This window comes from Pseudoalteromonas citrea (genome assembly GCF_000238375.3).
Lineage (GTDB): Bacteria > Pseudomonadota > Gammaproteobacteria > Enterobacterales > Alteromonadaceae > Pseudoalteromonas > Pseudoalteromonas citrea.
Genome location: NZ_AHBZ03000027.1, coordinates 173,015 through 634,387, shown reverse-complemented (window position 1 = coordinate 634,387; position 461,373 = coordinate 173,015). Strand labels below are relative to the sequence as shown.

Sequence of the window (461,373 nt, the reverse complement as noted above, 5' to 3'; positions counted from 1 at the left end):
TTTTGTTTACCATAATCAGTATTGTTTTTATATTCTTCTTCTTGCGCAGTCTTAGTAACAAAAAATTGCTTAATCAAAAAAATCTCTATTTAGACCAAATCATCATGCAAAGAAATACCCTCTTTTCACAAATTGCCCATGATTTAAGTACGCCTATTACAGCAGCAAAGCTGCAATTAGAAGCGATGCAACATAATATCTCGCCTAGAGATGATACAAACTTGAACCGCCTAGACAATAAACTTGGTGATATTCATAGTTTGATTAATGACTTGGCCGGCATAGCATTACTTGAAGAAGCTCAATTCAAAATAGCATTAAGGTCCCAAAGCATCTCCGAGTTTTCAGCTCAAATAGAAACCGACTTACCTCTTTTGATCACGTCGCACAAATATCAATACTCATACCAAAGTCAAACGAGTATAAACACCATTCATATTGACCCTGTAAGAATCCGCCAAGTTATATCGAACCTTATCAACAATTCAATTAAATATACTCATAGCCCAGGCTGTATCACCTTAAATATGCGAGTCACAAAATATGCTTTAGTCTTTATCATTGAAGATTCAGCCCCCACAGTAAGTGACCAACATTTACCACACATCTTTGACCATTTATACAGAACACCTAATTTAGCAACAACCAATATTGCAGGCCATGGCATTGGGTTAGCAATAGTAAAACAAGTGATCACACTTCATAACGGAGATATTAAAGCACAGAAAAGTAAGTTAGGTGGGCTCAAGGTAAGCTTATCTTTACCTCTTCAAACACAGTAGTGAAATAATATAAGACCAGTTAAATAAACAAAGTACAGACTTTATCTCACTACTGAATATATCTAAAGATGCAGATCAATTGTGACTAATCTTTATTGAGCAAACCAATAATATCGGTGAACTTTGGCCGCGCACTAATAGGCTCTAACGTACACGCTTTGATCAAAGCCTCTAAGCGATGTTGAAGGGTTAACTGTTCTGCATTCGACGTTCCACTTACTGTAAGTAGATCTTCAATAAAATATCCAAACGCTCTTACTTCAATTGATTCCATTGCATCTCTTTGATAAGAATCTAAATGATGTAACTGACTAGCTGCACCAAAATCACCAAATAATAGGTGATAGTGCTCATTGATGAGTGAGTTATGGGCATAAATATCACCATGGCTAACGTTATGCGCATGTAAATGTGCCAAGACAGATGCCATTTGAACAGCAAGCAGGTGTATATGTTCAACACCATGATGTGTATTACCAGGGAATGTATCACGTGTACATGTAATTAAACTCGGTGGTAAACCCAAATTACGATACGTTGGTGGAATTAATTCCATGACAATACCCAGCGATGAGGTATCATTTATTTGTGCAATGGTTTTCACTAAATTTGCATGGGCACCGGCATTTAAACAACAATCAAGCTCATCTTGCGGGTATCCATCACTGGTAATTGCGCCTTTAAAACGTTTAACCGCGACAAAACCCTGATCGTCTTGCGGTTGATTTGCTAAAAATATCTCACCTGATGCGCCCTCTCCTAATTTATCGCCTAACTCATAGTCTGCCAGTTTTACTTTCGCAAACTCGTTCAGTGCATTACTTCTGGCACCACATACTGGGTTACCTGAAAAAGCAAGCCATGCAAGCCTTGGTAAATTAAAAAGCCATTTAGGTAAGGTATTAAGGTTATTGGCAGAGAGCCTGATAAGCTCAAGTTCGGTGCAATTCGCCATACTATCAGGCAGTTTTTTTAATCTATTACCCGCCAATGCTAACTTTTTTAACTGTGTAAGCGCGCCCATTCGCTCGGGTAGCTCTTCAATATGATTATCAGTCAGTATTAGCCAACGCGTAGTCAACGGTAAACTCTGCGGCCGCACAGTTGTTATTTGGTTACTCTTAAACCCAATCATTTCAAGGCTTTTACAGCAACCAAGCACCTTTGGTAGCTCCGTAAAGCAATTATTGGATAAAAAGATTATCTTTAACTTTTCTAATTGATCAAATTCATCCGGTAACGAAGATAACTTATTATTGGACAAATCGAGAACTTCTAACGAGTCCTTCAATGCAAGTATCTCTTGTGGAAACTCTGTCAACTGCTCGACCATTTGTAGTCGCTTAACAGGCCCAACTTCACTATTTTTTAACTGCTGTAACGTGTATCTCTGTGGATGCATAACGCCATTGTCTGTATTTGAATTGTTTATTATTTACGATGAAATGTAACTAGACTGTGCTCTGTGCTCGTCAATCACAGTCATAGGTTGGCCATTGAGCCACGTAGTGCTCAAAATCTTCCTCGATATCTACCGTGTTGTCTTTGGTGATCCGGCCCTTGGCGCTTATCCCCATGTCATGCATTTTTGATTTATCGCCATCATTTAATAATGGGTGCCAGCTTGCTAAACCCCGACCTTCATACAAGCGACGGTAGCTACAGCTTTGTGGCATAAAAAAGATATCTTTTAAATTTTCTTTGGTAAGTTTTACACACGAAGGAACCAGCTCTTGCCTTTGTTCATAACGCGTACACCCGCAAGTTTCCTCATCGATATACTGACAAACTAGGCTGGTATAAATAAGCTCTTCACCCTCTCGCAAGAAGTCGGTACTTTCAAAGTCATCATCTTCTTCGTCACTGTCTATAAATGAATGAAGACAACATTTCCCGCATCCGTCACAAATGGATTCCCATTGCTGCTGCGTCATATTCTCTAGGCTAGTGGAAAGCCAAAATGGTTTACTCGTCACGATTTCAGTACTACTTAATAAATGCCCCAGCGCATAATTTTACGCAACATCACCACTTTAAGCAAAGCCCAGTGTTAGGTCTGGGCTTTTTTTAACTAAATAACTGAAATATTAGGCCTGGCTGGCTACCCAAGCTTTGATTTTACGCTCTAAAATCGCCATTGGCACTGCTCCATCAGTTAAGATTTGGCGATGAAACGCTTTAACATCAAACCGTTCACCAAGCGCTTTTTGCGCGTAGTCTTTTAACTCCTGAATTTTGAACTGTCCTATTTTGTAAGAAACAGCCTGACCTGGCCACGCAATATAACGTTCTACTTCTGCAACAACATCACTTTCGGCCATAGATGAGTTATTGATCATAAATTCAATAGCTTGTTCTCTACTCCAATTTTTTGCGTGAAGGCCTGTATCAACCACTAAGCGCATTGCTCTTAACTGCTCATCGACTAAGCGTCCGTACCACATTAATGGATCGGTGAATAACCCCAGCTCTTTCCCTAAACTTTCAGCATATAACGCCCAGCCTTCTGAGAATACTGTATAGCCACCAAACTTTCGAAACATGGGGACGCCTTTTATTTCTTGCTGTAACGCAATTTGAAAATGGTGCCCAGGCGCGGCTTCATGTATTGACAAAGTCTCAACCAAAAACTTTGGCTGTGCTTTTAAGTTATGGGTATTAACATAAAAAACCCCCGGCCTTGAACCATCAGGGGCGGGAGATGAATATGATGCCCCCGCTGCTGACTCTGCTCTAAATGACTCGACCGCTTTTACCACATAATCAGCACGTGGTTTAATATCAAACAGTAAGGGCACACGTTGATCGATTTTACGCTTCACATTTTCATAAGCGCTTATAAGCGCCTCGGGTGAGTCAAAATAAAACTCATCACTCTCACGAAGGTGAACAAAGAATGCTTGTAAATCACCTTTAAACTCAACTTGCTCTTTAACCCACATCATTTCGTTTCGGATGCGTTTGACTTCAGCTAGTCCTGTTTGATGAATTTCGTCAGCTGTCAATTTCATTGTGGTATGTTTTTCAATATTATATTCATACCATGCCTCACCATTTGGCAAAGCCCCTAAACCGACCGAGTTACGGCTTTTTGGTATGTACTCAGTTTTAAGAAAAGAAGCCACTTTTTTATATGCTGGTATAAGTGTACTTTCTATCATCTCCCGGTAGGCTAGCGTTATTCTTTGTTGTTGTTGCTTTGATAACTCCGCTGGCATATTAGCTATTGGTTGCCAAAACACAGAATCTTGCGCATTATCTACAATATGAGCTGTAAACTGAGGCAGCAGCTTTAAACTTAAAACTTTGGGCAGAACAACGCCCTGTTTTATTCCTTCGCGCATATTTGCCACGACGCCATCTAACCAGAGTACATACTGTTCAGCTCTTGAAATAAAGTTATCGTAATCTTTAACGGTATTGAACGGTTGGGCACTTGCTCCACTTCCTAAACTAGCAAAAGTATTATGTGCACCAAACATTTGATTGATTGGAATAAGGTAGGTTGGAAATCGAGTGCCCGACAGAGAAAATGCGAGGTCACGTTCAAGAATGTTATAGCTAATCAAGCTTTGCCCTGTTAACCCCTTTTTGTCTATTGCACTTAACTTTTTTTGATAGCCTTCAAGCAACGTTATATATTGAGAGCGACTAGCCAACGTACTGGGGCCTTGAAACTTATCATTATATTGTTCATAGCCTACATATGTGCCATTGACAGGATTCAACGAAACCATGTCATCAAAATAATTTTGTGTTATCACCGTCACTTTTTCATTGTCAGACTGTTGCGCTCCCACGCTATTTTTCTGCGCTAGATCAAGCCTTGTGTTACTCGTTGTACATCCAGAAAGAATGACCAATAAGGTCGCAGCCGTGATAGTTTTTATGATCATAATTATCCAGTTTATGAAATGTAACATACTTATTATTAATCTATGATTGAACCACATTTGGCAAAAATTATCTCGTTTATATCCTATTTTGCTGAGTTACGTTAGACAACAAACACATTTTTCAATGTGACCTTTATAATACACATCATTATTTGCCCTCATCTTAAACATCTCTTACGCTTATTATATCTATACGGTGTATCTATTTTGCGCATAATCAAGGCCACCAATGAAAGCAATTGCAATGGTAATTATATGGATGCTCACTGGTTTTTCGTGCAATATGGCTATTGCGGAGCTCCAAATTGCAGGCTCAGCTCAACGGATAAACTTGAATTCCGCTCTTTATTACACGGAGAGTCAGTCGAGTTCCTTCAGTGAAATGATTACACTGCCAAACACACAATGGATAAAAAGCACGCAAGAAAGCTTTAATTTAGGTTACACTAAAAAAACTTATTGGTTAAAGGTGGACCTGAATGCAGTCAATAATTCACAACATTATCTTATCGAAATTGCAAACCCAGTTATAGACAACTTAACCATCTATATTATTCAAAACGACAAAGTTACTACTCAATATTTCCTTGGCGACAAACAGCCCTTTGAAGCACGGCCTATTACCCACCCCCATTTTGTATTCCCATTACCGAGTTCCAATCACTTGAGTACCCTATATATCCATGTAGAAACGGCTAGCAGCATGCAAGTCCCTATTTTTATGTGGCCTGAATCAACATTTTATAAAGCTGACCAGACAAGGCTCTTGGTCATCGGCATTTACTTTGGTTTAATGGGGATCATGGCTATCTACAATTTACTGCTTTTCGTATCAATTAAAGATAAAACATTGTTATTTTATGTGGCATATGTAGCTTCTATGACCCTATTTTATTTAAGCTTAAGTGGGGTTGGCTTTCAATATTTCTGGCCTCGTAGCCTTTGGTGGAACGACCAATCGATAGTGATATTCTTGCTGAGCTCTATTTCTTTTGGCGTACTGTTTATTATTCAATTACTTGACTTACAGACTACCAGAAAATACCTTTATTATGGCTGCCAAGCGATCTTGCTGTGCGCCCTATTTATACTGTTTTTATCTGCCTTCTTAAGCTATTCAAATGTAATTCAAAGCACTATTTATTTAGCCGTTTTTGCTTGCATTTGGGGAGTTGCCTGTGGTGCCACTAGATTATTAGATGGCTCAAAACTGGCTATTTATTATACCATTGCATGGGGCGCTGCGCTTAGTGGCGGGGTCATTCTTGCAGCAAACAAATTTACGTTATTAGACCGCACATGGTTTAGTGAACATGCCTTGCTAATAGGCACAGCAATTGAAGTTGCTTGCTTGTCATTTGCCATCGCAGAAAGAATTAGCTTTGAAAAAAGAAAGAGATACGACATACAAAAGCGGCTAGTCACGACACAAAGGATTCAAAATGAACAACTAGAGCTTCAAGTCCAAGCGCGAACTAACGAATTACAACACGTAGTATCACAGCTTGAACTTGCTAATAATACCGACCATTTAACGCAGATCGCAAACCGCCGTATGCTCAATCAGTGTCTTGAAGATGAATGCGCTCGATCCATTCGGTTTCAGCACCCGCTCAGTATATTACTAATTGATATAGATTTTTTCAAATTGATTAACGACGAACATGGCCACCAAGTCGGCGATAACTGCCTTGTACATATTGCCACTGTGTTGACTGCAAGCTGTAACTTTGCAGGAGATATTGTTGCCAGATATGGCGGGGAAGAGTTTTGTATCCTATTACCAGAACGCCCATCTATTGAAGCACTGGCAATCGCTCAAAATATCAGAGCTGAAATACAAAACACTCCCTACCATACTCCACGAGTAACCATCCCGATGACGGTCAGTATCGGGGTTTATACTTCGAAAGACACACAAGCTTATGCTGATAAGCTTATTCAATATGCCGACTCAGCACTGTATGATGCAAAAAAGTCAGGCCGCAATAAAGTCTGTACATACCCCAATATGGTCACGCCGCAGTAGCCAATAAATGAGGTAATTTTAATTCAATACACAGCCCACCTAACAAGCTATTATGAGAGCTAATCTTTCCGCTATGCGCTTCGATAATTTTTTTGCACATAGCCAGTCCCATTCCCTTGCCACCTAACATAGCACTTCGCGATGCTTCTTGCCGATACAAAGGTTGAAAAAGTTGTTGATGCGCTTCATAGGTTAGTGGTGTCCCAGAGTCTTCAATTCTGATTGTCACACCATCTTCATCCTCTAAAAAGCTCAGCTCAACTTCTACGTCTTTCCCCCCAAACCGCAACGCATTCTTTACAATTTCTAAAATGACTTTTTTAAGTGCGTCGGGATCAAAGCGCAGGCACTGAAGATCAGTGAGTTGAGAATTAAGGCTTAAACTCTGATGACGCATATCAACCAAGTGTTGACACTCTTGATGTACATCATTAATAAACGGCTTTAATGTCACACTTTGTAGCTTTAGCAACTTGTGCATATCGCCGGAGCTAGTTACCAGCATCAATGAATTTATAAATTGATTAAGTTCATCAATTTTATCCATCAATTTAACATAAGAATCATGGACGTTATCAACAATGTTATGCTGTAGTGACTCTACCTGTATCTTCATCACTGTTAATGGTGTTCGTAATTCATGAGATAAATCAGTAAACAGCTTAGCTTCATGCTTTTTAATATCATGTTTTTGCTGCTCAGAAGTCAACTTTTCAAATGCCACCGTTTGATTTAATGAATTAACCTGATTTTGCAATTGAAAGACCAACTGTTTTTGTACAGATTTATGCTGTATGGCCATCGCAATAGTAAACAACAGCACTTCGACTAAATAACCAACTTTGATGTAGCTGGCAATTTCAAATACATCAAAGACATTCCCATAACTTGCCCCCATAATAGTTAGCACGTTGAGAAACAGAATATGATTAAACAAGCTAAGCGCAAAAATTCGGATCCCTGGTGCTGACTGCCTAAGCGCCCACCAGAATGTGTAAGCAAATAAAGGAATAACTAATGTACTTGTAATCAAGTTATAATAAACGGTCTCTAGATAGAGTGCGATCGGTAGTAATAAGCAATAAAGTCCGATAACCGACTTATAGACCTTATCTAGTAATGGGTGGTGATAGTCTAATTGTAAAAATCCACGTACAAAACATAAATGAAAAATAGGCACAATAGCCCATAACCCAATAGAGAAGTACCCTGCAAATACGCCCTGATTTGGCCATAAATATTGATAGGTAAAGCCCGCCATATCAACAACAATAATTAAAAACAGTAAAGTCCAAATCGCGTAAAAAACATTCGTAGCGTTCATATTAAACCACAGATTGACCACCACAATGAGTAGTATTGCAGCAATCACACCAGCAAGCGCAGCGTTTGTTACTAAACTAGTTTGTGACGTTTCTAAATAGTTTGCGGGACTATGAATTCGAATATTAGCGGGTGCATTGCCGAACGTCTGATATTTGACAAAAAGCGTTTTGGATTCTCCTGCTGAGATATTTATCGGAATATATGTCTGCGGATCCCGCACGGTTCTTTCATAAAATGTACTGCGTTCCGTTAATTGATAAATAGGATTTTCGTCAGGAGTATCTTGCCAATACACGGCTAATTGAGGTAAACGAGCAAACCCAAATGACAAATACCACTGAGTTATTTTAGAGTCATTAACGAGTGTGACTTTAAGCCAGCGGTCATATTGCTGGCTTTGAGGCTTTTTTTGTTCTTCGTTAAATGGAGATAATAGTTGTGGCTGGTCTATAAATTGTTGTTTACTAGATATCGCGTGAGAGAAATCATTGTAATGAAAAGCACTAGGTTTTACAGAGTACACACTCTGTTCGCTTTTTAGATACAACTTCGTATCTTGCGCGTATACGCTAGAACACAATAGCAACAGTAAAATTTTTACTAGCTTCATTTTTTTCACAATTCTCTCTTTGATTAACAACAGCTTAATATCAAAAAATGTAGAGAATATGGAGAAGCATTCTCATTTCGGTCCTAGTAAAATACTTACTTTTAACATTGTAAACCAATGTAAAACAACAGCATTATCCAACCACTAACACCATAAAAAAATATCACGTATAATCAATAACTTACACCAAAAAACCCAAAAGGAAGCTCAAAGTTAGTACAAACGATGTGGGGCCAGCCTCCTTCACAGATCTTTTATTGCAGCACTGAAATATTTCTGTAATATTTAGATGTTCTAATCCTCCCTGAAATAAAAACGTCATATTAGCTAAGCAAAAGCTAGACACACACTTGAGAACACACAATGAGTGAATCAAACCAGAATTCGTTATTTTCAAAAGTTATAAATTGGGCAGCAATCGCATTTTTAGTCTATTTAGTGCTAGTTGCTGTTGGTACCGTAAGCGGTGGTTTTAAACTGGCATCAGGCGGAAGTGCCGGTGCAAAAGAAATCTTCGAATTTGCTACTAACCCATTCGTCGCATTACTCTTGGGTGCACTTGCCACAGCGCTTGTGCAATCGTCGTCGACCGTTACATCGGTCATAGTCGGACTAGTTGCCGGCGGGTTACCAATTAGCATCGCAATTCCAATGGTCATGGGTGCAAATATTGGTACTACTATTACAAACACGCTCGTTTCAATTGGTCACATACGCTCTAAAGAAGAGTTTCAGCGTGCATTTGCCGCTTCTACAGTGCATGATTTCTTTAATCTACTCGCGGTTGCCATATTTTTACCACTTGAAATTATGTTTGGTGTATTACAAAAACTAGCTGAAAGCCTGTCTCATTTATTTGTTGGTGATGCTGACTTATCACTTAAAAGCTATAACTTTATCAAACCACTTGTAAAACCAGCCGTAGGTATCGTTAAAGACGCAGTAAGCTTTTTAGATGGAAAAGCTGCCGGTGTTGCTATGGTAATTATCGGTATCGCATTAATACTATTTGCCGTAACGACATTAGGTAAGCTTCTAAGAAAAGCATTAGTTGGAAAAGCAAAAGAACTGCTGCATAGTGCTATTGGTCGTGGTCCTGTTGCTGGTATCACTTCAGGTGCAGCCGTAACAATTATGGTGCAGTCATCTTCAACAACAACAAGCCTAATGATCCCTCTGGCTGGCAGCGGTGTGTTTAATACAAGGCAAATATACCCTTTCACATTGGGAGCTAACATTGGAACAACAATTACCGCGCTACTTGCTGCAACATCAATTTCAGGTCCCGCAGCTGAAGTAGCGCTAACTATCGCATTAGTACATGTCATGTTTAACGTATTTGCTGTAGCTCTGATATACGGTATCCCAACACTGCGTGAACTGCCGCTGCTCATGGCTGAAAAGCTCGCTAAGATTGGCGCAAATAACAAACCAGCTGCGCTTGGCTACGTATTAGGTTCCTTCTTTGTGGTACCTGGTCTAATTATGATGGCTGTTCGCTAAACACCATCTATATTAAAAAATAAGCCAGCAATTTGCTGGCTTATTTTTCTTAAAACGCTTTGCAATTTGCAAGTTATCATAGCCAACCAACCTCCTCTCTTTTTAAACTATTGAATTATCACCAATACTTCTAGCTTATTAAAATGGCATATGAAATGCTGCACCTACTGATATAACTTCAGGTAGGATCTTGATATGTCACAGCTCAGCGTTAAGTTCAATCTAATCGAGGGCTTAAATGTTAACTCGTCAACGCCGTTGTACGATGTTGAACATGACTGTAATAACGACAAGCACGCAATTGTACAAATGAAGAGTGACTGGGGCCATCTCGTTATTTGGGGTGATGTAGCGCAAAAGCATCAAGATGCTAAGATTTGGCACAATGTACAAGACAACCAATCCCCTACCGTCGCAGGGAGAAGCTGGATATTTATAAACAAGCTAACGAGAACCGTTTTTTCCGGCTGTGACAGCTTCGGATTATTCCCTGTATTTCTTTATCAATGTGATGACACCATTATTATTGCATCTAGTCGCCAGGCCCTCGTGAAACAATTAGGAAAACCATTATCTCTTGATACAGATGCAATGCGCTGTATGCTCACTTTTGGCCAGTTATTTAATGAATCCAGTATCTTAAAAGATACTCAACACATTGGCGCTAGTTCAACATTTTCTTTATCACTCACGTCTGAGCGACTTTTTGAATTAACCACAAACCCACTCATTGGCTTTCCCCAAGAAAATACAACACGCTTTAAAGATGCCCTTGAGGCGGTTGTTGAGTCTGTGAGGCGTAGCGTCACCAATTGCGAAAACCCTATGCTATCTCTGTCAGGTGGACTGGACTCAAGACTCATTCTTGCCTGCTGTGAAGCACTTAATGTCAAATTACCCGCCTTATGTTACGGCAACAAGCTCAGCGCAGATGCAAGAATTGCGAATGAGTTAGCAGCAGCCTGCAATATATCGTTGATCACCAGCACCGACTTAACGGGTCATATCACAGAAACCAACAGCCGCCGGATTGCATTTGCGGGCCAAGGTGAAGTACCCGTTCACCATGCACATGCACTCATTGATGAATCATTGATTGAAGCAACCAAACATCATACGCTGTTAACGGGGACAGGTGCTGAAACCTACCGTGCCTTTTATTATGATAGGGGAATGCCTGGGTTCTCGGCATTTGGTTTAAAATGTTTAAACAAACTTACAATGCCACGGGTTAAGCGATACATTACCGAAGAATATGGCAAAACGGCCAGTGCAGCTTATAGCCTCTTTCCTCAGCATGCTGAACAACTACAGTCTCAAGTAACAGAGCTACTCTTGGCATTAAATGACAATGCATTTAGCGCGGCTCAATATGCCGATAATTTCTATCTAAGAGTACGGGCTGCCCGCATGGTTGTTGCTGGTCAGCAGTTACTCGATGAAGACTATAATCGCACCCACCCTTTTCTATCTCCAGAAGTCGTCAGTTCAATTGGTTCACTCCCAGCACGCTATAAATTAAGTAGTGCATTTCACCGTAAAGCAATTTGTAAGCTATCGCCAAAGCTGGGAGAAATTGAGTGGGATAAAACCGCCAAACCTCTAAACCAAGGTTTGACGCTCTTTCAACGTTACCCAGGGCTTGCGTCTCGTTTAGGCTTGAGTAATTTCTTTGGAAAAAGTGCAGCCCCTATGTTTCAGTACAAATATAGTGACCATACTTCTCATAGTTTATGTGCCGTACTCAAGTATGTTGGTATCGACAATGCGAAAAGCATGCGAGATTGCTACGAAGAAATGGAGAAGGCAGGTACATTGGCGCATGCACTGGGTTTAGCTGCGGTTTGGCAACACCTTCTGCGTTAACTTCCTTGAATGTTTCCTGTAACTCGTATATTAAAGACACAAGTTTGATGTGTGCCAAGTACTATTTGCGCCACCCAAAGCGTTGATTGTCGTTTTAGTTTAGTTAATCACAGCAAACAACTTAGTGGGCTAAAATATCTCCATATAAAGCTTGATCCAAATCAAATCGCCCTATATATTAAACTTTCAATAATTACTGAAAGTTCAATAACTATGATTTTATCACCAAAAATAGAAAACTTTGTACTGCACTGCGGAGAAATGGGCAGTCGCTGGGGTTTCAATCGAACCATAGGACAAATGGTCGGTTTACTTGTGATTAATGAAAAGCCACTTACTGCAAATGAAATTGCTGAAGCTCTAAAAATTAGCCGTGGTAACGTGAGTATGGGGATCAAAGAGTTACAATCTTGGCAACTCGTCAAAGTTCATCATATTCCCGGAGATCGAAAAGAATACTACTCACCCAATGGATCAATTTGGGACTTGGCAAATAAAGTGTTTGAAGAGCGCCGAAAACGCGAAATTGACCCAACTCTTACCTTGCTTCGCGACCAAATCTTAAACAACGCGAATTCAGCAGAGGAAAAATACGCGCAAGAACAAATGCAATCGATACATGACCTTTTAGAAACCGTCACTAAATGGTCTGCAGAGCTGCAACGCTTATCTCCTGAGCAGTTGCAATCCCTTATGAAGCTAGGATCGTCTGTCGGTAAAGTCATAGACTTAAAAGATAAGCTTCTTAGAAAATAGTGAAAAGCAGAGGTGCGTCATGCTTGATACATTGTTACTGTCACGAATTCAATTTGCTACCAATATTAGTTTTCACATTCTATTTCCGACCATAACCATCGCACTTGGGTGGTTTCTCGTTTTTTTTAAAGTACGATACGATATTACCAATCACCCTGTTTGGTTAAGAGCCTATCGCTTTTGGGTCAAAATATTTGCTCTGACGTTTGCACTGGGCGTTGTCAGTGGCATCACAATGTCTTTTCAGTTTGGTACCAACTGGCCTGGATTTATGGAAAAAGTCGGGAATATCGCAGGCCCGTTATTAGGCTACGAGGTACTTACTGCATTTTTTATGGAGGCAACCTTTCTTGGTGTCATGCTTTTTGGTATGAATCGAGTATCACCTAGAGTTCATACACTATCTACGGTCATCGTCGCAGTAGGAACCACCATTTCAGCATTTTGGATACTATCGCTGAACTCATGGATGCAAACACCCACGGGCTTCGAATTACGTGATGGTATTGTCTACCCGACTGACTGGTTTGCCGTGATTTTTAACCCCTCATTTCCTTACCGCTTTTCCCACATGTTATTAGCAAGTGGCCTAACCGCAGCGTTTTTAATTGCGGGTGTCAGTAGCTATCGACTGCTTAAAAAAGACAATAAGCACGCACCAAACATGACGTTAAAAGTTGCTTTGACGGTTGCCTGTTTATTGGCGCCATTACAAATTTTTGTTGGTGATCTCCATGGTTTAAATACACTTGAACATCAACCACAAAAAGTTGCAGCAATGGAGGGAGCGTGGGAAACGCAAAAAGGACTTCCATTAGTTCTATTTGCCATCCCAAATGAAACTACCCGAACTAATGATTTTGCAATAGAAATTCCCAAAGCTGCTAGTCTGATATTAACCCATGATCTAGAGGGTGAAATCAAAGGGCTAAACGAGTTCGAGGGTGTTCACCCACCTGTAAAGCCGGTATTTTTTGGTTTTAGAATAATGGTGGGCATGGGGATGCTTATGATAGCCGTTGCATTTATTACACGTTTTTCATTATGGCGTAATCATAAATTAAGTCACTGGCAACTGAGAATTCTCGTTGCTATGAGCTTCTCAGGTTGGATTGCAACGCTAGCAGGCTGGTACGTCACAGAAATTGGCCGTCAACCTTATTTAGTTTCTGGGGTACTTACGGTAAAAGAGGCTGTAACCACCGTAGCTTCAACTAATGTTGCTATCTCGCTGACTGCTTATCTATCAGTTTATATTGTCTTGCTAGTTTTATATATCAGAACACTTTTCTATACCGCAGACAAAGCTGTACAAGTCGAAGAGTATGATTACTCTATAGTAAAAGAGGTACACCATGCTTAATCCTGAAATGTTATCGTATGTTTATGGTGGGCTGATGGCGCTTGCTATTCTTGTATATGCCATTTTAGATGGTTACGATTTAGGCGTAGGCATTTTATTACCGACCAATAATGATACCGATGCAGACACCATGATTGCATCAATTGGTCCATTTTGGGATGCCAATGAAACATGGCTTGTACTCGCTGTCGGCCTAGCATTAATAGCATTTCCCACCGCACACAGTGTTATTCTACAGGCCCTCTATTTACCAATCACCATTATGCTCATTGGTTTAATTATCAGAGGTGTGGCGTTCGATTTTAGAGCCAAAGCCAAAATTAAACGCAAAAAACGTTGGGATACCATGTTTAAACTAGGCTCAATACTCGCCGCATTTATGCAAGGCTATATGCTTGGGCTTTATGTTATGTCATTTGACACATCAATACTGTCAATACTATTCGCGCTGCTTAGTGGGGCTGGCGTAGTTGGTGCATATACTCTGATTGGCGCAGCTTGGTTAGTGTTAAAAACCGAAGGCGAACTCCAATTCAAAGCAATACACTGGTGCCAATTTGCAGGGAGAATCACCTTTATCGGTGTAATTGCAGTATCCATTGTGAACCCACTTATTAATAGCGACGTATATAAAGCTTGGTTTGAGTCACAAATGCCGCTGATATTATTAGCACCACCGGTTTTATGTTTAGCCCTGTTCATCGTGCAAGATCGCGTACTAAATAAACTTAAACGTAACAACGAAAAAAGAGGATGGTTGCCATTTTTAATCTCGGCGGTGATATTCATATTATGTTTTTTTGGCCTAACATATAGTTTTTATCCCTATATAGTGCCTGGACAACTCACTATTTTTGAAGCAGTTGCGGCGCCTGAGTCGTTAAATTTCTTGCTATATGGTGTGATTGTAGTTGTGCCGACAATCATATTGTACACACTGTTTTCATATCGGGTTTTTTGGGGCAAAGTTCAACCGCTCTCTTATTATTAAGCGGTTATAGATACGTATCACACTTGAAGGCGCTAGTAGTAACTGAAGTAGCCTAAACAAAAAGGCAGCCTGTTGGAAGGCTGCCTTTTTTATATATTTTCATTAACTAAAAAATATCACTAGATTTTTGGGTAAGCAATTCTGTCAGATAAATAGCCAACACTGGTCGCAAAGTAATATGAGCGGTTCCAATGCATCAAAGCTTTATAATTGTCATATGCTAGATACATTCTGCCATTGATATCATCTGGCATTACAAGCGCAGCTGTAATATTGACATTTGGCAAATTTGTTCCATCAGCTTTACGTAGTCCAAGCTTTTGCCACTTAGCAAGCGAGCGCTCTGAGTCTTTCCAATAACCGAGCCACTGCTTACGCGTTTTCGTGCCTCTTTTAAGCACGTAGCTTTGATCTAACCCTTGAGGTAGCTTAACCTGACGACCCCATGTTAAATCGTCATTCCACCCAGCCTGCTTTAAATAATTTGCTATCGATGCAAATGCATCGATCTCTGTCGTCCAGATATCTTTGCGTCCGTCTTTGTTGTAGTCGACTGCGTATGCATTAAAAGAAGTGGGCATAAACTGAGTTTGCCCCATGGCACCAGCCCATGACCCTTTAAACTTGTCTAGCGAAATATGACCACTTTTTAAAATATCTAACGCGGCCCACAATTGTCGCTTATAAAGCGCTTCCCTACGGCCATCAAAAGCGAGCGTAACCAATGCACTTATCACTGAGTAGCCACCCTGAATGCGACCAAAATTACTTTCAAGCCCCCATAAAGCAACTATGAACCTAGCTTGTACACCATATTCTTGTGCAATCTTTTCTAGTTCAACTTGATGCTTTTTATATAACTTGCGCGCACGATCTATTTTCCATTGAGGCACACGCTTTGGTAAATACGTTTCTAAGGTTTCAACAACTTCTGGCTGATTCTTATCAGCTTTAATCACCTTCTTCTTGAACTTTGCAGTCGCAAATGCGGTATCGATTAATGACTGCTCGTAACCTTTATTCTGGGCTTCTTGCTTCAACTGAGCCACGTAAGAATCAAATTTCTCTTGCGTATTTGCATAGCTCGCCGTTGATAACACAATCGATGCAAGTAATAAGGAAGCTCTTTTAATCACTTTCTACTCCATTATGGGCCTTAAATTGATCCAGTAAATTCTCTTCTGGTGGTGGTATTTGTAAGTAAAAGCCATCTTCGCTTAACTTTTCCTTAACCAACACTATATCAGCAATTCCTAACTTTTCACGTTTTGATAAATCGAACATCATTACGTACTTTGGTAAACCAAACATATCCATCAAAGGCTGCGGTATCTTACTAAAATCATCTCGTTTTTCGATATAAAGATAGGTATCGGCTTTTTTTGAACTTTTATACACGGCGGTAAGCATTATACACCCATAAATTCTTGCTTATGTCTAACTGGCACTATACCATGACAGTCATTATATTTGGAAAGTTTTGCGACGCTCAAACGTATTAAATACAGGGCCAAACAATAATATTAATACAAAGTGATGTAAGGTGAACTATGTTATTAAAACTTAAAAAACCACCCTACTCTCTTTGAGCTTTCTTAAGTTCGTATAGTTATTAGAGCGCATATGTCAGATCAAATATTTGAGTTAAAAGGAAACTTATTCACCCTTTCTGTTTTACACTTGTTCTCAGTCGACATTGCACGACTTAGAAGTGAGTTAGATGAGAAGATTTCCCAAGCACCTAAATTTTTTTACGGTGCACCGATCGTTGTTAATCTTGCAGAGATCCAAGAAGTCGATATTGACTTTGTACAGCTTAAGCAAACTTTGTCGGATCTACAGTTAAATCCCGTAGGTGTTTGCAATGGAACCGAACAACAACATATTCAAGCTAAAGCAGCTAAGTATTCGGTATTAAACTATAGTAAAGATATAAAACCAGCTGTTTCAACTCAAACTTCGACTGAAGTCGTAGAAAAACCAGTGTATTTACCTGCGCAAATCGTTCAAGCGACAGTGCGCTCTGGTCAGCAAATATATGCTAAAGACCGAGATTTGATTGTATTAGGCTCCGTTAGTCATGGGGCTGAAGTCATCTCGGATGGTAATATACATATATACGGAACATTACGAGGAAGAGCAATCGCCGGAGCAAAAGGCTATGAAGAAGCAAGTATTTATTGCCAGCGCCTTGAAGCCGAGTTGGTCTCTATAAACGGCAGTTATTGGATCAGTGATTCACTACAAGGTGAACACTGGGGCAATCCTGCTCAAGTAAAACAAATTAATGATTCATTAGAAATTACCGCTTTGGTCAAAGGATAATTCAGATGGCAAAAATTATTGTCGTAACATCAGGTAAAGGTGGTGTTGGAAAAACAACGTCTAGCGCTGCAATTGGTACAGGTCTTGCCCTAAAAGGCTACAAAACTGCCATAATCGACTTTGATATTGGGTTACGTAACTTAGATTTGATCATGGGTTGTGAACGCAGAGTAGTCTATGACTTCGTTAACGTGATCAATGGTGAAGCGAACTTAAATCAAGCCCTCATCAAAGATAAACGTGTAGAAAAACTCTTTATTCTTCCAGCGTCTCAAACCAGAGATAAAGATGCGCTAACCAGAGAAGGTGTAGAAAAAGTTTTAAACGAAATGAAAGAAAGCTTTGACTATATTATTTGCGATTCACCTGCAGGTATTGAAGCTGGTGCGATGATGGCACTGTATTTTGCAGATGAAGCGATTGTCACCACCAATCCAGAAGTCTCATCCGTAAGAGACTCCGATCGTATTTTGGGCATACTACAGAGTAAATCACAGCGTGCAGAGCAAGGTTTAGCGCCCGTGAAAGAACACTTACTACTCACCCGCTACAACCCTGAACGCGTTGAAAATGGTGAAATGCTGTCTGTAGAAGATGTTCAAGATATTTTAGCTATTGACTTACTCGGTGTAATTCCTGAATCAACTGCGGTATTAAATGCGTCAAACTCGGGCCAACCCGTTGTGCTTGATAGTGAATCTGATGCAGGGCAAGCTTATAGCGATGCAATTAACCGCTTATTAGGCGAGGTGATTGACTTTAGATTCCTTGCAGTGGAAAAGAAAGGCTTACTAAAACGGATATTTGGAGGTTAATGTGTCGCTACTTGATTATTTCCGTTCAGAGAAGAAAAGCAGTGCGTCGCTTGCTAAAGAGCGTTTACAAATAATCGTTGCACATGAGCGTTCAAAACGCGGAACACCGGATTATTTGCCACAACTTAAGCAAGATATACTCAATGTTATTCGAAAGTATGTGAAAGTTGACTCAGATGCCGTCAATGTTCAGTTTGAACAAAATGAAGATGATTTAGCAGTGTTAGAACTGAATGTGACTCTTCCTGATGATGTAAAAGAAGAAAAATAATTCATATAAAGGGCGCTAACTTAATAGCGCCTTTTTTATACAAGCGTTTGCTCTGTTATACGTCCCACTGCGATAACGCACTTTTAACATAATCATAGCGCCAGTCTTGCAAAAGGTCAGGCTTAAGAGATACAGCCCTTTCCTCTGCAGTTTTCTTCCAGCTCCAACTCAACAGTTGATTGATCTGTTTTTTAGATGCAAAAACATCTGCTGGAATACAGGCGGACTCAGCAACCGATTTAATGGTATTCGATATCCCCTTAGCTGCAGTTTTATAATTTGGATAATCAATAAGTCTTAACAATTTTTCAGGACAATTTGATTCATGGATCGCTTTACCACGCTCAATACACTGAATTATTTCTTTTCCTGAGCGGTTAACTTCAGACAGTTCGATACCAGGAATATTCCGTAAACTACTCAGTGACGTTGGCCTACGTTTGGCAACTTCAACCATATTGTGTTCTTTAAGAATAAAGCTTAACGCTAGGTTTTTCTTTTGAGCCTTGGCTCTACGCCATGCTGCTAATTCCTTCAGTACGGCAAGATCTCTTGGTTTTAATTGCCATGCATTTTTTATATCTAAGTAGACGTATTCATCGGGTGTTTCGAATGCGCGTTTTGCGGCAATTAGTTGAGACTCTTGAATAACGATTTCTATAAACTTCTTTTCGGTGATTTGCGTTATTATTTTTTCAAAGCATGGTAATAAGTAGTATACGTCACTGGCGGCATAATCTAGTTGCTTTTCTGTTAACGGTCTTTGAAGCCAATTGGTCCGAGATTCGCTTTTATCTATTTCAACATCAAGTAATGTCTTAACCATACTTGCAAAACCAACACAGTTCCCTTCGCCAAGCAACTGTAATGCGAACTGTGTGTCAAACATAGGATGTGGTACAAACCCAGCAAACTTTTGAAAAACCTCAATGTCCTCCGAAGGTGAGTGCAGCACTTTTAATATTTTATCATCTTTGAGTAGTTGCCAAAATGGTTCAAAATCTAACTCACAAACAGGATCAATTAACGCTAAATTTGCCCCATCAAAAACCTGGATCAAAGCAATCTCCGGGTACAAGGTACGGCGGCGCATAAACTCAGTATCTATTGCTAGAATTTGTGATGTAGATATTGAGGATACAAACTGGTTTAACTGGACTTGTGTGGTAATTAACTGATACTGCACGTTCACTCCTAGTGACATTAGTACATAAAAAAGCCGGCTACTGCCGGCTCCTTACTCACTCTTTTAAGGCTCTACGAAGTATCTTTCCGACATTCGTTTTTGGCAGTTCTTCACGAAACTCTACCAACTTAGGAACCTTATAATTCGTAAGATTATCTCGACAATGACTAATTATATCCTTTTCTGTCAACGATGGATCCTTTTTCACAACAAATACTTTAACTTGTTCGCCACTTACTTCATGGGGTATACCAATCGCTGCGACTTCAAGCACGCCATCATGCATGGCAACCACTTCTTCAATCTCATTTGGGAAGACATTAAACCCAGATACAATGATCATATCTTTTTTTCTGTCTACGATATAGAAAAAGCCTTCATCGTCATAAGTTGCGATGTCGCCTGTTGCAAACCAACCATCCTTTAAACACTCAGCAGTTGCATCTGGCCTGTTGTAATACCCAGCCATAACTTGAGGGCCTTTTACAAGCAACTCTCCAGACTCACCTTTGCTCGCTTCTTCACCACTATCTAATACAATTTTAAGTTCTGTACTGGGAGCCGGCAAACCAATAGACCCGTTATATCCGTCTAAATCCCACGGACATATCGTCACCAACGGAGCACATTCGGTTAAGCCATATCCTTCCATCAACTTACTGTTTGTCACTTTCTGCCACTTCTCAGCTACTGGGCGCTGAACAGCCATGCCACCACCAAGTGACATTTTTAAATTTGAGAAGTCTAATTCAGCAAACCCAGGAGTATTCAACAAACCATTGAATAAGGTATTTACGCCAGTAATTGCCGTGAAATTATGTTTGGACAGCTCTTTCACAAAGCCCGGCATATCTCTTGGGTTCGTGATCAAGATATTGTGACCACCGTACTTCATAAAGGTTAAGCAATTCGCCGTTAACGCAAATATATGATAAAGCGGTAATGCAGTAATAACAACTTCTTTGCCGTTATCTAACACTTTATCTAAGCAACCAGATACTTGTTCAAGATTGCCAACCATATTGCCGTGGGTCAACATAGCGCCTTTAGATACGCCTGTTGTACCGCCCGTATATTGTAAAAATGCAAGATCGGTTAATGCGATATTTGGAACTTTATAAGAATCTGGGTTTGCTGCCATCACCTCTTTAAAGGGCACCGTTTGTGGTAAACTAAATTCAGGCACCATTTTCTTAACGCGTTTCACCACAAAGTTTACTAGGTGCTTTTTAAAGCCGCCCATCATATCGCCAATTTCCGTCAATACGATGTGTTTAACAGACGTTTTAGGTAACGCTTTTTGAAGTGTCTGAGCAAAATTAGCGAGAATAAAGATAGCTTTAGTCTCTGAGTCATTTAGCTGATGCTCTAACTCTCTCACAGTATAAAGTGGGTTTACATTTACCACAGTACACCCTGCTCGCAATACGCCTAATATTGAAATTGGGGTTTGTAATAAGTTAGGCATCATTACTGCTACTTTATCACCTTTACCTAACTTCAAAGTATTTTGAATATAACTCGCAACAGATTTAGTTGCTTCATCTACTTGTTGATAGGTCAACGTCTTACCCATATTGGTATAAGCGGGTAACGACGCAAACTCTGTAAAACTTTTATCAAACATTTCAAGCAACGAGTTGTAGTGCTCTGGGTCGATAGTTTCAGGCATCCCTTCCGGATAGCGCTTTAGCCAGATTTTTTCCACTCTTAGCTCCTGTGTTCTCTTTATTTTTTTAATACTTTACCTTAATAGAAATAAGGCGCATAAACAATTGAGCAAATACTCTAACCCGAGATATTCCCATATTTTGTATCAATATACAATCACGTTCCATTAATTGCGTTCAGGTGCGTTTCAATACTTTTAATGCACCGAGATGGGTTTTGCATGTGACAGTGATGCCCTCCCTCAACAATTTCAACCTGTAGACTGTCAAAACAGCTCTTAAATTGCTCTAAATTGGATTTGACAAATCCATAGCCTTGAGTTCCTAAAATGAGCAAACTCGGTATTTTTATTTCTTCAAAAAGCTTCATACTCTGATCTAAACTAAAGCGAAAAGCAGAGTGTGTTTTTAAGCGAGGGTCAGTTGTTAAATAGACTTTGCCTTCTGCTTCTTTACTATTTCTACTCATAAGTAATTTCGCTTCCTTTTCACCAAAATCAGAGACAGATACTCTTAATTGTACCAACGCTTCCAAGCTTGGAAAATGCTTCGTCGCCTTATCTCGAATTTGCTGCCTTTGCTTAAAAGATTGCGTAATTTGTTGTTTAATTTCTGCTTCATCAGAATACATTAAACCAATCCCTTCAATCATAGACAAGCTATTAACTCGTTGCGGATACAATGTAGTAAACAGACCACATACAAGCGAACCCAAAGAGTGCCCAACCAAATGACATTTTTCTATGTCTAGCTCATCTAAGACGTTCAGTAAGTCATAAACATAATCAATAAAATAATAATGCGCATCTTTACTTCGCCAACGTGATTGACCGTGGCCTGGTAAATCAATCATAAGCCATTTGTAACCAGGTTGCTGTAAATTAGCCATTGGCACAAAGCTATTTGAATTATCTAACCAGCCATGCAAACAAATCACCCATTGCGGTCCATTTCCATAGATTTGCGCAGCTAAACCGCACTGCGCTAAGCGGTTTATCGTATTTTTTTCATCAATGGCCATTATTGCCGTATTCTTTTTTAAAGTTATAATTTAATATCTTGCCTGACATACCAGCCATGAAACAAGTTAAATGTCATAACTAACCATTAGGCTGCGTTATGTATCACCACGGGAATCTTAAGGAAGTAATCATGAGAAATACACTACGCCTCATTACAGCAGGCGTTGCGCTATCGTGCAGCTCATCTGCACTGGCAGAACCAAAAAACATCATCTATATGATTGGTGATGGTATGGGCCCAGCCTACACAACAGCTTATCGCTATTATATGGACAACCCGAATACCAAACATGTAGACCCTACAATATTTGACGAAATTCTTGTTGGTATGGCTCATACATATCCAGAGGACGATACCGTTGTAACAGACAGTGCAGCAAGCGCTACAGCACTTAGCACAGCAAATAAAAGCTATAATGGCGCCATTGCCGTCGATACACACAAAGCGCCATTGAAAACAATGCTGGAGATTGCCAAAGAAAAAGGTATGACCACAGCTCTGGTAGCAACATCGCAAATTAATCATGCCACACCGGCGAGTTTTGCTGCTCATAATGAATCAAGACGAAATTATGATGAAATAGCTGATGACTATCTAGACAATAAAATTGCCGGTAAGTTACCTGTAGACCTCCTATTAGGGGGCGGAACACAATATTTTAAACGAGATGATCGTAACCTAGTAAAAGAGTTTCAAGAAGCTGGATATCAATACTCTGACTCGTTCACGACCCTATCAAATATGAATAAGCTCCCAGCTTTAGGATTATTTGCAGCCAAAGGGTTACCCTATGCAATTGACGAAAATCCAAAGCGGTTAGAAATTATGACCAAAAAAGCTTTATCTTTACTGGATAAAAGCAATGACAAAGGCTTTTTCGTTATGATAGAAGGAAGTCAAATAGATTGGTGTGGGCACGCTAACGACATTGCCTGCGCCATGCATGAAATGCATGACTTTGCACAATCGATTAAACTCGCCAAAGCCTATGTTGACCAGAACCCTGATACACTACTCGTGATCACCGCAGATCACTCTACAGGTGGACTAACACTGGGAGCTGATGGAAAGTATTTATGGCTACGTGACGTAGTTCAAGGCGTATCTAAATCAGCCAAAGAGCTGGCAAAATTGTTAATTAAGTCTGACGATTTAGAAAGCATATGGGTAATGCATACTAAGCTCCCTTACAATAAATCGACAGCAATAAAACTTAAGCAAGCTAAAGCAGAAGGTGTTAAAGCACTTAATATCGTGGTTAAATCGCTCATCAATAAAGCAAGTTATACAGGCTGGACGACAGGTGGACATACGGCCATTGATGTTCAAGTCTTTGCTCATGGTAATGGCTATCAAGACTTTATTGGTTCTCAAAACAATACAGACATTGCAGAAAAGTTAATTAATTATCTAAGATAGTTTATTCATTCTCGACTTTAGTCCCATAAATGCCAATAGCCTGTTCTATTGGCATTGCTTTGTAATATAAAAAACCTTGGACGCAGCCAATATTTGCTGCTTTGACGACACTTTCATCTTCTTTTGTTTCAACCCCTTCAGCAACCGTCTTGAAGCCCAATTGTGCACAAAGGTCGGCAAGATTCTTATAAAGTACAGCCGCTTTTTCATTGTCTTGATCTGGCAATAAGCTTTTATCAAACTTAATGGTGTCGATATTTAACTTAGACAGTACTGACAAGCAGGAATAACCTGTACCAAAATCATCCATAGCGCAGTGTATTTTATTGCTTTTAAGCGTATTTACTATCGACATCGTTTTACTAAAGTCTTCAATATAACTTGATTCCAAGAGTTCAACTTCAACTTGATCTGCGAATCGAGAGAATGCTTTAACCACCCGTTTATAACCACCCGAAAGTAAATTATCCGGTGATATGTTAAAACTCACTTTTGGATATTGTCCATGCTGGGCAAAAGTATCTAAATCCACTTCCAATTGGTCAATAACAAAATTATCTATTACATGTAGCAGATTATGCTCACCTAACGTTTCCAAAAACCATGGCCCTGATACACTTTTGTCTGGGTTAACCAGCCGCAACAACGCCTCAAAACCCACGATTTCTTTGTTCACTGGATTGATTTTAGGTTGATAGTATAGCGTCAATGCACCGTTATTTAGGGCATCAGTCACTTCGGTTAAAGTATGCCCTGAAATTTGTTGCTTAGCATGGTGTGTCGCAAAACTACTTTCAGCTTGATCTTCAATCATTCGACCTGCGGAGTAACGTTTCACTAGCATATCAAGAGCTTTACCAGACATGTTATTTTTCTGATGTGCGACTAAAAATGGGTAATATATAGCCACATTTGCTGTGACCAGGAATAATTGCAATAGCACTATCCAAAAACTTTCTGTCAGTATCCAAGCATTTACAAATACGGGCGTAAACCAAGGTATAGATTCTTGGGTCACAATAGGAATAAACCCATTTATCAATAATTGATAAGATACGACTGCATTAAATGCGGGTGCAATTAAAAAGGGTATTAGAATATAGGGGTTAAATACAATAGGGAGTGCGTAGAGCATCACTTCACTGATATTAAACACAGCAAGTGGTGCTGATAATTTTGCTATATGCTTTTCATGGTGCCCTTTTTTAAGCAACAAACATGCAATTATTAACCCCCAAACGCACCCTGTACCGCCCAAAATCACAAATGTACTAAAGAAATGATAGTTAATTAACTCGGGTGTGACCATAAAGCCTGAAAGGTCGCTTGAAACCAATATATGATAGGTATTATCACCATGAACCCCTAAAAACCATAATAAATGCGCACCAAGTAGTTGTAATGTAACTTTATCCTCCGCGCTAAACGCAAGCTGCTCTAGTGCCAAGTAAGACAAGACATGATCTACAGCTAGGTCTACAAATGGATATAGCAGCAGCGTAATTGTGGTAACCAACATATAGGGAAAAATGAGATTAACGTGTTTTTTGAGAAATAAGCTAATTGTGCTCACTTCGACAATCTTAAATGCTCGAGTACGCTCAAAATATGCGAGCAAATAACAACAAAAGATAGGCATAAATAAGGTATACAAAACACCAACGCGATGATCAATCCGTAGACTTTGCTCATCAACGAAAATATACCCTGTGGTTGCAACAAAACAACTTGTAACCAATATTGGGGCGGCGATGGTATGTATTTTTATATTTTTTGCTAGATGATAGCTAAATGAAATCAGAGTAAATAAAGGGAAAAGTCCCCAAACCAATTGGTTAAATTGATTTAAGTAGTCATGATCAAATCCTTTTGCCGCAATATCCAACCATTGATTTATCAGTGTAATGAGAGACGCAACGATAAAAAAAGGAATTAATGCAATATATCCTTCCCTTAACGACAACACTAGCGTGTTAGACGACACCTTAACAGCTGCTTGATTAAATCGGTTGAATGACGATCTGAACAAAACATTCCCTAGCTTTTTCTTTTAACCATACCTAACTTAGAGAATAAAACAATCTTCGAGGAATCTTTTTAAGTGAAATAATTTCAAACACCTAGGCGTAGATATTTACGCCAATTAGGGCTTCTACATCTGCTCTGCGTTCTTGATTATTTATCTCTTTGTAGGTGTTAATCGCCACATTTGTTTTAAAATCGGGCTGATCATAAATAGTAGAGCGTGTGTGTTCTTGAAAAGCTTGGGCAAGCTTAATACCCGATGGCGAGTTGCTAACTCGGGAGTTAGGCTGCGCAGCATTGCTCACCGCTTGCTCAGTAGATTTCTCCCGAACAATAGGCTTTAGTTGATATGTAAATTGGTTATTACTAACCGTTACCATTTGCATAAAGTGACGCTGCGCCAATCTAACTATATACTAAAAATACCTAATTATTCCTTACCTGGCAACTTTTTCCACGTTACTGTGTCTCTGACATAATTTGGCTGTGCATCACAAGCATCAACTGTTTCACCATTTGCAAAAGCACGTTCCGCAATTTTTAACATGTAAAATGCATCAGGCAGTACCGCGCCTTCTAATACAGTTAAATTGTTATCAGAAGCAGCTTTTGGATACGTGACCCACGCAGTACCTACCGCGCTATTAACGTTGATATTAGCTAGACTTTCTGGTGCACATACCATTTCTTCGTGACTCTCCTGTGCTAAACCATCGTCTCCGCGCACATAAGCGCCGACATAGACTTCTCCCATTCTCGCGTCTATTCCGGCCAATACGCCTGTAACACCATGTTCGTCAATAGCTTGTTGCGCCATAGTTTGCAGCGTTGAGATCCCTACTAATTTCAATCCCTGCGAATATGCCAGCCCTTGTGCAATCGCCACTCCGATCCTTACTCCCGTAAAGCTACCTGGGCCTTTACCAAACGCGATGCCATCTAAGTCCTGCAATGTGCAGTTGGCATCATTAAGCATGGCTTCTATTTGCGGCAGTATTTTTTGGCTATGCTGTTGAGGGCACTCCTCAAAAAAGCGAAATGTTTTACCGTTATAATTAAGAGCGATACTTAGCGCTTCAGTAGAAGCATCAATGGCCAAAAGGTTATACGTCATATTATTCTATATTCTCTAAGAATTGAGTTGCCGCTTGTAAATTGCGTGTTCGTCGCATATTTGGCAAGCTTTTTAAAAATGTTTCACCGTATTTTCGCGTAACTAAACGATTATCGCAAATAACAAGTACACCTTTGTCGCTTTTATCTCGAATTAACCGCCCTACACCTTGTTTAAGACTGATCACCGCTTGAGGTAATTGAACCGCTTCAAAAGGCTCTTTTCCTAACATTTCTGCATCTTTCATCCTAGCTTGTAATAAAGGATCATCCGGTGAGGCAAAAGGGAGCTTATCAATTAAAACACAACTTAAAGTATCTCCACGTACATCGACTCCTTCCCAAAAAGATGCAGTTCCCATCAATACCGCATTTCCATTACGTACGAACTGCTCCAAGATGATCCGTTTAGATGATTGGCCTTGCATAAAAATAGGATATTCGGTGGCCGTATTCAGCCCTTCATATACCAAGTGCATGACACGGTAGCTTGTAAATAACAAAAAAGTCCTACCCTTTGCTGCATTTATTAACTGTTTTGCTATTTTAACGAGCATATGGGGCATCCCATCATCCCTACTTTCAGGCAAATAACGCGGCATACACAATAAGGCTTGGTTTTGATAATCAAATGGGCTATCTACAATGCTTTCATGAGTAGGAGATAAACCCAAACTCGCGGTAAAGTGCCCTAAAGAATGATCAACTGACAGTGTTGCAGATGTAAATACAAAACTTGCACTGGTTTTAGATACAATCTCTTTGAACTTACTAGACACATCTAGTGGTGTTATATGAATAGTGATAAAGCGCCGTGTTGTTTCATACCAATAACTATACCCTGTTTGAGACACATCAAAGGCACGCTCTAACTGATTTTTAAACTTTATAACCCGTTCAAACGGGTGTTCTATTTTATCAGTCCTATCTAAACACAGCTTTAAAACTTGATACAAAAAGTCCATATCACTAATAACCCGATGCAATGCATCACAAATAGCTTTGTTTGACAGGGCCTCCCGCCAGTCACCGCGTCCCCCATCATTACCAAACGCAATACGGAGATCGGCTACCGTCGTCTCTAATTTATTAAGTGTCTTACCCAATTGGAGCATATCAGGAATGTCAGAACGATAAATTAAACGGATATCGTTAATAAGTCCGGTTAATTGCTTTGTACTGATTGACTCTCCAAAATAGTCACTTGCTATTTCAGGGAGTTGGTGAGCCTCATCGAATATATAACAATCGCTATTTGGCATCAATTCAGCAAACCCTTGCTCTTTCACCGCCATGTCTGCAAAAAACAAATGATGGTTAATAACCACTAAATCTGAGTCTGTGGCTTCTATACGTGCTTTTCTTATATAACATTCTTGGAAGTCAGGGCACTCTTTACCTAAACAATTATCAGCAGTAGAGTTAACATAGGGAAGTACTTTTGCGTCTTCTTCTATTCCAACGCAGTCTGCTAAATCACCGGTATTTGTCTCCGCAGCAAACTTTGCCACCATGGCGAGTTGATGCATTACATCAGGATCATCGGTAGGCACATTAGTGACGTGTTCATTGAGACGGTAGCTGCACAAGTAGTTAGCCCGACCTTTTAACAACGCTACCTTTTTGCCAACTTTCAGAGCCTTTTGTAGCACAGGTAAATCACGATGAAATAATTGTTCTTGAAGCGCCTTCGACCCTGTTGAAATTATGCACTTATGTTTACTCAACAATGCAGGCGCTAAGTATGCAAATGTTTTCCCAGTACCAGTTCCTGCTTCAACGACACATTGTCCACGAGTTTCCATCGTGTCAGAAATTGACTGAGCCATATCGATTTGTGCTTTACGAGGCTTATAGCCTGAAAGTTGCAAAGCAAGTGGCCCTTGCTCTGAAAATACCTGTTGAATAGACAATTTAGTTGTACTGCTTGGAAATTTTCGATGATTGTACGAAGAGTTAGCGCATAGAGCAAGTAACCTCTATACGCCAATATTATGATGCAGCCTAAACTGCAAACTTACTTAATGCAGTTTCAAGGCTTTCTACATTATCAGACAGCGCATTCGCAGCACTTTGTGCAGCCTCTGAGTTAGAAACAGCTTCAGTCGCTATAGTATTAATGTCTGTAATGTCTTGACTGATCTCCTTCGTCACTGCGGCTTGCTCTTCTGCCGATGCAGCAACAGAATCAATCATTCTATTAACAGTTTGTGCTTGACTAACAATATCTTCAAGCGCAGCTAAAGCCTCTTCACTTAACGACACTCCTTTATCAACGACTTCGGTACTTTGTGCCATTCTTGATACCGCAATATCGGTCTCTTGCTGAATTGCACTTATTGACTCTGCGACTTCTTGTGTCGCTGTTGCGGTTCGACTAGCAAGCCCCCTAACTTCATCAGCCACCACGGCAAAGCCTCGCCCTTGTTCTCCAGCTCTGGCAGCCTCAATCGCCGCATTAAGGGCTAATAAATTAGTTTGTTCAGCGATTTCATTGATCACCTTTATGATCTCTCCAATTTGCTTACCACGTTGCCCCAAATTACCGACCGAATCCGATAAGTCTTCAATGGTGGACGACACATCTCGAATACTCATCACCATTTCATTAACAATTTTTCCGCCATGACTTGCGCTACTACCTGCTTGATTTGCAATATCTGCTGCGTCGACACTCTGGTGAGCCACTTCAGCAATAGAGCTACTCATTTGCGCTGCGGCTGTGGAAATTTGATCCGCTTTTAATTGCTGCTTATTGATCCCTTTCGCAACTTGCTCATTAACTTTGCCAAGTGTGGCACTACTATCGCCAACTTCGCTCGTTACTGACTTTATTTGTCCAACGAGCGTAGTTAATGACGTTTGCATATCATTGATAGATGACGATAACGCACTGATCTCATCTCCATGACTAGTTTCAAGTGGTTGAATATCCAATCGCCCTTGGGCAATATTGCCCGCTTGTACTGCCACCAATTTTAACCTCTGCGAGATTGAAAGACCTAAACGCCACGCAATGAATACCGAGATAACTATCGCCACCAGCGTAATGACGATTAATATGGTATTTAGAAAATCAAGTTGTGCCTGAATTTCAGTCATAGCTAGAGATGTGTCATCACGTTCTTCGTTAGCACCTGCCTCTAACATATCCTCTAACTTCGAAATATACCGTTTTTCCAACTCAACTAACGTAACTAGCTTTTCATTAAACGGTAATGACGAACCAATAATTTTTGTCTCGGCAACCTGTATTAAATCGTCAATTAAACGTTTTATTTGAGCCATAACCCGTCGGTCTTCGGCCTTTTTAGATTCCAACTTATATAATTGTTCGTAGTAATCTAATAGCTCATTCTTATCATCATAGTAGCTTTGCGTTGCCCCTTCTATATCATTAACAATTGCATATAAAGCAGTATTGACATCACCTAGTTCATCAATCAGTTGCATATAGACAAATGCTCCGGGTACATCGTCACTGGCTACTTCTTGGGTAACATGAGAAATCTCAATTTCTTTATAAATTACAAAGACTGAGGTGCTCGAAAGTAAAATCAACACGGCAAAAAATGCAGCGTATAACTTTTGGACAATGGTAAAGTTCATATATACAACCCTGAATAGACTACATTTCCACCGTGTAAATATCATACAGGTAGACTAATAAAAAACTTAATTAAATTAGTGGATTGGGAAGGATTATATATTGAAGACGCACAAAAATACAACTTTTATATTAGTACAAAAGCACTAAGCCCATATATCTAGGTGTTTGTCACTTTCATCTGTTTTATTGTTGCCATTTTGTTTATTTTCTGGTTCATTTGACCGTTTCTTTTTTTCAATATCCTCACGCTTTGCGCGCTCAAGTTTTATTCTATCAACCGCACTTTCTTGTACACCTGCAATATAAAATAAAGGCTTGTGATGAACCTCAAGCCTGACGATATTAAACTGTGGTTTTAACGCATCCATATGCATTTCTCCCCAACAACATGTTCTTATACGTTATTATCGGCCGTTATAAGATATTCTAAAGTTCATATAAAAAAAGCTTGCACTGCATTCTGATAATATGTTTATCTATATACGTAATCAAATACTAACCAAGAGTTAACAATGTTCAATACTATGACAGCTTTACATCACCATCATCATTCATCGGGATAACCTGTCAGGTATTTCGCTGGTGGGTTATTCCTAAAAGGAACCTCCGGCGAGCAAAATTCATAGCTTATTTTCGCCCTGAGGTTCCCTCGGGGTTTTTAGTTTTTATACTTATGGAAAATAAATTATGAACAACACAAATAGACTACGTATCGCAATTCAAAAATCTGGCCGTTTATCAAAAGACTGCCAAGACCTATTAAAACAAATCGGTGTTAAGCTTAATCTACGTGAACAACGTTTGATCGCACATTCTACCAATATGCCAATTGATGTACTGCGTGTACGTGATGACGATATTCCGGGTTTGGTTATGGATGGCGTATGTGACTTGGGGATCGTTGGTGAAAATGTCCTAGTGGAGTCTCAAGCCGAAAGACAAAATCTGCAACAAAGTGCCGATGTCATCAAGCTATCTAAGTTGGACTTTGGCTATTGCCGCTTAGCACTCGCTTGGCCGCAAGAGCTCGGTGAACAGTCAAAGGACTGGTTTGAAGGTAAAAGAATCGCAACAACATACCCAGAGATTTTAAAGCAGTACTTAAAGCGTGAAAATATCAGCGCCAGTGCCGTCATGTTAACTGGCTCAGTAGAAGTTGCCCCCAGAGCTGGCTTAGCTGATGCAATCTGTGACCTTGTATCAACCGGTGCCACCTTAGAAGCCAATGGATTAATGCAAGGAGAAACAATTCTAGAGTCAAACGCTTGTCTTATTCAAAACCCAGCCCTGCAAGACCCAGAAAAGCTAGCCTTAATTGAAAAGCTTATGCCTCGTTTAAAAGGGGTAAAACAAGCAAAAGAAAGCAAATATATCATGCTGCATGCACCAAAGAGCAAACTGGACGAAGTCTGTGCGCTGCTGCCCGGCACAGGCCAGCCGACACTGCTCGCTTTGGCTGGCAGTGACGAATATGTTGCCCTGCACATGGTCAGTAGTGAAACCCTTTTCTGGGAAACAATGGAAGAACTAAAAACACTCGGTGCGAATTCAATCCTAGTTATGCCAATCGAAAAAATGATGGAGTAATAACGTGATCCGTTGGAACGAATTGACGTCACAGCAACAGCAAGGCGCACTTATGCGCCCTGCTCTATCAGCCAGTATAAATGTTGAAGCCGCTGTCAACGACATAATCGAACAAGTAAAATCAAATGGTGATAGCGCGCTTATTACATTCGCTGAAAAATTTGATAAGCGAAATAACGTAAGGCTGCGTGTACCTCAAGAAGAGATTAATAATAGTGCTCAGGCGTTAAACGCAGAATTAAAAGCAGCGATTGAAACGGCATATAGCAACATTAAAGCTTTTCACCAAGCGCAATTGCCAAACAACACGTCGTTAGAGACAACGCCTGGGGTACTTTGCGAATTGCGCTACCAAGCTATTGATGCTGTTGGGCTGTATGTACCTGGTGGAAGTGCGCCTTTACCTTCATCAGTGTTGATGCAAGGTGTCTGTGCACAACTCAGCGGTGCAACTACTATTGTACTTGCCACACCTGTTAATGGTGACAAGAAAATTGACCCTGCAATACTTTATGCTGCTAAGTTATGTGGGATCACAACAGTAATTGAAAGTGGCGGTGCAGGTGCCATCGCAGCGATGGCGTTTGGCACAGACACAGTGCCGAAAGTAAGCAAAGTTTTTGGCCCAGGTAATAGCTACGTCACAATGGCAAAACAAATATTGAGCCAAAGCCAACCAGGATTTGCAATTGATATGCCCGCTGGACCATCTGAAGTATTGGTGATTGCAGACGAACGTGCAAACCCCGAGTTTATTGCGGCCGATTTATTATCACAAGCAGAGCATGGTCGTGACTCTCAGGTAATTTTGTTATGCACCAACACACTCACCATTGAAAAAACACAGCAAGCCATCGAAGCGCAATTAGCGTTGCTACCTCGTGCAGATATCGCGCGAGCTGCAATGCAAAACAGTAGTCTCATTTTGGTAGAGTCAATTGAGCAAGCCTTTGCCGTTTCGGCTGAATATGGACCAGAACATTTAATACTGCAACTTAGGGAACCTGAGCAGTATTTACCGTTAGTGAATAACGCAGGGTCAGTGTTTGTTGGTGACTATACACCAGAATCGGCTGGAGATTATGCCTCAGGTACCAACCATGTATTGCCTACTTATGGTTACAGTAAAGTATATTCTAGCTTAAATCTATTAGATTTTTTTAGAACCTACACAGTTCAAACAATATCAAAACAAGGGCTTAAAGCGTTAAGCTCAGCTATATTGCCACTTGCTGAGGCAGAAGGATTAGACGCTCACGCCTACGCAGTTAAAGTAAGACTGGAGCAATTAAACAATGACTAATAAACCAGCACAAGACACGCTGTTACCCGGCAATATTGAAGCACTAACAGCCTATAGTTCTGCAAAAAGTGAAAAAGTATCAGGTAATATATGGCTCAATGCCAATGAAAGCCCTTATGTGAAAGACGTAAATATTATACTGAGTGACTTAAATAGGTATCCCGATCCACAACCTGCAGCGGTTATAGATGCATACGCAGATTATGCGGGCGTAAGTTCAGAACAAGTCATTATGACCCGGGGAGCAGACGAAGGCATCGACCTATTGGTGCGGACCTATTGTGAGCCTGCATCAGACAATATTGCACTATTTTTGCCAACTTATGGCATGTATAAAGTAACCGCTGACACACATAATGTTGCTGTTAATGACCTATCACAAGAGTTATTGCTCAGTGGCACTGTCGAAGACATTATTAAAGCAGTATCAGGCAGTAAATTGGTTTTCATCTGCAATCCGAATAACCCGACAGGCAGTATCACGCCAGTTGAAAAAATTGCTCAAATCACAAAAGCATTAACAGGTAAAGCCATCGTTGTTGTTGATGAAGCCTACATAGAGTTCTCAGAGTCTAATTCATGCGCTCTACTACTTAAAGACTTCGATAACCTTGTTATTTTACGTACGCTATCTAAGGCATTTGCACTGGCGGGCTTGCGCACTGGATTCATGCTGGGTGATCAATCACTCCTAGCACCTATTCGAAAAGTCATAGCGCCCTACCCTGTATCAACCGTGGTTGCACAAATCGCCGAAAAGGCCTTAAGCAGTGATGCAATTACCCAGATGCGTCGCCAAGTAACCATTTTGAACAAAGCCAAACTAACGCTTGTACGCTGGTTAGAACAGTCACCCGCTGTCAACAACATACTCAGTGGTGAAGGTAACTTTGTGACATTACAACTTAAAGACAAAGGCTGTTTATCTTTCGCGGCACAAATGGGGTTAGTAATGAGACCTTTTAATTTATATGGCCAAGATAACTGGCTGCGTATATCAATTGGTAACGAACAAGACTTAAAATCCGTTAAAGATTGGCTAGACGTCATCTCGGCGCAAGTGTAAGGAATTAATAATGAGCAGTCCATATTTATTCATAGACAGAGATGGCACGCTAATAGACGAGCCAAAAACAGATAAACAAGTCGATAGCCTTGAAAAGCTCGTCCTGTTACCTAATGTGATCACCGCCCTACTCCAATTGCAAAATGCAGGTTACAAGCTTGTCATGGTATCTAATCAAGATGGGCTTGGTACCGCTAGCTTTCCAACGGCTGACTTCGACATAGCACAAAATAAAATGATGGAGATATTTGAAAGTCAGGGAATATTTTTCGAAGAGGTGTTGATCTGCCCACACTTTGATGAAGACAACTGTAACTGCAGAAAGCCAAAAACTGGCCTACTCACGCAAATTATGCGCTCTGGTAAAGTTGACCTTGCTAAATCATATGTGATTGGAGACCGACAAACCGATATAGGTCTCGCTGAAAACCTGTGTATTGAAGGTATTTTATATGAAGGAAGTTGGTCCCACATTGTAACCCAGTTGACCACATTAAACAGAAAAGCAACGGTAAGTCGCAATACCAAAGAAACACAGATCAGTGTTTCAGCTAATCTTGATCAAACTAAAAATGGCGAAATTGCAACAGGGTTAGGCTTTTTCGACCATATGCTCGACCAAATTAGGACGCACGCAAATATTGGCTTAAATATTATTGCTAAAGGTGATCTTCACATCGATGAACACCATTTAGTAGAAGATGTGGGGATAGCACTAGGGCAAGTAATAAAGCAAGCGCTAGGCACTAAATCACAAATTGCCCGCTACGGTTTTTCACTCCCGATGGATGAGTGCAAAGCAGAATGCCAACTCGATTTATCTGGTCGCGCGTCATTTGTATTAAATGCAGAATTTACCAGAGAGAGTACTGGAGATTTAGATGTACAAATGGTCGAACACTTTTTTAAGTCATTGGCAGACAATGCTCAAGTAAGTTTGATTTTATCCGTGTCAGAGGGTAACTGCCATCACCAAGTTGAGGGCTTATTCAAAGCCTTTTCTCGGGCATTAAGAATGGCAATTGCTAAAGACACCACACAACAAACAGCCAGCTCTAAGGGGTGTTTATGATAGCCATTATTAATACCGGTTGTGCCAACATCAACTCGGTAAGGTTTGCGTTTGAACGCCTTGGTGTCACACCTGAAGTTATCACCGAACCAGCTCAACTTGCCCACTTTGACCGTGCTATTTTACCGGGTGTTGGCCATGCAAAAGTGGCGATGGAGCGTCTAATCAACCAAGGGTGGAATGAAGCGATTGATGAGTTTCAAAAGCCATTGATGGGGATTTGTTTAGGTATGCAATTGTTGTGTGAGAGCACAGCAGAAGGCAATGTTACTTGCCTAGGAAAGATACCTGGCAGTGTTTCTCAACTCGATATCCAAGGGTTGACGGCGCCACACATGGGTTGGAATAACTTAACACACTGCATTGAGCACCCATTGACTAATAATATCACGAGTAACGACCAAGTATATTTTGTGCACAGCTTTGCACACTCGGTCAACACGTCAACATTGGCTCAAGGGGAATATGGTCAACAATTTTCAGCTATTGTAGCCAAAGATAATTATGCTGGCATGCAGTTTCACCCTGAACGCAGCGCCAAAGTGGGCGCAACATTACTACAAAACTTTTTGAACTGGCAATTGTAAAGGACCTTAATATGATCATTCCCGCATTAGATGTACTACAAAACCAAATCGTGAGATTGTACCAAGGCAAATACGATACAGCCCAGTTTTACCCATTTCAACTCGATGAACGGTTACAGTCATACCAAAACAGTGGTGCGACTAAGCTTCATTTGGTTGATCTAGAAGGCGCACGAGATCCAGCTAAAAAACAGTGGCAACAAATTCAAGCAGCCACCAGCGGATTATCAGTCCCTTATCAAGTTGGCGGTGGGGTCCGTAGCTATGAAGATGTTAAACAATGGCTTGACGCCGGAGCTTCACAAGTTGTGATTGGTTCCATGGCTGTCGACCAACAAATTCAGGTATCTAGCTGGATTAAAGAGTTTGGCGCTAAACGTTTCGTCATAGCCCTAGATGTCAACAAAACCGACACTGGTTGGGCACCTGCAACTCATGGTTGGCTTTCAGATGCAAAGGTTGATTTATTTGAACTCGTCGACTTTTATGCTGAACTTGGCATAATTGACTTCCTATGTACGGACATCAGTAAGGATGGCACCATGACCGGCCCTTCCTTTGCGTTATATGAACAACTTTGTGCGCATAATAAGAACATAAAAGTGCAAGCATCTGGCGGAGTAAGCTCGTTAGAGGATATTAATCGATTAATTGAGATAGGTGTCGGTGGCATTATTCTTGGGAAATCGCTACTGGATGGCGCATTTACAGTTGAGGAGGCTCTGGCATGTTATCAAAGCGAATAATCCCATGTTTAGATGTTAAGAATGGACAAGTCGTTAAAGGCGTTAAATTTAAGGGCCATGAAGTTGTTGGTGGCATCTTAGAGCTAGCTAAACTCTACAGTGATTCAGGTGCAGATGAGCTGGTATTTTATGAAATAAGTGCCAGTGTGGAAAAGCGTTTACTCGACGTAAACTGGGTCGAAAATATTGCTCGACACATTGATATTCCCTTCTGCGTCGCTGGCGGAATTAAATCAGTCGCTGATGCAGCCAAGGTTCTAGAGCAAGGCGCTGATAAGATCAGTATCAATAGCCCAGCAATTGCGCGACCTGAACTCATCAAAGAATTACATGATGAATTCGGTAAACAATGCATTGTGGTTGGTATAGATAGTTTTTACGACGAAGCATCTGGCGAATATCTTGTGTATCAATTAACAGGGGATCCAAATGCGTCAAGCCGTACTCGCTATAAAACCCAAGAATGGGTTAAAAAAGTACAAGAACTAGGCGCTGGAGAAATCGTGCTCAACTGTATGAATCAAGATGGCGTAAGAAAAGGCTACGACAATGACCAATTAAGTCAAATCAGAGCCATTTGTGATGTGCCACTTATCGCATCTGGTGGTGCAGGTACAATGCAAGACTTCGCTGATGTATTTACACATAGTCAAGTTGATGGCGCATTGGCCGCCAGCGTATTTCATAAAAACATTATAAATATTAACGAGCTAAAGCAGTTTTTATCATCTCAAAATATAGCGAGTAGACTATGCAATTAACCCCCGCAAACCTAACACAATTAGACTTTGATAAAGCTGAGCTACTGCCAGCCATTGTTCAACATGCCACGTCAGGTGTGATCCTCATGCAAGGCTTTATGAACAGTGATGCAATCAAAATGACATTAGAAAAGAAACTGGTGACATTTTATTCTCGCTCAAAACAACGCCTTTGGACCAAAGGGGAGTCTTCTAATAATGTGCTCAACTTGGTAAGCGCGCATACTGATTGCGACCAAGATTCAATTTTATTGTTTGCGTTACCGGAGGGGCCAACCTGCCACTTAGGTACCCAAAGTTGCTTTGGTGATGCTAAACCCGCTATCGGTTTTTTAGCCGAGTTAGAAGAAGTCATTGTATCGCGTAAAAATGATGACCCTGATTCGAGTTATACTGCATCTTTGTTCGCGAAAGACATTAGCCGAAGCTGTCAAAAAGTAGGTGAAGAAGGCGTTGAAGTAGCACTTGCGGCAATGAAAGCAGATATAAACGAATTAGAAAACGAGTCAGCTGATTTACTTTATCATTTATTGGTCTTGTTACAACGCAGTGAAACTGATTTATCAAGCGTTATAAGCTGCTTGCAAAACAGACATAAGTAACTCGAGTCTGGTCTTTACGTTTTACCATGGTATGCTTGCTAAAAATAGTTAAGGATCTCACCATGGTAAAACCTCTTCTTAGCGCCTTTTCCCTTATAATTGGCTTAACTGGCTGCAATACTTTATCTCCCTCGAAGCAAGCTCAAGTCGACACAATGAGTATGTGTCAAAAGGTTGAAGCACTCATAAATAGTGCACCATCAGATTTTGAACCGTTAAAAGGCGCTCAAATCTCGACCCCATTTTTAACATCATGGCAAGCAAAAGCACATTTAGTCGGTGAGCAATGTCAAATAAGTAACTACAGCACAGGCTTAACTGGTTACCACTGTGAAAAAAACTATGCGAGCGACGATCTTGCGTCACAAGTCTTTGATACATCTAAGCGCCTGATTGAATCATGTTTAAGTACTGAGTGGAAAGCAGTACAAAAGAAAAACACGTTACAATTTTCAAAAGCGGCGCAGTCTCCTACCCTGAGTCTGTCGAAACACGAAACTTTTGACAAAAATAAGCCTTGGCAAGTTAAATTAGAGATATCACAGTAATGCACACCAACGTTCCTGCCATATTTTTGATCAACTTAGATCAAAGCACAAAACGTTTAAAAGCGTGTACAGATAGGTTAAATAGTCAAAATATTCCTTTTGAGCGACTATCAGGGGTGTATGGAAAGTCTTTAAGTAAAGAGGAGCTTAACCGCCATTACAGTCACACCTTGAATCACAAAAAGTATCATCGAGTACTTAGTCAAGGCGAGATTGGCTGCTATTTAAGCCACAGAAAAGCATGGCAGACCATTGTTGACCGTCAACTTGATTATGCCATTATAATTGAGGATGATTTTAAACTAGTTGGCCCGTTACAGGACGTTTTTGACTCCATAGCTGATCTTAATTTTGATTGGCAACTCATTAAGCTTGCAGCATATGAGAATCGCGAAAAGCCAATTTCGTTCAAATCTAAGCTCAATAGCCACTTTGACCTTGTGGTACATAAAAAAGCAATGACAGGCTGCTGTGCTCAAGCTATTAGTTTAGAGGGCGCTAAGCGACTTCTAAAAGCAACCGAACAGTTTGCTCGACCTGTTGACACTGATATACAGCATATTTGGGAAACCAACGTCCCCGTGTATTCAATGATGCCTTATTACATTGAGCAAGCCGGAGAGTTCGAAAGCGATATTGCCAAAGCATCTAGTAGTGCGCCTGTAAAAAAGCATTTTTGGAAAAGAAAATGGCATCAGTTTCAAGAAAAGCGACTTAATCGTAACGCCACTCAGCAAGTAATCGAAGTTTTAAAGGGTAAAATTTAATAACTGACATGCTAGATAACCATAACTCCAGCTATTATTGCTCAATAACTGGAGTTTAAGTTTAAATACAAGAACTACCCTTTAAACTTTACCAACCTTAGTAGCTTAATTAGTTGTTTGATATGGATGTGCAACGCCCATCCAAGCTTTATACAACTTTGCTTGCATAATTGATGGGGTTAATATTGGCTGGACTAACTTAGGCTTACTATGATCCAGTGATAGGGTCAATGTTGTACTCATCAATTTATCACGCCTAATAAATTCAACCTCAACTTTTTCACCTGCAGAAAAACGTTGCAATGTTGCGTTGAGTGATTTTCGAACGTGGTGTTTATTAACCGCAACAATTTTATCACCAGAAGTAAGGCCCGCGGCCCAAGCTGCTCCCTCTCTGGCTACGTGATTAAGTACTAATACTTCGCCACGATTCTTTGCTGTGGCCCCCATTGAAGCAACAGTTTTTGCAGATGAAGGACGTACATGCTCTAAACCGACCTGCGCTAATAATGCATCAAAGTCTAGATTTAATGGTCCATCTACATGTTTAGCCCACCACTGACTATAATCTCTCCCGCTTAACTGCTTTAAAATTGCTTTTACATCAGCACTGGTAAACGAATTTGGCAGTTTATGCTGTTTATACAGCTCGCGGTGTACATCTTTATAGCTAACCTTCCCATCACTTTTGACTAATAAATCAATATCAAGCGCCATAGATACAAGTGCGCCTTCAGAATAGATATTAGTGCTGTAGTTTTTGCCGTGATCACCCCCTTGATTGATCCATTTATCAAAACTTGTTTGCGCGGCAGACTGAATTTCACGACCAGGGGTGTTTAAATGGCGATTAATGGTACGAGTGAGTCCTTTAAAATACTCTTTATTAGTTGTTATACCCGCACTCAGTAATAGGTAGTCTTCTAAATAGCTTGTTGACCCTTCAGCCAACCACAATAAGTTACTATAATTAATATCAGTATAATCGTAAGGTACTAACCCTTCAGGTCGATAATTTTTCACGTTCCAAGTATGGATAAATTCGTGTGCTGCTGTGGAGATAAACGCTACATAGTCGTCTCTTTTGGCAAACGAATCTCTATGGCGTTGAATTATCGTCGAGTTTAAATGCTCAGTCGCACCACGCGCGCCACTGGTAGCATGTACCATAAACACGTAACGCTGATATGGGTAATCATCCCAAATTAAGCTGCCTGTTTTAACCAACTTTTTTAAATCCCGCAGCATCAACGCAACGTCGTAGTTACCCTCTCCCCATATCACTAACTCGTACTGTCGGCCGTCTACTTCAAACTTACGTAATTCATTAATACCTGTTTCTATTGGTGAATCTAGTAAAATATCATAATTTTTAGCGACAAAACTGTGTTTATTATCCCCGAACGCCATGCCTGATACAGAGCGCCACTCCTTAGGAACCTCTAATTCGACACTCACAGGCTCTTGTCGAAAAGAATCACTAAACATAAAAAAACCTGATGCATCAATGAACGCATGGCTGTCATCAATGTGCCTTGCTCTGAGCCCTAACTCATTTGCATAAACCTGATAGTCAATATTAACTTCTGTCGGCTCGTCAAAATGAACCCGCCAGGTATTTTTATCAACTTTATTCCACTCTAACACATTGCCATTTTGATCTTCTGCATTGAACAGCCGAACACCATTAGCCAAATTCAATATCTCATAACGACCCGTGCGCCAATCTGGTAGTTGTATATCTAAATGGGATTGCGCAGATTTGGGAAACGTGATGGAAACATCTCCTAAGTGATGGGCACCTTGATCTATTTTGAGTTGGTATTCGACTTCTGCAAACGAAAGGAATGGCGTACATGCCAAGGCAATAAGGGTTGGTTTATTTATCATAACTTTTTTAAATAACAATGTTTTCTTCGACCCTATCAAATCTCTTATCTTTTTATTTATAAAACGCGGTGAATCCCCATTTTTGTTTGAAGAAATGCCAGCAAAACGCAAAATCATCTACATTAATCAGATATTTGTTGTAAACTTGTGAGTGAGAGCCACTACAATGGAAATGGTCTATATTTGTGACTGATAATACTGAGCATTTAGAAAAAAAACTCGGGCAGGCAATAAAAGTTCGCAAAGCCCTAGAAACAGCACGAAAGCATCAAGTTGACGTGTTATCGCAATTCGCGGCCAAATTATCTCTTAGCTGTAAAGGTCAAGACGTCGCACTAGACAACCAACTTGCTAAATTCAGAAGTGCGTTAAACAAAGGCATGGACTTTGAAGAGTTCTCCCCTCTGATTGATAACATGACCACAATGCTAAAACAGCAAGAAGCAGTCAATTCAGCTAATCACCGACAGCTACTTCAATCAATTACGGATTCAGGAAAACAGCTACAGCGCGTTAAAGGCTTGCCAGAAGATGGCCGAAGAATGCTTCGCCATCTACTCGATCATGAGCTTGATGTACAATCAACGAATGACTTCATTCCCATACTCGACAAGCTTGTCACTATTTACCATAAAGCGCTACAAAGCAAGGCTACCGTATTAACTGAAACACCAAGTTCAGGCCCAGACAAAAACCCAGAGATTGCCGCAGAGCTGCTCGCATTAGCCAATGAGTTAATTTTCGACGAAGATGTCGCAAATGAAGTCAAAGCAATTAAGAATAATATAAGCCTGAATGACAATGTGGATGTATTACTTGAATCAGCACTAGGCATTGTCAGGATCATTGCTAAAAGCATCGCTAGAGAACGTCAATCTGCACAGGGTTTTTTGGTTTCATTAAATCAAACACTCGAAGAACTACATTCCTCTATTATTGATACAACTAAAAACTCCCGTTCAATGAGTGACGAGCTCAGTGGCTTAAATAAACAAATTGAAACAAAAATAAAAAGCCTAAACGAGCAAACTCAAAAAGCCACTTCTATGACAGAGCTTAAAGCCTTAGTTGATGGTGAACTTAAAATTTTAAGTAGTGATTTGGTTAAACGAGAAAAGCTCGAGCGCGCAGATAAAGAAGCCCTCTTTGCTAGTTTTGAAAAAATTAACGATCGTATCAACGTACTAGAATCAAAAGTGACAAACTATAAAAAGCGGCTCTCTGAACAACGCTTTAAGAGCTTACTTGACGGGTTAACAAAACTGCCAAATCGAGCTGCATTTGATGATAGGTTCAACCAAGAATTTCACTTATTTGATTTGCAAAAAACCGACGTGACTTTAGTTGTCATTGATGTTGATCACTTTAAATCAATTAACGATCAATATGGACATAGTGCTGGCGATAAAACGCTCCAAGTTATCGCTCGAGCGTTAAAGAAATCTATTAGAAAAACGGACTTTATTGCGCGCTATGGCGGTGAAGAGTTCGTACTATTAATGCCTGGTATGCCGTTAAATAATGCTGAACAACCATTAGAAAAAGTGCGAAGTACCATAAAATCAATACCATTTAAGTTTAAAGAGAAGCAAGTACAAATTACCATTTCTTTAGGCGCAACACAGTTTAAAGAAGGTGATACACCGTTATCCGCTTTTGATAGAGCGGATGATGCACTTTACGAGGCAAAAAATAGCGGTAGGGACCGTGTTTGTCTTCGTGAATAACAAGGAGAATGCCTATGCAAATACAGTTAAACCCAACGGGTGTGTTAAATCTGTTATCTCAGCTTGAAGTAGACTTATTACAACAATCATCACATAGCGAACGTTATCGGCTTTTTAGAAACTGCGCTCTTGCGGTCCTTAACGTAGGCAGCCATACAGACTCCAGCTCAGAGATTTACAATAAATACCAAGATTTCGCGATACGTCTAATAGCCCGAGAGCGGGGTATAAAAATAGAATTAGATAATCCTCCAGAGACCGCATTCGTTGATGGAGAGATCATTACCGGTATTCACGAGCATATTTTCTCGGTGATCCGCGATATATTGTTTATTTGCCAAAGGCACCAAGAACAAATAGAAATACCTCGAGAAATTACCCATATGGTGTTTGATATGCTTCGTAACGCAGATGCTTTACAAGTTAATACAGACCCAAACCTCATCGTATGCTGGGGTGGGCACTCCATTAATGAAACAGAATATAAATATACCAAAGAAGTTGGCTATCAACTTGGTTTACGTGGCATGAATATTTGCACAGGCTGTGGACCAGGCGCTATGAAAGGACCAATGAAAGGGGCAACGATTGGTCATGCAAAGCAGCGTATAACCAGTAATCGTTATTTAGGGCTTACTGAACCGAGCATTATCGCTGCTGAACCGCCCAACCCTATTGTAAATGAGCTGGTAATTTTGCCAGATATTGAAAAACGTTTAGAAGCATTCGTCAGAATGTCACATGGAATAATCATATTCCCAGGAGGAGCAGGCACTGCCGAAGAGCTCCTTTATCTCCTAGGGATTTTGTTACACCCTGACAATGCAAAACAGTGTTTACCCGTCATTTTAACAGGGCCTAAAGAATCAGCTAACTACTTTACTGAAATATGTGCATTCGTAGAAAGTATTTTAGGAAAAGAAGCACTCGACAAATTTGAAGTTATCGTAGACAACCCAACTTTGGTTGCGACTAAACTTAAAAATGCTATGACTGACGTTAGGCAGTATCGAAAAGAACAAGGCGATGCCTACTATTTCAATTGGACGTTAAAAATTGATAACGAATTTCAAATGCCATTTGCGCCAACGCACGAAAATATGTCAGGCCTTAACTTACATTTGGACCAACCTACACAGTTATTAGCAGCCAACTTGCGTCGTGCCTTTTCAGGCATTGTTGCAGGCAATGTAAAAGATGAAGGGATCAGGGCAATAAAGAGTAATGGACCCTACACATTAAGTGGTGACTCATCCTTAATGAAAGATATGGATAAACTTCTGCAAGCTTTTGTAGAACAAGGTAGAATGAAGCTTCCAGGCAGTAAATATATACCGTGTTATAAAATAAAAGCATGAATAAAAACTTAGTACTCATCGATGCGCTGAACTTAGTTCGGCGCATTTTTGCTGTAGACTTACAGCATTCACATCATGGTGACCAGCAAACAGTCTTGTCCTGCAAAGCAAGAGTTAAGCACGCTGCCCAAAAGATAATTCAAATCACCAAACCTACACATATTATTGCTGTCTTCGACGGAGATAAAAGTTGGCGTTACCACTACTTTGAACAATATAAGCACTCTCGAAAACCAATGCCTAGCTTACTTGCAGATAATTTATCAACCATTTGTGAAGCATTTTCTGAATTAGGTGTCACAGCTTATCGACCAGAACAAGATGAAGCAGACGATGTTATAGCAACGCTTGCGTATAAAGCGCAAACCGGCAGTATACCATCAACAATTATCTCTACAGACAAAGGATTCTACCCTTTAATTAGTAACTATATTGGCGTTTATGATTATTTTAAAAAAGCGTGGGTAACTGATGAAGAAATACAATCACGATTTGGCGTTCCTAAAACTTCTCTCATAGAGCTATGGGCGCTAGCTGGAGATAAAACCAATGATATCCCGGGCGTAGTCGGTGTTGGTAGTAAGTCTGCCGCGGGGTTAATTACAGAGTTTGGAAATGTTGACTCGGCCATGACGCACGAGCAGTTAAAACCCGCTTTAAAGAATAAAATAGCAAACGGGATGGACAATTATATAATTAGTAAAAACCTTGTTACTTTGCGCACAGATATTCATTTAGGCTTCAACCTAAATCAAATAAGATTGACTGCTTTGGACAAAAATATATAAACGTATTAAGGCTTTGCTATACTAAAAACAACTGATTTATGAGCATTATATGATCAAAAAAGTACTACAATACATTGTTTTAGGGTTGGCGGTATATGCTGTCATTGTTATGCTCGTTATTAATTTTTATAAAGATGACCCTCAAGCAATGATCTGGCAAGATCGTGAGGCGTTTAACAATCGGTTCATATCTAAGTTGGAGATTGGGCAGGAAAAAACCATTGATGATGTGCTAGAAACACTAGGCAGCCCCGATTTAACATTCGCTAAAAAAGACAATGGTAACGTTGTACAGATTGTTTATTATAGGACCCAACTAATTAAGTCTGACGGGATTACAACCCGTGATGAATGTACAGGTCTGTTATTTGAAAATGGAAAACTCACGCTGTGGGGGCCAAGTGCCTCGGTAGCATATGACAAGGCGTTTAATTAGTGTACGCTTTTGAGGCCAGTCCAAAGCAGTTAAAACGCTTGTTTGACCACACTCATCAGGCTCTCCAGTTCTATTATAATAAAGAAAAATGGCCTGCTATATACCCGACGTTGACCCAGTTAGCTGAACGTTTTGTTTTAATGTATAAACACACACCCAATGCACTGCACGCACATTTGCAATTTTACGTGGCTGACCATGGATACACCACTAACTTAGTTGTAAATCAATGTATTGTGATATGCGCTCTATGTCACGCAAATGGATATTCGTCACAATTTACAGAAGAATTAGTGTTAGCGTGCCTATCAGACCACCTTTGCAGTACCAATGAAACCAATCGTGCAGCCAAAGCAAAACCGTTAACGACTCAAGAACAAAAGTTATTAAAATTACGGCACCAAATCGCACTCAAAATGCTTAAAAGTGCTAAGGTACCAAGTGGCCAATTACAACGAATTTTATCTCGCCTTGATAAATATACAGTGGCAATTACTGGGGTCAAACATATACCTCTTTATGACAACACAACCGTACTGGTTTGCCTTGCGAAGCGGATTTCAAAAGCGATAACCCCGCGACCTAAAGTCAGAACCTTTAATATTATACAAACGATCAAGTCTTTATATGTCAATACGCACAATCAATTCGCACAATCAAGCTTAACGGCATTGGCCAAACAATTTACCAACTACCCGTGCGGTGTTATGGTCAAATATAAGAAAAATAATGCGATAGTTCTTGCTAAGCTCGACAAATCTTTAACACTCGGAATATTAAAAAACCATAAAATAGTGGGTATGGTCAAGACATCGAAACAACCCAGTCCTTATTATAAACCTATCATTACCACAGACAAAACGCTCCTATATAGTATCTGGTTTAATGAGCAAGTCATCGAGTTGCCCCAGCACACCGGCAATAATACAGATACCATTTTAGCGGCGGTTGGTAAACTTGGCCAAGAACAATATATTGAGTTTAAGGCAATTGAAAAAACCATAGCCCCTTTTACTCAGCTAGAACAAGCATTACGCCATGCTGCTCGCCAATATAATAGGCAAGGCCAAAAAGCAACTACGCTTAGACATTGTTTAACGATGGTTGGTTTAGATACAGCAGGTCTGCTTTGTCAACGCGTATTGTTAGAAACTTTATTAGCTGAGCAACCACATCCTTTCTCTGCCGATATTTGGTCTAAATACACGCTGATAAGTAAAATAATTTTTGTATTGCTCAGTAAAAGTAAACCCGAATCGTTTGAAGCTCTGCTTGGACCATTTACTGCGGTAATCTACTTTATTCTACTAAACCATGACTCACAAATCATGAGATTGGTAACTCCACCGTCAGATGATTTTTCTCAAACGCCTGTTTCACTCGCATGTATTTTTGGCTTTGAACAACTCAATGGCCCATTATTAAATGATTTTGTTAAAGGCAGCTTCAGGTTTTCGAAGATGCATAATGCCTTTACAGAAACAGAAATGGCAGAAAAACAGAGCTTATCTATCGATGCCAAGCTATTTTCTGCCGTTAAGCTCATTACTGTCATCATCCTAACTGGCGAATCACACCTAACCGCTTGGCAAAGCCAACTTTTAGACGCTACTTTAGAGGAATTTAACTGGCACAGTCGTGAAGAGCTTTTTACCGCTATATTAGAACAATCCCCTTACTGTACTATTGAATAACGAATGTTAGTTAAAAAACGTGCAGATTGTGGTAAATTCAACCCATTATTTACACCATAAATATCATGCATAACAAACATAAATACAATTTATACCATAAAGTCATTCCAGACTGGCATATCTCAGTATAAATTGATATAAATCGCCCTTAAAATTCAAGCGAACAGACACTCCCCTTAATTTTGTTTACTACACTAAACGATGTGAGCTCAATATTGGGCTGGTGTTTATATATATATTTGACAAAGGAAATTTACAATGGCTAAGCAAACCATTACCGTAATTAAAGGCGACGGCATCGGCCCAAGCATCATTGACTCAGCAATTGAGATCTTAAATGCAGCAGGCTGTGACTTTGACTATGAATTCGTAGATGCAGGCCTAGCAGCTCTTGAAAAAACAGGTGAATTGCTACCTAAAGAAACGCTTGAAGTCATTGAAAAGAATAAAATCACTTTAAAAGGCCCATTAACTACGCCGGTTGGCGAAGGTTTTACATCAATCAATGTAACACTACGTAAACAGTTTGGCCTTTATGCAAACGTACGCCCAGTAAAATCTTTTGAGGGTACCAAAGCTCGTTACGAAGATATCGATATCATCACCGTACGCGAAAACACACAAGGTATGTACTCAGGTCTTGGTCAAGTAGTCTCTGAAGATGGTAACGAAGCAGAAGCTATGTCAAAGATCACGCGCGAAGGTGCAGAGAAAATTGTAACTTTCGCTTATGAGCTAGCACAAAGAGAAGGCCGTAAAAAAGTAACCGCTGTACACAAAGCCAATATCTTAAAATCAACTTCTGGTCTTTTCTTAAAAGTTGCACGTGAAGTTGGCGAGCGTTACCCTGACATTGAGTCAGCGGAAATGATTGTCGATGCAACCTGTATGAAACTTGTGATGACGCCTGAAGAGTTTGACGTTATTGTTACAACTAACCTATTTGGTGACATCCTATCAGATTTATGTGCTGGTTTAGTCGGTGGACTTGGTATGGCACCGGGGGCAAACATTGGTGAAAATGCAGCAATTTTTGAAGCCGTTCACGGAAGTGCCCCAGATATAGCGGGTAAAAACCTTGCTAACCCAACATCTGTAATTTTAGCATCAATTCAGATGTTAGAATATTTACAAATGGGTGACACCGCCGAGCGAATTCGTAACGCCGTTGCTGAAGTAATTAAAACAGGTGACCGTACTACACGTGACCTTGGTGGTAATCACGGTACAACTGATTTCACACAAGCAGTTATCGACCGTTTATAATTATTACCGACCTATAAAAGCCCGCAATATGCGGGCTTTTTTGTGCTTGCATTTTACATTCCATCGTTGTTCTCTTAACTAAGCCATTACAATCTATAATTATTTAAAACAACTTCCCATTTTGTATAGATTAAGAAGTTCTCCTAATTTAATTACTGAGAATTAATAATGTGCAAAACCCTAAAATACTCACATTAACTACACATAAAACCTAATAAAAAACAATATAACGCGTTATTTATGCAAAACACCACAAATACTGTTGACAGATTAGTCAAAAACACTTTTAATAACTTATGTTAATAAATTATTTGAATCGTCGCCAAAATGAAACGTATTTCTCACTTAAATGTCCTCGTCCTGGTCTTATACTTAAGTCCAGCGGGGTCGTGTTGAATAAATTTACGCTTTAACCCCGCAACTGCGGGGTTTTTTTTGGCTCAAATTTAGTGTTCGGGCAATAACTGAGGAATGAGGATGAATAAAGAGCAATTTAATGGCTCAGAGTTGGTAGTAAAAGCGCTTAAAGAGCTTGAAGTTGAGTATATATTTGGTTATCCGGGCGGATCCGTACTTGATTTATACGATGCGCTTTTCCAGCAAGATGATGTGAAGCATATTTTAGTCCGCCATGAACAAGCAGCAACACATATGGCTGACGGATACGCACGGGCAACTGGTCAAGTTGGTGTGGTGTTAGCAACATCTGGTCCTGGTGCGACAAATTGTATTACCGGTATTGCTACCGCATATATGGATTCGATCCCCATGGTGGTTCTTTCAGGCCAAGTGCCATCATCCCTTATTGGTGATGATGCATTTCAAGAAACTGACATTGTGGGGTGTTCTCGGCCGATCGTGAAACATAGTTTCAATTGCCGAGATCCTCGAGAAATCCCAAATATTCTGGCTAAAGCATTCTTTCTCGCCGCGAGTGGACGCCCTGGTCCCGTTGTGGTTGAACTGCCAAAAGACATTCTAAACCCCCAAACCAAGTTTGATTATAAGTTTGGGGCATGCACGCAAATGCGGACTTATCAGCCAAATGTAAAGGGGCACCCAAAACAAATCAAAAAAGCGGTCAATGCCATTTTAGACGCCCAACGCTTGGTTATTTACTCTGGCGGAGGGATCATTCTTTCAGATACATCTGAGCAGCTCACAGAACTTGTTGAAACATTAAATGCCCCAATCACTAATACCTTAATGGGCCTTGGTGGGATCAGTGGTACTCACCCTAATTTCATTGGTATGCTGGGTATGCACGGGAGTTTAGAAGCAAATAAAGCAATGGCAAATGCCGATGTTATTCTCGCTTTGGGTGCAAGGTTCGATGATAGAGTTACGAACAATGTCAAAAAGTTTTGCCCTAATGCGACCATCATTCATGTGGATGTGGACCCTACGTCCATTTCAAAAACAATACCGGCCCATATTCCTGTCGTGGGGTGTTTAGCAACCGTACTAGGCCAACTACAAAGCGCTCTCGATACCAATGACAAGCGAATAGATCGCAGTGCTCAAGAGGATTGGTGGCAACAGATAACGCAATGGCGAGCTGCTAAGTGCTTACAATACGATATAGACAAAGATTGTATCAAGCCACAAACCGTTATTGAAAAAGTCTACCAAGTTACGCAAGGTGAGGCATACGTCAGTTCTGATGTTGGCCAACATCAAATGTTTGCAGCTCAGTACTATCCATTTAAATACCCGCGTCAGTGGATTAACTCTGGCGGTTTAGGAACAATGGGGTTCGGCCTTCCTGCTGCAATGGGGGTCAAACTTGCTTTTCCTGATAAGCATGTCGTGTGTGTGACAGGTGACGGTTCTATTCAAATGAATATACAAGAGCTATCGACCTGCCTTCAATATGGCCTTGCTGTAAAAGTTGTCTCCTTAAATAATCGTTCTTTAGGTATGGTAAGGCAATGGCAAGACATGATGTATGATGGTCGTCATTCAAGCTCATACATGGACTCTTTACCTGATTTTGTAAAGCTAACAGAAAGCTACGGGCATGTTGGTATTCGTGTTGATCATCCTGATGAATTGGATGCTGCACTGGAGAAAGCATTTTCAATAACAGACAAATTGGTGTTTTTAGATATCCGTGTTGATGAAAAAGAGCACGTGTATCCCATGCAAATTAAACTCGGAGCAATAGATGACATGTGGCTTAAGAAAGGAGTAAAAGGATAATGCGTAGAATTCTAAGTATTTTGTTAGAAAATGAACCAGGCTCATTATCACGCATTGTCGGGTTGTTTTCTCAACGCGCTTACAATATTGATAGTTTAACTGTTGGCACAACCGATGATAATACACTCTCGCGCATTACTATCACGACACAAGGTGATGACCGTATTGTTGAACAGATCACCAAACAAGTAAATAAATTGGTAGACGTGTTAAAAGTGATAGATTTAACCGACATGCCAAACATTGAACGAGAGCTATTACTTGTTAAGGTGTACGCTAAAGATGAAGTAACACGTGCATCAGTAACACGTATAGCAGATGTTTACAGTGGCGCAATCATTGATATGGGTAAACAAAGTTACACTCTACAACTGATCAGTAATGCCGAAAAGATAGAATCCTTTTTAGACATGTTACGCCATGAAACAGACATTATTGAATTAGTGCGTTCTGGTGCAGTTGGTATTGGTAGAGGCGATAAAGCACTCAAAGGCTAAACCTTATTGATGAAAACATAAAAGGGGCTAAATAGCCCCTTTTCTTTAAATGTAAATCAAGTTTTATGGATTAACTTGATCTTTTAGACCTTTACCCGCTTTAAAGCTTGGGATATTTGCCGCTGCAATTTGTATTTCGTCACCAGTCTGTGGATTACGACCTGTACGTGCAGCACGCTCTTTAACAGAGAAAGTACCAAAACCAACCAGTGCAACCGAATCACCATCTTTTAAAGACGTTGTTACAGCACCTGTGAACGCTTCAAGAGCACGAGCTGCTGCTGCTTTAGAAATTTCAGCATCTGCCGCCATTTTTTCTACTAGTTGAGCTTTATTCATTATAAGATTCCTATTCATTTATATTTTGCCTGAGCAAAAGCTATGTTTATGCATTTTAACTAGATGTGCAACCATTTCTTGAGATTTTTCAGAAAAAACCTGTGAAACTCAGTAATGGCGCGCGTTCATTGCACATTTTGCGTTAAATCTAGCCAGCAATTACAAATTACCAAGGCGTTGACAATTAAGCAATACTTTATCTTACGGTTGTTGGAATTTTATCACTGCGCTTTGATACATATATTTCGCTAGCATAGCGTACCCCGCCCACATAACCCCAAATAAGGCCCAATAATATGTCATCGACTCTGAGATCGACAGAGCACCAAAACTTGCCCCAGCCGAATAGCTTAGTGGACCGAAAACCGCAAACGCTATCGCGACTTTCCACCACTGTAAACTTAACATAAACTTGAAAGAATCATTAAAGGTCAGTAGTAATGCTACCCATAAACCTACTAACCAAATCGGAATAAATGCCGCCTCATAGCTAACAACACCTGCTGATATTGCAATGAACTCGAACAACAGAGAAATAGGCAATAAACACGCTACAATGTATAAACTGAGTGGCCTACTTTGGACAAATAGGCCCATACAAATAATAGCAACGACAATTATTATTAGCGCGCCCTCTTGGAAGAAAAGCGCACTAAACCAACTAACTTGAAACAATAAAAAATTAATAATTAAGCGTATTTTTACATTCATTTGAGACATACCTTGGCTTCCTTGCGACTAAATGTACAGTACTCGTAGCCCTTTGCTTGAATGCCCCTTCACAGTAGCACAAGTAAAATAACCACAGACGTTTAAACCGCTCATCAAACTTATTGTGGTCGAGTGTTGGCCAAACACTTGTAAACCTTTTCCGCCAATCATATAACGTCCTAGCGTAGTGCAGCCCGATATCTGATATTTCATGAACCACCATGTCAGTGCCATTTTTAATTTGCTTGTTCATTTGTTCTATAGAAGGTAAACAACCACCTGGGAAAATGTGCTGCTGAATAAAGTCAGAATTTTTCAGGTAATGCTCGTATCGTTGGCACGCGATAGTGATTGCTTGAATCAACATTGCACCTGAAGGTTTAAGCAAATCGTTGCACTTTTCAAAAAAGCCAGGTAAATAGTTATGGCCGACTGCCTCAATCATTTCTATCGATACCAACTTGTCATACTTACCTGATAAGTCTCTGTAATCATGCTTCAGAAGAGTTATTTTGTCTTGAAGGCCCTGTTGTTCTATTAGCCCCGCTACGTAATCATGTTGTTCTTCAGAGATGGTGGTTGTCGTAACATGACAACCATATGTCTTAGCCGCATAAACAGCAAACGCGCCCCAACCCGTTCCAATCTCTATAACCGTATCGGTAGACCCTAAATCTAGCTTCTGGCATATTACTGCTAGCTTGTTTTCCTGCGCCTGCTCAAGGGTGGCATCGCTATTTGGGTAAACAGCGCTTGAATACATCATCTCACTACTCAAAAAAGCTGAGTACAAGTCATTGCCCAGGTCATAATGCGCTGCTATATTCTTTTTCGACCCTGTTTTAGAGTTGCGATTTTTAAGATGCCCTAATTTATTTGCCAAGCCGCTTATTAAAGAAAATTTCTTTTCAAAACTGTCAAGTTGCTTCTGATTTACAGCAAAGATTTCTATTAATGCGGTCAAATTGTCGCATTTCCAAAACCCATCCACATAGGCTTCGCCTGCACCAACACTGCCTCCCAAAGCAAAAGCTTTAAACATTTTATCATCAACGACAGTTACAGAGCATCTAAGATTGCTGTTTCGACTGCCAAATTCATGAGTGTCTGATCCATCTTTGAAAGTAATGTAACCAGTTTCTATAGTATTAAAGGCTGCAAAGACCAGTTTTTTGTATAATCCCGTGAACCACGATGTCGCATTGCGAACTTTTAAATCTGATGTATTTTCCATGTTCTTATCCTGGGTGCCCAATAAACGGCACTCTTTTCAAAAATAGTTTTAATGCCTGCCAGTAAATTCCTTTACAGATTGAAACTGTCATAGCTGGAAAGCGTCTAATTACTTTAGTAACATTCGCTGCTGTTAAAGCATGTCGTTTAAGCCGTAGTGTCGCATCAAAAATTAACATATCATCTTTTTTATTTTCAATATGTATTAATGTATGCTTATCTGGATTTCGAACTGTCCAATGATAATCCATGTCCAAATCCATAAAAGGTGATACGTGAAATACTTTCTTAAAGTTCACTTTTTTATTTAAATTGACAAGATAACAATGGCATTCATTCCACGGCGTGTTGCTCACTTCAGCTACCATATGAGTATAATTACCGTCTGTATCACTAAAAAAATAGAAATTAACAGGGCTAAAATAAATTCCAAAGCACCGAACTTGGCAAAGCATCATGACATGTTCAGATTCTGCAGGTTGTCCCAGTTTTTCGGTGATATTTAACGCCCTGTCTTTTAATGCGCCCTGTTCTGATTTTAAGTAGTCAGCCTGATTAAACTTTAGTGCTTTAAACCCTTTCGTACCCAGCCATGGATGAATTGAGTCCAACCGATCAACCTCATCTAAATCTATCCATGCCATGTACATAGGATATTTAAATGTATGCTTTTTTGGTGATGAGCGGCGATGCCTAATATCACCTAGGTAAAGCGCACTATTCATTTGCATCTTAGAACTCAACCCCAAACTGCTTTGCAACATCTACCGCACTTTTCACTCCATCTTCATGAAAACCGTTAAACCAGTATGCCCCACAAAAATAGGTGTTATGTTTGCCATCAATCAATGGTTTCTGTTTCTGAGCCGCTATACTGGTTTGATTAAATACTGGATGATGATATTTGAACTTTCGTAATACCTTACTCTCATCAATTCCTTTGTCATAATTCAACGTGACACAAAATGGGATATCACTTTTTATACCTTGCAATATGTTCATCTGATAGGTCACTACTGCCGCATTATCCACAGCACCGTCTAAAAAGTAATTCCAACTTGCCCATGCAGCCTTTCGTTTTGGTAGCATTTTCTTATCAGTATGTAACACCACAGAGTTTTCTGTATAGGGGATACTACCAAGTACTTTTCGCTCATCTTCGGAGGGGTTTTCTAATAAAGATAAAGCCTGATCTGAATGACATGCAAAAACTACTTTATCGAATTCATACTCCGCTCCATCAGTCATAACCACCACGACACCTTGCTCATTACGCTGAACTTTATCAATATTAGCGTTTAGGTGAATATTGTCTTTAAAGGACTGAACTAAGGGATCAATATATGTACGAGAGCCACCAGGAATAACATACCATTGTGGTCGATTTGCTATATCCAATAACCCATGATTGAAAAAGAACTTCACAAAAAACTCGACTTCAAAAGCCTCCATTTCCTGGATACTCGTTGACCAAATAGCGGCGCCCATCGGCAATATATAATGTGTTTTAAAAAACTCATTAAATTTATGCTCATCGAGCAACTCTCCAAGAGTTGACAAGTCGCCATATGCCTCCTGAGCATAGATAGCTTTACATACTTTGTTAAATCGAACTATGTCGTACAAAAGCCGCCAAAATTTTGGCCTAACTATATTACGCCGTTGTGCAAATAACGACGCTAAAGTATGTCCGTTGTATTCAAATTGTGTCTGCGAATTATGAACACTAAAGCTCATTTGTGTAGGCTGCCTAGACACACCAATTTCGCCAAGTAACTTTTCAAAATTTGGATAAGTTCGATCATTAAAAACGATAAAACCAGTATCAATCGCATGCTTTTCGTTCGCGACTTCAACATCAACCGTCGCAGTATGCCCACCAATATAATCGTTTTTTTCAAACACGGTTACTTTGTTATCTTTATTTAATAGGTATGCTGCTGTCATACCTGATATACCCGTGCCAATTATTGCAATATTTTTCACCTAGATAGTCCTTTTGCTACGATTCCCCACAAGCCAAATGGCAATACCTGGAATAGTTTCATTATTAATGTAAAACGTTTTGGAAAATGTATGTCTTTCTTGCGCTTCGCAATGCCTTTCTTTATATACTGAGCAGCGTCTTCGACGCTAACAGCCATAGGCATAGGAAAATCATTTTTTTCTGTTAAGGGTGTTTTTACAAATCCCGGATGTACTACGCTTACGTCGATTTCTTGTAAATCTACTGCCATTGTTTGAGCCAAATAAGTGGCCGCAGCTTTCGAAGCTCCGTAAGCCTGTGCACGAGGTAAAGGTAAAAAAGCAGCACTGGAACTCACTATGACGAGCTGCCCTCCAGGCTTCACTTTATTCAGTAGCACATCCAAGCAGTACCCAAGAGACAATAAATTTACCTTTATTACGCGCTCGAATAACACGCTATCAAAATTGAGCGCATCGTCTATGTACTCGCAATTCCCTGCGTTGAGTATCAAAACATCTAAACTCTCAATATCCCGCGTTTTTGACCTGATATCTTCAATATCGGTCACGTCAAACTGTAAAGGCGTGACATTCGCAGTGTTCTCATAGTTCGCCAACGCTGCTGCATTCCTTCCACACGCAAAAACCAACGCATCACTACAATATGTATTTACTAATCCTTCACCAATTCCTGAAGTTGCACCTGTAATTAATATGTTTTTCATTATCCAGCCGCCCTTTTATCCACTACCTTTATCAATGAACCAAGAACTGGAATTTGTCTGTATAATAGTTCTCCAACATCAAAATAATCTCGGTGATGAATCACTTTGCCTTCAGAAAATATTAACTTACTATGGCCCTCTACAGTCACATCTTTACCCGAATTTAGCCTTGGGTGAACATATCTCATTCGCCAGTACACAAATCCGTTGTCTCCATCAGTAAAGCACGCTGATATATCGAAATCTATGGACTTTACGTTCGCATACAAATGCGTAAAGTAACTGGTTAACGCTTCAAGTCCTTTTACAGAATGAAGCGGATCAACAAACGTAATTTCAGGGTGATAAACGTCATCAAGTACAGATACATTATCTGCTCTTAATACGTCATACATACCGATGAATTTCTCTAAAATAGGCTCCATGTTAAACCTTAAATGCATCCAATGCGCGTTGTCTTGCTTCTTTGTGCTCAACAATCGCTGGTGAGTAATTACTCGATGAAAAAGACGCTATATAATCGTGTGGAAAATGAATATATTTGCTCGGTATATCAGCGAGTTCCGGTACATATGTACGAATGAAGTTACCTTCGGGATCAAACTTTTTGCTTTGAGTCACTGGATTGAAAATTCTGAAGTAAGGTTGCGCATCACATCCAGTGCTAGCCGCCCATTGCCACCCCCCACTATTGCTCGCAAAATCTCCGTCGATCAATTTCTCCATAAAATAACGCTCGCCTTTTCGCCAGTCGATCAACAGGTGTTTTGTCAAAAAACTTGCTACAATCATTCGTAGTCGATTATGCATCCAGCCGGTTTGATTAAGTTGCCGCATTGCAGCATCAACGATAGGGTAACCGGTATCACCTCGGCACCAAGCGCTGAATAATTCCTCATTATCATTCCAAACAACCGTATCATACTTACTATTAAAGTTACGATATTTACATAGGTTAGGGTACGCCACGATAAGATGTCGGTAAAATTCACGCCATATTAGTTCATTGATCCATGTAAACTCGTCTTTGCTTGGGGTTTGCAAAATATCAGGGAAGTGGCACTGTACTTCTGCTATCAATTGTTTTACCGATATAGCACCAATTGCTAAATACGGGCTAAGACCTGATGTCCCTTTAATACCTGGGATATCTCGCTCGGCATGATACTTAGCACATTTTTCAATGACAAACCGACTGGCAATTCTCGCCAGACTTTCATCGTCAACTGGCCACTTACAAGAAGAATCATCTCCAATCAAACTGTCGGGTTTGCACCATACTGTCGTCAATTTTCCTTGTTGATCTAATGGCCAACTGGGAACTATAAACTGTGTTTGTTCAAATAGTTTTAGCCATGCCTTTTTAAAAGGCGTAAAAACTTTAAACATCTCCTGACTTTTAGTCAATACAGAGCCAGGTTTTGCAATTACATCACCATCAAACAACCGAAGCTTTACACCAAGCGACATACAGGCTGTATCGCGTGCAACTTCATTAATTTCATATTCTGTATTGGCATACACATAATCTACTTGGTAAGACTTACAAAACGCGTCTAGTTTTGCAGGAATGTCGGCATACATGTCTACCGAAATTATACGTAACTCAATTCCAACCTGCGCGAGTTTCTGCCCTAAGTAATCGATTCTCCTTTTGATCAAATCTATTTGTATAGGCGCAACACCATGCTCCACCCGCCATTGTTTTTCACACACAAAAAACAGCGCCATATTGGCGCCGTTTTTTGTTGCTTCAATCAGTGCTTCGTTACCAAAATAACGAAGGTCTCGCCGAAACCAAAATATACTTTTCATTAGATGCCGAACCTCAACTTCAATTCGTCTGGATAAGGCCGAAAGTATATCTGCTGCTCTAAATAGTCATTTTTATGAACGGTTAGGTGGTGTTTTATCAGTGTCAACGGAACATATAAAGGTACAATTCCACCACGGTACTGCTCAATTGCTTGGCACAACTCTTCTTTCTCTACTTTCGACAACGAATTCTTAAAATAGCCTTGTAGATGACTTAATGTATTGGCTTGATTTTTTCTTGATGCCGGACGCGATAGCCCCTGCATCAAACCTGCAATGTATTCTTCTTTGACTTCAGCAATATCTCGTCCTGCCACATTACCCAGTAATCTCCCAAGCGCCTTGTAAGACTCGTAGTTATGGCTCATCAATAAATATTTATGCTGCGCGTGAAATTGCGTTAAATCATGAACACCGACGCAGTCTAGGTTGAGTTCTTGCCAATGCTTATAGACATATACACGCATTACAAAATTTTCTCGCAAATGAATATCACTTAATCGCCCGTTTTCTTCGCAGGGCAAATTAGGGTTGTGTTTCATTATTTGCGCAGCAAAAAAGCCAACGCCTTCTGACGAATTGCCCGTCCCAGCCTCATTATAAACTTTCACACGTTCCATGCCACAGCTAGGACTTTTCGCACAAAACACAAAACCAGATAAATCTTTGGCCTGTTCGTACGCTACCTTCTCACCATACTGGGTCAGTTTCTCACCAACGTCTCCAGACCCATCTGGGCGACATACTTTGATGGTATCGCCGACTCTTACTTGCCTGATAGTTGCCCTAGGTATCGACATTCCAACCGCAACTTCTGGGCAAAACCGTTTGTATTCCACATAATTTCCAAGCTCATCCATACAAAAGTTAGACCGTTTGTGCCCTGTATCAAAGCGCACCTTATCTCCGGCTAAACAAGCGCTTATACCGATTTGTATTGGCGATTCGAATGTCCGCATACTTTCTCTCCTAGTAAATTAGATTACCAATAGGATTTAACAGCTTGCTTAACCCTTTATTAAAATGCAATGCGCTATTTACTAGCGTGAAGCACAAACAACCATCTTTTGTTTTCGGTGTATGGCTGTGACGCCCATCAAGCCATATAAAGTCGCCTGCAACATAACTCCCCGATTCATCCTCGAAGCTACCATCTAACAACAAAGTTAATTCGAAGCCAGTATGCGTATGGTTTGGAATTTCTCCCCCAGGTGCGATTTGCAACAAACTCGCTCTTGCATCTCCATCGTCTAACTCCAAACGAGCCCTAGAGAGCTTTCCTACATGAGAAAAGTTTGAACGTGTAACACTAGCAATCGCTCTTGGCACAATCGCTTTAGCATTATGGTACTCAATCACCTCAGGCTCATATGCCTTTGCAACATCCGCTGAACTATCAGCTGTAATGCTCGACATCATTTGATCAAAATCCATATCCAGCTCGCCAGTGAAGCCATCATCGAACACCATATTACTGTTCTCGAGCTCGTATGCTGCTACTTTTTTTGCACAACACGGGCACATCTCAACGTGTGCAGATATCGCAACACTCAGTGAAGCGGGCAACGCCCCCTGTGAAAACTGTTCTAACATCTCTAGAGTCGGGTGATGTTTAATCATGGCTGTCTCCCATTTCTGCTCTTAATTTCTGAAGTGCCAAGCGCAAACGCGATTTGACGGTACCCACGGGTATATTCAGCTGTTCTGCTAGCTGCTCTTGTGACATTTCCTGAAAATATACGCCTTTCACAACTTCTTGTTGCGCTATGGGTAAACAACTTATGTATTTTTGAATCTGCTTATCTTGAAGATGATCATTAAAGCCATCATCGCTTGTGTAACTTTCTTGCAATGTGGGCCAAATATCTTCACTAATGTGATCTTCTTTTTTACTTTTTATTTTTCTCAACGCATCGAATGATGCATTTCTCATTACGGTATACACCCAAGTGGTTGCTGCGCCTTTATCTTTGTTGTAAAGGTGTGCCTTTCGCCATACCGATGTCATAGTGTCTTGCACCAGTTCCATCGCCATCGCTTCCGATCCGTATTGTTTTATCCCAAAGCGTTTTATCTTTGGAGCAAAATATTTAAACAGTACTGAAAATGCATTTCTATCTCTTTGTTCAGCAACTTCTACCAGCGCTTCTGAAAGAGCTTGTGTTGGCGTTTCTTCCATACTTTTATTATATCCAGACTTTAGCGGTGCAGCTGAAGTCGGTGTTTGGCTAACCATAATATCTTTCCCGTTTAACCTCTATAACAGTACATTACGTACAACCGCATCAAACCGATCACTCTGCTTCAATTAAAATAGTATGAAGGAAGTTTGTGACTTGATCAAAGTTGCTCACAGATTTAATTTTAACTTTTTGACTTGTTTCCATCGGCAGTAACTCTAACCATCTGGACGCAACCCACATCGGTGTATTAAAAGACTTTTTTTGATAAAGAGAGTCTATGTGTGGGTGCCTTTTGAAAATACTTTTGAGCATGGCTGACAATTCAAGATCGAGCGCCGATACTGTTTGACCTTTGGCTACCCAAAGAGGACTTGGTATAGACGTGATAGTGCCATGTCTGAGCCCAGTTTCATCTAGATATACATTTTCGATTTTAACTCTATTAAGGGCGTAAACATCTATCAACAATTGGCCCGCATCGTCTTGTGAAAAATCAACAATTTCAACATACACGCCTTCTTCTAGCGCTTCGTCTTCAACAAGTCCTGAAACAGTACACAGTACAAACCCCATTTCCTGCACCAATGCATTTTTCACCATTTTCATATATCTATCTTCAAATATCCGTAAGCGAGTGTACCCTTGCGGAAGAAGAAAAACGGGTAACGGAAATATTGCTCGGTTCATAGATATGCAGTAGTTTTAGAAATATATAGTGCATTACGTCTTAATCTGTAAACTCGATCATTCTAGTGTTAACTAATATTCAAGCCCATTGATAAACCCGCATGTTAATTTTGTCTTTGATAAAAATGACCCCTTCCATCTGTAATCGTGTTTTTTGCTCCGTATACTTTTGCGATCCATAAGGGAATGAAATTTTTCCTTGGCTATTTACAACTCTGTACCAAGGAAGTGTGCTCGACTTTGGCAACTCTTTTAACAAACGACCTACAGCTCTGGCCTGTCGTGGCAACCCAGCTAAATCTGCCAACTGGCCATATGCCGCTACTTTTCCTGCTGGGATCCCGCCAATTAAAGTAAACAAACGCTGTTTATGTTCGTCTTGCATAAGCCTCTCCTAATGCTTGAAACTCTGACCATATCGACCTTGCAACTGGACCGTGGTGCTTACAATGCTGTCTAAACACATGAATACCTGCAGTAAATGAGTCTTGTCTGTCAGTAACATGGATTTGTTCCAAGATCCCCGCATCAATTTCATTTTGGCAATGGCTTAAACTGATCATTGCAAACCCGACACCAGATAATAAAAATGATTTAATCGACGCTATGTCATCCAATTTCATAATATTAGCGCCACGCGCATATGCCAAGCGTTCACTATCAAAATCAAATCCACTTTCAAACATCGCTAAACAAGGGTAATTAGCTAGTTCATCATAAGTTAACGATGGAGGTAAAAGGCCCTTTTTAGCAACTAACCCCAATTTAAATTCTCCTATCGCAATAGACTCTAAATCTCCCGTAGCATGAAATAAATCAAACCAAGGGCCAATACCTAAGTCTGCGACACCGGTGTTAACTTGATCTAATGCAGCAAATCGTTTGCCACTTGTGATGGCAATTTCTGTTTGAGTAAAACGCTGAAAAATAGAAGCAACGACCTGATTATACGACTCATCAGCCATAATTTGAAGATCATCTCTGACGGCTAATAATTTAACCGATTCTGAATAAAATCTGCGACCTTGCTCAGTAAGCGTGACCCGATAATTTTGCCTATCAAATAGCTTAAACCCTAACTGGCCCTCCAGTCTCTTCATTGATTGTGTAATAGCTGGCTGGGTCTTATACAACTTGCGTGCGGCATCATTGAGGCTTTTTGAGTGTGCGACCACATGCAGCATTTCGATATCTGAGATCTTCATAAATTAAATTTATATAGATTAAAATATTATATAATTTTAATTTTATCGTGGTTTTCTATATTGTGCACCACAATGTTTGATACTTCCAAATAAAGATGGAGTTTTACCATGCTTAAACTTACCGCCATTGTCTCTACTTTACTCCTTTTAGTGGGTTGTCAGGATGCACCTGAACAAAGTAAAGCCTCTGATGTTATTCGCCCAGTAAAGTTGGTTTCAGTTATTGACTCTCAACACAGTATGGTTAGAAGTTTTCCTGCAGAAGTGGTTGCAAACCAGGGATCCTATCTTGCATTTAGAGTCAACGGTGAGTTACTTGAATTTCCAGTGCTTGCAGGTCAAGAAGTAAAAAAAGGCCAACTACTAGCAAAGCTAGACCCTGAAGATTTACAATTGCAGTATGAACAACGCAGTGCCCAATATGACCTCGCGGTATCACAATTAAACCGAGTGAAGTCTTTATATGATAAATCAATTACCTCTAAGTCTGAATATGATCAAGCGCTTGCTAACAAACAAGTTGCTGAATCGGCTTTTAAAATTGCCAAGACCAATTTAGATAATTCAGAACTCAAAGCTCCATTTAGCGGCACCGTTGCTAAAGTGTTTGTAAAAAACTATGAGAACGTGGTCGCTAAACAGAATATTTTACGCTTGGAAACTCGTGACATGATGGACGTTATTATACAAGTCCCTGAAAAACTGGTTGCACGTGTAGACAAAGACCTAGATTATCATCCGAACGTTGTCTTTGATGGGTTTCCATCAAAGTCCTACCGTCTAACGATTAAAGAGTGGGATACCCAAGCCGACCCATCAACGCTGAGCTACAAAGTCGTGTTTACCCTGCCGATCCCCACTGATTTTAATTTATTAGCAGGCATGACTGGTCACGTTTATATAGACCACAGTAAAATCACGAAACTGCCCGCAAGAAAACTATTTATTCCGGTTGAAGCTGTATTTTCAGAGCAAACGCAGCCTATTGAAGGCAGTTCTTTTGTATGGTTATTTGATGAACACACCAATACTATATCCAAACAGTCCGTTATTGTTGGCGATATGTATGATCAAGGTATTGAAATACTGTCAGGATTAACACCTGATGATATTGTCGTTGGTGCAGGCGTACATCACCTAAAAGAGGGATTACAAGTCCGCCCATGGGCTAAAGAGCGAGGGCTATAACGATGAGTCTCGCAAAATGGTCGATTGAAAATTCGGTAATTAGCTGGATGTTTGCTTTACTTCTCCTTTTAGCTGGAACCGTTTCATACTTCGGACTTGGCCAACTAGAAGATCCTGAATTCACTTTAAAAAAAGCTATGGTAGTCACGCTATACCCCGGCGCCTCTCCGCGGCAAGTAGAAGAGGAAGTGACCTTTCCCATTGAAAATGCAATTCAGCAATTGCCTTATGTTGACTATGTCACCTCAATATCTTCCGCTGGAAAGTCTCAAATCTCAGTGGAAATGAAAAGCACGTATCGAAAAGACGATCTTAAACAAATATGGGATGAATTGAGAAGAAAGGTGAATGACTTACAGAGTAATTTACCTCCTGGCGTATATCCTCCAAAAGTCATTGACGATTTTGCAGATGTCTACGGTGTTATGTATGCAGTCACAGGTGACGGCTACTCATACGACGAATTAAAAGATTACGTTGATTATCTAAAGCGAGAGCTGGTGCTAGTAGATGGAGTCAGCAAAGTTACCGTTGCAGGTGAGCAACAAGCACAAGTGGTCGTAGAAATTGCAACTCAAAAACTCTCTCAGTTAGGCATAGCACCGTCCAGAATATTCTCGTTACTACAAGCACAAAATAGCGTTTCTAATGCAGGTAAGATACGCGTCGGTGACGAGTCAATTAGGCTTCATCCAACAGGTGAATTTCAAAATGTAAAAGAACTAGAGCACCTTTTAATTTCAAAACCTGGCGCTAAAGAGTTAATTTATTTGGGAGATGTGGCAACAGTCAGCCGTGAATATGCAGAAGTTCCAAAACACATAACCCGCTTCAACCAGCAGCGTGCATTACTTATTGGCGTGTCGTTTAGCTCTGGTGTAAATGTCGTCGATGTTGGTCTTGCGATGGAGCAACATTTAGAAAGTTTAGACTACCAGCGGCCACATGGTATCGAAGTAAACTCCGTTTACCATCAACCAAATGAAGTTAAGCACTCCGTAGATGGCTTTATTGTTAGCCTTATGGAAGCTATTGCGATAGTCATACTGGTTTTATTACTCTTCATGGGCGTCAAAAGTGGCTTGCTTATCGGTGCTGTGTTACTACTTACTGTGCTAGGTACCTTTATTTTTATGAAGTTGTTTGCTATTGACCTACAACGGATTTCATTAGGAGCATTAATCATCGCATTAGGCATGCTCGTGGATAATGCGATAGTCGTGACTGAAGGTATACTGATCAATTTAAAACGCGGTCAAACAAAAGTACGTGCTGCAATTAACATCGTAGAACAAACTAAATGGCCACTGTTAGGCGCAACCATTATCGGTATTACCGCATTTGCACCTATTGGTTTAAGTAGTGATGCCAGTGGAGAGTTTGCAGGATCTTTATTTTGGGTTCTTCTTATCTCACTGCTACTCAGTTGGATAACAGCCATTACTTTGACTCCTTTCTTTGCTAACTTACTCTTTAAAGAAGCGCCACAAGGTCAATCCAATTCCAATGATGACCCATATCAAGGTATCATTTTTAATTGTTACAAAGCGCTTCTTTCAACTGCACTGAAGTTTAGAATATCAACGCTTGTTTTTATGGTTGTGCTGTTAGCAGCCTCAGTGATCGGCTTCAAGTCAGTCAAACAATCATTTTTCCCAGCTTCAAATACACCAATGTTTTACGTAGATTACTGGCATTACCAAGGAGCTGATATTAGAAGTACTGCTGATAACTTGGCAAAGGTTGAAGCTTTTTTGCACACAAATGACCTTGTTCTTGAAGTAACCTCTACGATAGGACAAGGTGCGCCTAGGTTTATGCTTACGTATTCACCTGAAAAGCAATATGATGCTTACGGTCAATTGATAGTCAGAGTTAAAGATCGTGAAGCAGTCTCTAATATGATTTCCAAACTCAGAGAATTTGAGCAAAACAATATACTATCTGGCACGCTTAAAATAAAACGAATGGAAATTGGCCCCTCTACAAATGCAAAAATAGAAGCTCGTTTCTCTGGCCCAGATCCTGTCATACTCAGGCAGTTATCAGCGAAAGCGCAAGCCATATTTGCTAACGATTCTAAAGCATTTAACATTCGCGACGATTGGCGACAACGTACCAAGGTTATACGTCCGGAGTTTAATGAACAAAAAGCACGTCGCTTAGGTATTAGTAAATCAGATCTTGATCAGCTATTGCTAACCAGTATTTCAGGCAATAAAGTCGGCTTATATCGCGATGGTACACAACTATTGCCCATCGTTGCTCGCTCACCTGAAGAAGAGCGTAAAAATGTTGAAAACCTGAGTGATCTACAAATTTTTAGCCCAGTATTAAACATATATGTACCTGTGACACAGATTGTAGATGAATTTAAAGTGCTGTGGGAAGATCCATTGATCATGCGCCGAGATCGTAAACGAACTATTACTGTCATGGCAGATCATGATGTAATTGGTGATGAAACCCCAGCCAAACTATTTGCACGGGTTAAACAAGGTGTAGAAAATATATCACTGCCGAATGGGTATGAAATGAACTGGGGTGGTGAATATGAATCATCTTCCAAAGCTAAAACAGCCATTTTTGGGTCACTCCCACTAGGTTACCTTGCTATGTTTATGATAACCGTCATGCTATTTAACTCAATTAAACAACCATTGGTCATATGGTCCACTGTACCACTTGCGATTATTGGTGTGACAGCAGGCCTTGTATCACTAAATGCGCCATTTAGCTTTATGGCATTGCTTGGCTTACTTAGCTTATCAGGCATGTTAATAAAAAATGGAATAGTGTTAGTCGACCAAATCAACCTTGAATTAAAAGGTGGGAAAAGCCCATATACCGCCGTATTTGATTCTGGTGTAAGCAGGGTAAGGCCTGTTTCTATGGCTGCGATTACAACGATTCTAGGAATGATCCCTCTGCTCTTTGATGTGTTTTTTAAATCTATGGCAGTCACGATTATGTTTGGTTTAGGGTTTGCGACAATACTTACCCTTATTGTCATACCCGTTATGTACTGCCTATTGTTTGGGATCAGACCTACAGCAGAAAAGATTTAGATCTAATACCAACCTATATTTAATGTTCTTTCAAGTCATCACTGGCTTGGAAGAACATTACAAAGAAATAGTGATTGCATCCTATTAAAACTTGAGCATCACCTCACTTTTGTATCTCATTTCACTGGTCCCTCATCAATATAGGCATATAATAAAGCCAGAAAATCTCTTTCTGGCTTTATGTCTAGTTCAAATTCTTTAAACATTATGGCGTTTTATTTTTTCAACGATAATGTCCCACCTTTTCGACGAGTAGATTTATTATTTATTGAGGACTTATTATCTCGAGGATTTTTCCTCGTTGATTTTTCCGCTTTAAAGGGCTCTTTTGACCTATCACTATGGGAATGAGGTTTGCGTGCTCGAGGTGACTGTGATTTTTCCTGCTTCTTAACTTTGTCAGCACTATCGTTAGATGTACTACTTTTTAAGCTTCTTTCAGGCTTTTTGTTTGGATCTACAGATCCCTCTTCTGTTTTAGCCGAAGATGCAATTGAGCCGTTAATTTCATGCATTTCTTTTTCACTTAGATGACGCCATTGACCTGCTCTGAGCCCATCTAGTTTAACATTCATGATACGAACCCGTTTTAAGGTAACAACTTCATAGCCTAAATACTCGCACATTCTACGGATCTGGCGATTTAGTCCCTGTGTTAAAACAATAACAAATTCTTTATCATCCGTTTTTTTAACATGACATTTTTTCGTAACTGTATCAAGAATAGGGATACCACTGGCCATGCGTTCAATAAACCGGCTGTTAATTGGTCTATCAACCGTTACCACATACTCTTTTTCATGATTATTGCCAGCTCGCAGTATTTTATTAACGATATCGCCTTCGTTGGTTAAAAATATTAGCCCTTCTGAAGGCCTATCTAGTCGGCCAATTGGAAAAATTCTTTCAGGATAGTTGATAGCACTTACGATATTACTTCTAATTTTTCGTTCGGTGGTACATGTGACGCCAACCGGTTTGTTATAGGCGATATAGACACATTTTGGCTTTTCTTTAAGAGGCTTTCTATCTACTGTGATTGTATCTAAATCACTTACCTTCTGCCCCATTTCAGGTTGAGCATTATTAACCCTAACTCTGCCCGATTCAATGAGTTTGTCAGCTTCGCGACGAGAGCAAAATCCCGTTTCGCTTATATATTTATTTAGGCGGGTTAATTGTGTCACTTTTTACTCTTCACAACAGAAAAAAAAGTATTTTAAACTAACCGATAGTAAATTTCCTACTTTTCTGCACTTCGCTGCAATTGTGATAAGCTAAATCCATATTCAATGTCATCTGTGCCAATTAAACTCATCGCTTTATAGTCTATAAGGGACCAATCTGGAGAATATACAATCCAACGGTAATCATCTAAATTTTGTCGGCTGATCACTCCGAGTTTAAATGTTAACGACGAATTGTCATGCCAAAATGGGTGTTTATGAAAATGATCGCTAAGTGTAACAAGTGCCCAGCCCCCCATCATAAAATGGCCACCAATCGTAGCGCTCATCCCGCCATTATCAACTAAGTCGATCGCATCACCCAACCAATCAAATCCCCCAATTGCAACAGCATGCTCTAACTTGGCAGCTTTTACACCGGTTAGCGCCCCCATTGCCATCAAATCAGATGCCGTCCATATTAAATTTGTATTTGGGTAACGCGATAGCAGCTTTTTTGTTTTTTCATACGCCTGCTCTTTAGACCAACTCGCGTGGACTCGTTGCTGGACAGTGATTTTTTGCGTCATTAAGAAGGCTTGCGCCCCTTGGCTTCTAACATCAGACTCGGAGCCATAGTGACCATTAATTATCAATGCATTAATATCTGTGTTCGCTAAACCAGTATCGCTCAACAACGCTTCAGCTAATCGCCAACCGGCATCATAATTATCATGATAAACTTCCCCAAGCCAAGTTTTATAACGTTCTTTAGGCATGCCTATTGATTTTCTCTCTGGGCCAGTAATGGTTTGTTCCAATGTTAAAAAATTTATTCCGTATTTGTCTAACAGGTCTAGCGTTGCTTCTGCTCCACCCGGATAGTTCATTAAAATAACGTAATCAGGAGTTGCCCGATAGCTTAAATATTTTTTCAACTCAGCGAGTTGAATATGTCTATTACCTTCTCCGTAAATGGTATCCATTTTAATATTTAGCTGCGCTGCGGTTTGCTCCGTAATTGTTTGCACTTTTTGCCAAAAAGGCTCTCCGGATACTGATGGGTTAACAAACAACACTGAGAAGTCACTTTTGGCTTTTACTTCGACCATGGTGCCTATTAGCAATACAGCCACTAAAACCTTAAACGTTATCTTAAACATATTGCCTCTCTTGGTGCATAGCGCATAATTTTCGTAGTATATATTCCAATGGCCCTTGATTGAAAAAACGCAAATACACAGGCGCTAAAGTAAGCTGTATCAAAGTTAATAACAGTGCTACAGCAACGTACTCGATACGAGTGTATTGAGCATGTCCATTCGGAACTAACCAGTAAAAAAATGAAACAGCCAACAATGATTGTAGAATATAGCAAGTTAAAGCAAGTCTTCCTACCGCCTGAAGCCATGAGAGATTTAGCCCCGATAGTCTCAATTTAACAACCCAATTTACTATCAGTAAGGCACTAACAAATGCATTCATCCAAACAACGCTATCAAGTAATACAGACAATGCATGTATATTAATTGCTTTCAGATACATGGTAACTATCGACAATAATAAGACACTAAATACAACGAGTGGCATCAGCTTTTTCGATATGCCAACGTCAAAGACCTGAGTTCTAAATAAATATATTCCAGCAAGCATAAGCCCAAGGCTATACCACAGAGTAATTAATGGAGTGACCAAAAGCATAATCGAATAAAAAACCCCATTGTGAATGAAGTGCCCCAACACATCTTTAGGTAAATCATCAACAACGGCGTCATATGCCTCACTTCCCCTTATAATAGGATCAGCTACATCAATAGAGCCCAGTAGCAGCATCATGCCTATACCACCAAACCCAAAGGCTGCACCATGAGTGATCAATTTACGCTCAGTCGCATCAAGGTACTTAACCGCAAAGTACCCTGCGAGTCCATAGGTTACGAGGATATCTCCAGGCCAAAGTAAATAGCCATGAAGTAAGCCAAAGATCACAATCCAAAACAATCGCGTTTTTAATTTCTCCACCTCTTTATATTTATCTATTTGTATACATAAAGCTGCACCAAAAAGTAAACAAAATAGGCTTCGAAACCGACCATCAAGTAGTAATACATTCACCCAGTCGATTACTGTATCGGATAATGGAATTGTGGCTAAGTTTACATACCCAGTCTCAAAAATAGCAAAGTAGTATATATTTAAAAATAGCAGCCCGAGTACCGCGATACCTCTAATGGTATCTAGATTTGTATTTCTTAGCATTACCCCACTCTATCTTTGTACATATCAGCCCAATTTATTGCTGAAGCATGAAAATCAGGTAAGCAACTGTCTTCCATATTGATTAGTGTGCATGCCTCTTGTAACTGCCACCAACTACCAGATTCATATGCTTTTACAACATTTAATATATAATACAGTGAATTGGGTTCGCCAACCAATGCATCTTTTAAAGGCTCTGGGAAAGGTAGCCGTGTAACTACCTGACTCATAGGTTTGTCTAATATCGCATCTAGTAAAGAAAATAACCCCGTTAAAAAACTCATTCCAGCGATGTTCGGGCTTAACTTCTTCGCTATTAGCTCACAAAACCGTGACCTCACTATGCTGAGCCTAGTTAACTCAGTAGGTTTTCCCTCTGCGATGTGTGCCGTCATAATTAATCCAACAAACTTTTTTGTTCGCTCATTGCCTAAGTAAACTAAAGCCTGTTTAAGTGATTCTATTTTGTTCTTGATTGGAAATACGCCTGAGTTCAATAGTCGTAACAGTTTATAGGCAAGCGCAGTATCTTGTGCGAATAACTCTGCCACTCTTGACATATTCATGTGGGGTTTTAAAACTTCCGCATAGATGAGCATAGCGACCGCATAGTTAATCTCAATGTCATTTTGCTCAATCACTCGAGGTTTAGCAAAAAAGTAACCTTGAAAAAAGTGGAACCCCATACTTTTTGCTTGTAGAAACTCTTCTTCCGTCTCGACCTTTTCCGCCAAAAGTTTCATATTTTTCCGCTGCTTAAAATTCTCAACGAGCTCTTCTATAGACGTTAATGGATTCTGCATGATATCGAACTTTATCAGTCGAACAAGCTTAAGAAATGGCTCCCACTCTTTGGTATACTCAAAGTCGTCGAGCGCGAGTCGGTAATTGTTATGAAATAACTCTCTGACATATTCATAGTTGTCTGCTGTCGGCTCTATAGTTTCCAAAAGCTCTAATATCACGTCATGGGCAGGTAAAAACTGAGCTAGCTCTTTAGTTAAAGAATCTGGCCCAATGTTTATAAGTGCTTTTTTTCCTGAGGTGAGGTAACGCGTACCGAGATTCAATTGGTTATCCATGATAAGTTTTGCGGTTGCAGCATCATCACTTACATTAGGAAAACTATTACTTGTTCCGTCACGAAACAACAACTCGTACGCTACGACTTGTTTCTTTCGATTAAAAATAGCCTGCCTAGCTACAAATACCTTCAAATGGTGGCTCCTTGCTGCACACTACCTTGGAGATAGCACTTTGGTCTGTAATTTTTATGTCATTTTAACCATAAATGATTAAAAATCATATAGAACAAAGAGATTACTCAACAAAATTGCACCATGGATTAAATATAGCAGTACAAATATAAAAAGCAGGCGAATCGCCTGCTTTTTAGAAATTTACTTAGGTATTACGCGCTAATTTATATATAAGCTATTGATATAACTCAACGCAACACTATCCCATTCAAACCTTTTCTCTCTGGCACAGTCCCGTAACTGGCTATATCGCTCGCTATTATCACCATACAGTTGAATTGCTTGAGAAAATGTACTGACCAGCGCCGTTTTCTGCTGAGGTAAATCTTCTCCTGAAAACGTAAAGCCACTTTTTAAATGCTCAACAGTATCACTTAGCCCACCAACCTGATGGACCAAGCAAGGTTGCCCTGAACGCATTGCTAGCATCTGACTGATACCGCAAGGCTCAAAAGAGCTAGGCATGAGAAATAGATCGCCGATGTCGTATAACATATCACCAAGTGCTTGCCCATAACCGTTTAAAAACAACAAATTATCGTTACGTGCCATAGCTTGGGTAAACACATGCTCTAAGTGTGCATCGCCAGAACCGAGAACAACCAAACGGCCCGAATTTTGAGCCGTAATTTTTGCTAGATCATCGAGAATGATCCCCGCGTCTGTTGTTTGGCGCAGTAGTAACGCTTTTTGATCAGTTAAGCGTCCAACACTTGTAACAAGAGGCCCTGAAGAAGGCGTATTTAACCATGATGTGACCCTTTTATGCGCGATATAGTGACTAGATGTCAATTGCCGTGACTTCGCCATCCATATAAGCAGCATTCGTTCACTTGCGTTCAAAAACTGCTGTAAATCTGATGCTGCTACATCGTTTTGCGAATATTCACATCCATTCAAGATACCGATAAGCTTGCCATATCGTTTGGCTATTTGCATATCATGCTCTAACCCTTCCCCGCCAAAGAAGCCTCTATCGGGTTCACTGCTGCGAAGCACTTCTTCAGCATAATTGGGAGACACCACGTGCACTTTATCACTCAGTGTGATTGCGCTGCGCATCGGATTAAAACAATGAGGATATTGATGATCGCAAAGCACCTGTCCATCATAGCTTAATGTAGGAAACCAAGCTTCTAAGCTTGAGTCATCATGATTAAATGGCCTGATCCCTTGCAATGCTAAGTTATGAACCGTATACACCGTTCTAAGCTCTTTAAGCTTTATAAAACGCGGACTGAACTCTTTCAATACGGCGACACATGCAGCGTGCCAATCATGCAAATGTAATACGTCTAAATGGCCAAATAAGTCATGTTCAATCGCTTCACCTACTGCGGCACTAAAAAACGCAAATTTAGTCGCATCCGTTGCAAATGGTCTTTGATCGTCGTCATTGCAATAAATCGCTCCACCATGCTCACTAAATAAAGAATGTGAAATCACATACTGTATAACACCATCAGTGTGCTCGACTTCCCATAATGTAGCCGTCTCCAAGTGTTGCCGAAACGGCACTGCAATATCGCCAACAAACTTGCGACTCAACCCACTCTGGCCATAGTCGGGAACGACAACTAGTGTTTCTACTCGATGTTTAGCCAATGCATAAGGGATGTCACGAATAACATCCGCGACTCCCCCAACTTTACACTGAGGCAGACGGTCATTTTCCGCTGCCACCATTAATACCCGCATAATTTGCCTTACTACGCTGTTTTAAGCTTATCAGCTTCTTGTTGTTTTCGCTGATTATACGCCACGAGCATTTCACGCGTCACCAATACAATCCCTTTATTCGATACTCTAAAACCATTTTTTTGATCTTCTTCTGCGTCAAAGCCAATCACGAGCCCTTCGGGTAGATGACAGCCACGATCAACTATTGCATTACGAATCTTACAGTGCCTTTCTACAATAGCGCCAGGTAGTAAGACTGCGCCCTCAATCTCACAAAAAGAGTGAACGTGAACATTCGAAAATAACAACGAGCGACGTACCACTGATCCCGAGATGATACACCCGCCAGACACAGTTGAATCTACTGCCATACCACGGCGCTCTTCGTCATCAAAAATAAACTTAGCCGGAGGTAACTGCTCTTGATATGTCCAAATAGGCCAAGTTGGATCATACAAATCCAATTGTGGTTCAGGAGAGACAAGTTCCATGTTTGCTTCCCAAAATGAGTCTATTGTGCCAACGTCACGCCAGTAAGGCTGACCTTCATGACTCGGATCCCTAAATGGGAATGCAAAAACATTATGCTCTTCAATAATCGCAGGAATAATATCATGACCAAAATCACGGCCAGAGCCTTCACGTTCAGCATCTTGTTTCAACTGCTCAAATAGAAATTCGGTATTGAAAACGTAATTTCCCATCGACGCTAAGCAAATACCATCTTTACCAGGAATAGAAGAAGGCTCAGCAGGTTTTTCATCAAAACGCCTCACTCGCTTATCTTTATCAACCGTCATAACACCAAAGGTGTTGGCAGCTTCTTCACATTCGACTTCAATACAACACACTGTCATATCTGCGCCTGTTTCAACGTGCTTTGCGAGCAATGCGCCATAATCCATTCGATAAACATGGTCACCAGATAAAATCATCACATATTTTGGTAATTCATGGCGAATTATATCCATATTTTGGAACACGGCATCTGCGGTGCCACAGTACCATTCGTCACCATAGCGCTGAGACGCAGGCAATATTTCTACCGATTCACCAAGTTCTTTTTTAAAATGACCCCATGCTCTATTCACATGTCGGATCAAAGAGTGTGATTTATATTGAGTTGCAATACCAACACGGCGGATCCCTGAATTAATACAATTCGACAACGGAAAGTCTATTATTCGGTGTTTACCGCCGAAGTAAACCGCAGGTTTCGCACGCCAATTGGTCAATTCGTGCAAACGTGAACCTCGGCCACCAGCCAAAATAAGGGCGTATGTTTCTCTTGTTAAGCTACTTATGTAGCGATTTGCGTAACTAGGCATTCATCTTCTCCATATATCCTTGCTTTGCTGGGCTATTGCATTGGCTCAAGTCGCCAAATTTCATTACTATATTGTGAAATCGTACGATCACTGGAAAAAGTTCCACTGGCCGCAGTGTTTAATATACTGATCCGAGTCCATGTTTTTTCATCTTGATAAGTTTGCGACGCAAGGCTTTGGGCGTCGACATAACTGGCAAAATCATAGGCAACCAACCATGGATCAGTAGGACTTGTAATCGCATTAATGACATCATCAAATATATGCGGTTCAAACAGGTTAAAATGTCCGCTTTTAAGCAGCGTCATTACTCTCTGTAATCGGTTATCTTTTTGAATGATGGTGGCTGGATCATATGTGCTGCGGATTTGATCTGTTTGTTCTGCTTGTGCACCAAATAAAAAGAAATTATCTGCGCCCACTTGCTCTCTTATCTCTATGTTAGCGCCATCTAACGTACCTATAGTAGCAGCACCATTCATCATGAACTTCATATTGCCAGTCCCTGATGCTTCTTTACCTGCAGTAGATATTTGCTCAGATAAATCAGTAGCGGCACAAATAGTTTCCATCGCTGTAACGTTATAATTAGGCAAAAAAGCAACCCTAAGTAATGGAGCTGCTCGCTTATCTTGATTGATAACATCAGCGACATTATTAATAAGCTTAATAACTTTTTTTGCCATGTAATAACCTGGAGCGGCCTTTCCGCCAATCAATACACATCTAGGTGTCATACCTTGAGTATCGCCAGCACATATGCGGTCATATAAATGGATTACATGTAATATATTAAGCAATTGACGTTTGTATTCGTGGATCCGCTTAACTTGAACGTCAAACATCATCGTAGGGTCAAACTCAACACCACATCGGGACTTAACCAAGCTGGTTAACTGTACTTTGTTTTCTAATTTTACTTTTCGCCATTTTTTATGAAACGCAGTATCATCATAATAACGTCTGATTTTCTCAATCTGAGCAAAGTCCGCCACCCATTCAGCGCCAATCTTTTCAGATATCAATGCGCTTAGTTTAGGGTTACAGTGCGCTAACCAACGTCGAGGTGTCACACCGTTCGTTTTGTTATTAAACTTTTCAGGCCATAATTGGTTAAATGTTTTAAACAAACCTGCTTTGAGAAGTTGAGTATGAAGCGCAGCAACACCATTTACGGAATAACTCCCCACAATTGCCAAATATGCCATTCTTACCTGAGGAACATCTCCTTCTTCAATTAATGACAGTTCTCTTTGTTTGCTAACATCACCAGGCCACTGCAAGGCAACTTCGGCCAAGAACCGAGCATTGATCTCATAAATAATTTCTAACAATCTTGGTAATAATTTACTAAATAATGGCACTGACCAGCGCTCTAGCGCTTCAGGCAATAAAGTGTGATTGGTATATGCCATTGTGCTGGTTGTGATGGCCCACGCTTCATCCCATTCAATTTCATATTGGTCAACTAACAACCTCATCAACTCAGCAACAGCAATACTTGGATGCGTGTCATTGAGTTGGAATACATGATAATCTGCAAAATCAGTGAAATTTGGGCCATATTGATTCACCCATTTATTAATAACATCTTGTAAACTGGCACTAGAGAGAAAATACTGCTGACGCAGTCTTAACTCTTTACCATTTTCACTGCTGTCATTTGGATATAAGACCATGGTGATTTGCTCAGCCATGTTTTTACGCGCCACAGCTTCTGAATAGCTACCAGCATTGAATTCATTTAAATCAAACTCATCAGTTGCTTCAGACTTCCAAAGCCTTAACGTATTTACTACGCCGTTTTTGTAGCCTGGAATAGGCACATCGTACGGAACCGCTAACACATCTTGAGAATCAACCCAACATCTAATATCTTTCCCTTGCTTGTCTTTATAACTTTCTACATGACCAAAAAACTTGACTCTACAAGCTTGATCTGGCGCACTTAACTCCCAAGGGTGACCTTCTCTTAACCAGTTGTCAGGTTGCTCAATTTGATGACCTTTCTCAATGCTTTGATTAAACATGCCGTATTCATAGCGGATCCCATAACCAACAACCGGTAATGCAAGACTCGCGCAACTATCTAAAAAACACGCAGCCAAACGCCCTAATCCACCATTTCCTAGGCCAGCATCATGCTCTGCCTCTGCGACAACTTCTAACTCACTACAATACTGTTTCAAAGCTTCCGCTGTAGAGTCTTGCAAGTCTAGGTTCAAAACTGCATTACCCAGTGCCCTGCCCATTAAAAACTCTAACGATAAATACGCAGCTTTTCGTGTTTTCTTCGATGTTAGATACGAATTAGTCGCCCTACAGCGAGCGACCATACGGTCTTTAATCGTCAGAGCTAACGCATGATATAAATACAGCTGAGACTCACCCACACGGTCACGTCCCAACGTGTAATAAAAGTGCCGTGTTAAGTCATCATTTAACGTACTTTCATCAAGCTTTGGTGCATCTTGCCAATGTTTTACGACGCATACATTTGTGCCTTTATTAGCCATGTATGTTTCCCTCTTTTAGCGATGTAAATACCCAACTAGATTGGGCTGAGATTGTGCACATAGGATCTGCACTGTCATATTTGGCACAATCACAACTACTTAATGCAAATTGCCAATGTTCGGAAAATGGCGCACAAGGCAATGTAGCTTCTAAACTTTCATCATGCGCATTAAAAATAATTAATAGTGCTTGCTCTAATTGGCGGTCTTTAATTGAATACAGTAACCATTTACGGCCTTCACTATGCCAATCTGATTCACTCATCAGTTGGCCATTTTCATCTAACCAACAGACAGAAAAACGACTGTCATCTGAGTGAACATAAAACCCATGCTGAAACACACTAAACGCTTTACGAATCGATAATAATTCTTCAATAAAATAAATAAGCGAGTGGTCTTGCTGAGACGGTTTCCATGCCAACCAATTAGTGCGATTATCTTGGCAGTATGCATTGTTGTTACCACCTTGGGAGTGGCTAAACTCAGTGCCTGCTGCAATCATTGGCACCCCTTTGGACAAAAAGAGAGTTACTAGCGCATTCTTTTGCATTTTTAGACGCAAACGCACTATATCTGCATCAGTCGAAAATCCTTCTTTGCCACAATTAAATGAATAATTTTCCCCGTGACCATCACGGTTTAGTTCACCGTTAGCCAAGTTATGCTTAGTCTCATAGCTGACCCAGTCAGCTAACGTGTACCCGTCATGACTGGTAATAAAATTGATTGAGTTGAGCGGCCCTCGTTTATTGTGCTCAAAAATATCGTTGGAGCCATGAACACGCTTCGCAAGCTCAGGTAATATCTCTTCATCTTTTCGCCAAAAACGCCTTATCGTATCTCGGTATTTATCGTTCCACTCACGCCATGGTGATAAAAATGCCCCCAATTGATAGCCTCCAGGGCCAATATCCCATGGCTCTGCTATCAATTTGGTTTTATTAAGTATCGGATCTTGTAATATCGCATTAATAAAAGCGTGATGGGCGTTAAAACCATGACTGGTGCGTGCGAGGATCGTTGCTAAATCAAATCGAAAACCATCAACGCCCATCACTTCGACCCAATAGCGTAAGCTGTCTAACACCAACTGCAGTGTTTTTGGGTCATCAATATTGAGCGTGTTACCACATCCAGTATCATTAATGTATATGCTAGGTTCTTCAGGTAAGTGCCGATAGTAACCGCTATTATTTAGCCCTTTAAGAGATAAAGTAGGGCCGTCAATTCCAGCTTCAGCTGTGTGGTTAAAAACCACATCGATAATGACTTCTATACCAACTTCATGCAACGTGGCCATCATTCGTTGAAACTCACTGACATCATTATTTACTAAATATGATTTATGCGGCGTAAAAAAGTTGAGTGTATTGTATCCCCAATAATTTCGCAGACCTTTGGTGATAAGAAATTGCTCACTAACAAATGCGTGGATGGGCAATAACTCAAGAGTTGTAATACCAAGGCGTTTGATGTGAGATATGAATGCAGGGTCTGCAAGACCTAAAAACTTACCCCTAAATTCTGGGTTGATATCAGGGTGCTTATAAGTAGCTCCCTTGACATGGCATTCATAGATAACTGTTTTTGACCAGGGGTGATTAGGCCTTTTCTCTGTGTATTTAGCTAAAGTAGTAACCTTGGACTTAGGCATGTCAATCGCGTTATCTAGCTTACTTAACGTACCGACTGGCATATGACAAAAGTGGCGCTCACTCCAAGTAAACTCACCAAAAAAATCTTTCGCATATGGGTCCATCAATAGTTTATTGACATTAAACAACCGACCAGCTTGAGGGTCGTAGTCACCTTCGACTCGAAATCCGTATAACGCCCCCTCCTTTAAGGGCTCTACGAATACACTCCAACTGCCTCCTTCATGTAAAAACATATCGATCATTGCAGTTTGAGAGTGCCCGCTAGTATCAAAAAGGCACAAATATACCTGACTTGCGTTGGGTGCATAAACGGCAAAATTGACACCGGTATCTTTTTTTGTGCTACCTAGATGCGTATGACTGCCTCGGCATGAATTTAGCATTTTAATTAACCTGTGATCCGTTTTAAGTACAGTGTTGTTAATGGAGGAATAGTCAAAACAATACTATTTTCGAATCCATGGGATGCTTCTGCTGTTGATTCAATTAATTGTGACTTACCTGCAACAGCTGTTACCCCTGAGCCGTACAAAGCTTCATTGTCTGTGTTAAGAATCACCTCATACACGCCACTTTGGGGAACACCCATTCTATATTGATGAAATACTTGTGCAGTAAAATGACTAATTACAACCAACAAATCGTCTTTTGATTTACCATAGCGAGCAAAACTAAACATGCTCTGCTCCGAATTGTCGCCATCAATCCACTGAAAGCCAGCAGGTGTGTTGTCACATTCATGCAACGCACCTTCACGTTGATAAACCGTGTTTAGCTCTTTTACTGTGCGCTGGATACCTCGGTGAGCTGGCGAGTCTAGTAATTGCCAATCAAGTCCTTCATTGTGATCCCACTCAGAACGAGGCGCTAATTCACTGCCCATAAATAAAAGTTTCTTACCGGGATGAGCATACATAAAACCATAATACGCTCGTAACGTAGCAAATTGTTGCCAATCATCTCCCGGCATCTTACTAAGCAACGCGCCCTTACCATGGACGACTTCATCATGACTTAGGGGTAAAATATAGTTTTCAGAGTACGCATATGCCATAGAAAAAGTCATTTCATGATGGTGATAGCGCCTATGGATCGGATCACGACTGATATAGTTTAAACTGTCATTCATCCAGCCCATATTCCATTTAAAACCGAAACCTAGGCCTTGATGTTCCACACTCTGTGTAACGCCAGGCCATGCCGTCGACTCTTCCGCTACCATCATGATGTTATCGTCTTGTCCATAACTGCGTTTATTAACGTCCTGTAGACACGCAATTGCACCTAAGTTTTCTCGTCCACCATATTGATTCGCAACCCACTCTCCATCATTGCGACTGTAATCTAAATACAACATCGATGCGACCGCGTCGACTCGTAACCCATCCAACTGAAATTCACTAAGCCAATACATGGCATTCGCCAGCAGAAAACTCTTTACTTCAGGGCGATCATAATTGTAAATATAGGTATTCCAATCGGGGTGAAAACCTTGCCTCATGTCAGCATGTTCAAATAAATGCGTCCCATCAAATTTATGAAGACCATGTGGGTCTGAAGGAAAATGCCCCGGTACCCAATCAATTAGTAACCCAAGGTTGGCGTCTTCGCACCGTTCAACAAAATATACAAAATCTTCATAACTACCAAAACGACTCGTTGGTGAAAAAAGCCCTACTGGTTGGTAACCCCATGAGCCGTCAAACGGATACTCGCTGATGGGCATAAGCTGTAAATGCGTAAAACCAAGGTCCTTAACATACATCACTAAGTCATCTGCTAACTCGCGATAAGTTAAAAAGCGGTTACCTTCGTCAGTGCGGCGTTTCCAAGACCCTAATTGCACCTCATAAATACTAATAGGTGCATCTATTTTATTGCGTTTTGCTCTGCTCTGTTGCTGTTTTAAAGTTGGCTTTTTACGGATAACAAGGGGTTGGAGTACAGAAGCCGTACCAGGGGCTTGCTGCATCTTAAATGCAAATGGGTCAGCTTTATCTGTTACATTGCCATAACTATCTACCACCGAGTATTTATACGTTTGTTGTGCTTTTAAGGCTGGTATAAAAAGCTCCCACACACCACTTGCGGGATGCTTTCTCATAAAGTGCTCACTTCGCTGCCAACAATTAAACTCGCCAACTACTGAAACACTTTTTGCATTAGGTGCCCATACCGCAAAACGTACGCCTTGCACGCCTTCATGCTCAACAAAGTGCGAACCTAAATGTTGATAAGCCCGCTCTAATGTTCCTTCATTGAACAAATACAAAGTATCTTCGCTAATACAACAACCAAATTGATAAATGTCATATTTAATGTCTGTATGCTCAGGGTAAATCACTTCAAGTTTTCGTACATCCGATAACGCTTTATCAGTCACTCGTAATAAAAATAAATCACTGTTTAAGTACTTTTTGAATATCGCGTCTTTCGCTTTATTCGCCAATGATACAGACACAGCACCGGGCAAATAAACACGCACTTCATAGGTACTTTCATCAATTTTATGTAACCCTAAAAATGAAAACGGGTCGGAAAACGTCCCTATTTGGAGCGCGTTAAGCTGCTCTGAATAGTCATTTATCTTATTTGTAGGTGTTAAAATGCTATTCATGACTTGTCCTAAGTTGAGTTAAATTTTTGATGAAATCAGTATGTTTAGAAAATACTTCTGGCACAGTATGATTTAAACGCCTCCGCCAATTTGGATACTCAGTGTCTGTTCCTGGAATATTTACAGGTAATACTTGTTGATCAAGATCATCGAGTTGAATGCAAAGTAAATGCACAGGGGACAAGGCTAAAACACATAACATTGCTTGATAAACCACTTGTGAATCACAATTTATATCAAGGCCAGACGTCTGGTGTTGATGTTGATGCAACCAATAAATCAGTTGTTGTTTTTGTGTATATCGGTTCGCGCTTTGTTCATCAAATTCATTAACCGACAATAAATTGTATTGCAGTTTAAGTTGCAAATCATCCGCGTTCCACCAACCTTTGAAAGGCGGAACATCATGATTAGCAATCATTAATATCGTGTCTTTTCGTAGGTGTTCATTTTTTACAAAGTTGCCATGAGCATCTTTTTCAAAGTAAAATAGAATATTACCAAGCAACGATGATTCTTTCATCGCACTCACCACTTCAGGTGGCACAACCCCTAAATCTTCGCCAATCACGATACTTTGTGACAAGTTTGACTCTATTTTAAGCACCGCTAATAAATACTCAAATGGGTAATATACATAGCAACCACTTACACCACTTTCAAGCTGCAAGCACCACCAAAGCCGTCTTAAAGCCATAACATGATCAATTCGTAAACCACCAACATTACAGAGGTTATTTTTCACTAGTGATTTAAAAAACTGAAATTTATTCTGTTTAATCTGAATTGGGTCTAAAGCTGGTAAGCCCCAATCTTGACCATTTTGAGCCCAAGGGTCTGGCGGTGCACCAACTTGTGCACCGGTCGCATAAAGATCGCTATTTTGAGTATACTCTATGCCATCTTTGGCACATCCAACGGCTAAATCATTAATCAAACCAATAGCCATTTTATTGTCTTTTGCAACGCGTTGACACCGCTCCAACTGTTGAGTTGCTAACCATTGACAAAACACTGCAAAATCGTCACCGCTCAGCGCCTCGAGTAGTACTTTATTTTGCAATTGGTAATTCTTGAATGCTTGCTTGTCTATCTCGGCAGCTTCAGCTTTAAATATACAAAACGATAATGCCAATAATGCATATTTTGATTCACTGACAACTGAATAATCAATATATTGTAACTGCTTCTGCTCAGTTAAAACGGACAAAGCCTGTTCCAAGGCTGTTTCAAATTCCGTGTTACCATGCAACCAAGCGCTGCTTTCTATTGCAATATATAATGGATTAATTAGTCCGCGATGATTTGGGCTATATGGGCTTGCTCTGTCTGGTTCATCACAAAACAATAAATGTAACGGGTTTAGTAAAACAAAGTCACATCCAGCCTTTGCTGAGTAGACAATTAACTCTTCAAGATCTAAAAAATCACCAACCCCTAAGTTGCGTACACTTTTAAGTGTATAGAGCTGTGTCGATACCCCTACCTGTTTATGTGCTTGCGCTTTATAACATTGTTTTGGTGTAGACCACACCTGCGTTTTAAATTGACCTAACGGCAAAGTTATTTCAGCATCATGATAGCCAACGGGCATAGAGGGTAGTGGTACCTGAAGCTCCAAATAATTGATGCCGCCATAGTTATATTCTCCACTAACCATGCAATGCGCCGTATCAAAGTGGTGATTAATATCTAAACTTGGAATTGACAATACACCAGTAATCGCTCGGTGCTGCTCTGGTAACTTGATTGCAAGCGTAGCATTTTGCTCATCAACTAAGCTTACTGAAGAGATAACCGACTGCCATTGTGCAATATCTAGCTGATATATTTTTTCTTCAATATACTTGTCATCGCTTGTATCTACACCGCACGCGTGTAATGCACGATTGCGTGTTTCATGATCAAACACAACATGTTCGCCAGTGTATTTTATATAATCGTAACCAATGCCATGTAAATAAAGTAACTGTTGTAATCCTTCCATTGACAGTTACATCGCTATTTTTTGCGTATTTACCACACTGTTTTCGGTACCAAAGCTATTGGTTGCATATGCATCAGCTTTATGATCGTTATCCCATAGTTCACCGTTTATGAGATACCTAAAATGAAATTGTTTATCGGTTGGCAAACGATGTTTACTCTTAAAAGCCCGCTCTTTTTTGTTGAATTTCATTGTTACAGGTTCCCAATCTGTGAACTCAGCAACTAATTCTACTTTTTTTGCTTCTGGGTGAGAAAATTCAAACGTGACTTCGGCTTCGTCTTTTGTTTTAAAAAAACGTTTTGTTAACATAGCAGGCTCCAAATAAATAAGTTTGGGTAATTACATCCTTGCCACAGCGCCGTGCCTTTAACTGCTCAACAATCGGAAACGGTGGGCGTTATTACACATTACAACAAAACAATATTTATGCTTTATGACAGTGCAAAATTTCGGCATTTGCACCAATTAAGTGCTAAACAATGCCAGTTAAGTCTAACTTTAAGTCATGCATACCTAGGTAGCAAAACACAGACCAAATTGTGAGAGTTATTAAAAATTAGGTGAGAATACTTCTCATGTAAAGTGAATTAATCTAAAGATTGACTACCATCATAGTATTGTTTATTCCTTCCACAATAATACACTTAGACGAGAAACATAATTGAAATAAAGAAAAAAAGGGTGTAAAAGGTTATAATTCTTATGGCTTAGATATGTATAATGAAGTGTGCATTCAAAGTGTGTATAAATTTAAGGTTCCGGATTTAGCCAGCTATGAGCAAAACATTAAAAATATTAAGCTTTTTATTCATAAGCACGTTTCTATTTGGCTATGTTATCAACATACTTTTCTCAAAAACTTGCGTTGACGCCCACCATGGGTTTAACAATATTTCACTTATTGAAATAAACATCAGCGAAAGTGAAAAAATTGCAACACCTTGGTATCAAAAATTTATTCTTGGACAACAGTTTTTTCGGCATCATCAAAGCACCTACGTCCTCTTGCATAAGCACGGAGATAATTTAGTTCTAGCTAAAAACTCTGATCTAATCACAACCACATTCTTGTCTTCTACAGCATTAATTACTTTAACCACGTTACTGCTGGCTATCCTGTTTGTATTTAGGAATGAGCGAAAAAAGCACAAAAACAATCAAGCCTTACATGCGGTTCACAAAGATATTAATCGGCTCGTCAATTTGCTCGACATAAAAACACAAACGCTTCACCATGGTGGTCCTCTAGCGCAAATAAGTCATGCCATACATGCTATCTCAGACAACTTAAACAAAATTAAGCAGCAAACCGATAGTCATATTTATCAAGACAAATTAACCCAGTTAATCGATCGACATGCTTACTTAGAGCATCTAGATATTCAACTGACACAGGCCGAAAACAAGAATCAACATTGTGGTTTACTCTTCATTGATTTGGACGGTTTCAAACAAGTAAATGATTCATTTGGCCATAGCTTTGGCGATGAAATTCTTATCCAAGTTGCTAACAGGCTAATTAGCGTCGTTAAACAATATAACGTACAAGACATACACCCTATTCACGGTTTGGAACAAAACTTATCTCGCCTCGGCGGTGATGAATTCTCTATATTCATTCCTAAAATAGAAGATTCAAGCTTTTGCACGCAAGTCGCACAAACTGTGCTTAACGAAATTGAACGCGATTTCATTCTAGGTAATAAGATAGTAAAAATTGGGGCTAGTATAGGTATCGCTATTTACCCTGAAAGCGCATCTCATCCGCATGCGCTGTTACAAATGGCTGACGTTGCAATGTATCGAGCCAAAACTGATGGCCGCGGTATTTTTAAAGTATATTCCCCAGAGATGGGGAGTAAAATCAGGCGCTATCATTACTTATTAGAAGAACTTAGATTGGCGATCGCATCACAAAATTTCCACCTGTCTTTTCAACCAATCGTCCACGTAGAAGATTGTGCCATAGACTATTTTGAAGCGCTTATCCGTTGGCATCATCCAATTGAAGGGTTGATCCCACCCACAGAGTTTATTCCCATCGCTGAAGAGTCAAACTTAATCCTCGAACTCGGCGACTGGATTTTACTCGAGTCATGTAGACAAATGTCGGCGTGGCATAATGCTGGGATGAAGAAAGTTAAAATCTCTGTCAATGTATCAGGTATCCAGTTAAAACATAGACCGGTTGCACAATGGGTTACGCAAACTTTAGAAAAAACCGGCTTACCTGCTACCTCGCTTATGTTAGAAATAACCGAATCAACCCTGATAACAGCGAGCGATAAAATAATCGAAGAATTAGAAGCATGCCGCCGTGCAGGAATAACCATCGCCATTGATGACTTTGGCACTGGATTTAGCTCACTCAGTACGCTTGCTGATTTACCGATAGACGTTATAAAAATCGATAAACTCTTTATTACTCAAGCAAGTCAAAATGCAAAGTATCATAAGATCCTCAATTCTATTAGTGAACTGGGCGCTCAATTAGGACTGAAAATTGTCGCTGAAGGCGTCGAACAAGCCGAACAGTTTGAGCTGGTAAAAAGCATGGGCATTCGTTGCGTTCAAGGTTACCTTGTCAGTCGCCCAGAAACTTCACACAATGTTGGAACAAAGGTACTCAAAGGCAACGTTAATCACATAGCGTCAACGGGAACGAGTATCTGGCTGCCTGAAGGAAAGCAATGAGCCAATACTAACGTTTAAATTTGGTTTCCAAAATAACCGCTGAATTTGTTCGTTCTACCCCGTCTAAGTTACCAATATCATCAAGGATATGATTGAGCTGCTCTAAACTTTGCGCTTCAACCAACGCAATCATGTCATATTCGCCGCTAATAGCATAAAGCGCACTGATCTGATCAATGTGTTTCAACGCAATTGTTGTTTGTGTCGTTAATTTTTGCCGGATCTTAATAGAGACGTGTGCAGACACTAACCCCTCGATATAGGTTGCGCCAAATTCAACACTATAACCGGTGATCACACCTGACTGCTCTAATTTTAAAAGTCGGCTTTGAACTGTTGATCGAGAGACATCCAAATTCCTAGCTAAGTCTGAAATACTAGATCTTGCATTTGTTCGTAGCAAAGCAATGAGCTTTTCATCGTGTTTATTCATCATTTTGATTAAAACCATCATCAATTTAACTTTTATTTTAATCATTTTATGAAAAATTGCACTGCAAATTTACTTAAACCAGAGTGATAATGAACAAATAAAGAATACATCTAGATGTTTGCCTGACTTACCGTCTTAATAAACACATTTTAGTATACTTATTAAACACATTGTTTTTACAGTATTTATTAGGCGAGCCAGCAAACAAAATTGAAAATATAGAGGAAGTCGTCATGCAAGCTAACCGTGAATTATTCGATCACGTAATGGTCCCAAATTACAATCCATCAGAAGTTATTCCAGTAAAAGGCAAAGGTTCTCGTGTATGGGATCAAAAAGGCGACGAGTACATCGATTTCGCAGGGGGGATCGCTGTAAATTGTTTAGGTCATTGCCATCCAGCTTTGGTAAATGCATTAAAAGATCAAGGCGAGAAAATTTGGCATCTATCAAATGTAATGACTAATGAACCGGCTTTACGTTTAGCAAAGAAAATGACGGATGCCACATTTGCGGATAAAGTATACTTTGCTAATTCTGGTGCAGAAGCAAATGAAGCAGCGTTAAAGCTGGCGCGCCGTTTTGCATTAGACAAACACGCACAAAGCAAAACACAAATCATCGCTTTCAATAAAGGATTTCACGGTCGCACCTTTTTTACCGTAACAGTAGGTGGTCAAGCTGCATATTCAGACGGGTTTGGTCCTAAACCAGCCGATATTGCGCATTGTGACTATAATGACTTAGCTGCTTTTGAAGCACTTATTTCAGACAATACCTGTGCCGTTATGATGGAACCATTACAAGGTGAAGGCGGGATCATATCTCCAGAACAAGGCTTTATGAAAGCCGTAAGAGCATTGTGTGATAAACACAACGCTTTGCTTATCTTTGATGAAGTACAAACGGGAGTTGGCCGCACGGGTGACTTGTATGCATATCAAGGGCTTGGCGTGACACCTGATATCTTAACAACAGCAAAAGCATTAGGTGGTGGCTTCCCTATTGGTGCTATGATCACGACCACTGAAATTGCACAACACCTTAAAATAGGTACTCATGGCTCAACGTACGGCGGAAACCCGTTAGCATGTGCTGTTGCTGAAGCCGCTTTTGATACTGTTAATACACCAGAGGTACTTGAAAACGTCAAGCGTAAAGAGCAATTGTTCCGTGATGGCCTCAATGCAATCAATGAAAAATTCAACGTATTTAGTGAAGTACGTGGTAAAGGCCTACTTCTTGGCGCCGTATTGAATGACGATTACGCAGGACGTGCCCGCGACTTCCTTGTAGCGAGCACTAAGAATGGGTTAATGGCATTAGTTGCAGGCACAAACGTTGTGCGCTTTACCCCTTCATTAGTTATCCCTGATGAAGATATCAAAGCGGGATTAGCAAGATTTGAACTTGCTGTTGCCAATGTAGTTAACGGTTAACACGACTAGGGGTGCCGTTCAGCGCCCCTTAGGTTGCACTATGCATATACTCAGACCAATACAGAATTCTGACTTTGATGCGTTACGTCAGATCGCCGTAGAATCAGGCCACGGTTTTACTTCATTACCTGTTAATGATGAACTCTTACAAGAAAAAATAGTTCGCTCAGAAAATAGCTTTGCAAAACAGCTCAGTGCCCCTCAGGATGAAGGTTACTTATTTGTTTTAGAAGACAGTGACACTGGTGAAATAATGGGCACTACTGCGGTAGAATCCGCAGTAGGAATGGCAGTTCCTCTTTATCATTATCATTTAGGTAAAACAGTTCATCACTCACCGACATTAAAGGTCTATAACACAGTCGATATACTTTCGATGTGTAACGATTACACTGGTGCAAGTGAAATTTGCACATTGTTTCTCCGAGAGGATTACAGAAAGGGCTTAGCCGGGCGTTTTTTGAGCCGCTCTCGCTTCACGTTTATGGCTGATCATAGTGCCCGTTTTAGTGATACTGTTATCGCTGAAATGCGCGGTGTAAGCGACGAACATGGCCACTCTCCATTTTGGCAGTGGTTACAAGAACACTTTTTTAGCATTGAATTTCCTCAAGCCGATCACTTAGTCGGGCTGGGTGACAAAGTCTTTATCAGTGAGCTCATGCCAAAGTATCCTATTTATGCAAATTTGCTAAGTGCAAAGGCGCAGGCCGTCATTGGTAAAGTACATGATAAAACCAAACCAGCACTGCGCTTATTAGAGAAAGAGGGCTTTGAGCATAGAGGCTATGTTGATCTGTTTGATGCAGGTCCCACTGTAGAAGCTAAATTAAATAATATCCAAACGGTACAAGAATCATGTGTTGTTACTGTCAATATTTGTCACGTTGCATCGAAACAGAGCTTTGCGATTTCTAACCAACAGCTTAAAAACTTTAGAGCAACCTTTACTGATAAAGTTACCTATCATGAAAGTGAAAACGTGATTGATATTGAGCAAGATGTAGCATCTGTACTTAACGTGAGTAACGGAGATTCCGTTCGAATATTTAAATTATAACCTTGCTGCGTCGTGCTTAAGATAGCATCAAGTTTAACACGGTATTACACCGTAAATTATAGGACCCCATTATGCACAACAATGTCGACCAATTATTTCAACAACTTTGGAATAACTATTTAGAAGTGACTCCGTCAGCAGTAAAAGTCCATGAACTTTTAGGCTCAACTCAGCAAGACGATGTGATTAATGATCACATCGCATTACGTACCTTTAATCATGAAAAAATCGGCTTAGAGAAGTTAGCGGCGCATTTTTTAGCGGTTGGCTATAAGGAATGTGGAGAGTACCATTTCGAAGCGAAAAAGCTCTATGCCAAACACTATGAGCATTCTGATCCAACTAAACCAAAAGTATTTATTTCAGAATTATTGGTAGAAAAGTGCTCGCAACAGCTACAAACATTAGTTAACGCAATGGTTGCTGAAATTGATGAAACAGCCATAACGGCAGATAACTTTTTGTATTCAGGTACTCACTGGCAAGTAAGTCATGAAACTTATCAAGCCCTGTTGGCTGAAAGCGAATATGCAGCGTGGATGGCTGCATGGGGCTACAGAGCAAACCACTTCACAGTTAGTATCAATTACCTCAGTAATTTTTCTGATATAAATGCCGTTAATCAAAATTTAAAAGATGCGGGCTTTCAGCTAAATACAGCGGGTGGAGAGGTTAAAGGCTCACCGGAAGTATTACTAGAGCAATCTTCTACACTTGCGGATCACCACCCAGTAACTTTCAGCGATGGTGAATTTAAAATCCCTAGCTGTTTTTATGAATTTGCGCTGCGCTATGCAATGCCAGATGGACAGCTATATACTGGTTTTGTTGCCGCTTCTGCTGATAAGATATTTGAAAGTACTAACGCACGTTAAGTCCGATTGATTCAACCTCAGCAAGCGATACATATAAAAGGTAATGTCATACCATTGCCTTTTATATTTCAAACACACACCATGTTTCTTAAATCAGAACCACACTGAGCAAAAACCAAATATTTTTTCGCTTATCAGCCCCATTCTAAGAGTAATACTGTCACCGTTGCCAATGGTATCATTGCACTCGGTAGTTGATATAAGGTCATCAAGGGCACCATTACAAAACTACGCACAATCAAAGACTGTTCGTAGCATAATTGTCATATTATTTAAGTAGCGTATTTGCTAAGAGTCGTATTATTTAAATCTGAGTTTCAGAAATAGTATTGCTTTATATGGCAATTCGCGATAGTTAAATATGATAGTGTTAAGTACACAGTTAACCCCAACTTTGCTATAACTCGCAGTTTAATTAAAGATATTGGTTGAAGGATATATCATGATCAGAAAAGACATTATTCGTGACGTGCTCGAGTCAACAGACAACGCCTCGATAAACCTAGGGATCAACAAACATAAAAAAATGGCCAGTAGTCCATTCTTTTTCTTCCGTGGCAGTGCTTCGCTGATGTATCGTGATTTAGCAAACAAGTCAATTCATCTTCCTGATGAATTGTACCATCTGCCACTAACCAATATTGTTGGTGACTGTCATACCGGCAATTTTGGTTTTATAAGCGAAGAAGGCTCTCATGGGGACCAATTAATTTTCGCACCTAATGATTTTGACGACGCCTGTATCGGTCATATGGTTTGGGACCTCTTCCGTTTTATTGTCAGTTTATATTTGAGCCAAACACATTGTAAAAACCTACAACAAGCAAGTGAAAACTTAAAGATCAGGCAAAAGCCGCTTGTGACAGAGTGTCAAACAGATGCTGCTGCTCACGCTTTTGTTACCCAATATCTGCAATCATGCGATCTTTCTGTTAAAGGTGAGCTTAATAATCAGTCTGCGTTAATAGAGTTTGATAAAGAGCATATTTTACATAAACGCTGGCAGAAAGGCTTACAACGTATGGCTGGCGGAGCTGCATTCTTAACCAGTAGTACATTGGCAAAAGAATTAGACCTGACAAATAGTCAGCTGAAATTCAAAACAAACCCACAGCGATTTGAAACATTATCAGAACAACACCAGCAGGAACTGATTTCGCGCTTTTCACCTTATGTAGATGATACAATTTTAGCCTGTGTTGAACGACTAAATGCAGGTACAGGTTCTAATAATATGCGTCGTTATTACCTGCTTGTAGGTCCTAAAGTGACTGACACACAGCCACAAGCCTTAAACCTATGTCATGTTGTCGAGGTTAAACAACAACGGCCAGCCGCACCGTTATTTTATTTCCCAGCACTGAGCCCGATCAATGAGCTCAACCCTGCTCACCTTACTGTTAATTGTCAACGCAAGATGCAGCGACGCCCCGATCTAGTCTTAGATGATGCGATCTGGCTAGATACACATTGGTTACTACGTTCTCGCCATCATGCAAGGGTCGGTCTTGACCCTGAGGACTTTTGTTTAGGTAAGCGGGCTGCACATAAAACCGGTTTCGAGCAGTTCGCACAAAGCTGTGGCTTTACGTTAGCACTGGCACATATGCGTGGTGACCGTCGCTCAATCATTTTCCAACAAAAAGTCACTGAGATATTACCAAATCATATTAATACATTAATTAAAGTAGCCAAAAAATACGCAAAGCAGATGGAAGTAGACCAATTGTTACTTTCTGATATGCTTGTCAATCAAAAGTAAATCAAAGTCCTCAACTAATCGTAAATGGCCGTCGTAATATGCGCTGGCCTCTGCCAATAGCTGACTTAATAGCCCGGATCCGTGATATCGTACACTAAAATGAAATAACACCAATTGCGGCACTTGATGTTCTTGCGCGAACTGCGCGACCCGTTTTGCGTCAGAGTGCCCAGTATGCATACCGACTTTATGTAAATCTCGATGCGTAAATGTCGCCTCGTGAACCAATACATCAACACCATCTATATAGGGCTTTAATAAATTAGGTTTCTCATTGTCGCCACAAATAATTACTACTCTTGCTCGCCAGCTGTTATAAGTAAAATTATCAGCAACCAACAATTTGCCATTAAAAGAGACGTCTAACCCTTTTTGCAGTGCGTTAAAATGCGGGCCAGGTTCAATACCATGAGCAGTTAACTTATCAATTAGCAACTTCTTCGGAATGCTTTTCTCGGTTAACTTAAAACCATAACTTGGTACTCGGTGCTGTAATTTAATCACATCAATACGGCAAAGGGGAAAATCTAATGCAGCATCTAGTTCTTCAACCATATGGCAATGTAGTTCGAAATTTAGCGCTACGTCTGTTAGTACCAATGTTGAGTGAATAAACTCCACCACCTTTTTAGGTGCAACTAAGTTTACCGTTTTCGTTCGGCCACTCATGGACATTGACGCTAATAGCTCAGGTAAGCCATAGCAATGATCACCGTGTAAATGTGTTATACAAATTATACTTAAATGATAGACCGTGTACTCGCTTCTCAACACTTGATGCTGAGTCCCTTCACCACAGTCAACTAAAAGCCACTCTTTTGATTTTTCAAAACCAATCGCCGTTGCAGATACATTCCTAGATAAACTAGGAGATCCCGATGAAGTGCCTAAAAACTGTATTTTCATAGTGATTAAATTTAACCTATTTTTATTGACTTAGATCATATCGCACTTTTTACACGTATCATTAATTATAACAGGAGCAAGAAATGAAAAATGATATAGACAGCAAAACAATTTTAAGTGTATTCGAGTTTGTACAAAAAAATGGCGAGCAGACACAACAGGGTAAGCACTTCCAGGGTCTAACAGCGTTCTCTGACTTTGATGGTTACACTGTCTACTTGCAAGGCAGTGGTGTCGTGATGCGATACGGCTTTCATAACACCTATCATCTGGATTATGAGCACGACAAACAGAAGTACGACTTTCTCAGCAAGATTGAACATATTTACAAACTAGCAGAGCAATAAAGACATCATATGTACGGTAACAAACGACGTTTGAAACAACGCGGTTTAACAAGAGATAATGTGCAGGCAACACCATACCTGATTGAGGTATTGAGCGAGCTGCAACGTGCGCCTCATAAAGTTGAAATAATCAAACGCAATTGTGATTATTATAAGACTCAAATACATCTCAAGCGCGGGTTCTTAACGGCAATTGAGCGTATTGAATTGGTACTGGTTATTGATCATGACATCGAGCGGATCCGTCAGCAGATCCTTGCAAACGACTACATTGGCAATCGCATAAGGCGCTACCCGCTGTTGTTCAAAGGTATTCTTGATTAAATGTGCGGGTACTCTTCAGTTTAGTCATTTGTTTATACGGGGTTCTTGATATCTAATCACGGTAAACCCTCCTCTCATTTAGCTGATGAATTAATCAAGATCTAACTTTTAACGCATTAATGACATAAATCGCCGTATCTGAATGACCATCGCTTTAAAAAGTGGTACCTTATCGCCAATTTTTAGACTTGAGAACAAAAGCTATGTCAAATGCTGTAAAGACACCAGCTCAAGGGGATGAAGGCTCTCAACACCCTAAAGGGTGGTTTAACCGCTTTTTAGCTACCGTTGAATTTTTGGGTAACATGCTTCCCCACCCTATCACTTTATTCGCTATGTTCTGTGTAGCGATAGTCATATTCAGTGGCATTGCAGATTGGTTTGGCCTTAGCGCCATAGACCCTCGCCCGGTAGGCTCTGCAGGGCGTGATCCTGATGGTGTTATCGAAGTTGTTAGCTTGTTAAGTGCTGAAGGCCTGCAAAAAATAGTGACAGGTTTGGTGACTAACTTTACCGGTTTTGCCCCTTTAGGCACAGTATTGGTCGCATTACTGGGCGTCAGTGTAGCTGAACACTCGGGCATGCTTTCTGCAGCAATGCGTGGCATGGTAATGGGCGCTTCAAAACGCCTTGTTACATTCATGGTTGTTTTTGCCGCCATTCTATCAAACACCGCATCAGAACTAGGTTATGTCGTTCTTATTCCGCTGGCAGCTATGATATTTCATAGTTTAGGGCGTCACCCCCTAGCTGGCCTCGCAGCTGCATTTGCAGGTGTATCTGGTGGGTATAGTGCAAACTTACTATTAGGAACAATCGACCCTCTTCTTGCGGGTATAACGACACCAGCGGCACAAATGATTGACCCAAATTACCAAGTTGGCCCTGAAGCAAATTGGTATTTCATGATGATATCAGTTTTCTTAATTGCAACCGTGGGCACACTGGTCACCGAAAAAATTGTTGAACCACGCTTAGGTAAATACAACCCTGATGAAGCGAGTATCGATTTAAATGATAATAATATACAGCACCTATCTGACAAAGAGCGCTCAGGGTTAAAATGGGCAGGTGTATCATTGTTAGTCGTTTCTGCATTACTTGCACTGACTATCGTACCTGAGAATGGCATTCTACGTCACCCAGAGACAGGGGCTGTTGCAGGCTCTCCTTTTCTAAAAGGTATCGTCGTATTTATCTTTGTTACCTTTGCAATACCAGGTTTTGTATACGGCCGTGTCGTTGGGACGATGAAAAACGACCGAGATGTGATTGACGCCATGAGTAAGTCGATGAGCTCAATGGGTATGTATATTGTGTTGGTATTCTTTGCAGCGCAATTTGTCGCCTTTTTCAAATGGACTAATCTAGGTACAATTTTAGCAATCAATGGCGCAGCTTTGCTGCAAACTCTGAGCTTAACTGGACCAGAAGTTTTTGTGTTGTTCATTTTGATGTGTGCCATGGTTAACTTAACTCTGGGTTCATCGTCAGCACAATGGGCAGTTACGGCGCCTATTTTTGTTCCGATGCTCATGCTTATTGGCTATGCACCAGAGACTATTCAAGCAGCTTATCGTATTGGCGACTCAGTAACGAACTTGATCACACCCATGATGAGTTACTTCGGCTTAATACTCGCTGTAGCAACCAAGTATAAAAAAGATATGGGCATTGGTACGCTAGTAGCGACTATGTTGCCTTACAGTATGTTCTTCCTTATCGGATGGGTCGCATTATTTTATATTTGGGTATTTGGGTTTGGCTTACCCGTTGGACCAAACTCCCCTATCTACTACACACCTTAATGTAGTAAGAAAATGCCAGCTAACGCTGGCATTTTTGTTTCTAGGCTAAGCATATTGTATTAACTAAAAAAAGGAACCCTTAATAATTTGTTAAATGGCAGCCACTCTCCTAAAGTTGATGGAGAGAAATTGCTAAAAAGGAGCTTAGGTTTCGTATGAAACATTTAAATAAATCACAAAGGTAATTTATGTATACACTTTTTTATTATCCTCGTAATGCCAGTCTTGCCCCACACTTTGTTTTAAAAGCCTTAGAAGTACCATTTCAACTTGAACTCGTAGACAGAAAAAAAGTCGCACAAAAATCGGCGCAGTATTTACGCTTAAACCCAACAGGTCGCATCCCAACACTCGTTGATGATGACTTTATTTTATGTGAAAGCGCAGCCATATGTTTGTACTTGTGTGAAAAGCACCCTGAGAAGCACCTGATCCCTGAAGCACCACAAGACAAGGCTGAGTTTTACCAGTGGCTAATGTACTTAACCGGTACATTACAAAATGAATTAATGGTGTATTTTTACCCAGAGCGACACACCCAAAATGCCATTATGTATGACGATATTATTAAAACTCAGCAATCTCGGATAAGTGACGCGCTAGCAATTTTAGATCAAAAACTGGGTAACAATAGCTACCTAGTTAATGATCAATTTACTGTATGTGATTGCTATATGTTTATGCTTTGTGTTTGGGCTGACGAAATAGATAAGCCGCCGCTTAGCTTCACAAACTTAAACCGTTATTTAAAGAATCTTGCTAAACACCCAGCAATTGCAAGTGTCTGCGAATTCGAAGAAACAGACCTCACGATTTATAAATAACTTGAGATATACCCAAGGGGCGAAAAGCCCGCCCCTGCATATATCTTAAACCCTTTCTTAGACGCCTGTAGCGACAATGTTTGTGCTCCGTGAAAACGCGCTATGCGCTCTAACTGCACTAATGCTTTCCCAGCAAGTCCTTTACCGCGTCCTGCTTGTGTTATTGCCATTTGATGAATGCCTACATCGCGACCTTCTGTCCACGTCATAACTGTACCCACTGCGATTTCATCACTCATTATAAAATATAAGCGTGAACGCGCTTGTGAAAATACACGTAAGATAGGCGATATATCAATCTGATAACCAAATCCTTCACTGCCTAAAGTGACCCATTCTGCGAGTTCTTTTTCACTGACTACTTCTTTGATACTTGCATCTTCAAAAATGTCTTTAACATCCGTAATTGATTTATGCATTGCGACTAAAGACGATACAGCTTCTCTAGGTTGCTCACTATCAAAAGTAAAATATTTCCACCCTAATGGTGTGTTTGTGCGATTTAAACGTAGACTGGAGACTGATTCATTAATTTCTTGGTCAACACTCCACGCTTTATGAGGCCACTGTTCATGACGATATATTCCCTCTTTTTTAACAACACCACCATAGCTATGCCACAACGATACTAAATGCGCCACATTTTCCTTTAAAGCGTGCTTAACCATAATTACTGCCTTTATTTACTAAATATATGCCGATTAATAACGCAAAAATACCGGCCACCTTTGTGAGTGTCACAACACTCGGCTTAGCGCCAAACCAACCAAAATGATTGATCACCATCGCCATTAATAATTGGCCCGTCAGTACCAACGACATAAGATTGCCAATCCCCATTTTTGGTATTAAGAAATAACTTAGTCCAACTCCAACAACGCTAAATAGCCCACCAATCGTCCATAGATACCAAGGAACCTTTGCTAACACATCCGCGTCTATAGAAGGTCGCTCGGTCGTTGCATAGACGACAAAGGCATAACACCCGCTGACTAAAAATGCACAGGTCGTTGCCAGTATCGGACTTTTTAATAAGACTCCCAACATCGCGTTCATACTCGATTGCAGCGCAATCGCTGCACCAGCTAAACAGGCTAGCAATACATACAACATACTTATATCTCTACAATCAATTCATGAAGCGCTTTTCTGACCTTGGTCGCGTTAGCACTCACATCGTCTTCATGCCGATAACCAATTGGTACCGTAATCACCGTTCTCAAGTTACGCTCGGGCAATGCCAACACTTCATCGTACCCACGGCCATCAATCCCCCCAATTGGGCAGCTATCGATGCCAAGACTTGCTGCCGATACAAGTAATGTACCTAAAGCGATGTTTACTTGTGCACTTGCCCATTGGAACTGCTGTTCGGGGTCCATATTGGCCAAGCTAGCCAACATATTTTCTCGCATAGCTTGTTGCTGTAACGCGGTTATCCCTGTGGTTTTTGCCAAACTTTGCATGTAACTTGACACCATAGTCACGACGTTAGACATGTCTGCTGCAAGCACTAACAAATGGCTATTAGCGGCTACTTTCTTTTGTTCATAACTGTGTGCTAATAATGACTCTTTGATTTTTGGATTTTCAATAACAATAATTTTATATGGCTGTAAACCGTAAGAAGATGCACTTAAGCCAGTCATTGTTAGTAGTTGCTCTAACGCCGTTTGAGACACTTTTTTATCTGAGAAGCGCCGTGCTGCATAGCGCCAAGTAAGGCTTTGTGAAACATTTAACTCAGTATTCATAACTATTTCCTTTATCTCGTTTCGATGAAGAAATTATATGAAGACGCACAGCAACGTTCATTTACCTATGTAAATAAAGCTCTAATTATTCACAAAGTTTAAGGTTTTTCTGATCCGGCTCAATTGCGTCGCTGAAATACCTAAATGCGAGGCTAAGTGGTACTGTGGTATCGCCCTTGCGAGCTCTGGAGAATGATTTAAGAACAACAAATACCGTGCTGTTGCATCTTGTTGTACTAATAAAATTTCTCGTTGATCTTTATCTAATAACCAATTTTTTTCTAAGTATTTAATTTGATAAGCCATCAACTCGGTGTTTTCAAATAGCACTGAACGATATAACTTAAAATCTATCTCTATCAACTCTGAGTCTGTCAAACATTCAATACCTTGCTCGACACTCTCGTTTAAATGTAATGCACTCATCACACCCGGAAATTGCCCATCATTAAAGAAACGTTTGTTATATTCTTGGCCTAAGTCATCACAGGCATATAGCCTTGCTATTCCTGAATGCATAAAACAATAGCTTTTGGGTACTTCAGCAAAGGGGTATAAATGCGCTCCCTTCTTTTTTTTAATTACTTTGCAACACAACAGCAACTGTTGCCAAGTTTCGTCGCCCATTGGTGAAAGGGCAGTCATAACCCGTCGCATATGTGCATAAGCTTCTAGCATAATACATCCTTGATTGTTCGGTTTAATCTCGTAAACTGGCGCTAGGTTAACACCTCTGAATATGCTCTAATACTATAAAATAATGGTTTTTCTCTACCAATGCACAAACACTATCTAAATCTAATACAGTCGGGCGAACTTAACAGTGATGATGCACAGCTAAACGCCCTCAATTACTTAGCCAATTTACAACAAGACCTCTATTCAGGTAACCCTACCAAAGGTGCTTACTTGCACGGCCCAGTTGGCCGAGGTAAAAGTATGCTAATGGATTTATTCTTCGACACACTAACAAATATACCAAAGCAGCGTGTTCATTTTCATCACTTTATGGCCTTAGTTCATCAATCCTTAAATGATATACAAGGCACTCATGAACCATTGCAAGTAATTGCCAAAAGCTGGGCAAAAAAAACGAAAGTGTTATGTTTTGATGAGTTCTTTGTTTCAGATATTGGTGATGCCATGATCATGGCAGGATTATTTGAGGCACTATTTGACTCAGGCGTTGTACTTATTGCCACTTCAAACTGTCAACCAGACACTCTTTACAAAAATGGGCTGCAACGTGACAGGTTTTTACCTACCATCAAACTTATTCATTGCCACTGTGAAGTGATCGGCATATATGGTCCAACTGACCATAGGTTTAGCCAAGGATTTAACCCATGCTATATATCAGTTGGTGACGAGCCTCTGTTTGATTGTATGCTACATGATCTGATCACGTCACCACTGAACAACTCGGGGTCATTTAAAACAATCACAATTTGTAACCGTGAAATAGCCACACTAGGGTTCATAAATAATGCCATTGCCTTCGACTTCGTGCCTATTTGCTCTGCACCTAGAGCCACTGCTGATTATATAGAATTAGCACAGCGCTTTGCGATTTTAATGATTAAGAACGTCCCACAAATGGGGAGTAATGCTATCGATAGCATTACCGTACAAGGCGTTGAAGATGGATACAAACGGGAAAAAAGCGCTGTTGCGGCTCACCAGCTTGATGATGAAGCACGGCGCTTCATCGCCTTAGTAGATGAGTATTATGATCAAGGTTGCCTTATCATTCTTCATTGTGAAGTCGCGCTACAATCTCTTTATGTTGGCAAACAGTTGGCATTTGAGTTTGAACGAACCAAAAGTCGCTTGGTAGAAATGCAAAACTGGTCATTAAATCACTTAAGAAAGAAATGCCGAGCCGTAACGGGGTAAAATATGTTTTCAGCAATCAATAATGTACCGACTTCACTTCAAACGGTACGCTATTTAAGCCCTCACGATTAAAACCATAAGAGAGCTCATTATATCAGGCGAAGTCATTGACTTGTGGCCCAGTTGGTCAGTCTAAACAAGGCTCCTTGAAAAATATCAGTAACCATGGCTCCACATCTATCATAGAAAGTACCTTGGAAAGTGACAGTCGAACACATGTTTGACTGCTTCACCGCTTTTGTCCATCTATATCACAATCGAGAGTGAGTAGATTATAATCTTAAGTTCCTCAGGGTAAAGGCGCTATGCCACAGAGACTCACCTTTGCATCAATAAAGAATATGTTATACCATAACGTTATATTGATATTTTTGTTTTGCGAAGAATAGGAAAAAATGACAATTCTCGATCTGAATACATATACTAAAAACACCCGCGTTATTGCATGTATTGCAGTCATGATCTCTTTAGTAGCTTGGACCGTTGAACTAATGGGCGCAGTTTACGTGTGCCCCTACTGTAGAGTGCAGCGTTCAGTAATAGGGATGTTAGGGATCCTCCTCCTTCTCCCATTCTCAACACATTGGGTAACTAAATATATGGCATTGGTTATTGGCTTTTTTGGTGCTGTTGTCGCTGCCAATCAACACTTTATGGGCTGGAAAAAAATATCTTCAGGTCAGTTTTCATTCAACGAAAATCTAGCAATTGACCCTTTTTTATTGTCAGGATTTGCATTAATCATCATTACGGGTTTAGTCGCACTAATTATTAAGCAAAAGCCATCTTAAAGTAGCGAGTGCATTACGTTATAAAAATGTATCTCCTCTTACTGGAGTCTTGTTTTACGCAATAGCAAGACTCTAGGTAGACGACCTAATTAATAAACAAAAGCTTGATTAGTAATTAGAACTATATTTTCATAAGCCAACCATAAAGTACCAAAAACACAAAGCCAGCTCTTTTTCTATTTCTAACGTTAGAATTAAACAAGTTAATTTTTATTAATAAAAACATATATAAAAAGACTTTTATGCCATGTTTTTTGAATTTCTTAGAATAATCTATCACTTTCCTAAAAGTTAAAACCAATACTTTTTAATTAAATATTGTAATTTGACAATGTTAAAAACCTCGACTGTTTACATTTCTTTACACAAAATCAAAGGCTATAATGAGACTGATTATCAATGACATAGTTATGCCCTACACAGTGCTAACTTTAGGAACAGCCAGTTTACTCTTTCTTTATACGCATTAATGGGTAAACTCCAGCCAAATTGACAGCGCTGTCTGTTTCGTATTTTAAAAGCCATTTTGTTGTAGGTATCTATGTTAAAAGTAAATCACCTTTTAGGTCTGCTAAGCGTCGCAAATAAGTTGAGACTGAGTATCGTTTTAGCCAGTATCATAATTATTGGCATTCAGCTAACCTCAGCTAACAAACTTGAAGCCACAATGGTCGCTGAAAGAAAGGTTCAGGCACAAAACCTAGTTGGCACCCTAAACTCTCAATTAAATGCAATAAAGTCTAACCACACTCTAAGTGATGAACAGCAAAGACGGCAAGCTGAGCAACTAGTTAATGCAACCAGGTATGATCAATCTGGTTACTTTTTTATGTTTGACTTGGATGGGAATATGGTAAGTCACCCAATAAAACCAAAGTTGAACGGTCAGTCAATGACTTTGCATTCTAAAGATTATATCTCTTCTGCTTTTAGAGACTTCGTCAATACCGCAAAACGCGATGGCCAAGGGTTTGTCGAGTACCTATGGCCAAAGCCAGGTTCAAATGACCAAGAAAGTAAAACCTCATACATTTATCGTTTAAATCACTGGAATTGGGCGATCGGTACTGGTATATATTTGACTGACGTGCAACAAGCTTATAAAGAAATACTCATTCAAATAGTCATAGAAACTTTGCTATATATCACCCTTTTGATCATTTTATCCCACATAATTGCCAGAAATATTACTAAACCGCTAACAAAATTGACTCGAACTATGGGACAAATCACAAAAGACAAAGACTTAACCATTCAACTCAAAAGTCAGGGGAATGATGAGTTAACGACCATGGCAAAAACGTTTAATAATATGAATCAACATTTTCGCGATGTTTTAAACAATATTAACGGAAATACCCATTCTCTCGCGTCGCAAGCTGAAGAATTAGCCTGTGTAACAAACCAAATACAAACTGGGATCAAACAACAAAACAATGATACTGAATCTGTCCAGAATAAAATTACTGCCTTAAGTGACTCGTCTGAATCGGTATATTCACAAACCCAATACGCGCTAGAGACAGCGCAAAACTCTTCTAAGTTAACAGACCAAGGTATTGAACATTTACAATCGAATATGGCTGCTATAGAAAAAGTCGCGGCCAGCGTATCCCAGGCAGAAAAAGCAGTCGCGGATCTGCAACAGTCATCAACTGAAATTGGTGCTGTACTGGATGTGATCAATAAAGTAGCAGAGCAAACAAATCTACTCGCATTAAACGCCGCAATAGAAGCAGCCCGAGCAGGTGAGCAAGGTAGAGGCTTCGCGGTAGTCGCTGATGAAGTGAGAACGCTCGCTATGCGTACTCAGCAATCGACAGATGATATTCAAAACATCATAGCCAAGTTACATCAAGGCGTATCGGCAACGGTCTCTGAAATGCAGACCTGTAAGCAGGCTACTGAGCAAGGCTTACAAACAGGTACTTTATGTAACGATACTTTGAAGAAAATCGATACCGCCGTAAAGTCATTGAGCGAAATAAATATCGAAATTGCCAACTCAGCACAAATCCAAACCCAGAATACCAGTGATATCGCCAATAGTATGAGCGGTATAGCACAAGTTGCAAGCCAAACAGAAACCGGGGCTGAGCATACAAAGGCATCTAGCCATAACCTAAGTGAAATGTCACATCAACTCAATCACTTAGTCAGTGAATTTAAAGTCTAAAGTTCGCTTAAGAGAGCAACAGGAGAAAGCGGGCCTGCGCCACCTTCTCCGGTTGCAACTCCCCCTTAAACAAGCAAATTTTAGTTACGAAGAATCTAACTTAGCAACTTCTCCTTTGTCCTGAGCTGAAACACCTGACTGTAAACCAGTATTGAGACCTCGATACTGGTTTACCACTATTTATTTATCATGCCACCAGCTTCTTCTGTTACAGTATGCGAATACGTGTATAAAAACTTATAAAATCAAAATATGAAAAAAATTGCTATTTTTGTCGATGTACAAAATATCTATTACACCTGTAAACAGTCCTTGGGCGGTAATTTTGATTACAATGCATTTTGGGCACAAGCAAAAGAGTATGGCCAAATAGAGCATGCCTACGCTTACGCAACATATCGCGGTGACGACAAACAAACCCAGTTTCAAAATATCTTGCGCGCTATAGGCTTTGAAGTAAAACTAAAGCCCTATATTCAACGTCAAGACGGATCAAAAAAAGGAGATTGGGATGTGGGTATTACAATCGATATGATTGAAGCAGCAAAAAGTGTCGATGAAGTAATATTACTGTCTGGTGATGGTGACTTTGCTATTTTACTAGCGCATTTACGTAATCAATACCAGGTAAAAAGCACGGTGTACGGGGCGACCAAGCTTACCGCTAATTTATTGATTGAATCGTGTGATGACTTTATCCCCATTAACTCGTCTTTACTATTATCACGATAAAGCGCAATGCTCTAAACGCAAAGCAAACAAACGTAAAGTAACAAAACGAAAAATAGCGGCTTTAAAGCCGCTATTTTTTATTAATGCATCGTGATGATCACTTATCAAGACCTAACTTTGTGCCCTTGACCTGCTTTCGTACATTCGCAATACGTGAGCGATTTTTAGCACGCGCTTCACCACTTGCCTGGTTACTTGGGCGATTACTGCGAGGCTGACGACGTTGATGTGATTGTTTTTTACTTAGCTTTTTAATTAAGTTATCACGGCTGCTAACTTCGTAACCCGGTAAGTAATAACGCTTGATTTGTTGTTCTATTAGCTCTTCAATGTGAACCAATACTTGCTCTTCTTCACGAGCAACAAATGAAATGGCTTGTCCTTCATTACCAGCACGACCAGTGCGGCCTATGCGGTGAACATAATCCTCAGCTAAATAAGGTAAGTCATAGTTAACAACACGTGGTAAGCCCTCAATATCAATACCTCGAGCAGCAACCTCTGTCGCAACTAACACTCGTACCTTGCCTTCTTTAAACTCACGTAATGCGCGTCGACGAGCACCTTGTGTTTTATCGCCATGACAGACTATTGCAGGGATCCCATCAAGCATCAATTCATTTACTAGATCATCCGCAACATCTTTCATGTTTACAAACACCAAGACTTGTTGCCAGTTTTTCTTGCCAATCAACTCGGACAATAGCTCTTGCTTACGTGACTGTTCAACAGGGTATACTACGTGACGAACTGTTTCAGCGGTGGTGTTCTCAGGCGTTACTTGTACATATTTAGGGTGTCTTAATACTGACCCTGCAAACTGCTTCATAGCAGGCGGAAAGGTCGCTGAAAATAATAAAATCTGTTTATCGGTATGCGTTAATTCAATCACTTGCTGAATATCGGTGATAAAGCCCATGTCTAACATACGATCAGCTTCATCTAATACCAAGTGCTGAACATTCGCCAAACTAATATTACCTAAACGAATATGGTCAAGCAATCTCCCAGGCGTTGCAACAACAATATCAGCCCCAGCAGCCAGCTTGTCAGCTTGCCCGGTGGTATTTACACCACCAAACAGCGATACGGTTTTTAGCTCTGTATGCTGTGCAAATTCCTCACAGTTACGGCCTATCTGCTCCGCTAACTCACGCGTAGGCGCCAAAATTAAAGCGCGTGGTGATTTGGATTGCGACCCATTATCTGCATCTAGCAGTTTTTGAATAACAGGTAATGCAAACGCCGCTGTTTTACCCGTGCCTGTTTGAGCCGTAGCTAAAACATCATGCCCTTTGCGCACGACGGGAATGGCAGCTTGTTGTATTGGGGTTAGGGTAGAAAAGTTTATTTCGTCGAGTGCTTTAAGCAACAAAGGAGAAAAACTAAAAGATTTGAAATTCATGAAAAAACCTGCGACCAATACTTAAGGGCCGCAGATTATACGTTATTTGTAACGACCTAACAAAGCTTTAATAGCGTTTCATCAATGATATTTGCCTTTCCACCGACTACATCGGCTTCGTTAAGCGCATTTATAAGTTCAACCCCTTGTAACTGCTGCGCTTTACTTAGAGTAACATAAGGTAGACGTGATACCGGTTTAACCGCGCCCGTCATAATTAACGCACTGTTGATTGCAATTGGATTCGGTTCACAAAACAGCCAGTTCATAAGGGGGGTCAACTGCTCATTGAGAGACGAGTTCTTTGAATCCATTAATGTACGAAATAGCCCAGGGATTAAGTTTGAGGTAACTGAAATTACGCCATGAGACTGATGTAAATGACGGCCGTCATGCGCCTCGTCGTCATTGCCAGACCAACACGCTATACCTTGCGATTCGTAATGTTCAATTCGTTCATTGCCACCACATTCTTTTACACCAATAAAATTAACGTGCTTTGCAAGTGGCTCTATGATGTCAGGAGTCAAGTCTTGCCCTGTTCTACCCGGCACGTTATAAACAAACGCAGGGCCAAGATCTAGCAAGCGCTCAAAATGAATTTTAACACCCGAGAGTGATGTACGGCCATAGTACGGATTAATTTGTAACGCTGCATCCATGCCTGAGGCAAAGCCATATTCTGTCGCTTTTATAGCCTCACGTGTATTATTACTACCAGTATTGCCAACAATAACTAAGTCTTTAGAAAACTTATTGACGCTATGTGCGATGAGCATAAGGTGCTCTTCCCAGTTCATTAACTGGCCTTCACCTGTTGTTCCACCCACGATAATGCCATCAACGCCTGCACTGATCTGCGCTTCAACTAAGCGGTCATAGGCATCTAAATCAATCTCACCAGACATCGTATAAGGAGTTTTTATTGCAGTAATTAGACTTGCTTGTTTAATTGTTTGTATTGTTCGCATTCGATTTTAATTAGCGTTAGATCAGTTTGGCTATGTTTTACCATAAACGACGCCAATATCCGAGTAATTCACGATGCAAATTTTTACTTGAAATATTAAATTTAATCATCCACAATCAATATACTGTATATTTATCCAGTTGATTTGGTTATGAGCTTACTGAAGCACTTAAATACTTACTTTTATCGCGCAGAAGAATTATGTCAAACCCTTAAGATATCTGAAGAGATGTTATATGAATGGCAACAAGGTGGTCTCTTCCCTAAACCATCATATAGCATTCAAAACAACATCACATGTAGCTCTTATCTTGGGATCTATGAATGTGAAGAGTTTACCGATTATTATCCACGCGGCAGTGTGCAATGGGGGCAGGACTTATTAAAATATAAAGCCAACACATCTTCTCAAGCATATGAATTATTTTATCAGCAATATTTGCAAACTCTGGGTAAATGTCACCAACAAGCATTAGCATGCCAAGATCCTCGCTTTAGTGACGATTTAGAGGAGCAAATTCAAACTAGCTGGCAACAATATTTGTGCAGTAAATATGGCACAATTAGCCAAAACGGACTTATTGAAGAGATTGTTTATATAGAACTAGGTAGAGCAATTGTCGATGAACTCACTGAAGAGCGCACCGCCTCAAGTTTAGACGTAACGATACGCCCACTATTACTTAAGGCTCTAAAGCTTTTAAATCGTGCTATCAGCCATCAAGCAAAGCATGAACAAAACCAATCTTTGCGTGAACGCTATATCGACGCTTTAGTGATTAAATACGATTTAAGCGTAAAATAAGTTTAGCGCTATGACTGCTCGTAATGTGCACGCATTATTTCAAACGCTTTCAACACGGTCAATTGCTCTTTACACAAAGCATCATACCAGGTGTCGAACTTTTCATCATCATCTTGCTCGCTGAGTACCTGGTACTCGGCAAGTAGCTCAATAATGTCTGTGTGAGTACAGCTTAAACTGTCTAATTGCTCACTCAGTGCCGAGTGATCTTTATTCTTGAGCGTTGCTATTACACTGTTATCTAACTGGCCATTTTCCTGAGTCATAACTGTTCCCTTTTCTTGTTGTAGTTATTAGTTATAACAGGCTGATACGGAATTGGTACCCCCTAAGTAACCGTTTGCACAACATTCGTGCGATCCGAGGAGAAATTGCGGGAGTCGCTATTAATTGTTGCAATTAATTCTTATTTAAAATAGAATTCGATACATTATAACAAAACATTACGGAGTTTTTATGAAGCCTGGGATCCACCCTGATTACCAACAAGTTGCTTTTCACGATACAGCTGCAGATAGCTACTTTGTTGTAGGCTCAACAATTAAAACAGACAGAACGATTGAATTAGAGGGTGTTACATACCCTTATGTGCCAATCGATGTGTCTAGTGAATCTCACCCTTTCTATACTGGTAAGCAAAAAGCGGTTGCTAGTGATGGACGTGTTGCACAGTTTAACCGTAGGTTTAAAAACTTAAGCACAAAATAACGGAGGCTTTATGAAGGTACTTAGTTCACTAAAAAGCGCAAAAAATCGCCCTGGTTGTCAAGTAGTAAAAAGACGCGGTCGCGTATTTGTGATTTGTAAAACAAATCCACGCTTTAAAGCTGTACAAGGGAAAGGCGGCTCGAAAAAGTAACTTTATCTTGCCCTGAAAAAAAACCTCTACCAAGTTGGTAGAGGTTTTTTATTGTTAGCTCATGCAGCTATTTATTCTTCAGTCCATAACGCAATTTCACCAATTTGGATCAAACGACCACTATCACCGCCAATCCCTTCTCCTGTGCGTGTATTATGAAAATCAATTCGATATTGTATATATTCAGCGGTATGAGAAATATCAAACGTGTAGGTCGCGCTCAACTCAGGTAAGTTTGAGAACTCTTGACTATCCAGCAGTGCCCATTGCTCACCATCGTTTGAGCCATACATATCCCAACTGCTTGGAAAACGTATTGCGTTATCTTCGGCTGTCGCAATAGAGTATTTTGACACCTTCGTTGCTTGCGCTAAAACAAAGTCGGTGTGGACACTGCTAACTTGCGCAATCGGCAGCAAATCTGGAGCATACTCTCCCACCCACCAAGGTGCTTCAATCAACGCGTTAAACTTATTATTTATATTATTATCGACTAATTTGTCTGGCCCTTCACCCCAAATACCTATATGAGTTGCGTTTGTATTAACTATTACAGACTCTAAAATTGCAATATTTTTAAACCCTACCACTGGCGTAGGAAAAGGTGCGGTAATGCCTTTTTCATCTTTCAAGTATGAAATATATTCAGAAAATACGACTTCAATCCCGCGATCTGCACCAAATATATGCTTAAATGCCAAATCAAAGTCCCATTTATCAAGCTCATTTGCACTGGCATTAAAGCGCTTAATAAAATCGATACTCTTATTTGTATTAACGACCCACTCTAAAAAAAATGCGGTTTGGTTATACGCATCTTCATTATGGTCTTTTACCCAAGCAATATTAGGTCTCGCGTGCTCGTAGAATCCGGCTTCAATTCGGATGAAATTTGCCAGTGACTCTAAGTACGTATGATAGTCGTTACCTGCTTCATAACTCCCTGTTTTTGGTGTGTTATTATAACCATGTGTTAATTCATGCCAAAGTACCCCAAGAACTTCTCTTCTAATGGCTTCATCACCTTGACCTTCCAAGCTCGCTATATGGTTTAAGTCAAACATCAGTTCCATATGTTTATCACTCCCCCCCTTAGCGGCAGGGAAATCATACAGATCAGTAGTAAACTTCACTGACTCAAAAGTATTTATTTCGGTTACGTTGTTGAATAAACGCTTGGCAATTTTTAATGATATTTCTTGGATCACTGCTTCAAGGTCAGGAAATACTCGTTCAAGTGCTTTTTGACCTGCGTGCTCGGGTTTATTTTTTATAAAAGTAACACTTGGGTTTTCAAAACCTGCCCAAGGCTGTTGTTCATCCCACACCCGTATATAATCTTCCTTAATTAACGTTGACTCACCTTTGTCATTCGCCGCGATTAAGGTTACCGACTTAGCACCTAACGAGGAAAACTTAACCAATGGCGATCGCTCATTACTGGTTTGCGGCGTCCCACCTTCAAATGTCCATTGCCAACTGGTCGGGTTTACCAATGACTCGTCTTTAAAAACCACCAGCTCATCGACCGCTGGCGTCACATTTGTCGCTATAAACTCTACCAGTGGGACATCAGATACTACCATCAACTGCAATTCAGCAAGCTGTAAGATGTTACTGCCGTAGGAATCAGTCCCAGCATGTACCATTTCAAACTTGAAGTACTGAAATGCTTGTTCATTCTCAATAGAAAATGACCGCATTGAGCCACGTGATTCAAATACTTCGTCTGCGCGTGAATCTATTTCAATCCAGTCTTGTTTATCGTTTGAACCATACACTACCCAGTTCTTAGGGTCTCTGTTCGGTTCATCAGCAGCCGATATAAAGTTATAACCTTTAAGCTCATATTCCTTAACTGCTGAAAAAATCACTGTTGCTTTGCTATCAAACGCTAAAAATTTAGTACCCGCCTTGCCATCAATTAGATTTTCAACCTGCTCACCTGCAGGTGAGTCATCAGTCCCGTCAGCCAATATGGCTTCAACTTTAGAGCCCGTATCGCCAACCATATTTCGCTGCGCTGAGTCATTAACAACGGTTTGCACTGGTGTTTCTTCACTGCTGCGCGTCGAAGTAAAACCTGATCCATCATTACAGCCCGTTAATGCCACACACACAGCAAATGTTACTGCTGAATATTTTAAATTAAACATATTAGTCACCTGTTATTATTAGAATTGGTAAGTTAATCTTGCACTAAACTCTCGGCCAATGCTGTCGTAGCGACCGCCATGATAAAATGGATAATTACTGAATGTTTCGTCTTGAGGTGGCATCGCATTGAGTAAGTTTTTCACGGTGAATATCAAACGCGTATCGTCATTAATATGATGCCCCAGCGTGACATTGTGCTTTATCCATGCAGGTAACTTTTGACGCTCACCGTATACAGCGTTATTCCACATTTTTCCTTTATATAGCATTAACCAACTCACCGATGTATCGCCACTTTCCCACGTGGTCGAGAGAGAGCCTAATTCTTTAAAGTCACGGTTATTTTGGTCATCTAAGATATCAACTAATGGGTCTTCTGCACGGATCCGCTCTTTCTTTTTCAACACACGATTATAATCTGCCTTATAGCGGAACGTTCCAAAAACCGTGTCAAATGTACCCCGTATGCCAAGATCTATCCCCGCATCTTGACGTTCAGCAGCATTAATATAACCCTCTTGTATCGTGTGAGGTGTATAAGCTAACCCTGATATTGCATTACCTAGTCGGTCAATTCCTTGGCCATTTTCATCATATCGCTTAACTCTTTCACGCATATTGCCACACAGCTCGGAGTCACTATTCTCCCCTCCATTTTGGCATAACCAGAGTTTGTCTAGGATATAACTTGAATCAAGCCTCTTAATTTTGTCTTTAATTTTTATCGCGTAAAAATCGATATTGAATGACAGTTCATCTGCGTACTCATAAACAATACCCGCGGTAAACGAACTTCCCGTTTCTTCTTTTAGCGTCAGATCACCCGCTGATAATGTTTCAAAACCGGTTTGTAGGCTACTTATATTGGCACTGGTTAAATCTAACTGACCTGTTTCACAAGTATGCGATAACGCATCCGTATTATATCCATCAACTTGTTGCGTGCTTTGCAGCGTTCGACACGCATCAGCGGTGATCCTATCGTTTAAGGTAGCAAAATTACCACTGAACCCTTGGTAGAGTGAAGACATATCAGGGCCTCTAAAGGTTGTCCCATAAGCACTCCTAATCACAACTTGCTCAGTAGGTTTATATGTGACACCTAACTGCGACGTCATTGCCCCCCCCACTTGGCTCTCATCATCATAGTAATCATATCGCACTGCTGCTTCCGCACTTAACTCGGATGTAATTGGAACTAAGAACTCAAAGGCAGCGGCATATCTATCTCGCTCCCCATCAGTGATCACGCCAGTTAGACCAACAAATTGTTTATTTAATATTCTGTCGTCTGGTGTGGCTCTCGTGCCCTCTCGCATTAATTCAACATACGCTGAAAACTGAACGTCACCCGCCGGCAGTTCTAATAAGTCTCCAGATATATCTGCCGTTACACTGTCATTAAACGAATTACCATCATACGTTGACCAGTCCATGAACTGCATCACACTATCTGGTGTAGCGCCCCCAAAGAACAGTTTATAATTGGGACGATACACATCCATTCCATTCACTTCACCGAGTTTTGGCCCTTTGATATACTGATTTCCCGTAACGGTATGTGATAAATACCTATCAGCGAAATCGTAGTTAGCGTGGCTGTAACCCACAGAGTAGTAGAACCCACCAACCTCACCTTTTACACCAAAATTAAATGACATCGACTCATCGTTAAAGATGCGCCCTAAACCGTCATCGGTATATTCATCATCTGATAGAACCCGCCACATATACTTCACTGGAGCGCCATACCCCCCATCACTATTTTGAATATCAGGATCCCAAAAATTCCCACCGTGGATTGAGTCTAAATGGCCCCATAAAAACGGGTTACGTCGGCCTTTTTTATCTTGCTGAATATAAAACCCATTCGCAAATAGAGCCGTGGTCTCAGATAGTTCATATTCAGAATTCAAATACACACTGTACGTTTCACTTTCATTGCGTAATAACTTATCACCCGTTTCATCCCAGCCACAACTCGGCCCGTAATTACTGCGCTTAACGAAGTGCTGGGTAGCTTGTGGGTGTGGGTTATCATCAGTATTACAATATTGCTCTGAATACTGATTACGATACTCGGTATTTTCAGCCCAAACTGTAATGGAGCGGTTAACTTCGCGATTCGAGTCAGGGTCTGGGTTATCCCAAACACTGTCATGATAAGGCCTATCACTGGATAGTAGCGCATCTTCTTTTTTGTATTCTAAAGCGTAATCAAAGGTGTAACTGTCTTTTTTCAATCCACCGACAAATGTCAAAGACTTTTTATCACCCTTACCATAGGTATCTTGGCCAAACTTCGCATCAATAAAGTGCCCATCAATTCCTTTCTTAGTTATGATATTTACAACACCCGCCATTGCATCAGAGCCGTAAATTGCTGATGCGCCACCGGTTTGAATATCAATCCTTTCAACCATTGCTGTTGGGATCATATCTAAGTTTACAAAGTTTGTTTGCCCACCAAATGGCATCGGATAGTAAGCTAGTCGTTTCCCATTAACCAAAATTAGGGTGTATTCTGGTCCTAACCCTCTTAAATTCAGTTCTTTGGCTCCGGGGGTATAAGAGCCTGTTTCAACTTCACCTAATACAGCACCACCTGCTGCAACTGATCCCATCAAAGCATCGTACACAGAATCAAAGCCATTACGTACCATATCGGAAGAACTGATCGTATGTACGTTGATTGCCCCTTCAATATCAACACGTTTAATTCTCGATGATGTAACTTCAACTCGTTCTATTTTTTTTACTTCTTGGGCTGCTAAGGCGAGGCTTGAATTAGTGCAAATGACTGCCAAAGCCATTGCAATTGGTGACAACCTTCTTAATTTATTATTATTCATATTTCATCCGCTGACGTATATTATTATCGTTAATTTAGAACGTTCCAATTGCCATTTAAAAAAATACTGCTAACTAGCTATTTGTTTAATACGCACAAAAGGAACGTTCCAATTATTGGTGGTAGACGGTATTCTGTCAATGTCTTTTATTCAACAATTAATTACATACTATTCAAAGACTGTTGATAGTCGGACCACAACAAGTCTACATCTTTACCTGTTACGTGCTTTATTGCTTTATCAAAGCGCCACTTTTCAAGCTCAATGGCTGTTTTATTAAATCGATATGCAAAATTGTCATGTTCTTTGCTCAACCAATATAAAAAGAATCCAGTATTTGTGTAGCCTCCTAAATAGCTTTGCGATGGCTTGGGTGATCTTGTTTTGTGGTAACCGGCTTGTATTCTAATTAAATCAGCCATACCCTCAATAAAAGCGTGCGCACCAGCATCATCATAACCTACGGACTTTGGAAAGTGCTGATATCCATGAGTCAACTCATGCCATAAAACACCCAATAGTTCATAGCGCACATCTTCATCAGGTTTGCCTGCTAATTTTTCTGTAATATATTTTGAGCTAAAGGCAATTTCCATATTAGTATCATCACCAGCTCGATAAGCGATGGTATCCATCCATTTTAAGGTAAATGTTACTTGCTCGAAATCAGGTAATTCAGCAAAATTTTTATATAGCAGGGGTGCGAGCTCTCTTGTCACATTATCAATTGTCTGTGCTATATTTGGAAATAGTCGGAGCAACCTCTTTGCGCCAGCCGACTCTGAGTCTTCAATAACTACCTTTACTTTTGGTGTTGTGAGCCCTACCCAAGGGTTTGACTTATCGAATACCTTTATCACATTGTTACGGTCAACCCTGTCTTCGCCAAATGTATTTATTGCCTGCAATGACACTGAATAACTACCTGGCTTTGAAAAATATGCCTTGGCTTTATTGCCCGCTGCAAACAGGGTTGCGCCGGGAATACTCCATATTAATTTTGTCGGATTATTAGGGACGTTAGCATAAATATCAATTGGTTGATTAATAGTAGTCACCGGTTGGCTGACATCAAAATTCGCTATTGGTAAGTGGGTCTCAGAGATAAGGCCAAAGTTAGCAAGTTGCAAATAGCTGTCCCCCCATGCAGTTGTCCCCTCTTGTTTCATATCTAGTTTAAATTGACTGAATGACCGACTATCAGTGACTTGAAATTTTAGAGACTGACCGCGTTTTGAAAACATAATGTTATTTCGGTTATCAAGTTCATGCCACGATGTGCCATCATTTGACCCAAATAAAACCCAGCTTTTTGGGTCTCGCTTTGGCGCATCAAGTGCCGACGTTAATACATACTCATAGACTCGCTTTGGGCGTTCAAAATGGATAGATACCCAACTTTGGCTGTATTTTGATATGTATTTACTTTGCAAGGAAGTATCGAATAGTTTATCAACGCCTTCATTTTCTATATAAGTTGGATACTGCGTGTTAACCGTGAATGGGTCTTTTTTGGTCATATCATACAACACGAGATCATTCGCTAATATGGCAGGCGATGCCAGCATCATCAATGTCGTGAATACGGTTTCTTTTAGGTAGATCATGGATTCTCCAAATGAATGCAAACATCATTATTGGATCGTTCCTATTGAAAAATCAAGAACAGCAGTACATATTTTAAAAAACTCGATTTTAAAATGAAACTAATTGCAGACAAACAAGAATAAGGTGACGGTGATACCTTCAATACAAAGCACCACCTTGCCAGTTTACTAGTTAGCCAAATATGAGTTGCCAAATGCTCGGGGGTTCATGGAGTTTATGATACTCTTTTCTCAATGAATCTATTTTCTTTAACTCACTCTGGGCACTTTTCATATCGCCATTTTTGGCCAACTGCCTAGCCCGTTCAATCGTATCTAATACTTTTTGCAAACCTTTTAACGACTGAGTTTTCAATTCCGGTTTAAACGTTTCTTTTGTCGCTTCAAGTGAATAACGCGACAGTGATTCTAACGAAGATAGTAGTTCCTGCTTATTAGCCGCTTGCACTGCCTGTTTATAACTTAGCCCTATATTTTTCATAGTGACCGATAGCTCACTAGTCTCTTGTGCAGACACAGTTATCGACATAAAAAACAACAAAAATAATGTATTACGCATCGCCCTACTTATAACGCCCTTATATATTTTGCCGTAGTATACCTAAAATAGCACGATTAAGCATTTATTTGCCCTACAAAGCCGGTTTATGAATTAGCCTCAAAAATGCAAATATGTGTCATACTAAAGATAAGTTTAATTTTATGAATTCCCTATGAAATTGCCAATTATCTTACTCTTCGCATTGCTGGTTTTTATTGCGCCTAAATCTTATTCGCAGACGAAAGTAACATTTATCAATCCCGGTTACGCCCACAGTAACCCCACTGGCGACTTTTGGCTCAATGTTACCTTATTTATGCAAGCCGCTGCTGATGATCTAGATATCAAGCTAACAGTGCAATACGCTGATAGGAATCATATTATTATGAAGCAATTGGTTCGAGAAGCGATACAAGACACAGACAGTTATTTAATCTTAGTCGACGAAAAGTCTGTGATAGCCAATACCCTTATTAACTCTACTCATATTCACCCTGCGATCATTTTTTTACTAAACCAACCGACTCAAGCACAAACCAAAAGGCTTGTGAAAAAAGGATATGGTATTTTGGGGAGTTTATTGCCTGATAACTTTCAAGCTGGGAGGTTACTTGCACAGACATTAGTGTCGCTCATTGATAAGCCAAATCAACGTTATCGAAATGAAATGATTGCTTTGTTAGGTGAGACTGCAACACTTGCAGCCCAAAAGCGTGAACAAGGTTTACTGAATTATTCTAATCGCGAGCCGCATCTTAATCTAAAGCAAAGGGTGGCTGCAAACTGGTCGTATGATGAAGCGTTTCAACTTACTCCTGGTTTACTAAAACGCTTTCCAGACACAAAGCTCATATGGAGTGCCAACGATGCGATGGCTTTTGGTGCAGCGGCAGCGCTTACAGAACTCGGGTTGCGAGAAAAAATTAAAGTTGGCGGCGTTAATTGGGACAAAAAACAAACTACGCACTTAGATACCTCCATTGGCGGCCATGTCACGCTCGGTGGTCTTGCGATGATAAAAGTCTTTGAACATAAACAACCAGAGTCAATGTCCGTTGGCGATAGTATATACCCTATATTCAAAGTATATAGCGAAAAATATGCACCAATCTACAATGCGATACACAACAAAAATATTGATGATATAGATTTCAGCCGCTTCACTACCATGGATAATGCGCCACTGGAATACAATCTTGACGCTTTAAATAGCTTTTTTAAATAACGTATAAAATTCACATAACTTTAATTAATTAAATTAAATAGCCGCATAAAACATCAATTAGCTCATTTAAAAGCCAAAAAATGTATATTTTTTGGCTTTTATTTCCATAGAAACATTGTTGTATAAAACACACAAAATTGACAGTACACGAATTACCTGTTTTATTTACAGCCGTTAACAACATGTAACTAAGGTAATAACAATGAAAAATATGGTTTCAACAAGCTTAAAAATGACAGCGCTATCTGCATGTATTTGTGCATCTTTAGCAACACACGCACAAGATACACAACGTGTTATCGTCACTCTAAAGTCACAGTCAGTAAATGCTTCACTACCCGTGAAAATGTCTGATGCTGAAATGACGTCTTTTAAACAACAAACTTTAACGAGTTTTGCAACGTCAATGAATTCAGCGCCTATTTCAACGTTACCAAGCGTGAATGGCTTTGTGGCAGAAGTAACCCCAGAGCAAATGACATTACTTGCTGAAAGCGATGATGTTGCTCATGTTGAGATAGATCCAAAGCGTTACCTAATGGCGGAATCTACACCATACGGTATTGGTATGGTTCAAGCTAACCAACTTGCTGATAATATGAGTGGCAACCGTAAAGTATGTATCATGGATACAGGTTACACACTTAACCACCCTGATTTACCAAGCACTGGTATTACTGGTAATGACGGCTACGGCAGTAACAACACAGGTAACTGGTATAACGACGGTAACGGTCATGGAACACACGTAGCTGGTACAATCGCTGCTGTTGGCGGCAATGGTCAAGGTGTTGTTGGTGTAAATCCATCTGGTCAACTTGGACTTCATATTGTTAAAGTCTTCAACGACCAAGGCCGTTGGGCATATGGTTCTGACTTAATTAAAGCCATTGAGCAATGTGAAGCTGCGGGCGCAAATGTTACCAGCATGAGTTTAGGTGGCAGTGGCAGCTCAACCGCTGAAAGAAATGCCTTCCAAGCAAGCTACAATCGCGGTGTTTTACATATTGCAGCAGCGGGTAATGGTGGTAATAGCAGTTTAAGTTACCCAGCTTCATACGATGATGTTGTATCAGTTGCGGCTGTTGATAGTGGCGAAAGAAAGGCATCTTTCTCTCAATACAACAGCCAAGTCGAAATTGCAGGACCGGGTGTTGGCGTAAACTCTACTTGGAACAATAACGGATATAAAAGCATCAGTGGTACATCAATGGCAACACCTCATGTTTCAGGTGTAGCTGCCTTAGTTTGGAGCCACTATCCACAGTGTAGTAATAAGCAGATCCGTAACGTTCTTAATATCACAGCTAAAGATAAAGGCGCAGCGGGTAAAGATACATCATATGGTTACGGTATTGTTCAAGCAAAAGCTGCATATGACTACATTGCGCAAAATGGATGTGCTGATGACCCAGTCTTAACGCCAGTTGCAAACTTCACAAGCAGTGCGTCAGGTCTAAATGTTAGCTTTAGTAATACATCGCTAAACGCACAAAGCTATAGCTGGAGCTTTGGTGATGGTTCAAGTAGCTCAGCGGCATCTCCTAGTCATACATATGCAGCAGCTGGAAGCTACCAAGTTACTCTAACAGCAACTGGTGCTGACCAGAAAACCTCATCTAAAACAGCGACAGTTACGGTGACTGATGGGTCAAATGGTGGTGGTTGTCAAGGATTAGAAGCTTGGAATGCATCAACATACTACCGTATAGGCGACAAAGTGTCTTACAACAACAGAGAATACCAAGCATCTTGGTGGTCAAGAGGTGCTCAACCAGACGTGTTCTCAAACGTGTGGACACGTGGTGCGATCTGTAACTAAACGCTTTTTTTAAACATCAAAGACGCCCGACTTTGTCAGGCGTCTTTATTTTTATGATTCAATTACCCTTATATCTTTGAACCGCTAATTTTGACCTACTAACTTTGACCAGCTAATAGAGACATCGACTTATTTACCTGACGTTTCATGTAGGCATTAATCTTAAAGTGATTTGGTTTCCACCCAAGTAAAAACCGGTAAAAATCCGACCAAATAATGGGCCATATGCTACGCCATTGTCGTTCTATTTTTTGGCATGTGTCAATATCAAACCGGCCTTCTAGAGCACTGTACAACTCTCTAAAATATAACGCTAACAAAGGCTCTTCGTAAGCCTCTTGTTGATCTGCGTTGAATACACTGGTAAATAATAGCATTATATCTTGTAAGCCAATCCCTTTACCCACATATTGAAAATCATAACCAACCACCCTGTTTTGATTGATAGCAAAATTTGCCTGCTTCGCATCTCCATGGATCAAAGTCCGGAACCTCTGATTAACCAACACCTCATCAATTTCAGCAGCGCGAAGTTTAATATCACTTTGAGCTATGTTCTCATGTTCATCGGGACGAGTAGCCAGATGCCAGTAACCCCCTTGTTCCCATAATTTCGCATAATTAGGTTCTTTATTACACCATAGAAAAGTTGCATGGAATCGCGCCAACCAAACCACAATATGGCGAATGCCATTGAGGTCTGAGTCAGAGATTGAATTAAATCCTTGAATCGTAAAGTCTCTCAAGACTAATATATTTTCTGAGCTAGTTTCGCCACTCCATAACAACTCAGGTATCGCTATTGAATTAGGCAAACGAGATGAATAGAGACTATAGAAGTCTTTCTCCACACGATATGACTTCGCTTTTCGTGCTCTTGCAAACCCGCTTTGCACTATATTAGGGTGTTCAAGCAATTCTGGAACTGAGGAATACTTAATAACCGCATGCTGATCATCCACTTCAGCACGAATGATAGCACCACAACCACTCCAAAGCGCTCGCGGCTCATCATTGAATATGACGCGCTTAAATTGCGCGTTGATACTGTCTAACAACATGGTCAATTGTTCCTATTCTTTTCGACACCCTACCATGCAATTTTACTTTCTTCATTACTTTCCAACACCCTATTTTGTCAGTTGGCTAAAGTAACCTCTGTTAGTATTCAACATTGATATTTGAAAAGTACAGCACTGGATCTTACAGAATGGGTAACGCATAAACGCCATAAAAAAACCCCGATAAAACATATCGGGGTTTTGAATAATTAAGTGCCAAAACTGCCAGCACTTAGGCATTGTTGACTAGCTCGCTTTTTGGACCTGCTCCACTGGTTGTGCATTGTCATCTAGCAAGTTCATATCGAAATCAAACTCATCTACCCGAATCGCCTTTTCGCGCTTTTTGTTGTAGTCGATCAGTTGTGCATATTGTGCTGCATTTATCAGGTTGGCTGCAAGCGCATTATCTAATGTTTGAGAAAAACGCACACCGGCTTTGATCTCTTTTTTACGTAATGCTTTTTTAACCGTTGCTAATAAATCTAAGCAAGCGAGTTTCGCTTTGAATGCTTGCTCATTTATATCGTGACCATCGCCTGGACTTGGTTTTACCAAATGCGTTAACTGTGCTTTGAACGCAGAGTCTTGCTGTGCAACTTTTGCCAGCTCTCGTACCATATCATCTGAAATAGCGGGCATTTTATGACGGAACTGCAGCGTAATAGTACGCATTAATTTGCGCGTACCAGATGCTGGGAAGTTATCTAAAAATTTGTGAAGCGCCTCTTCTGCTTTTTGTAGTGACCACCGCGTTGCGTAATGAAAATAAGGTGCCGCTGCCTGCCTGTCACTAATCGCTACTTTTTGTTCATAGTACTTGATTGATGCCATTGCGCCATATAGATGACTCATTACATCGCCTAGTCTCGCCGATAGCATTTCCGCCTGCTTTAGCTTTCCACCGAGTACCAACAAAGAGAAATCTGCATAAACGGCCAGTTTAGCCGACAATTGATGCACTGCTTTTTCATATTGCTGTACTTCTGGTAACGCTGATTTACTGCCCGCGGTAAACGGTAATAAACCCAAACCAAATGCACGGAAGCTATTAGCAACGCTGTAGCCCACCGTTTTCCTTAAAATTTTATTGAACGTTTTATCGGCAGATTTATCTTCACTATGAATAGATTCAACCATCGACTGTAGATACGGGTGACAACGCATAACACCTTGACCGAATATCATCAGATTACGGGTCAGTATATTCGCACCTTCTACCGTAATAGCGATAGGCTGTGCAACATAACCACTCGCCAACGTATTCTGAGGACCATTTTGTATCGCTTTACCTGCCTGAATATCCATTGCAGAATCGAGTACATCACGGCCCACTTCCGTCATATGGTACTTAGCAATTGCTGTAACCACTGACGGTTTCAAACCCATTCCAAGTCCTTCGGTCGTCAAAACACGCATTGACTCTTGCAAATAGGTTTTGCCTGCAATATCCGCAAGCTTTTCTTGAATACCTTCAAACTGGCCGATTGATAAACCAAACTGTTCACGAACTGCTGCATATTCAGATGCTGATTTAAATGCCACTTGACTGGTTGAAACCCCCAATGCCGGTAACGATATTCCCCGCCCAGCTCCTAAGCAACTCACGAGCATTTGCCAGCCTCGGCCTATGTTCTGCTGGCCACCAATAATAAACTCCATAGGGATAAAGACTTTATCACCTCGGGTTGTGCCATTGTAAAAGCGTATTCCCATTGGGTCATGGCGGTTGCCTAATTCAACACCTGGGTGTGATTTAGGGATCAGCGCGCACGTAATACCTAAGTGTTCTTTTCCACCGAGCAGCCCCTGTGGATCTTCCACTTTAAATGCAAGTCCAAGTACAGTTGCAATGGGTGCCAAAGTGATATAACGCTTATCCCACGTTACCTCCATACCCATCACTTCTTTGCCTTCAAACATACCTTTAGTAACAATACCTCGGTCAGGAATGCCGCCGGCATCTGAGCCTGCTTCAGGGCTAGTTAGTGCAAAACAAGGGATCTCTCTGCCATTGGCAAGTCTTGGTAGGTAATGAGCTTGCTGCTCTTTCGTACCATAATGCAGCAACAGCTCACCTGGGCCTAACGAATTAGGTACCATCACTGTTACCGCAACGGCCGACGACTTAGTCGCAATGGTGCCAACAATAGTCGAGTTGGCATAAGGACTAAACTCTAAACCGCCAAACTCTTTTGGAATGATCAGTGAAAAAAAGCGCTCTTTCTTTAGAAAATCTAAAATGTGATCTGGTAAATGTTTACTATTCTGAATAACAGAGTCATCTACCATAGCCATTAGTTCTTTGACAGGCCCGTCTAGAAAAGCCTGCTCTTCATGTGAGAGTTTGGCTTCAGGTACCGCTCTGAGTGCGTCAAAGTCTGGTTTCCCCTGGTAAATTGACCCTTCTAACCAAACATCACCTGCATCTAAGGCTTCTTGTTCAGTGACTGAAATACTTGGTAATACTTTTTTTAATTGTGTTCTTAAGCTCATAATCAACTCATCCGACCAGCTACATATGAGTACATTACGGCATAAAAATAAGATTAGATCAATTACTCAATGAAGTTTTTAACAGCTTTGGTAATACGAAACCTAGAAAAAACAAACTAATATCAATAAAATCATAGCACTAGGTTTTGAATAATAAATTTATACAATTTAGCCAAATTCAGGTGATTGATGGCACGAAGCGATAAATAGACCTTTAATCGTTTGTGCAAGACAAATAAACCATCTACCGCTTTGTTAAATCAATCTGTAGCCATTTAAACCAACTATGACGCCAAGTAACAATATTAGTGCTTAAACGTGAAACCACATTTCCTAAACAGATCAGTAACAGCCCCATACTCGCATTTAAGCTCCAAACATATCCTTCAAATATACTCGACATTGCCAAAGCGATGACCGGTGTACAAACTAAAATATAGGCCGCATTACTCGTACCAATGCGATTAACTAGTACTAAAAATGCTGTAAAACCAAGCACTGAAGCAGGGATAGCTAAATACAATAAACTACTGACGTACAACATAGTGAATTCAAAATTGAAACTTAATTCTTTTAGAAATATGACAATGAGTAAGCATGCACACCCATATGCCATTGCGTAGCTAGTTGCCGTGTACGGAAGGATCCCTTCGTTTGTATTTTTAACACTGAACATATTTCCGATTGAAAAGCACCATGTACCAACCAATGAGTAAAACACACCGAAAAGTGTAGTGAGTGACAATTGTAAAGCAGATAACTCATTTGCAAATAAAAAACCGATGCCAGCCAGCCCAAAAAACATACCGATAAGAAAATTCAACGTGATTTGCTCGCCAAAAAATAGTCGACTGTGAATGCAATTAAAAAGTGGTGCTGTTGCCATAAGTAAAGCGACTAACCCACTTGGTATGTAAGCAGTCGCGGCATAGAATGCGATGAAGTTGAAGCAAAATAGACTTGCGCCTTGTAGCGCAAACCAAATATGATTTTTATAAGACGTTGATTGTAATAACTTCAATAACTTGCCTGCAACTAGCATAGTAACAGCAGCAATAAAAAACCGATAAAGTATCGACACTTCCAAAGCCACGTTGCCGTGCTGCCATTTAATTGCAATCCAAGACAACCCCCAGATACAAACCAATAAAAAATATAAAATGAGTGACATAACAGGCTCCTAGTAAATAGTGCCACTCAGTATCTATGGTAAACCAACCCTGATATCTCACGTTGTTGCCGTCGTTAACACGATCTTACGGTTATTATCCTTACCTGAAATCGTCACTTATTGCGAGCATAAGATACTTACGATAAGCTAAATCATAAAATCAAGTTTCTTATAGTAAAGCGTGATGCCCGACAAAAATCTTCATGTAAGTTTTGAACAATCTAAAAAACAGTGTGTTCGGCATACGTTGCTGAGTAATGAGGTGTCATGGTCACATTATACAAATCAGTATGAACGCCTGTACTATCAAAACCAACAACAGCACACGTTAAGTATGTACCTTAATGGAGGGTATGAAACACACCGTACTGATGTCCATTCAACAAATGGTGCCCCAGGACGATTTTGTCTGATGCCACAGGATAGCGAAAGCCGCTGGAAAATTGGCGTTCCTCAGGAGTTTGTCCATCTCTATTTTACTGATATTCACCTAAAACACACTGCACTAAAAGTATTCGATATCGACCCGCGCCAAGTAAACTTGCCTGAGCGGATATTTTTTGAGAACCAACCATTAGAAGCGTTATTTCGTCATCAAATTAACGACTCTGATTGGCATGATAAACATAATACACTGGCTAGTGAGCAGTTTACTGATACCATTATCGTGAGTGTATTACAGAGCTTAAATCTTAAAAATACGCGAAAAGCTATCACTGGGGGGCTGTCCCCCAACAAAGCCAAACAAGTAACGGATTTTATTCATGCTAACTTTAATCGCCAAATCGCATTGTTGGAGTTGGCGAACTTAGTTGAACTCAGCGAATATCATTTTTGCCGTATGTTTAAACTCAGCTTTGCTCAAACTCTTCAGCAATACTTAATGTCAATTAGAATTGAGTATGCAAAGCAAGCATTAAAGACTTCAAACTACCCGCTTGCTCACATTGCACTGATGTGCGGTTTTGCAAATCAAAGTCATTTTGGCCGTAACTTTAAACGCTATGTTGGCGTAACACCCAGTAGTTATAGACGTCAGATCTAATACTTTGCACTAAAAAATAGCAAAATCTGCACCACACATTCGTACGATATCGTGGGGAGACACTCTCACTTCAAGGCCTCTGCGCCCTGCACTTACATAAACATGCATATGATGCTTTGCACTGTGGTGTAAGAGTGTTTTTAGTCGCTTCTTCTGCGCAAAGGGACTGATCCCACCAATTACATAGCCAGTACTACTTTGCGCTAGCTGTGCATCAGCAAGCTCTGCTCTTTTCCCCTTACAAGCCTTTGCATATGCTTTTAAGTCGACTTTATTGGTTGAAGGAAGTATCGCTACATGCAAAACACCATCCACGTTAATTACTATCGTTTTAAATACTGCCTCAGGGTTTAAACAAAGTTGCTCAGCCGCGTCATTGGCAAAGTTTACCGATGTTTCAATAGGCCTAAATTGCAACACCTCAAAAGGTACATGGTGTTTTTCTAATAATTTTATGGCTGGTGTCATAACTTATCCTTTGTGCAATGCACATCTAAATATGCATGACTAGATTAATTTAGACACTAGACTAAAGTCTATAAATGCGACTTTATTAAAGGTTGGACAGCATGCTCAATCGTAACGCAAAAATTTTATTCTTCGTCATTATTGCTTTCTCAATGGTTAAATTTATGGTGACCGAGTACTCGTTATGGACAACAAGTTTAGCTTGCAGCAGTAAATGTGAGGTATTAGGGTGTAAATCTGGAAAACTAATATTTGGTGAGCAGCGTCGATTGATTGGCTGTAAATGCGATAGCAAACAAGACTACCTTGTATTATTAAACTAGCAAATAGTAATAATAGACAAAATAAAAAAGCGGCACTAATTGTACCGCTTTTTATCAGTTGATCACTATCAACTGTTACTTAGTTAGGTCATCAAAGAACTTTTTCACACCGTCGAAAAAACCTTGGGCTTTCGGGCGGTTTTTGTTGCCCTCAGAGCCCATGCTATCTTCTAACTGTTTAAGAAGATCACGCTGGTGTTCATTCAGGTTAACCGGTGTTTCAATAACAACTTTACAGATCAGATCACCAACCGCACCACTGCGTACAGACTTAACGCCTTTCGCACGCATACGGAACATCTTACCTGTTTGACTCTCCGAAGGGATCTTCAGGTTAGCACGACCATCTAGTGTTGGTACTTCAATTTCGCCACCAACCGCTGCAGTTGTAAAGCTAATTGGTACTTCACAGTAGAGGTTGTTGCCATCACGGACAAATATCGGATGCTCTCTTACAGACACTTGCACATACAAATCACCCGCAGGTGCGCCATGCATGCCAGCTTCCCCTTCGCCTGATAGGCGAATGCGGTCGCCAGTGTCGACACCCGCTGGAATTTTAACTGAAAGTGTCTTGGTTTTTTCTACGCGACCTTGACCATGACATTTGTCACATGGATCAGATATAGTCTGACCTGTGCCATTACACGTTGGACAAGTTTGCTGAACAGCAAAGAAACCCTGACGCATCTGAACCTGGCCAGCACCATGACATGTTGAACATGTTTTCGGCTTAGAGCCCGGCTTTGCACCGCTACCATCACATGGCTTACAGCCAACCCATGTAGGTACTTTAATTTCAACTTCTTTACCACGAACCGCTTCTTCTAAAGAAAGGTCCATATTGTAACGTAAATCGGCACCGCGCTGCTGGCGGGATTGACGACGGCCACCGCCGCCACCAAAAATGTCACCAAATACGTCACCAAAAATATCGCCAAAGTCACCTTGACCGCCACCGTGACCACCGCCGCCATTTTGATCAAATGCAGCATGACCATATTGATCATACATTTGGCGCTTTTGACTATCAGTTAGCACTTCGTAAGCTTCTTTTACTTCTTTGAATTTAGCTTCGAGTGCTGTATCACCCGCTGTACGGTCTGGGTGATATTTCATTGCTAAGCGTTTATATGCTTTTTTTATGTCACGTTCACTGGCGTCTTTGCTCACGCCCAGTACGTCGTAATAATCACTTTTTGACATAGTTATCACACTACTCTAATTGGTTGGCAAACCAAGTATCTGCCAAGATGGTAACTGTAATTGAACACACATTACCAAAATTTACATACACTAAGGGCGCGACAAGCGAAATTCGCCAGCGCGCCCTTACAAGTCAACAATTACTTGTTGTCTTTAACTTCTTCAAACTCAGCATCAACAACATCGTCGTCTTGCTTAGAAGAACCAGCACCAGGCTGTTGCTCACCAGCTTCAGGACCAGCTTGTTGAGCTTGTGCTTTAGCTTGAGCAATTTCCATTAGCTTTTGTGATTTTTCTGCAAGCGCTTGTACTTTAGCATCGATGTCTTCTTTGCTATCGCCTTTAATTGCAGTTTCAAGTTCAGTTAAAGCCGTTTCAATTTCTGCTTTATCTTCAGCTGGAAGCTCATCACCCGCTTCTTCAACTTGCTTACGAGTACCATGTAGCATTGCATCAGCTTGGTTGCGTGAAGCAACTAACTCTTCAAACTTTTTATCTTCTTCAGCATTTGCTTCAGCATCACGTACCATTTTTTCAATTTCTTCATCATTTAGACCAGAAGAAGCCTGGATTGTGATTTTTTGCTCTTTACCTGTATCTTTGTCTTTTGCAGATACATGTAAGATACCATCAGCATCTACATCAAAAGTAACTTCGATTTGCGGTGCACCACGTTGTGCAGGGCGAATACCTTCAAGGTTAAACTGGCCAAGAGACTTGTTGTCGCTTGAACGCTTACGCTCACCTTGTAATACGTGGATAGTTACCGCTGACTGGTTGTCTTCTGCCGTTGAGAATGTTTGTGATTTCTTTGTAGGAATCGTTGTGTTCTTCTCGATTAGCGCAGTCATAACCTGACCCATCGTCTCGATACCAAGAGACAATGGAGAAACGTCTAGTAATAGTACGTCTTTAACATCACCAGCTAGTACACCACCTTGAACCGCAGCACCAACTGCTACTGCTTCATCTGGGTTTACATCTTTACGTGGCTCTTTACCGAAGAACTCTGTAACAGTAGTTTGTACTAGTGGCATACGTGTTTGACCACCAACAAGGATGATGTCGTTTACATCACTTACTGTTAAGTCAGCATCAGCTAGTGCACGCTTAAGCGGCTCGATAGACTGAGTAACTAAGTCTTCAACTAAAGACTCAAGCTTGGCACGAGTAAGCTTCACATTCATGTGCTTAGGACCCGTTGCATCAGCGGTTACATAAGGAAGGTTAACTTCTGTATGTTGTGCTGAAGACAATTCAATCTTCGCTTTTTCTGCCGCTTCTTTAACACGCTGCATCGCTAGAGGGTCTGCTTTAAGGTCGATACCTTGATCTTTCTTAAACTCATCTACTAAGTAGTTAATTACGCGGTTATCGAAATCTTCACCACCTAAGTGTGTGTCACCGTTTGTCGCTAATACTTCAAACGTGTGCTCGCCATCTACTTCGTCAATTTCAATGATTGAAATATCGAATGTACCACCACCTAAGTCGTATACAGCAATAACATTATCGCCTTGCTTTTTGTCCATGCCGTAGGCAAGTGCTGCAGCTGTTGGCTCATTGATAATACGCTTAACTTCGAGACCAGCAATACGACCCGCATCTTTTGTTGCTTGACGCTGTGAATCGTTGAAGTATGCAGGCACAGTAATTACTGCTTCTGTTACTTCTTCACCAAGAAAATCTTCAGCTGTTTTCTTCATTTTCTTAAGAACTTCAGCTGAAATCTGTGGTGCAGCACGTTTTTCACCACGTACTTCTACCCATGCATCACCATTGTCTGCTTTCGCAATTTTAAATGGCATGATGTCAATATCACGTTGTACTTCTTCGTCTTCAAAACGACGACCAATCAAACGTTTGATTGCAAATACTGTGTTTTGTGGGTTTGTAACCGCTTGGCGCTTAGCAGGTTGACCTACAAGCGTTTCACCTTCTGCAGTAAATGCAATGATAGAAGGGGTTGTACGATCGCCCTCTGCGTTTTCGATAACGCGTGCTTTTTCACCATCAAGTACTGCTACACAAGAGTTAGTAGTACCTAAATCGATTCCAATAATTTTACCCATGAATCTTCTCCGACTTCAAAATTCGTTGTTCTGTTTAGATGACTTGTAAATAGGGGCGACAAAATCTAATTCAACCGTAAAAACAAAAAAAAGTTCACTTTTTTTGAAATTTTTTCTGAAAACGCCATTTTGATACAAAAAAACATCAATCAGAGTGGTTTATTAAACAGGTATGACCAGATATGCTAACCATAATTACAAAAAATGAATTATATAGGATCTAACAATGACGTTCGACGAAATAATTAAAAATCAGAGTTTAAAAACAACGCCCTGCGAATTTTCATTTCCACAAAATTGGTGCCAAGGCCGAACTGCATTTGGCGGACTCTCCGCAGCTATTATGTTGCAAAACATGAAACACCAGCTAGCGGATGAGCGCAGACTGTTGTCGATGAGTATCAACTTTGTTGGACCTTTGTTCGCTGACCAAGCATTTGTCTTAGAAACCCAAATACTTCGCAGTGGTAAAAACGCGACTCAAATGTTGTGTACTATTAAGCAAGACACACAGGTTTGCCTCATTGCACAAGCCTGCTTTGCAAAAGAAAGAGCTTCAAAGGTCAATGTGCCTGTCACCCATCGGCATAATTTGCAACCGGCAAACAGCGCACGAGTATTGCCTTATCAAGAGCATGTCATGCCAGCATTCTTCCAACACGTTGACCTCAATTTGCAAATCGGGGATATGCCATTTAGTGGTTCAAGTAATTCAAGTTTGGGCGGCTGGATGCGTTTTAAAGAAACCCCTTTAGATCCCTTGAATGAGTTACACCTACTTGCATTGGCGGATGCGTGGCCACCCACTTTATTACAAATGGCCAACGGCCCTTCACCAGCAAGCAGCATGTCATGGTATATTGAGTTTGTTCAAGATATTAACCTAGACAGCGATGCTTGGTTTGGCTTAGATGCACAAACACACCATGCAGCAAATGGTTATGGACTAGAAGATGCAAAAATCTATGCGCCAGATGGGCATTTACTCGCAATTAGCAGGCAAACGGTCGCGATTTTCGATATGTAACTGAATGGTATTGCAAAAAAGAGTAAATTCTATTGCAGTAATCTCTGATATCCGAATTCCTACATTCATTTCAGAAACATTCACCGAAACGAATTGCACTCGTGCAGACTATGTATCACACTGACTATATTATGTGAGTGCGGTTGGTTTTATCGTGATTATAGCGTGTAAACAATGTGATAGATTAGTTCAGGTTGCGCCTTTGAGTTCTCAGCAACGGGCAACCTGCCCAAATTGCGGGGCGCACTTGGTCACATGTCGACAAAACTTATCACAATGGAATATGGCATTTGCCATTACCTCATTGCTATTCTTATTTACCAGTTTATATCCTAATTTCATTTCTTTTAGTCAACACGGTCTCACACAGCAAATCAGTCTTTGGCAGGCCTGTGTGCTATTAAGTGATAAGTATAACGCGGTACTCGCTGGTCTCTTCCTGTTTACTATTTTATTAATGCCGTTGTACGTGTGTACACTCACACTGATATCCCATAGTAAGTTATGGCCTAAACTTAAATTAAGTGTCGCCCGTAAACTGACAAAAAGTTTTAGTTATATTACGCCACTTAATTTAGCGGACATATTCTTAGTTGCTGTGCTTGTAAGTGCATTCAAATTGATGTCACTGGCTGACTTAACGCTTGGGTATGGCTTTTGGGCTTACGTACTTTTTGTTATTTGTTTCATTGAGCTGTTAACATTGATAGATGAAGGTGAGCTTTGGGAACGACAACAGTGTCAATTTGAACCCCTTGCCAATATATGCGGGCAAACCGCAATGTTAAATAAGCTGCGTCGCTGTCATATTTGCAATCAATTATCTCATGAAGATACTTGTCCAAGATGTGAAGCAAAAACCTACTTTAGAAAACCTAAGTCAATCGAACGTGCAACAATGTGGATGCTCACAGCGCTTATATTGTTAGTCCCGGCAAACTTATTGCCTATTATGGATACTGTTAATTTGGGCTACCATACACCCGCTACTATTTTTTCAGGCATAGTTATAATGTGGAAATCTGGCTCATACCCAGTGGCCAGTCTTATTTTTATAGCCAGTATTTGTATTCCAATTGTCAAAGCCATCTTGTTATTTTATTTAATTGCACAAACAAAAAAGTGTCACTCCCCTAAAAAAGCAAGCCAACTCTATCGCTTACTCGAGATCATAGGTAAGTGGTCCATGATCGACGTGTTTGTTGTAATTGTATTGGTTTCATTAGTTCAATTAGGAAATGTGTTGACTGTCGAACCGATGCTTGGAATAGTGTTCTTTACTACCATGGTGTTATGCCAAATGATCGCCGTACACAGTTTTGACCCTCGAATTCTATGGGATAAATACCACGCATATGAATGAACATGCAAATATAGCAAACAAGCAGAAGTTCTCAGCCATTTGGCTTGTTCCAGTTATCGCCCTAATTATCACAAGTTGGATGCTTTATCAGCACCAAATAAATAAAGGCCATACTATTTTTGTTAAAATGCAAAGTGCCGAAGGCATTGTAGCGGGAAAAACAGAGGTTAAAGTTCGTAACGTAAAAGTTGGTATTGTCGAATCGCTTAGGCTACAACTTGAACAAAATGCCGTGGTTGCACGTGTTCAAATAGATAACCACTATAATGAGCTGTTAACGGAAGACGCTAAGCTTTGGGTAGTAAAACCAAGGATTGACGAATCTGGTATCTCGGGTATGAATACTTTGTTGTCTGGTGTTTATTTAGAATTAGAGCCGGGTCAAAGTGAATCTCGTTCTACCTTATTCACACTGCAAGATGAACCCGCATTAATAAGCCAAGATGTATTAGGCAAGCGATTTAGGTTAACAGCACACCAAGCAGAAGTGCTCGATGTTGGATCGAGTATCTATTTTAGAAACTACAAAATAGGGCAAATCGAAGCTGCCAAGTTCAATGTCGATGAACTCACTATGCAATACGGCGTTTTCATTTTCTCACCATACGATAAACTCATTACTACCAATGCCATATTTTGGGTAAGCTCCGGCGTAAACGTAAACTTATCAACCGAAGGAATTGATGTCTCAACTGGCAGTTTATCAAAACTCATTAAAGGTGGCATTTCTGTTGACTACCCACCCAATAGTCAAATGACAGAGCAAGCACCTGCACTTAACCAATACAAATTACACGAAAACTATTCGGCGGCTTTAGAAAAACGTTTTAATAATTTTGACTTTTTCATTGTCGAATTTGAGCAATCAATTAGAGGCCTTAAAATTGGTGCACCTGTAGAATATAGAGGTATGCGTATAGGTACCGTCGAACAAGCGCCTGCTCAAATCGAGCGCGATGGCCAACCTCTTTATTTCCAGCAAGATACTACTTCTGTTCCCGTTTTAATAAAAATCGAATATGGTCGAATATATGAACAGAGTGATCTGGCTAAGACTTACTGGCAAACCAATATAGAAAAATGGATTAGTAATGGCCTTAGGGCGTCATTAAAAAGTGGTAATTTACTCACGGGTGCGGTATATATAGAATTAGATTTTTACACGAAAGCACCTGTCGCTGCACTGGCGAAATCTTCTGTTTACCCGGTATTGCCTAGCGTCTCAAGTGGCTTTACTGCTTTATCTGAGCAAGTAACAGATTTACTTAATAAATTAAACGATTTACCATTATCAACGACAATGACAACATTTGATCGAACATTACAGGAATATAGGTTACTTGCAATGGAAATGAATAAAATGATCAGCGAATTTAATCAAAAAGATATCGCTGGCGATACAAAAGAAAGTATGGGCAATATTAACTCAACTTTAAGTCAGTTAACCTCTAGTTTAAAACAGTTTGAAAAAACCCTGACAAATTATCAACAGGGTTCAAGCATGGTTGAGCAATTAACAGACACGTTAGAAGAGCTGGAGAGCCTATCTAATACACTAAAACCAATATCTAAAGGCTTAGCAGAACAACCGAGTATGCTTCTTTTTGATAAGCAGAGCCCTGAAGATCCAGAGCCAAGGAAAAAATAATGAAAGGCTTACTACCCGCTGTTTTTAGTGTATTTTTCGCTATTGGGTGCACTGGTAATTCCAAAAACAATATCGAGTACTATCAGTTTAGTACCAGTGCAAAAGTCAGTAATAGTCTAGCGCCAGAGCATACGGTACTACTTAAGCCAATAAAAATAATAGGGTTATCCGATCAGCAGGCAATTGCTCAGATAAACGCAAATCATAGCGTATCCATTGCCAACTTTAATTACTGGTCAGAACACCCCAAGCATATGTTGTATAAATCAGCACAGCATATATTGTCTAGAGAGTTACATAATTGGCAAGTCATCAACGCCAGAGTGAGTGCTTTGCAGTCTAGCTACTTTGAAGTAGAGATCCATGTAAGTGACTTTGCAGGTCATGAGGACCATGGCGGGATAATATCGGGCAATTGGTATATTTTTCATTACCAAAATAACAAGAAAAGATTATTAAAAACAAAACACTTTGTAGCGTCTCAGCCGCTAAGCGATGATGGATATCACGCCCTAGTTAGGGCCCTTGAAACAAGTTGGAATCAAGTGAATATTGAGCTAAAAACGGAGCTGGAAAAAGTCAAAACGGCTATGTAAAAGCTTCCCTAACAATCCGTTTTTTCGTTTAAGGTTTATCCGTTCCTATCGAGTCTACCCAACCTCGTTCATCAGTATTTATCCACTTTATATTTATAACTAAATAGATTTAAAACATTTTTATAAAAGTTCACCCGTGGCTTATTAGTATCCTCGTCTTCAAATTCAACAGCCCCCAGTCTAATCACGTACGTTAACTGCCTAATCGTATTATTATACCTCTATGTAAAAAACAAAAAGCAAAAGTCAGCGAGCACAAAGTACTCGCTGATAATTGCATCACAAATTACTGCATCTCAACTTGCTTGTATAAATCGCTGAGCGACTTAACCACGGTTTGATTCGGTAGTTCAGCAAAAGGTTGATCAGCAAACTTTTCACCTCGCATTTGTACATTAATCCTCGCAGCATCAGCGTTTAACATTGTTTGCTTATAATATGATTTAACATCTTGCAGAGATACCTGTTCAACGGCTCGAATTAGTTTATCTTTTGAATCGTAATCATACCGTTCTCTGTACCAGTCAGCTATTAGCGGACTAAACTCCTCTGCCAAGTTCTTTGGTTCCTCTTTTAATGAAACCAATACCGCCATTTTTAAATCAGTAAACGTTTTTTCACTCAATTGAGTCAAAGTCTGCCCATACTCTTTTTTAAATGCCTCAAAGCGCTGCTGCATTTTCTCAACACCATTAACTGGAGTCTGAATATACAAACCAATCGCGGAGTAATCATCGATACTTTGCGCTGTTGCACCTACAGCATAAGCAAGCTGCTCTTCCGTACGCAAAACTTCAAATGCGTGCTGTCTAAAATGAGATTGCAGTACGAGCCCCTGTGCTTTTTGCGCATACCCAGGTACAGGATGTATATGCATATCAACAATGGCCACATCTGCTACATCGATGTCCTCTTGCCACACAAGTGTTTGTCCTGGCGCAGGCAGTACATACTGAGAACGAGTATATTTCGTAATTTCCTTTGGTTTAGGTAAAGCGGTATTGATCTCGGTAGCAATCGCTTCAACTTCCGTTTGGCTATAATTTCCGTAACTAAATACACGAATATTGTTCTCTGCTAGGGTTTCTCTTTGTAATAGGATAAAGTCCATAACAGTTATATCATCTAGCGCTGTTAGCTTCTCAGCAAGGTCATAACTCCCAGAGCGGACCATGTCAGAGTATTGACCAAATGCTTGACGAAACGGGAATTGTTTTTGCGCATTCATTAAACCTCGGCGATACCGGTCAACAGCCTGAGCAAACACCGTTTGGTTTAATGATATCTCAATATTTTTAAGGGCATGGCTAATTAATGTAGGCTGTTTATCTGTAAACCCAGACACCGACAAAATCAAACCGTTACCAGGGGCCAAGCCAACAGACATGCCGGCAACACCAGCCTCAGTGATCAACCGACTTTGTTGCAATGAGAATAAATCGGCCCACAATTGCATTGCAATCGCATGCTTGACACTACTTATTGGCTTAGCCGTATTGATAAATATATCCACAGAGCCTTTAGGTTGATGGGAAAAACGTTCACTTGACGAATGCCAAACAGTTACCCTATCATCCTTATAAACCTCAGACACTCCTTGACTCGCTTGCTCGGCGGTGGTTTTTATATCGAAATTTTGAGGTAGTAACCGATTTACTGTAGGTAGTTCAAACTTTAAATCAGAAGGCGCGTACCAATTAGCAACTTCATCTTCACTGATTGTCGATACTTTATATTTACCGTCATAAAAGTGTAAGTTTTCATCTGATGGCTCTTGTTGGCTGATATACCAAACGCGCAACCTTTCTGGAGTCAATTGTTGAAGTACATTAACGACTGAGGCAGCATCAAATTTCGCATAATGATAGCCAGAATTTAAAACATGATTTAGCGGAACCTTTTGCATACTGTCAGCCACACTGCTGACATAACTAAATTCATCACCTTTTTCTAAAAACTGAAAATCATTACTTAACGAGGTCCGGATCTCTTCGAAATATTTACTATCAACTCCTTCTTTTTTAATCAACTCGATATATTGAATCACAGCGGAAACAATATCAGAACGATGGTTCATGCCTGAATCTGTTAAATTAATATCAATTGTCAGTGAACCATAATTTCCATATACACTAGGGTTTGCGTACGCCGTTAAACTAGAGATCCACCCTTTTTCTTTTAAAACTTGCGCCGGCCCTCCAGCCATTTCATTACTCAGTAAATAAGTCACAAAATAGTTAGGCTTAACGGCGAAGTCTGCACTATTGTTGTCAATGGTAAAATCCAGTTTAAGCTGTTTTACATCTTCATTTGGTACATAATTTATCTGCTTTTTGCCAACTTTACTAAAATCGATAGGTTGTGTGACTGTTGGCTTTTCAATCTGCTTATTCTTAATAGTAGAAAAGTACTTTTCTGCCTTTTTAGCCATTTCAGTAGTCGTTTCATTTGAGATCATCGCAACTTTCATGATGTTTGATGAATAATAACGCTCGTAAAACGCTACGGTTTCTTCATGCAGGCTACTGTTTTTTTTGTCTCCTAACGTTTCTAGGTTACCAATTAAAAACCGGTTTGCTGGATGCTCACCATACATACTTCTTGCTAGTTTAAACTGACCAAAAAAATCCATTTCACGACGCATTGACCATTCTGCATTTACGGCGTTTTTTTCTTTCTCCGTATATTCAGGGTATAGCTTAGGCGCTTTAAAAAAATCTGAGAATCGGTCTAACCCTTCATCATAGGCATCGTTGTTGACCTTAAACATATAGTTGGTTATATCAAGCCAGGTATAAGCATTGTGTGTACCACCGTTGTTGGTCATGAAGTTCGTATACCCTTTAGAATCAGGGTAACGTTCAGTGCCAAGAAATAACATATGCTCAAGATAATGTGCCATCCCTTGTTGCGTCATCGGATCATGGAGTAATCCTACCCCGACACTTAAAGCTGCTGCAGACTTTTCAACTTTAGGATCTGAAATTAATAATACGTCGATGCCATTTTCAAGGCGCATCGTTTGGTATTGTCTATCATCATTGGGGCTCACGACCAAAGACTCAGCCACCAACGCCGAAGGTGCGCTAGTAAACTGTGAAGAAGTTGTACCACAACCTGTCATAACTAACAGTGATAACGCACTTAATGTAAATATTCGTTTCATACTTTATCCATAAATAAGTTCTTATACCCCATACTCTTTATTTACTTGCCAATTTGCAATCACAAATGTACTTTGATTGTAACTGTGTGTAAAAAGGCGATTTAATATGCATCACCCTGCTTTATTTTTGGTCATACTGGCTATGTTTTCACAAGTATTACTGACCATTGTCGTGATGTTCATTATGGGACGTCGCCGATTTGCTGCTCACAAAGCAAAAGCCATATCGAGCAATGCTTTTAAAACAATGGATCTAAACCAAGCGCCAGAGCACGTCATTGTTGCAGGCCGTAACTTTAGTAACCAATTTGAAATTCCTAACTTATTTTTCGTGGCATGCTTACTCGCTATAACACTTAATAACACATCGTTATTCTTTGCGGTCGTCAGTGTGTTATTCGTAGTTTCTAGAGTCGTACACAGCTATATACATCTACACGGTAATTTTATTGTTGCCCGCTTTCGCGTGTTTATGGTGGGCTGTGCGCTGTTAATTGTTCAATGGCTTACAATAATCATCACACTTTTATAACATAAAGTTATAAAAAAGCATCAATTAGTGCCATATTGTTCTTTTTCTATTCGTCATATTTGATAGGATAAGCGCGATAATAAAAACTAACGGGGCTTAGCAGGATGAATAATGATAAGGAAATATGCGATTTTGGTTTGCATCATGGTGAACCATATACCGCGTTGCCAGCTACTTTCTTAAACTGGATGGTAGAGACTAATCACACCAAATCACATTTTGCTAAAAATGAGCTCGAACGGCGTACTTTTGCAGTAGAAAATACGTGTGGAGGCGCAAAAAACTCTTGATCAGACGTTTCTTCTTAGAGCATTTAGTTTAAACTAGCGCATAACTATTTTATTCCACTAAATTATATTATGCGCATAACTTTGTTAGCTAGTTGTTTGCTTTTGTCAGCATGCAATATATTGCCAAACATCTCTGAAAAAACCTCAGAACAAGATACTCAATTCCTCACCATATTACATACTAACGATAATCATGGCCGGTTTTGGCACAATGAGCATGGCGAATATGGTATGGCTGCACGAAAAACCTTAATAGACCAATTAAGGAATGAAGCAGCAGAAAATGGTCACACGGTCTTATTGTTATCTGGCGGGGACATTAATACGGGGATCCCTGAATCAGATCTTCAAAAAGCCGAGCCGGACTTTAAGGGGATGAGCCTGATCGGCTATGATGCTATGGCGATCGGCAACCATGAATTTGATAACCCTTTAAGTGTGCTTGATAAACAAATTAAATGGTCTAATTTTCCTCTGCTCTCAGCCAATATTGTCCACAAAAAAGATGGTTCTCACGCATATCAACCCTATACCGTTCTTAATCGAAATGGGCTAAATATTGGGATTGTTGGGCTAACAACAACGGATACTGCCAAAATTGCTAATCCGCTATATATTGGCCATTTGGATTTTGTTGAGCCCGCTTTAATCACAGAAAAAGTTACCAATGAAATGAGAGAAAATCATAATATTGATGTCATGATAGCAGTAACCCATATGGGCCACTATCACGATGGTGCCTATGGCATTAATGCCCCAGGAGACGTTACTTTAGCGCGCTCATTAGCACCTGGGACACTTGATATGATCATTGGCGGGCATTCTCAAGAGCCAATTTGTGTCACTCAAACAGGTGAAGCCGATAAAGCATTCAAAGCAGGTAAAGCCTGTAAGCCAGACCAACAAAATGGTACGTGGATCATGCAAGCCCACGAATGGGGTAAATATGTTGGCAAAGCACAGTTCAAGATAGAAGGCGCTAAGAAAACGCTGCTTAACTATGAACTTATTCCTGTCAATCTAAAAAACTCAGAAGGTGATTATATTCAGCAACATATAAAGCCAGATCCCGCTCTTTATGCATTTTTAAAGCCTTATCAAAATATAGGTGAACAGCAGTTGGCTGATAACGTAGGATCAGTTGATGCATTTCTAGATGGCAGACGCGATACAGTAAGATTCAAACAAAGCAATTTAGCAAACCTTATTATAAAAGCACAAATGGCAGCTGTTGATGCAGATTTTGGCCTAATAAGTGGTGGAGGAATTCGACACAGTATCAAGCCAGGCAACATTACCTACAAAGACGTACTGAAAGTGCACCCATTTAAAAACCGCATTACTAAGATGACTTTTACCGGGGTTGAATTATATGAGTACCTTAATATTGTTACACGCTTCCCGGCTGATTCTGGGGCTTATTTACAATATCACGGTATAAGCTTTGATCTAAATCAAGGCGTACTCAGTAATGTAAAAGTGAATGGCAAGCAGCTGAAAGAAGAGCATACTTATACCATGAGTATAAACAGTTACAATGCCGCCGGTGGTGATGGCTACCCTTTACTAAGCAAGAAAGAAGGATTTGTATCTAGTAGTACAACCGACGCACAAGCATTAAAGGACTACTTGGAAAAGAACTCTCCGATCATCGCTGAATTACTCTAAAATACGAGTACTTACTTGCAGCAGTATAAAAGTCATACTGCTGCTATCTCCCCTCGAGTCTTGCCATGAAATCAACTTGTGCTATTTGCCAATCAATTCTATGTCTATTAATCCAATATTCGCTAACCCATAACTATGAATTTTTGAGCGCGAACCCTCACCATGTGCCTTAGGTGGGTAGTACTTAGTTTTGAGTTCAGCATGCTCCGCCATAATATCATCTAGCGCAGCTCTAATTTCACTTAACGTCTTTTCTAAACTAGAAGAAAAGTTGGGACGCTTACGTATAGTGTGTCCTAATGTAATAAGTCGATGAAAATATTTATCGGCAATATCTATCAATTCATCAGGCACATCTTTATTCTGGTTTAATACCACATCAGGGTGTGACTCACAGTACTCAACCAACGCTAAGTAAAAACACAATGGCTTATTTGCTAATTTCACAGCATCTTGCTTGCGACTATTAAGCATAATCGTTTTAGTATATAAATCAATAACTAACTTTTTGGGTTGCTCAACTTTTTCCTTCTGTTCCGGTCTACTCGCACGAGTTCTGGCAACCGCATTATTTACCCAGCTGTAAAAGGCCGTATTTAATAAAGCAAGGATCAACGGCACAATATAGGCCGATTTCAAATGCTGCTCCTGAATAATAAACGAGACATATACATCACGGTGCGCATCGACTAGTTTTTGTACCAAGATATTGTCATGGCTATTGGCCTGTTCAATACTGATATTAAGTAACTGTATTCTTGCAGCCTGTTTTTCTAATACCTTATTAATTTTATTCACGTACGACTCAACAACGGCCGTATTTCCTGAATAACTAAAAAAAGGGTCTGCAATCGGCAATGTGTTGATATCAAGTGCTACCCGCGTTACAACTTGAGACGCTTGTTTCTCAATGTCGTTCTTTATTTGATAAGTTTGTGACAGGTAAAATACCGATAAGAACACTATAAAAGTCACTGTAAACATAGTGGCGTTCTTACTATATGACATTACACGCCCTCTTCAACAAAATAATATGGTAACGAGTTACATTGCCAGTAATGTTGTAACGATTCAAAGTATGAAGAGCTTTGTGATTTTGCAATTTGACTGATCACGGCCTGTAATTCACATGCTAAATCTAAATTTTCATCTTTCATTTTCAAAAACCAACGACTGCCCACAATTTCACCACTTATCGGCGTAATATAATTATTTGAGAAGCGAGTTTGATCATCTTTTCTCCAATACGACGAAATCAAATCTATTTCACCACGCGCTAGCTTGTCTCTCAATGCAGTATGGGTACTCGCATAAACAATATCTAATGCATCTAAATCTATATCTAATGTTTTAAACACCTGCTTTGGAAGGATATGCCCCGAACGACTCGTAGGATAATCTAACAGCCCAATTCTTTTATCTAAAAAATAAGCTTTGTCTAATTTAGGCTTTTCTTTATTGGAGATAAAAAATGCAGTGTAATTTTGATAGCCCACAATTGGTCGGTAATTATGAGTAGACTCAGCCATTAATGCTTGCATGACATTTTCTTTACTTAACACCACATCAGCTACACCTTTGGCCAAAAACTCAATTTGCTCAGCTAAATTCCCGCCCCAATAAAGCTCTACATAGCCATATTGCTTAGCAACCACTTTATTGGTACACAACGGCGATTTTAACGCAATGGCAAGTGCTTCTATAGGTACATGTACCCTTAACACTGATTTATTTGCAATAGAGGCAGTCTGACATTGATATGAATGAGTCAAGACATGTTCAACATCTTGAATACGCGAATGACTGAGTGAAGCCCCTAAAAACCAACTAAACAGAGCAGACAGAAACAATAATGTAACAATCGTAGATTTATTAGTTAAAATGTTATTATGTATCAAGAGTATTTTATTCTTATATTGCCAACTTACTCATTAAACCAATATTCTTTACTCATTACAATAAGTAATTTTACTAAAAGACTATAAACCCATGAATTACATACTTTATTAACAAGAAATTATGAATCCCTTCAAGTCCTTTTTATTTCTTGAAAAATACGGACAATTGACCTTATTGAACAGCCGTCGTTGGCTATTTTTGAATAGTGAAGAAAACACATATGTTAGTTAAAAAGCTTTCTATAATTGCACTCGTAGGTGCCTTATCTAGTTCATTCAATGCTGTAGCATGGGGGCAAAATGGCCACCGCATTATCGGAAAGGTTGCTGAAACGCATTTAACAACAGCCACTGTACAAGCTCTGACTCCCCTACTTGAAGAAAGTTCACTGGCCCAAGTATCAACATGGGCTGACGAAATGCGCTCCGATGACAGTAAATTCTGGCGTAAAAAATCAACAAAGTGGCATTACATTAATGTAAAAGACGCGACCAAGATGCACAGTCACGCTGACCATTCAATTAACTCAAAAGAACAGGTAAAAAATATTCTTGACGGTATCTACTACGGTATAAATACGCTCAAGTCAGATTCTAAGTCAATTGACGAAAAACGTTTCGCACTGCGTTTTTTAGTCCACTTAGTTGGTGATAGCCACCAACCATTTCATGCAGGTCGCGGCGAAGACCATGGCGGAAATCTAATTAAAGTCACATTTTTTGGTGATAAAACAAACCTTCACTCAACATGGGACACTCGCTTAATTGAAAATGAGCGTCTATCTTACACTGAGTTTGCAGATTTCATAAAAACGTCAAATAAAACCATTATAAGTGATTATCTTGATAGTGAACCTGCCGATTGGCTGCTAGAAAGCCATAATATTTCAGATAAAGTATACAACTTAAATGAAACTGAAATAAGTTATGGGTACATTTACAAATATATGCCAACCGTAAGAATTCGTTTGCAACAAGGTGGTATACGACTGGCTGGCTTACTGAACCAAATTTTTGACAAAAACGCAGCGCCATTAAAAGAGGCACTTAAGATTTCTAACGTCGTCGCTGTAAAATAAACCAATCAAAACACGGGAAACAACATAATGAAAACTCTATTGCGCAAAACCGCCCTATCTCTTGCTATTGCAGCAAGTATTGGTGCAAGTGGAGCTGCATTTGCTAACGACACCGCGTCAGCGATGAAGGGTAAAGTCGTTGGTCCACAAGGCAATCCTGCTGCTGGTACAAAAGTTACGATAATTCATACTCCATCAGGCTCAGTGAAAACAGCAGTGGTTAACGCCAGTGGTTCATTTTCTGCTAAAGGCCTACGCGTTGGCGGTCCGTATCAAGTGATAGTTGATTCAGAGTCGTTTCAAGATACCTTGGTAGAAGACATTTATTTGTCTCTCGGTAAAGTATACCCTGTAACAGTTCAACTTAAACCACAACAAAACATCGAACAAATCGTTGTAACTGGTCGACCTATCACCATGCAATCTGGCGGTACAGGCCCTGCGACTCACTTTTCACTTGCTGATCTTCAAGAAAAGCCAGCCATAAATCGTGACATTAAAGACATCGTTCGTACTGACCCACGCATCTATGTTGATGAAAGCAGTTCAGGTGCGATCCAGTGTGCCGGTGGTAACCCGCGTTTTAACAGCTTAACTGTTGACGGTATGCGTATGAATGACAACTTCGGTTTAAACCGAAATGGTTATCCGACAGAACGCATGCCCTTCTCTTTCGATTCTATCGCGCAAGTCGCCGTAGAGTTAGCACCATTTGACGTTCAATATGGTGGATTTACGTCGTGTAATATTAACGCCGTAACAAAATCAGGTACAAACACCCTATCAGGTGGCGTATTTTTTGATTACACAAACGACTCACTTTCAGGTGATAAAATTGATGGTAAGACACAAGATATAGGCAACTATAACGAAAAACGTTATGGTTTTAACCTAGGTATGCCATTAGTTGAAGATACTCTATTCTTATTTACTAGCTATGAAAAATTAGAAGGTGCACAAGTATTTGAATACGCACCGCTGGCTAACGGCAAAATAAGCCAAGCAACAATTGACCAAATTGCGGCGATTTCTCAAGATAAGTATGGCTATGATGCGGGCTCTTTAGTACCAAGCATGCCAGTCGAAGATGAGAAAGTACTTATCAAACTGGATTGGAATATCAACGACGAGCACCGTGCAAGTTTTGTTTATAACTATAATGATGGCTTTACACTTTCTCAGTCAGATAGCGGTTCTTCTCGTATTTCATTGTCTAACCACTTTTATGAACGTGGTGCAGAGTTACAGTCATTTGTGAGTTCATTGTATTCAGATTGGAGCGATGTATTTTCAACAGAAGTGCGCATAGGCTATTCTGAGCTAGATAACCGTCAAATTTCTTTAGACAGCACATCAGGTTTCGGTGAGTTTAGAATTGATACAGGTGACGTTGACGTTTACCTTGGCCCAGATGATTCACGTCAAGCTAACAAACTAAAATATGATAACCTTTCAATTAAACTAGCTGGTACCTATTACCTTGATGACCACGAGCTATCATTTGGTTATGAGCGTGAAGAGTTAGATGTGTTCAATATGTTCGTGCAACATAATGAAGGTGAACATCGTTTTGGCAGCATTGAAGACTTTGAAAATGGTATCGCGCGTGTTTATTACGGTAATGCGTCGTCACATAACCCTGTAGACGCGGCGGGTGAGTTCAAATATGCACTGAACACAGTATATGCTCAAGATAAGTTCGATTTAATTGATTACGACATCACACTAACGGCCGGCTTACGCTACGACTGGTATACCAGTGATGATGTGCCAGCACACAACCCTAACTTTCAAGAGCGTTTTGGCTTCTCTAATCAGCAAAACCTAGATGGCGTTGACTTAATTCAGCCTCGTTTTGGTTTTAACTGGATTTACGATGAGCAACTAGAGCTTCGTGGTGGCTTTGGTCTCTACTCTGGCGGTAACCCGAATGTGTGGATCTCTAACAGTTATTCAAACGATGGGGTTCGTAACATTCAAGAAAGTGCACGTGATGTGCAATTATTAGGCCCTGATGCCGTGGCATTTGTAAACGGTGGCAAAGCCGGATTCGACATTCCATTAGACCTATACAACTCGGTTGGCTCTGGCAGTGTCGATGACAGCACAAATGTGACTGACCCTAATTTTGAGTTGCCGTCTGAGTGGAAGTATTCATTAGGGGCGACTTACGTCACTGAATCTGACTTCGTCTTTACAGTAGACTATTTGTATACAGATAAAAAAGACTCTGCGCTTATTCGTAACTTAACGTTAGCGAGTGATGAGACAGCACCAGACGGACGCCCTATTTATAATGACAGCATCCATTCTCGTAAGTCAGACTTATTGTTAACTAACGTTTCAGGCGCTGATGCATACACACATGTTTTATCATTTGGCATGAATAAATCTTTCGATAACGGTATCGATATCGCACTTTCTTACGCATATACCAAATCGAATGACGTTCACCCGATGACAAGCTCTGTGGCATTCTCTAACTTCCATGGTATTGCAGCGCACGACCCGCAAAACCCGGGCGTATCTACCTCAAATTATGAAATCCCACATCGTGCGACCATGTCACTGTCGTATAAGCACCAGTTCATTGATGGGTTAGACACCAAATTTAGTCTGTTCGGTCAGGCTGCTAAAACCAATCCTTACTCTTATACGTTCGATAATACACACATGTTTGGTTATGCCGATAACAAGCGTGACCTATTGTATGTACCTCGTGATAACGATGGGTTAGTTGAGTATGGTTTCCACACAAATGACCAAGGTGAAAAAGTTCCTTTCCAAAAAGCCGACTTTGACAAATGGGTTGAGCGTGAAGGCTTAACACGCGGTGACATTCAAGGCCGTAATTCACAAGATGGCGACTGGTGGGTCACGTTTGATTTAAAAGTTGAACAGGAATTCGGTGGATTTGCCGATGGCCATAAAGGGTCTGCATTCTTTGTTATTAAAAACGTAGGTAACCTACTGAATGACAACTGGGGTACGTTAAACACGGGTAGTGCGATGCAAAATGCGGTCACTGCGTCAATTAACGACAATGGCAAATATGTTTTTGAAGAGTTTAATTACCCTTCAGGCACCGATTTTGAAGTGAAACCATCACTTTATGAAATTCGCCTTGGGGTTAAATACGACTTTTAACTTTTTCGAGTCAAGGATATGACTCATATTTAAAACTCAGTATTGAATAGACGGCTAATGTACCCATATGGGCATTAGCCGTCTTTTATGCACCATCATTAGCGGTGAATAAACACACTGAGTTTTAAACACAATGTTGCTGATTAAAAACACCTGCTTTACAGCAACAAACTATAAAAATATTGGATCCGCTCTGAAGTTACAGCTTTTTAGAGTATTAGTTCAATAATAGAAACTTTAAATAACCTTACACGGGAAACAACACAATGAAAAACGTTCGCTTAACTAAAGTGGCCGGCGCTTTGGCATTAGCCCTTGGCGTATCAGTTAGCGCTTTTGCCGCTGATACCTCATCAGCAATGCGTGGTAAAATTACAACACCCATTGGTGACGCTGCTGCAAACGTTAAAGTTACAGTTATTCACGAGCCAACAGGCACAAAAAGCACATTTACAACCAATGACTCAGGTACTTTTATTGCAAAAGGCTTGCGCGTTGGCGGCCCTTACCGCGTAGTGCTTGACTCAGATACTTACTCAGATACTGAGTTAGACAACATTTTCCTCGAATTGGGTGACACTCACCGTTTAATTTCACAACTTCAACCGCTACAAAAAGTAGAAAAAATTGAAGTAACTGGTTATCGCCTAGTTCAGCAAGCTGGTGGATCAAACAGCGTATTCGGTGCAGATACCATTGCAAATACCCCAAGCTTTAATAACGATATTAAAGACATTGCCCGTTTAAATCCATTAGCTAGTATTAACGGCAACGGTGAACTTACAATTGCGGGTAATAACCCAAGAACAAACGGCTTAACCGTTGATGGTATTGGCCAGAATGATGACTTTGGTCTTAGCTTCGGTGGCTACCCTACGGCACAACCACCAGTAGCACTTGATGCGATTGAACAAATTTCAGTTGATGCTTCGCCATTTTCTGCAAAAAAAGGGAATTTTGGTGGGGGTACGATCAACGCTGTAACTAAATCTGGGTCAAATGAATATACATTTACCAGTTTCTACGAAACAAGCACCCCTAGCCTTGGCGGTAAAGTTGACAACATCTCTGAAGTAAAACACAAAGAAGATGTTTTCAACGACGCCGGCGAGCGTATTCACCGTGCTGGTGACAATGTCCTTGATGCCGACGGTCACAAAACGTTTGAGACTTCTAACACTGACCCTATTGTTACAGAAACGCGTTTAGGTTTCAGCACCGGTGGTGCACTAATTGAAGACGAGCTTTTCTATTTTGTAAACTACAACTCTTGGAAACAAGAGATGGAAATGGATTACGGATTTGATGGCTCTGGTAAATCACATGAATTCGAAGTGAGTGAAGCCAGTTATAACCAATTTATCGGCACGTTAAATAATGTATATGGCCTTGACGATAACTTTGGTGGAAACCCAGAAGACACCAGTGACAGCTTGCTTGTTAAGTTAAGCTGGAACATCAATGATATGCATCGTGCTGATTTCACTTATCAATGGCAAGATGAAGAAGAAACGAAAGGTTTCGCTACAGGTGGTAGTTCTGTAAAAATGGCATCTGGCCGTTATCAGTACGTCACTAAATTCAACAACTTTGCCACCAAGATTTACTCAGATTGGTCCGATGATTTTACTACTGAGCTAGGAATTTCGTATAAAGATGTAACCAATGACAGTATTTCAAACTCTCAGCTTGGTTCAATCGAAGTGTACGTTGACGGTGGCCGCGGAGATTCATTTGAATTTGGCCGCGATATCAATCGACATGAAAATGAAGGTGAAACACAGACGCTTGCTGTTACGTTCGATGCGAGTTATTTACTTGGTGAGCATGAAATTAACTTTGGCGCAGAGTTAAAAGATATGCGCCTTTATAATTTATATGCAAGAAACTCGAGAGGTTCATGGGACTTTGGTAGTTTAGAAGACTTTGCAAACAAAAAACTACATTTAAACCGTGATAACTACCAATTTGACTACTCTAATGCATACACGGGTAATGCAAATGATTTGGCCTACGATGCAACGCGTGAGCAAATAGCGCTTTATGTTGAAGATAAGTTTTACCCTACCGATGATTTAGAGTTAACTGCTGGTGTACGCTATGAGCGTTTGTCTTCGAGCGATAAACCATCACTTAATACTGCATTCCAAAATACCTACGGTTACACAAACCAAGAGAATTTAGACGGTGCTGATATTATTCTACCGCGTGTTGGCTTTAAGTATTACGCAACTGAGTCACTAACCGTTAATGGTGGTATTGGTCGATTCCAAGGTGGCGTTCCAAGTATTTGGTACAACAACCCATTCCAAAACGATGGGATCACATACGTTGCGGCATCACAAAATGCCATCAACGATTACTTCTCTGGGATTGAGCAGGTTGATATTACACAAGTACCTGAGCAAATTGTTAACTCATTACAACAAGGTGCCGGCAGCACAGCTTATACCGACCCTAATTTTGAATTGCCATCAAGTATTCGCGCCCAAATAGGCTTTGAGTATGATTTTGATTCTGCGTTACTAGGTGATGGATTTAAGTGGACTGCAGAGCTTGCTTACCACAGAAAAGAGAACGAAGCTGTTTGGCACAATACTGCTATTTCACCAAAGCTTGATGAGAATGGTGATATCGTTCGTTCAGCAACGGGGCGTATTATATATGACACAATGTACTCTGGTGATCTAAGAGATAATTACGACATCATGATGACTAACGCTGATGAAAGTGCACGTTCAATTATTTTCTCAACAGCGATTGCAAAACAGTGGGACAACGGCCTGTATGTTTCTGCAAGTTACACACACCAAGATGTAGAAGACGTAGCACCTGGTAGTGCATCAACTGCCGATGGTAACTACAAACACGCTACAACACACAGCCGTAACGTAGATCTGGTTAGCCGTGGTCACTATGAAGTTGAACATAACTTAAAAATAAACATTAGCTATCAAACTGAGTTCTTCGATGGCTATGCGTCTAAGTTTAACGTATTCTTCGAACGTCGCTCAGGTAGACCCCTTAACTACACAATGGGTTCATTCCGTAAAGGCGACTTTGGTGATACCAGAGACTTCAACAGTACTTCAGCTTACTTAGCTTACATCCCTACTGGTGCGGATGATGCTAATGTAAACTGGGATGAGTCTGGCCTATCTTGGAGCGAACTTGAAACACTATTAAATAGAGCCGGTATTTCTGAGCGTGGCCAACTGCTAGATCGTAACACAGGGACTCAACCTTGGGTTACAACTATGGACGTCAGCTTTAAGCAAGAGATCCCTGGTTTTGCCGAAGGTCATAAGGGCGAAATATATTTCATGGTTGAAAACTTCGCGAACCTGCTGAACAGCGACTGGGGCATTGAAAAGAAAATTCAATTTGCAGACCAAAAACTGTATGACTTCGGTGGCCTAGATGATGATAACAAGTTAATCATTGACCAACGTTACCAAGGTTCAGATGTTCGTAACTACTCAACAATAGTTAAAGGCTCATCTGCATGGCAGGCTAAAATTGGTATTCGTTACACGTTCTAATATGAATGGGTGTGCTTAAATACACTATTTAAGTGCACTTTTGTAACAATACACTGTATAGAGTATCTAACACGCAAATTAGATAAACTCTCAAGGCCAGCAATTGCTGGCCTTTCTTACTTTACAGCTACGGCCGAGTAAAAAAGAACCCACCTACACCAACTAACTATGCACTAATCAGAAGAGCTTTTAATGGCAATGTAATTCGACAATTTTGAAATAAGTGTCTTCAACTGGTTTTGTTCATCATCTTGCAAGCATGACAGCAGCTCACTCTCCCAATCAAGTGCTTTGGGGGTAATATCTTCATATAAGGCACACCCAGCGTCAGTGACCGTCACTATCGTGGCTCGTTTATCGCTTTCATGTTGTGTTAGCCTGATCAGTGTTTTTTCTTCTAGCTGCTTTATGGCTCTTGATACGGTCGACTTATCCATGTTCGCTAACTCACAGATTTGCTTTGCGGTGCTTCCCATTCCTTGTGTGTTTACAACATGCGCAAGTACTCGCCACTGTGCTTGTGTGAGTCCTCCATGGGTAATATACACGTGAGAAAAGTCCTCACTGACTTTACTTGATAGGGCTACAAGTTGATAAGGCAGAAATTCATTAATATTTAATAATGTCTTATTGTTCACGTATGCCACCTTTTCTCTGTTTACGTACAAAATAATTTACAAAGTTAGTTTTGTGAGATGCTTGATATTACTCTCACGTGAGAGTATCTTACAGGAAAACCTACAGGAGTCGAACGAATGAGTCACGAGTATCAATACTTAACTGGTTTCGGAAACCAGTTTGAGTCAGAAGCCCTGCCGGGCGCATTGCCTATTGGTCAGTTTTCGCCACAAAAAATAAAATACGACCTTTACGCTGAACAATATAATACCACTGCGTTCACAGCCCCCCGTGCTGAGAACCGTCGCAATTGGTTTTATCGTATTCGCCCTTCTGTTGTACAAGGTGACTATCAAGCAATAGATAATGGCTTATTGCGTACCGCCCCAATCACCGAAGTGCCGACTCCTCCGACGATGCTACGTTGGAACCCAATCGATATTCCAAAAGAACAAACAGACTTTGTTGACGGCTTAGTAACGATGGCAGCTAATGGCAGTGCTAACGGCCAAACGGGTATTGGTATTCATGTGTACGTGATAAACAAAACCATGGCAGGCCGATATTTCTACAACGCAGATGGTGAAATGCTGTTCGTACCACAACAAGGCGAATTACTGCTACACACTGAGTGCGGTAAGTTAACCATTAAACCAGGTGAAATCGCCGTGATTCCGCGCGGTATAAAGTTTAGCGTTGAGTTATTAAACGATGAAGCACGTGGCTTTATTTGTGAAAACTATGGCCACCCAATGGTACTGCCTGAGCGCGGCCCTGTAGGTGCGAATGGCTACACCAACGAGCGAGACTTTCAGTACCCAGTTGCTGCTTTTGAAGATAAAGAAGGTGATTTTGAATTAGTCGCTAAGTTTAACGGCAACTTATTCCGCTGTGATATTGGCCACTCGCCATTTGATGTGGTTGCTTGGACAGGAAATAGCGCACCCTATAAATATGATTTATCACGGTTCAATGTTATAAACACCGTGAGCTACGATCACCCTGATCCGTCTATCTTCACTGTGCTCACCTCACCATCGGGCACTGAAGGCGTTGCTAACGTTGATTTTGTGATATTCCCTCCACGTTGGATGGTAGCAGAAAACACTTTCCGCCCACCTTATTATCACCGCAATATTATGAGTGAATTTATGGGCTTAATTGAAGGTGTATATGACGCGAAAGAACATGGCTTTGTGCCCGGTGGTATGAGCTTACATAATTGTATGTCACCTCATGGCCCTGAGGCTGATGTATTTGAAAAGGCCTCAAATGCTGAACTAGCGCCACAGCGCTATGACAATACACTCGCATTTATGTTTGAGTCAAAATACGTAATTTCGCCAACCAAGTATGCCCTTGAAGGCAAAGAACGTCAGCCTAATTATGCGCAATGTTGGAAGAACATTAAAAAGTATTATAAAGGCGAGTAAGCTACATCGAAACTAATACTAAATAGGCACGCTTAATCGTGCCTTTGTCGTAACTAAGGACACTTATGAAACTCTATACTTACTTCCGCTCATCAGCAGCTTACCGAGTGCGTATTGCACTCAATTTAAAAAATATTTCTCATGAACTTGCTTTGGTCAACCTTCTAAAATCTGAACAACAAGCCACACCGTACACTGATAAAAACCCGCACGGCCTGTTACCAGCACTAGAAACAACTGAAGGTGTATTGGCACAATCGCTGGCGATTTTAGAATGGCTAGAAGAAACCCACCCTGATACCCCGCTACTGCCTAGTAATAGTTGGGATAAAGCCCAAGTACGTAGTTTCTGTTATGCCATAGCCTGTGATATACATCCGATTGATAACTTACGTGTATTGAAGTATTTAAGTGGAGAACTTGCAGCTACAGATGAGCAAAAGAACACCTGGTATCGTCATTGGATAATTAAGGGCTTTAGTAGTTTAGAGGCAACGCTTGGCGATCATGATTACTGCTTTGGTGATAAGCCAGGCTTTGCTGATATCTGCCTCGTACCGCAAGTATTTAATGCGATCCGTTTTAAAGTTGATATGAGCCAATACCCAAAAATATCAGCGATTTATGCACGTTGTAATAGCTTGCAAGCATTTATTGATGCAGCGCCAGAGAATCAACCTGACGCGCAATAGTGACTGACACTAAACGTTATTGTAATGCACAGTGCACCTGATCAAGGTGCACAACTAAATCTAACCCTAAATCGGTTAAGTACCCCCCATCAGGGCTATCAATGACCCCTTTATTGTACAATCGCTCAGCCGCATCTTTTAAACTTGGCTCCGCAGATTTATGTAATTTAATGCCTTGATGCATACTATTTCTTGGAAACTTAGCTAATAAAGTCAGCTCAGCCATCATGTTTTGGTCAAAAGCCATTGTGATTCCCTCTTATTTTGTTTTTAATCTTATATTAAAGGTGATTAATCGTTTGTATATTACTCACACAATTAAGATTTTATCTACAATCATAATAAGATTAGACAAATCTCGGAGTTATGCCATGAGAAAATTAACTTTAACCGCCTTTGGAGTAATGCTAATTGCACCACAGCTCCTTGCGCTTGATACCAATCATAAAAAGTCTGTATTTATTGACCAACCAACGGATGTATGTTGGTACCAAGGCCAACAATACAGTGAGGGTTCTCTTATTAAGCAGTTTGATATGTTATTTGCGTGCGCAAAAAAATTACCAAGACAAAACAATAGCCGATTAGTCTGGGTAAAAGCCAATGCATCAGGTGTACCAATAAAACTGGATCCTGAACGCACAATACGCGTAAAATAGTGAATTTGAAATTTAGGACATACCATGACTCAAGAGCAGCCAAAAAATCCACTGCACGGCATTAAGCTAGAAGATATTTTGATAAAGCTTGAGGACCACTTAGGCTGGAAAGCAATGGGTGAGGCTGTTGACATACGTTGTTTTACGCATGATCCAAGTATCAAATCCAGTCTAAAGTTTTTAAGAAAAACCCCTTGGGCACGTGAGAAAGTTGAACAACTTTATTTAGATACTTTTCACAGTTTTGTTTGGCCTTCCATTAAAAAGTGATGACTCATTCAGCAATGCTTTATACGCGTTGCTGATCTTCTCAATAATGTCTTTATCAACCTGTTTATTGCAGGCAAAATATAATTGCGCCCCCTGGTTTTTGAGCGTGAATACTTTTTCAAGTTGTTTAGTGAAAGGATCTGTCTGAGCACGATAATCAAACTGTGTATCACTTAATATCACTAAATCTAGGAGCCCTTTACGCGTTTGTAATAACTCAAACACTCTATCAAAATTAGAAAGCATCACTAGGTGCTGATCCTCAGAAAACCCTCTGGCTTGTAAATATTGATGACTATAATTATTGCGAATAACACCCGTTTTGTACTTTTTAGCATCTCCAAGTACGTTCACTTGTATATTCTCAGATTTAAGGCCATAAAATGATGTTGTAAAGTGTGCAATAGGAAAAACCCATGTAAATAGATGTTCTCGCGTACTAGAACGCCCCATTGAAAAAATGCATGTATTCGGATCTCTCGTAGCGGCAATGTACGAAACTGACCAACGGTTGACCCCTATTTGATAATCAATATTGGCCCGTTTTAATACATCAGTGACTTTCTCAACGCTCGACCCGACTAACTCTCCATTCTTGTAGTACTGAAATAATGGAAATTCCTCCGTTACAACACTTAATGTTGTCGCAAAAACCCTGCTTGAAAACACGCTAAGTAATAGTATAAATCCTATATGCATCAATTGCGCTTCTTTACTTTATCCCATAAAAAATATAGCGTAAAAACGTGTAAATACAATGATAAGACGAAGGGATTGCACTCGTTATAAAATCGAGTTCAGTATATTTGAACAAAAAAGGCGAAGCTAATGCCTCGCCCTCGGATATTAATCAATTAACTCTTATTTATAGCATCAATTAAAAATGCGGAAATTTTAGCACCTTCTCTCAAGGTAGTCTCAGAGCTAGACTGGCCGACCAATGAACTATCTGTAAATGGGGCGATTTCCATCATATCAGCACCGGTAATTGGAAATTCAGCACGTAACGCTGTCAATATTTCTAAAGCTTCATCAGGCGTCATCCCATTACCTTCAGGCGTACCAGTCGCAGATGCAAACTCTTCATCTAACGCATCAATATCAAAACTCACATAGAGTTCATCTACGTTATCGGCTTTCAATTGCGCTATTACCTGCTCAACAATCGCAGATGTACCTTGCTCACGAATTTCATGTGCCCAGTGCTGTTTTACGCCAAATGTTGATTCCCAGTGAGACTTATCTTTGCCGCTAGAACGAATACCAAACTGAATTAAATGGTGTGGTGCTGGCAGGTATTCCAGTACATGTGTGCACCAAGAGCCAAAGCATAAATCAATACCCAAACGTTCTACAAGTAAATCAGTATGCGCATCGAAATGAATAATAGCAGTGCGCTTACCCAGATCACGCTTTGCTTTCAAATACGACTTAGTCAACGGGTAACTAATTGAGTGATCACCGCCGATACCAAATATTCCTTTATCAGGGTGCTGCTGATAAAACCCATCACATACATCTTCAGTAATAGAAAGTGGAGAAACATAGTAATCACTATTAGAGTTTTGATACAACGCCTTTTGACAGTTGCTTATTGTTGCTTCGTTCAAGTATTTGTCATGCAGCAAGTGAGGAATAACCCTCACATCACCCAAGTCAAACGCGCTAACGTGCGGCTGTTGTTCAATCAAAGTCGACCGTAGAAACAATGGGCCCCAGTTTGCTCCACGTAAAATCCCACCACCACAGTCTGATGCAATACCTAAGATTGCCGCTTTATGTTCTGAAGACGAGATATTTTTTAAAGACTCTTTCCAAATTGCATCAACGCCTTCGGTTTGCCCATACAGTTTGGTTCTTAGCGCATCTTTACGCTCTTTGGCTGTGTTAACTGTAAACACGCCATCTCCAGGTGGGCACAAACAATGCTCTAGCTTTTCTTGAAGTTGTTGTTTAGTGGTTGTCATATCGTCCTCCAGATAGGTTATCTTTGCATATTCATGCGAAAAATGCTGAGTAGCGTTTGTGCATAAATTTACTTTCTACGTCGCTTTCTATGATTAAATACATTTCACAACCAATTAATCTTCATTATAAAAATCAAACAGTTGTAAATAATCAAACCTGTATTTTTGAAATTCGAACGTAAGTAGTGATGCCTTGATCGAGAGATATATCATGACAAGAAGGAAAGTCAACCATAGCGAAAATTGAAACAATAGACGCTATGGTTTTATATGCATTGAGGCTGCATAGTTACGTACTACTCATAACCTCGTGCTTTTTTCGTTTTAATAATCGCAATGTACCCATGCCAACTCGCATAACTCAACAGAGGCATGATCACAATAAACCCTGCTGCACCTGTTGCAAAACCAAGTATAACTAGTCCAACAATCAACACACCCCAAACGAACATAGCATGGGCATTTGTTTTCACAGCGTGAATAGAAGATACAACAGCGGTCATAATATCAACACGTCGTTCCATCATGATTTGTGGTGTAAACGCTGATATCGCAAAAACCACCGCCATAAGTACCCCACCAACAATACTGCCAAGCGTCAAAAATGCTGAAAGCTGTTCAAATGTTGGGTCAGGAACATTTGGGTATAAAGCATGGATCAACGCGGCCAGACGCATCCACACTATCATGATTACCATGAGTAATATCGCGAACCCCCACTCTCCAGCTGGGTTTCGAAACATTGATTTTAAACTATGGATTAACGTCGGCTTATGGCCTTTTTCAAGTTCCCAAGCAACATCATACAAACCAGAGGCAAAGGCCGGTCCGATGAGAGCAAACGCCACTGCAGCGGGTAGAATAACCAGGTGCGTACCGGAATAAAAAACTAAGTACATTATCGTGGCTGGTATTATTGTAAAAACTAGGCCATATATCAGGCTGAGCATAGGTGCTCTGGCAATGTCTTTAAACGCAAGCGCTAACCAGTGAAAAGGAGCAAGTGTCTCTACTTTGTTACTTTCGAGACATCGAGCAAATTCAGTGTGTTTATCTAGTGACGGTGATGCAGGCATAACTCTTCCTCATTATTGCATTACTTAAGGTTTAGAAGAACAACTTTAAAGTTGCAAGCTAATAACCTATTCTGAATTAAATATTCGGACATCTGTCCTGTACTTTTTACTCATAAGTATTAAGTATTACGCTTTATATAAAAATAAGGTTTACTATGGACAAGGTATTTCATTTAGGACTCGATAAAACTGCGCTTGAAGGTGCAACTTTAGCAATAGTCCCGGGCGATCCAGAGCGCGCTAAACGCATCGCAGAAAAAATGGAGTCATCTAAATGTCTTGCGCAGACACGTGAGTTTCATGTTTATTCAGCAAAACTAAAAGATAAAACAGTCATTGTTTGTTCAACAGGGATTGGCGGGCCATCAACCTCCATCGCCGTTGAAGAGCTTGCTCAGCTAGGAATAACAACATTTCTACGCATTGGAACTACAGGCGCGATCCAACCCCATATTAATGAAGGCGACCTACTGGTCAGTACCGCATCGGTAAGACTTGACGGTGCCAGCCAGCATTTTGCGCCATTAAGTTACCCTGCCGTGTCTGATTTTCACTGTACACAAGCAATGGTTAACGCCTGTGAGTCTTTAGACGTTAAGCACCATGTGGGTATTACCGCTTCAAGCGACACCTTCTACCCAGGCCAAGAAAGGTACGACACTTATTCTGGTTATGTCTCTAAAGATTTCCAAGGTACCTGTGAGCAATGGCAAAAATTGAATGTCATGAACTATGAAATGGAATCTGCAACCCTCTTTACGATGTGTGCTGCATTAGGACTTAAAGCAGCTTGCGTTGCGGGTGTATTGGTAAATCGTACCCGCCAAGAGATCCCGAACGTAGATCACGGTGAAATTGAGAAAAAAGCAGTCTCGGTGGTAATAAAGGCAGCAGAAAGCCTACTGTAGAAAAACGAATTTGATGCCAGCTTAACCTAAAAAAGGGCCATACCAGCCCTTTTTTGTTATTAAACTTATTTGATTACTCCACCAATACGTGTTGCAAAATACCATCGCAGAAATAGCTTTCTAATACAGCAGCAGCCACCGCTTTTTGATTATGACCAGTTGCAGTTTCCACTAGCGTGATCGATACCACTTCAACACAGTTTAGCGTCAGCCCAGCTAAAGCCAATTGGCTCAATGCACTTTGCATTGGAGATAAACTGGGATTATATGCGGCATTTTCCGCGTAACGGCCGTAAAAACTACCATGAAATACCGTTTTAATTTCAACGGCAGCAGGATTATTTGAGTACGGAGCATAAGCAAGCATAAACTGTCGTGCCAATTGCTGACTAACTTGCTCAGGGAGTGCTATCTCATCGTGACTCTTCGCCGCCAATAAACAAAATTCATTTCCTAAATCTTTTGGACCGAACGAATGAGGTAACAACGTCTTAAGGTCAGTCTCTAGCGTCGGCAGTACAACCTTTAAACTATCAGCATCTGCAATCTCATTCATAAACTGCCTACAATGACCGCACGGTGGCGCCGTAATTGCTATCACAGAGATAGTTTGCGCACCATTGAGCCATGCATTATTAATGGCGGCTTGTTCTGCGTGCACAGTAAGGCTGAGTGCTTGATGTGAAAATTCTAGGTTTGCACCGCAATAAGCGTTTCCAGTGGTTTTATCATACGCAATTGCACCCACATTAAACTGCGAGACGGGCGCCTGAGAGAAAGAAGTAGCAACAGGTAACAATGCCTGAAGTAATGTATCTATATCGCACTGTAACGTGCTGAGTAACGGTGTAAGTACCGAATGAGGAATAAGCCCTTTGGACTGTTTCGCTTGCTCTGTTAAGTTTTTTATTTGAAGCGGAGTTAATACTGCCATTATTTATTCATAGTTAACCAATGGCAGCATAGTTTAAGCAGTAATTAGTTATTACACAACCATTGCTTTGCAGATTTAAAACATTCGAAGTTTTCTGCATCAACATTAAATCGCTTGGCTTTTTGTAAGAACAAATCGTGCATGTAGCCTTCAAACCCCACAACGCGCGCAATACTTATATCCCTCAAGTAGTGAGCTACTTTAGGCATGATATTTACGATATCAATCGCTGCAAAGCGGTGCTCTAGGTCGCTTACATCAACTAAGATTTTAGAGCTGTTATGAGTTTTGGCGTATCCATTCGCTATTTGATAAACATCAACCACATCCTGTGCGCTCGCTGTACCTCTCAGCGTCATCATTACCAATGACGTTGTTTCATCATAGGTAATACTTGTAGAAAGTGTGGACATCAGACCTCAATATACAATAGTTCACATATCTGCTTTAAATAAGCACTATGCTTTAAAAATAGACTACTGGTTTAACCAGAAGGGAATTCTTCTGGAAATGAGAAGCAATGTCAATAAATTTAATATTTAAAAACTAAGCAAAATACAAAAACCAACCCTTTAGGTTGGTTTTTGTGCGATTTGGGAACTAAATGTTAACCTTATTACAACCCAACACCCATTATTCACCTACTAACCCGTATTTCTCATACCCGCCGCAATCCCTGTCATTGTGATCATTAATGCATTATCAATTTCTTCAGTATGATTGGTACGGGAACGGTTTAATAATTCGACTTGTAATACATTCAGTGGATCAGTGTATGGATTCCGTAAAGCTATCGATTCCTTTATCCAAGGCTGTGCTGATAAAAGCGTTGATTTAGGTGCCAAACGCTCCACCAGCTTTTTAACTTCAGCCAGCTCACTGCGCAATTGCTGACCTAACCCACGATACGGCTGAGTCACTAAGCCTTGCTCATAGTGCTCACTAAGCCAGCTATCCGCCTTACAAAATACCATTTCTAACATTTCTAACCGAGTTCTAAAAAATGGCCACTGCTCACTCATTTTAAGTAGCTCATCTTCACCAAACTGCTCTAACGCGCCACACAGGCCTTGCAATGCCCCCAACCACGCTGGCAACATCAACCTATTCTGTGTCCAAGCAAATATCCAAGGGATTGCACGCAGGCTCTCTACACCACCATGTGGGTTTCGCTTTGCTGGCCTTGAGCCTAGTGGTAATTTTGCCAGCTCCACCTCAGGTGTCGCCATTCTGAAATAAGGCACAAATTGAGGGTTTTCACGAACAACCGACCGATAGTGTTGGCATGAATGATTGGAAATCGTCTCCATTACGGCACGCCAATGAGGCTCAGGCTCTGGAGGCGGCAGTAAATTACTTTCAATAATCGCAGAGCTATACAATGCAAAACTTTGTAAAGCCACTTGTGGCAATCCAAATTTAAATCGGATCATTTCCCCCTGCTCTGTAACGCGTAAGCCATTTTTAAGCGAGCCTGGGGGTTGTGAACGAAGTGCCTGAGCAGCTGGTGCGCCACCGCGACCAATCGTACCACCTCGGCCATGGAATAAGATCAGTTCAATTTCTTGGGATTCACATAAACCGATTAGCTTTTCCATTGCACTGTACTGTGCCCAACCTGCTGCCATCATTCCAGCATCTTTTGCCGAATCAGAGTATCCTATCATGACGTACTGAGTACGATTTATTTGTTGCCGATACCAAGAATGACTAAATAATTCAGTCATTACTTGCGAACCATTATTTAAGTCATCCAGAGTTTCAAACAACGGCGCGACTGGTAACTTAAACCCACAACCCGCTTCTTTTAATAACAGCTCTACCGCCAACACATCGGATGCTGAACGCGCCATCGAGATAATATAAATCCCCAATGATTGCGGGTCTTGTTCCGCTATAACGCCAAAAGTGTCTAGCACTTCTTTTACATTGGCCGTTGGTTGCCAATGCTTTGGAATAAGTGGTCTACGAGAGTTTAATTCCGCGAGCAAAAATGCCTGTTTATCCTGCTCACTCCAATCACCATACACGCCAAGACCTAAGTACCCGGTTAATTCACTTAGTACTTCGGTATGACGCTCCGAATCTTGCCTAATATCTAATTTGCACAAGTTCACACCAAAACAGTCCAATCGCCTTAATACATCCAGCAGTAGTCCATCGGCAACCACTTTCATGTCGCAAGCCACTAACGAGCGATATATTTTCTCTAACGGTGTTTTAAGCTGTGTCACTTCACGGAGACTGTCTAGGTATTTACTCGGCTGCTGCTTTATTTTATTTTCAAGGGCGTTAATAGTATGACTTATCTGTGTTTTTAACCCTTTCAGTACATATCGATATGGCTCTGCATCGTTGTTAGCAACTTTGCTTAGCTCATCATTTGCTTGATGCATAGATAGCTCTGCACTGAGCTTATCTAAATCTCTACGATATAAATCTAATGCCATCCAGCGACCGTGATCTAACACGGTCTGTGTCACACTAGCTGTAACGAAAGGGTTCCCATCACGATCACCTCCCATCCAAGATGTGAAGTTGATTGGCGAAAATGAATCGGGTAATTCCAGTGCCAATAAACCCTTCGTGTGAGTATGAAATTGGCGAATAAAGTCAGGCACTGCTTGCCACAAACTATTTTCAATAACAGCAAATCCCCACTTGGCTTCATCAAGAGGGGTAGGCCTTTTTTGACGAATATCATTAGTATGCCAGGCTTGGCAGATCAATTGTTCGATTCTGTTTTTTATGTATTCTTGCTGCTGAATATCTAAACCTTCCAGCTCCAAAGCTGCAAGGCAATCGCTTAACTCAACATGTTTATTAATTATGGTCCGACGAGTAACCTCTGTAGGATGAGCTGTTAAGACTAAGTCCATCTTTAACTTCCCAATGACCTCTGCGGCTTCATTAAGATTTAGAGTATTTTTTTCTATTTTCTTCGCTAATGTAGTTAATGTATTAGTTAATGGTTGAATCACCCCATCAGGCGCGCCAGTTTTTGAAATCGTATGAAATTGGTCAGCAACATTCGCTAAGTTTAAGAAGTGGTTAAATGAACGCGCTACAGGCAGTAACTCTTCATCCTTTAAACCGTGAAGCGTAGCAATAAGCTCAGCCCTGTCTTGCTCATTCCCCCCCCGAGAAGATTTGGCTAATTGCCTTATCTGTTCTACTTTATCCAACATAGCAGGGCCTTGGGCCTGCTTTATCGTTTTTCCAAGTAACTCTCCCAACATGCTTACGTTGGCGCGAAGTGTTTGATATTGTTCAGTCATCATACGTCCTTTGTCTACATTTTGCCCTATTCACTATACAGAGATTAATACTGAATAACAGCGATCTAATACTCGTCTTACTCCGTATTGATACACACGAAAATGACAAAAGGTAGGCAATGAAAATTTTTTATGACGGTCAATGTCCATTATGTGCGAAGGAAATGACAAGCCTGAAAAGCCATGACACCGACCACAAAATTAGCTTTATTGATGTTCACTCAAACTCGTTTGAACAAGACTATCCCAGCATCAATAAACAGCACGCGTTACAAATATTGCATGGGCTAGATAACAATAACAACTTACTTCTCGGTCTAGACGTCACTTACTGTGCTTGGCAAACTGTAAACAAACATAAGTGGTTAATTTTATTTAGAAAGCAGCCCATAAAGTGGTTTGCCGATAAGGCTTATTTATTCTTTGCTAAACACCGAATGAAAATTTCTGGGCTATTAATGCCTAACCAATGTGATAAATCAGGGTGTAAGTTAAAATGACAACACAAAACCATTTTGTCATCGGTGCGTCTGCGGCGATTGCACAAAGTTTTATCGACAGACTGCACCAGCAAGACCCGAGTGCGCATGTCTATTCCATTAGTCAACAAGACATAAAAGTTCATCACCACAATCAAACGCACAGAGTAAGCGAACATAATGAAGGCAGTATTGCTCATACGGTGGACATGCTGAAAGTTCCTTTACAGAATGCCGCCACTATCACCATTTTTAACGGGCAATTACATAACCAAGAATTTACCCCTGAAAAGCGCTTGGAAGATATCTCTGAGGCGTATTTTGACTGGATTTTTAAAGCAAATACCTTAACGCCTATTCTTTGGCTCAAAGCGTTAGCACCGCACTTGAGTAAGATCCGCCACCCATGTGTTGTCACCTGTCTTAGCGCTCGTGTTGCAAGTATCAATGAAAATGAGCTTGGCGGCTGGTATTGTTACCGCGCGTCAAAAGCCGCGCTCAACATGATGTTTAAAACGGCCTCGATTGAATACAAGCGCAGAGCTAAAACAACAAAACTCGTATTATTTCATCCAGGTACCACAGACAGCCCCCTATCAAAGCCTTTTCAAAAAAATGTCCCTCAGGGAAAACTATTTACTCCTGATTTTGTGGCTGAAAGACTATACGATTTAATACAAACACGAGTGATTGATGGCCAGTTAGACTATATTGATTGGCAGGGTCAAACAATAAGTTGGTAAACGATAGATACCAAACACTTTAGAATAACCATATAGAGAGACTTTCATGTATTTTTCGAAAGATGACATTGTTCAGCTAGAGCAACGATATCGAACGCAACTTATTAACTCACTTTCAGGCTTTAAAAGTGCTAACCTCATTGGCACCACCGATAAATCAGGCAATGAAAACCTTGCCATTGTCAGTTCTGTATTTCATTTAGGGGCACATCCACCTTTAATGGGTATGATAATGCGCCCTCACTCAGTGCCTCGCCATACATTAGAAAACATTCTAGAGACCAAGGTCTACACTATAAATCACGTTAGCGAAGATATTTTTATTAGTGCACATCAAACATCAGCAAGATACGATAAATTACACTCAGAGTTTGACGCGGTTAAGCTCAGTCCACAATACCTCAAAGATTTTAAAGCGCCTTTCGTGTTACAAAGTAACGTTAAAATCGGACTGGCATTACGGTCATCTCAAACCCTCGAAATCAACAACACAGAATTAGTCATTGGTGAAGTGGTTGAATTACATGTAGAGGATACCGCCATCAGTCAAGATGGCTTCATTGATATTGAGAGCTTGGGCACTGTAGCGCTATCTGGCCTCGACAGTTATCATCAAACGCAAAAATTGGGTAGGTTAAAATATGCCAAAACATCCGAAACCCCTCAATTTTTAGATCCACTCAATCCAAAACCATTTGATTAAACTAATGCACCAACAGTGTTGACGGCCTTAATAACCGTCCGTCAACATAGCCAAAGAGGCTGAACAGTCATTTTCGTGAAGCTAATTAGCGTGTTAAACATTCAAACTACTCGCCACATCACCATGTTGAATGTATTACCCGCGAGTATGTATTGTATTTCCATATCAGTCATTTACACTGTAGGCACGAGTAGCTTTGGAGCATCACTATGTGGCATCAAAAAATTAAACCCATTATATTAGCCTCTCTACTAGGGTTTGCAGGAAGTTCATCAGCAGGACTTGAAGAAGGCATTGAAGCCGCTAACTCAGGTCAATTTGAGGTAGCACTTAAGGAGTTTCGTTACCTCACAGATATGAATTACGCACCAGGTATTTATCAGCTAGCAAAAATGTACCAGGGTGGATTTGGTGTAACGAAAGACTTAAAAAAAGCCGCCTCACTATTTCGAGACGCCATCAAGCTGGGTAGCGCCGATGCGATGTTCGCACTCGCCGTTATGTACGACGATGGCAAAGGTGTAAAGCAAGATAAAAATAAAGCCATTGACTTATTCGAGCGCGCAGCAAATAAAAACCTTGCCGCTGCACAATTTAACTTAGGCGTCATATACGCAAATGGTGATGGGGTAATACAAAGCTATCATACTGCGATGGACTGGTACGAAAAAGCTGCAGCGAATAACTATTCGCTTGCGCAGTTCAACCTTGCTTTGATGTATTACCAAGGGCTTGGCACTGACAAAAATATTGAAAAATCGTATATCTGGAACCTAATCGCTGAATACAATGGCAATAGTGATGCGAGTAAAAGTCGAGATTTAGACGAACAACAAATGTCACCATCACAAGTTGAGTTAGCTACCGACATAGCGAATGATATTTATAATCGTATCCAACAAGGGACGTATGCCCCTGAGATCCGACCTAAAAAACGCACTTATACATTTTAACTCAATAAGACTATAAGAACAGTAACGCGTTTTTATAGTCTCTACTAAGCGCAATTATCTCATGCAAAACGAAGTGAGTTCACTTCAAAAACAGTGCTTTGAGTGGGTCTAATAGTAACTTCGACTGTTTAAGCAAAAGTGACGTTCTCACCCTCGCAACTTTATCGCTCGCTAAAATACTTTTACCATGACTAAACGTGAGAAAACCTTCTTTGCCATGATATTGACCCATACCAGAGTGGCCAACCCCACCAAATGGGCTGTCTTCAATTGTTACTTGTAAAATTGTTTCATTTATCGCTAATGTCCCGGTACGCAACGACTGACCTACTTTATTTTGCAACGTTTTGCTTTGTGTAAATACATAACTTGCCAAAGGCCTCTGTGACAACTCAATGTACTGAATTGCAGCATCTACACTTTCCATTTCTATAATTGGCAATATCGGGCCAAATATTTCATTTTGCAGTGCCGTCATTTCCTGTGTTGGGTTAATAATTAAATGTAGCCCCATTTTAAACGGCGCTTTTTTATCTAAGAACGTACCATTCTCTTGCTGTACCTCGGGCCAAATCACCCCGCCTTTATCCCGTGCATCATTCAATATTTCATACAAACGTGCATACTGCTTTTCATTAATAATACTGGATAGCTTTTTATCATCTTTGCCGTTAGGGTAATGTGATATGTAAATCTCTTTCAAAGCTTCAATCAATGCTGTTTTATTCTTTTTCGTCACCAATACATAGTCAGGTGCCACACAAATCTGACCTGCATTGGTCAATTTACCTAATAAGATGCTTTTAGCGCAATGCTCAATATTTGCATCATCAGCAACAATCACCGGTGACTTGCCACCGAGTTCTAATGTTACAGGGACTAAATTATTCGCGGCTGATTGCATAACCTTTCGACCAATATCAGTAGCCCCTGTAAAAAATAAATGATCAAACGTCAGGCTTGAAAATTCAGCGGCTATCGTATGGTCCCCTTCCACAACAACACAATGTTCTTTTATATCAGCCAAAAGCATTTTGATTTCTTGATTTACGTGCGGCGTAAACTCACTGAGCTTTAACATCACGCGATTACCCGCACTCAGTGCAGTAAATACTGGTAATAAAGCCAATTGAATAGGAAAATTCCACGGGGCAATGATCCCTACAACACCTTTAGGCACCTGTTGCACCCACGCTTTAGAGGGCCACATCGCGATACCAGAATGACGTTTATCTGGACGTATCCAGTTAGCTAGATGTTTGATCTGATATTTAAGTCCATTAATGGTCGGTAAAATATCACCGATTTGTGAATCAAAATCGGTTCGGCCATTAAAGTCTTTATCGGCAGCAACCACAAATGCTTGTTGTGATTCAACCAAGCGATTCAATAAGTGATTCAATAATTCAAGTCGATCTTCTAAGGAGGGAAAAGGTTGCCCTAAATAAGACGACTTTAATGTTAATAACTGCTGATTAAGATATGAGATATTTTCTGCTTGCACTTGGAGTCAACCGCACTAATAAGGTATATCTCAACTATATCGAAGCCTGAATCGATACGCAAAGCTTAACGTTTGAATAACATCAGTGTCGAACACTGGTACTCTAAAGCTCAGTCGCGTATCGATATTTTGTCACCTAAGTTTAAAAACCAAATAAGTATGACCCCACAGTCATAGTGATCAGTGTGATCAACACGATAGCTAATAGATTCATAGCAAAGCCCGCTTTAATCATTTCCCTGATTTTAATTTCTCCAGAGCCGAATACAATGGCGTTTGGCGGCGTCGCCACAGGCATCATAAACGCGCAACTCGCTGCAATTGCTGCGGGTAAAACCCAGATTAAAGGCGTACCTGTTACTTGCTCAGCAACTGGCCCTAGCAAGGGTAAAAAGCCCGCAGCCGTCGCTGTATTGCTGGTCATTTCAGTCAAAAAGCAAATCAACGCAGCAACAACTAGAACCCCAACGACAATGGGCATCACCGACGCGCCTGCCAATGAGTTCGCAATATATACGGCCAAACCTGATGACTTTATCTGTGCGGCTAGGGTCAAGCCACCACCAAATAGCAATAAAATTCCCCAAGGTAATTGATTCGCAGACTGCCAATCTAATACTCGTTCATCGCTATGCTTTTTGGCTGGCAATATAAATAATAATAAAGCCGCTATCATGGCAATGCCGGTGTCGGTAAGATTCAATCCCGTTATTTGTGCTAAGTAAGGCCTTAAAATCCAACTAGTCGCCGCGAATATAAATACGAATAGAACGTTCTTTTCAGCCAACGTCATGCTACCAAGCTCCGACAGCTGACTTTTAAATAAGGCAGTTAAATTGGTGCTTTCACCTGCATTACCAGAGAGCTTAAACGCAAAGCGCGTTAACCAAACCCAGCACAACACTATCATTAGTAAGCTAAATGGAACGGCAAAAGCCATCCACTGTGCAAAGCCTATTTTTATCTGATAACTTTCCCATAAATATGCCACCATGAGCGCATTAGGTGCAGTGCCAATAATAGTGCCAATTCCGCCTAAACTCGCACTATATGCAATAGCCAATAATAATGCTTTACCATAATTATCATCGCTATTATTGGTGTCTTTTAAAACGTGGATCACAGACAACGCGATAGGCAACATCATTAAAGTCGTTGCAGTGTTATTGATCCACATCGATAGAAAACCGCTTACCAGCATCATAGCTAAAATTTGCAACCTTGGGCTATTACCACTTTTGAGCATGGTATGCAGTGCTATTCGCTTATGTAGATGCCACCTTTCCATCGCGATAGAAATTAAAAAGCCACCCAAGAATAAAAAGATTAACGGATGTGCATATAAACTGGCCGCAGACTTTATATCGTTAATACCAGCCAACGGCACGGCAATAAGGGGTACTAAAGAAGTAGCTGGGATAGGCACAACCTCACTCACCCACCAGATTGCTAACCATAACGCCAATCCAGCGGTACGCCATGCATTCTCTTCCATACCCGTTGGTGCATTCGTCATACATGTTAAAAGGAATAAGCCCGGTCCAAGTAACATTAATAGTAAGTTTAATTTATTTTTATTCTTCGTGTTCACGGTCATCATATCTTAAATAAATTTCTAGAATCGTATCAACTAATTGAGGACAGAGTATGAAGTAGCTAAGTGAATAGCTCAAGTGAGGAATATGATTAGATACCCCATCAGTCACAGAATCACTGATGGGTTATCTTAAGTTTTTATCTTAAGTTTTTATCTTAAGTTTTTATCTTAAGTTTTTATCTTAAGTTTTTATCTTAAGCTTTTAGTTAGCCGATATCTTTAATGCCAACCCGCTGGCATTAGTGTAACCTTTTAGGCCAATAAACCACTGGCCCGCCGTCGGTGCATCAAAAGTACAGGTTTCTTGATTACCATTTTTATAAGGCCTGCAATCGTGAACGGTATCTGATACATCAGTGCTATGCTTCACGTAAAGATCCGCATCTCCAGTCCCACCAGATAACGACACCGTTAAATTCTGATATCCGGCCACTAACGTTTCATTAAAGCGTAACCAGCCACCTCGGGTAACGGACAATCCATTTTCAGTTCGGTCAATGGGTGTGGGGCCTCCTGTTTGTATTTGATAGCGCCCAGTTAAACTCACACCACTTATCGCATTCCAAGCTTCAACCATAACATGATAAGTGCCTACTTGAAGCGGTGTGATAGAGCATGATTCAACACTATTTGAGTTTGTGCTTTTACAGTCATAAGCTTGCAATGTGGGTTTTGCACCAAACTTAACATACAGATCTGCATCGCCAGTCCCCCCTGCCGTGGTAAATTGTAGGTCGCTGCTATTTTCAGGTACTTCTAGCGAGTAAAACAGTTGTTGTTTAGCCACACCATTGATGCCCGTTTTAGCCACTCCGTTTTCTAACACATTATCAACGGGAGGCGGATCAATTGTGCCTGCTGATTTACCTAACTCAGCTAAATAAGTGACGGCAAGTTTAGCAAATTTACTTGCATGGTCAGCATCAAATTCGGTGTCATTAATAGTATGGATCTTACGGTTTATATCTGCCATTCTTGATTCAAATGGCATCGATGCGGCATACCCCTGCTGATACCACGATGCATGATCTGAACACCCATAGCCACATTGGTCAAAACCATACGATACAGTAGGTAAATAAGCATCTATAAGTTGGCCTAAAAACTGATTCTGAGCATTATTTGTATAATCTGTCATCATCACAATATCGTCCGTACTTCCATGGCGCCCCGTCATATCAAACTGAACCATACCGACTACATTTTTACCCTGTGATTTATAAGTCTCAGCAATCGCTTTTGACCCCCGAAGCCCAACTTCTTCAGCGGCAAAGCCCATAATTTTAATCGTACGTTTAGGCTTAAAGTCACTCGCTACAACGGCTCTAAGTGCCTCAGTCAACACAGCGATACCCGATGCATTATCATCCGCACCCGGGGCTCGGCCACCGCTCGCGTTCGCGCTATTAATTGAGTCAAGGTGCCCACCAATCACCACTATTTCATCAGCTTTTTCATTACCGGGGATCGTCACAATCACCGATGACTGAGCCCAGCTATGGGTAAAATATTCTACGCTGATATCAGTACGAGACTGCACAATTTGCTGCCAATGGTTTTTCAACCATTCAGAGGCATCTACGCCGGTTTGTTGAGTGTAATAGCGATTGTGAAACGCAGACATCGTATTGACGGTACTATTTAAGTTACTGACCGTAATTTGACTCAATAAGCTGTTAGCCATATCAGGGTTATCAATACTGTAATTAACCGCAAATGGCTGAATTTCTTCATTATCTACGGCGGCTAATTGTGCTAAATAGGCGTTAGCTTCCATCAATGAGTCGTGTGCGACAAAGCCACCACACCGATGGTAATTATCATGCATAAACTCACTCAATGCATTCGCCTGATCTGCAGCGATATTCAGCATATGAGCATGTTGATGACGACTCGGTTTCGAATGTACTTGCTCACCTCGGAGTGTGTTTTTTAACTGATAATGTTGTGCGGCATCAGCGCCAACCGTTACCCAAATTCGCTCATCTAACATTTCTGATGCAGCTAAACCAAATGGTATCGTGCCAAACAAAAGCGCCAACTTTACATGATGTTTCATAATAGAATTCCATTGTTTTTGAAACAAAAAAGGGAGCGTTATGGCTCCCTGACTTGTTGATGTTGATTAGTTTGCTTTAATGTTTAACGTAACACCACTTGCCGCATTATAACCACGAAGGTCGATATGCCAAGTGCCCGCTTGAGGGTTAGAGATGGTACATGTCTCAGCGTTACCATTTTTATATGGGCGACAGTCATAAGAAGACGTCGTAGACTCGGAGCCGAAGTTTACATAAAGGTCGGCATCACCCGTCCCACCAGAAATACTAATATCTAAAGATGAATAACCTGCAGCTAAGTCTTGCGTGAAGCGCGTCCAACCGTTACGAGACACACTCACACTGCTTTCAGTTCGGTCAATCGGTTGTGTAGAGCCACCCCCTGTAGAATAACTGCCCGTTAAAGAAACATCAGAAATTGCATTCCATGCTTCGACCATGACATAGTAGGCACCCGCTTGCGCACTTGTGATTGCACAGCTTTCTGTGCTGTTTGAATTGGTACTCTTACAATCAGATACTGTTAATGATGGACGAGACCCAAACTTCACATATAAGTCTGCGTCGCCCGAATTACCAGTTGTTTCAAACTTAAGATTAGATGCCCCCGCAGGTACGTTTAGCACGAAAAATTGTTGCGCCTTAGCTGCTCCACTTATACCCGTGCGTGCAACACCATTGCTGATCTCTTCATCTTCAACTGGCGGCTGTGTAGTGCCACATGTGCTGCCAGCGCTTAGGTTTGATATAACACCTACCGCCGCAAGTGCTGCTTTTACATCATCGGGGTTATAATTTAAGTCACATGCAGCATCCATCACACCGTTGCCAGCTAAGTCCCAATTGGTACTCGCCGTCCAGTATTGTTGATTGGCTTTAGCCATGACTTTAAATGCCTTTTGCGTGTCCCATCCTGCAGTCGTCGCTAAATTGTAGAATGCCTTGTTAAAGACCCCCGAACTGTGATGCACATCCATACCAGAGGTGTAACTAGATTGCTGATCAATAGAGCGGCCATCTTGAGTGGGGTTATTCATATAACGAAGCGCCCCATTTCCCTTGAATATTTCTTGGCCTACCAGCCAATCATTTGAGCCTTTCATATAGAATTCAGCCGCTTCACCAGCCATATCAGAGAAAGCTTCATTTAAGCCCCCCGATTTACCACTGTAGATCAGGCCTGAGTTTTGCTCGGTAAAGCCATGACTTACTTCGTGTGCCGATACATCTAAACTAACCAATGGATAGAATGTATTTTGCCCATCTCCAAATGTCATTGCACTGCCATCCCAAAATGCATTTTCATAGTTATTACTATAGTGAACACGCATTTTTAACTGGAAGCTCAGTGGCGCAGTGCCTATCCAGTCGTTATACATATTAAAAACAACATTACCAAAATAATGGGCATCATTTAATGGTGAGAACGCCCCATTAATTTCTTTCACTGTGTTTTCAGGACATGTAAAACTATGAGCAGAGCTGCCGTTTGTGCCATGGTTCAAGTTTATCGTTTTAACATTGGCATTGGTCATAGAGCAGGTGTTACCTGACTGTGCTACATCGAGATGGCCAAAGTCTGTACCGTATACATATTTACCCGTTTTAGCATTACCACCGGGGCCAGTTGCATTTGCATGCTGCAAGTTATCAAAGCTATGGATCATTTCACCAGTATGCGCATCAATAATATGGTAAGGGCGAGAAGGCGTTTTGCCATAAGTAACATAGGTCACCTCATAGGCTAGTCGAGCCATTGAGTGCTCATCCAGATAAATCACTAAACGGGACGATTTGTTATGCTGAGTTAACTGCTCTGATGTTCCTAATTGTATTTTATGTTGCTGCAGAGACTTTTTCTGCGCCACCGCTTGAGATAATGTTGGCTTCACTGTTTTAATGTCACTCGCTACATCATAAACTGCCGCACCATGTGCACGTAAAACCTGTCCATGTTTATCAAATGTTAGGATCGCATGATCGCCAACCACAGGAATACCCTGATAAACCTGCTGATAACGACGCGTCATTTCACCATTTTTCCCTGCGAACTCTTTCACAAGGAGTAAGTCATTTCCTGCCCCAAGCCCCACAACTTGTGTTGCTGTTGCCGATAATAACGTAGCAGCATTAGAAACCAGTATTTTATTCATTGTACCTTGGTTGTTTAAATACTGCTTATTTGCTGCATTAGCTGCTCCCGCGTAGCTTAATGCTAACGCAGTGACTGTCGCTAAAGTGATCTGTGATATTTTCACGTTTACGCTCCAAAATGTTGTTTAGTTTTATCAGCCATCTACTCTGGCTTTTTATAAGTTGAAATTAGCAACAGTTATCCTTGTTGCTTTACCCAGCGTAGCCAGCATAAAAAATAAATAAACCTAAAATTAACATTTAAAACATAATTCATTTACCTTGAAATAAAACTATATACATCAAAAAAGTAGACAATTCCTTGTTAGCACTTAAAGCTCAAACGTAAACCAGCTGTAAAAAAAACAATACAATAGACACTAAAAATTTAGCTCAGAAAAAATACAAAATGCCTTTTTGATATGTTATAACAACTCAAAATAATGAAAAATATAGTATTTCTCTTTAATAAGCATGACTTTCACTAAACTGGTCAATCAAGTCGATTTAATGCTATAAGTGAAAATACAGATAAAACGCAACGAGGCGGCTCTCAAATGGATAATAAAAAATATCAGCTATATCAAATAAGTGTTGTGTTTAGCATGATCTTTGCGCTGGTTGGCTTTTCTTACAACATTTGGCGACTGGAAGCCTCTGAGACAAATAACAATATTCGTGTCGCTTGCTTCGAAACACTTAAAGAGCTATCAGCGTTAGAGCAAATCACCTATGCAGCTTATTACGACCAAGACAAACTTGAAGGTAACCCAAGAAAAGGCTGGGTACGCGTAGGATTAATCAGAGATTTTAGTGCACTTACCACTTCGAGTATTGAAGGCAATACCAAAGAGCTAGAGCAGGTATGGAGTAACAACTGGCAGCTACTCTTTGATGATCAAGAAGCTGTTAATAAAATTGGGGGGAGCATCGATAAGGTGCGAATAGAAATTAAGGCAGTACTGACCACGCTTAACTAAAGGCATACCGCCCATGTGGAGCAACACCCACATAGATACTCAATCAAGTATACGCACCGCATCGCTTAACTTAGATTGCATCATAGAATAAAGCGACTTGGGTCTCGCTTTATCGTTTAACACTGCACGGGTTGACCACTCCAAAGAGCTACTAATCTTAAAGTCATTGATTAACGAGAGCACGTTTTCATGTGTATAACGCTCGTCTCAACGTGTTTATCATGATTAACGGCGCTCAAAATGTATGGTTATATTGCACTCGTATATTACGCCCCTGAGCGGGCACTGTGCCATTTGGCATTCTCGGGTCAAACACGCCATAATTCTTATCAAATAAATTTTGCGCTTTAAAATTAACAGACTGACTGGCTGACATTTGCCACGTAACACTGGCACCAATGATAAAGTAAGCAGATTGCTCAAAATGAGGAGCCACGCTAAGATCTAAAGATTCGACAAAGACCGTATCCCGCCAAATAGCATTTAAGCTATATTGAAGTTCTGATATTTGATGCGTTAACGCCATTGCTCCAAAACGCTTAAAGCTTGCATTGAATGGTTCATCAAACAATTGTGTATAACCCAATTCAAACCAAGTACTAGCAGATAAATTAAAGTTTCCATTTAACTCCATGCCTTGGACACTCGTTTCGAATACATTATCAAAGGTAAAGCGGCCTTGTTGAGCATCAATAGGGACTAGATTGATGAAATCTTCTAGCTCATTATCAAATACAACAACATCGGCTTGCCATGAGTCATATTGTGTGTGCCATACAAGCTCGGTGGTTTTAACATACTCGGACTTCAGGTTTGGATTGCCAATTGTAACGTCATCATTAGAGTTAAGTTCATTGCTAACAGGGGTTCTAAACGATTCCCCATATTGTAGCTTTAATGTATGCCCTTCAAACACATCATAAATCACGGCTAATCTCGGGGACAACTTATTATCTATGTGCTTTACTTCGTCAAAACGCGCACCAATAAATAGGGTGACTTTATCACTTGTTTGATATTTTGCCTGCCCATAAATGGCATATGAATCAAAAGACTGAAGTAAGTCGCTAAAAGCTGCATAATCAACAACGGTAATAACCCCCCCCTGATCAAATGCCTCGCCGACGTAAATATCACCGCGTGAGAAATCAAAATAACTTGTCCTAACTCCAGCTCTTGATTGCTCCTCTTCAGAGTACTCAGCACCAAAGTTAAATACTAAACTTGGGTCAACAGTATAAGAAGCATCAAACTTGAGCGTCGCATCTTTAGTGCCCCAAGACGGCCCAACATAAAAATCTCGATCTAAATCGAGTTGTTCTGCACTTGCTATCAAACCGTTACTGTCTATTTGGTGCTCAACGTACTGTAACTCAGTGGTTACTTTCCACACATCATCACTAAGGAGCTGGTAAGAAAAGTTAAAGGCTAAATTGTCACTTCTATGATTATTTCCTTGCGACCACCCAGCTAAATTTACAAACTCACCAAGCTCTGTTTGATTATGGTGTACGGCAAAATGCCCCTTATCCCACTTAATGCCCACTTCAATAAAATGGGTATCCAAAGGGTCTCGTACATCAAATTCAGAATAATATTCACCTTGGCGCTGCTCCCATGCGACGTTTGCATAGATGTCATAGCGCTCATTCAGTGGCTGAAACATATTCAAGCTAGCTTGAATGTGCCCGTGCTCACCCACAGCAATAGATACTTGATTATGTTCTTTCTTTGTAACGACATTCATCACACCTAAAAATGCATTGCTGCCATATAGTGCGGAACCCGGACCACGAATAAACTCAACACGCTCAATAATTTCAACTGGGATAAATGGCATATAAACAGATGCTTTACCAAACGATGACTCGTTAAGCCTCAAGCCGTTGATCATAACCAACACATTACCACTGTCGAGGTAAACCCCTCTGGCATGCTCTTTAGGAACAGCTCCAACCCAATCTCCTCGCGTGGATTGAAAACCTGGGACAAAGTTCATAAGATCGTAAGCATTACTGACACCTAGGAGTGAAATATGTTGCTCATTAAATACAGTAATACTGGAAGGAACGCTGGCGCGTGTTTCTGCGGTTTTTGTTGCTAAAGAAATGTTAACATCGAGCAACTCTTCAAAAGATAATTCAAACAGCCCCTCTTCGCTATTAGCTTGAGCTACCGACAAAGATGAAACTGAATACCCCAAAAAAAACAACGCTACTCTATTAATCATCACATTCTCTATGTTACTTGAACACTGCGTGCGATATTCTGCGTCACTGCACAGCAGCCAATTCAACTTTAATAATACAAGCGATGGCTAACTGTGCAAGCTTTTAACTGGAGTTTATTGATATTTAAGCGGTTGCTGTAGACTGTTTAGCCTTAAAGTACTTATATAAGCCAATTAATGACGCGGCTATCCAAAAAATTTCAATGACAAAGCTGGCAAGGTTGAAGTTGTAACACAAACTAATGAGTAGCAGTATTGCGCCGGATAAATTCATTACATTGTATGTTAAGCTCTCAGGGCTCGCTTTTCCTAGTTGCAACATAAAAAATGCCCCGACCACTAACCCAGTGCCACTCATACCTATTACATCAAACAATATGTCGATCATGTTTTTTCCATCTGTGCAGTCGATAATATGTCGTATCGACTAAAAAAGTCACCCAAACTGACTGGCCCACTCCATGGGAAGGGTTGTTTTCAATCGTTGAAACAGCACAAAACCGCGCAATCGTAACATTGAGGCCACTGAAAGAAAGGTCAAATGTCCGCTCTATTTAAATGTTACTTTGCCACCAATCATTTTAAGCGCAGGCGTGCCCCTAATTAACGTTTGTCGTGAAAACAACGTATCACATTCAGGGCAATGAGTTTGGTTCTGTGTGAAGTCTTTACTGATCCGTTCAATAAAACACTTTACCAAGGCACCTTTGCCGCCTTTACGATATTTAAACAAGGCAGCTCGACACTTAGCACATGAAATATCAACGGTACGCGTTGGACCTACTTTGTTTGGCTTTGCCATTTAATTACCCTGTCAAACTTAGAACAACAGCGTTAAGTATAAACTGAACAACATGGTAACCACCATTGACTAAAAATAACTTTAATGGCCTTTGTTCAAAAATATAGCTAATACCGAACGCAGCGCTTACAAAACCGACACCTGTTAGCAACCCAAACAATATGGCCTCCAGTAAAGTGGGATCTTGACCTAACAATACCGCCATCGAAATTGCTATAAGCAAAGACAATAGCAATACCAAACCATAAATCATTTTTGGATCGCTATCTTTTAAATCTAAATCGGTTAATCCACACCCTTCCATCCAAACACGCCCAAACAACCAAGGCGAGTACCATATGCCCCCCAACATAAACGAAGAAAGCGCGGCCAACAACACAGCCCAATAATTTAGCTCTAATATTTGCATGGCCAAAATCTCTCACGGTTCATTATTCCAATTTAGTTAATAAATAGACCGTATGCAACCATACAAGTATTCAGGTATTAGGCAATTATCTTTGTGCGGGCTTTTTCTGTAATTTACGTTGCAATGTGCGCCGATGCATATTTAGCTGCCTAGCAGTTTGCGATATATTACCATCGTTATTTTTTAACACTTGTTGAATATGCTCCCACTCTAACCTCTCAGGTGACATAACCGTTTCAGGAAGCTGAGTGTTCGACTTCGTTCCCATCAAGGCTTGCAAAATAACCTGAGTATCCGCAGGTTTAGTTAAATAATTATCAGCCCCCAGTTTTACAGCTTCAACCGCCGTCGCAATACTAGCAAATCCAGTCAATAACACTAAAGTGCTATCGGGGCACAATGCTTTAAGCGGTTCGATAAAGTGTAAACCTGATCGGGTGTTGAGCTTCATATCTAACAAAATGTATTGCGGTAAAAATGACGAGCACACAGCTAATATATCGCGTTCATCGTTTACCACTTTACAATCAAACCCATATTTCCCCATGCGTCGCGATAATGTGTTTGAAAAAGCAATATCATCTTCAATAACAAGTAATTTTTTCATAATTTATATTTTTGTAGGGAGAAACAAATGTGTTTGTGCACCTAAATTAGGATGGTTTTCAATAGTTAAACTCCCATTTAGTCTCTCAAACGTGGCATGGGATAACAACAGCGCAATCCCCATACCATTATCGCTTTGTACTATTTCATGGCCTAATTCACTTAACTGCATTGGGTCAATCCCTTTTCCATGATCAATAATTGTCAGTGACCAGCCCCCCTGATCTGCTTTACTTAATAGGTGTATGGTATTTGCATTGTTCTGTTGATTTGCACGTGCCGCATTATTCAAAATATTTAATAAAGCAGGGAGTAACATCGGGTCTGCGTTCACTCGCAATTTATCTGATTTATCTATTATCTCAATATTTTGATTTGGGTATTGCAAAGCCATGAGAGTTGATAGCTCCTGTAGCACATCAGGTACCAATTTCATTTGCTCTATATAACCTGTTTTTAAACTTTCAGTTTGTGCTCTAAACCCTTCAAGTTGCTGTTTACATTGTTCAAGTGCTATTTCTATATCCTGTATCGCTGGGTGCTCAGGGCAATCTTCAGCCATTTCTTCAAATAATAAGTTTAAATTAGCAATCGGTGTGGCTAACTGGTGTGTAGCTTGAGCCGCCGCGCTGCCCAGCGCCATTATTTGCTCACTCTTTAATTGCTGCTCTCTCGCTTGTGCGAGTTTATGTTCTTTACGCTGAATCTGATTTACTAACGCCATTACAACTGCAACTATCACAATGACACTAAAAACAAAGTTAACCAACATGCCGGTCAAATGCTGATGCATATCCATATGATGGACATGATGGCTCGGCAACGTAAAAAATAAATAGCCATAGCTAGCTAGTGCACACAGCGCAACGATTACGACGTAGTTCTTAGGCACTGTAACGGCAGCGATGACGATGGGTAGCAATAAGAATGAGACAAAGGCGTTGCTTGCGCCACCTAAAAAAGACAATAAAACAGTCAAAAAGAATAAATCGGCCAACAACTGCAATAACATGCCTGATGGAGCGGCTTCACTGGTATTGCGGTAGGCGTAAATACTTAGTAGTTGAAATAGCGATTCAATGCTGATGACAATAACAATAGGGTACAAATTAATATCTTTTTCAAATAAATAAACGCCACTGCACACCATCACTAATTGTAAGACTATGGCGATGGTGCGAAGCAGTAACAAGCGCCCAATTGATGAGGTGGGAGAAAATACCAACATAAAAACTCGAAATAGCCCAACATAATTATTGCTGCACACTCTAACGCTATTTCTATAAATAACAAGTGCCGGCAGAACCTTCACTGTACTACATCAAAGGTTTATTCCTCGTACAATAACTCAAATTCAGGGCATGGCGTACCTTGATGATAAATAAGTTCCCAATGACTGAGTCCATGCTTCCAAATAGACATACGAATAGAGTAATGAAGTTGTGCCTTTGCACTATGCCTATATGCAGCGTGATACGTTAACTGAGCAAGGCCCTCACTTAGCATCTGACCTTTGAAAGATTGATTATAAAACTGCGGTACTTTTTCATTTGGCAGCCTTGACATTACATGTGCTTTATTAAACATCATGCCATTGGCCGATATTTCATGAAAATAAGGGCTAAGAAGCCTATCTAAACTAGATGCTGATTGCCTTATACTGGGTTCCAGTAACACCCTCTCCTGTTCAATTAAGTGTTCGAGTAAAGAATCTGAGATTTTTATCGTCATGATAAATAGCAATAATAATTTGACCATTCGTTATTAAAAGCGTAGTCGAGAGCTAGCCGCATCACAATAGCTGCTGGCGTTGAAATACAATTTTTGCTATAAATGCCAGTTAGGCCAGCTGGTCAGACAAGAATAGAGAGTTTTATGATTTATGCCAAAATTACTGGCTGGGGGAAATGCATCCCACCAGCCACAATTACGAACGACGATATCAGTCAAATCGTAGACACAACTGACGAATGGATAAGCACACGCACAGGTATTAAAGCCCGCCGTGTTAGTCATGTTAGCACCGCTGAATTAGCAACTGTCGCGAGTAAGCATGCTTTAGCGTGCGCCGGTATTGATGGCAAAGATATTGACTTAGTTTTATTAGCAACCTGTACACCTTCAACTATGGTGGCAAATACTGCGTCACTAGTACAAAAAAATATAGGTGCTGAGGGAGCAGCAGCTTGTGATACCAATGCAGCATGCTCTGGTTTTTTATACGCACTACAAAATGCCACTGCACAAATTCAGGCAGGTATGATCAAACGTGCCGTTGTTGTTGCAGCCGAACGGATGACCTGGTACGTAAACTGGGCAAAACGCGACAGCGCCGTATTATTTGGTGATGGTGCAGGTGCCGTTGTACTTGAAGCAAGTGATGAACCTTGTGGTTTATTAAGCACGAAAACAGGCTGTGACAGTGCTGATCGCAAAATTCTACACATAGAAAACTATGGCACAGATTTGAGCAGGTACGAACCTCCGGGGCCGTCTGAATTACTCTTTGAAGGGCGAGAAATATTCAAACGAGCCGTCAAAGGCATGAGCGATGCGTGCGATGACGTGCTAAATCATGCTCAGCTCTCCCTCAGGGACATTGACGTACTTATTCCACACCAAGCAAACTTACGTATAATTCAAGCTATTCAACAACGCTTAGATATCGATGACAGTAAGGTAATGGTCAACATCGATAAATATGGTAATACCTCTGCAGCAACTATCGCGATTGCCCTATGTGAAGCAGTTGAGCAAGGGCTCATAAAACCCAATGATAATATCATGTCCGCCGCATTTGGTGCCGGGCTAACGTGGGCCGCAAGTTATATAAAATGGGGTGAACGTGTTACGCCTATTGGTCTATCCGACGCCGCATTACCCGCAACGGAAAAAACAGGCTTAGAACTCATCGCCGCATCTGTAAAAGCCTGCCAATAAAATTATTCCTTGTCCCCTATTACGATGGTAAAATAGCGATAATTTTATTTATCTAGGGGACTGTTTTGTTCACCCAACATTCTGATATCGCTCAACTAGAACCAAAAGAAATTTGGCAATTTTTCGACCAAATATGTGCAATACCACATCCTTCGAAACATGAAGAAGCATTAGCTCAGTTCATTATAAATTGGGCAACTGATCAAGGTCTGGCTGTTCGCCGAGATCAAACTGGAAACGTATTTATTAAAAAGCCTGCGACTGATGGTATGTCGCACATTACACCGGTTGTATTGCAAGCACATATTGATATGGTGCCACAAAAAAATGATGATACAGTACACGACTTTACTACAGATCCTATTCGCCCTTATATTGACGGTGAGTGGGTAACTGCAACAGGGACAACGCTCGGTGCCGATAATGGCATGGGCATGGCCTCTTGTCTTGCGGTACTCGCGGCTAAAGACATTAAGCACGGCCCCCTGGAAGTATTGTTAACAATCGATGAAGAAGCCGGAATGACCGGCGCATTTGGTTTAGAAGCTGGCTACTTGGAAGGTGAAATCTTACTCAATACTGACTCAGAGCAAGAAGGTGAGATCTATATGGGGTGTGCTGGTGGTGTAGATGCTACCATGACATTACCTATTCAGCGGGTTAGTGAACCCCAAGAGCAAAGTGTATTTAGCTTAACATTAAAGGGCTTAAAAGGTGGCCATTCTGGTGTAGATATTCATACCGGCAGAGCCAATGCTAATAAGCTATTATCACGCTTTTTAAAGAACTACCTAACCGATATTCCTTTTCAGCTGATAAATTTTAAAGGTGGCTCATTACGTAATGCTATCCCCAGAGAAGCATACGCACATATCTCTATCGCATCAGAGCACGAGACGGCATTAGTAACACATATAAATAACTACCTAAACTTAATCTCTGTTGAGCTTGCTTCTATTGAAACAACCATCACATTTGAAGCCACCCCTTCTGTATTAACAGACTACCCAATGACAAAGCAGTCTGCACAGCAAGTACTTGCTCTATTAAATGCATGCCCTAACGGCGTTATCAGAATGAGTGATGACATTGAGGGCGTTGTCGAAACGTCTTTAAATATGGGCGTCATTAATACGTATGACACACACTTTGAAGTACTCTGTCTAGTTCGATCATTAATTGATTCAGGTCGTTCTGATGTTGAAGGGCAGTTACGTTCATTAGCCGAGCTCGCGAACGCTGAAATTGAGTTTTCTGGGACATATCCAGGATGGAAACCTGAGCCAAACTCTAATATTTTGCACATTTTCCGTGATGTATATGAAGGCATATACGGTAAAAAGCCGCATATTATGGTCATACATGCAGGCCTTGAGTGCGGTTTATTTAAAAAGCCTTATCCGAATATGGATATGATCTCTTTTGGCCCAACCATCAAATTCCCACACTCACCAGATGAAAAGGTCAAAATTGACACGGTTGGCTTATATTGGCAGCAAATGAAGGCCATACTAGAAAATATACCAGCAAAATAGTTACAAGACTTCGCCTTTATCATGCTGTGCTAACCTACCATGATAAAGGTGATTTTAGAACGATTGAGCAGTAAATGACTCTTTAGCATACACTTTGAAAAAAATGATCCGAAGAGAACACCTTGAGCAATTTAACTGCTGGTGACAACCCCTCCACGAGGCCGCCTTTTGTAGCTGCTTTGATAACATCGGCCAAAATATCATATTTGTTACCCCGCTCAGTTTCGAGATTAATCATATTCATAGTCCACCGAGAAAACACGCGACAGTTTGCAGGCTCTAAGTAAATAATCTGTGTATGTTCATGCCTATTATCTTGTTCGATACGACGGTATAAACTATTGATAACCGTTACGTCACCTTCTAGCACTTGTAAAAACCAGCCACCGTTATAAAACAGGCTTCCTGTTACACCCAAAGACGCATTATTTCGCTTCGCAACTTCTAGGATTTCTAAAAAATCAATACTTGTGAGTGGTCTGCTGGCTTTGCTAAGGTAAATTAACTGATGCAGTGACATATCCAATTCCCTGATGTAAATTTAACTTAACGTATAGAGAATGAATAATAAATTGGCAAGTTAAATACCCACTCTTTTTAAAAAGTTAGCATGGGGCATTAAAAAAACACAGCCAAATAAGCTGTGTTTTTATAGGTTATTTAAAACTATGGCTATTTAGCTATATCGTTTCTCAAGATATGAGAATGTCGCTCTGAGGCCTAAGCCTTCCCCCCCAGTGGGTCTGCCTGGTAATGGACGAATATTCCACGCCATTACATCAAAGTGAACCCAAGGGGTTTGCGCTGGCTCAACAAACTCTTTTAAATACAACGCCGCAGTGATCGCCCCACCAAAAGGGGTCGAACCGCAGTTGGAAATATCCGCAACATCACTTTTGAACAGCCCTTTATATTGGTCAAACAACGGAAGCTGCCACACAGGGTCTTGGTTCAACATCCCTTGCTCAATTAAGCCATTAGCAACGTCTTGATTGGTACTAAAGAATCCAGGTAGCTCTGTACCCAAGGCAATTCGACATGCGCCAGTCAAAGTCGCAAAATCAAGCAGCAGATCTGGTTTTTCTGTTTGTGCTTCAGCGAGTGCATCACACAAAATCAACCGCCCTTCTGCATCTGTATTGTCAATTTCAACAGTGAGGCCTTTACGGGTTTTGATCACATCACCAGGTCTAAATGCATTACGTGACACGGCATTCTCAACCGCTGGTACAATTACCCGCAACCTCACAGGAAGTTTTGCAGCCATGATCATTTGCGCTAAACCAAGAACATGAGCTGCACCGCCCATGTCTTTTTTCATATTTCGCATACCAGCTGCAGGTTTAAGGTCTAACCCGCCTGAATCAAAGCACACTCCTTTACCTACCAGTGTTAATTTAGGGAAAGAATCATCACCCCATACTAAATTAAGCAGTCTCGGTTTATTATCACTGGCACGACCAACCATATGTACTGTTGGGTAGTTGTGTTCTAGTAACTCATCTCCTACTAGCTCATCAAACTGACCTTCAAATCGCTCGGCTAATTCTCGCATTATTTCAGCTAAATGCTGCGGCATCATATCTGCCGCGGGCGTATTAACCAGATCGCGCACTAAATAAATTGATTCAGCTTGCTGGACTACTTTACGGCACGTTGATTCATCGCTGATAGCTAAAACAGCTTCTACTGCGGGTAATGATTTATAGGCCGAAAATTGATAAGCACCCAGTATAAAGCTCAATGCTTGCTGGCTAACAAATTGGTGGCTTCCTTGAATCTGATACTGGCCTTTCGGTAATTGTTTTGCCAAATCACCTGCTAACCACATGTCATCTAATGTATCAACTGTACATAAAACTAGCAGCAATTCACAGCTATCTTGTGCCGCGACAATAAATACAGGTGATGATTGGCTTCGGCATGCCTTGATGGCATTAGCAACGTAAGGTGCTTGCTCGTCTAGCCATGAATCTAAGTGAGCTTTCTCAACGAAATGTAGTGGTGTCCCTTGATCAGAGTGGATCAGTAGTCCGCGCATAATACTCTCTATCTAGTAAATTCTAGATTTAGAATACCAAGTTACGTCTTCAAGGTCACTTATTTACGGTTGTGATTTGACTTGTTATTTATAGAGAAAGAGCTAGGCAATACGTCAACGCCAACCCATTGTCCTAGTTTTACGATTAATGGGATTGTAATTGGTGCGAATGGCAAAAGTGCAAACACACCAAGCCCAAGTCCTTTACAAATGTCAACCAACTGCTTATTGGCCACTTTTAATTCGGCCTTTTCTCCTTCTCCCATTGTGTAGCGTTTATAAATACTCAACATCTCTTTTGTTTCTTGCTTTTCTTGCGCTAAGGCAACTTTTAACGCAAGCATAGAGCGTCTTAAGCGCACTTGTTGTTTTCGCTTAGAGATTTTGGCCACTCGTAACGGAGCCTTATGAACGACTTTGATCAGGCGCATTGTCACCTAGTGCTTAGTATGTATATTGAGAACAGTGTAGCAAAATAAATGAGTATGTTACTATGCGATTTTAGTCTTTATTGTTGTTAAGTATATGCCCCTGTCAAATCATGAAAATATCATTCATATTCCACCTGAGCCAAAAAAACCTGAGTCAGACGATTGTTGCGGCGGCGGGAGTTGCAGCCCCTGTGTTTGGGATACCTATCGACAAGCACGTAAAATATGGTTGAAAACCGTAGCTGAAGCCTCTGAATAATAAATATCGCGATTTTAGTACCACCTGTTCCCGATTAAAAACCCGCCCAAAAGCTCAAAAAACAGCCAAAAACCCCTATTTATTACAAAAACTTATCAAATAGTTTGCCTTTGGTAAAAACGCTGCTAAGTTTGGAATAATGCAAATTATGTTTGCATCTTAAGTTAATGATATGTATATATTCAAAAGCGCAAATAATAATACTGAGCGCTATTTAACTTATGACAACAATAGATCAACTGGGGAAACAGGATGAAATTACAAATAAATAAGGTGAGTCGTGCTATCACGTACGCGCTTGCTTCAACAGCCTCAATGGGGATGTTAACTACATCGGCGTTTGCCGCTGATGAAGATGAAGCAAAAAAAAAGAATATTGAAAAGATCGCGGTAGTTGGTTCTCGTGCCGCGCCTAGGTCAGTTGGTGATTCACCAGTACCAATAGATATAATCGGCGGTGATGAGTTATCAAAGGGCGGTGGCGATGATATGCTGGAGCTTCTTAAAGGCTCTGTACCATCTCTTAATGTACACCAAAACCCGATTAGTGATGCTGCATCACTTGTTCGTCCCGCAAACCTTCGAGGACTTCCCGCAGATAGCACATTAATTTTATTAAATGGTAAGCGTCGTCACCGTTCGTCTGTTATCGCGTTTTTAGGCGGTGGTATTAACGATGGTGCACAAGGCCCCGATATTTCAACCATTCCAAGCATTGCTTTGAAGCAAGTGGAAGTACTTCGCGATGGTGCTGCTGCACAGTATGGTTCTGACGCAATAGCAGGTGTTATCAACTTTGTTTTAAAAGATGCCGATGAAGGCGGCAGCTTTTCAGTCAAAAAAGGTCAGTTCTTTGAAGGTGATGGCGACACAACAACCTACGAAGGTAATGTAGGCTTACCATTTTCAGATAACGGTTTCGCTAATTTAAGCTTTCAATATAAAGAAGCCGATGCGACAAGCCGCAGCGTGCAACGACCTGACGCACAAGCATTTAGCGATGCAGGGTTAGAAGGCGTTAGGAACCCAGCGCAAGTGTGGGGTGCACCAGAAATCAACGATGATATTTCATTATTTGGTAATGTTGGTTTAGAACTGTCTAATAACGACGAATTTTATATGTTTGGTAACTACTCCGAGCGTGACGTTAAAGGGGGGTTCTATTATCGTAACCCAACCACACGACCAGGCGTATATGGCGGCGTAATTAGAAATGTGAATGGGACGCCAACTCGCCGCGATCCGAATGACGCGGAACAACAAAAACTATGGGACGCAGCTAACCCGACAGTATTAGTCGGCTCACTTGATGGCTACGATCAGCAATTAAACTGCCCTGTTGTCGAAATCGGCACGAATGGTTTACCGGATCAAGCTGCACTTGATTCACTGACTGCTGCAAATTGTTTTGCATTTAACCAGGTACTTCCTGCAGGCTTTACACCATTCTTTGGTGGCAACATCACCGATACGTCTTTCACCGTAGGTACCAAAGGTGAGATTGATGAAGGTTATTTTGAAGGCGCTTACTTTGATGTCAGTGGTTCGGTAGGTCGTAATGAATCACGGTATTTCATCACTAATACCGTAAATGCATCGCTTGGCCCTGATAGCCCACAAGATTTTAGTCCGGGTAAATACATTCAATTAGAGAAGAACTTTAACGCCGACATATCAAAAGGCTATGACTTTGATTTAGCCTATGATGTTAACGTTGCCGCGGGTTTTGAGTGGCATGAAGAGTCATTCGAAGTAATTGCCGGTGATGAAGCATCATTTATTCCAGGTCCGCTTACTCAACAAGGCTTTGGTATAGGTTCAAATGGCTTCCCAGGCTTTCAACCATCAGCGGCTGGTGTATTCACACGCCGTAACTATGGTGCCTACATTGACGTTGAAACGCCATTTACAGATGAGCTGTTAATGGGTTGGGCATTACGCTACGAAGACTATGACTCATTTGGCTCTACCACAAACTATAAAGTAACTGCTCAGTATCAAGCAACTGATGACTTGTCGTTCCGAGGGTCAATCAGCACTGGTTTCAGAGCGCCAACAGTAGGCCAAGCAAACGTCAGTAATGTGCAAACAAATTTAAGTAGCGGTGTACTAGTTGATTCAGCACTTCTACCTCCTACAAACCCGATTGCACAACAACTTGGTGGTACAGAGCTACAACCTGAAGAGTCTGAAAGTTATACATTGGGTGCAGTTTATCAGTCAGGTGATTTATTCTTAACTATTGATTACTACAACATCGAAGTAACGGACCGTATTAGTCAGTCAGAGAAAATTGCATTGTCGCAAGCTGATAAAGATGCACTTACAGCGGCTGGTGTTCCTAACGTTGATGGCCTAGCGCAAGTCAGCTTCTTTACAAATGATTTTGATACCACTACGCAAGGTGTAGACGTTGTTGCTAACTACTCTATGGACTTACTAGATGGGTATTCGACTTTCGCATTTGCTTACAACTGGAATGAAACAACGGTTGATAAGTTTTCTGCCATCACCGGTGATTTTAAAGTTAAGCGCTTAGAAGAAGACTTACCTAAACATCGCTCATCATTTACTTGGTCTTCACAATGGGAGACAATTTCATCATTTGTACGTGCTAATTACTTTGGTGAGTACCAAGGCGTACACGTTGACTTTGATGCTACTGCAAAAACAGCGGATGCATCTGTCACCATTGATGCAGAGGTAACCTACTTCGCCACAGACTCGATTAGTATCAGCGTAGGTGCAAATAACCTATTTGATCAAGAACCTGAGAAGCTTGATTTTGTTGGCGCAACGGGTATTCCGAATAACAACTGGGGTGGTAAATATTATGAAACATCACCTTATGGAATTAATGGTGGTTTTTACTACGTAAAAGCAACATACACGTTTTAATATACTGTAACCCAGCAGTAAAGGCGAAATGGCATTGGCTATTTCGCCTTTTTATTTTTATTATCTAATCATGGATTATATCGTCGTAAAAACCATATGCTATTACTAACAAGAGCCAACGAATTATTGGCCGATAATAAATTACGCGAAGCCGAGTTTATGTTTAAGGCTGTGTTAAAAGAAAACAATAAAAATGGCCCTGCACTGTTTGGCCTTGGCCGGATCTGTATGCGCCTCGAAGAATATGACAGTGCTATTTATTACTTAAAAAGAGCCTGTGAATATTTACCAAAAATGCTCGATCCATTGTTTGCGCTTGCCGATGCATTTATTGAAGCAGGCTCCCCAGTCGATGCTAAAACGGTATTAGAATACACATTAACCGTTGCCAGACACAACGCGCAAGCACATTACGAGTTGGGCCAGTTCTATTTAGATCATGGTTTTATTGACAACGCCAAACGTACTTTTGAAAAAGGCATTACTTGCCCAAAAGGTGCCGTAACTGCATTCATGCTCTATGAATTAGTACAACTTGCACCAAAAGCTGACTTAGAAGGTTATCTAACGCCACTACATGAGCTGCTGAATGAATATGACAACAAACGGCTAAAGGTGGTCGTGTATTATGCGCTTGCAAAATGCTGCCATCGTTTAGTCGACTATAATCAAGCGTTTGACTACTTTAAGCTAGCCAATAGCACACAACTGGACTATTGTGACTTTCGAACTGAATATATGCAGCCATTTTTCTCAAGCATTAAAACACACTGCAATACTGAGTTTTTTAATACACCACTAGACAAAGTTAATACCACATTTATACCTACATTTATTGTTGGGCTACCGCGTACTGGCTCTACCTTGCTCGAGCAAATGCTCATTCAGCATACAAATATTGGTAGCATGGGCGAAAGTACAGTCATTAGTGACAAGCTAGTGCCCTTTTTAACCCATCGCTCTGAGTCACCATTCCCTGACTGTTTACAAAACCTAACCACGTCCGTGCTCGACCATTGTCGTTCGTTATATATCGACGAAGTTAAAAAGCTTCGAGTAGGCGAGCAAGTAGTGATAAACAAGCTACCGGCAAACTTTCAAAATATAGGGTTAATATATAAATTATTCCCTGATGCACGTGTTATACATCTAACACGCAGCTTTAACGCCACTGCATGGTCAGTTTTCAGTAATCACTTTGCCGAGAATGAACCCTATTTTTGTTCACTTACTGAGTTCCAGTCGTATGCACACTTCCATGACGATATCATGTCGCATTTCAAAACAAAGATACCCCGCAATATATACAGCCTAAGTTACGAAGATTTACTAGATGAACCAGCACTTGAGATCCGTAAAGTCTTAAACTTCATGTACCAAGAGTTTCAACCTGAATGTTTAGAGTTTCATAAGGCACGCCACAAAGTAAATACATTAAGCAAGGCACAAGTCAGGCAACCACTTAATCAGGCACCACGCTCTAATTGGCGCAATTACGAAAAGCTTATGTCAACAATTCTTCCGGCTGATCATACATCTCAAACCACGACAACAGATCCTTAAACTGATCATGACAAGCATATTTATGCGTTAACATGTCAATATGGCCATAATCATGTTTATGGCCATATTGACGCCCATATATAGACAGTTTTTGCACGCCACACCCAGATTCATCAATAAACCTTTGAATATCGATAGGCTGTGCCAATGCTTTGTCACTAACCCCTGCAACATGTAGTGTCGGCGGCAGCACTTTATTTATTAGCTTCTGTGCATAATCAAACCCATCATCACTGTCTACCCAAGGCGCTCTTTTAGCCCATTGCGCACTTTGTCTATGAGATTTTTTTGTCTCATTGTCACTCCCCCATTTCAGTGACTTTGCAGGTAAATAACCATGTTTTTTTGTGTATAAATGAGCAATTCCGAACCAAAGCAAGTTGGCCTGAAAATACTTACTAATATGATGATTATACAAACTGCGCTTAGACCCGAAATACACGCATGACGCCACTTTACTTATCGTGTCAGGAAAACGAGCAAAATAACTGTTCATAAGCACGCCACCCCAAGAGTGTGCTATCCAGTATTTGGGGAAATCTCCGTGATGTTGCTCAATAAAATTCAACATTGCTGGCAAGTCTTCTAGAATTGACTCACTTTGACCATAGTCTGAGTGTGCCGATATGGCAGGTAAGCTTTCCCCGCGCCCTCTTAAATCTGCTACGTAGCAGTGAAAGCCGTGAGAGGCTAAAAATGGCGCAAGTCCTTTATTTTTTACTGAATAGAAAATCTTGCCATTTTCAACTGCACCATGCATGAAAAATACACTTGGACCTTTCGCGCCTTCTTGATAAATATGACGTAAATGTAATGTTTGATTGTCGTTTAATTGAGTATGCAGAGAGCTTTGTTTTATCATTATTCATTCATTGTTATAATTGACACCCACCTCATCGTACCAGTTGTTTTTTATTCCAGCAACAGCATGCTAACGCCAACATTAATTCAATACTAGGCGAGCCACCTATGATTTCGCTATAATGGCATCAACATTCCAAGTCAGAACTTTTATGCACTCACGAAACAAACATAAGCAAGGCTATCACTTTGAATCCTTAGTCTCGGCATTACCTGCCCTATCAAAATATACAACAGTGACGCCTAGGGGTGACACCAGTATTGATTTTACCAATAAAGCGGCAGTAAAGGCGTTAAATAAAGCTTTACTTAAACATCATTATAATATTGAACACTGGGACATTGCAGATGAGTTTCTTTGCCCACCTGTACCTGGTCGTGCTGACTATATTCATGGCATTGCTGACTTATTGGCCAATGATATGGATATTAAACATAAAAATATCAAAGGGCTCGACATTGGTACTGGCGCCAATGTCATATACCCTTTATTGGGTTGCTCTGAGTACAACTGGCACTTTATTGGATCAGACATTAATTTAAAAGCTGTGAAAAGTGCACAAACCATTTGCTCAGCTAACAAACTAAATGTTGAAGTACGCCATCAAACCAACCCTCACTTCATTTTTGAAAATATACTATCTTCAGCTGATGTACTCAGCTTTAGCATGTGTAATCCTCCGTTTCATAGTAGTGAGCAAGCTGCACAAACAGGCACCGCACGAAAGTGGAAAAACCTCAAAAAAGCACCACCTAAATCACTAAACTTTGGCGGTCACGCCCCCGAACTTTGGTGTGAAGGCGGAGAGTTACGCTTCATAAAAACAATGATCCGTGAAAGTAAATTATACTCACAACAATGCGGCTGGTTTACCTCCTTGGTATCAAATAAAGACAATTTACAGCCCCTCAAAAAAGCACTTAAAACAGTACAACCTATTGAAATAAAAGTTATAAAAATGGCACAAGGGCAGAAGCAAAGCCGATTTTTAGCATGGTCTTTCATGACCCAAGCGCAACGCCGAACATTACATAATTAATGAGAGCGACAGTACACCTTCCCGTGCTGATATACTAGTGGCCTTTTATTCATTAACTTATGAATATAAGGCCGAATAATTAGCTATCAATTTTCCCAAAATGGAAATATAACGGTGAAAGTGCTGCCAAAGTCCACTTTGCTCTCAACGTGAATATTTCCGTTATGGCTTTTCACAATCGAGTTGGCAATAGTTAAACCAAGCCCTGTCGCTGAGCCTATGGGCTTAGAGGTATAAAATGGATCAAATATTTGATGGATGCTGTCAGCAGGAATTCCACAGCCCCTATCTATGATAGCTATCTCCAAACACCGCTCTTTACGTTTTGCAGAAATTTCAACTCGGTGATTAATGCTGCACTGTGATTCGAGGGCATTTTTTACGATACAGCTCAATGCTTGGCTTAACAAATCAGGGGCTGCATTGAAAGCATCGTCACACTCAATGTGCATTCTAAATGATGCTGATAACTCAATGTTTAGTTCCCCAAGCACGGTATTTAATACCTCTTCAATATAATTGCCAGAGGTAACTTGCTGGCTTGAATTAGTAAAGACATTGAGATCTTTAACTATATTCGCGATCCGAGTTAACCCCTGCTTAGTTTCATTCACTAAATCTTGGCTTTCAGTTTCTATCCAGAGTAAATCAAACTGCCACTCTATTTCACTGACAAGCTTGGTGAGTTCTTGATGCTCTTGTGTAACCAAACGCAACTGCGACCAAGCGCTATTTAATTTATCAAAGTGTTCAGAAATAAATTCATTATTACTACTAATAGCACTTAACGGATTGTTAATTTCATGCGCTATCCCTGCTGCTAACTGTCCGACTGATGCTAGCTTTTCTTGCTGGACCAATACCTGTTGCTGCGCATCTATTTTCTGTTGTGCGACCAAAAGTGCGGTATTACGTTGCTCTAACTCATTGGTCCGTATAGCAACACATTCTTCCAGCTCTTCATTAAATGAAGCTAGTTTTTCTGCCATGTTTGCTAATTTAACTAAATGTTCGTATGAGCGTAACGACGCGGTAATCACGGTATACAAACGCTCTTTCGTTAACTCTGTTTTGGTTTTATAATCATTAATATCATACTTGAGCATCAGCTCATGCTCTGGAATTGAGCCCGGCTGACCCGTTCTAAGTACGATTCTGACAGTCTCGTTACACAAGTTTTGTCTAATTTCTTGAGCGCATTCTAATCCAGCTTCATTTGTTTCCATAATGACATCAAGTAATACTAATGCGATATCTGGGCAGTCTTGCAATATGGTAAGCGCTTCAACTTTACTATAAGCGTGTAATAACTTTAGAGCGCGTTGCTCAAATTGATAACTTCTTAAAACCAAAGTAGACAACTGATGAACTGACTCATCATCATCAACAATTAAAATTAGCCATGGTTCTAAATCATTATCGTTTGCTGAATGCGATTTATGTGGGGTAGGCTCACTGCTGAACAAAGCCAGTGGTTCATTTTGATTATTCATAAAAGCCCAACGAGTTTTACCCCTAAGCTTGGGCTTAATAACACTATTTTTCAAGTTTTAAACTTGATTTAACGCCTCCTTATAATGCATGCGGCACACTGACACATATCGGTCATTACCGCCTATTTCAACTTGTGCCCCATCAGCTATGGCTTTTCCATATTCATCCGTCCGTAACACGCGGTTAGCTTTTCTACCACAGTGGCAGATAGTTTTTAACTCAATTAATTTATCAGCCCACGCCAACAGGTACTGTGACCCCTCGAATAGCTCACCTCTAAAGTCTGTTCTTAGTCCATAGCACAATGCGGGGATCCCTAAATTGTCCACTACATCGGTTAACTCATCAACCTGCTGCTTAGTTAAAAACTGACATTCATCAACCAAAATACAATCTAGCTTTGCCTGTTCATGATTATTTTTTATCAGCGTATGTAAGTCAGTATCACTGGCATAAATATGAGCATCAGCTTGTAAGCCGATTCTAGAGGCAACTTTACCGACTTGTTCTCGATTATCGATTGCGGCGGTTAATATGAAAGGGTTCATACCACGTTCTCGATAATTAAACGCAGATTGTAACAAGGTAGTCGATTTACCAGCGTTCATAGCTGAATAATAAAAATAGAGTTGAGCCATACCAAACCGTTATCAAATATAGAAATTGGCTGTAGTCTACCCAACCTCTGTAAAATTTTCTACGGTGTATTTATTCCAATGCACCATCATCCATTTCTAGGTATTCTAAATAAAACTCAGCAACAGGCATCGTGGCTAGTAACGACCAAAGCGCTTCAATTTCAGGCCTATTATCGGCAAAAAATGCTTTTGAAAAAGTTAAAAAGCCATAACTCATATCAAACGGCGGGTAAACTGATACAAGCTCATGTGAATAAGGGTACGCACGTACTTTTTCGCCATTAATCAAACACAACCCAATCGTACCATCAACTACATCTTTCATAACTAAATCATAAGACTGGGCTTGAGAACTGGTATTTACTATCGCGAATCGCTTCGCATCTAAACTCGAGGCTGCTGAATACCCCGTAGGAATCGCTAACGTGAATGTCTTATCTTTTTGCATCATATGTTGATAAAAAAGCGGCTTTCCCACCAAACAGCGACCAAACCGACTAATTGCCATAGCTGGATTAATAGTTGCGTCGGCTTTCATTGGGTACTGCATAAACTGTGTTCGCCCCAATCTATAGCTGGCTATCACTGCATGTACTTTATTCTTTTTCAATTCATGCAAACAGCGTTGCCACGGCTTACGTACATATTTAATGCTAATTTCCGGCAACTGTGAGTCCACTTGCCGTAAAATTTCAATCGCAGCACCAGGATTTTTTATTGGAATGCCTTGCCCATTTCCCATATAGGCCGGAGACAACTCTTTGTCTTCATAACAAAATGTCATCTCAACACCAAAACACACCGATGAGCTCACAGTAATAACTGCGTAAACCAGACTACGTAATAACAAAATCATATCCATAACATCATTCGCTCATTACAGTATACTCAAGTAAATCAACTTTGCTCTACTGCCCTATGGGTTAATCACTAAATTAAAGTGTACTCCACAGTTGAAATGTAAGATAACTCCTAAAAGGTGCACATTTATCTGTATCTATATTCCCAAACGATGTAAACGCTTTTTTAACACCCAAATCCCCCGCTAGATAAATATCGGGATTGCTTTGACCTCGCATTTTGGCATAGTCAACCGTCCAAGGGCCAATGCCCTTTATTGTAAGCCAAGTATCTAGATTGTCATTGTCTGGATGTTGCACATAATACTGCGCTAAACTCTGAAGCGCCTTTTTTCGAGCGCCCGGCATTTTGAAAAAATCAAAGTCACAAAATTGCAGTGATTCCGCGTCTGGAAATAATGCCTCTGCATAATCACTTTTTCCACCTTTATGCTCTACAAGCTTACACAATAAATTTTTAGCGGCTTTAACGCTGACTTGTTGACCCAAAACGGCCCTTATTCCTGCTTCAAAAGGGTCCCAAATGCCAGGTAATCGTAACCCTTTTACCAGTGCTGTATCCGCTGGTAAGCTCTGCGTCAGATGATGATTAATAAAGTCAGGATCCGCATCTAAATCTAGAACCCGACGAATATTAGCGACGATAAGGTGCAACCCTCTAATATCACTGATGTTAATTTCAACCTTAAAATTATGGCATGTTTCATCAAAGTGCGCGGTAAATGAACCACTATAACCCAACAAGGAGAATGTTCTGCCATAGCTTAGCTCAGTAAGCCACTCGATAGGCTCAATCAACCGTACACTTAAAAATTTATGTAATGCTGCCCAATTATAGGGGGGTCTAAATGCCATAGATAAGGTTATTGGCGTATCAGATATATGACGCTCTTTGCGAAACTGGCTCGGACTCAATAAGAATAACTTAGCAAAGGCATCATTAAATCGACGTAAAGAGTTAAAACCACTGGCAAAGGCTACTTGTGATACGGGTAAGTGGGTTTGTTGCAGCAATTGTTTTGCTAAGTCACACTGCTTGTATAATCCGTATTGCTTGGGGCTTGTTCCATAATACTTTTTAAATAGCGTATTTAAATAGCGCTGTGAGATCCCAAGTCTATCAGCTAGTCTCTTAACAGAAATACCACTCAATACTCCTTCGTCAATGAGTTTTTTCGCTCTGACCGCGGTTGTCTCAACACCTAACCATGCATAGCTGCCCGGTGCAGAGTCAGGCCTGCATCGTATACATGGTCTAAAACCAGCTTCAGCAGCATGATATGCATGTTCATAATAAGCCACATTTTTTTCGTGTGCAGTAGGAGCTGGGCAAATAGGCCGACAATAAATACCGGTACTTTTGACAGCGACAAAAAACAACCCATCAAAACGATGGTCTCGACTTTTTCGTGCTTGTTGACATACTTCAGGAGAATACATAAACCACTCATCACAATAACGATATTTCATATAATAACGTATAACACTATGATGAGTGGCCGAAACTAGAACTGAATATATAAACTCAGCACCATATAAACATTACTAGCTGCTTAACGCAGCTAAAAAACGACGCTCTACGTCTTGCCAATTAATAACATTGTAAAATGCAGCAATGTATTCAGGGCGGCGGTTTTGATATTTTAAATAATAAGCGTGCTCCCATACATCTAAACCAAGAATCGGCGTATGTTGATCCATGAACGGACTATCTTGGTTTAAACTGCTTGTAACTTGCAATTGCTGGTTTTCATCAACAACAAGCCATGCCCACCCACTGCCGAAGCGGCTTACGGCAGCTGCCGTAAATAGCGCTTTAAATTCATCAAAGCTACCAAACGTTTCGTCAATTGCAGTCGCTAGCTTACCGGCCTGTAATGTCCCCCCTGTTGGGCTCATCACTTGCCAAAATAAGCTATGGTTATTATGGCCGCCAACATGTTCTTGTACTGCTTTTTGTAGTGACTCTGGCAATGTTTTAATGTTGTTTAACAACCATTGCGTTGGCTTATCGGAAAATTCAGACCCTTCAAGGGCTGCATTAGCTTTGTTTATATATGTTTGGTGATGCAATGTATGGTGAATTTCCATCGTTTTTGCATCAATATGTGGCTCTAATGCATCGTAAGCGTAAGGCAGTGCCGGTAGAGTAAAAGCCATGTTTATTCCTCGTTTTTTGTACTAATGTAATGTAACCGATCGTTCAATATGTATGTTAATGCTACTATTAACTTGTACGATCAGTTCTGGAAAATGGGGGTGATGACTTGCAAACTGCAATAGTTCTTGCCGAGTTTTACTCAAATGGTAACAAGCTATTCTGGCAATCCCCTCATCTGGGTGTTGCCTCAATTTTGATACCAACTCATGGGCATCACACAACTTATGACATGCCTGAGTTGGTTTTCCCATTGCTAAGTAGCAATCTGCCAAGTTATGAGCTGCTACCACCACAGCAGGGCAACAGTGCTCCACAGCCCTTAACACATTATGATCGACCTGCGCTTTGCAGAATTGATCTAACAAATGTGTAGCAAGTGTCCAAGCAGACATGTATTTGTCCCGAGCTTCTAAAAAGGCACCCCGTTCATAAGCATGGTTTCCAGCCAATATATTGCTCTGCCAAGGGCTCAATGCTAAATCGACGTAATCGTTAGGGTGCTTTTTCAGCTGCTCAGCTAATGACATAAATTTCATTCCAATAACAATGCCACTTGTAAATCTGTTGCAACACATTTCATAAATGGCACAGCGCAAAATACACAATGGGTATGAGGTATAGCGAATATACACCGCACAAACCTTATTGCAAATGATTTTTATTTATATTGTGATTAATAAACGCATAACAAAGAGCTTGCTATGCGTTTGAAATTACTTATACGCTCTAAAATAGAGGCTTGGTAGGATATAGAGCGTTAATATTGTTGCCGAAAAAATCCCGCCAACCACAACCGTTGCTAACGGCTTTTGAATTTCGGCACCCGTAGTTGTCACTAACAAAAGCGGTAACAACCCTAAGATTGACGTTGAGGCTGTCATTAATACTGGAACGAAACGAGACTTAGCCCCTTCCACTATCGCCCTGCGTAGTGGGGATTCGCACCGATGTCGGTTAATACTATCAACTAACACCACCCCATTTAACACCGCTACACCAAACAAGGTAATAAACCCAACTGCACTGGCAATAGATAAGTGCAACCCAGATAAATACAGTGCAATAACACCGCCAACCAAAGAGAAAGGAATCGCACATGCGACTATCAGCGTTTGCTTTAATGAGTTAAAAGCAAAATACAACAGCATAAAAACACCGGTGAGCGCCATTGGAATAACTAACAGTAGCTTGGAATTAGCGCGTTGCTGATTTTCATATTGCCCGCCAATACTAGTGCTGTAGCCAACGGGAAGTTGCATACCGTCAAGTCGGCTTTGTATATCACGAACTACACTGCCCATATCCCTGTTGGCAACATTTGCTTGAATTACAATACGTCTTTGCACGTTATCCCGCCGGATCTGCGCAGGCCCTTGCTGATAATCTATATTGGCAACTTGCGACAGAGTTAACCATGCCCCAGTAGGCGACAGCAGTTTAATACGACCCATAGCTTCAGGACTATTGCGCTCATCAGCCTTTAAACGCACTTGAATATCATATCGTTCATTAGAGACTATGATCTGACCTGCAGATGCCCCTCCTACGCCTTGAGATATAATATTCATCACATCTTTCACCGCCAAACCATAACGCGATAACACTTCTCGTTTAGGGGTTACTATGAGTTGTATTTCACCTGCTAGTTGCTCTGGCGATACATCAATGGTCCCGTCTACTTCTCTCACAATCGCTGCTATTTTTTGCGCATATTCACTCAACACATCGAGTTCAGGCCCCCTTAATTTAATCGAAAGCTGCGCTTTAACACCCGATAACAATTCATCAACCCGAGTTGCTATTGGTTGCGAGAATGTGAGCAATATCCCCGGAATGTGCGCTAATTTCGTATAAATAGCGCGTTCTAATGTTTGACGTGTTTGGCCATCTCGCCACTCATTGGCAGACTTTAAGCCTATATAAATCTCAATGTTATTAACAGGCTCCGGGTCACCCCCCAACTCTGGGCGACCTATACGGCTAAGCGCATAGGTGACCTCAGGAAAAGTTAACAACTGCCGTTCAATCATTGGAGATAAGGCTAAAGACGTTTCTAGGCTAGCTGAAGGAGCCAGTGTTACACGCAAGTTTAGTGTACCTTCTTCAAGCGTTGGCACAAATTCACTACCCAGCTGTTTAGAACAATACACTGTTAATATTGTCGAACTCAGCATCAAAATAAACATGGCTGAAAGGTGGTTTAAACTCCATGATAAACTCAGTTCATAGCCTCTAACAACTTTAAGTAACCAAGGAGCCTGTGCTTGTTTGTGTTTATTTTTTAATAAAAAACTCGCGACAGCTGGAAGTAGAAAGAGCGCAATCAGCAAAGCCGCTATTAAAGCAAATATTATACTCATCGCCATAGGCTCAAATAGCTTTGCTTCTACGCCTTCAAAACTAAATAATGGCAAGAACACCATAATAATTATGCTTGTCGCAAACAAAATAGGCTTTGCAACTTGCCGAGCCCCTAGGGAAAAATTCTCTACATTATTTTTATCGTCTTGCGTGGCATGCTGAAATAAACGTTCCGCCATAACAACCGACCCATCAACTAGTAATCCGATTGCCACTGCAAGCCCACCTAACGACATTAAATTTGCCGATATACCAAACGTATTAAGCATCATCAAAGCAAACGCGATTGATATCGGAATGGCGAGTAAAACCAAAACCGTTACAGTTATATCAAGCAAAAATAACCACAATACAATAATAATCATCATAAATGCGCTAAGTAGGGCTTGAGAAACTGTCGAAATAGCCGCACTCACCAAATCAGACTGATCATAAATAGGCTCTAAGTTGACGCCTTCAGGCAACGCTTGGTTAATTTTAGGGATAAGATCATTAATACTTTGGATAGTCGCTGATGTATTCGCCCCCATTCTTTTTAACACAATGCCACTTATCACCTCGCCGTGCTGTGCCGTCTCACCATACTCATTTTTAGATGACATTGTCACAGCCCCTTGACGAATTTCTGGGCCTAATTTGACCGTTGCCACATCGTTGATTGTCACAACTATGCCGTTATGAACCTTGACTGCAACATCAGCTATCTGCTGCAGGCCCTGTTGTTCACTCTGAAACCAACCACTTCCTCTGATGGTAACTTGCTCTGCCCCTCGAGGGAGATACCAGCCTCCAGCATTTTGATTGTTATCTGCCAATGCTTGCATAACTTGAGACTGAGAAATGTCATAGGAAAGTAACTTATCTGTCTCTAACAACACCTGATATTGCTTAACTTTCCCTCCAAACGACAATACATCGGTCACGCCATCAACGGGCATCAATAAACGTTTAACAAGCCAATCGTTTAGACTGCGTAATGTCATTAAGTCTACTTTTGACTCAGGCGCTGCGTTTAACACATACTGAAAAACTTGTCCTAATCCTGAAGTGTTAGGGCCCATTTCAGGCACTCCAATATCATTCGGAATTAAACTTCTCGCTTCTTGTAACCGTTCAAAAACAAGTTGCCGAGCGAAATAGATATCTACTCCTTCATTAAATACGACTGTAACACCACTGAGCCCCGTTTTAGAAATTGAGCGTACTTGTGCAACATCGGGTAAAGCATACATCACCGCTTCAATTGGGTAAGTTATCAGCTTTTCCACCTCCTCAGCCCCAAGTCCAGGTGCTTGTGTATTTACCGCAACTTGAATGTTAGTTACATCTGGAAATGCATCTAAATTGAGCTTTAACGCTTGTAGTACACTAAATATAGTAACGGCTAAAAAAGCGACAATTACCAACACTCTGTGTTCGATGGCCAACGCTATAAATCGATTTAACATAGGCCTCTCCTTAATGGTTGTGAACTGAAAAGTTTGATTTTGTAGCTTGAGCATTTAAAAAGAAAACACCTTGAGTAACAATTCGATCACCAACACTAAGCCCAGTTATCACGACTGAGTCACCATAGTCTCTGTTCAGGCCCACTTCTTTAGCGATAAAGTGATTTGGCTTAGACTCGATAAATACTTGCCAATCGCCCCCTGAATCTTGGCTCAATGCGCTACGAGGTATGATTAACTGCTGCTCCGCGCTCTTAATCATAAATTCAGACGTAACAAACATACCTGCATGAAGTGCATGATTAGGATTATTTACAACCAACTGCACAATAGCTGTACGTGTTGCGGGATCAATACTATGCCCGGTCTGCAGCAACTGCGCTGAGTAGGTTTTACCAGCATGTTTAATAGAGATTGTGGCACCCTTTAATAACGTTAGGTCCGTATCTTGGGGGAGCCTCGCCTCTACCCATACCTGCTCTTCATCGCTGACCTTTGCGATAACATCGCCTGGGGAGAAACGGCGGCCAATTATCAACTTATCTTCTAAGATACTGCCCCCAATCTGGGCGTAAGCTGTATATAAACCAAGTAGATTTGGCGATTTATGTCGGGTCTTTACAATATCTTCTTCACTAAAACCGTATTCCCTTAACTGACTTGCTGCACCCTGACGTTCAGCTTGGGCTAGCAGGAATTCTTTATTGCTCACCGCCTCCCCTTGTAACAACTTTACTCGTTGCCATTCATCTTCAGCCAGTCGATAGCGGATTTGTGCGGTTGCAACGTCATAACTATATAAGGTTGCTAGCTTCTGCTGCGGGGTAACCTCCTCTCCTAAGCTGACATAGCGAGATTTTATTTGGGATGCTACAGCAACACTGACAAGTTCCGTAGTAAAGTCATTATTCACCACTTCTGCAGGCGCGATAAGTTGTATTTTTGCGTTACTCAAAGCTAACGCCTGACTCTTTACGCCTGCGGTTACCTGTTGTTCAACAGTTAGTTCAAATTCTGATTCTGTTAAATGGTCGTGCTCATTGTCAGCTGCTTGTAACGGCCACGACAATATTGATATTAAAAAACAAACACGGATACCACACAACATAGGCTTACGGCCCATATAGCTTATATTTTTCATATTTTTTGCTCTTAGTAATTATTAAAATAAACGTTTGGAGATGTGTAATTACTAAGCAATAGGAGGGCGTAAAAGTACTTTGTATTGCGCGTTTATAAACGCGGTGGCAGTAAAATAATTATGCGTCGACTGATAACCAACATTAGCCGTTAATATTTCAACCCATAAAATGTGACTTATGTGACATGTATGGCAATGTGCATCATCTGCGGCTTCTACAAGTTGATTGTTTAGGTTTTTATGTTGAGACGCGTGGCGTTGATGATCATTAGCAGCTTCACAGTGAGCCTCCAAGGTTTGTGCCGCGCTAAATAGGTGAGTCGTTAAATGAAAAGCACCATTGTTATTTTCAACATCAAAGCTTTCCAGCAAAGGCTGGCATAGCAAAATAATGATTAACAAGAATGATTTATACACGACAAAATAACAGAGTTGAATATTCTCTTACCATAACTAACTCCCACTGCTAACTCAAGAAATTAATTTATTGAATTAACAGCATCTGCTCTAACGAACATAGACACAGTAATCCCACGCCTCTACCCTACGTAACGGTGTTACTACAATCTGGAAGTAATTCATTACAATATTGTTCTACCCTTTATTAAACCAATGACTTACCGCATATCAAGTTGTTTTAGGGAGATAAAAGGTATATAAAACAATAAGTAGTGTTTAGTCGTCACTCTATCATTTCATAGGGTTGATAGTAAGATCACTTTTACTGAGGATTAAACTAACGAAGCGTTTATAGAGAGTGAAGTCATAAGCCCAATTGCAACACCGCTCATTAACCAACGCTCAACAAAAAAGGGCCAATAGGCCCTTGTTTATAATGTTATTCTGTATTGCGTCTTAGGCTACTTTATCTGTGACGTTAACAATCTCTATAAGCTGCTCATTAAGTATTTTCTTTGTACAATTTGTACACTTACCACATTGCGTGCCAACGCCTAACTCTTTACTAAGCTCACGCATGCTAGTTGCCCCATTTTCAATGGTCTGAACTATTTTTTTGTCTGTGACGCCGTGGCATATGCAGATATACATGAATGAAAACCAATCTCAATAACATTAACTAAAACTAAGTTTAATCTAAACAAAAATAGTTATCAACTGCATACATAGAAAAAATGAGAATTATTGCCATTATCATCATGTTAAAGGGTTTTTCCATACAAGCCCTTAACATTTTCTATAAGAAGTTATTACGCGTCGACTTATTTCAAGAAGTCGAGTGATTGAGTGATTGAGTGATTGAGTGATTGAGTGATTGAGTGATTGAGTGATTGAGTGATTGAGTGATTGAGTGATTGAGTGATTGAGTGATTGAGTGATTGAGTGATTGAGTGATTGAGTGATTGAGTGATTGAGTGATTGAGTGATTGAGTGATTGAGTGATTGAGTGATTGAGTGATTGAGTGATTGAGTGATTGAGTGATTGAGTGATTGAGTGATTGAGTGATTGAGTGATTGAGTGATTGAGTGATTGAGTGATTGAGTGATTGAGTGATTGAGTGATTGAGTGATTGAGTGATTGAGTGATTGAGTGATTGAGTGATTGAGTGATTGAGTGATTGAGTGATTGAGTGATTGAGTGATTGAGTGATTGAGTGATTGAGTGATTGAGTGATTGAGTGATTGAGTGATTGAGTGATTGAGTGATTGAGTGATTGAGTGATTGAGTGATTGAGTGATTGAGTGATTGAGTGATTGAGTGATTGAGTGATTGAGTGATTGAGTGATTGAGTGATTGAGTGATTGAGTGATTGAGTGATTGAGTGATTGAGTGATTGAGTGATTGAGTGATTGAGTGATTGAGTGATTGAGTGATTGAACGATATCGCCCAAAGCACTGTCGTGGAACAGCACGTTATATGTCTTACCCTAAAAGCTTTAGAGTTGATGCCAATATGAAATAGCTTTAAACAGCAGCTGTTCATCTATAGGCTTTGCAACAAAGTCATCCATACCAAATTGTAAGCATTTAAGCCTATCTTCATTATATGCGTTCGCAGTAATGGCAATGATATACGGATCACCATATTTTTTAGGGGCGTTTTTAATGTGATCAGTACATTCAAAACCATCCATATTTGGCATCTGGCAATCCATCAGAACTAACGATGTTGGGTTATGCTCTAAATGAGATAAAGCTTCAATACCATCCGCAGCTTTTGCTAAATTACAACGCGTTTTATCTAATATCTTAGAGGCCACAATTTGATTCACCATATTGTCTTCAACAAGTAATACATCAATACCACTAAGATCCGGTACATCATATATAGTAACACCCGACTTATCGCCACTTGTTGTTGCTGCGGGTAATACAACGGTAAACGTACTTCCACGGCCTACCCTACTTTCTAATGAGAGGGTGCCAGCCATTGCTTCAACCAAACGCTTGGTGATTGTTAAACCAAGCCCTGTTCCACCGTACTTTCTTGTTGTTGACACGTCTGCTTGAGTAAACTCTTGAAAAAGAAGCTCTTGCTGAACATCCGATATTCCAATTCCTGTGTCTATTACTTGAACTTCAATGTATTCATTATCAAATTTAACAATGAGGCTAATAGTCCCTTGCTCCGTGAACTTTCCTGCGTTACTCAGTAAATTATTGACAACCTGTGTCGCACGCAACGAATCAATCAGCACATACGCGGGTAACTTAGCATCAATTTGATATTCAAAAGACACCCCACTTTTAATCCCAGTTTGTCTAAATACAGCGGCCAAGCTGTCAAACATTCTAAATGGGTCTGTTGGGTGTAAGTCTAACGACAGTGCACCAGCTTCAATTTTTGAGTAATCAAGAATATCGTTGAGAATAAGTAATAGATTCCGCGCAGACGTTTGAATAATTCCTAATTGGTGAGCTGACTCGTCATCGTTTTCAAGCTGCTCTTTTAAAAGCCCAGTTAGACCAATAATACCATTGAGTGGTGTGCGTATTTCATGACTCATGTTTGCTAAAAACTGACTTTTTGCCTTACTCGCATTATTTGCTGCTGCAACTGCCGCGATCAGTTCTTGTGTTTTTTCATCTACCTGTTGTTCTAACTTGGAATTAAAATCTGTCAACTGTCGATTAAGTGCCTCATTTTCACCGCTGGCCATTTGTAGTTTTGAAAAGTTCATAGTGAGCTTAAAAGCCAGTTGATTAAACTGTTGTTGTAATGCAATCACTTCCAAGCAACTGGTTTCTAAATGAGATGAGTCTTCAATCAGTTTATCTGGTTCAAATCGGTGGATATCATCGCTTAGCGCAGCAATAGGTTTAACTAACATACGTGTAAGTTGGCTAACAAAAATACTGCTTAAAACAATGATAAATATTGCCAGTAAAAGCGATTGGCCCCAAGCAGCTGCCGCAGCTAAGTTAACGTACTTACGTTCAAGCATTGTAACAACAGTCCAATTCAACGTTTTTGACTTAAATGCTTGGCGGTAAAAGACTTGCCCATGTTGAGTTGTAAATATCTGCTGTTCACTAGACAGCCAATCGTTAAACACACTTTTTGGGACCATATCTAACGTATTAAAATCACTCTTTAAAGAGCTGTAAACCACCTGATGACGCGCGTCGAGCACAATCAATTCGCCCTTTTGTGACAACAACTTAGGAATAAACTGCTCAAGTGACTCAAATATTAATGACGCTTCTACAACACCCTTAAACTGCTCATTTATAAATATCGGCGCTGAAATACCCACAATAGGATCGTCGCCAAACCCTCTGCCTTTAAATATATGTGAGATATATCCATCGGGGTGAAACGGCGCTTGTATAAAGTAATCTCGATCAGCAATAGAAGGCATATCGCCAATCAAACTTTCTTTTAAGGCTTGCGGGTAATAATGAGACACATAAGCCTGTTCATCAGATACAATAGCAGTGCGCAACCCTGAGTGCAGTGAGATCAAACGTTCTAGCGCAAAATCCTTATCAATTCCATGGGCAATGCCTTTGGCCGTCATTGATATTGCTCTTACATAACTTTGCAAATAATCTTCAATTTGCTGGTTAATTGTTTCTGATGTTTCATCCAACTGTGCTTGAACTTCAAATTCAATGCGACTGTAATGATTGTTAGTCAATACAATAGAGGTAATAAGTACAACTAAGACAACCAACAAGCTTATTGTATAATTTAAAATTGCATACAATGGCTGAGCACGCCATAACGCCCTCACGAGAAAGAAGCTGAGCAAATCTATTACTGCTAAATAGAGAGTGGCGTTAATAAAGTATTTAGCGAGTGCAGTAAAAATGACCAGCTGGGGAAGGTTTAACACGTAGAAGCCGAACACAAAAAGTAGTGGCAACCCAATAATAAACCAAAAGCCTAAGCCTCTAATAAAAAAAGGTTTTTGAGGGCGAACACAAAACACCTGAAGCCAAAGTATTTCTAATAAAAACACCGCAGAAGGCCAGCTGTGTCCCCAACGATAAAAAATGAAGCTTCCAGTTACAAAAACAGCCAGTATTGCGTACTTCCAGCCAAATAAAACCAAGCAACTTAAAACAAAAAGTTGGCCAAAAAGAAACTCAGAGCTATCTAAGAACCAAAAGGGTAACAAATTGACAAACCCACCGGCCATTGCAAGTATCACAGTGAACAAAACAGGTTTGTATTTATTATTCAATCCGAACAATGGCATGTCCTTTAGCTTAAGTCTCTTAAAGGTAAAAGAAAAAAGCTATTTTGCCAAGTTATAAACCGCAACAATCAAATTTAATTTGAACACATCTAATGATCAGGGCAATCATGGCTTTCAATTTGTAAAACACAACTTGATATATCAAACGTTTGCTTAAGTAATGCCTCCACTTGAGCTCTGCACGACTCATCGTGTTTGTCTATTGTGCAATGATGTTTTAGTACAATATGCGCGCCTACCGCCAATTTACCATCTAGCTCACTAATTGCCACATTATGAACACTTTCTACATGTTCTGTACTCAGTATTTTTTTCTCAATTTGTTGAATTTTAGGGAACTTTGAAGAAGAAAAAAATAGCCCTATCGCACAGCTGCGGATCACTTTGACACCTGTAAACAACACAAACAATGAAATCAGCATGCTGGAAATGATGTCTATCACTTCATACCCTGTTACATAAATAAGTATACCCGCGATAAATGTCGATACAGTGGATAGTAAATCAAAAAACGAGTGTAAAAACACCGCGTAAACATTAATACTGTCTTTTCTGCCTTTATAAAGCACCCATGCAGATGCACCATGAAATAAGAATCCGATAGCTGAAATCACAGACATTAAGTATGTATTCACTTCAAAATCATGTCCTTGGCTATGATCTAAAAAGCGTTCAGAGCCTTCGAGTAAAATCACCAATGAAATAATTAAGTAAAGTGAACCATTAATTAAACCACCAACATATTCGGCTTTTTTGTATCCATCATTAAATGTTTTAGCCAAATGAATAGCCAATGTTGATGCGATAAGCGCAATAAACAAACTACTGTTATGCACAAATAAATGTCCAGCATCTGCTGCAACAGCTAAAGAATTAGAAAAATAGGCACCAATTAATTGGATCACCATAAAAGTACAAGTAATTGCCAAAGCAATTAGCAGGCGAGCACGAGAGGCACGGTGTGTTGTTATGTCCGTCATTGAAGAAGCTGGAAACCTTAAACTTATGAAATGCTACCGCAAGGGGTAATGATATACAGTCGCAATTGTAGCGTGAATTTAAATGAGGCGCATTAAAAACCTCGCAACAGATAAACATTCTTAATTATATGGGTACAGCTCAAATATTTTAGTTTCTTGTAGAAACTGGAAAAACAGAATCCAAGTTACTTTTCAAAGCAGTATTGCTTTGCAGCATAACCTTACTATAGTCAGATCATACATAGTAAAAATGGCTTAGTTCTCAGCCGGCAACACACTGTGTGATTAACCCCTAAGTACTGACTAAAAAAGTCAGGTTAAGGAAAATCTATTTATGGAATCTCACTATGTCTCATAATGAAATTGAACATGTCGAGCGCCACCCTAAAATCATACTAATCTGTGATAACGTGGAAGAACTAAGCGGCGTGAGTGATGTTATTAGTTCCCAAATAACTGCATTTCGCGTTTTAACCAAAATGCATGATATAAAAGACGTCATTATAGACTCTTCTCCACATGTTCTTATTCTTGCCATGCCCAGTGTCAGTACCAGCATTGAATTATACAAAACACTCGTCCAACAAGGTTTATTAGACTACCCCCATGAAAATATTTTGCTATGTGAAAATAAAGAATCAGGGGTTGGGTTTCGTTGCTGTATGAAGCACATATTCTGCGACTACTTTGTTTATAAACCCATGTATGAAAATTATCGCTTACGTATGATTTTACACAATGCACTGCTTCGATGCGAAAATGCCCATGACACCACCCAAATCAGAGAAGAACACTTTGGTAAAATTGATGAAAGCTTAAAACACCTTATCGACGATGCCTCTGCTTACCACTTAGATGCGCAACACACATTATCCACAGCTCGGAAAAACATCGAACAAGCAAAAGGCGTCAACGATATCCAAACGTCACTTATGAACGAGCTCAAAGCACAACACATCAACCCACTACTAGACCAACTTGAAAAAAAGTTGGCCATGAGTATTGAAGAACTCACTAATAATCTTAAAAACAAGCAATTGTCTCTTGCTGAACTTTCAGCACTGTTAATTGAAAAATCCCTGCCAGAAACAAATCAAAAAGTCACAGAGCAACACAATGATATTGGGCGTCAAGCCAATACCGCGTTAGATAAGCAATATATAAAAATTATGGTCATAGAGGACAATGAAATATATCGAGAGATGATCAGCAGAATATTAGTTAATGCAGGTCATGATGTAGATGCCGTATCCAGCGGCCTCGTAGCCATAAAGAAATTAAAAAAGCAAAAATACAATATGATTTTCATGGATTTATTTATGCCTAAGTTAGATGGGTATAATACCACCCGTAATATTCGAAACATTAACCATTGTAAAGACTTACCTATTGTTGCGCTCACCAGTAACAAAAACAAAGACCTGATCCGCAAATGGGCAGCGCTTGGCTTAACCGCCTATATTGCCAAACCATCCACTAAGCAATCAATACTCAAAGCAGTCGAAAAAGCGAAAAGGGCCATTGCCAGCTAGAAACAAGGATACTGTCTATGCAACTGCTTCTCAATACATTGCCATTAATGAGAATAACCAGCTCAGGAGATATTAGTACCATTAATGAAGGTTGCCGCTTATTATTGCAATTGTCTGAAAACGAGATGCGAAATAAGCCTCTGAGTCATTTTTTCGCTTTCTCACCCTATTTTGACCACCGCACCATAGTATTGGGTGAGTCAGCAACGGTAACCGCCTATTACAAAAACAGGTTCGCATACTCTCTGCAATTTTATCACTGCGAGCCTGATAAATACGACATTCTTGTGATCAACAATCAAGCTGGAGCTTCTCACCTTTCCTCGTTAAGTTCGACTTACATTTTAGATACCGCAATCTCTTGCGCAAATATTGGCATTTGGCGCTTTGATACCTCTTTTAACAATGTGTATTTTTCCGATAGCTTCTATCAACTGATTAAACAACTGCCCAGTGACGGGTTGTCATGGGATAGATTCACATCGCTTATACACACAGATGATCAAATACAACTCAAACGTCTATTCATTGAGTCGCAACCAAACATGCCTCTAAGCTTTGAATTTAGAATGACGATTTCGGGTCAAGTACATTGGTACCAAATACTCGCCAACCAGCCCAATAACTACAAAAATTACTGGTACGGCACGCTCCAAGAATGTAGTCAAGAAAAGCAAATGACAAAGGCTCTCAATGAAGCTAACGAGAGCCGTCGGATAGCACTAGAAGCGGGAAAAATAGGGAGTTGGCGAAGCGTTAAACAAGATCAACATTGGGAATGGGCATGGGATGAGCAAGCCAATGCTATCTTTCAGATGGATATAAGTGAAACGACCCAAATTAGTAGCTGGTTAAAGAACATTCATCCAGATGACATATCCAATGCATTCAAAGCATTTAGGCATGCGCTAAAGACCGGTAAAGAGTTTGAACACGAATGTCGGTATATCCAGCCATCAAATAACACCATACACCTCCTTATTAAAGGTCTAGTAACTCAAAATAGCGTATGCGAAAGTATCCGGATTGACGGTGTTGTCATTGACCAAACAACCGCATTTAAAACAAAAGCGCAACTGCAAGAAGTAAATCTTAACCTAGAGGAAAAAGTACGAGCACGCACCGCGGAACTTGATAATGCGTTAAAACATGCCGAAACGGCCAATAAATCAAAGTCAGACTTTTTATCTATGATGAGTCACGAGCTACGTACACCCATGAACGTCATTATTGGTGCACTAGATCTGCTCACACTACAAGACAACAACCTAGAAGAGCAAGAGCTATTAGACACTGCTTCTATTTCTGCCAATAACCTAGTCTCTATTCTCAACGACATTTTAGATATAACAAAAATTGAAGCGGGTAAACTTGAACTAGATTGCGTAGATTTCGATTTATCAGAGTTAATTTACAACATTCTTGTGGTATTTGGACCTGTAGCTCGTGCTAAAGGCGTTAATTTATCCGTATTTGAATCCACCCTATTACCTGCATTTATCAATACTGATGACAATCGCGTTAGGCAGGTGTTATTTAATCTGATAAGTAATGCGATAAAATTTTGTGGCAATACCGACGATAAAGCCGGTTCTGTGATCATTAACATTGACTGGCAACCAGAAAACGAGCTTATTCATACCCTCATAGTTTCGGTTCAAGATAACGGTATTGGCATTGACAAAGCAACACAAAAAAAGCTTTTCACGCCATTTACGCAAGCAGACAAAACCACAACAAGACGTTTTGGCGGTACGGGTCTTGGTTTGGCTATATGTGGTCGACTCATCGACCTGATGGGTGGTCAGCTAGATGTTCAAAGTGAACCACTTGAAGGGAGTACTTTTACCGTTCGTATTCCAATTTGGCACAGTCAGCCACGAAAACAAGCATTACCATTAGTCACCATTACTCTAGTCACTAACGATGAAAACGAGCTGCATACACTACACCTTATCAAAATGCTCAACACCACACGTATCACTCAAGTCTCGCCATGGAGCAGCTTAAAAACGCTTGAAGCACAGCAAACATACATTTTAATTATCAATAGCCCCTATGAACAAACTCAATTAAATATCCTTAAACACATACAAAATAATGCCATTATTTTAATAAATGGCGACAATTTAGCCCCAATCAAACGAATAGTTCATAATGTACCTATATCATTTTTAAGTACGCAAACTTTTTTCTCAATTAAAAAGCTACTTGATCGTTTAAATAACAGCGCCATTTATGCTGCGCCAAACATGTGTGAAGCTGATTTTGATCTAAACCTAGATGCTACTGCCAACATAGATGAAGAGCCGTCACATCACAATATTGAACGCCTCACTAGCGCGGCAGATCACAACGCTAATCCCCCTGCGCTTATTACCCCTAAAAATCTTGAAGTTGCACATTCAAGTGCCACTATTTTGCTAGTGGAAGATAACCCTTTTAACCAAAAGCTAATGACAAAGCAGCTCACTAAACTGGGCTATACTTGCGATATTGCCCAAAATGGCGAACTTGGCCTGAGTCAATGGCAAGAGAAGTCGTATACATTAATTTTAACTGACTGCCACATGCCAGAAATGGATGGCTATGAAATGACGGAACTGATCCGTCAGAAAGAACAGCGTTTAGGCATAGCGCCAATCCCCATCATTGCCGTAACAGGAGCAGCGATGAAAGGCGACAGAGATTACTGCTTATCAAAAGGCATGTCAGACTTTATAAGTAAACCCATTACATTAGACAAATTCAAAACGGTGATCGGGAGGTGGTATGCATAACAAAGAATTAAGTGATCTAAAAACCATTAATCAACAAGTCATGATAGATTTAATTGGTGAAGACCAAGCTGAAATTGCCCACTTCCAACAACAGTTTTTACTCCAAGCAAAAACCAGCTTGCAACACATTGCGCAGCTATATCGACAAGAGCAATTTAATAAAATAAAAGATGAAGCTCACTTTTTAAAAACCTCAGCAAAAGCCATTGGTGCTGAGCTATGTGCTTATCATTTACAAACGCTAGAACATGCCTCTTTGGCTCAAGATAAAATAAAATGTAAGCATCATATTCAGAACCTTAGCAACGAACTAAAACAAGTTTACTTATCTGCATCTGGCTAATTTATACTTCTTCTGTTACCCATTTCACTTGCAGTAACCACCTGGTTTCTGCCGTTCTTTTTGGCTATATATAAAGCCTTATCAGCCAATTCCAGTTGTGTGAGAGGCATATTGCTGTCTGGTTGATGCCCTGCAACACCAATACTCACGGTTAGTTCTATGGCCCCGACATTTGTGAGAATAGGGTGTGCAGCAATACTGAAGCGTATTTTCTCAGCGATAACGGCGCCATCTAACTCTTGAGCATAAGGTAATACAATACAAAACTCCTCACCTCCATAACGCGCAACTAAATCACCAATACGTGTTATTTCTGCCGTGATACGCGCTGCAACTGATTTCAAGCAGGTATCCCCCACTTGATGCCCGTAATCATCGTTCACTTTTTTAAAAAAATCGACATCGATCATTAATAAGCAAATCGGATAATTAAATCTCACCGCCCTGGCATACTCTACATCCAAAAATTCATCTAGCCTACGCCGGTTTGCGACCCCTGTAAGCGCATCTGTAATTGCTGACTGCATGAGTTTATTATTCGCTTCTTCAAGCTCCGCGGTACGCTGATGTACTTGTTGCTCTAATGTTTCCTTTGCATTGGCCAAATGCTTCATCAGCGAATCTTTTAACTGTAACTTTTCTTTTCGCTCAATCTGAAGGCTTTTTGCAATGGCAAATGACAAACATAATATTTCAAAGCTTATGCCAAACATGAGTGCATGTTCAGTAAACCAATTAAATGGCACCAAGCTGATTTTCGTTGCCACTAAAACTAAGCCACCAAACAAAGCCCCGCCCCACGCGACGCTATAAAATTTGGCAACCTCTAATCCATCCTTTACCCTCAAATAACCAACAAATAACCCGAGCACACAGCAGGCTAAGCTGAAGTAAATAGTAGGAGCCAATATAAGCTCATAAGGTAAACTCAAAGACACAGCGGCCATTATTGCCACGCCAGCAACTAAGTAACACAAAGCAATATTAAATCGTGGATAAGCGTGATTAATATTTAAGAGATTTTTACTGAAAAGAATACCAAAGAATACAATTACATACAGTAAAAAAATACTCGATTGACCATTCCACCAAACACTGTTTGGCCAAAAATATTGGAAGCTGAGACCCGACAAATTACATAATAATAATGTCATACTCGTGATGTAGCCTAGGTAGTATCCATAGACTCGCTTTCTTGTGATAACTCCGCAAGAAGAGACATATACAAACAACAGTGCCATCAAGCCAAAATACGCACCTAAAATCAATGTATTAATTTGATTTCTTTCTGTGAAATCAGACGTTCTCCATAATTTAACTGGAAATATCATCACACTAGATGTTTTTAATCTTGCATAAAACTTTACATTTTCGTTAGGTGTAATAGTGAAAGGTATTAAAAAAAATCGATGCTTAATCGGTCGACTACCAAAACGCTGTAAATCACCCAATTGATAACTGAATAACTGGCCTTGATGCTCAATGTATATTTCCAGGTCATCTAATAAAGGGTAACTCACTTCAAAAATCACACTTTGCTCATGTGAGCCGTATAACGAAAACGAATGCCTAAACCAATACACTTTATCGGTGATGCCTAAGTTTAAGTTATCTTTATAGTGTGGCTGCCATTTCAATTGCTTTGAGGTAGTAACATAGTCAAGCGTTGCGATTTCTGAAGTAACGGTGTAAGAAAAGCTGCGGCTTAGTCCTGCTCCACCGTGTGATAAATCATATTTGGGCTGTCCTGCATTCGCATTAGTACTGAGCAGCCAAAATGGCAGTAAATAAAAGCATAAACGGAGAGTTTTTTTTACAACATTCATCATATGAATAACTCAAAACCCAGTATGGAACACACCCAAAACAGCGCCACAAGACTATTGCGATAGCATCAATTAACTGTATGTTAAATCCTCTGTGTTTACAAATTAATTTCAATAACACCGAAAAAAGTCGCACTTTAAAAAGCGCAAACATTGTCAATCACACATCACGTAAAGTAGTAACCGTTGCATAAGCAATTACATTTATATAAATTCACTGTGACCGCGAGTAGGACATACAGTAAAAATGAAAGCCATGACACGTAATTTGTATCGCCAAAGATTGTTAACCGTCATTGATTATATGTATGAAAATACACAACAAGATCTCGATGTAAATACATTGGCCGATAAAGCGTGTATGTCTGTTTATCATTTTCACCGTATCTATCGCACTTTCACTGGTGAGCCAATCAATGTAACAGTCAGGCGCATGCGCTTATTGAAAGCTTCTGTAATGTTACTGCGTAGTAATATGAGTCAATGTGATATCGCTAAAAAGGTCCAGTACAGCAGTGTCTCTGCTTTTAATCGCGCGTTTACCAAACACTATGGTGAAACACCTGATGCATACCGTAAAAAGCGAAACGCAGGTTTGACTGAACCCACTACGTTTTACCCACCACAACAAATAGAGTATCAAATTATGTTTAACGTAAAACAACAGCAAACACCTGAATTAACCCTTATTGGTCTTAAACACCGTGGTGATTACATGCAAATAGGTCAGGCATTCGAAAAGCTCAGCGTCATAGCAAATAGTGAACAACTTTTAGATGAACAAACTCGCTTTTTTGGCCTATATTATGATGATCCGCAGTCGGTCGATGAATCAAATCTTCGCTCTTATGCCTGTATCACTTCACCAGACAATATCTCGGAACCGCTAGACCCACAGCTAGAATTGATCACGGTGCCAGCGAGCAAGTGTATCAGTTTACTTTTTAAAGGCGATTACGCTGAGCTAGAACAACCTTATGAATGGCTGTTTGGACAGTGGTTACCCCAAAGTGGTTTGGAGCTCGCGGATTTCCCGCCATTTGAAGAGTATTTAAATGATTTAAAAGACACACCGCCAAGCGAACTGCTCACAAATATATGCTGTTTGGTCAAATAGTCTAAGCGCTAAAATATCTAAGCACTATGGCATATATGCACACTTTGAGCTGCATAAAAAATGCCCTGAACTCAGTTCAGGGCATTAAGAATATTACATAATGTCACGTCGTATTAGAATGTATAAGTTGCAGTGAGTTTCACATTACGTTCATTGCCTGGTAAACCGCCTAAGAACAGTGCTTTTGAGTAATAACGCTCATCGGTTAGATTTTCAAGGTTCAGTTTTACTGAATAACTATCAGCGGCATACGTTAATGCAGCATCCCATCGCGTAAAGCTCTTAATCGTTGCCTTTGGTAAGCCAAAACTGGTCGAGTTGATAGTTCTCTCTCCAACATAGTTGACCCCTAAACTGACTTGTAACGGGGCACTCAAACTATCCAGCATAAAATCATAATTCAGCCACACGCTACTTAACTTTTTCGGGATCCCTTTTCGTTGCCCTGAAACTTTTTGGCTACGAATTTCAATCGCATCTTGCCAAGTAGCATTCGCATTCATACTCAGTACATCGTTAATAGCGAGGTTTACATCGACTTCAACTCCATCAGACTTATTTTCATCATCATAAAAATACTGCGGTACGCCTATATTGTACTCAGGGTCATCTGGGTTATCGTTAAATAATTCATTTTCGTAACGTAGATTGGTCCGACGCGTATCAAACCACACGACAGAGCCGATTAGGTCTTCATCTAAAGCGGTAAAGCGCAGTCCCAAATCGATTGACTCAGATTCTGTATCGGGTCGATTCTCAATATTAGTATTTCCGGTGGTATCTACTATGGCAGCAAGCACACCGTACGCAGTACGCCCTTTAGCAAAGTTCACAAATGTCGATAATTGCTCTGAGAATTGGTAGTTAATACCCGCATTATACGTAAAACCACCGTCATCTGTATCGGCTTCCTTACCAACCAAAGGTGAACGATCTGTGCCTTTATGTTGGTAATCCTGTTCAATTGCCGTGTAAGCTACACCGACTCTAACAGTGAGTTCATCTGTCACATACAAAACTTCTTGAGCGCTTATACCATAAGCGGTTAACGTCTTATCATAATTACTGCGCAATACTGGGCTATAGTCTTCAAAGTCACCCGTCGGCCAATTCGGATTGCGAATATCTAAAATATATGGCAGGGCATTCTTATTCTCTGCAGTCCCATCTGCGTCATAAATAGACCAACTTTTGTTGGCCATATCGCGGCGCTCATAATTTGCGCTGACAAGATGCTCACCGACGATTGATCCATAATCCCAGCTCAACTTTAAGTCAGCGAAATACTGCCACGTTTTTTCACTGGCAATTTGCTTTCTATATTCTTGACGTCTTGCCGAATAAGGATAGACATTACCGTCTTGCAGAATTGGGGCACGAGGGTCCGCATTGATCTCACCTCGGCGGTCCCAATACACGTAATTATAAGCACCGGTTTGGCGCGTTAGGTTTGAGTCATACTCTCGATACAATACCTGTTGCGTTAAGCTTGATTTATTATCAAAATACCAATCATGACGCAGCTTAATTCGCTTCTCTTCGCCTTTATTTGGCTTTGATAATGGAGATATTAAGCTACTCTCGCCTAAATTCAACGGGTGAAGCCCGTCGTTTGCTGAAATAGAAGCCGCTAAAACAGCACGCTGCTCATCCGTTAATTGAATACCTAAATTGCCATCAGCATCGGCATCACTATCATTTGGCAACAAATCGGCGGTAACCAATCCGGGGGCACTATTAATACTATCCCAATTTAAAATTCGAACTGGGTCACCGACAGAATCAACCTGTACTTCATCATCTATATAAGCTGCCGAAAGTAGTAAACGGTGGTTAGAATTTGGTTCAAAACTAAGCGTTGCGTACAACTCATTACGCTCTGATCCAAGGCTTCTAAAACCATCACTGCTATCATGATTGGCAACAAGTCGATAAGCCCATTTATCAGACAGTACATTGCTCGCGTCTAACATTAAGCCATAGGTATCCCATGCACCAGCGACGGCTTTCACCTCATACTGCTCAATCGCCAATGGTTTTTTCTCAACTAAGTTGATCACACCACCAGCTGCACCAATGCCATACAAACCCGTTGCAGGGCCTTTGAGAACTTCAATACTTTCGATGTTACTAAGCGTTCGTGTAGGGTTAAAACTATTACCAAGATCCGCTCCACCGTACATACCATCATATGTATAGCTCACGCCTAAGCCACGTAAAATTAAGCTATCTCCTATACCATAGTTGTTACCAGCTTGGGATAAACCACTTACATTACGCACTGCATCTTGTAATGTGCTCGCCGCTTGATCAGCCAGCAACGCTTTATCCACCACCACAACCGCAGCGGGAGTTTGCATAAGTGCCATGTTGGATTTTGTCGCAGTACCTGAGTCCAAAATAAGTTGATTATGACGACCATAAACGCTGATCCGTTCAACATTTTTAACACTGTCGTGCTGCTCTTGTGCAACAACATTGGTTGAAACAGCAACACCAGCAGCTAATGCTAACTGAACTGATAAAGCCAATGAACTTACACTAAAACCATAACGAGAAAGCTGCATACAAACTCCTAAAAATACAACTGCAAGAGGGGGTTACCTCAAAATAGGGAGCGCATACTACCAGCAAACACAAATGATAACAACTCTCATTTGTGTTTTATAAATGTTTATCTTGTTATTTTATATCGGGATATAAATACACAAAGGAATAAATAATCAATTTAAAAACAACATAAGAACATAAATAACACTTTCTTAAAAAGTAACAAAAAATAAAGTTGCTATACCCGTCATTAAATACGAGAGAGTGAGGTTAATTTTGGCCTATTTCGCTGGTGAATTCTTTTTCGACGGCGAAAATACCAAAGGTAAATCCCTGTTCCACCGAGTAGAATCGGTGATAATCCAACAATGGCATATACTACCTTACTAAATAAGCCTGCAAAGTTACCAAAATGAAGTTTGCGAAATGTATCAACCAAAATTGTAATAAAACTCTGCTCTCGAATATCATAGTGACCCAAGTACTCACCCGTTTGAGCATGGAAATTGACTGTGCTGCCATAGTCACTTAATAGTGGATTTACGGTAGGTGCTTGCCCAAATAATATGATTGACTCATTGGGTTCGGTAGGAAACAAAATGTAGGTCGTATTAAACCCTAAAATATGATTTGAGGCTGATTTCACCATACCAGTTACGCTAAGCTCACTATTATACAAGCTGGTTGTCATAATGTGATGGTCAGGAGTTTGCTGGTGTTCCTGCCATTCATGAATATAAATAGACACATTATAATAGCCACCTGTGATCCCTAAAACCAGCAGCACCGGAGAGCCCAATGTACCAACCAATTTATGTAAATCACTCACCACAACAACAGCTCTAAATCCAAGGCGCAAAGTAAACACTCGACGCCAAAAACGTCTATATATAATCAATCCCGAAACGCCTAAAAAGACTAATAATATGGCAAAGATACTGGTAAACGCCGTGCCTAGATTCTCATCTATGCCTTTAATATCATTCAAAAGTAACGTGTAATGCAATTGCACCAACCAATCAGTAAAGTAATGATGCAGTAATTCAGGTTCACTTAACACGTCGCCAGTGTATGGATTGAGATAAGATTTAAACCAAATATTGGTTTCTTTTTTGACTAAATATATTCTATCCGCTTCTGCGTTTTCACCAAGTAACTCCCAACTACCTAGCTCATACCCTGGTAGCTGCTCGTTAACGACCTGAATTAATTGGTCTTCACTTAATCGAGCTGAAGAGGGTACTACCACACTTTTATTGGGTAATAACACTGAGTCAATCTCAGCTTTGAATACCAGTAGGCTCCCAGTTAAGCAAATTAATATGAATGGGATAAAGCATATGATCCCCGCCCATCCGTGCAACTCAAATAATCGCTTTTTAGTTACCAACACATCGACTCCCATATAATAAAATGTTGCTGTACACACAGCGTGTAATAAAATTATTGTCATACTATTTTAAACAATAATAATTATCAAACTCATTTATTAATTGACCAATATTCGGCTATACCTAGTGAGTGCACCGTTTGAGCGTTATTTTAGCGCTTCATTAAGTGACTCCGACGACAAGCGGCTGCCTCCACTGGTCTGGGTTTCATGCGTGTTTTTCTCAGAGCTGTGTACAAGTAATACGCTATGGATAACTCCTAACTTTTTCTCATCAAGCACGATACTTTGATAGCAATCTATACGACTGACAAGTTGCCCGATCAGGCAGACCTCGGCAGGAACAGGTGTTTTAAACTGCACTTGTTGATTAAACACAACTAGCCGCACCACATTATCTTCTAACCCCAGAACGTCTTGTATGAGTGTTTTTTGTCGAGTAATATCAACAAGCGGATTAGCAAAATGTGATTCTTTTTTCTGCTTTTTTTCTATCCAAGTCTCTGAATGCCTATCGGCATAAATAGCATCAAGTTGTGGTTGGCTCGTAATAACAAAAACGCCATATTGTGAAGCAATAACTTGATCAATGTGCACATCCCCTTGTGCACTGGAAAAAACCAGATCACGATATTGGGTATACTGTGTTTTATTAAGGTTGCGCTTTAAAATAAGGTTCAAGTAATAACCGCTAAATTGCCGCTTTATGATTCTATTTCCATAGGGCGAAACAATTTTTACAGTAATATACAGGCCAATACATAAAACAATCATCAGCACATATTCACCAATATATTGCCATAAAGGGACAAAACCAGCAGAGTTACTTTCTTGTGTTGGTGCCGAAGAGATATATAAATTGGGGTCTCGTAAATTAATCTTTTTTTCCATTTGGCCTTGAGTCGTTCCTGGTATCAAAGGCGCTTTGGCTATATTCGCTGCGGTTAATGTTGTATCTATATTTTGTTGATTTAGCATTTTTACTGGGTGACGAAGTGTCCAACTGCGCTCAAATAACAGCTTTTGTGCAGCTTCTTCATCACTACACCTAACCAACTCAGCCATACTATTTTTATAGGAATCGCAATGGGTAGGTCTGCGATAAAACTGTTGCCATGCAGCTTGCTTCTGCTCGTTTTTATAAGTGGATAAAGACGATACTTTACTTGCATTAGCGTGCTCTAAACGGCCACTTATCGCCAACTCTACCGGTACTTTTAACGCGACAACAATTTGCGGTTCAACCTCTGTTGGGTTTTGGCAAAATACATCAATACGCTCTTTTAACCGCCCAGCACGATTAGACAACTGTTGATGCCGAACACCCGACGTTACAGTTAATAGCGCCTTTATATTATTGGCCTCTGCGCTAAACCTATCACATTGATTAATTGAAAGTTGAGGGTTGAAGCTTAGCGTTCCACTGCTCCAAAATGCCACGTTTATGATAAGAATATATAAAATTAACCGCATTTTTCAATCCATTTAAAACCCGATTCTAATAATATCAACTTAACGTTACTTGTTCACCTTTTTGATACAAAGTACGAAAAATAATATCGCCGTTATTCTTGAGTTGCCCTAAACTGCACTTTACTAATATCCCACATCTCAACAATACCTTCGCTGTTCAAGGTGAGAACCTTGGTGTTACTCAGTTCGACCATATCTAATACCGTTGTGCCCATTGAATGCGTTTCTACATTCCAACTGAACATCTCTTTGCCAGACTTCATATGCCATAAACTTAGCTCTGACTTAGCGGAAGACGTGAGTAAGTAAGGCGCACCCTTGATAAATAAGGCATGCCTAAACCACTTAAATCGCGACAAATAATCAAACTGAGTTAACACTTCGCCGCCGCGGGCACCAATGATCAATTGTGTTTTTAAACTGTCAGACGCAAACAAACGGGTATTGTCGTGATTTAACGCAACCGTGCTAACTCGCGAGGGAAAACTGATTGAGTATCGTTCACTACCAGTTACCAACTCCCAAACTCGCAAATGACCATCATGAGATGCGCTTACGACGGCTGTATCATCATCTATAAAATTCAAATAAGCAATATTACTCTGGTGTAATACCGTCTGATGCACTTTTTCTTCAGCTAAATTCAATATATTTAATGACCCATCGGTCATACCAATCGCAACAACGTTTCCCGAATCAGACAGGGCTAAAACTGATACTCTTGCTAAATCATCAAACCCGTTAACGCCAATTTGGCCTAGCAATGCCGCACGTTCTATATCCCAAACCTGCAATGTATTATTGCCAGCAACCAACACAATGCCATGTACCTTGCTCAACAGTATTTCCCGAACTGAATGAGGTAGCACGGTCGAATCTAGGGTCAGCAGCTCATTTTCCGACCGAATATCTAACAGCAACACATCAGATCTTTCAGTCAATAACAACGCCCAACTGCCGTCTTTAGAGATTTTCCCATCAAGTAACAAGCGATCACTGAGTACATACCGCTCACTCGGCTCTATTTTTTTCGGCTCTGTACAGCTAAAAAGGAGCAACGTTGCGAACACGAGTACCCAATGTTTACTCATACGTTAAAGTACCTCAAGTAAATCTAAATTCCAGCGTTCTAACATTCCATCAGAATTAAATGTCAAAAGACTCCCTTCATTATCACTGTGCATCGCGACAATACTTGCACCTTTACTTTTAGTTTGAATCGTCCAAGTTCCTATTTCTTCACCCGTGCCAACATGCCACAACGACAAATGGGATTTAGACGAAGACGTCGCAAGTAACGCTCCCCCCTCAGCAAATAATGATTTTCTAAATATCTTAAACCGCGCACTGTAGTTTAACTTTGCAACCTCTTCACCAGACGTTAACTTCTTAATATGTTGCGCACTTAGGCCGTCTGACACAAATAGCATTGAAAAATCATCATTGGCACTCAAGCTTGTGATCCGGTGTGCAAACTCTTGCTCAAACAAGGGATCAGAAGACGCAAATTGCCATAGTCCAACTTTTCCATCTAGAGCACCAGACATGTATAGCTCACCTTGAGTATCAAAACGCAAAAATCGCACAGGTTGTGAATGCGGCTGAAACCGGTTGTTCAAGCGGGTATTAATATCAGCCATGTTGATAGAGCCATCAGCCATTCCCACTAACAAGCGGTCTTTGTGAGGCGATAATGCCAGTGCTGTGATCGTGGCATATGCGTTTACACCTGAAAAATTCACCTTACTTATCATTGCTCTAGCAGGTACTGACCACAAGCCAACCGTCGTATCATTTGCAATAAGTAAAAGACTATTATCTTTTGATAGTGCAACATGTTTAACAGGCTTAATGACTTTATCTACGGAGACTTCTAGCTCTACCTGCTTAGTGTCCATTCTCCATAACGTCACGACGTCTGAGTGAGTGACGCCAAGTAATAACTTACCATCGTCAGAAAACTGACCAAAAGAGATCCCCTCTTCTGAAAATGAGTGAACAACGCCCTCACTTATCTTTACTTCTTGTTTGCAACCAATTAAAAGCATATATATCAATGCTATAAAAACGACTGGCCAACGCATTTTTTTGCTCCAAAACTATCTTGAGTCAATGTTCTCAAGCTTAAACTTATTAAGCAAATATTTAAGCAAATTTAGTGCCGTAAAAATAACCGTCGACTTCGCAATGAGGTTGCCAAAAGGCACAACGCTTAAAGTGAAAGACCATGACTAATGCGAAATTGTCACGGCGCTGGGTTTAAGTATATTCACTGATATAGGCGCTTTTACTGTTGAAGCATCAAATGTCTCGCCATTTTCTAATGCCTTGTGTGCGAGGTATTTTTTGGTTTTATCTAAGTCCATTTTATTAGCCGTTATCACCCCTGTTGCATACGCTTTTTTACCTATTGCCGACAGTGGAAACACCATATCACCATCTTTTACTTTAACGGTGATTTCTTCTTGCTCTGTCACTTTAAGCGACATCCAGCAGCCTCGTTTTTTACACACCTTCATCACCGTGCCGGTCAACGTGATCTCTGTCCCGTCAAAACGGCTGATATCAGTTAATACCTCTTTGGCTGTAACCAATTTACTCATGTCTGCGCCGCCACTGAACTCCGTACCATTTACTATCAATGGCATACAGCACAGTATTAATACACTTAAAAACCGCTTCATTATCAATTTCCCTTTTATTTATTACACAAGAATTAGCCATTAACGACTTGAAAACAACAAGCTACCAAATACCATGCCAAAAAATCAAGGTTTCAGTATGATTAAAATACAAAAATATAACCATAAGTAATTAGTTATTGCATTTGGTTATCAATGTGCGTAGCATGCGCCCCGCAAACGCAATGAGAACTATTATTATTAAGGATTAATATCATGAAGTACTCAGCCCTTTTCCTATGCATCAGCGCTGCAATTCATACCCAAGCGCATTCTGAACCTAAAAAAATAACACCTGACGAAAACATTGAAGTACTAGGCCACAAAATTACCGCACACAATCATGATGTAGCAGCGTCTGTTTCTGCTCTCAGTGCAGCTGACATACAACGAAGTCAGGCATCTGATTTAACTCAAATACTAAAATCACTACCTGGTGTTGATGTCTCAGGCAGTGTAGCCCCACTTTCAGGCCAACCACGTATACGGGGTTTACACGGTGAGCGAATACATGTTTCTGTAGATAACGTAAAACGCAAAACAGATTCAGATGGTAGTCAAACCCTTACGAACATCAGTAGCTTAGGCGTTGACCCGAGTCAGCTGAAACAGGTGCAAGTGCTGCGTGGTGCAGATTCATTAACCGTTGGCTCTGGCGCTATTGGGGGGAGTATTAGAATTGTCACCAAGGATGCTGCCGATTATCTAACTGCGAACGGTGTTGGCGCGCAGGTTTCAGCCACACACCAAACGGTATCTGACTCTGTGCAAAGTACATTAAATGTATTTCAACTCACCGATACCACCGACACGATCATCACACTCAGTCACGTAAAATACGATGATGTCGATGTCGTTGCGGCAGAAAATAACGACGAAGATGTTGCTCAACTTAGCGAAATCCTTAACGAGTCTCAAAGGACTAATATAACCTTTAAAAATACCTGGTATCTTCACCCGCATCATTTAATCAAGAGCAAGCTAGACTACAGTGAAACAGAATCACTCGACCAGCCATACAATCAACGTTTAGATCTAGCCGTCAGTTACCCCACTCTAATGGAAGACTATAAAAACGACTACTTAGAAGGCATGATGAATTATACCTATCAGCCTGTAAGTGATCTCATCGATATGGATGTTCAGGTTTTTTACGCAAAAAAAACTTACGACAAAATAACCAAAGGCTATATTCCTAGAGGGGACCGAAAAATAAATTATGATAGACAAAGTTATGGTGAAAGTAAGCGCCATGGCATACGACTCGCCAACCTCTCTGAATTTGACGGTCTATTTAAACATTTATTGGCAATTGAAGTTAACTATGAACATGAAACATTTGATCAGCATCAGTTCGAAGAACAAGATCGTAGCAGCTACTATGGTAAAAGTGATGCCAATAACTTATCTATCTCCCTCATAGATCAAAGCACCTTCTTCAAAGATACACTCCTCGTTACAGCAGGTATTCGATACGATCAGTACGACCGCAGCTCTGACTCATTCACCGGATATGGTAAAAATGATGACAATGCGACTTCCGGCGAACTCGGGCTAACTTTTAAAGCAACTGAACATATCAATATATATTTAAAAGCAGCAGAAGCATTTCGAGCGCCATCTTTACAAGAACTCTATAAAAGCGACTTATGGCGTTGTCATATCGGCAGCAAAATTTGCTATAGCGAACCACAACCAAACCTGAAAGCCGAAGAGTCGACTAATTACGAAGGTGGGCTGGGCTTTAATATTGCGGATAAGCCATTCATTGATGAGTTGAGTATAAAAGCAATTTATTTCAACAATAAGATAGACAATTACATCGATAATATTCCATTTATGTATTACATAGATGACTCAGGCAACAAGCAGTTTGGTTCACCTGGGCCTGAACCGGTTAATGGCATACCAGTTGCCACACACCGTGATTACAGTGCAAAAAACATTGGCCGTTTAGAAAGCGAAGGCATCGAAGTTGAGGCCCATTATCAATACAAGCAATTAGCCATGTACCTTGGCTATTCAAAAATGAACATGGACGTGGTTGGTGTGCCAAACTTCTTTTTAGGCAACATCGACTATCAAAAACAACCTTACTCTGAAGCCCCCGCAGATAAGCTCACATTTACAACTAACTATCAGATCACGGACACGCTCAACCTTGGCGTACAAGCGCGTCATCACCGTGGTCAAATGCGCTTAAACGACATGTATTTAGAACGGGGATACGGAACGCAAGCAGCAACTGTCTATAACTTGAATGCACATTACCAAGGCAGCGGCCCACTTGACAACTTCAGTGCCCGGCTCAGTGTTGATAACGTCACTGACAAACGCTATTTACGCGCGCCAGCCAGCAGTGAAAATGACGCCAGTGAACTAGGTCGCAATTTTAAATTGAGTGTCAGTTACCAGTTTTAAGCGTATATACCAAAACGTCATTTTATAAGGTTTTGTGCATTAGGGCATTATCGCTAAAAAATGGCTATGCCCTAGCGGGTTTAGCATACGTAGATGAGTGTTCATGACTATGGCTCATCTACTATTTCATGAGTTGCTTGTTTTCTAAATACACTGGGCGTGGTGCCCGTACGTGCTTTAAATGCTTTATAAAACGCTGACCGAGAATTAAATCCAACAGCCATCGCCACATCCAGTACACTTGTGTCACTTGATACCAGCTGCTTTTTAGCTTGTTCAACACGTGCGCGATTTATCCAATCAAAAAATGAAGTATTCATCGTTTGGTTTAACGTTTGAGAAATATAATGTGCTGGAATATGTAAATGTTCAGCAAGCCCATACAACGTCAGGTCACTATTGAGATACAACTGTTCATCTTGTAATGCCACATCAAGCTTTTTTGCGATCCGTTGTGCTTGCGCGGCACCTATTGCTGACTTTTCATATTTAACCCGGCTCGAGATCATGGCGATGGGTGCTTGAGCAAGCTGCTTATATAACCCCATAAACGCTGGCTTTTGCGTCAATGCCCAAAATGAAAATAGCCATACCGCAATAAGGTTAACGAGCATTGCTATTGCGCCACTACTGTCATATTCAGTTTCTAACAGGCTAGTGAAAAGCCCGCCTAGTAACCACAACCAGCTCATCACCAAAAATACCAGCGCAGCATTTACCCAATACAAAGCTCTATTTTGCTCATCAGTAAACACCTGTTTCAGATCTTTACGATACCGAGCTAATTCACCTACAATTTTATAAATATATAGTGCGCTTTGTATGGGCCAAATCAGCAGCAATATCAATATTAAAACAGCAACTGTCACTTCAAAGCCCGTTGTCAGTTCGCGCCCTGAATTAGAAAACAAAGCCGCCTGAGAAGAGTTAGGTAAGCCTAAAACTGCCGCGCCAACCAATGAAGCAAATAGACTTAGCCAACAGTGATGCCATTCTTTTTTTCGCCACTGCCAAGCGTAAGTCGCGGTAAGCCCTTTTATATAAAGCCATAAGCTTGGCATCATCAACATCCAAACAATACCACTCAAAGCGATGTAATATACTTCTAAATAGTGAAAGCTATGAAATACCAATGGTTCAAGTGCAATGACCGCCTGAATAAGGATGAACAAAGCAAGCGGCATTACATAGTGTTTTTTCCTGGTTAAAGGCAACAATAAAGACACACTAAAAATAGCGATACCAGCCGTAACGAGCCCTAAAGCAATATCAAATGTCATACATCTTCACTCGGTTCTTTTCAGTTTATATTTTTTATAAATTTAATATTCAATTAGTTAAATTCCATTAAGCTTATTTTAGTAACCATAAAATGTCTTTGCCAATTGAACAGGACGACATTTGTCGAGCCCTGAAATACCGTGTTTACTTCAACATACAACCATAAGTGAAACACATGACCCTATCCCCTTTTATGCTACTGCACATAATAACAGGCTCTATTGCCGTCATTGCAGGTCTGCTTGCTTTAATACTAAAAAAAGGTCAAAAATACCACCGCTTGTCAGGAAAAGTTTTTGTTATCTCTATGGCTATAATGGCATTATCCGGTGCCTATATTGCGTACCTTAAGCCAATGATGATCACATTAATCGCTGGATTCTACACGTTACATTTAGTGTTAACCGCATATATGGTCGTCAAAACGCCAGTAAAAACCCACACTCAGTTTGATAATTATACCCCGCTGTCGAGTTGCAGTTTATTCTGCCTGAGTGTGTATTTTGGTTTGCAAGCACTTAATCACGCAAGCGAAACTTTTCAGGGGTTTTCTCACGAACCTTATTTCTTTTTTGCCCTGCTATCAGCCATTGCGTTAATCGGTGATATTAGATTACTCATTTGTAAAGGGCTCACGCACGGCCACCGTCTTGCGAGGCATATATGGCGTATGTGTTTTGCACTATATCTTGCTATTGGCTCTTTCTTTGGTCAAGGCGCTAAGGTACTACCAGAGACTTTAAGTCAATCCGTTTTGATTGAGGCTCCTGAACCGCTCATACTACTTGCCATGATCTTTTGGTTATTAAAAACCGCTATGAAAAGCCGCAAACTCGCATCTACAATCACTACATCTAAAAGCAATACATGTAAATCAACATCATCCTAAGTATAAAAAACCACTAAACACTAAAACAACAGTAATAAAGTATTGAAAAAAATCGTAATGCCATTTACACTGCGCGCGATTTCATAAGGAGACTGAAATGAATCGACACAATACTCTCACATTTACCCTAATTTCACTCATCGTCTTATTAAATGGGTGCGCAACCCCCCCAACTATTTCAAGTGATGCACAAACCAATGAAAAACCAGCGCTGGTGCAAAAAACGTTAGATATTAAGGTTGCCAAAACCAAAGCTAAAAAGTCAGGCTTAGGTGTACCACAGTATAAAAACGGTCAACTGGTTGGTTACCAATTTCAGCGCAGCTTTGCTATTCCCGCGCAAATTGGGAACTTCTTTGGTTTTAGTTACGTGACAAACCAAGTGTTAGCTATAAATAATGCCGATAAAGCGGCAACCGGCGAAATCGTCAAAAAAGTACCTGTTATTGTCACTGTGACACACCCAGAGATCATAACCAATGGACAAGCAAGTACTCAAAGCGCTTGGCAAGACACTCTTTACTTTGGTCGTGATAATTTCGCAATGTGGAACTTCGAAAGTAACAATGAGTTAGTCAGTGGTAAGTGGACCATCGAAGTTAAACATCAAGACACCGTTGTAGCGACAAAAAACTTTTTTGTGCAAGTTCCTCCTCCAATGCCTGCAAAAGTAACAACCGTATGTCAGGTTGAGAGTGAGAAGTTTCCAAAGGCATTGCAAAAGTCAAACCAAAAGTGCTGTGCGGAAAACGATGCCCAAGCATGTTACAACTTTGCTTGGCGAGGTTTAGAGCGCATTAAAGACAAACACGGTGCTGCGCTTTACTACGCAAAAAGCTGTGAACTTGGCGACATATCAGGATGTAGACTCGCAGCAAAGCTTGCTTCAAATGAACAAACTCGCAATGATTTTTATCACAAAGGCTGTGACTTAAAAGATATGGATAGCTGTATCGAGGTCAACCGTTTACCACAGTAGAAAGTCTGTTTACACAACAAATGGGTATAGCGCCGAATAGTGCGATTACCCATCATTCCCGTTATTAAAGGCTATTAAACTGCCCCAATAACCAGGTTCGAAATAACTTAACCTTATGCCAATTGAAATGCCCAACCGGCCCAGCTAAATAATACTGATAGTCGCATGCAACCTCAAACTCAGGGTGTATCTCTAATTGAGCTAAGTCCAATTGCGGCTGAATTAACTGCCGGCGCAGCATGCCTATACCTTGCCCTGCAAGCGTTGCTTGCATCACTAACGCGGCATTATCTATTTCTAAAAAGTGCGGTTGAAGTACATCAGTTAAAGCAAGCTTATCAAATAAAATACGCCATGCTCGTTCGGCATCGGGGCAAATATCCATGATCAAATGGTTACTTTTTATTTGTTCATTAAGTGGCTTTAAGGGGTCAATTAAACCGGGTTTATATGCCAAAAGCATGTCATCACTTGCCAGTACCTCACTGTGCAACCCTGGATAGTGACCTTTCCCAAAACGGATCCCTAAATCAGCTTCACCCGCATCAAAATCAACCAAGCTATCACTTGGGTCAATGCGTACCCTTATATGTGGATGTTGCCGTTGAAAGCTGCTTATTCGAGGTAACAACCAGCAAGTTGCAAAAGAAGGCAATACAGATAAGTTTAAAACACTGGGTTGTGGGTCTTCTTCAATAACCTGCACCCCATGGTTTAAGTGTTCGAACGCTTTACGAATGTGGGGTAACAGCAACTTACCTTTTGCCGTTAAACATATTTTGCGAGTATGGCGCTCAAACAACACACATCCAAGATGCGTTTCTAAACTGCGGATCTGCTGGCTAATTGCCGCTTGCGTCACATACAATTGTTCTGCCGCAAGCTTAAAACTACCCAGCTCAGCCGCATGCTTAAAATATAACAGGCTTTTTAATGGAGGAAGCTGCATCTTGTTTTTACATTAGAAAAACTTAAGCATAGACAAATTTTAATCGTTTGTCAGTAAGCATGATCAGCTCAATACTTATTCTGTGCTTAACAACAAAAGGTCCACCTTATGAATAAGTTAATAATCACTGGCATGTTCGTTTTTACAAGCATTCTGTCAGTCAACCTTGTATCAGCCTCTGATAAAGTCCTCGATAGAATAGAGACACAAGAAGGTTACCCATATAAAAACTTAATTATGAAAGCAAGCAAGGTAGAACTACTCTACGTCAGTAAATCCGAGCATACGACATGTCGTGTTAATGTGTCTTATGCCAACGAACAATATCAAGGCAGCCACTTTACGGTGAGTAATAAAAAATTCGAGAAATCCCCAATGGCCGCCTGTTTAACACGAACTGTTGCGAAAAAGCTGCTGTCTAAGCTGTAAGCGCTCACATGCTCGACAAATGTTAGTGCGTCGCTTCTTCCATTTGTGCCACCTTGCTCATTCGCCATTGATTAAAGTCTTGTTCAATGGTCGGGTGAGCTTCTTCCAGTATTTGCGTTATTTGTTCGCCATTTAACATATTACACATCTGTACTTGTTCTTGAATAAGCAATTTCTGCAGGGCATGAGTATCTTTATTATTCAATAAATAATGAACCCATGCCCAGCCACTAAAATAGAGGTAGCCGGTGTCAATACTGCCCCACTGGGTTTCTGAGCCTATCACCGAATACAATTCCATTGGACGCTGCTCGAGTGCAGTATGAGCTACGTGAAAACCACCATGCGGTTGTTCTAGTGCAATGCGTTCAAATGTTTCAGCTAACCCTTCATTTAGCCACCGAGGTATACGGCCAAGTAACTTTAAATTAATTGCGTGTACTGCTTCATGAATAGCTGTACGTAGCGTGATCTCATCGCCTTTATATTCAACAAACGCAGAGTTGCTACCATGAAAAAAAACCCCTTGGCTCATACGCGGATCAAAGCCCGATTGCGAGGTAGAATCTTCATAGGCAGCACGATCGCCAAGAATAATAATGTTGACATCGATTGCTTGGGCAGCGCCATCCCCGAGCATGGATAAATAGTAATTATGTACAGCGCCCAATTGATTAACTAAGTTAGCCACAAACTGATCGCCAATCTTTCCCTGATGATACAAGGTTAAGTTAATCGCTTGGTTTATTTGTGCTTTAAATACCGAAAAATCATCACCTAGTCCGTCGGCTAATTGCGCCGCTGACCGTTTTTGATAGGCAAACAACCAATCAAGATTACACGCTTTTGACACTGGTTGACTCGATATAACTCCAGCGCTATTTTGATGACTTGTAGCCTCGCTCGACTCGACTACTTTAAGCGGCGCAGCATTCGGGGCTTGCGGTGACGGTAATGCTGTGGGCTGACGATCTGCTTCTCCTGTTAGCCACCATATAAAAACCAAAATAACGAGCAGCAAAGGGATTAAACGGTATTTCAATCGAGGATTATCGCGCTTCATAGGTCAAATATGTCCTTTACTTATGTTAGGGGCTGCATGTCCTATTCATGCCCCAGACTAAAAATACATCGTCAATATACAGCAAATAATAATATGTCCCTATTACATCATAAATCACAGTACTTTTTGAATAAAAAGCGACCTTTCCATGCTCACATACCAATATTATAACCCAAGAATTCACCCGTTCTAAGTTAGGGCTCGCCATTATCAGCACCACAGTCACTTGTACAAATTTTGTAAAATAAAGGCATTAGAAGCAATGTATTAAACTGAATTACCACTAAGTAAAAAATCAGAACGTAAATTGGCGGGCATTTCAAGCCGTATAAAAATCACACAAAATTATAGCGCTGTTATAAAACTTGCTGTACATTACTTTTGCAACAAGCAAGTTACATATATTTCACATAATTACCGGTACAACTGTAATTATTTTGTAAATATCAGTAGGTATGGTGCTCTTCGTTGCGCAACACACAACACATAACGTTACAATAATTTTACGAGGAAATCATGAAAACACTATCCGCCATTTTGGCGACCGCGTTGACAGCGCTGGCATTTACACCCGACGCTAATGCCTATTTGTATAAAGACCCGGGATATGTCGAGCAAAACGCACGTGTTATAACAAAAAACAATGCCATTGGACGCTCACACCAATACAGAGATCAACAGGGTTGGATGTATGTTGATGAATCCAGCAATGGCGCTACCAGTGGGTTTTATCAAGCTGGCAACTGGCTAAAACTACACAATCGCAACTTTAAGGTCTCAGTCGGTTCAGTGGAGTTTTCATTTAACCCAAGCAAGTTAGATTGTACGCAAGGCATGACTTTCAACTTAACCGTTGGTGAAGACAGCGTCGCTGCGTTTAAACCAAACTGTGATGACTTGCTTAATGCTTCTGTCACTTACCCAGTAGAATACTATTTTGATTTAATTCCCGAAGTAGTTAAACCCAAAGTAGAGGTTCCGCTTGATCCACTGGGTTTACTAAAATTAGGCGTTAAATTTGGAGCAGGCATTGAAGCGGGTGCAGATTTTACTGTGGGTGGCGTGATTGGCGGCCATAATAACGAAGAGCCTTTCATGGTCGATGGCGTAAGACGGCCTGATTACATTTATGCCGAAGTCGCACCTTATGTTGGGGGGGTGGTATCTAGTTCCGCATACGCATCATTTGGTCATGGTATTTCTGAAGCGGGTGTAAAAGGCAAACTTAGTCTGCTCAAAGTAAAAGGCAAAGGGTATGTTGAAGCCGGTATTCGCCGCGTAAAACAAAACGATCAAACCGTTGAACAAGGGTTCTTAGAGCTTAAAGTCACTTCGCAGTTAAGCGGTGGTGACGGAAAAATCCAAGCTTATTGCAAAAAACTATGGGGCTTACTGCAATTTAACGTTGATGTCATGAAATGGGATCCGCTCTACACTCGTGAATTTACGTTGTATGAATATGCGAGCCCACAATGGAACAACCTATAACCAATATATAAGCAGCAATTTGTGGTGACTCTCGCAGTCACCACTACAAGGATAAATCATGAAGCTAAAAGTCACCGCGTTATTACTTATATGTATGGGGATCGGTATCTTTTATTTTACTGGCAATAACACAGCACGCCCAATTGCCCAAAAAACCACACAACAATCACCGTCTAAAGTTACACTGCCGTCTCAGTCAAGCTCTTACTCTGTCACCATTGAGTCGGCCGTTTTATCACAAAACAACACACCCGTTACACACTCATCACTCAACTGGAACATGCATTTTAACGGCACGGGTGAGCAACAAGGTTTACTCACTGATATTGAGTTTTCAAACAACGCTAAGCCGCAAACTTTGGTGAAGGAGCTACCGTTCAAATTTACCGAAAATAACGGGGTATTTTCCCACGTTGACTTATTAGCACTGCCATCAGATCACACCCTAAATGTATTGCCTAATATATTGGACTTATTGAGCTTCTCTGAAGCGAGCCCCTTAACATTTAACGATGCACACGGGCAAAAGACGTATACCTATCAACGTATTAATAACGAAGTGCAACGTCAAATGACCTCACATCGCAATAAACCTATAACAACAAAAAGCGATACGTCTGAGCAGTGGCACTTAACGCTCAATGCAAACCAACAACCTCTGCACCTAAACTATTCATCTGACAGCATCTGGCATAATAACGACCAGCAATACCACATAATCCAAAAGGTAGATATTCAAAGGCTAACGACCCAAGGCCGTAAATTTGCCAACGTTTCATCCAATAAAAACGCCGCATTAGCGAGCCAACAAAAACAAATTGAAGCACAAACAATAAATGATGAAACGTCGTTATATGTGGCTATCGCAGAGTTACAAACAAACTTAGACCCAACTCTAGCCAAGCTCATTGGCGCATTTTTACTACAAGAATATGATTTAACAGAACTAATCGCATTGATAGAGCAAGATTCATCGTTGAGTTCGGCCATTATCTACGCTTTACAAAAAGAACAAAGCCCACTGGCCGAGCAAATGCTTGCCGACTTACTAACAACAGACAGGCTCACCACACACATAAAGCAAAAGCTGTTAATTGCGCTTGGCCGCTTTGGAGCTTCGTCTACCGTATCATTCAATGCCCTTGCAGCGCTGGCAGACAAGCCGAATAACCCACTCGCAAAAACCGCCCTGCTTAATTTAGGCTCTATGGCTAAATTCACGCCAGAGCAAAGCAGCACCGTTGAACATTACTTATCAGAGCAGCTACAGTCCGAACAACATTTAAGCACGGCCATTTTGGCGTCTGCTAACAGTAAAAACACCGCTCTGTTGCCACACATTGCAAAATTACTGAACCATCAACGAAAAGGCGTAAAGCGCGATGCCGTAAAAGTCTTATCGTCAAAGGCGCAATATCACGATCAAGTTGTGGCCACCATATTAGATAACCCAGATGTGCAAATTGTGGACGCGTTCACGCGTGCTGTATCTGACTCGGGTTTAGTACTCAGCCAATACAACAAAGCAAGACTGCAAAGCCTTTACAATACCACTCAAAACCCGATCATTCTTAAACGACTAAAAACATTAGGTATTAAAAGCACATAACAGCGAAATAACTAGCAATACGCCTCTGTTCTCCTTCTATTCAATACAAACCAGAGGCTTTTGCTAAATATCGGTTCACCGTCTCCCTGACGAAGGTCAGGGCCCATGCCAATTAACCCCAATTTTCACTCCCACACCATCGTCTCCCTGACGAAGGTCAGGGTCCATGCCAATTAACCTCTTGCGCCAAAAACGCAACACAAAACCTAGACCCTGAAATAAATTCAGGGAGACGAAAGTGGGGCCGTACTAAACTCTTTAGCTGCCTCATCACACCACCTCCAAATCGTCTCCCTGACGAAGGCCACGGCCCATGCCAATTAACCCCAATTTTCACTCCCACACCATCGTCTCCCTGACGAAGGTCAGGGTCCATGCCAATTAACCTCTTGCGCCAAAAACGCAACACAAAACCTAGACCCTGAAATAAATTCAGGGAGACAAAAGAGGGGCCGCACTAAATTCTTTAGCTGCCTCATCACACCATCTCCAAATCGTCTCCCTGACGCAGGTCTGGGTCCATACCAATTACCCCCTAACGCCAAGGCGCAAAACAAAAACCTAGACCCTGAAATAAATTCAGGGAGACAAAAGTGGGGCCGTACTAAGCTCTTTAGCTGCCTCATCACACCATCTCAAAATCGTCCCCTTGACGAAGGTCAGGGTCCATACCAGTTAACCCCAACCTTCACTACCCCACCACCGTCTCCCTGACGCAGGTCAGGGCCCATGCCAATTAACCCCTAACATCAAAGACGCAAAACAAAACCTAGACCCTGAAATAAATTCAGGGAGACGAAAAGCGGCAACATCAAACTCTTTAGCAGCCTCATCACACCATCTCCAAATCGTCTCCCTGACGAAGGTCAGGGTCCATGCCAATTAATCCCAACCTTCACTCCCCCATCATCGTCTCCCTGACGCAGGTCAGGGCCCATGCCAATTACCCCCTAACGCCAAGGCGCAAAACAAAACCTAGACCCTGAAATAAATTCAGGGAGACGAAAAGCGGCAACATCAAACTCTTTAGCAGCCTCATCACACCATCTCCAAATCGTCCCCTTGACGAAGGTCAGCCAATTAACCCCAACCTTCACTACCCCACCACCGTCTCCCTGACGCAGGTCAGGGCCCATGCCAATTAACCCCTAACATCAAAGACGCAAAACAAAACCTAGACCCTGAAAGAAATTCAGGGAGACAAAACTGGGCCTAGACCCTGAAATAAATTCAGGGAGACGAAAAGCGGCAACATCAAACTTTTTAGCAGTCTCATCACACCATACCCAAAACCATGCTAACTAACTCCAACCTTCACTCCCTCACCACCGTCTCCCTAACGAAGGTCAGGGCCCATGCCAATTACCCCCTAGCGCCAAAAACGCAACACAAAACCTAGACCCTGAAATAAATTCAGGGAGACAAAACTGGGCCCGCACTAAACTCTTTAGCAGCCTCATCACACCATCTCCAAATCGTCCCCTTGACGAAGGCCACGGCCCATACCAATTACCCCCTAACGCCAAGGCGCAAAACAAAAACCTAGACCCTGAAATAAATTCAGGGAGACAAAAGTGGGGCCGTACTAAACTCTTTAGCTGCCTCATAACACCATGCCCAAAACCATGATCACTATCTCCAACCTTCACTCCACCACAGTCTCCCTGACGAAGGTCAGGGCCCATGCCAATTACCCCCTAACGCCAAGGCGCAAAACAAAACCTAGACCCTGAAATAAATTCAGGGAGACAAAAGTGGGGCCATACTAAACTCTTTAGCTGCCTCATAACACCATGCCCAAAACCATTATCACTATCTCCAACCTTCACTCCACCATCGTCTCCCTAACGAAGGTCAGGGCCCATGCTAATTAACCTCTAGCGCCAAAAACGCAACACAAAACCTAGACCCTGAAATAAATTCAGGGAGACGAAAAGCGGCAACATCAAACTTTTTAGCAGTCTCATCAAGCCATCTCAAAATCGTCCCCTTGACGAAGGTCAGCCAATTAACCCCAACCTTCACTACCCCACCACCGTCTCCCTGACGCAGGTCAGGGCCCATGCCAATTACCCCCTAACGCCAAGGCGCAAAACAAAACCTAGACCCTGAAATAAATTCAGGGAGACGAAAAGCGGCAACATCAAACTTTTTAGCAGTCTCATCAAGCCATCTCAAAATCGTCCCCTTGACGAAGGTCAGCCAATTAACCCCAACCTTCACTACCCCACCACCGTCTCCCTGACGCAGGTCAGGGCCCATGCCAATTACCCCCTAACGCCAAGGCGCAAAACAAAAACCTAGACCCTGAAATAAATTCAGGGAGACAAAAGTGGGGCCGCACTAAACTCTTTAGCGGTCTCATCACCCCAATTTTCACTCCCCCACCACCGTCTCCCTGACGCAGGTCAGGGCCCATACTAATTAACCCCAATTTTCACTCCCCCACCACCGTCTCCCTGACGCAGGTCAGGGCCCATACTAATTAACCCCAATTTTCACTCCCCCACCACCGTCTCCCTGACGCAGGTCAGGGCCCATACTAATTAACCCCAATTTTCACTCCCCCACCACCGTCTCCCTGACGCAGGTCAGGGCCCATACTAATTAACCCCAATTTTCACTCCCCCACCACCGTCTCCCTGACGCAGGTCAGGGCCCATACTAATTAACCCCAATTTTCACTCCCCCACCACCGTCTCCCTGACGCAGGTCAGGGCCCATACTAATTAACCCCAATTTTCACTCCCCCACCACCGTCTCCCTGACGCAGGTCAGGGCCCATACTAATTAACCCCAATTTTCACTCCCCCACCACCGTCTCCCTGACGCAGGTCAGGGCCCATACTAATTAACCCCAATTTTCACTCCCCCACCACCGTCTCCCTGACGCAGGTCAGGGCCCATACTAATTAACCCCAATTTTCACTCCCCCACCACCGTCTCCCTGACGCAGGTCAGGGCCCATGCCAATTACCCCCTAACGCCAAGGCGCAAAACAAAAACCTAGACCCTGAAATAAATTCAGGGAGACAAAAGTGGGGCCGTACTAAGCTCTTTAGCTGCCTCATCACACCACCTCCAAATCGTCTCCCTGACGAAGGCCACGGCCCATACCAATTAACCCCAATCTTCACTACCCCATCATCGTCTCCCTGACGCAGGTCAGGGCCCATGCCAATTACCCCCTAACGCCAAGGCGCAAAACAAAAACCTAGACCCTGAAATAAATTCAGGGAGACAAAAGTGGGGCCGTACTAAGCTCTTTAGCTGCCTCATCACACCACCTCCAAATCGTCTCCCTGACGAAGGCCACGGCCCATACCAATTAACCCCAATCTTCACTACCCCATCATCGTCTCCCTGACGCAGGTCAGGGCCCACGCCAATTAACCCCTAGCGCCAAAAACGCAACACAAAACCTAGACCCTGAAATAAATTCAGGGAGACGAAAGTGGGGCCGTACTAAACTCTTTAGCAGCCTCATCACACCATCTCCAAATCGTCCCCTTGACGAAGGTCAGCCAATTAACCCCAACCTTCACTACCCCACCACCGTCTCCCTGACGCAGGTCAGGGTCCATCTCAATGACCCCCTACCGCCAAGATATTACTCACAACCTAGACCCTGAACTAAATTCAGGGAGTCAAAAAGTGAAGACCTTATTCTAAATAACCACGCCGTACACAACTGGTATAAAAAGTGCTTAATATTCATATAACTAACATCTGACAAAATATCGTCACATAAGGACCGTGTCACACATGAACTTTAACTCTTTACCACCACAAGCTTACTCAAATCATGGCTATAACCTGTCAGAGAATGCGACTAACAAAGATAAAAGTACGGCAACACCCGTCACTGCTGATCAAATTACCACCTCGGATGCAAAAACGACTGAAAAAACTGAATCAAACGGCGACAATCAAACAACCACCGAGGAAAAGTCAGATATCAGTGCACAAGAAAAAATCGTGGGTAACATTAAAATTCTACAGAGTAAAATGAGTGAAGTACGCGCGGACACAAGCCTGACAAAAGAGCAAAGTGCCGAACAACTGGGTGAGCTAAAAACGCAACTTGATGAACAACTGCAAAATGTGCAACTTATTATCAAAAAGCAGACATCAACCTTAGTGCAAAGCTTATTTGCCAGTAACGGCGCGAGTAACGCCGGTATGTTTTTCAACAATAAAGCCTAAACCTATTGCTATATCAGCCACTGAGTACGTATTAGGTTGAAGAGGCAAATACAAAAAAGCGCATTACCTAAATGCGCTTTAAAAATAGCTATTTAACTCAATCACCCGTTAAAAGTCGTAGTGTAACCCCATGTATACCGTTCTTGGCGCTCCAGGTTGAATACGCTCTCTGCCATAGCGTAACTCTCCTTGCAACGCGTATTTTTTGTCGGTTAAATTAGCAACGCGCACATGAAGCTTTAACGCATCCGTTAAAAGGTAATTCACTTTTACGTTAGCAACGGTATACCCAGAATACTTTTGCGTATTTTTAGCATCCATCCAGTAGTCACCGATGCTTTGAATTTCAGCCACCACATTTAACCCATCGAAAGCATCACTGTTGTAATTCAACCGCACATTAGCCACATAGTCAGGGGCCATTTGTAAACTATTACCAGATAAATCCTGCGCTTTACTGCGTTGCGTATTACGGTCAATACGCCCTTGGTCTTCTATGTAATGGTCAAATTCATGATCTGATTGACTATAAGCAAATGCAACAGCCACCGACTCTGAAACGTCATAGTTCACACCAAGCTCAACGCCGCTGTGTTCAACACGCGCAGCATTCACCCGATAAGAAGCGCCAAAATCGTCATAAGCGGTAACAATCGCATCGTCAACCGCCATAAAATAATACGCCAGCTCTATGCTCAGCGCCTCAAAATGTGCCTTATACCCCACTTCGTATGTGTCAGAGGTCTCTTCATTTAACGCACTCAATTGCGCACTCGTTTCTTTGGTTTTTAAATGATATAACTCAGACGCAGTTGGAATACGGATCGCATTCGCAAAACGCACATAAACGTTGCTGATATCATTCATCTGATAATTTAAGCTCGCCTTGGGGCTTAGATGGTCGAATGTATCTGTTCTATCAGCAATAGATCGATTGCCAAAGCCATCGTCGTCATAAGTGGGGAGACTATTATTAAACTCATACTTATTATTGTCATACCTGAGCCCAAGGCTATAACTAAGCTGTTTTGTTATTACGCCATTATGTTGAATATAAGGCGAAATTCCTCTAAAGCGGGTCTCATCATTATAAAATATATGCCCTTTAGGATAAGTTGCAGCCCCCCAGCCAGTGGTTGTTCGCGTGGCAGCTTGATACGAAAGTGCATCACCTTTAGCGCTTTCTAAATCAATACCTATAGTGGTATCAAACCCATCGCTGTGAGAAAAGTTAGCCAGTGCCAATATACCAACCGTTTTTACGCTCGATTCAACTTGCGGCATATTAGGTTGCCACGTCGCGATATAGTCATTGCTTCTATAGCGTGCATAAGGAATAACCGACGCAAACACAGCGTCGCCATGGTATTGATACTCAGAGCTAACACGCATGTAGTCAGTTTTACGGCGAGGATCAATATTGACGACTTCTAAGGGTAATCCAGATTGCGACGGGTCGTCGTTAAACTCATCTTCCGTAAGTGCATCCAGCATTTGTTGGTCAAGGCTTGACGCCATCACACTGGTTTTAAACTGATGCTTATCAGAAAAACTCACTTCATGTAGCACATTAAGCTCTGCTTTTTCTACACTGCTGTTGTCACGCCACCCATCATTATTTAAATACGCACCCGACACTCGCACACCATTATTTTCACTAAAGTGCTGAGTAATACTGCCCTGATAACGCTCGTAACCGGCTTCGCCAAGGGTTAGCCCTACCGCATTTTTATTCGAGTCAACCGGCGCAGATAATACATTAACTGTTGCAGCCACTGCTCCCGAGCCATACAAGCTAGTACCCGCCCCTTTCATTACTTCTAAGCGCGACAAAGACGAATTACTGCTCGCCCACCATAACGCATTATGATTATAAAAAGCCGCCGACTGTAAGGGCACATTGTCTTGTAGATACAAGGTATACCCGCCGTAGTTAATGGGCATACGAATAGCGGCATTGTGACCTTGCCCACCCGACAACTGGTTCAACAATACACCCGGAATAGTTTGCAAAGAATCTGACAAATGTTGGCTATTGTCATTATTCAACACCTCTTCCGACACGCTGCCTATACTAAGCGCCAGCTGTGTATTTAATTTAGCCGTACGGCTCGATGTAACGGTGATCTGCTCTATATCAGCCATCGCATTATCATCGTTTGCGTATGCGTTGATTGAACACGCAGATAAAATAGACAATGAGATAAGTGAGTAGCAAAAGCGCTGCTTCATTCTAGATATTCCTAAGTTATTTTTTAATAATCTTTTAATTAGTGGCTGTCAACATAACGGCCCGACAACAATAAACCACGACGCACAATCGCACTTTTTTGCCGCCTACGCCGGCCAATATACAAACGAACGCCAAACAATGCGGTCAATACCAAGCCAATAATAATACCTGTGACGATAACATCTCGAACTTCTCGGCCTAGCGGGTTTAAAAAGTGATATTTATGTAAGTAACCAAAATGCCAACTACGTGCGCTTTGCCAATTTGTCTCTATGTTAGCAATAAACCCAGTATGGGGCTCAACACTGTAAAGCACATCCGGTGCATTCACAAAACTCATTTGAATAACAGGTAATCGCTTGTTTATAAAACCATAAGTTTGACCAAACTTATCAATTTTTTGCCAATTAAGCACCGTACCACTGACATTAAGTTGCCGCTGTAACTGTGCCAATGCAACGTCTACGCTCGTTATATTTGCCGCTGAATTTTGCCAATAACTAAATTCAACTATCGGCCTTTTTTGCACAAATACCTGTTTAGCCACCTGTGTCACAACTTGATCACCCACCGCCACCAATTGAAAATTGTCGCCGTTTGAGTCAAGCACATCTTTTAATGGATCGTGGTTGAGCCGGTCAGTAAAAATAGCGTTGCCAGGCGACAACGCTCTAAACGTCTCAGGAACAAACTTATCAACTAATATATGAATACTGCTGCTTGCAAACCCCAACATACATACGCTCAATACAACACCCAATGAACGGTGTAGTACTGGCGTATTAATACGTTTACTTTTGAAACGTCGCCATAGCAGGGCATAACTCACTAAACCAAACACCCCAGTGCCAAATAATAGCAATGAAATTGCCAGCATCGGGATCATGCGCCATAGGCTGTGTCGCTCACCAATAAACTCAAAGGTGTGTAATTGCTTAAACCAATAAGACAAACTTTCTCGCAGGGGCGTATTATGCGCTGCAATACGGCTGCTTAACGTATCAATATACAATCGATTTTTGTTTTGTAAGGTAACGCGATGAACGGGCAAGATACGGTTGATTTCAGCATATTCAGGGCTAAATTCGTTAATTAATTCAGTGCCCAAGGCGGCCTGTTCAGCCCATGATTGCGCCAAATAAAGTGCATAACGTTCGTCATGTAAAGCGCTATTTATTAAGCCCGTTTCCACTGAGAAGTAATAAATGTGTGGCAAGGGAGCATTCGCAACCGCCACTTGATAGTAATAGGCCGCATTATATTCAATCACCCTTGCATGGCTAAAAGCCGTGATGTTGTGGGCGACTAAAACCGATTTTAAAGGTACTGCTACCGCAGAAATATGATTGGGAACTTTAATAAATGGGGTGTTCAGTCGTTCAGCTTTGGCAAAGTGCGACATTGCGGGGTGCAACAAGCCACTCAAAGCCCAAACAACAAAAGGAATAACACACAATAAGGCAAAACGCCTATGCCAAACAAGCAACGACTTAATCATATTATTATTTTTATATCAGAAAGATAAGGGAGAGTATAATTCGAATTAACGCAGTGAGCGTGTGACATAATGTCGCAGGAGAAACAATACATCCTTTTTAATGAGAAATAGTGGAAGCACCATGCAAATTACATAAAACAGAGGTAAATCACGTTTGCAAACTAAAATTGACCTAACAGAGCACCTCGAATATTACGCGAGATAGAATGTAAATCAGTCATTCTTTTTTTAGCTTCAAGGGTATCAATGCCTTTAATTGCTTCTGCATCTTCTAAAAAAAACGCCATATCAAACTTCTTACGTCGTTTGTTAAAAACATACACCAACACATAGCAGTAACCTTCCACTGCGTTAGTCGTTCCAAAAAACTCCAAATCAGTATACGTTAACTTAGGTTTTACTAAATCACCGTCTAGCTTTTTAATAAAGACGTGTTTAATGTACAATTTTTTTGTTGCAATAGAGTACTTTGTAATATCTTTTAACCCTAATTCATGCAGAGACTCAGACGCCACGTCCAGTGGTAATAAACTTGTCATCAATGACCTATCCTTTTTACTATGAGAACCAACTGTTAACAATAATCAACTAGATTGTGTGGAAAAATCTCCCCACATGTAAAAAAAGATAATAAAAAGTATCAACCCTATACTTTCACACTGCCTGTACACTTTAAAACAATGGACCCTGAAATGAATTCAGGGAGACAAATAAAAGACAGTCCCACCCACACCCACTGCGACATTATTAAGCACACCTCACTCCGTCTCCCTGCTTTTGTACCCCTGACCCCACTTTCGTCTCCCTGACGCAGGTCAGGGCCCATACAAATCACACCACCCAATCCCAGCCCCCACTTCAATCTCCTTTCCCCTCTTTCGTCTCCCTGACGAAGGTCAGGGCCCATACAAGTCACAGCACCCAAACCCAACAACCCTCTTTCGTCTCCCTGACGCAGGTCAGGGCCCATACAAATCACATCACCCAAGCCCAACAAACCAACTTCGTCTCCCTGACGAAGGTCAGGGCCCATATAAGTCACAGCACCCAAACCCAAAAAACCAACTTCGTCTCCCTGACGAAGGTCAGGGTCCAATTACTCAATACCAATCACCTACAACCCACTAAAAACCCCAATACAAACCAGCCTACGACCATTAATAATGAGAAAAACTCAAATTTATCGCACCAAAATATCAACAAGTACTTCACTAATTAGAATATAAATATTATCATATGCACCAAGGTTTACATTAAGTGATCGCAATGTTATATTTAAGTTAAATATAATTAAAATAACCTTTCCATCTACATATTAAGGATAGGATGTGATCAATGGTGATGACCTTAAGGCCATGCGGACTCAGGCCGGATTTACACAAGCACAAATGGCAAGTAAACTCAGTTGTGACAGAAAGACTATTATTAACTATGAACTTGGCGTTGGCGAACCCAAAATGGGACAACTTTTAAAATGGCTGATGATATGTAAAGTAGATATAAAACCACTGCTAAAGCAAATTGATAATATTAGAAACAAGTTAGAGCTAGATGAGTAAAGCTATTTTATCAAAAAATATTAAACAGGTAGCGTGAACCATGAAATCACTAACTAAATTTTTATGTAAAAAAGTATCCGGCGGTACATTTCCATGGAAACCCCTAGAAAATTCAGCAGCTCCCATACCATTATCAAAATCACATAAAAAAATAGAAAGCACTCTAAAACCATGACTAAATCGCAATTAATTCTAGGCATAATAATATCACTATCCATATTTTATACAATAATTGAAAACGCACATGTATCAACATACATTTACATGATAATTATTGCGTCTAACCTTATATTTAGTATATGTAGAAAAAATATTAATGCATACCACATATGTATATTATTATTAACAATTAACACTTTAGGCTATTTATTATTCGGACTAGGTGCTATAGAGCCTTTGCTTATGGAGGGTAATAAGGTTGCAAACGGTTTGATTTTTTATGGGTTGCAATTAGCTTTGAATATTTTGATGTTTTTTGCTTTTATATTTAGAGTTCAAATATCACGATTATTTTCAAACTCTAAAGAAATATACTTAAATGATTTTGATGGGCTATTTCACTGGGTTTTCCTATATTTTTCGTTAATCAGCGCACTGGCTCTTATTGAGTTTATTCTTAGGCTTGTCTTTAATCTAAATTTTTTGAAGATCTTATATGACAACTATGAAAATTTAGTTTATGTTGGCTGGTCAGTTACAACCGGATTGCTTTTCACTATGCAGCTTGTGTTCAATAAAATGAAAAAACAGCATTCCCATAGGTAAGATGAAAACTATTAGGCTTATTTGGTAATGCTAGACGGCAGCGCTCTAAAATCAGTCAGAAAAAATGCGGGTATATCGCAAACCGATATGGCCAAAAAGCTCGACTGTGATAGGCGCACAATCATCAATTATGAGCAAGGAGTGTGCGAACCAAAAGCCAGCCAGCTTTTTAGATGGTTATCAGCCTGTAAAGTTGATTTAAAGCCACTGGCTGCACAGGTTCGTAATATAAAAGAAAGTCTATTCCTTTTATTTACACTAGGTGTTCTTTCACCAAATGAGGTGAGCTTCTTATATATTGGTATACTCACAGTATGTGCACTGCACGGTATAGTTAGAAGTAAAAAAGAAACAACGCATGCTGTTTTGATAATAGCATCACTGTACACTCTAGAGTACATATTGATTGACTATTATTACGAGTTCTTACTTTGGTGCTTTAATAGCAAGCTACTAATCGCAATTCTATATTACTCATTCCAAGTTGCATTTAGTGTTTCTGCGTATTATATCTTTTATTCTCGGGCAAAGAGGTGCTTATCTCCTTTAAAAGAAGCAACAAAGCCAACCGTTTATTTTTTTGAAAAAACACTATCTAACATCTATGTCTATCTAGCTATCATTACTACACTCCACCTTATTGACTTCTACATAGACGAAAAATACAACTACACGTTTCTATCGGTGTTCTATACCCACTACGAAAATTTAATATATATCGGTATGTCCCTAGTCATCTGTACACTGACTGCAATGGTTACCTCTCATGAAAAAGAGCTAAAAACGGTAAAGCAACAACTCTAACGTCATAAATAATTCAATAAAAATAAGCTAAAACCGATAAAGAAACACACCATTAATCCCCATTTCCTGTACAATAAAGCCATGTAAATAGTTGGAATTACTTATGCTTAGCGGTAGTGACTTAAAAGCCATTAGAGAAAACGCGGGTATTTCGCAAGTTGATATGGCAGCAAAGTTAAATTGCGATCGTAAAACGGTCATTAATTATGAACAAGGTTACTTTGAACCTAAAGTCAGTGTGCTATTAAACTGGCTATCAATCTGCAAAATTGATATTAAGCCGCTGTTAGAACAAGTTAAAAATTTCAGAAATGTAACCGCGGTATTGCTTACGCTCTCTTATTTTGGCCCCTCTATTATAAGCCCTATCTATATCCTATCGCTGTTACTTTTTTTGTTGTATGCCGTATTTACCAGCAATCGTAACCTGGTGAGTACAAGCGCGATTTTACTGGCACTCAACATCACGGGCTACTTACTGTTTCTCACCGACTTTCGTGAGCTGATATATCCCAACATTGAACATGAGCCCTATGTGATGGGGGTTTTCCTGATACAGCTATCATCCTACTGTGTCATATTTTCTATATTTAAAATAAAAGTCAGACGAACAGATATTACCAGAGCCAATTTCATTAACGACAAAGTATGTGACACAGCTCATTCATACATACTTTTATACTTTATCATCATTGCTTTACTTGCTTTAATTGAAAGTACAATAAGAGTTGTATATCCAACTTTTGACCTAGATATTATTTATCAAAATTATAGAACTTTAACCTATATAGGATGGGTATTTACATTATCTGTGTTATGTTCATCATTGTTTCTTTCTAGAAATACCAAGTCAGAACGTATATTAACTCGGAATAGTAATGCTAGACGGTAATGATCTAAAATCAGTCAGAAAAAATGCGGGTATATCGCAAACCGATATGGCCAAAAAGCTCGACTGCGATAGGCGCACAATCATCAATTATGAGCAAGGAGTGTGTGAGCCAAAAACCAGTCAGCTTTTTAGGTGGCTATCAGCCTGTAATATTGATTTAAAGCCACTAGCAGCTCAATTGCAAGGTATGAAAAACTCTATACTTATACTCTCTACAATTGCATATTTTACACCTGATATTATGATGTCATCATACGTTGCTATTCTCGGGTTGTTTTTGGTCTTTGGCATCTTCAGAAGAAGTAGCTCAATAACATTTACTGCAGTTATTCTTCTTTTAACTAGCTTGCTTGAGTATACCTCACTTCAAATTCTAGTGAGTTTTTTGGCAGGATTAGAAAACAAAACAGCATGGCACTCTTCAAGCATTTTTTTGTCTCAGTCCCTACTCTCATTTTTTGCTTTAATAATATTTATTAATCAAAGAAGAGTGATAAAATATACATTTTGTCACTTATGGAAGCATAGCTATTCATATTCATTAGTATTAACTATGACATTTGCTTATTTTACAGCCTTGACGACTGCTGCGGCAGTCGAGTTCATACTTAATCGCCAATATGCATTCGAAAACTTTAATTTTATTTACACCTACTATGAGAGCCTTGTCTATTTTGGGTGGGCAGTCGTTATCGCAACACTCATTACTATGGCACTTGAAGACCTGAAGCCGAATAAGTAGACTTGGCGCTAACATACTACCTTGCACTATGTTAATTAAGTTAATAGAAACCAGACTAAAACGACTCTACACCACGAAAAAAGCAACCATAAAGAACTACCTAAACAAAACAAAGCGACACTAAAAAACCATTTGAAGTTTCGTTTTTCACAATCATTCACATTTCTTCCACAATTAGTTGTCATTGTTTATTTACCTAGTTGTTTTTGATTGGTTGAAATATGAAATCAAGTTCTTTAGTACTAAAACCCATTTTAATAAGTGCAGTATTGATAGCAGCTGTACTCGTAGACACTGCATCAGCAAGTACACCAAACTTTATCAACTCAGAGCGCGTGAACGTTCACGAACACGAAGGTAACATTAACGCCCTTCCCACCCTGATAAGCGCAAATTTGGCTGTAATTTCATCAGATGCAACAGTTGATGAAGCACTCGCTAACTTAATTATTGAAAAGCGACTTAGAAGCGCAATTCGGGGGGCCAGGCGCGCACCCGGTATAAATGAACCAATCACACAACTTGGAATGAAACTCTTTTTTACTAAAGCGCTAGGGGGTGAAAAAACCGTCGCCTGTGCCACATGCCATCACCCCGAGCTTGGCGGTGCTGATCAGCTGTCATTCAGTATTGGTACCAATGCCATCGACCCAGATGCAATAGGCCTTGAACGAAAAGCACTCAATAATGAAGTGACCATTCCGCGTAACGCCCCCACTATTTTTAATACCGGATTAATGCGCCGCACCCTCTTTTGGGATGGGCGAGTCGAGATGGTTACAAACGATCAAGGTGTTCGTAGCGACCAAATTAGTACTCCTGATTCAACGTTTAATAGTGTTGATGTAAATGCTGGCGACAGCTTAACTGCCGCGCTTTCTCGTTTTCCGGTTACATCGGTTGAAGAAATGCGCGGAAGTGCCTTTCCACAAGCCACCACAAATGAAGAGGTTAGGCGTCACCTCGCAGAACGTATTGGTGATTATGGTGGCGAAACAGGCAGTTTAGATACCAATGACTGGCTAGCACACTTTCAACAAGCATTTAACAGTGATGAACCAGCACAAAATCTTATTACCTTTGATAGCATTGCGCTGGCGCTTGGACAATATCAGCAGTCATTGGTATTGGTTGACTCAGATTGGCACCGTTATTTAAATGGTGATCCCACTGCCCTAACCGACCAACAAAAACGCGGTGCAGTATTATATTTTACACCCCGTGAAAACGGCGGCGCAGGGTGTGATACTTGCCACGGTGGTACGCGTTTTACCCGCGAAGGGTTTGTCAATGTTGCATACCCGCAATTTGGTATAGGTACTCAACCTGATAAAAGCGATATTGGCAGAGCAGCGATAGAGCTTACCCGCCGCAATCAATTTGCGTTTCGCATACCTAGCTTGTTAAACGTGGCATTAACCGCACCCTACGGCCACGCTGGTTCGTTTGAAACACTAGAACAAGTTGTTGCACACTATGTGGACCCAGCCACAAGCATTGAACAATTCTTTCAACGCGGTGGCGCCTGCGGATTACCGCAATTTACCGGTAACGAAAATTGTGATGAATTAAACGACCAAGCACAACAAAATAGCCAAGCAGCATTAAACCGTTTTGAGCGATCTCGATTTGTAAAACCCGTTTTAAATGCAGAGCAACAGCAAGACGTGGTTGCATTTTTACACGCACTCACAGATCACTGCGCCACAGATACCAACTGTATTCAGCAATGGGTACCAAGCAATTCAAGCAATGACCCAGACAACTTGCAATTAAGAGCCCGTTTTACACCCTAACCAGTTTACACCTCCCAACCATTAATGAGTTGCTACGTACCTATGTGCGTATCAACTCTTTTTTTAGTTCAACTCAATAAAATGGTCAAAAAATTTACATTCTATCAAGGACTCAATACAATGATTTTATGATTAATATTCGAGCTAAAAATGGACTTTAATAAAAAGATCAACGCATTAAGACCGCATAACCCACAAAAATCGGTGCAAGGTAGCCTTGAAAGTGACCGAGGTCGTATTATTAACAGTGCCGCGTTACGCCGATTACAACAAAAAACCCAAGTCTTCCCTCTTGAGCGCAACGCTGCTGTTCGCTCGCGATTAACCCACTCATTAGAAGTACAGCAAAATGGTCGATACATCGCACAAACCATTGTTAAAGAATTAAAAAAGCAAAAGCTCGCACCAGAATTATATGATGATTTAGCCACATCGCTTGAATCACTCGTTGAAATGGCTTGCCTAATGCACGACATTGGCAACCCCGCATTTGGCCATTTTGGTGAAGCAGCAATCAACGATTGGTTTAAACGGTACTTATCACAGCATCCCACTTACGCGCCAAACATGCCACTGCTAAGCACCCATAAATACAATGAAGACATGCCACTTCAAACGCAGCTACTGCTTGATTTATGTAATTTTGAAGGCAACGCTCAGGCTATTCGGATCATCCACACCCTATCTAGCCTAAACTTAACCTATTGCCAAACTGCCAGCATTTTAAAATATACCCGCTGTGCTACCCAGCCAAAGCCTCCATTAGAAAGCTCAACCAGTTACCTACAAAAAAAGGTTGGCTATTACTATAGCGAACAACAATTTGTTAACCAGCTTTGTAACGCGCTACATATCACAGTTGGGCACCGCCACCCAGCCGCATACATTATGGAAGCAGCCGACGATATTGCGTATTGCCTTGCAGACATTGAAGATGCTGTAGAAAAAGGCTTTATTAGTGTCGATACATTAAAAGTATTATTAGCAGAGGAATATCAAAGCATTCTTAGTACCCTTCCTCCGTCGGAGCAAGTATATAAGCAATTTGTTGCCAATAAATGCACCTATGCCTATGAGCGTGCCTGTGAGAACTTGGCAAACTTTGAAAATGAGTTTTTTATTTGGCTTAGAGTTGGGCTTATTCATACGTTAGTTAAACACGCAGCCACTCGATTTATTGGCAACTTAGAGGCGGTATATCACGGCAGCTTTAATAGTGCATTGCTTGAAGATCAAAGTTACCAATATGCCATTACACAAACGCTTAAGAACGTTGCGCTCAAACATGTTTTTTGTCATAAAGAAGTCGAAGAGTTGGAACTACAAGGCTATAAAATAACCTCGGGTATTTTAGATGAATATAGACGGCTATTAGAGCTAGACGCACAACAATTTATGCAAATCATTAACAAAGACAGAGGGTTTCCTATTGAAACACGGCTTTTGAACCGTATTTCACCCAAGTTTGTTGCCGTTTATAAACAAACAATAAACCAACTCACACCTGAACAAACACAACACCCTATATTTGAATTTTATTACAGAGGCCGCCTATTACAAGACTTTGTAAGCGGCATGACCGATCAGTTCGCTTACGATACGTATAGAACCCTCGTTGTTGCAGATTAGAATACTTTATTTATACATTTTTATGCTGTTATTTTCACACCCATTTACAAATATAGATATTGTGTGGATTGCAAAATGAAAGGTTATTTAATATTGTTGCATAAATATAAAAACCCAAAAAAGGGACTAAAAAGTGTTCTCTATACTCTTGCTCCTCTTTGCGATTCTGAGCTCTGTATCAGCTTATGCCTGTGAAGGCTTATCATATAAGCAAGATCAGCTAAAAGATGATGCCATTTGGTCACCCTATTTGCGCCGTGGTATGAAGTATTTCGGCAATAAAGAGGATCAAAAAGCCATTGCATGCTTTGAAAAAATTGCACACTACGAGCCTGGTATTGCAAATATTCGCATTGCGACGGTTTATCACCTGCGTTATAAAGCGAATACAAGTAATTCATCATTACGGACAGAAGCGATATCATATTACAACAAAGGGTTAGAGTACCCAGAGAATATTTCTGTTAACTTTATAAGAACTCAGTTAAAAAAGTTACTTGTGACGCTTTCTGCTGAAGAAATAGCACAACTACAGCATAGTCCTAATGGGAAATCTCGCTACAACCACTTTAATGCGGGCCTTTATCACGTTGATAATGCCAACCCCATACAAGCACTACATTACTTAAAGCTTGCAGCAAACGACAAATATTGGCCTGCCAAGTTACTCTTAGGACAGCTTTACAACCCTGCATTAAAATACAACGCCGCTTTTATTCCGTTTAACAAAGATCTAAAAAAAGCCACGTATTGGCTAAAAAAAGCCCACATACAAGCCCCCACTAAAATGCTAGAACGGCAGCTATTACATCTCGAAGAGTACAAAAAATCATTACACACTCTTCATGAACACTAATTCCCCCCTGTTCTCAACATACGTCTGTTTTATTTGAAAGCCTTGATGGACCCTGAAATAAATTCAGGGAGACAAAAGGCGTGTACTCGTCTGTTTAATCTGGGGGTATTCGCCTGCTGAGAGAAACAAATAGAATGTGTTCATCTGTTTGATTTGAGTTTATTCATCTTCCTGACGAAGGTCAGGATCCATATTAAGCTACTATCTCTATTTCAGTACATCACACAAACTGGACCCTGAAATAAATTCAGGGAGACGAATCGAGTGTACTCGTCTGTTTAATCTGAGGGTATTCGGCTTCTGAGAGAAGCAAATAGAATGTGTTCATCAGTTTGATTTGAGGGTATTTGTCTTCCTGACGAAGGTCAGGATCCATATTAAGCAACTACCTCTATCTCCTTACATCACACAAAGTGGACCCTGAAATGAATTCAGGGAGACAAATGGCGTGTACTCGCCTGCTTAGTTTGAAGATATTCGTCTTCCTGACGAAGGTCAGGATCCATATTAAGCAACTACCTCTATTTCAGAACATCATACAAACTGGGCCCTGAAATGAATTCAGGGAGACGAATCGAGCTTAGCTGTCACTTCTAAAGGAGACAGGTAAGTGTCAGCCCGACCTCAGGTTTATATATACCAGCAAAGGCTTCATCTTTTGCCTCCAAGCACACCTTTCGTCCTCCTGACGCAGGTCAGGATCCATGTCAGTTACTGCATTTCGCTCTCGTTACAAAGCAATGGACCCTGAAATAAATTCAGGGAGACAAATCGAGCTTACCTGTCACTTCTAAAGGAGAAAAATCACGTTTTTTCGTCTTCCTGACGCAAGTCAGGATCCATGTCGATTACAACTTTTCGCATTCGTTACAAAAACAATGGACCCTGAAATGAATTCAGGGAGACAAATGGAGCTGACAAATATGCATACGTACGTAAAGCCCCTTTACATTTTTGGTAAAACTCACTTCAAACAAAAAACAATCCCTTTAAAATCATATAAAAAGACAAAAACCAATACAAAAATACTATTAAATGTATTTTTATTGTTGCAAAAATAACATTGAAGCGCATAATGGAGTCATTAAATATGATGTAAACCAACTTTGACGTGCAAGGATATGCCCATACGCCAAACAAAACTCTGGGGCTAATCGTTATGTTCACTATCAAAAAAATAATCAATTCTATGGTACTCACCAGCTGTCTGTTCACAGCTAACACTTTGGCAAATAACTGCACAGGTCAGCTTTTTAGTATCAACGCTGGCAGAGGTGAAGTTGGGTTGGTGGTTGCGGTCAATGAGTATAGCGGTGACGCATTTGTTCATTCAAAGGCTAAGTTTAGTTCAGCAGCAATGGCATACGCATCAGACTTAAATCGTTTGTATTATATTAGTGCACCAAGAGCGTCAGAATACAAACTCGATGTGTCGGGAGTTGACTTAAACAGTACTGAGCTAAAGTCGCTGCCTATTTCTGCACAAAAACAAAAGTACACAAAAATTGCTTATGTAGATATGAGCACTAAGGAGCATGTTACATTAGCCAATAGTAAGCCGATGTACCGACTTGCATACGACAGCACGTCACAACTTTTATATGGCTCTTATTTTAACAAACTCTATTCAATTGAGCCTTCGACTGGCGAAACAACACTATTAGGCAGTATGTCAGGGTATTCGAATAACCCCGAAATGTGGCGTGGTGACTTAGCATTCAAAAACGGGCAATTATATTTAATCTCTAATTCTGCAATATTTACCGTTAATATTGCCACTTTAACCGTGACTAAACTCGCTGAGCATAACTTACCAACAGTCACAGGTGCGGTATTTAATGGTGTGGGCGAGCTCATCATCAGCCGTGATAAAAGTAATGACTATGGCAGCCATAACATGTCTGAGCTGTATCACGTCATCCCTACAACTGGGGCTGCATGCCGGATGGCAACCATACCTACTCAAATAAACGATTTAGCGGTCGATAATAGCAATGGTTATGCGTGCCCAGAGGTCCCTTTATGTCAATTAGTGACTAAGCCAACAGTGTCGCTCACACCTGTGACTGCGTCTGCTAGCGAAGGATCTACGCTCAGTTTTAACATAGAGCTTAGTAGCTCTCACAGTGCTGATGTAACTGTAGACGTATCAACCACACCAGGCACCGCCACCAGCAGTGACTATAGCTATACAGATCAGACTGTTACTATTCCAGCCGGCAGTACTAGCTATACAATATCAATACCCACTGTCGATAACACCGTTTTTCAAGGAAATAAACAATTTACTGTTCATATTAACGTAGCAAGTAACGGGACAGGCTCTGATAGTGAAACTGCCACAATTCTTGAAAATGACACAGATCCTGCTGTCCAACTTCAAAACGCAGCTAAAAATGGCAGTGTAAACTGGGAAGGCTCAGATGGCTGTTGTGACGGCCAACGCATTAGAGGGATCAAAGGCCACTTCCCTAATGCTCCAGCTGGTACAGTAGTTAACTTTTACATTAGCAGCCAAAAAATTGCGACTAAATCACTGCCTGCAAATAGCTTTAGTTACGCTGGAGACAGCCAGAGCACTTGGTGGATGAACAACGGCACGACGGCATGGGCTACGCTCACTTATAATGGGGTAACCGTTAATGTGCACACAGGCCATAGATCGCAGATCCACAACCACCATAACGTTAACTGTGCCAATGGCTGTTGGTAATATGATTTTCAGAACAGGAGTTAATTTAAATACAGGAAATGTTTAATAAGCACTATTAACAATGACAAGGAAGGTCAATAACAAAATCTATAAACAGCAAAACCTAAATAACCAGTTTTATAATAAAAATAAACGTGGTCAATACATTAAACTAATAATGTATTGACCACACTAACGCGTTACTTAGTACGGCCTGTACCACCACAAATACGTGGGTTTGAAGGTCGCGTATTACAGCCTGCGTAAAGCGTAAAGTTAACATCTTCCGCACCACCCGCTGCCGCAGCAGTTAGTGCCAATGGCAAATCTTTATTATTTAGTGTTTTTAGTGACTTTTTATTTAGTAGTAATTTCATTTACATGCACTCCTTTGTTTAATTATTCTTCACATGAGCTCACAAGGTACACAGTAAAAATGGGCGTGTCTACAAATTAATAAATTTATTAATAAAGTATATTTAAAGTAAATATATAGGCCCTGAAATGAATTCAGAGCGACGAATGGAGTGTTCCTTTCTTGCTTGAGAAGGCCAATGGAGTATATTCGTCATCTAGATTTGTAGGTTTTCGTCTTCCTGACGCAGGTCAGGATCCATGCTAAATAACCCACATACTCTCACTTAGAGCACAAGGAATAGACCCTGAAATAAATTCAGGGTGACGAAGGGCTAGTTCCGTCTTGCTTGGGGAGACCAGTGGAGTGTATTCGCCTTCTTGATTTTGGGGTTTTCGTCTTCCTGACGTAGGTCAGGATCCATGCTAATTAACCTCCGTGATCTCGCTTAGTACACATCAAGGTACCTCATACAGAAGGGACCCTGAAATAAATTCAGGATGACGAAGAGGGAGTTCCGTCTTGCTTGGGGAGGCCAATGGAGTGTATTCGCCATCTTAGCCTGAAGCTATTCGTTTTCCTGACGCAGGTCAGGATCCATGCTGAATAACCCCCGCACTCTCACTTAGAGCACAAGAAAGTATCTCATAAAGACTAGACCCTGAAATAAATTCAGGGTGATGAAGAGGGAGTTCCGTCTTGCTTGGGGAGAGCAATGGAGTGTATTCGCCATCTTAGCCTGAAGCTATTCGTCTTCCTGACGCAGGTCAGGATCCATGCTAATTAACCTCCGTGATCTCGCTTAGTACACATCAAGGTACCTCATACAGAAGGGACCCTGAAATAAATTCAGGGTGACGAAGAGGGAGTTCCGTCTTGCTTGGGGAGGCCGATGGAGTGTATTCGCCATCTTAGCCTGAAGCTATTCGTCTTCCTGACGCAGGTCAGGATCCATGTTAAATAATCCCCGCACTCTCACTTCGAGTACAAGAAGCAGACCCTGAAATAACTTCAGGGCGACGAAAGGAGTACATCTCAATTCATAACACACAAAAAGGGGAGTAGTCGTCTCCCTGACGCAGGTCAGGGTCCATGCTAAACAACTCTCCTTACTAATTACTCACTGAATTCAAATTACTCAATAAATTCAGGGGGGTAAATCCCCCAAATAAACTCAAATCCAAAAAAGTATCATTCCCACGATGGAAATGGATCAGGGAGTTTTGCCCACGATGATGCGCCTTGTAGCAATTCATCTTCCTCTAACAAACACGCGTTTAATCGATTGATAATATCGGCTTTATCTAACCCTTGGCCAATAAAAACCAATTCTTGGCGCATATCGCCAAATGGTTCAACCCATTGCGCTTCTATTGCTTGGCGATAATCAGGATCTGTGGGCCAATCTTGCTCTGGTACTGCTTTCCAAAATAATCCAGCGGCACCATATCGTGCCATACCGCCCGCTTGGCTCCAACTCCCCGCAAATTGCGGCCTTGTTGCCAACCAAAAAAAGCCTTTTGAGCGGATCAACTTACCCGCGATCTCTTTACTGTGTAAAAAGTTATAAAACTTTTCTGGATAAAATGGACGCCTCGCTTCAAATACAAAGCTGCTAATACCAAACTCTTCTGTTTCAGGTAAATGCTCACCCCGCATTTCTTTTAACCAACCCGCTGCCACACTTGCCTTTTCAAAACTGAATTTACCAGTCGCTAATACTTGTTTTAACGGCACATTCCCGTTTGAGATAGCAATTTGTTCAGCATCCGTATTAAGCGTTTTCAAGATACTTTTAAGGCGCTTTAGTTCAGTGTCTGAAATCAAATCGGTTTTACTAATTAATAATACATTGGCGAACTCCACCTGCTCAACCAATAAGTCGGCAACACTGCGCTCGTCTTCTTCACCTAAACTTTCGCCTACTTCATGTAAAGACCTCGCTTCATCGTAATCTTTTAAAAAGTTAAGCGCATCAACCACAGTGACCATGGTATCGAGCTGGGCAACATCCGATAAACTAATGCCATTTTCATCTGCAAACGTGAATGTTTCGGCCACCGGTAAAGGCTCTGAAATACCGGTAGACTCAATGACTAAATAGTCATACTTGCCTTCTTTAGCCAAACGGGTGATCTCTTCAAGCAAATCTTCTCTGAGCGTGCAACAAATACAGCCATTACTCATTTCAACAAGCTTTTCTTCTGCCCTATTTAAGCTTATTTCATTTTGCACTGTTGCTGCATCAATATTAACTTCGCTCATATCATTAACGATAACAGCCACTTTGAGGCCTTCTCGGTTACTCAATATATGATTTAGAACGGTAGTTTTACCTGCACCTAAAAAACCAGAAAGCACGGTAACTGGCAGTAAAGACGGTATATTAGACATAATTTTGACCACATTGAATTTTAAATTGACGGTTTTGATTTGATCATTAGCGATGACGAAGCGCTATTTACACGACCTAACAAGGAACGTTATATTATAACATTAGATTGCGCAACTTTTATATGGCACCAAACTGTTTACCCCCAACGCCCATCACCCGTCTTCATGGCGAAGGTCAAAGCCTAATTAATCAACCCAGTTCACTCTCAAATACTTCAAAACCTAGACCCTGAAATAAATTCAGGGAGACAAATTAAAAACTAACCATGACGCAAAACCTACACACCACTTAACACCCAACTACCCATCACTAAACACCCCCACCATCCGTCTCCCTGACGCAGGTCAGGGTCCATCCCAACCAAGCACACCAAAGCTCAACCAACCACCACGTCCAACACCCCACCATCCGTCTCCCTGACGAAGGTCAAGGTCCATCAAACCAAACACACCAAAGCTAAATCAAACCACCACGTCCAACACCCCACCATCCGTCTCCCTGACGAAGGTCAGGGTCCATTTTAATGGGCACTCAAAACCCAACCCTTGCCTCATCCCATAACACAGTAATAAAAAGAATAAACGTCGCACAGATCGGTATTGTACAAACCGCTTTCACAGTTATCACCACCCGTAGTCATCACAAATGACTTATCTACTTAGCGGCCATAAGAAGAAGAGCCATGCTTAAAAAGACGAGTCATAACAATAAAAGAAATGGAATTTATAAGTGAGAAATGAATCGAAATATGTGAGGGTAAATTATGTTACTTGTACAAAGTAGCGGTATAAAATAAAGTCGCAACGAACTTATTTTATAGTTTGAATTTTTTGATGAAAAATAAACCTTCAGCCTAGCCGAAGGTTATTAAATTATAACTAACTTTTAAACTCAAATAATTGAGTTTGATATAACTATTTAGCAGTAATAAGTTACACACTCATGCGAATGACAAGTCATCCAAGGTGCTGTAGCGTACATACCACCAGCAACTTTGTTAGTTTGCTTTTGATTTAGAGTATTATTAGTAGACAAGTTTTTAATCTGTTTTTTTACCATTTTAATTTTCATAGCACATTCCTTATTAAAAAAACCACAATGACACCAGCAACTTAACAAGTAAAGCACTTTGTTCAACACTAAAAATAACCCTCAAATAAGTGCTGGAAGTTAAATGCAATATAATAAATATAACGCCTTGCCTATACACCCTTGCACACGAACCTGCATGTTTAATGCACAACTTCGAGTTTATACCGCCCAAAAGTATTTACATTTTATTACATTTAAATTACAATCATAGCAAAACCAAGTCACATACCACCGCACCTAGCTTTATACCCATCTCCCACACCATCAGTCTCCCTGACGCAAGTCTGGCTCCATCAAACAGTCAACATTCACTTTCAAACACTTCAAAGCCTAGACCCTGAAATAAATTCAGGGAGACAAATAAAAAACTAACCATGACGCAAAACCTACACAGCACTTAACACCCAACTACCCATCACTAAACGCCCCACAATCCGTCTCCCTGACGCAGGTCAGAGCCCATGCCAACCAAACACACCAAAGCTAAACCAACCTCCCACATCCAATATCGACCCCCAGCAACTAACACCCCATCATTCGTCTCCCTGACGCAGGTCAGAGCCCATGCCAACCAAACACACCAAAGCTAAACCAACCTCCCACATCCAATATCGACCCCCAACAACAACCCCCCCACCACTCGTCTCCCTAAAATAGATTCGTCTCCCTGACGCAGGTCAGGGCCCATGCCAATCAAACACGCCAAAGCTAAACCCAACTCTGCATCCAATATCGACCCTCAACAACCAACGCCTCACCACTCGCCTCCCTAAAATAGATTCGTCTCCCTGACGCAGGTCAGGGCCCATGCCAACCAAGCACACAAAAGCTAAACCCAACTCCATATCCAATATCGATCCCCAACAACAAACACCCCGCCATTTGTCTCCCTGACGAAGGTCAGGGTCCATCCCAATCAAACGCGCCAAAGCTAAACCCAACTCCACATCCAATATCGACCCTCAACAACCAACGCCTCACCATTCGTCTCACTGACGCAGGTCAGGGTCCATGCCAACCAAGCACACCAATGCTAAACCCAACTCCACATCCAATATCGATCCCCAACAACAAACACCCCGCCACTAGTCTCCCTGACGAAGGTCAGGGTCCATGCCAACCAAGCACACAAAAGCCAAGGCTAACCTCCTACCCCACACCCCTTTCAAACCTCACCCCAATAAATTAAACTAAACGCCGTTTCAAGGAGTTACGGCAACCTCAACACAGCAGTAAAAGGAATAAACGTGGAACAAATCGGTATTTACGAGCAGCTCACCATCCAAGTGGTCGAGCAAAACCTCAACAGAAAACGCTTTTACGTGGGTGAGCGTGTGCTTGGATATACATTTCAGGCTCTTTCAGCCACTTTGACCTTCCCTATGGCAGATGAACGTAAGAGCATCGAGGCTTCTAATATGTCAATGTAACTTTCTTAATGTATTCTTCATATAGACTATAAAGTTTATTCTGCTTAAGATGCTGATGATGGGGTTGCTTAGCATGACAACCTATACACAACACCATACAATTAGCGGGTGAATTCCAGTATTGACTATGGTTGATATGATGAACATGTAGTAGATGCTTATAGCTTTTAAATGAGATTTTGCACAACTGACAACACCAATTATTTTTTGCACGCATATCCCTGCTGAATTCTGACCAATTTCTCTCCCCCAAAAACCTATTGAGTATATTTGACTCATCAAAAGCGATATGGCTTAACACAACACCTTCTATCACAAAATCTGCAAAATTGAAATTGCTCGCTAATTCATCACATTTGGCCTTATTTTTTCCAAGTGGCGGTAAATAATCAGGGAACAGCATTCGGATGCAAAACTGACAAGCCGCCATAGGTAATAGTACTTCCTCTTCTTGAATTTCGCCGCTCTCAGCTTTTAAGTTAACATGAAAAAAACCATCTGCACGGCTTGTTACCTGATATTTCCCTGGTGCCCTTTGTATATTTTGACAGTAAGTCAAATGCACTTTGGGTGTTTTACTCATTATATTATCCGCTGTTAATTCATCATAACGTGCTATTTGAAACTCTTTTTTATAAGCAAAAACAGGTCTACCATCTTTAAAAAAACCAGGGTCTCTCCGGTAGTTAAACAATATCTTTCGGTCAACACTCTCTCTAACATTGCCCAATACTTCATACCAAGATGAACGAAAACCGTTAAATTTAGTCATTTTCTTGTCTCGCTTGCTGAGTGTAATCAAACAAAATTTCTACTCGCCGCTGTAAATTTTCCTGTCCTTTAGTCAACGAACTGTCAGCGTACAGAAATGACACCCCTTCAGCAGCAAACTTAGAAGCAATGACCACCTCCTTCTTTGGCAATGACGCTAAGCAATAATCTGTTGTATTCATTGCCCTTTCATAAGAAACACGCATATTGCCAACAAAATCATTACCTTTTCCACTCCAACTTCTATCTGTATGTCCCCGTATGATCACTTTACCAATTGAGCTACCATGATTGCCCACAATACTTATTAGTTTTGGGCACAACATATTTAGAGTTGCCTTCGCAGACTCAGTCAACTTTGAATCATTCTTTTCAAATTGCAGCCAAACTGTTAATGCATGTCGACTTTCGTCCCAATGTAATTTTGACTTATTATTGCTCACTGTTTCTAACAGCTTACCTACTCTCCGCTTCTCATTTAATAAGTTATTCTCAAAAGAAGTATTGTTGAAAGCTTCATATTCACTTCTTAAATCACGTTTTTCGATGGCTAATAATGTGCCTAATAAAAATACGGCCGTTAGTGCCGTCATAAGATCTGAAATCGCTAAACCTGAATCTTCCGTGCCTTGCGCATTGAATAGCATAATTACTCCACTTCATCTAACTGAAGATCAGTTTCTTTGGCTTTGCTCTTTATCAACACAGTGTTATTATCTTTGAGGATAGTTTTGAGGCCACTAGTGTAAACATCGACTACTTCGGTGAGTCCTTTTTCAACTGTAAGATCTAAGTTCTCAAAGAAAGCATGCGCCGCTTTCATTTGCGCCAGATTTAATGCATCAAATTCTTTACTAACATTTTGAAATTGAACCTTAAAATCAGTAATAGCCGCTACCATGCTCTCTTTGTGATCTTTTTCTAACAACTCTTGAACCTGTTTTAAATCTATAACTAGCTGAGACACAGATTTCATTGCTGACTCTACTCGATTTATATCATGACTTAACGAATGGTATAATGTTTGTACCTTAGAAAAGTCACTCATTATGGCAGAAGAAACATCTTCCATCCCTTTTTGCAACTTTTCATTTTGCACTTCAAAACTAATAAGTGACTTTTCTGTAGATTCTAAAATAGTATTAAAGTGCATAACGCAATTACGTAATAAATTCGCACTATTTCGCATAGCGATTCTATTATTTTCGTTAAATTCCTGAGATGAAGTGACCATCGTATTTAATATAACCTGATTCGACTGAACAGAAGTATTCACATCATTTAATAGAGTATTTGATTGAGAGATTAAAATTTCAATATTGGCAGCGAATTTCTTCAAAATAACATTAGTACTTTCTTGAAATTGCTGACTTAAGCTTTCAGAATCTTTGAAAAGCTGCTCCGATAATATAGTAGCTATTGTTTTACTATTGTTATTGATTGCATGAATTACACTACGGCTATTTTCTCGCAGCGCCACAACAATATGGTTCGTTTGCTTTGCATATTCATCATATGGATCTTTTCCATATTTAGTTGACTGCCAACGACAAAGTATTGAACCACCTAAGCCAATAACACTAGACCAAAAGGCACTTTTCAACCCAACCAATAACGCCTCAAATGCCTCTTGGCTATTGCTGGAGGGTGCCAATGACTGTAATGAGACAGCAATGCCAACAAATGTAAAGAATATGCCAATGGTTACACATAGAGAGGGTGTAATAGTTGCAACTTTAGAAGTTGATTTTCTTGCCTCATAGATAAAAAACAAAACTGCTACAGCTGTAGTAATAATCGAGATGAAAATAAGATTTGTTGCCAAATTGAAACCTCCTCAAGTTTAATTTCAAATGGCTTAAACTCTACATCATCGGAAACATTAAAAAAACAAAAAACCAACCTTTCTGCTACTTAATCGATTAATCACAACCTCACCTTGTGTACCATGTCCCACCATTCGTCTCCCTGACGAAGGTCAGGGTCCATGCCAACCAAACACGCCAAAGCCAAGGCTAACCTCCTACCCTACACCCCTTCCAAACCTCACCCCAATAAATTAAACTAAATCCCGTTTCAAGGAGTTACGGCAACCACAACACAGAAGTAAAAGGAATAAACGTGGAACAAATCGGCATTTACGAGCAGCTCATCACCCAAGTGGTCGAGCAAAACCTCAACAGAGAACGCTTTTACGTAGGTGAGCGCGTACTTGAAAGTGCCGAAGCCGCAACTTGGCTGTCGCGTTTTTTAGCAAAGCTGGTAGAACAGGCCATCAACGCGATACCTAATTCCAACGAGCGGTTACAGCACCAAATAGAACTCGCTAACAAACTGGTTTTTTGGTTAAAAGATCACATTACTGACGACACAGTCATTAGCGATAACTTAATTGACTCACAAGGCAAAATACTCACAGCCCTATTTGATAAAAGTAACCCTATCGCCGCTGACTTGCCCACTTATACCAATGGTATATTTCCGCTTACTGGACTAACTCAAAGCGAGCTATTCTCAGGAGCAAACGCTGGTATTTCTTTAGAAACGGAACTTAAACGCGAGATCAACTCAGCCGATACCATCTACTGGTTAGTATCATTTATAAAATGGACGGGGCTGCGTATATTCAAAAATGAGCTCGAAGCATTTACTCACAGTGGTAAGCAGCTCAAGGTAATAACAACGTCTTATATGGGTGCAACCGACGCCAAAGCGGTAGAGTTTTTGGCAGGCTTACCTAATACCGAAGTTAAGCTTAGTTACAACAACCAACAAGAGCGCTTGCACGCAAAGTCCTACTTATTTTTACGCAATACGGGCTTTCATACCGGCTATATTGGCTCATCTAATTTATCACACTCAGCACTCACCAGCGGCCTTGAGTGGAACTTAAAAATCACTGCACAAGAAATCCCGCACATCATCGCCAAAACTAAAAGCACCTTCGAAACCTACTGGCAATCAAAAGACTTTGAACTATTTACTGGTAAAGTTGCGTGCAAAGAAAAGCTGATAAATTCATTAAAAGAACAACGCGGAGTACGCCAACCAAACAACCCGTTGTATTTTGATATAGCCCCAAAACCCCATCAAAAAGTCATTTTAGAAAAACTCTGTGTCGAACGCAGCGTTCACAACCGCTATAAAAACTTGGTGGTTGCAGCAACAGGCACGGGTAAAACCATTGTTTCGGCTTTCGACTTTAAACCTCTTTACGATGAAAACCCAAGTGCTACTTTTTTGTTTATTGCCCACCGTGAAGAAATACTCAAACAAGCTCAAAGCGCTTATCGTGGCGTGCTTAAAAATAATAACTTTGGCGAATTATGGGTGGGTAACTATACCCCCGAGCGTTATAACCAGTTATTTGCGTCAATCCAAACGCTCAACAACCAATTAGCCACCTTACAGCTAACTTCCGATTATTATGACTATATTGTCATCGACGAGGTACACCATGTAAGTGCAACCAGTTATCGGGCCGTATTACAGCACTTTACGCCAACCATATTACTGGGATTAACCGCCACACCAGAGCGACAAGACGGCGCTAATATACTAGAGGATTTTTGTGGCGTAATAGCCGCTGAAATACGCTTACCAGAAGCCATCAATCAACGTCATTTATGCCCATTTCAATACTTTGGTATTGACGATACACTCGACTTAAATCAAATCCCATGGCGCAATGGCCGCTATGACATAGCCGAACTAAGCAACCTTTATACTGGTGAGAATAGTCGCGCAGCTAAAATTATCACCAGCCTAGCCGACATTGCCACCAACGTTCACACCATCAAAGCGCTGGCATTTTGTGTAAGCCAAGCCCATGCCGAGTTTATGGCCGCCAAATTCAACCTTGCAGGTATCAATGCCGACGTACTTACCAGTAAAAACACCCGCGAGCGTGCACAAAAACAACAAGCACTGCGCAGTGGTGCTATTCAAATCCTGTGCGTAGTCGATATTTTTAACGAAGGCGTTGATATTCCAGAAGTCGACACTCTGCTATTCTTACGACCAACCGAAAGCCTCACGTTATTTTTACAACAACTTGGCCGCGGTTTGCGTTTGCCCGACAATAGCCTTTCTTTGAGTGGTTCAAAGCAATGTTGTACCGTGCTCGACTTTGTGGGTAATGCGCGCCCAGAATACGACTTTGCCAGTAAGTTTCGCTCGCTCATTGGTAAAAGTAATCAACCAATCAAAACTGAAATCGAAAACAATTTCCCGCATTTGCCGTTGGGTTGTCGTATAGAGCTACAAAAGCAAACGCAAAAAACCATATTAAAGAATATTCAGCAGGCTATTAATGGTAAACGCCGCCTCCAGCAGCTCATTGCTGGCTATTCACAACACAGTGACGACGAGCTCAGCTTAAGCAACTTTTTACGACTCAATCCGCAGGTCACACTTGAAGACATCTACAAACCAAAAGACAAAAAGCTCGGCGGCTGGCACTGGCTAAAAGGTGATGACATTCCCGAAGAACAAGCCGATATTTATGCCGCATATTACCGCGCCATAAACACCCAATTACTTACCTGCGACTCACTTAGCTATTTACGCTTTTTACAGGAATTATGTAATAACAATTTTAACTTTTCGCCTACACCGCAAAACCAACAATTTGCGCTAATGGCTCATTACAACTTTTGGGATAATACAGGTAAAAGCTTAGGGTTTAACACTTTAGATCAAGGCTTGAAAGCACTTAAACACACAATGTTGCAGCACGAACTGGCACAAGTAATTACGCTTTTAATAAACCGTATTCACCAACAAGAAAGTGATTTAGCGTGTTTTCCCAACCACGCCATAAAATTACATAGCCGCTACACGCGCCAACACATACTCGCCGCCTTTGGTGCACACACATTTGATAAAAAATCGACAGCGCGCGAAGGCGTATTAGAATTTAAAAATCAAAATCTAGAACTGCTATTTGTTACCCTTAACAAGTGCGAAAAAACTTATTCGCCCACCACGTTGTATCACGACTATGCACTGAGTCCCACATTGTTTCATTGGCAAACACAAAACAGCGCCCGCCCAGAACACGGCCGCGGCTTAAGCTACATTGAACACCAACAAGCAGGCAAAACCTTTTTGTTATTTGTCCGAGAACAAAGTAAAGATGAAAACGGCCGCACAATGGGATTTGTAAACTACGGCGAAGTTAAATACCAAAGCCACACCGGCAGCCAGCCAATGAATGTCACGTGGGAATTGATGAACCCCATGCCAAGTGACATGTGGCACGAGGCAGGGAAATTGGCGGTTGGGTGATTATCGTAGAATGCACATTAGAAGTTACAGCTACAGAATAAAAAACGCATTCTGGACAACCTGCAAACTTATAGATTAATACTCAATCCTATACACTATATTTTGGTATGCTTTCCGCCACACGGCCTAGCTCAAGACTTGATTGCTGATAATTAAAATCAACAGCTTCAAACTCATTCACACCTACCCACAATTTAGAACTATTCGCCTGCGCGACCTGATATGCCCAATCACTTACTGAACGCGATTTATCTGCATCGCAATTAAAGTAGTCACTAAGTTCATGAGTTAAATGTTGGCTATGTATAACGAGGTTTTGTTCTTGCCAGCGCTCGCGGTGACATTGCGCTGCTAAAAAGTCGCGTTTACTGTTGTTGCAGGTGCTGTGAGCGGCCACAAAGTTGTGGCCTAAGTCGTTTGCGTAGCGGACAAACGGAATAAAATGGTCAACTTCGGTTTTGTTATTCAACGGCTTTTGGCAGTAAAAGCACTTGCCCTGTTGTAGCTCTATTAAAACAGGTTTGGCTTTGCTGAGTGCGTTACGATCAAACCCAAATAAAAAGTCGTGCAGTTGGCTTTGTGGACCAATCAATGTTTGATTGTGTTTTATGCTTTGAATTTTTTGCAGCCACGCATTTTTAGCCAAGTACACCACCAAATCATAAAAACGCCTAAAGCAGCTGGCAATACCTGCATTTAAGACGATGTGTTGCGTGCTATGTGTATGCGGGTATAAAAAGCATTCAGCTTGTTTTGCCAATATTTGTAAACGCCACAGCGGACCCACTTTGAGCGTGGCTAAGGCGGCATTAAATGTTGGTTTATATAAGTGGCTTTGCTTTAGAGCACGTAAATTACGAATGTTGTTTTGTTGGCACTCATACAACACCGAGATCACTTTAGATTGCACACCACTATTTTGTTTTAATAAAGCGTTTTCACCTGTTTGAACTGCTGAAAAAGGGACGGCATGGTGCCAATATAAAACTATGAGCTTATCCGCTAAGGTGGCTAAGTCTATTTTGAGTGTTGCTTGCTCAGATATAAGCGGCTGCTCTACACATACATCAGCCAATGCATGGAGTAAGGCAAACTTATACGTGGCACTGAAGTCACCTTCAACCAATAAGCGCTGAATGTAAGCGATAAAATCAAGTTGTTGCTGTTGGTTATCACTCATAAGACGATTCTTCACAAAGCGGCTTTTTCACCACCACATTCAACCACACTTGCTCGCTTCTATCAGGGCGTTGATCTTTGCTTTGCCATACTTTAACCACGTTTAAACTGGGTATTTGTGCTAGTAGATCTTCTAGGCATGTTTCGGTTAAATCACTAAATATGCGGTTGCCGTCGTTGCGCTCGCCTTTGCCGTATTTGAATGAGGCGTACAAAATACCATTGGGTTTTAATGCGCTAGCGAGCTTGGTGAAACGGTCTGGGAGCTCGTTATGGGCAACATGAAGTAAACTGGCGCAACACCATATGCCGTGATATTGCGCGTGTTCTTTAACTTGTCGAAAGGTTTTTACGTACACGCTTTGCTGTAAATGAAAGCTGGCAATGTCGGCCAGTTCACTGCAGGCATCAAAGGCCGTGACTTTATAGCCCAGTTGCTTAAACGCCAGTGCGTCGCGCCCTGCGCCGCAACCGGCATCGAGAATATGTATTTTTTCATGCTCGTTGTGATGCGGCGATGGTAATAGTGGCAAAAACTCTTTATATAGCTCGCCCATATCAACGTGTAGTGTTGACTGTGCAAAATCATGCGCGTTATTTGCGTAGTATTGGAGTGTACTGTTTGTTTTAGCTAAAGACGCGGTATTGTTCATAGTTGGCGCTCACAATATGAGTTTGCTAAGCACTGGTTTTCAAAAGACTGGCAAGCACAATACGTAATGCACTTTTGGGCACCGATAGGATTGGTAACTTTATAGTGTGTGTGCCTGTGGCCGCTTAAAGCTGCTTGATATAAGCGCATTCAAATTCCTGTTAGTTCTGCGGCTTTGTTTATACCTAGGAGTGTATAAACAAAGCCGCCGCGGTTGTACTGCGTCCTTCAACCGCTTTTATGCCAAGTGTAACCATGTATTTGTTAATGTATTGCTATGTTAAAACGACGAGCCTTTCGCCTTATAATTTAGCTATTGGCTGGTAACTTAGCACGATTTATGGCGGTTTGAATAGGCTTTGCGTTGAAGTCCACATAATTATCATGGCTTTATCTGTTACGTTATTTTTACATTGCGTTATTGAGGTTAGTAGGTGTTTTTAATTGGGGTGGACCCTGACCTTCGTCAGGGAGACGGAGTGTGGAGTTGGTTATGGTGCCTGTATTTGAGGTGGATCCTGACCTTCGTCAGGGAGACGGTGTGTGGAGTTGGTTATGGTGCCTGTATTTGAGATGGATCCTGACCTTCGTCAGGGAGACGGTGTGTGGAGTTGCTTATGGTGCCGGTATTTGAGGTGGATCCTGACCTGCGTCAGGAAGACGGTGTATAGATTGGGGGCGGTGTGTGAAGATGCGCCGCTGCTTCGTCGCTCTGAACTGGTTTCAGAGTCTATTTTACTTTCGTGGTTGGGATGGGCCCTGACCTTCGTCAGGGAGACGGTGTGTGGAGTTGGTTTTAGTGACTGTGTTTGAGTTGGACCCTGACCTTCGTCAGGGAGACGGTGTGTGGAGTTGGTTATGGTGCCTGTATTTGAGGTGGATCCTGACCTTCGTCAGGAAGACGGAGTATGAAGTGAGGGCCGGTGTATGAAGGTGCGCCGCTTCTTCGTCGCTCTGAACTGGTTTCAGAGTCTATTTTACTTTCGTGGTTGGGATGGGCCCTGACCTTCGTCAGGGAGACGGAGTATGAAGTGGGAGATGGCGTGTGCGGCCTTTTCTTTACAAGAATTTATCACTTTGATAGTTTAACCCTTTATTTATGTTACTGGTTATACCAGTACATCACTATTTTATAAGAGAATTAACCTCTCCAAAAAGCCATACTTTAGAATCAAAAATATCGCTTCATACACCTGAAAAATACGCTTTACCGCTTATGAAGCACATCACAACTAAGAATCAATTAGATCTACATTTTAAATAATGATACTTATTATTAATATGACTAATTTACATCCCATTGAACAACAAACAAACAAATGTTAATAGTTAAATAGCGTACACGTGTACGCTTATTTCGTATAAATCGCAATTTAGGAGGCATTTATGTATATCAACAAAATTCTAAAAGGTAATTTTATTAACTGACATTCGCACGATGTTATGTTTTTAAAAGGTGAAATTAATTATGAAAAATTTAGATCAAATTAGCAGCATTACCGGAAGGCTGTATCAACTAAACAGGACTTTTCTATTTTTAGGAGATTGCTATGAAAGCATTCACAAAAAAGTGATCCAGAGTTATGAGCGTACCTTGTCAATAAAAAGCTCTCATCATTACGTAATTTGTACTACGAAGCAAAAAGGAATCAAACGATGCCAGATAGCAAGAAAAACCGATCCGCCACCGACCTAGTGAAAATCCTATTTGCTGCGTTAGGGGCTATCGGCTACCTATTATCGAGTATGGCAGAAATTATGCAAAATGCTGTCATAAACAATAAGCCTTGGGGTGTGTGTTTAATCCCTGCTCTAGTTATATTCGTAGCACTCATTACCATGTGTTTATTAGTGTTTAAAATTGGTACAGTGGTTAGTAAGTAAATCCAAAGCCGCATCGCGGCTTTCCTTTTTTAATTATTAAAGTCTTTCCATTCATTATTTCGCTAACTTGCCTTAACAAAATTTTAAAAGTATGTTCCCATAAATGGACCCTAACCTTCGTCAGGGAGAGGGAGTATGGGGATGGTTTTGGTGACTGTGTTTGAGATGGATCCTGACCTTCGTCAGAAAAACGGTGTATAAAGTTGGGAGCGATGTGTGGAGGTTTGCCGCATCTTCGTCGCTCTGAACTGGTTTCAGAGTCTATTTGATTTATTTAAATTAACTGTAATAATTAAATATATAAGTATTTATAACAGGATGTTATAGCTACATACTTTTCTTTCCATATTGCATTAAAGGACTACCACATGCAGCCTACCACTTATATTTTGGCATCTAAGCCACAGGGTACTTTATATATCGGCGTCACTCGTGATTTAAAAAAACGCATATACGAACATAAACACCATTTTGTCGAAGGGTTTACAAAACGCTACAAGGTAACGGAACTGGTCTATTTTGAAACCCATTGTGATATGTATAGTGCCATCACTCGTGAGAAACAGCTTAAAAATTGGCGTCGTGAATGGAAAATCAATTTAATTGAGAAGGTGAATCCAAATTGGGATGACTTGTACCTCTCAATTTAAGGTTTGCTCTTTGAAGCATTCGTGAATAATGGCCTTACCCTCTATTAGGAATGACAGAGTATTGAATTGGCTTTAGTGCCCTGGTCAAGATGGATCCTGACCTTCGTCAGGAAGACGCTGTATAAATTGGGGGGCAGTGTGTGAAGATGCGCCGCTGCTTCGTCGCTCTGAACTTGGTTCAGAGTCTATTTCTCTTTGGTGGTTTTAATTGGGATGGACCCTGACCTCCGTCAGGGAGACGGGGGATGGTTTTGGTGAGGAAGACGGTGTGTGAAGGTGCGCCGCTGCTTCGTCGCTCTGAACTGGTTTCAGAGTTTATTTTACTTTGGTGGTTTGGTTGAAGTGGATCCTGACCTGCGTCAGGAAGACGCGGTATATAAATCAGCGACTGTGTGCAGGCGCTCTTTCGTCGCTCTGAACGGTTTCAGAGTCTATTTATGGTGGTTTAGCTGGGCATGGACCCTGACCTTCGTCAGGGAGACGCTATATACAAATCGGCAACCGACTGTACCCCTTCGTCGCTCTGAACTTGATTCAAAGTCTATTGCTCTTTGGTGGTTTGAATTGGGATGGATCCTGACCAGCTTCAAGAAGACGCGGTATATAAATCAGCAGCTGTGTGTGAAGGTGCGCCGCTCTTTCGTCTCTCTGAACTGGTTTCAGAGTCTATTTTACTTTGGTAGTTTGGTTGAAGTGGATCCTGACCTTCGTCAGGAAGACGGTGTATAAACTGGGGGGCAGTGTGTGAAGGTGCGCAGCTGCTCGATCTCTCTGAACTTGGTTCAGAGTCTATTTCTGTTTAATGGTTTAGCTGGAATGGATCCTGACTTTCGTCAGGAAGACGGAGTGTGGAGTTGGTTATGGTGCCTGTATTTGAGATGGATCCTGACTTTCGTCAGGGATATGCAGTAAATAAAAAATGCACCGCGCTATTACGGTGCATTTTTGACGTTCCTACTTGCTAGTTACATTTCCAACATTTACCTGCTACTGGTGTACTGTACCATGTTGTGCCTCTGGCTTTGCGGCTCTCAGCCCAATCTTGAATTGCTGGGTAAGCCTGAATAATGTCTACCGACTCCATTGGGTGTAACCATGAGGTAGATATCTCAAGTGCCCAAGGGTGGCCTGCTGGCGTCATATAAGTTTCGCCCCCAACTTCAGTATTATCAGCCCCCGTTTTAAATAAGCCGGTATTTGCCAGTGCCGTTGGTGCATAATTTGGTAAGTGCACTTCTCTGCCACGGTCGCTTACTCGATAAATAAACGGATTGAATGGTGCGTTACCAATTAACAGCGGGTCAACTGGGTCAGTAAAAATCAAGCTCATTGTCACTGGAATAACCGCCCTGTCATCACCGTCTTGGGTGTTAAAGAATGAATAAGTTTGCGAGTCATTCGTTGCTGAATGGGTATTTTTAAGCACTGCAACCACAAGTTCACTGCTGTGACCTGTTTCTGCACTCACTGATTCAGACTGACCGTTAACTTCTACACTAATGCTTTCTACATTTGCGCTAGTAGTACCGGGAAAGGCGATGGCAAAACCACTCGCTAGGGATCCGCCGCGAGCTTGAATACTCCCTGTTAAGTCTATTTGCTTAACCAAGCCATTAGCATCTTTTACGAGGTTAAATTGATTTGAAATAACCAAGTCATTTAAGTCGTAATCGCCTTTTTCTGGCCATAAATCTTCAAATGCGAGTGTTGACTGAGTAGAGTAGTTATTACTCGCGCGTTTATCATCATTTGGATAATCATCGTTCACGTCACTAATGCCGTCGCAGTCGCTGTCGTTTTCACCTAATTCCCATGTAAAAAAGGCCGGGCTGCTTACTAAGCCATTACTGTCTGTTGCAATCACTTGTACTCGCCATGTTTCACCTGCGCTTACTTGTGATGACAACACGGTATTACCAGTATGATCTGTTTTACCTGCAACTTCGTCATCAACCACTTCGCCTTGTCCAATGTCTACAAACCAACGGTATTCATAAGTTACTAAGTCTCCGTCAGGGTCTGCATCACTGCTATTCGTTACGTTAACTGTAAAATCGTCTGTAGGATTAGCACACCCTTGTGGAGAACCACTTAATGTCGGTGTGTACGGCGCATCATTTTGTGTTATCGTGTACGTGATAGTCAGTAGACTGTAATCTAGGGTGGTTTTCCACCACACGTAGTCATGGTTCATATCAATGTCTAAAAACACATTCATTAACCCATCATCTAAGATGTATGAAGTTGGCATATCAAATGTGGTTTCTGACCAAGTGCCATTGGTGCCTTGTAGTAATCCGGGGTTTAAGTCAGTACCATCTACGCTAATGCCATCATATTCGCCGTTAGTACCGTGGAAAGCCTCTGAATCAATATCGTAGCCACGGATCAATAGTGTCGCGCTTTGTATTTTAACCAATGGGTTCGATGCTTCATCAAAGTTGTGCTGCCAGCCGTAATCTTGATCATAATGAGAATAAAAATTAAAGCCGTAGCCACTGGGTGCTGAATAATGCGGCGCAGTGCTGTCTTTGTTGATCCGCTGGATATATGTAAAAGTGCCATCTTGGTTGTCGACCGTGTTTGTTTCGGTTGCTGCCGCAAAAACATAAGACGTTTGGCATAATAGTGCGATAGAAAGACTGTGTTTTATATTCATAATTATTCTCCATCGCCAGCGGGCATTTCGATGTCACACGGTACTTCAATTTCTCCCGTGACTTCTTCTTTGCTAAATACCTTACTACAGACTTGCGACCCTACGGTCACCTCCACTTTTATACCGTACCACTCGTTTGGTAATTTTAGCTTAGTGCGTGTTTCGCCGGTTCTGCTAGTTAAGCTTCGCTGTAACGGGTTCTCAAGTTCTTTTTGTTCACCGTCAAGCGCCACTATTTTCATAAAATGCTTGCCGCCAAGCCCTGCAAGTTCACCATCTGGGCGCATAGTGCTGCTGACCGTTTTGATTTTTACCTCGTCTTCTTTGTACATCGACCAATCAAATTGTTCCGGCACTACAACACTGTCTAAGTTAGTCTCTGGTGGATTTGGCTCTGGTGTAGGGCCCGGTTCGGGTGTTGGATCTGGGTTGATATCAGGCGGTGGTGTCGTACCACTATTTTGATCTGGAACAGTCGAAGCTGGTGTGCTCGTTTCGTCGCTAGAACCACCACCACATCCCATAGTAAGTAAACACAGTGCTATACATGTATATTTAGATATCATTGCTTAGTCTCCAACATTATACATTTAAGATTAATTGCATTTGACCAATTTCAAGGCTGATGCGCAGTATTTGGTACCAGTAATACAATTGGCTCTGTACCCAACACCTGCCACCTTTCTTGGGATCCAATACACAAACTAGAGGGAGTGATTAAAGATCTGTGCCGTATTTTTGTAATGCCGTACTTTTTGCGCAGTATCTAACAAATATGTATTAAACAACGGAAGGTTTGTAAATTTAATCACAATAATTTAGGTGGTTACGCCAACTTATACTTAACCTTCATTGCCTAAATAGTCATAAACAAACTAAAAATACTCAATAAGTCGATCGAGCCTATAGGCAAATTGCATTGCATTTTACAAATAACTCTGCAACCTCACATTCCGTGCAAGTAAACAGTGCAAACACAAATCAGCAGGTAAACTAAGTGGATAGCAATTCTGCCGTATGATGTTTGTCCTATGGGAATTTACAGTACTGGGCCTGTTAGGTATGATGTGCGGCTTGTATTTAAAGGGGTTAGTATATTGAAAACGTTTTTAATTGGTTTAAGTGTGTTATTTGTAACAACACAGGCATATTGCACACCACTCAATACGCTTGAAGCAGGAATTGTTAAACTCGAATTACCTGATTTAGAAGACCTTCAAACTAACGGGCCTCAAGTCTCACTCACTCGCGATTTTCAAAACTTTTATGTAAAAGGAAGTTATGCTCAGCTTTCTGGAAACCTCACTGGTAATTTTGCAACGATAGATGGCACCGAATTGATCAAAGGGCAAAGTACATTTGATTTAGATTTCGACTTTGTTGAGTTTGGTATCGGCAAAAAGTTTAAAATATCCGACTCGTCTACTCTTAATTTACAAGGTTATGTATCTCGTGTTTATTTAGCTATTAATGGCTATGAGCACTATACGCAAACGTTCGAAGACGGAACTGAACTGGTGCTTTTTGATGGTTCATACTCAGAAAAAAGCACAACTGATTTAATAACCCTAGAGGTTAATTACCGAAAATACTTTGATAGTATTTACGTCGAGCTCGGACTAGGCGCAACATCTGATGCAAGTACCAATATAAAACGATTACAAAAAGAAGGTGGAGACACTAGCACTCTTTTGTCTGTTGAACTAGGGTATGCAATTACACCAACTTGGGCTACCAATGTTCGTTACCTTAAAACTGATGAATACAATGCAATTTCTGGCAACCTTAGCTATCGCTTTTAAATACTGACAAACTCAAAGTAGCACTAGAAGTTTTACACTCTATTATTTCTCCCCCATTAAGTGTGAACATAGGCTCCCAACGTCGTCATTCTGGACTTGGTGCAGAGCCTATATCCGCTTCGGTCGTTTGATTAGAATGGATCCTGACCTTCGTCAGGAAGACTGAATGATAAGGCAAAGTGGTAAGGCTAAATAGGTAGACAACGTGTGAATGTCATTCTTAAATTCACCCAATGTCGTCGCTTAAAGCTTAGTTTAGAGCCTATATCCGCATTGGTAGTTTGATTAGAATGGATCCTGACCTTCGTCAGGAAGACAAAGTGTGAGTGCACAGTGCGCAGACGATGTCTGTCATGCCCCTCAATGTCGTCGCTCAAAGCTTAGTTCAGAGCCTATATCCGCTTTGGTCGTTTGATTTAGATGGATCCTGACCTTCGTCAGGAAGACAAAGTGAGAAGGTATAGTGGGCAGGCGATGTCTGTCACTCCCCTCAATGTCGTCGCTCAAAGCTTAGTTCAGAGCCTATATCCGCTTTGGTCGTTTGATTTAGATGGATCCTGACCTTCGTCAGGAAGACAAAGTGAGAAGGTATAGTGGGCAGGCGATGTCTGTCACTCCCCTCAATGTCGTCGCTCAAAGCTTAGTTCAGAGCCTATATCCGCTTTGGTCGTTTGATTTAGATGGATCCTGACCTTCGTCAGGAAGACAAAGTGAGAAGGTATAGTGGGCAGGCGATGTCTGTCACTCCCCTCAATGTCGTCGCTCAAAGCTTAGTTCAGAGCCTATATCCGCTTTGGTCGTTTGATTTAGATGGATCCTGACCTTCGTCAGGAAGACAAAGTGAGAAGGTATAGTGGGCAGGCGATGTCTGTCACTCCCCTCAATGTCGTCGCTCAAAGCTTAGTTCAGAGCCTATATCCGCTTTGGTCGTTTGATTTAGATGGATCCTGACCTTCGTCAGGAAGACAAAGTGAGAAGGTATAGTGGGCAGACGATGTCTGTCACTCCCCCTCTATTTCGTCGCTCTGAGCTTAGTTTAGAGCCTATATCCGCATTGGTCGTTTGATTAGAATGGATCCTGACCTTCGTCAGGAAGACAAAGTGAGAAGGTATAGTGGGCAGACGATGTCTGTCACTCCCCCTCTATTTCGTCGCTCTGAGCTTAGTTTAGAGCCTATATCCGCATTGGTCGTTTGATTAGAATGGATCCTGACCTTCGTCAGGAAGACAAAGTGAGAAGGTATAGTGGGCAGACGATGTCTGTCACTCCCCCTCTATTTCGTCGCTCTGAGCTTAGTTTAGAGCCTATATCCGCATTGGTCGTTTGATTAGAATGGATCCTGACCTTCGTCAGGAAGACAAAGTGTGAGTGCACTGTGCGCAGACGATGTCTGTCATGCCCCTCAATGTCGTCGCTTAAAGCTTAGTTTAGAGCCTATATCCGCATTGGTCGTTTGATTAGAATGGATCCTGACCTTCGTCAGGAAGACAAATTGTGAGTGCATAGTGGGCAGACGATGTCTGTCATGCCCCTCAATGTCGTCGCTCAAAGCTTAGTTCAGAGCCGATATCCGCATTGGTCGTTTGATTTAGATGGATCCTGACCTTCGTCAGGAAGACAAAGTGAGAAGGTATAGTGGGCAGACGATGTCTGTCACTCCCCCTCTATTTCGTCGCTCTGAGCTTAGCTTAGAGCCTATATCCTTATTGGTCGTTTGATTAGAATGGATCCTGACCTTCGTCAGGAAGACAAAGAGAGAAGGTATAGTGGGCAGACGATGTCTGTCACTCCCCCTCTATTTCGTCGCTCTGAGCTTAGTTTAGAGCCTATATCCGCATTGGTCGTTTGATTTAGATGGATCCTGACCTTCGTCAGGAAGACAAAGTGTGAGGGCCAACTGGGCAGGCGACGTCTGTCACGCCCCCTCTATTTCGTCGCTCTGAGCTTGATTCAAGGGTTATATCCGGTTTCAGAGCCTATATCCGCTTTGGTAGTTTGATTTAGATGGATCCTGACCTTCGTCAGGAAGACAAAGAGAGAAGGCCAAGTTGGCAGACGATGTCTGTCACGCCCCCTCTATTTCGTCGCTCTGAACTTGGTTCAGAGTCTATTTTACTTTGGTGGTTTGGTTGAAGTGGATCCTGACCTTCGTCAGGAACACGAATAGCCACATTGAGTGACTATTCGCTTTCTCGCCTAACAGGTTAACCTGTGTGTTGCTAAATCTTGCGCCTAAATAAAAGCATCAGTCCAAAAAATAATGAGAATACTCCGAAGGCACCACTGTGAGAGCCTGTATCAATTTTAGGGATATCCACCTCAATGTTTTGAGAATATTGTGCTGTAATGACTTCCTCTTGCATTATAGAGTCGTACGCTTTATCCCATCTTAAAAATGTGTATCCTTCTCTGACCGGTGTACCTGGTGCTTCCGCCGCAGTACCATGCTCAACAAGTGCTGTTGAAATTGTTGTACCATCCCAATCTTTAAATTCTACATTATAAGTTTTGATTTCAATCATTGCGGTAATTTCGACGTTAGAAGATATATGTTCATAATTAACGTCCCAACCTGTAAATGCTTGCCCTTCAGGTACAGGCACCGATAAAGGGGGAACTGCAGAACTTCCATGAGCGACCATATTTTGCGATAGCACAGTGCCATCCCAATTTATAAACTTAACCATATAACGATTAACTTCATATTGGGCAGTGATAGATGTATCACTGGTAATATTAGTTAACGCCTTATCCCAGCCAGTAAATGTGTAACCTACTCGTTCTAGTAAAACTTCAACAGGCTTGGCACTTTCACCTGCTTTAACTTGTTGTTGGGCCACAATCCGGCCGTCCCAATCAAGAAATTCTACCTGGTAATAAATTGGCTCCAATACGTTTACAGTAATATTTGCTTTATTGTTGGTTAAATTAGCTTCTGCATCGTCGGTTATAAGCGTAAATTGTACGCTATCATCTGTCGCTTTATCAGTCGATTCAAGCGTATAGCTTATGCTAAATTCAGTTTGATCTGCAGGTATCGCTAAATCACACGTCAACAACAAATTCTTACCTGTACAATTTACACTCTCCGTGCCGCCAATCCCTTTATATAAAGCCGACACATTAGTAGCGCCTTTAGCTAAAACGGTCATTGTTCTTGGCAGTGTATGGCCATTACCCTCTTGAATAAATAACTCTACCGTCGCGCTACTGCTCGTTTCGAGGTCAATGTTATCTAGTCTTGTACTGAGTATATAATCGCGTTTTTCTTGCTCTTCTACATTTACCAATATATACGGATTAATGCCTTGTTCAATAAGCTGGTTGATTTCCGATGAATCAAACTGGTTGTCATTTTTATCAATAATAGAATGCACTTTTATATGCCAGTCTCCAGCAGGGTCTTCGGCGTTGAATGAGAATCTAGCTTGCGCTGAATAAACGCCATCTTGCGCTGTTGATTGCCAGTCCTCAATTGACGCTTTCTTATTCAAACCGCTCTCTCCAGTCGGAGATATCAAACTGATATCTCCTTTATTTATGCCTGAAGGGTCGTACGCTAATACGCTTACTATTATATCCTTTTCCCCTGAAATGACAGCTATATCATTTTCCGACACATCGACAGCGCGCAGTTCTGGTGGTAACAAATCAACATCGACTGTGTTGATTATTTCAATATCAGGATTATAGCCTGCATTACGCACTACGTTACTCGTGATAGCGCCGGTACTGTTTAGCTTATCATCACTCACGTGTAAACCGGCCAACCATACCCCTGGGGCATCTGTATTATCGAGTACCAGTTTTACATCCGCTTGATAAACATTTTCTTCATTTGATAAACGAATGTTTTCAAACTCTGCCAATTTAGTCAGTGATGAACTTAACCCTTCTGGTGGTGATAGGCGTAATGTCGCCGATTTCACTTCATTTATGTCGTATAGTTCGACTACGCCTGTGAGTGTTTGCTTTTCACTACTCACATCAAACGAATTTGAAGAAAATATTAGACTCCTTAGTTCTGGTGCTTTTTTATCTAAAACAGTATTGTTTTCAACGACTAAATATGGATTAAATCCTTTAGCCTCTAGCGTCTCAGCCCTATATCCCGGAATATAACGACCTGTGGTATCGCGCAGGAAAAGCATAACCGCGCTCCACTTACCCGCTTCTATGTGTGAGGGTGACAATGTAATTGAGCCAGATGCCTCATAAACATTTTCCTCTGCGGTTTCTAGCCAGTTTTCAAGCTTCACTCTATTTCGAGGTGCAGGAAAAGGGTAGCTGATATTAGGCGCACCAATACCAACTATCACTGAATGCAACCCACTCAGGTCGTAAGCTTGTACAGTAAAAGTTAATGTAACACTGCCATTATCAAGGTTTACATTATGAGCAGAAAGGCTAAATCCTCTCAATTCAGGTGGGGCGCTATCTAGTGTATTTACTTGCTTATCAAGCGAAAAAGAGGACTGGCCCAATTTTGCTTGTTGGCACTTATAAATACTCCTACTTACGGCTTCGCTAAACGTATTTTTTTTATTTTTATAAACAACATCAAATGCGCTTTGCGCAGTTTCTATCGTGGGTTCACATAATGCTGAAGGCTGTGCTTCGACGGCACTTGCCTGATAAGCAAATACAAGAGCTGCCGCAATAAGCAATTTATTGCAGGTATTCATAAACATAATAATTTCCTTTTATAATTTTTCCTAAAACACCCTAGTCCCGTAGACCATTTAGGTACCCATATTGTGCTGAAGTATTATTTATGAGTCAACTTGAATGATAGATGAACAATAGAAAGTGAGGAAAAAGCAAAAAGGTTCATCCATGAACCTACATACTATAGGAAAAGTAATGCGCGTATTCACGCTGCGTTACAGATCATAGGATATAAAGTAAATATGGAAAAATAATGGAGGCGTTAACCCAACAGCCAAACCAATATATAAACGTGGTAATAAACACCAGAAAGAATTTACAAAAAGCCAACCAGTGCGATATTTTAAATAATCCTACAAAAGAACTCATGACAGAACAAAAAAACATCTCAAAACAATATGATAAAGCGTAAAAAACAAACAAGCCGGTTAGTCAAAATGAAGGAAAACTGTACAATAGCGTAAAATAAAAGCAAAAAAGCAAAAAAAACACCATTTATATTTACAAATGAAACATATTAATTTAGCATGTATTTCACATTGAGAGGCTTTACTCCACTAGGCACTTTATGTACGTTATTTAGCACAGTTTTGGTCAACAAGGAGGTTGGCTTGTTTTTATCTTCCTTAGCACACTTTTAATTGGTGTAGTTATGTTTGGCAGGCCTATGGCCTGCCTTTTTTTATCAACCACTGTATTAATGACATTTTCTCAATATGCTTCAATAATGTCATTTATAACAGCAGTTTTTACGGTAAACTACTATAAATTTTTATACGGTATATCGTGATATGTCCCTAAGAAAACCTTTCTCTGTTTTAGTTGTTATCTATAATACTAACAATGAATTTCTACTTATTCGCCGCACCGATGACGCAAGTTTTTGGCAATCCGTCACTGGTGGAATTGATGACCTAGAGACCCCGATACAAACCGCATATAGAGAACTGAAAGAAGAAACCGGAATTGATGCTGTTAACCTTGGAATAAAAATCCACAACCATAACAAGACCAATAGTTATGAAATAAGGCAATGCTGGAGACATCGATATATTAGTAGTGCAACACTTAATACAGAGCATGTTTTTAGTATCTGTGTGCCTGCGACAACTCAAGTTGTACTCGACCCAAACGAACATACTGATTTCCAATGGTTACCACAATCCAAGGCCGCCGCGCTGGCTTGGTCCGAGAGCAACAAGCAAGAAATTTTAGAAATTTCGTGCAGCCCTAAAAACTAGCGGCTGTTAGGGCTTTCGCCGCACTGTGTGTCGTACTTGAATACAGCTACCGTGCTCATATATACAGAACATGAACAAAAGCGCAGTAAAAATATCGAATATATACTCCCCAAAAAGATCATGCTATTTTCCTTCTCCTAGAACGATTACTATACAGATTAATGAACAACACTTAATTTCCTTGCCTTAGGCAACAATCTGCGATATCAATATATATTCATTACCGATATTAAGGACTGATCTATGAAGTTATCTTTAAATAAAAAAAATATAAAAACACTCACCAACGATAAGACACAATTACCGCAAGAAGTAACAATGTTGATTGCTGGCGCCGGTCAACATTCGGGTCCTACTTTGTGTACAGAAGCTTTCATAAACTCCGAGAACTCTCGCCCATCTATTTGCACAGCTAACGCACAAAACTAAAATTCGTAGGGCATTTACACAAATAATGCCCTACGCTAATTACATAATCCGAAACCACTATCCAACACAACTAAAGTTGGCGTTTTAAACCGCCAATGGTAACTTACACTCTCAGCTATGCCTCACGTTCGGTCACAATTTAACTTTAAACTGAACATATGCTCGAGAACATATAAGGGAACATTATGGATCCAGTCACAGAAATACTTAACCTCCTGTTCAACATTGAAGTGGTGTTGCTCATTTTTGTTATCATAGTGCTAAAAAGTGGTATTAAATTCGTCCCACAAAATAAAGCGTGGGTCGTTGAACGATTTGGTAAATATCAATCGACAAAAGAAGCGGGCCTTAACTTTATCGTCCCCTTCATTGATCGTATTTCTGCTGATAGAAGTTTAAAAGAACAAGCTGTTGACGTTCCATCTCAATCAGCTATTACCAAAGACAATATTTCACTGATTGTTGATGGCGTGCTCTACTTTCGGGTCTTAGACCCATATAAAGCCACTTACGGTGTAGATGATTATATCTTTGCCGTCACTCAGCTCGCGCAAACCACCATGCGTAGTGAGCTCGGTAAAATGGAACTCGATAAAACCTTTGAAGAAAGGGATGTACTCAATACCAATATTGTGACGGCTATTAATTCAGCATCTGATCCTTGGGGGATCCAAGTACTTCGCTATGAGATAAAAGACATTGTTCCTCCTCAATCAGTAATGGAAGCAATGGAAGCACAAATGAAGGCTGAACGTGTAAAACGTGCACAAATATTAGAATCAGAAGGCGATAGGCAGTCAGCAATCAATGTTGCTGAAGGTAAAAAGCAAGCACAAGTATTAGCTGCTGAAGCAGATAAAACCGAACAAATTCTTAATGCCGAAGGTGAAGCTCAAGCCATTATTGCTGTTGCAGATGCGCAAGCAGACGCACTGCGTAAAGTCGGTGAAGCAGCTGACACGGTACAAGGCCAAAAAGCCATACAGCTAGACTTGGCGACTAAAGCGATTGCTGCAAAAGAAGCCATTGCTAAAGAGTCATCCGTAGTGCTTTTACCCGATAGCGGCACTGATGCAAGCTCCCTTGTAGCCCAAGGAATGTCAATTATTAACAGCCTCAATAGTAAACAAAAGGGGTAAACTATGGGATATATTGTCGATAACATTGCTCAAACGCTCGTTATAGTCGGCTTATTAGCACTTATTATTGAAGTGGTAATATTAGGTTTTGCAACGTTTGTCTTGTTGTTTTTAGGTTTATCTTTGGTATTTTCCGGCGGTATGATGTACGCAGGGCTGATTGAAGCTAGTTGGCTTAATGCGCTCTGGATCAACGCCGTGCTAACCTTCACTCTTGCCTTATTATTGTGGAAACCACTTAAACGCATGCAAAATAACGTTGAGTCAAAAGAGATCAACAGTGACTTTGCTGATATAGAGTTTACGCTTACTGACCATTTAAGTGAGGACAACACTGTGCAACATGCTTACTCTGGTATTCAATGGCAGTTAAAATCACTAAACCCAATTGAAAAAGGGACTGCGGTCAAAGTAGTCAAAAAGGAAGTCGGCGTATTATGGGTTGAAGCCATTCACTAAAGAGACGACTTCGCGATTAGAAATGCGGCAGATTGCCGCATTATATTTATGCGTTTTTCATTAATGGTTTTATAGCAACTTATTGTGTTTAATAAATCCGACCAACTTATCTGCTATTTGCTGGTGCTCCTGCGCAGTAGGGTGCCAGATACATCCTTTTAACTCCGAATAGAAAGTATGCGTATATAACTTTGACTCCCCTTGCAGTTGTAAGCGTTTAATCGCTTGCTCTGTAGATGGAATGATAAAGTCATAGGGATATGCTGGTCGTGGCATAAAAACAATGGGTCGTTCTGGGTAACGATTGCGCAATTTACCAACAAAACTCACCATTTCATCAACCCATGCGTGCTGTACTTCTTCTATATTTTGCCAGGGCTCATGAGGCTGAGGGTCAGTACTGAAATCATTTGTACCTACTCCAATAACAATGAGATCGGGGTAAGTATCTTGATAGTCCTCTGTGCTATTGAATACCCCACCCGCCCTATCATAATAATAAGCTAAATCGTGGTGGTCCTGATTGCCATTCCAGTTTCGGATCAACCCTAGACCTGAAAAAGACACCTGCGTAAAACTGCTTTCAAGAGCGTTTGAAGACACGTAGGGAAATGCCAACCTCGCATTACTGGTCTCAACCACTTCACTCCATGTACATTGCCGTTTATTTGATTCACTGCCAAACCCAGCACTGATTGAGTCACCAATATACAAAATATGTTTTTGATTTTGCCAAACCCCTTCTAATCTACCATCAACATCAAAACTGTGAATAGTGGCAAACTTGTCGTAATTCTCGGTTCTTTTTACAACTTCAATGAGCACTTCTTTACTTTTTTCTTGTTGGAATAGCACATACGTTTCAGGCTCTTCTGCGTATTGTGTCACGATTTTCTTATGCAGCTTTCCGTCAACCAACACATCAAATTGATCACCATAACCAGTTAATACGACTGATAAGCTACGACCTATAAGCCGTGTTTTAAAGTAACTACCAGGCCAGTTAAACTGTATTTGTCCATCTGTATAGTTTTTTATGATGCGTCCTTCATACTGAATACCATGATCAGTTGCTTTTAACGTTTGCGCTTGGGTACACACTGCTCCCCCTAACGCGAGTAAACTTAAGATTACCTTATACATGTTGTTGTTCCTTTATTTTATTCGGAACTATTTAACGTAGTTTTTACATGAACTATTCGCAAGCTCATGCTACTTGATTTTTTTTAAATTTCATAAAGCGCAAAAGTGTTATTGATTGAGCCCAAATAATGGACGTAAAATACAATCATTATTATTTAGAATAAGGGCATATATTGTGTCTGCGCCCATTTTAGTCGTTGAAGACGACCCGCAATTAAACCAGCAAGTTTGTGCATTACTTGAAAATAAGGGGTTCTCTGTGACCTGTGTCCATGATGGTGAACAAGGCTTAACACAGGCACTAGCATACAATTACCAGCTAATTATTCTAGATATAAGGCTTCCATTACTAGAAGGCTATGATGTCTTATGCCAATTACGAAAATGCAAACAAACCCCGGTACTCATACTCTCAGCGTCTGGTGCTGAGCAAGACAGAATAAAAGGACTGAGCATGGGCGCAGATGATTATCTTCCTAAGCCATTCAATATAGAAGAGCTGGTGTTACGAGTCGAGGCCATATTACGTCGCTCACAACAATCAGAACAGACTCTGGTTAATTTCTTCATTGAAAGCAACGGCCTATCTCTTGATAAACAACAGTTTAAAGCAACGTTTAATCACAAAGCCATTGATATGACCGCAATACAATTTAAACTTCTTTGGCATCTCGTGGAAAATGCAGGGCAAGCACTGAGCAAACCATATCTGTCTCAGCAAGTTTTAGAACGACAGTTTAGCCGCTATGACCGCAGTTTAGACATGCACCTCAGTCGCCTGCGCAAAAAACTTATTGCCGCAGGGATGGGCGCAGAATCCATAACGACATTACATGGCAGAGGGTATACGTTTAATGCATAAGCGATTAAAAAAACACTCTTTTTTTGCGCGTTTATGCTTACTCATAATCGGTGGAGCGGTATCTTTATTTTGGCTCATTGATTTATTAGCAAATCATACCGAAATAAAAATGAGCCAACTTGAGCAGCAGCACCAGCAAACGTTACAAGGGTATGGTGACCAAGCTGAAAAACTATACCTTGCAGGTAACTTAGGTGCATTAGAACACTATGTTAATTCAATACAACACAATGAAAACACATGGGCGGCCGTCGTAGAGCGACACGTTACGCCGTTAGCCAATGGTACATTGAGCCCATTGTTCAGTGAACACATTTATTTAGGCAGAGATATTTCATGGAAAATCCACTTATATTTTAATTATAACCCGATTATGGATGTACCTTTCTCTGATAATAAAACTCACTTTCTCATTCAACTGCCAGCCCATATGCGCCCTGGTCACTATTGGAAAATTACCTACTTATCTATTCAGTTTATTCTACCTATTATATTCCTCGCTGGATTCTGCATTCTTATATACCGCGCCATAATGAAGCCATTAAAGCAGCTAGAAAGAGCCACTAAACGCTTTGCTAGCGGACAATTAGATACTCGAATACATGACAAAATTTCAAGTACTGATGGTGAATTTCAACAAATCGCCGCAACATTTGACCAAATGGCAAATTGTATAGAGCATACCATTGAATCCCAAAGGCAATTTATTGCTGACTTTTCACATGAGATCAGAACCCCGATTGCACGGGTAGAAACCGCATTGAGTTGCGCTGAGCAATCAATTAACCCCCAAAAAATGCTACAAAGAATACGTAAAGATTGTCACGCCATGCGAACACTGGCAGAAGATACCCTCACGTTAACTTGGCTAGAAAATGAGTCTGCAATCGCAGATCATGCCATAGAGCGAGACACGTTTGATTTAGTTGATCTCATAGACAGTATTATTGAAGACGTACAGTTTGAAGCCCCACATATTGAATTTAGTACTACTACGCCTGAAAGTTACCTTATTTTTAGCAACAGCCGCGTATTAGGCCAAGTTATTGAAAACATATTGCGTAATGCCAGTCGCTATGCCAATGCACAAATTACCACTACCATGACGCCCGCAGGCAATATTGAAATTGCAGACGATGGGTGCGGCGTCCCAGAGGATCTATTGCGAGATATATTTAAACCGTTTTATCGGGTAACCAGCAAGCAAAAAAGTGCCGGGTTTGGTCTTGGGCTTGCGCTGTGTCAACGTCATATACATAGGCTACAAGGGGCTATTTCAGCCAAAAATAATCCCTCAGGTGGCTTAATCGTCATCATTAAACTTAATTCTTCGCAAGTGCAAATGTAACAGTTGTAAAAGTCCTTTCTGTTCCCCAATAAACAATGAATAATACGCGCCACTGATAATTATTCGCATTTACAAAATAGGTAATTTCACATGCAGTTCTCTCGCTCTCCTATCTACATCGCAATGGCGGCTTTATCCACTGCCGCACTTATGAGCACCCCAGCAATGGCAAACGACACGTCAGAAGAAATGGAAATCATCGAAGTCCATGGAAAAGTATCTGATGCAGACCAAGTCATTGGTCAAGCTCAAATGGCGCAATTGCAGGCCAATGACTTAGGTGACATCTTTAGAAGCCAAGCTGAGGTTTCTGTCGGTGGTTCAAACCCCATCGCACAAAAGATTTATGTACGTGGCTTAGAAGACACCATGCTAAACGTGTCAATAGATGGCGCACTACAGGCTGGCTACTTGTTTCACCACCAAGGTCGACTGACCATCGAGCCTGAGCTCCTTAAACAAGTCGATATTGTGGCTGGTGCCGGTGATGCAACATCGGGTTCAGGTGCATTAGGGGGCGCTATTCGCTTTCTAACTAAAGATGCCAGTGACTTACTTTCTGGTGATGAACAATTTGGCGGTAACGCTAAGCTGGGGTACTACGGCAATAGCGATGGCTTTAAAGCGAGCCTGACAGCTTATGGCCATATGTCTGACAATTGGTCAGGACTTGTAACAGTCCTAAAGCGTGATACCAAAGACATGGAAGATGGTCGAGGTAATACCTTGCCTTATACGGCCTCCGAACAAGAAGTCGGGTTTGCAAAAATCACCGGTGAACTGAGTGATACACAAACAATTTCAGCCAGTTATGACATGCGCCAAGACAATGGCACACGTTTACTTCGTGCACATTGGCACCCAAGTAGAAAGAACTTTGCACTACCACAAGAAAGTGAGCGTACAACCAGTACCGTAAATTATACGTACAACCCAGATGCAGAGTTACTCAATGTGCACCTGAACGTATTTAACACTGAAAACTTTATTACACACGACCACCCGCTTCATCAAGGTGTTAATAATACCTATCACGCAGTATATGACTCTACGGGTTTTGATTTACGTAATACCGCACAGCTGAGCAATAGCAAAATTGTTGCAGGTCTCGATTACCGCTCAGATGAAGCGAAACTACAAAACATAGGTAGTAACGCTGAAACAGAAGGCCTTGAAAAAGGGAAAGTGTTCGGACTCTATGTGCAAAATTACATCGACGTTACTGACCAGTTTCAAATCAGTACAGGGTTACGTTACGATAACTATGAGTTAGTTGATGACAATGGCGTAACCATGAATTCAAACGGTTTTAGCCCAAATATTAATCTGAGTTATGCCATTACTGAAGCATTTTCACTTAATGCGGGCTTTGCTCAGGCACTACGCGGTCAAAAGGTTAAAGAGCTGTTTGTACTAGGCTATTACGACAACGACGTTAACCTAAAAGAAGAGCAAGCTAACAACTTTGAAGTGGGTTTCAAATATTTAGGCGACCGTTTAACGGTGACAGGTAATGTATTTGACTCAACGATCACAGACGCTGTTTCGACAGTAAAAAACCACGGAACCATTGAACACACATTACTTACCAATGTGGGTGATATTGAAAATAGAGGCTTCAACCTGCAGACGCGTTACCGCTTTGACGATGCAAGCATTAGTTTAAGCTATAACCATAGTAAGCCTAAATGGGAAAATCACGTTAATCCAGCACTGAGCGGTGCAGCAATTAGCGACCAAGATTGGTCCATAGGTACAAGCTCTGGTGACACATTAACAGCCGGTATTAATTATGCCATTTCAGACGATTTAGAAGTCAGCTGGAACAGCCGCTTTGTAAAACGGTTAACCAATTCAGGCGTAAACGTATGGGATAACAGTGCTTTACCAGAAAAAGCAGGCTATGCGGCGCACGACTTACAAGCAACTTGGTATGTGATGGGCAGCGAAGCGTTAGTTGTTGAAGCAGCAATCAAGAATATTTTTGATAAGTTTTACTATGATCACGCTACATACGCAGCACTTGGCTCTATTGACTCAGGTGTCGCAGAGCCAGGCCGTGATGCACGGGTAACGCTGGTTTGGAAGTTTTAATCTTTTAAGTTGAACCAACAAGTAATATAAGTGTCATAATTAATGAAACTACTTGTTGTTAATAAAAGCGCAGTGTCTACGACACTGCGCTTTTTCTTTGTCTAAAACAACTTATGTTTGCTTGTTCCAGTCAATACCACATTTTACATCAGGATAATTTAGTTACATTTATCCAGTTTTTTCCAAACACTCCATTGTGAAGAGTAGTTCGCCGGGTTTTGGTTACGCGTCCACCACTTTGCTTGGTAATTAAAGCCATTATGACTTACTTTATTACCCGCAGTGTACACTGAACTCGCTTGCCAAGCAGGAGTATCACAGCCTGTTGGTTTTGCGGTAACGCTAAAACGGTGTGTTTCAGATTGTGTCACAAGGCCTAAAGAATCAGTCGCGACAGCATATACATTATAATTGCCAACACTTGGTACCGTTACCGTAGCCGCATAAGGTGCCTGAGTACGCTTTATTTGTGTACCATTCACAAAATAGACAATGTGCTGCAAGTCTCCATCAGCATCTGAAGCATTTACTTGCAAGGTTACCGTACTGCCCTGCTCGAATACACTGCCATTATGCGGTGAAAGTAAACTCACGCTAGGTGCTGTTGGCGTAGGTTCCGCGCCCTTCACAGTCACGTTAACAGATACAAGTTCTGACTTTGCCTGCTTATCATCAACCGCTTCGGCACTTAAACGATACGTACCCGCTGCTTCAGGTTGCCAATTAAAGCTAAAAGGTGCGGTACTTAACGTGGTCAGAAGGGAGCCATTAATACTGACATTAACTTGTTCAACTTGACCATCGGTATCATTTGCCGCTAGATTTACGGCAACATTGTCGCCTATCGTCACAGTACTATTCGTATCTGGGCTTGCAAATCGTATAGTCGGCGCTTTATTTGGCTGCTCCGAGTCTGAACCACACTCTAATCCTTTTTTCCATACACCCCATGCATTGGCATTGGTCGCAGGACTTTGGTCACGGTTCCACCATTTAGCGGTATATTCAAACCCTTCAAAGGCCACTTTATTACCTTGTGTATACACTTGACCCGCTCGCCACTGAGCCGTATCGCAATCACTTGGATTAATTAAGTTGAATACCACAGCAGGTGCATTAACAGTCAACCCTTCATTATCAGTGACTGTTGCTGTGACGACATACTCACCTTTTGTGTTGCTCTGGAATTGTGTTGTATAAGGTGCTGAAGTCAGAGTTTTATAAACCTGATCATTTACGCTGAATACCACTTTTGACACTTCACCATACTCGTCTTTTGCGAGTGCTTTTAACTCGATATGAGTACCCACAATATGGCGGCTGTTGTTAACTGGGCTGGTAATATCAATGGTTGGCGCCTTATTGTTGGTGCAGGCAAACACACCCACTTTACTGAACGCATCCCCTACCGCTTGGATATCATAACCAAAATCTTTTGCGGCATCGGTGACGCCACACGCTAGCGACTCATAATTACCGTTATAAACCCAGTAATTTTTATTGGCATGAAGCATCACTTCATAGGCTTTTTTCACACCCCAGTTCTCAGTCGTAGAGAGTAAGTAAAAAGCACGGTTAAACACCCCAGAGCTGTAATGAACATCTAAACCACTTTTGTATTCACTGGCATGATCAATAGAGCGGCCATCTTTACTTGGCATATCTAAATAACGCATCGCATCAAGGTTTTTAAAAATACGTGCGCCAATTTTCCAGTCAACTACACAGCTACCATCAGCTTGTTCGCTCAGGTAACACTCCAGCGCTTCAGAGGTCATATCTGAAAAAGACTCGTTAACCCCTCCTGATTGTGAACTATACACAAGCTTCGAGTTTTGATGTGTCACACCGTGTGCAACCTCATGAGCAATCACACCCAAAGAAGTAAATGGGTATACACGATGGTCACCATCGCCAAACGTGACCTCTTTACCATTCCAAAACGCGTTTAGGTAGTCTTGACGATAATGAATACGCATCACCAAGTCACTATTCAATGCGCGACTATCAAACCATTCGTGAAACATATCTATGGTTGCTTGGCCATAAAATACCGCATCATTTAGAGGTGAATATGCGCCATTGATGGCTTTGTGGGTATTTTCAAAACAAGGGAATTCAAAAGTATGCGTATTCGTTGTGCCATGCTCCATGTCGATCACGCGAATATCGCTATCTTGCATAGCACAGTGACCATTGCCTAAGTCGGTCGCATTAAATTTGGCTTTTGACTCACCAAAATAATATTTGCCTGTTTTTTCATTACCACCCGGCCCCATGCCGATTTTTGCGTGTGCCAATGTCTCTGTTTGACTTAACACTTCACCCGTGCCCGCATCAATTACAAATTCAGGACGCGTTGGGTGGTCAAGTGTTTCTACATAAAACGTAACAATATAGGCAAGACGAAAGCCATCTTTATACGGATAAACAACCAGCTCAGCATGCTCATCATTGCTGAATTGTAAATTAGCTACATTCTGACGTGCATATTCAATCGCATGCGACTCATCAAAGCTCGGAACAACCACGTCAACATAGGCATTTTCAACCACACTACCGCTGATAGATTTTATTGTGCCTTGGCGATGATTTAATGCGCCTACATAGTTTTCAGCGTCATGATGAGTGACAACTTCACCACCGTACACACGCACGCCGCGATAATGTTGACTGCGACGGATGTGTTTGCCATCAGCTGAGCGCTGATGCGCTTTAAATTGTAACGACGTTTCATGGTTACCCTGAGTAGAAAACTGGTTTTTCTGAGGTGAAAAAGCATCCATAAGCTTTTGCTTTAATTCGGCATTTGTATGTATCTGCGTAGCTTGAGTGGCATAAAGCGGGAAACTACTGGCAGCAACCAGTAGCGCGAGTGGGGTTAGTTTGAACATAATGATCTCTATAATTTTTGTTTTTTTAAAAGGGCCTCCTTGCCCCAATCGTGTGTTAGTTAAATAAACTTGAGATTACAGCTTGCGCCACACAGCATTGCTGCCCGGTGCTTGGCCACGTGTCCACCAACGTGCTTGATACTTCACGCCATTGTGGCTAACTTGGTCGCCACCGGTATAGACTAGGTCACTGCGCCAATCACGAACCGTGCCGTCATCAGGAATGATCTCTTGCCATACGCCGCCATTACCTGGCACAGCGCCTTTGGTCCACCAACGCGCTTTATATTGCACGCCGTTATACCAAACGATGTTGCCACCCACGTAAACAGTGCTTGCATTCCATGTTGTTTTACCTGGCTCCGGAGTAGGGTCTGGTGTAGTCTCTGTGTTTTTCACCGTCACACTAAATTCACGCTCAACCGTATTGACACCATCAGTGACTGTAACAGAACCCGTTACACGCTGTTCTTGCTCAACTTCAGAGGTTTTTAATACCACCTCACTACCTGAACCGACGATGCTATGACCGGGTACTTGCCAGCTGTAGCTCAATGACTTTCCTTCAGGATCCGAAGCCACCACACTCAGTGATACTTCGCTATTTTCATCAACCGTAATGGCAGTGATATTCGCCACGCTCGGCGCTTTATTTTCTATTACAGGTGCACTCACCATCACTTTGACCGAAGCAGTTACGTCATTGACTCCATCAGATACTGTTAAATTCACGGTATAGACAGAATCTTTTGTGATCTCAGGCGCTGTAATAACGAGCGTTTCTTTATTGCTATTAAGCGTTAACGCATTATCACCCTGCCAAAGATAAGTCAGTGGCTTTGCTTCTGGATCTGTTGCTGTCGCGACAAGTTGAATCGTCTCACCTGATGCAACCTTCACTTCGTTAATTAACTCAAGCGTTGGCGCATGGTTTTTCGGAGGAACTGGCGTTGATTTTCCAGCAAGACCTTCATGCATCGCGTTGAGTATATCGCCATTGTCTGCATCAATTTCCCACGCAAATAAACCACCGAGATTGTGCTCTCGCACATATCGGCCTTTTGCTTGCACTGAGCGTGGGCTATCGTACGTTACCAACGTGCCTTTTTGCGGATTCCACACATATGCGGCTTGTGCCTGCTCGTCATAGCCAACTTCAAAGCCATTTACACCCTGCTCGTTTGCACCAATCATATGAGATTTTAATCCCTTATAATCAATCACACCCGCTTCCCACACGCCCTGAGACGTTGAACCACGTAATTTACCGTTAGCTGGTGCTGTCATTGGGTTGCCTGCAATAGTCGCATTTTCAGGTTTCACCCCTTCCCAACCACGGCCATACATCGCAGCACCTATCACTAGCTTTTCGCTTGGCACACCTTGTTCAAGCAATAGCTTAACCGCATTGTCTAATGTATAGGCTGGCCCTTTGCGCGGCTCACCCTTTTCATCTACACCTGTGCCATTACATTCATCTGCTGATAGATGCGACCCACAATAAATACCTGTTTGATGCCCAGTTACATTGTTCCAACCACCATGAAAGTCATACGTCATCGCAAAAATGTAATCCATATATTGCGCAGCTTGTTGATAATCAACATCTTCAATTTTGTCCCACCCAGAACCAATCGCAGAGGTTAGTTCATATTCACGGCCAGTTTGCGCTTCAAGATCATCAAGCATAATGCGCAGCTCTTTCATCAGCGTCACATAAACTTCACCATCTTTGTCACTGCCTAAGTTCGGATTAGCGCCATCTCCGCCAGGGAATTCCCAATCAACATCAATCCCATCATAAAACTTCCAAGTGGTTAAGAATTCGCGCATCGACTTAACGAACGTGTCTCGGTTAGCTTTATTGTCAAAGTCAAAGAACGGATCTGATAACGTCCAGCCCCCGACAGAAGGTAAGATTTTTAAGTCTGGGTTACGCTGTTTTAACGCCATCAACTGTGCATAGGTACCACGAATTGGATCACTACTGCTTACACCTGGCAGTGCTTTTTGTACTGCAGCCCACGGATCATGAATCACCACTTCGTAATCTTCTGATCCCCCACATGCCAGATTTAATGCACGTAGGCTGTTACCGTTTTCAATTTCAGCCAGCGACTCATTTGGACCACAAATTGGAATAAAACCATAGAGTAAGTGGGTTAAGTTATCAGCTGGGATTTGCGTCACATCGAACTTACGACCATAAATGCCCCACTCTACAAAATATGCACCAACCACCGTATTAGGATCGGTATCAAACTGTTTATTATTTGGGTTAACATTTAATGGCAATGGCGCTAAATGCCCGCCGTCAGTATCGGCAATCACAATTGGCTTAGTGGCGCTTTTTACACACCCTGTTTCATCACACAGTGCAATTTGCAGTTGATGACGACCCGATTTTTTATACGGGAAGCTGATCACGCCACTTTTAGAACCTGGAGACAACTGACCTTCGTTGACTAACTCATTGTCAAAGTAAACCTGATAGCTGTCACCGCCTTTACCAGACCAAGCGTTCCACTCAATTTGAATGTTTACTTCGTCTTTTGCTTGAATAAGTTGTTTGTATGATCCACGACCATAAATATTCACGTCCACAAAGGAATAATTTTGTGGCTTCCACGTGATACTGGGTGTTGATGGTGCTGCTACGGTACTTGCACTTGCCAGCGCAGCCCCAACAGCAACCGCTGAGAGTAAAAATTTAAACATAGTTTTTCCTATAGTATGTTGTTTTGATAGTTATTATTTAAAGCTTTTTTAAAGCAATGAAATTTAATGGTTTATAAGGTGGTTATAGTTTCTGCCACACAGCATTGCTGCCTGGCTGCTGGCCTCGAGTCCACCAGCGCGCTTTGTACTTCTGGCTTTGAAAGGTCACAATGCTGCCCCCTTGATAAGCCGTACTTGCATTCCACGCATTGCTGCTATCGTCTGTTGTTACTAATTGCCACGCTTGACTTTGATCTGGTCGCTGACCTTTTACCCACCATTTAGCACGATAGGTTTTCCCCTTATAAACAGCGGTATCTCCAGCGGTATAGACTTTATTTGCTTGCCACGTGTCACCTTCTGGTGGTGTCGGAGGCGTTGGCGGGGTTACTTTGTTAGTGACAGTGATATGTAGCGGAACTGTTTTGTTTAACATCCCATCAGAGACCGTAACCTGTCCGGTATACTCAGTGTCTGCAGTCACTTCAGGTGCGGTGACTGTGATTGTTGAACCAGCGCCTATATAGCTCAACGCATTGGGCAACTGCCAGTCAAAAGTCAGCGTGCTTTGCTCATCGTCAAAGGCATGAACATGCAAGTGCGTACTGGTATTTTCTTCTAATGTTAATGGCTGTGGCGTATGTACTGTCGGCGCAGTGTTAACTGGTTGCTTTACAATACTTAAATTGTAGCTATGCGCTGTGTCACTAACAAAAACCTGATTGGATGCCGGGTTTTGATGATCGAACGTCACATCACCTGATCCCGACTTAACACCAATTTGAATCAAATCAGGGTTATCTTGCACAACTTGCTGAGCCAATTGCATCGCCCAATCTAATGAGTGCTCGGTAACTTTAAATTGCTGCTGAATGAGCTCTTGTCCGTTAGCATCAAACAAACGTAGCCATACAGTGTCACCTGCTAATGCGTCTTGCCCCTGCTTTACGTAAAAACCAGCAGAATGCCAAACCACAGGTTCGGGCGTGCTATCTGTGCGTTCGATTGTAATATCACTGCAGTTATAAAACCCTTCTCCGACTACATCATCTCTTTGCCAGCGGCTATATAAGATTGCATCACCTTTAAACTGCTCAGGTATAGCAACCGTCATTTCATAATATCGTTTACCATCTGGGGCCATAAAAAATGCGACATTGCCATGTTCTTGCACCAACTCAAGCTGATCCCAACGCAATGACTCTGTGTTGATCGCAGTGCCTGGTTTGGTTAAATAAAACTGCCAAAAACTGGGGTTGTGTGGTGTAGTGGCGCGATATCGGACTTTTATGTCCCCGTTACTATTTGGCTTAACCACCGTGCGCTGCCAGTCAGCAGAAGCGATATTCATACCGGCTTTATTGGCATCGCCAGCGGCGCATAACTTGCCATTTGGCACTGCCGCTTCAACCGCAGTTTGATTATTAAAATCTGCCACGTTCGCTGCAAATTCATGCCTTTGAATAAACTGCACATGATCGCTTTTCACAAAGGCAGCTCGACATGCCGCATTTGGAATATTGCTACCATCTTTTGGCCACCAAAACCCCCCTTGCTCTTGGCAGATGGTTTGTCGTGCTTTAGGGCTATCCATATATCCGTGGGCGTTCACCTGCTGTATTGCAGCCACAGTGATCCCCAGCGCCACCGCTGTTAGTGTTAATTGTTTTTTCATAAGTTTCCCTAGGGCCGCAAGCGACCCTTGAATTAGACTGTGTGTTTTTCGCTCTCTAAACCAAAATGCTTAAAGGTCACACACTTTTTGCCAAGCACCACCGTCTGACGGCGCACTATTGGTCCACCACTTCGCCTTAAATACAGCTTGGTTGTGAATAATATGGTCGCCACCTAACGCGTGACTTGGCTGTCCAGCCCAATTAGTGCGTGGCCAGTTCGGATAGGTATTAAGCGTTGATACATCAATGCCATTACATTGTTTGTCTGATGGGGGGGTGCCATCACCTGGGTCGGGTGTGTCGTTATTAGCAATTGGCAGCGCTGGGTACTCTGTTGCAAACGCATACTTTTTACCGTCTTTTTCAATCACGAAATTTACCGGCCCAGTAATGGGCATGTAATACATCACTTGCGCATTGACTGTTTCGCCTTTTTTGAAAGACTCAAGCTGGTCACCCCATTGATTCTTTAAGGTGATTGAAAAGCGATGGAATTCATTTTCAAATCCGCCAATGTTATTACCTGACGTATTTGAGTTGTCTAATTCAACTTGCATCCCAAGCTTTTTCTGTGCATTCCAATTTGACTTGAAAATAGCAGACGTTGACGTTGGCACGTTGAACGATATTTTTGCCCCTGTTAAATCGATTTCTGAGTGGTTCGTAAAAGCAAAAGTAGGTCTGATCGGATAGTTTTGGTCACCGACAGGGAAGTCTTTGGCAACAAACCTCACATCGACCGCCGTTTCAGGTGGTGTAAACTGCGAGTCCCCTAAATGCGCTCCATACGCTTTGCCACTTTGATTAAAAGTGTCATACGCCAACGATGTCATCGTCGAGCCCATAAAGTATTCACCCTTATTGGCATCAAATGCATAGTCACCGGCAAGCTCCCAGAACATCACGCCACCTAAGTCTTTATCAATAACATAATCTAACTTTGTCTTCATAGACTCAGTATCTTCTATTGATAAGAACACTTTTTTCTGGGCATTCCACAGCCAAGGGGCCACGGCTACATCATCGTAATGACGTTCATATTTCCCCGTCATAACATCATCAGGATCAGACTCTGGCGTCAGGCCATAGGTAGCCAAGTAACTAGGTACTATGCCATTTTCTAAGTTTTTAGCATGCCATAACGGGTTGCTACCTGCGGCCACTTCTTGACCATTTTCAAGGTCGTGCCATAAGTTATCGATGCCAATCGCGCCGTTACCACATTTGTTTTTGTCACCAATGCCGGTGCCTTTAGGGCAATCGCTTTGATTTGGCAGCGGTGCACGGCCCCATAAGCCATTCTCCCCGCCGTTAACACCTTGAAATCCTCGGGTGTAATACGGCAAACCAATATTAATTCGTCCGGACGGTAATGCGCCTCTGAAATAATTCACCGCCCAATTGGTATTCAAATAGCCAATACCACCAAACTCTTTGGTGCCATACACATTCCACACTTTCAGTTCTGAATCTTTACCAGTGTCGAATAGCGGTGCATTGTGCCCCACATGGTCGTTCCATGCGCCGTGTAAGTCGTATGACATAATATTCACAAAATCTAAGTATTGCGCAGTTTGAAAGGTTTCCATACCGCGTAATAAATAGCCTGATGACGGTGAAGCAATGGTCAACATATAATGCTTGTCATCAGTTTCACCGGCTTTATCAAGGGCCTCACGTAATGCTTTCATGAGTACTTGATAAGATTTATTCAGCCCTGCACGACGTTGATTACTGATCTCAAAATCTTCAGGGTGGCCTGAGTCTTTCATTGACGATGGGTATTCGTAGTCTACGTCTAAGCCATCAAAGCCATAGGTCCGTAAAAACTCAACGCTACTGGCAACAAATGCGTTAATACCTGCGTGATTAACGCTGCCATCTTCATTGGTTGTCATGGTGTAGAAACCACCACTGGCAACACGCTTACCTGCTTCGTCAAAAAAGCCGCCAGTTTCAGCCCAACCACCGACAGAGATCATGGTTTTTACGTGAGGATATTGCTGCTTATATTTATTTAGGAGGTTAAAGTGACCCGTATAAGGGAGCGCAGGATCCATCTCAGCACCCGCGACACCCGGCCACGTCATATTGGTTGCCGCGTTGTTTTCGGCGTTTGGGTTACCAATACTGATTTCATTTTCGGCATTAACATGAGCAAATGCATAGTTGATGTGGGTGATTTTATCCCAAGGAATATCTTTAACTAGGTAACTCGGTTGATCATTCTTACCTGTTCTCCAGCTCGTAAAGTAACCAATAACACGACGAGGGTGATCAACCCCCATTTTTTCGCGCCCCTCACTATCGTATATGTCACAGTAAGCAGGTGTTACATCCGGCGTTTGATACAAACCGGCAGGGCGACAGTTTTCATGACTATCTGGCTGGTCGCCTTTTTCTTTTACTGTAAATACCCGTTGTACTACTTCCGACTCAGCGCCATGTTCATCAATTGCACTTAACGTAAATACCTGACGACCTGCTGCTTTCGCTTGCCAATCGAACTGGTGTGTTAGCTCAGTCGTTTCAACCAGTACCTCGCCATTAAGACGCAACACTTGCTTGAGTGTATCTTCATCTAAGTCATTTGCTTGAAGTGTAAACCCAATGCTAGCACCCACTTCAAGCTCTGAAGGCAATTGCGCTGCAAGACGCACAGTGGGCGCGTTATTGGTGTCTTTCGGTAAAGTGTTTACGGTTACTTTGCGACTAATAGAACGTCCGGTATCTCCATCATCATCTAATGCGACAGCATGAAATTGATGTTCACCGACCTTTGCTTGCCAATTAAACAAATACGGGGCACTGTCTAACACACGCACGAGTTCATCATCATGATACACCGCAACCTGTTTTACTGCGCCATCACTGTCGGTCGCTGCAAACTCAATGATAACGCTGTCATTTTCAACCACAGTAACATCAGCTGCAGGCTTCAGCCAATCAACACTTGGGGCTTTATTTTCAGAATCTAGCGATGAGCACTCACCTAGTTTACTCCACTCTTGCCACTGACCTGAACGTAGCTTCGGAGATGTTTTGTTCCACCAATTGGCTTTATAAGCAACATCATCTTGTTGAACTTGATCACCACTGGTGTAAATGGTGTTTGTTTGCCACTTATCTAACGGGGCACAATCAATCGCAGCGAATGCTGAACTACTCAGCATAGCGGCTGTTATTGCGCTAAATTGAAAAATACGCTTATGTTCGCGTGAATACGGCATGAAACCTTCCTATTTTGTATGTTTTTTGTTATTTGCGCCACTTAATAGTTACAAATGTACCCATAGGTAGACACGGCGCAGAATTCTACACTCGAAAAAACCAACCACAAGGGGTTAGTAAAAATAAAAATAAACACAAAAAAGGATTAGAAATAAAATAACATAACATTTAGAAATACAGTGAAACCCATTGTATTTATTGATAAAAACAAGACAATAACATGAATAAAACCAAAAATTAGCACAAAATTCACACCAACATTTCTTCTTTATGTGTATTTCATTCGTTACAAATAAAGCATATCAAACCAGTAACAAAACCCAAAAGTACCAACAGAAATCGTATCCCTAATATTTTTTGACTAAATTAAAGGTTGGAAACTTGCTCTTTATGAATAAAATTAGCGATTTAGATGATCTCAATACGCTATAATCAGCGCTAACAAATTTGAAAAGGTCGCGGATAAATGAAAATAGTTAAACTGACATTGTTAATTGTTGTTACATTTTTGGTGGGTTTTTTGAGTGGCCTTTACGCACTGCCAATTATAAGTGCCCCCGCTAGTCCAAGCATGTTAGAACTCGCCACCGCTAAGCAAAACGTAAAGTATAAAGGGCAATTTGTCAGCTCATTAAAAGATTCAGATTTACTACATTTTGCTAAAGGTGACGTGAATATCTCGACAAACACCATCTCTTTTCAGGGCACTATTGCGCCAGGGCCTGATTATAAGTTGTACTTAGCAAAGCAATTTGTAGAAACAGAAACTGACTTTATGCGTTTGAAATCAGAAATGATCAGTATTGCTGATATAAAAACATTTGACGCTTTCATTGCTAAAGTACCTAATAATATTGATATTGAAGAATTCAATACCGTCATAATTTGGTGTGAAAGCTTTTCTCAATTTATTTCTGCGGCGCAATATAAAATATTAATAAAAAATGAAAAAGCCATTTAATACTTGGGTATTAAATGGCTTTGCATTGCTGGGTGTTGTCAGTACCTAACGAACTGACATGCAATGATTTTTTCTACTAATCACGCAGCTTGGGAGTGATCACTACCTTGACGAATAAGATGGTCGAATGCGCCTAGGCTTGCGGTAGCACCCGAGCCCATCGCTATAATAATTTGTTTAAATGCACTGGAAGTAACATCTCCTGCTGCATATACCCCAGACATTGAAGTAGCGCCTTTGCCATCTACTTCAATTTCACCAAATTGAGTTAATGCAACCTCTGAACCTTGCAGCCATTCACTGTTGGGAATTAGCCCAATTTGAACAAAAATACCTGCAACACTTAATTCATATGCCTCGCCGTTGTTACGGTCAATATAACTTAACCCTGTCACTTTTTGGCCATTGCCAATCACTTGGGTTGTTTGTGCACTCTTAATAATGGTGACATTACCTAAACTACGAGCTTTATTTATCAAAACTTCATCTGCACGCAACGAGTCAGCAAACTCAAGTACGGTCACATGATCAACGATATTCGCTAAATCAATGGCAGCCTCAATACCTGAATTTCCACCTCCAATAACAGCAACCGGTTTACCTTTGAATAATGGGCCATCGCAATGAGGGCAATACGCAACCCCTCGGCCTTTATATTCAGCTTCTCCTGGCACATTCATGCTTCTCCATCGAGCACCTGTCGCGACAACAATCGATTTGGCTTTCAACGTTGCACCACTTTCAAGTTCAATGCTCAGTAATTCATCTGCAGATACGCTGAGCGCTCTTTGCCCTTTCATAATATCGACTTCATACTGATTAACGTGTTCTTCTAATTGCGCTACCAGTTTGGGGCCTTGTGTTGCTTGTACAGAAATAAAATTTTCTATGCCGAGTGTCTCTGATACTTGCCCTCCAAATTTATCAGCAACAACGCCCGTTTTAAGCCCTTTCCTAGCTGAATAAATAGCAGCAGAGGCACCAGCTGGGCCACCGCCGACAACCAACATGTCAAAAACGTCTTTTTCGTTTAGCTTTGCTGCTGTTTTTTCTACCGATGTACTGTCGACTTTATTTAATATGTCACTGAGTGTTACCGCTCCCTGTGAAAAAAGCTCTCCATTTAAGTACACCGCGGGTACTGCCAATATATTGCGCTCATTGACTTCATCTTGGAATAGCGCACCGTCAATCATGGTTGCGCTTACATGTGAGTTGGTGGCAGCCATAAGGTTAAGCGCCTGCACAACTTGTGGACACGTTTGGCAACTTAAAGAAATATACACTTCAAAGTTAAGCGGTTTATCAAGTGATTTTATTTGTTCAATTTCATCATTTGAAGCTTTTGCAGGGTGGCCCCCTGTTTGTAACAATGCCAAAACCAATGATGTAAACTCATGTCCCATCGGCACACCTGCAAACTCAATGTGGGTGTTAGATATGGGAGAACGAACAACCATACTGGGCGTTCGTGCACCAGGCTGCTCTGAGTTCTTTATTGAAATTTTATCACTCAGCGATGCAAGATCGTCCGCTAATGCTTTAATTTCTTTTGATTTATTGCTGTCATCTAGGGCAATGATCAACTCAATCGGGTTATTAATCGCACTAAAGTGGCTTTGTAGTTGGTGTTTGATATTTTTATCGAGCATGCTTAGGTTCCTCACAGCAATAAGTTACGTAAGGGGCGACTATGTCGCCCCATTGGCAGTATTTCCTATTAGATTTTTCCTACTAAATCTAACGACGGTGCTAGAGTTTCTTCACCTGGCTGCCAAGATGCAGGGCATACTTCACCATCATGACTTGCAATGTATTGCGCCGCTTGTACTTTGCGTAATAGCTCTTTTGCACTTCGACCAATACCTAAGTCGTGTGTTTCGATTACTTTGATTTCTCCCTCAGGGTTAATCACGAATGTGCCTCGAAGCGCAAGGCCTTCTTCTTCAATCATTACACCGAAGTTACGTGTGATGCGTCCTGTTGGGTCGCCAATCATTGGGAATTTGATTTTCTGAATTGTGTCAGACGTGTCATGCCATGCTTTATGCGTAAAGTGCGTATCAGTTGATACCGAGTAAACTTCTACGCCCATTTCCTGTAACTGTGCATAATAGTCAGCCACATCGCCCAATTCCGTAGGGCACACAAATGTAAAGTCAGCCGGGTAGAAGAAAACAATAGACCACTTGCCAAGTAAGTCTTGTTCACTTACCTCTACAAAATCACCGTTATGGTATGCTGTTGCGTTAAAAGGTTTGATTGTTGTGTTTATTAAAGATGTGCTCATTAGTATTCTCTCTTAGTTTAAATAATTAATGTATGTTTCGAACATGTAGTCTGTGTTCGTTTGGCTTGGTAACTAAGATAGTGGTTTTGAATAAACAAATAAAATTGATTGTTTAGATTAAACTAATCGATATTATGGATGGAAATCTAAATACACTCGCTTTTCGCGATGAAAGTCCGATGAGTGTGACAAAACTTCCCGCAAAGAGTGCACCTAAGGTATACTGACATACGTACAATACTGATAAATAACGCAACAAAGAGTAAAACATGCACCCATACATGAATCATATCCAACTTGGCTACTTTGGCCTTTTGCCGTTCTTAGCCTGCGTGTTTTGGCCGTTACTTCTGGGGTCATCAATAACCGCTATTGATACATTTATTTACTATAGTTTAGGTATTCTTGCCTTTATGGCAGGCACTTTGTGGCGAGCTGGTGAGCAGTCTAATACCCATGCAGTAATGGCTGTATTAGTTGTGATACCCTTTCCTCTTTTAGCAATATTCGATTCATCGGTGGTATTGCTTTACCTTGCGCTGAGCTACCCAATTGTGTTGGTTTTTGAAAGAGGGATGGCAGCTTGGCAGAACTATCATAAAGATTATCAAAAAATGCGTTATGTTCTAACCTCAGTTGTTTTTGTCTGCCATTTATTTATGTTGGCGCAAAGTATCGAATTATCCCGAGGGTAATCTATTTTGCTAATTTATCTGCTATACATATAGGTGAGAGTTCAAAAAGGTATGCACATGGCAGTTAAATTTTATCTAATACTAATTTGGCTAGTAGTTGGACTATTCACAATGTGGAAGTTGAATCAACCAGACTTTTATTGGGATACATTTGAAGAGATATTTTGGTTTGGATTAACGACCTCATTAATTGCGTTGAGTGTACCCCACCTTAAAAGCAAACTCTTACTTTTCGGATGGAGTGTATATAGTATTGGATTATTGCTTGATATCACTGACGACTTTATTAGTGATAGTGACATGCCCCTACTAATTTTTGATACTTCCCTAAAAAATATCGGCTTTTTGATAACATGCTACGGTATGCTTACAATGATTTTAACAAAGCGCGGTGTCATTGGTCAGCTTAATGATGAGATCAAGCAGCGAGAAAAACTTGAAGCACAACTGCGCTTTGAAGCAAACCACGATCCTCTTACCGGCATAGGGAATCGCAAAGCGTGTTTTGAAACATTTAATGAGCTCAGTGACAAGCAGCCAGTGCTTTTCTACTTTGACTTAGATGATTTTAAACAAGCAAATGACAAATATGGTCACCATGTGGGAGATAATATTCTAAAAGCATTTTCCGCATCGTTAATAAAACAATTTGGTGATGACTATTGTTTTAGAATTGGTGGTGATGAATTTGTGGCGTTTGGCGAGAATAATGAAAATGATCTCAGCACCTTGCGTGACGCTTTACTCGAACAAATTTTTGAATATGGTGTGGGTTTGAGTATTGGTACGGCAAAAACAGACTCCAAAGAACAACCAGATACCATTGTTCAACGGGCTGATTCTAGCATGTACTCTGATAAAGCCAGTAAAGTTGTCCGAACACGTCCTAGAACTCTGTAATTTTTTACACTTAATTAGATTTACCTCAATAACCTCAGTAGTTGTTGTAGCACTTTCGTTAATTCACTGATACCCTCATTACGGTAAATCGATAAAGAGGGACAACCACTTGTTAGATCAACTATTTAGTAATAAACAACAAAAGAAAAAAATCGAGGATCTAGAACGCGTCGTCGCGCAGTTGACTCACGAAAATACACAGTTAAAAGCGCAAGCCGACGACTTAAACGACAAGTTAGTTCACTCCCAGGCTCAACTCAATGACAACACGGATAACCAATTATTACAGTGTGCTATGCATGGCTTATCTCAGATCCAAGGGATCAGAGAAACCGTGTTACAAAGCTTTATCGACATAGATAGAGAAAGCCAATCAATCAATCGTGTAAATAAATCTTTTGAAACATCAGAAAGCTCTCTCAAAAATATTTTGCAGGGGATGGAGAGCTTAGCCAGTAATATGGGAGATATGACAGACAACATATCTGGCTTATCGCAAATGGCCGACAACATTAATACCTTCGTCACCACGATTTCAAAAATATCTGACCAAACCAATTTGTTAGCACTGAATGCTGCTATCGAAGCGGCCAGAGCCGGTGAAGCAGGCCGAGGCTTTAGTGTGGTTGCTGACGAAGTGCGCGCACTGGCAAATAATACAAATGAATCAGCAAATGAAGTGTCTGATTTAGTGAAAAAAATCATTGATACAACACAGCTCACCGTCAATGCAGTCAGTGTGATACAAGATTCAAATCATAACCTATCTGGCAGTATTTCACATTTGAATGATGAATATAAAGATATCGTCAGTAGTTGTGGCTCGATGAAAAACACCATCATGAGTGCTACTACTCAAACCTTCCTGCAAACAGTAAAACTTGATCACGTTGTATGGAAAGGGAATGTATACAACCACCTAATCGGTGCAGATACACAATCAATTGATAGTTTTGCAGATCATGCAAGCTGCCGCTTAGGAAAGTGGCTCAAAGGTGATGGTGCCAAACAATTTAGTAACCATTCAGCATTTAAACGCATAGATGCACCACACAAAGAAGTACACAGAGCAGGTGTAGAAGCCATGATGTTATTTTCTTCGGGAGATAAACAAGCCGTCATTGTGCAGCTCAATAGAATGGAAAGCGCCAGTGGTGATGTTATGGCGTTACTCGACCAACTTACACAAGGTCATTATTAACCACACGTCATCAATTGGGTGAGCATATTTTGTGTGTTTACCCAAGCGCATTATTCAATGATATACTCTGCCCGTTTTTATTGAATATGGTTTTACATGATTTTAGATAAGCAATGGCGAATTCTGACCGTTGGGGATGGTGATTTAAGCTTTTCTTCAGCGTTACATACTCACTTTTCACCAAAACACCTTTGTGCCAGTATTTATGATTCTGAACAGCAGCTCAGAAATAAATATGAATCACATGCACTCGATATACTGACGAGCCATAATGTTCCTGTATACACTGAATTTGATGTAACACACGTTGACTCGTGGCAGAGGCTGATCAAGCATAGTTTTGACGTCGTCATCTTTCAATTTCCATTAGTGCCCGGTTTTACCAGCAAATCAGAGTTTGACAAGCAGCCTTTGTCCATCAATACCCTGAATAGACGTTTGCTGCGCTGCTTTATCAGCTATGCAAGTCAATATGCGCTAGACCCTGAAGGTGAAATGTTATGCTATGTTACCTCAAAAGATGTAAAGCCCTATTGTGAGTGGGATTTAGAATCGTCATTAAACCATGGACTTGATATTAAGTATTTAGGGCAATCTAAGTTTGATATCGGGCAATTCGGTGGCTATAAAATCCGTAATGTAGATAGAGATAAACATGTAAAAGATACCAGTGGTACCACCTATGTTTGGTCAAAAAAACCTAACCAGGCACTGAGCTCACAGCTTGTTATTCCGCATTATTTACAGAATAACCACTGCCCTTTTTGTCGAGTTGGTCCTTTTATGACGGACAAAGACAGAGATGCCCACATGAATTCAAAAAAACACCAAGCAATGACTCAACATCAAAACGATTGGTTCAGATACCTTGATACGTTAAAGTGTTAATAGGGCTAGACTAGGTCAATAAATAAAAAATTAAAAGATACATAATGTAACCTTCGAGTTCTTAAGGCGTTAACAGCAATAATAAAGTATACAATATCCTTGAGAAGCTTGAGATCTCACAGTAGACTGACGCCTTTACGATACTTCAGTTCCAGTGAGCCCCATGATGCCCGCTATCAATAAAGATACATTATTTGCTATTGCCTGTTTACTCTGTGCAATGGTAACAATCCAATCTGGTGCATCAATCGCTAAGCAGCTATTCCCTTATGTGGGCCCTGAAGGCACAACAGCCTACCGGCTGGGTTTTTCTGCGATTATTCTCTGTATGGTTTTCAGGCCTTGGCGACGCCTACCAAGTAATTGGATCCCAATTATTGTTTATGGATTGTGCTTAGGTGGCATGAATATTACTTTTTATTACGCCATTGAACGGATCCCGATTGGTATTGGCGTTGCGTTAGAGTTTACCGGTCCACTGGCTGTAGCGCTGCTGGCTTCTAAACGTAAGCGAGATTATATTTGGGTTGGCTTTGCAATACTTGGGATCGTGCTTCTTTTACCCAACATGGGCAGTGTAGATGGATTAGACCCCGTGGGAGTTGTTTTGGCATTGATAGCAGGAGCATGCTGGGCAGGCTATATTTTATTTGGTAAGAAAACCGGGAATCATGGTTCTGGCGGTGCAACCGTTGCGCTAGGTATGAGTGTTGCAGCCATTGTTTTAGTGCCATATGGGGTTATTTCACAAGGGGCAGCCCTACTTAATTGGCAATTAATTCCGCTTGGGATCATGATTGGCTTGCTCTCAAGCGCATTACCATATAGTTTGGAAATGGTTGCACTACGTAATATGTCGGCACAAAGTTTCAGTATCATGATGAGTTTAGAACCTGCTATTGCGGCACTCGCAGGGTTTATGATCCTCGCTGAATTACTTACCCCCCTTCAGTGGTGCGCAATTTTTATGGTAATAACCGCCTCAGTAGGCAGTTCAATGTCAGGGTCAAAAACAACTTAGCTCACTGATAGCCTATAAATCATAATAACTTTACGTATGTGTAATAACGCCACCAGAACAACAGTTCCTATAAAATAAGATAAGCGGTCGAATATCACCAAAAATATTCGACTCGCCATCCAACAGCACATTAATACAACGTGCTGTTGGGGTCACCTTGACTATTATTAGGGGCTAACAGAGTTAGATCAATGTTATCGATCTCTTCAATGTTGGGAAGCGGCATTAAGTACTTCTTCAGCCACTGTTCTTGTTCCCAAAGTACATGCAAAATGCTTTCTTTAGCTCTATAGCTATGCCCCTCGTGCGGGAGCATAACCAGTCTAGCCTCTTTTCCAAGTCCTTTCATTGCCGCGTACATTCTTTGCGACTGCATTGGGAAAGTGCCTGAATTTGGATCTTCAGCACCGTGGATCATTAACATCGGCTCATTGATTTTATCTACATGGAAAAACGGAGACATATTGGCATAGACACCTTGCGCTTGCCAAAAGTCACGCTCTTCACCTTGGAAACCAAACGGTGTTAAGCTTCTGTTATAGGCACCACTACGCGCAATACCAGCGACAAATAAGTCAGAATGAGCAAGTAGGTTGGCAACCATAAACGCACCATATGAATGCCCGCCAATGGCAATACGCTTTGGGTCTGCGATGCCTTGATCAACCAACACGTCCACAGCAGCTTTAGCACTCGCAACCAATTGCGATCTAAAGTTATCATTCGGTAGTTGTGCCCCTTCCCCTATGATTGGCATTTTAGGATCATCAAATACTGCAATACCTTGAGCCAAATAAGGCATTGGCCCCCAATATCCAACATAAGGGAATGCGTAAGGAGACTCCCTAACTTGCGAGGCAACTTGCTTATTTTTGTATTCTAATGGGTAAGCCCACATTAACACGGGTAAAGGCCCTTGAGATGGGTCATAATTTGCGGGCAAATACAGGTTACCCGTTAGTTGGGTACCATCACTACGTTTGTATTTTATTTGTTCCTTGGTTATCCCTTGAAACTCTGGATATGGATGCACAAATCGTGTTAACTGCGTCAATGAGTCAAATGTTAAATCTCGAATAAAGAAATTTGGCTGCTCTAGTTTAGATTCACGTAGAGTAATAAACCTGAGCCCTTCATCATCTAACATCGCCCGTACACGCTCATAATAAGGTGCTGAAGATTGCCATAAGCGCGTTGTGCTGTTGGTTTTCACATCATAACGATCTAAAAATGGCTTATTACCTTCTTTACTCGCGCCATTGCCACGCAAAAATAAATACCGGCCACCGACTAACTTTAACACGCCTACGCCCAAGTCATTTTTAGTCATAATAAATCGACCTGGATTATTGTATGCATCATTATAACTGCGCTCAGAAAAAATCACTCTGCGCTCATCCGCATTTCTCGGGGAAATAACCGATGTACGCACTGTGCGGCTAGCGAACTTCCATTCAGTCAGCAAAGCAATATTTTCATCAGCCCATTGAATAGATGAAAAGCGATCTTTTACTTTGGCAAATAACTCAGGCTCACGCTTAAACGGTGAACTGATGCTATATAAATAATCATGATGTTCAGCTGTTTGCTTCATGTTGCCACCGTCTTGAGCTTCAGCCCATAGCACCGTGGCCCCTTTATCTTTTCGCCATTGAAACTCTCTTGGACCAGTGCGTACACTATCAAACCCTTGTGGAATCGTGTCTGCTAAGGGTTGTTGCGCGAGTTCATATAAAGGAAAACCCGTCATACCCCAAACTTGCCATACCGTTGCAAAGCGAGAATAACGTACTTGATAAGAAAATGGCTCATCAATCATTCCGACAATGAGATTGGTTGAATCAGGAGAAATCGAAAAAGACTTTAAATACGTTGGTTTACCAATCGCCTTAGCTCGGCCATCTAAAGATAGCTTGGCCAACTGGCCTTGCGCGAAAAACTTAAATTGCGCTTCGTCAAACGGGTTACTTAGTAAGTTCTGGTATGTACGTGCGGGCGCTTTAACACCGCTACTTTGTTGAATGATAGGCGCAGGCTGTTGTGCACTTTCTGATAGTTGCGGCTTTCCATGGTTAACGGCAAAGTTAACGATAAAGCCACTGCTATCGGGCAGCCACTGGTACGCTGTAGAATTGACAACACCATTGAGCGTTGTTGTCGTCATTTGTCGTACTGTTCGAGTTTTTATATCAAACAGCCATAACGTCGCTTTGCTATGTTGCTCTACAATAAAGCTGATAAACTGACTGTTTGATGCCCATTGTACGTCGCGTAATTTACCTTTAGGTAACCCGCTAACTTTGATAACTGAGCCTGTTTCCACATGTTTCAATTCAATTGCCGAATACATACGAGATGAATTTCGCATAAAGGTTGCAGGGTTAAACTTAATGCCTGCTAATGCTTTTTCTGGCAGTGTTAACTCATCTAATGCAACAACCCTTCTGCGCTTTAATAAGGCGAGCCATCGACCATCAGTGCTGAGTTTACTTTGTGGGATCAACTCAGCATCAACCACTTTTGCTAGATTTGAAGATGGTACTTTATACCCAAAGTCTGACGCATGCGCACCCCAAGTCATCAATAACCACCCAACCATCATGCTATAAAAAAGCCACTTCCTCATTTTGTAATAGTCCCTGCATTCAAATGACAAACTTCGCCATAATATACGTGAATAAAAGAAAAATGCAGCCCAATAAGATACTTTTAACCTGAGCTAATGCTTTTTTGCCGTGTTTATTTAAGCTAAAATGCACTTTCGTCAACAGCAAGTCCATACTTTAGGCAATAAGCACCTCTATGAAAAACAATAAGCCAGAAAAAGTAACCATCTTCGATGTCGCCAGAGAAGCTCAGGTGTCTAAATCAACCGTCTCTTTAGTACTTACCCAAAGTGATAAGGTGAGCGATAAAAGTAAAGAGAAGGTTTTAAAAGCCATCGATGTATTGGGCTATGTTTACAATCGAGATGCCGCAGCCCTTCGCAGTAAACGCTCCAATCTCATCGCTGTTGTGATTAATGATTTAACAAACCCCTACTCTGCTGAGCTAGCCGTGGGTTTAGAAAAACATATTTATGCCCTTGGAATGGTACCAATGCTCGTAAATACAGGCGAGTGCTACGAACGTCAAAAGCAAGTAGTCAATACACTGAAAGAGTATAATGTCGCGGCGTTTATTATGTGCCCAGCACCTGGCACTGAGCAAACATGGACAGACAACCTTGTTAGTAATGGCTTTCCAGTCATTAATATTATGCGAGAAGTGCCATATTCTAGTGCACCAACTATTTTACCTGACAATCAAAAAGGGACGCATCTAGCAACGTCGCATATTTTAGAGCAAGGTATTACAAACATTGCCTTTTTAGGGGGAATTGCCGATATTTCTGATTACCATGAACGTATCGCGGGGTTCAATTCAGCATTGAAACTAAAAGGTATTCACGACAATAAACGCATAATCCAAGCACCTACCAACCGCCAAGGTGGGAGAGAAGCCTTTAATAAATTAATTAAAGAATCACCTAATGTTAAAGCGATTATTTGCTTTAGTGACGTCATAGCTTATGGCGCTATTGAAGCAATGCGTCAACACAATTTAGTCCCAGGTAGAGACGTTAAAGTAGTAGGCTTTGATGACTTAGCGGATTCCTGTTTAATGCAGCCCGCCTTATCATCAGTGCGGATAGATGCCAATGATATTGGTAAACGAGCTTGTCAAACCCTTGGGGAAATTTTAAATAAAGCGCAACCAGCGGCAAGAACTTTGGTTGATGTGTCTGTTCAAATACGTGAATCCTCTTTATGAATAAAAAAGTCTTGGTAATTGGCTATGTGTGGCCAGAACCAAACTCGTCTGCCGCCGGCAGTCATATGATGTCTATCTTACGCTTCTTTAAAAAGCAACAATGGCAAGTCGAATTTGCTAGCCCAGCCCAAAAAACCGAACACATGATCGATTTAGCTGAAGAAGGTATTTCTACCAAAGACATTCAGCTAAATTGCGCTAGTTTTGATGAATATATTCAGACGTATGCACCTGACATTGTCATGTTTGATCGCTTTATGATGGAAGAGCAGTTTGGCTGGCGAGTAGATACTTATGCACCAAATGCACTAAAAATACTAGATACTGAAGATTTGCAGTGCCTAAGAAATGCTCGCCATGATGCTCACAAAGCACAGCGCGAGTTTTCTCACTTAGATTTAATGAGCGACATTGCAAAACGTGAAATAGCAGCAATATTACGCTCTGATATGAGTCTGATCATTTCAGATCATGAAATGGATTTATTAGATTCAGTGTTTAACGTCGACCCATCGCTGTTACATCATTTACCTTTTATGGTCGACCTAGATGCTATTACACAAGAGACCCCTCACTTCGCTCAACGTCAACACTTTATGACTATCGGCAATTTTCGCCATGCGCCAAACTGGGATGCTGTATTATATTTGCAAGAGATTTGGCCACGCATTAGAAAGCAGATCCCTGATGCAGAACTGCATATTTATGGTTCTTATCCACCACCAAAAGCCACCGCTCTCAATAACCCAAAAACGGGCTTTTTAATCAAAGGCTGGGCTGATGATGCACTCGAAGTAATGCGTAACAGTAGGGTATGCTTATCTCCTCTGCGGTTTGGTGCTGGGATAAAAGGCAAACTATTAGAAGGTATGATCACCCAAACTCCCTGCGTCACCACACACATTGGTGCTGAGGGTATGCATGGTGACCTGCCATGGCACGGAGCAATAGCAGATACAGCCAGTGAATTTGCAGAGAAGGCTATCGAGCTTTACCAATCTGAGACACACTTTACACAAGCTCAACAAGCTGGCAATACATTACTTTCGAGTTTTTATGATCAAAATAAGCTGCAAAAGACATTGCTAGAAAAAATACATTTCATTATGAGTGATCTCCAAGCGCATCGTTCTAGTAATTTCACAGGTCAAATGCTTAAACACCATACCATGCGTAGCACAAAATATATGGCGCAATGGATTGAGGCCAAGAATAAACCTTAACTTTGCCTTTTAGAATACCGCACTGAATAAGTACAGTACGGTATTCTTTGCGAGACTAAGTTAAACTTTAAATTTACTGGCAATCTCTTGTAATTGCCCAGCCAAGTCCTTCAATTCTTGACTTGCCGCTGCTGATTGGTTGCTGGTTTGCTCACTCAATTCCGCAGAGTCGGTCAAAAACGTGATATTCTGATTAATATCTTCACATACCGTAGATTGCTCGTTTATAGCCACCGCGACTTGATTGTTCATATCATTTATCACACTAATTTTACCTAGTATCTTGTCGAGCGACTCTTTTGTTTCAGATGAAAGTTGAACGGTATTGAGCGCTTCACTAGAACTTTCATTCATACTCGAAACCGCTTTGTTGGTGCCTGACTGTAGTGATTCAATCATTGTTTGGATTTCCGTGGTTGAATCTTGGGTGCGTTTTGCCAAGCTTCTGACTTCATCGGCAACAACCGCAAACCCGCGCCCTTGCTCACCCGCACGTGCAGCTTCTATTGCGGCATTCAATGCTAATAAGTTAGTTTGTTCCGAAATATTACCAATCACCTCAACCACAGCGCCTATATCTTGGCTACTTTGCGCAAGCGTTTTAATATCTTGCATCGCATTTTCTATTGTAGATGAAAGTCGTTCTATTGCTGCCACCATTTGCTCAATGAGCGACAAGCCCCCTTCAGCTGATACTTTAGCTTCGTTTGCTGAAGAAGCTGAACTGCCTGACAATTTTACAACTTCCTGAATACTATAGGCCATCTCATTCAACGCAGTTGCAATTTGTGCACTGCGATCTTTTTGCTGAGATACAACATCTTGTGTCTCACCAGCAATTGTGGATGATAATTGTGCTTGTTCGGTCAGTCTGTGGCCCGTGCTAACAACACCCGAAATGGCCATACTCAAATTATTCGACATCGCTGCCATTGAGGCATAAATACCGGTTGCTTCAGACTTCCCATCAAATTGTTGGGTAAAGTCACCATTGGCAATACGTTCTGCGACTGCTGCAATCTCTAGCGGTTCCCCGCCAATTGGACGACGGATCACATTAGGTAATGTCGCGGCGAGAAATAAGCCACAAATCACCGCTATCGCTGAAATTACGGTAACAACCTTTAACAGAAATTCAGTGGTGTTTTTAACTTCAGGGCCAATTTCATCCTGTTTTGCTTTTACACCCAGTTTGAGATTTTCTAAGTTATCAGCAACCTGTGCACCAATTGGATTTAGTTTTTGATTGATAATGGCATTGCGAGCGCTAATAATCTGTGTAATACGATCAAATGCTCCTAAATAGTTTTTGACCGACGTTTTTATACTATTTAATTCTGCTGTTATCTCAGGAAACTTGCTGATGTCCTCGTCAAGAATCGCTAGTAGGTTTTGCTTTAATTCAAGCTCGGCACGTTTCTTATCAGTTTCACTATTGGTTACTAGATATTTAACCACGTACAAACGCCCTAACAACAAAAACTCTCCCGCTTTAGCGATAGCATAAAGCTCCTGCGAATGCTCCATATCATTTAATTTGTCTAATAACTTGGTAAATTGCAGACGAATATCTTTGCCTTCAGGGTTTAATCGGTTGTTTACGACCTCATGCCGCTGCGCTATCAAACCTTGAACTTCTTTAAAAGAGGTATCGTATTGCTTAAGTAAGTCTCTGCTTTTAGTTAATATACGCCTACGCTCTGGGTCCTTAACTTTTATCTCTGCAGTATCAAAAAAGCTATCTAGCTTGGTCATACGTTCATCGTATTGCTTAAGGATGGTTGGGCTACTATCCGATAAATACTTTATCACCCCAATACGGGCATACAGCAGATTGGCCTGCATCCGGCCTGATAAATTTGTTTCAAGGGCCAACCCCCGGTATTTTGTGAACCCACTTTGCGCTGAGTTCAATCCGTAATACCCAGAAATACTCACCACAACCAAGAGTAGAATTAGTAGTGAAAAAGAAAGCCGAAGCTGCTTGCCTAACGCCATACCCTGAATCACACTTAACATAATTGCCTCTACCGCTATTTTATTAAACTGAGTATAAGATAAGATCATGAAATAGTTTGGACCTAAATCAATTAAGTGCAAATTATTCAATTATATTCAGCTGCTTAACAATGAAAAAAACACGGGTTTTTATGTAAAAAAAGCACAATCAGCCGCATATTTACCCTAACGATTATGTAGACTACAAAAAATGCAAATTAAATTCGTTAAATGACCTAGACTTTGCGATAAAAGCGATTAGAATGCGCTAAAATCTACCGTTATTACAGTTACTCTGACAATTTAACTAAAATATTTCAGGTATAGCGACGCAACTAATTGCGTAGTCTTTCTATCATTTAGGTTTTACACAGTTGAACACAGCAACCTTTACTCAAAAACGTAAGCTTATTGTGAAACTTGGCAAAATGCTGCATAAATACGGCACGCCAGCTTATCGTCTCGAAGCGCACCTTATGGAAGTCGCAACCCACCTTGATCTAAAATCAGCATTTGTGATGTCTCCGACGTCTGTCACATTTGTTATTTGGTCAGAAGGTCACGAAGATGAATATACACATGTTGCAAGAGTAGAACCTGGCGATCATGATTTAGGCAGCCTTGCCGATACGGATGATGTTGTATCGCGCATGCTTGCTGGAGAACTATCAATCGATGAAGCTGATACATGCTTAGACAACATCAGTGAACAGCTCAACCCCTATAGTAAGCTACTAACATGCCTTGCTTTTTCAGTATCTGGCGCTGCGTTTGCAATGTTGATGGGAACAAGCTGGAATGATGTTTTATGGTCTGGTTTATTTTCAGCACTCGTTTTTCTATTCGTTATTTGGTCTGCTCGTTCAAAACGCGTAACCCATATGTTAGAACCGTTAGTTGCCATAGTCGCAGCGCTCGGGGCCTGTGCAATTAGTAGCTACGTTGATCCGAGCATTAATATTCGGCTTGTCGTTCTTTCCTCGATTATCGTGTTTATTCCCGGACTTGCCTTAGCACTTGCATTCGCAGAGCTTTCTGCTCGACATCTTGTGTCAGGCACCGCGCGTGTCATGGATGCACTTATGCTGTTATTCAAGTTATATTTTGGCGCTTTTTTGGGCATTAGTCTTGGTTTTGCATTATTTGGTATCACTGACTTCGTACAACCTGAGCCTTTACCAAAATGGACGGCTTGGCTTGCCATATTACTCCTTTGTATCAGTTTGATTGTCATTTTCAGAACAAAATTGAAGCATGCCAGCTGGTCTATCGCCTCAGGGTTTATTGCTTATGCTGCTAGTATTAGTGCTGCCGTGTATTTTGATTATTCAATTGGCGCATTTGTTGGTGCGTTCGCTGTAGGTGTATTTAGTAATTTCTTTAATCGAATGGTAAACGCGCCCGCTTCTATTGTAGCCATGCAAGGCCTAATTGTACTAGTGCCCGGTTCCAAAACCTATATAGGCCTCAACTCATTAATTGAAGGTCAAAGCTTCATTCACGCAGATCATATTGGCCAGCAAACATTCCTGATATTTATGTCATTAGTTGCAGGACTAATTTTCGCAAACGTCGCATTGCCTCCCAAAAAGAGCTTATAAACCACGACTCAGAAATGGTGTTAGCAAATTATTAGCCGCCAACACCATTTTTAGTTGTGAAAACCCCATTGTAAATTTACAAATTCTAACAATGCCACTTTACCTATCAATAAAAACACACACATCGAAAAATTTAACTCTCTGAATTATAGATTTAAATAAAACAACTCACTAAAAAAGAAAGCTTTCACAACTAATCACCAATATTCAAGATTTAATTTTATGTTAAGCGTTTAATAACCTTAGTCGCAAAATGATTTACATAATGAAAATGCAACCAAGGGGACATACCATGAATTTTAATAATAAAAAGAAACTCGCATTAGTGATCAGCAGCATACTAATGACATCAGCAACGAGCTTCTCTAGCGCAACACTTGCCAATAGTGCACAAACAGACGAAGTTGAAGTCATACAGGTACGTGGGATCAGAGGCAGCGTCGTCAAATCAATAAACACCAAACGCTATGCTAACTCAATTGTTGATGCTGTGACTTCAGAAGACATCGGTAAGTTCCCTGATCAAAATGTTGCAGAATCTCTACAGCGTATTACCGGTGTATCAATGAGCCGAAATTTTGGTGAAGGTGAACGGATCAGTATTAGAGGTACATCTGAGAACCAAAATAGAACTTTGTTAAACGGCCAAGCTGTCGGCTCAGCTGACTGGTGGGTAGATTCATCAGCGAGTCGAGGGTTCAACTACACCATGCTTCCTTCTGAAATTGTTTCTGGGCTTGAAGTGTATAAATCACCCGAAGCAGACATAGATGAAGGGTCAATTGGTGGCACAGTGATTGTGCGTACACGTAAACCCTTAGATTTGGACGCAAACAAAATTGCAGGCTCTGTATTAATGCAACATAGTGAAATTTCTGGTGAAACAGATCCACAACTTGCAGGTTTATATAGCTGGAAAGACGAGGAAGAAACTTTTGGTGCTTTAGTTTCTGTATTTAGACAAGAACGCAATTTACGCCGCGATGGTATCGAAGCATGGAGCTGGTCACACCGTGATGTTACGCTCGAGGATGGCACAACAATAAACAATGTTTATACACCCGGCGGTGGTGGTTCAGCAATGTTCACTCAAGAGCGCATAAGAACTGGCTTTAGCTTAACACTCCAGTATCGTCCATCCGATAACACCGACGTAACTTTTAACGCACTAGATTCAACGATGGAAGCAAACAATGCCAACCAAAACTTCTTATGGCTACCTGGTTACGGTAATTCACAATATACCTCTTTGAACATTGTAGAGCATGACAAGGTCGGTAAATTTGCTCAGTCTGGTACATTAGGCCTTTCTCCTGATGGCAACAATATTCTTGATGAGACAAAAATCCGGAACTCCAAACTTAAAACTAAATCATATGATTTAAAAGTAGAACACGAAGGTGAGCTATGGTCATCCTCCTATCATATTGGTGTCACAGAAGGTTCTGGTGGAACACAAACCGATCGAAGTGTTGGTTGGGAAGGTAACGCAGTACACAGCTTTGATGCATCCAATATAGAAAGCATTGGAACTAACTATGCTAAAGATCCTGCTGATGGCAATAATTGGCACTTAGGCTTTTTGCGTTATGACAGTAATGATGCACTTGATAAAGAGTATTATGCCCAAGCAGATTTCGAACGCCCTGTGGATTTAGCGGTATTTAGTAAAATTAAGATGGGTGTTAAATATCGCGATCATAAAAGAGAGAATACTCGCTTACGCTCGCAAACGCGCACTGATTTAAACTGGAGCTTGGCAGATTACTCTTTTGCAGCACCAGGTGACTTTTTATCTGGCGTGGGCACCAATGATACACTGCGCAATTATGCTATGACCGATTTATCGACCACTCGTTCTGCGGGCGATGCGCTAAATTGGCAATATGGTTTATTGCATGACAGTAACTTTGCTATAAAAGAAGAAATCGTAGCAGGTTACGTAAAAGCTGACATTGATGTTGAGGGGATGCGCGGTAATCTGGGTGTCAGGCTTGTCGAAACACAGCAAACAACAGGCGCATATGTAGGGCCCGCAGATGCAAAAGTATGGAAAGAAGAAGATACCAGCTACTTTGATATCCTACCAAGCGTTAACTTAGCAATTGATCTAGAAGAAGACATGTTATTGCGCTTTGGTGCAGCACGAGTTATGACGCGCCCTGATTATGCGGCAATGACAAATGCAACCACATACAATACAGAGACTCGTGTCGGTACTGGTGGTAACTCAAAAATAGATCCGTATCGTGCAACACAGTTTGATGTTGGCTACGAATGGTACTTCTCTGAAGCAGGTATATTTTCTGCTGCAATCTTTTATAAAGATTTACAATCCACACTTGGTAATAATACGCAAACTGAAGTATTTGATGGGGTTCCTATTGAGATTAGCCGACCTATTAATGGGCCATCAGGCACATTACAAGGCCTCGAGCTTGGCTTCCAAACAGAAATATTAGATGGCTTTGGTATATCTGCAAATTACACGTATGTCGATGGAGAGTCAAAAGATGTCGATGGTAATGATATTCTAATCCCTGGTATCTCCGAGAGTACGTTCAATATCAGTACTTATTACGAAGCAGAGACATTCAGCGGACGTATTTCCTATAATTATAGAACGGGTTACGATACTGGCCGTGCATGGCCTGGTTATCAAGACGCATATGGTCAAATTGATGCAAGTCTTAGCTATCATATAACCCAAAATATTACCGCTGTATTTGAAGCCGTCAATTTAACTGATGAACATACTTTTAGTTACCAAGAGAAAGGCGTAGAACATGCTCTCACAGGTGTTTATGCTGATGGCCGCCGCTTTACCGCCGGTATAAGATTTAACTTTTAGTCGAAGATTGGTTTAGCTAACACAGATTCGACTTTCCATGGAAGGATGCTCCTTGCCCGGGGCCCAAGCTGATAGCCATTGCTATCAGCTTTTCTTTTATATAATGCATACTTAAAGTGATGCTAGCATTTGTAGAATAAAACAGTACAATCAAGTACAGAGTGATAATCAGGATACGACTACGCGTATTAATCATTAACGAATTATTAAGGCACTATGAATTTCAATCGACTCATTGCCATACTTAGTATGTGCTTAGTGCTTAAGAGCCCCATTGTATGTGCCGATTTATATAGTGCAACCATCGCTTACCAAAGTAAAAATTATCAAACGGCCTTTCACTCATTTGAACAATTAGCACAGCTAGGCAATGCAGACGCTATGTATAATTTAGCCGTTATGTCTTTGCACGGTCAAGGCACGCCCCCCAGTAAACCAAAAGCTTATGCATGGTTTATGTTAGCCAGTGAATTTGGCTCAGATGACGCACAACAAACTGCACAGCTCGTATTACAAAGCTATGACGATACACAAGCAATGATTGATATGTATCAAACGATGCAGAAAATTTATTCGTACGATGTGACAGCTAAATTGCTTTACCCTTCAAACACGCGTAATAAAACAAACCAACAACCCTTAGAACGCACCTCTTATATTTCCCCCACATACCCAGATGAAGCGCGAAGACTTGGTTTAGAAGGCTGGGTATGGGCAGAGTTTGATATAGATGATAGCGGTAAAGTAACAAATATTTCTATTGTTGATAGTCATCCAAAGAATACGTTTACATTAAGTATTATTAACGCGCTTCCTCACTGGGAATATCAAACTTCCTCCGCAATTAATAACCGTTCGCTAACGTACCATTTTACGACATATAAAGGTCAACAATATGATAAAAGCTTTCATGCACAGAAATTAGAGTACCAACGTGAAATCACCAAACATATTGATGCTGCAGAGCAAGGGAACGGTAGAGTGCAATACTATATTTCTCAATGGCTTAGCTCTAACGAGTACAACGCAAGTAAACTTTTAAAGTATCACTGGCGAGAGCCTCATTCAGACACGGCACTGTTATTAGCATCAGCTAAAAACAATTACCCTTTAGCGCAATATAAACTTGCAACCAGCTTATTAAATGGAAGTAGTTCAGTTGAAGATCAAAGAGTTGGCTTAAATTGGTTACATAAAGCCGCTGAGCAAAACTTAGCTGCAGCTCAATATAGACTGGGGCTCAGCTACTTACAAAACTCAGAACAACATTATGCGCCTAATCAAGGAATAAAATGGCTTACTCGCGCAGCGAACATGCAGCACTTTAGAGCGACAGTCACACTAATTGGTGAGTTAATAAACGCAAAAAGCCCTACTGAAAACATAATGCCTTGGTTAAATAAAGCGCTATCTGAAGACAACACACACCCAACTTTATTACTCTATAAATCCCAATTATCAAACGTACCTGCACAAGCTAGGCGTTTAGCAAAAAAAGCGCGAAAGTCGGCCATCTCAAGAGCATGGTCAACAACTGCCATTGATACATTTATTGCGTCGTTGAATTAAGTCGATGCAACACAATATCCGTTTCAATTCCGTCAACTCTATTTAATAGAATATGCGCGCCTTGCCAGTCAGTACTTAATGATAACGATACATTGATATCATATAAGTACAGCCCGATCGGCCTGATCCTAATATTTTCTTGTCGCTGTGAATAATAGCAATACAAGTAGAGTTGATGTCCCTGACGTAAAATATAATAAATACCCTCATTAAACAAAGCGGGTTTATACAAACGCAATGACGCCTGCAATTGATCAGGATCTACCTCGTGTTTTGTATGCATTAACAAATAAGATGAAATATCAGTTAAAAAATTCGGAAAACTTATATTTTGCTGTGCCAATACGGGGGTGTACTTTTCAAGCTGAACTTCGCCTTGTTCAATCAAACTATTATTCAGCTCTTTCAGTGAATAGCGCCATAGTCGCCATTGACCATCAGCTTGGGTTGCTTGATAGTTAATTAAACGACCATCATCACTCCAGTATATATTTCTTATTTCTTTAAAGTCTTGAATGATAGTTATCAATTTTTTTGAGAATAGGTTGATTAGATAGACATCTCCCTCTTCAGACAAAATTAATAAATTGTCTCCTTGAGGTGAAAGCAATAACTTCTTTGGAAAGGCATTACGAGGTAACATAGTTAATAAATTTGCCGTGTCGCGTTGTCGGTGCTTAATCCAAATCTCGACTTGCGTATAACCTAACGGCCTCTGAGGATCATAAGAAGCAAACGCGAACCAATTTCCATCTTTAGACACTTCAGCCATAACATCTAATTTTGCGGGCGAAGAAACCGCGTTTAAGTCAGACTGTATGTTCTGTACTGTTGTATCTAAGTGGTAAAGGTTTACCTGCGCCACACCTTCGGAGTGGGCGATATGCCCGCCTTGTAAATCAACCGCAATATCTGTGATAACCCCATTTGCTTGATAAATTATATCTTCATCACCTTGCTGATTTACGGACTTTAATACATTGTCTCCAACGACATATGAGCCCGCAACTTTGTTCCAAACAGACGGTCCACGACCACCAGTAATTAATGAGCTTTTCGCAACGACATTCCCCTTATCTCGGCCCTTAAATAAATGATGCTTATTATTTATTAATTGTGAAAATAGCAACTCTTGCGTTTCAATATTTATATCTCTTAAAAAGCCAATATCACTAGGTAAAATGCGTGTATCTAATATTTCAACTCCAGAATCACTTGTTAGCTTATGACGCCGCACTTCAATGCCAGTTTCTTGCCATTGCTGGGTATAAAGTACATTATCAGTCGGCCAAAAAATAGGTAATGGCCCATGTGCAGCATCACACTCAAATAGCATAGTTTCAGGGCTTAGCCGCCACATTTCAATAGCATTATCAACCGAAAGTACTCTTACAGAACAGCTAAACGGATCGTATCGATAATACGCTAACCACTTTCCATCAGCAGACCATACTGGCGCTTCCTCGCTATACCCGGTGCTTTTCAAATTATGGAGAGACTGTGTTTTCATATCAATGACAGATAAATCAAATTGCTCTTGGTTTTTCCCAACATGACTAAACGCGAGGTAACGGCCATTTGGTGAGTAACGCAAAAAAACCTCAGCTCCTGGAGATGCTGTTAAACGAGATTGATAGGTATATTGCGCCGATTGAGGCCTATCAAATAAGCTGCTGTTGTACAATTGCAAGGCGCTTCCACCAATAACAAGACCCGCAATCAACCAATAAATAGGTCTGTTTTCTTGAGGAGCAATTAATTTTTCGCTTAACTCAGGGGCTTCATTTACATCCGCGATCAACTGATAGCCAAGTCTTGGTACTGTCTTTATAAAGCGAGGTTTATTTTTATTATCTCCTAACGTTTTTCGAAGCTGAACCACTAATTGACTTACTGAGTTATCACTCACAATAATATCAGGCCAAAGCGTCGTGATGATTGTATCTCTAGTAACTGTTTGGCCAATATTGTCAATCAGCAAATAAAGTAACGCTAACTGCTTAACTTCAATAGAGCGCCATTCACCTTGCACTTTTACACGCAGGCTATCATTGTCCAGCACAACGTCATTTATTAACAACTTATGATGTCTATTTTGTTGCATAACGCCCTAAGTGCAATGTAAAGGTATGGTTAAAGCCGTAATAAAAGAGTATGATATTTGACACTAATAATACACTGTTCATCAATAGTGAAATACATTTAATTTAACTAAGCTCATCAAAATTAAAGCTAAGAATGTAAGAGGAAACAAAATGAGTCATCGTTGTTATTCAATTTTACTTTTACTCACATTTTGCTTTCCCGTATCGCTGTTAGCGACAGATAATAATTCAAACACCGAAAACCCCCTCGAAACTATTCAAATTCGCGGATTTCATGACAGCGTTGTCAAGTCGCTCAATAGTAAGCGATTTAGTGATCAAATAACAGATTCAATTAGTGCACAAGAAATTGGCAAGTTCCCAGATAAGAATGTGGCTGAAGCATTACAGCGGATCACAGGGATCTCTTTGTCCCGTATTCAAGGCGAAGGTGAGCGAATTGGGGTTCGTGGGACCACACCTGAGCAAAATAGGACTTATTTGAACGGGCAGTATCTTGCCTCGGCAGACTGGTGGATATCGTCACAACCGAATCGTGGTTTTAACTTTACGCTTTTACCTGCAGATATTGTTTCATCCTTAGAAGTTCATAAAACCCCGCAGGCAGATCAAGATGAAGGTTCTTTAGGTGGGGCTATCAACATTAAAACTCTCGACCCACTTTTAACCGACAATCAATTTCTGGTACTAAACTCGCAAGTACAATACAACGATTTATCAAATGAATTCGATCCTCAGTTATCAGCTATTTTTAACTATAAAAATAATGATGAGAACTTTGCTACCCTATTTACTGCAACGCAATATAAAAGACAATTGCGCCGTGATGGACTTGAATCTTGGGGGTGGCATGAAAGAGATTACCACTATGATAAAGAACAAAATTTAACACCTGCAAACCTATTAGAAAACGAGACCCTTCGCAGTATTTGGACACCCGGAGGTGGCGGTTCAGCACTATTTAAACAAGAAAGAATTTTATCGACACTCTCTGCCAACCTAGCCTATCAATTTAATCACCACTGGCGATTAGATGCTCATTTTCTCCATTCTCAACTAGATGCAGATAACAGCAATCAGAACTTTTTATGGCAACCTGCTAGAGTTTTAGATTTAGGCGGTACTATCAAAAATGCAGTCATCAATGAGGGGACGCTCGTTTATGGCCAATATAGTAAACTAGAAGCAGCGCCATATAATACAAGTATGGAAGCTATTTGGCGCGAGTCTCAAATCAAAACCCAAAGTATTCATTTTGATTTACTCTATTCAGGTCCTATCTGGCAAGTTCAATACCAACTAGGACAAAGCCAAGCCAAAGGTGGCACCAGTGAAGATAGTACGTCACAATTCTCCGCCAATACGGCGTTTAGCGTAGATACACGTTTACAAAAAAATATTATCGCACACTATGACACATCACCTCTTGAAGCATCGCAGTGGTTTTTAACGGAAGCGAGAAAAGACGCTCAGCAAGGCGAAGATAAAGCTTATTTTGCGCAAGTAGATGCCAATTATCAAATTGATCACCCAATAATATCGAGTCTAAAAGTAGGTTTAAAATATAGAGACCATCAAAGGGATTTTAAACGTTTACGCTCTATCAATGGGTCTACTGATGGTTTGGCCGGAGAATTGAATACCACGTTGGCTGATTACCCGAGCAAGTTTGTTGACAACTACCTTGATAAAGTTGGAAATGACCAAACGCTCAAACTCTACAGCTTGGCCAATATTGCTCTATTACAGCAAGATTTTGATACGCTGAATTTCGTTCAACATGTTGAACAGGCAAGTCGCTTCAATATTAAAGAACGTTCACTCGCTGGATATCTTAAACTCTCTTTTGACGACAGCTTTTATAGAATAAACATGGGCCTTCGGACAGTATCAACGTGGCAAGATGCCAGAGCAGTAGAACAACCCGCTATTGATAACCCATCGCCTAGCTTTAACTGGATCAATGATAAAAAATCTTATGTTGACCTGCTTCCTAGTGCAAATATAAATATTGAATTAACCTCAGATCTGATGTCACGGTTTTCGGTTGCCCGGGTTATGTCTCGCGCCCAATTTAATCACCTGATGCCTTCAACAAATTATAATGTTACTCAGTCTCAAGGCCAAGGTGGTAACCCTAATTTAGATCCTTACCGTGCAACACAATTCGATGCGAGTTTAGAGTGGTATTTCCAAGATGGGGGATTAGTATCTGCAGCACTATTCAATAAAGATGTGACATCATTCATTGAGTTTAAACGCACATTAGAGCGCCATGAAGGTCGATTAATGTCTATCGATCGACCCATAAACGGCAATGGTGGCAGTGTGAGAGGATTAGAGCTTAGTTATCAGCAACACATAGCATATGGGCTGGGTGTTATCGCGAATTATACCTATGTTGATGGAAAAAGAGTTCCCCAAACATCTTTACAAAAAGACCGCGTTCCAGGTACTTCAAAGCATAGTTACAATATAACCGCTTACTATGAAAACCATTGGTTAAGTACACGTCTGGCTTACAACTATCGCACGGAATTCGCCACAGGTGTAGGTGAAATCATTACCGATGACTATGGCCAGCTAGATGGCAATATTACCATATCACTCTCCCCCAACCTAAAAATGACATTTGATTTTATCAACCTTTCGGACGAGATATCATATAGCTATGAAAGAAACCACTACGCACCAACAGGGGTTTATCACAACGGACGGCGTTTTTATTTAGGGCTTAGATATCAGCTGTAAAGTAGTGTTAGGCACGCTTTTTTGCTTGCTTTTTAACATACATGGCTTGGTCACTTAACTGCACCATTTTCTCGAGTGGAACTTCATCAATAGGGTCATAAATGCTATAACCCACACTGACACTTACTTGGTGTTTATAAGGCAAGCTGTTCAAAGCCGAATCGTATCTACTTACAACTCGGTTACACCACTGCGATACAAACTCTTCACTTGAAGACAGCAACATAACAACAAATTCATCTCCGCCCACTCGTGCTTTTATGTCCGCATCACGCGTTGCTGCATTTAACACTTTAGCCAGCTCAACAATGCATATATCACCACTTTGATGGCCATACTCATCATTCATTTGTTTTAGATTATCAATATCCAAATACACAATCGCCACATGCTGCGTAAACCTATGGGCATCTTTTAATCTCTGTTGCCCCAACACATTAAAACCACGTAAATTATTTAAACCGGTAAGTTGGTCTTCAAGTGCTAGAGACTTAACAACTTCATAATCAACTATTTTCTGTAAGTCACCTTCAATTAATGATTTAAATTGCGATAACAATTGCACCAAAATATTTGGGTAATCCGTCTTTTTTGTATCAATAACGCATATAGAACCAAATAACTCCCCATCAGGCCAAAATAATGGGAAGCCTAAATATGAGCGCACAGGTCCTTCACTGACAGGCTGAACGTCACACCACATTTCATGATTAACCGCATCTTTCACATACAGTGATTGCTTGGTTTCCATCATATGCCGACAAAAGCTGCGCATCTCCCAAGGCCAATTACTATTTTGCATTAAAAAGTTGTCATCGTTCGAACTTGTCGCCACAACATTAAACTCGTTCTCTCTGAACTGCACAATAGTGCCGCTTGCCGCGTTATAAAGCTCGGCCAATGTATTTACTAACTGTTGCCATTTTTGACAATCGAAGAATCGATGGGGGGATTTAACAAAGCAGCCTTTAACGTCATTCATATAGTTACCTCAATGGTTCTTCTAACTATAGACAATTGTGATGATAAAGCGGTGCTCAATAAATAATTTATGAACAAGTAAAAGGCCAAATCACGCAGACTTGGCCTTTGTACCGTTATTGACTTAATCTAAATAAACCTTACTTTAAGCATTTCGGCGCCATTGCCGTATTAAACTTAGCTGCAAACTGCTGTTGAGCAGCCTGTAGTACCTTAGCTTGCTTGTCATTTACTATATCTGACGAGCTTGCTAACAACCATGTCACACAATTATCTTGTAACGAGAGCGGTTTACGAGCCATGCCAATTTTAGGATAGAAATACCCCCGCCTACTTAGGGCAATTAGACCTAAAGACTGTTCTTGTTCATGTAATAACAAAACATCATCGATATTTTGTTCACTAAACCACACCAATGGCCTACTCTCATTAACCAACTCAGGAACAGTGCTCTTACTCGCTGGTCCACTAGCAGCACAACCCGTTAATAAACAAACATAAAAAGGCAATGTATATTTAAACATCTCTTATCACCCCTGATAACGTATACGTCTGAAAACCATTAGTAACGATAACAACCAAATGAACGATAAAGCCCCGCTACTACTGCTATCATCTCCACTAGAAGGATCTGTAGGTGTCGTTGGATTGGTTGGCGTTGCATTTGACTCTGTAACTTCTACTGTGACCTCACCTATTGCTGAACCACCATTACCATCAACAACTTCGTAAGTGAATTGCTCTTGGCCAACAAAGTCAGTACTTGCTGCATACTCCAACATATTGTTACTGATTGTCACGGTGCCTGTTCCAGTATAGTTAACAGAGTTAACCGTCAACTCAGCACTATCAATATCAGTATCATTATTTAAGACATTGAGTTGTAAAGTTTCACCTTGTACAACAGTTCCATTATCTGCGGTAGCGATAGGTACATCGTTTACGGCAATCACTGTAACTTGTGCACTAAAGTTATCTAACGCCCCCGTATTGTCGGCCACGGATATAGGCACTATCAGTGAACCACTGTAGTTAGCTACAGGCATTAAAGTTAAACCGTCAAGCGTATAATTGTCACCGGTCTGCGCCGTCAAGGTGAGTACCGAGCTGTCTACGTCAGTAACTAAAAACTGGCTTAGAGTTAATGTCAAGGAAGTATCTTCATTGACTGAAATACTCTGCTGCCCCAAGATAGCTGGCGCGTCATTTACAGCTACAACAGTTATTTTTGCCAAAAATGCAACGCTTGTATTACTGCCATCGCTCACTTTGACAGGGACGGTTAACTCACCGAAAAAATTCGCGCTAGGCGTCACCGTTTCGCCATTGATTGTGTAATTACTGCCTGAAGATAAACTTACCGTTAAGGTGGCATCAGCCTGCTCATTAACCACTGTAAACATTGCTGGGGTTATCAACAAACTTGCATCTTCGTTCATGCTCAGTGACTGCTGTCCGGTTATCGAAATAATATTACCTAATTGAAACTCTTGAGATAACGCGTAAAAGACCCCTGTGCTGCACTTAACCATGATCCGTGCTTTTCCATCTGCACTCCCCGCGAGATTAACAGTTTGCGAGCCATCATTTGGTGTATTAGATACAAGCACCTGATCAAATGATGTGCTAGTTGTAGATTGCATTATATCAACATTGTCACACGATACAGGCGCCTGATCTGTATTGGCAACATTCCAAGTAACAGTTACGGAACTACTATCATTAAGCTGTGTTGCAGAAGTTGGCGCTGTAATAGCAAAAGGCCCAGCCGATGTAGTGGAAGTCACTGTCATTGCATCATAATTGACCCCTCCTTCACCATCTCTAACCACCAAACGAAAGTTCATTACCCGATTCGTTGTAGGGTAGGCTTCACCTTTTGCAGTTGTATTAACTAACACATCTTCTAACCTAGGAAAATAGCGTACGGCCCCTGAGCTCGGTAGATAAGGTCTAAACAATGGCCCTTCACCGTTATCCACTAACTGACCCGCACCGGCAGTGGTTGCCCCTAAATCCATTTGCTCCCAAGCATAACTCAAGGTATTGGCAGTATTTTGATCGGTCGCAGAGCCCATTAGTACAAAGGGCGTATTTATTGGGATTGTATGATCGGCATTCGCATTTGCAATAGGCGCATTATTACCTATATTCGTTGGCGTACCACAGTTGGACCCTGAGCCAGTTGTAACATGAGCATTCATCTCATCGATACTATGAGAGTGGAACATCGCAATTGAATTTTGTGCTAAATTATCATCACCACAGATACCTGCGTAGCTCATGATTGTAACACCACTGCCCGGCTCATATGCCGCAGAACTTTCTCGTGTATTACACGAACCACTTGAGCCATTGTAAGTGTGATTCGCACCAAATTGATGCCCTATTTCATGCGCAACATAATCAACGTCGTATGCATCACCCTGTGGGGTTGATATCCCCGTCATCCCCCATGATTTGGCGCTTTGCGAACAGACTACACCTAACCCAGCTAGGCCAGCACCGGAGGTTGCCATCAAATGCCCTACATCATAGTTATCTGTGCCAATTAATGTATCTATTTGCGTCTGAACAATACCTAAAGTGTCGTCTGCATTACCATTATCGTAAGGGTCATTCGCTTCAAAAATTAGCGTGTCGTTATTTGCGATCAATTCTAACTTAACGGCTAAATCTGTTTTAAAGACTTCGTTGACTCGGTTAATCGTCGTGACAATACCATTCATCGCCCCAACTTTGCCGCCAAAAAAGCTGGTATATTCATCGCTCGTGGTTACCGCAAGTCGATATGTGACAAAATCAACGTTTCCGCCATTCGCTATCAAAGGTCCTCGAGATTGCCTATTCTTTGCAGCTACCTGTGCTACCTCCGGTTTCAATACCTCATCTTGCCAAGCTTGTTGCTTGATCGTTTTCTTGTAGAGTTTTACTACACCAGTATCTACCGTATCTAAATAAACGCGTTCACCATTAACAACATACATGCCGTGTACACCGTTAGGGCCAATATCAAACCGACCGGTATGATGTACACTACCAACTTGCCTCACTGCGAAACTGCGAATTGAAGGAAATTTACGCTGTAACGGCTCGGCCATTATGGAATCATGTAATATCGTAAATGGTATAAATTTACCATTCAATGATGGTAACGAGATCTGTTTAACCTGTTCATTAAGTGCAACTAACATTAAGTCTTTTTGTACTTTTTCTTCATCTAAAGAAAACAGAAGCTCATTGTCTAAAACGCTCACCGCCCCCTTGTTAACAACGATATTCATAGGCTGCCACGACCAATCGTTGCTATCACTAGCATAAGTGTTTGATATAAATGCCCACACCATTATTAAGCTACATGCAATTCTCTTCATCATTGACTCCAAAATGACATTTGACCTAAACAGTATAGAAGTACATCAATGAATTGCTGACCGTTTAACAAAAAACCTTCTGGGTCAAACCTACACTCACCACTATCACGAGCTGTCTAATAATCGAATACAATAAGCTGATATTTTAAAGAAGAAGTTCGGCACCAGTAATGATATATCATAATAAATTCAGTTACTTAAACCTTAAAAAACAAAGAAGTAAATCTAAAACCATCTCTTAACACGGATAGCGAGGGGGGTATAATTATTTAATACTTAGGGTTTATATGAGTGATAACACCATCACCCATGTAATCATCATTTCGGCAGGTTATAAAAACGACTCGTCACGCCATTGGTCCACCCAAAGCCCTGCTGCACTTGGTACTCTCCACCACCTGCTGTTTGATTAGGTGAGACAACGTTGTATTTTTCTAGTAAGCATCCGCGATTTTTAAAGTCCATTTCAATCATCGTGATCCAGCGAAGTCTTATCTGTTCAGCGAGCGCTGTATGACCATAATCAAGCAGACCTTTGACGGCAAACCACTGCTGAGGTGCCCATCCATTAGGACTATCCCATTGCTCTTTGGTGTCACTTAAACAGCTGACAAGCCCCCCTTCCTTTAAAAAGTCTTTTGCTAAGTGCTCTGCAACATAATCAGCTTCTGCTGCATCACTTACGCCTGCAAAAAGCGGCACGCAGGATGCCAAGCTAAATACAGGACTCAGTTGTTCACGAGACAAATCATAATCAAAATAAAATCTCGATTTTTTACACCATAGCAACTCATTAATGGCCAATTTTCGCTGCAGAGCACGCATTTCAAACTCTGCACTCAAATTACGTTCACCTAATGCTGAACAACACGTGTTGAGCATCGTTTCTAATTTATAAAGCAAACAATTTAAGTCGACCGGAATTCGATTAGTCGTATTAATTGTTGAAAGATTTACGCCATCATCAAGCCAGCGCGCACTAAAATCCCATCCAGACTCACATGCCGCACGGATATTACGATAAAAATGGCCTTTTTCAGGTTCACTCAACTGTGCCGCTAACTGAACGTCTTCTTTATACGATTCGGGCCTTGGTGTTGTATTGTCATCCCAAAAGCGATTCAATATCACCGCCTCATTCACGCGTACAACGCGTTTGTGCGAGGTGTAGTTTGCATTCAATAATGCTTCACCTCTGTGCCAAAAATCATGTTCCGCTTTCATCGCATTGGTGACTTTTAACAGCCAATCATGATCTTGATTTTTATAAGGTAGTAGCATCTCGACCATTAACGACAAAACGGGTGGCTGAGAGCGGCTGGTGTAATAAACCCGATTACCATTAGGCACACAATCAAATCGCGTTATGAGATCAACAAAGTTGTCGACCATTGCCTCTATTTGCTTAATATCACCTTTGTCTTCTAAGCCCAAAGCAGTGAAATAGCTATCCCAATAGTATATTTCGTTAAAACGCCCACCAGGTACAATATAACTATGTGGCAACGCCAACAAAGAGCCTTCATCCTGCGCCATTGCAGGGCGCTTTAAACGAGCCCAAAGTGCCGCAATATAATCCGGAACTGACTCAATACCCTGTAGCTCATCAAGCTCCCTGTTGGCTGTAAAACTAAATTGAGATGCAATAAAGCGTGTTAATTCAGCCTTGTTCTTTGGTTTACATGCTAAATAACTCTCTTCTGCATGCTGCCAACTGACATTCGGTATTGCATCAGCAAATGTTTTACTGTCTTTAAATAAGGCACTTTTTTGAACATCGATAAACAACGTACTACAATCAAATTTCATCGGATATTTAACTCTTACTGGATTGGGGCTGTGTTATGTGCAGTGCGCTTTTTGAATAACGCCACCGTTGCAAATAACATCGCGATTGGAATTAATGCACTGTAAAAAGCATGCTGCCCTGAAAAATTGTCAAACATATATCCGGTGATCAATGACCCTGAAGTGCCTCCCAACGCTGAAAAGACCACAATTAGACCCGTCATAGCAGCATGCTGCTGGGTCGGTAAACTACTGAGTATCACTGAATTCAATAGAGGATAAATTGGTGCCATAAACAATCCAATTAATGGCATTAAATAGGCTGCAGCTGGCGCTTCAAAGACTGATAAAACAGGCATGGCGATGAGGTTTTGAGTAAGTGGTAATGTCAATAGGATCAAGGCCGCCATACACACTAAACTCATGTTTAATAATACGTACCAACTGATCACCTTCAACACCTGCCCCGCTAATAACCGCCCCAGCGCTAAACAAGCAGCGAAAATACTCGTAAGCTGTACGCTAATATCCACTGGTAAATGTAATATTTGGTTATTGAAAGTGGGGAGCCAAGTACCCACTCCCTGTTCAATCACCACATACAAAAATGCAGACATCACGAATATAAGAACTAAAGGCTGATAGGCCAATTTCAGCATATCAAAAAATGCTTTAAAGAATGGCGCATGGTGATTCTGTGGTTCAGGCTTTATCGGTGCCAACGTCACGCAAAGCACACATAGTCCGCTTAAGGCGGCCAATAAATAATAAACATTGAGCCACCCGACGTCGCCTACAGACGTTTGTTCCGAAATAAAGTAGCTGAAGATCCAATAACCACTTAATACCCCCACCATAAAAATGCCTTCAATGGTGTTGAGTAAAGCCGAATGTGCAGAAGTAGAATCGCTTAGCTGACCTATGAGTGCGTAAACACTCACCTTTACAACGGCAAACGCACAGCCAACAACGGCAAATAACAATTTAAACGCATAAAACTCTCCCAATGATGGGATCAGTAAACACACACTCATCACCGCAGATAATGCAAGTAATAAAACCAGTTTAAACCCAACTCTCGGGAGCACAGAGGCAACTAAAAAAGATACCAGAGCTATCGACAAGTCTTTAAAGCCTTCAAGGCTTGCAGCTTCCACTTTACCGATAGCAAAGCTATTTATCGATTGCAGAATAACAGTACCCACACTATTGAGCAGCACGGCAAACAAAAAGTAGCACATCGCAATTGCAACGATGATCCGAGTTCGCTGCATTGACTGATCGTGTTCTGTTAGTTCACCCATGTTAGGTGCGTCCATATGAGCCCCAAGACTAATTATTATTAATATTTAGTCTAGCTGCATTAAAAACACTTTGCAAACGTTTGCATTGAAGCGGAAATTGCGAGAGGACTTGCGTATCAAAAATTACTGACTCGATTGCCTGCAAATCAGTTCAATTTCAACTTCTTGAGAAACACAGGCTTCACCGTTTAGCTGGCCCAATAATTTATCTACCAGTAATTTAGCCGCTATCTGGGTATTCTGTTTAACACTTGAAAGAGAAGGGTGAGAGATATCTGCCATAGCGATATCATCAAATCCAACAATGCGAACATCATTTGGTACACTGACATAACGCTCTTTTAGTGCTTTTAACGCCCCTAGAGCCACCATATCACTACACGCAGCAATGCCATCAAAGTTTAACCCCTCACTTATAAGCAACTGATTTATCGCGATATATGCGGCTTGGCTAGTAATATCAATTTTTAATAGCTTGGCGGCACCTTTTGCTTGATGTGCGTCTAGCGCATTATTAAAACCCCTATACCGCTCCCCTATTTCAGCGTGACCCGGATCACCTAAAAATAGTAGCTTAGAAGCACCTTGCTCTAATAAATGCATGGTAGCTTGATAACCACCTACATAATTGTTACTGCCAACAATTGGATACTCGCTGGGAGTTTTTGGGTCGCCCCACACCACCAATGGAGCCCCATTTTTGGCCGCAGTATCAATATTTTGTTGCTGCTTACCTTGGCCAACCACAATCAAGCCATCAGCACGTCGACCATCTATAAAATAGCCATGCCAGTCATCACCAGCCATATAAGAGTTCGACAAAAGTAATTCATAGCCGCGCCTGTTGACCGCTTGGTTTATATCGCTAACAACTTTGAGTAAAAATGGATCATCAATTGACTGTTCTGTGTGTGCATCTAAATTTATGATAACGGCTATCACGTTGGTTTTTTGCAACCTCAAGCGACTCGCTGCGGTATTCAAGCTAAAATTGTATTTTTTAGCTAACAATTGCACATGCTCTCGTGTTTGTTGCTTTATCACTGGGTTATTATTCAGCGCTCTAGATGCAGTAGAGGTTGATACACCCGCTAATTTAGCGAGGTCAGCCAACTTTAACTTTTTTTGTTCCATTTATTAAACGCCTTACAACATAAACCAATCAAAACTTAACAAGCTTTTTAAAAACAAGGTATTAATATAATGCACCATACCCCCATTCGTCGAGTATACCGCAAAAGTCAAATCAAGCTTGAACACAATTAACCCCTTCGACTACAAAAAAACCACAAATAAATTGCAAACGTTTGCAAAAACATCTATTTTATTTTCAGCGCCTGTGCAACCTTCATACTTTTAGACTATAAAATGAGTTTTAAAGCGAAGTTGGCGCACCATAATAACGATGAACCATATGACAACTAAGGGGTAACCCAATGCGCAAATTCAGTCAGTTAACTATTATTGCGGCCGCAGTATCGACAATACTTAGTAACGCTTCTTTCGCTCAAGAAAGCACCGAGGGTGGCAAAAAAATAGAAACAATTATAGTCTCAGGCACACCGGGTGGACGAGGGATAAGTAAAGCCGATGCAAGCTTCGCTGTCACCAATATTGACGCTGTTCACATAGAAAAGCTGTCGCCAAAAAGCACTGCAGACTTACTCAAGTCAGTCCCTGGCGTATGGGTTGAAAGCTCAGGCGGTGAGTCTGGCGCAAATGTTTTTGTCCGTGGTTTTCCCGGTGGTGGTGATGCGCCATTTTTAACCGTTAGCTTACAAGGTTCTCCCGTCTACCCGGCTCCCACTTTGTCTTTTTTAGAAAACTCTTCGATTTTTCGTCTAGATGAAACAATCAGCACAATGGAAGCCTTGCGTGGCGGTCCAAATCCCGTTGTATCAAATGGGCAGCCAGGCCTAACAACTAATTTCCACCTAAAACGCGGCTCATCAGATACTGAAGGGACATTCAAATACACCACCAGTGATTATGGCTTGCAGCGGATCGACACGGTATTAAGTGGAGAGCTAAGCGACGACTTGTATTACATGGTCGGTGGCTATATTAAACGTTCTTCAGGTATTAGAGATGCTGGGTTTACCTCAGAGCGAGGCCAACAATTTACTATTAATCTGACCAAAGAGCTTGATAATGGTGAGATCAATATTTATACCCGACAAACTGATGATACCGGTGCTTGGTACCTGCCAACACCATTGGGGGTTGAAGGCGTTGATGCAAGTTATACACAACTTGGTCCTCTCAATAGACAAGCAACTATTTACGCAGGCGCGAATTCACACGAAATGCAAGTAGATTTGGGTGAAGGGAGAGGCTGGAAGGGGCATGTCTCTGGCGGCAGCATAAAATTAGAATTGGATAATGGTTGGCAGTTCATTGACCGATTCAGTTTAACAAAAGGCAATGCAAACACACATGGCTTAGTCCCCTCAGGCACAGCCACGATATTAAGTGACATTGCAGATAACGGTGAAAACGCAAAAGGCGCAGTGACTGGCACTCTCTATTCAGGTGATACCCCAGTACAACAACTCGGCCGCTGGGTTGTGTTTAAAGACATCGAGTCTTTTACCAATGATTTAGCATTCAGTAAATCATTCTCTCAGATTGATAGCGCATTTGGTTTGTATACCGCCACCACATCCGCTCAAGATTGGTGGAGCTTGGGTAATACGGCTTATCATGTTCTTAAACCAGGTGGTGAAATGCTTGATGATGTTGCATGTAACCGCAGTCTTTCTGGATGTGATTGGAACTATGATATCAACAGCACCGGCGATGCTAAAACAATCGCGCTTTATACCACCCAAACCTATCACTTTAGTGAGGCACTGACATTTGATTTAGGCCTGCGTAATGAAAATCATCAAGTTGACTACTCTGTAGATGAAGGGTTAGATAACATCATTAATAAGTTTGTGACATATGATGAGCGAAAAACCTCATGGACGTTGGGTGCAAACCAAAAACTCAGTCAAACCACGGGGATATTTGCTCGTGTAAATAAAGGCTACAAAATGCCTTACTTCGATGACTTCAGAGATAACTATGACAGCTACCAAGCCGGTGAGCCTCTGATAAAAGCAGTTTCTCAGCTCGAAATCGGCTATAAATATATGTCACAGAACACCGACTTTTTTGCCACCGTATTTGCCAATGAAGTCAAAGGTGATACCTTCGTTCGCCAGCCAGGTACTCCCGCGGAAATTCTGACCAATGAAGCACTAGGCATTGAACTTGATTATACTTATAACCATCAATCGGGTTTATCCGTTAACTTAAATGCCACTTGGCAAGATGCTGAAATTACTCAAAGCCCAACTAATCAAGGCAATGACAGTCAAAGGCAACCTAATTGGCAGCTACGCATTATGCCAAGTTATGAATTTGAAATCGCAGATATGTTTGCCACCGCATACGGTACACTGTCAGCGGTAGATGATCGATTCGGTAATAACGAAAATACCGTGGTACTTGAAGGTTATAGCAAAATTGATCTAGGTCTCATAATTGAAGCTACAGAGCACGTTAAGTTTCAATTATCTGTTGATAATCTAACCGACAAACAAGGGATCACAGAAGGCGATCCTCGTAACGCCGATGCGCCGAATGGCCGCTATATCATGCCTCGCAGCGTCAAATTTAGTGTCAGTTATAATTTTTAATCAATAAAATCAGGGCCTCACTCGTAGGCCCTGATTTTATTTATAAGTCTCTTGCTCAGTAAGCTTGTGGGTAGTGAAAGTGCTTTTGCTCTTTAACTTGCATCCCCAAATATTCACACGTCTTTATCAACATAGCCAACATAGGCTCAGGCGCTGTGTCGCTTATTGAATTAGTATGAATTGAAAAAGCTTTGCCCCGCAACCTCCTTAGCACAGGATGTAATGATTTATCATCCATATATTCCGAAATCCTATCAAAGAATGCTTTCATTCTCGGCGTAACCGCATACCAATACACGGGAGAAGCAAACACAATATGATCATACTCAAGTATCTGTAAAAATAGACCTCTAAAGTCATCATCGGTGTGCCGATGCTCATAAGTGTAATCATGAATAATAAAGTCATCTAAATAGAGGGAGTCTGCACCAGACTGAGCTATATATTTTTTACAAGCATCAGCCGTATTACCCTGCTTATTGGAGCTGGAATATACAACAATTGTTTTCATATTTTTCCTTATTTGCATTAAAGTAACACCTATGCTAAAACCTAAAGATAGGTTGAGGTAAAGTAATTTAAAGGAATACTACATGGAAAAAAAACCACTACAAGATGCCAACTTAGCTGTTGGGTATGTTGCTAAGAGAAGTGATGTGAACATTTCTACCTTGCATTTCTACGAAACAAAAGGGCTGATCCGAAGCTGGCGAAACAATGGTAACCAAAGACGCTATAAACCAGATGTATTAAGACGTATTGCCGTCATTAAAGCCGCTCAAAAAATGGGCGTGACGCTTGAGGAAATCAAACTAACACTTGATACTTTACCGCAAAGCCGAACCCCTAATAAAAATGACTGGGCCAAACTATCAACCCAATGGCAAGCGCAATTAGATGAAAAAATTGCGTATATGCAAAGGCTACGGGAAAGGGTTGAAGGGTGTATCGGCTGTGGGTGTTTATCGATGTCAAGCTGCCCATTATATAACCCCAATGATATTCTGGGCGAAACACACTCTGGAGCCGTCTTATTGGAAAAAGATTAACTCCGCTTTGCTGTCGCCCTTAAAGTGTCATACCAAAACTTCATAACAGCAGCCGACAAAAAATTGGATTTATCCCATGGTCCGTATTGGCTACATGATATGTGTCACGATCCTTGGTACTATTGCTGTATCGATTTTTGGAAAAAAGAACCCCATGAAAAAAACTACGCTTAGTTTGGCTTTATTCGCCGCGTTAGGTTTAACCGCCTGTAATTCAGATAACCAAACCACGCACACAACTATTCAGCCTAGTGCCTCAGTAAATCAGAGCTTCGAGAGATTTTCTGACGCATTTATTTCGCAATATTGGGCGCATTATCCAGAAGCCTCTAGCTACGCAGGTTATGGCAAATATGATGACATAATCACCATTCCCACTGCGCAAACTCGCACTAAGAATAACGCATTTGCTACAGCTCAACTGGCAACACTGCATAAGTTTGACGTAAACACCTTAACGGCTAATCAAAAAACCGATTATTACCTCATCGAGAATCGGTTAAAACTGAGTTTATGGCATAACAATACTTTTAAAAGCTGGCAGTGGAATCCATCGAACTACAATGTATCTGGTGGCTTTGCATTATTACTAAATAATCGCTTTAAAAGCACCGATGAAAAACTGGCGCTAGTATTAAACCGATTGAAGTTTGTGCCTGAGTATTATCAAGCAGCACAAAACAACATTGAAAATCCAACTCTTGAGTTTACGCAATTAGCGATTCAGCAAAACAAAGGGGCATTCAGTGTACTAAAAGACGATTTACTTGAGACGGTGAATAACTCTAATTTATCACCAGAAGAAAAAGCATTATTCAAATCTCGCTTTGCGGATGCAAAAACAGCCATTCACGGCTACGTTGACTTTTTAACACAGCTTGAAAAAGAGTTAGCCGATAACAACTCTGCACGCTCTTTTAGAATTGGTGAAGCATTATATGAGCAAAAGTTTGCATTTGATATTCAATCTGGATATACCGCAAAGCAAATGTATCACAAAGCCCTTGCAGATAAAGAGCGCGTTACGGGTGAAATGGTTAAGCTGACCAATCAGCTTTGGCCGAAGTACTTTCCAAATACTGAAAAGCCGAGCAATAAGCGGGATGCCATATCACAGTTAATAAAGCATCTGTCGGTTAAACATGTGGCTAAAGAAGAGTTTGTTGATGAAATATCTAAACAAATACCAGCACTGGAAGCATTTGTTGTAGAAAAAGACTTGATCACCCTAGATGCGGATAAACCGCTAGTAGTCAGAAAAACTCCTGAATATATGCGTGGTTATGCTATGGCGTCAATTAGCTCACCTGGCCCGTATGAAAGTAAGGGCAATACTTTTTATAATGTAGAGCCTATGAGCGAAATGGATGACGCAACTGCGGGTTCTTTCCTACGTGAATATAATCACTGGATTTTACAAATATTAAATATTCACGAAGCTATCCCAGGCCATTACACACAGCTTGTGTACGCAAACAAATCTCCTTCTTTAATAAAAAGCGTGTTTAGTAATGGCGCAATGGTCGAAGGTTGGGCGGTATACACTGAACGCATGATGCTGGAAGAAGGCTATGGCGATTTTGAGCCTGAAATGTGGCTTATGTATTACAAATGGAACTTGCGTGTTATCTGTAACACCATTTTAGACTACGCGATTCACGTTGAAGGTTTAAGCAAAGAAGGTGGATTAGACCTACTCATGAATGGCGCGTTTCAAGAGAAAGCTGAAGCACAAGGTAAGTGGCGCAGAGCAACACTTAGCCAAGTACAGTTAACCAGTTATTACAGTGGCTACCGTGAAATTTACGACTTGCGTGAAGCACAAAAAGAAAAGCTGGGCAGCGACTTTGATTTAAAAGCCTTCCATGAAGAGTTTTTAAGTTTTGGTAGCTCGCCCGTCAAATACATAAACGAATTGATGAACTAACCTTTATATAAATAAAGCCACAAGTTATTTATCGTCAATATTTTGTGGCTTTACGATAAATAGGTAAATTGAGTTACACCAATACAACCACGTTCTGAGGGTGAAAATGGGATATTTAATAACACGGCTCACATTGCTAATGGTATTTTTACTTGCAATACCAGCTAGCGCGTATGACGAAGCAATAGTAACAGTTCAAACCGTTGTAAAAACCACGAAAAGTTGGAATGGCGAGACGCTCCCCCACTATCCTGCGGGCCAGCCTGAAATAACAATACTAAAAATAACCATTCCAGCTGGCGCCGAAATACCTTGGCATGAACACCCAGTGATCAATGCCGGTGTACTCACTAAAGGCGTGCTTAAAGTAGTTACAAAAAATGGAAAAACACTCAACATGGTCGCAGGCGACCCGATCACCGAAGTGATTGACACATGGCACTATGGTGTCAATTCTGGTAACGAGGCTGCCGAAATCATTGTTTTTTACGCTGGAATAGAAAATAAACCGATCACCGTCAAAAAGCCATAACCGGCACCCCTCGATGCACCACTGACACGGTATAATTGCGCTATTATGCACTTTGGGGCTGCTTTACATACCTTTTGGTTTAAATTCAGATCCCAGTCAGGTTAGCAAACTATAATCCCCGCTCTTTTATTTTTCGATTATGCTTAACAAAGCCAATATTGAGCGACAGATATTATGAATTCACTCTTCTTATTTTTAAAAAATCGTAATTGGATGCTTTGGGCCCTAATATTTGGGATCGCGACGGGGTTAATCTTTGGTGAGCGCGTGGCATTTTTACAACCCATAGGCAATGGCTTTGTAAAATTAATGCAAATCACCATATTTCCTTATATCGTTGTGAGCCTTATAGTTGGGTTGGGTAAATTTAACCCTGAACAAGTAAAAAGCATCTTACTGAAAGCAGCAACAGTCATGCTGTGCTTATGGGTTGTCGGTTTAGCTGCTATTTGGTGCTTTGCATTAACCCTACCTCAACATGATGCAGGTACGTTTTTCTCTCCTGCTTTAATAAGCCCAACCACGCCTATTAACTTTGCAGAGCAATACATTCCCGCAAACCCATTTGCTTCTCTAGCTGAAGGTAACGTACCCGCAATTGTCATATTCTGCATTGCACTCGGTAGTGCGCTCATTGCAAACAAACGAAAATCTACGGTACTTGATTTTTTAGAAGTCATTGGACAAGGCCTCACTGTCATCTCAAAAAAAATCATAGCTATCTTCCCTATTGGTATATTCGCAATGACAGCCAGCACTGCTGGAACATTGAGCATAGAACAACTCAATAATTTACAGGTTTATTGGGTCTTAGTGCTCTGTTTAGGGCTTTATTTAATGCTGGTGCTTCTACCGATGCTGGTTGCTGCTTTCACGCCCATTAAATATCGTGATTTAATTGGTGTGATGCGAAATGCATGGATAACGGCTTTTAGTACTGGTAACGTTTTCATCGTATTGCCCGTTATCACAGAAGGTATTAAAGAACATTTGCGACAAACCCAGCAAGCCGATGAGCAAGCCGATCACATCGCCGAAGTGTTAGTACCAATCGCCTATACCTTTCCTAGCCTAGGTAAACTAACCACTTTAATGTTTGTGATGTTTGCTGCTTGGTTAACAGGTAACCCAGTTACAATTCCTGATATTCCACACGTGACCTTATCAGCGATGCTCAGTTACTTCGCTAATGTGCACATTGCGATCCCTTTTTTACTGGATACACTAAAAATTCCAGCTGACAGTTATCAGCTCTATTTATCTATGTCAGTTCTCAGTGCTAAAGTGGTATCACCGACCACCGTTATTTATATCTTCTCATTTGTATTTTTAAGCATTTTTTACTGCCGTAAGCAACTTCACTTAAAACGACTGCGTTCAATTTACTATGTAACGTTACTCAGCTTATTGTTACCAGGCTTTATGCTTAGTAGCTATTCATTAAATACGTATTTAGCAGGCCATACACAAGCAGCCGATGAAGCGATTGCAAACATGGTTATTGCCGATAAAGTTCCCGCTCATGTCCTCAGCCATGTGCCAAAAGCGTATCAAAGCGGCAAATTATCACTCACCAATATTGAGGTTATACAAAAGCGCAACCTGCTGCGAATAGGTTACCTAGTCGATAATGTTCCGTTTAGCTATTTCAATCAAAAGAATGAGTTAGTTGGGTTTGATATCAGCTTGGCACATCGACTTGCTGATGATTTACACGTAGAGGTTGAATTCATCCCTTTCAAAAAGCATCAATTAAATGAGTATTTAAATAAAGGCTACTTCGACATTGCTATGTCGGGATTAGAGATCAACGTCGTTGATTTAACCAAGGTGCGTTTTAGTAACCATGTATTGCAGCTACAGTTGGCATTACTAACGAAAGACCATGAGCTTCAGCGCTTTAAACATAAAGATAAAATCACCCAACTTGATGATGTCCATTTAGCCCACGTCGAGTATGGGCCAATATTAAATAAAGTAACGCAACAGTACCCTAATATTCATTTTTCTCGTTTAAATAACTTACAGCAATATTTTGCAGATCCAGAGCGCTTTGATGCCCTTGTCATCAGTGCTGAAGCAGGGTTTGCATGGAGCATGTTTTACCCTGAGTTTGGGGTGGTTGTGCCTGAAGGTGGGGCAAGCCAATATCCTATAGGCTTTGCCGTCGCAAAACGTAACTTAGACTTACTTAGTTACATTAATGCTTGGCTTGATATTCAACAGGCCAATGGTCAGATAGGTAAAGCTTATAATTATTGGATCCTTGGGCTAGGCAGTCAAAAGAAACAAACACGATGGTCACTGCTCGATACGTATACTCGCCAAGCCACTCAATAGCCAATAACACACAATGATTAAAATGGCAGTTTGACATAACAGCGATAAAAGCAGCTTAATGTTAAATTGCCACTTCTTTGACTTATGACTTAATACCGATTGAGCTACAAACATGCTTAGATTCGCTGCAATAAACGACAACACTAATAACGTCATTTCACTGATCCGTTGCCCTTGTCGGCATGCACGTCTTTTATCTAGCCAAAAAACGCTTATAAAGAGTATATTCGTAACACCCAACAGCACTGTGCAACTCAGCGCAATGTGAGTAAACTCCGCTCCCAGCAGTATCAGCATTAAGCCGTTTAGTAGCAAAACAAACTTCCCTGTACCTAGTACAAAACGATTCACATACAGCTCCTTTATACATTTTTGATATTTTTTGGTCTAAATCTAGCAATGTATTACCTATCTCCTTCACTTAAAGAGTAATAAAAATGGCAATATTAGCTGGATATTTTTCTTTTGATTCTGCCTTGGCCGATAAAAAAAGTATGATAAATAAGTTAGTTAGGCATTTTGAATCTTACCCCAGCCAAGACGTAAACAGATTCACGTGTAATCAAGGCGTGATTCTACAGTACGATTTTGATGCATATAAACAACCCGCGTGGTTGCACAATGATTTGCAAATTGCAACGCTCATCGGCCACCCGCTAATAACCAGTAATCGCAGTAATGATTTGGCAACTTTAGCATGTAACTTAGGGGATCTTGACGATATGTTAATGCGCAGCGACGGCGTATTCAATTATGTTCAATATAATACCGAACATGATCAACTGGTATTAGCGACAGATCCCTTAGCTGTTCGCCCATATTACTACATGCATATTAATAATGGCTTACTGTTTTCAACCCAACTGAGCTTATTTAAAGAGCTCGGGATAAAGCTCACTAAAAATTGCGCTGCACTGAGTGAACTCGCGACCCTTGGCTATACATTACTTGACCATACCCCCTATAATGAAGTACACAGAGCATCACCTGCAGAACTCTTAAGTTTTGACAAACAAGGACACACAAAGCGTAATTATTTGGATTGGCAGGCACTCGCACAGCAAAAGTTAGATTTAGGCGATGCCGTCACAGGGTTAGATCAAGCCTTCAAATCAACCGTCGCTAAAGCCTGTAAAGTCGATACAACGATTCTCACCACACTCTCCGATGGACTCGACAGCCGAGTCATTAATACACAATTAGCAAAAATGGGCAAAAAAGTAAAAGCAGTGCACTTAAATCGTGCCCCAACAAAGATTAAAGAACAACTTGTTGAGTTTACCCAGGAGCACGATATTGTATTAGCTACGCTCAACCCTGAACATAATCACTTGGACTCATTAGAAGCTGTGCTGAGTGCATTACCAAAAAACCATCCCAAGTTTCTAAAAGGGCTCACAAGGCCAACTCTTGCTTGGGCTGGACACGGAGGAAACAGCTCTCTAGGGTTGACCAACTATTCCGATGAAGTATATCAAGCAGCAAAATCCGGTGATTTAACATGCCTCGTTCATAAATTTTTAGAACAACAGCAAGGGTACTTACCAAAATCAGTGATCAACCACGCAGCCGAGCTACAAAAAGAGCTGGTAGAAAACCTCTCGAAAGCCATAGGTCAGTTTCAATCTTTGGGGTTAGAAAAAGCCATGCAACTATTTTTGCTGTTGAATGAGCAACACCATCATTTAGATACTATTTTTGAAAGTGTGGACCAATATAAAGTAGAATACTTTTGCCCATTCTACTCTCATAGAGTCATAGAGAGTGCCCTTGTGCTCCCGGTTAAAAAAGTCCGAAATCACTCCTTTTATCATACTTGGGTAAACTACGCCTACCCACAAATATGTAAATACCCATGGACCGCTTATCAAGAGCATGAGTTTGACAGTTTAGCTACCTCTGAAAAGGATAGCTCTCATTTACCGAGAATGAAAATGCGAGGAATAATAGAGCGGTGGTTATTAGTTGTGAAAAAAGATAAACAGAAACTGATTAAGAAACGACAGTTAACCGCGCTATGTTTGCTGCATATTTTTAAAATAAAAGATGCTTCAACACATTTAAGTGCAGTCGTTCAATTTACTCGGTGGTAGAAACACTAGCTCTAAGGAAAGAGCCCCAATAATCCCCCCAACAAGCCGTCATGACTGTAATACAGGTGTTGAACCTTGCTATAGTAAAGACTGTGTATTCACTATTAAATATCACCGTTGTGATTAAAATAAAGACATAACATTGAAGCAAAGAATAAATTTCATTGCCTCGTTTAATAAGCTTAAATAACATAACGCCATAAAAAATGACAACGATATATAGTTTATATTACCTATCACTCCTTATTATTGTGCGGTAACCACGTTAACATTTTTTCATATAACACTTCAGGCACAATTGGTTTGGCCACATAATCATCCATACCCGCTTCAAGGCATTTATTTTTGTCACCCACCATGGCATTAGCCGTCATAGCAATAATAGGGATTTCCTTATAAAGAGCTCCCGCTTTCCCTTGCCGTATTGCATGCGTCGCTTCATAGCCATCCATTTCAGGCATTTGACAATCCATAAAAATGACTTTATAAGGCTCTGAATGTTGGGCTTGTTTTAAATAAGAAATCACTTCTTTGCCATTTGCAGCAACATCAATAAATGATATTCCCATTTTCTTAAACATACTGGTTGCCACAATTTGATTCACTTGATTATCCTCAGCTAATAGAATCCTGACTGATTGACACCACTCAACATCACCAATCTCAGCGCCTACTTTATGTTTAAGTGTTTTAATATAATGCGTTGTTACCAGCGGTTCGGCTTTTGCTAATGCTTCACCATTTTCAGTCACAATCGCTAGTGCATCAAATAAATCTGATGTGGTAGCCGGTTTTGGAAAGTACCCCGAAAAGCCCAAATCAGCAAAAAATCGAGCATCACCTTGATGACCCATAGAGGTCATCATTACCAGCTTCATATTCTTAAACCTTTGATTCGCTAATAGTGCTTTACCTAACTGCGCACCGTCCATGTTTGGCATCTGCATATCAAGAAAAGTAATGTCAAAACACCTGTTATGTTCTTCATAATACAATTCACAAATAGCAAGAGCTTGCACCCCAGATGCGGCCTCTGACACCTGAGCACCCCAATGCTCTAATTGTCCACGCAGCACTTCTCGGTTGGTGTCATTATCATCAACGATAAGCAAATGTAATTTTGATACGTCTACACTTGGGATCACCTGTAGCGAGCCCGCACTTTTCTGTAGCTTAACCGCAAAAGTAAATTGGCTACCGCGCCCAACATCACTATTTACAGAAACATCTCCGTGCATCAGTTCACACAGCTTTTTGACAATGGCTAACCCCAGCCCCGTCCCGCCATACTTTCTGGTGGTAGACGCATCAACTTGTGAAAAAGACTTAAACAACTTCCTTTGCTGAACATGCGAAATACCAATACCTGTATCTCGAATAATACACTCAAACAGCCAGTGCGTATCATCGGAGTCTGTTAGGCTCGTTTCAATGACCACTTCTCCTTCATTGGTAAACTTAATGGCATTACTGACTAAATTTGTCAGTATTTGTCTCAATCGCCCAGGATCTCCTTTAACAACCGACTCATTGATATCGGTCATATTTAAAATCAATTCAAGTTGTTTCTCATGCGCTTGTATTGCCGCAGACTCAGCAAATTCACCCAACATTCCACGTAAATCGAAATCTAAATACTCAAGCTCTAACTTTCCAGCATCAACTTTGGAGAAGTCTAAAATATCATTGATGAGCGTTAGTAACGAATTAGCACTGCCCATCGCGACACGTGCTCGATGGTGTTGCTCATCGGTTAAACTGCTATTTAAAAGTAAATTCAACATGCCGAGCACCCCATTCATAGGCGTTCGGATCTCATGACTCATTGAGGCTAAAAACTCACTTTTTGCAATACTGGCATTTTCAGCCATCGCTTTCGCCTCAATTAACGCTTGTTGAGACTCAATTCGGTCACTAATATCTTGCTGAATACCAACAAATGCAGTTAAAGCACCTCCCTCATCAAATACCGGAGAGATCTGTAAACTATTCCAAAATGCCGTGCCATCTGCTTTATAATTAAGAATTTCTACTCGATGCTTTTTCCGCTGTGAAAGTGCGCTTCGAATCTCGGCAACAGCGTCCTTAGAAGTATCTTTCCCTTGCAAAAACCTACAGTTCTTTCCTAATACGCGTTTGTCATAGCCCGTGATACGCGTAAAAGCACTGTTTATAAACACTAACGGGTGCTCATCTTTCGTCGCATCTGAAATACAAATACCGACATTGCATGACTCAATTGCTTGTGCCAGTAAATCATTATGTTCTTTGGCTTTTTTTAGTGCTTCTTGAAATAACTTTTGTTCCGTAATGTCGGTTAATGATCCAGCCATGCGAATTGCTTGCCCATATTCATCACGAAGTGCAATCCCCTTTGCCCGGTAGTGCCTATACTCCCCTGTTGCGTGACGTAATTTATAGCCAACATCATACGGGTCTCCGTGCGCAATATGACGATTTAACTGCTCAAGCACTCTTTCTTTATCATTTGGGTGTAAATGCATTTCCAAGCTTGAAAAGTGATTAGGAAAGCTCTCTACATCATCATCGTCATAACCGAGTAATTGCCGGTATCTTGGGGCGTAATACACTTCGCCTGTAAGCACATTCCAATCCCATAGCCCATCATGACTGCCTTTCATCGCTAATTTATAACGGGCTTCACTCTCTACGGTATCCTGTTGGGCTTTTTCTAGCTGTTTAAAAGGGTTGAGTAGTAATTGGCGGCCAAATATCAGCAGTAATCCAGAAGACAATAGTAGACTGATCACAATTGCCCAGCCTATGTCGGCCATAAATGCCCACACCTTATCGTCAATAAAATCAACATGAGTAAAGTACTCAAACTTTATCCCAGTTTCACCAATTTCCTGTAAACCTGCACTTATGTACTCCTGCCCCTGTTCCATACTTGAAAACGACACCCATGGACCCTTAATGCTGATCGCGTGCATTTTATTATCAAGTGCAATCGTCAACATTTCATGTAAGCTTCTTTGAAACTCAACAAGTAATGCCCCCTCAGTAAAACCATTATATTGAACCGGCACCAGTACTTTAAAAAAATAGCTCCGCGGTGTTTTATCTAGAATAATTGCATGGCTAATTTGTTCATCCAACACCAGAGACAACCATTGCATTTGAGCTAATGGTCCCAACTGCGTTGGCGTATTGCTATACACCACATCACCAAGAATATTGATCAACCTAATCGATTCTTTCTCACCAAGAATTTTATAGTCATTTAAGAAGTCAGAAAGCGAAGCCTTAGATAAATCAGTCCCCATGACGCCATTTGTTAAAATTGGATGGCGCGCTAAATCTTGCAAAATTTGTTGACGGGTTTCTAAAAACTGCTTTAGGTAACTTGCGGCAAGTTGGGCTTCAACTTTGCTTGATTGTTGTTGCAATACCCGAACAGTATCGTCAGCTCGACTGCCGACAAGCAAAATACTTACAATGAGAGATATCAGCAAACTAGACGCTAAAAAAGCATAAAACGCTTTGTCTGAGCTTAATTTTAGTTTCTTTTGAATCTCATTCTGCATATTCATCGCGACTCTTGTAAAACATTTGGGAGTACATCAATTCCACCCCATTTATCAAAGCTCGCCATACAAATATCATCAAGGCCAAGTGCCTCATGCGCATCAGGGTTAGTTTTTTCCCATTGAGAGAAGGGGGTTTTATACGTTTTAATTAATCCATTAACTGGCTGTTGTAAGTTTTCTAACGCGGATTTTAATCTTTTGCGATCTTGCTTCATATTTCCCGTTAAAGGTGTCTGCCGCAGCGCTGCTATCAATATTTTTCCAAAATCATAACTATGAATAAACCCCGCTGGCGCGCTTAAAGTTTTTAAGTCTAATGCATGTTCAGGAAACAACGCTTTTGCTTCTTTGATTACCTGCATTGCCTCATCTGTCAGTGGGTTATGTTTAAATGAAAAACAGCTTTGTATAAAGTTTAATGAAACATGCGACTCAAGTTGGTTCTTAACCTCATGATAGAAGTTGCCCCCTGTGATCCCCCAGTGGCTTACAATTGGCAATCTAAGATTTTTAGGTAAACTCGCCATCGCATTAACAAAGTACTGGCCTTCAATTGCATTACCAACGAATAAAATACAGTCCGCAGGTGAGTTAACAATATCTCGCAAAATGATTTTGCTACGATTGAGTTGCGTATTCCAATTAAACCACGTGACTTTTAGCTCTTCTTTGTTAAATGACCTATTTGACAATGCCTTACGCATTGTCTTTTCATTTGACTCGCCCCATGGCGTGCGTTCAAGTAACATATGAGGAGTTTTACATGCCAATTTATCGACCGCAAAATTAGCCATTTTATAGCCTGCTTTCGTATCATCAATTGATACACGAAATACCCAGTTACTCTCGTTTGGGTAACGTGTAATTGGGCCACCAGCGGCCCAAGGAACGAGTAGCAAAATTTCACTTTCATTAATATAGGTACGGTTTTTGATATAAGGCGGTGAATGTAACCCCCCTAATACTAACAATGCCTCAGGATCTTTCAAAAATTGACGCATGTGCAACAGACTGCGGTTACTATTGCCTCTATGGTCCTTTTCAACAAATTCAATATTGAACCCTTGTACCTTATGATCTACGTGCGCAAGCGCTGTCATAAAGCCCATTTTCATAGCTAACGCAGACTCATTGTGGTTGGAATAATCTGAATCGTGATAAATTCTTATTTTTTTGTCGGGCTCCGCCACAACAAAGTAAGAGCTTAATAGCACTGCCAATAACACTAGCCACAGCGTTGATTTTGTCATTCATAGTCCATAATTAGCTGTATATTTTCAATACTTAAAAATAGCTTAGTTCAGCCTAATTGTAGAGTCCGTAAAGTAAATTTATTTAGATAACCTTGGTTAATTGCTTTGCCACTAGCTCAAATACCTGAGGGGATTTGAGTATTCGCCCATGCCCTAACCCTTGTGTAGATACAATGGTTACATGTTCATGTAACTGAGCCTGTTGATAAGCCAAATCATGCTCCGCAAATTTGTCTTCTTTATCATGAATAATACTGATCTTTTCATGATTACCTACATGTTGTTCTGGTAGTAAAGTCTTAAATTCCATTTTATGTTTATGCTCTATTGACGCTAGAACTCCAGTAAATAAAGACTCAGATATCCCCGTGGACAAAATTCTCGATTTGAATCCAGTATAAAAATCAAATGGAGGGGCAATTAATATATGTTGCGTGGTGTGAGCACCTAAGTTTAATGCCGCAATAGTTGCCATAGAGTGACTAACAATTGCTTTCGTCGGACCGGGCAGCGATGATAATACGGCTTCTAATGCACGAATAAATTTGGGTAAATTGGCTTGGTTCCCCGCACTTTTCCCATGTCCATAGTGATCAAATGCCACCACTTTAAAGCCAAGCTGAGCAATATATTCCATCAAGGGGTAAAATTGACTCGCACTGCCAGACCAACCATGAGTAAATAAAACAACAGGGCCTTCGCCAGCACTAATCACATGTATGTTGCCAAGCGAGCTTTCTATCGTTTCAGAATTAAAATACGGAGGAACCGGCTGTTTACTATTGTGACGCACAGGCGTCATAAGTAGTTTCTGAGTATATTTGAGTGTGATCTTTGGGGCGATTTTATTGGCTATTCTTGATATTGCCTGAACCATATAAAACCTTGTACTACGACCATTCTCTTGTTCTGAAAAATATATTTTACTGCTCATTGCTGACTCTTCTCATTAAATTTGTTGATGGCGACTAATTAGTGAATCTAAAGCCGTTTTAAAACGTGAATGTTGATCATCTTCAAAACCAACCCACCCCATGTGTTGAGAGCCTAGGTATAAAGAATACAGTTCAAAAACAATCTGTTCTGCATCGCCACACATTGCCCCTTCATTAATGGCCTGCTCAACCATCCCAGTTAAGTACACAAGCCATTGCTGTAAAAGCTTTTTCACTAGATCTCTCACCGCACCAGGTTGCTCATCAAACTCCACTGAGGCTGCAACAAAAATACAACTATTGCCTTGTGACTGATACCAATCTAACCAATAGTCCATCGTAAATAATAACCTATCTAAAGCAGGCTTCACCGAATTTACCGGTGCTATCACTTCATCAATAAAAATCGTTTGAGCGTACTCAAGCACTTCTAATTGCAGGTTTTCTTTGGAGTTAAAGTGGCTAAATAGACCCGACTTAGACATACCAGCTATGGATGCAAGGCCACCAATTGTTAAGTCATTTAAGCTAGTAGCCGTAGCAACATTGAGCGCTGTCGCTAGGATTTGCTGCTTTGTTTGTTTTCCTTTTTTCATACACACCAAAAAAGTACGAACGTTCGTTTTTATAATATAGCTAACTTTGCAAATTACAACCAATTCCCATAAAAATAATGTGTATAAGCCTCATAGTCATACAATACGAAGCTCGTTTTTTATTAGTAGTAAGCAGCAGTAAGCAGTAAGCAGTAAGCAGTAAGCAGTAAGCAGTAAGCAGTAAGCAGTAAGCAGTAAGCAGTAAGCAGTAAGCAGTAAGCAGGTTAATAAATCGAAAATAAATGACGATTGGGCAAATAATAATGGTGTACGTAGCAGTAGCTCAGCATAAATTAGAGGTACTTATTGCAATTGAGTAAACGCAAGGTGCTTGCGCCTCGACTAAAATCAAAGTTAAGGTTAAAAAACAAAAAGGCTGCAGGTGCAGCCTTTGGCAATCATTTTTGCTTTACCTAAGTGGCTGCACCGCCATTCATCTGGCTTTGAATGTAGTTTTGTAGCCCTATTAGTTTGATAAGTCCTAAGTGTTGCTCTAACCAATAGATATGATCAGTTTCTGTATCGTCGAGTAATGTCTCTAAGATTTCTCGCGTCACATAATCTTTCTCTTTTTCACACTCTGTAATGAGGTTGACTAAGCTCGCAGCCACCGTCATTTCAGCCGCTAAGTCATTTTCCAGCATTTGCTTCACGTTGTCGCCAACATTGATAGGATCCCGTGATGCAGTGTCAGGCTCCCCCTCTAAAAACAAAATGCGCTCTATGATCGCTTTAGCATGATCTAGTTCTTCATCAAACTCATGAGCGAGCTTCTCACCCAGCTTTTCTAATCCCCAATCTTCATACATTTTAGAATGTGCCAAGTACTGATCCATTGAGGTTAACTCTAAGGTCAGCTGCTTATTTAATAGGTCAATAATCTTTTTACTGCCTTGCATACGTTACTCCTCAATTTGTGATTGTAGGTAGTTCTCAATACCTGTATTTTTAATCAAGAACTGTTGTGTTTCTAACCAATCGACATACTCTTCTTCATACTCAAGTAAATCTTCCAATAAATCTCGGCTAATAAAGTCTTGTTCGGCCTCGCATAATGCAATGGCATCTTTTAGCGCAGGTACCTGCTCAAGCTCAAATGCCATATCACACGCAAGCATCTCTTCTGTATGCTCACCAATGCGCAGCTTTTCTAAATGCTGTAAATTTGGTAGACCTTCTAAGAACAAAATGCGTTCAATCAGTTCATCTGCCTGCTTCATGTCTTTAATTGATTTCTTATAGGCTTTTTCATTTAATTCTTCTAAGCCCCAGTTCTTATACATACGAGCATGAAGAAAATACTGATTAATCGAAGTCAGTTCAAACGTCAGCATTTGGTTTAATACTGTAAGGACTTTCTTGTTACCCTGCATAGGGCCCCCTAGTTAAAAGTTACTTGCCCTCTAACCCTAGTCCAAAATATGTACGAATCAAGATAATTTAAAACTAATAGTTTTTTTAATATATTCTTTTAAAATAAACAACTTATAACATTATTGAGACTTATTTTCATTGCTAATACGAGTACTAATACCAATACCTTTTTCGTAATGTTTTATATCTTCGATAGGCAACCACCAACAATATAAAAAGCCGATATAATTCAGAGGATTATAAGTTTTTAGTAATTTCTATTCCCAAACGCTTAGCCAACCGAACAAGATTTGCTCTATCCATTTGTAATGCTCGCGCTGTCGCAGCCCAATTAAGTTGGTGCCTTTTAAGCGTTTCAATAATGTGTAACTTTTGAAAATTATCAACTAATTCTTTAAAAGGAACATCATAGTCATTCATCACTTGAGTCGTGGCTTTTGGGGTTATCGTGTCATATTCTGGGTTTAGCTCACTATGTTCCAATTCAATTCTGACAATCTTTTGCTGCCACTGTGCTTGCTTTGCTTTGAGTGCACTGCGACTGATCACATGCTCCAGCTCTCGAATGTTGCCCGGCCAATCGTACTTGCACAGTGTATCTTGTAATTGCGTGCTCAAAGTAAGCTGCATGATCCCGAGTTTTTTTCGTACTTGTTCAATAAAAAAGCCCGCTAAAAGGGGAATATCATGGCCTCTGGCTCTTAACGGAGGCACTAACAGAGGGTATACACTTAGCCTATGATACAAATCGGCACGAAACCGGCCAGCTTCAACCTCAGCTTTTAAATCTCGATTTGTCGCAGCAACAATACGTACATTTACCTGCTGAGTACTATCAGCGCCTACAGGCTGAATCTCTCCACTTTGTAGCACCCGTAATAATTTACTTTGAATATGTAATGGCAGCTCTCCTATTTCATCAAGAAATAAAGTGCCCCCATCAGCCAATAAAAATTTACCATCTCGGTGTTTGTCAGCGCCGGTAAATGATCCCTTACGATGGCCAAAAAACTCACTTTCAGCCAAGTTTTCCGGTAATGATGCACAATTAACCTGCACAAATACTTGTTTTGCACGGCGCGAAGCGCCATGAATGTTCCGTGCAACTAATTCCTTTCCCGTCCCAGTTTCACCTAAGACTAATACGGTAAAATCAGAGCTTGCGACTAGCTCAATATCACTTTTTAGCGAAGCCATGAGTGCACTGTCACCAACCATTTCATGGCTTGTTTGGCTTAGCTCCGAGACTAAAGCATCGCCATGGCGGGCCTTACGCAGCAATTTTTCACAATTAAGTGCCACAGTTAAATGCTCAGCAAAAATATCGTTAATGGTTTGCAGAAATGGCATAGAGTATTGCTTAAATACTCCAGGAGTTAAGCTGTCTAACGTTAACACGCCTTGCAGCTCTTGCTGATGGTAGAGGGGTATGCCCATACAAGCATGCACGGGAATATCCCCTTCTTGTGCTAACAACAAACCGTCATATGGATCCGGCAAAGTGCTATTTTCATCAAAAATAACCGGCTTGCTGCTCTCACTTATTGTAAATAAGCGAGGATGATCGTTTATCACAAAGCGCCTACCAAAGGCCTCTCGAGTCAACCCCTCAATTGCCACTGGCACCAGAGCCCCGTTTTGGTGCAGCAACAGCGCAACCGCATCTGCACTCACGCATGTTTTCAGAGCTTGTACTGCTCCACTATAAAACTGATTCAAGTTTTGCTCTGTATGCTTCGGCAACGCTTTAGTTAACAACGCGCTAAATGTTAAAAGTTGCGAGAGCGCTCTTTGATCCATGTCATATTGACCTTTTTGCTATTTTTAAACATATAAATAATAGGTCAAAGTGACTCTAACCGTAAAGCGATAAAAACTAAGCAACTGATTAATATAAAAATTTAATTTGGCATAGCCCCTGCAATAACAGAATTAACATACTCATAGTCAGGTGAATTTTATGACCTTATCGCATCAACACTTATATTATTCCAATACGGCACTTGCTACTTTTTTATTACTTTTTATTGTCAGTGTACTTATGAGTTACCCGCTGGCGCATCACCTTAGCTTACCAGCACAAGTCGCCAGCCACATCAGTAGCATTGTACTCGCAGGACTATTCAAGTTGAGTTATGTGCTGCGCTGCGTTTGCCAGTACCATCTCAATATGGAGGTGCGTTAATGCGGCCGATAAACCTAGAAGAGCCAGTTTTAGCGCAATACAAATGGTATCAAATTGCTCAGTGGCCTGTATTTATGATGCCTTTTCGACCCTTTTTCTTACTTGCCAGCGTCTGGAGTATCATCGCAATTATTGTGTGGGCTATGGTGCTGAGCGGCCACTTTCAATGGCAAGCAACTTTCCCTGCTACGCTATGGCATGCCCATGAAATGATATTCGCCTTTACGAGCGCTATTGCCGTTGGTTTTTTACTCACCGCAGCACAAACCTGGACCAGTATCCCCACGCTGTCTGGTGCAAAGCTAATGGCACTAGTGCTTATTTGGGCAGCCACTCGCATTATTTTTGTTATGCAGCCGCAATACCTGCCCGCAGTTATCCTCGGACAATTGGCCTTTTGGTTAGCGTCGATTGGGTGCTTGAGTAACATGTTGATCGGTGCGAAATCAAAGAAAAACTACCTATTTATCGCAATTTTAACCGCTTTGTGTGTTTTTAACCTACTGTTTTTAGTACTAAGCTCCCAAGGCCAATTTGCCAGTGCACGCACTTTCAGTCAACTTGCCGTGCTTGGGTTTATGCTGTTAATTGGCATAGTCGGGGGTCGAGTTATCCCCTTTTTTACCGCCAGAGGGCTCACACTAGCACATCAAGTACATACACCTCGTCTCGATAAAGCGCTACTCGTTTTTAGCGTGTTGGGTATGTGCGGGTTTGCATTAAGTCAATTGTTCAATGTGGCACTCAATCCAGGCTACCTCATCGTGCTTGGCGCTACAATTCATTTGCTACGCAGCGGACTGTGGTTTGACCTCAATATACGCCATGTCCCGCTACTTTGGTCTTTACACCTGGGCTATCTGCTTGCTGCTATCGGATTATTATTTTGCGGACTCAGCTTTTTTCTTCCTGTAATTAACTTTACCGATGCGCTTCACCTTATTACGTTAGGCGGAATTGGCTTAACTATTTTAGCCATGATCGCACGCGTTTCACTGGGTCATACCGGTCGAGCACTGAATGTTAGCCACGCTATGTCTGTCGCTTTTATGCTCCTTGCTTGTGGTGCGGCGATACGTGCTTTTTTACCGTATTTCATTGGCCCACCTTTAGCGTGGTTATGCAGCGCAGTGCTCTGGGCTGCTGCTTTTATCCTATTCAGTATTTCTTATTTTAGCGTCTTAACACAAAAACGTGTTGACGGGCGTCGTGGTTAATCTATTTCCTATTGGAGAATTCAATGTTATCAAACAACACCATTGCACTTGTTAAAAGTACAATTCCTTTACTTTCTCAAGCTGGTACTGCTGTCACTGCACACTTTTATGATCGCATGTTTACGCATAACCCTGAACTGAATGATATTTTTAACATGAGTAATCAACAAAGCAAAAAGCAACAGTTTGCCTTATTTAACGCTTTGGCGGCTTACGCGACACACATTGATAACTTACCTGTGCTTGCTGCTGCCGTTGAACGGATCAATCATAAACATGCCAGTTTAAACATTCAGCCACACCATTATGACATTGTGGGAACACACCTTATTGAAACCCTGAAAGAGCTGGCACCGAATGAGTTTACTCCTGATATAGAGCAAGCTTGGCGTGAAGCTTATGCATTGCTAGCTGATGTATTTATTACACAAGAAGAAGGCATTTATAAAACCACTGAAAGTAAGCAAGGCGGGTGGCGCAACACCAGGGACTTCGTGATTGATGAGATTGTGCAAGAGTCAGCCAAAGTAAAAAGCTTTTATCTACGTTCAGCCGATAACAAACCAGTGGTTGGCTTTCAAGCAGGACAATATATTAGCGTACATGTTAAACCCAAAGGATGTAACAACATACAAATACGCCAATATTCACTCTCTGGCGTTCAACAAAGTAATGGCTATCGCATAAGCGTAAAACAACAAGGGTTGGTCTCTGGTCATATGCACAGCTTAAACGTTGGAGATATTGTCAAACTCAGCCCACCAGCAGGTGACTTCATGCTGCAACAAACCGATTCACCCAAAGTGCTCATCAGTGCCGGTGTCGGCATTACCCCAATGATGGCTATGCTAGAGTCTATTGCTGCGTCAAAACCTGGCGTAAAAACGCAGTTTCTCCACGCGTGTATCGATAGTACCGAGCACAGCTTTGCAAACCGTGTTAATACGCTTACAAACAGCACCCCCAATATTGAAGCAGACATATGGTACGAACAAGGTCCAAGTCAATATCATCAGGGCCGTATTGATTTAACTCCGCTCACATTACCTCTCACTAATGGAGAGTTTTATTTGTGCGGCCCAACCCCCTTTATGGCGGCAATGAAAGCCCAGTTACTGTCACTGGGGGTTGCACAAGCCCGCATTTTATATGAAGTATTTGGGCCACATGAGTCTCTATAAACTATTTAACCTCAACTCTGGATAAGCGAATTTGCCCAATAAAGCTATTTTGCTCACTCTCGGCGTTGCTTTCATTTGTAATAGCCCGCTATTACTGCATAAAAGCGCCTTGATATTGAGCAAAATATCATCATTGGATTGTATGTAAGTTTGTTTTCAAAACATTTTCTATTCCAAAACCCTTATCCAAACCTGAGATTAATTAGTTAATACAAAAAAAGCCGCCTCAATAAACTAAGGCGGCTTTCTACTTTTATTTAATATGCACAATTTTAATTAGAAATAATAGCCAATATTGATATTAAAGCGTCGTTCAAAATCATCACTGTTGCCTGCAATTGATCCACCAACAAATGGTTGGTTTTTCGCATGCACTAAATCGATATACGCAAACACCGCGCCCGCAGATACCGAGGCACCCGTTATATTCATCCACGTATTACTGGTCTCATCGACCTTATCATAAACAATACCAAAATCATTATACAACTTAAGCTCGGTGATCAGACCAATCTTCATTTTAAGATCATACGCAATACCAAAATTAGTAGACGATGCACCCGCGGAAATGGTGTCGTACATTGCATTCGCACCAATGGCGATTTGCTGCACATCACCTAATTGATACTCATATTGTGTATGCTGAAAGTGCAAGTGCCATTGCTTAATTTGGCTCGACACATGCACCGCCCATGCCTGGTAATCACCTTCGCTGGTTATCCCATTGTGCAAGCCGCCATGGAGCATTGAAAATCCAACTTGTGTGTTAGCAAATTGATGATCAAACTGGTAGGCATAGCGCCCAATAAAGGTATTATATTCCGCGAGCTTTTGGTTTGGCGCATCAAATACCCCCTCATTTTTTGAACGAGCACCCATTATGTCGACTGAATACCTGTCTTCTCGGTCTTGCGCCCCACCGTCTATGCCACCGTGATCATCATTTTTAAAAAAACCAAGGTCAAGCCGCCAGTTATCATGCAATTGTCGATTGAACACCAGCCCTAAATCATAATCCTCTTCAAGACCGACAAAATAATTCGGACTCATAAAATAAGAGTGTGAGCCATGTGGCGTGTTACCAAATGGCACTGGTGCTAGTCCAAGTTGAGCTTCCCAGTTTGACGCAAACTCATGATCAATATAGGCATATTTAACAACACGCATATAATCTAAAAAGCGAATCTCAGCATTAATGCCAATGTCTGCCACATCACCAGAGAAATTGAAGCGCACCAAATCAAAATCAATATCACCACCGCGGTTTTCAGCATCGTCATCATAAGAGGTCATACTGTAATTAAACCGTATCGCGCCTCCAACATGAATGCCTTCTGGTGAGCCTTTATTCAAACCAGTTTCTTTGGTTTTGATATTTGACACTTGTTTTTCTAGCTGTTCGATTTGTAGCTTAAGGGAGTCAAGCTCAGATGCTGTAGCATAAACAGAAGATGAACAGAGAAAAGAAGCGCTAATTAGCCGAGCCATATAACGTGTACTGCGTGACATTAAATTGAATTTCCAGAGGGTAGACACAAAAAGGTGCGCAAGGTTAGCTTACAATAGCATTCGGTACAAATAAGCACTTTTTGCATAGTGTCGATGCTTGTAATAGAACTGTTTATGTAAGTTTAAAGGAGATTAAATTTGTGATGATATTGCAGTTATTCTGTAAGTTAGCGTTCATTACAAACACCATCTTTCAGCAATTTCTAAGCTAGAAAATGACGAGAGATCAGCGGTATAAGCAACCACTGTTAATGTACTGTACAGTTGTCGTTAAATGCTGTGGGAGGCCGGAGCGAAAAATATCACATTACTGATTTTTTTCACTTTTAAGTTTAACTGCTCAAACGCTGAACACCGAGCAGTTAAAATCTGAGATATTGACTGTTTACCTGTGAGCCAAGCGAGAAGAAGCAAACTGAATTACCTGTTCATATCGAATAAACATAACTTACCCATTTAGGCGAAGATATGGATTACATAAAGACCACGCGCTTTATCAAGCCATCGATCACTTCATAAGATGCGATAACGCGTATACTGCGGTCAACTACCTTAGGATCTTCACTGCACGACTCAGCCAGTTCATGATCAACCAGTATATTGTTATTTATAATACGGGTGAGCGACACTGCATGTAAACGTTTTAAGCTGGCAAACTTGGGGCCATAGGTAGTTATTAACGTCTCTTTACCTTTAAAGCGCAACCCACCAGGGAATTCATGAATTTCAACATCATCATGATAGGTCGCAGCAAATGCCGCAATATCTCGGTTATTATAAGCTTCAAGTTGACGGTCAACCACTTCTTGGGTCGCTACTTCTATATCTGACATCTGTGTACCGTTATTATTACTCATGGTTTACTCTTAATTTTAATAAGTCGCTTAAGTCTATCATCATCCGAATCCATTACAGGCCCAATTTACACACACTATAAGGGTGAGCTAACGTTAACAATACACGGTCTGCATTATTCTCCAAGCCACACACGTTTAGCCTGCTCTATTATTACTTTGTACTGCTGCTCAGTGATGTTACCACTGGCCAAGTCATCTTCAATAGCCCAAGCGACCTTCGTATAATCGTTTTCTATACTTGCTAAAATATAACCTAACTTTCTTTCGGTTATGTTTCCTTCATGAAACTGAGCCATCGCCCTCTTTTTATTCCATGAGAGACCTTTGGGCAATTGAGGGAGAGAAAAGTCCAGAGTTAATAACCGTGGCTCATCGATTGTGAACCCTTTTGCCAAAGCGTTTTTTGCACACTCATAAAGCATGTAATCAATAGAGTCATCTAAGCCATAAAAATGCCAATCAAACCCAGCGACACATTCACCGACAACCACACCCTTTTCATCACTAATATTAAGCGTTCTTTGCGCACATCCAGATAGAAAAACCATTAAAGCAATAACCGTAATAAATCTGTTCTCCATGAATAAACCATCAATCACTTACTAATAAAACAACAAGATACCATAATGAACAGCATTAACGTACCCATTCAAGCAACAAAATTGATACACCCATTATAATCACGCACTTAATGTACCCATTATAATTACACATTCAATGCGCAAATTATAATCACACATTTAATGTACCCATTACACCAACGATAGTAGTCATTTAACCATTCAAATAAAAATTAAGTATTTGCCCCACCTTTCCTCATCGAAATATTTAACATTACCTTTGATAAGCATTTAACCAACAACACCTAAAATTTTAAAATCATAGCAACTGGCCACCCCCTAGCACGCTGTTTAAATAGCTATTTAAAAACCAGGCACTTCGTAAATTTAGTATTTTCCTATTGTAAAATGGTACTATTCTATTTTTTAACGCACTAACTATGGGAGGGTTAATTATTTAAAATAACAGGGTAGAGAGGCCTATCAAAAAAACCAAATAAAAACATAGCTGATTATACTACTTAGAACCTCCCTCTAAAAAAAAATTATTCAAACAACGTAAATTAAAGATATTCATAAATAACAACGATTGTGAAATAATTTAATTAAATAACAATAACACTCAATAACATACAGTAAATCCATCCCAAAAAATACATTACTGCCAAACTAAAAACCCAATAAAAGCAATGCTTTATGAAGAAAAACAAAACAAAAAAGAAAATCAATTGAAAGCAAGAAGTTGCCAGCTTGAATACTAAAAGTTAACATACTCATGTTGGATTAAAACCGCATTTATGACAAATTCACTATGCAAAGTAAGTCCAATCTTTAATTCAAGGATGTCGAAACTAAAGGTTAAATAGTCAAGGCATTTTATTTAATTATTTAAATGGAAATTAAGCGTGAAAAACAAACTTTATATTTTGCCGTTTGCATTAACATGCGCAACGGCTACCATCCAGGCATCAGCAGCCGAGCAATATGAAAGCTGTAATGCTATTCTCGCCCATAATGCTTTAAATGTTTATGAAAACACAATGTTTTTCAGAACCAAGATAGCGCTAAAGAAATGGGTTTGTAGTTCAGACTTTAGTTCTGATGATCCCGCACGCAATTTAGCGAAAGACGCAGCACGTATTTTCTCTGTGGATGGGCACGTTGGTGGCCTTAATAACTGGAAAAATGAAAATTGCTCAGACGATGACAAATCATATCAAGGCAGCCAAGCAACTCATGCATTGATCCAATCCGCTAGCGCCAGCACAGTATCAGCGTGGTCTCAATGTATGCAAGAAGTCAACGATACACCTCTCACATGTCATGCCGAACAAGCTGGTAATGCACTTGTCGTGAATATCGATGTCAAGTCTCTTAATGGTGACTTAGTAGACGTGACGAATTACACGACTAACCTTACACCTGAATCAGACGAACCTACAATCATCAAGCAAGGCTTAACAAGTATTCGCTACCAAATAAATGACAAAAACACTGACTCATATTTTGAATTAAACGGAAATGATGATAAAGGTCCAGTGTCTTGCTCATATTCACTTCCTTCTAGACCCACAATTGAAAGAGAAGCATGCGAAGTATTTCGAAAGCAATCTTTCATACAAGACAAAATCTCAGCACGCGAATACGAATATATGAAAGAACATGACAAGGTGCCTTTATTTGACTACTTGGATGGTCGTCTTATAGGAATGTTTACCTGCGATGGCTTCATACAATAAGGAAAATAAGATGAAATTAAAGCTAATAGTACTATCAACCGCAGTTACAGTTTTAACCAGCATAGCCGCTCAAGCACAGGTTGTCGGTGTTAATAAAAGATGTGAAACTGACTCTCTGAATGTTTCTCAAGCTACAGGTCGCAATAATTGGGCCAAAGCATGTGGGGTAATTTCACCAAGAACTCATGATTTTTATGTGACTGATGATTATGGTCGACCACGAGCGAGACCTATTTATCCAACCTTTATAAAAGGGTGGGATCATACCCAAGGCTGGATCGCGCCAACCACAGCAAATGCCTCTTGCAATGTACCAGCAGGTTACTTTCCAAATGTGACTTGCCAGGCATCATGTTACACACCAGACCAAAAGCTCTTATTTGCTGAAGGAGAACTGGCAATCTTTGACGCTTTTACTCGAAAAGTAAGTAAGATTGTTACCTTAGATGACGATGCAAGCCTCGATAATATCACTTATACAGTTAGAGATCTTAAAGCATATAGTGAATCCCTCGTCGAGGTTGTACACGATATCTTGGTTGTAAAAACGAAAAGTGGTGGTTCTCTAAAAGTAACGCCTAATCACCCACTGCTCTTATCGACTGGACAAATGAGAAATGCGGAAGACATTCAAATTGGTGACTCACTGATAGCCGAAAGTGGAGAGTTTGACGAAATAACCGCAATTGAAGAAATTGAATTCTTTGGAAAAGTATATAATGTAGAGCCAAATTCAAATGGTGAGCATGAAGTTATTTTAAATGGCCAAATTGTTGTGGCACAAGGCTTTTTGTCTGGTTCCATGTATTATCAGAACACCGGTTTTAACCACGTAAATAAATACCTTCTACGTGATACATTACCTGACGATTTAATTTAGTGTTAATTAGGTAAATCCAGCCTACCTATGATTAATTATAAACCCCGACTTATATCGGGGTTTATTTATCATATGAGCAATTAAAAAAAACCAATAAAACTACCTACCTTCTAAATTCTGAGATAGCCCAAACTAAAAGCACTTTGCACCACACCCACAAACCGACTTGAAAGTATTAAGATCGTTAACAACCAAGAAAAACCTAAAAAGTAAAGTGTTAAATAAAAAAACACAGCCCTCCAAGGGAGGTTGTGAGATCTAAAAAACTACAATTAAAAACAAAAATAAAACAAACCATATCAAAGGGTTTAATTACATTGAAAATCACTCAAGTTTGTAATTCAAGGATTTTACAATTCTAAGTTATTATTACTATTGCTAATTCAATAGATTTGAATGCATCCCCGCCCTCAAGATCAGAAAGAGACTATTAAAAAAACAGAAAACTGAGAAGCAAAAAAAAAAAAAAATAAAATTATTAATTTACAACCTTTCAATTTCCTGAATAAAAAAATCAAAACCAACACAAAAAAAAGAAAAGTAGAAATGAGAAAAAACAAAAAACGCTAAAAAAAACGCTAAAAAAAACAAAATAAGCCTTTTATACATGGAGCTACAAAAAAAACAAAAAAAACCAAACACAAAAATTAAAAAATGCAATTTATAAAAAAACAAAACCCAAAAATCAAATGTAAACAAAAACAAAATAATACAAAAATAAGCCTTTAAAAAACCATATTGCAAAACCAAAACCGCATAGTTAACATCTACTCGTTGGCTTTTATATTTAAACCCTCTATTCGAGCCAACAAGGAAATCAGGAATGTCAGTGTTTTATTAAATAATAAACAATGCATGACATTTGCATTTTAAATTTATAAATGGAAATTTATCGTGAAAAATAAAAGCTATATTTTACCCCTTTTATTATCTTCTGTAGTTGCTTCTATATCAGCACATGCTGCAGATCAATATGAAAGCTGTAATGCCATTCTTGCTGGTGGTGTTTTTGATAACTACGAACAAACCTTAAATTTTGAGTCAAAAATTGCGCTTAAAAAGTGGGTTTGTAGCTCAGAGTACAGCAAGGGCGACGCTGGTGGTAACCTGTCTTTAGATGTTATCGGTATTTTCAGCTTTGGCGGCGGCGGTGGTAACGTTAAAGAATGGAAAAAAGAGCATTGCTCTCAAGATGACCGTTCATATGAAGATAGTAAAGCGTCACATGTGCTAATTCAAAAAGCAAGCGACACTATCGTAAACGCTTGGTCACAGTGTATGCAAAACAAGAACAACAATACACTATCTTGTTATGCTAAAGAAACTCACGACTCATTACTAATGAAGATCGATGTTAAATATGGTAGCGGCAATGTTGTGAACACTGACATTGTTGGTACCAACATGACCGCTGTAAACCGCGTACCTGACGAGTTATGGCCAGGTGAAGCAAACATCAGATATACAATCAACAATAAGAGTCAAGAAGCCTACTTTGACTTAAATGGTAATACTGATTACAAAAATGTTTCTTGTTCATACACGGTACCAAAAAAAGCAACCATTGACGCTGGCGCATGTGAAGTATTCAGACAGCAATCGTTATCACAAGGTAAAATCTCAGCTTATGACTACAACTACCTACGTGATTATGATCTAGTGCCTTTGTTCAGCAGTAATCATGGTGGCTTAATTGGTAACTATTCTTGTTCACTATTCACTAACTAAAAAGGACTTTTATTATGAAACTTAAAATATTAGCCGCTTCGGCAGCACTAGTTTTGGTATCAGATTTTGCTTTTGCACTAGATCCTGTTCGTATTGAGCAGCGCTGTGAAGATGATTCAATTAGCACAGGCGCAGGTGTTGGTCGTAATGACTGGGCTCTTCAATGTAAGCACATTTCTGCGCGTACATATGACTACAACATAAATGATGACTGGGGAAACCGTCGGTCTCGTGTATATTACCCAAGCTTTTATAAACCAGGTAATTTTGACGCTTGGTTCCGTGCTCCAACGGCTAAAGGTAGTGCATGTGGCCTAAATGGATACACCTCGATGATCACATGTCTTTCTTCATGTTATACGCCAGATCAAAAGCTACTATTTGCTGAAGGTGAATTGGCTATTTATGATGCATTTTCTCGTAGTGTTAGCCGCATCGTAACATTGGATGATGATGCAAACCTAGACAATATCTCTTACACAGTTCGCAATATCGACGCGTATAGTGAATCTATAACAGACGTTGTACATCGTATCCTAGAGCTCAAGACAAAAAATGGTGGTTCATTAAAAGTTACACTAAACCACCCACTCATATTGTCAACGGGTCACATGAAAAATGCAGAAGATATTCAAATTGGCGATTCACTAATTGCTGAAAATGGCGAATTCGATGAAATCACATCAATCGAAGAAGTCGAATTCTTTGGCAAGGTTTACAATGTTCGCCCTGATTCAGATGGTGAAGAGGGTGTTATCTTAAACGGCCAAATCGTTGTTGCACAAGGCTTCCTTTCTGGTTCAATGTACTATCAAAATACCGGTGCTAATCATGTTAACAGATTATTGTTACGCGATAGTTTACCAGGTGATTTGATCTAATTGAATTAAAGCAGGCTTCGGCCTGCTTATAAAGGGAGGTTAAATTGAAATCACTTTTTAAGGTGTTAGCAGTTACAGCTGTCGCATTGATAGTTTTTTTGGTCATGGATAATAACCCTGACGAAGATCATCTTGTGACAGCCAATACGTCAAGTTCTACAGTTCTGCATAAGACAGAGTTGTCAATAACGTCTGAGGAGCCTTCTTCCACGCCTAGTGAAGGTATGAATGAAATCGCCGGTAACGTTACAAACTCTCAAATTGACACCACAATTCGTGAAAATAGAGTAGAAGAAAATAAACTTGAATGGAGAAAAGTAACTCCAGAGTTTAAAGAGTTTATGGAGTTATCCAACAAGCCACTGATGAGTATCGCTGACAAAGATAGACTCGCCCAACTAATGTATGAAACAAAATTAGTTGATGCAAGTCGTAAGATTTTACTTAAAGATGTTAATGAGAAAGAGCTAGATCTTGTTCAAGAAAGGCAACGCTTAGACTCAATTGAGTATCTTACGACTCTACTTGTCGGTAAATACAACTCCCCTCTGTTAGATAGTGCAAAGCAACTCGCTCTGGATGCGCTTTATCATGACAATGTAAAACCTGAACAAAACCTTGATTTACGACGTTCACTTGTCGGTGACAAAGTAGAACTGGGTATGGTGTTAGCTGTTTACCACGCAGATGCATGGGAGTCGTACAAAACGAATGCTCCTTACAGTGAGAAACATGCAAAACTGGTTGAATATATAGATCAACTTGCGCTAGTCAAAGCTGACCAACTTAGCAGCAATGCGCTCAAACTTGCACAAAGACTTAAAAAGATTAAGGAAGGATAATGAAAATCAAGATATTTACTTTAATTTCGTTACTCGCACTTTGCTTTAATGCAGATGCAAATATTTCAAGAAAAGACAAGCGTTGCCAACTTGATGACAAACTTACAGCGTCACAAGCAAAAGAGCGAAACGATTGGGCTCGTCAATGTGGGCACATCAGTCGTGGTACATATAATGATTATATGTACAACGCTGACGGTACATATAAAACAACACCAAATTATAATAGCTATCACAAACCATATGACTTCTACAGCTGGTTTAAAGCGCCTACCTATGCAGGTGCAAGCTGTGATTTAGGCGAAAATAACCAGTACACTGAAACACTTACTTGTACTGTACTGAAGGACTCATCTCTACCTAGAGATCAGTTACAGCGTTGTGAAGATTTTAGAATGCAATCATTTATAGCAAATAAGATTTCTGCATATGACTACGAGTATCTAAAAGCAACTAACCAAGTCCCATTATTTTCGACTCGAACAAATCAAATGGTTGGTTATTACAGCTGTGCTGAATATAACTAATATCTTTTATGGTGCAATTTTAATTGCACCTTTTAAAATGGATTTGCAATAATGATCATAACAAGAAAACATGCTGTACTTGCAGTATCAATTTTAGTGGCAAGTAACCTGAGTTATGCAGCAACATTGGAAGAGAGTACACGCATCTGTAATAGCGATGTATTGTATCACGATCATGCTATTGGCAGAAACGCATGGGAAGTATATTGTGGACATATGTCGATGAGGACATACAAGTATTATAAGTACGCCGACGACTCTGGCTCGATTCGCCTTAAAGCTTACTATAATGCTTATTACTATGTTGATGATCCTAATAAAAAATTCATGGCTCCGGTTTCTTCACGAACAGCCCAGTTCAACTGCTCAGTACCCACAAATGTAGAAAGCGTAGTTTGCTCTTCTTTAATACTTAACTTCCCAGGACCTATTATTGACCCAGGCCCAGACCCTGAAAAAGACTTCTGAACACAACAACATTACTGAATATAAAGTCAGGTGCATATAGATAAAGAAGTTGAAACAACAAAAAAGTTAAACATCAAAAACAAACCATAGAAGTTTTTGTAGCTTTCATTTTTATCATATTAAATGGAGTGCAATACTACCCGTTTTTAACATTTATTGAAGTAGCATGTGGATATAAACACAGTTTATAAAGTAGTAAAAACCTAAGACTGAACTCTGCGAGTAACATCGAGTTTATAACCCTCGCTAACACACAAAATACAAGGAATGAATTATGATAAAAATAAGCCGCCTCACTTTGTTGACAGCATCACTGCTTGTTATCAGCAATACAGCATATTCACTACCAGATCCAACCACAATAAAAAAACGATGTGATATTCAAGACCCACTCACGAGTTTTGAAGCATTTGGTAGAAGTGACTGGGCTTTACGATGTAATTATTTGAGCCGTAGAACGCATGATTATTATGTGCATGACGACTATGGCAATCGACGCATCCGTCCTAAGTACCCATCTTTCGCCAATCGTTCAAACTTTTCTGATTGGATGGCAGCTCCAAGAACAAAAATGGCCAGTTGCGAAGCCTTTGGTTATTTACCTGTAATCACGTGTATTGTTAATAGCAATACGCCTTTAGAAACTAACTTACTATTCGCTCCCGGTGAGTTGTCTGTTTATGATGCTTACACACAGCAAGTACAGCAATTAATTGTTATTGACGAACACTCGACTTTAGATAGCCTCCACTATAAAGAAGAAAGCGTTACAATTAACGCCGTAAAAGCCGATGTACAACAATTAGAAATTGTGACGATTCACACTCAACGTGGTAAAACACTTACAGTCACTCAAGATCACCCACTGCTTATTGCTCAGGGCATATTAAAAAACGCTCGAAATTTAAGCAAAAAAGACACTTTAATAGATCAAGATGGCGAGCTTGATAAAATCATTTCCGTAAAAACATCGATGATTACTGCACAGTTGTACAACACCCAAATCAACACCCGCGACCCTAAAAAGGAAAGTGTTAACCAACTTGTTGTCACTCAAGGGTTTCTATCTGGATATTTGGCTGACAACGGGGAACAAGAAATAATACACCGCTTAACACTGCGCGACAATTTGCCCTTTTCACTGACCTATTAATAACTTCAGAGCACAGTGTCGCCGTGCGACACTGTGCTTATTATTTACGGGTAGCCTACGCTCAATGAATTAGCATGCGTATTCAGTTACTTAAAATGAACATGGATAGGGCCCAACTAATTTACCATCATTAAAGAGCTAAAAAGTGACAACCTGCTCCGTTTTTCAAATACTCACAATCTCTTTGTGATAATTTTCCCTTTGAAAATGATTGTACCCTCAAAAGCGACTCTAAAGCACCAGCCTCACAAATCAGTATTGTTGGCATATTGTCATTATTGTATTGGTATTATAATTATTCTCAAATTGGGCTGTATTGTTGGTATCGTCAAGCTTATGAAGTAGCTCTATTTCACCGAGTTCTAAAACGTTAGGTTAGGTACACTATCAATCATAGTTAAATTAATCGCAATCATATCCGTAACGAGGAATTTTTCACTACCAACTTTTATATCAATATCAAGCTTAATGGAGTACATTTTATAACCTTGCAAAGCATAGTGCGCCTGAACACTGCTGTTGTATACACTGTGCCTATGTTGTTTAGGTATTCTAACCTGCTGTTTGTAACAATGCATGGGGCGATTTGCTGTTTATAAAATCACGATCATCATTACGCTGTGTGATTTTCGATTTAAAGTTTTTTGCTGGGTTGTAACTATGCAAAACGCTGCGAATAAAGCCGATAACAGCAGGACTAAGGTGGCGATAACCAACAAAAATTGGGATGGTTTTTAAATTATACCTTTAAACTAATTATCCTGAATTGCGTCACTCAGCTGCTCATATAATTGATGAGCAGCTGAGTGTGTAACACACATGGCCAAGTCACAAAATAGGGCCATGTGCTTTTATTCATTTTTGTTAATCTTGACGCCCTCTAAGCTGTCATTTACAAACCCTAAGTCCCAGAAAACTCCCATCACGATAATGATATTCAGGGACCATGTTGTCTAATTTAAAGTTAGTATACTGTCTTTGTGATATTTTACCTCGCTCAAGCGCATGTAACCTGTGCACTTCACATAATTCATCCCCAAAAGAGTACGAATGCGATATCGTATAACTGCATGAAACATTCTCATTATCTAATGTACCACTGAGTTCAAAATATGTGTCACTAGTGGTATCATCTATTTCAAAGAGAATGGCTTCTCCGCCAGCTTCTAACGCATCAGGAATAGTGTCTAATGCAATTAAATTGGAGGAAAGAATATCAACATTGATTAAACTGCTGCTTCCTTGCTTCAAACCATAATTCAGATATAGCTTACCAAATTCTATGTGGTCTGGCTTTCGTGTATAACATGAGAGCATTTGTTTTTGAGCAATACAATTTGACCAATTGGCCACCGCCTCATCATCTGCATGCTGAAGTAACAAATGTGAAGACTTAGACTTATTACCAATAAACCCTTTGTCTTCTTCAGAACAGTGCGCTATTTTCCAGCGCTCTATATCTTGCACATCACCTTCACTCGAAAGTACCTCGATAACCTGATTAGCTAAGTTTTGATTATCGATATTGGGTTCGCTACAAAACCACTTTTTAAGCGTGATAAGGGAGCTAAAGCTGAGTGTTCCGTTATAAATATTCAGGACATTAGGTGCCAACTGTGCATTACAACTGTCATAATGATTTGATGCCTGCACTGCATTCTTTACTTTAATACTGACTATATCCTTTGCTTCGCCTCCTTGGTTATCACTCACAAGTAGCTCAAATTCAAGTGTTGTGTCAGCATCCAATACCGGTGCTGTAAAAGAAGCGTTAGCTTGATTTTTATCTCGAATTGTCACGCCATAACCGGACTTTTGTGACCATTGATAGCTTGCAATCGTACCATCAGGATCAGTCGCTGAACTGGTCATGTACACTTCAGCACCCGACTCTATTTCAGTAACCGTCGTTATAACGACATTAGGCAATTGATTTTCTACTTGAGCACGTTTTACTTTTACGTTAAAGGTATCCTTTGCTGTCGCGCCTTTATCATCAGTAACAAGCAACTCAAATTCAAGTGTTGTTTCGGCATCTAGCACTGGGGCGGTAAAAGAAGCGTTTGCTTGGTTCTTATCTCGAATTGTCACCGCATAACCGGATTTTTGTGACCATTGATAACTTGCTACCGTACCATCAGAGTCAGTGGCTGAGCTAGTCATGTACACTTCAGCACCAGACTCTATTTCAGTAACCCCCGATATGACAACATTAGGCTGCCTATTCTCTATTTTATTTACTGAGGTATCTTTACTACTGCCGCCACCACAAGCCGATAGCAGCGCTACTAGAGTGACGGTAATAAACGAAAACTGGAATGGCTTTTTTAAATTATACATTTTGAACTAATTATCCTTAATTGCTTCACTCAGCTGTTCACTCAGCTGTTCACTCAGTTGATGAACAATATTAATTCCGCGCTTGAGTGTTTAATAAATATGGCCGTATCACAAAATCAAGCCATATGCTTTTATTCACCTTGGTTAATCTTGATGCCCTCTAAGCTATCATTCACAGAGCCTATACGATCCAAAGCTCCCGTCACGATGATTAAAATCAGGGATCATGTTCCTATATTTAAGTTCAGTGTAATCACGCTGCGATATTTTACCTTGTTCAAGCGCGCTTAGCCTTTGTAGCTCGCACAACTCAGCACCAAACGGATAAGCATTCTTCACCGTATAAGAGCAAGAAACATTCTCATTATCCAATGTACCACTGAGTTCAAAATGTGCGTCATTACTCGCATCATCTTTTTTGAAAAGAATGGCTTTTCCGGCTGATGCTAATGTATCCGGAATCGTACCTATTGCGATTAAATTGGTTGTAACAATATCAACATTGATTAAACGGCTACTTCCATGTTTTAACCCATAGTTCAAATTTAACCCATAAGAATTTGGGGACTCTTGTTCAAGTGTGTAACATGAAAGCATTTGCTCTTGAGTAATACAGTTTGACCAACCTGCTATTGCATCATCATCTGCTACCTCTAGTAATAAGTTTGCCGACATACTGTCGCCGAATCCTTTGTCATGTTCAGTACAATGCGTCGTTTTCCACAATTCAATATCTTGCTCATTGCTTTCGGCTGAAAGTACGCTTATAACTTGCTTCGTCAAATTACTATTATTAATCTCAGACGCACTACAAAACCATTTTTTTAGCGCTGATAATGAAGAGAAATTGAGTGTGTCATTATAAATATTCAGGACATTAGGTGCCAACTGTGCATTACAACTGTCATAATGATTTGATGCCTGCACTGCACTCTTTACTTTAATACTGACTATATCCTTTGCTTCGCCTCCTTGGTTATCACTCACAAGTAGCTCAAATTCAAGTGTTGTGTCAGCATCCAATACCGGTGCTGTAAAAGAAGCGTTAGCTTGATTTTTATCTCGAATTGTCACGCCATAACCGGATTTTTGTGACCATTGATAGCTTGCAATCGTACCATCAGGATCAGTCGCTGAACTGGTCATGTACACTTCAGAACCCGACTCTATTTCAGTAACCGTCGTTATAACGACATTAGGCAATTGATTTTCTACTTCAGCACGTTTTACTTTTACGTTTAAGGTATCCTTTGCTGTCGCGCCTTTATCGTCAGTAACAAGCAACTCAAATTCAAGTGTTGTGTCGGCATCTAGCACTGGGGCGGTAAAAGAAGCATTTGCTTGATTCTTATCTCGAATTGTCACCGCATAACCGGATTTTTGTGACCATTGATAACTTGCTACCGTACCATCAGAGTCAGTAGCTGAGCTAGTCATGTACACTTCAGCACCAGACTCTATTTCAGTAACCCCCGATATGACAACATTAGGCTGCCTATTCTCTATTTTTTTTACTGAGGTATCTGTACTACTGCTGCCACCACAAGCCGATAGCAGCGCTACTAAAGTGACGGTAATAAACGAAAACTGGAATGGCTTTTTTAAATTATACATTTTGAACTAATTATCCTTAATTGCTTCACTCAGCTACTCACATAATAGATGAACAACATTAATACCGTGCTTGAGTGTTTAATAATTGTAGCCACATCACAAAATAGGGCCAAATAGGCAAACAGAACCCAAGCTGACATATTCCTTATCACTAATATTTAAACATAAAGTCAGTCAATTCACTATTTTATTTCTCCTGTTTAAAGGGCGGTAATATAAAATCACCTCCTCAACAAAAATAAAATTATAACATAAAATTTACATAGCCATAAGTGAAAAACTGCCAACATTTATCAATATTTCCTATTTAAAGAACCTGAAAAGGCTTCACCATTTAACACATTGACCATCAACAGTTCAATGTCACGCTATCGCAGCTTTTCACATTAACTGCCCAGTACAATTGGAGCTAATTTAGCGTTTATTCACATAATTGATTTTGAAGGTCACGGCCACCATACTTTTCAATATTTTGTTACTTTGAAATAGCGCTATCACAGCTAGGTATTAACCTTTTCACGTTGAACTCAAGCATAAACATAACGCTATGTGTGCTCACGTGGCAAAGGGACATAAGGACTATTTTGATTTTAACCACGATAGGGGTAAAAAGTTTAATGAATTGACTAAAAATAGGCGCACTTTTAGATCTAAATTTATCTCAATGAGGGCAATGTTAGATTCTTAAAATAACTGATTAGCCGACGCTTGTAACATTATGAATTGGGGAAAAACTCAAGTACCAAAGCCGGTTACAATTACTTGTATAAATATTAACTCACTTAACCAATAGAGTCATAAAACTGCTGGATTATCTATCGCCAAAACTCTACGCTATATTTGAATATTAAAGTAGGGAACTTAACACTTTTAAGCTCCAAACAGTCATATTGTAATTTATTGACTTTTTTGGCTTAAACTCAGTTAGTCGCCTACTCTAGTACTTAAACTTTGCTGATTTGACATTCCTAAACTAGATAGTAACTACACACTAACCCCCTCAGATTGCAGAGTCGTTACTTTTGCTTGTCTTCTTTGCCAAAATGGGGCTTGTTGCCAACGACCTTCTTGCTGATAAAACTGCTGTCTGAGCGTTAGGTAGTGGTCAAATTGGTTATTTAAATCTATTTGAAATTGATTAATAAGTTGTTCTTGATTACTATCAGCATCTGTTAAATTAGCAGCAATCAAATTGGCAGCATGAGAGCCCGAAGATAAAGCAAAGCCAATACCCATAGATGAAATTGGATCAAAAGCACATGCAGCGTCACCAATGGCTAAAAAGTTAGGTAAGCTTTCAAATGCATTGCTCTGGCTGTAAGCCTGTCGTACCCATGGGTGTGGCGTGGTTACTTTTGTCTCTTTTACTAACTTTTTTATATGCTTGGTTTGAGCCAAGAGCGTATTAAAATGAGTTTGCTGATTCAATCTGAGATTGGAAATGATATCTGCATCGGAGAAAAAGCAAATACTATATTGATTGTTTGGCAATAGAGCGCCATACCACCAGCCATGCTCGGTACTTTCAATCAAATACTCCTGCTTTTTTTGTTCGTTACTGGTACATTCAAAGAACCGCCCAACAGCCATTAAATCATCCACTTTCTTGCCCGTAAGCCCGAGTTGACGGCTGATATTAGCGTTACGTCCACTCGCATCAACAATAAAACGAGCGCGTAGGGTAAACGCTCCGTGCACTGGATGAGATAGTTTCAACTGCCAACGGCCATCTTCCCATTGATTGATTTGCTGGCAATGAGTTCGAGGCATTACCCTGCCACCGCGCTCGGCGATGTTTTCCAGCAAATGTAAATCAAACTGCTCCCTGTTTAATTGAAAGGTAGATTGTTGTGCAGTAAACACTGAATTGCGCATCCCAGGTAAATCCGATCCCCAATAAGAAGTACTATCAAAGGTAGGAATGAAACAGTCAGGACCAAAGTTTTCTGGTTTAATTTTTAAATAATCGATAAAGTCAAAAATACTTTCAGTGACATGCTCACCAATACGCTCTCGATTGAGATCAGATTGTTCAATCAGGGTAATATCCAAATTAGTATGATTGAGCAGGCTCAAAGCGGCGCAGGCCCCGGCTGGGCCTGCGCCAAATATGGCCACATCAGTATCAATTATTGATGAAACCATCGTTTACTATCTCCTAACTCGGCGGCCAGAACGCGGTGCTTGCGAATGGTTATACGCTACTTGGATAGGTTTAAAGGCTCTAGCCTCTAGCGCCTCGACCATTAATTTAGCGCGTTTTCCCCGAGCTTTAACCGTTGGGCAACACTTTGACTCAATATAAAAGACAGGAATACTAGTGCCATCATCTTCTGGGTTACCAGTAATTTGGCCCGTAGATATTTCCTTATACGAAAACAAAGCGTGATTGCGTTCCGTTTCAGTGAAATAAGGGTAATCGGGATCTTGAGCATTTTTATCTCGAATAAACGCTAAAGCTGACCAATGTTCCACCATTTGAACAAAGCTGTTGATCCCCCTTTGATAATTGACCTGCTCTCCTGCAGGTAAATGGGATTCTGCTTGCCCAATCTCCGTTGTTTCACCTGTCAGCACATCCCAAGGACTTTGAGGTGGCCACCAGTACGAATAATAAGTCGGTGGTAAAGGTTGATCACTGATTTTATTTTTTGCTGGATTAGTGAAGTTTATATTTTGAATCGTACACTGAAAAAAATCAGCTTGCCACGGACACGCCATACGTTTGGTTAAATCACCCGGCTCACACCCACCCCCTTCACATTCATCACGAGAAGGTGATAAACCCGTTTTGCTGTAACCATTTTTACCTTTTTGGTCACTGATTATATAAGGTGATGTATAAACCTTCGGGTTTTGAAGACTCCAAGTAACCTCAATACCTGGACACATTGGCAACCCAACACAGTTACCAACACTTCCCTGATCAAGCGGATCAACTGGGTGAGGTTTAGCGTTTTCCGTTGCTTCAAAACAGCCTCTAGCCCATTGACCTAGCAAAAATTGCTGGGTTTGACTCAGCGCATCAAACTTTTCAATAGTTTGATTACTCACCGAGTTACTGCCAGAATTCAACGGCATCATTGGGAAGTCATTTTTAAATAATACCTGCTGAGGTTGATTAGGCGACAGGTTAGACTTATCGTCAGGCTCTCTGAAATAAGAAAAATAGTTTTCACGATTAGCCCGGTTTTCTTCACTATTATCTGTATAATCAAATGAATCGGCACTAAATGCGGCCATAGACTGAACGTTAGCAACCCATTGATAACGGCTAAAGCGCTTTACGATAGGTAAAATATCTCGCTGGTAGTTAGCAATATAAGTATCGTTATAAACCCCATGAAGACACATATCAGGTATTAGATCAAAATCTCTTACTGCCACATCAAACATACTATCACTCAGGTTTGAAATATTGACAATTTCCGGAGCAAAGTCCGGCGAGCCAACCACAACCCAAGCTTGTAATGAAATTGGTTCGCTACCATCTTCAAATTCAACCGTACAATAAACCGGCCCATCGGCAATGTCATCATGCCAAGTATCGGAACCACCATAACTCACCAAAGGTTTATCACCACCAGCATGGCCATAGCCACCAAGCACAATCAAGCGACCCTCATTGTCCGTTTTTAGATCTCCTAGTGTTAATACAGCAGTACCATATTCGACATCAGAGTTAGGGTAAGATACGGGGTAATCAGCAGGTACTGGCGCTGTACCTTGATCGAAACCTACTGAGCAACTTGCGCCGCTGATCTCGCGCGGACCCGGATCAACAATCAGTTTTTGCCGCGCTTCAATGCATGTTTTATCTGCATTTCGTAATGGTGTTTCACGATTAACGTAGCTATTGTTTTTGCCATATAATAAGTTACCTTCAAGCTCACTATATTGATACCAAGCAGCTTTTTTATTGGCCAGATGTACATTCCAATTGATAGCTTTAACATTGGGCGTGTTAAGTGTTAATTCAGTGCCATCTTCCTGGTACAGCTTAAAAACTTGACCCTGGCGTTTAATTTGACCTTTTTCATCTTTAAATTCGACGATAGGCCCAAGCTTATTACCGTTAGCATCTGCTTCATAAGGAAGTTGGCCAATCTTCTCAGGTGAAAGACAAAAAGACTCAGGGCTATTGCCTAAGCGAGATACCCCAACTGAGGGATGTATTGTAAGTTCCATAAAATTAATGCCTTATTTGTGGTTGCAGTCAGATTCATATTTTTGTCATGCACATAACAACCAAAGTGAAAAAAATTAACTTCTATTTAGCAATAAATCTAACACTGTGAATTTTTAAATAACATTACAATGCATTACATTGATAACTTCATTTAACTCCCACCTAAATTGCGCCAGCTTAAACTGAACAAGCTTGAAAGGTCGTTGCGTTACATAAATAGCTTTACAGCGATAGAAGAAAAATTGAGGAAAGGCAGAGTTCAATCTGCCACAAAATGGTTTCTCAATAACCAACACTCAGCTCAATAAGCAAACTACTCTGAGTGTTGATAAAGTCCAATTTCCGTTATATACCTTCAACCATTAATCGTGTATCAGGTAAATTAGCCAAATGTACAATTGGTGCATTAGGATCAGCTATTCGACTTACCGCGTTCAGTGCAGCAGCAATCGCTCCCTCTTGCCAGCCAGGTAACGACGACAATTGATCGCCAACAACAAAGAAACAAGGATCTGTTTTTGAACCATCTGAATTGTGCACTGCAGAGCCTTGCGAAATGCTATTAAACTGTTTGGTTGCATACTTTGCATCGCCGACCGCTTGCCAGTAGGCCCAGCCACCTTTGATATACGGCATGTTTTGCCAAGCAACTGTCACTCCTTCACTTAACCCAGAGGCAAAAGGTTTGCTAAATTTACTGGCATCTATCCTTGCCTTATCTAATCGCTGTACAACCGATAACTTTCCCCAATCATGGGCGACTTTGTCAAAATTATAGGCTCCAGTTAACACGCCTTTTTTATCTTGGTAGGCGCTGGATGGGTACCAGATTTGCTGAATCTCACTGTCTGTCCATGAAATGCCACCGAATATGGGTACTACCCCAATTTCTGATGTTGGTACGCCATTTTTTACATCTTTTGATTGTTTACTATGGGCGTTATCAATCAAACTCCCCTGCCACAATACACGCTCAGCTTGCCAGCCAACCTTTGATGTACAGGCTAAAAAGCGAGAGATATAACCATCTTTTCTTGCTTTATATCCGGGTGCCTTTTCTGGTGAAAATTGTGCCGTATAAACTGCATGTAATGCCGTTTTAAACTCAGGTTCAAAGCCCCTATTTTCAGCAGTATTTTGTAGGTTTTCTGACAAGATTTGACTTAAAAATGGCATTGCTAAGTTACTAATGCAATAGTCAGCTCGATATTCTGTGAGTTGATCTGAGCCCATTGTTTGCACCAATACAATAAATTGCTTTGTTTGCTCATCCCAGTTGATATGTTTCACTGGGCTATTCAATAAAATATCCCCACCTAATGATGCAACTTGCTGTGCAAAAGCATGTTGCACTTTGTCCATGCCACCCACGGGCTGAAATAACGTAGGCTGCCACAAGAAATCAGTTGGCTGAAAAAACTTCGTATTTTGCCAAAATTTAGACTCTAATAAGCTTTCAAAGCTCAATGCCTCAGCAATTACGCCCGCCGTGACACCGGGCAATTCAGTGTAACCCGCACGAGTCACCCCATTCTCAAAACCTTCGTCTCCAGAGCTGACGTGGTATTTACCATTAAGATCTAGCTCACCAAAGCTGGTCATTAAACTCTTTAAGTCATCAACTCGTTCTGTGAGCTTTTCTCCCTCAATATTCAAGTTTTGTAATAATGACTCTGCTTGGTCGTACACCATCTGTGCTAACCAGCCTCTCGTATTATGATCTAAGCGCCGGTAAACAACAGGTAGACCGTTAAATGCATCATGTTTTTGTACCAAGTTTGAACCACTATTCATTACATAAACTTCTATATCTACAGAAAATTGCTTTAAGTAAGACAGTAATCTTTTGTGGCTGCTAGGTATCCTGCCAGGTCCGGCATTTAAGTAAGGCTCACTATCGCCCTGAGGGCGCTGAAAGCGCACTATTTGCGGCTTACTCGGGCTTGAATTAAATAATTCACTATCGCGATCTTCTGTGAGCGTATCACCTGTACGTAAACTCAAGCAACGCCCACCCGTTCGGTTTTGAGCCTCAAGTACAGTGACTTTTACGCGCTTGTCTGCGGGTGAACTTTGTTGTTGATTTAAAATTTCATAAGCCGTTGTTAATCCACCCACCCCAGATCCAATAACGATAACTTTTTTACCATCTAGCTGCCCATGCTTTAGATTCTTCAACGACCCATCAGTCACTGCATTTTGCTGTTGCGTTGCATTAGCTAACGCTGCAAATGCACTTGCTTGTGGGTTATCTTGTAAAAGTTCAGCTCTGCTTTTGTATTGAGACACGAAGCGCTCTCCTTGTATTGTTATCAAAAAATTACGTGTGTATTTGTTTAAAAGTACACACGTAAATATGAATTGAACTAACAAAAAGTGCTATTACAGCCCATTACAAGGATTGAGATAATAGTGATAAAAGGGCTCAAGTTTGAGCAAAAAAATACGGTTACGCTGCACAATCATAAAATCAATACAAGCACTAAGGTATAGCAATAAGATGGTAGTAAGTTAGGGGCATCCGGCATGATTAGGAATATAGAATTATGACTATTATTGCCGATAAAAATACAAATATGCCCTCAAAGCCACCGTTAAGCGGTTGGATAATATAAAACCCTAAAGCTCTTAAAATTCCAAATTGACAACATAATTACATACTAGATCATGCAGCTGTATCATCGATACCTTCAAGCGGATCAAGTAAAGCATTTTCTTTATTTGTCGCCTGTTAACTGTCTTATTTGATTTAATGTTCCCGCCAATTTATGTAATCTTACTGGGTTTAATTTTTTAGGGGACATTTCATAATGTTACGAATTCTGATATCTGCGAGTTTAACACTGGCAGTAAACGTGGGTGTATCTGCTCAAGAAGTGATGACACCAGAAAAACTTTGGCAAGTAAAACGTGTAACCGCATTAGGCTTAAATAAAGAGAAAACCCATGTTATTTACAGTGTAACCACGCCAAGCGTGGCAAATAATGATTTTGCCAGCAAAGTATATCAAGTACCTGTTACAGGGGGTAACTCTCAGCTTCTAGATGCCTATCAAGGTCTTTTACAAGATAGCAATGTTTCACCCGATGGTAGTAAAAAACTATTTCATGATAAGGTCAATATTGAGTCTGTTTTAGCAACTCATAGGCATAAAGACCTATCTCAAGCAAATGCTTATGTATTTGACGATTTAAACTACCGCCATTGGGATACATGGAATGATGGCGGCGTTAAACATGTATTTTATCAAGATCTAAAAACAGAACAAAAAGTCGATATCATGCAGGGCCAACCCTATTCTAGCCCTACATCACCTTTTGGTGGGTCTAGCGATTACATCTGGGGCCCTAAGGGTGACAACATTTACTACGTCAGTAAAAAGAAAACTGGGACTAAGTATGCCACCAGTACCAACACAGACCTATATCGCTATAACCTTGCGAGCAAAAAAACAACAAACATTACTGAAAATAATCTCGGATATGACAAAAGCCCTGCGTTTTCATCTAAAGGCCATTTAGCATGGTTACAAATGGACAAACCTGGTTACGAAGCGGACAAGAATGACATTGTTGTCCGGATCAAAAACAAAGAAGTAAATTTGACCGCCCACTGGGATGGGACAGTAAACAGCTTTAAGTGGAGCCAAGATGGTAAGCTAATTTACTTTATCGCTCCTACTGATGGTACAGTTCAATTATTCCAAGTTTCAGTAAGCACAAAATCTAAACCAAAGATAAAACAACTCACTAATGGGCAGTTTGATGTAAATGGGATCGTTGCCACGCTAGACAAGCAGGTGCTGGTAACACGTAGCAGCATGAATCGTGCGTCAGAGATTTTCCGCTTTGATCTTCGTAAGGAAACTCTTCTCCCCCTGACGACAGTAAATAAAACACTTTATGCTGACCTTGACTTGCCAACGGTTAAAAAACGTATGGTAACGACAAAGGACGGCCAAGAAATGCTGACGTGGGTTATCTATCCACCTAATTTTGATGAAAATAAAAAGTACCCGACATTACTATACCTACAAGGTGGGCCTCAATCTGCCTTGTCACAATTTTACTCGTTTCGTTGGAATTTCCAAGTGATGGCATCACAGGGTTATATTGTCGTAGCGCCAAACCGTAGAGGGATGCCTGGTCATGGCGTTAAATGGAATGAAGATATTACCCAAGACTGGGGTGGTAAACCAATGCAAGATTATCTTGATGCCATTGATGACGTGGCTAAAGCGCCCTACGTAGACAAAAAGCGAATTGGTGCAATCGGTGCAAGTTTTGGGGGTTACTCGGCATTTTATTTAGCAGGCAACCATGATGGACGTTTTAAAACATTCATTTCACATTGCGGGATCTTCGACCTACGCAGCATGTATGGCACCACCGAGGAGCTCTTTTTTGTGAATCATGAGTTTGGTGGTCCATATTGGGCGCAAAATGATGCATCAATAAGCCAAACGTATAATGAGTTCAACCCAGTTAACTATGTAGATAAATGGGACGCGCCTATGTTTGTTATTCATGGTGGTAAAGACTATCGTGTGCCACTAGGCCAAGGTATTCAAGCATTCCAAGCTGCCAAACTACGTGGCTTAGAAAGCCGTTTTCTATACTTCCCTGAAGAAAACCACTGGGTACTAACACCGCAAAATGGCATTGTATGGCAACGTGAGTTCTTTAAATGGCTAGAAGATACCCTGTAAACTGCGTATTAGCTGACTTATTTTAAAAGTCTAAATGCCTGTCATAACTTTATGTTCAGGCATTTTTATTATCACCCTCGTGTACATTACCCGCTAATCAAATTCACAAATGCGCTTAAGTACTACCACGGAGTAATAAATCAATCGTTACTGAGTACTTAATAAAAATTATCAAGTAAATTTGCTAACTTATCTCTGCCACGCTCTAACCAACGGCGCTCAATCTAACTTTTACATTAGTTTACATGCACTTTTCCCCTTAACTGATACATTAAATACAACTTAAGCAATGCATAAGCTGTGAAATAATTAAGCAGATAACCCCTCACAAAGTTAACTGTATTAATGGTTGGGTTATAGCGGCAGTAATAACAAGAAGGAAGAAGCCTAGCTTATATTTCACACCACATACATTGTCACTTATTTACAAAAATGACTCACTTTGATGTGGGCTGAACAGCCCTACTGATGAAAGTATAAGGATAAGAAATGAAAAAAATTAAGTCAGCAATCTGTATGTTAATCGCCTCTATATCGATAGTAGGTAATGCAAATGAAAATGTATCGGTAACTGATTTTAAAGGGCCGTGGTTTGGGCAAAAAACGCCCGGTATGATGGCTGAGCGTTTTGCACCTGATACAGTCTCAATTGAAGGACGCTATGAGTTTGGTATTTCCTTTTCACCCGACCTAACAGAAATGTACTTTACAACGTTAGACATTATCGAAGGCGTGGATAGCAACCCACAAATTTACTATTCAAAAGTAAAAAACGGGCAATGGACACAGCCTGTACAGGCTAATTTTACCAAAGGTAAAATGTCATATGAGCTAGTGCCATATGCCAGCTTAAATGACAATAGGGTTTACTTTACAGGCCGTAAACCAGGCTCTAAAGACTCAGGTGTATGGTACGTTACACGCACTGAAAATGGATTTAGTGACGCTAAACGGTATGCACTCCCATTTAACAATGGTCGATTGTCTGATATGAATCAAGCACGAGATGGCGACCTTATTTTTACCAATATGTCTGAGCGTAAAATGTACTCAGCCAAAAATGAAAATGGTAAGTTTCAAGTACCAAAGCCAATAGACATAGAGTTTGGGATCCATGGTTTTATGTCACCTAATGAAGATTATTTATTGGTAAATGCGCGCAACATAGATGAAAAAGACAGAAAAGACCACGACATATTCGTGTATTTTAAGGAGGATGATGGCTCATGGTCAAAACCAATCAACCTTGGACCTACCGTAAACACTCAACACATAGAAAGCGTACCTAGAATTTCACCAGATGGACAATTTTTGTTCTTCGCTCGTTACAATGAGCCTAGTGAGGTGTCGAATATATATTGGGTTAGTACACAAGTGATCAGTCAACTAAAGCAGGAGCACTTCAACAACTAACCGTTTTTGACCGCAGTGAAAATAAAAAGATTACGATTGCCGTATTATTATGTCGCTGCACAAAAAACAGAATTAGAGCTGTCGATACACGGTACGATTTCACCGCACCATGTATCAATCGCTCTGTTCTATGCACTAAAAAGTAAAGTTTTTAGCTTGTATAAAAATCAGTGCGTGAGCATTATTTTACAGTATGACGAATTTAGGTAATTTCACCTGCCGTCAAAAGCTGCCCCAACCTCTTTCTACGGTCATAGAGTACATTTTCACATGGCCCTGATAAGTTTACTTTAAGTCATTGTATTGTAATATAAATCAAGTAGATTCTGACTCTCTACATGAGTACAAATTTTTTGCTGTGGCCGATCATTCCATTCATCAATAGGAAATACTCTGTCGCTTTCTTTAAACAATGTGTGCCCTGCTGCTACACCTTCGGTAACCACTCTAATATTCCCTTTTCGAGTTGTAAATAACTCAGGTGCAATAGCATAAATAATGGCTGATGAGTCATGTACATAAAACCCATCCAAGCCTAAATCAGCATGATAAAACTTGGCGTAAAACTCAGATATGTCATAAATAAACGCCCCATATTTGGATGACTTAGATTTAAGATCATTTATATATGCGGTACTTATAATAGATTGCTGAGTTACATCCAACCCGACCATAGTGACTGGCCAATTAGCCGACACAACGATATCTGCAGCATGTGGATCACCATAAACATTTGCTTCAGCAAAGGGGGTCAAGTTGCCGGTATGTCCATTGAAGCCAAATGCTCCTCCCATAATAATCACTTCTTTTACTAATGATGCGATCTCTGGAGCCTTACTTAAAGCTAAAGCTAAATTTGTTAAACGGCCAATCGCAATCAGCGTAATTTCGTGCGGGTGAGCTTTAACAGTATTTATAATGTAATCATGCGCAAGTTGATTTATCACTTGGCTAGTTTGTTCACTAGGAATAGTTATATTGCCTAACCCATTATTTCCGTGTACCACCGTCGCGGGAGGCGACGCAGTTAGAACTAATGGAATATCAACTCCTTGCGCTACGGTTGCTTGTAAAGCGAACTTATCTTTTAAGTAAAGTGCATTACGTGTACTGTTTTCAATCGACGCATTACCAAACGTGGTTGTGATACCAACTAAATCAATTTTGTTACTGGCGTGAGCGAGTAAAATGGCCATAGCATCATCAATACCAGGATCTGTATCTATTATGATTTTTTTCATGCCACTCACTCCATCTCTCATATTTGTTAATTTATTCAATTCAGATACGCACTATAATACGCAACAGTTGAATGAATTACATTAAAAATTAAAACGTTCCAAAAATCAGTTATGATGTTCAAACTTAAGTAAATAGCATTACTGATAAAAACTAGCCCAAGGGCTTGTATCAATGATATAAAGCGAGTTTATGGATTTAACTCACTATAAAAACGTGATTTCGCTGATTTATGCATTTTCAAGTCGCCTACAGCGCTGCTATGTGGTAAAAAGCCTGCATAATTTATTACATAGTCCGAGCTCCTTTTGCAGTCAACTGATGAGTTATTTGATCGTATCGCCCATGACCTACGCGTGTCTGGATTAAGTATTCAAACCATTGATAAAAACGCACCTGCGCTGCAAGCGTTAACTCAGCGTTTAGCGTTATTTTCAGACGGTGATTTTTCAGCCGCGGGCATTGGAAGGCAAACTGAACATGCCCAAAATAGCGAGATCCGCCGTGATAAAATTCACTGGCTTGATTGCAGTGATCCGCTTGAAGAGACCTTTTTAAGCTATATGGATGGACTAAAAAACCATTTGAATAGTCGCCTTTTTATGGGCTTGTTCAGCTATGAATGCCATTTCGCGCACTACGAACCTGGTGCATTTTACAAAAAGCACCTTGACGCCTTTAAAGGCAAAACCAATCGAGTCCTTTCAACCGTGTTATATTTAAATCAAGATTGGCAAACCGAATTTGGTGGTGAACTTGCGCTATATGATGCACAGGATCATGAACTACTTGTACAAAAGGTAACGCCCCACTTTGGTACACTGGTAACATTTTTAAGTGATAAATTTCCACATGAAGTTCTCCCTGCAACACAGCCTCGTTATTCCATTGCTGGGTGGTTTAGAGTGAACAGCTCTGTCAATGGGCAGGTTGACCCACCTAGATAGGTGCGGCAGCACAGCTTAGTGATGCGAACATCACTAAGCTGTTTCGTTTGGTATAAATAGCGGTATAAATATTTTTACAATTACTCCGCCTTCATCATGGTTATGCAAACTGAGCTGGCCGTTGTGCGCTTCAACAATTTCTCGACAAAGCGCGAGCCCTAACCCACTTCCTGTCGACTTAGTAGAATAAAATGGGATCAAGGCATTGGCCATTACCGTTTCACTCATACCTTTACCATTATCTTGCACCGTAAAGGTTACACCTTGCTCACTTTGCGTAATATTTACGTTAACTCCATCAGGCTCACATCCCGATTCATGAGCATTTTTTAATAAATTAATGAACAGCTGCTCCAATTGCACTTGATCGGCAAAAAATGGCGTTTCAGGTAATACATCAGGCCGATTAAACTGCCATTGCTGCTGCAAGCCATCAAGTAAGGACCCCCAATAAATTTGGCTATATTTGGGCTGTGGTAACTTGGCAAACTTGCCATACCCTTGCACAAACTCGCTTAAGTGGTGAATACGCTCTTCAATAGTAGAATAAACCCGTTCAAGGCGATTATCATCAATGTGATTGGTTAACAGTTTTGCACTGTGTAACATTGATGACATAGGGCCTAAGGAATTATTCAATTCGTGGCTGATGATCCGTATCACTTTTTTCCATACGGCCACTTCTTGGCGACTCAACTCTCGTGTTAACTGTTTGAACAAATAAAGATTATGATTTTGGTTGTTCAATAAAAACTGCCCAGTGGCTAAATGCCATGTTTGGGTTTCATCTTTGTCTATGTTGAGGCTAAATAACCCTTCTCGCCCTGCACGCAGTGCTTTAAAAAAGTCCGGTGCAGCATCTTGCATCAGGGCATCAACGCGCATGCCTTCAAGTGGCGTATTACTATTACAAAGCGCTCTGGCACTGTAATTACTGAATACCACAATATCATTGCTATCAACCAAAAGGAGCGCTTGAGGCGAGCTCTGCAAAACTTTATCTAGCATCAACTCACGTTGGTATATCCATTGTTTTTCTTGGCGTAATTGCTGTGCGGTTTCATTATATAAAGTACACAAGCGGCCCAGTTCATCCTCACCTGAATACGCTAAGGTATGCGAAAATTCCCCATCTTTAAAATTAAGCAGCCCCACTTCCAGCGCAAAAACAGGCTTCATTAACACCGAAAAAAAACAACGACAAAGTATGTTAGTCAATAGCAATGCCGCCATGCTCACTGTGACTATCATTTGCCAAGAGGCCAATTGCCACACTAAAAAAGGCACAATGACACACAATACCGCAAAACTCGCCGCACCAATAAAGCGCCCTTTTAATGTCACCCCTTTACATCGCGAAAACCAGTTCATCAGTAATCAATCTCAAACTTTTGTAAACGCCGATATAGCGCTTGTCGCGTTAAACCAAACTGGCGAGCTACTTTAGCAATAACCCCTTGATGCAGATGCATCGCAGCTTCAATATCTTGTTTGCTCGGCTCAACTTTGTGTGCCGTTGTTTGGCTTGCTATTTTAGTCGCCTGCTCAACGAGCCCAAAATCTTGTATTTCTAACACGCCAGAAGGCTTAAGCACACTCACACGTTTACAAGCATTTTCAAGCTCCCTGACGTTACCAGGCCAGCTATGTGCCGTGAGCGCTTGCTCTGCGACATAACTAAGTTCACGATCAGGTAAAAAATGACGAATAAGTGGAATAATATCATCTTGTCTCGCTTGCAAAGGTGGCAAGTTAAGCTCGATAACATTCAAACGGTAATACAAATCTTCTCTAAAACGTCCTGCTTGAATATCGTGTTGTAAGTTTGCGTTGGTTGCCGATATCACCCGTACCGATACTTTCTGAGTGTGGGTTGAGCCTAAGCGTTCAAACTCGCCTGTTTGCAAAACCCTGAGTAATTTCATTTGCCCCGATAATGGCAAATTACCAATTTCATCTAAAAACAAAGTACCGCCATCAGCCGCTTCAAATCGACCTATGCGTTTTTTATTAGCACCAGTATAAGCGCCCGCTTCAGCACCAAATAATTCAGCTTCAATCAGCTCTTGGGGTAAAGCACCAGCATTAACTTTAATAAACGGCGCATCGCAGACTGCTGAATTAGCTTGAATAATCTCAGCAATACGTTCTTTCCCGCTCCCGTTGGGGCCGGTGATCAACACCGACACATCCGATTTTGCCAACTGCAACGACATATCGACAACTCGCTCCATCGCTGTGCTCGCATACACCAGCCCCACCAAGTTTGCATGTTGCTTAGGCTGCATACGCTCTTGCTGCTGCCTTTGATGGGTTTGATTTTGTGCATTGGCTTTACCAAGTGCCACAAGGTTGGTGATACTGGTCAGGAGTTTGGTGTCATCCCAAGGTTTCGCAATATAATCTGCGGCACCTAATTTAACGAGCTCTATCGCGGTTTCTAATTCAGTCCACGCGGTCATTAAAATGATCGGTAGTGTTGGGTTTAATGCTCTTAAGGCGGTAAAAAGTGCCACCCCTTCTTCGCCTGATGTGGTGTCGGCGGTAAAATTCATGTCTTGCATAACGAGCGCCACCTTTTGATAGCGTACAATTTGCTCCGCATCAAACGGTGAAAGTGCTGTAACCACCTCATACCCGTGAATTTCGAGTAATAACGATAACGCATCAAGCACCGCTTGGTTATCGTCCACAATCAGTATTTTATCCATCTTATTCTTCTTATATGTTACACCGCTTACACCGCTTACGCAGTGTAACATGTTGTAATAAAACGCTAAACATATAAAATGAAAGGATAATTATATACTTCTAGTCGCGATACTCGGAGATATATCAGCTGCTCGTTTAGCAGGACCAACGACTGCAAGTAAACTCATTACAATAACCAATAAGCTCGTTATCACTATGTATGAAGCAGACAACGCAGGCACTGAATATAATGCCATCAGTTTATTACCCATCCATATCGCCCCCAAGCTCCCAACCACCACTCCAACCGAGCATATCAGTGCATTTTCCACTAAAAAGTAGCGTATGATCGCAGATTTTCTTGCGCCAAGCGCCCTACGTGTTCCAATTTGTTTTAAGCGTTTGTTGATATTGAACAAGGTCAAACCAAAAATACCGAGCGCCGTGATCATAACCAAAATAACGATAAGTACCATTAACATACGCACCATCAGGGTGTCTTCCGCAACATACTTTGCTTTTAGTTCGTCTAACCCTCTTATCGAATTAATCACCCTATGCGGGTATTCTGCTAACAATACATCTTCGATTTTGCGCATGACGGTGGCTCTTTCATTAGGCTCTGTTCTTATTAAGAACTTTTGAAAAGGGCGTGGTCTAACATGTGGAAATATTAAAGAGCGATCTTTACGCTTGTCATTTAACCAAGGCCCTTTCATCAGCTTTATTATCCCTATGATTTTTACAGGGTCATTCTCGCGGTAAATTGTTTGCCCAAGCCCATTACCTTCAGGAAAAAACTCATCATGCATGGCTTGTGTGATCAAAGCCACTTTCGCAATTGCAGCACCATCATTAGATACAATGACCTCAGATTCTTCAAAATTTCGCCCAGCGACAAGCTCTACGCCTAAGGTATTCAACACATGGTTGTCAGCTAAAAAGTAAGCGGCACTAACCGACTGTGATACTTGGTTTTGTGGCAATAACGTGTAAGTGCCTCCAGAGCCACCGCCTGACAGTGGCACCGCATTTATATTCACGGCATCAATAACACCAGGTATATTCCTTATTAACGCTTCATCTATTTCAACCTGTTTAGCAAAATCAACCCCAGTCCCATACGTCATCATCTCTAGCTGAAAAAGTGCCCGCTCTGGTAGGCCTGTTTCCTGTTCTAAATATTCAATACGGTCTTTAATAATAAACGCCGCATTGCTCACAATGGCAGTCGTAATAGCAATTTGCAGTAAGAGTAAAATGGCACCCGACTTCGCGCGTAATAAAGCATTTAAAATAGGTTTAAATTCAAACATAACAACTCCTTATTGGCTTTTCAGGTGGGTGGCTGGTGTAGTTCTACACACTAACCAAGCAGGATATAGCCCCGCTAAAATACACACGCTTACCGCAATAACCGGTGCGGCAAGCAGCATGGTTAAATCCATATCAGCAATCGCCATGTATGCGCTATTACTGGTACGCATACCCCATAAGCCTACTTGTGCAATTAAAATACCGAATAACCCACCAATCATTCCCAATAACCCAACTTCAACCAAGTGCTGAATAAATACCTGAGTTTTACTTGCACCAAGTGCACGCCTAACGCCAACCTCAGGTGCACGTCGTAAAAACTTTGCCAGTAATAGCCCTAAAATATTTGCTAAACATACTGCTAAAAACATGAAACTCAGCATCACTAATATTTTATTATCTTCATTCACGACTTCGCGATACACCATCATTTCATTCACATCTCGTAATGCATACTTCAGCTCTTTTCGTGCAAACCGCCCTATTTTTTGCTGCTCTGCCATATACGACATTAAGAAACTCGCATATGCCTCATTATCTTGTTGAGTAGGAAGCTCCACCCAGTACTGTACCCAAAAAACCTCTGAATTAAGTAAATCTTGATAGTTCCGATTACTTTGCGCTTTCCAGCTATTATGATTGCCCCAAGATTCAATTTCATTCGGTGCAACCAAACTAAAAGGGAGAAATACCTGTTCAGGTTCACGAAATGCGCCGTTATTAAGATCATAATACTTCACATAAGTTGGCCAATCTTTAATAACCCCGACTATGCGCACTGTCATATCATCTAAATTGATTGTTTTACCAACCGAGTTTTCTCCTTGGAATAGTTTTTCGTTCAAACTTTGTGCAATAACCACCACAGCCGCAGAACTTTCTTCATCGTCCGAACTCCATGCCCCGCCATAGATAAACTTTAAATTAAACATTGCGAATATATCAGCACTAGCTACTCGTGCTTGCTCTATAAATGGCTTTATATCACTGTTATCAAGATGCACAGCAAAACCGGCTTTGAGCATGGCTGTGCGTCGATACGGTAAATCCGCGCTTAATAAATTCATCGCATCTTGATAGGTCACTTGATAAGGCATATCATCTTTTGTCCACCAAGCCCGCTCTTCATCAAGTGTTAATAGTTGAACATGATGTAATTGACTACTTTTACTTGGAATAGGATCTGCCGACATCATGTGATACACCGATAAACTCGTCATGGTCACACCAATGCCAATGGCAATGGCGATGATCATTAATGCGCTCACCATTGGCGTGCGCTTGAAACTACGCCAACTTAAATCTATATAATGAAACAACATAATTACACTCCTACAACAGCAGCAGGATTGCCTTGATACAGCGAAAAGTCTGCGATTTGCCCGTCAACCACTTGAATATTTCTGGGTGCTCTGCGTGCAAGCTCAGAGTCATGAGTCACCATTACGATCGTGGCCCCGTCTTGATTAATTTTCTCCAATAATTCCATAACCTGTCGTGCCATTAAACTGTCTAGATTACCGGTTGGCTCATCTGCCAATAAAAAGCGTGGCTTACCAGCTAGTGCACGAGCAATGGCCACTCGCTGCTGTTGGCCCCCAGACAATTGCTGTGGCAAATGCTTCGCTCTACTTGCTAAACCAACTTGCTCTAAGCTCTCTTCGATACGTCGTTTACGTTCTGGCGCTTTGATCCCTCTGTAGCGCAGTGGTACTTCAACATTTTCATACAAATTTAGGTCAGGGATTAAATTAAAACCCTGAAAAATATACCCTATTTTTTGATTTCTAATATCTGCACGTTGATTATCATTCAGTTTGCCAATATCGACGCCATCGAGTAAATATTCGCCCTGAGTGAACGGCTCTAATACACCTGCTATATTCAAAAAGGTGGTTTTCCCTGAACCTGACGGACCTGTTACCGCAATAAACTCTCCTTCATTCACCTGTAAATTAAAGTCTTGTAGCGCATGAGTTTGTACCATTTCAGTTTGATATACTTTGCTTATTCCATTCATATTTAACATGTAACTTTCCTCATAATTCTTATTTTTATCGTAATTCAATGTATGCTGTTTTCTAATCGTGTCCAAAGTGACACCCAATTCATTTATTGACGCAATAGCACCGTATTGGCTTTTTCAAACTGCTCATAATTCGACACAATTACTTCATCCCCGATCCGTAAGCCATCCAATATTTCGACACTACGAATACTGGTTGCCCCGGTGTTAATATTAATTCGCGTCGCAATATCGCCTTCCACTTTATAAGCGACATGGCCGCCTGAGTCTAAAAACGCCCCTCGGCGAATCATTAACACATCCTCTTTATTTTCTAATAGTACCCGCGCAGACAAACGCTGATTTTGGCGAATGTTCTTAACATCCTCTTGAGAAAAACGAACTCGGGTTGTCACTTCACGGTTATTCACCTCAGGAGAAATAGCAGACAACTTGCCCATCACATTCTGGTCACCAATTTTTAATGCCACATCCATCCCTAGCCCCAACTCATTGGCATAGCTCTCAGGCACCTGCAATTGCGCTTCAAAGGCACTTAAATCAACTAAGGTCATTAATGCTTGGTTCTTTGTCACCGCCGATTTTGGTTGCACCAATAAATTACCCACAATGCCCGCTACACTGGCTTTTACTTTTAGGTTATTCACTTTACGCAGCAGTTCATCAACCGCAAACTGCTGCTGATTAACGGTATTTTTTGCCGACTGTAATTCAAACGCTAAGGTATCTTTGGCTATTTCCGCTTCTTGAACGGCATGCTTATAGGTCAGCTCAGCTCTTGCCAGCTCATCTTGTGCCTGCTCTAAATCTATTTGACTAATAAGGCTTTGCTTAATTGACAATTGCGCACGTCGATTCTCACGCTGCGCAGCGGTGAGTTCAACTTTTGCTAAATCTAACGTGTTGTTTAACGCCAGTGTATCTCTTCTTGCTTCAAGCTTTTGGCGAGATAACTCACCATGCAAACGAGCCAACTCTGATTGCTGTTGCTTTAATACATTCTCTAATTCTGGGCTGTCTACTAAGGCAATGGTTTGACCCAAAGTAACTGTGTCGCCCGCTTTCACCTTTAGCGTCACAAAGCCTTGCTCTGGGCTATACGCTTGAGGTGCATTTGCCGCCACAATAAAACCAGTCGCAGCAATGTCTCTTACAAAGTTTCCTGACGTCACCTTTGCAATATTAAGACTGCTTTTTGATAAAGAAAGGGTTGGACTCTCGCTGTTTATTACAGCGTTGGCTGACACAGCAACGCCTAAAAATAGCGCTGCGCTCAGCAAACCAACTTTAAGGTGAGATCGCTTATTAACTGCGATTTGTTGATCTTGTCCGCTTGTATCTCTAATCATTTTGCGCTCCTTAGCAGAGTACTAATTGATTCACATAAGCCGACTATTACTACTGCCATCATCATTATGGCCGGAGAGATCAAGAACGCGCTAGTTAACAACATGGTGTACTCTTTAATTGTATCAATTTACCTTTACTATTCGATTATCATGCCAAAATTCAAATTGTTGATTTTTAATGGTTTTGTTGGAAATATATTTGTTAGGAAGTGTCCGCGGACACCTGAGAGTGTCCATGGTGGACACATAAACCAAGCCTTTAAATAAATATTTTCGGAATAAAGTAAACAGGCAATAACGTTGAGTGGTTTACATAGGAAATCACGCAAAGTTCATACTTAGAACATATTATTTACATCCAAGCAACTGTAACAACTGGCACACAAAAAGAACAAAATATAACCAATTAGTATTACTTAATACTTATTAGAGTATTAATACAAAATCCAGGCATGAGTAGATACCATAACTATCACTTGATAGTTAAAACCCCACGAAATATACATAAGCAATTGATAATAATATAATTAAATAAAGATGAATATTGAAGTCCAACAAAGCAGAATACCCAAAAAGAAAACGTAACTGATATTTATTAATATTTACGCTGCCAAAAAAGCAACAAACACTCCATATTACAACCTCGCAATGTGTATTATTTGTTAAAACTTTAATGTAAGATTTAATTAAAAGTTAATAACTCTACACATTTCTTTCACAATTGTGGGCGATTATGTAAATAAGCAAAACCAAAAGGATTATGTAGCATGGGAACCTCCAATCCTCTTTTTCCAAAAAGAGATCTCTTACAGTGTGAAGCAGATAGTTTAATAGACTTACTTGCATCGGATGCGATTAATAAACCAGAACAAGAAGTTTTTCAGTTCATGGTAGATAAAGACGAGCCGCCCACAAGTTACAACTATCAGGCTTTAGCAACGGCAATTAGCCAAGTTGCCCAGCAATTGTTGACACAGTCAGTAGCGTTTCAAGATACACAAGATCAAGCGTTAATTGTATTACCGCAGGGTGTAGATTTTGTGACGGCATTTTATGGCTGTATGGCGGCACGGGTAATTGCAGTGCCGTCGTTTCCGCCAAAAAATCAATTGCAAGTAGAACGCCTTGAGTATGCAATGACTGACTTAGGTAATCCGATTGTGATTACCACTAAAGCGATTCAACCATTATTACAAGAACAACTGGTTGGAAAAGAAGTTCGCTGGCTACTCATTGACGACTGTTCGACAGTAGAAGCGCCCCAATTACATGAATTTAAGACTAACAATTCAGATATAGCACTGCTTCAATATAGCTCAGGGACGACAGGTAAACCGAAAGGTGTGATCATTACGAATCAAAACACCCTAGAAAACTCCGAGCTCATTCGCCAAAGCTTTGGCCATCAAGAAAATACTACACGTATGATGTTATGGCTACCACCACACCACGATATGGGTCTGGTTGGCGGCGTAATGCAAGGCGTTTACACAGGCTATCCAACGCTATTAATGCCTACCGATATTTTCTTACGCAGTCAATTTACATGGCTTAAAGCCGTTACCGACTTTAAGGCAACCACAACGGGTGCGCCTAACTTTGCTTTTGACTTGGCCGTTAAAAATATACGCCCAGCACGGTTAGCTGAACTTGATTTATCTTCTCTGGAAAACTTGTTTTGTGGTGCTGAGCCCATTAACGCTCACACCATTACGCAATTTTTTGAAAAATTCTCTCAATGTGGGCTTAAAACCAATGCTTTTCTGCCTTGTTACGGCATGGCTGAAGCGACACTTATGGTGAGTGGTAAACCGCACGGCCAACAATACAAACAGTTATGTATTGATGAACCACTATTAAAGCGAGGTGTCGTTAAACATGTTTCACCAGAAGCTAAGCACAGTCAATGGCTGGTTAGCAGCGGTCTTGTTCACCACTCTCTTAACGCAAAAATAGTTGACTCTGTCACACATACAGAAGTTGCGATGGGCCAAGTCGGGGAAATTTGGCTACAAGGCAGCAGTATTAGCCCTGGGTATTGGCAAGATGAGCCTCGTACTATTGCCAACTTTGGTTTGCAGCTAGATAACTACACGGAGACATATCACCGTACTGGAGATCTGGGCTTTTATGACAATGATGAACTGTTCATCACTGGCCGCTTAAAAGAAGTGATAATTTTACGCGGCGCGAATTTCTACCCACAAGATTTAGAATATGAAGCATCACTTGCTTTTCCTGAGTTAAAAAACTGCCGAAGTGCTGCTTTTTCCATCGCACACGATCAGTGCGAGCAACTCGTTATGGCAATTGAGGTTCCACGTAATATCAGCAACTTTGATGCATTAACAATGACGTTAAATACTCGTCTGATTGAGCGCTTTGGTATCAAAGCGGATCAGGTCCTCTTTTTGCCTCGTAAAACCATCAAAATAACATCATCTGGTAAGTTACAACGTGTCGCAATTAAACACGCATTTGAGCAACAACAACTGCAGAGCTATTTTCATTTCGATGCACAAAAACAGCAGAAAAATGATACTGAAAGTAATGCCTCTACACATATTTTGAACCTACAGAATACTGAAAGTGTTCAACAATGGCTGATCTATCAAGTCACAGAGCTAACAGGGGTACCCAGCGAAAAAATCTCTGCGCAAGATTCACTTGCAAATGTCGGGCTTGACTCTGTGTTAGCAATGGAAATTCTCTTTAGATTAGAACAGAAAACTGGCGTCTACCTCGCACCGGATGTGCTTTACAGCTGCAACACACCCAGCTTACTCGCAGAAAAAATTACCCAAGTAGCAAATAAGAAACCGCAAACGGAGTTAGATTCAACATGCTAAATCTTTCAGTAGACACTGTGTCGGCCAAATTATGCCAGTTCATCGCATCTAGTTACCTAGATGATGATGAACAAGTGGCACCAGATACGCCAATAATAAAACTCAATATTCTGGACTCTGCATCTATTTTTGATGTCGTTGACTTTATCCATCGAGAGTTTTCATTGCGATTACCCGTTATCGATATTCACCCGGACAACTTTGCTTCCGTCGAAGTACTCAGCAAAGTTATTGAACATCACAGCAATAAGGAGGCCACACTATGATCCCTAATCAATGGTATGCAATTTCACGGATCCAAGATGTCAAAAAGAAACCTATCGGCATCAAACGTCTAAACAAGTTACTGGTATTGTACCGCGATACCAAAGGTGAACTGGTTTGTATGGACGATAAATGCCCACATAAAGGCGTTATGCTCAGTCGCGGAAAACAGCACGGTGATATTATTGCCTGCCCTTACCATGGTTTTCAATTTGACCAAAAGGGTGACTGCGTTCACATGCCTGTACTAGGTAAAAATGGTGATGTACCAAAAGGGATGTGTGTCAAAACTTATAAAGTAAAAGAAGAATTTGGCCTTATTTGGTTTTGGTATGGCGATTTAATGCCTGAAAATGACTACCCTGAAGTGCCGATGTTCAAACAGTTCAAAGAGTACAAAGGATACTATTCTTTTTATGGCTGGGATGCGCCAATTAACTATACCCGTTATGTAGAAAGTGTTTGTGAGATTTATCACATTCCATTTGTACATAAAGGATCTGCGATTAATATTTGGGATCCCAAAGGCGGCAAAGTCGACAACTTTGAATGTAAAGTTGACGGGACATTAATTACCAGTGATTTTGTACTTCGCCCAGATGACGAGCGCACGGCAGAAGAAACATTAGTTGCACGTAAACCTTGGACCCGCGGTTGGCAGTTTGGCATTGATGTACAAATGCCTAATCTTGTTTTGATCCGAAGCGATGTTTTCGATGTAATGTTCATTCCAACACCTATCGACGACAATACATGCTGGGTTTGTGTATGTTACCAAGAACCAAAACGTGACTTGTTGTTACCGTTAATTAAACCATTACCAATTCCATTTTGGCGCCCTGTTCGCCCTTGGTACATGTGTCGTATCGAGCGATTTGTACAACAAGATAAAGATATGGCGGTTATTTCATATCAAAACCCGAAAGTGTCTAGTCCAAAAGCCAATCGATTGATCCCTCTAGATAAAGTAAACGCTCACTATATTCGTTTTAGAGAGAAGTTAATTCGCGAAGCCAATGAAGAAAAAGCACTAAAAGCAAAACTGCAAACTAAACCACACACTGATGTCGAGGCACCCTCACTCGAGCAAATCATTGGTATTGAAGAAATTAACTAGAGTAAATGGATTTAACTATGACACAAAACACACTGTCAGCGGCTGATGTTCAGCCGCTTGTTCTCGACATTGTAAAAGAACAAACATGCTATAGCGAGTCTGATTTACTGCTCGACCAAGCGATGGAAGAAGGCTTAGGGATTGATTCAATTATATTAGCCAGTATTGTTGACGAACTTCAGCAACTCTTTGCTTTTGATACCAAACTCAATACGGCAAGCTTCAATACCATCCAAGATTTAGTCGATCGTTGTACAAATGTTGCTGTGACAGCAAAGGGACAACAAAAGCTGTCTAGCTTGGGCGTTACCCATGAAGTTCAAACAGCCCCACAAACATCGCCCAGTGTTGAAGCACAAGCTGCAACAGCGCACCAAACGATGCGAGACTTTGTTGCGGATGGCAGCCCTGATTTATTCAGTAAAGTTAGAAAGTTTAACGATTTTTATGAGTCTCAAGAGCAAGCAGGTAACTTCTGGTACGGTATGCCATTGAGCTCAAAGTGTGAGAACCGTGCCACTATCTTTGATTCATACCAAAATAAAGAACGCGAGTTTTTAATGTTTGCCTCAAATAACTATTTGGGGTTGGCCAACGAGCCTCGGGTTATTAACGCTATTAGTGATGCCGTTAAACAATACGGCGCGACGAATACCGGATGCCGACTGATTGGTGGCACCAATCATTTACACCTTGAACTAGAAGAACGTCTGGCGCGCTTTAAAGGTCGTGAAGCTTGTATAGTTTTCCCTTCAGGCTACTCTGCTAATTTAGGTACTATTTCAGCTTTAATGGGTCCAAAAGATACTATTATCACCGATGTTTATAACCATATGAGTATTCAAGATGGCTGTAAGCTATCAGGTGCTAAAAAGCGTATTTATAAACACAATGACATGGCCTCATTAGAAGAAGTACTTAAAAATTGTAGTGATTCAGACGGCGGTAAACTTATTGTCGCTGATGGCGTATTCAGCATGCATGGTAACATCGTTAAACTCCCTGAAATGGTGCGTTTAGCCCGTAAATACCAAGCACGTATTCTCATTGATGATGCACACTCCACAGGTATTTTAGGCGCAACAGGTTCTGGCACTGCTGAGCACTTTAACCTAAAGCATGAAGTCGACTTAGAACTCGGTACCATGAGTAAAACGCTGGCGGGTATGGGCGGGTTTGTATGTGGTGATAAAGAAGTTATCGACTATCTGCGTTTTTATGCCAACTCATATGTGTTCGCTGCAACTATTCCAGCACACGTTGCCGCGGGATTAATTCAATGTATCGACATCATAGAAACAGAGCCTCAGCGACTGGAAAAGCTGTGGAGTAACGTAAATTACCTCCATAGTGCACTGCGCGAATGTGGTTTTGATACAGGCGAGTCTGAAAGCGCTGTTATTCCAATTGTGATTGGTGATGAAACGCTCACGATGGAGCTTGGTCACCACGTTCGACAACTTGGCATGTTTTGCCAAACAGTGGTGTTCCCTGGCGTGGCGGTCGGTGACGCTAGACTCCGGATCAGTGTGCTTTCACAACATACTAAAGAAGACTTAGATCAAGCAATAGAGATCTTACTTAAAGCCGCACAAGAAGTGGGTTTACCCGGTTTTAATCGCTAAGGAACAGCCATGAACAACACGTTGCCAACAGCGCTGCATAAGGCGCTATTTCATTGGGCTCAATCCCAACCAGAGCAGCCATTTTTATTGGCTGAACCAGTGTGTAGTTACCAACAAGCCGCAAACTATGTGAGCGCCTTGGCAACTGTGCTAATGCCTGCTAAACGAACCGCTATTTGGTTGAATAAAAATAACCACTATGTGCTGAGTATACTCGCCGCGTTAAGTGCTGACTCAGCATATATTCCTATTGATGCAAAGCAGCCTATAAACAGAGTTGAGTTGATCCTAACTGATGGACAAGTAGACACCTTACTCGTCGACGCCGCGCACCTAAACCAAGCGCAGGCTGCATTGCATGCATTTCCACATATAAAACTTATTACCTTGGTCGACACATATGATGCGGCCGCAGACTTCACGCAGTTTGTATGGCATGAGCATATTAGCAATGACCAGAGTCCGCCTGTGTCACACCGCCAAAAAGATGATCTTGCCACCATTTTGTTTACATCAGGGTCAACAGGCAGGCCGAAAGGGGTGAAGTTGTCACTTGGCAACCTGCAACACTTTATTGATTGGACAACTCAATCATTGTCACTTTCCAATCATGATCGATTCTTGAACATCGCCAGTTTTAACTTTGACATTAGTACCTTCGATTTATTTTCAAGTCTCAGTGTTGGTGCCAGTTTATATGTAGCCGATGATGATGCAGCTAAACAACCGCTTAATTTGGCCACGATCCTAAAAGAACAAAGGATCACCACTATGTACACAGTGCCGTCATTACTTAGCTTAATGAATCGCATTGGCTTATGGGAACAAGCTGCACCTCTGAGCCTAACACATGTTATTTTTGCCGGAGAAACCATGCCAAAACCCTGCCTTCAGGCACTGGCAAATAACATCAAAGATTGTACTTTCTATAACTTCTATGGCCCGACAGAAACGAATGTTTGTTTGGCTTATCATGTTACAGATAAAGATATTCTTACTAACACGTCATTGCCTATCGGCTCTCCCATAGGTGATGCACAGGTATGGCTTGTGGATGAGAGCCACCAGCAAGTTACATTAGCCGAAGGTGCCAGTGGCGAACTAGTTGTCAAAGGAAGCTGCGTCACTCAGGGCTATTGTCATGATGCGCAGCGACACACTAGCCACCAACATCACGTACACCACACTGGCGATATTGTACAATTTTCAAACGGTCTTTTTTACTTCCTAGGTCGCAGAGACCGCATGATCAAAGTGGCTGGTTACCGTATTGAACTCGGAGAAATCGAAGCTCAGCTGAGTCACCACCCAGAAATAAAAGAGGTTGCAGTTCGCTTTTGTGATCAATCAACCAAAATTATTGTGACGTACTCACCTCAAGACATATCAAATAAGCCAAGTTCTTTGCAACTCAAAGCATACTGTGCTGAGCAACTTCCCGTATATATGATCCCGCACAAATTTAAAGCGCTTGCACAATTGCCTAAAAATGCCAACGGCAAAATTGATTACCCAGAAATTGCAAAGGTAGACAGTTAAATGACACCGAACACTCCCAGCGCCATTGCACTGCTAGATTGCGCACAACTTGTTGGATCACCGAAAGATGGTTCATTAGCGGTACTTGAAGACCAAAAACAGTACGCCAAATTTGCTATACCACCCATTTATCGTACTGCGATTAACCGCATGCAATTGCCATTATTACAACTAAGCCACAATTTAATCGAGTCGCACCGTAGTACCATTGGGCAAGATCGGACTGATGTGATTTTATGCACGCATGCCGGCACAGATCGACAGTTAGCAAACCATTACCGTGTGAGTGCTAATGCAATGTTAAGGCAATTAATGCAACTAAGCTCAGAGCAAACCGCTGAGCAACTCGCTTCATTATTGCCAACAGAGCTCGGCAGTAGTCACGATAAAGTGGGTGAAATGGCAACCACAATGGCCACGCGAATTGCGCAAAGCTGCAAGTTAACAGGTCGAGCATTTGCTATTGAAGCGGGTAATGAAAGCTTCTGTGAAGCAATCTCACTGGCTTATGACAGCCTCAGAACAAATCAAGCCCAATCTGTATTAATTGCGATTGCAAATGACACATCTGAGCACACAACAACACAACGTTTGGCTGCCAGTGTCATACTATTAAAGCGTTGTGAAACTCCTATTACAGATGCAAAAGGCTATTTAGGTAACGTCTCAACCTGCGAAAGAGAGGCACTTCCTGCACATGCAAAGTCTGCTGATGTACACAGTATTGTGCTTTGTAACCCAAGCGTAGCACCGGTAACAGAACAACTAAAAACCACCATCAATACACACAACATTGAGTTAGACCACCGCGCCAATATATTACCTGATACAGGTATTGTCTGCGCAGCGTTGGTGCTCAACAATTGGCTTAAAAAACCCAATGCTCATGTACAAGCCTTGTTCTCAAATACTCCAGAAGCTCAGACTGCAAAAACGTTTACCGTTAGTCGAGAGTTTAAAACGATTGAGAGTCAAGAAAAAAATACCGTCGTGCTGTGTGACAAACAGATCTGGTTAGCTGACCGTTTTGGCGCAAAAGCTTACTGGCGCGGTTTAACAGATCCAATCGGCGGCATAGCGACGCTCCAACATGAACGTTATGCCGACGGAACCCTCTTTAAAGCAAGCGGTGCACAGCACGATAGTTATTATTGCCACAATACAGCAAAGCTTAACGCCGATGAATTCGACTTACTCGCTCAACCTCAACCAAAAGACGTTTTAGAGCATACACTGCAACAGTGGCAAACGCTCAATTTGCCAAAAAGCGCGAAAGCAATGGTGGTCACCGCGACTAATTTAGGACCCTTTATAGAGCGTCGTAAGTTACTAGCAGCCAAGTTACATAGTCTCTATTCACAGTGTAATGAGATATTAGGCATAGGTAAGAGCGCGGCGCACGTATGCCTGGCGCAATGGCAAGCACAGTTTAATAAAGATGCGCTCAGTGAAGACTTTCAAGCCAGTAATCTAAGTCGCCAAATCGCTGCACACTTTGAGCTAAATGACTGTCAACATCTAGCAATTGAAGCTGCTTGTGCCGGCTCTATTGCAGCACTTGATTGTGCAAAAAACGCGATACTAAGTGGCCGAATAGACGTGGCAATAGTCGCAGCTGTGGAACTCCCCGTTAATTTACATGATCTAAGCTTATGCTCAAGTCAACAAATGTTATCCCACAATGTTATTGCCACATTTTGTGAGGCCGCTGACGGTTTTACACCAGGTGATGGATGCGCACTGGTTATTCTCACAAAACGTCAATTGGCTAAGCAATATAACTGGCCTGTGCTCGCGGAGCTAAACGCCATAGGCTCAAGCACGTTTAGTAAATCAATGATTGCACCTAACAGCGCAGGACAAGTCCACGCGATGGATCATGCTTTTTCTCAAACCTTAGTTAAACCAGCGCATATTGAATTTGTTGAAACTCATGGAACCGGTACCGCTGTTGGCGATGCCGTTGAAGTCGCTGCGATTTCATCAGTCTATGGTCCACGACAACAACATACCTTAAAGCTCGGTGCACTAAAGACGCAGTTTGGGCACACCTTCGCGGTCGCAGGCTTAGCCAGTGTTATCAAAGTGATGTTGAGCTTTGAACATGGCCAAATACCTAAAAACTTAATCAAAGGCGAGTTACGCCATGATTTACAACTGTCAGAACTAGGTTACGACCCAATGCATGATGATAAAGCGTACATCGCACCGAAAGGCATGCGTCATGCCGCCATTAATGGCTTTGGCACAGGCGGCGTCAATTACCACGTGATCATGAGCGACTTTGCTCAATAACAGTAGAGCGCAAGGAAATAATTATGAATTTTGATTTTACCGAAAAACAACAGCGGATCGCTGAGCAAGCAAAAAATATAGCCCTAAAGCTAGACTTAGATGATGTCATACAGCGCGACTTAGCAGGAACATTTTCAAAGCCTTTGTTTAGACAACTGATTAACCAAGGTGTGGGTAAGTGGTTACTGCCTAAAAGCATGAAAGGCGATGACCTCAATGCACTTGAGCTAACCGCTGGCATTGAGTCATTGGCTGAGCACTGTGAAGACTCAGGGCTGATTTTTGCACTCTCTGCTCACCTATGCGCGTGTGTTCACCCAATCAGAGCATTTGCATCCCCAGAGCAACAAACACACTGGTTACCAAAAATTACCAGTGAAGCTTGGGTTGGTGCGCATGCCATTACTGAACCTCAAGCCGGATCTGACATCTACGCAATGACCACAAACGCGCAAAAGAGCGACGAAGGTTATGTCCTCAATGGCCATAAAGACTATATCACCAATGCACCTGTTGCTGATTTTATTGTGGTCCACCTGAGAACTCAAGACCGAGGTAACTACTTCGATTACTCCACTTTTATTCTCCATTCACATGAGTACGGTGTGGCGTTGGCCAAAACGCCTCACAATAAATCAGGGCTACGCACAACAGCGATGGGCGATATTCGTTTTAATGATTGCCAAGTTCCTGAAGACGCATTGATCGGCCGTTTAGGCGCTGGCGCGCCGATCTTTCAAGTTTCCATGGAATGGGAGCGCGTGTGTTTATTCGCACTCTACCTTGGGCAAATGAAACGACAATTACAAAAAACGGCACAGTACGTAAGCCAGCGTCAGCAATTTAATGCGCCATTATCGAGTTATCAAGCGGTACAGCACCAACTCTGTGACATGTACTTAAATTATGAGTCCAGCCGCTTACTTTTGTACAAAGCAGCATGGGCACTTGATAAAGGCGATATCTCTGGTGTTGCCAGCAGCCTAGCAAAAATTACTATTTCAGAGTCAGCAATTAGTAACGGCCAAACAGCCGTCCAGCTGCATGGCGCACAAGGTGTGATCAGTGGTGACATAGAACGCATGCTACGTGATGCCATGCCCAGCGCCATTTTCTCGGGTACCTCTAATGTACTTAAAAACAACATCAGTACAGCGCTTATTAAACGCTTAAAAGCTCAGTGGATTTAAGGAGTTAACTTATGCAAATTCGTATCGGACAAGAAATATTAAGCCGCGAAGCTTTACTTGATAGCGCCGGATTATTAGTAGAATTCTCAAAAGCCAAAGGCGATATGCTCACTTGGAAAAAAGATGACCACCAACATGATGTAATCGACTTAGTTGGTGGATTTGGCAGTACTTTACTCGGTCACAATCACCCAGAACTTGTGCAGACCATGCAAACCTTACTGAGTGCAGACCGGCCTATGTGGGTGCAAGGTGCACAGCGCCCCATGGCACAGCAATTACGCACTGTCTTAGCTGATAAACTCTACTCGGAAACGCAAAAGCATTATCAAATCGTCCTACTAAACACAGGAACAGAAGCCGTCGAAGCTGCATTAAAGCATGCACAATATGAATACTTTCAACGTATCAGTGATGCGCAAAAAAACTGTGCTGAAAACTGGCGCGAGTTTCAAGTACGCTTAGCAAGCAATCATGTAGAGTTGAACGATACCTTCTTTGGTGAGTGCGAGCATTTACTCGAGCAAGAGCCAATAGAAACACTTGATGAACTTAAATCTGCCATTGAATTTCGTAATCAACATGTGTTTAATTTACCCAGCAAAGTGGCCGCATTTAAAGGGGCTTTTCACGGAAAAACACGGGGTAGCTTAGCGACAACCTATAACCGTGATGCCCGCTTACCCTTCATCGCAAATAATGCAGACGCGACGTTTATTGATGACGCCGATGCGTTTATTACTAAATTAAATACTTGGCAAAGCCATTATTGGCATATTGAGTTTGCCCCACTGCGATTGGTTAAAAAGCCTATTAATCAGCTGGCCGCCGTGATCTACGAGCCAATTCAAGGAGAAGGCGGCGTTGTTCCTCTCAGTGCTTCTCATAATGCGTTACTTCGTCATATTAAAGAGCACTACCCAAGCACTGCGATTATTGCCGATGAAATTCAATGTGGACTGGGGCGTACCGGTTCATTTTTAGAAAGTATCGCCAATGACACGCCGAATGATTACATCACGCTCGCTAAATCACTTGGCGGTGGCCTGTGTAAAATATCTGCCCTTGCTGTCGAGAAAAGTCGCTACCATAACGAATTCAGTATGCTACATAGCACAACGTTCTCTGATGATGACTTAAGCAGTGCCGTGGCATTAAAAACCTTAGCGCTACTTGAACGTGACGATATAAAACTCAAAACAATGCAACTTGGCGAACATTTTCTCTGCGCGTTTAATCAGTTAGCTCAAGACTACCCTGATATGATCACCCAAGTACGCGGCAAAGGTTGCATGCTTGGGATTGAGCTTGCCTCGTTCAGCGACCACCCAAGTGCCACTATCTCAAATTTAGACAGTGAAAATGTCCTTTCCATGACCATTGCCGGGTATTTGCTACATAAGCATCATATTCGTGTATTGCCATCGTTGGGTAAACGCAAAGTATTAAGAATGCAGCCTTCAGGGTATTTTGATAGTGCCTTAATCAGCAAGGTGGTAGACGCCTTTCGACAAGCTTTTGATTTAATTAGAAGCCACCAAATCGCGCCTCTATTATCACACTTGATCCACAGCGATTTAGCATTAACACCATTTAGCAAAATAATGAATCACCCTCAGCGTGACGAAACAATAGCAACAGGTGTCGATAAAGTGGCGTTTATCAGTCACCTTATCGACCAAGATAGTCTGAATGAAATCGACCCTGGTTGGGAAGTCTTTGATGAGTATGAGCAAGAAGAGCTTAATCAGCATATATTGCCCGTCACACTTCCTAGCATTTTGGCACGTAGGCTCGTCACATCAAGTACCGGTAAACAAATTGAATTGGTCTTATTCGGGATTCAAATGGATGCCGAAAGCATTGAAGCCGACAGGCGCTTTAACCAAGCTAAGATTATTCGTTCACAAGTGCACGAAGCGTATCGATTGGCCAGAGAGGAAGGCTGCAAATTAGTTGGGTTTGGAGGGTATACCTCGATTGTAACTAACAACTGCTGTGATTTCACATTTAACACTCCAGCCGCAACATCAGGTAACGCCTTAACGGTTGCTGCCAGCATTAATACCATTTTAAGTAGTGCGCAACGCCATGGTATCGAGCTTAGCAAAGCCACAATCGCAGTGTGTGGTGCGGCCGGAAACATAGGTCAAGTTCACAGTGCCGTACTCGCTAAATACTGTCAGTCATTATTACTCATTACTCGTGCTGGCAGCACCAGTAATATGAATAAAACCTTAGATATTATTTGTGAGAACTTATATCAAGCCGTTGATCAACAACAAACTGGCGGTCAGCTTCTTAAGGTATGCCGTGATTGGCTAGCACCCCGTTTAGGCTCAGAAGAGCCACAAATCCTGATCAGAGAACTCAAGAGCATTTTACTTGCTCGACAACTGCTCCTAGTCAGTGAACAATTTGAAACCTGTAAAACGGCCGATGTCATTGTGAGTAATACAAGTAGCCCGACAACCGTCTTTACACCCAACTACATCGCTCAACATAAACCGGTATTGATAAGTGATGTTGCTGTGCCAAAAGATGTGCCAGAAGACATAGTTTTAATCCGCCCTAACGTCAAATTGATACGTGGTGGCGTGGTGAATTTATCCCACAATCCTAATTTCACCTTACCGGGGATGTTGCTACCCAGTGGACAAGTTTATGCCTGCTGCGGCGAAACCATGTTACTGGGCTTAGCGGGTACTTTTAGTCACTTTAGCATGGGCGCATTAACCTGCTCTCAAGTTGAGCAAGTGCAAGCCTTAGCTGCAATTCATGGATTTGAACTGGATCAGGAGAAACCGCAAAATGACGCTTTGCAAGCCGCTAGCTGATCTGGTTGCTGAGTGTATTGAGTTAGCAAAACTCGTCCCCTCATCTCATAATTGCCAACCATGGCAGGTGCAATGGTACGCGCAAAGCGTGCCATTTGATGGCCGTCTGCAAATAGGGTTTGATCAGCGCAATATTATAAATGCGCTACCTGCACTGCAAAATGAGATGTGGATGAGTCTTGCTGGGTTCAGTGCCGTATTAATAAACCTACTTGAATCAGCTGGGGTCACGTGTGTGGTATCGAGCCCCATTAAACCTAAGGTTAACTATGCTCCTTGTGAGCACGCTTATATTTTAGAAGCACACATAACGTACTACCCTGAGCGTGCTAACCACACCAGATTTAATCAAATTAAGTCTTTATTAAAGCAGCGTTATACCTACCGAGGTGCACTGACGGGGGGCACTAAGTTGGCGCCCCATGATCGTATTTTATCTACAGTGCTTTGGCATAGTTCGCACATTGAGTGGCAAAGCATCGAAGGTGACAAGCACCAGCAAACTGCCGATTTAGTTGCTCGCTTTGCCAGCCAAGACTTTAAGCATGCTAAAGCATGGCAAGAAACCTATGCATTTATAGACTTTTCTAAAACGCCCGGTGTTAACGCGGAGCGCGGTTTTAACATCCAGCAATTAATGGGGCCTATGTCTCTGATCAAACGTCGCGCACACCAGTTGTTGCTCAATCCATTATCAATGAGAGTACTCGCTAAACTGGGTGTAGCGGATCGCATGGCACAAGTATTAAGCCAATTGACCGCACAAAGCAGTCAAATCATTTGCCTATGCCAAAGCAATTCACAAAGCACCTTTGATTGGTTATCTGCAGGTCAAAAGATGATTGAAATGTGGCTTCAAGCGACCGCCCAAGGCCTTGGTATTCATCCACTGAGTGTTTTATTGCAACACCCTGAAGCAAAAGCCGCGCTGCATGAACAGTTAGGCGCAGAACATACTCCTCTGTTTATTGCTCGCGTTGGAAAAAGTGATGCTGACCCAAAATTTATTTCCCAATTTAGATATCGTGCTGCATTACCGCACATATTAAAACAACACTAAAAGGACCATTATGAAACAACTTGCTTTTCTTTTTCTTTGCTTAGCTTCATTTGTGAGTACAGCAAAGACCGATTTACCGCTGGGTAAATGGATAGACAGTGCTGAGCGTATTTTACGTGCACAAACCTCCGCTTCGGTCCTAACTATGAACATTAATAAGGCCGAATATCAAAGAGACTTTACCCTACTGGTGCTTACTGATGACCGTGATGATGCGCAAAAAGTAATGGTGCGAATGCTCGGACCTGCTTTATGGCGTGGCAATATGACCCTAAAAGTAGATGAGCGAATTTCATTTTTTGAACCGCGAAATAAACGCACCACAGTGATGAGCAGCTCGATGCTTGCTTCTAGCTGGATGGGCAGCCACTTCAGTAATGATGATTTAATGCGTGAAACAGATCTGGCTCAACACTATGCCTATCGCGCACAAAAAACGTGGAATAAACAAACTCGTAACTATCACCTAGTTGAGCTTACACCACTGCCATCAGCACCAGTTGTATGGGGCAAAGTCTTATATACGCTCTACATTGAAGAAGGTCGAGTTTACCCAGAGCAAGTAACGTATTTTCGCCGCAAAGATGACCCTCAACCAGAGCGTACACTGACGTATTCAGATATTAAAGATATGGATGGCATGAAAGTACCTACCATGATGGAAATGCGCGTCACTGATAAACCAGATGAATATACTCGTATGCACTATCAAAAAATTAAATTTAACACCGACCTTGCCGCCAGCAAGTTCTCAGAACAAGCTTTTTTGTAAGGAGGCAGCATGGGACTATTTATCAGACTCGCGTGGCGAAATTTGTTACGAAATCGAAAAAGAAGTACGGTAACGGCGCTCGGTATTACGCTCGGGATCGGCTTTTGTATTACTACTTTAGCCATCATGGACGGTTTAAGTAATGATTTGATCACTGGCACGACAGCAGGTCAAGTAGGTCATATCCAAATCCACCAAAAAGACTATTTAGCCAAACGTCAGCTGCAGCAGACCATTGCTAATAATACTGAATTGCTGCAAAGCGTGCGCCAAAACTCGCAAATTACTGCTGCAGCAGCACGTATCTATAGCTTTGGTTACTTGAGTAAAGACAACAAGTCCGTGGGCGTGAGCTTATTTGGCGTAGAACCCGACCATGAACAGCGTGTCACGACATTAGCTGAACAAATGGTCAGTGGTACATTTTTGAGCACACCAACCCCCTGGCCTCTAGGACAAGCACTAAATGACGAGCAAAAGCAGCTAGATGAGCAGCTTACAGCGCAAGCTGTGGCTGACGCTTTTGCTGAACTTGATGGGCTTTTTTCAGACAATAGCTCAACGCAACAACAGACCAATCAACTCATTGATACCCTTGCCCCATTACCTGATGTACCACCTAAGGTTATTTTAGGTGTAAAGCTTGCTAAAAACCTGCAAGCCGATGAGGGTGACATCGTCACACTTTTGTATGAAACGTCTTTAGGTGCACAGCAATCCTTGCAGCTCGAAGTTGCAGGCACAAGCCGCCAAGGCACCGATTTAATAGACAGAACCCGTATTGTATTTCACTTACAAGATCTACAAAAATTGTTGCAGCTACCCAATCAAAGTCATGAAATTGCGATAAAAACCTATGACTTAGCAACTGTCGTACAGGTCAGTGATTCCGTCTCAGAGGCTATTTCAGTGCATGAGCAGCAACTTAGCGTGCAAACTTGGTCAGAGTTACGTCCGGATATATTAGCGTTGATCCAATCCAACCAAGCACTCATGGGCACCTTAGTATTTATCATCTTCCTCATTGCCGGTGTCGGCGTAATGAACGCAATGCTAGTGAGTGTGATGGAACGTCGTAAGGAGCTTTGTCTACTCAAAGCATTAGGTTTGAAAGGCAACAATGTCGTTTGGCTTGTCACCGTGGAAACCCTCATGCTGACATTGGTCGCATCTATTGCAGGCCTTATCATGGGCATCGCCCTTGGCAGCTACTTGCAACACTACGGCTGGGATATAAGCCAGTTTGGAGAATTTAGCCTTGCAGGTGTTGGCATGACCAGTGCGCTTAAAGCCAAGCTCACTTTAGACAACTTACTGACGCCTGTTGTCGTGATGTTCATCATTGCACTGTTAGCAGCGCTATACCCCGCTCTATCTGCGGCTCGACTAATCCCAGCACAAGGAATGAGAAGCTCATGATCCACAAGCTTGCATTACGAAATCTATTAAGGAATAAACGACGTTCCTCTCTCACCTCAGTGATCATTGTATTCGCGTTTAGCATGATGATTCTTTTTATGGGCCTATCCGACGGTGGGCATAAAGCCATGATCGATATAGGTGTAAGAATGGGTCTTGGCCATATTATTGTGCAACACGATTCATACAGTGATGATCCAGCACTGCAGCATTTGATTGCCAAGCCTGAACAAGTAATAGAACAGATAACACAGCAGTACCCAACACTGACTGCCGTTACACGGTTACGGGTAGACGCATTAATTCAAGCGGGGCGACATGGCGTGGCGTTAACGATTTCAGGCGTACAACCCAATAAAGAAAACCAAGTATCAGCAATCGCAGATCAAAAAGCCATTATTGCAGGACAAACATTGCCGCAGTTCAGTCAGGATCAACAGATGCAACGCTTGGGTGGCATTGTCATCGGAGAAACACTGGCAAAAAACCTCGAAGTACGGATTGGTGATACCGTAACAATCACCGCAAAACCAGCCAGTGGAGCCGATCTTGCGCGCTCTGCATTTATGGTTGCTGGCATCTTTAAAACTGGCTTACACGAGATTGATACCTTTTGGGCTGAAGTACCTTTAACGTCACTGCAAACTCTCCTTGAAGTACCAAACTCTGCCAGTCAAATCGCGTTATATAGCCAAGCAAACCCGGAAACTTTAGCTGCAATTACACAACAGTTAACAACTGCCTTGAGTGACTATGATGTACAACCTTGGCAAACAGCCGCCCCTGAGCTTTATTCTGCGGTAACCCTCGATGCCGCTGGCATGTACTTGCTGATGTTAATCGTCTATGTCGTTGTTGCTGTTGGTATTCTAAATACCGTATTAATGTCCACATTCAGACGCCAAAAAGAATTTGGCATGATGATAGCTTTGGGTTCTCGTGCCAGCACGGTCTCTAAGGTCGTGTTATTAGAAGCGGTTTATCTCAGTGCTTTTTCGCTTTCTATTGGACTGGCGCTTGGCCTATGGGGTCATTATCACTTCGCAACTGAAGGGCTCAATTTTAAAGAAGTCTTTGGTACAGCCATGGAAGCGGGAGGCGTATTGTTACCTGAAAAATTCTACTCCATTCTTGATACCAGCAAGCTGACATTGAGTGTGCTGTTTGTTTTCCTACTAACCATTATTGTTACTCTGATCCCTGCTATTCGTGCAGGTCATCGTTCACCACTTGCCGCAACCCAAGATGCCTAAAGGAATAACCATGATTAAATTAACCAAAATAAATAAAATTTTCGCTGACAAACATCAATCTTTTCATTGTTTAAAAGACATTGACTTAACCATCAATCAAGGTGAGTTCACGGTCATTGCAGGACCATCTGGTTCGGGAAAATCAACCCTATTGAATATTATGGGGATGTTAGACAAACCGACTTCTGGTAATTACCAATTTGATGATAATGATGTTGCCAAATTTAGCAGTAATAAATTGGCAGACATCCGTCGCGACAAGATTGGCTTTGTGTTTCAAGCATACAACTTAATGCCAGTGCTGACTGCGTTAGAAAACACTGAAATGATTATGGAGTTTTCAGGAGTCAGTAAAAAAGAGCGCAAACAACGCGCCATTGAAACACTTGAAGCCGTGGGGTTAGGTGAATTTAAAAATCGTTTCCCGGCACAATTAAGCGGTGGGCAACAACAACGTGTTGCGGTTGCTCGTGCCATTGCTGCAAAACCATTATTGGTTATCGCTGACGAACCAACCGCTAATTTAGATTCTCAGTCAACAGAGAGCTTATTAGATTTAATGGTCTCTTTAAATGAAAAGTTGGGGATCACCTTTATATTCAGCTCACATGATCCTCGAGTTATCGAGCGTGCACACCGCGTTATTCACCTTCAAGATGGCAAAGTTATGCGCGATGAACAACTGGAAAATGTAACCGCAGGGCAACCTCAGGCTGCGATGTCATCGTGATAAAAAGTGTACTTATTAGTGCCTGCATTTTAATGCAGGCATCCAGTTTGGCATTTGAAGATGACCTAGACATGCTACTCGGTGAAGCACCTGCTGAACAGCAAAAGTGGTCTGGTGTATTTGAAGCCAATTTACTCGCGTTAGATGGTGAAACACAATCCGCAATCGGTACTAACCAATTCGCCCGGTTAGAGTCATACACTCAACTAGGAGAAGGCCAATGGGTCAACCATGCGCAAATCGATTTTGATTATATAAATCATCGCTGGGCGCTACCTATGTTTGCGCGCGCAGAGGTTGCTGACCGAGCGTTCGATTTAGAATGGCAAGACAGTCAAAGTCATCACCAATGGCATATGCAGCTAGACTGGAGCTACTGGCAGCACAGCTTTTCTAACAGTAGCCTCACCGTCGGTCGACAGCCTATTACATTAGGATTGGGCCGTGTGTTTTCGCCTACGGATCCGCTTGGGGCATTTAACGTATTTGACTTAGACAGGCTCTATAAAAGTGGCGTTGATGCAATTAAATATGACTATTTCCTCAATAGTTCAGTGCAAACGCAAAGTATTGCTACGGTTAATAACCATGACCACCTGCAACTACTGCAAACAATCAAAGGCAGCTTAGCGCAAGGTGTTTGGTTAATTACACTGGCACACAGAGAAGAGCAAAAATATGTTTCTATCAGCGCACAGCACTACATTGAAGGGCTTGACGTTGATGGTTATGCCGAATATCTATATGGCAACCTGTCAGATAGCAGTGAAACGGTGTTTGAGCAAGATACGCATCAGCGCATGCTACTTGGGATAAGCACAAAAGTGGGTGCCAACGGTATGCTCGCGGTTGAGTGGTTACAACAAACACTCGCGGCCAATACTCAGTCAGATTATGCACTGTGGCAACAACGCTACGAGCGCAGCAATATAACTAATTTAGGCATTGCAAAGCGCTACTTGGCAGTATCTTATGCCGATGAATGGAGTGACCTTACGCGTTACGAATTACTCGCAATGCAAAACCTCATCGACGACCACGTAAACATTTCAGCAGTGATCACCCACTCTGCAAGCGACAATCTGCAAGTGCGGTTTGCGCTGGCTTATACCCCTTCTTCGGGGCCAATTAACAGCGAGTTTGAACAGTTTTCTGATCTTGTTCAACTCGGCCTTCGTTATTATTTTTAAGGCTAAATAATGCAATTAACCACTTTAAAAAAACTCATTTTTGATAAGAACATCTTTGCGTTTTTGCGCTTAGGTAAACAAGTAGACACGGTATATCGCACTAGTTTTGTGACCGCAGCCAATTCAAGTGGTCTGTTAAATAGCTTAAATCAAGGTGAGCAAAGCCTGATTGAGCTACAACAACAACTCACCATTGGTGATAATAAACGTGATGCCTTAGAAGCTTGGTTAGAGTGTGGCGTGCGCTTAGGTGAATTAGGGTTTCGTTCAGGCCGCTATCGACTTAAGGGAAAACTCAGTCGTCATTTGGCCAAACAAGAAAATCAAATCGCTGCGGCCATGTTTGAAGAAGCCATTCGCTATCATTACGACGCTCTGCTCAGCGCACCGGTGCGAATGAAACAAGACAATGCGTATCAGCTGTCAGACCAAGACGGTAAAGTCATCGCACAATCATCACAAATACTAGAACCGTTCGTCGAAGAAGCCATTGAGTGGAGCCTAAAGCACACTCAACCTGCTACGATTTTGGAAGTGGGCTGCGGCGCTGGTAAATACCTCGTGTATTTACGTAACCGGTTAGCTAACAGTGAAATCACCGCAATTGATTACCAAGCCGATGTCGTTGCCCAAGCAAATCAAACATTACTAAAGAGTAACATTAAAGACATAGACTTACGTCACCAGTCTTTCTTCGATATGCAGGGTGAGTCGCTCTATGACTTAATAACTTTGCATAACAATATTTATTACTTTACTGAAGAGCAACGTCAAACCGTACTTGCCCATGCACATAAATTACTCAAGCCCGGTGGACAGCTCTTAATGACCACCAGCTGTCAAGGCGGTAGCAGTGCCATTACCGCGCTCAACCTGTGGTTCAGTTTAAGTGATGTCGGCGGAGCATTGCCTGAAGTGGCGCAATTAAAGCAATCGCTTCAACACTCAGGTTTTACCCAAGTAAACAGTAAACGATTAATGCCTGGTGAAAGCTACTTTGCATTCTTGGCACAAAAATAAGTCATATTTCGCGTAAGGATATACACATGACAGTTAACTCTCTGGCTATTGAACAACCACTTAATGATGGGATTGTTCATTTTGATAGCCAACAATCCGCCTCTGTAGAACTGGTTGGCGGAAAAGGCGCATCTTTATGTGCCATGCATAATGCAGGTCTGCCCGTCCCTATCGGCTACTGCATTACAGTCAATGTATTTGAAGAGTTTTTACAACAAACTGAACTACTGAGTCGATTTGATCCGAGTAAAGGCGTCACTGAGTGGCGTGCATTAGCAACCGCAATTACAAGCGTTGCCATGCCGGAACAAATTGCCACACAGATAAGCAATGCAAGTGCGTTATTAATTGGCCCCGTCGCCGTTCGCTCTTCTGCAACAGATGAAGACAGTGATAGTCATTCGTTTGCAGGGCAACACGTCACAAAACTCGCTGTTGAAGGCATAGACCATATTCTTGAAGCTGTTCAGGCATGCTGGGCATCAGCTTTTAGCGAAGCAGCCTTTCAATATCGCCAAACAACAGGTCAAACAACGGATATTCCGAAGATTGCAGTCGTGGTACAGCAAATGCAGTTTGGCGATGCATCAGGTGTTGCGTTTGGTCAGCACCCCACTACCTTTGCAAAAAATGCCTTTGTTATAGAAGGCTGTTATGGTCTATGCGAAGGCTTAGTTTCTGGTCAAGTCAGTAGCGATAGCTATGAAATTGACAAACTCAGTGGCGAGCTGATTGCTCATACTGTTCAGCCAAAACAGCACCAAATTGTACATATCGACGGCTCTATAAAAAAACTCGCCGTACCGCCTGCTTTACAAAATGAGCAAGTACTTAACCATCTTGCACAGCAATCGTTATACAGTGTATTGCGTCAAGTTGAGTCGTACTACGGCTGCCCTCAGGATGTAGAGTGGACACTCAGTGATGGGAAGATTTGGCTTTTACAAAGTCGTCCGATCACCACCAAAAATACCAAAGCTGATCCATTCTATTTAGGCAATAAATCTGAGCATGTGCAAAAAGACATTCTCTGGTCTCGCATGGATATAGGGGAAATATTCACCGGCCGAATGACACCTTTAGGATTATCGTTTGCACACTATTACCAAACTCGCGTTCACATCGATTGTGGTAAAAAGCTTGGTTTACTTGATCTTGGTGAAGCGAATGAAACCATTGCTTATCATAAAGGTCATGTGTACCTCAATGTGTCTTATACCGCATGGCAACTGGCTCAAACTCCAGTTGGGGAAGATCAAACCCCATTTTTAGCCCGCTTTAGTAGTGAAGCCATTGACCTAACTGGCTATGAAAACCCATACGGTGCTAAACACAGTCACCCGAATATGACGCCAAAACAGTGTCTACGCTATTGGATAAAGCAAAACGTCAAAGAACTATTTCAGGCTAAGCGTCGCGCAAAATCTATGGTCAACTCACGTTATCAAGAATTTGATAGAGTGCAAAGCCAGGACATTACAAACCTCTCTCATGACGAGTTACGCTACGAACTTGATCATTGCTTAGGCTACTTTAAAGCCATGCACGAGGGCTATTTACCCTATTATATCAACGCTTTTGCTTGTTATGGCTTGCTTGAAGAACTCAGTGCGAAATGGTTGGGCGATAAAAGTAAGCATCTCCAAAATAAAATCAAAGGTGACATGTCTAACTTGAGAACAGTCGCCAGTGCACAAGAGCTTTGGCAACTATGTAAAGTACTTAATGCATGGCCTCAAGTGAAAGATGTGTTTACCAATAAAGACATTGCCGATATTGAGGATTTTCTTACCTCAACGCCACTGGGGATCCGATTTACCAACGGGCCTCTTGCTGAATTTATGCGTGATAATGGTGTACGCGGGCGTGAAGAAATGGAGCTCACTCACCCTCGCTGGTTAGATGACAGAACCTACGTACTGCAAATGATTAAGTTGTATCTAAAGCAAGGCTATGAAGTGGACGACGCCTTAGTTGAACAAACACAGAAGCAGCAAAAGATAAGCGATGAGCTACTCAATGAATTAAGTTGGACCCAGCGCTTTACGATTAACCGTGTCATCTCTTTGTACTCTGGTTGCGCTAAACTACGTGAAGAAACACGAATGAGTATGACTACCTCAATTTGGCTCGTTCGTCGAGTCGTGTATGAAGTAGCAAGACGATTAATTGATAAATCACTTTTGAGCAGCTTTGACGATGTTGCCTACCTCGACTTTGAAAATGTCATTCAGTATTTAAATAACACCATCACTGCTGAACAACTCACCGATGCACTGCTTATCAGTAAAAACCGTGCTCAATATCAACAATGGCAAGCACAACCAGAACCGCCTCTCACATTTATCGGCAAGCCGAGTAGCCAACCAGATCTCATTTTTGATCCAAGCTTAACATCACTAGAAGGGCTTGCAACATCCGAAGGCTTTTGTCGCGCGCGTGCTTGTGTGATCACTGATTTAGCTTCACAAGCCGGTGAATTTCAAAAAGGCGACATATTGATCGCCCCTTTCACCGACGCTTCTTGGACTCCCCTGTTTGCACTAGCAAGCGCCGTAGTCACCGATATTGGTTCAATGCTGTCACACAGCTCTATTGTTGCCAGAGAGTTTGGCATTCCTTGTGTGGTGAACACTCACCATGCAAGCGCCCTGATAAACACCGGTGACATCATCACCGTAGATGCACACAAAGGTCTAATAATTGTAAATAAGGAAGATTAAATGTCTGTTATTATTGATAAAATAAAACTCAAATCAGAAGAGCATCGCGCTAGTTTTGAACGCTGGGTTAAAGAAACTGATTATCTCGCTTGTCATGACTTACAAACAGTGCAACGTTTTGTCGTCAGTAAAGTAAGTGGCCAAGATTACGACTATGTTGAGGTTGTTTCTGTGACCTCTTTAGCTGATTTTGAAGCTGAAACCCAGACGCCATTATTCCAATCTTTGATTGCGCAGTTTACGCAAATGGCAGATGTGGTAGAAACCATTCATGCCGAGGAAATCTTACCTGGGTATCAATGGTAATAACCGAGTATGCTTTCTCATTTAACAGCCTCAACGACAAGTGATGTATATGCTGTGTACTTGCCGCAACTTATGTTGCGGCTGCAAGTACCCGCTATGCAACAGCAGTTAATGTCACACTTGAGCACCGACGAGCTCGATACTTATCAGTGTTTTATATACAAAAAGCCAGCCCTGAGCTGGCTTGGTGCTCGACTAGCTGCAAAATGGTTGCTTAAAAAGCGTAAGTGTCACAATGCCACAACCAAACAACTTTCTTTGACTAAAAATACAAAAGGTGCACCATTTTGTGCTATCTCAGGAGAACCCGTTGGTATAAGCCACACATCCGATTTAGCCATAGCAGCCTTAAGCGAATCACCTTTTGGTATAGACACAGAGCATCAAAACCGCTTTGACACAGCCCCAGTTCCCTGGTTTTCAAGCAACGAACTAGTACTGGGTAACAACCAAACAATACCCAGCGCTACACAGTTATGGTGCTTCAAAGAAGCACTATACAAAGCAGTCGGACATGGGCCTTTTATAACATTTTGCCAAACAGTGCGCATTACAGATTGGCACACCAACCGAGTCACAATTGCACCAAACCCATATACCGAGTTTACGTATTGGCATCGCCATGCTTGGCAGCTACACAACCATGATATTTTATTGACAGAACCTATTTATGACTGACTTAAACCACAATTTTTTGCAAAATATTCAGAAGCTTGAAGAAAACCTGGGCGACCCAACAGATGACCAAAACGAGATTAATTTTGCCCGCTCTGTAGCCTTGGACGAAGCGCAAGATTTCCCCAATGGCTATATTCGTTATTTAACTGACCTCGGCTATTTCACGTATTTTGTTCCTACAGAAATGGGGGGACAATTACGAGAGTTTTCCGAGCTGCTACTGCTATGTAGAACATTATCTCGTCGGGATTTAACCGCTGCCATTGCCACCGGACAAACCATGCTTGGCGCATTGCCAGTATGGTTATGTGGCGATCAAACACAAAAAAAGCTATTAGCTGAACATATTCTTCAAGGTCATTTAGGCTGCTTGGCCCTTACTGAAAAGCGCCACGGTAGCAATCTATTGGCAAGTGAAGTGAGTGCTACAGAGCACCCTGATGGGTATCAGCTCAATGGCGAAAAGTGGCTGATCAATAACGCGACTCAAGGTCATACCATGACCCTTTTAGTGCGTAAATTCGACCATCATCAGCGTGAATCATTGGCAGTGCTGTTACTGGATAAAACCCAAATTAACGACTTTGAAAACATCGAGAAAATCAATACCCATGGGATCCGATGTGCCGATATAAGCGGTATTCGCTTTAATAATACAGTGGTCCCAAAATCGGCTGAAATACACACCAATGAACCCGGTATGTACGGTATTCTCAAAGCGCTGCAAATTTCGCGTATTCTGTGTGCTGGCTTTTCATTGGGTGCGTTTGATACCTGTTTAAGATTGACGTATGACTTTGCTAAATCACGGGCACTATATCAAAAAACCGTGTTAGATATGCCAACCGTACAACAGGGCCTAGGGCGAAGTTTTGCGAAACTACTGGTTGCTGAAATGGTCTCGTTAGCCAGCAGCAAAACCCTAAACTATGCCGGAAAAAGCCTCAGTGTTTACTCCGCTTGTTGTAAGTACTGGGTACCTAAAACCACAGAACTGGCCATTGATGAACTTAAAGTTATTTTAGGTGCTCGGTACTATTTACGTCACGAGTATCAAGCTGGTATGTTTCAAAAAATGCAAAGAGATAATGCTGTTGTGTCTCTGTTTGATGGCAGTAGCCAATTAAACCTTGGGCTTATTTCATCACAAACCAACGCAATAGCCGCCAAACTACTCGATAACCCCAGTATTCACCCTGATATAGCGTCTTGGTTTGATCTTAATACTACGCAATCATTGAGCTCAATAAACAGTAAGATGCTGAGTGTAAACAATATGGGCCAAGACCCAGTTTTAGCATCTTTTTTAGCACTCACAGAACAACAGGAATTTACGGCGTTAGACACTCGCTTGCAAGCCGTTTTGCGTAATTTGCAACACCACATTTTAAGCTGGTGCGATACAATACAAACATTACAACATAATCAGCAAAATGAACCGGCAAGTGTGGTCAGGTTCGCTGCCACAAAGCAGTATACACAACTATTTGCGGCCAGCTGTTGTGCACTATATGTCATTTTTAACCCATCACACCCCCTCCTTGGGCAACCTGATATTGCTCAAGATTTATTAACTGTGATCATGGATGATAGTGACTTATGGGTGCCAAGTAATGCATTGATGAGCACGTTAGAAGCACAACATCAACACCAATCCATGTATTCATTGTTGGCTCTGGTGAAGTAACATCAGGTCCTCTTTCAGGGATCATGCCATTTTTTGATCACCTATAAACCACCTTACGCACTTGGGCAGGGAGACCTGCCTATTTACATCTTTCATACTGTTTTGCTAAAGTCGAGACAACTTCCCAAACTCAAACACACACATGAAAATTAAGATAATTCTTACATTACTGGCCATAGTGACTTGGCAATCGGTGGCTCTGCCTGAAAAAATTGTGTTATTTCGTCATGCTGAAAAAATGACAGGTAAAAACCCACACTTAACTGATGAAGGAGTAAAACGTGCAAAAAGATTAACCATCATGCTAGCTCCATATAAACCGACGTCTTTATTCAGTACTGGCTATAACCGCACACAACAAACCATCACACCGTTAGCCGAGCACACAAAATTAGCCGTTTTACCTTATAACCCACGCGAGTTGCCCGCATTCGCCAAAACATTACGCACTCTGTCTGGCACCATTGTGGTAGCAGGTCACAGTAATACAACGCCGGAGTTAATCACGCTGCTCAGCGGCCACGTAACACACATCAAAGAGACCGAATTTGATAAAGTGTTTGTGCTAACGCCGACTAAAACCCCCCATAAATTACACTGGCAGTTAGAGAAGTTATCGTCTAACTAGAAGCCGCTTTTGCCCACACTGATAGTTCACAGGGGTAACTCACTATGAAAGTCAGTGTGGATAAGCTGAGCTCACTAATAAAGTATATCAATAATGATCTGCAACCCTTCAGTGAGCATGTCGGGCGACTGCCCTGCAAAACCGAGTCTAATATGGGTATGTTTAGACTCATCACAGCACAAAGAACGTGCACTTTGCTCAAAATAAAACTCATCTTGGGTTTGTAAATAAACCCCGTGTAACTTGGCTTTTTGCTTTAATTTACTCACATTCACCCCCATATCAACCCACATAGCCATTCCTCCATCGGGTTTGTCGTAGCTTAACGGGTAACCTTGAGCTTGATACCCCTGTAACAGGGCATCAAGGTGGTGATATTTAGATTTATATAATTTTGTCATGCGTTTAGCATGACGCTCAAAGCCGCCTTCTTTCATCCACTGTGCAACCGCAAGCTGAGTTAGTACATCATTCTTATGATTTATGAGCTGTTTGAGTGCAGTCAACTGTGACATGATAGCGTGGCTACAGACAATATAGCCAAGGCGAGCGCCCGCAAACATCAGCTTTGAAAATGTCGAGACATAAATCACAATGCCCGCGGGGTCGTCACTGGCCATAGGCGCAACCGGTTGACAACGATAGTGAAACTCATGGTCATAGTCATCTTCAATGATGGCCACCCCATGTTCATAACACAGTTGGTATATTTGCATACGCCGAGTCATAGACAAGGTCACCGTTGTTGGGTATTGGTGCAACGGGGTTAAATATAACAACTTGATCGGGTATGCAGTGAGTTGTTTCGCCAAATCCTCAACACATAAACCATAGTCATCTTGACGAATATCAACTAAAGACGCCCCGCAGGCGATAAATGCTTTACGTGCTGGTGGATAACCAAGAGTCTCTACCGCAATGCACTCTCCTTCACCAATAAAGGCTTTTGCAATAAGAAATAATGCTTCTTGAGAGCCATTACAAACCAATAAATCGTTTGGTACTAAACCCCGTGCTTTAGTTAAGTAAGCGGTGATCTGCGTTTTAAGCTCAGGCACACCCGACACTTCTCCATAATGGAGTAAATGGGTGTCTAAGCGTTGACATGCACTGCCCATCGCACGCTTAAATTCATCAAAAGGGAATTCAGCCAGTTCAGGTAAACCACCGGCGAAATTATAACGGTAATCCGATAATGGAATGGGAGCGTGAGTGTCGTAAGCCACTGGCCAATTAAACTTACGCATTTGATAAGAGTCGGCAGTAGTACTGCGCTCGCAAAGCGCTAAACTGGGGGAGGAACTGCTGTCTATGGGCAAGCTGTGAGTTACGCTATAACCGGACCTTTCTCGTGATTCTAACCACCCCTCAGCTACCAATATTTGTAATGCATTCATTACTGTATGGCGATTTAGCACATAAGCTTGGGCCATAGCGCGTGCTGAGCTTAGCTTAGTACCAGGGCGCAGCTCACCTGTTTTAATCGCACGTCTAATCGCCATTGCTAATTGTAAATAACGTGCGGGCCCATTGTCACAAAACTCCACTGGAATTGGATTCATTGGTCTATTAGTTATGCCATATTATTTTTAATTTACTATACCAAAAGTAACTGAGAAGACCACTTATGATTACACCATCAAACACTATCTGGTCTAGGTAATTTGTTAAATCTGGTTGTATCAAATAAGCCAAAATAACGTAATTTAACCCCCATAACCCCCAGAGAAGGAATAAATATGATAACGCCCGTCACCCTTTCAAGCAGTAGAGTTACGCTAGAGCCTATCGCTCAAAAACACCTTGCAGAATTATTTATTGCGGGCCAAGACCCAAGTATTTGGCGTTGGGTACCAACAAATTACTGTTTATCCAGAGATACCTTGCAAACATGGTTCGATAAAGACGCGCAATTTTATGCTGATCAGCAACTTACATTTGCCATTATTGATAATGACAGTAAAGTTGTTGTTGGCACCACACGCCTTTTTTTACTTGATAAACACAACCTAAGCGCAGAAGTAGGTCACACCTTTATTGGCGTTCCATGGCAAAGAAGTTACATTAATAGCCATGCTAAACACTTAATTTTGCACTACGCCTTTGAACAGCTCAAACTTGTACGGGTCACAATTTGTACGAACGAAAAAAATGATAAATCACGCAACGCAATTATGCGTTTGGGCGCACAATTAGAAGGCATCGCTTACAAAAATCGCCGCTCGCCTGACGGCACATTTCGTAACAGCGCAATACACAGTATTACTGACACATTATGGCCGACTGTGAAACAACGTTTGGAGAGTTATTTATGAGTTATCCACCAAAACCCTTTACACATATCCCAGATACGCAACTATACGAGCTGATTGAACAATACCCACTGGCAACGATCCTCAGCAGCTCATCAGCCACTGCACGAGACCAAGTGTGTCAAGTTCCTATGTTATTTGACCGTGATACAGCCAGTTTCGTTGGTCATGTCATCGCAAATAACCCCCTTGTTCAACAAGAAAATAACACCATCAAGTTACTGTTTAATGGCCCAAATGCATACCTATCACCGAATCATTGCAACAATGACATTTTACCGAGCTGGCTCTATGCGAGCGTCGAAGTCACGGGCACATTAGAATTAATTAAAGGCCATACAGAGCAATTAGCTGCAATGACCCAGCTAACCAATCACTTTGAACAAGGCTTTGATACACCATGGAGAATGAGCAAACTCAATGACAAAATGATCAGCGCGATGTTTAAACAAATTCGCTTTTTACGTATAACTGCATCACAGTTGATAGGTAACTTTAAACTCAGCCAAAACAAACCTATGCGGATCCAAGAACAAGTTATTGCAAGCTTACAAGCCGACGGAAACACAAACATGGCGCAATTAATGCGAGATTCATTACATACTAAAATCATTAAGCATGCTCAATGACGCAGTCGTGCCAAAAAGATAAGCCTTAATGACAGAGGTCATCGAGAGTAATCGCGATACCACTCATGCTATGAAAAAGCATTGCATACTACTTAAATAGCAGCCAGCGTTGATTATTTTACACTGCCATCCTGTTTTGGCCAGTGTAACCATCATTGCGTTGCATATTGCAAATATCATCCCCAGCGACACTTGCAATATGCACACGATCGTACTCATATTCCCCGTCATAACATCATCGCAAAAATAAACTTGATAAAAGAAGTATTAACAAATGCGATATAAGAAGCTGAATTATCTTTATTTTAAAACTTTGTAGCCTGACAGTTTACTCCCCACCACTTAATTATCATCTCATGGTATAACGCTTGCTTAATTTATAGATCACAGAGTCACTACGTTTAGTCGTTTTTAGGAGTCTCTTATGACACGAACATTCAACAAGACCTTGCTACAGTGCGCTATAGTATGTGCCACGTCAGTCAGTACCAGCACATGGGCGTCAGACGGTAATGGCTGTTTGTCAGGGTTAATTGCCATTGACCGCACAGGCCATAGCGAACAAGGAAGTTTGTATCATTTAGACACAACGAATCTAACGTCTACCTTGTTATCGGGCACAACCACAGCTGCTAGCAATATTGCCAGCTTTGGCAGCACCCTATATATGATGGAAAAAATAGACAGCAACACCAGAGCATCGAAACTGTATGCTTTTGATTTATCAACAGGGCAGCAGCGCACATTGGCAGATACCACCTCTTACACCATCAAGCGCTCTGCTATGTCACCAGACGGCAGTTATTTACTCGCTACCAGTCAAACTTATATGTATCAGTTTGATGCTGCGACAGGTGTAAAAACCGTGATGGGAAAAATGCTCGCTGACGATGCCAGTTATGCAGATTTTAAACACGGCGATATTGCTTATTCAAATGATGGCAACATTGTGTATGTATTAAACGCAAAATCACTGTACATGCTCAATGAAAACGATATGACACTGGACAAAATAGGAGAACACGGGCTCAATTGGGCATCTGGCTTAGCAATTGGCAGTGACGGAACACTCTATGTTTCAGCGCGTAATGCCAATGAAAATGCCAAGATTTACACCCTTGATGTCAATACGGCACAAGCTGCTTATTTGATGGAGGGTCCACGGCATATGGCCGACTTGACTTACGTAAATGGCTGCGGAAACCGCTTGATAAGCATTGATAATTTGTACCGTGATGGTGTTAATGCGGCACATCAATACTACCTTGATAACGAACTCAATGGGGCTGTCGCCAATGTTGAAGGGTTTAGAGACGGTTCATTCAATTTTAATGCAGCAGGCTTTCCTGTCGAGTCTAAAGACCAAGGTGGTAATCACAATAAAATAACCAAACATCCGAATGCAAACCGCTGTGCCAGGATGTGGAATAACTTTCTAGATCACCAATATACCCTAAACCAAAGTGGTGCTGGTGGTAAAAAAACGGATGGGACAACAAAATGGTACTATTCAACCGCTGACGGCGCTTATAAAGTTGTAAGCGCGCAAAACGGTTTGTGTACGTATAGCCTAAATGATGACGCGTCAATGCGGTTAGTGTACGACTCAACCACTGGCGATGTATCTGTTATCCAAGACTAAAGCACCGGCCACAGTAGTCAACCGCTGTGGCCTATATCTAGATATTTCACTCAACATTTTTATTCTTCTATTGTATGCTGTAGCGATTACAACTTTTGGCTAATACCATGAAACTAGAAGCATTATTGCAAGATTTAAAAAACAATCCAGACTCTGTGACTTTCACTCAAACTATGGAGGTGATAGACAGTTTATACCAATTTACAGCCACTTCTTTCAAAAACAGTGGTGTTCATAATGAAGCTGGCACAAACTCTGGATCTTGTAAGATTTTTTCATTTGCGCAATTACACAATTTAAGCAAACTACAAACATTACATTGCTTTGGCGACTACTACCGACAAGATGTGCTTGCCCATCCTGATGCTGATGACCATAAAAACATCCGCGCATTTTTGGCCAATCGAAATGGCCTAGAAGAGGTCCATTTTGATGCGGTGCCTCTGGCTGAAAACAGCTAACCCCCTTACTTTATCTAATAGAGGCGTTACAATCCAAATTGCATCGCGCCACTATACAAACTGCCTGGTACTGTGCTGGTTTGCCAAATACAGTACTTGGTATGCCCATTGTGGTCTATTTGATAAATAGGGCATCCACACTGACTGCAAAATGCATGTTCAAATGCGTCTTCAACCTTTTTCACATATCGATGTAACATTTTATTGGGGTCGATCACCAGCCCTACCGCATTGACAAAACACAAGTTATCGCGCTCGCTTTGCTGTGGTGCATAGTCTGAAAACACTTGATATTTCACTTCTCCACAAAAACACTGCTGCTCTATCATATTGCTTCCTTGATGCTTTGTTGTATTAAGTCCTTATTATATTTATGCTATAAAGAAAATATAGATACAAAAAAAGAAAGTATCTTATTCTTTAAAGGAAATAGTAAGGGCCTTATATGCGACGAGAGTGGGACAAATATCATCTACTGAACGTGTTTTCTCAGGTGATTGAAAAAGGATCTTTTTCTAAAGCAGCTGATCATCTTAATTTACCTAACTCCTCTGTCAGTAAAGCAGTATCACAACTTGAGAGTCACTTAGGTAAAACATTATTACTGCGTACCACCCGTGCCCTTTCTGTTACCGATGAAGGAGCTATTGTCTACAAACGTGCACAAGCCCTACTTGAAGGATTTAGATCATTAGAAGAGGAACTTGAGGAGCTTGACAGTACACCCAAAGGGAAACTGCGCATTACTTTTCCTAATACGCTGGGCCGTATGCTCTTTAGCCAAATTTGTAACGACTTCCTCAAAGCCTACCCTGACTTTGAATTAGAACTCATTTTTACCGCATCAAACTTAGACCTAATAGAAGAAAATATAGATATTGCGTTTCGTACATGGAAAGCTTTGCCTGATAGCACGCTTTATAGTCTGAGCTTACTGAAAATTAAGTTGCTGTTTGTGGCATCACCTGACTATTTAGCACGTTGTGGTACGCCCATAAGTTTAGAATGCTTAGCTCATCACAACGTACTTATTACCCGTCACTCAACCCTTGAAAACGCTTGGTCACAAGATGATGGCACGCAACATACCTTTAGCGGTAATTTAATTGCAAATAACCGATTTCATATCAGAGAAGCGGTATTAGCGGGAGTTGGGGTTGGCATGCTGCCCTCATATTTTTGCCAAAAAGACATTAACTCGGGTGGTTTTGTGGAGTTATTACCAGAACTTAATCGAGAGCAAAAAACGCTCGGAGCCATTTACCGGGCAAAACGTGACAGCTCTAAAAAGCTCGACATATTTTTAACCTTTGTGGAACAGCGCTTAGCTTTATTGGAGCTCTAATAAAAAGCCGACATATAAATCAATAATATGCCGGCCTAAAATTATAAATCGGTGTAATTTATCAGGTTACTTAACTGCTCTTTGTGCCCGTGCTTGATGTAGCTTTTTATAGCTGTCAATTAAGCGTAAGTGCTTATCAAGCCCTTCAAGTGCCATATTTGTTGGTGTTAAACCATAAAACTTCACATCACCAGAGACTGAACCGATGGCATTTTCAATGACGTCTTCTCCAAACATTCTGGTAAAGTTGCCCTCAAAGTGCGCTAATTCAAGTTCTTCATCAAGACTCACTTCAAGTACCGCATGAACCGCTTGATAAAACAGCCCGCGCGCCACGGTGTTATCATTATATTGTAAGAACGAATCTACCAACTCAATCGCTTCTTCTAACTCACCAAGCGCTAGATAAATGAGTATTTTAAGCTCTAATATAGTGACTTGGCCCCAGACCGTATTCTCATCGAACTCAACACCAATTAAAGTGCGAATATCAATATAATTATCAAGTTGGCTTTCTTCTAAACGTTCAACCAAATCGACTAACGCATCGTCATCAAGTGTATGTAAATTTAAAATGTCTTCGCGGTATTGCAATGCTTTATTGGTGTTATCCCAAATTAAGTCTTCAACCGGGTAAACTTCCGAGTAATCAGGCACTAAAATACGACACGCTACGCCTAAGTCAGAGAACTCAGCCACATAGGCTTCTTTACCCAGCGTTGTCAAGATACCAAACAGCTGCTCACACTCTTGCTCATTTGAACCAGAGAAATCCCATTCCACAAACGCATAATCATATTTAGTGCTAAAGAAACGCCATGAAATTACACCTGTGGAGTCAATAAAGTGGTCAACAAAGTTTTCCGGCTCTGCCACCGCCATACTGTTAAAGGTGGGCTTTGGTACATCGTTCAGCCCTTCAAAGCTACGCCCTTGTAATAGCTCAGTTAAGCTGCGCTCAAGTGCAATTTCAAAGCTTGGGTGAGCACCAAACGAGGCAAATACACCGCCTGTTTTTGGATTCATCAAGGTCACACACATGACCGGGAACTGTCCACCTAGAGACGCGTCTTTTACAACAACCGGGAAGCCTTGCGCTTCAAGTCCTTCGATGCCCTCTAAAATACCCGGGAACTTTTCAATAACCGAACGGGGTACATCAGGTAACACAATTTCTTGCTCAATGATCTGTCTTTTAACCGCGCGCTCAAATATTTCAGATAAACACTGTACTTTGGCTTCTTCAAAATTATTACCCGCACTCATACCATTACTTAAGAACAAGTTCTCAATTAAGTTCGAAGGAAAATACACGGTTTCACCATCCGATTGACGCACGTACGGGATTGAGCAAATACCTCGCTCTACATTGCCCGAGTTAGTGTCAATTAAGTGAGAGCCACGCAACTCCCCTTCTGGGTTATAAATGTCTAAGCAATGCTCATCGAGTATTTCAGCAGGTAACGCATCACTTTCGTCCGGTTTAAACCACTTTTCATTCGGGTAATGTACAAACTCACTATTTGCAATATCTTGGCCCAAATATTGGTCATTATAGAAAAAGTTACAGTTCAAACGCTCAATGAATTCACCTAACGCAGAGCATAATGCACTTTCTTTTGTTGACCCTTTACCATTGGTAAAGCACATCGGAGAAGCCGCATCGCGAATGTGTAAAGACCACACATGTGGGACTATGTTGCGCCACGATGAAATCTCAATTTTCATGCCAAGCTCAGCTAAAATACCGGTCATATCAGCAATGGTTTGCTCAAGAGGTAAATCTTTACCCGCAATAAACGTGCTAGAGCCATTATCAGCTTGCGTCATAAGCATAGCTTGTGCATCTTCATCTAAGTTCTCAACCGTTTCAATTTTGAACTCAGGGCCAGTTTGCACCACTTTTTTAACCGTACAACGCTCAATTGAACGTAAAATACCTTCACGGTTTTTATCTGAAATACTCTCAGGTAACTCAACTTGAATTTGAAAAATTTGGTTGTAGCGATCTTCAGGGTCAACAATGTTGTTTTGCGACAAACGAATACCGTCTGTCGGAATATCACGGGCTACACAATATACTTTAACGAAGTAAGCCGCACACAATGCAGAAGATGCTAAAAAGTAATCAAATGGGCTAGGTGCTGAGCCATCACCTTTATATCGAATTGGTTGATCGGCAACGACAGTAAAGTCATCAAACTTAGCTTCAAGTCTCAGGTTGTCGAGAAAATTAACTTTAATTTCCATTGAGGTATTCCACGTTTGGTGTTGCGCGCAATGCAATCTGTATAGTGTTTACACCTATACACAAGTTTACTGCGAGCAAGCAAATCTAAATTAGCGTAATTATCGACTTTTTCACGGCAATAGTCTTGGATTAATTGCCAATCAAGGTGGAAATAAATTACTTTTTTCCAAAGCGCGTTGAAATGCGACAAATCTAAGCGCTCTTTCGCACTAAAAATACCGCAACTTGAGCCCGGTTAAACTTATTCACACACCTTCAAGGTTTCATTATAACTCCCACCACTGTCCAAACATCCGTCCATTTGCCAAAAATCACCGTAAAAACTACTTCCCATTAACACACAACCCAACAGCAATCCAAATAACCCAGCCCTTTTCAGTTTGGTATTTTTACATACAGCGGCACTCATTAAGACACTTACCGACACCACGAACAACAACACACTACTAATTACAATTGCCATATCAACGCCACTTTCTACTTTGCTTTTTTAAAGAAGCCGCATTTTACGCTGATATATTTAATCGACTCTGAACTACTGAATACAAAACCAGCAAATACAAATGATAATCACAATCACTTGCAAAAGCATTTTCAAGGAGTGATAATCTCTGCGATTTCAGTACCCATATAGATATTTAAGGATGAACCGTGACTATTCTCACTTCCACTCAACTCCCTGCACGCTTTAAATTTTCAACATGTGCATTAATACTCAGTGCTTCGGTTAATGTATTCGCTGAGCAAAGCAACATCGACAATATGGTGCCAAGCGGCGCAGGAGAAAAGCAGAAATTTGAAAAGGAAAGCGACCGAGTTCAAGAGCTCGAGCACATATATATTACCGGTAATAGTATTGGTAATTACTCAGAGTCGGCAAATAAAGCTGCACTTAAAATGATCCTCTCGCAACGCGAAACACCACAAGCTGTAAGCGTCATTAGCAATCAAATGATCCAAGACTTGCAAGCTATCAACATCGAAGACATATTAAGAAATGCAACTGGTTTCTATACCAGCCGAAGTTCTAGCTTAGATCGCCCTAACTTTATGGTACGTGGTGGTGACGTAAACCTAATTCAAATCGATGGTGTACAGCAATTTCCTGGCGGCCGCCGCCCTAGTGTAAATGGCGACTCAGTCGCATTTGAGCGTGTTGAAATTGTGCGTGGTGCCAATGGATTACTAACGGGTGCTGGAGAGCCCACAGCAACTGTAAATCTAGTAAGAAAACGCGCAACAATAACCGATTTAGAAGCACATATTGGCCTTTCTGCCGGTAGCTGGAACAATCGACGTGCTGAAATAGATATTGCCAATGCCATAACAGAAGAAGGCAATGTGCGAGCACGTTTTGTGGCTGCTCACTACGATACAGATTCACATGTTGAGCGCTACGGCCAAGAAAAAACCTCTGTTTATACAACGTTAGAGGCAGATCTTACTGACTATACTTTATTGAGAGTCGGTGCAGAATATGCTGATACCGCATCGCGAGGGGCCATCAACACACATTCGCAGCCTTACTTTAATTCTGATGGCTCGCGGTTCAACGGCAAAAGCAGTGATACAGGTATGACTGCAAAATGGAGTGGTTGGCCACTCAAAGAGCATACCTATTTCATCGGCATCGATCATGGTTTTGAAAATGACTGGCAGCTAAGCGCGATTACAACGTATAACACCATAGAGATGCAAGGCGGTGAGCTATTTTTCATCTACCCAAATAGTAATATCAACCCAGATGGAAGTAGTGACGCAGGGTTTGATTACAGCGCTGTAATAAGTAGCTCTGAGGATAAGCAACACACATTCGACATAACACTACAAGGCCCTGTAGAGTTATTCTCAAGAACCCATGAAGTGATTTTTAGTTACAACAGCTTTACACGGGATCGGACATCATTTGGTAAAGAGGCTGATCAAAGTGTTATTTCATTAGACGGGCTTAATTATCATGATTGGACAGGCAATGTACCTCGCTACCCGTTTAAAGATCTCGGCCGAGAAGGACTCAGCGTGACAAAATCACATGGCGGCTTTGTCGCTGCCCGATTAAATCCGCATGATCAGGTAAAAATCATACTGGGTGCACGGTTAACTAACTGGGATTACGAAGCTGATCGTTATGACGCTATCAGTGGGCAACATTTAGGTCAATACGACAAAGAGGAGGTTAATAACGAAGTGACCCCTTACGCGGGTGTTATCTTCGATGTCTCTGATGAATATAGTGTGTATGCCAGTTATACAGAAGCCTTTACACCACAAACTTATTTTGATGCGAACGATAAAATGCTTGACCCTAAAACAGGTGAAAGTTATGAGTTTGGCATAAAAGGAGAGTTACTAGACGGTGCGCTTAATTTTACTGCTGCGATATATGAAAATATTGAAAATGGACTCGCTGTTCAAGACCCTAATTATGATGAAAACTATACCACCCCGGGAGGTCATACGCCTTATATTCAGCGTGGTAAAGGTGATAAAACCAACGGCTATGAAATAGAATTAACTGGCGCATTATCTGAAAATTGGGATCTCAGTGCCAGTTACTCTAAGCATAAAACCAAGTCTAGAGAAGGTGAAGAGCTCTATACCAATGAGCCCAAACAGCTCTTAAATATATTCACGACCTACGACTTTAATAATTACTTTCAGGGGTTTACAGCAGGTTTTGGCGTTAACTGGACGGGTGATTTTTATAAGAATATCGATAGACCAACAGCGGATGGTACTATTGAAGACTACAGATTCGAACAATCATCGACTGTTTTGGTTAACGTAATGGCACGTTATGCGATTAACGATAAAATGAGTATTGCGTTAAATGTAAATAACCTTTTTGATAAACATTACTACGATAGCGTTTCAAATTGGAGTGGAAATGTTTTACACGGTGAGCCCGTAAACTGGAAACTTGCATTTAGATATTCTTGGTAAATTAAGCCACAGGCCCTTTAAAGGCTGCTCACTTTAGGGATTTATTGTGAGCAGCCTTTATAGAGTAAGCACAACAGCTAAGCCCCCCTAAAAAACAAAAAATTAACTTTTTGTATTCATTAGAACCTTAATGAGGTACATTTCACTTTCATTAAATAAAAGAACAACATAAATGAAATTAAAATATACTTATTTGGCTGCAGTTATTGCAGCTTCCTGTAACGCTATGGCGAATGTTGACTACGTATTAAGAGAAGGTGATCCACTAACGAGTCAGCAATGGCATTTGCAAAATACCGGTCAAACAGCATTTTCCGATCGAGGCGGAAAAGCTGGGGAAGATATGAATCTAGACCTTACTCATGCACTGGGTATATTAGGTGTAGGTGTAACAGCCGCCGTTATTGATGGTGGAGTGCAACTTGATCACCCCGATTTAATTAATAATGTAAAGCCTGGATCATGGGACTTTCTAACTGATTCTGCTGATTTAAAACCAAGAGATGGTAACGATACACATGGTACCGCAGTGGCTGGGATCATTGCAGCCTCAGCATATAACGGTATTGGCGGTCGCGGCGTTGCGCCACAGGCAGGACTGGTTGGTTTTAACCTTTTACGCAAGTGGACCGAAGCTAATTGGCTACAATCACATGGTTTGTACTCTGACGGTTTCAATCGTTCATCTTTCGACTTCCCTCGTGTTTTTAACCAAAGTTATGGCGGCGCACGTACCTCACCGCAGCGTTACAACTATGACGTAACGCCTTGGTTAAAACGCAATGATGACGCCCAAGAAGAGATCACGCGATATTCACATGGTGGTAAAGGCGCGATATTTGTAAAGTCTGCTGGTAATAGCTACCAGTCTCAATCAATTACATTGAAAACTTATGGCCGTGGTCGTATTTATTTTGACAATGCAAACCAAGGCTTGCCAGTACAAAACTCTAACCTAGAGAGAATGGATGCCACTTATTGGAATTTAGTCGCATCAGCTTATAACGCTGATGGCGTAAAATCGTCTTATTCTGAGGTTGGTTCAAATATTTTTGTATCAGCACCAGGAGGTCAATACGGTACAACCTCGCCAGCCATTATTACCACTGATTTAACAGGTTGTGATAGAGGCCGAAACCCCGCTTATGGTCGCAACGATTTACATGGCGGGCATGAGCTTGACCCAAACTGTGATTATAACGCACGTATGAATGGGACTTCGTCCGCTGCGCCCAACGTTGCAGGTGCTATTGCGTTAGTAATGTCGGCAAACCCAGCGTTAAATTGGCGCGATGTGCGTCATATATTGGCATCTACCGCGCGAAAAATTGATGCAGAGCACCCTGGCGTATCATTATCATTCACTCATAAAGAGGGTGATGAATTCAGTTATGATGCGATCCCTGCATGGCAAACAAATGCTGCTGGGTATGACTTTCACACCTTCTACGGCTTTGGCGCTGTAAACGTTGATGCTGCTGTGACTATGGCCCGCTTCTATTCAGCAACACTGCCACCTTTAGAGATCACAGACTGGCACTCTACCGTTGCCAATACCCCGATCCCTGACGGCACACTGACGGGTGTGGACAGCCACTTTGAACAAACAGAAGAGCTCACTGTAGAAACAGTTCAAATTCAGCTAAATGCTGATCATACAAGTACCCGAGATGTTGCCGTAGAGCTCATATCTCCATCAGGGACACGTAGTGTACTCATGACACCGCGTACTGGGACTATTTTTGGTCGTTCCGGTTTTACCGAAACTCAAATGCTGTCTCATAACTTCTATGGCGAGTCAGCTACAGGCTTATGGACGTTACGCCTCATTGATACACAAGGCCAAGATGAAAAATTCACCTTTAATCCTTCAGCATCAGGCGAGCCTAACGTACGCTTTACACATAGAAATAACCAAGAAGATGGCACGCTTACTTCTTGGAAAATCCGTTTCATCGGTCATAAATAGGAGATAAATTATGAAAGTATTATTAATTCCAGCGCTCGTTTTTATGGCACAAGCAACAGCAGAGGAAATCTTGATTGCAGAGCCTGTGCAATTATCGAATCACACATTCCTCTCAAACGGCCAATTTTTTGCAAAAGTTGAAGGAACGAGTCTATCACCCGCACTTTACGTTGGCGACCAAATAGCAGAGCTTAATTCTCATGAGACGTATACATTAACAGGTGAAATTGTGGCTAAACTGCCAACCTATGTCGTCGCTCAGAAAATCGCTGACTCATTAGGACTTTCGTTGATTTATACGCGAGAACAACGCGCAATTTTCAAAATAGAAGACCAAACAATGGATCTGTCGCTTGTGCTTGCTCAAGTTCAAAACCTTGATAGTGTTATATCAGCGCAACTTGGCATGAAGCCAGATGCAGTAGAAGCTGAATAATAAGCACGTTAGACTATGTATTAGTGTTATACGCTAATACATAGTCTGTATATGATCAGACGTGTATAAGCCACAATAACAAACCTCAAAGCACCTCCCTACTCTAACCCATCGTTATAGTAAGAGTGTAAAAAGTCACTTGCTGATGATTACGCACTTTTAATGTAAAAATAGAAATACCAATACAACTTTAACTAAAATGCTGTTTAAAAAGAAAAAAGGCCGCAAAAGCGGCCAAACACATCATGGGTATTGATGAGGGATAAGTGTGAAAACAAAGTCAGTTTACCTGTCTCATAATAAAATAAAATCATATTATTACAGTTAATAACATCGAAAAATACGAAGTGTTACTATTCAATAAACACATTTATGTTGTTAACACCCTCACCAACCCATTTACTTGCTGCTCATGACTACAGGTTCTATATCGCTTACAGGCGCAGCTTTTATACATAATTTATACACTGCAGGCACAAAGAAAAAAGACAACACCGTCGTCAATACTGTGCCACCAGCTATCGCAACAGCAAAAGGCGGCCAAAAGCCACCTCCAGCCAAAATCAGGGGCATAAATCCACCAACTGTCGTGATTGTTGTAGAGCTAATATGGCGCGTACAGGTCATCACACTTTGCACCACTTTATGCACATCGCTACCAGCATTATTGGCTTTTAGCTCAGATAAAATGACAATCGCAGCGTTAATAGCTAATCCCATTAACCCTAACAATGCAATGATCACGGTAAAACCAAACGGATAGCCTGCAATATATACACTCAATAAGCCAAGCAGTGCTGACTGCACCGCCGTCACGAGTATGACAAATGTTGTCGTGAAAGAGTTAAACGTTAATACCAGTATAGTAATAAGCAGTACCACTATAACCCCTATTTGCCCCAGTAACACGCCGACAGCTTCATCTCGCTGCTGCGATTCTCCACCTATTTCAATACGGTACCCAGCTGGCAGTGTTTGCTGTACCTCTTGCAATTGTTGCTGGATCTCATTTAGTACTGCTTGTGGTAGAACACCCGCCTCAAGAAAAGCTTCAACAACATTAACCCGTTCGCCATTGCGACGATGAATCGTACTTTGTTCAGGTTCTAAGTTAACTTGCGCAAATGCACCTAATAATAATGGTTGCTCACTCATAAACTGAGTTGCATATAAATCATCTATTGAGTTACTTTGCGCTTGTGATGTTCGTAATCTCACCGGTACCGTTTCTGTTTTCTCAAGCAGCGACGCAACGACAACTCCTTCCAACTGAGCTTGAAGCACAGTTGCAATATCTGTTAACTTAACACCAGCATGACTCAGTAAAGACTCATCTGCATTTAATACTACTTTTGCGCTCCCCGACTCTAAGGTCGTTCTTGTATGTGTGATCTGCTGATGAGCAATCAGCTCAGAACGCAGGTTTTGCCCAATTTCACTTAATACCGATAAGTTTGGGCCATATACTCGCAATTCTATCGGCGCATTAAACGGCGGCCCTTGCTCGAGTTTACGAACCAATGTTTGCGCTTGAGGAAACTCTCTATCTAAACCATGCTGCAGCTTTTTAATGAGTAGATTAGCCGTTTCAAAGTCGCTTACCTTGACCATGGCTTGCGCATAATTTTTCGCGCCTTTGTCACGCTGCATTAAATTGTAATAGAACAAAGGGATGTTATTACCAATCATCCAATTTAATTGCTCAATACCTTCATGCTCAAGAATAAACTCCGACATTTGCGCCACATTTTTTTGCGTCGCTGCAATACTACTATTAGCTGATAGCCTCACCTCAATATGAAACATATCTCTATCGGCTGAAGGAAAAAACTGCTCCGTTAGTTGGGTGGCTCCAAAGAAACCAGCAATAGGGAGTATCATTACCACTAAAATAGTTCTTCTTGGCCGATGAATAGCAAAATACAACAACGCTTTAAAGCGCTCAGAAAGGCGCGGTAAACAAATACCGTTATGTAATAGGCCCTGCTGGCTCTTGTCGGGCAAAAACCGCCCTGCAAAAACCGCGATGAGTGAGTGAGAGATAACATAAGAGCCAACTAAAGCAAAAATAACACTCAAGGCTATTCCACCTACAAATTCCCCTGATTGTCCCGGCATAAGTACTATGGGCGCAAAGGCTAAAATGGTTGTCAAAGTGGAGCTCAGTAAAGGTAGCCAGAAATGATTAACCGCTTTTTTCACCGCATTTAGAGCCGTCATACCTTGTTGCCGGAAACGTGCAATTGAGTCAGTAATAACAATTGCGTTATCTACCATTATCCCCAGAGCTACCACTAATCCAGTCACTGACATTTGATGAATAGGTAACCCATACATATTCATACAACCAAGGGTGAATAACACCGTGAGCGGCAGTGCGATACCGACAATAACCGCCGCTTTAAACCCCAAAGTTAATAATAACACTGCGAGGATCAACACAAACCCAACAGCTATATTTTCAATTAATTCGCCGAGTCGTGCTTCGGTATAGACTTTTTGATCAAATACATTGTGTAAATTAATGCTATTGGGCAATGTTTTTTCAAAACGCTGTAAAGTGTCGTCAATCATTTCAGACCAACGATCCACCCGAAAATCGGGCTGCATTCTTACTCCTAAAAAAACCCCTTGCTGACCATCAACCAGTGCTATTTCCCTGCGGGGTGAACGCAGCTCTCGACTGACCGTTGCAACATCAGCTAATACAAACTGTGCTATATCATCGTTACTCGATAACGGGATCGCCGCAATGCGTGCCAATGAGTCAAACGTACCGTTTAATTCAATTTGCAAATGCGCTTGGCTGTTGATCAATGCACCCGCTGCTACTTTTGGGTCTGCGCCCTGAATAGCCTCAGCAATTTGTTGTAATGACACACCAGCAAGAGCCGCTTTATCAGTGTCATAAGTAACCCTTATCTCCTCTTCAACCCCGCCAAATAAATGCACAACCTCAACACCAGAAGTATTGGTGAGCTGATTTTTTAACTCTTTAGCATAGCGATTCAAACTCATTAACGACGATTTATTGTCTTCACCTGTTATGGCGACAATTCTGGTATAGGCGTAGCCTCTATCGTCTTCAAGTACCGATAAACTCGCTTGTTCAGGCAACTGTGATTGTGCATCAGCGAGTAAATCCCGTAACCGAGACCATACCGGGATCACCTCTGTCACTTCATCTTTTAACTCTATACTTATAACTGATATACCCGCACGCGACATACCAATCATATTTTTTATTTCGGCTTGAGACTTTAACTTAAGCTCTAATTTTTCAGTAACTTGTGCTTCAACACGACTCGCTGTTGCGCCGGGTAAATAGGTGGAGATAATGGCAAACCGATTGATGATCCTTGGGTCTTCACTACGCGGTAAATTATTCAGTGCTGAAAACCCAGCCACAATCAACAGCGCAATGAGTAAAGCTTGCAATCGACCGTTGGAAAATAAAAACTGCATACTACAAACTCCGGCTACTAAGCGTTTTAACGACTTCTACCGTAATATCCGCTGCCACTTTATGTAACCCATTCGCCACGATCAGAGGGTGCTCACTCAATGCTCCACTGACATAGGCATATTCTCCATCGGTATAGTGTACATTCACCGCAATTGAGTTTATCGTTTTGTTTTTTACACCATATACTTGCCAAGTACCTCGCACCCCATCGGTTAACGCACTCAGTGGGATCCAAAAACCGGGTTGTTCAGTAAAAGTAGTTATTACCATTTTGGCAAGCTCGCCTGCATACACCCGCGCGTCGTCAGGCAATTCAAAGCGCATCATCAAGGTACGCGATAAGCTATCAACTTGTGCACCACGGCTCAATAATTTTGCGCGGTATTGTTCTTGTGATACCGCAACCGTCATAGTGTCATTAATCGAGTGTTGTAAAGACATAGGGACGCCTAAAACAACTTGAGATTTGTTCTGTTCGAGTAACGTCACCATCGTCTTACTAGGACTTGCAATTTCACCCAAATGTACATGCCTTTGCGCTATCAATCCTGAAAACGGAGCTATTAATTGTGACTTGTTCAGTCTAATTGCTACAGACTGTAAATTAGCATCCAATAACGCATGTTCAGCTGAAATAACTTCAATTTTTGTTGTCACTTCATCCAGTTGCTGGGCCGCCGAGTAATTCTTTTTGCTCAGCTTTTCAAATCGTTTTTGCTCTATTTTTGCTAATTTCAATTGTGCATAGAGTTTCGCTTTCTCTGCTTCCAACTGCAGTTTTTCAATTTCAAGGAGCTGGGTATCTTGGCGTGCAATCACTTGCCCTATATCAACCCAGTCACCTTGATCAAAATGTATCGATTGAACCTTACCTGAAAACTCGAAGCTCAAACTTGCTTCATGCTGCTTAATAACTTTGCCCGTCACAGCACGCATTTGTGTATAACCAGGCTCAAGTTTTAACGTATATGCCGCAATGGGGAGTGATTTTTTCTCATCAGCCGCAACAACATAGCTGCACCATAAAACATTGAGTAAGAGAACGAGTAACTTCACTGTGGTTCCTTGTTGTATAAAAATGACCGTTAAAAGGCTAAACGCCTGTGACACGCATAAATTAATCGCTTACATGTAATTAGCTTAAACTGTCTTATTGGGGGCTATCCAACATCATTTTAGCAATATCACCAACGCGTAAAAACGGTAATTGTCGCATTTTTAATTCTTTTAAATGCGCTTTATTTGGGTAAGAATAATAACTTTCAGTCGCGCAAGAGTGCGGTGAAAGCGTATTCAAGTCATTAGACAACAATGCCATTACTTGCGGGTAAAATACAGTGAATTGATCACATACAGTACGATCTAATTGCAGTAAACTGCTCGGCTCGTGGCAATCTACAGCACATTGTGCAATTAATGGGCCTGCATCAATCTCTGTATTGGTCACCCAATGTGCCGACAAACCATATTTTTGTTCATTATATAAATAACTGAACAAAATTGGGAACAATCCTCTACAACTTGGTAAAAATGCAGGATGAAAATTTACAACCCCAATTTTTGGTGCTTCTATCATTGTCTCCTGTAAGATCTGGTCAAAATAAAATATAGATAATAAGTCTATTTGCTGGCGCTTTACTTCAGCCACAGCCTCTTTTGAATTGATATCCTTCACTTTAATACAAGGTATTTGATATTCCGCACACACTTGTTCAATACTGGGTAAAGGCTTCTTACCAAGCACCTTCGCTGCAAAACGCATAATCGGCATTGCTGTCATCTTAATACACAAATAATTGACAAACCCCATACCGCGCAATCGTAAATTACGAGCAAACTGAGTGAAAAAACCACCATTTTTTTGGGAGTATGGATCACTTAATATTACTAACTTAATATCGCGATGGTGACGGCGCAATACCGTTACCATCGCGTTTTGCGTCGCAACATTTTCTATATTAGAAAGTGCAATTCGCATATTTATACCATCACCAAAGGTTGATTATCATAATATGCGGCCAATGGCGCTAACATACTGTGCTTAGAAGGGGGATGAAAATTAAAGGCGTGAATTGTCTGCGCTATACTGGAAAAATAGCTATCACCAATATAATTAAGACCCCCGACTTTTTCCATCACCTGTGCAGTGACTTGCGTTAGCACCTCTTGTAAGTGATAGCGACAGGCTAACACTTGCGACAAAGTATCTTGCGTTTGGTCATGCATATCATATGTGATTGCTTTAAGTGCAAGCGCACCGGTATCAAGCTTGATATAAGCAGCCACTTTGTCTTGTTCACAAAGGCGCCCACGCTTTATCGCTTCCTCCACAAGCCCGTATACCATGCCAAGATACGACGCCGTTGTTAACAGTTCAAACCACACAAAGCCACAAATATGCGCGTGATAAGCCATGTTCTCATCGACGTTAACCAACATACTATGAGGTACATACACCTCATTTAACTGTACCGCTTCACTTTGACTGGCTTTGAGAAAATTTGCGCCCCAGAACGGTTCTACATTAACGCCTTCATTGCCTTTATGAATGAGTGCAACCGCAAAATAAGGGTCTGCGTCTTCAGGTTCAACACGTACACTCGCCGTTAATAAGTCCATATCATGGGCTAAACTACAGGGCTTTTTAGTGCCTGTAACAATGAACCCTTTCCCACAAGGCTTCGCAATGATCTGACTTTTAAGAATACTTTTTGAGGCACTCCCCTCGCTGAACGCCGATGACACCAATAAATCGTTTTTAGCAATCGCCTCCAACAATAGCGACTCTAAACCAGTACTGGTTTTAGCCATTTCTTGCAGCGTTGCAATCGAAAACTGATGCATACCCGCACCAATGGCTAAAGACGGAGACAGAGCTCCTAGCCCCAGCTGAACCAAAACACCTTGCCATGGAGTTAGCTCGACGCCCCCATAACACTTTTTAACCATTAAGCGACAGCCACCACATTCCTTAAACCAACTAATTATGGGACTATGCTCAGCCTCATTATCACTAAAGTTTTGCGATGCTAATTTCTCTTGTAAACCTGGCAAGAAATTATCTAAGCTCGCGTAAGCATCTGTTAAAATCATTACGCAGGCTCACCTTCTGTTTCAGTAATAAATAGCTCGGTTAGCATGTTATTTATATTGTTGGTAATCGCCGTTTCTGCAATCGGCTCTAGAATATCAGCAAGAGTGGGGATCCCCATACAAAATGACGCCTCAAAGCAAACTTTTGCACGATTTGAAGATACAGTCTCAACAATCCAACGACCATAGAACTCTTCAGCATCACCTTCAAGCTGATTGAAATCTATCGTAAGTTCTTGGTCATTAAAAATGTCTTTTTCACGCCAACACATTTCACCATCATGAAAATGGACTTTCCACGTTGAGTCACTTTGCGTATCCGATACTTTGTTCACATCAATACTGATCACGGCTGCACAGTGTTTTTCAAACTGTTTAAAATCAGAAATTGTTTTATAAGCTTCTGCTGCTGATACAGGTAATAACTTTTCAATAGTGACGCGTCTCATGATGTTTGCTCCATAGCGATTAATGACGAAAAAGCGGCAGCACATGCCGTGGTTAATTGTTCAATTTGAGAATGGCTTAGCAAAGCACTCGGCGTTAGTCGCACGGTAGTGGCATTACTCAGCGAATGACTGGTAATAACTTTGTGTTGTAATAATGATAAAGTGAGTTGCCCTGCGCGCGCTGGGGTTTGTGCATCTAGGCCTATCAATAAGCCTTTGCCTCTAACAATGATACCCGCAGGTTCTGCAAGCGGCGTGAGCTTTTCAATAATGACTTCGCCGATTGCTTTTGCTTTAGCTGAAATATTATCCCGTTCCAATACCTCTAAGGTTTTAATTGCCGCAGCTAATGCAATGGGGGAGCCCCCAAAGGTACTGCTGTGCAGCATAAAGTCTTTATTAAGAGGCTCAAATGCGGCCGCGGTCGCAACCACTGCAGCACAAGGTACAACCCCGCCACTTAACCCCTTACCTACCAGCATAATATCCGGTGTCACCTGATAGGCGTCTATTGCCCAATCATATCCAGTTCTGGCCAAACCCGACTGGATCTCATCGGCAATAAATAGCCCGTTGTTCTCTTTACATAGCTGACTTACCAAACGCACAAATTCACCTGATAACGGATAAACACCGCCTTCACCCTGAACAGGTTCAAGAATGACTGCATAGGTATCTTGGCTATTCTCAAAACATCTAGACAGCGCTGTCATATCATCGCGCTCGATAAAAATAACATCCTCAAACAAGGGCTCAAATGGCGCTCTAAAAGCCGCGCGATGTGTCACACTTAATGCACCTAACGTTTTGCCATGATAGCTCCCTGTTAGTGCTATTATTTTGTTGCAGCCATTCGCTCGGGCAAGCTTTAAAGCCAGCTCTGTAGACTCTGCACCAGAGTTTGTAAAAAAAGTATACTCTAATGACGCAGGGCTAAAATCAGCTAACTTTTGACTCGCAATCGCAAGTGTATCGTTGACCAGAGTCCTGCTACTCATCGGTAACGTATTGAGCTGCTCAGTGACACTATGTATCACTTCTGGATGGCGGTGACCTAAAATAAAAACACCAAATCCACCACAATCTAAGTACGTTTCACCTTTGGTATCGACAATTTCACAGCCTTGGGCACAATGTTCTATCGGTAAATTCATCATACTCGATAGCCGCGCTTTTGAGCGATTGCTATGAGACTTTAATGCCTTTAGCGTTTGCTCTTTCATCAGGCCCCCTCAACAACTAAAAGCTCACTGAGAGGGTGAATATCATCAAACGCAGCAATATTTTTTACCATTACCTCAGGAATATCGAATGGTTTAGGGCCTTGATCATATTTACCTAACAGTTCCAAATCAGAACTAAAACCCTCACTCATATCTAAGTATTTTAAATAAATTGAGGTCTCTTCAAACATACGTTTATATCGACGAGGCAGCGCTGGTAAGAATACCGGCTTGATAAGTCGTTCAAACGTGGTTGGGTTGATCAGTTTGGGCGGTTTAAATTTAACTTGATAGCGCTCAAAGTAATCCGGATTGGTGCCTATTGTTAACATTTGACCTAAGGTGCTGGCGTCATCACCCGCGGTTAACCAAAACTCGCCTGATAGGTTGTTATCAACAACCGTTAAAATACCACTGGCAACCGTATCTCTGGGAATAACATCCACTAAGGTACTAGCATCACCGGGCACGACAGGGATAACCTCTTTTGTCGCCAGTTTGAGCATATTATGCATACCTTGTTTTTTGGGCATAATACCTTTGATGCTATCGCCAATAATGACGGATGGTCGGATCACGGTCACATCATCATCCAACGACGATTCTGCTAATTTCTTACTGTGTTCATAATTATTAAATGCATGACCATTTCGCCCTTGCACAAATGCAGTGCTGATATAAATTAACTTTGCATTTAGCTTATTTGCCAGTGCTTTTGCATGCTGCAGCCCGGCAATATTAATATCAGCCAACACATCGGCATCGGCAGTAAAGTCCGTTAAAGCCGCACTGTGGATCAATACATCGATTTCGTTTAGTTGTGCAAGCTCTTGCGCACTTATACCGAAATCGGGTTTAGAAATATCACCTTGTACTTGCTGAATAACACCAGTTGGCAATGTACTAAAGCGTTGTCGATTGACCAAAATCGAAACTTGGTCGTCCTCGTTCAATTGCTCAAGAATAGATAGCCCAACCACTCCGGTTGCACCTGTAAGAAAAAAGCGACGTGACATTACAGCTCCTTCAATCACATACTAAAATACAGTATCCCTATCGTTAAGCGATACGCTGTATATTTGATTGTGTATTTAAATTAGGGCCGTAATGATAATTGTTTGCAGATAAAAATAAAATAACTTTATTTACTAAATTTTTACAAGTGTAATTACAATGTATTACTTAGACTTGATTTTAGGCAGGTAGAAAGGAAAAAATAATTATCTTTTCGATAATTTAGAGCTGAGCTAAAGGTTTTTCCTAAAGGTAATTTTACTATCACTGCCATCATCCAATTGTTTGCACTTTACAATCTGGTAATCATGCGCGATCAACATCTGTAACATACGCTTAAAACGGTTCATTGATTTAACCTCAATGGCTTGATAAGCACACGCTCTTACCTTGTCTTCTTGTCGTAAAAGCAGCCCTTTAGCAATGCCTTGACCTCTAAACTCTGGCAACACGGCACCAAGCCAACTGTAGAATAGCGAGCCACTTTTGGCATAACCAAGTTTATAAGCAACCGGTTGTTCATTAATATAAGCCACCAGCAGTATATGTGAGCGAGCACCTATTTTTGCAGTGATCTCTGCATATGATTTTGGAGAAGAAAATTCAGGGATGTTATTTTCAATGTACATCAATTCGTTAACAGTGCCCTCTTTGATAATATAGTTCATAGTATTACCCAATGACCTCCTCGTTCTTAGACTCCACCATTGGCATGACATTTTCGGGTCGGTATGTTGGTAGGTCTCTCATACGATTAAGTACACTCTCATGCAGTGATTCATTCGTATAGGGTTTATAACTCACTTCTCGCGTTACTTCTGTTAACTTATACAGCCATGTCATTGAGTTACGATATTCGTCTAGGTGATATGGTTTATAATAACGTAAAAAAGCTTCATTAAATTGTAGCCCATATTGTTCGGCCATCTCTTTGATCCAATGTAAGCTAATATTCGCTAACCCATCTTTACTATAGCCGCCACCGACATTGCTATGACTTCCTGCGAACCACTGTTGTTGTAGAGTTTGTGTTGACCCTTTTGGCAATTGCCATATCGCAGGTTTAAAAATGCCCCTGCGCTCATCAATCGCAAGAGCCTGATAAGCATGCTCAATATTATTGGTTAAACTCACATCATGAAATTGATAACGACGATTAAAACGCCTGAACCCAAGTGGGATCCCCAAAGCACCAACCGTGTCCCAGACACCAACAAACTTAATTTTCACCCGCGTACTATTATGCTGTGTTTGAAAAGCCGATAATTGCTCAATTGAAGGTTCTTTACGATATAAGCGATAAGCCTCAGGCATATAAAACGCATGATCTTTAGGCAAAAGGCCGACTTTATTGATCAAGCCAGCCAAGCTACGCACGGTATAAGCGCCACGGCTAAAACCAAATAAGAAAATTTCATCCCCTGGTTGATAGTTGTGAACAATAAACCGATAGGCTTTAATGATATTATGTGAAAGTCCAATACCAAAGCCGCCCCCTAAAATGCGATCTAAGCCCCATTGTGTGCCGACACCTTCGCTATAATAAACGATTTGATGTACTCCATCATTACAAACGGGTTCTATTGATCGGGCGATTTTTACAACATTGGTGGGTTTACGTTTCCCTCGATCATACTGGGCAGGCTGATTCCATGTACCATCCATACAGACGATGATTCTTTTCATTACTGCGGTTCTAAAAATAATTAATAGGCGTGATTTTATAGTTTTTCATATATAAGTCAAAGCCTTAAATGACCTTGCAATTTTAAAAAACACACCTTTTTTGATTGTAAATTAGTGTTACGCAGCAATTTCTATTCGATTTCGACCATGCTCTTTAGCTAAATAAAGCGCTTTATCGGCACGCTCAATTAAATGCGTCACTAAACACTGCTCTATGTGCAAGGCAATACCAAAACTGGCTGTAATAGTGCGCACTGCTTTACCTGTTTTTTTTCCTTTTACAGAAAGCTTTGCAATATCTTTGCGAATACCTTCAGCAAAATTAACCACTTCACTTAAACTATCTAACTCTGCAAAAATACAAAACTCTTCACCGCCATATCGATATGCTTTTCCAATACCATCTGTGTGCTTCATGATTTTTGCTGACACGACCTTTAAAACATCATCGCCCTTTTGATGACCAAAATCATCATTGAACTGCTTAAAGTGGTCAATATCCACAAAAATTAATGCTCGGTGGGTGCCTGTTGGAGCCGTCTTACAAAACATGACAATATCTTCATCAAACTTACCGCGATTCAGCAGCCCAGTTAATGGATCCTGGCTTGCAGCCTCCTGTGTACTAACGAGTGCGGATTTTAAATCACTGATCTCTGCATAAGCATTTTCTAATTTTTTCTGAAACTGATAAGCGGTTTGTTGCATCACGACAGACTCTTCCGTTAAACGGTCAACATAACCCAGTACATCGTCAAAAGAATCTAGACTGTTTCTTTTTAAATCATACAAACCAGAATGACACTGTGATAATACAGCCGAAAAGTCTTGAGAGGATTCCAATGTTCGATCTATTTCAACTTGCACATCAGAAATCGTTTCTTGAAACGACTCTGACATTTGATGAAACAACGCCAAATCTTTATCGGATAAAAATGCGTCAAACAATTGTTTTGCATGCGCGGGGGGGCATGTTTGATAGTCATCTAAAATTTGCTCTAGCTCGCTGTTTAGCTGCGTATTTGATCCCAAAACATAACAGTACCAAATAGCATAATTAACAGGCGTGACAGGTACCTTGTATTTCACCATCAGTGGGATGGCTTGTTTCATACATTGCGCTGAATGAGAAAGTGACGTATCAAATTCCATGGCTTTATTTACCCTAGTCCTACAACAGACTTCTTATTATTATCAAGGAGCGGTTATGCCTGCTACGAAAGCACAAAACCAACACTAAAGCATTGCAAATAATTAATCAATTGAAAAATAAATGAACGTACAAAAGAAAGTTATAATTGACATAAACTACTGATAAAACATTCTCAAACTCATCATTTATCCCTATCAAATAAAAATAATTAATCTAACAAACAATAAGATGAACGTTAATCTATTCCAAACTTCACTATAAACACGCCACTAGAAAATGTTAACTTGCAGATCAAAAAGAAACCAAAATAAACAAAAAAACAACATAATCACCGTTAGATCACTGCAAATATTGCACTATTGATGCACCTTTAGCTGAAATAGAAAACTCACTATACACCCCGTTAAGTAATGTCATATTAGGCGCACTATGCCCAATATCAAGGTCATAAATAATGGGGACATTTAAAGACCCCAAGGCAGCGATAAGTACTTTTTCGTGAAGATGTGCATTACATTTATTTGCTGCATCGCGGCCAAATACAATACCGGATACATGCTTAAATACCCCTTTGTATTTTAAACCTAGTAATGCGCGAATATAGCCATTTTCACTCAGCTCTCCATTTTCAAAATACAAAATCAGCGGCTGTTCAGCATACCGTTGTGCAAAATTGTCTATATCAGCAAACTCGGTGTTTAAGATATGCTGATGAGTATCTAAACATCCCCCTAATAAACGACCAGCAAATGCGACTGTTTCATTTGTCATACCATTTTGACTGGGTAATACCCGCCACTGTGTAGCTTCTGTGAGGTTAAACACCATGTTTGGATCTGAAATTGGAGAAGTGTTCACTTTTTCAAAGTGACTCGACGCTGACTGTATCCATTTATCACCGGCTTGCAGTGATAGTACACCTAACGTAGCGCGGGTGAGCGGATCAGTTTGTAATGCCGTCAATTGCATTAAATTTGTTGCGTGAACGGTGACCCAATTTAACCGTGTTGTCAGTGCGGTCATAACGGTGCTTACATCCGAGAAGCCAACCACCCATTTCGGTGACGTTGATTGAAGCGCCGGCCAATCTAATAAGGGTAAAATTGCCATTGCTAAATCTCCTCCCCAAGGAGGCAGAACCGCAGATACACTCTCATCCAATAAGAACGTATTTAACTCATTTGCCCGTGTTTGCGCATCCCACTCCCCAGAATGGCGAACGCTCTGCCCTTCAACCACTTCAAAGCCTTGCTCTTGTAAAAACGCCAAAGCCTTATCGAGCCTTGCATAGCACGCTTGTGGTACCGAAGATGAAAAGGCACAAATGGCAATACGACTACCTGCTTTTAGAGGTTTGGGGTAATTCATTGACAGCTCACTCCTATGACAGCTCAGAGGCTAAGTACGTTTCTAAAATGTGGAAATTAGTTTTAGCATATAAAGTGTCATTATCGCCACCTTTAAAACGCATACTTGAGGTACAACTTCGTTGACAGTGACTTATAAACATGTACAACATTATTTATAGCTATAAACCAAACGAGGTGACCTATCAGCGAGCAAGCGTGCAATAAAGTACAGGACCCCTCCTTACTGGTATTACCTCAAGGATTAGAGACTATTGGCGGTGTCAAGCGCTATGTAACAGGTATAAGCTGTTCAATATATTACAAAACGCTGACACAAGATTTATTTGATGTCGAATTTTATACCAATCAGTTGTGTTTGGTTTATGTGGTTGCAGGTAAAGAGCACATCATGTCTAAATCCAGTCACAGAGTCACCCTAACCCATGACTCAGCCATTTTATTAACGCCTGGCGAAACCTTACACTCAGATTACTTTAGCGCCAGCGGAGCACTCAAAGCTTGGCTTGTATTTTTTAGCCCCACAATACTAGAGCACTTACCTCAAGGTCAGCCGGGTAAGAAGGAACATAATACACTCCCTGCATTTATTCCCTTGTCACATTCAGCGTTGTTGGCGCCTTTTTTCGACAATTTAGAGGCTTATCACTACCGAAACCTGCTTAATGATGGGATGTTACACGCTAAGGCAACTGAACTTTTATTACTCATAAATTCACTGAGCCCTGTGCCGCTGCATCAATTACTTGACTCATTGACAGGATCGGCTGGCTTCAATACTCGATTCAAAAGGTTAATAGAAGACAGTGACTATCTGTCACTGTCTGTTGCTGATTTAGCACGTCTTTGCAACATGCCAAACACGTCATTTGCTCGAAAGTTTAAAGCCACTTACTCTATAACACCAAAGCAGTGGTTATTAGATAAACGACTCATCTATGCAAAGACGCAATTGCTACTCAAAAACAGGTCGGTAACTGACATTGCAACAGATATTGGCTATGCAGACCCGTCACATTTTATTAAGCTATTTAAAAGTAAATTTGGTGTCACCCCGCATCAATATAAATCTTCTGGCGAAAAAAAACGATTTTGTTAAAAACACCATAACAGCTTCATTGTTTTAGGTGCATGGTGGACATTCTTTCATTTAGCGAGGAATACCCATGATCCGTGTTAACTTACTCTGCCAACTCAAATCAGGCGAGCACACAGCCCTAAAACAGTTTCTATCCGATAACTTAGCCACCGTCAGGCACTTTAGTGGCTGTTTACGTGTCGATATTTATTTTGATGAAGCACAAAATTGTATGCTTATAGATGAAGATTGGCAGTCTGTAGAAGCCCACCAGCACTATATACAGTTTATAACAGCAAATCAGGTGCTAGCGCACTTGTCATCATTTTTTGAGCAGCCGCCTCAGGTTTACTATTTGTCAAAAAGTCCCCTTTAACTAACCAAAGGCGTATTAAGCCCACTATGGCAGGTCTGAATGCGCCTAAATCCACACATCATTTTTGGCGGTTAATGCATCTTCTGCATCTCCAGTATTTTTTACGCCTTGTGGTTCAATGATCAATATTTGACATTCTTTCTCTGCAAAGGGCTTATGCTGCACTCCCTTGGGCACAACGATCATTTCACCGCTGTTGAGCGTGATCACTTCATCCACAAAAGCGATGTTGAGTTGTCCAGATACAACGATAAAAGTCTCGTCAGTATGATCGTGTTGGTGCCAGACAAATTCACCTTGTACTTTCACGACTTTAAACTGATAGTCATTCATTTGCGCGACCACTTTGGGTTGCCACTGCTCATCGAACAATAAAAATTTTTGAGCCAAATTAATTTTTTGCATCACATTCATCCTCTTCTTTTATGACTGCCTTCCCCTGATTTCTCCATAAGGTAGTCTACGCACAAAAGTATAGAAAATGACACAGTCAATTCATTGTAAAAAATTAACAACTAAAATTAATACAACTCACTCGGTTTTATGCCATACGCTCGTTTAAAGGCATTAATAAAATGCGCTTGGTCGTAAAAACCAACGCGCATAGCAACATCTGTACTGCGTATACCACTTTGTAATAACTGCAGTGCGGTTTCGAGGCGTATTCTCAGTAACCAAGCGAAAGGAGTTATGCCAGTTAACGCCTTAAACTGCCTAAGTAATTGTATATCAGTTAAGTCACATTCATTTGCAAGCCGTGACACAGTCAATTTCTCAGCAATATGTTCATGCATAAAGGCATTTAGCTTTGCAAGATTAGAACGCCCTAAGCAATAAACTTTCGGTTCAGTAAAATGACCATATCGTGTCGCAAGTAATGTTAAATTTGATAAAAAGACACTTTCAAGCCACAGCGTATTTGCATACCCAGCAGCCATATGTGTGTGTAACTGACTAAATATCGAATAAAGTGACTGATCTTCAACACAGTTATCAGAAAAAGTAAGCAATGACGTATTTTTTTGATCCAGAAATTCATGTATCGCACTGACAGAAATAGAGAATATTTTACTAGAAACCTTCAGTTCGTTGCTACTTCCATCATGCGTTATACCAGGGTCCATAAGTTGTAGCTGCCCAGGGCCATTTATCACGTTTTTACCTTTTGCGTTAAACGACTGAGTTCCCTGTGTTATTAACCCAATATGATATGTCAAATGAATATGTTTACTAAAATTAAGCGTACTATGCTGAACCTTAATTAGGTTTACACCGGTAAACAATGAGGAGTGATGACTGATAGCTATAACCGAATTCCTTGTAACAAAACGAAGGTGGCCACAGTGACAAAAATAGCGCGTAACAGCAAGCAATAGTAGTGACGTCGCTGTGAGCGACGTCATGTTTTTTATCGATAACGATTAAAATGCGGCTTGTAGCGCCAATCTAAAGGTAGTGCCTTCACCTATTGTGACATTATTAACACCGCCACCAGCTAAATAATTTTTATCAAATAAGTTTTCGATATTAAATCGCACGTTTACATCTGCATGCGAAAGCCCAAGCTTATAGGTTGCCCCCACATCAATGCGAGTATATGCCTCTTTAGTGATCGTATTTTTAGGGTCGGCAAAACGTTCACCTTGATAAAAGGCCCCAGCATTGACTGCAAAAGCATCACTGAATTCATAACGAGACCATAAAGATGCAGACCACTTTGGCGCATCAATAGGCGACTTACCTTCATACTTTTTGTCTCGGACATACTCTGCGTCCAAGTTCATGACAGATCCCATCACAAATAAACGGTCGTTAACCGCACCTTGTGCGGCAAACTCAAAACCTGTATGGCGCTGCTTACCCGCTTGAGTCGTGACTGTTGTATAACCACTACCCGCCTCTGCGTCCGTCGTAATCAACGTACCCGTTTTGCTAATATCAAATACAGCTGCTGTAATTAATAACCTATCATCAACTAGCTGCCATTTAGTCCCAATTTCATGCTGTTGCGATGTAACCGCATCAAGCTTCATGTCATGGTTTTTATCTTCGAGGTTATCAAGTTTGCTACTTCGCTGCGGTTCAAAACCCTCTGAGTAGCTAAAATAAACAGTGCCATTCTCACTTGGGTGGTATAACACCCCCCCTTTTGGTAAAAACGACTCATTGTCTGCGCCTTCTTTATTTTGCTTGTCATAGCGGCCGCCTAAAGACACCTGCCATTGCTCATTAATAGTCACTAAGTCTTGAACATAAAGGCCGTAATAGTCGAATTCACTGGTATATAAAGAATCATCTGTCGCATAACTAATGTCAGGGCGAGCAGGCTGAGTTTGACCTTCAACAAAATCGACCGCACTCGCTCTTACGCGTAACTGTCCATAATAATAATCTAATGAGTTAGCACCAATAAGCACTTGATGATCAAAACCACCTAATTCAAATTCACCCGTTACATCAACAAATGCAGTCGTAAACTGCCAATCGTCATAACGGTCGTAAGGACGCGAGCCGTAACTGTCTCCAACTTGATAATCCTTTGGCTTTCTTGGTGCAGACTCAAAACGCTGACGGGAGAAGTCTTGCTCATTATATCCAACCGTTACTTGGAAGTTTTCTGTGAGTGCATGCGTAAAATCAATGCCCTTATTTTCAACCGTTATGTCAGTAAATGCCCACGAAAAGTCTCTGATTGTTTTATCACTACCAATTACTTGGCCTTTGCTGTCTAACCAAGCACCCGTATCAAGGCCTGCCTTGTCATTTGTTCGGTCGTAATGTACGCGCACAAAGCTGCTATCGTTAATATCATAGTCAAGTACCATTGAGCCTAAAAAGCGGTCTCGTGTGCGCTCATTGCCATCGACATATTCTCGGTCAAAGGTGACGTCTTGCTTAACGAGTACCGCACGGTAACGTAAGTCTTCTTCATCGGTAATAGCACCACCAAAGTCAGCGGTCGCTCTAGTAGAGCCTAAATGGTCAACATCAAGCCCAAAATTCATAACAGTTTTAGCCGTTGGCTTTTTGGTCACCATGTTCACTAAACCACCGGGACCAGATTGACCATACAAAATACTTGATGGGCCTTTAATGACCTCTACTTGCTCTAATGTTTCAATGGGCTGCTGATAGTGCGACCAATGCTGGTGTCCATCACGCAAATACCCGTTAGATGAACTTAAACCAAAGCCACGCAAATTGAATGTTTCACGGTTACGCTGTTTAGAACCAGCCGTTAAACTTGCATCGTTATTTAAAACTTCACCCAGCGTGGTCGCTAATTGTTCATCAATCACGGTGTCTGAGATAACAAATACTGATTGTGCAGTCTCTAGTAAAGAAGCATCCGTTCGCATTGCACCTTTCGCCGTATCAACTTTGTAGTCATTAAAGTAAGTCCCCTTCACTTCAATCACTTCAATTTCAGACGACTTAGCTAATACATTCGATGTCGCTATTGCTGAACCGATTGCTAAACATAAAACTGAGTAACGCATTAATACACTCCAAACTAGAAATTTACTGCACAGAAGGTGCAAAACCACGAGAAGGTTAATGATATTAATTCACATTTGCAATTGTATTTAATGAAATAATTTCTTTTTGGGAACTGTTTGCTTAAAGTGCAGTCAAATCGCATAAAAATATTAACCACCTCTATATTTTTAAAACTTTTCTTTATCAAATAAACAACAATTAACAACCTTAAACTGACAAATAATCATGTCGTTTTTCATTGTATAAAGGAGTCATCAAAACCATGGGAAGTAAAAAAAACGTGGCACCGCTTTTAAAGCATGACCATTGTATTTCGAGTATCGGGTGGGTGATGTTTATGTGCTTAATTTTTGCGAATTGCTTGATCAACAGCGTATTTATAGAACACAAGTCGATTAGCCTTATTGACTCAATTACATTTCCACTTCAGAAATGGGGTATTTGGCTCATACTCACCCCATTTGTCCTGCATATGTTGCAGTCGCGACGCAAGTTTGCACTGTCAAGTCGCCTCTTTTATTGCGTATTAAGTATTTCAACCCTGTCTCTGAGCCTCACATTTTCTGTGGCCCTTGAGGTATCACAGTCAGACATCAGTATTGTTCACAGTCTTTTCTTTATTTGGCCTAAGCATGCTGCAGCACTCCTCATTGTCATTTTGCTGTGGCATCTAAAACAGGTCTTATTCCACAAGCCCAACACGTCAATAAACGCACTACAACATAATCACACTAGTTCGAAAGTCAATACGTTAATGATTGAAGTCGATGGCTTAACGCACACGCTTGCGTATCAAGATATACTGTTTGTTCAGGCTGCTGGCAATTATATGGAGGTTGTCACACAAGAGCGTACTTATTTGACTCGTGCAACATTAAAGCAATTACATAACTTACTGCCAAAAGATGACTTTGTTCAATGCCATCGCTCTTACTTGGTTAATCTTGATTATATTGAACAGCTCAAAAACCACCCTGCAGGTCATGCAAGCGCTTATCTAATCGATAGCCAAGTTATTCCTATCAGCAAAAGCCAGCGCTCGACCATTCGCACACTTATCGCCAGTCGATAACAGGTAAAATGGGGTGAATGGAGGAAAGAGCAAGGCTTATCACATTACTCCTCCATTCATCCCTAAGCCATGTAAATTAGGGGTTTTCTTCATTTAAGCTTGAGCAATACTTTAATCAGATACTTACTCGAGAAACTTTAATGAATAAAGACAACTCAACCTTATCTCCGTTAACCATATCACTGCACTGGCTTGTTGGCTTAACCATGATTGGGATCATTGTCATCGGATACTACATGGTCTACTGGGAAGTATGGTCACTCTACCCAATCCACAAAGCAATTGGTGTTTTAGCGATACTTATCATTTTACCCAGAGTGATCTGGCGCTTGAAAAAAGGCTTTCCCGCACCTGCCAGTGGCTATCCAAAACATGAACATCACCTTTCTATCATCGTCCACTGGTTACTATTACTAGGTACGCTTGCTCTGCCAATATCTGGCATGCTGTACTCTGGGTTTGGTGGATATGGTATTAATATATTTGGTTTTGAATTAGTAACTAGAAATGAGTTAAATGGTGAAGTGATTGCTTTCAATGAAACTATTTACTACAGTGCAAAACTGTCACACTCATGGATAGCCTATATTTTAACTGGCGCTTTAGTTTTACACATAGTAGGCGCAATAAAGCACCATGTGATTGATAAAGATACGACACTAAAGCGGATGCTTGGACAACCTAAATAAGATGATTCCAAGGCTATACAAACTTTTCTTATAGCCAAAGCTAAGTCTGTATTCCAGGGTAACGCAAAGGTGATCCTACAATAGTGCTCAAACTTATCATTTGAGCCAAACATGGCACCCGGTGCAATCGCTACGCCCTCATTGATCAACGATTCCCAAATATCTGAACTCGACTTTTCACCGGTAAAAAACCAACAGCACGGCCCGCCTTGAACAGGTAAAAACGTTATATAATTTGGTAAATTAGCTTCAAAAATTTTCAGGGTGTAATGATAGTTCTCTTTCAATTTATTGCGTAACTGGCATAGTAATTTTTCATAACCTCCTGAACAAATAAGTTCATTGACGACATTTTGCATGTGTAAATTTGGTTCTTCAGTAAGGGTGTGTTTTGCTTGAGAAAACAACAGCCCTGTATTGAAGCAAATCACAAAACCTAAACAGATCCGCGTAGACACTGTATCAAAAAAATCTTGAATACTGATCAAAGGTAGTTTTGGAAAACCCGAGGCTAATTGTGCTAAAGATAAGGGCTTATTGGTGCCAAAATACAATTCACTTCTATCATACTCAATAATTGTCACTGCGTTCTGTTCAGCCCATGCTAATAAAGCACACTTATCGCTATAAGATAACACACGCCCAGTAGGATCATTGAAACTGGGGTTAACTAAGTACGTTGAAAAACCGTATGCTTTATGTGCTTGATCAAGCAGTTGCAATTCGTTGATGAAACGAGTTTGCATTGGGATCTCAATAATGCTTTTACACACACGCTTAATGACTGACTGGAAATAAAATGAGGTAGGAGATTCAACCGCAACGGTGTTACCGAGTGCTCCAGAAGCCGTCAATGCACTCACTAAGCCTTCTCTGTGCCCTGAAACAATATGAATATTCTCTGGGCCTATGACATGATCTTGTCGCCATAAAAATTGGCTGATCGTTTGTCTTAATTGCGCCTCCCCTTGTACTTCATCTTTAACCCTAAATTGATACATCGACCTATCGAAGGACTTATTATGTAATTTACTCAGCAATACATGATTATTGAGTACAGAGCTTGGCGCAGTTGCAGACAAAGGGACCAAGTTTTCATCATTTAATGTTAATAGCACCTGTTGCTCGTCTAACTCATCAACCACAATACGCTGATAGTCCGAGCCATAATCCAATTCCCTGTGCTCACATATAAAATAACCTTGTTTCGGGCGCGCCTGAATAAGCCCTAATAGCTCTAGCCCCTCATACGCTTTTTGTACGGTAGACATACTAACGTTTTGACTTTTGGCCATTGCTCTAATTGAAGGTAACTTATGTGAAAATACGCCTGCCTTGATATTACGTTCCAGCGTATCTTGTAATGATTTATATTTGTATTCACTCATCAACTGTACTGTATATCTTGCATTGATCTGTATCTGTTTTCACCACAGTTAAGAACTTATCATGTATTACCCAGCAGATAAATGATAAAAAACATGAAAATTAATACCTTACGTACAGTTATTCGAGAGTTCGCTCTAGAAGATGCGGCCTCTGTATTGTCACTTAACAGTGATCCAACCGTGACACAATATACCGCTGATAATTCCTCAATATTGACCCTAAACGATGCACAGACGGTGATTTCAAATATTTGGCTCCGTGAATATGCTTTATATGGATATGGCCGCTGGGCTGTATTAGATAACCAAACACATAAAGTTATTGGATTTTGCGGATTAAAATATATTCCTGAAGTCGGGCTCCTGATATTGGTTATCGATTCTTACCCCAATATTGGGGAAACGGCTACGCAACTGAGACGGCATTAGCATGCACTGCTTACTGTAAAAGTGAACTCGGGGTATCGCAATTTTTTGGCGACGTTATTGCAGATAATAAGGCATCAATCAAAGTTTTACAAAAACTGGGCTTAAAGTTCTCAGGGTATGTAAAAACAGATGGTATAACCTTTCAGCGCTATCTGTTATCTATCCCGACTTTACAAAACACCATTCAATTTTATAAATAACTACTTTAACCATGACCTTAGCTGAGATCTAAACAACGTGATAAGTCAACGACTCAAATAACAGTATTAAGTGTTATTCAGCAATCAAAGGTACCTCGTTGATACAACCTGTGTACTTTTGTAAATGTTGCTTTCATTTTTAAATAAGGAGACAATTAAGGTACAAACATTAACAATGGACTTGTAATGCACAAATACACTCAATTATTAGTATCCACTTCACTTACGATTACCCTAGCCGCATGTGGAGGTAGCAGTGATACATCAAACCAAAATATTGGCTCTTCACAAAATACGGTTAACAACACCAGTACGGTATCGCTTAACACATTTGATAGAGACAATGAGCCTTATCAAGCAACTGTTGTACTGCATGATAGTGAAGGTAAAGCTATATTGACGCAAAAGTTAGACAATACCGGACAATTTTCTGCCGAGGTTCCTGAAAATGCCAAACATATCTCGATAATCGGATATCGTTATAGCGGCTTTTATGACAATAAGGACCAGTATGATAGAAAAATATATACTGAACTCAACATAGAACAAGGTGGAGAGCTAGGTAACTTTTATTTCGACGCTCCAGTTGATAATAGTAACGTTGCACCTCCTACAGACTGTACCTGGGTTAAGGTCGATATTTCTGGGCTTACTCAAGTAACTTATGATAATTATTCTCTAAATTACTGGCATGCCCCTGTAAGTAGTGAAGATCAAAGTACGCCATTAACAACCTCGTCGACTATTTGCTTTGATCCAACTAAAAATTCAAATAAAACCATGTTATTCACACTGACTTCAAACGATGGTAGCTATAGTAAAGGGGCTCTCATAACCCTCGATGAATCTGCAACTAGCTACCAACTAACGAATGAAAGCTTTACGCATGATGGTATATTAGTACAGCCTGAATTAAGTACTTCGGCGAATGAATTTAGAACGATTAGTTACATTGAGCATGACTTCAATAAAGTTGCAGCTCAGCCGACCAGGACCGCTACTAACAACCTGAGTCCAATCTTTGTCTATCCGACTATCACCGAACATAATATGCTTACTCAATATGCTGATGATTATTTAGACAGCAATGGTGTAAGGATCAACTTGCATACTCAGTCTAGAAGTTACATTAACAGCGACGGTCAAGTAGAGTTAAACGAACTGCCTGAGTCACTTCACTCTTTATCTGATGATATTATCAATCTAACTCAGAGCCAGTCATTAAATTATGATTTTAGTCACATTGACGAACGATTTTATCAAGCAAGATGGTCATTTAAGTTTAAAGTACGCGATGAATATGCAGATTGGTCTATTCGAGGTCCAATTTCCGCTAATATTCCAGACTTAGCATTTGGAGATGCTTTCCCAACACCGACAGAAGAAATTCAATTTTCTAGCATGGAAATTCAGCTCTTTGGATACGCTGGGGCACCTAAAGACTACGCCCAATTTAGAGCATTTTTAAAGCAACGAAAACCTGACTGGGCTTTTTTAACCCAACCAGAATATCGTCAATATGTGAGTTCATCTATTTGGATCTCTTTAAATAATTAACCTTTGTAGAGTTACTCGAAGAGTCGCCACTAGCGACTCTTCGAGTATGCCGTTCACTTTCAACAGAGCTCTAAAAGTACGACTATAAAGATGGGCATATCCTCGGCTTATTCAGTAAAAAATACACCGCAGGTAACACCAATAAAGTAAGTATCACCGCACTGAACATACCACCAACCATAGGTGCTGCAATTCGACTCATCACTTCTGAGCCAGTACCACTGCCATACAAAATAGGCAGTAAACCGATGATTATGGTTGCGACAGTCATCATAACAGGGCGTACACGCATACCCGCCCCTTGTAAAATGGCATCCCGTAATACAGATGTGGTGAGTTGTTCATTTTTGGCGAGTAGTGTGTCACGCGCTTGGTTCAGGTACACCAACATGATCACCCCTATCTCCACGGCGACTCCCGCTAAGGCAATAAAGCCAACCCCAACAGCAACAGAGAAATTAAACGCTTCAAAATATAGCAGCCACAGGCCACCAATCATAGCCAACGGTAAGGTACCCATGATGATAAAAACCTCTCGAAAACTGCGAAAATTTAAGTACAGCAATACTACGATAATTGCCAAAGTCAGGGGTAATACATACGCAAGCTTGGCTTTGGCACGCTCCATATATTCATATTGTCCGGCCCAAGTAACAGAATACCCAACAGGTAATTCAAGTTGCTGCTCTAATACCTGCTGCGCATGCGTTACGTAGCTACCAATATCACTGTGTTCGATATCAATAAAGGTCCAGCCATTGATACGGGCATTTTCACTTTTTATACCCGGCGGGCCAGATTCAATATAAATATCGGCAACATCCCCTAATGCAATGCGCAGACCAGCAGGCGTTACCACTGGCAATCGGGCTAGTTGTTCAGGGGAGTCACGGTGATCCTGTGGATAACGCACATTTATTGGATAACGCTCTTGCCCTTCAATGGTTTGGGCAACATTCATGCCGCCAATTGCTGTTGTAATGACTTGCTGAATATCCGCAATATTCAAACCATATCGGGCCGCTTTGTGCCGATTAATATCGACTTTAATGTAACGACCACCAGCTACTCTCTCTGAATACACAGATGCAGTCCCCGCCACATCAGACAAAATGCGTTCTATGTCTTGTCCAATAGCTTGAATAGTGTCTAAGTTTGGTCCCGCGACTTTAAGGCCAACGGGGGTTTTTATGCCCGTCGCCAACATATCGATACGGGTTTTAATAGGCATCACCCATGCATTTGTCACACCTGGAAACTTCACTACAGCATCCAACTCTTGCTTAAGAGAATCAGTAGTAACACCTTCACGCCATTCACTGCGTGGTTTCAACTTGATAAATGTTTCAATCATGGTTAGTGGCGCGGGGTCAGTAGCCGTTTCAGCTCTGCCCACTTTACCAAATACCAATTCAACTTCAGGTACAGTGCGGATCAACTTATCAGTTTGCTGTAATAACTCTCTGGCTTTACCAATTGAAATACCGGGGTAAGTGGTGGGCATATACATTAAGTCGCCTTCATCCAATGGCGGTATAAACTCACTCCCTATTTTATTCATCGGATAAAAGCCGAGCACGGTTACAACAAACGCCATCACCAATGTTGTTTTTGGCCACGTTAATACCTTTTTTAATACTGGTATATATGCTGCAATCAATAGCTTATTTATAGGGTTTTTGCGCTCTGATATCACTTTGCCACGGATGAAATACCCCATTAATACTGGAATCAGGGTGATAGCTAACCCAGCAGACGCCGCCATCGCGTAAGTTTTGGTATAAGCCAGTGGCGCAAACATTCGCCCTTCCTGTGCTTCTAAAATAAACACAGGTAAAAAGCTCACTGTGATGATCAGCAAGCTAAAGAATAACGCGGGGCCAACTTCCGATGCCGCTTTCGTGACTATTTCCCAGCGATTGCTATCTGTTAAGGGCGTTTTTTCCATATGCTTATGCATATTCTCAATCATCACTATTGCACCATCAGTCATCGCGCCAATGGCAATAGCAATACCACCTAAAGACATAATATTGGCGTTAATACCTTGACTGTACATCACTAAAAAGGCAACAAGTATGCCCATCGGCAAACTGATCACCGCCACAATTGATGAGCGTATATGAAACAAAAACACCACACACACTAACGCCACAACCGCCAGCTCTTCAAGTAACTTAGACCATAGATTATCTACTGCTTGTTCAATTAATAATGAACGGTCGTATACCGTGATAATCTCAACACCATCAGGTAAACCTTGAGCTAACTGAGCTAATCTTGCTTTGACTCCCGCAATGGTCTGTTGTGCATTTTCACCAAAGCGCATAACCACAACCCCACCAACCACTTCACCTTCACCATTGAGCTCTGCAATACCCCGACGAGTTTGTGGCCCTAAGTTAACCTCTGCAACATCGCCAATGCGCAGTGCTGTACCTTGGCTATTTAACCCTAAAGGAATGGCGGTAATATCAGCGACGCTCTGTATATAGCCAGTCGCTGTAACCATATATTCAGCTTCCGCCATTTCGACCACAGAAGCGCCTGTTTCTTGGTTGCCCCGCGCAATAGCCAATTGTACTTGTGCCAGTGATATGCCATAAGCTCGCAGCTTATCGGGGTCGACTTGCACTTGATACTGTTTAACCATGCCACCGATGGCGGCAACCTCAGATACACCCGATACCGCCTGCAATTCATACTTTAAAAACCAATCTTGTAAACTACGCAGCTGGCTAATGTCATGTTGCCCTGTTTTATCAACTAATGCATACATATACACCCAGCCCACCCCTGTGGCATCAGGCCCTAACTGAGGTTTAGCGTTATCAGGAAGCGTCGGTGCAACTTGACTTAAATACTCTAATACTCGGCTTCTCGCCCAATATAAATCGGTATCATCATCAAAAATAATGTACACGTAAGAGTCACCAAAAAATGAAAAACCACGTACCGTCTTGGCGCCCGGCACCGATAACATCGCCGTCGTCAACGGAAACGTGACTTGATCTTGCACCACTTGAGGAGATTGCCCAGGGTAACTGGTTTTAACAATCACCTGCACATCCGACAGATCTGGTAACGCATCTACTGGCGTGTTTTTTATCGAAAAAACACCACCTACGGCCAAAATAATGCACAGCATAAGCACAAAAAGCCGGTTTTTAACCGACCAATGGATCACCGATTCAATCATGTTGCATGCCTTCCATGTTATCCATGGTGCTATCATGGATAACACTCTGCATAGTCTCTTGATTTGAAAATGCCACCACCACAAGATCGTCCCGAACTTCAAACGTAAATGTGATATGTTGCCCTTGCGTTAGTAATGCAATATCCAGCTCATTGGCCAGGACAAAATCCATAGTAGCTGCTCCACGTTGCCACTTAGTAATAGGCCCACGGCTTATATTAACTACTCGATTCGCCGTATTAATAGCATTCACGCGCCCAGTAACAGTAGCACTTTGCACTTGTGTAATATCAAGTGAAGGGGAATGAGCGGTGATTTGATACTCATTATTATGACTTTTTTCAATGTCAAAAGTGTACTGGGTGTTTTTACTCAACGTCGTCATATCTACTGACGTAGGCACAGGAAAATCCATCACCATTTGTGGCCAGTTCCACGCTTCAATTGCGCCATGGTCAAGCGTCAATATGCGATTTTTAGTGTCTATTGCAACGACCTTTGCTGACACCGATACCCTGTTGTTCACATCATCGTAATTCATGCGCTTAAAGTCTGAATTTTTACTCGACTCAGAATCAATTAAAAAGTGTGCTGATGTCACCACAACATCTTCTTTACCAAGACCCTCAATAATTTGTATAAAATCATGATCGACGTTTCCAACGGTAACCGCCACGGACTTAAACTGACCTTCCCCCAAGGCCAGCACAACCCTATCCTGCTTCCCCGTACGAATAACCGCTTCTTTAGGAACTTGCAATTGAGCTTGCTGAGATTGCGCTGCAATACTAATTTGCGCAAACATGTTTGGTTTAAGCTGCTGTTGTGGATTATCAAACTTCAAGCGAACTCGCAACGTCCGTGTCGTTGCATTTAAACTAGGGTAAATATAATCAACCTTACCCAGCCATTGCTTATTTGGTAAATAGTCAAGCGTCATGGTTACGGGTAAACCTATCTCAATAAATGCGGTATCGCGCTCAAACACTTCAGCTTCGACCCAAACCTGATCAAGTGTTGCAACACTCATAAGGGTCGTACCCGGTTTTACGTAAAACCCTTCGCGAATATTTAATACATCTACTACCCCTGACTGCGACGCATAAAAAGTGATTGATTGTCGTATTTGTTGTTGCTTTTTAAGGGTTTCAATAAACTCATCAGAAAGTTGCAAAGCCCTAAGCCTGTCAGCTGCGGCGCGCATCACAGTGCGATTATTGCGTTTAAGTGCGATCAAGTATTCTTCTTGCGCATTTACTAACTGAGGTGAATACAATGTATAAAGTGGCTGCCCTTGCGAGACTCTATCCCCGGCTGATTTGACATACAGGGTTTCAACCCAACCTTCCACTCGCGGGTGTATATGCACCATACTTTCTTGGTCATATTGTACATAGCCTACCGTTTCAATATGTTGCTGCCGTGCCTTAAATTGCACAGGAGCGGTTCTTACACCCAAGTTGTTAATTACTGCGGGGTTAATGGTGATGGTGCCAGGACTCGTCGATGCCTGAGCCCCCTCATTTGCGTACACAGGAACTAAGTCCATCCCCATCGGCGATAGCCCAGGTTTATCACGGCGATAATTGTCATCCATTGGCGCAACCCAATACAATGGCTGGGGAGGTCCATCATTTAATACAATGTCTGAAGCCGTGTTTAAGCCAACCCAACTCACTGTAAAATACGATAAGACAGCCCCTAAACTGGCGCCAATGACCAGTGCTACTTTGCTATTCATACGATACTCCTACTGGTTTATCCAGCGAGGTATCGGTTCCTGCTAAATAGTATTTAATTCGTGCTAACGTTTTTAGCTTTTCAACAACTATATTCAGTGTCGCGATGCGCGCATTCAACTCGGTGATTTTGGCTTGTACAGCGGTATTAAAATCACCATCATCATTGTTATAGGCACTTAGCGCAGCCTCCGCTTGCTGATGGCTTTGTTCAAGTATGGTGTGTTTATATAGCTTTAAACGTTTTTGCAACTGTGTTAATGCCTGCTGCTCTGTTGCAAGCCCAGCGCCCAGCTCTTTTAACATTAGTAACTGTGCAGTTTTTAGAGCTTCAGTGCGGCTTTGTGCACTAAGCACTTCTTTATCTTGCTTATTTTCCGTAAAAATTGGTAAATCAAAGCTGACGCCAATGGAGAGCAAATCGTGACGTTCCACCCCCGCTGGGTCCTCCCCTCGATAACCATAACTGGCGTTCACACCCCATTGTGGCTTATATTTTTGCTTCGACAGTGCAACAGATTGCTTTGCTGATTCAATCAATCTACCTTGCGCCAAATACAAAGGGTGGTGCATCAACTGTGTTACTACTTCATCGCTAAACGGCGTAAGTGATTCAACAGAGGCTAATACCACAGCAAAGTGCGCATTTGTTGGTAATGCTTTCGCTATGGTGAATGTCTCATTGGCTGTATTCAATTGCCACGCATTACGTGACGTATTGTATTTAGGTAACCAATTTAACAATTGGGCCTTCTGAGTTGCCAAACGCTGTTGCTCCACAACAAGCCGATCTTGCAATTGAGTCAATTCTAATTGCGCACGGATCACATCATGCTGACGCGTTTGACCCAAAGCAGAGCCATAGTTTGCTTCACTGATTTCAACAAGCTGTTCAAATAAATGGGCATCTTTACGAATAAGCTCAATGGTCATCTTCGCTGCATACGCATTTAGCCATAATTCACTGACTGTCATAGCGACTTTTGCTTGTCGTTCAGCACGTAAAATGGGCTGTTGCTGAGCCTCAAGCGCTAATACTTTTTGTTTGATCTGTAATGAATCACCACGCGGAATAACCTGCGCCATCGACACTTTAAATTGGCTCATATTGTCTTGATTGAACGCTAAATCATGACTTGGCAAATTATTAACTGTCAGTGATACTGTCGGATCTTGCCATGTACCCGCCGCTACTTCCTGTGCGCTCAAGGCGGCCTGCGTATGCTTGCTTTGCACAAGCCAAAGGTCATTTTGTTGCGCTTGTGTAATAGCCATAGACAAGGTTAGCTCTGGTGGGGTGCTTGCTAACACTCCGTATGTAGTACTTAATAGTGTGGAAACAGTCATTACTTGAAGTATTTTCATATACTGCCCCCCACAAACATCGGTGATATATAAAAATCATAAATAACAACGGTCGAAACAGAATTCATAGTTCGCCTACTCATTTTCTGCCCTACTATCAGAAATTACCGACTGCAAATCAGCATAAATCTCACGTCGATAGGGTGTATAAAATCAATTATTGCATTACGTTAAGTGTAATAACGGTTAACCTTGATGACTAAAAATCATTCAAAGTAAGAGATTTTGGACGCACTGGTCCTAGGTTAGGCAAAGATAGGGGGTTTATATAAGCTATGAATTGGCGAGTCGATAAACGCAGTTAAATAAAAGCGCGGTTGCGTATACGGTGTAACATTGAACAATAACTTGTTATTGAAAAGTGCTAAGGCAAAGGGCACGCAGCCACTCGGTGGACAACCACACTGCGTTTTACAGCAGTCTTTGTCGCTGCTATTTTCCATGCCCATCATCATAGCTGACATACCACTTTGAATAGCGTGATGTGCATGCATATCATCATCGCCACTTTGATGTGCGCTATTTTGAGATGGGCTAATTCTATGTAACGTATCGTGACCAGAAAGCGTTTGCTGTAACGAGTGTTGATGGGCAGCACTTGACATGTGTTGCATCATCATTTTACAAGGCAGATCGGCAGCCGCAAAGCTTTGCCCTATAACGGCAAAAAGCAACGCAATTAAAACCAAACTGTGTAAATACCGTGTCATCAACATCACAAATTAAACTTTTTCAACATTGCAAGGCTAAAGTATAGACACATGCATTGCAAGTAAGTTCATCTTTTTCCTTATAAAACAAAGGTCAATTAACGGCCTGTATGGTTTAAATAGTTAAAATGTGATTTAAAAACAGCCAAAACCAGCTATTTACACACTTTTTGCACAATTCGTTCCTATCGTTATCCTACCCAAGGCCACTCATCCAAGGCAACAATATGATCAACGGCATTCCCTCTGCGAACTCCTATGATACGACTTATAAAAACGCTCAATTCAATCAAGAGCAGCAGAGTACCATCGCAGATACGCTCGCTGAATTTGACCCTGAAAACTTGTCTACAGAAGGTGCACAAGCCATTATTAGTGCTTTTTCTGAAGCGGGCATAAAACCAGGCAAACAACTCGGACAATTAATGGCAGATGCAGGCTTTGATGCAAAAGCAATAGGAGAGCTTGCCGGCGTAGACAAGGGGCAGCGACCACCGCCCCCACCTGACCAAAATACACAGGCCTCCATTGATTTGAGTTCAATCGCAGCGCAATTTGCTGAGTTGGTTTCTGACGCCACCGACTCAAGTCAGCAATATGCAAATTTAAGCCAAGACAGCAAAGATGCCATTTATACCCAACTCGTAGAGGAGTTAGGTCTTGACGCTGGGCAGTCAATTATTGATGTGAAAGTTTAAACAAAGCGCCACAAAGACATCGTAGCGGAAACTTAGCACTCTAATTGCCTTGAATGAAGGAGTGTACAGCTCACTTTGGCACATTTTAAAGTAATACAGGCTTTGCCATTCATTATGCGCTGTGCACTCTTGAAAAAACTCGCTATAATACGCCTTTACTATCCTATAGACAGGTCAACATGACAACTTTCGCAAAGCTCGGGCTTAACCCGACCCTTCAAGCAAATATAAAACGCCTTGGTTACACTACACCGACTGAAATTCAAGAAAAGTCTATTGGCGCCGTGCTATCAGGGGCTGATACCTATGCGATTGCGCCAACAGGCACAGGTAAAACTGCAGCTTATTTGTTGCCAACTCTACAAGAGTTAAGTCAAGTTGATCATAGTGATAAACAAGTTAGACCTTTACGTGCACTATTTTTAGTCCCAACACGCGAATTGGCGCTACAAGTCGAGGCCTCTATTGCTGAGTTTGACACGGACCTTAAACTTAGAACCATCAGTGTATTTGGTGGCGTGCGTATCACGTCACAAACAAAACGTTTTAAACGTGGTACTGATATTTTAGTTGCAACACCAAAGCGCTTAGTTGATTTATTAAAAGAAGGTGTATTCTCACTTTCTGAAGTACAACATTTTGTAATGGATGAAGCTGACCGCCTGGTGAGCATGGGGATTGTTAAAGAACTCAGAACCATCATGGAAGCGTTACCAGCCAAAAGACAGCTGGTGATTTTCTCTGCTACTGATTCCAATGCGCTAGCCAAATACAGCGAAACTCATCAGCAACATACAAAGAAGATCACAGCAAGCAAAACACAGCCGGCTGTAAACAAAATATTGCATACGATGTATAAATGCTCGCGCGATAAAAAATCAGAAAATTTAACGACATTATTAAAAATGTTGAACTGCGATAAAGCCCTCATTTTTACACGCACTAAACACGATGTGAATAATTTAGTCGCGCAGCTGGCTGAGCAAGGCTTTAGCTGTCAGGGTATTCACAATGAGATCCCGCAGAAGAAACGCCAACAAAGCCTCGCCGAGTTTAAAAATGGTGATTGCAAACTATTAGTCGCGACTGATATTGCATCTCGTGGTATCGATATTGACCAGCTTTATTATGTGATCAACTACGACCTGCCAGTAAATAGTAATGACTATATTCACCGTGCAGGACGCACAGCTCGAACAACACCGATTGTCGACCCGACGCAAGAAGCAATTGAAGAAAAAGTGGCAAAACAAAAGCTATCTGTAGAAGTCGCTTCAACAGAAATGTTTGGTATTGTTGATGCGCCTGACTTAAAGAGCAAGCACATTCATGGCCACGTATTTTCATTTGTTAGCCCAGAGCAGGAACGCTTAGTGCCTTTGATCATCAAGGTCGTTGGTAAAGAGATAAAGCTTGACGCAATGCCTTGGTATTAAGCACTTAGCTGCAAATTTATTACCATGAAAAATAACAATAAGTGCCAAAGTGTGTGCTTATTGTTATTTAAACTTTCTCTTTACTCCACGCAGCTTTTACCCTTTTCAGACTTTAATCTCGCAAACACATGCTCGTCATAGCAGTCTCCCGCTTTACAAACCGAACGACGTAACACCCCCTCAAGTTGATAGCCCGCTTTTTCAAGTGCGCGCATAGAAGCAATATTAGGTGCTGATACTGGATTAAATAATCGGCTAATACTCGTTTGATTAAATATATCATTGCTGAATAACCGTAAAGCCTGTGTTGCAATGCCCTTGCCCCAATAAGGTTTTGCAATCCAATAGCCGACTTCAGCACTGTGCGCATATTCAAACACTTGAGTATACGCGCCAATAACACCACAAAAGACACCATTAAATTCAACCGCTTTTGCGATGGCATGGTCTTTTGAACCCGTTTCGATCCACCAATTAGCATCATCAACTGTATACGGACTTGGGATCTTTGAAGACAAATATCGGATCACGTCAGGATCATTCAAATACTTCACCAATAATAACTGGTCATCGTTTCCAAGTTCTCTCAATGTGATCATGTCACCCTAGCTCACTCTTTTATTAGCTGATACACATCATCATACACGGTCATAGCTACCTGTTTTATCTAAAACTTTCTTTGAGTTTCATAAATAGCACCTGACTTTGTGCTAAAGTCTTTAACATTATCAGGCTGCTCTTAGCTTTTCGTGCCGCACCCCATATCAGTCATTCTTACTCAATTTGGAGAAGTACAGTGTCGAACCTAGGAATTTACCTCTTGCTGCCTTTTAGCATTATAATTGGCTTCTCACTCGCTTCACAAGCTGGCGTAAATGCACAGTTAAGAGTCGCACTGCACAGCCCAATACAAGCGGCTTTTATATCATTTTTGATTGGTACCATAGTGCTTGGGGTGATTGCATCTATTCAGGGAGGCGCGTGGTTTAAGCCAAATGCATTTACAACAATTCCTTGGTGGGCATGGCTTGGTGGGCTACTTGGGGCATTTAACATTGCCATGTCGATATTCTTAGCGCCTAAACTAGGTGCCATGGTGTTAGCCATTTCTATTGTGTGTGGGCAAATACTTGCGTCACTGGCGTTAGACCAAAACGGCTGGCTGGGGTACCCCAAAATTGACATAACCCCCAGCAGATTAATCGGTGCACTCTTTGTTATCGGCGGCATGTTATTAATTGCAAAAAAATGATCCACATGAACTGACCGCACCAGCTGCAAAGCC

381 protein-coding genes (1 of these 381 running past the window's edge) are annotated in these 461,373 nt (G+C 41.0%); 190 read left to right on the top strand and 191 right to left on the bottom strand.

Annotation, left to right across the window (positions count from 1 at the left end):
• Nucleotides 1-782, top strand: the 3' portion of a protein-coding gene (locus tag PCIT_RS20845; protein WP_010361948.1) for a tetratricopeptide repeat-containing sensor histidine kinase. The gene continues 1,390 nt to the left of window position 1, outside the view; 782 of the gene's 2,172 nt are visible here — the last part of the coding sequence; its start codon lies off the left edge, out of view; its stop codon occupies nt 780-782.
• Between the two features lie 85 nt (nt 783-867).
• Here the strand turns inward: PCIT_RS20845 and PCIT_RS20840 are convergent, their stop codons facing one another.
• From PCIT_RS20840 to PCIT_RS20830, 3 genes are all read right to left on the bottom strand, one after another.
• Entirely contained in the window at nt 868-2,184 is a 1,317-nt protein-coding gene (locus PCIT_RS20840) for a leucine-rich repeat-containing protein kinase family protein (protein WP_010361947.1), read from the bottom strand.
• A 70-nt stretch (nt 2,185-2,254) separates the two neighbouring features.
• A complete protein-coding gene (locus tag PCIT_RS20835; protein WP_010361946.1) occupies nt 2,255-2,716 on the bottom strand; it encodes a YcgN family cysteine cluster protein in 462 nt (153 codons plus the stop codon).
• A gap of 153 nt (nt 2,717-2,869) precedes the next feature.
• A complete protein-coding gene (locus PCIT_RS20830; protein ID WP_010361945.1) occupies nt 2,870-4,678 on the bottom strand; it encodes a DUF885 domain-containing protein in 1,809 nt (602 codons plus the stop codon).
• 229 nt (nt 4,679-4,907) lie between these two features.
• Here PCIT_RS20830 and PCIT_RS20825 point away from each other — a divergent pair, with 229 nt between their 5' ends.
• Nucleotides 4,908-6,707, top strand: coding sequence for a sensor domain-containing diguanylate cyclase (locus PCIT_RS20825; RefSeq protein ID WP_010361944.1), 1,800 nt, complete (start codon nt 4,908-4,910; stop codon nt 6,705-6,707).
• Here PCIT_RS20825 and PCIT_RS20820 read toward each other — a convergent pair.
• Entirely contained in the window at nt 6,694-8,643 is a 1,950-nt protein-coding gene (locus PCIT_RS20820; protein WP_238348054.1) for a sensor histidine kinase, read from the bottom strand. The genes PCIT_RS20825 and PCIT_RS20820 overlap by 14 nt on opposite strands.
• A gap of 363 nt (nt 8,644-9,006) precedes the next feature.
• Here PCIT_RS20820 and PCIT_RS20815 point away from each other — a divergent pair, with 363 nt between their 5' ends.
• The 5 genes from PCIT_RS20815 to cydB all read left to right on the top strand — a co-directional run bounded on the left by PCIT_RS20815 (nt 9,007) and on the right by cydB (nt 15,122).
• Nucleotides 9,007-10,146 carry a Na/Pi symporter gene (locus tag PCIT_RS20815; protein ID WP_010361942.1) on the top strand — a complete coding sequence of 380 codons (1,140 nt, stop codon included), beginning with the start codon at nt 9,007-9,009 and terminating at the stop codon, nt 10,144-10,146.
• A gap of 195 nt (nt 10,147-10,341) precedes the next feature.
• Nucleotides 10,342-12,012 (top strand): asparagine synthase-related protein, encoded by a 1,671-nt coding sequence (locus tag PCIT_RS20810; protein WP_010361941.1) that lies wholly within the window; start codon nt 10,342-10,344, stop codon nt 12,010-12,012.
• A 213-nt stretch (nt 12,013-12,225) separates the two neighbouring features.
• Entirely contained in the window at nt 12,226-12,768 is a 543-nt protein-coding gene (locus tag PCIT_RS20805) for a GbsR/MarR family transcriptional regulator (RefSeq protein WP_010361940.1), read from the top strand.
• A gap of 19 nt (nt 12,769-12,787) precedes the next feature.
• On the top strand, nt 12,788-14,131 hold the full coding sequence (locus tag PCIT_RS20800) for a cytochrome ubiquinol oxidase subunit I (protein ID WP_010361939.1): 1,344 nt from the start codon (nt 12,788-12,790) through the stop codon (nt 14,129-14,131).
• Nucleotides 14,124-15,122: a cytochrome d ubiquinol oxidase subunit II gene (gene cydB, locus PCIT_RS20795; protein WP_010361938.1), complete on the top strand. Its 999-nt coding sequence runs from the start codon at nt 14,124-14,126 to the stop codon at nt 15,120-15,122. Before PCIT_RS20800 ends, cydB begins: the two co-directional genes overlap by 8 nt.
• A 119-nt stretch (nt 15,123-15,241) precedes the next feature.
• Here the strand turns inward: cydB and PCIT_RS20790 are convergent, their stop codons facing one another.
• Together PCIT_RS20790 and PCIT_RS20785 are read right to left on the bottom strand one after the other, a co-directional pair.
• Entirely contained in the window at nt 15,242-16,258 is a 1,017-nt protein-coding gene (locus PCIT_RS20790) for a lytic murein transglycosylase (protein ID WP_010361937.1), read from the bottom strand.
• The gene (locus PCIT_RS20785; RefSeq protein ID WP_010361936.1) at nt 16,251-16,532 is read right to left on the bottom strand and encodes a YcgL domain-containing protein; all 282 of its coding nucleotides are present in this window, start codon (nt 16,530-16,532) and stop codon (nt 16,251-16,253) included. The genes PCIT_RS20790 and PCIT_RS20785 overlap by 8 nt, the downstream gene beginning before the upstream one ends.
• Before the next feature lie 213 nt (nt 16,533-16,745).
• Between PCIT_RS20785 and minC the strand changes: the two genes are divergently transcribed.
• From minC to minE, 3 genes are read left to right on the top strand one after another with little or no spacing between them, the layout of a single operon-like run.
• Nucleotides 16,746-17,447, top strand: a complete 702-nt coding sequence (minC, locus tag PCIT_RS20780) for a septum site-determining protein MinC (protein WP_010361935.1) — start codon at nt 16,746-16,748, stop codon at nt 17,445-17,447.
• Between the two features lie 5 nt (nt 17,448-17,452).
• Nucleotides 17,453-18,262, top strand: a complete 810-nt coding sequence (gene minD / locus PCIT_RS20775; protein WP_010361934.1) for a septum site-determining protein MinD — start codon at nt 17,453-17,455, stop codon at nt 18,260-18,262.
• A gap of 1 nt (nt 18,263) precedes the next feature.
• On the top strand, nt 18,264-18,533 hold the full coding sequence (gene minE / locus PCIT_RS20770) for a cell division topological specificity factor MinE (RefSeq protein WP_010361933.1): 270 nt from the start codon (nt 18,264-18,266) through the stop codon (nt 18,531-18,533).
• Between the two features lie 55 nt (nt 18,534-18,588).
• Here the strand turns inward: minE and rnd are convergent, their stop codons facing one another.
• From rnd to PCIT_RS20755, 3 genes are all read right to left on the bottom strand, one after another.
• The gene (rnd, locus tag PCIT_RS20765; protein ID WP_010361932.1) at nt 18,589-19,719 is read right to left on the bottom strand and encodes a ribonuclease D; all 1,131 of its coding nucleotides are present in this window, start codon (nt 19,717-19,719) and stop codon (nt 18,589-18,591) included.
• Nucleotides 19,720-19,774: 55 nt separating this feature from the next.
• Nucleotides 19,775-21,427, bottom strand: coding sequence for a long-chain-fatty-acid--CoA ligase FadD (gene fadD, locus PCIT_RS20760; RefSeq protein ID WP_010361931.1), 1,653 nt, complete (start codon nt 21,425-21,427; stop codon nt 19,775-19,777).
• Between the two features lie 119 nt (nt 21,428-21,546).
• Nucleotides 21,547-22,410, bottom strand: a complete 864-nt coding sequence (locus PCIT_RS20755; RefSeq protein ID WP_010361929.1) for an alpha/beta fold hydrolase — start codon at nt 22,408-22,410, stop codon at nt 21,547-21,549.
• A 131-nt stretch (nt 22,411-22,541) separates the two neighbouring features.
• Here PCIT_RS20755 and PCIT_RS20750 point away from each other — a divergent pair, with 131 nt between their 5' ends.
• Nucleotides 22,542-23,831: an alkaline phosphatase gene (locus PCIT_RS20750; RefSeq protein ID WP_010361928.1), complete on the top strand. Its 1,290-nt coding sequence runs from the start codon at nt 22,542-22,544 to the stop codon at nt 23,829-23,831.
• Between the two features lies 1 nt (nt 23,832).
• Here the strand turns inward: PCIT_RS20750 and PCIT_RS20745 are convergent, their stop codons facing one another.
• From PCIT_RS20745 to PCIT_RS20720, 6 genes are all read right to left on the bottom strand, one after another.
• The gene (locus PCIT_RS20745; protein ID WP_040696368.1) at nt 23,833-25,860 is read right to left on the bottom strand and encodes an EAL domain-containing protein; all 2,028 of its coding nucleotides are present in this window, start codon (nt 25,858-25,860) and stop codon (nt 23,833-23,835) included.
• Between the two features lie 91 nt (nt 25,861-25,951).
• Nucleotides 25,952-26,242, bottom strand: a complete 291-nt coding sequence (locus PCIT_RS20740) for a hypothetical protein (protein WP_021032190.1) — start codon at nt 26,240-26,242, stop codon at nt 25,952-25,954.
• Between the two features lie 44 nt (nt 26,243-26,286).
• On the bottom strand, nt 26,287-26,970 hold the full coding sequence (gene tsaB, locus PCIT_RS20735; RefSeq protein ID WP_010361925.1) for a tRNA (adenosine(37)-N6)-threonylcarbamoyltransferase complex dimerization subunit type 1 TsaB: 684 nt from the start codon (nt 26,968-26,970) through the stop codon (nt 26,287-26,289).
• 1 nt (nt 26,971) lies between these two features.
• Nucleotides 26,972-28,882, bottom strand: a complete 1,911-nt coding sequence (locus tag PCIT_RS20730; protein ID WP_010361924.1) for a DNA repair helicase YoaA — start codon at nt 28,880-28,882, stop codon at nt 26,972-26,974.
• 91 nt (nt 28,883-28,973) lie between these two features.
• Entirely contained in the window at nt 28,974-30,578 is a 1,605-nt protein-coding gene (locus PCIT_RS20725; protein WP_010361923.1) for a methyl-accepting chemotaxis protein, read from the bottom strand.
• 144 nt (nt 30,579-30,722) lie between these two features.
• Entirely contained in the window at nt 30,723-30,947 is a 225-nt protein-coding gene (locus PCIT_RS20720) for a hypothetical protein (protein WP_010361922.1), read from the bottom strand.
• A 319-nt stretch (nt 30,948-31,266) separates the two neighbouring features.
• On the opposite strand from PCIT_RS20720, the gene hisG reads away from it, so the two are divergent.
• From hisG to PCIT_RS20670, 10 genes are all read left to right on the top strand, one after another.
• Nucleotides 31,267-32,166 carry an ATP phosphoribosyltransferase gene (gene hisG / locus PCIT_RS20715; protein WP_010361921.1) on the top strand — a complete coding sequence of 300 codons (900 nt, stop codon included), beginning with the start codon at nt 31,267-31,269 and terminating at the stop codon, nt 32,164-32,166.
• A 4-nt stretch (nt 32,167-32,170) separates the two neighbouring features.
• Nucleotides 32,171-33,469: a histidinol dehydrogenase gene (gene hisD, locus PCIT_RS20710; RefSeq protein ID WP_010361920.1), complete on the top strand. Its 1,299-nt coding sequence runs from the start codon at nt 32,171-32,173 to the stop codon at nt 33,467-33,469.
• Nucleotides 33,462-34,535: a histidinol-phosphate transaminase gene (hisC, locus tag PCIT_RS20705; RefSeq protein ID WP_010361919.1), complete on the top strand. Its 1,074-nt coding sequence runs from the start codon at nt 33,462-33,464 to the stop codon at nt 34,533-34,535. The genes hisD and hisC overlap by 8 nt, the downstream gene beginning before the upstream one ends.
• 10 nt (nt 34,536-34,545) lie before the next feature.
• Complete coding sequence (hisB, locus tag PCIT_RS20700) at nt 34,546-35,607, top strand: bifunctional histidinol-phosphatase/imidazoleglycerol-phosphate dehydratase HisB (RefSeq protein ID WP_010361918.1); 1,062 nt, start codon at nt 34,546-34,548, stop codon at nt 35,605-35,607.
• A complete protein-coding gene (hisH, locus tag PCIT_RS20695) occupies nt 35,604-36,194 on the top strand; it encodes an imidazole glycerol phosphate synthase subunit HisH (RefSeq protein WP_010361917.1) in 591 nt (196 codons plus the stop codon). The genes hisB and hisH overlap by 4 nt, the downstream gene beginning before the upstream one ends.
• 11 nt (nt 36,195-36,205) lie before the next feature.
• Nucleotides 36,206-36,940 carry a 1-(5-phosphoribosyl)-5-[(5-phosphoribosylamino)methylideneamino] imidazole-4-carboxamide isomerase gene (locus PCIT_RS20690; RefSeq protein WP_010361916.1) on the top strand — a complete coding sequence of 245 codons (735 nt, stop codon included), beginning with the start codon at nt 36,206-36,208 and terminating at the stop codon, nt 36,938-36,940.
• A complete protein-coding gene (gene hisF, locus PCIT_RS20685) occupies nt 36,922-37,701 on the top strand; it encodes an imidazole glycerol phosphate synthase subunit HisF (RefSeq protein WP_010361915.1) in 780 nt (259 codons plus the stop codon). The genes PCIT_RS20690 and hisF overlap by 19 nt, the downstream gene beginning before the upstream one ends.
• A complete protein-coding gene (hisIE, locus tag PCIT_RS20680; protein WP_010361914.1) occupies nt 37,692-38,303 on the top strand; it encodes a bifunctional phosphoribosyl-AMP cyclohydrolase/phosphoribosyl-ATP diphosphatase HisIE in 612 nt (203 codons plus the stop codon). The genes hisF and hisIE overlap by 10 nt, the downstream gene beginning before the upstream one ends.
• Nucleotides 38,304-38,365: 62 nt before the next feature.
• Entirely contained in the window at nt 38,366-38,851 is a 486-nt protein-coding gene (locus PCIT_RS20675) for a hypothetical protein (protein WP_010361913.1), read from the top strand.
• Nucleotides 38,851-39,618, top strand: a complete 768-nt coding sequence (locus tag PCIT_RS20670) for a glycosyltransferase family 25 protein (RefSeq protein WP_010361912.1) — start codon at nt 38,851-38,853, stop codon at nt 39,616-39,618. The genes PCIT_RS20675 and PCIT_RS20670 overlap by 1 nt, the downstream gene beginning before the upstream one ends.
• A gap of 105 nt (nt 39,619-39,723) precedes the next feature.
• Here PCIT_RS20670 and PCIT_RS20665 read toward each other — a convergent pair whose 3' ends face one another.
• Nucleotides 39,724-41,508 (bottom strand): M61 family metallopeptidase, encoded by a 1,785-nt coding sequence (locus PCIT_RS20665; protein ID WP_040696377.1) that lies wholly within the window; start codon nt 41,506-41,508, stop codon nt 39,724-39,726.
• A 185-nt stretch (nt 41,509-41,693) separates the two neighbouring features.
• On the opposite strand from PCIT_RS20665, the gene PCIT_RS20660 reads away from it, so the two are divergent.
• The 8 genes from PCIT_RS20660 to ilvN all read left to right on the top strand — a co-directional run bounded on the left by PCIT_RS20660 (nt 41,694) and on the right by ilvN (nt 51,476).
• Nucleotides 41,694-43,235: a GGDEF domain-containing protein gene (locus PCIT_RS20660; protein WP_010361910.1), complete on the top strand. Its 1,542-nt coding sequence runs from the start codon at nt 41,694-41,696 to the stop codon at nt 43,233-43,235.
• Between the two features lie 14 nt (nt 43,236-43,249).
• On the top strand, nt 43,250-44,593 hold the full coding sequence (ppnN, locus tag PCIT_RS20655) for a nucleotide 5'-monophosphate nucleosidase PpnN (protein WP_010361909.1): 1,344 nt from the start codon (nt 43,250-43,252) through the stop codon (nt 44,591-44,593).
• Nucleotides 44,590-45,381: a flap endonuclease Xni gene (gene xni, locus PCIT_RS20650; protein WP_010361908.1), complete on the top strand. Its 792-nt coding sequence runs from the start codon at nt 44,590-44,592 to the stop codon at nt 45,379-45,381. Before ppnN ends, xni begins: the two co-directional genes overlap by 4 nt.
• A 49-nt stretch (nt 45,382-45,430) precedes the next feature.
• The gene (locus PCIT_RS20645) at nt 45,431-45,817 is read left to right on the top strand and encodes a DUF3192 domain-containing protein (RefSeq protein WP_010361907.1); all 387 of its coding nucleotides are present in this window, start codon (nt 45,431-45,433) and stop codon (nt 45,815-45,817) included.
• Entirely contained in the window at nt 45,817-47,511 is a 1,695-nt protein-coding gene (locus PCIT_RS20640) for a hypothetical protein (RefSeq protein WP_010361906.1), read from the top strand. Before PCIT_RS20645 ends, PCIT_RS20640 begins: the two co-directional genes overlap by 1 nt.
• 258 nt (nt 47,512-47,769) lie before the next feature.
• Nucleotides 47,770-48,777 carry an isocitrate dehydrogenase gene (locus tag PCIT_RS20635; protein WP_010361905.1) on the top strand — a complete coding sequence of 336 codons (1,008 nt, stop codon included), beginning with the start codon at nt 47,770-47,772 and terminating at the stop codon, nt 48,775-48,777.
• Nucleotides 48,778-49,254: 477 nt separating this feature from the next.
• Nucleotides 49,255-50,979: an acetolactate synthase 3 large subunit gene (locus PCIT_RS20630; protein ID WP_010361904.1), complete on the top strand. Its 1,725-nt coding sequence runs from the start codon at nt 49,255-49,257 to the stop codon at nt 50,977-50,979.
• Nucleotides 50,979-51,476 (top strand): acetolactate synthase small subunit, encoded by a 498-nt coding sequence (gene ilvN, locus PCIT_RS20625; RefSeq protein WP_010361903.1) that lies wholly within the window; start codon nt 50,979-50,981, stop codon nt 51,474-51,476. Before PCIT_RS20630 ends, ilvN begins: the two co-directional genes overlap by 1 nt.
• Nucleotides 51,477-51,539: 63 nt before the next feature.
• Here ilvN and PCIT_RS20620 read toward each other — a convergent pair whose 3' ends face one another.
• From PCIT_RS20620 to PCIT_RS20555, 14 genes are all read right to left on the bottom strand, one after another.
• On the bottom strand, nt 51,540-51,815 hold the full coding sequence (locus PCIT_RS20620; protein ID WP_010361902.1) for an HU family DNA-binding protein: 276 nt from the start codon (nt 51,813-51,815) through the stop codon (nt 51,540-51,542).
• 201 nt (nt 51,816-52,016) lie between these two features.
• The gene (locus PCIT_RS20615) at nt 52,017-52,535 is read right to left on the bottom strand and encodes a DUF2878 domain-containing protein (RefSeq protein ID WP_010361901.1); all 519 of its coding nucleotides are present in this window, start codon (nt 52,533-52,535) and stop codon (nt 52,017-52,019) included.
• Nucleotides 52,498-53,760 carry an SAM-dependent methyltransferase gene (locus tag PCIT_RS20610; RefSeq protein WP_010361900.1) on the bottom strand — a complete coding sequence of 421 codons (1,263 nt, stop codon included), beginning with the start codon at nt 53,758-53,760 and terminating at the stop codon, nt 52,498-52,500. The genes PCIT_RS20615 and PCIT_RS20610 overlap by 38 nt, the downstream gene beginning before the upstream one ends.
• Before the next feature lie 4 nt (nt 53,761-53,764).
• Nucleotides 53,765-54,484 carry a DUF1365 domain-containing protein gene (locus PCIT_RS20605; RefSeq protein ID WP_040696374.1) on the bottom strand — a complete coding sequence of 240 codons (720 nt, stop codon included), beginning with the start codon at nt 54,482-54,484 and terminating at the stop codon, nt 53,765-53,767.
• A 7-nt stretch (nt 54,485-54,491) separates the two neighbouring features.
• Entirely contained in the window at nt 54,492-55,745 is a 1,254-nt protein-coding gene (locus PCIT_RS20600) for an NAD(P)/FAD-dependent oxidoreductase (RefSeq protein WP_010361898.1), read from the bottom strand.
• The gene (locus tag PCIT_RS20595; protein ID WP_010361897.1) at nt 55,742-56,452 is read right to left on the bottom strand and encodes an SDR family NAD(P)-dependent oxidoreductase; all 711 of its coding nucleotides are present in this window, start codon (nt 56,450-56,452) and stop codon (nt 55,742-55,744) included. Before PCIT_RS20595 ends, PCIT_RS20600 begins: the two co-directional genes overlap by 4 nt.
• Nucleotides 56,452-56,877, bottom strand: a complete 426-nt coding sequence (locus PCIT_RS20590; RefSeq protein ID WP_010361896.1) for a nuclear transport factor 2 family protein — start codon at nt 56,875-56,877, stop codon at nt 56,452-56,454. Before PCIT_RS20590 ends, PCIT_RS20595 begins: the two co-directional genes overlap by 1 nt.
• A gap of 1 nt (nt 56,878) precedes the next feature.
• Nucleotides 56,879-58,267, bottom strand: coding sequence for a deoxyribodipyrimidine photo-lyase (gene phrB / locus PCIT_RS20585; RefSeq protein ID WP_010361895.1), 1,389 nt, complete (start codon nt 58,265-58,267; stop codon nt 56,879-56,881).
• Nucleotides 58,267-59,226 carry a YbgA family protein gene (locus PCIT_RS20580; RefSeq protein WP_010361893.1) on the bottom strand — a complete coding sequence of 320 codons (960 nt, stop codon included), beginning with the start codon at nt 59,224-59,226 and terminating at the stop codon, nt 58,267-58,269. The genes phrB and PCIT_RS20580 overlap by 1 nt, the downstream gene beginning before the upstream one ends.
• A 10-nt stretch (nt 59,227-59,236) precedes the next feature.
• On the bottom strand, nt 59,237-59,887 hold the full coding sequence (locus PCIT_RS20575) for a ChrR family anti-sigma-E factor (protein WP_010361892.1): 651 nt from the start codon (nt 59,885-59,887) through the stop codon (nt 59,237-59,239).
• On the bottom strand, nt 59,880-60,503 hold the full coding sequence (locus PCIT_RS20570; protein WP_010361891.1) for a sigma-70 family RNA polymerase sigma factor: 624 nt from the start codon (nt 60,501-60,503) through the stop codon (nt 59,880-59,882). The genes PCIT_RS20575 and PCIT_RS20570 overlap by 8 nt, the downstream gene beginning before the upstream one ends.
• A 58-nt stretch (nt 60,504-60,561) precedes the next feature.
• Nucleotides 60,562-61,137: an LON peptidase substrate-binding domain-containing protein gene (locus PCIT_RS20565; RefSeq protein ID WP_040696359.1), complete on the bottom strand. Its 576-nt coding sequence runs from the start codon at nt 61,135-61,137 to the stop codon at nt 60,562-60,564.
• 79 nt (nt 61,138-61,216) lie between these two features.
• Nucleotides 61,217-61,522 (bottom strand): MGMT family protein, encoded by a 306-nt coding sequence (locus PCIT_RS20560; RefSeq protein WP_010361889.1) that lies wholly within the window; start codon nt 61,520-61,522, stop codon nt 61,217-61,219.
• Nucleotides 61,506-62,342, bottom strand: a complete 837-nt coding sequence (locus PCIT_RS20555) for a LysR family transcriptional regulator (protein ID WP_192992832.1) — start codon at nt 62,340-62,342, stop codon at nt 61,506-61,508. The genes PCIT_RS20560 and PCIT_RS20555 overlap by 17 nt, the downstream gene beginning before the upstream one ends.
• 108 nt (nt 62,343-62,450) lie before the next feature.
• On the opposite strand from PCIT_RS20555, the gene PCIT_RS20550 reads away from it, so the two are divergent.
• Nucleotides 62,451-63,530: an efflux RND transporter periplasmic adaptor subunit gene (locus tag PCIT_RS20550; RefSeq protein WP_010361887.1), complete on the top strand. Its 1,080-nt coding sequence runs from the start codon at nt 62,451-62,453 to the stop codon at nt 63,528-63,530.
• 2 nt (nt 63,531-63,532) lie between these two features.
• Nucleotides 63,533-66,598: an efflux RND transporter permease subunit gene (locus PCIT_RS20545; protein ID WP_010361886.1), complete on the top strand. Its 3,066-nt coding sequence runs from the start codon at nt 63,533-63,535 to the stop codon at nt 66,596-66,598.
• A 215-nt stretch (nt 66,599-66,813) separates the two neighbouring features.
• Here the strand turns inward: PCIT_RS20545 and rluF are convergent, their stop codons facing one another.
• The 11 genes from rluF to PCIT_RS20490 all read right to left on the bottom strand — a co-directional run bounded on the left by rluF (nt 66,814) and on the right by PCIT_RS20490 (nt 83,383).
• Nucleotides 66,814-67,785, bottom strand: coding sequence for a 23S rRNA pseudouridine(2604) synthase RluF (gene rluF, locus PCIT_RS20540; protein ID WP_010361885.1), 972 nt, complete (start codon nt 67,783-67,785; stop codon nt 66,814-66,816).
• 56 nt (nt 67,786-67,841) lie between these two features.
• Complete coding sequence (locus PCIT_RS20535) at nt 67,842-68,927, bottom strand: ABC transporter substrate-binding protein (protein ID WP_010361884.1); 1,086 nt, start codon at nt 68,925-68,927, stop codon at nt 67,842-67,844.
• Nucleotides 68,920-70,023 (bottom strand): DUF418 domain-containing protein, encoded by a 1,104-nt coding sequence (locus PCIT_RS20530; RefSeq protein WP_010361883.1) that lies wholly within the window; start codon nt 70,021-70,023, stop codon nt 68,920-68,922. The genes PCIT_RS20535 and PCIT_RS20530 overlap by 8 nt, the downstream gene beginning before the upstream one ends.
• Entirely contained in the window at nt 70,023-71,240 is a 1,218-nt protein-coding gene (locus tag PCIT_RS20525; RefSeq protein ID WP_010361882.1) for an EAL and HDOD domain-containing protein, read from the bottom strand. Before PCIT_RS20525 ends, PCIT_RS20530 begins: the two co-directional genes overlap by 1 nt.
• Nucleotides 71,241-71,441: 201 nt before the next feature.
• Nucleotides 71,442-72,980, bottom strand: coding sequence for a glycogen synthase (locus PCIT_RS20520; RefSeq protein WP_010361881.1), 1,539 nt, complete (start codon nt 72,978-72,980; stop codon nt 71,442-71,444).
• Between the two features lie 11 nt (nt 72,981-72,991).
• On the bottom strand, nt 72,992-74,290 hold the full coding sequence (gene glgC, locus PCIT_RS20515) for a glucose-1-phosphate adenylyltransferase (protein ID WP_010361880.1): 1,299 nt from the start codon (nt 74,288-74,290) through the stop codon (nt 72,992-72,994).
• A gap of 32 nt (nt 74,291-74,322) precedes the next feature.
• The gene (locus PCIT_RS20510) at nt 74,323-76,806 is read right to left on the bottom strand and encodes a glycogen/starch/alpha-glucan phosphorylase (protein WP_010361879.1); all 2,484 of its coding nucleotides are present in this window, start codon (nt 76,804-76,806) and stop codon (nt 74,323-74,325) included.
• On the bottom strand, nt 76,799-78,850 hold the full coding sequence (gene glgX / locus PCIT_RS20505; RefSeq protein ID WP_010361878.1) for a glycogen debranching protein GlgX: 2,052 nt from the start codon (nt 78,848-78,850) through the stop codon (nt 76,799-76,801). The genes PCIT_RS20510 and glgX overlap by 8 nt, the downstream gene beginning before the upstream one ends.
• A 5-nt stretch (nt 78,851-78,855) precedes the next feature.
• The gene (gene glgB, locus PCIT_RS20500) at nt 78,856-81,084 is read right to left on the bottom strand and encodes a 1,4-alpha-glucan branching protein GlgB (protein WP_010361877.1); all 2,229 of its coding nucleotides are present in this window, start codon (nt 81,082-81,084) and stop codon (nt 78,856-78,858) included.
• Nucleotides 81,077-83,071 carry a 4-alpha-glucanotransferase gene (gene malQ / locus PCIT_RS20495; RefSeq protein WP_010361876.1) on the bottom strand — a complete coding sequence of 665 codons (1,995 nt, stop codon included), beginning with the start codon at nt 83,069-83,071 and terminating at the stop codon, nt 81,077-81,079. The genes glgB and malQ overlap by 8 nt, the downstream gene beginning before the upstream one ends.
• Nucleotides 83,072-83,077: 6 nt before the next feature.
• Nucleotides 83,078-83,383 (bottom strand): isoamylase early set domain-containing protein, encoded by a 306-nt coding sequence (locus PCIT_RS20490; protein ID WP_010361874.1) that lies wholly within the window; start codon nt 83,381-83,383, stop codon nt 83,078-83,080.
• Nucleotides 83,384-83,848: 465 nt separating this feature from the next.
• On the opposite strand from PCIT_RS20490, the gene PCIT_RS20485 reads away from it, so the two are divergent.
• The gene (locus PCIT_RS20485) at nt 83,849-85,768 is read left to right on the top strand and encodes a putative bifunctional diguanylate cyclase/phosphodiesterase (protein WP_010361873.1); all 1,920 of its coding nucleotides are present in this window, start codon (nt 83,849-83,851) and stop codon (nt 85,766-85,768) included.
• Nucleotides 85,769-85,775: 7 nt separating this feature from the next.
• On the opposite strand, the gene PCIT_RS20480 is transcribed toward PCIT_RS20485, so the two are convergent.
• The gene (locus tag PCIT_RS20480; RefSeq protein WP_010361871.1) at nt 85,776-86,204 is read right to left on the bottom strand and encodes an Lrp/AsnC family transcriptional regulator; all 429 of its coding nucleotides are present in this window, start codon (nt 86,202-86,204) and stop codon (nt 85,776-85,778) included.
• Nucleotides 86,205-86,434: 230 nt separating this feature from the next.
• Between PCIT_RS20480 and PCIT_RS20475 the strand changes: the two genes are divergently transcribed.
• From PCIT_RS20475 to PCIT_RS20460, 4 genes are all read left to right on the top strand, one after another.
• Nucleotides 86,435-87,640, top strand: a complete 1,206-nt coding sequence (locus PCIT_RS20475) for an aspartate aminotransferase family protein (protein ID WP_010361869.1) — start codon at nt 86,435-86,437, stop codon at nt 87,638-87,640.
• 40 nt (nt 87,641-87,680) lie between these two features.
• The gene (gene astA, locus PCIT_RS20470; RefSeq protein ID WP_010361868.1) at nt 87,681-88,700 is read left to right on the top strand and encodes an arginine N-succinyltransferase; all 1,020 of its coding nucleotides are present in this window, start codon (nt 87,681-87,683) and stop codon (nt 88,698-88,700) included.
• A 71-nt stretch (nt 88,701-88,771) separates the two neighbouring features.
• Nucleotides 88,772-89,575 (top strand): DUF1338 domain-containing protein, encoded by an 804-nt coding sequence (locus PCIT_RS20465; protein WP_010361867.1) that lies wholly within the window; start codon nt 88,772-88,774, stop codon nt 89,573-89,575.
• A gap of 442 nt (nt 89,576-90,017) precedes the next feature.
• On the top strand, nt 90,018-91,337 hold the full coding sequence (locus tag PCIT_RS20460; protein WP_010361865.1) for a DUF2252 family protein: 1,320 nt from the start codon (nt 90,018-90,020) through the stop codon (nt 91,335-91,337).
• Here the strand turns inward: PCIT_RS20460 and PCIT_RS20455 are convergent.
• Nucleotides 91,305-92,243 carry a ribonuclease Z gene (locus tag PCIT_RS20455; protein WP_010361864.1) on the bottom strand — a complete coding sequence of 313 codons (939 nt, stop codon included), beginning with the start codon at nt 92,241-92,243 and terminating at the stop codon, nt 91,305-91,307. The two genes, PCIT_RS20460 and PCIT_RS20455, sit on opposite strands and share 33 nt — an antisense overlap.
• Nucleotides 92,244-92,326: 83 nt before the next feature.
• On the opposite strand from PCIT_RS20455, the gene PCIT_RS20450 reads away from it, so the two are divergent.
• From PCIT_RS20450 to PCIT_RS20435, 4 genes are all read left to right on the top strand, one after another.
• A complete protein-coding gene (locus tag PCIT_RS20450) occupies nt 92,327-92,590 on the top strand; it encodes a DUF3081 family protein (protein ID WP_010361863.1) in 264 nt (87 codons plus the stop codon).
• Nucleotides 92,591-92,599: 9 nt separating this feature from the next.
• Nucleotides 92,600-92,914, top strand: coding sequence for a hypothetical protein (locus PCIT_RS20445; protein ID WP_010361862.1), 315 nt, complete (start codon nt 92,600-92,602; stop codon nt 92,912-92,914).
• 203 nt (nt 92,915-93,117) lie between these two features.
• On the top strand, nt 93,118-94,722 hold the full coding sequence (locus PCIT_RS20440; protein WP_010361861.1) for an AbgT family transporter: 1,605 nt from the start codon (nt 93,118-93,120) through the stop codon (nt 94,720-94,722).
• 188 nt (nt 94,723-94,910) lie between these two features.
• Nucleotides 94,911-95,546, top strand: a complete 636-nt coding sequence (locus tag PCIT_RS20435) for a glutathione S-transferase family protein (RefSeq protein WP_010361860.1) — start codon at nt 94,911-94,913, stop codon at nt 95,544-95,546.
• On the opposite strand, the gene PCIT_RS20430 is transcribed toward PCIT_RS20435, so the two are convergent.
• The 4 genes from PCIT_RS20430 to PCIT_RS20415 form a co-directional block, all read right to left on the bottom strand.
• The gene (locus tag PCIT_RS20430) at nt 95,537-96,214 is read right to left on the bottom strand and encodes a GNAT family N-acetyltransferase (protein ID WP_010361859.1); all 678 of its coding nucleotides are present in this window, start codon (nt 96,212-96,214) and stop codon (nt 95,537-95,539) included. The genes PCIT_RS20435 and PCIT_RS20430 overlap by 10 nt on opposite strands.
• On the bottom strand, nt 96,207-96,659 hold the full coding sequence (locus PCIT_RS20425; RefSeq protein WP_010361857.1) for a DMT family transporter: 453 nt from the start codon (nt 96,657-96,659) through the stop codon (nt 96,207-96,209). Before PCIT_RS20425 ends, PCIT_RS20430 begins: the two co-directional genes overlap by 8 nt.
• Before the next feature lie 2 nt (nt 96,660-96,661).
• Nucleotides 96,662-97,300 (bottom strand): NAD(P)H-dependent oxidoreductase, encoded by a 639-nt coding sequence (locus PCIT_RS20420; protein WP_010361856.1) that lies wholly within the window; start codon nt 97,298-97,300, stop codon nt 96,662-96,664.
• Between the two features lie 81 nt (nt 97,301-97,381).
• Nucleotides 97,382-97,978, bottom strand: coding sequence for a Crp/Fnr family transcriptional regulator (locus PCIT_RS20415; RefSeq protein WP_010361855.1), 597 nt, complete (start codon nt 97,976-97,978; stop codon nt 97,382-97,384).
• 99 nt (nt 97,979-98,077) lie between these two features.
• Between PCIT_RS20415 and zapE the strand changes: the two genes are divergently transcribed.
• The 4 genes from zapE (at nt 98,078) to PCIT_RS20395 (ending at nt 102,895) form a co-directional block, all read left to right on the top strand.
• Nucleotides 98,078-99,196, top strand: a complete 1,119-nt coding sequence (gene zapE, locus PCIT_RS20410; protein ID WP_010361854.1) for a cell division protein ZapE — start codon at nt 98,078-98,080, stop codon at nt 99,194-99,196.
• 395 nt (nt 99,197-99,591) lie between these two features.
• Nucleotides 99,592-99,987 carry a hypothetical protein gene (locus tag PCIT_RS20405; protein ID WP_040697463.1) on the top strand — a complete coding sequence of 132 codons (396 nt, stop codon included), beginning with the start codon at nt 99,592-99,594 and terminating at the stop codon, nt 99,985-99,987.
• Between the two features lie 541 nt (nt 99,988-100,528).
• Nucleotides 100,529-102,163, top strand: a complete 1,635-nt coding sequence (locus tag PCIT_RS20400) for a methyl-accepting chemotaxis protein (RefSeq protein WP_010361852.1) — start codon at nt 100,529-100,531, stop codon at nt 102,161-102,163.
• Between the two features lie 252 nt (nt 102,164-102,415).
• The gene (locus PCIT_RS20395) at nt 102,416-102,895 is read left to right on the top strand and encodes a LabA-like NYN domain-containing protein (RefSeq protein WP_010361851.1); all 480 of its coding nucleotides are present in this window, start codon (nt 102,416-102,418) and stop codon (nt 102,893-102,895) included.
• Nucleotides 102,896-102,992: 97 nt separating this feature from the next.
• On the opposite strand, the gene PCIT_RS20390 is transcribed toward PCIT_RS20395, so the two are convergent.
• Together PCIT_RS20390 and dapA are read right to left on the bottom strand one after the other, a co-directional pair.
• Nucleotides 102,993-104,300, bottom strand: a complete 1,308-nt coding sequence (locus PCIT_RS20390; RefSeq protein WP_010361850.1) for a DEAD/DEAH box helicase — start codon at nt 104,298-104,300, stop codon at nt 102,993-102,995.
• 56 nt (nt 104,301-104,356) lie between these two features.
• Nucleotides 104,357-105,271 carry a 4-hydroxy-tetrahydrodipicolinate synthase gene (dapA, locus tag PCIT_RS20385; RefSeq protein WP_010361849.1) on the bottom strand — a complete coding sequence of 305 codons (915 nt, stop codon included), beginning with the start codon at nt 105,269-105,271 and terminating at the stop codon, nt 104,357-104,359.
• 150 nt (nt 105,272-105,421) lie between these two features.
• Between dapA and PCIT_RS20380 the strand changes: the two genes are divergently transcribed.
• The gene (locus PCIT_RS20380; RefSeq protein WP_010361847.1) at nt 105,422-106,075 is read left to right on the top strand and encodes a DUF6058 family natural product biosynthesis protein; all 654 of its coding nucleotides are present in this window, start codon (nt 105,422-105,424) and stop codon (nt 106,073-106,075) included.
• Nucleotides 106,076-106,083: 8 nt separating this feature from the next.
• Here the strand turns inward: PCIT_RS20380 and PCIT_RS20375 are convergent, their stop codons facing one another.
• Entirely contained in the window at nt 106,084-106,341 is a 258-nt protein-coding gene (locus PCIT_RS20375) for a hypothetical protein (protein WP_010361846.1), read from the bottom strand.
• A gap of 190 nt (nt 106,342-106,531) precedes the next feature.
• On the opposite strand from PCIT_RS20375, the gene PCIT_RS20370 reads away from it, so the two are divergent.
• Nucleotides 106,532-106,783: a type B 50S ribosomal protein L31 gene (locus PCIT_RS20370; RefSeq protein WP_010361845.1), complete on the top strand. Its 252-nt coding sequence runs from the start codon at nt 106,532-106,534 to the stop codon at nt 106,781-106,783.
• A 10-nt stretch (nt 106,784-106,793) separates the two neighbouring features.
• The gene (ykgO, locus tag PCIT_RS20365) at nt 106,794-106,934 is read left to right on the top strand and encodes a type B 50S ribosomal protein L36 (RefSeq protein ID WP_010361844.1); all 141 of its coding nucleotides are present in this window, start codon (nt 106,794-106,796) and stop codon (nt 106,932-106,934) included.
• A gap of 71 nt (nt 106,935-107,005) precedes the next feature.
• Here the strand turns inward: ykgO and PCIT_RS20360 are convergent, their stop codons facing one another.
• From PCIT_RS20360 to PCIT_RS20345, 4 genes are all read right to left on the bottom strand, one after another.
• Nucleotides 107,006-109,090, bottom strand: coding sequence for a basic secretory protein-like protein (locus PCIT_RS20360; protein ID WP_010361843.1), 2,085 nt, complete (start codon nt 109,088-109,090; stop codon nt 107,006-107,008).
• A gap of 18 nt (nt 109,091-109,108) precedes the next feature.
• Nucleotides 109,109-111,943 (bottom strand): TonB-dependent receptor domain-containing protein, encoded by a 2,835-nt coding sequence (locus PCIT_RS20355; RefSeq protein ID WP_021032295.1) that lies wholly within the window; start codon nt 111,941-111,943, stop codon nt 109,109-109,111.
• A 161-nt stretch (nt 111,944-112,104) separates the two neighbouring features.
• Nucleotides 112,105-113,550 carry a basic secretory protein-like protein gene (locus PCIT_RS20350; RefSeq protein ID WP_010361841.1) on the bottom strand — a complete coding sequence of 482 codons (1,446 nt, stop codon included), beginning with the start codon at nt 113,548-113,550 and terminating at the stop codon, nt 112,105-112,107.
• Nucleotides 113,551-113,722: 172 nt separating this feature from the next.
• The gene (locus PCIT_RS20345) at nt 113,723-114,109 is read right to left on the bottom strand and encodes a cytochrome b562 (protein ID WP_010361839.1); all 387 of its coding nucleotides are present in this window, start codon (nt 114,107-114,109) and stop codon (nt 113,723-113,725) included.
• Between the two features lie 154 nt (nt 114,110-114,263).
• On the opposite strand from PCIT_RS20345, the gene PCIT_RS20340 reads away from it, so the two are divergent.
• Together PCIT_RS20340 and PCIT_RS20335 are read left to right on the top strand one after the other, a co-directional pair.
• A complete protein-coding gene (locus PCIT_RS20340; RefSeq protein WP_010361838.1) occupies nt 114,264-115,316 on the top strand; it encodes an ABC transporter substrate-binding protein in 1,053 nt (350 codons plus the stop codon).
• 202 nt (nt 115,317-115,518) lie between these two features.
• Nucleotides 115,519-117,138, top strand: a complete 1,620-nt coding sequence (locus PCIT_RS20335) for a S8 family serine peptidase (RefSeq protein WP_010361837.1) — start codon at nt 115,519-115,521, stop codon at nt 117,136-117,138.
• Between the two features lie 98 nt (nt 117,139-117,236).
• Here PCIT_RS20335 and PCIT_RS20330 read toward each other — a convergent pair whose 3' ends face one another.
• From PCIT_RS20330 to PCIT_RS20320, 3 genes are all read right to left on the bottom strand, one after another.
• On the bottom strand, nt 117,237-118,199 hold the full coding sequence (locus PCIT_RS20330; RefSeq protein ID WP_010361836.1) for a phosphotransferase: 963 nt from the start codon (nt 118,197-118,199) through the stop codon (nt 117,237-117,239).
• A gap of 246 nt (nt 118,200-118,445) precedes the next feature.
• Nucleotides 118,446-120,695, bottom strand: a complete 2,250-nt coding sequence (locus PCIT_RS20325; RefSeq protein WP_010361835.1) for an acyl-CoA dehydrogenase — start codon at nt 120,693-120,695, stop codon at nt 118,446-118,448.
• A 244-nt stretch (nt 120,696-120,939) separates the two neighbouring features.
• Nucleotides 120,940-121,866 (bottom strand): DMT family transporter, encoded by a 927-nt coding sequence (locus PCIT_RS20320; protein WP_010361834.1) that lies wholly within the window; start codon nt 121,864-121,866, stop codon nt 120,940-120,942.
• 184 nt (nt 121,867-122,050) lie between these two features.
• Here PCIT_RS20320 and PCIT_RS20315 point away from each other — a divergent pair, with 184 nt between their 5' ends.
• Nucleotides 122,051-122,911 carry a helix-turn-helix transcriptional regulator gene (locus tag PCIT_RS20315; protein ID WP_010361833.1) on the top strand — a complete coding sequence of 287 codons (861 nt, stop codon included), beginning with the start codon at nt 122,051-122,053 and terminating at the stop codon, nt 122,909-122,911.
• A 9-nt stretch (nt 122,912-122,920) separates the two neighbouring features.
• Here the strand turns inward: PCIT_RS20315 and PCIT_RS20310 are convergent, their stop codons facing one another.
• Complete coding sequence (locus tag PCIT_RS20310) at nt 122,921-123,379, bottom strand: aminoacyl-tRNA deacylase (protein ID WP_010361832.1); 459 nt, start codon at nt 123,377-123,379, stop codon at nt 122,921-122,923.
• A gap of 101 nt (nt 123,380-123,480) precedes the next feature.
• On the opposite strand from PCIT_RS20310, the gene PCIT_RS20305 reads away from it, so the two are divergent.
• Entirely contained in the window at nt 123,481-123,702 is a 222-nt protein-coding gene (locus PCIT_RS20305) for a hypothetical protein (RefSeq protein WP_010361831.1), read from the top strand.
• A 75-nt stretch (nt 123,703-123,777) separates the two neighbouring features.
• On the opposite strand, the gene dnaJ is transcribed toward PCIT_RS20305, so the two are convergent.
• Together dnaJ and dnaK are read right to left on the bottom strand one after the other, a co-directional pair.
• Nucleotides 123,778-124,908, bottom strand: a complete 1,131-nt coding sequence (gene dnaJ / locus PCIT_RS20300) for a molecular chaperone DnaJ (RefSeq protein ID WP_010361830.1) — start codon at nt 124,906-124,908, stop codon at nt 123,778-123,780.
• Nucleotides 124,909-125,048: 140 nt separating this feature from the next.
• The gene (gene dnaK / locus PCIT_RS20295; RefSeq protein ID WP_010361829.1) at nt 125,049-126,980 is read right to left on the bottom strand and encodes a molecular chaperone DnaK; all 1,932 of its coding nucleotides are present in this window, start codon (nt 126,978-126,980) and stop codon (nt 125,049-125,051) included.
• A 226-nt stretch (nt 126,981-127,206) separates the two neighbouring features.
• Here dnaK and PCIT_RS20290 point away from each other — a divergent pair, with 226 nt between their 5' ends.
• The 4 genes from PCIT_RS20290 (at nt 127,207) to PCIT_RS20275 (ending at nt 131,614) form a co-directional block, all read left to right on the top strand.
• Entirely contained in the window at nt 127,207-128,007 is an 801-nt protein-coding gene (locus PCIT_RS20290; RefSeq protein ID WP_010361828.1) for an acyl-CoA thioesterase, read from the top strand.
• Between the two features lie 154 nt (nt 128,008-128,161).
• Entirely contained in the window at nt 128,162-129,370 is a 1,209-nt protein-coding gene (locus tag PCIT_RS20285) for a paraquat-inducible protein A (RefSeq protein WP_040697484.1), read from the top strand.
• Nucleotides 129,363-131,018: an intermembrane transport protein PqiB gene (gene pqiB / locus PCIT_RS20280; RefSeq protein WP_010361826.1), complete on the top strand. Its 1,656-nt coding sequence runs from the start codon at nt 129,363-129,365 to the stop codon at nt 131,016-131,018. Before PCIT_RS20285 ends, pqiB begins: the two co-directional genes overlap by 8 nt.
• Nucleotides 131,018-131,614, top strand: coding sequence for a PqiC family protein (locus PCIT_RS20275; RefSeq protein WP_010361825.1), 597 nt, complete (start codon nt 131,018-131,020; stop codon nt 131,612-131,614). The genes pqiB and PCIT_RS20275 overlap by 1 nt, the downstream gene beginning before the upstream one ends.
• A 286-nt stretch (nt 131,615-131,900) precedes the next feature.
• Here PCIT_RS20275 and PCIT_RS20270 read toward each other — a convergent pair whose 3' ends face one another.
• The gene (locus PCIT_RS20270) at nt 131,901-134,780 is read right to left on the bottom strand and encodes an insulinase family protein (RefSeq protein WP_010361824.1); all 2,880 of its coding nucleotides are present in this window, start codon (nt 134,778-134,780) and stop codon (nt 131,901-131,903) included.
• Between the two features lie 106 nt (nt 134,781-134,886).
• Between PCIT_RS20270 and PCIT_RS20265 the strand changes: the two genes are divergently transcribed.
• From PCIT_RS20265 to ushA, 3 genes are all read left to right on the top strand, one after another.
• A complete protein-coding gene (locus PCIT_RS20265) occupies nt 134,887-135,312 on the top strand; it encodes an MAPEG family protein (RefSeq protein WP_010361823.1) in 426 nt (141 codons plus the stop codon).
• Nucleotides 135,313-135,416: 104 nt separating this feature from the next.
• Complete coding sequence (locus PCIT_RS20260; protein WP_010361822.1) at nt 135,417-135,602, top strand: hypothetical protein; 186 nt, start codon at nt 135,417-135,419, stop codon at nt 135,600-135,602.
• Between the two features lie 69 nt (nt 135,603-135,671).
• The gene (gene ushA, locus PCIT_RS20255; RefSeq protein ID WP_040697458.1) at nt 135,672-137,270 is read left to right on the top strand and encodes a bifunctional UDP-sugar hydrolase/5'-nucleotidase UshA; all 1,599 of its coding nucleotides are present in this window, start codon (nt 135,672-135,674) and stop codon (nt 137,268-137,270) included.
• 81 nt (nt 137,271-137,351) lie between these two features.
• Here ushA and PCIT_RS20250 read toward each other — a convergent pair whose 3' ends face one another.
• Complete coding sequence (locus PCIT_RS20250; RefSeq protein ID WP_010361820.1) at nt 137,352-138,278, bottom strand: hypothetical protein; 927 nt, start codon at nt 138,276-138,278, stop codon at nt 137,352-137,354.
• On the bottom strand, nt 138,278-139,168 hold the full coding sequence (locus PCIT_RS20245) for a PhnD/SsuA/transferrin family substrate-binding protein (protein WP_010361819.1): 891 nt from the start codon (nt 139,166-139,168) through the stop codon (nt 138,278-138,280). The genes PCIT_RS20250 and PCIT_RS20245 overlap by 1 nt, the downstream gene beginning before the upstream one ends.
• Nucleotides 139,169-139,389: 221 nt before the next feature.
• Between PCIT_RS20245 and PCIT_RS20240 the strand changes: the two genes are divergently transcribed.
• The 3 genes from PCIT_RS20240 to PCIT_RS20230 all read left to right on the top strand — a co-directional run bounded on the left by PCIT_RS20240 (nt 139,390) and on the right by PCIT_RS20230 (nt 146,936).
• Nucleotides 139,390-140,247, top strand: coding sequence for a S1/P1 nuclease (locus PCIT_RS20240; protein WP_010361818.1), 858 nt, complete (start codon nt 139,390-139,392; stop codon nt 140,245-140,247).
• Nucleotides 140,248-140,274: 27 nt separating this feature from the next.
• Nucleotides 140,275-143,394 (top strand): TonB-dependent receptor, encoded by a 3,120-nt coding sequence (locus tag PCIT_RS20235; RefSeq protein WP_010361817.1) that lies wholly within the window; start codon nt 140,275-140,277, stop codon nt 143,392-143,394.
• Nucleotides 143,395-143,660: 266 nt separating this feature from the next.
• Nucleotides 143,661-146,936, top strand: a complete 3,276-nt coding sequence (locus tag PCIT_RS20230) for a TonB-dependent receptor (RefSeq protein ID WP_010361816.1) — start codon at nt 143,661-143,663, stop codon at nt 146,934-146,936.
• Nucleotides 146,937-147,109: 173 nt separating this feature from the next.
• On the opposite strand, the gene PCIT_RS20225 is transcribed toward PCIT_RS20230, so the two are convergent.
• Complete coding sequence (locus tag PCIT_RS20225; RefSeq protein WP_010361814.1) at nt 147,110-147,574, bottom strand: MarR family winged helix-turn-helix transcriptional regulator; 465 nt, start codon at nt 147,572-147,574, stop codon at nt 147,110-147,112.
• A gap of 117 nt (nt 147,575-147,691) precedes the next feature.
• Between PCIT_RS20225 and hmgA the strand changes: the two genes are divergently transcribed.
• Both hmgA and maiA read left to right on the top strand, forming a co-directional pair.
• Nucleotides 147,692-148,987, top strand: a complete 1,296-nt coding sequence (gene hmgA, locus PCIT_RS20220; RefSeq protein WP_010361812.1) for a homogentisate 1,2-dioxygenase — start codon at nt 147,692-147,694, stop codon at nt 148,985-148,987.
• Nucleotides 148,988-149,052: 65 nt separating this feature from the next.
• Nucleotides 149,053-149,679, top strand: a complete 627-nt coding sequence (gene maiA / locus PCIT_RS20215) for a maleylacetoacetate isomerase (RefSeq protein WP_010361811.1) — start codon at nt 149,053-149,055, stop codon at nt 149,677-149,679.
• Between the two features lie 16 nt (nt 149,680-149,695).
• Here maiA and PCIT_RS20210 read toward each other — a convergent pair whose 3' ends face one another.
• Nucleotides 149,696-149,926 (bottom strand): TIGR02647 family protein, encoded by a 231-nt coding sequence (locus PCIT_RS20210; protein WP_010361810.1) that lies wholly within the window; start codon nt 149,924-149,926, stop codon nt 149,696-149,698.
• Nucleotides 149,927-150,050: 124 nt separating this feature from the next.
• Here PCIT_RS20210 and PCIT_RS20205 point away from each other — a divergent pair, with 124 nt between their 5' ends.
• Nucleotides 150,051-150,338 carry a DUF1496 domain-containing protein gene (locus PCIT_RS20205; RefSeq protein WP_010361809.1) on the top strand — a complete coding sequence of 96 codons (288 nt, stop codon included), beginning with the start codon at nt 150,051-150,053 and terminating at the stop codon, nt 150,336-150,338.
• A gap of 24 nt (nt 150,339-150,362) precedes the next feature.
• A complete protein-coding gene (locus PCIT_RS20200; RefSeq protein WP_010361808.1) occupies nt 150,363-150,608 on the top strand; it encodes a VF530 family protein in 246 nt (81 codons plus the stop codon).
• Here the strand turns inward: PCIT_RS20200 and PCIT_RS20195 are convergent.
• From PCIT_RS20195 to PCIT_RS20185, 3 genes are all read right to left on the bottom strand, one after another.
• Nucleotides 150,564-151,307, bottom strand: coding sequence for a substrate-binding periplasmic protein (locus PCIT_RS20195; protein ID WP_010361807.1), 744 nt, complete (start codon nt 151,305-151,307; stop codon nt 150,564-150,566). The genes PCIT_RS20200 and PCIT_RS20195 overlap by 45 nt on opposite strands.
• Before the next feature lie 155 nt (nt 151,308-151,462).
• Nucleotides 151,463-152,575 (bottom strand): arginase family protein, encoded by a 1,113-nt coding sequence (locus PCIT_RS20190; RefSeq protein WP_010361806.1) that lies wholly within the window; start codon nt 152,573-152,575, stop codon nt 151,463-151,465.
• Between the two features lie 296 nt (nt 152,576-152,871).
• A complete protein-coding gene (locus tag PCIT_RS20185) occupies nt 152,872-153,651 on the bottom strand; it encodes a DUF2189 domain-containing protein (protein ID WP_010361805.1) in 780 nt (259 codons plus the stop codon).
• Between the two features lie 155 nt (nt 153,652-153,806).
• On the opposite strand from PCIT_RS20185, the gene udp reads away from it, so the two are divergent.
• Nucleotides 153,807-154,559, top strand: coding sequence for a uridine phosphorylase (gene udp / locus PCIT_RS20180; RefSeq protein WP_010361804.1), 753 nt, complete (start codon nt 153,807-153,809; stop codon nt 154,557-154,559).
• 73 nt (nt 154,560-154,632) lie between these two features.
• Here the strand turns inward: udp and cdd are convergent, their stop codons facing one another.
• From cdd to ppc, 3 genes are all read right to left on the bottom strand, one after another.
• A complete protein-coding gene (gene cdd / locus PCIT_RS20175) occupies nt 154,633-155,493 on the bottom strand; it encodes a cytidine deaminase (RefSeq protein WP_010361803.1) in 861 nt (286 codons plus the stop codon).
• A gap of 44 nt (nt 155,494-155,537) precedes the next feature.
• On the bottom strand, nt 155,538-155,906 hold the full coding sequence (locus PCIT_RS20170) for a hypothetical protein (protein WP_010361802.1): 369 nt from the start codon (nt 155,904-155,906) through the stop codon (nt 155,538-155,540).
• Between the two features lie 231 nt (nt 155,907-156,137).
• Nucleotides 156,138-158,771: a phosphoenolpyruvate carboxylase gene (gene ppc, locus PCIT_RS20165; RefSeq protein ID WP_010361801.1), complete on the bottom strand. Its 2,634-nt coding sequence runs from the start codon at nt 158,769-158,771 to the stop codon at nt 156,138-156,140.
• A gap of 119 nt (nt 158,772-158,890) precedes the next feature.
• Between ppc and PCIT_RS20160 the strand changes: the two genes are divergently transcribed.
• From PCIT_RS20160 to PCIT_RS20145, 4 genes are all read left to right on the top strand, one after another.
• Nucleotides 158,891-159,271 carry a thiol-disulfide oxidoreductase DCC family protein gene (locus PCIT_RS20160; RefSeq protein WP_010361800.1) on the top strand — a complete coding sequence of 127 codons (381 nt, stop codon included), beginning with the start codon at nt 158,891-158,893 and terminating at the stop codon, nt 159,269-159,271.
• Nucleotides 159,268-159,993, top strand: a complete 726-nt coding sequence (locus PCIT_RS20155; RefSeq protein WP_010361799.1) for an SDR family NAD(P)-dependent oxidoreductase — start codon at nt 159,268-159,270, stop codon at nt 159,991-159,993. The genes PCIT_RS20160 and PCIT_RS20155 overlap by 4 nt, the downstream gene beginning before the upstream one ends.
• Before the next feature lie 46 nt (nt 159,994-160,039).
• Nucleotides 160,040-160,696 (top strand): flavin reductase family protein, encoded by a 657-nt coding sequence (locus PCIT_RS20150; protein WP_010361798.1) that lies wholly within the window; start codon nt 160,040-160,042, stop codon nt 160,694-160,696.
• 209 nt (nt 160,697-160,905) lie between these two features.
• Entirely contained in the window at nt 160,906-161,649 is a 744-nt protein-coding gene (locus PCIT_RS20145) for a tetratricopeptide repeat protein (protein ID WP_010361797.1), read from the top strand.
• A gap of 79 nt (nt 161,650-161,728) precedes the next feature.
• On the opposite strand, the gene PCIT_RS20140 is transcribed toward PCIT_RS20145, so the two are convergent.
• From PCIT_RS20140 to PCIT_RS20125, 4 genes are all read right to left on the bottom strand, one after another.
• Nucleotides 161,729-163,153, bottom strand: a complete 1,425-nt coding sequence (locus PCIT_RS20140; protein WP_010361796.1) for an aldehyde dehydrogenase family protein — start codon at nt 163,151-163,153, stop codon at nt 161,729-161,731.
• Nucleotides 163,154-163,295: 142 nt separating this feature from the next.
• Complete coding sequence (locus PCIT_RS20135; protein WP_010361795.1) at nt 163,296-164,750, bottom strand: SLC13 family permease; 1,455 nt, start codon at nt 164,748-164,750, stop codon at nt 163,296-163,298.
• Nucleotides 164,751-164,952: 202 nt separating this feature from the next.
• Nucleotides 164,953-166,809: a M28 family metallopeptidase gene (locus tag PCIT_RS20130; RefSeq protein WP_010361794.1), complete on the bottom strand. Its 1,857-nt coding sequence runs from the start codon at nt 166,807-166,809 to the stop codon at nt 164,953-164,955.
• 66 nt (nt 166,810-166,875) lie between these two features.
• Nucleotides 166,876-169,068 (bottom strand): M4 family metallopeptidase, encoded by a 2,193-nt coding sequence (locus PCIT_RS20125; RefSeq protein WP_010361792.1) that lies wholly within the window; start codon nt 169,066-169,068, stop codon nt 166,876-166,878.
• A 432-nt stretch (nt 169,069-169,500) separates the two neighbouring features.
• Here PCIT_RS20125 and PCIT_RS20120 point away from each other — a divergent pair, with 432 nt between their 5' ends.
• Nucleotides 169,501-169,923, top strand: coding sequence for a hypothetical protein (locus PCIT_RS20120; RefSeq protein ID WP_010361791.1), 423 nt, complete (start codon nt 169,501-169,503; stop codon nt 169,921-169,923).
• 235 nt (nt 169,924-170,158) lie between these two features.
• Here PCIT_RS20120 and PCIT_RS20115 read toward each other — a convergent pair whose 3' ends face one another.
• The 7 genes from PCIT_RS20115 to PCIT_RS20085 all read right to left on the bottom strand — a co-directional run bounded on the left by PCIT_RS20115 (nt 170,159) and on the right by PCIT_RS20085 (nt 175,701).
• The gene (locus tag PCIT_RS20115) at nt 170,159-172,153 is read right to left on the bottom strand and encodes a TonB-dependent receptor plug domain-containing protein (protein WP_010361790.1); all 1,995 of its coding nucleotides are present in this window, start codon (nt 172,151-172,153) and stop codon (nt 170,159-170,161) included.
• A gap of 124 nt (nt 172,154-172,277) precedes the next feature.
• The gene (locus PCIT_RS20110) at nt 172,278-172,541 is read right to left on the bottom strand and encodes a CBU_0592 family membrane protein (RefSeq protein WP_010361789.1); all 264 of its coding nucleotides are present in this window, start codon (nt 172,539-172,541) and stop codon (nt 172,278-172,280) included.
• Nucleotides 172,542-172,703: 162 nt separating this feature from the next.
• The gene (locus tag PCIT_RS20105) at nt 172,704-172,955 is read right to left on the bottom strand and encodes a hypothetical protein (protein ID WP_010361788.1); all 252 of its coding nucleotides are present in this window, start codon (nt 172,953-172,955) and stop codon (nt 172,704-172,706) included.
• A gap of 4 nt (nt 172,956-172,959) precedes the next feature.
• Nucleotides 172,960-173,364 carry a DUF1761 domain-containing protein gene (locus PCIT_RS20100; protein ID WP_010361787.1) on the bottom strand — a complete coding sequence of 135 codons (405 nt, stop codon included), beginning with the start codon at nt 173,362-173,364 and terminating at the stop codon, nt 172,960-172,962.
• An 85-nt stretch (nt 173,365-173,449) separates the two neighbouring features.
• Nucleotides 173,450-173,971 (bottom strand): response regulator transcription factor, encoded by a 522-nt coding sequence (locus tag PCIT_RS20095; RefSeq protein WP_010361786.1) that lies wholly within the window; start codon nt 173,969-173,971, stop codon nt 173,450-173,452.
• Nucleotides 173,972-173,974: 3 nt separating this feature from the next.
• Nucleotides 173,975-175,198 carry a sensor histidine kinase gene (locus tag PCIT_RS20090; RefSeq protein ID WP_010361785.1) on the bottom strand — a complete coding sequence of 408 codons (1,224 nt, stop codon included), beginning with the start codon at nt 175,196-175,198 and terminating at the stop codon, nt 173,975-173,977.
• 101 nt (nt 175,199-175,299) lie between these two features.
• The gene (locus tag PCIT_RS20085; protein WP_010361784.1) at nt 175,300-175,701 is read right to left on the bottom strand and encodes a nuclear transport factor 2 family protein; all 402 of its coding nucleotides are present in this window, start codon (nt 175,699-175,701) and stop codon (nt 175,300-175,302) included.
• Nucleotides 175,702-175,845: 144 nt separating this feature from the next.
• Between PCIT_RS20085 and PCIT_RS20080 the strand changes: the two genes are divergently transcribed.
• Together PCIT_RS20080 and PCIT_RS20075 are read left to right on the top strand one after the other, a co-directional pair.
• Entirely contained in the window at nt 175,846-176,910 is a 1,065-nt protein-coding gene (locus PCIT_RS20080) for a ketoacyl-ACP synthase III (protein WP_010361783.1), read from the top strand.
• Nucleotides 176,911-176,975: 65 nt separating this feature from the next.
• Nucleotides 176,976-178,445: an aminoacyl-histidine dipeptidase gene (locus PCIT_RS20075; RefSeq protein ID WP_010361782.1), complete on the top strand. Its 1,470-nt coding sequence runs from the start codon at nt 176,976-176,978 to the stop codon at nt 178,443-178,445.
• 82 nt (nt 178,446-178,527) lie between these two features.
• Here the strand turns inward: PCIT_RS20075 and PCIT_RS20070 are convergent, their stop codons facing one another.
• The 3 genes from PCIT_RS20070 to PCIT_RS20060 all read right to left on the bottom strand — a co-directional run bounded on the left by PCIT_RS20070 (nt 178,528) and on the right by PCIT_RS20060 (nt 180,917).
• Nucleotides 178,528-178,965: a BLUF domain-containing protein gene (locus PCIT_RS20070; RefSeq protein ID WP_010361781.1), complete on the bottom strand. Its 438-nt coding sequence runs from the start codon at nt 178,963-178,965 to the stop codon at nt 178,528-178,530.
• A gap of 156 nt (nt 178,966-179,121) precedes the next feature.
• Nucleotides 179,122-180,486, bottom strand: coding sequence for a leucyl aminopeptidase family protein (locus PCIT_RS20065; protein ID WP_010361780.1), 1,365 nt, complete (start codon nt 180,484-180,486; stop codon nt 179,122-179,124).
• 59 nt (nt 180,487-180,545) lie between these two features.
• Entirely contained in the window at nt 180,546-180,917 is a 372-nt protein-coding gene (locus tag PCIT_RS20060; protein WP_010361779.1) for a hypothetical protein, read from the bottom strand.
• A gap of 94 nt (nt 180,918-181,011) precedes the next feature.
• On the opposite strand from PCIT_RS20060, the gene PCIT_RS20055 reads away from it, so the two are divergent.
• The 3 genes from PCIT_RS20055 to PCIT_RS20045 all read left to right on the top strand — a co-directional run bounded on the left by PCIT_RS20055 (nt 181,012) and on the right by PCIT_RS20045 (nt 185,637).
• A complete protein-coding gene (locus tag PCIT_RS20055; RefSeq protein WP_084622657.1) occupies nt 181,012-181,176 on the top strand; it encodes an oxidoreductase-like domain-containing protein in 165 nt (54 codons plus the stop codon).
• A gap of 252 nt (nt 181,177-181,428) precedes the next feature.
• Entirely contained in the window at nt 181,429-184,074 is a 2,646-nt protein-coding gene (locus PCIT_RS20050; RefSeq protein ID WP_010361778.1) for a TonB-dependent receptor plug domain-containing protein, read from the top strand.
• Between the two features lie 96 nt (nt 184,075-184,170).
• Nucleotides 184,171-185,637, top strand: coding sequence for a tetratricopeptide repeat-containing sulfotransferase family protein (locus PCIT_RS20045; RefSeq protein ID WP_010361777.1), 1,467 nt, complete (start codon nt 184,171-184,173; stop codon nt 185,635-185,637).
• On the opposite strand, the gene PCIT_RS20040 is transcribed toward PCIT_RS20045, so the two are convergent.
• Nucleotides 185,579-186,499, bottom strand: a complete 921-nt coding sequence (locus PCIT_RS20040) for an alpha/beta fold hydrolase (RefSeq protein ID WP_040697454.1) — start codon at nt 186,497-186,499, stop codon at nt 185,579-185,581. The two genes, PCIT_RS20045 and PCIT_RS20040, sit on opposite strands and share 59 nt — an antisense overlap.
• Nucleotides 186,500-186,650: 151 nt before the next feature.
• On the opposite strand from PCIT_RS20040, the gene rlmF reads away from it, so the two are divergent.
• The gene (rlmF, locus tag PCIT_RS20035; RefSeq protein ID WP_040697470.1) at nt 186,651-187,538 is read left to right on the top strand and encodes a 23S rRNA (adenine(1618)-N(6))-methyltransferase RlmF; all 888 of its coding nucleotides are present in this window, start codon (nt 186,651-186,653) and stop codon (nt 187,536-187,538) included.
• Between the two features lie 86 nt (nt 187,539-187,624).
• On the opposite strand, the gene PCIT_RS20030 is transcribed toward rlmF, so the two are convergent.
• From PCIT_RS20030 to PCIT_RS19970, 13 genes are all read right to left on the bottom strand, one after another.
• The gene (locus tag PCIT_RS20030; RefSeq protein ID WP_157592831.1) at nt 187,625-189,031 is read right to left on the bottom strand and encodes an ATP-binding protein; all 1,407 of its coding nucleotides are present in this window, start codon (nt 189,029-189,031) and stop codon (nt 187,625-187,627) included.
• A 57-nt stretch (nt 189,032-189,088) separates the two neighbouring features.
• Nucleotides 189,089-189,670, bottom strand: a complete 582-nt coding sequence (locus PCIT_RS20025; protein ID WP_010361773.1) for a thymidine kinase — start codon at nt 189,668-189,670, stop codon at nt 189,089-189,091.
• Between the two features lie 70 nt (nt 189,671-189,740).
• Nucleotides 189,741-190,532 (bottom strand): hypothetical protein, encoded by a 792-nt coding sequence (locus PCIT_RS20020; RefSeq protein WP_010361772.1) that lies wholly within the window; start codon nt 190,530-190,532, stop codon nt 189,741-189,743.
• Nucleotides 190,533-190,605: 73 nt separating this feature from the next.
• On the bottom strand, nt 190,606-191,970 hold the full coding sequence (locus PCIT_RS20015; protein WP_010361771.1) for a DNA-3-methyladenine glycosylase 2 family protein: 1,365 nt from the start codon (nt 191,968-191,970) through the stop codon (nt 190,606-190,608).
• A 105-nt stretch (nt 191,971-192,075) separates the two neighbouring features.
• Nucleotides 192,076-192,690 (bottom strand): superoxide dismutase, encoded by a 615-nt coding sequence (locus PCIT_RS20010; RefSeq protein ID WP_010361770.1) that lies wholly within the window; start codon nt 192,688-192,690, stop codon nt 192,076-192,078.
• A 21-nt stretch (nt 192,691-192,711) separates the two neighbouring features.
• Nucleotides 192,712-193,218: a hypothetical protein gene (locus PCIT_RS20005; RefSeq protein WP_010361769.1), complete on the bottom strand. Its 507-nt coding sequence runs from the start codon at nt 193,216-193,218 to the stop codon at nt 192,712-192,714.
• A gap of 186 nt (nt 193,219-193,404) precedes the next feature.
• On the bottom strand, nt 193,405-196,500 hold the full coding sequence (locus PCIT_RS20000) for an efflux RND transporter permease subunit (protein ID WP_010361768.1): 3,096 nt from the start codon (nt 196,498-196,500) through the stop codon (nt 193,405-193,407).
• A gap of 10 nt (nt 196,501-196,510) precedes the next feature.
• A complete protein-coding gene (locus PCIT_RS19995; RefSeq protein WP_010361767.1) occupies nt 196,511-197,641 on the bottom strand; it encodes an efflux RND transporter periplasmic adaptor subunit in 1,131 nt (376 codons plus the stop codon).
• A gap of 51 nt (nt 197,642-197,692) precedes the next feature.
• The gene (locus PCIT_RS19990) at nt 197,693-198,043 is read right to left on the bottom strand and encodes a hypothetical protein (protein ID WP_157592830.1); all 351 of its coding nucleotides are present in this window, start codon (nt 198,041-198,043) and stop codon (nt 197,693-197,695) included.
• 453 nt (nt 198,044-198,496) lie between these two features.
• A complete protein-coding gene (locus PCIT_RS19985; protein WP_040697449.1) occupies nt 198,497-198,691 on the bottom strand; it encodes a bacterioferritin-associated ferredoxin in 195 nt (64 codons plus the stop codon).
• Between the two features lie 135 nt (nt 198,692-198,826).
• Nucleotides 198,827-199,513 (bottom strand): hypothetical protein, encoded by a 687-nt coding sequence (locus PCIT_RS19980; protein WP_192992831.1) that lies wholly within the window; start codon nt 199,511-199,513, stop codon nt 198,827-198,829.
• A gap of 24 nt (nt 199,514-199,537) precedes the next feature.
• Nucleotides 199,538-202,306: a hybrid sensor histidine kinase/response regulator gene (locus tag PCIT_RS19975; protein WP_021032166.1), complete on the bottom strand. Its 2,769-nt coding sequence runs from the start codon at nt 202,304-202,306 to the stop codon at nt 199,538-199,540.
• Nucleotides 202,307-202,395: 89 nt separating this feature from the next.
• Nucleotides 202,396-203,286: a cation diffusion facilitator family transporter gene (locus PCIT_RS19970; RefSeq protein WP_010361763.1), complete on the bottom strand. Its 891-nt coding sequence runs from the start codon at nt 203,284-203,286 to the stop codon at nt 202,396-202,398.
• Nucleotides 203,287-203,633: 347 nt separating this feature from the next.
• Between PCIT_RS19970 and PCIT_RS19965 the strand changes: the two genes are divergently transcribed.
• Genes PCIT_RS19965 through PCIT_RS19955 form a run of 3 tightly spaced genes read left to right on the top strand, consistent with a single transcriptional unit; the run spans nt 203,634 to nt 207,941 of the window.
• Nucleotides 203,634-204,818 carry a response regulator gene (locus PCIT_RS19965; protein WP_010361762.1) on the top strand — a complete coding sequence of 395 codons (1,185 nt, stop codon included), beginning with the start codon at nt 203,634-203,636 and terminating at the stop codon, nt 204,816-204,818.
• A gap of 17 nt (nt 204,819-204,835) precedes the next feature.
• The gene (locus PCIT_RS19960; protein WP_010361760.1) at nt 204,836-207,598 is read left to right on the top strand and encodes a PAS domain-containing hybrid sensor histidine kinase/response regulator; all 2,763 of its coding nucleotides are present in this window, start codon (nt 204,836-204,838) and stop codon (nt 207,596-207,598) included.
• A complete protein-coding gene (locus tag PCIT_RS19955; RefSeq protein ID WP_010361759.1) occupies nt 207,591-207,941 on the top strand; it encodes an Hpt domain-containing protein in 351 nt (116 codons plus the stop codon). The genes PCIT_RS19960 and PCIT_RS19955 overlap by 8 nt, the downstream gene beginning before the upstream one ends.
• On the opposite strand, the gene PCIT_RS19950 is transcribed toward PCIT_RS19955, so the two are convergent.
• The gene (locus tag PCIT_RS19950; protein WP_010361758.1) at nt 207,938-209,770 is read right to left on the bottom strand and encodes a sensor domain-containing diguanylate cyclase; all 1,833 of its coding nucleotides are present in this window, start codon (nt 209,768-209,770) and stop codon (nt 207,938-207,940) included. The genes PCIT_RS19955 and PCIT_RS19950 overlap by 4 nt on opposite strands.
• A 244-nt stretch (nt 209,771-210,014) precedes the next feature.
• Here PCIT_RS19950 and PCIT_RS19945 point away from each other — a divergent pair, with 244 nt between their 5' ends.
• Entirely contained in the window at nt 210,015-210,884 is an 870-nt protein-coding gene (locus PCIT_RS19945) for an AraC family transcriptional regulator (RefSeq protein ID WP_010361757.1), read from the top strand.
• A 113-nt stretch (nt 210,885-210,997) separates the two neighbouring features.
• Here the strand turns inward: PCIT_RS19945 and PCIT_RS19940 are convergent, their stop codons facing one another.
• The 6 genes from PCIT_RS19940 to PCIT_RS19915 form a co-directional block, all read right to left on the bottom strand.
• On the bottom strand, nt 210,998-213,451 hold the full coding sequence (locus PCIT_RS19940) for a TonB-dependent receptor (protein ID WP_010361756.1): 2,454 nt from the start codon (nt 213,449-213,451) through the stop codon (nt 210,998-211,000).
• Nucleotides 213,452-213,684: 233 nt separating this feature from the next.
• A complete protein-coding gene (locus PCIT_RS19935; RefSeq protein ID WP_010361755.1) occupies nt 213,685-214,827 on the bottom strand; it encodes a PepSY-associated TM helix domain-containing protein in 1,143 nt (380 codons plus the stop codon).
• A 144-nt stretch (nt 214,828-214,971) separates the two neighbouring features.
• On the bottom strand, nt 214,972-216,297 hold the full coding sequence (locus PCIT_RS19930) for a nuclease-related domain-containing protein (protein WP_010361754.1): 1,326 nt from the start codon (nt 216,295-216,297) through the stop codon (nt 214,972-214,974).
• A 92-nt stretch (nt 216,298-216,389) separates the two neighbouring features.
• Nucleotides 216,390-217,388 carry a WD40 repeat domain-containing protein gene (locus PCIT_RS19925; RefSeq protein ID WP_010361753.1) on the bottom strand — a complete coding sequence of 333 codons (999 nt, stop codon included), beginning with the start codon at nt 217,386-217,388 and terminating at the stop codon, nt 216,390-216,392.
• 3 nt (nt 217,389-217,391) lie between these two features.
• Complete coding sequence (locus tag PCIT_RS19920; protein WP_010361752.1) at nt 217,392-218,381, bottom strand: WD40 repeat domain-containing protein; 990 nt, start codon at nt 218,379-218,381, stop codon at nt 217,392-217,394.
• Between the two features lie 147 nt (nt 218,382-218,528).
• A complete protein-coding gene (locus PCIT_RS19915; protein ID WP_010361751.1) occupies nt 218,529-218,981 on the bottom strand; it encodes a DUF4920 domain-containing protein in 453 nt (150 codons plus the stop codon).
• A gap of 213 nt (nt 218,982-219,194) precedes the next feature.
• On the opposite strand from PCIT_RS19915, the gene PCIT_RS19910 reads away from it, so the two are divergent.
• Nucleotides 219,195-221,399 (top strand): TonB-dependent receptor, encoded by a 2,205-nt coding sequence (locus PCIT_RS19910; RefSeq protein WP_010361750.1) that lies wholly within the window; start codon nt 219,195-219,197, stop codon nt 221,397-221,399.
• A 107-nt stretch (nt 221,400-221,506) separates the two neighbouring features.
• Here the strand turns inward: PCIT_RS19910 and PCIT_RS19905 are convergent, their stop codons facing one another.
• Complete coding sequence (locus PCIT_RS19905; protein WP_010361749.1) at nt 221,507-222,679, bottom strand: helix-turn-helix domain-containing protein; 1,173 nt, start codon at nt 222,677-222,679, stop codon at nt 221,507-221,509.
• A 176-nt stretch (nt 222,680-222,855) separates the two neighbouring features.
• Here PCIT_RS19905 and PCIT_RS19900 point away from each other — a divergent pair, with 176 nt between their 5' ends.
• Together PCIT_RS19900 and PCIT_RS19895 are read left to right on the top strand one after the other, a co-directional pair.
• Complete coding sequence (locus tag PCIT_RS19900; protein WP_010361747.1) at nt 222,856-223,569, top strand: DUF2306 domain-containing protein; 714 nt, start codon at nt 222,856-222,858, stop codon at nt 223,567-223,569.
• A 97-nt stretch (nt 223,570-223,666) separates the two neighbouring features.
• Nucleotides 223,667-224,548 (top strand): DUF3859 domain-containing protein, encoded by an 882-nt coding sequence (locus PCIT_RS19895; protein WP_010361746.1) that lies wholly within the window; start codon nt 223,667-223,669, stop codon nt 224,546-224,548.
• Between the two features lie 64 nt (nt 224,549-224,612).
• Here PCIT_RS19895 and PCIT_RS19890 read toward each other — a convergent pair whose 3' ends face one another.
• A complete protein-coding gene (locus tag PCIT_RS19890) occupies nt 224,613-225,497 on the bottom strand; it encodes a LysR substrate-binding domain-containing protein (protein ID WP_010361745.1) in 885 nt (294 codons plus the stop codon).
• A 108-nt stretch (nt 225,498-225,605) separates the two neighbouring features.
• On the opposite strand from PCIT_RS19890, the gene PCIT_RS19885 reads away from it, so the two are divergent.
• Entirely contained in the window at nt 225,606-225,926 is a 321-nt protein-coding gene (locus PCIT_RS19885) for a hypothetical protein (RefSeq protein WP_010361744.1), read from the top strand.
• A gap of 22 nt (nt 225,927-225,948) precedes the next feature.
• On the opposite strand, the gene PCIT_RS19880 is transcribed toward PCIT_RS19885, so the two are convergent.
• The gene (locus PCIT_RS19880) at nt 225,949-226,989 is read right to left on the bottom strand and encodes a hypothetical protein (protein WP_010361743.1); all 1,041 of its coding nucleotides are present in this window, start codon (nt 226,987-226,989) and stop codon (nt 225,949-225,951) included.
• Nucleotides 226,990-227,505: 516 nt separating this feature from the next.
• Here PCIT_RS19880 and PCIT_RS19875 point away from each other — a divergent pair.
• Together PCIT_RS19875 and PCIT_RS19870 are read left to right on the top strand one after the other, a co-directional pair.
• On the top strand, nt 227,506-228,477 hold the full coding sequence (locus PCIT_RS19875) for a hypothetical protein (RefSeq protein ID WP_010361742.1): 972 nt from the start codon (nt 227,506-227,508) through the stop codon (nt 228,475-228,477).
• Nucleotides 228,478-228,535: 58 nt separating this feature from the next.
• Entirely contained in the window at nt 228,536-230,086 is a 1,551-nt protein-coding gene (locus tag PCIT_RS19870) for a HEAT repeat domain-containing protein (RefSeq protein WP_010361741.1), read from the top strand.
• A 950-nt stretch (nt 230,087-231,036) separates the two neighbouring features.
• On the opposite strand, the gene PCIT_RS19865 is transcribed toward PCIT_RS19870, so the two are convergent.
• The 3 genes from PCIT_RS19865 to PCIT_RS19855 all read right to left on the bottom strand — a co-directional run bounded on the left by PCIT_RS19865 (nt 231,037) and on the right by PCIT_RS19855 (nt 232,348).
• A complete protein-coding gene (locus PCIT_RS19865) occupies nt 231,037-231,222 on the bottom strand; it encodes a hypothetical protein (protein WP_021032164.1) in 186 nt (61 codons plus the stop codon).
• A 730-nt stretch (nt 231,223-231,952) separates the two neighbouring features.
• Nucleotides 231,953-232,150: a hypothetical protein gene (locus PCIT_RS19860; RefSeq protein WP_192992830.1), complete on the bottom strand. Its 198-nt coding sequence runs from the start codon at nt 232,148-232,150 to the stop codon at nt 231,953-231,955.
• 12 nt (nt 232,151-232,162) lie between these two features.
• A complete protein-coding gene (locus PCIT_RS19855) occupies nt 232,163-232,348 on the bottom strand; it encodes a hypothetical protein (protein ID WP_021032175.1) in 186 nt (61 codons plus the stop codon).
• A 1,503-nt stretch (nt 232,349-233,851) separates the two neighbouring features.
• Here PCIT_RS19855 and PCIT_RS19850 point away from each other — a divergent pair.
• Nucleotides 233,852-234,292 (top strand): hypothetical protein, encoded by a 441-nt coding sequence (locus tag PCIT_RS19850; protein ID WP_010367466.1) that lies wholly within the window; start codon nt 233,852-233,854, stop codon nt 234,290-234,292.
• 108 nt (nt 234,293-234,400) lie between these two features.
• On the opposite strand, the gene PCIT_RS19845 is transcribed toward PCIT_RS19850, so the two are convergent.
• The 4 genes from PCIT_RS19845 to PCIT_RS19830 all read right to left on the bottom strand — a co-directional run bounded on the left by PCIT_RS19845 (nt 234,401) and on the right by PCIT_RS19830 (nt 239,119).
• Nucleotides 234,401-236,524, bottom strand: coding sequence for a TonB-dependent receptor (locus PCIT_RS19845; RefSeq protein ID WP_010367464.1), 2,124 nt, complete (start codon nt 236,522-236,524; stop codon nt 234,401-234,403).
• A 38-nt stretch (nt 236,525-236,562) separates the two neighbouring features.
• Nucleotides 236,563-238,023, bottom strand: a complete 1,461-nt coding sequence (locus PCIT_RS19840; RefSeq protein WP_010367462.1) for a PepSY domain-containing protein — start codon at nt 238,021-238,023, stop codon at nt 236,563-236,565.
• A gap of 161 nt (nt 238,024-238,184) precedes the next feature.
• On the bottom strand, nt 238,185-238,562 hold the full coding sequence (locus PCIT_RS19835; protein ID WP_010367460.1) for a hypothetical protein: 378 nt from the start codon (nt 238,560-238,562) through the stop codon (nt 238,185-238,187).
• A 107-nt stretch (nt 238,563-238,669) separates the two neighbouring features.
• Nucleotides 238,670-239,119: a hypothetical protein gene (locus PCIT_RS19830; protein WP_010367458.1), complete on the bottom strand. Its 450-nt coding sequence runs from the start codon at nt 239,117-239,119 to the stop codon at nt 238,670-238,672.
• 232 nt (nt 239,120-239,351) lie between these two features.
• Between PCIT_RS19830 and PCIT_RS19825 the strand changes: the two genes are divergently transcribed.
• The 8 genes from PCIT_RS19825 to PCIT_RS19790 all read left to right on the top strand — a co-directional run bounded on the left by PCIT_RS19825 (nt 239,352) and on the right by PCIT_RS19790 (nt 249,779).
• Nucleotides 239,352-239,582 carry a helix-turn-helix domain-containing protein gene (locus PCIT_RS19825; protein ID WP_010367456.1) on the top strand — a complete coding sequence of 77 codons (231 nt, stop codon included), beginning with the start codon at nt 239,352-239,354 and terminating at the stop codon, nt 239,580-239,582.
• 792 nt (nt 239,583-240,374) lie between these two features.
• A complete protein-coding gene (locus tag PCIT_RS19820; RefSeq protein ID WP_010367452.1) occupies nt 240,375-241,151 on the top strand; it encodes a helix-turn-helix domain-containing protein in 777 nt (258 codons plus the stop codon).
• Nucleotides 241,152-241,254: 103 nt separating this feature from the next.
• The gene (locus tag PCIT_RS19815; protein ID WP_010367450.1) at nt 241,255-242,043 is read left to right on the top strand and encodes a helix-turn-helix domain-containing protein; all 789 of its coding nucleotides are present in this window, start codon (nt 241,255-241,257) and stop codon (nt 242,041-242,043) included.
• Complete coding sequence (locus PCIT_RS19810; RefSeq protein ID WP_010367448.1) at nt 242,030-242,785, top strand: helix-turn-helix transcriptional regulator; 756 nt, start codon at nt 242,030-242,032, stop codon at nt 242,783-242,785. Before PCIT_RS19815 ends, PCIT_RS19810 begins: the two co-directional genes overlap by 14 nt.
• Nucleotides 242,786-243,006: 221 nt before the next feature.
• On the top strand, nt 243,007-244,581 hold the full coding sequence (locus PCIT_RS19805) for a cytochrome-c peroxidase (protein WP_010367446.1): 1,575 nt from the start codon (nt 243,007-243,009) through the stop codon (nt 244,579-244,581).
• A 150-nt stretch (nt 244,582-244,731) separates the two neighbouring features.
• The gene (dgt, locus tag PCIT_RS19800) at nt 244,732-246,210 is read left to right on the top strand and encodes a dGTPase (protein ID WP_010367444.1); all 1,479 of its coding nucleotides are present in this window, start codon (nt 244,732-244,734) and stop codon (nt 246,208-246,210) included.
• A gap of 133 nt (nt 246,211-246,343) precedes the next feature.
• Nucleotides 246,344-247,066, top strand: a complete 723-nt coding sequence (locus PCIT_RS19795; protein WP_010367442.1) for a hypothetical protein — start codon at nt 246,344-246,346, stop codon at nt 247,064-247,066.
• Nucleotides 247,067-248,225: 1,159 nt separating this feature from the next.
• Nucleotides 248,226-249,779 (top strand): Calx-beta domain-containing protein, encoded by a 1,554-nt coding sequence (locus PCIT_RS19790; RefSeq protein ID WP_010367440.1) that lies wholly within the window; start codon nt 248,226-248,228, stop codon nt 249,777-249,779.
• Between the two features lie 179 nt (nt 249,780-249,958).
• Here the strand turns inward: PCIT_RS19790 and PCIT_RS19785 are convergent, their stop codons facing one another.
• The 3 genes from PCIT_RS19785 to PCIT_RS19775 all read right to left on the bottom strand — a co-directional run bounded on the left by PCIT_RS19785 (nt 249,959) and on the right by PCIT_RS19775 (nt 254,553).
• Entirely contained in the window at nt 249,959-250,135 is a 177-nt protein-coding gene (locus PCIT_RS19785; protein ID WP_157592904.1) for a hypothetical protein, read from the bottom strand.
• 1,169 nt (nt 250,136-251,304) lie between these two features.
• Nucleotides 251,305-252,507, bottom strand: coding sequence for a zinc metallochaperone GTPase ZigA (zigA, locus tag PCIT_RS19780; RefSeq protein WP_010367434.1), 1,203 nt, complete (start codon nt 252,505-252,507; stop codon nt 251,305-251,307).
• Between the two features lie 1,770 nt (nt 252,508-254,277).
• On the bottom strand, nt 254,278-254,553 hold the full coding sequence (locus PCIT_RS19775) for a hypothetical protein (protein WP_010367432.1): 276 nt from the start codon (nt 254,551-254,553) through the stop codon (nt 254,278-254,280).
• A 294-nt stretch (nt 254,554-254,847) separates the two neighbouring features.
• On the opposite strand from PCIT_RS19775, the gene PCIT_RS19770 reads away from it, so the two are divergent.
• On the top strand, nt 254,848-255,030 hold the full coding sequence (locus PCIT_RS19770; protein WP_010367429.1) for a hypothetical protein: 183 nt from the start codon (nt 254,848-254,850) through the stop codon (nt 255,028-255,030).
• Here PCIT_RS19770 and PCIT_RS19765 read toward each other — a convergent pair.
• From PCIT_RS19765 to PCIT_RS19755, 3 genes are read right to left on the bottom strand one after another with little or no spacing between them, the layout of a single operon-like run.
• Nucleotides 255,014-255,802 (bottom strand): HNH endonuclease, encoded by a 789-nt coding sequence (locus PCIT_RS19765; protein ID WP_010367422.1) that lies wholly within the window; start codon nt 255,800-255,802, stop codon nt 255,014-255,016. The genes PCIT_RS19770 and PCIT_RS19765 overlap by 17 nt on opposite strands.
• Complete coding sequence (locus tag PCIT_RS19760) at nt 255,795-256,448, bottom strand: OmpA family protein (protein ID WP_010367419.1); 654 nt, start codon at nt 256,446-256,448, stop codon at nt 255,795-255,797. Before PCIT_RS19760 ends, PCIT_RS19765 begins: the two co-directional genes overlap by 8 nt.
• Before the next feature lie 2 nt (nt 256,449-256,450).
• Nucleotides 256,451-257,626, bottom strand: coding sequence for a hypothetical protein (locus tag PCIT_RS19755; protein WP_010367417.1), 1,176 nt, complete (start codon nt 257,624-257,626; stop codon nt 256,451-256,453).
• Between the two features lie 296 nt (nt 257,627-257,922).
• On the opposite strand from PCIT_RS19755, the gene PCIT_RS19750 reads away from it, so the two are divergent.
• Nucleotides 257,923-261,090 (top strand): DUF3427 domain-containing protein, encoded by a 3,168-nt coding sequence (locus tag PCIT_RS19750; RefSeq protein ID WP_010367415.1) that lies wholly within the window; start codon nt 257,923-257,925, stop codon nt 261,088-261,090.
• An 88-nt stretch (nt 261,091-261,178) separates the two neighbouring features.
• Here PCIT_RS19750 and PCIT_RS19745 read toward each other — a convergent pair whose 3' ends face one another.
• Nucleotides 261,179-262,270, bottom strand: coding sequence for an HNH endonuclease (locus PCIT_RS19745; protein ID WP_010367409.1), 1,092 nt, complete (start codon nt 262,268-262,270; stop codon nt 261,179-261,181).
• Nucleotides 262,263-262,922 (bottom strand): class I SAM-dependent methyltransferase, encoded by a 660-nt coding sequence (locus PCIT_RS19740; protein ID WP_010367407.1) that lies wholly within the window; start codon nt 262,920-262,922, stop codon nt 262,263-262,265. Before PCIT_RS19740 ends, PCIT_RS19745 begins: the two co-directional genes overlap by 8 nt.
• A gap of 1,655 nt (nt 262,923-264,577) precedes the next feature.
• Here PCIT_RS19740 and PCIT_RS19735 point away from each other — a divergent pair.
• From PCIT_RS19735 to PCIT_RS19725, 3 genes are all read left to right on the top strand, one after another.
• Nucleotides 264,578-264,805 carry a hypothetical protein gene (locus PCIT_RS19735; RefSeq protein WP_010367406.1) on the top strand — a complete coding sequence of 76 codons (228 nt, stop codon included), beginning with the start codon at nt 264,578-264,580 and terminating at the stop codon, nt 264,803-264,805.
• A 368-nt stretch (nt 264,806-265,173) separates the two neighbouring features.
• A complete protein-coding gene (locus PCIT_RS19730; RefSeq protein ID WP_010367405.1) occupies nt 265,174-265,455 on the top strand; it encodes a GIY-YIG nuclease family protein in 282 nt (93 codons plus the stop codon).
• A gap of 270 nt (nt 265,456-265,725) precedes the next feature.
• Nucleotides 265,726-266,184 carry a hypothetical protein gene (locus PCIT_RS19725; protein ID WP_010367404.1) on the top strand — a complete coding sequence of 153 codons (459 nt, stop codon included), beginning with the start codon at nt 265,726-265,728 and terminating at the stop codon, nt 266,182-266,184.
• A gap of 232 nt (nt 266,185-266,416) precedes the next feature.
• Here the strand turns inward: PCIT_RS19725 and PCIT_RS19720 are convergent, their stop codons facing one another.
• Together PCIT_RS19720 and PCIT_RS19715 are read right to left on the bottom strand one after the other, a co-directional pair.
• On the bottom strand, nt 266,417-268,114 hold the full coding sequence (locus PCIT_RS19720) for an LruC domain-containing protein (protein ID WP_010367402.1): 1,698 nt from the start codon (nt 268,112-268,114) through the stop codon (nt 266,417-266,419).
• Between the two features lie 2 nt (nt 268,115-268,116).
• Nucleotides 268,117-268,680: a hypothetical protein gene (locus PCIT_RS19715; RefSeq protein ID WP_010367400.1), complete on the bottom strand. Its 564-nt coding sequence runs from the start codon at nt 268,678-268,680 to the stop codon at nt 268,117-268,119.
• A gap of 531 nt (nt 268,681-269,211) precedes the next feature.
• Here PCIT_RS19715 and PCIT_RS19710 point away from each other — a divergent pair.
• The 11 genes from PCIT_RS19710 to PCIT_RS23265 all read left to right on the top strand — a co-directional run bounded on the left by PCIT_RS19710 (nt 269,212) and on the right by PCIT_RS23265 (nt 272,050).
• A complete protein-coding gene (locus tag PCIT_RS19710; RefSeq protein ID WP_021032271.1) occupies nt 269,212-269,916 on the top strand; it encodes a hypothetical protein in 705 nt (234 codons plus the stop codon).
• Nucleotides 269,917-270,336: 420 nt separating this feature from the next.
• Nucleotides 270,337-270,477: a hypothetical protein gene (locus PCIT_RS19705; protein WP_192992829.1), complete on the top strand. Its 141-nt coding sequence runs from the start codon at nt 270,337-270,339 to the stop codon at nt 270,475-270,477.
• Nucleotides 270,467-270,607: a hypothetical protein gene (locus PCIT_RS19700; protein WP_192992829.1), complete on the top strand. Its 141-nt coding sequence runs from the start codon at nt 270,467-270,469 to the stop codon at nt 270,605-270,607. Before PCIT_RS19705 ends, PCIT_RS19700 begins: the two co-directional genes overlap by 11 nt.
• Entirely contained in the window at nt 270,597-270,737 is a 141-nt protein-coding gene (locus PCIT_RS19695) for a hypothetical protein (protein WP_192992829.1), read from the top strand. Before PCIT_RS19700 ends, PCIT_RS19695 begins: the two co-directional genes overlap by 11 nt.
• Entirely contained in the window at nt 270,727-270,867 is a 141-nt protein-coding gene (locus tag PCIT_RS19690) for a hypothetical protein (RefSeq protein WP_192992829.1), read from the top strand. Before PCIT_RS19695 ends, PCIT_RS19690 begins: the two co-directional genes overlap by 11 nt.
• Nucleotides 270,857-270,982, top strand: coding sequence for a hypothetical protein (locus tag PCIT_RS23290; protein ID WP_273542024.1), 126 nt, complete (start codon nt 270,857-270,859; stop codon nt 270,980-270,982). Before PCIT_RS19690 ends, PCIT_RS23290 begins: the two co-directional genes overlap by 11 nt.
• A gap of 5 nt (nt 270,983-270,987) precedes the next feature.
• A complete protein-coding gene (locus tag PCIT_RS23285; protein WP_273542024.1) occupies nt 270,988-271,113 on the top strand; it encodes a hypothetical protein in 126 nt (41 codons plus the stop codon).
• A 5-nt stretch (nt 271,114-271,118) separates the two neighbouring features.
• Nucleotides 271,119-271,244 carry a hypothetical protein gene (locus tag PCIT_RS23280; protein WP_273542024.1) on the top strand — a complete coding sequence of 42 codons (126 nt, stop codon included), beginning with the start codon at nt 271,119-271,121 and terminating at the stop codon, nt 271,242-271,244.
• A 265-nt stretch (nt 271,245-271,509) separates the two neighbouring features.
• Nucleotides 271,510-271,635 (top strand): hypothetical protein, encoded by a 126-nt coding sequence (locus PCIT_RS23275; RefSeq protein WP_273542023.1) that lies wholly within the window; start codon nt 271,510-271,512, stop codon nt 271,633-271,635.
• A 5-nt stretch (nt 271,636-271,640) separates the two neighbouring features.
• Nucleotides 271,641-271,766, top strand: coding sequence for a hypothetical protein (locus tag PCIT_RS23270; protein ID WP_273542022.1), 126 nt, complete (start codon nt 271,641-271,643; stop codon nt 271,764-271,766).
• Nucleotides 271,767-271,921: 155 nt separating this feature from the next.
• Nucleotides 271,922-272,050 (top strand): hypothetical protein, encoded by a 129-nt coding sequence (locus tag PCIT_RS23265; protein ID WP_273542021.1) that lies wholly within the window; start codon nt 271,922-271,924, stop codon nt 272,048-272,050.
• A gap of 86 nt (nt 272,051-272,136) precedes the next feature.
• Here the strand turns inward: PCIT_RS23265 and PCIT_RS19685 are convergent, their stop codons facing one another.
• Nucleotides 272,137-274,608: an InlB B-repeat-containing protein gene (locus PCIT_RS19685; RefSeq protein ID WP_010362154.1), complete on the bottom strand. Its 2,472-nt coding sequence runs from the start codon at nt 274,606-274,608 to the stop codon at nt 272,137-272,139.
• Nucleotides 274,609-274,838: 230 nt separating this feature from the next.
• Between PCIT_RS19685 and PCIT_RS19680 the strand changes: the two genes are divergently transcribed.
• From PCIT_RS19680 to PCIT_RS19660, 5 genes are all read left to right on the top strand, one after another.
• On the top strand, nt 274,839-274,997 hold the full coding sequence (locus PCIT_RS19680) for a hypothetical protein (protein ID WP_157592864.1): 159 nt from the start codon (nt 274,839-274,841) through the stop codon (nt 274,995-274,997).
• A gap of 379 nt (nt 274,998-275,376) precedes the next feature.
• Nucleotides 275,377-275,826 carry a dihydroneopterin triphosphate diphosphatase gene (gene nudB / locus PCIT_RS19675; RefSeq protein WP_010362153.1) on the top strand — a complete coding sequence of 150 codons (450 nt, stop codon included), beginning with the start codon at nt 275,377-275,379 and terminating at the stop codon, nt 275,824-275,826.
• Nucleotides 275,827-276,069: 243 nt separating this feature from the next.
• On the top strand, nt 276,070-276,255 hold the full coding sequence (locus tag PCIT_RS19670; RefSeq protein WP_010362152.1) for a hypothetical protein: 186 nt from the start codon (nt 276,070-276,072) through the stop codon (nt 276,253-276,255).
• Between the two features lie 185 nt (nt 276,256-276,440).
• On the top strand, nt 276,441-277,394 hold the full coding sequence (locus PCIT_RS19665; protein WP_010362151.1) for an SPFH domain-containing protein: 954 nt from the start codon (nt 276,441-276,443) through the stop codon (nt 277,392-277,394).
• Between the two features lie 3 nt (nt 277,395-277,397).
• Complete coding sequence (locus PCIT_RS19660) at nt 277,398-277,853, top strand: NfeD family protein (protein WP_010362150.1); 456 nt, start codon at nt 277,398-277,400, stop codon at nt 277,851-277,853.
• Between the two features lie 69 nt (nt 277,854-277,922).
• Here PCIT_RS19660 and PCIT_RS19655 read toward each other — a convergent pair whose 3' ends face one another.
• Nucleotides 277,923-278,996 (bottom strand): SGNH/GDSL hydrolase family protein, encoded by a 1,074-nt coding sequence (locus tag PCIT_RS19655; RefSeq protein WP_010362149.1) that lies wholly within the window; start codon nt 278,994-278,996, stop codon nt 277,923-277,925.
• Nucleotides 278,997-279,171: 175 nt separating this feature from the next.
• Here PCIT_RS19655 and PCIT_RS19650 point away from each other — a divergent pair, with 175 nt between their 5' ends.
• The 3 genes from PCIT_RS19650 (at nt 279,172) to PCIT_RS19640 (ending at nt 283,300) form a co-directional block, all read left to right on the top strand.
• Nucleotides 279,172-279,858 (top strand): response regulator, encoded by a 687-nt coding sequence (locus tag PCIT_RS19650; protein ID WP_010362148.1) that lies wholly within the window; start codon nt 279,172-279,174, stop codon nt 279,856-279,858.
• Nucleotides 279,851-281,206: a sensor histidine kinase gene (locus PCIT_RS19645; RefSeq protein WP_010362147.1), complete on the top strand. Its 1,356-nt coding sequence runs from the start codon at nt 279,851-279,853 to the stop codon at nt 281,204-281,206. Before PCIT_RS19650 ends, PCIT_RS19645 begins: the two co-directional genes overlap by 8 nt.
• Nucleotides 281,207-281,296: 90 nt before the next feature.
• Nucleotides 281,297-283,300 carry a TonB-dependent receptor domain-containing protein gene (locus PCIT_RS19640; RefSeq protein WP_010362146.1) on the top strand — a complete coding sequence of 668 codons (2,004 nt, stop codon included), beginning with the start codon at nt 281,297-281,299 and terminating at the stop codon, nt 283,298-283,300.
• Between the two features lie 158 nt (nt 283,301-283,458).
• On the opposite strand, the gene PCIT_RS19635 is transcribed toward PCIT_RS19640, so the two are convergent.
• From PCIT_RS19635 to PCIT_RS19620, 4 genes are all read right to left on the bottom strand, one after another.
• Complete coding sequence (locus PCIT_RS19635) at nt 283,459-286,194, bottom strand: Ig-like domain-containing protein (protein ID WP_010362145.1); 2,736 nt, start codon at nt 286,192-286,194, stop codon at nt 283,459-283,461.
• Between the two features lie 75 nt (nt 286,195-286,269).
• On the bottom strand, nt 286,270-288,912 hold the full coding sequence (locus PCIT_RS19630; protein ID WP_010362144.1) for a glycosyl hydrolase family 18 protein: 2,643 nt from the start codon (nt 288,910-288,912) through the stop codon (nt 286,270-286,272).
• Between the two features lie 82 nt (nt 288,913-288,994).
• Nucleotides 288,995-290,587 carry a lytic polysaccharide monooxygenase gene (locus tag PCIT_RS19625; protein WP_010362143.1) on the bottom strand — a complete coding sequence of 531 codons (1,593 nt, stop codon included), beginning with the start codon at nt 290,585-290,587 and terminating at the stop codon, nt 288,995-288,997.
• Nucleotides 290,588-290,656: 69 nt separating this feature from the next.
• Nucleotides 290,657-293,818: a glycosyl hydrolase family 18 protein gene (locus PCIT_RS19620; protein WP_010362142.1), complete on the bottom strand. Its 3,162-nt coding sequence runs from the start codon at nt 293,816-293,818 to the stop codon at nt 290,657-290,659.
• 467 nt (nt 293,819-294,285) lie between these two features.
• Between PCIT_RS19620 and PCIT_RS19615 the strand changes: the two genes are divergently transcribed.
• Nucleotides 294,286-294,780, top strand: a complete 495-nt coding sequence (locus PCIT_RS19615) for a DM13 domain-containing protein (RefSeq protein ID WP_010362140.1) — start codon at nt 294,286-294,288, stop codon at nt 294,778-294,780.
• Between the two features lie 80 nt (nt 294,781-294,860).
• Here PCIT_RS19615 and ahpF read toward each other — a convergent pair whose 3' ends face one another.
• The gene (ahpF, locus tag PCIT_RS19610; protein ID WP_010362139.1) at nt 294,861-296,432 is read right to left on the bottom strand and encodes an alkyl hydroperoxide reductase subunit F; all 1,572 of its coding nucleotides are present in this window, start codon (nt 296,430-296,432) and stop codon (nt 294,861-294,863) included.
• A gap of 68 nt (nt 296,433-296,500) precedes the next feature.
• Nucleotides 296,501-297,070: an alkyl hydroperoxide reductase subunit C gene (gene ahpC, locus PCIT_RS19605; RefSeq protein WP_010362138.1), complete on the bottom strand. Its 570-nt coding sequence runs from the start codon at nt 297,068-297,070 to the stop codon at nt 296,501-296,503.
• 269 nt (nt 297,071-297,339) lie between these two features.
• On the opposite strand from ahpC, the gene PCIT_RS19600 reads away from it, so the two are divergent.
• The 5 genes from PCIT_RS19600 (at nt 297,340) to PCIT_RS19580 (ending at nt 301,775) form a co-directional block, all read left to right on the top strand.
• Nucleotides 297,340-297,765, top strand: coding sequence for a DUF3429 domain-containing protein (locus PCIT_RS19600; RefSeq protein ID WP_010362137.1), 426 nt, complete (start codon nt 297,340-297,342; stop codon nt 297,763-297,765).
• 57 nt (nt 297,766-297,822) lie between these two features.
• Entirely contained in the window at nt 297,823-298,665 is an 843-nt protein-coding gene (locus tag PCIT_RS19595; RefSeq protein WP_010362136.1) for a GGDEF domain-containing protein, read from the top strand.
• Between the two features lie 109 nt (nt 298,666-298,774).
• Nucleotides 298,775-299,866, top strand: coding sequence for a methyl-accepting chemotaxis protein (locus PCIT_RS19590; protein WP_010362135.1), 1,092 nt, complete (start codon nt 298,775-298,777; stop codon nt 299,864-299,866).
• Nucleotides 299,867-299,962: 96 nt separating this feature from the next.
• Nucleotides 299,963-300,754, top strand: coding sequence for a class I SAM-dependent methyltransferase (locus tag PCIT_RS19585; RefSeq protein ID WP_010362134.1), 792 nt, complete (start codon nt 299,963-299,965; stop codon nt 300,752-300,754).
• A gap of 166 nt (nt 300,755-300,920) precedes the next feature.
• Nucleotides 300,921-301,775 (top strand): EamA family transporter, encoded by an 855-nt coding sequence (locus tag PCIT_RS19580; protein ID WP_010362133.1) that lies wholly within the window; start codon nt 300,921-300,923, stop codon nt 301,773-301,775.
• A gap of 130 nt (nt 301,776-301,905) precedes the next feature.
• Here the strand turns inward: PCIT_RS19580 and PCIT_RS19575 are convergent, their stop codons facing one another.
• Nucleotides 301,906-304,377, bottom strand: coding sequence for an alpha/beta hydrolase family protein (locus PCIT_RS19575; protein WP_010362132.1), 2,472 nt, complete (start codon nt 304,375-304,377; stop codon nt 301,906-301,908).
• A gap of 200 nt (nt 304,378-304,577) precedes the next feature.
• Here PCIT_RS19575 and PCIT_RS19570 point away from each other — a divergent pair, with 200 nt between their 5' ends.
• Together PCIT_RS19570 and PCIT_RS19565 are read left to right on the top strand one after the other, a co-directional pair.
• Complete coding sequence (locus tag PCIT_RS19570; RefSeq protein WP_010362131.1) at nt 304,578-305,588, top strand: LacI family DNA-binding transcriptional regulator; 1,011 nt, start codon at nt 304,578-304,580, stop codon at nt 305,586-305,588.
• Nucleotides 305,585-306,811: a glycosyltransferase gene (locus PCIT_RS19565; RefSeq protein WP_010362130.1), complete on the top strand. Its 1,227-nt coding sequence runs from the start codon at nt 305,585-305,587 to the stop codon at nt 306,809-306,811. The genes PCIT_RS19570 and PCIT_RS19565 overlap by 4 nt, the downstream gene beginning before the upstream one ends.
• 60 nt (nt 306,812-306,871) lie before the next feature.
• Here the strand turns inward: PCIT_RS19565 and PCIT_RS19560 are convergent, their stop codons facing one another.
• Entirely contained in the window at nt 306,872-308,878 is a 2,007-nt protein-coding gene (locus tag PCIT_RS19560) for a methyl-accepting chemotaxis protein (RefSeq protein WP_157592863.1), read from the bottom strand.
• Between the two features lie 305 nt (nt 308,879-309,183).
• Here PCIT_RS19560 and PCIT_RS19555 point away from each other — a divergent pair, with 305 nt between their 5' ends.
• From PCIT_RS19555 to PCIT_RS19545, 3 genes are all read left to right on the top strand, one after another.
• Complete coding sequence (locus PCIT_RS19555) at nt 309,184-310,410, top strand: threonine/serine exporter family protein (protein WP_010362128.1); 1,227 nt, start codon at nt 309,184-309,186, stop codon at nt 310,408-310,410.
• A 292-nt stretch (nt 310,411-310,702) separates the two neighbouring features.
• Nucleotides 310,703-313,261: a TonB-dependent receptor gene (locus PCIT_RS19550; RefSeq protein WP_010362127.1), complete on the top strand. Its 2,559-nt coding sequence runs from the start codon at nt 310,703-310,705 to the stop codon at nt 313,259-313,261.
• A gap of 216 nt (nt 313,262-313,477) precedes the next feature.
• The gene (locus PCIT_RS19545; RefSeq protein ID WP_010362126.1) at nt 313,478-314,830 is read left to right on the top strand and encodes a TonB family protein; all 1,353 of its coding nucleotides are present in this window, start codon (nt 313,478-313,480) and stop codon (nt 314,828-314,830) included.
• Here PCIT_RS19545 and PCIT_RS19540 read toward each other — a convergent pair.
• A complete protein-coding gene (locus PCIT_RS19540) occupies nt 314,811-316,934 on the bottom strand; it encodes a winged helix-turn-helix domain-containing protein (protein ID WP_010362125.1) in 2,124 nt (707 codons plus the stop codon). The genes PCIT_RS19545 and PCIT_RS19540 overlap by 20 nt on opposite strands.
• A gap of 151 nt (nt 316,935-317,085) precedes the next feature.
• Here PCIT_RS19540 and PCIT_RS19535 point away from each other — a divergent pair, with 151 nt between their 5' ends.
• On the top strand, nt 317,086-319,686 hold the full coding sequence (locus PCIT_RS19535; RefSeq protein ID WP_010362124.1) for a TonB-dependent receptor: 2,601 nt from the start codon (nt 317,086-317,088) through the stop codon (nt 319,684-319,686).
• Between the two features lie 7 nt (nt 319,687-319,693).
• Here PCIT_RS19535 and PCIT_RS19530 read toward each other — a convergent pair whose 3' ends face one another.
• From PCIT_RS19530 to PCIT_RS19505, 6 genes are all read right to left on the bottom strand, one after another.
• Complete coding sequence (locus tag PCIT_RS19530; RefSeq protein WP_010362123.1) at nt 319,694-320,668, bottom strand: sensor domain-containing diguanylate cyclase; 975 nt, start codon at nt 320,666-320,668, stop codon at nt 319,694-319,696.
• Nucleotides 320,669-320,807: 139 nt separating this feature from the next.
• A complete protein-coding gene (locus PCIT_RS19525) occupies nt 320,808-321,191 on the bottom strand; it encodes a hypothetical protein (protein ID WP_010362122.1) in 384 nt (127 codons plus the stop codon).
• A 6-nt stretch (nt 321,192-321,197) separates the two neighbouring features.
• Nucleotides 321,198-324,044, bottom strand: a complete 2,847-nt coding sequence (locus PCIT_RS19520) for a reprolysin-like metallopeptidase (protein ID WP_084622676.1) — start codon at nt 324,042-324,044, stop codon at nt 321,198-321,200.
• A 315-nt stretch (nt 324,045-324,359) separates the two neighbouring features.
• Nucleotides 324,360-325,850 (bottom strand): trehalase family glycosidase, encoded by a 1,491-nt coding sequence (locus PCIT_RS19515; protein WP_010362120.1) that lies wholly within the window; start codon nt 325,848-325,850, stop codon nt 324,360-324,362.
• A gap of 14 nt (nt 325,851-325,864) precedes the next feature.
• A complete protein-coding gene (locus PCIT_RS19510) occupies nt 325,865-327,103 on the bottom strand; it encodes an MFS transporter (protein WP_040697893.1) in 1,239 nt (412 codons plus the stop codon).
• Nucleotides 327,104-327,256: 153 nt separating this feature from the next.
• Nucleotides 327,257-328,267: a substrate-binding domain-containing protein gene (locus PCIT_RS19505; RefSeq protein WP_010362118.1), complete on the bottom strand. Its 1,011-nt coding sequence runs from the start codon at nt 328,265-328,267 to the stop codon at nt 327,257-327,259.
• Nucleotides 328,268-328,569: 302 nt separating this feature from the next.
• On the opposite strand from PCIT_RS19505, the gene PCIT_RS19500 reads away from it, so the two are divergent.
• On the top strand, nt 328,570-330,819 hold the full coding sequence (locus tag PCIT_RS19500) for a TonB-dependent receptor (RefSeq protein WP_010362117.1): 2,250 nt from the start codon (nt 328,570-328,572) through the stop codon (nt 330,817-330,819).
• 55 nt (nt 330,820-330,874) lie between these two features.
• Here the strand turns inward: PCIT_RS19500 and PCIT_RS19495 are convergent, their stop codons facing one another.
• Nucleotides 330,875-331,330, bottom strand: coding sequence for a flavodoxin family protein (locus PCIT_RS19495; protein ID WP_040697892.1), 456 nt, complete (start codon nt 331,328-331,330; stop codon nt 330,875-330,877).
• An 82-nt stretch (nt 331,331-331,412) separates the two neighbouring features.
• Here PCIT_RS19495 and soxR point away from each other — a divergent pair, with 82 nt between their 5' ends.
• The 4 genes from soxR to PCIT_RS19475 all read left to right on the top strand — a co-directional run bounded on the left by soxR (nt 331,413) and on the right by PCIT_RS19475 (nt 336,667).
• The gene (gene soxR / locus PCIT_RS19490; protein ID WP_010362115.1) at nt 331,413-331,868 is read left to right on the top strand and encodes a redox-sensitive transcriptional activator SoxR; all 456 of its coding nucleotides are present in this window, start codon (nt 331,413-331,415) and stop codon (nt 331,866-331,868) included.
• A gap of 154 nt (nt 331,869-332,022) precedes the next feature.
• Nucleotides 332,023-333,795, top strand: a complete 1,773-nt coding sequence (locus PCIT_RS19485) for a DUF885 domain-containing protein (RefSeq protein WP_010362114.1) — start codon at nt 332,023-332,025, stop codon at nt 333,793-333,795.
• 106 nt (nt 333,796-333,901) lie between these two features.
• Entirely contained in the window at nt 333,902-334,327 is a 426-nt protein-coding gene (locus PCIT_RS19480) for a cupin domain-containing protein (protein WP_010362113.1), read from the top strand.
• A gap of 174 nt (nt 334,328-334,501) precedes the next feature.
• Complete coding sequence (locus PCIT_RS19475; RefSeq protein WP_010362112.1) at nt 334,502-336,667, top strand: cation:dicarboxylate symporter family transporter; 2,166 nt, start codon at nt 334,502-334,504, stop codon at nt 336,665-336,667.
• Here PCIT_RS19475 and PCIT_RS19470 read toward each other — a convergent pair.
• A complete protein-coding gene (locus tag PCIT_RS19470; RefSeq protein ID WP_010362111.1) occupies nt 336,629-337,018 on the bottom strand; it encodes a DUF1294 domain-containing protein in 390 nt (129 codons plus the stop codon). The genes PCIT_RS19475 and PCIT_RS19470 overlap by 39 nt on opposite strands.
• Nucleotides 337,019-337,104: 86 nt before the next feature.
• Here PCIT_RS19470 and PCIT_RS19465 point away from each other — a divergent pair, with 86 nt between their 5' ends.
• Nucleotides 337,105-338,760 (top strand): asparagine synthetase B family protein, encoded by a 1,656-nt coding sequence (locus PCIT_RS19465; RefSeq protein WP_010362110.1) that lies wholly within the window; start codon nt 337,105-337,107, stop codon nt 338,758-338,760.
• Nucleotides 338,761-338,996: 236 nt separating this feature from the next.
• On the opposite strand, the gene PCIT_RS19460 is transcribed toward PCIT_RS19465, so the two are convergent.
• The 7 genes from PCIT_RS19460 to norR form a co-directional block, all read right to left on the bottom strand.
• The gene (locus tag PCIT_RS19460) at nt 338,997-342,314 is read right to left on the bottom strand and encodes a PAS domain-containing hybrid sensor histidine kinase/response regulator (RefSeq protein WP_010362109.1); all 3,318 of its coding nucleotides are present in this window, start codon (nt 342,312-342,314) and stop codon (nt 338,997-338,999) included.
• On the bottom strand, nt 342,311-343,561 hold the full coding sequence (locus tag PCIT_RS19455) for an ABC transporter substrate-binding protein (RefSeq protein ID WP_010362108.1): 1,251 nt from the start codon (nt 343,559-343,561) through the stop codon (nt 342,311-342,313). The genes PCIT_RS19460 and PCIT_RS19455 overlap by 4 nt, the downstream gene beginning before the upstream one ends.
• A gap of 85 nt (nt 343,562-343,646) precedes the next feature.
• Nucleotides 343,647-344,498, bottom strand: coding sequence for an alpha/beta fold hydrolase (locus tag PCIT_RS19450; RefSeq protein ID WP_010362107.1), 852 nt, complete (start codon nt 344,496-344,498; stop codon nt 343,647-343,649).
• A gap of 15 nt (nt 344,499-344,513) precedes the next feature.
• Complete coding sequence (locus tag PCIT_RS19445; RefSeq protein WP_010362106.1) at nt 344,514-345,095, bottom strand: TetR/AcrR family transcriptional regulator; 582 nt, start codon at nt 345,093-345,095, stop codon at nt 344,514-344,516.
• Between the two features lie 413 nt (nt 345,096-345,508).
• The gene (gene bfr, locus PCIT_RS19440; protein ID WP_010362105.1) at nt 345,509-345,994 is read right to left on the bottom strand and encodes a bacterioferritin; all 486 of its coding nucleotides are present in this window, start codon (nt 345,992-345,994) and stop codon (nt 345,509-345,511) included.
• Nucleotides 345,995-345,997: 3 nt separating this feature from the next.
• Entirely contained in the window at nt 345,998-346,468 is a 471-nt protein-coding gene (gene bfr / locus PCIT_RS19435; RefSeq protein ID WP_010362104.1) for a bacterioferritin, read from the bottom strand.
• A 238-nt stretch (nt 346,469-346,706) separates the two neighbouring features.
• Nucleotides 346,707-348,269 (bottom strand): nitric oxide reductase transcriptional regulator NorR, encoded by a 1,563-nt coding sequence (norR, locus tag PCIT_RS19430; protein WP_010362103.1) that lies wholly within the window; start codon nt 348,267-348,269, stop codon nt 346,707-346,709.
• Between the two features lie 160 nt (nt 348,270-348,429).
• On the opposite strand from norR, the gene PCIT_RS19425 reads away from it, so the two are divergent.
• From PCIT_RS19425 to hmpA, 3 genes are read left to right on the top strand one after another with little or no spacing between them, the layout of a single operon-like run.
• Nucleotides 348,430-348,654 (top strand): hypothetical protein, encoded by a 225-nt coding sequence (locus PCIT_RS19425; protein WP_010362102.1) that lies wholly within the window; start codon nt 348,430-348,432, stop codon nt 348,652-348,654.
• Nucleotides 348,654-349,871 carry an NnrS family protein gene (locus tag PCIT_RS19420; RefSeq protein WP_010362101.1) on the top strand — a complete coding sequence of 406 codons (1,218 nt, stop codon included), beginning with the start codon at nt 348,654-348,656 and terminating at the stop codon, nt 349,869-349,871. The genes PCIT_RS19425 and PCIT_RS19420 overlap by 1 nt, the downstream gene beginning before the upstream one ends.
• Nucleotides 349,872-349,894: 23 nt before the next feature.
• The gene (gene hmpA, locus PCIT_RS19415) at nt 349,895-351,052 is read left to right on the top strand and encodes an NO-inducible flavohemoprotein (RefSeq protein WP_010362100.1); all 1,158 of its coding nucleotides are present in this window, start codon (nt 349,895-349,897) and stop codon (nt 351,050-351,052) included.
• Nucleotides 351,053-351,328: 276 nt separating this feature from the next.
• Here hmpA and PCIT_RS19410 read toward each other — a convergent pair whose 3' ends face one another.
• From PCIT_RS19410 to PCIT_RS19400, 3 genes are all read right to left on the bottom strand, one after another.
• Nucleotides 351,329-352,561: a hypothetical protein gene (locus PCIT_RS19410; protein ID WP_010362099.1), complete on the bottom strand. Its 1,233-nt coding sequence runs from the start codon at nt 352,559-352,561 to the stop codon at nt 351,329-351,331.
• A gap of 473 nt (nt 352,562-353,034) precedes the next feature.
• The gene (locus PCIT_RS19405; protein WP_010362098.1) at nt 353,035-353,418 is read right to left on the bottom strand and encodes a nuclear transport factor 2 family protein; all 384 of its coding nucleotides are present in this window, start codon (nt 353,416-353,418) and stop codon (nt 353,035-353,037) included.
• A 113-nt stretch (nt 353,419-353,531) separates the two neighbouring features.
• Nucleotides 353,532-353,999: a hypothetical protein gene (locus PCIT_RS19400; protein ID WP_010362097.1), complete on the bottom strand. Its 468-nt coding sequence runs from the start codon at nt 353,997-353,999 to the stop codon at nt 353,532-353,534.
• Nucleotides 354,000-354,883: 884 nt separating this feature from the next.
• Here PCIT_RS19400 and PCIT_RS19395 point away from each other — a divergent pair.
• The 8 genes from PCIT_RS19395 to PCIT_RS19360 all read left to right on the top strand — a co-directional run bounded on the left by PCIT_RS19395 (nt 354,884) and on the right by PCIT_RS19360 (nt 362,196).
• Nucleotides 354,884-355,717: a hypothetical protein gene (locus tag PCIT_RS19395; protein ID WP_010362096.1), complete on the top strand. Its 834-nt coding sequence runs from the start codon at nt 354,884-354,886 to the stop codon at nt 355,715-355,717.
• Between the two features lie 10 nt (nt 355,718-355,727).
• The gene (locus PCIT_RS19390; protein ID WP_010362095.1) at nt 355,728-356,597 is read left to right on the top strand and encodes a Hint domain-containing protein; all 870 of its coding nucleotides are present in this window, start codon (nt 355,728-355,730) and stop codon (nt 356,595-356,597) included.
• Between the two features lie 894 nt (nt 356,598-357,491).
• On the top strand, nt 357,492-358,325 hold the full coding sequence (locus PCIT_RS19385; RefSeq protein WP_010362093.1) for a hypothetical protein: 834 nt from the start codon (nt 357,492-357,494) through the stop codon (nt 358,323-358,325).
• A gap of 14 nt (nt 358,326-358,339) precedes the next feature.
• Nucleotides 358,340-359,206, top strand: a complete 867-nt coding sequence (locus tag PCIT_RS19380; protein WP_010362092.1) for a Hint domain-containing protein — start codon at nt 358,340-358,342, stop codon at nt 359,204-359,206.
• Between the two features lie 44 nt (nt 359,207-359,250).
• The gene (locus tag PCIT_RS19375; RefSeq protein ID WP_010362091.1) at nt 359,251-360,048 is read left to right on the top strand and encodes a hypothetical protein; all 798 of its coding nucleotides are present in this window, start codon (nt 359,251-359,253) and stop codon (nt 360,046-360,048) included.
• Nucleotides 360,048-360,575: a hypothetical protein gene (locus tag PCIT_RS19370; RefSeq protein ID WP_010362090.1), complete on the top strand. Its 528-nt coding sequence runs from the start codon at nt 360,048-360,050 to the stop codon at nt 360,573-360,575. The genes PCIT_RS19375 and PCIT_RS19370 overlap by 1 nt, the downstream gene beginning before the upstream one ends.
• A gap of 51 nt (nt 360,576-360,626) precedes the next feature.
• Entirely contained in the window at nt 360,627-361,043 is a 417-nt protein-coding gene (locus PCIT_RS19365) for a hypothetical protein (RefSeq protein ID WP_010362089.1), read from the top strand.
• Between the two features lie 274 nt (nt 361,044-361,317).
• On the top strand, nt 361,318-362,196 hold the full coding sequence (locus PCIT_RS19360) for a hypothetical protein (protein ID WP_010362088.1): 879 nt from the start codon (nt 361,318-361,320) through the stop codon (nt 362,194-362,196).
• Between the two features lie 888 nt (nt 362,197-363,084).
• Here the strand turns inward: PCIT_RS19360 and PCIT_RS19355 are convergent.
• The 5 genes from PCIT_RS19355 to PCIT_RS19335 all read right to left on the bottom strand — a co-directional run bounded on the left by PCIT_RS19355 (nt 363,085) and on the right by PCIT_RS19335 (nt 372,628).
• A complete protein-coding gene (locus PCIT_RS19355) occupies nt 363,085-364,536 on the bottom strand; it encodes a PKD domain-containing protein (RefSeq protein ID WP_192992828.1) in 1,452 nt (483 codons plus the stop codon).
• 168 nt (nt 364,537-364,704) lie between these two features.
• A complete protein-coding gene (locus PCIT_RS19350) occupies nt 364,705-366,150 on the bottom strand; it encodes a PKD domain-containing protein (protein ID WP_010362085.1) in 1,446 nt (481 codons plus the stop codon).
• A gap of 984 nt (nt 366,151-367,134) precedes the next feature.
• Nucleotides 367,135-368,295, bottom strand: coding sequence for a lysine-epsilon-oxidase maturase LodB (gene lodB, locus PCIT_RS19345; protein ID WP_010362084.1), 1,161 nt, complete (start codon nt 368,293-368,295; stop codon nt 367,135-367,137).
• Nucleotides 368,296-368,301: 6 nt separating this feature from the next.
• Complete coding sequence (gene lodA, locus PCIT_RS19340; RefSeq protein ID WP_010362083.1) at nt 368,302-370,338, bottom strand: CTQ-dependent lysine 6-oxidase LodA; 2,037 nt, start codon at nt 370,336-370,338, stop codon at nt 368,302-368,304.
• Between the two features lie 346 nt (nt 370,339-370,684).
• Nucleotides 370,685-372,628, bottom strand: coding sequence for a flavin monoamine oxidase family protein (locus tag PCIT_RS19335; RefSeq protein ID WP_010362082.1), 1,944 nt, complete (start codon nt 372,626-372,628; stop codon nt 370,685-370,687).
• 521 nt (nt 372,629-373,149) lie between these two features.
• On the opposite strand from PCIT_RS19335, the gene PCIT_RS19330 reads away from it, so the two are divergent.
• The gene (locus PCIT_RS19330; protein ID WP_010362081.1) at nt 373,150-375,048 is read left to right on the top strand and encodes a S9 family peptidase; all 1,899 of its coding nucleotides are present in this window, start codon (nt 373,150-373,152) and stop codon (nt 375,046-375,048) included.
• A 489-nt stretch (nt 375,049-375,537) separates the two neighbouring features.
• Nucleotides 375,538-376,461 (top strand): PD40 domain-containing protein, encoded by a 924-nt coding sequence (locus PCIT_RS19325; RefSeq protein WP_010362080.1) that lies wholly within the window; start codon nt 375,538-375,540, stop codon nt 376,459-376,461.
• A 290-nt stretch (nt 376,462-376,751) separates the two neighbouring features.
• On the opposite strand, the gene PCIT_RS19320 is transcribed toward PCIT_RS19325, so the two are convergent.
• The gene (locus PCIT_RS19320) at nt 376,752-377,702 is read right to left on the bottom strand and encodes a nucleoside hydrolase (RefSeq protein WP_010362079.1); all 951 of its coding nucleotides are present in this window, start codon (nt 377,700-377,702) and stop codon (nt 376,752-376,754) included.
• A 306-nt stretch (nt 377,703-378,008) separates the two neighbouring features.
• Between PCIT_RS19320 and PCIT_RS19315 the strand changes: the two genes are divergently transcribed.
• Nucleotides 378,009-378,647 (top strand): 2OG-Fe(II) oxygenase, encoded by a 639-nt coding sequence (locus PCIT_RS19315; protein ID WP_010362078.1) that lies wholly within the window; start codon nt 378,009-378,011, stop codon nt 378,645-378,647.
• 33 nt (nt 378,648-378,680) lie between these two features.
• Here the strand turns inward: PCIT_RS19315 and PCIT_RS19310 are convergent, their stop codons facing one another.
• From PCIT_RS19310 to PCIT_RS19285, 6 genes are all read right to left on the bottom strand, one after another.
• On the bottom strand, nt 378,681-380,018 hold the full coding sequence (locus PCIT_RS19310; protein WP_010362077.1) for a sensor histidine kinase: 1,338 nt from the start codon (nt 380,016-380,018) through the stop codon (nt 378,681-378,683).
• Nucleotides 380,018-381,358, bottom strand: coding sequence for a sigma-54-dependent transcriptional regulator (locus tag PCIT_RS19305; protein ID WP_010362076.1), 1,341 nt, complete (start codon nt 381,356-381,358; stop codon nt 380,018-380,020). Before PCIT_RS19305 ends, PCIT_RS19310 begins: the two co-directional genes overlap by 1 nt.
• A gap of 90 nt (nt 381,359-381,448) precedes the next feature.
• Complete coding sequence (locus tag PCIT_RS19300; RefSeq protein WP_010362075.1) at nt 381,449-382,654, bottom strand: ABC transporter permease; 1,206 nt, start codon at nt 382,652-382,654, stop codon at nt 381,449-381,451.
• Between the two features lie 9 nt (nt 382,655-382,663).
• Nucleotides 382,664-383,977 carry an ABC transporter permease gene (locus PCIT_RS19295; protein ID WP_010362074.1) on the bottom strand — a complete coding sequence of 438 codons (1,314 nt, stop codon included), beginning with the start codon at nt 383,975-383,977 and terminating at the stop codon, nt 382,664-382,666.
• 2 nt (nt 383,978-383,979) lie between these two features.
• Nucleotides 383,980-384,684 (bottom strand): ABC transporter ATP-binding protein, encoded by a 705-nt coding sequence (locus PCIT_RS19290; RefSeq protein ID WP_010362073.1) that lies wholly within the window; start codon nt 384,682-384,684, stop codon nt 383,980-383,982.
• A gap of 83 nt (nt 384,685-384,767) precedes the next feature.
• Nucleotides 384,768-386,030, bottom strand: coding sequence for an efflux RND transporter periplasmic adaptor subunit (locus tag PCIT_RS19285; RefSeq protein ID WP_010362072.1), 1,263 nt, complete (start codon nt 386,028-386,030; stop codon nt 384,768-384,770).
• A gap of 767 nt (nt 386,031-386,797) precedes the next feature.
• On the opposite strand from PCIT_RS19285, the gene PCIT_RS19280 reads away from it, so the two are divergent.
• The 20 genes from PCIT_RS19280 (at nt 386,798) to PCIT_RS19185 (ending at nt 413,212) form a co-directional block, all read left to right on the top strand.
• On the top strand, nt 386,798-388,879 hold the full coding sequence (locus tag PCIT_RS19280) for an AMP-binding protein (protein WP_010362071.1): 2,082 nt from the start codon (nt 386,798-386,800) through the stop codon (nt 388,877-388,879).
• Entirely contained in the window at nt 388,873-389,145 is a 273-nt protein-coding gene (locus PCIT_RS19275) for a hypothetical protein (RefSeq protein ID WP_010362070.1), read from the top strand. The genes PCIT_RS19280 and PCIT_RS19275 overlap by 7 nt, the downstream gene beginning before the upstream one ends.
• Nucleotides 389,142-390,260: a Rieske 2Fe-2S domain-containing protein gene (locus tag PCIT_RS19270; protein WP_010362069.1), complete on the top strand. Its 1,119-nt coding sequence runs from the start codon at nt 389,142-389,144 to the stop codon at nt 390,258-390,260. Before PCIT_RS19275 ends, PCIT_RS19270 begins: the two co-directional genes overlap by 4 nt.
• A gap of 17 nt (nt 390,261-390,277) precedes the next feature.
• Nucleotides 390,278-391,885: an aminotransferase class I/II-fold pyridoxal phosphate-dependent enzyme gene (locus PCIT_RS19265; RefSeq protein ID WP_010362068.1), complete on the top strand. Its 1,608-nt coding sequence runs from the start codon at nt 390,278-390,280 to the stop codon at nt 391,883-391,885.
• 9 nt (nt 391,886-391,894) lie between these two features.
• Nucleotides 391,895-393,424: an AMP-binding protein gene (locus PCIT_RS19260; RefSeq protein ID WP_010362067.1), complete on the top strand. Its 1,530-nt coding sequence runs from the start codon at nt 391,895-391,897 to the stop codon at nt 393,422-393,424.
• Entirely contained in the window at nt 393,425-395,719 is a 2,295-nt protein-coding gene (locus PCIT_RS19255) for a polyketide synthase (RefSeq protein ID WP_010362066.1), read from the top strand.
• Nucleotides 395,720-395,742: 23 nt separating this feature from the next.
• Nucleotides 395,743-396,909, top strand: a complete 1,167-nt coding sequence (locus tag PCIT_RS19250) for an acyl-CoA dehydrogenase family protein (RefSeq protein ID WP_010362065.1) — start codon at nt 395,743-395,745, stop codon at nt 396,907-396,909.
• Nucleotides 396,910-396,920: 11 nt separating this feature from the next.
• Complete coding sequence (locus PCIT_RS19245) at nt 396,921-399,746, top strand: aminotransferase class III-fold pyridoxal phosphate-dependent enzyme (protein WP_010362064.1); 2,826 nt, start codon at nt 396,921-396,923, stop codon at nt 399,744-399,746.
• Nucleotides 399,721-400,806, top strand: a complete 1,086-nt coding sequence (locus PCIT_RS19240; protein ID WP_010362063.1) for a nitroreductase family protein — start codon at nt 399,721-399,723, stop codon at nt 400,804-400,806. Before PCIT_RS19245 ends, PCIT_RS19240 begins: the two co-directional genes overlap by 26 nt.
• Nucleotides 400,807-400,816: 10 nt before the next feature.
• Entirely contained in the window at nt 400,817-401,578 is a 762-nt protein-coding gene (locus tag PCIT_RS19235) for an outer membrane lipoprotein-sorting protein (protein ID WP_010362062.1), read from the top strand.
• Nucleotides 401,579-401,587: 9 nt separating this feature from the next.
• On the top strand, nt 401,588-402,997 hold the full coding sequence (locus PCIT_RS19230) for an ABC transporter permease (protein WP_010362061.1): 1,410 nt from the start codon (nt 401,588-401,590) through the stop codon (nt 402,995-402,997).
• A complete protein-coding gene (locus PCIT_RS19225; RefSeq protein WP_010362060.1) occupies nt 402,994-404,250 on the top strand; it encodes an ABC transporter permease in 1,257 nt (418 codons plus the stop codon). The genes PCIT_RS19230 and PCIT_RS19225 overlap by 4 nt, the downstream gene beginning before the upstream one ends.
• A gap of 10 nt (nt 404,251-404,260) precedes the next feature.
• Nucleotides 404,261-404,980, top strand: a complete 720-nt coding sequence (locus PCIT_RS19220) for an ABC transporter ATP-binding protein (RefSeq protein WP_010362059.1) — start codon at nt 404,261-404,263, stop codon at nt 404,978-404,980.
• A 47-nt stretch (nt 404,981-405,027) separates the two neighbouring features.
• Nucleotides 405,028-406,170: a hypothetical protein gene (locus PCIT_RS19215; RefSeq protein WP_238348044.1), complete on the top strand. Its 1,143-nt coding sequence runs from the start codon at nt 405,028-405,030 to the stop codon at nt 406,168-406,170.
• A 9-nt stretch (nt 406,171-406,179) separates the two neighbouring features.
• Nucleotides 406,180-407,190: a class I SAM-dependent methyltransferase gene (locus tag PCIT_RS19210; RefSeq protein WP_010362057.1), complete on the top strand. Its 1,011-nt coding sequence runs from the start codon at nt 406,180-406,182 to the stop codon at nt 407,188-407,190.
• A gap of 26 nt (nt 407,191-407,216) precedes the next feature.
• Nucleotides 407,217-409,913: a PEP/pyruvate-binding domain-containing protein gene (locus PCIT_RS19205; RefSeq protein WP_010362056.1), complete on the top strand. Its 2,697-nt coding sequence runs from the start codon at nt 407,217-407,219 to the stop codon at nt 409,911-409,913.
• Nucleotides 409,914-410,219, top strand: coding sequence for a RedY-like protein (locus tag PCIT_RS19200; RefSeq protein ID WP_010362055.1), 306 nt, complete (start codon nt 409,914-409,916; stop codon nt 410,217-410,219). It begins immediately after the preceding gene.
• Nucleotides 410,220-410,228: 9 nt separating this feature from the next.
• Entirely contained in the window at nt 410,229-410,897 is a 669-nt protein-coding gene (locus PCIT_RS19195) for a 4'-phosphopantetheinyl transferase family protein (protein WP_010362054.1), read from the top strand.
• Entirely contained in the window at nt 410,890-412,584 is a 1,695-nt protein-coding gene (locus tag PCIT_RS19190) for an acyl-CoA dehydrogenase family protein (RefSeq protein WP_010362053.1), read from the top strand. The genes PCIT_RS19195 and PCIT_RS19190 overlap by 8 nt, the downstream gene beginning before the upstream one ends.
• 142 nt (nt 412,585-412,726) lie before the next feature.
• On the top strand, nt 412,727-413,212 hold the full coding sequence (locus tag PCIT_RS19185; RefSeq protein ID WP_021032382.1) for a histidine phosphatase family protein: 486 nt from the start codon (nt 412,727-412,729) through the stop codon (nt 413,210-413,212).
• Between the two features lie 74 nt (nt 413,213-413,286).
• On the opposite strand, the gene pdxR is transcribed toward PCIT_RS19185, so the two are convergent.
• The gene (pdxR, locus tag PCIT_RS19180) at nt 413,287-414,774 is read right to left on the bottom strand and encodes a MocR-like pyridoxine biosynthesis transcription factor PdxR (RefSeq protein ID WP_010362051.1); all 1,488 of its coding nucleotides are present in this window, start codon (nt 414,772-414,774) and stop codon (nt 413,287-413,289) included.
• Between the two features lie 177 nt (nt 414,775-414,951).
• Here pdxR and PCIT_RS19175 point away from each other — a divergent pair, with 177 nt between their 5' ends.
• From PCIT_RS19175 to PCIT_RS19160, 4 genes are all read left to right on the top strand, one after another.
• A complete protein-coding gene (locus PCIT_RS19175) occupies nt 414,952-415,527 on the top strand; it encodes a GNAT family N-acetyltransferase (protein ID WP_010362050.1) in 576 nt (191 codons plus the stop codon).
• The gene (locus PCIT_RS19170; RefSeq protein WP_010362049.1) at nt 415,524-416,153 is read left to right on the top strand and encodes an FMN-binding negative transcriptional regulator; all 630 of its coding nucleotides are present in this window, start codon (nt 415,524-415,526) and stop codon (nt 416,151-416,153) included. The genes PCIT_RS19175 and PCIT_RS19170 overlap by 4 nt, the downstream gene beginning before the upstream one ends.
• 424 nt (nt 416,154-416,577) lie before the next feature.
• Complete coding sequence (locus tag PCIT_RS19165) at nt 416,578-417,795, top strand: lactonase family protein (RefSeq protein ID WP_010362048.1); 1,218 nt, start codon at nt 416,578-416,580, stop codon at nt 417,793-417,795.
• A 107-nt stretch (nt 417,796-417,902) separates the two neighbouring features.
• A complete protein-coding gene (locus PCIT_RS19160; protein WP_010362047.1) occupies nt 417,903-418,256 on the top strand; it encodes a HopJ type III effector protein in 354 nt (117 codons plus the stop codon).
• A 26-nt stretch (nt 418,257-418,282) separates the two neighbouring features.
• Here PCIT_RS19160 and PCIT_RS19155 read toward each other — a convergent pair whose 3' ends face one another.
• Nucleotides 418,283-418,585 carry a hypothetical protein gene (locus PCIT_RS19155; protein ID WP_010362046.1) on the bottom strand — a complete coding sequence of 101 codons (303 nt, stop codon included), beginning with the start codon at nt 418,583-418,585 and terminating at the stop codon, nt 418,283-418,285.
• Between the two features lie 116 nt (nt 418,586-418,701).
• Between PCIT_RS19155 and PCIT_RS19150 the strand changes: the two genes are divergently transcribed.
• Complete coding sequence (locus PCIT_RS19150; protein WP_010362045.1) at nt 418,702-419,601, top strand: LysR family transcriptional regulator; 900 nt, start codon at nt 418,702-418,704, stop codon at nt 419,599-419,601.
• A 66-nt stretch (nt 419,602-419,667) separates the two neighbouring features.
• Here the strand turns inward: PCIT_RS19150 and PCIT_RS19145 are convergent, their stop codons facing one another.
• Together PCIT_RS19145 and PCIT_RS19140 are read right to left on the bottom strand one after the other, a co-directional pair.
• Complete coding sequence (locus PCIT_RS19145) at nt 419,668-421,851, bottom strand: OsmC domain/YcaO domain-containing protein (RefSeq protein ID WP_010362044.1); 2,184 nt, start codon at nt 421,849-421,851, stop codon at nt 419,668-419,670.
• A gap of 242 nt (nt 421,852-422,093) precedes the next feature.
• On the bottom strand, nt 422,094-422,315 hold the full coding sequence (locus PCIT_RS19140) for a hypothetical protein (RefSeq protein ID WP_010362043.1): 222 nt from the start codon (nt 422,313-422,315) through the stop codon (nt 422,094-422,096).
• 188 nt (nt 422,316-422,503) lie between these two features.
• Here PCIT_RS19140 and PCIT_RS19135 point away from each other — a divergent pair, with 188 nt between their 5' ends.
• The 3 genes from PCIT_RS19135 to PCIT_RS19125 all read left to right on the top strand — a co-directional run bounded on the left by PCIT_RS19135 (nt 422,504) and on the right by PCIT_RS19125 (nt 427,200).
• On the top strand, nt 422,504-424,795 hold the full coding sequence (locus PCIT_RS19135; protein ID WP_010362042.1) for a TonB-dependent siderophore receptor: 2,292 nt from the start codon (nt 422,504-422,506) through the stop codon (nt 424,793-424,795).
• A gap of 172 nt (nt 424,796-424,967) precedes the next feature.
• The gene (locus tag PCIT_RS19130) at nt 424,968-426,764 is read left to right on the top strand and encodes a S8 family serine peptidase (RefSeq protein ID WP_010362041.1); all 1,797 of its coding nucleotides are present in this window, start codon (nt 424,968-424,970) and stop codon (nt 426,762-426,764) included.
• A gap of 10 nt (nt 426,765-426,774) precedes the next feature.
• Nucleotides 426,775-427,200 carry a hypothetical protein gene (locus tag PCIT_RS19125; protein ID WP_010362040.1) on the top strand — a complete coding sequence of 142 codons (426 nt, stop codon included), beginning with the start codon at nt 426,775-426,777 and terminating at the stop codon, nt 427,198-427,200.
• A gap of 399 nt (nt 427,201-427,599) precedes the next feature.
• Here PCIT_RS19125 and PCIT_RS19120 read toward each other — a convergent pair whose 3' ends face one another.
• From PCIT_RS19120 to PCIT_RS19070, 11 genes are all read right to left on the bottom strand, one after another.
• The gene (locus tag PCIT_RS19120; RefSeq protein WP_010362039.1) at nt 427,600-430,665 is read right to left on the bottom strand and encodes an efflux RND transporter permease subunit; all 3,066 of its coding nucleotides are present in this window, start codon (nt 430,663-430,665) and stop codon (nt 427,600-427,602) included.
• A gap of 1 nt (nt 430,666) precedes the next feature.
• The gene (locus PCIT_RS19115; RefSeq protein ID WP_010362038.1) at nt 430,667-431,722 is read right to left on the bottom strand and encodes an efflux RND transporter periplasmic adaptor subunit; all 1,056 of its coding nucleotides are present in this window, start codon (nt 431,720-431,722) and stop codon (nt 430,667-430,669) included.
• 94 nt (nt 431,723-431,816) lie between these two features.
• Nucleotides 431,817-432,644 (bottom strand): formyltransferase family protein, encoded by an 828-nt coding sequence (locus tag PCIT_RS19110; protein WP_010362037.1) that lies wholly within the window; start codon nt 432,642-432,644, stop codon nt 431,817-431,819.
• Between the two features lie 2 nt (nt 432,645-432,646).
• Nucleotides 432,647-433,759, bottom strand: a complete 1,113-nt coding sequence (locus tag PCIT_RS19105; protein WP_010362036.1) for an acyl-CoA dehydrogenase family protein — start codon at nt 433,757-433,759, stop codon at nt 432,647-432,649.
• The gene (locus tag PCIT_RS19100; protein WP_010362035.1) at nt 433,759-434,208 is read right to left on the bottom strand and encodes a type II toxin-antitoxin system RatA family toxin; all 450 of its coding nucleotides are present in this window, start codon (nt 434,206-434,208) and stop codon (nt 433,759-433,761) included. Before PCIT_RS19100 ends, PCIT_RS19105 begins: the two co-directional genes overlap by 1 nt.
• Nucleotides 434,205-435,431, bottom strand: a complete 1,227-nt coding sequence (locus PCIT_RS19095; RefSeq protein WP_010362034.1) for an aspartate aminotransferase family protein — start codon at nt 435,429-435,431, stop codon at nt 434,205-434,207. The genes PCIT_RS19100 and PCIT_RS19095 overlap by 4 nt, the downstream gene beginning before the upstream one ends.
• Nucleotides 435,431-436,447, bottom strand: a complete 1,017-nt coding sequence (locus PCIT_RS19090) for an SDR family oxidoreductase (RefSeq protein WP_010362033.1) — start codon at nt 436,445-436,447, stop codon at nt 435,431-435,433. The genes PCIT_RS19095 and PCIT_RS19090 overlap by 1 nt, the downstream gene beginning before the upstream one ends.
• 231 nt (nt 436,448-436,678) lie before the next feature.
• Nucleotides 436,679-437,113: a GNAT family N-acetyltransferase gene (locus PCIT_RS19085; RefSeq protein ID WP_010362032.1), complete on the bottom strand. Its 435-nt coding sequence runs from the start codon at nt 437,111-437,113 to the stop codon at nt 436,679-436,681.
• 4 nt (nt 437,114-437,117) lie between these two features.
• On the bottom strand, nt 437,118-438,131 hold the full coding sequence (locus PCIT_RS19080) for a DUF2235 domain-containing protein (protein ID WP_040698532.1): 1,014 nt from the start codon (nt 438,129-438,131) through the stop codon (nt 437,118-437,120).
• A gap of 117 nt (nt 438,132-438,248) precedes the next feature.
• A complete protein-coding gene (locus PCIT_RS19075; RefSeq protein WP_010362030.1) occupies nt 438,249-439,283 on the bottom strand; it encodes a GGDEF domain-containing protein in 1,035 nt (344 codons plus the stop codon).
• Nucleotides 439,284-439,623: 340 nt separating this feature from the next.
• Complete coding sequence (locus PCIT_RS19070; RefSeq protein ID WP_010362029.1) at nt 439,624-440,652, bottom strand: S66 family peptidase; 1,029 nt, start codon at nt 440,650-440,652, stop codon at nt 439,624-439,626.
• Nucleotides 440,653-441,018: 366 nt separating this feature from the next.
• Between PCIT_RS19070 and PCIT_RS19065 the strand changes: the two genes are divergently transcribed.
• Nucleotides 441,019-441,750 carry a helix-turn-helix domain-containing protein gene (locus PCIT_RS19065; protein WP_420492150.1) on the top strand — a complete coding sequence of 244 codons (732 nt, stop codon included), beginning with the start codon at nt 441,019-441,021 and terminating at the stop codon, nt 441,748-441,750.
• A 67-nt stretch (nt 441,751-441,817) separates the two neighbouring features.
• Nucleotides 441,818-442,105 carry a putative quinol monooxygenase gene (locus tag PCIT_RS19060; RefSeq protein ID WP_010362027.1) on the top strand — a complete coding sequence of 96 codons (288 nt, stop codon included), beginning with the start codon at nt 441,818-441,820 and terminating at the stop codon, nt 442,103-442,105.
• 45 nt (nt 442,106-442,150) lie between these two features.
• Here the strand turns inward: PCIT_RS19060 and PCIT_RS19055 are convergent, their stop codons facing one another.
• The 3 genes from PCIT_RS19055 to PCIT_RS19045 form a co-directional block, all read right to left on the bottom strand.
• The gene (locus tag PCIT_RS19055; protein ID WP_010362026.1) at nt 442,151-442,510 is read right to left on the bottom strand and encodes a cupin domain-containing protein; all 360 of its coding nucleotides are present in this window, start codon (nt 442,508-442,510) and stop codon (nt 442,151-442,153) included.
• A gap of 116 nt (nt 442,511-442,626) precedes the next feature.
• Complete coding sequence (locus tag PCIT_RS19050; protein WP_010362025.1) at nt 442,627-443,508, bottom strand: helix-turn-helix domain-containing protein; 882 nt, start codon at nt 443,506-443,508, stop codon at nt 442,627-442,629.
• Nucleotides 443,509-443,526: 18 nt separating this feature from the next.
• Nucleotides 443,527-445,605 carry a TonB-dependent receptor gene (locus tag PCIT_RS19045; protein ID WP_010362024.1) on the bottom strand — a complete coding sequence of 693 codons (2,079 nt, stop codon included), beginning with the start codon at nt 445,603-445,605 and terminating at the stop codon, nt 443,527-443,529.
• 263 nt (nt 445,606-445,868) lie between these two features.
• Here PCIT_RS19045 and PCIT_RS19040 point away from each other — a divergent pair, with 263 nt between their 5' ends.
• Nucleotides 445,869-446,678 carry a LytR/AlgR family response regulator transcription factor gene (locus PCIT_RS19040; RefSeq protein ID WP_010362023.1) on the top strand — a complete coding sequence of 270 codons (810 nt, stop codon included), beginning with the start codon at nt 445,869-445,871 and terminating at the stop codon, nt 446,676-446,678.
• 140 nt (nt 446,679-446,818) lie between these two features.
• The gene (locus tag PCIT_RS19035) at nt 446,819-447,367 is read left to right on the top strand and encodes a cytochrome b (RefSeq protein WP_084622722.1); all 549 of its coding nucleotides are present in this window, start codon (nt 446,819-446,821) and stop codon (nt 447,365-447,367) included.
• Here the strand turns inward: PCIT_RS19035 and PCIT_RS19030 are convergent.
• Nucleotides 447,262-448,755: an aminotransferase-like domain-containing protein gene (locus tag PCIT_RS19030; RefSeq protein ID WP_010362021.1), complete on the bottom strand. Its 1,494-nt coding sequence runs from the start codon at nt 448,753-448,755 to the stop codon at nt 447,262-447,264. The two genes, PCIT_RS19035 and PCIT_RS19030, sit on opposite strands and share 106 nt — an antisense overlap.
• 93 nt (nt 448,756-448,848) lie before the next feature.
• Here PCIT_RS19030 and PCIT_RS23260 point away from each other — a divergent pair, with 93 nt between their 5' ends.
• From PCIT_RS23260 to PCIT_RS19015, 3 genes are all read left to right on the top strand, one after another.
• On the top strand, nt 448,849-449,184 hold the full coding sequence (locus PCIT_RS23260) for a GNAT family N-acetyltransferase (RefSeq protein WP_010362020.1): 336 nt from the start codon (nt 448,849-448,851) through the stop codon (nt 449,182-449,184).
• Nucleotides 449,124-449,384: a GNAT family N-acetyltransferase gene (locus PCIT_RS23360; protein WP_084622725.1), complete on the top strand. Its 261-nt coding sequence runs from the start codon at nt 449,124-449,126 to the stop codon at nt 449,382-449,384. The genes PCIT_RS23260 and PCIT_RS23360 overlap by 61 nt, the downstream gene beginning before the upstream one ends.
• A 186-nt stretch (nt 449,385-449,570) precedes the next feature.
• A complete protein-coding gene (locus tag PCIT_RS19015; RefSeq protein WP_010362019.1) occupies nt 449,571-450,941 on the top strand; it encodes a hypothetical protein in 1,371 nt (456 codons plus the stop codon).
• A gap of 82 nt (nt 450,942-451,023) precedes the next feature.
• Here PCIT_RS19015 and PCIT_RS19010 read toward each other — a convergent pair whose 3' ends face one another.
• The 4 genes from PCIT_RS19010 to PCIT_RS18995 form a co-directional block, all read right to left on the bottom strand.
• Nucleotides 451,024-454,140 (bottom strand): efflux RND transporter permease subunit, encoded by a 3,117-nt coding sequence (locus tag PCIT_RS19010; RefSeq protein WP_010362018.1) that lies wholly within the window; start codon nt 454,138-454,140, stop codon nt 451,024-451,026.
• Complete coding sequence (locus PCIT_RS19005; RefSeq protein ID WP_010362017.1) at nt 454,133-455,881, bottom strand: efflux RND transporter periplasmic adaptor subunit; 1,749 nt, start codon at nt 455,879-455,881, stop codon at nt 454,133-454,135. The genes PCIT_RS19010 and PCIT_RS19005 overlap by 8 nt, the downstream gene beginning before the upstream one ends.
• Complete coding sequence (locus PCIT_RS19000; RefSeq protein WP_010362016.1) at nt 455,874-457,244, bottom strand: TolC family protein; 1,371 nt, start codon at nt 457,242-457,244, stop codon at nt 455,874-455,876. Before PCIT_RS19000 ends, PCIT_RS19005 begins: the two co-directional genes overlap by 8 nt.
• A gap of 245 nt (nt 457,245-457,489) precedes the next feature.
• Nucleotides 457,490-457,963 carry a hypothetical protein gene (locus PCIT_RS18995; RefSeq protein ID WP_157592920.1) on the bottom strand — a complete coding sequence of 158 codons (474 nt, stop codon included), beginning with the start codon at nt 457,961-457,963 and terminating at the stop codon, nt 457,490-457,492.
• Between the two features lie 218 nt (nt 457,964-458,181).
• On the opposite strand from PCIT_RS18995, the gene PCIT_RS18990 reads away from it, so the two are divergent.
• Together PCIT_RS18990 and PCIT_RS18985 are read left to right on the top strand one after the other, a co-directional pair.
• Nucleotides 458,182-458,652, top strand: coding sequence for a hypothetical protein (locus PCIT_RS18990; RefSeq protein ID WP_010362014.1), 471 nt, complete (start codon nt 458,182-458,184; stop codon nt 458,650-458,652).
• A 179-nt stretch (nt 458,653-458,831) separates the two neighbouring features.
• The gene (locus PCIT_RS18985; RefSeq protein WP_010362013.1) at nt 458,832-460,088 is read left to right on the top strand and encodes a DEAD/DEAH box helicase; all 1,257 of its coding nucleotides are present in this window, start codon (nt 458,832-458,834) and stop codon (nt 460,086-460,088) included.
• 80 nt (nt 460,089-460,168) lie between these two features.
• On the opposite strand, the gene PCIT_RS18980 is transcribed toward PCIT_RS18985, so the two are convergent.
• Entirely contained in the window at nt 460,169-460,687 is a 519-nt protein-coding gene (locus PCIT_RS18980) for a GNAT family N-acetyltransferase (RefSeq protein WP_010362012.1), read from the bottom strand.
• 197 nt (nt 460,688-460,884) lie between these two features.
• On the opposite strand from PCIT_RS18980, the gene PCIT_RS18975 reads away from it, so the two are divergent.
• Nucleotides 460,885-461,340 (top strand): DMT family transporter, encoded by a 456-nt coding sequence (locus tag PCIT_RS18975; protein ID WP_040698522.1) that lies wholly within the window; start codon nt 460,885-460,887, stop codon nt 461,338-461,340.
• Nucleotides 461,341-461,373: the final 33 nt, after the last annotated feature.

Coding starts and splice junctions, on each gene's coding strand:
- PCIT_RS23275 (WP_273542023.1), top strand. CDS start 271,510: ATGGATCCTGACCTTCGTCAGGAAGACAAAGTGAGAAGGTATAGTGGG.
- PCIT_RS20425 (WP_010361857.1), bottom strand. CDS start 96,659: ATGTTGTATGTATTGCTAGCCTGTTTAGCTGGTGCAGCGATTGCGCTG.
- glgX (WP_010361878.1), bottom strand. CDS start 78,850: ATGCTAAATTCATGCCGAGGCAGTCATACGCATCTAGGTAGCACAAAA.
- PCIT_RS19630 (WP_010362144.1), bottom strand. CDS start 288,912: ATGTTTAAATTTTTACTCTCAGCGGTTGCTGTTGGGGCTGCGCTGGCA.
- ppc (WP_010361801.1), bottom strand. CDS start 158,771: ATGACTGAACAATATCAAACACTTCGCGCCAACGTAAGCATGTTGGGA.
- PCIT_RS19170 (WP_010362049.1), top strand. CDS start 415,524: ATGAGTTATCCACCAAAACCCTTTACACATATCCCAGATACGCAACTA.
- PCIT_RS20465 (WP_010361867.1), top strand. CDS start 88,772: ATGCACAACAATGTCGACCAATTATTTCAACAACTTTGGAATAACTAT.
- PCIT_RS19305 (WP_010362076.1), bottom strand. CDS start 381,358: ATGGATAAAATACTGATTGTGGACGATAACCAAGCGGTGCTTGATGCG.
- PCIT_RS20420 (WP_010361856.1), bottom strand. CDS start 97,300: ATGAATACTGAGTTAAATGTTTCACAAAGCCTTACTTGGCGCTATGCA.
- PCIT_RS19015 (WP_010362019.1), top strand. CDS start 449,571: ATGCACAAATACACTCAATTATTAGTATCCACTTCACTTACGATTACC.
- PCIT_RS20450 (WP_010361863.1), top strand. CDS start 92,327: ATGAAAAATGATATAGACAGCAAAACAATTTTAAGTGTATTCGAGTTT.
- PCIT_RS20190 (WP_010361806.1), bottom strand. CDS start 152,575: ATGACAACCACTAAACAACAACTTCAAGAAAAGCTAGAGCATTGTTTG.
- PCIT_RS19365 (WP_010362089.1), top strand. CDS start 360,627: ATGATCATAACAAGAAAACATGCTGTACTTGCAGTATCAATTTTAGTG.
- PCIT_RS20160 (WP_010361800.1), top strand. CDS start 158,891: ATGAAAATTTTTTATGACGGTCAATGTCCATTATGTGCGAAGGAAATG.
- PCIT_RS19110 (WP_010362037.1), bottom strand. CDS start 432,644: ATGCGAATTGCACTTTCTAATATAGAAAATGTTGCGACGCAAAACGCG.
- PCIT_RS19475 (WP_010362112.1), top strand. CDS start 334,502: ATGAATTCACTCTTCTTATTTTTAAAAAATCGTAATTGGATGCTTTGG.
- PCIT_RS20555 (WP_192992832.1), bottom strand. CDS start 62,342: ATGAAGATCTCAGATATCGAAATGCTGCATGTGGTCGCACACTCAAAA.
- PCIT_RS19480 (WP_010362113.1), top strand. CDS start 333,902: ATGGGATATTTAATAACACGGCTCACATTGCTAATGGTATTTTTACTT.
- PCIT_RS19370 (WP_010362090.1), top strand. CDS start 360,048: ATGAAAATCAAGATATTTACTTTAATTTCGTTACTCGCACTTTGCTTT.
- PCIT_RS19530 (WP_010362123.1), bottom strand. CDS start 320,668: ATGAATGACGTTAAAGGCTGCTTTGTTAAATCCCCCCATCGATTCTTC.
- PCIT_RS19715 (WP_010367400.1), bottom strand. CDS start 268,680: ATGATATCTAAATATACATGTATAGCACTGTGTTTACTTACTATGGGA.
- PCIT_RS20045 (WP_010361777.1), top strand. CDS start 184,171: ATGCTATTACTAACAAGAGCCAACGAATTATTGGCCGATAATAAATTA.
- zapE (WP_010361854.1), top strand. CDS start 98,078: ATGCACAAACACTATCTAAATCTAATACAGTCGGGCGAACTTAACAGT.
- PCIT_RS19200 (WP_010362055.1), top strand. CDS start 409,914: ATGTCTGTTATTATTGATAAAATAAAACTCAAATCAGAAGAGCATCGC.
- PCIT_RS20835 (WP_010361946.1), bottom strand. CDS start 2,716: ATGACGCAGCAGCAATGGGAATCCATTTGTGACGGATGCGGGAAATGT.
- PCIT_RS20120 (WP_010361791.1), top strand. CDS start 169,501: ATGGATAATAAAAAATATCAGCTATATCAAATAAGTGTTGTGTTTAGC.
- PCIT_RS19160 (WP_010362047.1), top strand. CDS start 417,903: ATGAAACTAGAAGCATTATTGCAAGATTTAAAAAACAATCCAGACTCT.
- PCIT_RS19165 (WP_010362048.1), top strand. CDS start 416,578: ATGACACGAACATTCAACAAGACCTTGCTACAGTGCGCTATAGTATGT.
- PCIT_RS19730 (WP_010367405.1), top strand. CDS start 265,174: ATGCAGCCTACCACTTATATTTTGGCATCTAAGCCACAGGGTACTTTA.
- PCIT_RS20230 (WP_010361816.1), top strand. CDS start 143,661: ATGAAAAACGTTCGCTTAACTAAAGTGGCCGGCGCTTTGGCATTAGCC.
- PCIT_RS19310 (WP_010362077.1), bottom strand. CDS start 380,018: ATGAACTGGTTTTCGCGATGTAAAGGGGTGACATTAAAAGGGCGCTTT.
- PCIT_RS19360 (WP_010362088.1), top strand. CDS start 361,318: ATGATAAAAATAAGCCGCCTCACTTTGTTGACAGCATCACTGCTTGTT.
- PCIT_RS20305 (WP_010361831.1), top strand. CDS start 123,481: ATGCTCAATCGTAACGCAAAAATTTTATTCTTCGTCATTATTGCTTTC.
- PCIT_RS19565 (WP_010362130.1), top strand. CDS start 305,585: ATGAATAAAAAAGTCTTGGTAATTGGCTATGTGTGGCCAGAACCAAAC.
- PCIT_RS20720 (WP_010361922.1), bottom strand. CDS start 30,947: ATGGATGCGTTAAAACCACAGTTTAATATCGTCAGGCTTGAGGTTCAT.
- PCIT_RS20360 (WP_010361843.1), bottom strand. CDS start 109,090: ATGTTTAATTTAAAATATTCAGCAGTAACATTTGCTGTGTGTGTGGCA.
- PCIT_RS19975 (WP_021032166.1), bottom strand. CDS start 202,306: ATGCCATTGTTCGGATTGAATAATAAATACAAACCTGTTTTGTTCACT.
- PCIT_RS20400 (WP_010361852.1), top strand. CDS start 100,529: ATGTTAAAAGTAAATCACCTTTTAGGTCTGCTAAGCGTCGCAAATAAG.
- PCIT_RS19720 (WP_010367402.1), bottom strand. CDS start 268,114: ATGAATATAAAACACAGTCTTTCTATCGCACTATTATGCCAAACGTCT.
- PCIT_RS19950 (WP_010361758.1), bottom strand. CDS start 209,770: ATGATGAATGTTGTAAAAAAAACTCTCCGTTTATGCTTTTATTTACTG.
- PCIT_RS19615 (WP_010362140.1), top strand. CDS start 294,286: ATGAAAATAGTTAAACTGACATTGTTAATTGTTGTTACATTTTTGGTG.
- PCIT_RS20815 (WP_010361942.1), top strand. CDS start 9,007: ATGAGTGAATCAAACCAGAATTCGTTATTTTCAAAAGTTATAAATTGG.
- PCIT_RS19965 (WP_010361762.1), top strand. CDS start 203,634: ATGTCTCATAATGAAATTGAACATGTCGAGCGCCACCCTAAAATCATA.
- PCIT_RS19130 (WP_010362041.1), top strand. CDS start 424,968: ATGAAATTAAAATATACTTATTTGGCTGCAGTTATTGCAGCTTCCTGT.
- PCIT_RS19900 (WP_010361747.1), top strand. CDS start 222,856: ATGACCCTATCCCCTTTTATGCTACTGCACATAATAACAGGCTCTATT.
- PCIT_RS19645 (WP_010362147.1), top strand. CDS start 279,851: ATGCATAAGCGATTAAAAAAACACTCTTTTTTTGCGCGTTTATGCTTA.
- PCIT_RS20440 (WP_010361861.1), top strand. CDS start 93,118: ATGTCAAATGCTGTAAAGACACCAGCTCAAGGGGATGAAGGCTCTCAA.
- PCIT_RS19910 (WP_010361750.1), top strand. CDS start 219,195: ATGAAGTACTCAGCCCTTTTCCTATGCATCAGCGCTGCAATTCATACC.
- PCIT_RS20185 (WP_010361805.1), bottom strand. CDS start 153,651: ATGCCTGCATCACCGTCACTAGATAAACACACTGAATTTGCTCGATGT.
- PCIT_RS19425 (WP_010362102.1), top strand. CDS start 348,430: ATGACCTTATCGCATCAACACTTATATTATTCCAATACGGCACTTGCT.
- soxR (WP_010362115.1), top strand. CDS start 331,413: ATGGAAAAAAAACCACTACAAGATGCCAACTTAGCTGTTGGGTATGTT.
- PCIT_RS19840 (WP_010367462.1), bottom strand. CDS start 238,023: ATGATTAAGTCGTTGCTTGTTTGGCATAGGCGTTTTGCCTTATTGTGT.
- PCIT_RS20690 (WP_010361916.1), top strand. CDS start 36,206: ATGATCATTCCCGCATTAGATGTACTACAAAACCAAATCGTGAGATTG.
- PCIT_RS19700 (WP_192992829.1), top strand. CDS start 270,467: ATGGATCCTGACCTTCGTCAGGAAGACAAAGTGAGAAGGTATAGTGGG.
- PCIT_RS19155 (WP_010362046.1), bottom strand. CDS start 418,585: ATGATAGAGCAGCAGTGTTTTTGTGGAGAAGTGAAATATCAAGTGTTT.
- PCIT_RS20085 (WP_010361784.1), bottom strand. CDS start 175,701: ATGACGATAAAAATCTCAGATTCTTTACTCGAACACTTAATTGAACAG.
- PCIT_RS20330 (WP_010361836.1), bottom strand. CDS start 118,199: ATGTTGTTAGACAGTATCAACGCGCAATTTAAGCGCGTCATATTCAAT.
- PCIT_RS20235 (WP_010361817.1), top strand. CDS start 140,275: ATGAAAACTCTATTGCGCAAAACCGCCCTATCTCTTGCTATTGCAGCA.
- PCIT_RS19125 (WP_010362040.1), top strand. CDS start 426,775: ATGAAAGTATTATTAATTCCAGCGCTCGTTTTTATGGCACAAGCAACA.
- PCIT_RS19960 (WP_010361760.1), top strand. CDS start 204,836: ATGCAACTGCTTCTCAATACATTGCCATTAATGAGAATAACCAGCTCA.
- ahpC (WP_010362138.1), bottom strand. CDS start 297,070: ATGAGCACATCTTTAATAAACACAACAATCAAACCTTTTAACGCAACA.
- hisF (WP_010361915.1), top strand. CDS start 36,922: ATGTTATCAAAGCGAATAATCCCATGTTTAGATGTTAAGAATGGACAA.
- minC (WP_010361935.1), top strand. CDS start 16,746: ATGTCAGATCAAATATTTGAGTTAAAAGGAAACTTATTCACCCTTTCT.
- PCIT_RS20570 (WP_010361891.1), bottom strand. CDS start 60,503: ATGGTTAGCCAAACACCGACTTCAGCTGCACCGCTAAAGTCTGGATAT.
- lodA (WP_010362083.1), bottom strand. CDS start 370,338: ATGGAACTTACAATACATCCCTCAGTTGGGGTATCTCGCTTAGGCAAT.
- hmpA (WP_010362100.1), top strand. CDS start 349,895: ATGTTATCAAACAACACCATTGCACTTGTTAAAAGTACAATTCCTTTA.
- PCIT_RS20545 (WP_010361886.1), top strand. CDS start 63,533: ATGAGTCTCGCAAAATGGTCGATTGAAAATTCGGTAATTAGCTGGATG.
- PCIT_RS19560 (WP_157592863.1), bottom strand. CDS start 308,878: ATGATCTTATCTTATACTCAGTTTAATAAAATAGCGGTAGAGGCAATT.
- PCIT_RS20370 (WP_010361845.1), top strand. CDS start 106,532: ATGAAGCCTGGGATCCACCCTGATTACCAACAAGTTGCTTTTCACGAT.
- PCIT_RS20560 (WP_010361889.1), bottom strand. CDS start 61,522: ATGCAAGACGAACATAAACAGCGTTTGTTTACTTTAATTGGCGGGATC.
- PCIT_RS19190 (WP_010362053.1), top strand. CDS start 410,890: ATGACTGACTTAAACCACAATTTTTTGCAAAATATTCAGAAGCTTGAA.
- bfr (WP_010362104.1), bottom strand. CDS start 346,468: ATGCAGGGTAACAAGAAAGTCCTTACAGTATTAAACCAAATGCTGACG.
- PCIT_RS23285 (WP_273542024.1), top strand. CDS start 270,988: ATGGATCCTGACCTTCGTCAGGAAGACAAAGTGAGAAGGTATAGTGGG.
- ykgO (WP_010361844.1), top strand. CDS start 106,794: ATGAAGGTACTTAGTTCACTAAAAAGCGCAAAAAATCGCCCTGGTTGT.
- PCIT_RS19805 (WP_010367446.1), top strand. CDS start 243,007: ATGAAATCAAGTTCTTTAGTACTAAAACCCATTTTAATAAGTGCAGTA.
- PCIT_RS19000 (WP_010362016.1), bottom strand. CDS start 457,244: ATGAAAATACTTCAAGTAATGACTGTTTCCACACTATTAAGTACTACA.
- PCIT_RS19845 (WP_010367464.1), bottom strand. CDS start 236,524: ATGAAGCAGCGCTTTTGCTACTCACTTATCTCATTGTCTATTTTATCT.
- pdxR (WP_010362051.1), bottom strand. CDS start 414,774: ATGAATCCAATTCCAGTGGAGTTTTGTGACAATGGGCCCGCACGTTAT.
- PCIT_RS23260 (WP_010362020.1), top strand. CDS start 448,849: ATGAAAATTAATACCTTACGTACAGTTATTCGAGAGTTCGCTCTAGAA.
- PCIT_RS23280 (WP_273542024.1), top strand. CDS start 271,119: ATGGATCCTGACCTTCGTCAGGAAGACAAAGTGAGAAGGTATAGTGGG.
- PCIT_RS20390 (WP_010361850.1), bottom strand. CDS start 104,300: ATGAATTTCAAATCTTTTAGTTTTTCTCCTTTGTTGCTTAAAGCACTC.
- PCIT_RS19690 (WP_192992829.1), top strand. CDS start 270,727: ATGGATCCTGACCTTCGTCAGGAAGACAAAGTGAGAAGGTATAGTGGG.
- PCIT_RS19380 (WP_010362092.1), top strand. CDS start 358,340: ATGAAACTTAAAATATTAGCCGCTTCGGCAGCACTAGTTTTGGTATCA.
- PCIT_RS20380 (WP_010361847.1), top strand. CDS start 105,422: ATGAGCTTACTGAAGCACTTAAATACTTACTTTTATCGCGCAGAAGAA.
- PCIT_RS19455 (WP_010362108.1), bottom strand. CDS start 343,561: ATGACAAAATCAACGCTGTGGCTAGTGTTATTGGCAGTGCTATTAAGC.
- minD (WP_010361934.1), top strand. CDS start 17,453: ATGGCAAAAATTATTGTCGTAACATCAGGTAAAGGTGGTGTTGGAAAA.
- PCIT_RS19275 (WP_010362070.1), top strand. CDS start 388,873: ATGCTAAATCTTTCAGTAGACACTGTGTCGGCCAAATTATGCCAGTTC.
- PCIT_RS19030 (WP_010362021.1), bottom strand. CDS start 448,755: ATGAGTGAATACAAATATAAATCATTACAAGATACGCTGGAACGTAAT.
- PCIT_RS20670 (WP_010361912.1), top strand. CDS start 38,851: ATGCACACCAACGTTCCTGCCATATTTTTGATCAACTTAGATCAAAGC.
- PCIT_RS19060 (WP_010362027.1), top strand. CDS start 441,818: ATGATCCGTGTTAACTTACTCTGCCAACTCAAATCAGGCGAGCACACA.
- PCIT_RS19405 (WP_010362098.1), bottom strand. CDS start 353,418: ATGAGTAATAATAACGGTACACAGATGTCAGATATAGAAGTAGCGACC.
- PCIT_RS20675 (WP_010361913.1), top strand. CDS start 38,366: ATGGTAAAACCTCTTCTTAGCGCCTTTTCCCTTATAATTGGCTTAACT.
- PCIT_RS19820 (WP_010367452.1), top strand. CDS start 240,375: ATGCTAGACGGCAGCGCTCTAAAATCAGTCAGAAAAAATGCGGGTATA.
- PCIT_RS20460 (WP_010361865.1), top strand. CDS start 90,018: ATGATCAGAAAAGACATTATTCGTGACGTGCTCGAGTCAACAGACAAC.
- PCIT_RS20575 (WP_010361892.1), bottom strand. CDS start 59,887: ATGATTAAACATCACCCGACTCTAGAGATGTTAGAACAGTTTTCACAG.
- PCIT_RS20050 (WP_010361778.1), top strand. CDS start 181,429: ATGAAATTACAAATAAATAAGGTGAGTCGTGCTATCACGTACGCGCTT.
- PCIT_RS20080 (WP_010361783.1), top strand. CDS start 175,846: ATGATTTATGCCAAAATTACTGGCTGGGGGAAATGCATCCCACCAGCC.
- PCIT_RS19540 (WP_010362125.1), bottom strand. CDS start 316,934: ATGCAACAAAATAGACATCATAAGTTGTTAATAAATGACGTTGTGCTG.
- PCIT_RS19995 (WP_010361767.1), bottom strand. CDS start 197,641: ATGAAAAATATAAGCTATATGGGCCGTAAGCCTATGTTGTGTGGTATC.
- PCIT_RS20810 (WP_010361941.1), top strand. CDS start 10,342: ATGTCACAGCTCAGCGTTAAGTTCAATCTAATCGAGGGCTTAAATGTT.
- PCIT_RS19810 (WP_010367448.1), top strand. CDS start 242,030: ATGCTAGACGGTAATGATCTAAAATCAGTCAGAAAAAATGCGGGTATA.
- malQ (WP_010361876.1), bottom strand. CDS start 83,071: ATGGAAGGATTACAACAGTTACTTTATTTACATGGCATTGGTTACGAT.
- PCIT_RS20040 (WP_040697454.1), bottom strand. CDS start 186,499: ATGATAAAACAAAGCTCTCTGCATACTCAATTAAACGACAATCAAACA.
- PCIT_RS19390 (WP_010362095.1), top strand. CDS start 355,728: ATGAAATTAAAGCTAATAGTACTATCAACCGCAGTTACAGTTTTAACC.
- PCIT_RS20110 (WP_010361789.1), bottom strand. CDS start 172,541: ATGATCGACATATTGTTTGATGTAATAGGTATGAGTGGCACTGGGTTA.
- PCIT_RS19050 (WP_010362025.1), bottom strand. CDS start 443,508: ATGACGTCGCTCACAGCGACGTCACTACTATTGCTTGCTGTTACGCGC.
- PCIT_RS20785 (WP_010361936.1), bottom strand. CDS start 16,532: ATGCTTACCGCCGTGTATAAAAGTTCAAAAAAAGCCGATACCTATCTT.
- PCIT_RS19495 (WP_040697892.1), bottom strand. CDS start 331,330: ATGAAAACAATTGTTGTATATTCCAGCTCCAATAAGCAGGGTAATACG.
- PCIT_RS20135 (WP_010361795.1), bottom strand. CDS start 164,750: ATGACCGTGAACACGAAGAATAAAAATAAATTAAACTTACTATTAATG.
- PCIT_RS19280 (WP_010362071.1), top strand. CDS start 386,798: ATGGGAACCTCCAATCCTCTTTTTCCAAAAAGAGATCTCTTACAGTGT.
- PCIT_RS19460 (WP_010362109.1), bottom strand. CDS start 342,314: ATGAATATGCAGAATGAGATTCAAAAGAAACTAAAATTAAGCTCAGAC.
- PCIT_RS19300 (WP_010362075.1), bottom strand. CDS start 382,654: ATGTTTGAATTTAAACCTATTTTAAATGCTTTATTACGCGCGAAGTCG.
- PCIT_RS20825 (WP_010361944.1), top strand. CDS start 4,908: ATGAAAGCAATTGCAATGGTAATTATATGGATGCTCACTGGTTTTTCG.
- PCIT_RS20485 (WP_010361873.1), top strand. CDS start 83,849: ATGAGCAAAACATTAAAAATATTAAGCTTTTTATTCATAAGCACGTTT.
- PCIT_RS18980 (WP_010362012.1), bottom strand. CDS start 460,687: ATGATCACATTGAGAGAACTTGGAAACGATGACCAGTTATTATTGGTG.
- PCIT_RS19010 (WP_010362018.1), bottom strand. CDS start 454,140: ATGATTGAATCGGTGATCCATTGGTCGGTTAAAAACCGGCTTTTTGTG.
- PCIT_RS20105 (WP_010361788.1), bottom strand. CDS start 172,955: ATGGCAAAGCCAAACAAAGTAGGTCCAACGCGTACCGTTGATATTTCA.
- PCIT_RS19970 (WP_010361763.1), bottom strand. CDS start 203,286: ATGACGGACATAACAACACACCGTGCCTCTCGTGCTCGCCTGCTAATT.
- PCIT_RS19515 (WP_010362120.1), bottom strand. CDS start 325,850: ATGAAATTTGATTGTAGTACGTTGTTTATCGATGTTCAAAAAAGTGCC.
- PCIT_RS19685 (WP_010362154.1), bottom strand. CDS start 274,608: ATGTTTATGAATACCTGCAATAAATTGCTTATTGCGGCAGCTCTTGTA.
- PCIT_RS19865 (WP_021032164.1), bottom strand. CDS start 231,222: ATGGGCCCTGACCTGCGTCAGGGAGACGGTGGTGGGGTAGTGAAGGTT.
- PCIT_RS19500 (WP_010362117.1), top strand. CDS start 328,570: ATGCGCAAATTCAGTCAGTTAACTATTATTGCGGCCGCAGTATCGACA.
- norR (WP_010362103.1), bottom strand. CDS start 348,269: ATGGATCAAAGAGCGCTCTCGCAACTTTTAACATTTAGCGCGTTGTTA.
- PCIT_RS20800 (WP_010361939.1), top strand. CDS start 12,788: ATGCTTGATACATTGTTACTGTCACGAATTCAATTTGCTACCAATATT.
- PCIT_RS19505 (WP_010362118.1), bottom strand. CDS start 328,267: ATGGAACAAAAAAAGTTAAAGTTGGCTGACCTCGCTAAATTAGCGGGT.
- PCIT_RS19205 (WP_010362056.1), top strand. CDS start 407,217: ATGACAGTTAACTCTCTGGCTATTGAACAACCACTTAATGATGGGATT.
- PCIT_RS19450 (WP_010362107.1), bottom strand. CDS start 344,498: ATGAGCAGTAAAATATATTTTTCAGAACAAGAGAATGGTCGTAGTACA.
- PCIT_RS23265 (WP_273542021.1), top strand. CDS start 271,922: ATGGATCCTGACCTTCGTCAGGAAGACAAAGAGAGAAGGCCAAGTTGG.
- PCIT_RS20635 (WP_010361905.1), top strand. CDS start 47,770: ATGGCTAAGCAAACCATTACCGTAATTAAAGGCGACGGCATCGGCCCA.
- astA (WP_010361868.1), top strand. CDS start 87,681: ATGCATATACTCAGACCAATACAGAATTCTGACTTTGATGCGTTACGT.
- PCIT_RS19895 (WP_010361746.1), top strand. CDS start 223,667: ATGAATCGACACAATACTCTCACATTTACCCTAATTTCACTCATCGTC.
- PCIT_RS19790 (WP_010367440.1), top strand. CDS start 248,226: ATGTTCACTATCAAAAAAATAATCAATTCTATGGTACTCACCAGCTGT.
- PCIT_RS20005 (WP_010361769.1), bottom strand. CDS start 193,218: ATGTCATTAGCTGAGCAGCTGAAAAAGCACCCTAACGATTACGTCGAT.
- PCIT_RS20205 (WP_010361809.1), top strand. CDS start 150,051: ATGAGAAAATTAACTTTAACCGCCTTTGGAGTAATGCTAATTGCACCA.
- nudB (WP_010362153.1), top strand. CDS start 275,377: ATGTCCCTAAGAAAACCTTTCTCTGTTTTAGTTGTTATCTATAATACT.
- PCIT_RS20395 (WP_010361851.1), top strand. CDS start 102,416: ATGAAAAAAATTGCTATTTTTGTCGATGTACAAAATATCTATTACACC.
- PCIT_RS20840 (WP_010361947.1), bottom strand. CDS start 2,184: ATGCATCCACAGAGATACACGTTACAGCAGTTAAAAAATAGTGAAGTT.
- PCIT_RS19210 (WP_010362057.1), top strand. CDS start 406,180: ATGCAATTAACCACTTTAAAAAAACTCATTTTTGATAAGAACATCTTT.
- dgt (WP_010367444.1), top strand. CDS start 244,732: ATGGACTTTAATAAAAAGATCAACGCATTAAGACCGCATAACCCACAA.
- PCIT_RS19890 (WP_010361745.1), bottom strand. CDS start 225,497: ATGCAGCTTCCTCCATTAAAAAGCCTGTTATATTTTAAGCATGCGGCT.
- PCIT_RS19885 (WP_010361744.1), top strand. CDS start 225,606: ATGAATAAGTTAATAATCACTGGCATGTTCGTTTTTACAAGCATTCTG.
- PCIT_RS20275 (WP_010361825.1), top strand. CDS start 131,018: ATGAAAGGCTTACTACCCGCTGTTTTTAGTGTATTTTTCGCTATTGGG.
- PCIT_RS20430 (WP_010361859.1), bottom strand. CDS start 96,214: ATGGTTAAGCACGCTTTAAAGGAAAATGTGGCGCATTTAGTATCGTTG.
- PCIT_RS20150 (WP_010361798.1), top strand. CDS start 160,040: ATGTATTTTTCGAAAGATGACATTGTTCAGCTAGAGCAACGATATCGA.
- PCIT_RS19510 (WP_040697893.1), bottom strand. CDS start 327,103: ATGCAGCGAACTCGGATCATCGTTGCAATTGCGATGTGCTACTTTTTG.
- PCIT_RS19640 (WP_010362146.1), top strand. CDS start 281,297: ATGCAGTTCTCTCGCTCTCCTATCTACATCGCAATGGCGGCTTTATCC.
- PCIT_RS19740 (WP_010367407.1), bottom strand. CDS start 262,922: ATGAACAATACCGCGTCTTTAGCTAAAACAAACAGTACACTCCAATAC.
- PCIT_RS19080 (WP_040698532.1), bottom strand. CDS start 438,131: ATGAAAAGAATCATCGTCTGTATGGATGGTACATGGAATCAGCCTGCC.
- udp (WP_010361804.1), top strand. CDS start 153,807: ATGGACAAGGTATTTCATTTAGGACTCGATAAAACTGCGCTTGAAGGT.
- PCIT_RS23270 (WP_273542022.1), top strand. CDS start 271,641: ATGGATCCTGACCTTCGTCAGGAAGACAAAGAGAGAAGGTATAGTGGG.
- PCIT_RS20210 (WP_010361810.1), bottom strand. CDS start 149,926: ATGGCTTTTGACCAAAACATGATGGCTGAGCTGACTTTATTAGCTAAG.
- PCIT_RS19350 (WP_010362085.1), bottom strand. CDS start 366,150: ATGTATAATTTAAAAAAGCCATTCCAGTTTTCGTTTATTACCGTCACT.
- PCIT_RS19035 (WP_084622722.1), top strand. CDS start 446,819: ATGAATAAAGACAACTCAACCTTATCTCCGTTAACCATATCACTGCAC.
- hisC (WP_010361919.1), top strand. CDS start 33,462: ATGACTAATAAACCAGCACAAGACACGCTGTTACCCGGCAATATTGAA.
- PCIT_RS19660 (WP_010362150.1), top strand. CDS start 277,398: ATGGGATATATTGTCGATAACATTGCTCAAACGCTCGTTATAGTCGGC.
- PCIT_RS20240 (WP_010361818.1), top strand. CDS start 139,390: ATGTTAGTTAAAAAGCTTTCTATAATTGCACTCGTAGGTGCCTTATCT.
- PCIT_RS19625 (WP_010362143.1), bottom strand. CDS start 290,587: ATGAAAAAACAATTAACACTAACAGCGGTGGCGCTGGGGATCACTGTG.
- maiA (WP_010361811.1), top strand. CDS start 149,053: ATGAAACTCTATACTTACTTCCGCTCATCAGCAGCTTACCGAGTGCGT.
- dapA (WP_010361849.1), bottom strand. CDS start 105,271: ATGCGAACAATACAAACAATTAAACAAGCAAGTCTAATTACTGCAATA.
- PCIT_RS20290 (WP_010361828.1), top strand. CDS start 127,207: ATGACGTTCGACGAAATAATTAAAAATCAGAGTTTAAAAACAACGCCC.
- PCIT_RS20415 (WP_010361855.1), bottom strand. CDS start 97,978: ATGCTAGAAGCTTATGCACATATGCGACGGGTTATGACTGCCCTTTCA.
- bfr (WP_010362105.1), bottom strand. CDS start 345,994: ATGCAAGGCAGTAAAAAGATTATTGACCTATTAAATAAGCAGCTGACC.
- PCIT_RS19955 (WP_010361759.1), top strand. CDS start 207,591: ATGCATAACAAAGAATTAAGTGATCTAAAAACCATTAATCAACAAGTC.
- dnaK (WP_010361829.1), bottom strand. CDS start 126,980: ATGGGTAAAATTATTGGAATCGATTTAGGTACTACTAACTCTTGTGTA.
- PCIT_RS20830 (WP_010361945.1), bottom strand. CDS start 4,678: ATGATCATAAAAACTATCACGGCTGCGACCTTATTGGTCATTCTTTCT.
- PCIT_RS20490 (WP_010361874.1), bottom strand. CDS start 83,383: ATGTTAACAAAACGTTTTTTTAAAACAAAAGACGAAGCCGAAGTCACG.
- PCIT_RS19085 (WP_010362032.1), bottom strand. CDS start 437,113: ATGAACTATATTATCAAAGAGGGCACTGTTAACGAATTGATGTACATT.
- PCIT_RS19670 (WP_010362152.1), top strand. CDS start 276,070: ATGAAGTTATCTTTAAATAAAAAAAATATAAAAACACTCACCAACGAT.
- PCIT_RS19580 (WP_010362133.1), top strand. CDS start 300,921: ATGCCCGCTATCAATAAAGATACATTATTTGCTATTGCCTGTTTACTC.
- PCIT_RS20615 (WP_010361901.1), bottom strand. CDS start 52,535: ATGTCTCAAATGAATGTAAAAATACGCTTAATTATTAATTTTTTATTG.
- PCIT_RS20155 (WP_010361799.1), top strand. CDS start 159,268: ATGACAACACAAAACCATTTTGTCATCGGTGCGTCTGCGGCGATTGCA.
- PCIT_RS19620 (WP_010362142.1), bottom strand. CDS start 293,818: ATGCCGTATTCACGCGAACATAAGCGTATTTTTCAATTTAGCGCAATA.
- zigA (WP_010367434.1), bottom strand. CDS start 252,507: ATGTCTAATATACCGTCTTTACTGCCAGTTACCGTGCTTTCTGGTTTT.
- PCIT_RS20645 (WP_010361907.1), top strand. CDS start 45,431: ATGATCAAAAAAGTACTACAATACATTGTTTTAGGGTTGGCGGTATAT.
- PCIT_RS20270 (WP_010361824.1), bottom strand. CDS start 134,780: ATGAAACGAATATTTACATTAAGTGCGTTATCACTGTTAGTTATGACA.
- PCIT_RS19185 (WP_021032382.1), top strand. CDS start 412,727: ATGAAAATTAAGATAATTCTTACATTACTGGCCATAGTGACTTGGCAA.
- PCIT_RS20065 (WP_010361780.1), bottom strand. CDS start 180,486: ATGCGCGGACTACTGATCCACTCTGATCAAGGGACACCACTACATTTC.
- PCIT_RS19140 (WP_010362043.1), bottom strand. CDS start 422,315: ATGGCAATTGTAATTAGTAGTGTGTTGTTGTTCGTGGTGTCGGTAAGT.
- PCIT_RS19245 (WP_010362064.1), top strand. CDS start 396,921: ATGCAAATTCGTATCGGACAAGAAATATTAAGCCGCGAAGCTTTACTT.
- PCIT_RS19570 (WP_010362131.1), top strand. CDS start 304,578: ATGAAAAACAATAAGCCAGAAAAAGTAACCATCTTCGATGTCGCCAGA.
- PCIT_RS20130 (WP_010361794.1), bottom strand. CDS start 166,809: ATGAAACATCATGTAAAGTTGGCGCTTTTGTTTGGCACGATACCATTT.
- PCIT_RS20310 (WP_010361832.1), bottom strand. CDS start 123,379: ATGACACCAGCCATAAAATTATTAGAAAAACACCATGTACCTTTTGAG.
- PCIT_RS19815 (WP_010367450.1), top strand. CDS start 241,255: ATGCTTAGCGGTAGTGACTTAAAAGCCATTAGAGAAAACGCGGGTATT.
- hisH (WP_010361917.1), top strand. CDS start 35,604: ATGATAGCCATTATTAATACCGGTTGTGCCAACATCAACTCGGTAAGG.
- PCIT_RS19265 (WP_010362068.1), top strand. CDS start 390,278: ATGACACAAAACACACTGTCAGCGGCTGATGTTCAGCCGCTTGTTCTC.
- PCIT_RS19875 (WP_010361742.1), top strand. CDS start 227,506: ATGAAAACACTATCCGCCATTTTGGCGACCGCGTTGACAGCGCTGGCA.
- PCIT_RS20805 (WP_010361940.1), top strand. CDS start 12,226: ATGATTTTATCACCAAAAATAGAAAACTTTGTACTGCACTGCGGAGAA.
- PCIT_RS19930 (WP_010361754.1), bottom strand. CDS start 216,297: ATGCGGTTAATTTTATATATTCTTATCATAAACGTGGCATTTTGGAGC.
- PCIT_RS19270 (WP_010362069.1), top strand. CDS start 389,142: ATGATCCCTAATCAATGGTATGCAATTTCACGGATCCAAGATGTCAAA.
- PCIT_RS19070 (WP_010362029.1), bottom strand. CDS start 440,652: ATGAATTACCCCAAACCTCTAAAAGCAGGTAGTCGTATTGCCATTTGT.
- PCIT_RS20590 (WP_010361896.1), bottom strand. CDS start 56,877: ATGGAGCCTATTTTAGAGAAATTCATCGGTATGTATGACGTATTAAGA.
- PCIT_RS20580 (WP_010361893.1), bottom strand. CDS start 59,226: ATGCGGACATTCGAATCGCCAATACAAATCGGTATAAGCGCTTGTTTA.
- PCIT_RS20740 (WP_021032190.1), bottom strand. CDS start 26,242: ATGCAAATGGTAACGGTTAGTAATAACCAATTTACATATCAACTAAAG.
- PCIT_RS19705 (WP_192992829.1), top strand. CDS start 270,337: ATGGATCCTGACCTTCGTCAGGAAGACAAAGTGAGAAGGTATAGTGGG.
- PCIT_RS19400 (WP_010362097.1), bottom strand. CDS start 353,999: ATGGAGAACAGATTTATTACGGTTATTGCTTTAATGGTTTTTCTATCT.
- PCIT_RS20265 (WP_010361823.1), top strand. CDS start 134,887: ATGCATCACCCTGCTTTATTTTTGGTCATACTGGCTATGTTTTCACAA.
- PCIT_RS19445 (WP_010362106.1), bottom strand. CDS start 345,095: ATGAAAAAAGGAAAACAAACAAAGCAGCAAATCCTAGCGACAGCGCTC.
- PCIT_RS20530 (WP_010361883.1), bottom strand. CDS start 70,023: ATGCTAAGAAATACAAATCTAGATACCATTAGAGGTATCGCGGTACTC.
- PCIT_RS19225 (WP_010362060.1), top strand. CDS start 402,994: ATGATCCACAAGCTTGCATTACGAAATCTATTAAGGAATAAACGACGT.
- cydB (WP_010361938.1), top strand. CDS start 14,124: ATGCTTAATCCTGAAATGTTATCGTATGTTTATGGTGGGCTGATGGCG.
- PCIT_RS19175 (WP_010362050.1), top strand. CDS start 414,952: ATGATAACGCCCGTCACCCTTTCAAGCAGTAGAGTTACGCTAGAGCCT.
- PCIT_RS19145 (WP_010362044.1), bottom strand. CDS start 421,851: ATGGAAATTAAAGTTAATTTTCTCGACAACCTGAGACTTGAAGCTAAG.
- PCIT_RS19150 (WP_010362045.1), top strand. CDS start 418,702: ATGCGACGAGAGTGGGACAAATATCATCTACTGAACGTGTTTTCTCAG.
- PCIT_RS20510 (WP_010361879.1), bottom strand. CDS start 76,806: ATGGCTAATAAAGGCACAAATGTATGCGTCGTAAAACATTGGCAAGAT.
- glgC (WP_010361880.1), bottom strand. CDS start 74,290: ATGCCTAGTTACGCAAATCGCTACATAAGTAGCTTAACAAGAGAAACA.
- PCIT_RS19595 (WP_010362136.1), top strand. CDS start 297,823: ATGGCAGTTAAATTTTATCTAATACTAATTTGGCTAGTAGTTGGACTA.
- PCIT_RS19585 (WP_010362134.1), top strand. CDS start 299,963: ATGATTTTAGATAAGCAATGGCGAATTCTGACCGTTGGGGATGGTGAT.
- PCIT_RS19870 (WP_010361741.1), top strand. CDS start 228,536: ATGAAGCTAAAAGTCACCGCGTTATTACTTATATGTATGGGGATCGGT.
- PCIT_RS20565 (WP_040696359.1), bottom strand. CDS start 61,137: ATGAACCGAGCAATATTTCCGTTACCCGTTTTTCTTCTTCCGCAAGGG.
- cdd (WP_010361803.1), bottom strand. CDS start 155,493: ATGGCAGTATTAACTCCGCTTCAAATAAAAAACTTAACAGAGCAAGCG.
- PCIT_RS19575 (WP_010362132.1), bottom strand. CDS start 304,377: ATGATGGTTGGGTGGTTATTGATGACTTGGGGTGCGCATGCGTCAGAC.
- PCIT_RS19105 (WP_010362036.1), bottom strand. CDS start 433,759: ATGATTTTAACAGATGCTTACGCGAGCTTAGATAATTTCTTGCCAGGT.
- PCIT_RS19410 (WP_010362099.1), bottom strand. CDS start 352,561: ATGTCACGCAGTACACGTTATATGGCTCGGCTAATTAGCGCTTCTTTT.
- ahpF (WP_010362139.1), bottom strand. CDS start 296,432: ATGCTCGATAAAAATATCAAACACCAACTACAAAGCCACTTTAGTGCG.
- PCIT_RS23290 (WP_273542024.1), top strand. CDS start 270,857: ATGGATCCTGACCTTCGTCAGGAAGACAAAGTGAGAAGGTATAGTGGG.
- PCIT_RS19195 (WP_010362054.1), top strand. CDS start 410,229: ATGCTTTCTCATTTAACAGCCTCAACGACAAGTGATGTATATGCTGTG.
- PCIT_RS19760 (WP_010367419.1), bottom strand. CDS start 256,448: ATGCTATTCAATGCGCAAGGCACGGAAGATTCAGGTTTAGCGATTTCA.
- PCIT_RS20015 (WP_010361771.1), bottom strand. CDS start 191,970: ATGTATTCTCCTGAAGTATGTCAACAAGCACGAAAAAGTCGAGACCAT.
- PCIT_RS19735 (WP_010367406.1), top strand. CDS start 264,578: ATGCCAGATAGCAAGAAAAACCGATCCGCCACCGACCTAGTGAAAATC.
- PCIT_RS20550 (WP_010361887.1), top strand. CDS start 62,451: ATGCTTAAACTTACCGCCATTGTCTCTACTTTACTCCTTTTAGTGGGT.
- phrB (WP_010361895.1), bottom strand. CDS start 58,267: ATGAAAAGTATATTTTGGTTTCGGCGAGACCTTCGTTATTTTGGTAAC.
- PCIT_RS20070 (WP_010361781.1), bottom strand. CDS start 178,965: ATGTCACTGCATCAGTTAATTTACCTTAGCAAAGCCAGCAGACCACTC.
- PCIT_RS19765 (WP_010367422.1), bottom strand. CDS start 255,802: ATGACTAAATTTAACGGTTTTCGTTCATCTTGGTATGAAGTATTGGGC.
- PCIT_RS19665 (WP_010362151.1), top strand. CDS start 276,441: ATGGATCCAGTCACAGAAATACTTAACCTCCTGTTCAACATTGAAGTG.
- PCIT_RS20195 (WP_010361807.1), bottom strand. CDS start 151,307: ATGCATATAGGATTTATACTATTACTTAGCGTGTTTTCAAGCAGGGTT.
- PCIT_RS20170 (WP_010361802.1), bottom strand. CDS start 155,906: ATGTCCACACTTTCTACAAGTATTACCTATGATGAAACAACGTCATTG.
- PCIT_RS19040 (WP_010362023.1), top strand. CDS start 445,869: ATGGGAAGTAAAAAAAACGTGGCACCGCTTTTAAAGCATGACCATTGT.
- ilvN (WP_010361903.1), top strand. CDS start 50,979: ATGCGTAGAATTCTAAGTATTTTGTTAGAAAATGAACCAGGCTCATTA.
- PCIT_RS19220 (WP_010362059.1), top strand. CDS start 404,261: ATGATTAAATTAACCAAAATAAATAAAATTTTCGCTGACAAACATCAA.
- PCIT_RS19915 (WP_010361751.1), bottom strand. CDS start 218,981: ATGAAGCGGTTTTTAAGTGTATTAATACTGTGCTGTATGCCATTGATA.
- PCIT_RS20345 (WP_010361839.1), bottom strand. CDS start 114,109: ATGCGTAATACATTATTTTTGTTGTTTTTTATGTCGATAACTGTGTCT.
- PCIT_RS19250 (WP_010362065.1), top strand. CDS start 395,743: ATGAATTTTGATTTTACCGAAAAACAACAGCGGATCGCTGAGCAAGCA.
- PCIT_RS20095 (WP_010361786.1), bottom strand. CDS start 173,971: ATGAAAAAATTACTTGTTATTGAAGATGATATTGCTTTTTCAAACACA.
- PCIT_RS20020 (WP_010361772.1), bottom strand. CDS start 190,532: ATGGATATGATTTTGTTATTACGTAGTCTGGTTTACGCAGTTATTACT.
- PCIT_RS19045 (WP_010362024.1), bottom strand. CDS start 445,605: ATGCGTTACTCAGTTTTATGTTTAGCAATCGGTTCAGCAATAGCGACA.
- PCIT_RS19695 (WP_192992829.1), top strand. CDS start 270,597: ATGGATCCTGACCTTCGTCAGGAAGACAAAGTGAGAAGGTATAGTGGG.
- PCIT_RS20605 (WP_040696374.1), bottom strand. CDS start 54,484: ATGAATAGTGCGCTTTACCTAGGTGATATTAGGCATCGCCGCTCATCA.
- rlmF (WP_040697470.1), top strand. CDS start 186,651: ATGCACTCACGAAACAAACATAAGCAAGGCTATCACTTTGAATCCTTA.
- PCIT_RS19235 (WP_010362062.1), top strand. CDS start 400,817: ATGAAACAACTTGCTTTTCTTTTTCTTTGCTTAGCTTCATTTGTGAGT.
- PCIT_RS20090 (WP_010361785.1), bottom strand. CDS start 175,198: ATGTTGGTATTTTCTCCCACCTCATCAATTGGGCGCTTGTTACTGCTT.
- PCIT_RS20750 (WP_010361928.1), top strand. CDS start 22,542: ATGAGAAATACACTACGCCTCATTACAGCAGGCGTTGCGCTATCGTGC.
- PCIT_RS20010 (WP_010361770.1), bottom strand. CDS start 192,690: ATGGCTTTTACTCTACCGGCACTGCCTTACGCTTACGATGCATTAGAG.
- PCIT_RS19240 (WP_010362063.1), top strand. CDS start 399,721: ATGACGCTTTGCAAGCCGCTAGCTGATCTGGTTGCTGAGTGTATTGAG.
- PCIT_RS19095 (WP_010362034.1), bottom strand. CDS start 435,431: ATGAAAGAGCAAACGCTAAAGGCATTAAAGTCTCATAGCAATCGCTCA.
- PCIT_RS19325 (WP_010362080.1), top strand. CDS start 375,538: ATGAAAAAAATTAAGTCAGCAATCTGTATGTTAATCGCCTCTATATCG.
- PCIT_RS20755 (WP_010361929.1), bottom strand. CDS start 22,410: ATGGCCATTGATGAAAAAAATACGATAAACCGCTTAGCGCAGTGCGGT.
- PCIT_RS19550 (WP_010362127.1), top strand. CDS start 310,703: ATGAATTTTAATAATAAAAAGAAACTCGCATTAGTGATCAGCAGCATA.
- PCIT_RS20435 (WP_010361860.1), top strand. CDS start 94,911: ATGTATACACTTTTTTATTATCCTCGTAATGCCAGTCTTGCCCCACAC.
- PCIT_RS19525 (WP_010362122.1), bottom strand. CDS start 321,191: ATGTTTAAATATACATTGCCTTTTTATGTTTGTTTATTAACGGGTTGT.
- PCIT_RS19600 (WP_010362137.1), top strand. CDS start 297,340: ATGCACCCATACATGAATCATATCCAACTTGGCTACTTTGGCCTTTTG.
- PCIT_RS20315 (WP_010361833.1), top strand. CDS start 122,051: ATGCCCGACAAAAATCTTCATGTAAGTTTTGAACAATCTAAAAAACAG.
- PCIT_RS20260 (WP_010361822.1), top strand. CDS start 135,417: ATGAATAATGATAAGGAAATATGCGATTTTGGTTTGCATCATGGTGAA.
- PCIT_RS19985 (WP_040697449.1), bottom strand. CDS start 198,691: ATGTATATCTGCATATGCCACGGCGTCACAGACAAAAAAATAGTTCAG.
- PCIT_RS20610 (WP_010361900.1), bottom strand. CDS start 53,760: ATGGAAAATACATCAGATTTAAAAGTTCGCAATGCGACATCGTGGTTC.
- PCIT_RS20325 (WP_010361835.1), bottom strand. CDS start 120,695: ATGAGCTTAAGAACACAATTAAAAAAAGTATTACCAAGTATTTCAGTC.
- PCIT_RS19420 (WP_010362101.1), top strand. CDS start 348,654: ATGCGGCCGATAAACCTAGAAGAGCCAGTTTTAGCGCAATACAAATGG.
- PCIT_RS18985 (WP_010362013.1), top strand. CDS start 458,832: ATGACAACTTTCGCAAAGCTCGGGCTTAACCCGACCCTTCAAGCAAAT.
- ppnN (WP_010361909.1), top strand. CDS start 43,250: ATGCAAATACAGTTAAACCCAACGGGTGTGTTAAATCTGTTATCTCAG.
- PCIT_RS19855 (WP_021032175.1), bottom strand. CDS start 232,348: ATGGGCCCTGACCTGCGTCAGGGAGACGGTGGTGGGGTAGTGAAGGTT.
- PCIT_RS19485 (WP_010362114.1), top strand. CDS start 332,023: ATGAAAAAAACTACGCTTAGTTTGGCTTTATTCGCCGCGTTAGGTTTA.
- PCIT_RS20455 (WP_010361864.1), bottom strand. CDS start 92,243: ATGAAAATACAGTTTTTAGGCACTTCATCGGGATCTCCTAGTTTATCT.
- PCIT_RS19230 (WP_010362061.1), top strand. CDS start 401,588: ATGGGACTATTTATCAGACTCGCGTGGCGAAATTTGTTACGAAATCGA.
- PCIT_RS20100 (WP_010361787.1), bottom strand. CDS start 173,364: ATGCAAATATTAGAGCTAAATTATTGGGCTGTGTTGTTGGCCGCGCTT.
- PCIT_RS20200 (WP_010361808.1), top strand. CDS start 150,363: ATGACTCAAGAGCAGCCAAAAAATCCACTGCACGGCATTAAGCTAGAA.
- PCIT_RS19465 (WP_010362110.1), top strand. CDS start 337,105: ATGGCAATATTAGCTGGATATTTTTCTTTTGATTCTGCCTTGGCCGAT.
- PCIT_RS20355 (WP_021032295.1), bottom strand. CDS start 111,943: ATGAATAATAATAAATTAAGAAGGTTGTCACCAATTGCAATGGCTTTG.
- PCIT_RS19635 (WP_010362145.1), bottom strand. CDS start 286,194: ATGTTCAAACTAACCCCACTCGCGCTACTGGTTGCTGCCAGTAGTTTC.
- PCIT_RS19255 (WP_010362066.1), top strand. CDS start 393,425: ATGACACCGAACACTCCCAGCGCCATTGCACTGCTAGATTGCGCACAA.
- PCIT_RS19940 (WP_010361756.1), bottom strand. CDS start 213,451: ATGCAGCTTTCTCGTTATGGTTTTAGTGTAAGTTCATTGGCTTTATCA.
- PCIT_RS20725 (WP_010361923.1), bottom strand. CDS start 30,578: ATGAACTTTACCATTGTCCAAAAGTTATACGCTGCATTTTTTGCCGTG.
- PCIT_RS19850 (WP_010367466.1), top strand. CDS start 233,852: ATGAACTTTAACTCTTTACCACCACAAGCTTACTCAAATCATGGCTAT.
- PCIT_RS19120 (WP_010362039.1), bottom strand. CDS start 430,665: ATGCAGTTTTTATTTTCCAACGGTCGATTGCAAGCTTTACTCATTGCG.
- PCIT_RS19945 (WP_010361757.1), top strand. CDS start 210,015: ATGAAAGCCATGACACGTAATTTGTATCGCCAAAGATTGTTAACCGTC.
- tsaB (WP_010361925.1), bottom strand. CDS start 26,970: ATGACGTATAACCTTTTGGCCATTGATGCTTCTACTGAAGCGCTAAGT.
- PCIT_RS19745 (WP_010367409.1), bottom strand. CDS start 262,270: ATGAGTGATAACCAACAGCAACAACTTGATTTTATCGCTTACATTCAG.
- PCIT_RS20115 (WP_010361790.1), bottom strand. CDS start 172,153: ATGATTAATAGAGTAGCGTTGTTTTTTTTGGGGTATTCAGTTTCATCT.
- glgB (WP_010361877.1), bottom strand. CDS start 81,084: ATGAATAGCATTTTAACACCTACAAATAAGATAAATGACTATTCAGAG.
- PCIT_RS19880 (WP_010361743.1), bottom strand. CDS start 226,989: ATGAAGCGCGATAATCCTCGATTGAAATACCGTTTAATCCCTTTGCTG.
- PCIT_RS20375 (WP_010361846.1), bottom strand. CDS start 106,341: ATGACTCAGGAAAATGGCCAGTTAGATAACAGTGTAATAGCAACGCTC.
- PCIT_RS19925 (WP_010361753.1), bottom strand. CDS start 217,388: ATGAGTAAACATTGGGTACTCGTGTTCGCAACGTTGCTCCTTTTTAGC.
- PCIT_RS19260 (WP_010362067.1), top strand. CDS start 391,895: ATGAACAACACGTTGCCAACAGCGCTGCATAAGGCGCTATTTCATTGG.
- PCIT_RS20620 (WP_010361902.1), bottom strand. CDS start 51,815: ATGAATAAAGCTCAACTAGTAGAAAAAATGGCGGCAGATGCTGAAATT.
- PCIT_RS20025 (WP_010361773.1), bottom strand. CDS start 189,670: ATGGCTCAACTCTATTTTTATTATTCAGCTATGAACGCTGGTAAATCG.
- PCIT_RS20480 (WP_010361871.1), bottom strand. CDS start 86,204: ATGATGAATAAACACGATGAAAAGCTCATTGCTTTGCTACGAACAAAT.
- PCIT_RS20320 (WP_010361834.1), bottom strand. CDS start 121,866: ATGTCACTCATTTTATATTTTTTATTGGTTTGTATCTGGGGGTTGTCT.
- PCIT_RS20520 (WP_010361881.1), bottom strand. CDS start 72,980: ATGCGGGTATTAATGGTGGCAGCGGAAAATGACCGTCTGCCTCAGTGT.
- lodB (WP_010362084.1), bottom strand. CDS start 368,295: ATGGTTTCATCAATAATTGATACTGATGTGGCCATATTTGGCGCAGGC.
- PCIT_RS19320 (WP_010362079.1), bottom strand. CDS start 377,702: ATGAAAAAAATCATAATAGATACAGATCCTGGTATTGATGATGCTATG.
- PCIT_RS19290 (WP_010362073.1), bottom strand. CDS start 384,684: ATGTTAAATATGAATGGAATAAGCAAAGTATATCAAACTGAAATGGTA.
- PCIT_RS20630 (WP_010361904.1), top strand. CDS start 49,255: ATGAATAAAGAGCAATTTAATGGCTCAGAGTTGGTAGTAAAAGCGCTT.
- hisG (WP_010361921.1), top strand. CDS start 31,267: ATGAACAACACAAATAGACTACGTATCGCAATTCAAAAATCTGGCCGT.
- PCIT_RS19075 (WP_010362030.1), bottom strand. CDS start 439,283: ATGGAATTTGATACGTCACTTTCTCATTCAGCGCAATGTATGAAACAA.
- PCIT_RS20535 (WP_010361884.1), bottom strand. CDS start 68,927: ATGTTTAAGATAACGTTTAAGGTTTTAGTGGCTGTATTGCTAATAGGC.
- PCIT_RS19905 (WP_010361749.1), bottom strand. CDS start 222,679: ATGACATTTGATATTGCTTTAGGGCTCGTTACGGCTGGTATCGCTATT.
- PCIT_RS19055 (WP_010362026.1), bottom strand. CDS start 442,510: ATGCAAAAAATTAATTTGGCTCAAAAATTTTTATTGTTCGATGAGCAG.
- PCIT_RS19535 (WP_010362124.1), top strand. CDS start 317,086: ATGAGTCATCGTTGTTATTCAATTTTACTTTTACTCACATTTTGCTTT.
- dnaJ (WP_010361830.1), bottom strand. CDS start 124,908: ATGTCAAAAAGTGATTATTACGACGTACTGGGCGTGAGCAAAGACGCC.
- PCIT_RS19100 (WP_010362035.1), bottom strand. CDS start 434,208: ATGAGACGCGTCACTATTGAAAAGTTATTACCTGTATCAGCAGCAGAA.
- PCIT_RS20060 (WP_010361779.1), bottom strand. CDS start 180,917: ATGCGCCTGATCAAAGTCGTTCATAAGGCTCCGTTACGAGTGGCCAAA.
- hmgA (WP_010361812.1), top strand. CDS start 147,692: ATGAGTCACGAGTATCAATACTTAACTGGTTTCGGAAACCAGTTTGAG.
- PCIT_RS20335 (WP_010361837.1), top strand. CDS start 115,519: ATGAAAAATATGGTTTCAACAAGCTTAAAAATGACAGCGCTATCTGCA.
- PCIT_RS19285 (WP_010362072.1), bottom strand. CDS start 386,030: ATGATTAGAGATACAAGCGGACAAGATCAACAAATCGCAGTTAATAAG.
- PCIT_RS20665 (WP_040696377.1), bottom strand. CDS start 41,508: ATGATAAATAAACCAACCCTTATTGCCTTGGCATGTACGCCATTCCTT.
- PCIT_RS18990 (WP_010362014.1), top strand. CDS start 458,182: ATGATCAACGGCATTCCCTCTGCGAACTCCTATGATACGACTTATAAA.
- PCIT_RS20820 (WP_238348054.1), bottom strand. CDS start 8,643: ATGAAGCTAGTAAAAATTTTACTGTTGCTATTGTGTTCTAGCGTATAC.
- PCIT_RS20350 (WP_010361841.1), bottom strand. CDS start 113,550: ATGATCTACCTAAAAGAAACCGTATTCACGACATTGATGATGCTGGCA.
- PCIT_RS19355 (WP_192992828.1), bottom strand. CDS start 364,536: ATGTATAATTTAAAAAAGCCATTCCAGTTTTCGTTTATTACCGTCACT.
- PCIT_RS20145 (WP_010361797.1), top strand. CDS start 160,906: ATGTGGCATCAAAAAATTAAACCCATTATATTAGCCTCTCTACTAGGG.
- PCIT_RS20475 (WP_010361869.1), top strand. CDS start 86,435: ATGCAAGCTAACCGTGAATTATTCGATCACGTAATGGTCCCAAATTAC.
- PCIT_RS20000 (WP_010361768.1), bottom strand. CDS start 196,500: ATGTTAAATCGATTTATAGCGTTGGCCATCGAACACAGAGTGTTGGTA.
- PCIT_RS19330 (WP_010362081.1), top strand. CDS start 373,150: ATGTTACGAATTCTGATATCTGCGAGTTTAACACTGGCAGTAAACGTG.
- PCIT_RS19680 (WP_157592864.1), top strand. CDS start 274,839: ATGGAGGCGTTAACCCAACAGCCAAACCAATATATAAACGTGGTAATA.
- PCIT_RS19005 (WP_010362017.1), bottom strand. CDS start 455,881: ATGAATAGCAAAGTAGCACTGGTCATTGGCGCCAGTTTAGGGGCTGTC.
- PCIT_RS20250 (WP_010361820.1), bottom strand. CDS start 138,278: ATGTCATATAGTAAGAACGCCACTATGTTTACAGTGACTTTTATAGTG.
- PCIT_RS19655 (WP_010362149.1), bottom strand. CDS start 278,996: ATGTATAAGGTAATCTTAAGTTTACTCGCGTTAGGGGGAGCAGTGTGT.
- PCIT_RS19545 (WP_010362126.1), top strand. CDS start 313,478: ATGAATTTCAATCGACTCATTGCCATACTTAGTATGTGCTTAGTGCTT.
- xni (WP_010361908.1), top strand. CDS start 44,590: ATGAATAAAAACTTAGTACTCATCGATGCGCTGAACTTAGTTCGGCGC.
- PCIT_RS19835 (WP_010367460.1), bottom strand. CDS start 238,562: ATGACAAGTTTATTACCACTGGACGTGGCGTCTGAGTCTCTGCATGAA.
- PCIT_RS19520 (WP_084622676.1), bottom strand. CDS start 324,044: ATGATGAAGAGAATTGCATGTAGCTTAATAATGGTGTGGGCATTTATA.
- pqiB (WP_010361826.1), top strand. CDS start 129,363: ATGAATGAACATGCAAATATAGCAAACAAGCAGAAGTTCTCAGCCATT.
- ushA (WP_040697458.1), top strand. CDS start 135,672: ATGCGCATAACTTTGTTAGCTAGTTGTTTGCTTTTGTCAGCATGCAAT.
- PCIT_RS20340 (WP_010361838.1), top strand. CDS start 114,264: ATGAAATTGCCAATTATCTTACTCTTCGCATTGCTGGTTTTTATTGCG.
- PCIT_RS20405 (WP_040697463.1), top strand. CDS start 99,592: ATGACAATTCTCGATCTGAATACATATACTAAAAACACCCGCGTTATT.
- PCIT_RS19860 (WP_192992830.1), bottom strand. CDS start 232,150: ATGGGCCCTGACCTGCGTCAGGGAGACGGTGGTGGGGTAGTGAAGGTT.
- hisB (WP_010361918.1), top strand. CDS start 34,546: ATGAGCAGTCCATATTTATTCATAGACAGAGATGGCACGCTAATAGAC.
- PCIT_RS20445 (WP_010361862.1), top strand. CDS start 92,600: ATGTACGGTAACAAACGACGTTTGAAACAACGCGGTTTAACAAGAGAT.
- PCIT_RS19295 (WP_010362074.1), bottom strand. CDS start 383,977: ATGTTGTTTCATTATATAGATTTAAGTTGGCGTAGTTTCAAGCGCACG.
- PCIT_RS19090 (WP_010362033.1), bottom strand. CDS start 436,447: ATGTCACGTCGCTTTTTTCTTACAGGTGCAACCGGAGTGGTTGGGCTA.
- PCIT_RS20030 (WP_157592831.1), bottom strand. CDS start 189,031: ATGAATAATCAAAATGAACCACTGGCTTTGTTCAGCAGTGAGCCTACC.
- PCIT_RS19785 (WP_157592904.1), bottom strand. CDS start 250,135: ATGAAATTACTACTAAATAAAAAGTCACTAAAAACACTAAATAATAAA.
- hisIE (WP_010361914.1), top strand. CDS start 37,692: ATGCAATTAACCCCCGCAAACCTAACACAATTAGACTTTGATAAAGCT.
- PCIT_RS20595 (WP_010361897.1), bottom strand. CDS start 56,452: ATGAAAAACATATTAATTACAGGTGCAACTTCAGGAATTGGTGAAGGA.
- PCIT_RS20055 (WP_084622657.1), top strand. CDS start 181,012: ATGCCCCTGTCAAATCATGAAAATATCATTCATATTCCACCTGAGCCA.
- PCIT_RS19920 (WP_010361752.1), bottom strand. CDS start 218,381: ATGCGTTGGCCAGTCGTTTTTATAGCATTGATATATATGCTTTTAATT.